The 461,373-nt window shown below is 38.9% G+C and carries 427 protein-coding genes, 10 tRNA genes, 3 rRNA genes, 7 pseudogenes and 2 riboswitches (2 of these 449 running past the window's edge); of the genes and pseudogenes, 276 read left to right on the forward strand and 171 right to left on the reverse strand.

Annotation, left to right across the window (positions count from 1 at the left end):
• A protein-coding gene (locus tag AC2G3J_RS00540) for a YgiQ family radical SAM protein (RefSeq protein WP_336953779.1) crosses the window boundary here: on the forward strand, positions 1-911 show its final stretch. It extends 1,495 nt beyond the left edge of the window; the window shows 911 of its 2,406 coding nt (coding positions 1,496-2,406); its start codon lies beyond the left edge, outside the window; it ends in the stop codon at positions 909-911.
• A 430-nt stretch (positions 912-1,341) separates the two neighbouring features.
• Positions 1,342-1,866, forward strand: a complete 525-nt coding sequence (locus AC2G3J_RS00545; protein WP_336953778.1) for a DUF2726 domain-containing protein — start codon at positions 1,342-1,344, stop codon at positions 1,864-1,866.
• 61 nt (positions 1,867-1,927) lie between these two features.
• On the opposite strand, the gene AC2G3J_RS00550 is transcribed toward AC2G3J_RS00545, so the two are convergent.
• The 7 genes from AC2G3J_RS00550 to argS form a co-directional block, all read right to left on the reverse strand.
• Positions 1,928-2,284: a RidA family protein gene (locus AC2G3J_RS00550; protein ID WP_336953777.1), complete on the reverse strand. Its 357-nt coding sequence runs from the start codon at positions 2,282-2,284 to the stop codon at positions 1,928-1,930.
• Between the two features lie 59 nt (positions 2,285-2,343).
• Positions 2,344-2,568, reverse strand: a complete 225-nt coding sequence (locus AC2G3J_RS00555; RefSeq protein ID WP_336953776.1) for a hypothetical protein — start codon at positions 2,566-2,568, stop codon at positions 2,344-2,346.
• 69 nt (positions 2,569-2,637) lie between these two features.
• Positions 2,638-4,050, reverse strand: coding sequence for a cell envelope integrity protein CreD (creD, locus tag AC2G3J_RS00560; RefSeq protein ID WP_483770527.1), 1,413 nt, complete (start codon positions 4,048-4,050; stop codon positions 2,638-2,640).
• Positions 4,051-4,162: 112 nt separating this feature from the next.
• Positions 4,163-5,626, reverse strand: a complete 1,464-nt coding sequence (creC, locus tag AC2G3J_RS00565; RefSeq protein ID WP_483770528.1) for a two-component system sensor histidine kinase CreC — start codon at positions 5,624-5,626, stop codon at positions 4,163-4,165.
• 3 nt (positions 5,627-5,629) lie between these two features.
• The gene (gene creB / locus AC2G3J_RS00570; RefSeq protein WP_419328320.1) at positions 5,630-6,349 is read right to left on the reverse strand and encodes a two-component system response regulator CreB; all 720 of its coding nucleotides are present in this window, start codon (positions 6,347-6,349) and stop codon (positions 5,630-5,632) included.
• Between the two features lie 445 nt (positions 6,350-6,794).
• Positions 6,795-7,388, reverse strand: a complete 594-nt coding sequence (locus AC2G3J_RS00575; protein ID WP_336953772.1) for an SPOR domain-containing protein — start codon at positions 7,386-7,388, stop codon at positions 6,795-6,797.
• A 145-nt stretch (positions 7,389-7,533) separates the two neighbouring features.
• The gene (gene argS / locus AC2G3J_RS00580) at positions 7,534-9,324 is read right to left on the reverse strand and encodes an arginine--tRNA ligase (protein ID WP_483770529.1); all 1,791 of its coding nucleotides are present in this window, start codon (positions 9,322-9,324) and stop codon (positions 7,534-7,536) included.
• Between the two features lie 195 nt (positions 9,325-9,519).
• Here argS and AC2G3J_RS00585 point away from each other — a divergent pair, with 195 nt between their 5' ends.
• Positions 9,520-9,939 carry a hypothetical protein gene (locus tag AC2G3J_RS00585; RefSeq protein ID WP_483770530.1) on the forward strand — a complete coding sequence of 140 codons (420 nt, stop codon included), beginning with the start codon at positions 9,520-9,522 and terminating at the stop codon, positions 9,937-9,939.
• 58 nt (positions 9,940-9,997) lie between these two features.
• Positions 9,998-10,267 (forward strand): DUF2798 domain-containing protein, encoded by a 270-nt coding sequence (locus AC2G3J_RS00590; RefSeq protein ID WP_483770531.1) that lies wholly within the window; start codon positions 9,998-10,000, stop codon positions 10,265-10,267.
• 5 nt (positions 10,268-10,272) lie between these two features.
• Here the strand turns inward: AC2G3J_RS00590 and AC2G3J_RS00595 are convergent, their stop codons facing one another.
• On the reverse strand, positions 10,273-10,869 hold the full coding sequence (locus AC2G3J_RS00595; RefSeq protein WP_483770532.1) for a YfjT/YkfB family phage-associated protein: 597 nt from the start codon (positions 10,867-10,869) through the stop codon (positions 10,273-10,275).
• A gap of 324 nt (positions 10,870-11,193) precedes the next feature.
• On the opposite strand from AC2G3J_RS00595, the gene AC2G3J_RS00600 reads away from it, so the two are divergent.
• The 11 genes and pseudogenes from AC2G3J_RS00600 to AC2G3J_RS00650 all read left to right on the forward strand — a co-directional run bounded on the left by AC2G3J_RS00600 (position 11,194) and on the right by AC2G3J_RS00650 (position 23,114).
• Positions 11,194-12,891 carry an NAD-dependent malic enzyme gene (locus tag AC2G3J_RS00600; protein ID WP_419328317.1) on the forward strand — a complete coding sequence of 566 codons (1,698 nt, stop codon included), beginning with the start codon at positions 11,194-11,196 and terminating at the stop codon, positions 12,889-12,891.
• A 173-nt stretch (positions 12,892-13,064) separates the two neighbouring features.
• On the forward strand, positions 13,065-16,391 hold the full coding sequence (locus AC2G3J_RS00605; protein WP_419328316.1) for a type VI secretion system Vgr family protein: 3,327 nt from the start codon (positions 13,065-13,067) through the stop codon (positions 16,389-16,391).
• A complete protein-coding gene (locus AC2G3J_RS00610; RefSeq protein ID WP_199959319.1) occupies positions 16,391-16,840 on the forward strand; it encodes a hypothetical protein in 450 nt (149 codons plus the stop codon). Before AC2G3J_RS00605 ends, AC2G3J_RS00610 begins: the two co-directional genes overlap by 1 nt.
• Entirely contained in the window at positions 16,841-18,982 is a 2,142-nt protein-coding gene (locus tag AC2G3J_RS00615; protein ID WP_483770533.1) for a glycoside hydrolase family 73 protein, read from the forward strand.
• A 9-nt stretch (positions 18,983-18,991) separates the two neighbouring features.
• Positions 18,992-19,516: a hypothetical protein gene (locus tag AC2G3J_RS00620; protein ID WP_199959315.1), complete on the forward strand. Its 525-nt coding sequence runs from the start codon at positions 18,992-18,994 to the stop codon at positions 19,514-19,516.
• Positions 19,517-19,783: 267 nt separating this feature from the next.
• Positions 19,784-20,584: a hypothetical protein gene (locus AC2G3J_RS00625; protein WP_483770534.1), complete on the forward strand. Its 801-nt coding sequence runs from the start codon at positions 19,784-19,786 to the stop codon at positions 20,582-20,584.
• A 225-nt stretch (positions 20,585-20,809) separates the two neighbouring features.
• Positions 20,810-21,184 carry a lysozyme inhibitor LprI family protein gene (locus tag AC2G3J_RS00630; RefSeq protein ID WP_336953765.1) on the forward strand — a complete coding sequence of 125 codons (375 nt, stop codon included), beginning with the start codon at positions 20,810-20,812 and terminating at the stop codon, positions 21,182-21,184.
• Between the two features lie 121 nt (positions 21,185-21,305).
• Positions 21,306-21,830 (forward strand): hypothetical protein, encoded by a 525-nt coding sequence (locus AC2G3J_RS00635; protein WP_336953764.1) that lies wholly within the window; start codon positions 21,306-21,308, stop codon positions 21,828-21,830.
• Between the two features lie 160 nt (positions 21,831-21,990).
• Positions 21,991-22,406 (forward strand): annotated as a pseudogene (locus AC2G3J_RS00640) (transposase family protein); the annotation flags it as partial.
• A 31-nt stretch (positions 22,407-22,437) separates the two neighbouring features.
• Positions 22,438-22,596 (forward strand): annotated as a pseudogene (locus tag AC2G3J_RS00645) (IS5/IS1182 family transposase); the annotation flags it as partial.
• Between the two features lie 56 nt (positions 22,597-22,652).
• The gene (locus tag AC2G3J_RS00650; RefSeq protein ID WP_483770535.1) at positions 22,653-23,114 is read left to right on the forward strand and encodes a hypothetical protein; all 462 of its coding nucleotides are present in this window, start codon (positions 22,653-22,655) and stop codon (positions 23,112-23,114) included.
• Positions 23,115-23,508: 394 nt separating this feature from the next.
• Here the strand turns inward: AC2G3J_RS00650 and AC2G3J_RS00655 are convergent, their stop codons facing one another.
• The gene (locus tag AC2G3J_RS00655; protein ID WP_483770536.1) at positions 23,509-24,429 is read right to left on the reverse strand and encodes a Dyp-type peroxidase; all 921 of its coding nucleotides are present in this window, start codon (positions 24,427-24,429) and stop codon (positions 23,509-23,511) included.
• A 162-nt stretch (positions 24,430-24,591) separates the two neighbouring features.
• On the opposite strand from AC2G3J_RS00655, the gene AC2G3J_RS00660 reads away from it, so the two are divergent.
• Both AC2G3J_RS00660 and AC2G3J_RS00665 read left to right on the forward strand, forming a co-directional pair.
• Entirely contained in the window at positions 24,592-25,212 is a 621-nt protein-coding gene (locus AC2G3J_RS00660) for a LysE family transporter (protein WP_004823696.1), read from the forward strand.
• A 72-nt stretch (positions 25,213-25,284) separates the two neighbouring features.
• Positions 25,285-25,905, forward strand: coding sequence for a LysE family translocator (locus tag AC2G3J_RS00665; protein ID WP_336953761.1), 621 nt, complete (start codon positions 25,285-25,287; stop codon positions 25,903-25,905).
• Between the two features lie 34 nt (positions 25,906-25,939).
• Here AC2G3J_RS00665 and znuB read toward each other — a convergent pair whose 3' ends face one another.
• Genes znuB through AC2G3J_RS00680 form a run of 3 tightly spaced genes read right to left on the reverse strand, consistent with a single transcriptional unit; the run spans position 25,940 to position 28,014 of the window.
• Positions 25,940-26,740 carry a zinc ABC transporter permease subunit ZnuB gene (gene znuB, locus AC2G3J_RS00670; RefSeq protein WP_419328311.1) on the reverse strand — a complete coding sequence of 267 codons (801 nt, stop codon included), beginning with the start codon at positions 26,738-26,740 and terminating at the stop codon, positions 25,940-25,942.
• Between the two features lie 3 nt (positions 26,741-26,743).
• Positions 26,744-27,544, reverse strand: a complete 801-nt coding sequence (znuC, locus tag AC2G3J_RS00675; RefSeq protein ID WP_419328310.1) for a zinc ABC transporter ATP-binding protein ZnuC — start codon at positions 27,542-27,544, stop codon at positions 26,744-26,746.
• Positions 27,517-28,014, reverse strand: coding sequence for a transcriptional repressor (locus AC2G3J_RS00680; RefSeq protein WP_483770537.1), 498 nt, complete (start codon positions 28,012-28,014; stop codon positions 27,517-27,519). Before AC2G3J_RS00680 ends, znuC begins: the two co-directional genes overlap by 28 nt.
• A 138-nt stretch (positions 28,015-28,152) precedes the next feature.
• On the opposite strand from AC2G3J_RS00680, the gene AC2G3J_RS00685 reads away from it, so the two are divergent.
• From AC2G3J_RS00685 to AC2G3J_RS00740, 12 genes and pseudogenes are all read left to right on the forward strand, one after another.
• Complete coding sequence (locus tag AC2G3J_RS00685; RefSeq protein WP_336953757.1) at positions 28,153-28,995, forward strand: metal ABC transporter solute-binding protein, Zn/Mn family; 843 nt, start codon at positions 28,153-28,155, stop codon at positions 28,993-28,995.
• Positions 28,996-29,166: 171 nt separating this feature from the next.
• On the forward strand, positions 29,167-29,565 hold the full coding sequence (locus AC2G3J_RS00690) for an ATP synthase subunit I (protein ID WP_004723429.1): 399 nt from the start codon (positions 29,167-29,169) through the stop codon (positions 29,563-29,565).
• A gap of 103 nt (positions 29,566-29,668) precedes the next feature.
• On the forward strand, positions 29,669-30,544 hold the full coding sequence (gene atpB, locus AC2G3J_RS00695; protein WP_336953756.1) for a F0F1 ATP synthase subunit A: 876 nt from the start codon (positions 29,669-29,671) through the stop codon (positions 30,542-30,544).
• A gap of 83 nt (positions 30,545-30,627) precedes the next feature.
• A complete protein-coding gene (gene atpE / locus AC2G3J_RS00700; RefSeq protein WP_000424060.1) occupies positions 30,628-30,873 on the forward strand; it encodes a F0F1 ATP synthase subunit C in 246 nt (81 codons plus the stop codon).
• A 39-nt stretch (positions 30,874-30,912) separates the two neighbouring features.
• A complete protein-coding gene (locus tag AC2G3J_RS00705; protein WP_004723424.1) occupies positions 30,913-31,383 on the forward strand; it encodes a F0F1 ATP synthase subunit B in 471 nt (156 codons plus the stop codon).
• Positions 31,384-31,394: 11 nt separating this feature from the next.
• Positions 31,395-31,931 (forward strand): F0F1 ATP synthase subunit delta, encoded by a 537-nt coding sequence (locus AC2G3J_RS00710; RefSeq protein WP_004823704.1) that lies wholly within the window; start codon positions 31,395-31,397, stop codon positions 31,929-31,931.
• A gap of 60 nt (positions 31,932-31,991) precedes the next feature.
• Positions 31,992-33,536 carry a F0F1 ATP synthase subunit alpha gene (atpA, locus tag AC2G3J_RS00715; RefSeq protein WP_004723422.1) on the forward strand — a complete coding sequence of 515 codons (1,545 nt, stop codon included), beginning with the start codon at positions 31,992-31,994 and terminating at the stop codon, positions 33,534-33,536.
• Between the two features lie 88 nt (positions 33,537-33,624).
• Positions 33,625-34,494, forward strand: coding sequence for a F0F1 ATP synthase subunit gamma (gene atpG, locus AC2G3J_RS00720; RefSeq protein WP_004723421.1), 870 nt, complete (start codon positions 33,625-33,627; stop codon positions 34,492-34,494).
• Between the two features lie 26 nt (positions 34,495-34,520).
• The gene (gene atpD, locus AC2G3J_RS00725) at positions 34,521-35,915 is read left to right on the forward strand and encodes a F0F1 ATP synthase subunit beta (protein ID WP_004723420.1); all 1,395 of its coding nucleotides are present in this window, start codon (positions 34,521-34,523) and stop codon (positions 35,913-35,915) included.
• A 27-nt stretch (positions 35,916-35,942) separates the two neighbouring features.
• On the forward strand, positions 35,943-36,362 hold the full coding sequence (locus AC2G3J_RS00730; protein ID WP_056518359.1) for a F0F1 ATP synthase subunit epsilon: 420 nt from the start codon (positions 35,943-35,945) through the stop codon (positions 36,360-36,362).
• A gap of 86 nt (positions 36,363-36,448) precedes the next feature.
• Positions 36,449-37,312, forward strand: a complete 864-nt coding sequence (locus tag AC2G3J_RS00735; protein WP_483770538.1) for a D-hexose-6-phosphate mutarotase — start codon at positions 36,449-36,451, stop codon at positions 37,310-37,312.
• Between the two features lie 60 nt (positions 37,313-37,372).
• Positions 37,373-38,015 (forward strand): annotated as a pseudogene (locus AC2G3J_RS00740) (IS1595 family transposase).
• Between the two features lie 363 nt (positions 38,016-38,378).
• On the opposite strand, the gene AC2G3J_RS00745 reads toward AC2G3J_RS00740, so the two are convergent.
• Positions 38,379-39,155 carry a tRNA(His) guanylyltransferase Thg1 family protein gene (locus AC2G3J_RS00745; protein WP_483770539.1) on the reverse strand — a complete coding sequence of 259 codons (777 nt, stop codon included), beginning with the start codon at positions 39,153-39,155 and terminating at the stop codon, positions 38,379-38,381.
• Positions 39,156-39,251: 96 nt separating this feature from the next.
• On the opposite strand from AC2G3J_RS00745, the gene AC2G3J_RS00750 reads away from it, so the two are divergent.
• The gene (locus AC2G3J_RS00750; protein ID WP_336953754.1) at positions 39,252-39,551 is read left to right on the forward strand and encodes a hypothetical protein; all 300 of its coding nucleotides are present in this window, start codon (positions 39,252-39,254) and stop codon (positions 39,549-39,551) included.
• 5 nt (positions 39,552-39,556) lie between these two features.
• Here the strand turns inward: AC2G3J_RS00750 and AC2G3J_RS00755 are convergent, their stop codons facing one another.
• Positions 39,557-40,000: an AAA family ATPase gene (locus tag AC2G3J_RS00755; RefSeq protein WP_336953753.1), complete on the reverse strand. Its 444-nt coding sequence runs from the start codon at positions 39,998-40,000 to the stop codon at positions 39,557-39,559.
• Between the two features lie 95 nt (positions 40,001-40,095).
• On the opposite strand from AC2G3J_RS00755, the gene AC2G3J_RS00760 reads away from it, so the two are divergent.
• Positions 40,096-40,560, forward strand: a complete 465-nt coding sequence (locus AC2G3J_RS00760) for a hypothetical protein (RefSeq protein ID WP_336953752.1) — start codon at positions 40,096-40,098, stop codon at positions 40,558-40,560.
• Between the two features lie 21 nt (positions 40,561-40,581).
• Here AC2G3J_RS00760 and AC2G3J_RS00765 read toward each other — a convergent pair whose 3' ends face one another.
• The 5 genes from AC2G3J_RS00765 to AC2G3J_RS00785 form a co-directional block, all read right to left on the reverse strand.
• Positions 40,582-41,196 carry a PM1805 family lipoprotein gene (locus tag AC2G3J_RS00765; RefSeq protein ID WP_483770540.1) on the reverse strand — a complete coding sequence of 205 codons (615 nt, stop codon included), beginning with the start codon at positions 41,194-41,196 and terminating at the stop codon, positions 40,582-40,584.
• A 282-nt stretch (positions 41,197-41,478) separates the two neighbouring features.
• Positions 41,479-42,024, reverse strand: a complete 546-nt coding sequence (locus AC2G3J_RS00770; protein WP_004723411.1) for a glutathione peroxidase — start codon at positions 42,022-42,024, stop codon at positions 41,479-41,481.
• A gap of 153 nt (positions 42,025-42,177) precedes the next feature.
• On the reverse strand, positions 42,178-42,702 hold the full coding sequence (locus tag AC2G3J_RS00775; RefSeq protein ID WP_004823717.1) for a PM1805 family lipoprotein: 525 nt from the start codon (positions 42,700-42,702) through the stop codon (positions 42,178-42,180).
• 188 nt (positions 42,703-42,890) lie between these two features.
• Positions 42,891-43,637: a helix-turn-helix domain-containing protein gene (locus AC2G3J_RS00780; protein ID WP_483770541.1), complete on the reverse strand. Its 747-nt coding sequence runs from the start codon at positions 43,635-43,637 to the stop codon at positions 42,891-42,893.
• Between the two features lie 12 nt (positions 43,638-43,649).
• The gene (locus AC2G3J_RS00785; RefSeq protein ID WP_483771054.1) at positions 43,650-44,888 is read right to left on the reverse strand and encodes an MFS transporter; all 1,239 of its coding nucleotides are present in this window, start codon (positions 44,886-44,888) and stop codon (positions 43,650-43,652) included.
• Positions 44,889-45,037: 149 nt separating this feature from the next.
• Between AC2G3J_RS00785 and AC2G3J_RS00790 the strand changes: the two genes are divergently transcribed.
• Together AC2G3J_RS00790 and AC2G3J_RS00795 are read left to right on the forward strand one after the other, a co-directional pair.
• Positions 45,038-45,682, forward strand: coding sequence for a TetR/AcrR family transcriptional regulator (locus tag AC2G3J_RS00790; protein WP_336953748.1), 645 nt, complete (start codon positions 45,038-45,040; stop codon positions 45,680-45,682).
• Between the two features lie 141 nt (positions 45,683-45,823).
• Positions 45,824-46,717, forward strand: a complete 894-nt coding sequence (locus AC2G3J_RS00795; RefSeq protein WP_336953857.1) for a DMT family transporter — start codon at positions 45,824-45,826, stop codon at positions 46,715-46,717.
• A gap of 423 nt (positions 46,718-47,140) precedes the next feature.
• Here the strand turns inward: AC2G3J_RS00795 and tsaC are convergent, their stop codons facing one another.
• Genes tsaC through AC2G3J_RS00810 form a run of 3 tightly spaced genes read right to left on the reverse strand, consistent with a single transcriptional unit; the run spans position 47,141 to position 50,059 of the window.
• Positions 47,141-47,710: an L-threonylcarbamoyladenylate synthase type 1 TsaC gene (tsaC, locus tag AC2G3J_RS00800; RefSeq protein ID WP_336953747.1), complete on the reverse strand. Its 570-nt coding sequence runs from the start codon at positions 47,708-47,710 to the stop codon at positions 47,141-47,143.
• A 46-nt stretch (positions 47,711-47,756) separates the two neighbouring features.
• Complete coding sequence (dprA, locus tag AC2G3J_RS00805; protein WP_336953746.1) at positions 47,757-48,884, reverse strand: DNA-processing protein DprA; 1,128 nt, start codon at positions 48,882-48,884, stop codon at positions 47,757-47,759.
• A 23-nt stretch (positions 48,885-48,907) separates the two neighbouring features.
• Complete coding sequence (locus AC2G3J_RS00810) at positions 48,908-50,059, reverse strand: LysM peptidoglycan-binding domain-containing protein (protein WP_419360044.1); 1,152 nt, start codon at positions 50,057-50,059, stop codon at positions 48,908-48,910.
• Between the two features lie 123 nt (positions 50,060-50,182).
• Here AC2G3J_RS00810 and def point away from each other — a divergent pair, with 123 nt between their 5' ends.
• The 4 genes from def to AC2G3J_RS00830 all read left to right on the forward strand — a co-directional run bounded on the left by def (position 50,183) and on the right by AC2G3J_RS00830 (position 53,717).
• Entirely contained in the window at positions 50,183-50,713 is a 531-nt protein-coding gene (gene def, locus AC2G3J_RS00815) for a peptide deformylase (protein WP_004723400.1), read from the forward strand.
• A 69-nt stretch (positions 50,714-50,782) separates the two neighbouring features.
• On the forward strand, positions 50,783-51,289 hold the full coding sequence (locus AC2G3J_RS00820; RefSeq protein ID WP_390883735.1) for a DUF2946 family protein: 507 nt from the start codon (positions 50,783-50,785) through the stop codon (positions 51,287-51,289).
• A gap of 70 nt (positions 51,290-51,359) precedes the next feature.
• Positions 51,360-53,432 carry a TonB-dependent copper receptor gene (locus tag AC2G3J_RS00825; RefSeq protein ID WP_483770542.1) on the forward strand — a complete coding sequence of 691 codons (2,073 nt, stop codon included), beginning with the start codon at positions 51,360-51,362 and terminating at the stop codon, positions 53,430-53,432.
• Positions 53,433-53,474: 42 nt separating this feature from the next.
• The gene (locus AC2G3J_RS00830) at positions 53,475-53,717 is read left to right on the forward strand and encodes a DUF4199 domain-containing protein (protein ID WP_483770543.1); all 243 of its coding nucleotides are present in this window, start codon (positions 53,475-53,477) and stop codon (positions 53,715-53,717) included.
• Between the two features lie 116 nt (positions 53,718-53,833).
• On the opposite strand, the gene AC2G3J_RS00835 is transcribed toward AC2G3J_RS00830, so the two are convergent.
• Complete coding sequence (locus tag AC2G3J_RS00835) at positions 53,834-55,042, reverse strand: oxygenase MpaB family protein (RefSeq protein ID WP_336953743.1); 1,209 nt, start codon at positions 55,040-55,042, stop codon at positions 53,834-53,836.
• An 86-nt stretch (positions 55,043-55,128) separates the two neighbouring features.
• On the opposite strand from AC2G3J_RS00835, the gene AC2G3J_RS00840 reads away from it, so the two are divergent.
• From AC2G3J_RS00840 to AC2G3J_RS00875, 8 genes are all read left to right on the forward strand, one after another.
• Positions 55,129-55,743, forward strand: coding sequence for a TetR/AcrR family transcriptional regulator (locus AC2G3J_RS00840; protein WP_336953742.1), 615 nt, complete (start codon positions 55,129-55,131; stop codon positions 55,741-55,743).
• 848 nt (positions 55,744-56,591) lie between these two features.
• A 16S ribosomal RNA gene (locus AC2G3J_RS00845) occupies positions 56,592-58,130 on the forward strand.
• Positions 58,131-58,189: 59 nt separating this feature from the next.
• Positions 58,190-58,266: transfer RNA gene (locus AC2G3J_RS00850), tRNA-Ile, on the forward strand.
• Positions 58,267-58,310: 44 nt separating this feature from the next.
• A tRNA-Ala gene (locus AC2G3J_RS00855) sits at positions 58,311-58,386 on the forward strand.
• A gap of 336 nt (positions 58,387-58,722) precedes the next feature.
• Positions 58,723-61,613, forward strand: a 23S ribosomal RNA gene (locus AC2G3J_RS00860).
• A gap of 182 nt (positions 61,614-61,795) precedes the next feature.
• A 5S ribosomal RNA gene (gene rrf / locus AC2G3J_RS00865) occupies positions 61,796-61,910 on the forward strand.
• The 16S, 23S and 5S rRNA genes sit together here with 2 tRNA genes alongside, the layout of an rRNA operon.
• A gap of 479 nt (positions 61,911-62,389) precedes the next feature.
• Positions 62,390-63,532, forward strand: a complete 1,143-nt coding sequence (locus AC2G3J_RS00870) for a PQQ-dependent sugar dehydrogenase (protein WP_483770544.1) — start codon at positions 62,390-62,392, stop codon at positions 63,530-63,532.
• Positions 63,533-63,698: 166 nt separating this feature from the next.
• Positions 63,699-64,943, forward strand: a complete 1,245-nt coding sequence (locus AC2G3J_RS00875; RefSeq protein ID WP_419819856.1) for an esterase-like activity of phytase family protein — start codon at positions 63,699-63,701, stop codon at positions 64,941-64,943.
• 85 nt (positions 64,944-65,028) lie between these two features.
• Here the strand turns inward: AC2G3J_RS00875 and AC2G3J_RS00880 are convergent, their stop codons facing one another.
• Together AC2G3J_RS00880 and AC2G3J_RS00885 are read right to left on the reverse strand one after the other, a co-directional pair.
• The gene (locus AC2G3J_RS00880; RefSeq protein WP_034612732.1) at positions 65,029-65,796 is read right to left on the reverse strand and encodes a hypothetical protein; all 768 of its coding nucleotides are present in this window, start codon (positions 65,794-65,796) and stop codon (positions 65,029-65,031) included.
• 441 nt (positions 65,797-66,237) lie between these two features.
• Positions 66,238-69,729, reverse strand: coding sequence for a PAS domain-containing hybrid sensor histidine kinase/response regulator (locus AC2G3J_RS00885; protein ID WP_336953608.1), 3,492 nt, complete (start codon positions 69,727-69,729; stop codon positions 66,238-66,240).
• Between the two features lie 185 nt (positions 69,730-69,914).
• Here AC2G3J_RS00885 and AC2G3J_RS00890 point away from each other — a divergent pair, with 185 nt between their 5' ends.
• The 4 genes from AC2G3J_RS00890 to AC2G3J_RS00905 all read left to right on the forward strand — a co-directional run bounded on the left by AC2G3J_RS00890 (position 69,915) and on the right by AC2G3J_RS00905 (position 74,999).
• Positions 69,915-70,247, forward strand: a complete 333-nt coding sequence (locus AC2G3J_RS00890) for a DUF485 domain-containing protein (RefSeq protein WP_336953609.1) — start codon at positions 69,915-69,917, stop codon at positions 70,245-70,247.
• Between the two features lies 1 nt (position 70,248).
• The gene (locus tag AC2G3J_RS00895) at positions 70,249-71,964 is read left to right on the forward strand and encodes a cation acetate symporter (RefSeq protein WP_336953610.1); all 1,716 of its coding nucleotides are present in this window, start codon (positions 70,249-70,251) and stop codon (positions 71,962-71,964) included.
• Between the two features lie 219 nt (positions 71,965-72,183).
• On the forward strand, positions 72,184-72,864 hold the full coding sequence (locus tag AC2G3J_RS00900; RefSeq protein ID WP_336953611.1) for an ion channel: 681 nt from the start codon (positions 72,184-72,186) through the stop codon (positions 72,862-72,864).
• A 167-nt stretch (positions 72,865-73,031) separates the two neighbouring features.
• Positions 73,032-74,999, forward strand: a complete 1,968-nt coding sequence (locus tag AC2G3J_RS00905; protein WP_336953612.1) for a glycine betaine transporter — start codon at positions 73,032-73,034, stop codon at positions 74,997-74,999.
• Between the two features lie 74 nt (positions 75,000-75,073).
• Here the strand turns inward: AC2G3J_RS00905 and omp33-36 are convergent, their stop codons facing one another.
• Positions 75,074-75,958 carry a porin Omp33-36 gene (gene omp33-36 / locus AC2G3J_RS00910; protein WP_336953613.1) on the reverse strand — a complete coding sequence of 295 codons (885 nt, stop codon included), beginning with the start codon at positions 75,956-75,958 and terminating at the stop codon, positions 75,074-75,076.
• Positions 75,959-76,834: 876 nt separating this feature from the next.
• Between omp33-36 and blaOXA the strand changes: the two genes are divergently transcribed.
• On the forward strand, positions 76,835-77,680 hold the full coding sequence (gene blaOXA / locus AC2G3J_RS00915) for a class D beta-lactamase (RefSeq protein ID WP_483770545.1): 846 nt from the start codon (positions 76,835-76,837) through the stop codon (positions 77,678-77,680).
• A gap of 286 nt (positions 77,681-77,966) precedes the next feature.
• The gene (locus AC2G3J_RS00920) at positions 77,967-79,679 is read left to right on the forward strand and encodes a GGDEF domain-containing protein (protein ID WP_483770546.1); all 1,713 of its coding nucleotides are present in this window, start codon (positions 77,967-77,969) and stop codon (positions 79,677-79,679) included.
• A 176-nt stretch (positions 79,680-79,855) separates the two neighbouring features.
• Here AC2G3J_RS00920 and AC2G3J_RS00925 read toward each other — a convergent pair whose 3' ends face one another.
• Both AC2G3J_RS00925 and uvrA read right to left on the reverse strand, forming a co-directional pair.
• The gene (locus AC2G3J_RS00925; RefSeq protein WP_483770547.1) at positions 79,856-80,425 is read right to left on the reverse strand and encodes a hypothetical protein; all 570 of its coding nucleotides are present in this window, start codon (positions 80,423-80,425) and stop codon (positions 79,856-79,858) included.
• A 253-nt stretch (positions 80,426-80,678) separates the two neighbouring features.
• Positions 80,679-83,510, reverse strand: a complete 2,832-nt coding sequence (uvrA, locus tag AC2G3J_RS00930; protein ID WP_336953617.1) for an excinuclease ABC subunit UvrA — start codon at positions 83,508-83,510, stop codon at positions 80,679-80,681.
• Positions 83,511-83,989: 479 nt separating this feature from the next.
• Here uvrA and AC2G3J_RS00935 point away from each other — a divergent pair, with 479 nt between their 5' ends.
• Together AC2G3J_RS00935 and AC2G3J_RS00940 are read left to right on the forward strand one after the other, a co-directional pair.
• On the forward strand, positions 83,990-84,754 hold the full coding sequence (locus tag AC2G3J_RS00935; RefSeq protein WP_483770548.1) for a hypothetical protein: 765 nt from the start codon (positions 83,990-83,992) through the stop codon (positions 84,752-84,754).
• A 101-nt stretch (positions 84,755-84,855) separates the two neighbouring features.
• On the forward strand, positions 84,856-85,209 hold the full coding sequence (locus AC2G3J_RS00940; RefSeq protein WP_151801796.1) for a GlpM family protein: 354 nt from the start codon (positions 84,856-84,858) through the stop codon (positions 85,207-85,209).
• A gap of 111 nt (positions 85,210-85,320) precedes the next feature.
• Here AC2G3J_RS00940 and AC2G3J_RS00945 read toward each other — a convergent pair whose 3' ends face one another.
• Positions 85,321-85,953 carry an LOG family protein gene (locus AC2G3J_RS00945; RefSeq protein ID WP_336953619.1) on the reverse strand — a complete coding sequence of 211 codons (633 nt, stop codon included), beginning with the start codon at positions 85,951-85,953 and terminating at the stop codon, positions 85,321-85,323.
• A 373-nt stretch (positions 85,954-86,326) separates the two neighbouring features.
• Here AC2G3J_RS00945 and AC2G3J_RS00950 point away from each other — a divergent pair, with 373 nt between their 5' ends.
• The 7 genes from AC2G3J_RS00950 (at position 86,327) to AC2G3J_RS00980 (ending at position 95,979) form a co-directional block, all read left to right on the forward strand.
• Positions 86,327-87,910 (forward strand): TerC family protein, encoded by a 1,584-nt coding sequence (locus AC2G3J_RS00950; protein ID WP_419328017.1) that lies wholly within the window; start codon positions 86,327-86,329, stop codon positions 87,908-87,910.
• Between the two features lie 182 nt (positions 87,911-88,092).
• Positions 88,093-88,560 carry a YchJ family protein gene (locus AC2G3J_RS00955; RefSeq protein WP_336953621.1) on the forward strand — a complete coding sequence of 156 codons (468 nt, stop codon included), beginning with the start codon at positions 88,093-88,095 and terminating at the stop codon, positions 88,558-88,560.
• Between the two features lie 61 nt (positions 88,561-88,621).
• Positions 88,622-89,266 carry a trimeric intracellular cation channel family protein gene (locus AC2G3J_RS00960; protein WP_004725253.1) on the forward strand — a complete coding sequence of 215 codons (645 nt, stop codon included), beginning with the start codon at positions 88,622-88,624 and terminating at the stop codon, positions 89,264-89,266.
• Positions 89,267-89,327: 61 nt separating this feature from the next.
• Complete coding sequence (locus tag AC2G3J_RS00965; protein ID WP_483770549.1) at positions 89,328-89,831, forward strand: GNAT family N-acetyltransferase; 504 nt, start codon at positions 89,328-89,330, stop codon at positions 89,829-89,831.
• A gap of 54 nt (positions 89,832-89,885) precedes the next feature.
• On the forward strand, positions 89,886-91,205 hold the full coding sequence (gene niaP / locus AC2G3J_RS00970; protein WP_483770550.1) for a niacin transporter NiaP: 1,320 nt from the start codon (positions 89,886-89,888) through the stop codon (positions 91,203-91,205).
• A gap of 731 nt (positions 91,206-91,936) precedes the next feature.
• A complete protein-coding gene (gene parC / locus AC2G3J_RS00975; protein ID WP_419328015.1) occupies positions 91,937-94,156 on the forward strand; it encodes a DNA topoisomerase IV subunit A in 2,220 nt (739 codons plus the stop codon).
• A gap of 149 nt (positions 94,157-94,305) precedes the next feature.
• Entirely contained in the window at positions 94,306-95,979 is a 1,674-nt protein-coding gene (locus AC2G3J_RS00980; RefSeq protein ID WP_336953625.1) for a long-chain-fatty-acid--CoA ligase, read from the forward strand.
• 91 nt (positions 95,980-96,070) lie between these two features.
• Here AC2G3J_RS00980 and AC2G3J_RS00985 read toward each other — a convergent pair whose 3' ends face one another.
• A complete protein-coding gene (locus tag AC2G3J_RS00985) occupies positions 96,071-96,496 on the reverse strand; it encodes a hypothetical protein (RefSeq protein ID WP_336953626.1) in 426 nt (141 codons plus the stop codon).
• A 67-nt stretch (positions 96,497-96,563) separates the two neighbouring features.
• Here AC2G3J_RS00985 and AC2G3J_RS00990 point away from each other — a divergent pair, with 67 nt between their 5' ends.
• Positions 96,564-96,962, forward strand: a complete 399-nt coding sequence (locus AC2G3J_RS00990) for an MAPEG family protein (RefSeq protein WP_336953627.1) — start codon at positions 96,564-96,566, stop codon at positions 96,960-96,962.
• 121 nt (positions 96,963-97,083) lie between these two features.
• Positions 97,084-97,608: an inorganic diphosphatase gene (gene ppa, locus AC2G3J_RS00995; protein WP_151801800.1), complete on the forward strand. Its 525-nt coding sequence runs from the start codon at positions 97,084-97,086 to the stop codon at positions 97,606-97,608.
• A 100-nt stretch (positions 97,609-97,708) separates the two neighbouring features.
• Here the strand turns inward: ppa and AC2G3J_RS01000 are convergent, their stop codons facing one another.
• Entirely contained in the window at positions 97,709-99,034 is a 1,326-nt protein-coding gene (locus tag AC2G3J_RS01000) for an OprD family outer membrane porin (protein ID WP_336953628.1), read from the reverse strand.
• Positions 99,035-99,345: 311 nt separating this feature from the next.
• Here AC2G3J_RS01000 and AC2G3J_RS01005 point away from each other — a divergent pair, with 311 nt between their 5' ends.
• The 3 genes from AC2G3J_RS01005 to AC2G3J_RS01015 all read left to right on the forward strand — a co-directional run bounded on the left by AC2G3J_RS01005 (position 99,346) and on the right by AC2G3J_RS01015 (position 101,409).
• The gene (locus tag AC2G3J_RS01005; RefSeq protein WP_419330331.1) at positions 99,346-100,116 is read left to right on the forward strand and encodes a TorF family putative porin; all 771 of its coding nucleotides are present in this window, start codon (positions 99,346-99,348) and stop codon (positions 100,114-100,116) included.
• A 286-nt stretch (positions 100,117-100,402) separates the two neighbouring features.
• On the forward strand, positions 100,403-100,642 hold the full coding sequence (locus tag AC2G3J_RS01010; RefSeq protein ID WP_336953630.1) for a hypothetical protein: 240 nt from the start codon (positions 100,403-100,405) through the stop codon (positions 100,640-100,642).
• Entirely contained in the window at positions 100,639-101,409 is a 771-nt protein-coding gene (locus tag AC2G3J_RS01015) for a TorF family putative porin (protein ID WP_419328011.1), read from the forward strand. Before AC2G3J_RS01010 ends, AC2G3J_RS01015 begins: the two co-directional genes overlap by 4 nt.
• Positions 101,410-101,473: 64 nt before the next feature.
• On the opposite strand, the gene AC2G3J_RS01020 is transcribed toward AC2G3J_RS01015, so the two are convergent.
• The 3 genes from AC2G3J_RS01020 to AC2G3J_RS01030 form a co-directional block, all read right to left on the reverse strand.
• A complete protein-coding gene (locus tag AC2G3J_RS01020) occupies positions 101,474-101,983 on the reverse strand; it encodes a GNAT family N-acetyltransferase (protein ID WP_483770551.1) in 510 nt (169 codons plus the stop codon).
• Positions 101,984-102,016: 33 nt separating this feature from the next.
• Positions 102,017-103,504 (reverse strand): YifB family Mg chelatase-like AAA ATPase, encoded by a 1,488-nt coding sequence (locus AC2G3J_RS01025; protein ID WP_483770552.1) that lies wholly within the window; start codon positions 103,502-103,504, stop codon positions 102,017-102,019.
• A gap of 71 nt (positions 103,505-103,575) precedes the next feature.
• Positions 103,576-103,803 carry an accessory factor UbiK family protein gene (locus AC2G3J_RS01030; RefSeq protein WP_004725282.1) on the reverse strand — a complete coding sequence of 76 codons (228 nt, stop codon included), beginning with the start codon at positions 103,801-103,803 and terminating at the stop codon, positions 103,576-103,578.
• Positions 103,804-104,094: 291 nt separating this feature from the next.
• Between AC2G3J_RS01030 and glnK the strand changes: the two genes are divergently transcribed.
• The 9 genes from glnK (at position 104,095) to ftsW (ending at position 113,196) form a co-directional block, all read left to right on the forward strand.
• Positions 104,095-104,433: a P-II family nitrogen regulator gene (gene glnK, locus AC2G3J_RS01035; RefSeq protein WP_004725283.1), complete on the forward strand. Its 339-nt coding sequence runs from the start codon at positions 104,095-104,097 to the stop codon at positions 104,431-104,433.
• 67 nt (positions 104,434-104,500) lie between these two features.
• Positions 104,501-105,907, forward strand: coding sequence for an ammonium transporter (locus tag AC2G3J_RS01040; RefSeq protein ID WP_419328007.1), 1,407 nt, complete (start codon positions 104,501-104,503; stop codon positions 105,905-105,907).
• Between the two features lie 144 nt (positions 105,908-106,051).
• Entirely contained in the window at positions 106,052-106,516 is a 465-nt protein-coding gene (nrdR, locus tag AC2G3J_RS01045; protein WP_004725286.1) for a transcriptional regulator NrdR, read from the forward strand.
• 34 nt (positions 106,517-106,550) lie between these two features.
• Positions 106,551-107,663: a bifunctional diaminohydroxyphosphoribosylaminopyrimidine deaminase/5-amino-6-(5-phosphoribosylamino)uracil reductase RibD gene (ribD, locus tag AC2G3J_RS01050; RefSeq protein ID WP_483770553.1), complete on the forward strand. Its 1,113-nt coding sequence runs from the start codon at positions 106,551-106,553 to the stop codon at positions 107,661-107,663.
• Positions 107,660-108,964: a DNA adenine methylase gene (locus AC2G3J_RS01055; protein WP_336953636.1), complete on the forward strand. Its 1,305-nt coding sequence runs from the start codon at positions 107,660-107,662 to the stop codon at positions 108,962-108,964. The genes ribD and AC2G3J_RS01055 overlap by 4 nt, the downstream gene beginning before the upstream one ends.
• Positions 108,965-109,056: 92 nt before the next feature.
• On the forward strand, positions 109,057-109,716 hold the full coding sequence (locus tag AC2G3J_RS01060; protein WP_336953637.1) for a riboflavin synthase: 660 nt from the start codon (positions 109,057-109,059) through the stop codon (positions 109,714-109,716).
• A gap of 108 nt (positions 109,717-109,824) precedes the next feature.
• Positions 109,825-110,370, forward strand: a complete 546-nt coding sequence (locus AC2G3J_RS01065) for a VTT domain-containing protein (protein ID WP_004725292.1) — start codon at positions 109,825-109,827, stop codon at positions 110,368-110,370.
• 259 nt (positions 110,371-110,629) lie between these two features.
• Positions 110,630-111,976 carry a UDP-N-acetylmuramoyl-L-alanine--D-glutamate ligase gene (gene murD, locus AC2G3J_RS01070; protein WP_483770554.1) on the forward strand — a complete coding sequence of 449 codons (1,347 nt, stop codon included), beginning with the start codon at positions 110,630-110,632 and terminating at the stop codon, positions 111,974-111,976.
• A gap of 23 nt (positions 111,977-111,999) precedes the next feature.
• The gene (gene ftsW, locus AC2G3J_RS01075; protein WP_419328005.1) at positions 112,000-113,196 is read left to right on the forward strand and encodes a putative lipid II flippase FtsW; all 1,197 of its coding nucleotides are present in this window, start codon (positions 112,000-112,002) and stop codon (positions 113,194-113,196) included.
• Between the two features lie 49 nt (positions 113,197-113,245).
• On the opposite strand, the gene gluQRS is transcribed toward ftsW, so the two are convergent.
• The 7 genes from gluQRS to AC2G3J_RS01110 form a co-directional block, all read right to left on the reverse strand.
• Positions 113,246-114,160, reverse strand: a complete 915-nt coding sequence (gluQRS, locus tag AC2G3J_RS01080; RefSeq protein WP_336953640.1) for a tRNA glutamyl-Q(34) synthetase GluQRS — start codon at positions 114,158-114,160, stop codon at positions 113,246-113,248.
• A gap of 4 nt (positions 114,161-114,164) precedes the next feature.
• Positions 114,165-114,689, reverse strand: coding sequence for an RNA polymerase-binding protein DksA (gene dksA / locus AC2G3J_RS01085; RefSeq protein WP_336953641.1), 525 nt, complete (start codon positions 114,687-114,689; stop codon positions 114,165-114,167).
• A gap of 209 nt (positions 114,690-114,898) precedes the next feature.
• Positions 114,899-115,708: a 3',5'-cyclic-AMP phosphodiesterase gene (gene cpdA / locus AC2G3J_RS01090; RefSeq protein ID WP_336953642.1), complete on the reverse strand. Its 810-nt coding sequence runs from the start codon at positions 115,706-115,708 to the stop codon at positions 114,899-114,901.
• Positions 115,709-115,717: 9 nt separating this feature from the next.
• Positions 115,718-116,338, reverse strand: a complete 621-nt coding sequence (locus tag AC2G3J_RS01095; RefSeq protein ID WP_336953643.1) for an NUDIX domain-containing protein — start codon at positions 116,336-116,338, stop codon at positions 115,718-115,720.
• A gap of 75 nt (positions 116,339-116,413) precedes the next feature.
• Positions 116,414-118,309, reverse strand: coding sequence for a phosphomethylpyrimidine synthase ThiC (gene thiC / locus AC2G3J_RS01100; protein ID WP_336953644.1), 1,896 nt, complete (start codon positions 118,307-118,309; stop codon positions 116,414-116,416).
• A 136-nt stretch (positions 118,310-118,445) separates the two neighbouring features.
• Positions 118,446-118,579, reverse strand: a riboswitch (TPP riboswitch).
• Between the two features lie 53 nt (positions 118,580-118,632).
• Entirely contained in the window at positions 118,633-119,688 is a 1,056-nt protein-coding gene (locus tag AC2G3J_RS01105; RefSeq protein ID WP_483770555.1) for a hypothetical protein, read from the reverse strand.
• Between the two features lie 65 nt (positions 119,689-119,753).
• Positions 119,754-120,770 (reverse strand): hypothetical protein, encoded by a 1,017-nt coding sequence (locus tag AC2G3J_RS01110; protein WP_336953646.1) that lies wholly within the window; start codon positions 120,768-120,770, stop codon positions 119,754-119,756.
• Positions 120,771-121,220: 450 nt separating this feature from the next.
• On the opposite strand from AC2G3J_RS01110, the gene phoU reads away from it, so the two are divergent.
• Positions 121,221-121,943: a phosphate signaling complex protein PhoU gene (phoU, locus tag AC2G3J_RS01115; protein ID WP_336953647.1), complete on the forward strand. Its 723-nt coding sequence runs from the start codon at positions 121,221-121,223 to the stop codon at positions 121,941-121,943.
• A 77-nt stretch (positions 121,944-122,020) separates the two neighbouring features.
• On the opposite strand, the gene AC2G3J_RS01120 is transcribed toward phoU, so the two are convergent.
• Both AC2G3J_RS01120 and AC2G3J_RS01125 read right to left on the reverse strand, forming a co-directional pair.
• The gene (locus tag AC2G3J_RS01120; protein ID WP_336953648.1) at positions 122,021-123,298 is read right to left on the reverse strand and encodes an O-acetylhomoserine aminocarboxypropyltransferase/cysteine synthase family protein; all 1,278 of its coding nucleotides are present in this window, start codon (positions 123,296-123,298) and stop codon (positions 122,021-122,023) included.
• A gap of 220 nt (positions 123,299-123,518) precedes the next feature.
• Positions 123,519-123,761 (reverse strand): hypothetical protein, encoded by a 243-nt coding sequence (locus AC2G3J_RS01125; RefSeq protein WP_483770556.1) that lies wholly within the window; start codon positions 123,759-123,761, stop codon positions 123,519-123,521.
• A 259-nt stretch (positions 123,762-124,020) separates the two neighbouring features.
• On the opposite strand from AC2G3J_RS01125, the gene ettA reads away from it, so the two are divergent.
• The gene (gene ettA / locus AC2G3J_RS01130) at positions 124,021-125,682 is read left to right on the forward strand and encodes an energy-dependent translational throttle protein EttA (protein ID WP_336953649.1); all 1,662 of its coding nucleotides are present in this window, start codon (positions 124,021-124,023) and stop codon (positions 125,680-125,682) included.
• A 43-nt stretch (positions 125,683-125,725) separates the two neighbouring features.
• On the opposite strand, the gene AC2G3J_RS01135 is transcribed toward ettA, so the two are convergent.
• Positions 125,726-126,028 carry an SEL1-like repeat protein gene (locus AC2G3J_RS01135; RefSeq protein ID WP_336953650.1) on the reverse strand — a complete coding sequence of 101 codons (303 nt, stop codon included), beginning with the start codon at positions 126,026-126,028 and terminating at the stop codon, positions 125,726-125,728.
• 425 nt (positions 126,029-126,453) lie between these two features.
• Complete coding sequence (hisF, locus tag AC2G3J_RS01140) at positions 126,454-127,212, reverse strand: imidazole glycerol phosphate synthase subunit HisF (protein WP_427927399.1); 759 nt, start codon at positions 127,210-127,212, stop codon at positions 126,454-126,456.
• A 113-nt stretch (positions 127,213-127,325) separates the two neighbouring features.
• On the opposite strand from hisF, the gene AC2G3J_RS01145 reads away from it, so the two are divergent.
• Genes AC2G3J_RS01145 through AC2G3J_RS01155 form a run of 3 tightly spaced genes read left to right on the forward strand, consistent with a single transcriptional unit; the run spans position 127,326 to position 129,358 of the window.
• Complete coding sequence (locus tag AC2G3J_RS01145) at positions 127,326-128,276, forward strand: homoserine kinase (protein ID WP_483770557.1); 951 nt, start codon at positions 127,326-127,328, stop codon at positions 128,274-128,276.
• A 19-nt stretch (positions 128,277-128,295) separates the two neighbouring features.
• The gene (locus tag AC2G3J_RS01150) at positions 128,296-128,934 is read left to right on the forward strand and encodes a DUF1294 domain-containing protein (RefSeq protein ID WP_336953652.1); all 639 of its coding nucleotides are present in this window, start codon (positions 128,296-128,298) and stop codon (positions 128,932-128,934) included.
• A gap of 31 nt (positions 128,935-128,965) precedes the next feature.
• Entirely contained in the window at positions 128,966-129,358 is a 393-nt protein-coding gene (locus tag AC2G3J_RS01155) for a DUF4870 family protein (RefSeq protein ID WP_004725331.1), read from the forward strand.
• 83 nt (positions 129,359-129,441) lie between these two features.
• Here AC2G3J_RS01155 and AC2G3J_RS01160 read toward each other — a convergent pair whose 3' ends face one another.
• Positions 129,442-130,377: a DMT family transporter gene (locus AC2G3J_RS01160; protein ID WP_336953653.1), complete on the reverse strand. Its 936-nt coding sequence runs from the start codon at positions 130,375-130,377 to the stop codon at positions 129,442-129,444.
• A gap of 152 nt (positions 130,378-130,529) precedes the next feature.
• On the opposite strand from AC2G3J_RS01160, the gene AC2G3J_RS01165 reads away from it, so the two are divergent.
• Positions 130,530-130,823: an antibiotic biosynthesis monooxygenase family protein gene (locus AC2G3J_RS01165; protein WP_336953654.1), complete on the forward strand. Its 294-nt coding sequence runs from the start codon at positions 130,530-130,532 to the stop codon at positions 130,821-130,823.
• 91 nt (positions 130,824-130,914) lie between these two features.
• Here the strand turns inward: AC2G3J_RS01165 and hisA are convergent, their stop codons facing one another.
• Positions 130,915-131,646: a 1-(5-phosphoribosyl)-5-[(5-phosphoribosylamino)methylideneamino]imidazole-4-carboxamide isomerase gene (gene hisA / locus AC2G3J_RS01170; RefSeq protein WP_336953655.1), complete on the reverse strand. Its 732-nt coding sequence runs from the start codon at positions 131,644-131,646 to the stop codon at positions 130,915-130,917.
• A 77-nt stretch (positions 131,647-131,723) separates the two neighbouring features.
• A complete protein-coding gene (locus AC2G3J_RS01175; RefSeq protein WP_336953656.1) occupies positions 131,724-132,386 on the reverse strand; it encodes a 3'-5' exonuclease in 663 nt (220 codons plus the stop codon).
• A 124-nt stretch (positions 132,387-132,510) separates the two neighbouring features.
• Between AC2G3J_RS01175 and AC2G3J_RS01180 the strand changes: the two genes are divergently transcribed.
• Positions 132,511-132,912 (forward strand): transcriptional regulator, encoded by a 402-nt coding sequence (locus AC2G3J_RS01180; protein WP_336953657.1) that lies wholly within the window; start codon positions 132,511-132,513, stop codon positions 132,910-132,912.
• 41 nt (positions 132,913-132,953) lie between these two features.
• Here the strand turns inward: AC2G3J_RS01180 and AC2G3J_RS01185 are convergent, their stop codons facing one another.
• The 3 genes from AC2G3J_RS01185 to hisB all read right to left on the reverse strand — a co-directional run bounded on the left by AC2G3J_RS01185 (position 132,954) and on the right by hisB (position 134,889).
• Complete coding sequence (locus AC2G3J_RS01185; RefSeq protein WP_483770558.1) at positions 132,954-133,490, reverse strand: DUF805 domain-containing protein; 537 nt, start codon at positions 133,488-133,490, stop codon at positions 132,954-132,956.
• Between the two features lie 188 nt (positions 133,491-133,678).
• Positions 133,679-134,296 (reverse strand): imidazole glycerol phosphate synthase subunit HisH, encoded by a 618-nt coding sequence (gene hisH, locus AC2G3J_RS01190; protein ID WP_336953659.1) that lies wholly within the window; start codon positions 134,294-134,296, stop codon positions 133,679-133,681.
• The gene (hisB, locus tag AC2G3J_RS01195) at positions 134,296-134,889 is read right to left on the reverse strand and encodes an imidazoleglycerol-phosphate dehydratase HisB (protein ID WP_004725347.1); all 594 of its coding nucleotides are present in this window, start codon (positions 134,887-134,889) and stop codon (positions 134,296-134,298) included. Before hisB ends, hisH begins: the two co-directional genes overlap by 1 nt.
• Positions 134,890-134,991: 102 nt before the next feature.
• Here hisB and AC2G3J_RS01200 point away from each other — a divergent pair, with 102 nt between their 5' ends.
• The 5 genes and pseudogenes from AC2G3J_RS01200 to AC2G3J_RS01220 all read left to right on the forward strand — a co-directional run bounded on the left by AC2G3J_RS01200 (position 134,992) and on the right by AC2G3J_RS01220 (position 138,300).
• Positions 134,992-135,369, forward strand: a complete 378-nt coding sequence (locus AC2G3J_RS01200) for a GNAT family N-acetyltransferase (RefSeq protein ID WP_005034402.1) — start codon at positions 134,992-134,994, stop codon at positions 135,367-135,369.
• 327 nt (positions 135,370-135,696) lie between these two features.
• A tRNA-Phe gene (locus AC2G3J_RS01205) sits at positions 135,697-135,772 on the forward strand.
• A 133-nt stretch (positions 135,773-135,905) separates the two neighbouring features.
• Positions 135,906-135,981: transfer RNA gene (locus tag AC2G3J_RS01210), tRNA-Phe, on the forward strand.
• A 199-nt stretch (positions 135,982-136,180) separates the two neighbouring features.
• Positions 136,181-136,942 (forward strand): class I SAM-dependent methyltransferase, encoded by a 762-nt coding sequence (locus tag AC2G3J_RS01215; protein WP_336953660.1) that lies wholly within the window; start codon positions 136,181-136,183, stop codon positions 136,940-136,942.
• A gap of 85 nt (positions 136,943-137,027) precedes the next feature.
• Positions 137,028-138,300: pseudogene (locus tag AC2G3J_RS01220) on the forward strand (OmpP1/FadL family transporter).
• Between the two features lie 44 nt (positions 138,301-138,344).
• Here AC2G3J_RS01220 and AC2G3J_RS01225 read toward each other — a convergent pair.
• On the reverse strand, positions 138,345-138,764 hold the full coding sequence (locus AC2G3J_RS01225) for a GNAT family acetyltransferase (RefSeq protein WP_336953662.1): 420 nt from the start codon (positions 138,762-138,764) through the stop codon (positions 138,345-138,347).
• A gap of 213 nt (positions 138,765-138,977) precedes the next feature.
• On the opposite strand from AC2G3J_RS01225, the gene AC2G3J_RS01230 reads away from it, so the two are divergent.
• Complete coding sequence (locus tag AC2G3J_RS01230) at positions 138,978-140,624, forward strand: GMC family oxidoreductase (protein ID WP_483770559.1); 1,647 nt, start codon at positions 138,978-138,980, stop codon at positions 140,622-140,624.
• A gap of 187 nt (positions 140,625-140,811) precedes the next feature.
• Here the strand turns inward: AC2G3J_RS01230 and scpC are convergent, their stop codons facing one another.
• The 3 genes from scpC to ompR form a co-directional block, all read right to left on the reverse strand.
• Positions 140,812-142,332: a succinyl-CoA:acetate CoA-transferase ScpC gene (gene scpC, locus AC2G3J_RS01235; protein ID WP_336953664.1), complete on the reverse strand. Its 1,521-nt coding sequence runs from the start codon at positions 142,330-142,332 to the stop codon at positions 140,812-140,814.
• A gap of 205 nt (positions 142,333-142,537) precedes the next feature.
• Positions 142,538-143,998, reverse strand: coding sequence for an ATP-binding protein (locus AC2G3J_RS01240; RefSeq protein ID WP_419327992.1), 1,461 nt, complete (start codon positions 143,996-143,998; stop codon positions 142,538-142,540).
• 358 nt (positions 143,999-144,356) lie between these two features.
• Entirely contained in the window at positions 144,357-145,121 is a 765-nt protein-coding gene (ompR, locus tag AC2G3J_RS01245; protein ID WP_004816610.1) for an osmolarity response regulator transcription factor OmpR, read from the reverse strand.
• 183 nt (positions 145,122-145,304) lie between these two features.
• Between ompR and AC2G3J_RS01250 the strand changes: the two genes are divergently transcribed.
• Positions 145,305-145,724, forward strand: a complete 420-nt coding sequence (locus AC2G3J_RS01250; protein ID WP_336953666.1) for a carboxypeptidase regulatory-like domain-containing protein — start codon at positions 145,305-145,307, stop codon at positions 145,722-145,724.
• A 108-nt stretch (positions 145,725-145,832) separates the two neighbouring features.
• Positions 145,833-148,205: a Tex family protein gene (locus AC2G3J_RS01255; RefSeq protein ID WP_483770560.1), complete on the forward strand. Its 2,373-nt coding sequence runs from the start codon at positions 145,833-145,835 to the stop codon at positions 148,203-148,205.
• A gap of 49 nt (positions 148,206-148,254) precedes the next feature.
• Here AC2G3J_RS01255 and AC2G3J_RS01260 read toward each other — a convergent pair whose 3' ends face one another.
• Complete coding sequence (locus tag AC2G3J_RS01260) at positions 148,255-148,632, reverse strand: MerR family transcriptional regulator (protein ID WP_419358704.1); 378 nt, start codon at positions 148,630-148,632, stop codon at positions 148,255-148,257.
• Positions 148,633-148,731: 99 nt separating this feature from the next.
• Between AC2G3J_RS01260 and AC2G3J_RS01265 the strand changes: the two genes are divergently transcribed.
• On the forward strand, positions 148,732-149,817 hold the full coding sequence (locus AC2G3J_RS01265) for an SDR family oxidoreductase (protein ID WP_419358705.1): 1,086 nt from the start codon (positions 148,732-148,734) through the stop codon (positions 149,815-149,817).
• A 44-nt stretch (positions 149,818-149,861) separates the two neighbouring features.
• Here the strand turns inward: AC2G3J_RS01265 and AC2G3J_RS01270 are convergent, their stop codons facing one another.
• The gene (locus AC2G3J_RS01270; protein ID WP_336953670.1) at positions 149,862-150,617 is read right to left on the reverse strand and encodes an SDR family oxidoreductase; all 756 of its coding nucleotides are present in this window, start codon (positions 150,615-150,617) and stop codon (positions 149,862-149,864) included.
• A 105-nt stretch (positions 150,618-150,722) separates the two neighbouring features.
• Here AC2G3J_RS01270 and AC2G3J_RS01275 point away from each other — a divergent pair, with 105 nt between their 5' ends.
• Entirely contained in the window at positions 150,723-151,619 is an 897-nt protein-coding gene (locus tag AC2G3J_RS01275; RefSeq protein WP_419358707.1) for a LysR family transcriptional regulator, read from the forward strand.
• Between the two features lie 2 nt (positions 151,620-151,621).
• Here the strand turns inward: AC2G3J_RS01275 and AC2G3J_RS01280 are convergent, their stop codons facing one another.
• Positions 151,622-152,509, reverse strand: a complete 888-nt coding sequence (locus AC2G3J_RS01280) for an SDR family NAD(P)-dependent oxidoreductase (protein ID WP_336953672.1) — start codon at positions 152,507-152,509, stop codon at positions 151,622-151,624.
• 359 nt (positions 152,510-152,868) lie between these two features.
• Positions 152,869-153,222: an SEL1-like repeat protein gene (locus AC2G3J_RS01285; RefSeq protein WP_336953673.1), complete on the reverse strand. Its 354-nt coding sequence runs from the start codon at positions 153,220-153,222 to the stop codon at positions 152,869-152,871.
• A gap of 265 nt (positions 153,223-153,487) precedes the next feature.
• On the opposite strand from AC2G3J_RS01285, the gene AC2G3J_RS01290 reads away from it, so the two are divergent.
• From AC2G3J_RS01290 to AC2G3J_RS01305, 4 genes are read left to right on the forward strand one after another with little or no spacing between them, the layout of a single operon-like run.
• Positions 153,488-153,961, forward strand: a complete 474-nt coding sequence (locus AC2G3J_RS01290) for a cation transporter (RefSeq protein ID WP_336953674.1) — start codon at positions 153,488-153,490, stop codon at positions 153,959-153,961.
• Between the two features lie 58 nt (positions 153,962-154,019).
• The gene (locus AC2G3J_RS01295; protein WP_336953675.1) at positions 154,020-155,384 is read left to right on the forward strand and encodes a TolC family protein; all 1,365 of its coding nucleotides are present in this window, start codon (positions 154,020-154,022) and stop codon (positions 155,382-155,384) included.
• A gap of 1 nt (position 155,385) precedes the next feature.
• A complete protein-coding gene (locus AC2G3J_RS01300; protein ID WP_419327984.1) occupies positions 155,386-156,690 on the forward strand; it encodes an efflux RND transporter periplasmic adaptor subunit in 1,305 nt (434 codons plus the stop codon).
• Entirely contained in the window at positions 156,680-159,871 is a 3,192-nt protein-coding gene (locus AC2G3J_RS01305) for an efflux RND transporter permease subunit (RefSeq protein WP_419358711.1), read from the forward strand. Before AC2G3J_RS01300 ends, AC2G3J_RS01305 begins: the two co-directional genes overlap by 11 nt.
• Positions 159,872-159,946: 75 nt before the next feature.
• Here the strand turns inward: AC2G3J_RS01305 and AC2G3J_RS01310 are convergent, their stop codons facing one another.
• The gene (locus AC2G3J_RS01310; RefSeq protein ID WP_336953678.1) at positions 159,947-160,744 is read right to left on the reverse strand and encodes a DUF4198 domain-containing protein; all 798 of its coding nucleotides are present in this window, start codon (positions 160,742-160,744) and stop codon (positions 159,947-159,949) included.
• A 151-nt stretch (positions 160,745-160,895) separates the two neighbouring features.
• Between AC2G3J_RS01310 and AC2G3J_RS01315 the strand changes: the two genes are divergently transcribed.
• Positions 160,896-161,864 (forward strand): cation diffusion facilitator family transporter, encoded by a 969-nt coding sequence (locus AC2G3J_RS01315; RefSeq protein ID WP_336953679.1) that lies wholly within the window; start codon positions 160,896-160,898, stop codon positions 161,862-161,864.
• A gap of 40 nt (positions 161,865-161,904) precedes the next feature.
• Here the strand turns inward: AC2G3J_RS01315 and AC2G3J_RS01320 are convergent, their stop codons facing one another.
• From AC2G3J_RS01320 to AC2G3J_RS01340, 5 genes are all read right to left on the reverse strand, one after another.
• Positions 161,905-162,246: a hypothetical protein gene (locus AC2G3J_RS01320; protein WP_419327981.1), complete on the reverse strand. Its 342-nt coding sequence runs from the start codon at positions 162,244-162,246 to the stop codon at positions 161,905-161,907.
• Positions 162,247-162,397: 151 nt separating this feature from the next.
• Positions 162,398-162,473, reverse strand: a tRNA-Glu gene (locus AC2G3J_RS01325).
• A gap of 26 nt (positions 162,474-162,499) precedes the next feature.
• A tRNA-Ala gene (locus tag AC2G3J_RS01330) sits at positions 162,500-162,575 on the reverse strand.
• A gap of 58 nt (positions 162,576-162,633) precedes the next feature.
• Complete coding sequence (gene gltX, locus AC2G3J_RS01335) at positions 162,634-164,142, reverse strand: glutamate--tRNA ligase (RefSeq protein ID WP_419327980.1); 1,509 nt, start codon at positions 164,140-164,142, stop codon at positions 162,634-162,636.
• A 138-nt stretch (positions 164,143-164,280) separates the two neighbouring features.
• Positions 164,281-164,592: a DUF4179 domain-containing protein gene (locus AC2G3J_RS01340; RefSeq protein ID WP_483770561.1), complete on the reverse strand. Its 312-nt coding sequence runs from the start codon at positions 164,590-164,592 to the stop codon at positions 164,281-164,283.
• 363 nt (positions 164,593-164,955) lie between these two features.
• On the opposite strand from AC2G3J_RS01340, the gene AC2G3J_RS01345 reads away from it, so the two are divergent.
• The 11 genes from AC2G3J_RS01345 (at position 164,956) to AC2G3J_RS01395 (ending at position 175,935) form a co-directional block, all read left to right on the forward strand.
• Complete coding sequence (locus tag AC2G3J_RS01345; protein ID WP_483770562.1) at positions 164,956-165,948, forward strand: sulfate ABC transporter substrate-binding protein; 993 nt, start codon at positions 164,956-164,958, stop codon at positions 165,946-165,948.
• 244 nt (positions 165,949-166,192) lie between these two features.
• Positions 166,193-167,209: a sulfate ABC transporter substrate-binding protein gene (locus AC2G3J_RS01350; RefSeq protein ID WP_483770563.1), complete on the forward strand. Its 1,017-nt coding sequence runs from the start codon at positions 166,193-166,195 to the stop codon at positions 167,207-167,209.
• A gap of 100 nt (positions 167,210-167,309) precedes the next feature.
• Positions 167,310-167,471, forward strand: a complete 162-nt coding sequence (locus AC2G3J_RS01355) for a hypothetical protein (protein ID WP_336953683.1) — start codon at positions 167,310-167,312, stop codon at positions 167,469-167,471.
• 69 nt (positions 167,472-167,540) lie between these two features.
• A complete protein-coding gene (locus AC2G3J_RS01360) occupies positions 167,541-167,744 on the forward strand; it encodes an N-acetyltransferase (RefSeq protein WP_336953684.1) in 204 nt (67 codons plus the stop codon).
• A 173-nt stretch (positions 167,745-167,917) separates the two neighbouring features.
• Complete coding sequence (gene rsmH / locus AC2G3J_RS01365) at positions 167,918-168,844, forward strand: 16S rRNA (cytosine(1402)-N(4))-methyltransferase RsmH (protein WP_336953685.1); 927 nt, start codon at positions 167,918-167,920, stop codon at positions 168,842-168,844.
• Positions 168,841-169,173, forward strand: coding sequence for a cell division protein FtsL (gene ftsL / locus AC2G3J_RS01370; RefSeq protein WP_336953686.1), 333 nt, complete (start codon positions 168,841-168,843; stop codon positions 169,171-169,173). Before rsmH ends, ftsL begins: the two co-directional genes overlap by 4 nt.
• A 9-nt stretch (positions 169,174-169,182) precedes the next feature.
• Positions 169,183-171,018 carry a penicillin-binding protein PBP3 gene (gene ftsI, locus AC2G3J_RS01375; protein WP_336953687.1) on the forward strand — a complete coding sequence of 612 codons (1,836 nt, stop codon included), beginning with the start codon at positions 169,183-169,185 and terminating at the stop codon, positions 171,016-171,018.
• A 7-nt stretch (positions 171,019-171,025) separates the two neighbouring features.
• Positions 171,026-172,522 (forward strand): UDP-N-acetylmuramoyl-L-alanyl-D-glutamate--2,6-diaminopimelate ligase, encoded by a 1,497-nt coding sequence (locus AC2G3J_RS01380; RefSeq protein ID WP_483771055.1) that lies wholly within the window; start codon positions 171,026-171,028, stop codon positions 172,520-172,522.
• A 9-nt stretch (positions 172,523-172,531) separates the two neighbouring features.
• Positions 172,532-173,941 (forward strand): UDP-N-acetylmuramoyl-tripeptide--D-alanyl-D-alanine ligase, encoded by a 1,410-nt coding sequence (locus AC2G3J_RS01385; protein ID WP_419327979.1) that lies wholly within the window; start codon positions 172,532-172,534, stop codon positions 173,939-173,941.
• A complete protein-coding gene (gene mraY / locus AC2G3J_RS01390; protein ID WP_004725416.1) occupies positions 173,941-175,059 on the forward strand; it encodes a phospho-N-acetylmuramoyl-pentapeptide-transferase in 1,119 nt (372 codons plus the stop codon). The genes AC2G3J_RS01385 and mraY overlap by 1 nt, the downstream gene beginning before the upstream one ends.
• 72 nt (positions 175,060-175,131) lie before the next feature.
• Complete coding sequence (locus AC2G3J_RS01395) at positions 175,132-175,935, forward strand: putative RNA methyltransferase (protein ID WP_336953689.1); 804 nt, start codon at positions 175,132-175,134, stop codon at positions 175,933-175,935.
• A 60-nt stretch (positions 175,936-175,995) separates the two neighbouring features.
• On the opposite strand, the gene ponA is transcribed toward AC2G3J_RS01395, so the two are convergent.
• Positions 175,996-178,539 carry a penicillin-binding protein PBP1a gene (ponA, locus tag AC2G3J_RS01400; protein ID WP_483770564.1) on the reverse strand — a complete coding sequence of 848 codons (2,544 nt, stop codon included), beginning with the start codon at positions 178,537-178,539 and terminating at the stop codon, positions 175,996-175,998.
• Between the two features lie 163 nt (positions 178,540-178,702).
• Between ponA and AC2G3J_RS01405 the strand changes: the two genes are divergently transcribed.
• The 10 genes from AC2G3J_RS01405 to AC2G3J_RS01450 all read left to right on the forward strand — a co-directional run bounded on the left by AC2G3J_RS01405 (position 178,703) and on the right by AC2G3J_RS01450 (position 192,886).
• Positions 178,703-179,761, forward strand: coding sequence for a pilus assembly protein PilM (locus AC2G3J_RS01405; RefSeq protein WP_336953691.1), 1,059 nt, complete (start codon positions 178,703-178,705; stop codon positions 179,759-179,761).
• On the forward strand, positions 179,761-180,402 hold the full coding sequence (locus AC2G3J_RS01410; protein ID WP_336953692.1) for a PilN domain-containing protein: 642 nt from the start codon (positions 179,761-179,763) through the stop codon (positions 180,400-180,402). Before AC2G3J_RS01405 ends, AC2G3J_RS01410 begins: the two co-directional genes overlap by 1 nt.
• The gene (locus AC2G3J_RS01415) at positions 180,399-181,148 is read left to right on the forward strand and encodes a type IV pilus inner membrane component PilO (RefSeq protein WP_336953693.1); all 750 of its coding nucleotides are present in this window, start codon (positions 180,399-180,401) and stop codon (positions 181,146-181,148) included. The genes AC2G3J_RS01410 and AC2G3J_RS01415 overlap by 4 nt, the downstream gene beginning before the upstream one ends.
• Positions 181,145-181,675, forward strand: coding sequence for a pilus assembly protein PilP (locus tag AC2G3J_RS01420; RefSeq protein WP_419327977.1), 531 nt, complete (start codon positions 181,145-181,147; stop codon positions 181,673-181,675). Before AC2G3J_RS01415 ends, AC2G3J_RS01420 begins: the two co-directional genes overlap by 4 nt.
• Before the next feature lie 21 nt (positions 181,676-181,696).
• Positions 181,697-183,895, forward strand: a complete 2,199-nt coding sequence (locus AC2G3J_RS01425; protein ID WP_483770565.1) for a type IV pilus secretin PilQ — start codon at positions 181,697-181,699, stop codon at positions 183,893-183,895.
• Between the two features lie 36 nt (positions 183,896-183,931).
• Positions 183,932-184,474: a shikimate kinase AroK gene (aroK, locus tag AC2G3J_RS01430; RefSeq protein WP_004725433.1), complete on the forward strand. Its 543-nt coding sequence runs from the start codon at positions 183,932-183,934 to the stop codon at positions 184,472-184,474.
• 36 nt (positions 184,475-184,510) lie between these two features.
• Positions 184,511-185,590 (forward strand): 3-dehydroquinate synthase, encoded by a 1,080-nt coding sequence (aroB, locus tag AC2G3J_RS01435; protein WP_336953696.1) that lies wholly within the window; start codon positions 184,511-184,513, stop codon positions 185,588-185,590.
• 16 nt (positions 185,591-185,606) lie between these two features.
• On the forward strand, positions 185,607-186,473 hold the full coding sequence (locus AC2G3J_RS01440) for a hypothetical protein (RefSeq protein WP_336953697.1): 867 nt from the start codon (positions 185,607-185,609) through the stop codon (positions 186,471-186,473).
• A gap of 425 nt (positions 186,474-186,898) precedes the next feature.
• On the forward strand, positions 186,899-191,374 hold the full coding sequence (gltB, locus tag AC2G3J_RS01445) for a glutamate synthase large subunit (protein WP_336953698.1): 4,476 nt from the start codon (positions 186,899-186,901) through the stop codon (positions 191,372-191,374).
• Positions 191,375-191,464: 90 nt separating this feature from the next.
• Entirely contained in the window at positions 191,465-192,886 is a 1,422-nt protein-coding gene (locus AC2G3J_RS01450) for a glutamate synthase small subunit GltD family protein (protein WP_004725441.1), read from the forward strand.
• A 74-nt stretch (positions 192,887-192,960) separates the two neighbouring features.
• On the opposite strand, the gene AC2G3J_RS01455 is transcribed toward AC2G3J_RS01450, so the two are convergent.
• A complete protein-coding gene (locus AC2G3J_RS01455) occupies positions 192,961-193,509 on the reverse strand; it encodes an NAD(P)H-dependent oxidoreductase (RefSeq protein WP_483770566.1) in 549 nt (182 codons plus the stop codon).
• A 91-nt stretch (positions 193,510-193,600) separates the two neighbouring features.
• Here AC2G3J_RS01455 and AC2G3J_RS01460 point away from each other — a divergent pair, with 91 nt between their 5' ends.
• A complete protein-coding gene (locus AC2G3J_RS01460) occupies positions 193,601-193,954 on the forward strand; it encodes a winged helix-turn-helix transcriptional regulator (RefSeq protein ID WP_483770567.1) in 354 nt (117 codons plus the stop codon).
• 572 nt (positions 193,955-194,526) lie between these two features.
• Positions 194,527-195,417, forward strand: a pseudogene (locus AC2G3J_RS01465) (metal-dependent hydrolase).
• 44 nt (positions 195,418-195,461) lie between these two features.
• Here the strand turns inward: AC2G3J_RS01465 and AC2G3J_RS01470 are convergent.
• From AC2G3J_RS01470 to AC2G3J_RS01510, 9 genes are all read right to left on the reverse strand, one after another.
• Positions 195,462-196,088, reverse strand: coding sequence for a riboflavin synthase subunit alpha (locus AC2G3J_RS01470; protein ID WP_483770568.1), 627 nt, complete (start codon positions 196,086-196,088; stop codon positions 195,462-195,464).
• A 311-nt stretch (positions 196,089-196,399) separates the two neighbouring features.
• Entirely contained in the window at positions 196,400-196,780 is a 381-nt protein-coding gene (locus tag AC2G3J_RS01475; RefSeq protein ID WP_419328028.1) for a Na+/H+ antiporter subunit G, read from the reverse strand.
• Between the two features lie 23 nt (positions 196,781-196,803).
• Complete coding sequence (locus AC2G3J_RS01480; RefSeq protein ID WP_483770569.1) at positions 196,804-197,079, reverse strand: monovalent cation/H+ antiporter subunit F; 276 nt, start codon at positions 197,077-197,079, stop codon at positions 196,804-196,806.
• On the reverse strand, positions 197,076-197,597 hold the full coding sequence (locus AC2G3J_RS01485; RefSeq protein WP_336953703.1) for a Na+/H+ antiporter subunit E: 522 nt from the start codon (positions 197,595-197,597) through the stop codon (positions 197,076-197,078). Before AC2G3J_RS01485 ends, AC2G3J_RS01480 begins: the two co-directional genes overlap by 4 nt.
• A complete protein-coding gene (locus AC2G3J_RS01490) occupies positions 197,598-199,400 on the reverse strand; it encodes a monovalent cation/H+ antiporter subunit D (protein WP_483770570.1) in 1,803 nt (600 codons plus the stop codon).
• A complete protein-coding gene (locus AC2G3J_RS01495) occupies positions 199,400-199,765 on the reverse strand; it encodes a Na+/H+ antiporter subunit C (RefSeq protein WP_336953705.1) in 366 nt (121 codons plus the stop codon). Before AC2G3J_RS01495 ends, AC2G3J_RS01490 begins: the two co-directional genes overlap by 1 nt.
• A gap of 3 nt (positions 199,766-199,768) precedes the next feature.
• Positions 199,769-202,606 (reverse strand): monovalent cation/H+ antiporter subunit A, encoded by a 2,838-nt coding sequence (locus AC2G3J_RS01500; protein WP_336953706.1) that lies wholly within the window; start codon positions 202,604-202,606, stop codon positions 199,769-199,771.
• Positions 202,607-203,057: 451 nt separating this feature from the next.
• The gene (locus tag AC2G3J_RS01505; RefSeq protein ID WP_483770571.1) at positions 203,058-204,431 is read right to left on the reverse strand and encodes an ATP-binding protein; all 1,374 of its coding nucleotides are present in this window, start codon (positions 204,429-204,431) and stop codon (positions 203,058-203,060) included.
• Between the two features lie 93 nt (positions 204,432-204,524).
• Positions 204,525-206,018 carry a UvrD-helicase domain-containing protein gene (locus tag AC2G3J_RS01510; protein ID WP_004725463.1) on the reverse strand — a complete coding sequence of 498 codons (1,494 nt, stop codon included), beginning with the start codon at positions 206,016-206,018 and terminating at the stop codon, positions 204,525-204,527.
• A 261-nt stretch (positions 206,019-206,279) separates the two neighbouring features.
• Between AC2G3J_RS01510 and AC2G3J_RS01515 the strand changes: the two genes are divergently transcribed.
• Positions 206,280-208,277: a PhoX family protein gene (locus AC2G3J_RS01515; protein WP_483770572.1), complete on the forward strand. Its 1,998-nt coding sequence runs from the start codon at positions 206,280-206,282 to the stop codon at positions 208,275-208,277.
• A 56-nt stretch (positions 208,278-208,333) separates the two neighbouring features.
• Here AC2G3J_RS01515 and hisIE read toward each other — a convergent pair whose 3' ends face one another.
• The 7 genes from hisIE to AC2G3J_RS01550 form a co-directional block, all read right to left on the reverse strand.
• Entirely contained in the window at positions 208,334-209,119 is a 786-nt protein-coding gene (gene hisIE / locus AC2G3J_RS01520) for a bifunctional phosphoribosyl-AMP cyclohydrolase/phosphoribosyl-ATP diphosphatase HisIE (protein WP_419358728.1), read from the reverse strand.
• 166 nt (positions 209,120-209,285) lie between these two features.
• The gene (locus AC2G3J_RS01525; RefSeq protein ID WP_419358730.1) at positions 209,286-210,575 is read right to left on the reverse strand and encodes an FAD-dependent oxidoreductase; all 1,290 of its coding nucleotides are present in this window, start codon (positions 210,573-210,575) and stop codon (positions 209,286-209,288) included.
• A 310-nt stretch (positions 210,576-210,885) separates the two neighbouring features.
• On the reverse strand, positions 210,886-211,968 hold the full coding sequence (locus tag AC2G3J_RS01530) for a patatin-like phospholipase domain-containing protein (protein WP_336953711.1): 1,083 nt from the start codon (positions 211,966-211,968) through the stop codon (positions 210,886-210,888).
• Positions 211,969-212,097: 129 nt separating this feature from the next.
• The gene (locus AC2G3J_RS01535) at positions 212,098-213,717 is read right to left on the reverse strand and encodes an ABC1 kinase family protein (protein ID WP_336953712.1); all 1,620 of its coding nucleotides are present in this window, start codon (positions 213,715-213,717) and stop codon (positions 212,098-212,100) included.
• A gap of 3 nt (positions 213,718-213,720) precedes the next feature.
• The gene (locus tag AC2G3J_RS01540) at positions 213,721-214,392 is read right to left on the reverse strand and encodes a ubiquinone biosynthesis accessory factor UbiJ (protein ID WP_419327969.1); all 672 of its coding nucleotides are present in this window, start codon (positions 214,390-214,392) and stop codon (positions 213,721-213,723) included.
• Between the two features lie 32 nt (positions 214,393-214,424).
• Positions 214,425-215,369, reverse strand: coding sequence for a bifunctional demethylmenaquinone methyltransferase/2-methoxy-6-polyprenyl-1,4-benzoquinol methylase UbiE (gene ubiE / locus AC2G3J_RS01545; protein ID WP_336953714.1), 945 nt, complete (start codon positions 215,367-215,369; stop codon positions 214,425-214,427).
• Between the two features lie 152 nt (positions 215,370-215,521).
• Positions 215,522-216,229, reverse strand: a complete 708-nt coding sequence (locus tag AC2G3J_RS01550) for a DUF8198 family protein (RefSeq protein ID WP_419358734.1) — start codon at positions 216,227-216,229, stop codon at positions 215,522-215,524.
• Between the two features lie 199 nt (positions 216,230-216,428).
• Between AC2G3J_RS01550 and pap the strand changes: the two genes are divergently transcribed.
• Both pap and AC2G3J_RS01560 read left to right on the forward strand, forming a co-directional pair.
• Positions 216,429-217,847, forward strand: a complete 1,419-nt coding sequence (gene pap, locus AC2G3J_RS01555; protein WP_336953716.1) for a polyphosphate:AMP phosphotransferase — start codon at positions 216,429-216,431, stop codon at positions 217,845-217,847.
• A gap of 21 nt (positions 217,848-217,868) precedes the next feature.
• Positions 217,869-218,747: a hypothetical protein gene (locus AC2G3J_RS01560; protein WP_483770573.1), complete on the forward strand. Its 879-nt coding sequence runs from the start codon at positions 217,869-217,871 to the stop codon at positions 218,745-218,747.
• A gap of 77 nt (positions 218,748-218,824) precedes the next feature.
• Here the strand turns inward: AC2G3J_RS01560 and AC2G3J_RS01565 are convergent, their stop codons facing one another.
• A complete protein-coding gene (locus AC2G3J_RS01565; protein ID WP_336953718.1) occupies positions 218,825-219,331 on the reverse strand; it encodes a hypothetical protein in 507 nt (168 codons plus the stop codon).
• A gap of 184 nt (positions 219,332-219,515) precedes the next feature.
• Between AC2G3J_RS01565 and AC2G3J_RS01570 the strand changes: the two genes are divergently transcribed.
• From AC2G3J_RS01570 to recD, 3 genes are all read left to right on the forward strand, one after another.
• Complete coding sequence (locus AC2G3J_RS01570) at positions 219,516-223,280, forward strand: exodeoxyribonuclease V subunit gamma (RefSeq protein ID WP_483770574.1); 3,765 nt, start codon at positions 219,516-219,518, stop codon at positions 223,278-223,280.
• 2 nt (positions 223,281-223,282) lie between these two features.
• Positions 223,283-227,071 (forward strand): UvrD-helicase domain-containing protein, encoded by a 3,789-nt coding sequence (locus tag AC2G3J_RS01575; RefSeq protein WP_483770575.1) that lies wholly within the window; start codon positions 223,283-223,285, stop codon positions 227,069-227,071.
• Positions 227,072-227,167: 96 nt separating this feature from the next.
• Positions 227,168-228,913: an exodeoxyribonuclease V subunit alpha gene (gene recD / locus AC2G3J_RS01580; RefSeq protein ID WP_483771056.1), complete on the forward strand. Its 1,746-nt coding sequence runs from the start codon at positions 227,168-227,170 to the stop codon at positions 228,911-228,913.
• A gap of 1,081 nt (positions 228,914-229,994) precedes the next feature.
• Here recD and AC2G3J_RS01585 read toward each other — a convergent pair.
• Positions 229,995-231,293 (reverse strand): serine hydrolase domain-containing protein, encoded by a 1,299-nt coding sequence (locus AC2G3J_RS01585; protein ID WP_336953721.1) that lies wholly within the window; start codon positions 231,291-231,293, stop codon positions 229,995-229,997.
• 269 nt (positions 231,294-231,562) lie between these two features.
• On the opposite strand from AC2G3J_RS01585, the gene rpsO reads away from it, so the two are divergent.
• From rpsO to AC2G3J_RS01600, 3 genes are all read left to right on the forward strand, one after another.
• Positions 231,563-231,832 carry a 30S ribosomal protein S15 gene (rpsO, locus tag AC2G3J_RS01590; protein WP_004725514.1) on the forward strand — a complete coding sequence of 90 codons (270 nt, stop codon included), beginning with the start codon at positions 231,563-231,565 and terminating at the stop codon, positions 231,830-231,832.
• 255 nt (positions 231,833-232,087) lie between these two features.
• Positions 232,088-234,175: a polyribonucleotide nucleotidyltransferase gene (pnp, locus tag AC2G3J_RS01595; protein ID WP_336953740.1), complete on the forward strand. Its 2,088-nt coding sequence runs from the start codon at positions 232,088-232,090 to the stop codon at positions 234,173-234,175.
• 148 nt (positions 234,176-234,323) lie between these two features.
• Positions 234,324-235,547, forward strand: coding sequence for a magnesium transporter CorA family protein (locus AC2G3J_RS01600; protein ID WP_336953741.1), 1,224 nt, complete (start codon positions 234,324-234,326; stop codon positions 235,545-235,547).
• A gap of 7 nt (positions 235,548-235,554) precedes the next feature.
• Here AC2G3J_RS01600 and AC2G3J_RS01605 read toward each other — a convergent pair whose 3' ends face one another.
• The 6 genes from AC2G3J_RS01605 to AC2G3J_RS01630 all read right to left on the reverse strand — a co-directional run bounded on the left by AC2G3J_RS01605 (position 235,555) and on the right by AC2G3J_RS01630 (position 243,000).
• The gene (locus AC2G3J_RS01605) at positions 235,555-235,824 is read right to left on the reverse strand and encodes an HP1242/YdcH family protein (RefSeq protein WP_336953722.1); all 270 of its coding nucleotides are present in this window, start codon (positions 235,822-235,824) and stop codon (positions 235,555-235,557) included.
• 122 nt (positions 235,825-235,946) lie between these two features.
• The gene (locus tag AC2G3J_RS01610) at positions 235,947-236,285 is read right to left on the reverse strand and encodes a chaperone modulator CbpM (RefSeq protein ID WP_004725521.1); all 339 of its coding nucleotides are present in this window, start codon (positions 236,283-236,285) and stop codon (positions 235,947-235,949) included.
• Between the two features lie 41 nt (positions 236,286-236,326).
• On the reverse strand, positions 236,327-237,295 hold the full coding sequence (locus tag AC2G3J_RS01615) for a DnaJ C-terminal domain-containing protein (RefSeq protein WP_419819886.1): 969 nt from the start codon (positions 237,293-237,295) through the stop codon (positions 236,327-236,329).
• 345 nt (positions 237,296-237,640) lie between these two features.
• The gene (hslO, locus tag AC2G3J_RS01620; protein WP_483770576.1) at positions 237,641-238,516 is read right to left on the reverse strand and encodes an Hsp33 family molecular chaperone HslO; all 876 of its coding nucleotides are present in this window, start codon (positions 238,514-238,516) and stop codon (positions 237,641-237,643) included.
• Positions 238,517-238,599: 83 nt separating this feature from the next.
• On the reverse strand, positions 238,600-240,495 hold the full coding sequence (locus AC2G3J_RS01625; RefSeq protein WP_419819888.1) for a monovalent cation:proton antiporter-2 (CPA2) family protein: 1,896 nt from the start codon (positions 240,493-240,495) through the stop codon (positions 238,600-238,602).
• Between the two features lie 279 nt (positions 240,496-240,774).
• Positions 240,775-243,000 (reverse strand): primosomal protein N', encoded by a 2,226-nt coding sequence (locus AC2G3J_RS01630; RefSeq protein WP_336953725.1) that lies wholly within the window; start codon positions 242,998-243,000, stop codon positions 240,775-240,777.
• A 168-nt stretch (positions 243,001-243,168) separates the two neighbouring features.
• Between AC2G3J_RS01630 and gspF the strand changes: the two genes are divergently transcribed.
• The 3 genes from gspF to AC2G3J_RS01645 all read left to right on the forward strand — a co-directional run bounded on the left by gspF (position 243,169) and on the right by AC2G3J_RS01645 (position 245,468).
• Positions 243,169-244,374 carry a type II secretion system inner membrane protein GspF gene (gene gspF / locus AC2G3J_RS01635; protein WP_336953726.1) on the forward strand — a complete coding sequence of 402 codons (1,206 nt, stop codon included), beginning with the start codon at positions 243,169-243,171 and terminating at the stop codon, positions 244,372-244,374.
• Positions 244,375-244,413: 39 nt separating this feature from the next.
• Positions 244,414-244,851, forward strand: a complete 438-nt coding sequence (gene gspG / locus AC2G3J_RS01640; RefSeq protein WP_004816754.1) for a type II secretion system major pseudopilin GspG — start codon at positions 244,414-244,416, stop codon at positions 244,849-244,851.
• A gap of 281 nt (positions 244,852-245,132) precedes the next feature.
• A complete protein-coding gene (locus tag AC2G3J_RS01645) occupies positions 245,133-245,468 on the forward strand; it encodes a hypothetical protein (protein ID WP_336953727.1) in 336 nt (111 codons plus the stop codon).
• Between the two features lie 74 nt (positions 245,469-245,542).
• On the opposite strand, the gene AC2G3J_RS01650 is transcribed toward AC2G3J_RS01645, so the two are convergent.
• Positions 245,543-245,806, reverse strand: coding sequence for a DUF2798 domain-containing protein (locus AC2G3J_RS01650; RefSeq protein WP_034617824.1), 264 nt, complete (start codon positions 245,804-245,806; stop codon positions 245,543-245,545).
• Between the two features lie 349 nt (positions 245,807-246,155).
• Here AC2G3J_RS01650 and AC2G3J_RS01655 point away from each other — a divergent pair, with 349 nt between their 5' ends.
• Positions 246,156-246,494, forward strand: coding sequence for a tRNA-binding protein (locus AC2G3J_RS01655; RefSeq protein ID WP_336953728.1), 339 nt, complete (start codon positions 246,156-246,158; stop codon positions 246,492-246,494).
• Positions 246,495-246,561: 67 nt separating this feature from the next.
• On the opposite strand, the gene lnt is transcribed toward AC2G3J_RS01655, so the two are convergent.
• Positions 246,562-248,121, reverse strand: coding sequence for an apolipoprotein N-acyltransferase (gene lnt / locus AC2G3J_RS01660; RefSeq protein ID WP_419327962.1), 1,560 nt, complete (start codon positions 248,119-248,121; stop codon positions 246,562-246,564).
• A complete protein-coding gene (locus tag AC2G3J_RS01665) occupies positions 248,118-248,957 on the reverse strand; it encodes a CorC family transporter (protein ID WP_004816763.1) in 840 nt (279 codons plus the stop codon). The genes lnt and AC2G3J_RS01665 overlap by 4 nt, the downstream gene beginning before the upstream one ends.
• A gap of 193 nt (positions 248,958-249,150) precedes the next feature.
• Here AC2G3J_RS01665 and tusA point away from each other — a divergent pair, with 193 nt between their 5' ends.
• The 6 genes from tusA to AC2G3J_RS01695 all read left to right on the forward strand — a co-directional run bounded on the left by tusA (position 249,151) and on the right by AC2G3J_RS01695 (position 255,195).
• Complete coding sequence (gene tusA / locus AC2G3J_RS01670) at positions 249,151-249,408, forward strand: sulfurtransferase TusA (RefSeq protein WP_336953730.1); 258 nt, start codon at positions 249,151-249,153, stop codon at positions 249,406-249,408.
• 24 nt (positions 249,409-249,432) lie between these two features.
• Positions 249,433-250,011, forward strand: coding sequence for a hypothetical protein (locus tag AC2G3J_RS01675; protein ID WP_336953731.1), 579 nt, complete (start codon positions 249,433-249,435; stop codon positions 250,009-250,011).
• A 26-nt stretch (positions 250,012-250,037) separates the two neighbouring features.
• The gene (locus AC2G3J_RS01680) at positions 250,038-250,874 is read left to right on the forward strand and encodes a nucleotidyl transferase AbiEii/AbiGii toxin family protein (RefSeq protein ID WP_336953732.1); all 837 of its coding nucleotides are present in this window, start codon (positions 250,038-250,040) and stop codon (positions 250,872-250,874) included.
• An 89-nt stretch (positions 250,875-250,963) separates the two neighbouring features.
• A complete protein-coding gene (locus AC2G3J_RS01685) occupies positions 250,964-253,732 on the forward strand; it encodes a type VI secretion system Vgr family protein (RefSeq protein WP_483770577.1) in 2,769 nt (922 codons plus the stop codon).
• Between the two features lie 2 nt (positions 253,733-253,734).
• The gene (locus AC2G3J_RS01690) at positions 253,735-254,610 is read left to right on the forward strand and encodes a hypothetical protein (RefSeq protein ID WP_483770578.1); all 876 of its coding nucleotides are present in this window, start codon (positions 253,735-253,737) and stop codon (positions 254,608-254,610) included.
• Positions 254,611-254,694: 84 nt separating this feature from the next.
• Complete coding sequence (locus tag AC2G3J_RS01695) at positions 254,695-255,195, forward strand: hypothetical protein (protein ID WP_483770579.1); 501 nt, start codon at positions 254,695-254,697, stop codon at positions 255,193-255,195.
• 67 nt (positions 255,196-255,262) lie between these two features.
• Here the strand turns inward: AC2G3J_RS01695 and AC2G3J_RS01700 are convergent, their stop codons facing one another.
• Positions 255,263-256,975, reverse strand: a complete 1,713-nt coding sequence (locus AC2G3J_RS01700) for an electron transfer flavoprotein-ubiquinone oxidoreductase (RefSeq protein ID WP_419358747.1) — start codon at positions 256,973-256,975, stop codon at positions 255,263-255,265.
• A 203-nt stretch (positions 256,976-257,178) separates the two neighbouring features.
• Here AC2G3J_RS01700 and AC2G3J_RS01705 point away from each other — a divergent pair, with 203 nt between their 5' ends.
• From AC2G3J_RS01705 to AC2G3J_RS01725, 5 genes are all read left to right on the forward strand, one after another.
• The gene (locus tag AC2G3J_RS01705; RefSeq protein WP_483770580.1) at positions 257,179-257,790 is read left to right on the forward strand and encodes a DUF1285 domain-containing protein; all 612 of its coding nucleotides are present in this window, start codon (positions 257,179-257,181) and stop codon (positions 257,788-257,790) included.
• A gap of 47 nt (positions 257,791-257,837) precedes the next feature.
• Complete coding sequence (murI, locus tag AC2G3J_RS01710) at positions 257,838-258,716, forward strand: glutamate racemase (protein WP_034616447.1); 879 nt, start codon at positions 257,838-257,840, stop codon at positions 258,714-258,716.
• Between the two features lie 107 nt (positions 258,717-258,823).
• On the forward strand, positions 258,824-259,840 hold the full coding sequence (locus AC2G3J_RS01715) for a DUF4062 domain-containing protein (protein ID WP_336953459.1): 1,017 nt from the start codon (positions 258,824-258,826) through the stop codon (positions 259,838-259,840).
• Between the two features lie 99 nt (positions 259,841-259,939).
• Complete coding sequence (gene hemH / locus AC2G3J_RS01720) at positions 259,940-260,950, forward strand: ferrochelatase (RefSeq protein ID WP_336953460.1); 1,011 nt, start codon at positions 259,940-259,942, stop codon at positions 260,948-260,950.
• A 20-nt stretch (positions 260,951-260,970) separates the two neighbouring features.
• Positions 260,971-261,615 carry an MBL fold metallo-hydrolase gene (locus tag AC2G3J_RS01725; RefSeq protein ID WP_483770581.1) on the forward strand — a complete coding sequence of 215 codons (645 nt, stop codon included), beginning with the start codon at positions 260,971-260,973 and terminating at the stop codon, positions 261,613-261,615.
• A gap of 660 nt (positions 261,616-262,275) precedes the next feature.
• On the opposite strand, the gene AC2G3J_RS01730 is transcribed toward AC2G3J_RS01725, so the two are convergent.
• The gene (locus AC2G3J_RS01730; protein WP_336953462.1) at positions 262,276-262,452 is read right to left on the reverse strand and encodes a DNA gyrase inhibitor YacG; all 177 of its coding nucleotides are present in this window, start codon (positions 262,450-262,452) and stop codon (positions 262,276-262,278) included.
• Between the two features lie 75 nt (positions 262,453-262,527).
• Here AC2G3J_RS01730 and AC2G3J_RS01735 point away from each other — a divergent pair, with 75 nt between their 5' ends.
• The 3 genes from AC2G3J_RS01735 to AC2G3J_RS01745 all read left to right on the forward strand — a co-directional run bounded on the left by AC2G3J_RS01735 (position 262,528) and on the right by AC2G3J_RS01745 (position 264,901).
• Positions 262,528-263,196, forward strand: coding sequence for a class I SAM-dependent methyltransferase (locus tag AC2G3J_RS01735; RefSeq protein ID WP_483771057.1), 669 nt, complete (start codon positions 262,528-262,530; stop codon positions 263,194-263,196).
• Positions 263,186-264,391 carry a TIGR03862 family flavoprotein gene (locus AC2G3J_RS01740; protein ID WP_483770582.1) on the forward strand — a complete coding sequence of 402 codons (1,206 nt, stop codon included), beginning with the start codon at positions 263,186-263,188 and terminating at the stop codon, positions 264,389-264,391. The genes AC2G3J_RS01735 and AC2G3J_RS01740 overlap by 11 nt, the downstream gene beginning before the upstream one ends.
• A gap of 99 nt (positions 264,392-264,490) precedes the next feature.
• Positions 264,491-264,901: a GFA family protein gene (locus AC2G3J_RS01745; protein WP_004816796.1), complete on the forward strand. Its 411-nt coding sequence runs from the start codon at positions 264,491-264,493 to the stop codon at positions 264,899-264,901.
• Between the two features lie 47 nt (positions 264,902-264,948).
• Here AC2G3J_RS01745 and AC2G3J_RS01750 read toward each other — a convergent pair whose 3' ends face one another.
• The gene (locus AC2G3J_RS01750) at positions 264,949-265,281 is read right to left on the reverse strand and encodes a HopJ type III effector protein (protein WP_336953464.1); all 333 of its coding nucleotides are present in this window, start codon (positions 265,279-265,281) and stop codon (positions 264,949-264,951) included.
• 145 nt (positions 265,282-265,426) lie between these two features.
• Between AC2G3J_RS01750 and AC2G3J_RS01755 the strand changes: the two genes are divergently transcribed.
• Entirely contained in the window at positions 265,427-266,275 is an 849-nt protein-coding gene (locus tag AC2G3J_RS01755) for a DUF2071 domain-containing protein (RefSeq protein ID WP_483770583.1), read from the forward strand.
• Between the two features lie 125 nt (positions 266,276-266,400).
• Positions 266,401-266,781 (forward strand): fluoride efflux transporter CrcB, encoded by a 381-nt coding sequence (gene crcB / locus AC2G3J_RS01760; RefSeq protein ID WP_034616430.1) that lies wholly within the window; start codon positions 266,401-266,403, stop codon positions 266,779-266,781.
• Positions 266,782-266,850: 69 nt separating this feature from the next.
• Here the strand turns inward: crcB and AC2G3J_RS01765 are convergent, their stop codons facing one another.
• A complete protein-coding gene (locus AC2G3J_RS01765; protein ID WP_004816804.1) occupies positions 266,851-267,099 on the reverse strand; it encodes a type B 50S ribosomal protein L31 in 249 nt (82 codons plus the stop codon).
• 283 nt (positions 267,100-267,382) lie between these two features.
• Positions 267,383-268,681: an ABC1 kinase family protein gene (locus AC2G3J_RS01770; RefSeq protein ID WP_336953466.1), complete on the reverse strand. Its 1,299-nt coding sequence runs from the start codon at positions 268,679-268,681 to the stop codon at positions 267,383-267,385.
• 199 nt (positions 268,682-268,880) lie between these two features.
• Here AC2G3J_RS01770 and AC2G3J_RS01775 point away from each other — a divergent pair, with 199 nt between their 5' ends.
• Positions 268,881-269,096, forward strand: coding sequence for a DUF1737 domain-containing protein (locus tag AC2G3J_RS01775; RefSeq protein WP_483770584.1), 216 nt, complete (start codon positions 268,881-268,883; stop codon positions 269,094-269,096).
• 83 nt (positions 269,097-269,179) lie between these two features.
• Here the strand turns inward: AC2G3J_RS01775 and AC2G3J_RS01780 are convergent, their stop codons facing one another.
• Positions 269,180-270,535: an MATE family efflux transporter gene (locus AC2G3J_RS01780; RefSeq protein ID WP_419327720.1), complete on the reverse strand. Its 1,356-nt coding sequence runs from the start codon at positions 270,533-270,535 to the stop codon at positions 269,180-269,182.
• 40 nt (positions 270,536-270,575) lie between these two features.
• A complete protein-coding gene (locus AC2G3J_RS01785) occupies positions 270,576-271,037 on the reverse strand; it encodes a DMT family transporter (protein WP_336953468.1) in 462 nt (153 codons plus the stop codon).
• A 166-nt stretch (positions 271,038-271,203) separates the two neighbouring features.
• On the opposite strand from AC2G3J_RS01785, the gene hemW reads away from it, so the two are divergent.
• The gene (gene hemW, locus AC2G3J_RS01790) at positions 271,204-272,310 is read left to right on the forward strand and encodes a radical SAM family heme chaperone HemW (protein WP_483771058.1); all 1,107 of its coding nucleotides are present in this window, start codon (positions 271,204-271,206) and stop codon (positions 272,308-272,310) included.
• Between the two features lie 76 nt (positions 272,311-272,386).
• On the forward strand, positions 272,387-272,872 hold the full coding sequence (locus AC2G3J_RS01795; RefSeq protein ID WP_419327718.1) for a hypothetical protein: 486 nt from the start codon (positions 272,387-272,389) through the stop codon (positions 272,870-272,872).
• 210 nt (positions 272,873-273,082) lie between these two features.
• Here AC2G3J_RS01795 and AC2G3J_RS01800 read toward each other — a convergent pair whose 3' ends face one another.
• Positions 273,083-274,906, reverse strand: a complete 1,824-nt coding sequence (locus AC2G3J_RS01800; RefSeq protein WP_483770585.1) for an acyl-CoA dehydrogenase C-terminal domain-containing protein — start codon at positions 274,904-274,906, stop codon at positions 273,083-273,085.
• A 233-nt stretch (positions 274,907-275,139) separates the two neighbouring features.
• Here AC2G3J_RS01800 and AC2G3J_RS01805 point away from each other — a divergent pair, with 233 nt between their 5' ends.
• Complete coding sequence (locus AC2G3J_RS01805) at positions 275,140-277,545, forward strand: hypothetical protein (RefSeq protein WP_483770586.1); 2,406 nt, start codon at positions 275,140-275,142, stop codon at positions 277,543-277,545.
• 78 nt (positions 277,546-277,623) lie between these two features.
• Here the strand turns inward: AC2G3J_RS01805 and aroE are convergent, their stop codons facing one another.
• Positions 277,624-278,412, reverse strand: coding sequence for a shikimate dehydrogenase (gene aroE, locus AC2G3J_RS01810; RefSeq protein WP_336953473.1), 789 nt, complete (start codon positions 278,410-278,412; stop codon positions 277,624-277,626).
• A 674-nt stretch (positions 278,413-279,086) separates the two neighbouring features.
• A complete protein-coding gene (hemF, locus tag AC2G3J_RS01815; protein WP_336953474.1) occupies positions 279,087-280,028 on the reverse strand; it encodes an oxygen-dependent coproporphyrinogen oxidase in 942 nt (313 codons plus the stop codon).
• Between the two features lie 273 nt (positions 280,029-280,301).
• Between hemF and hemN the strand changes: the two genes are divergently transcribed.
• Positions 280,302-281,666 (forward strand): oxygen-independent coproporphyrinogen III oxidase, encoded by a 1,365-nt coding sequence (gene hemN / locus AC2G3J_RS01820; RefSeq protein ID WP_419327716.1) that lies wholly within the window; start codon positions 280,302-280,304, stop codon positions 281,664-281,666.
• Between the two features lie 217 nt (positions 281,667-281,883).
• Here the strand turns inward: hemN and AC2G3J_RS01825 are convergent.
• A pseudogene (locus AC2G3J_RS01825) lies at positions 281,884-281,994 on the reverse strand (DUF4844 domain-containing protein); the annotation flags it as partial.
• Positions 281,995-282,206: 212 nt separating this feature from the next.
• Positions 282,207-282,809 (reverse strand): GTP cyclohydrolase II, encoded by a 603-nt coding sequence (gene ribA / locus AC2G3J_RS01830; protein ID WP_336953476.1) that lies wholly within the window; start codon positions 282,807-282,809, stop codon positions 282,207-282,209.
• 315 nt (positions 282,810-283,124) lie between these two features.
• Between ribA and dxs the strand changes: the two genes are divergently transcribed.
• The 10 genes from dxs (at position 283,125) to AC2G3J_RS01880 (ending at position 292,863) form a co-directional block, all read left to right on the forward strand.
• Positions 283,125-285,029 carry a 1-deoxy-D-xylulose-5-phosphate synthase gene (gene dxs, locus AC2G3J_RS01835; RefSeq protein ID WP_336953477.1) on the forward strand — a complete coding sequence of 635 codons (1,905 nt, stop codon included), beginning with the start codon at positions 283,125-283,127 and terminating at the stop codon, positions 285,027-285,029.
• 130 nt (positions 285,030-285,159) lie between these two features.
• The gene (locus AC2G3J_RS01840) at positions 285,160-285,990 is read left to right on the forward strand and encodes an inositol monophosphatase family protein (protein ID WP_004725624.1); all 831 of its coding nucleotides are present in this window, start codon (positions 285,160-285,162) and stop codon (positions 285,988-285,990) included.
• 354 nt (positions 285,991-286,344) lie between these two features.
• Positions 286,345-286,581 (forward strand): hypothetical protein, encoded by a 237-nt coding sequence (locus AC2G3J_RS01845; protein ID WP_483770587.1) that lies wholly within the window; start codon positions 286,345-286,347, stop codon positions 286,579-286,581.
• Between the two features lie 33 nt (positions 286,582-286,614).
• Positions 286,615-286,950, forward strand: a complete 336-nt coding sequence (locus AC2G3J_RS01850; protein ID WP_336953479.1) for a hypothetical protein — start codon at positions 286,615-286,617, stop codon at positions 286,948-286,950.
• A 336-nt stretch (positions 286,951-287,286) separates the two neighbouring features.
• Positions 287,287-289,224 (forward strand): DEAD/DEAH box helicase, encoded by a 1,938-nt coding sequence (locus AC2G3J_RS01855; RefSeq protein ID WP_016539375.1) that lies wholly within the window; start codon positions 287,287-287,289, stop codon positions 289,222-289,224.
• Positions 289,225-289,634: 410 nt separating this feature from the next.
• Complete coding sequence (locus AC2G3J_RS01860; RefSeq protein ID WP_004725631.1) at positions 289,635-290,453, forward strand: ABC transporter ATP-binding protein; 819 nt, start codon at positions 289,635-289,637, stop codon at positions 290,451-290,453.
• Complete coding sequence (mlaE, locus tag AC2G3J_RS01865) at positions 290,450-291,229, forward strand: lipid asymmetry maintenance ABC transporter permease subunit MlaE (protein WP_004725633.1); 780 nt, start codon at positions 290,450-290,452, stop codon at positions 291,227-291,229. Before AC2G3J_RS01860 ends, mlaE begins: the two co-directional genes overlap by 4 nt.
• Positions 291,229-291,906 carry an outer membrane lipid asymmetry maintenance protein MlaD gene (gene mlaD / locus AC2G3J_RS01870; RefSeq protein WP_244014196.1) on the forward strand — a complete coding sequence of 226 codons (678 nt, stop codon included), beginning with the start codon at positions 291,229-291,231 and terminating at the stop codon, positions 291,904-291,906. The genes mlaE and mlaD overlap by 1 nt, the downstream gene beginning before the upstream one ends.
• Positions 291,907-291,927: 21 nt before the next feature.
• A complete protein-coding gene (locus AC2G3J_RS01875) occupies positions 291,928-292,548 on the forward strand; it encodes an MlaC/ttg2D family ABC transporter substrate-binding protein (protein WP_004725637.1) in 621 nt (206 codons plus the stop codon).
• 27 nt (positions 292,549-292,575) lie between these two features.
• On the forward strand, positions 292,576-292,863 hold the full coding sequence (locus AC2G3J_RS01880; protein WP_336953480.1) for a toluene tolerance protein: 288 nt from the start codon (positions 292,576-292,578) through the stop codon (positions 292,861-292,863).
• A 107-nt stretch (positions 292,864-292,970) separates the two neighbouring features.
• Here the strand turns inward: AC2G3J_RS01880 and AC2G3J_RS01885 are convergent, their stop codons facing one another.
• Positions 292,971-293,984: a magnesium and cobalt transport protein CorA gene (locus AC2G3J_RS01885; protein ID WP_004725641.1), complete on the reverse strand. Its 1,014-nt coding sequence runs from the start codon at positions 293,982-293,984 to the stop codon at positions 292,971-292,973.
• A 158-nt stretch (positions 293,985-294,142) separates the two neighbouring features.
• Between AC2G3J_RS01885 and AC2G3J_RS01890 the strand changes: the two genes are divergently transcribed.
• Complete coding sequence (locus AC2G3J_RS01890) at positions 294,143-294,760, forward strand: LOG family protein (RefSeq protein ID WP_419327711.1); 618 nt, start codon at positions 294,143-294,145, stop codon at positions 294,758-294,760.
• A 75-nt stretch (positions 294,761-294,835) separates the two neighbouring features.
• On the forward strand, positions 294,836-295,234 hold the full coding sequence (locus tag AC2G3J_RS01895; protein ID WP_056512162.1) for an NUDIX hydrolase: 399 nt from the start codon (positions 294,836-294,838) through the stop codon (positions 295,232-295,234).
• A 52-nt stretch (positions 295,235-295,286) separates the two neighbouring features.
• On the opposite strand, the gene AC2G3J_RS01900 is transcribed toward AC2G3J_RS01895, so the two are convergent.
• Positions 295,287-295,916 carry a ComF family protein gene (locus tag AC2G3J_RS01900; protein WP_483770588.1) on the reverse strand — a complete coding sequence of 210 codons (630 nt, stop codon included), beginning with the start codon at positions 295,914-295,916 and terminating at the stop codon, positions 295,287-295,289.
• 184 nt (positions 295,917-296,100) lie between these two features.
• Positions 296,101-298,146 (reverse strand): ATP-dependent DNA helicase RecG, encoded by a 2,046-nt coding sequence (gene recG / locus AC2G3J_RS01905; RefSeq protein WP_336953484.1) that lies wholly within the window; start codon positions 298,144-298,146, stop codon positions 296,101-296,103.
• A 59-nt stretch (positions 298,147-298,205) separates the two neighbouring features.
• Here recG and AC2G3J_RS01910 point away from each other — a divergent pair, with 59 nt between their 5' ends.
• Entirely contained in the window at positions 298,206-299,027 is an 822-nt protein-coding gene (locus AC2G3J_RS01910; protein ID WP_483770589.1) for an NAD-dependent epimerase/dehydratase family protein, read from the forward strand.
• Between the two features lie 20 nt (positions 299,028-299,047).
• Positions 299,048-299,560, forward strand: a complete 513-nt coding sequence (locus AC2G3J_RS01915; protein ID WP_336953486.1) for an alpha-ketoglutarate-dependent dioxygenase AlkB — start codon at positions 299,048-299,050, stop codon at positions 299,558-299,560.
• A 252-nt stretch (positions 299,561-299,812) separates the two neighbouring features.
• On the opposite strand, the gene plsB is transcribed toward AC2G3J_RS01915, so the two are convergent.
• On the reverse strand, positions 299,813-302,398 hold the full coding sequence (gene plsB, locus AC2G3J_RS01920; protein ID WP_336953487.1) for a glycerol-3-phosphate 1-O-acyltransferase PlsB: 2,586 nt from the start codon (positions 302,396-302,398) through the stop codon (positions 299,813-299,815).
• Positions 302,399-302,686: 288 nt separating this feature from the next.
• On the opposite strand from plsB, the gene AC2G3J_RS01925 reads away from it, so the two are divergent.
• On the forward strand, positions 302,687-303,562 hold the full coding sequence (locus AC2G3J_RS01925) for an acyl-CoA thioesterase (RefSeq protein WP_336953488.1): 876 nt from the start codon (positions 302,687-302,689) through the stop codon (positions 303,560-303,562).
• 152 nt (positions 303,563-303,714) lie between these two features.
• Positions 303,715-304,953, forward strand: coding sequence for a dicarboxylate/amino acid:cation symporter (locus AC2G3J_RS01930; protein ID WP_336953489.1), 1,239 nt, complete (start codon positions 303,715-303,717; stop codon positions 304,951-304,953).
• Positions 304,954-305,050: 97 nt separating this feature from the next.
• Here AC2G3J_RS01930 and AC2G3J_RS01935 read toward each other — a convergent pair whose 3' ends face one another.
• The 6 genes from AC2G3J_RS01935 to AC2G3J_RS01960 all read right to left on the reverse strand — a co-directional run bounded on the left by AC2G3J_RS01935 (position 305,051) and on the right by AC2G3J_RS01960 (position 312,189).
• Positions 305,051-305,998, reverse strand: a complete 948-nt coding sequence (locus tag AC2G3J_RS01935; protein ID WP_056512178.1) for a metal-dependent hydrolase — start codon at positions 305,996-305,998, stop codon at positions 305,051-305,053.
• 136 nt (positions 305,999-306,134) lie between these two features.
• Positions 306,135-306,992 carry a ribosome biogenesis GTP-binding protein YihA/YsxC gene (gene yihA / locus AC2G3J_RS01940; RefSeq protein ID WP_004816856.1) on the reverse strand — a complete coding sequence of 286 codons (858 nt, stop codon included), beginning with the start codon at positions 306,990-306,992 and terminating at the stop codon, positions 306,135-306,137.
• 123 nt (positions 306,993-307,115) lie between these two features.
• Entirely contained in the window at positions 307,116-307,559 is a 444-nt protein-coding gene (locus AC2G3J_RS01945) for an RrF2 family transcriptional regulator (protein WP_419819903.1), read from the reverse strand.
• A 94-nt stretch (positions 307,560-307,653) separates the two neighbouring features.
• The gene (gene hmpA / locus AC2G3J_RS01950) at positions 307,654-308,862 is read right to left on the reverse strand and encodes an NO-inducible flavohemoprotein (protein WP_483770590.1); all 1,209 of its coding nucleotides are present in this window, start codon (positions 308,860-308,862) and stop codon (positions 307,654-307,656) included.
• A 295-nt stretch (positions 308,863-309,157) separates the two neighbouring features.
• Positions 309,158-310,717 carry a helicase HerA-like domain-containing protein gene (locus AC2G3J_RS01955; RefSeq protein ID WP_483770591.1) on the reverse strand — a complete coding sequence of 520 codons (1,560 nt, stop codon included), beginning with the start codon at positions 310,715-310,717 and terminating at the stop codon, positions 309,158-309,160.
• A 281-nt stretch (positions 310,718-310,998) separates the two neighbouring features.
• Positions 310,999-312,189, reverse strand: coding sequence for a PLP-dependent transferase (locus tag AC2G3J_RS01960; protein WP_483770592.1), 1,191 nt, complete (start codon positions 312,187-312,189; stop codon positions 310,999-311,001).
• Positions 312,190-312,369: 180 nt separating this feature from the next.
• On the opposite strand from AC2G3J_RS01960, the gene AC2G3J_RS01965 reads away from it, so the two are divergent.
• From AC2G3J_RS01965 to AC2G3J_RS02110, 30 genes and pseudogenes are all read left to right on the forward strand, one after another.
• A complete protein-coding gene (locus AC2G3J_RS01965) occupies positions 312,370-313,095 on the forward strand; it encodes a type 1 glutamine amidotransferase (RefSeq protein WP_419327703.1) in 726 nt (241 codons plus the stop codon).
• A 274-nt stretch (positions 313,096-313,369) separates the two neighbouring features.
• Complete coding sequence (gene rpsJ / locus AC2G3J_RS01970) at positions 313,370-313,681, forward strand: 30S ribosomal protein S10 (RefSeq protein ID WP_004725677.1); 312 nt, start codon at positions 313,370-313,372, stop codon at positions 313,679-313,681.
• Positions 313,682-313,742: 61 nt separating this feature from the next.
• Positions 313,743-314,381 (forward strand): 50S ribosomal protein L3, encoded by a 639-nt coding sequence (gene rplC / locus AC2G3J_RS01975; protein WP_004725679.1) that lies wholly within the window; start codon positions 313,743-313,745, stop codon positions 314,379-314,381.
• 11 nt (positions 314,382-314,392) lie between these two features.
• Positions 314,393-314,995, forward strand: coding sequence for a 50S ribosomal protein L4 (gene rplD, locus AC2G3J_RS01980; RefSeq protein WP_004725681.1), 603 nt, complete (start codon positions 314,393-314,395; stop codon positions 314,993-314,995).
• Positions 314,992-315,312 carry a 50S ribosomal protein L23 gene (gene rplW / locus AC2G3J_RS01985; RefSeq protein ID WP_004725684.1) on the forward strand — a complete coding sequence of 107 codons (321 nt, stop codon included), beginning with the start codon at positions 314,992-314,994 and terminating at the stop codon, positions 315,310-315,312. The genes rplD and rplW overlap by 4 nt, the downstream gene beginning before the upstream one ends.
• An 11-nt stretch (positions 315,313-315,323) precedes the next feature.
• On the forward strand, positions 315,324-316,148 hold the full coding sequence (gene rplB, locus AC2G3J_RS01990; protein WP_004725686.1) for a 50S ribosomal protein L2: 825 nt from the start codon (positions 315,324-315,326) through the stop codon (positions 316,146-316,148).
• 19 nt (positions 316,149-316,167) lie between these two features.
• A complete protein-coding gene (gene rpsS / locus AC2G3J_RS01995; protein ID WP_004281508.1) occupies positions 316,168-316,443 on the forward strand; it encodes a 30S ribosomal protein S19 in 276 nt (91 codons plus the stop codon).
• A gap of 9 nt (positions 316,444-316,452) precedes the next feature.
• Positions 316,453-316,782 carry a 50S ribosomal protein L22 gene (gene rplV / locus AC2G3J_RS02000; protein ID WP_004725688.1) on the forward strand — a complete coding sequence of 110 codons (330 nt, stop codon included), beginning with the start codon at positions 316,453-316,455 and terminating at the stop codon, positions 316,780-316,782.
• Between the two features lies 1 nt (position 316,783).
• Positions 316,784-317,600: pseudogene (gene rpsC, locus AC2G3J_RS02005) on the forward strand (30S ribosomal protein S3).
• On the forward strand, positions 317,540-317,953 hold the full coding sequence (rplP, locus tag AC2G3J_RS02010) for a 50S ribosomal protein L16 (RefSeq protein WP_004725694.1): 414 nt from the start codon (positions 317,540-317,542) through the stop codon (positions 317,951-317,953). The pseudogene rpsC and the gene rplP overlap by 61 nt, the downstream one beginning before the upstream one ends.
• Complete coding sequence (rpmC, locus tag AC2G3J_RS02015; RefSeq protein WP_004725696.1) at positions 317,953-318,150, forward strand: 50S ribosomal protein L29; 198 nt, start codon at positions 317,953-317,955, stop codon at positions 318,148-318,150. The genes rplP and rpmC overlap by 1 nt, the downstream gene beginning before the upstream one ends.
• Positions 318,147-318,404, forward strand: a complete 258-nt coding sequence (gene rpsQ, locus AC2G3J_RS02020; protein ID WP_004725698.1) for a 30S ribosomal protein S17 — start codon at positions 318,147-318,149, stop codon at positions 318,402-318,404. The genes rpmC and rpsQ overlap by 4 nt, the downstream gene beginning before the upstream one ends.
• A 92-nt stretch (positions 318,405-318,496) precedes the next feature.
• A complete protein-coding gene (gene rplN / locus AC2G3J_RS02025; protein WP_004725701.1) occupies positions 318,497-318,865 on the forward strand; it encodes a 50S ribosomal protein L14 in 369 nt (122 codons plus the stop codon).
• Between the two features lie 11 nt (positions 318,866-318,876).
• Positions 318,877-319,194 carry a 50S ribosomal protein L24 gene (gene rplX / locus AC2G3J_RS02030; protein WP_336953494.1) on the forward strand — a complete coding sequence of 106 codons (318 nt, stop codon included), beginning with the start codon at positions 318,877-318,879 and terminating at the stop codon, positions 319,192-319,194.
• A gap of 16 nt (positions 319,195-319,210) precedes the next feature.
• Entirely contained in the window at positions 319,211-319,747 is a 537-nt protein-coding gene (rplE, locus tag AC2G3J_RS02035; protein ID WP_336953495.1) for a 50S ribosomal protein L5, read from the forward strand.
• A gap of 9 nt (positions 319,748-319,756) precedes the next feature.
• On the forward strand, positions 319,757-320,062 hold the full coding sequence (rpsN, locus tag AC2G3J_RS02040; protein WP_004725707.1) for a 30S ribosomal protein S14: 306 nt from the start codon (positions 319,757-319,759) through the stop codon (positions 320,060-320,062).
• Positions 320,063-320,075: 13 nt separating this feature from the next.
• Positions 320,076-320,471: a 30S ribosomal protein S8 gene (gene rpsH, locus AC2G3J_RS02045; protein WP_004725709.1), complete on the forward strand. Its 396-nt coding sequence runs from the start codon at positions 320,076-320,078 to the stop codon at positions 320,469-320,471.
• Positions 320,472-320,484: 13 nt separating this feature from the next.
• Entirely contained in the window at positions 320,485-321,018 is a 534-nt protein-coding gene (gene rplF / locus AC2G3J_RS02050; protein WP_004725711.1) for a 50S ribosomal protein L6, read from the forward strand.
• A gap of 14 nt (positions 321,019-321,032) precedes the next feature.
• Positions 321,033-321,383 (forward strand): 50S ribosomal protein L18, encoded by a 351-nt coding sequence (gene rplR / locus AC2G3J_RS02055; RefSeq protein WP_004725713.1) that lies wholly within the window; start codon positions 321,033-321,035, stop codon positions 321,381-321,383.
• 2 nt (positions 321,384-321,385) lie between these two features.
• A complete protein-coding gene (gene rpsE, locus AC2G3J_RS02060; RefSeq protein WP_004725715.1) occupies positions 321,386-321,883 on the forward strand; it encodes a 30S ribosomal protein S5 in 498 nt (165 codons plus the stop codon).
• Positions 321,884-321,889: 6 nt separating this feature from the next.
• On the forward strand, positions 321,890-322,066 hold the full coding sequence (gene rpmD, locus AC2G3J_RS02065) for a 50S ribosomal protein L30 (protein WP_004725717.1): 177 nt from the start codon (positions 321,890-321,892) through the stop codon (positions 322,064-322,066).
• 3 nt (positions 322,067-322,069) lie between these two features.
• Positions 322,070-322,510 carry a 50S ribosomal protein L15 gene (gene rplO / locus AC2G3J_RS02070; protein ID WP_336953496.1) on the forward strand — a complete coding sequence of 147 codons (441 nt, stop codon included), beginning with the start codon at positions 322,070-322,072 and terminating at the stop codon, positions 322,508-322,510.
• 45 nt (positions 322,511-322,555) lie between these two features.
• Positions 322,556-323,875 (forward strand): preprotein translocase subunit SecY, encoded by a 1,320-nt coding sequence (secY, locus tag AC2G3J_RS02075; protein ID WP_171066869.1) that lies wholly within the window; start codon positions 322,556-322,558, stop codon positions 323,873-323,875.
• 21 nt (positions 323,876-323,896) lie between these two features.
• Positions 323,897-324,013: a 50S ribosomal protein L36 gene (gene rpmJ / locus AC2G3J_RS02080; protein ID WP_000867907.1), complete on the forward strand. Its 117-nt coding sequence runs from the start codon at positions 323,897-323,899 to the stop codon at positions 324,011-324,013.
• A gap of 107 nt (positions 324,014-324,120) precedes the next feature.
• Positions 324,121-324,477, forward strand: coding sequence for a 30S ribosomal protein S13 (gene rpsM, locus AC2G3J_RS02085; protein WP_336953497.1), 357 nt, complete (start codon positions 324,121-324,123; stop codon positions 324,475-324,477).
• Between the two features lie 19 nt (positions 324,478-324,496).
• On the forward strand, positions 324,497-324,883 hold the full coding sequence (rpsK, locus tag AC2G3J_RS02090; protein ID WP_004281491.1) for a 30S ribosomal protein S11: 387 nt from the start codon (positions 324,497-324,499) through the stop codon (positions 324,881-324,883).
• A 12-nt stretch (positions 324,884-324,895) separates the two neighbouring features.
• The gene (gene rpsD, locus AC2G3J_RS02095) at positions 324,896-325,519 is read left to right on the forward strand and encodes a 30S ribosomal protein S4 (RefSeq protein WP_004725725.1); all 624 of its coding nucleotides are present in this window, start codon (positions 324,896-324,898) and stop codon (positions 325,517-325,519) included.
• A 17-nt stretch (positions 325,520-325,536) separates the two neighbouring features.
• On the forward strand, positions 325,537-326,544 hold the full coding sequence (locus tag AC2G3J_RS02100; protein WP_336953498.1) for a DNA-directed RNA polymerase subunit alpha: 1,008 nt from the start codon (positions 325,537-325,539) through the stop codon (positions 326,542-326,544).
• A gap of 18 nt (positions 326,545-326,562) precedes the next feature.
• The gene (gene rplQ / locus AC2G3J_RS02105; RefSeq protein WP_004281488.1) at positions 326,563-326,928 is read left to right on the forward strand and encodes a 50S ribosomal protein L17; all 366 of its coding nucleotides are present in this window, start codon (positions 326,563-326,565) and stop codon (positions 326,926-326,928) included.
• Between the two features lie 199 nt (positions 326,929-327,127).
• Positions 327,128-328,618, forward strand: coding sequence for a flavin-containing monooxygenase (locus AC2G3J_RS02110; protein ID WP_336953499.1), 1,491 nt, complete (start codon positions 327,128-327,130; stop codon positions 328,616-328,618).
• Positions 328,619-328,780: 162 nt separating this feature from the next.
• Here AC2G3J_RS02110 and AC2G3J_RS02115 read toward each other — a convergent pair whose 3' ends face one another.
• Positions 328,781-329,953, reverse strand: a complete 1,173-nt coding sequence (locus tag AC2G3J_RS02115) for an acyl-CoA dehydrogenase family protein (protein WP_483770593.1) — start codon at positions 329,951-329,953, stop codon at positions 328,781-328,783.
• A gap of 180 nt (positions 329,954-330,133) precedes the next feature.
• On the opposite strand from AC2G3J_RS02115, the gene AC2G3J_RS02120 reads away from it, so the two are divergent.
• The 4 genes from AC2G3J_RS02120 to AC2G3J_RS02135 all read left to right on the forward strand — a co-directional run bounded on the left by AC2G3J_RS02120 (position 330,134) and on the right by AC2G3J_RS02135 (position 335,707).
• A complete protein-coding gene (locus tag AC2G3J_RS02120) occupies positions 330,134-330,391 on the forward strand; it encodes an FAD assembly factor SdhE (RefSeq protein WP_336953501.1) in 258 nt (85 codons plus the stop codon).
• 975 nt (positions 330,392-331,366) lie between these two features.
• On the forward strand, positions 331,367-332,455 hold the full coding sequence (locus AC2G3J_RS02125) for a hypothetical protein (protein ID WP_336953502.1): 1,089 nt from the start codon (positions 331,367-331,369) through the stop codon (positions 332,453-332,455).
• A gap of 66 nt (positions 332,456-332,521) precedes the next feature.
• A complete protein-coding gene (gene rrtA, locus AC2G3J_RS02130) occupies positions 332,522-333,094 on the forward strand; it encodes a rhombosortase (RefSeq protein ID WP_483770594.1) in 573 nt (190 codons plus the stop codon).
• 414 nt (positions 333,095-333,508) lie between these two features.
• Positions 333,509-335,707, forward strand: coding sequence for a TRAP transporter large permease subunit (locus AC2G3J_RS02135; RefSeq protein ID WP_151956994.1), 2,199 nt, complete (start codon positions 333,509-333,511; stop codon positions 335,705-335,707).
• A gap of 58 nt (positions 335,708-335,765) precedes the next feature.
• Here AC2G3J_RS02135 and AC2G3J_RS02140 read toward each other — a convergent pair whose 3' ends face one another.
• On the reverse strand, positions 335,766-336,545 hold the full coding sequence (locus tag AC2G3J_RS02140) for an AraC family transcriptional regulator (protein WP_483770595.1): 780 nt from the start codon (positions 336,543-336,545) through the stop codon (positions 335,766-335,768).
• Between the two features lie 163 nt (positions 336,546-336,708).
• Here AC2G3J_RS02140 and AC2G3J_RS02145 point away from each other — a divergent pair, with 163 nt between their 5' ends.
• The gene (locus AC2G3J_RS02145) at positions 336,709-337,629 is read left to right on the forward strand and encodes a DMT family transporter (protein WP_483770596.1); all 921 of its coding nucleotides are present in this window, start codon (positions 336,709-336,711) and stop codon (positions 337,627-337,629) included.
• Between the two features lie 101 nt (positions 337,630-337,730).
• Here the strand turns inward: AC2G3J_RS02145 and AC2G3J_RS02150 are convergent, their stop codons facing one another.
• The 4 genes from AC2G3J_RS02150 to AC2G3J_RS02165 all read right to left on the reverse strand — a co-directional run bounded on the left by AC2G3J_RS02150 (position 337,731) and on the right by AC2G3J_RS02165 (position 341,209).
• Positions 337,731-338,174, reverse strand: coding sequence for a hypothetical protein (locus AC2G3J_RS02150; protein ID WP_336953506.1), 444 nt, complete (start codon positions 338,172-338,174; stop codon positions 337,731-337,733).
• 15 nt (positions 338,175-338,189) lie between these two features.
• Positions 338,190-338,399: a YheV family putative zinc ribbon protein gene (locus tag AC2G3J_RS02155; RefSeq protein ID WP_483771059.1), complete on the reverse strand. Its 210-nt coding sequence runs from the start codon at positions 338,397-338,399 to the stop codon at positions 338,190-338,192.
• Between the two features lie 54 nt (positions 338,400-338,453).
• Positions 338,454-340,481 (reverse strand): M3 family metallopeptidase, encoded by a 2,028-nt coding sequence (locus tag AC2G3J_RS02160; RefSeq protein WP_336953507.1) that lies wholly within the window; start codon positions 340,479-340,481, stop codon positions 338,454-338,456.
• A 92-nt stretch (positions 340,482-340,573) separates the two neighbouring features.
• Entirely contained in the window at positions 340,574-341,209 is a 636-nt protein-coding gene (locus AC2G3J_RS02165; RefSeq protein WP_336953508.1) for a hypothetical protein, read from the reverse strand.
• Between the two features lie 60 nt (positions 341,210-341,269).
• Between AC2G3J_RS02165 and AC2G3J_RS02170 the strand changes: the two genes are divergently transcribed.
• Complete coding sequence (locus AC2G3J_RS02170; protein ID WP_419819908.1) at positions 341,270-342,076, forward strand: barstar family protein; 807 nt, start codon at positions 341,270-341,272, stop codon at positions 342,074-342,076.
• A 55-nt stretch (positions 342,077-342,131) separates the two neighbouring features.
• Here AC2G3J_RS02170 and rnr read toward each other — a convergent pair whose 3' ends face one another.
• Complete coding sequence (rnr, locus tag AC2G3J_RS02175) at positions 342,132-344,582, reverse strand: ribonuclease R (protein ID WP_483771060.1); 2,451 nt, start codon at positions 344,580-344,582, stop codon at positions 342,132-342,134.
• 264 nt (positions 344,583-344,846) lie between these two features.
• On the opposite strand from rnr, the gene AC2G3J_RS02180 reads away from it, so the two are divergent.
• The 3 genes from AC2G3J_RS02180 to AC2G3J_RS02190 all read left to right on the forward strand — a co-directional run bounded on the left by AC2G3J_RS02180 (position 344,847) and on the right by AC2G3J_RS02190 (position 345,152).
• Positions 344,847-344,936, forward strand: a tRNA-Ser gene (locus AC2G3J_RS02180).
• Between the two features lie 15 nt (positions 344,937-344,951).
• Positions 344,952-345,028, forward strand: a tRNA-Arg gene (locus AC2G3J_RS02185).
• A 47-nt stretch (positions 345,029-345,075) separates the two neighbouring features.
• Positions 345,076-345,152, forward strand: a tRNA-Arg gene (locus AC2G3J_RS02190).
• A 47-nt stretch (positions 345,153-345,199) separates the two neighbouring features.
• Here AC2G3J_RS02190 and AC2G3J_RS02195 read toward each other — a convergent pair.
• A complete protein-coding gene (locus AC2G3J_RS02195) occupies positions 345,200-346,150 on the reverse strand; it encodes a hypothetical protein (protein ID WP_483770597.1) in 951 nt (316 codons plus the stop codon).
• Positions 346,151-346,749: 599 nt separating this feature from the next.
• Between AC2G3J_RS02195 and AC2G3J_RS02200 the strand changes: the two genes are divergently transcribed.
• The 5 genes from AC2G3J_RS02200 (at position 346,750) to AC2G3J_RS02220 (ending at position 350,703) form a co-directional block, all read left to right on the forward strand.
• The gene (locus tag AC2G3J_RS02200) at positions 346,750-347,409 is read left to right on the forward strand and encodes an amino acid ABC transporter permease (protein WP_336953512.1); all 660 of its coding nucleotides are present in this window, start codon (positions 346,750-346,752) and stop codon (positions 347,407-347,409) included.
• On the forward strand, positions 347,399-348,064 hold the full coding sequence (locus AC2G3J_RS02205) for an amino acid ABC transporter permease (RefSeq protein WP_483770598.1): 666 nt from the start codon (positions 347,399-347,401) through the stop codon (positions 348,062-348,064). Before AC2G3J_RS02200 ends, AC2G3J_RS02205 begins: the two co-directional genes overlap by 11 nt.
• A 2-nt stretch (positions 348,065-348,066) precedes the next feature.
• Positions 348,067-348,798: an amino acid ABC transporter ATP-binding protein gene (locus tag AC2G3J_RS02210; RefSeq protein ID WP_004725765.1), complete on the forward strand. Its 732-nt coding sequence runs from the start codon at positions 348,067-348,069 to the stop codon at positions 348,796-348,798.
• Between the two features lie 146 nt (positions 348,799-348,944).
• Positions 348,945-349,766: a transporter substrate-binding domain-containing protein gene (locus tag AC2G3J_RS02215; RefSeq protein WP_419327728.1), complete on the forward strand. Its 822-nt coding sequence runs from the start codon at positions 348,945-348,947 to the stop codon at positions 349,764-349,766.
• A gap of 73 nt (positions 349,767-349,839) precedes the next feature.
• Complete coding sequence (locus AC2G3J_RS02220) at positions 349,840-350,703, forward strand: cysteine ABC transporter substrate-binding protein (RefSeq protein WP_336953516.1); 864 nt, start codon at positions 349,840-349,842, stop codon at positions 350,701-350,703.
• Positions 350,704-350,771: 68 nt separating this feature from the next.
• On the opposite strand, the gene AC2G3J_RS02225 is transcribed toward AC2G3J_RS02220, so the two are convergent.
• A complete protein-coding gene (locus AC2G3J_RS02225; RefSeq protein ID WP_483770599.1) occupies positions 350,772-351,209 on the reverse strand; it encodes a winged helix-turn-helix transcriptional regulator in 438 nt (145 codons plus the stop codon).
• 106 nt (positions 351,210-351,315) lie between these two features.
• On the opposite strand from AC2G3J_RS02225, the gene AC2G3J_RS02230 reads away from it, so the two are divergent.
• From AC2G3J_RS02230 to AC2G3J_RS02240, 3 genes are all read left to right on the forward strand, one after another.
• On the forward strand, positions 351,316-352,575 hold the full coding sequence (locus AC2G3J_RS02230) for an MFS transporter (protein WP_483770600.1): 1,260 nt from the start codon (positions 351,316-351,318) through the stop codon (positions 352,573-352,575).
• 129 nt (positions 352,576-352,704) lie between these two features.
• A tRNA-Arg gene (locus AC2G3J_RS02235) sits at positions 352,705-352,781 on the forward strand.
• A gap of 96 nt (positions 352,782-352,877) precedes the next feature.
• A complete protein-coding gene (locus tag AC2G3J_RS02240) occupies positions 352,878-353,663 on the forward strand; it encodes a YidX family protein (protein WP_483770601.1) in 786 nt (261 codons plus the stop codon).
• Positions 353,664-353,688: 25 nt separating this feature from the next.
• Here the strand turns inward: AC2G3J_RS02240 and AC2G3J_RS02245 are convergent, their stop codons facing one another.
• A complete protein-coding gene (locus AC2G3J_RS02245; protein ID WP_483770602.1) occupies positions 353,689-354,978 on the reverse strand; it encodes an SRPBCC family protein in 1,290 nt (429 codons plus the stop codon).
• A gap of 189 nt (positions 354,979-355,167) precedes the next feature.
• Between AC2G3J_RS02245 and AC2G3J_RS02250 the strand changes: the two genes are divergently transcribed.
• Together AC2G3J_RS02250 and AC2G3J_RS02255 are read left to right on the forward strand one after the other, a co-directional pair.
• Positions 355,168-355,668 (forward strand): YcxB family protein, encoded by a 501-nt coding sequence (locus AC2G3J_RS02250; RefSeq protein ID WP_483770603.1) that lies wholly within the window; start codon positions 355,168-355,170, stop codon positions 355,666-355,668.
• A gap of 47 nt (positions 355,669-355,715) precedes the next feature.
• Positions 355,716-356,354, forward strand: a complete 639-nt coding sequence (locus AC2G3J_RS02255) for a fumarylacetoacetate hydrolase family protein (RefSeq protein WP_004725784.1) — start codon at positions 355,716-355,718, stop codon at positions 356,352-356,354.
• Positions 356,355-356,710: 356 nt separating this feature from the next.
• Here AC2G3J_RS02255 and AC2G3J_RS02260 read toward each other — a convergent pair whose 3' ends face one another.
• The gene (locus tag AC2G3J_RS02260; protein ID WP_336953521.1) at positions 356,711-357,511 is read right to left on the reverse strand and encodes an AraC family transcriptional regulator; all 801 of its coding nucleotides are present in this window, start codon (positions 357,509-357,511) and stop codon (positions 356,711-356,713) included.
• A gap of 213 nt (positions 357,512-357,724) precedes the next feature.
• Entirely contained in the window at positions 357,725-358,969 is a 1,245-nt protein-coding gene (locus tag AC2G3J_RS02265) for a YihY family inner membrane protein (protein ID WP_336953522.1), read from the reverse strand.
• Positions 358,970-359,089: 120 nt separating this feature from the next.
• On the opposite strand from AC2G3J_RS02265, the gene wrbA reads away from it, so the two are divergent.
• On the forward strand, positions 359,090-359,683 hold the full coding sequence (gene wrbA / locus AC2G3J_RS02270; protein ID WP_336953523.1) for an NAD(P)H:quinone oxidoreductase: 594 nt from the start codon (positions 359,090-359,092) through the stop codon (positions 359,681-359,683).
• Between the two features lie 108 nt (positions 359,684-359,791).
• Here wrbA and AC2G3J_RS02275 read toward each other — a convergent pair whose 3' ends face one another.
• The 5 genes from AC2G3J_RS02275 to AC2G3J_RS02295 form a co-directional block, all read right to left on the reverse strand.
• A complete protein-coding gene (locus AC2G3J_RS02275) occupies positions 359,792-360,154 on the reverse strand; it encodes an FmdB family zinc ribbon protein (protein WP_209827964.1) in 363 nt (120 codons plus the stop codon).
• Between the two features lie 223 nt (positions 360,155-360,377).
• On the reverse strand, positions 360,378-361,238 hold the full coding sequence (locus AC2G3J_RS02280; RefSeq protein WP_483770604.1) for an acyl-CoA thioesterase: 861 nt from the start codon (positions 361,236-361,238) through the stop codon (positions 360,378-360,380).
• Positions 361,239-361,391: 153 nt separating this feature from the next.
• A complete protein-coding gene (locus AC2G3J_RS02285) occupies positions 361,392-361,967 on the reverse strand; it encodes a xanthine phosphoribosyltransferase (protein ID WP_336953525.1) in 576 nt (191 codons plus the stop codon).
• 103 nt (positions 361,968-362,070) lie between these two features.
• Positions 362,071-362,775 carry a DUF3108 domain-containing protein gene (locus AC2G3J_RS02290; protein WP_336953526.1) on the reverse strand — a complete coding sequence of 235 codons (705 nt, stop codon included), beginning with the start codon at positions 362,773-362,775 and terminating at the stop codon, positions 362,071-362,073.
• A 154-nt stretch (positions 362,776-362,929) separates the two neighbouring features.
• Positions 362,930-363,610 carry a hypothetical protein gene (locus AC2G3J_RS02295; protein WP_336953527.1) on the reverse strand — a complete coding sequence of 227 codons (681 nt, stop codon included), beginning with the start codon at positions 363,608-363,610 and terminating at the stop codon, positions 362,930-362,932.
• A gap of 232 nt (positions 363,611-363,842) precedes the next feature.
• On the opposite strand from AC2G3J_RS02295, the gene AC2G3J_RS02300 reads away from it, so the two are divergent.
• Positions 363,843-364,724, forward strand: a complete 882-nt coding sequence (locus AC2G3J_RS02300; RefSeq protein ID WP_419327688.1) for an energy transducer TonB — start codon at positions 363,843-363,845, stop codon at positions 364,722-364,724.
• Between the two features lie 84 nt (positions 364,725-364,808).
• Here the strand turns inward: AC2G3J_RS02300 and AC2G3J_RS02305 are convergent, their stop codons facing one another.
• The 4 genes from AC2G3J_RS02305 to radC are packed head-to-tail and all read right to left on the reverse strand — an operon-like array spanning position 364,809 to position 367,357.
• Positions 364,809-365,291: an ankyrin repeat domain-containing protein gene (locus tag AC2G3J_RS02305; protein WP_483770605.1), complete on the reverse strand. Its 483-nt coding sequence runs from the start codon at positions 365,289-365,291 to the stop codon at positions 364,809-364,811.
• 52 nt (positions 365,292-365,343) lie between these two features.
• The gene (locus AC2G3J_RS02310) at positions 365,344-365,628 is read right to left on the reverse strand and encodes an antibiotic biosynthesis monooxygenase family protein (RefSeq protein WP_336953530.1); all 285 of its coding nucleotides are present in this window, start codon (positions 365,626-365,628) and stop codon (positions 365,344-365,346) included.
• A gap of 56 nt (positions 365,629-365,684) precedes the next feature.
• Positions 365,685-366,596 carry a bestrophin family protein gene (locus tag AC2G3J_RS02315; RefSeq protein WP_004725806.1) on the reverse strand — a complete coding sequence of 304 codons (912 nt, stop codon included), beginning with the start codon at positions 366,594-366,596 and terminating at the stop codon, positions 365,685-365,687.
• A 38-nt stretch (positions 366,597-366,634) separates the two neighbouring features.
• Complete coding sequence (radC, locus tag AC2G3J_RS02320) at positions 366,635-367,357, reverse strand: RadC family protein (RefSeq protein ID WP_336953531.1); 723 nt, start codon at positions 367,355-367,357, stop codon at positions 366,635-366,637.
• A gap of 114 nt (positions 367,358-367,471) precedes the next feature.
• Between radC and coaBC the strand changes: the two genes are divergently transcribed.
• The 6 genes from coaBC to AC2G3J_RS02350 all read left to right on the forward strand — a co-directional run bounded on the left by coaBC (position 367,472) and on the right by AC2G3J_RS02350 (position 371,847).
• A complete protein-coding gene (gene coaBC / locus AC2G3J_RS02325; protein ID WP_483770606.1) occupies positions 367,472-368,737 on the forward strand; it encodes a bifunctional phosphopantothenoylcysteine decarboxylase/phosphopantothenate--cysteine ligase CoaBC in 1,266 nt (421 codons plus the stop codon).
• 162 nt (positions 368,738-368,899) lie between these two features.
• A complete protein-coding gene (locus tag AC2G3J_RS02330) occupies positions 368,900-369,274 on the forward strand; it encodes a cytochrome b562 (protein WP_004725812.1) in 375 nt (124 codons plus the stop codon).
• Positions 369,275-369,436: 162 nt separating this feature from the next.
• Complete coding sequence (locus tag AC2G3J_RS02335; protein WP_004816942.1) at positions 369,437-370,276, forward strand: bifunctional transcriptional activator/DNA repair enzyme AdaA; 840 nt, start codon at positions 369,437-369,439, stop codon at positions 370,274-370,276.
• Entirely contained in the window at positions 370,263-371,000 is a 738-nt protein-coding gene (locus tag AC2G3J_RS02340) for a 2OG-Fe(II) oxygenase (RefSeq protein WP_483770607.1), read from the forward strand. The genes AC2G3J_RS02335 and AC2G3J_RS02340 overlap by 14 nt, the downstream gene beginning before the upstream one ends.
• 3 nt (positions 371,001-371,003) lie before the next feature.
• Entirely contained in the window at positions 371,004-371,249 is a 246-nt protein-coding gene (locus AC2G3J_RS02345) for an Ada metal-binding domain-containing protein (RefSeq protein WP_419327727.1), read from the forward strand.
• Positions 371,236-371,847, forward strand: a complete 612-nt coding sequence (locus AC2G3J_RS02350; protein WP_483770608.1) for an alpha-ketoglutarate-dependent dioxygenase AlkB family protein — start codon at positions 371,236-371,238, stop codon at positions 371,845-371,847. Before AC2G3J_RS02345 ends, AC2G3J_RS02350 begins: the two co-directional genes overlap by 14 nt.
• On the opposite strand, the gene AC2G3J_RS02355 is transcribed toward AC2G3J_RS02350, so the two are convergent.
• From AC2G3J_RS02355 to rsgA, 5 genes are all read right to left on the reverse strand, one after another.
• Positions 371,842-372,321 (reverse strand): DUF4184 family protein, encoded by a 480-nt coding sequence (locus AC2G3J_RS02355; RefSeq protein ID WP_419358810.1) that lies wholly within the window; start codon positions 372,319-372,321, stop codon positions 371,842-371,844. The genes AC2G3J_RS02350 and AC2G3J_RS02355 overlap by 6 nt on opposite strands.
• A 138-nt stretch (positions 372,322-372,459) precedes the next feature.
• Positions 372,460-372,918, reverse strand: coding sequence for a protein-export chaperone SecB (gene secB, locus AC2G3J_RS02360; protein WP_004725824.1), 459 nt, complete (start codon positions 372,916-372,918; stop codon positions 372,460-372,462).
• Positions 372,919-372,966: 48 nt separating this feature from the next.
• On the reverse strand, positions 372,967-373,224 hold the full coding sequence (gene grxC, locus AC2G3J_RS02365) for a glutaredoxin 3 (RefSeq protein WP_004725827.1): 258 nt from the start codon (positions 373,222-373,224) through the stop codon (positions 372,967-372,969).
• Positions 373,225-373,240: 16 nt separating this feature from the next.
• Positions 373,241-373,651, reverse strand: coding sequence for a rhodanese-like domain-containing protein (locus tag AC2G3J_RS02370; RefSeq protein ID WP_004725828.1), 411 nt, complete (start codon positions 373,649-373,651; stop codon positions 373,241-373,243).
• 91 nt (positions 373,652-373,742) lie between these two features.
• The gene (rsgA, locus tag AC2G3J_RS02375) at positions 373,743-374,801 is read right to left on the reverse strand and encodes a small ribosomal subunit biogenesis GTPase RsgA (protein ID WP_004725830.1); all 1,059 of its coding nucleotides are present in this window, start codon (positions 374,799-374,801) and stop codon (positions 373,743-373,745) included.
• 122 nt (positions 374,802-374,923) lie between these two features.
• Between rsgA and orn the strand changes: the two genes are divergently transcribed.
• The 5 genes from orn to AC2G3J_RS02400 all read left to right on the forward strand — a co-directional run bounded on the left by orn (position 374,924) and on the right by AC2G3J_RS02400 (position 383,319).
• Positions 374,924-375,481 (forward strand): oligoribonuclease, encoded by a 558-nt coding sequence (gene orn / locus AC2G3J_RS02380; RefSeq protein WP_004725833.1) that lies wholly within the window; start codon positions 374,924-374,926, stop codon positions 375,479-375,481.
• A 211-nt stretch (positions 375,482-375,692) separates the two neighbouring features.
• A complete protein-coding gene (locus tag AC2G3J_RS02385; protein WP_004816949.1) occupies positions 375,693-376,427 on the forward strand; it encodes a Bax inhibitor-1/YccA family protein in 735 nt (244 codons plus the stop codon).
• 161 nt (positions 376,428-376,588) lie between these two features.
• Complete coding sequence (locus tag AC2G3J_RS02390; protein WP_004725837.1) at positions 376,589-377,392, forward strand: enoyl-ACP reductase FabI; 804 nt, start codon at positions 376,589-376,591, stop codon at positions 377,390-377,392.
• A gap of 173 nt (positions 377,393-377,565) precedes the next feature.
• Positions 377,566-380,349: a type VI secretion system Vgr family protein gene (locus tag AC2G3J_RS02395; protein WP_483770609.1), complete on the forward strand. Its 2,784-nt coding sequence runs from the start codon at positions 377,566-377,568 to the stop codon at positions 380,347-380,349.
• Positions 380,350-380,352: 3 nt separating this feature from the next.
• A complete protein-coding gene (locus tag AC2G3J_RS02400) occupies positions 380,353-383,319 on the forward strand; it encodes a hypothetical protein (RefSeq protein WP_483770610.1) in 2,967 nt (988 codons plus the stop codon).
• A 147-nt stretch (positions 383,320-383,466) separates the two neighbouring features.
• Here the strand turns inward: AC2G3J_RS02400 and AC2G3J_RS02405 are convergent, their stop codons facing one another.
• The 9 genes from AC2G3J_RS02405 to AC2G3J_RS02445 all read right to left on the reverse strand — a co-directional run bounded on the left by AC2G3J_RS02405 (position 383,467) and on the right by AC2G3J_RS02445 (position 395,438).
• Positions 383,467-384,429: a formylglycine-generating enzyme family protein gene (locus AC2G3J_RS02405; RefSeq protein ID WP_336953541.1), complete on the reverse strand. Its 963-nt coding sequence runs from the start codon at positions 384,427-384,429 to the stop codon at positions 383,467-383,469.
• A gap of 126 nt (positions 384,430-384,555) precedes the next feature.
• Positions 384,556-385,512 (reverse strand): formylglycine-generating enzyme family protein, encoded by a 957-nt coding sequence (locus tag AC2G3J_RS02410; RefSeq protein ID WP_483770611.1) that lies wholly within the window; start codon positions 385,510-385,512, stop codon positions 384,556-384,558.
• A gap of 138 nt (positions 385,513-385,650) precedes the next feature.
• On the reverse strand, positions 385,651-387,054 hold the full coding sequence (locus AC2G3J_RS02415; protein ID WP_419327673.1) for an efflux transporter outer membrane subunit: 1,404 nt from the start codon (positions 387,052-387,054) through the stop codon (positions 385,651-385,653).
• A gap of 22 nt (positions 387,055-387,076) precedes the next feature.
• Positions 387,077-389,068 carry a MacB family efflux pump subunit gene (locus tag AC2G3J_RS02420; protein ID WP_105714400.1) on the reverse strand — a complete coding sequence of 664 codons (1,992 nt, stop codon included), beginning with the start codon at positions 389,066-389,068 and terminating at the stop codon, positions 387,077-387,079.
• A gap of 2 nt (positions 389,069-389,070) precedes the next feature.
• A complete protein-coding gene (locus AC2G3J_RS02425; protein WP_483770612.1) occupies positions 389,071-390,435 on the reverse strand; it encodes a MacA family efflux pump subunit in 1,365 nt (454 codons plus the stop codon).
• Between the two features lie 112 nt (positions 390,436-390,547).
• On the reverse strand, positions 390,548-391,540 hold the full coding sequence (gene holA / locus AC2G3J_RS02430) for a DNA polymerase III subunit delta (RefSeq protein WP_336953545.1): 993 nt from the start codon (positions 391,538-391,540) through the stop codon (positions 390,548-390,550).
• A gap of 4 nt (positions 391,541-391,544) precedes the next feature.
• Complete coding sequence (locus AC2G3J_RS02435; RefSeq protein WP_336953546.1) at positions 391,545-392,078, reverse strand: LPS-assembly lipoprotein LptE; 534 nt, start codon at positions 392,076-392,078, stop codon at positions 391,545-391,547.
• A gap of 212 nt (positions 392,079-392,290) precedes the next feature.
• Complete coding sequence (gene leuS, locus AC2G3J_RS02440; protein ID WP_419327671.1) at positions 392,291-394,927, reverse strand: leucine--tRNA ligase; 2,637 nt, start codon at positions 394,925-394,927, stop codon at positions 392,291-392,293.
• Positions 394,928-395,042: 115 nt separating this feature from the next.
• Complete coding sequence (locus AC2G3J_RS02445; RefSeq protein ID WP_336953548.1) at positions 395,043-395,438, reverse strand: DUF4124 domain-containing protein; 396 nt, start codon at positions 395,436-395,438, stop codon at positions 395,043-395,045.
• Between the two features lie 575 nt (positions 395,439-396,013).
• On the opposite strand from AC2G3J_RS02445, the gene AC2G3J_RS02450 reads away from it, so the two are divergent.
• The 6 genes from AC2G3J_RS02450 (at position 396,014) to AC2G3J_RS02475 (ending at position 401,218) form a co-directional block, all read left to right on the forward strand.
• Positions 396,014-397,741: an acetolactate synthase 3 large subunit gene (locus AC2G3J_RS02450; protein ID WP_336953549.1), complete on the forward strand. Its 1,728-nt coding sequence runs from the start codon at positions 396,014-396,016 to the stop codon at positions 397,739-397,741.
• Positions 397,738-398,229, forward strand: a complete 492-nt coding sequence (gene ilvN, locus AC2G3J_RS02455; RefSeq protein ID WP_004725868.1) for an acetolactate synthase small subunit — start codon at positions 397,738-397,740, stop codon at positions 398,227-398,229. The genes AC2G3J_RS02450 and ilvN overlap by 4 nt, the downstream gene beginning before the upstream one ends.
• A 149-nt stretch (positions 398,230-398,378) precedes the next feature.
• Positions 398,379-399,395, forward strand: a complete 1,017-nt coding sequence (gene ilvC, locus AC2G3J_RS02460; RefSeq protein WP_004725869.1) for a ketol-acid reductoisomerase — start codon at positions 398,379-398,381, stop codon at positions 399,393-399,395.
• Positions 399,396-399,486: 91 nt separating this feature from the next.
• The gene (locus tag AC2G3J_RS02465; RefSeq protein ID WP_419327670.1) at positions 399,487-399,777 is read left to right on the forward strand and encodes a hypothetical protein; all 291 of its coding nucleotides are present in this window, start codon (positions 399,487-399,489) and stop codon (positions 399,775-399,777) included.
• Positions 399,778-399,901: 124 nt separating this feature from the next.
• Complete coding sequence (locus AC2G3J_RS02470; protein ID WP_483770613.1) at positions 399,902-400,180, forward strand: hypothetical protein; 279 nt, start codon at positions 399,902-399,904, stop codon at positions 400,178-400,180.
• 207 nt (positions 400,181-400,387) lie between these two features.
• The gene (locus tag AC2G3J_RS02475) at positions 400,388-401,218 is read left to right on the forward strand and encodes an XAC2610-related protein (protein ID WP_419327668.1); all 831 of its coding nucleotides are present in this window, start codon (positions 400,388-400,390) and stop codon (positions 401,216-401,218) included.
• A 109-nt stretch (positions 401,219-401,327) separates the two neighbouring features.
• Here the strand turns inward: AC2G3J_RS02475 and AC2G3J_RS02480 are convergent, their stop codons facing one another.
• The gene (locus AC2G3J_RS02480) at positions 401,328-401,858 is read right to left on the reverse strand and encodes an SEL1-like repeat protein (protein ID WP_336953552.1); all 531 of its coding nucleotides are present in this window, start codon (positions 401,856-401,858) and stop codon (positions 401,328-401,330) included.
• Between the two features lie 140 nt (positions 401,859-401,998).
• On the opposite strand from AC2G3J_RS02480, the gene AC2G3J_RS02485 reads away from it, so the two are divergent.
• The 14 genes from AC2G3J_RS02485 (at position 401,999) to AC2G3J_RS02550 (ending at position 416,175) form a co-directional block, all read left to right on the forward strand.
• Positions 401,999-403,285 (forward strand): glycosyltransferase family 4 protein, encoded by a 1,287-nt coding sequence (locus AC2G3J_RS02485; protein WP_483770614.1) that lies wholly within the window; start codon positions 401,999-402,001, stop codon positions 403,283-403,285.
• 31 nt (positions 403,286-403,316) lie between these two features.
• Entirely contained in the window at positions 403,317-403,868 is a 552-nt protein-coding gene (locus AC2G3J_RS02490; RefSeq protein ID WP_004725875.1) for a phosphatase PAP2 family protein, read from the forward strand.
• Positions 403,869-404,086: 218 nt separating this feature from the next.
• A complete protein-coding gene (iscX, locus tag AC2G3J_RS02495; protein WP_004725877.1) occupies positions 404,087-404,287 on the forward strand; it encodes a Fe-S cluster assembly protein IscX in 201 nt (66 codons plus the stop codon).
• A 143-nt stretch (positions 404,288-404,430) separates the two neighbouring features.
• Positions 404,431-404,862, forward strand: coding sequence for a nucleoside-diphosphate kinase (ndk, locus tag AC2G3J_RS02500; protein ID WP_004725878.1), 432 nt, complete (start codon positions 404,431-404,433; stop codon positions 404,860-404,862).
• Positions 404,863-405,040: 178 nt separating this feature from the next.
• Entirely contained in the window at positions 405,041-406,285 is a 1,245-nt protein-coding gene (gene rlmN, locus AC2G3J_RS02505; RefSeq protein ID WP_419327666.1) for a dual-specificity RNA methyltransferase RlmN, read from the forward strand.
• A 65-nt stretch (positions 406,286-406,350) separates the two neighbouring features.
• The gene (pilW, locus tag AC2G3J_RS02510) at positions 406,351-407,154 is read left to right on the forward strand and encodes a type IV pilus biogenesis/stability protein PilW (protein WP_336953555.1); all 804 of its coding nucleotides are present in this window, start codon (positions 406,351-406,353) and stop codon (positions 407,152-407,154) included.
• Positions 407,145-407,933 carry a helix-turn-helix domain-containing protein gene (locus AC2G3J_RS02515; protein ID WP_419358835.1) on the forward strand — a complete coding sequence of 263 codons (789 nt, stop codon included), beginning with the start codon at positions 407,145-407,147 and terminating at the stop codon, positions 407,931-407,933. The genes pilW and AC2G3J_RS02515 overlap by 10 nt, the downstream gene beginning before the upstream one ends.
• Positions 407,934-407,954: 21 nt before the next feature.
• A complete protein-coding gene (gene ispG, locus AC2G3J_RS02520; RefSeq protein ID WP_004725885.1) occupies positions 407,955-409,070 on the forward strand; it encodes a flavodoxin-dependent (E)-4-hydroxy-3-methylbut-2-enyl-diphosphate synthase in 1,116 nt (371 codons plus the stop codon).
• Positions 409,067-410,362, forward strand: coding sequence for a histidine--tRNA ligase (gene hisS, locus AC2G3J_RS02525; protein ID WP_483770615.1), 1,296 nt, complete (start codon positions 409,067-409,069; stop codon positions 410,360-410,362). Before ispG ends, hisS begins: the two co-directional genes overlap by 4 nt.
• A 30-nt stretch (positions 410,363-410,392) precedes the next feature.
• The gene (locus AC2G3J_RS02530) at positions 410,393-411,094 is read left to right on the forward strand and encodes a YfgM family protein (protein ID WP_336953558.1); all 702 of its coding nucleotides are present in this window, start codon (positions 410,393-410,395) and stop codon (positions 411,092-411,094) included.
• On the forward strand, positions 411,094-412,242 hold the full coding sequence (gene bamB / locus AC2G3J_RS02535) for an outer membrane protein assembly factor BamB (RefSeq protein WP_336953559.1): 1,149 nt from the start codon (positions 411,094-411,096) through the stop codon (positions 412,240-412,242). The genes AC2G3J_RS02530 and bamB overlap by 1 nt, the downstream gene beginning before the upstream one ends.
• Before the next feature lie 200 nt (positions 412,243-412,442).
• Complete coding sequence (der, locus tag AC2G3J_RS02540) at positions 412,443-413,852, forward strand: ribosome biogenesis GTPase Der (RefSeq protein ID WP_004725892.1); 1,410 nt, start codon at positions 412,443-412,445, stop codon at positions 413,850-413,852.
• Between the two features lie 59 nt (positions 413,853-413,911).
• Positions 413,912-414,583 (forward strand): 4'-phosphopantetheinyl transferase family protein, encoded by a 672-nt coding sequence (locus tag AC2G3J_RS02545; protein WP_483770616.1) that lies wholly within the window; start codon positions 413,912-413,914, stop codon positions 414,581-414,583.
• Between the two features lie 380 nt (positions 414,584-414,963).
• Positions 414,964-416,175: an ammonium transporter gene (locus AC2G3J_RS02550; protein WP_336953561.1), complete on the forward strand. Its 1,212-nt coding sequence runs from the start codon at positions 414,964-414,966 to the stop codon at positions 416,173-416,175.
• A gap of 94 nt (positions 416,176-416,269) precedes the next feature.
• Here the strand turns inward: AC2G3J_RS02550 and rsfS are convergent, their stop codons facing one another.
• The 5 genes from rsfS to AC2G3J_RS02575 form a co-directional block, all read right to left on the reverse strand.
• Complete coding sequence (gene rsfS / locus AC2G3J_RS02555) at positions 416,270-416,671, reverse strand: ribosome silencing factor (protein ID WP_336953562.1); 402 nt, start codon at positions 416,669-416,671, stop codon at positions 416,270-416,272.
• A 102-nt stretch (positions 416,672-416,773) separates the two neighbouring features.
• Entirely contained in the window at positions 416,774-417,568 is a 795-nt protein-coding gene (locus tag AC2G3J_RS02560) for a hydroxypyruvate isomerase family protein (protein ID WP_483770617.1), read from the reverse strand.
• A gap of 91 nt (positions 417,569-417,659) precedes the next feature.
• Positions 417,660-418,535 (reverse strand): NAD(P)-dependent oxidoreductase, encoded by an 876-nt coding sequence (locus tag AC2G3J_RS02565; RefSeq protein ID WP_419327661.1) that lies wholly within the window; start codon positions 418,533-418,535, stop codon positions 417,660-417,662.
• Positions 418,536-418,571: 36 nt separating this feature from the next.
• On the reverse strand, positions 418,572-419,360 hold the full coding sequence (locus AC2G3J_RS02570) for a crotonase/enoyl-CoA hydratase family protein (protein ID WP_483770618.1): 789 nt from the start codon (positions 419,358-419,360) through the stop codon (positions 418,572-418,574).
• 331 nt (positions 419,361-419,691) lie between these two features.
• Entirely contained in the window at positions 419,692-422,499 is a 2,808-nt protein-coding gene (locus tag AC2G3J_RS02575; protein WP_483770619.1) for a GacS-like sensor histidine kinase, read from the reverse strand.
• 314 nt (positions 422,500-422,813) lie between these two features.
• On the opposite strand from AC2G3J_RS02575, the gene cysM reads away from it, so the two are divergent.
• Genes cysM through AC2G3J_RS02595 form a run of 4 tightly spaced genes read left to right on the forward strand, consistent with a single transcriptional unit; the run spans position 422,814 to position 428,352 of the window.
• Positions 422,814-423,734: a cysteine synthase CysM gene (cysM, locus tag AC2G3J_RS02580; protein ID WP_336953566.1), complete on the forward strand. Its 921-nt coding sequence runs from the start codon at positions 422,814-422,816 to the stop codon at positions 423,732-423,734.
• 59 nt (positions 423,735-423,793) lie between these two features.
• Positions 423,794-424,615, forward strand: a complete 822-nt coding sequence (locus AC2G3J_RS02585; RefSeq protein WP_336953567.1) for a 3'-5' exonuclease — start codon at positions 423,794-423,796, stop codon at positions 424,613-424,615.
• Between the two features lie 8 nt (positions 424,616-424,623).
• Positions 424,624-426,018, forward strand: coding sequence for a 23S rRNA (uracil(1939)-C(5))-methyltransferase RlmD (gene rlmD, locus AC2G3J_RS02590; RefSeq protein WP_483770620.1), 1,395 nt, complete (start codon positions 424,624-424,626; stop codon positions 426,016-426,018).
• Positions 426,019-426,045: 27 nt separating this feature from the next.
• On the forward strand, positions 426,046-428,352 hold the full coding sequence (locus AC2G3J_RS02595; protein ID WP_336953569.1) for a RelA/SpoT family protein: 2,307 nt from the start codon (positions 426,046-426,048) through the stop codon (positions 428,350-428,352).
• 146 nt (positions 428,353-428,498) lie between these two features.
• Here AC2G3J_RS02595 and AC2G3J_RS02600 read toward each other — a convergent pair whose 3' ends face one another.
• The gene (locus tag AC2G3J_RS02600) at positions 428,499-429,281 is read right to left on the reverse strand and encodes an SDR family oxidoreductase (protein ID WP_336953570.1); all 783 of its coding nucleotides are present in this window, start codon (positions 429,279-429,281) and stop codon (positions 428,499-428,501) included.
• Between the two features lie 105 nt (positions 429,282-429,386).
• Here AC2G3J_RS02600 and mazG point away from each other — a divergent pair, with 105 nt between their 5' ends.
• The 9 genes from mazG (at position 429,387) to yjgA (ending at position 436,120) form a co-directional block, all read left to right on the forward strand.
• Complete coding sequence (gene mazG, locus AC2G3J_RS02605; RefSeq protein WP_336953571.1) at positions 429,387-430,151, forward strand: nucleoside triphosphate pyrophosphohydrolase; 765 nt, start codon at positions 429,387-429,389, stop codon at positions 430,149-430,151.
• A 7-nt stretch (positions 430,152-430,158) separates the two neighbouring features.
• Positions 430,159-430,623 (forward strand): ComEA family DNA-binding protein, encoded by a 465-nt coding sequence (locus AC2G3J_RS02610; protein ID WP_336953572.1) that lies wholly within the window; start codon positions 430,159-430,161, stop codon positions 430,621-430,623.
• Positions 430,624-430,770: 147 nt separating this feature from the next.
• Positions 430,771-432,252, forward strand: coding sequence for a polynucleotide adenylyltransferase PcnB (gene pcnB, locus AC2G3J_RS02615; protein ID WP_419327654.1), 1,482 nt, complete (start codon positions 430,771-430,773; stop codon positions 432,250-432,252).
• Complete coding sequence (gene folK, locus AC2G3J_RS02620) at positions 432,249-432,731, forward strand: 2-amino-4-hydroxy-6-hydroxymethyldihydropteridine diphosphokinase (RefSeq protein ID WP_419327653.1); 483 nt, start codon at positions 432,249-432,251, stop codon at positions 432,729-432,731. Before pcnB ends, folK begins: the two co-directional genes overlap by 4 nt.
• 46 nt (positions 432,732-432,777) lie before the next feature.
• The gene (gene panB, locus AC2G3J_RS02625) at positions 432,778-433,587 is read left to right on the forward strand and encodes a 3-methyl-2-oxobutanoate hydroxymethyltransferase (protein ID WP_336953575.1); all 810 of its coding nucleotides are present in this window, start codon (positions 432,778-432,780) and stop codon (positions 433,585-433,587) included.
• A 2-nt stretch (positions 433,588-433,589) separates the two neighbouring features.
• Positions 433,590-434,435: a pantoate--beta-alanine ligase gene (gene panC, locus AC2G3J_RS02630; protein WP_419819976.1), complete on the forward strand. Its 846-nt coding sequence runs from the start codon at positions 433,590-433,592 to the stop codon at positions 434,433-434,435.
• 25 nt (positions 434,436-434,460) lie between these two features.
• A complete protein-coding gene (rapZ, locus tag AC2G3J_RS02635) occupies positions 434,461-435,312 on the forward strand; it encodes an RNase adapter RapZ (protein ID WP_004725931.1) in 852 nt (283 codons plus the stop codon).
• Positions 435,309-435,578: an HPr family phosphocarrier protein gene (locus tag AC2G3J_RS02640; protein ID WP_004725933.1), complete on the forward strand. Its 270-nt coding sequence runs from the start codon at positions 435,309-435,311 to the stop codon at positions 435,576-435,578. Before rapZ ends, AC2G3J_RS02640 begins: the two co-directional genes overlap by 4 nt.
• A 2-nt stretch (positions 435,579-435,580) precedes the next feature.
• Entirely contained in the window at positions 435,581-436,120 is a 540-nt protein-coding gene (gene yjgA / locus AC2G3J_RS02645) for a ribosome biogenesis factor YjgA (RefSeq protein WP_004725935.1), read from the forward strand.
• A gap of 63 nt (positions 436,121-436,183) precedes the next feature.
• Here the strand turns inward: yjgA and AC2G3J_RS02650 are convergent, their stop codons facing one another.
• A complete protein-coding gene (locus AC2G3J_RS02650) occupies positions 436,184-436,795 on the reverse strand; it encodes a hypothetical protein (protein ID WP_336953577.1) in 612 nt (203 codons plus the stop codon).
• Positions 436,796-436,937: 142 nt separating this feature from the next.
• Between AC2G3J_RS02650 and baeS the strand changes: the two genes are divergently transcribed.
• Positions 436,938-438,674: a sensor histidine kinase efflux regulator BaeS gene (baeS, locus tag AC2G3J_RS02655; RefSeq protein ID WP_483770621.1), complete on the forward strand. Its 1,737-nt coding sequence runs from the start codon at positions 436,938-436,940 to the stop codon at positions 438,672-438,674.
• A gap of 15 nt (positions 438,675-438,689) precedes the next feature.
• The gene (locus AC2G3J_RS02660) at positions 438,690-439,376 is read left to right on the forward strand and encodes a response regulator (protein ID WP_004725942.1); all 687 of its coding nucleotides are present in this window, start codon (positions 438,690-438,692) and stop codon (positions 439,374-439,376) included.
• 221 nt (positions 439,377-439,597) lie between these two features.
• Here AC2G3J_RS02660 and AC2G3J_RS02665 read toward each other — a convergent pair whose 3' ends face one another.
• From AC2G3J_RS02665 to AC2G3J_RS02700, 8 genes are all read right to left on the reverse strand, one after another.
• Entirely contained in the window at positions 439,598-439,978 is a 381-nt protein-coding gene (locus AC2G3J_RS02665) for an MmcQ/YjbR family DNA-binding protein (protein WP_483770622.1), read from the reverse strand.
• Positions 439,979-440,002: 24 nt separating this feature from the next.
• A complete protein-coding gene (locus tag AC2G3J_RS02670) occupies positions 440,003-440,596 on the reverse strand; it encodes a L,D-transpeptidase family protein (protein WP_483770623.1) in 594 nt (197 codons plus the stop codon).
• Positions 440,597-440,775: 179 nt separating this feature from the next.
• Complete coding sequence (locus tag AC2G3J_RS02675) at positions 440,776-442,233, reverse strand: protein adenylyltransferase SelO (RefSeq protein ID WP_483770624.1); 1,458 nt, start codon at positions 442,231-442,233, stop codon at positions 440,776-440,778.
• A gap of 76 nt (positions 442,234-442,309) precedes the next feature.
• The gene (locus tag AC2G3J_RS02680) at positions 442,310-442,639 is read right to left on the reverse strand and encodes a DHCW motif cupin fold protein (RefSeq protein ID WP_419327647.1); all 330 of its coding nucleotides are present in this window, start codon (positions 442,637-442,639) and stop codon (positions 442,310-442,312) included.
• Between the two features lie 94 nt (positions 442,640-442,733).
• Positions 442,734-443,897, reverse strand: a complete 1,164-nt coding sequence (locus tag AC2G3J_RS02685) for an acyl-CoA desaturase (protein ID WP_419327646.1) — start codon at positions 443,895-443,897, stop codon at positions 442,734-442,736.
• A gap of 360 nt (positions 443,898-444,257) precedes the next feature.
• Positions 444,258-444,980 (reverse strand): glycerophosphodiester phosphodiesterase, encoded by a 723-nt coding sequence (locus AC2G3J_RS02690; protein ID WP_419358863.1) that lies wholly within the window; start codon positions 444,978-444,980, stop codon positions 444,258-444,260.
• Between the two features lie 113 nt (positions 444,981-445,093).
• Positions 445,094-445,672, reverse strand: a complete 579-nt coding sequence (locus tag AC2G3J_RS02695; protein ID WP_262087002.1) for a cob(I)yrinic acid a,c-diamide adenosyltransferase — start codon at positions 445,670-445,672, stop codon at positions 445,094-445,096.
• A 108-nt stretch (positions 445,673-445,780) separates the two neighbouring features.
• Complete coding sequence (locus AC2G3J_RS02700; RefSeq protein ID WP_483770625.1) at positions 445,781-447,640, reverse strand: TonB-dependent receptor plug domain-containing protein; 1,860 nt, start codon at positions 447,638-447,640, stop codon at positions 445,781-445,783.
• A gap of 36 nt (positions 447,641-447,676) precedes the next feature.
• A riboswitch (cobalamin riboswitch) is annotated at positions 447,677-447,883 on the reverse strand.
• A gap of 142 nt (positions 447,884-448,025) precedes the next feature.
• Here AC2G3J_RS02700 and AC2G3J_RS02705 point away from each other — a divergent pair.
• From AC2G3J_RS02705 to AC2G3J_RS02745, 9 genes are all read left to right on the forward strand, one after another.
• Positions 448,026-448,676, forward strand: a complete 651-nt coding sequence (locus AC2G3J_RS02705; RefSeq protein ID WP_336953587.1) for a phosphoribosylanthranilate isomerase — start codon at positions 448,026-448,028, stop codon at positions 448,674-448,676.
• The gene (trpB, locus tag AC2G3J_RS02710) at positions 448,660-449,901 is read left to right on the forward strand and encodes a tryptophan synthase subunit beta (protein ID WP_004725964.1); all 1,242 of its coding nucleotides are present in this window, start codon (positions 448,660-448,662) and stop codon (positions 449,899-449,901) included. The genes AC2G3J_RS02705 and trpB overlap by 17 nt, the downstream gene beginning before the upstream one ends.
• A 152-nt stretch (positions 449,902-450,053) precedes the next feature.
• The gene (locus AC2G3J_RS02715) at positions 450,054-450,773 is read left to right on the forward strand and encodes a CPBP family intramembrane glutamic endopeptidase (RefSeq protein ID WP_419358867.1); all 720 of its coding nucleotides are present in this window, start codon (positions 450,054-450,056) and stop codon (positions 450,771-450,773) included.
• 9 nt (positions 450,774-450,782) lie between these two features.
• Positions 450,783-451,316: a DUF1543 domain-containing protein gene (locus tag AC2G3J_RS02720; RefSeq protein ID WP_483770626.1), complete on the forward strand. Its 534-nt coding sequence runs from the start codon at positions 450,783-450,785 to the stop codon at positions 451,314-451,316.
• Positions 451,317-451,515: 199 nt separating this feature from the next.
• A complete protein-coding gene (locus tag AC2G3J_RS02725) occupies positions 451,516-451,704 on the forward strand; it encodes a hypothetical protein (protein WP_483770627.1) in 189 nt (62 codons plus the stop codon).
• A 341-nt stretch (positions 451,705-452,045) separates the two neighbouring features.
• Positions 452,046-453,689 (forward strand): nitrite/sulfite reductase, encoded by a 1,644-nt coding sequence (locus tag AC2G3J_RS02730; RefSeq protein WP_004725972.1) that lies wholly within the window; start codon positions 452,046-452,048, stop codon positions 453,687-453,689.
• Positions 453,682-454,167 carry a DUF934 domain-containing protein gene (locus AC2G3J_RS02735; protein WP_483770628.1) on the forward strand — a complete coding sequence of 162 codons (486 nt, stop codon included), beginning with the start codon at positions 453,682-453,684 and terminating at the stop codon, positions 454,165-454,167. Before AC2G3J_RS02730 ends, AC2G3J_RS02735 begins: the two co-directional genes overlap by 8 nt.
• Before the next feature lie 306 nt (positions 454,168-454,473).
• Positions 454,474-455,340, forward strand: a complete 867-nt coding sequence (gene ygiD, locus AC2G3J_RS02740) for a 4,5-DOPA-extradiol-dioxygenase (protein WP_483770629.1) — start codon at positions 454,474-454,476, stop codon at positions 455,338-455,340.
• 201 nt (positions 455,341-455,541) lie between these two features.
• Entirely contained in the window at positions 455,542-456,984 is a 1,443-nt protein-coding gene (locus tag AC2G3J_RS02745; protein ID WP_483770630.1) for a hypothetical protein, read from the forward strand.
• Here AC2G3J_RS02745 and AC2G3J_RS02750 read toward each other — a convergent pair.
• The 4 genes from AC2G3J_RS02750 to AC2G3J_RS02765 all read right to left on the reverse strand — a co-directional run bounded on the left by AC2G3J_RS02750 (position 456,976) and on the right by AC2G3J_RS02765 (position 460,035).
• Entirely contained in the window at positions 456,976-457,596 is a 621-nt protein-coding gene (locus tag AC2G3J_RS02750) for a rhomboid family intramembrane serine protease (protein ID WP_336953592.1), read from the reverse strand. The genes AC2G3J_RS02745 and AC2G3J_RS02750 overlap by 9 nt on opposite strands.
• A gap of 83 nt (positions 457,597-457,679) precedes the next feature.
• Positions 457,680-458,120, reverse strand: coding sequence for a VOC family protein (locus AC2G3J_RS02755; RefSeq protein ID WP_336953593.1), 441 nt, complete (start codon positions 458,118-458,120; stop codon positions 457,680-457,682).
• A gap of 143 nt (positions 458,121-458,263) precedes the next feature.
• Positions 458,264-459,199 (reverse strand): mechanosensitive ion channel family protein, encoded by a 936-nt coding sequence (locus AC2G3J_RS02760; RefSeq protein WP_336953594.1) that lies wholly within the window; start codon positions 459,197-459,199, stop codon positions 458,264-458,266.
• 14 nt (positions 459,200-459,213) lie between these two features.
• Positions 459,214-460,035 carry a DUF432 domain-containing protein gene (locus tag AC2G3J_RS02765; RefSeq protein ID WP_004725984.1) on the reverse strand — a complete coding sequence of 274 codons (822 nt, stop codon included), beginning with the start codon at positions 460,033-460,035 and terminating at the stop codon, positions 459,214-459,216.
• A gap of 111 nt (positions 460,036-460,146) precedes the next feature.
• Between AC2G3J_RS02765 and gspE the strand changes: the two genes are divergently transcribed.
• Positions 460,147-461,373, forward strand: partial view of a type II secretion system ATPase GspE gene (gene gspE, locus AC2G3J_RS02770; RefSeq protein WP_004725986.1) — the 5' portion only. The gene runs 261 nt beyond the window's last position; only the first 1,227 of its 1,488 coding nucleotides appear in the window; it begins with the start codon at positions 460,147-460,149; the stop codon falls past the right edge of the window.

The raw sequence follows: 461,373 nt of genomic DNA on the forward strand, positions 1-461,373 counted from the left end.
GTGTATGTCAAAATTTACATACTGACCATGCGCCACTTACTCAACTTTATCGCAAAGCACGTTCATTAAAAGGCATCAAAAAGATTTTGATTGGTTCAGGCTTACGTTATGACCTTGCGGTATTGAACCCTGAGTATGTCAAAGAACTGGTTCAACATCATGTTGGCGGTTATTTAAAAATTGCACCAGAACATACCGAGAAAGGTCCATTGTCGAAGATGATGAAACCAGGAATCGGGACCTATGATCGCTTTAAACAGATGTTTGATCGTTTTAGTAAGGAAGCGGGTAAAGAACAGTATTTAATCCCGTACTTTATCGCTGCGCATCCGGGAACAACGGATTATGACATGATGAATCTTGCGATTTGGCTTAAGAAAAATGGTTTCCGTGCCGATCAGGTGCAAACCTTTTATCCGTCACCAATGGCGACTGCGACCACGATGTATCACACCGGGAAAAATCCGTTGGCCAAAGTGGCTCGTTATACCGAAAGTGTGGATATTGTAAAAGGTGAAAAGCGTCGCCGTTTACACAAAGCCTTCTTACGTTACCATGATCCAAACAACTGGCCGTTACTACGTGATGCATTACGTGAAATGGGCCGGGTAGATTTGATTGGTAATTCTAAACATCATCTGATTCCAACTTATCAACCGCAAGGAACAGAAGGGCAATATCAATCTGCGCGTAAGAAAAACTCGACTGTTGATGGTGATTCGCAAAAGCGTACTGGGGATAGTCGTAATTCGCAGGCGAAAACGCAATCGCGTCCTTCCAATACCAAAAAGCGTCCTGAACGTGGTCAAATATTGACGCAACATACAGGTTTGCCGCCGCGTGAAACGGGTGATAAAAAACCATTTGGTGGAAATGGCAAAGCAAAGTCTACGTCAAAAAGTAGAGCTTAGGTGCTGTTTGAAATAGTAATAAGAGAGGATGCCTAAGCATCCTTTCTTAAATCAGCAATTGAATAATAAAAATACGCTACTGTGGATAACTCTCTGTAAACTGTTGAAAACTTTAGTGTACTAAAAACACACAATTTTCAAATGTGATTGTCCTACAATAGTATTCAAAGTTCATTAAATTCAGTTGTATTCGTAAAAAATACACGGTATAAATGTGGTTAAATCAATTCATTTGGTTGAAATACTCAATGAATAATACAAATAATAGTTCAAGAAATAAGTCAAAAATGTGATTTATTTGATTATTTTGAAAAAGTAAATATTTAAATCCGTCTTGTATATTACAAAATTGAACTGATTAAAAATAGTATCTTTGGTACACATGAACTGGTCTTAGACCAAATTATAATAAAGAATTAGGAAATGAAAAATGGATATGATAATCGTTGCGAGTTTGATATTACTTGCTGTCGTGATTGGTGCTAGTTATAAAGGATTGAAAAATAAGCAACAAGCAGATAGTGCTTTACGAAGAAGAGCAGTATTTAACTCACATGAACAAATTACGTTTACGCGGTTAAAAGAAATTTTACCTGAAGCCAATATCTTGGCTCATGTTTCTTTTGATGCCTTATTAACGACAAAATATTTACATACACGCCGTAAGTATCAGCAAATGTTTGCAAATTTTGTTGTGCTGGACAAAGATTATAAAGTTTTAGCGGTGATGGCTTTAGATGATATCAATGCGATTAAGCGCTCGAATCAAAATACTTATGAAGATGCTTTATTAAGATCCGCAGGTTATCGCGTGATTCGTTATATGGGAATTCCAGAGTACCAAGATTTGCGAGAAGATTTTTTAACAGAATTTTCTGAAATGAGCCATTCGCAAATGCTGGAAGAACATGTACTGGGGAAGTTTGATCTGTACTCAAATCGCGCATATAGCTAAGCAAAAAATGCATGTTTAAACATGCATTTTTTAGTTTATTCAAAAAATTTGAGTATTGAGCTTATTCTGGTTTTACCGCAACCACCGTCATTTCAACTAAAACATCAGGTCGATAAAGTTTTGCTTCAACACAGGTTCTCGGCAGAGCCTGCATATCTGAACACCATGCATCCCAGATTTCATTCATTCCTACATAATCATTTTCAATATCTTTTAAAAAAATCATCACAGACATAATGTGTTTTTTATCTGTGCCCGCATCTGCAAGAAAACGATCAATGATATCTAAGGTCTGTTGAGTTTGCCCTTTGATATCCAAACTTAAATCCGTAGCCAATTGACCTGCCAAGTGAACTAAATTTCCCGAAATTGCGATTTCAGAAAAGCGTTTTTCTACATGCAAACGTTGTACAGTCATGATCATTCTCAAAGTTTGTTTATGCTTTAAATTTTACGTCATGATTTGCAATCTGCAAATCAACTTTGTTGCTGGTTGGTGAATGTATCTATACGAATGAGAATTTTATACTTAAAAATAATCAAACAGTTATATTCTGGGCAAATAATGAGATTGCCTAAATTTAAAAATTGAATCTGCGCGCCACGTAACTGATTTAAACAAAACGCAATTGAACAGTGCAGAGGAAAAAGTTGTTGCAATCGCTTAAAGTGCTGTTGCTCCTGAAGGATGGAAATATTCATTGCAATACCTATTATTTAGAATATATTTTTAAGCCAGTGAATAGCTTTGAGCTATTCACTGTGTCGTTATCAATTTTGCGGAGGCGTATAGGATTTGAGTTTTTGCTCAGGTTTATTGCTGATTTGATACCAGTCGATATGCCGTGTAATAAACATCACTACAGCAAGTAAAACAAATGAAATGATAGAGCCGATCAGAAAGGTTTTGCCTGAAGATTGCAACAGCATGTACATCACGGCATAAAGTGAACTTAGGATGAGGCTGAATAGGCCAGCGGCTTTAAAACCTTTCATCACATAGTATAAGTACCAGCTCATGAGCCCGACACAGGCAATTCCAGCAACGCAATAAGCCCATGCAAAGGCATAGTATTCACTGATCGAAAGGAGTAGGACAAAGAACACCACTTGAGCCATCGCCACCAAAGAATATTGAATGGGGTGAATCCGTAAGCTTTTGAGTACTTCGAAGAGAAAGAAACAAGCAAAGGTGATGATAATAATCACAATACCGTATTTAATCGCACGATCCGTTTGTGTATATACATTGACTGACTCTAAGAATTCTGTTGATAAACCAATACTTTGACTAGGTTCACCCATATAACCTGGTTCTTGTGAAAAATAACCATTACTAAACTGGCGAATACAATCATTGTTGTCGCAATCAATCAATTTGCTGATGTTTTGATGACCTAGAGCAATATTTTTCCATTGTGCGGTGAATTGTTGTTGTGTGCTGGTTTTTGCAAAGGGTAAGTTTTGTCCTGAATATTTGGTATCAGCCCAATTGCCTTTGGCCTGATAAGTGACACTACGACTGGTTGGAATTAGCGTGAATTTCCCCAGACCAGTAATATTGGCTGTCAAATCAAAAGTAAAACCATTTTGTATGGCATTGATTAATTCAGGATATGTTTTTGCAGAAACATACATAAAGTCAAAACCAGAACTGTTGCTCCCTTGCGCACTCATTTCAAAGACATAGGTTTTATTGAGCATGTTTAAGCTCGGTTGTGTATCTAAGCCGCGAGGATCATGTACAGGGAAGATAATTTCAGCTCGTTCCCATTGGTAATCTTTCTTTTCAAGTGTTGGTTTTTGGAATACACCTTTGGCCATGAGATTGGCTGTGTAGCTAATTGCTCGATAGATGGTGCGTTTATAAGTGTTGTCAGAAACATTAAAGTTGGATGACCATTGCGTGCTGTCAGCACTGATATACATCCACTGTTCCTCAGTACACAAATAGGCCACTTTCTTTTCATCGAGGCAGTTTTTTTGCTCATTGTAGGGCACGCGGATATACGGTGAAATCACGGTTTGAGGACTAATATTATTTTGTGCAATTTCTTTCAGAAATGCCCGTTGGTAATCTTGTCGTTCTGAGACCAGACTGGTAATAAAGAGTAAGCCTATCCAAAATAAGGCAACTAAAATTGCGATTGCAATAATTTTGAATGTCAGAAAGTTAGAGCGCATCACTGTTTTCCTTCGCCGTTGTTTTTTGTCAGTGTTAGTGTGCGAAACAGCAATGTGCTTTGTTTGAGGCGTATAGGTTTTTTATATGAATTTTAAGTGAAGTTTGGCTGTGCTAAGGCAATTGAATTTTTACCAATACACCCTTTTGGTGGGGTTGTAAGATGGTGATTTCATTTCCTTGAATATTACCAATGTGAATCTGTCCATGGTGTTGTTCAATAACTTGTTTAACAATACTCAGTCCAATACCAGAACTGCGTTGCTGGCTAATCGGGCGAGGCAAGGAAAAATAAGTATCAAACACTTGCGTGAGTGCATAATCTGGAATCCATTCGCCCTCATTAAAAACCTGTAATTCTACCTGCTGGTGTGTTTGATGATGAAGCCGAATCAGGATTTTTGCTGAATCTGCGGAAAAATCTAGGGCATTATCTAAAATATTGGTAAGGGTTTGTTGAATCCAAAATCGATCTGCCCGAAGCATACAATTGGCTTCAATATCCAGTAAACACTGAATTTTTTTGGCCTGAATTTGACTGGCATGCTGGTCTAAAGTCTGTTGAATCAGTTCAGATAAATTGAAATCTTGCATTTCAATTTGATGTTTAGATTTTTCCAGACGGGTCAATAAGAGCATCCGGTCAATCAGGCTACGTAAGCGCTGGCTTTGTTCATGAATATGTGTGGCAAATTGTTGTTGATCATTTAGTGGTAAATCTTCTTGGAGTAGTTCTGCACTGGCTTGAATGGCGGTAAGCGGGCTTTTGAGTTCATGGGTCAGTGTATTGATATAGTGTTCTACATAAGCACGATCTTCAAGTTTTTCTCTCATATTTTCAACTGCTTGAGCAACTTGATTGAGTTCTTTTGCCGAACGAAAATAAGGGGTTTGATTGACAGGTGCAAGTGCTTGTGCGTATTTACGGACACGGTCAATACTGTGTTTTAGCCAATAGGCCACCAAACTGGCAAGAAACAGACTGAGTAATGTAATCCAAGCGGCTTGTTGGATCAGCTGATTTTCAGCACGCTGAATATAAGGTTGTACTGAAATATTGGGTTTTCCAATGCTGACAACGCCAATCAATTGCTGTTGTTGACCAACTTGATAATAGATTGGCGCTGCAATAAACATGGTGCTGCTATTGCTGTCCTTTTCATAACTGCGTGTAGAGCGAACGCCGTATTTTCCCTTTAAGGTCAGGTAAACATCATTCCATCGTGAGTAGTCTTGTCCTGTGGCGATACCTTGTGAGTCATAAATGACGATACCGTTGTTGTCAGTAATATAGATTTGCTGATTGATCTCATTTTTATTATGTTTCCAGATGGTGGCATTGAGTTTTCGATTCAGCGCATTTTGAATTTTTTCATCAAACTGAACAGTACTGACTTTATTTTCATAGACATCTTCAGCTACTAACATCGCGATAATATTGGCATTTTCCGCAAGGGTATCTTCTACGACCTGTCGAACATTGGGTTTTACTTGTTGATTGAAGGTATATGACATAAACCATAAACCCAGCAAGATGATCAATCCAAAGAAGAACCAAATACGAATAAAAATGGACATGGTTTATCCTTGCCTTTTTAAACTATAGCCAAAGCCTCGATGGGTTTCGATTGGATCTTGCTCGGGAGAGATCTGCTTGAGTTTATTGCGAATACTTTTGATATGTGTATCGACTGTTCTTTCTAAACTATGCTCAGGGTGTTCCCATACATGATCCATCAATTGTTGACGGCTAAACACCTGTTCAGGGCGTTGAATCAATAATTTAAGTAAGCGATATTCATAGCGGGTCAAGTGCAGTAGTGTGCCTAAATAATGGATTTGCAAAGCTTCATCATTACATTGCCAAACTTTAGACGGGGTTGTAGAAATGTGTGTGTTTGGCTGTGAGCTTTGCTGTAACTGATTTTGCATTTCCATTCTGCGCCAAATGGCTTTAATTCGAGACACAATTTCACGTGAACTAAATGGCTTGCTACAGTAATCATCTGCACCAATTTCTAAACCCACAATACGATCTATTTCGTCATCTCGTGCGGTTAAAAATAGTAGTGGTGTATGATTAAAGAGACGAATTTTTTTGCAGAGATCAAAACCATTTAAATCAGGTAATCCAACATCTAAAATAATAAAATCAAATGGTTTGTTTTTAATAAAATCAATAGCTTGCAGGCTTGAGTTGGCCCAAGTGACTTGCCAGTCTTCTCGTTCAAGTGCGTAACGTAACGGCATAAGAATAGCAGCATCATCTTCTACACATAAAATCTGTTTTTTATTATTCATTGCATTTAAAAGCTCATAATCTCAATAGGAGTGTACTCAAATTGAAATAATTAGGCGAATGAATTTTCAGTGAAGTTTAGATGAACTGTTTTATTGTTTGAAATTAGCTGAATGCCTATGGATGTGGGCTTTTTTACCCATGTGAATTTCTGAGCGCCCTGTAATCTTCGGATTTGATCGTCACGCCAATCACAGGACAGCAAATCAAAAGTATTGGTGACTTTTGATATCTCGGCAACAACATGGGTAATGTATTGCGGAAAATAGATTACTCTAATTTTGATCAATTTGGGTAAGTATTTCATCAAAACATGTTTCTTTTGGGTAAAAAACACTCAATTTATTCTGATATATAGGCAAGGTGAAAAAGACTTTGAAGAATAAAAAAGGATACCGAAGCATCCTTTTTTGTGATTTATAGATCAGGCAATGCCATAAAAAAGGATTAGCGTTTAACTACAATAGAGTCAATACCGCTATGTTGTAAGGTTTGTTGTGCAATCACTGCTGCATTTTGTGATTCATAAGGGCCTGAAATCACACGATACCAAGTTTTTCCACCTTCTGTACTTTGCATCACATCAGCAGATAAGCCATTTAAGATAATTTCAGCACGACGTGCATCAGCAGCATCAGGATCATCATAACTACGAACCTGTAGAATATATTCAGGTTGAACAGGCGTTGTGCTTTCAGCGTTTACCCCAACATTGACATTTTCAGACTGAGAAGGTGCTTCAACAATTACAGGTTGTTGTTGATTTCTGCTTTCAGGAACAGCTTGTTCAGGAATAGGGGTAACTTGTTGTTGTGGTAACAGATCATAAAAACGATAGTCTTTGTTGGTATCTTCTTGATAATGCTCAGACGTGATTTCATTTTTGGGTTGGACGGGCGCCCACGGTTTCCAGAGCATCAGTGCGACACCAAAACTTAACACGATTAAAATGACGACAAGCATCCCTAACCATTTAGGAATCAATGGTTGTTTAGGTTTGGTTGGCCTTTCTGAAACACCGCGTTGCGTTTTTCCAAACACGTGGAACCCTCTTATTATGTATTGCTTTGATCGTGTTCAAGCATAGTTTTGCATGAACACGATGTAAAGTAATGATTTATTACACACTTCAATGCTTACTTTGAGCCAGACCTGGGTCTTGGGAAAATGTAAAGCAACTCTTGACTTACATACTTTCAGGTGCAGATACACCCAATAATTCAAGACCATTATGTAAGACTTGTTTTATATTTGCTGAAAGCAATAAACGCGCTTGAGTTAATTCGGCATCATCACTTAATACTTTATTCTCGTTGTACCAACCATGGAATAAAGCAGCAAGTTCTTTCAAATAATTACCGACTTGATGAGGTTCATAATTATTTGCAGCGCGAATAAGGACTTCAGGATAAGCCGCGAGTTTCGCTAAAATTTCAGTTTCAGCATCAAGTTCTAATTTTGCAGCAAATTGACGTGCATTTTCAGTATCAAATTGAATATTTGTTGTTGCTGCTTTTTCTAACATACGGCAAATACGAGCATGCGCATATTGAATATAATACACGGCATTGTCTTTGCTTTGAGATACCGCTAAATCTAAATCGAAATCAATGTGCTGTTCAGATTTACGCATTACATAATAAAAACGTGCTGCATCATTGCCAACTTCTTTACGAAGGTCGCGTAATGTCACGAATTGACCTGAGCGAGATGACATTTGTACCATCTCACCACCACGCCATAAGCTGACGAACTGCACTAAAAGTACAGTCAATTTAGATGAGTCATAGCCCATCGCATCAATTGCAGCTTTAACACGTGCAATATAGCCATGATGGTCTGAACCCCAAATATCAACAAGGTCAGTAAAGCCACGTTGTAATTTATTTAAATGATAGGCAATGTCAGAGGCAAAGTACGTGGTTTGTCCATTACGACGTTTGACTACACGGTCTTTTTCATCGCCAAATTCAGTTGATTTAAACCAAATGTTGCCATCTTTTTCATAAAGAAAACCACGTTGATCTAAGGTTTGTAAGGCTTCATCAATTTTTTCAGCCAATGATGCTTCACTAAACCAGTGATTAAAGGTTACGCCAAACTCACCAAGGTCATCTTTAATATCATCTAAAATGGCATGTAATGCTGCTTGATGGAATACACGATAACCTTCACCCACTAAAGCTTGTGAGTTGTGAATTAAGCAGTCAATGTGTTTTTCTTTATCGCCTGAAATAACCACTTTATTGCCATCAGCATCAAGCTCTTCAGCATATTGCACATCTTCAGGAACATCTTTGTAAACATCAGCCACACTACGCACATAAGCATCAGCGTGTTTGTCGATGATACCTTGGGCGATTTCTTTAACGTAGTCGCCTTGATAAGCATTTTTAGGGAAAACTAAAGTTTGTCCTCTTAATTCTAAATAACGTAAATAAGTTGATGTAGCGAGGATGTCCATTTGACGGCCAGCATCATTGACATAATATTCACGTTCAACTTTGGCACCTGTTGCTTCAAGTAAGTTTGCAACAGTCATACCATATGCAGCACCACGACCATGACCTACATGCAGGCTAGAGGTTGGGTTTGCAGAAACGAATTCAACCTGAATTTTCTTGGCTGCATTTGCTTGGGTTTTACCAAATTGTTCCTTTTGTGCTTGGATCTGATCCAGCACGGTAAAGCGCTGATCGGCATTTAAAAAGAAGTTGATAAAACCCGGACCCGCAATTTCAGCTTTGGCAATATCGACCACTTCAGGTAAATTTGCCAAAATTTTCTCTGCAAGATCACGTGGTTTCATACCAGCAACTTTAGCGCCCATCATGGCAATGTTTGATGCGAAATCACCGTGGCTTCGGTCTTTAGTTCGCGTTAAAACACTCGTGTTTTTCCAGTCAGATGGAAGAGTCCCTTCAGCTTGTAGGGATTGCACTGCATGATCAAGAGCTGCTTGTATGGCCGTATTCATAATCTATAGAGAAATAAATGTCGCAGAAAAACGCTAAATATAGCAAATTTTGCGCCTTTTAGGTGAATGCATTTGTATAGAATAAAACTTATTCGATAAGAAAAATGGCAGTATGCTCGATTTCACTGTGTATTGGTGTTTAGATTTCAAATGGACTTGACGGATTACACTGCTTTAATCACCGGATAAAAAAATATGTTTGTGAATTTTTTAGATCAAATTGATCATGAGAATATAGAAAAAGACCAAGTTATACAGTTGTTTCTGGAGATTCAGGCCACAGACTTTGAATATTCAAATTCAGGTTATCTTATGCTAAATATGCCAAAACAAGGTCAGATCATTTTATTGTTTTGGTGGGTAGATACGACTCATTTGATTTTACGTTACGATAAGAATATCCCTACTGTCCAACAAGGTGAGTCGTGGTTGTCTTGCAATGAAGATCTGAACTTAGCATTATTTGATGTTGGTGATGAGACGTGGCTCCCTTTAAATTCAATTATTTCACTCAATGAAGCAATCAATGTCATATCTGAGCTCTATGATCAGCCTTTAAATTTGTCTAATCAAATTAAATGGCAAAATGTGGCCGATGTTATGTGGAGGGATTAATTGTTTCAGGCCCATTAAAAGAATAAAATGTGTCCTGTTGGTAAATTTAGAGCGATATATGTCAAATACTCCCCCCACAATTATTGGCAATATCCCAAAACTCCCTGCAAAATTTGCAGCATGGATTATGCCGTTGTTCTTATCTTGTTTAATGAGTGGCATGGTGTCATTGATTAATATGTTGATCAATGTGGGTTTGATTAACGGATTTTGGGCCAAATGGCTTGCTGTATGGCTGGTATCATGGGCTGTGGCATATCCTGTGGTTCTGATTGTTTTACCCTTAGTACGACGTTTAACCGCCGTATTTGTGGATATGCCTAAATAATGGATCTACTCTTTACATGTGACAGGTTTACTGAGTAATTCAGCATGGTCATTTGTAAAAGTGTAAAGTTTGGAATTGTTAAAGATTTTAATCACTTTGGCTTTGCTCAGTGCTGTTTTAAATGTTGGCATTTTTTTCGCATTGACTAAGTCAAATGGATTGCCATAGTTTTTATTGTCGATTAAGAATTGAACTTGACCCATTTGCGCATCATGTGCTTTGAGTAGCTCTTTGCCGTCTTTATCTTCAATTGTAAAACCAGACTTCTGCGAAGGAATCTTACAATTCAAACGCAAATATAGGACGTTTCCATCACTGGATTTGTTTTGTAAGGTGTAAATACCTTGAAGATCATTTTCAATATAGACCCATTGTCCAGTGGGCATATTGATTTTCATTTGTTCTAGTTTTTCGAGGGTGGCTTTACTGACATCAACCACACCTTGTTGATCAACTTCTGGAACTTTGGCTTCGCCTAAGCCCACCATACTTTTGACTTTTTCAGTGGTTTTAGAAACACCAGAAGATACTTTTTTTGCAGTTTGGCAGCCAGTACATGCAATGACTGTGCTAAGAAGGAGTAGAGAGATCTTTGTGTTCATTGTTATTGGTTTAGCTTCATCGTATTTTAAACAAAATAAATCTAAACAGAAAAAAAATCAATGATTGATCAAAATTGCGCACAAATATGCAGTTTTAATGGCGGGATCATGGCTTATTATTTTTGGGCAAAATATTAGATTGCATAAAAATGAGAATTTGATCCGTAAAACTGAGAATAATTTATCATTCTGTAAAATACTTTGAATATCATTATCACGTATCTAAATACCCATTTGGTCTAAAATAGGCTTAAGCTTGTATCAGACCAAAGTCGTAGCTTAGCAAAAGATAGAAGCAGGCAGTCTGCTTCAATGAGAATGGAAATGCCAACGGAAACCCTGAAAAAATATCCTCTATATATTCATTATGCAGGTAATGCCTTATTAGAGCTGCCTTTATTAAATAAAGGTTCAGCCTTCACAGAAGAAGAACGAACTCAATTTAACTTACACGGTTTAATTCCTCATGTGATCGAAAGTATCGAGGAACAAAGTCAACGTTCATACCAACAGTTCTGTTCTTTCAGTGAAGCGATCAATAAGCATATTTATTTACGAAATATTCAAGACACCAATGAAACGCTGTTTTACCACCTGATTGAAAACCACTTAAGTGAGATGATGCCAATTATCTATACACCGACAGTGGGTGAAGCATGTCAACGTTTCTCCGATATTTATCGCCGTCATCGTGGAGTATTTCTTTCCTATCCTGACCGTAAATACATTGATGAAATCATTCACAACGTAAACCGTAAAAATGTCAAAGTGATTGTGATCACAGATGGTGAGCGTATTCTTGGTTTAGGTGACCAAGGTATTGGTGGTATGGGCATTCCAATTGGAAAACTATCTCTTTACACCGCATGTGGTGGCATTAGTCCTGCTTACACATTGCCGATTACCATTGATGTGGGAACCAATAATCAACAGTTATTGAATGACCCGATTTATATGGGATGGTCGCAACCTCGTATCAGCGGGGATGAATACTATGAATTTGTCGATGAAGTGATTGCTGCGGTTAAACGTCGTTGGCCAAAAGCACTGATCCAATTCGAAGATTTTGCGCAAAAAAATGCCATGCCTTTACTTGAAAAATACCGTGATAAGATTTGTTGCTTTAATGACGATATTCAAGGAACAGCCGCAGTTTGCGTCGGCACTTTAATTGCAGCGAGTAGAGCCGCAGGTAAACAGCTCAAAGACCAGAAAATTACCTTCTTAGGGGCTGGTTCCGCAGGTTGTGGTATTGCAGAACAAATTATTGCACAGATGGTTGCTGAAGGGCTGACGGATGCTGAGGCACGTGCCAAAGTATTTATGGTGGATCGTTTTGGCTTAATCACTGAAAATCAGCCAAACTTATTAGATTTCCAACGTAAACTTGCGCAGAAACCTGAAGATGTTGCACATTGGGGCAATGCTGAGGAAATCATTTCACTGCTTGATGTTGTGAAAAATGCCAAACCAACCGTATTGATCGGGGTATCCGGTCAACCAGGTTTATTTACAGAAGAAATCATTAAAACGCTGGCTGAAAACTGTGAATATCCGATTGTATTGCCTTTATCCAACCCAACTTCACGAGTTGAAGCCGTACCGGCTGATATTATTCAATGGACAGATGGTAAAGCATTGATTGCGACAGGCAGCCCATTTACACCTGTAAATTATCATGGTGAAACCTACCAGATTTCGCAGTGCAATAACTCCTATATCTTCCCTGGCATTGGTTTGGGTGTGGTAGCAGTTCAAGCAACCCGTGTTACAGACAATATGTTAATGGCTTCAAGTTCAGCTTTGGCCGATTGTTCACCGAAGTTGCAAGATATCCACGCAGATTTGTTGCCTGATTTAAATGAATTGCAGCAAGTATCTAAAATTATCGCGTTTAAAGTTGCTAAAGCGGCTATTCAAGATGGTGTAGCACCGATGATCAGTGATGAGCAATTGCTAGAAAGTATTGAACAGAACTTCTGGAAACCAGAATATCGTGACTATAAACGCGTTCCGTTCTAGAGTTTTTTGGATGTTGTAAAGAAAGGGCTATACGCCCTTTTTTATTAATCTAATTTATTATGTTGTTTATTTGGTAATTTGTAATTTTTTTATAAAAAGTAATTTAGGTATATTTATATTTTTGAACATTAGTTATAATAGTATTATACAAAATTTAACATTTAAAAAATAAAATGCTTAGAAATATTAATGCCTTACTTGAAAGTTTTGGCCTGGGACTACAAACACGAGCGATCCACGTTCAATTCTCAAATCAAGCCTTAAACAGCAGTGTATTCTTGCAATGCATACAGGGGCAACAACAGATTAATCAAGGCTTAAAGGCAGAATTACTCTGCCTTTCAACCAATGCGCATATTGCTTTAAAACAATTTATCGGGTGTCAGGTTGCAGTTGATCAAGTCACCGATTTTGGTGAATTGTACCGAACCACTGGAATTGTGACAGGGGCAAGCCAAGGGCAGAGTGATGGGGCATTAAGCGTTTATAAATTAACGCTTGAAGATGCAACTAGTCTTTGGCATAAGCGTCGTAATAGCCGTGTTTTTATGAACAAAAGTGTTCTGGAAATATCGGAAATCTTATTTAAAGAGTGGCAAGCGAAAAGCGCCTTATTTTCTGCTAGTCTAAGTCTGGATAGTAGTGGTTTAAAAAAACAATACGATATCCGTCCTTTTGTAATGCAAGCCAATGAAACGGATTATGAGTTTTTAACTCGCTTGTGGCGCAGTGAAGGTATTAACTGGTTAGTTGATGAGTCTGTACGAATTGTGCCTATTTCGGCAACGCAGATTCAGGCACAGAAATTACGTCTGATTGATGACAATACCCAATATGAGGCAATGCCTAGACGAAGTATTCGTTTCCATCGCAGTCATGCAACAGAACGCTTTGACACGATCACCAGCCTCATTGCCCAGCGCTCAATTCAATCAACAGCAATACAAGTACAACGTTGGCAAGCGGATAGCCTTTTACAAGATCAGGGCGATAGCCAGTTAAGTAATCACCAACATAGTGATCAACAAGATAATGAAACTTTAAGTTTAGAGCAGGCTTGGACAATTAGCCCAGCGTGGACCAGTGATCTCAATGGTGAAGACCAAACCACAGTTTCAAGTTCAGCTCAAGTTGATAAATTAAATACCCAACTAACACAATACCAAGAATTACAGTCCAAATACTTTACCGCAACCAGTTCAGTGCGCGATGCGCAAGTTGGCTATTGGTTTGAATTAAGAGAACACCCTGAAATTGATCAACATGATGGTTCGGATCGTGAGTTCTTAATCTTAGGTAAGACTTTTTACAATCAAAATAACTTACCTAAAGAGTTACAAGATCAGTTATCCAAGCTGCTTAATTTAAATTATTGGAACCATTTAATTAAAGACCAGCGTCAAGCCAATGAGTTGTCCTTGGTACGCCGTAGAATTCCGATCGTTCCTGAGTATAACCCTTTAGCACATAGACCTTCTGCATTTCCACAACGTGCCAAAGTGGTTGGCCCGCAAGGCGAAACGATTTATGTCGATCAATGGGGGCGAATCAAAGTTCGTTTCCTCTTCACCCGTACCGATGACAATAGTCATGATGGTGGTGCAGGTTCCAATGACAATGATACCGACTCAGCATGGGTTGATGTATTGACCTCTTGGGCGGGAGAAGGTTATGGCACAAGATTCCACCCACGAATTGGTGAAATCGTAGTTATTGATTTCTTTGATGGCAATGTCGACCGTCCATTTGTGATGGGACGTTTACATGAAGCAGAACGTCATCAAACCATGTTTGATATCAAAGGCCAGTTGCCTGATACCAAAAAACTAAGCGGTATTCGTTCATCGGAAGTGGGTGGATCAGGTTTTAACCAACTCCGCTTTGATGATACAACAGGCCAAATCAGTACGCAGCTACAAAGTAGTCATGCAGCAACACAACTTAACCTTGGGAACTTAAGCCATCCGAAAGATAAGGAAACCAGCAATGGGCGTGGTGAAGGTTTTGAGTTAAGAACCGATGCTTATGGTGCGGTGCGTGCAGGAAAAGGCATGCTTATCACAACCTATGCCCAAGAAAATGCAATTGCAGATCATTTAGAAGCAGCCCAAGCACAGTCTTTGTTGAATCAAGGGGCTGAAAGTATGAAAGTGCTAAGTGAGATTGCTGTAAAGCAACAAACCGATGCATTGAATGTCATCAATCGTTTGCCTAAGTTCATTCAATCACTTGAGTTAAAAAGTGCAGGGCAGGCGCTCAACACAACTTTGAATCTATTTAAAGAAGGGGTGAGTAGTGATCCTTTGAATGCTTTAAAAGATTGTGGTGGATTTATTAAAGACATTGGTGCTTTAGGTGGCAATGCAAAAGGCATTGTAGATGAATTTAATGAATATTTTTCTGATGCAAAAGAAGCGGTTGAAAACTTAAAAGCGTTTATTGAAAATGTAGAAGAACACGGTACAGATATTATTAAAGGCAAGCTGGCAAGCTTAAAAGATAATATTAAATCTAATCCTTTTGAATCCATTAGTAATGTGGGTAAGGTTTTATCCAATGTCGAAATCAAAGATTTTGACATCATGAGTACTTGTGGAACATTCAATAAGGGGAACAAACTTGAAATTAAACCGTTGGAGGCTTTGAGTAGTTTGCAGGGCTTTATGGAGGGTTATACACAAGGTCTGGAAGATAGCAGCGACAACGCCAAACAAGAACAAGGTAAAATTTTCCGTCAAGCATTGATGCTATTGGCTTCGCCAAATGGGATTGCATTAACCACACCAGAAGATATTATTCTTCAAGCTTCCCAAGATATAGCTGAAAGTGCAAATGGTTCGATTAACATGAGCGCTCAAAAGAATATTGTGGGTCATGCGCAGGATAAAATTAGTTTGTTTGCAGCACAGAAAGGTTTAAGTGCTTTTGCTGCAAAAGGACCGATAAAAGTACAGGCTCAGGATGATTTGATTGAAATCATTGCGAAGAAAGTCATTAAGCTGATTGCAACTGAAGATAAGATTGAGCTCACCAGCTCTAAAGAGATTGATCTAAAAGCGGGTGGTACTCAGCTGGTGGTTAATGGTAGTGGTGTCTTTATTAAAACTGGTGGAAAGTTTGAGGTGAAATCTGGACAACAGTTGTTTACCAGTGGAGCAACGGTGAATGCGCAATTGCCGAAAATGCCTGAGAGTGGGATGTATAGTAAACGCATTGATTTAAAAAATCTTGTACCAGAAAATCTCTTGAATACAGAATTAAACTATAAAATTATTAATCAAACGAAAAAAGTAGAATATATTGGTGAATTAGATGAATTTAGGACAAATCGTTTATTTTCAGACACTTCCGATCATATAGAATTTAGATTTATTGATAGCGAAAATGGAGAAAATGGAACAATGTTTATAAGTTTATTAGATCCGGATGATGAGTTATTCAGTTGCCTAAATGAAGTTGGCAGTGAAGACGATATTGATGAAAATAATGGGGGTGAGTAATGAATAAGGTAGTATCGATTTTATTATTGTTTATAGCTAGTTCTGCTTTAGCAGCTGAAAAGTGTGATTATAAAGTTCAGTTTGATGATACGATTCCTGCAAATGTCTCCTTCATAAAATTAGGGAAAGCTAAAGGCTACACGAAATTTGAAGTTAAGCCTGATTATTTTGAAACTACTATACAGGATTGCGCTTTTAAAAATAATAAATATTATATTTTATCTAGTTCAATTACTCATCCTGCAAATACATTAGCTCAATCAATCTTGGTTGTAAGTATTTTTGATAAATTTGGAAGCTTAAATGAACATAAATTTATAAATAAAAAATGGACTTGTGAGATTGATGATGGTTTTTATAAAAAAAACAATAAATTAGAAGTCCTTTATAGTTGTGCAGATAAGTCAGAAAATTTGAAATATAATAAATATGCGACTGAGGTAAAATAAATGGCTTATACATACGAAGATAAACTAAACTTTATTTCCTCAATCTATTGTTCTGTGAGGAGGATAGCATTCAAAAAAAATGTGAGTTGGGAGACTATATTAGCTCAAGCAGCCCAAGAAACTGGATGGGGAGAAAATATATTAGTAGGTACTAATAATATATTTAATATAAAAGCAGATAGGAGTTGGAAGGGTCCTAAAAGTAAACATTTAGTCTGGGAAGATAAACCTAATGGAAAGCGTGTGCAGGAATACCATGATTTTAGAAATTATAAAGATTTTGATGAAGCAATTGAAGATAGAGTTAAATTTTTAGAAGAAAATCAAAGATATCATAAATTTTTCAGTAATGGTGTAAGAGGTATATTTGAAAGGGAAGCCCAAGCATTAGAAGATGCAGGATATGCTACACATAAAGAAAAAAATAAAGCTACGGGGAATTTTGAATTAGTATATGCAGATAAATTAATAGAAGTGTTTAGAGGACCTTCAATGAGAAGGGCGATAGCCAGAGGTGAATCTAACGGACAATGCACTATTGTGAATGCTGTATTCTTGGATGATGATAATAGCAAAGAAGCAAATAAAGAAGTTGAAATTGTTATAGATGGAAATATCAGGGTAACGAAAATCACGGATAGTAATGCGATTATTAAAGGTATAGTTGTAAAGCCAAATGGAACTATTAGCTTTAAGAAAGATAATATTATTGTTCCAGCTAAAATTCCTTCAGCTAAAGCTCCAATAAATATTAAAATTACCAAAGCATCAACTCCTATAGCTGATAAATTAGACCAACATAATGGTAGTCCTTCTAGGAGAGAAAATGCTGTAGAAACTTCAAGGCAAACGCAAACTTCTACACCAACATCAAGTGCTGATAAGGGACTGACTTCTTTTAAAATAAAATTTGTAGAAAATGATACTAATAAAAGTATTGAAAACTTTTCATATGGAATTTTTTACAAAAATAAAATGAAAGAACATGTTGCTGATAGTAACGGTGAAGAACAGATTCGTGCAGAATCTGGTGAAAAAATAGTGATTTACGTTAAAGATTCTTTTGGAAAATTAAATCAAAAAATTGAAGAATTTAATGTTCAAGAAAATGTATTAAAAGTCATTAAAATTCCTATTAGAGAAATAAAAGTATTGGTAATGGACCACTCTTCAACAAAGGCAATGGAAAATTATCATATTATTTCAGAATATAGAGGTTCAAAGAAAAATAAATACACAAGAAATGACGGTACAATCATTTTAAAAGGCTTAGCTGGATTTGGAGTGAAATTAACTATACCTTCAGGTCAGATTGTATTGCCAGAAACATATTTTGATAATAAAGTTTTATTTTATAAGCGAGCTTTGTTTGAAAAATATGAAAAACCTATTTTGACTAAACCAACAACAACTCCACCATTAAAAACAGATGGAGATATTGTTGTTTCAAAAAATAAAACTGCCCCAATATCACAAAATGATGTGCGTGGAAATAACGGACATCCTATTAAATTAGTCAGTAAAGAAGGTACATTTGAAGTTGAAACTTATTTAGACACTACAAAAGCGCTAGCATCTAATTTAAGTTATGAAATAGTTTATAAAGGGCAATCCCGTGTTCATATCAGTGGAAGTAATGGGCGTAAATTACATAAATGTGAGATAAATCAGGAAATAAGTATAAAGTATAAAAGTGGCAATAAAATATTAATTGAGAAGTATACTGTAATTGAAAATATGTCTCCTATTAAGATTTATATAACAAAATCTAAAGGTAAATTTAATAAAGCAATTTTTGCCCAAACTTTAAGAGCAAACTCTACAGCAAAAAGTCGTGGATTATGTGCAATGTATGTACGATTAGCTTTTGAAGCAGCTGGCGGAAAAGTTAATCCTAGACCTGGTTCTGCTTATCAATATGTAAGAGTTATGCAGGAAAATGAATTTAGAGAAGTAGATAAAGAAGGATATACACCACAAATAGGTGATATATATATTATTGATAGATTTGGATCACACGTGCATGGACATATTTCTGGTTATGATGGATCTCAATGGATATCGGACTTTAGACAAAATGGAATAAATATCTATAGAGGGCGACCTGCCATTAGCTACAGAGTTTTTCGGTATTATGATTAGAGGATAAATATGCTTACTGATTTTAAAAAACTGCTATATGTAATTTTTTTAACTTTTTTTTGTTTTGGTTGTGATTCAAAACATGCTGCACATGAGTCTAAAGAAAAATTGGATTCTATAAGTAAAGAAAGTATAAACCATAATGAAGTTGATATAGTATCTTTTATTTTAAACTTTTATAAAATATATTCTCCTTTTGATTTGGGTGGAAATAACGAAAATAAATTGAGTGATTTTATATCAAAGCATGGTGATGAATTTTTAACAAAAAAATTGAAATTATTGATTTTAGAGGATATTAAATGTACGCAAGAAGGTTATGTCTGTAACTTGGATATGGACCCATTTTATAATAGTCAAGATAAAATCGTATTGTCAAATGTCACAAAGCAAAATGATAAAACTGTAAATGTTTTATTTGATAATAAAAGTAAATTAATAATTTTATTAGATTGTGATGGGAAGTGTTTGATTTCAAATATTATTTATCCAGATGGATCTAACTTGGAAGAAAAATTGAAACAGAAGGATTGAGTCAAAGAGAGAATATGATTCTAGCATTAAAAAGAGTATTAAGAATACTCTTTTTTTTAATATTTTTATAAATTTTTTGTCATAATTTTCAATGGAAAATAATAAATTATTTTGATATTAATTTTTGTAAAAAATGAGATACTTAATAATATGGTTATTATGTTTCAGGTGATTTAAATTAGATTATGAGATTACTGCTAATCATGAAAATCCAGATTCTAGGAAAAATTTTATAAAAATTATCAATAGAAAAAAGTGAGATAGAAAATGGAAAAACAGTTTAGTGTATTAATATTTTTAAGTTTATTTGTTATTACAGGTTGTAGTGCAAAATCAGTTGAAAAGGATGCGGTATTAAAATTAAAAGTTGAACGTTGTGGTTTCGATTATGATATAGAGAATTACTATTGCAAAGCAGATAAATTAGACTTATATAAGAAGAGTGTTGGAAATAAAGTGGATTTTAATAAAAATTATACGATAATTAAAATAAATGATGGAAAATATTATCGACTAGTTGCACTTAATCAGAAGGATTTAAAGGTCTACCCTTTAAATTATCAAATAGGTTATAAGTCTAAATTTGATTATTCGGTGAATAATGATAGCTTGTGTGTTACAGGCGATTTTTATGCATATAGAGATGATTACAGTCATTCAAAGTTGTGTTTTAAGGTGATAAATGGAAGTTTTGTAAAAATAAATATTTCTGAAAATTTACCCAAAAGTACTAAAGAAAGCAATTTAAAAAAGATATTAATTCCTAATGCTTCAAATTACTTCTTGAAGTGTTTAAAAAGCAACTCTGAAAGTAAATGTGAGAAGCTAAGTGATTTGGAAAATCATGTATATAGTTTGAACGATGTGAAAAATATGTCGCCAGAAATTCATACGATCTTAAGCCAGAATAAAATTAATAATTTAAATTTAGATGGAGTTAAATTTATACCAGATATAGGAGATTCACAATTTGTGATTGGTGAAAAATATCATGACACAGATAATGGATCGACGACTTTATTCTATTTGATTAAAATAAAGCCAAAGATAGAAGTTTATAATCTTTAAGAAAGCTATGCTATTGATGGTAAATATAACTTAAGCTATAAAGATTCTGCGGGGAATAATAAAAATATAAAATTAAATTAATCTATAATATTTATAGTTAATTTCTGGATGAAAAGCAGCTTCATAAAGTTGCTTTTTCATTTAAAATATAGAGAAACTTTCGATTTCGATCATATAAAATTTAAACTGAAGGCTTTCTATCTTTAATTGCTATAATGGGTGTCTATGAAAAAATTAATCTTAATATCCTTGCTGTTATTCAGTATGGGTGGTCTTGCATTTGCTCAACCTAACACTTCCTGTAAAAATGATGATGAAAGCCTCATATGTATTAGAAGTAGTTCAAAGGCTGTCACTAATGAAATGAAAAAAGTGATCCTTAATATTGAGGAATCGACTGATAATCTGCAAAAATTTCAAATATCTCAATTGAAGTGGTTAGCTTATAAAAATGCATACTGTAAAGATTTTATGGGTGAAGAAGCAACCAATGCTCAAGGCGATGGTGCAACCATAATAATTGAATCATGTTTGCTCGATATTGATAAAGCAAGACTAGACGAACTTAAACGATTAAATAAAGTTTATTTAGCTCAATAAATGAATTTTATAAGACGTATAAACCAAAGAGGTTAGATGTCTTTTGCCTTTTTATTTATGACTGTTATATCTTTTTAAGGGTTTTGGTAACTGGACTTTAATATTAATTTTGGAGTATAAAATGAAAAAAATATTTATTATATTTCTTGTTGTTTTGAATTCGATTTATATGACTAATTCGCTAGCTAAGCCAAATGATAGTGAGGAATCATGTAATACAAATAACATAGTAGCAAATAATTTTAAAAAGACATTCCCTGTGATGTTGCCTATTTCATCAAAGAGTAAATTAAAAAGAGAAAATACAATTTCCTTCTCTCAATTTTCTAATAGTTTTTTACAAAAACTTTCAGAAAATCATGGTGATTTTGTGCCATTTGGAGGAGCGATAAGATTACCAGATATTTGTAATAAAACGGTTTTTATTGCTTATTTTACTGATGAAGGAGAGGTGGAAAATTATAGTCTTAATGTATTTAAAGATGGTAAGGGACATTCTGTGAATTTTGGAACGGGATCAGAATTCTGGATTGATAAAAAATATAATATTAAGGTTAAAAGCTATGATGGTAAGTTAGCTAAAATAAACTATTATAAAATTTCTGATGATGGCATTATTATGAAAAGTAAAAGTCCTTTCAATTAGTTGTCTAAAATACTAGATATTACTTTTTTTAAAATGAAATTTAATTAATAATTTCAATGAATAGCCATAAGGAAAAAGCATCATATGTTGATGCTTTTGCTATGAGTACAAAAATTATATTAGACTTCTTGCGAAAGTATAAATTGTTTATAATAGCTTTATGAGATATGAAAATTTAACAAAGTTCGATGATATTGAGTTCAAACGTTTAGTCGGAGTGACATGTCCTTTATTTTGTAAAATGGATCTCGTTTTACAAGAGGCTGAGCGTTTTAAGAAAAAAATTTGGCCGTCCTCACAACTTAGCAATTGAAGATCAATTGTTATTAACATTGAAGTACTTATGATCTTATAGTATTCAGCTTGAATTGTCTGCTGAGTTTGCAATAGCTGAAAGCAACGTTAATCGAACCATCCAAAAAATTGAGAACTGGCTTATACAGTCTAGAGTATTTTTATTACCTAAAAGAAATCAATACATTACAGATCATGACTTTGTTATTGTTGAGGTAACAGAATCTGAGATAGAACGTCCTAAACAAAAAAATTAAGTTGTATAATGGTAAAAAGAAAAAATCCAATAGCTAATCAAACAATGACCATATAGCATATAGATTGTTATTTATATAAAGTCAGGCATTTAGTAGAAAATATGTTTTGTAGATTAAAGTAGTTTTGAGAAATAGCCACTTGATATGACAAATTAAAACGGAACTATGAAATTTCTGTTGCATTAGCTTGCATATTTTTATGGCTCCACTTGTAGGTTAAATTATGAACCCTAAATGTCAACAGATCCTAAATATTTCGAAGGAATTCAACTTGTTTAAAAGTATTTACCAAAAGATATTTATTATTATTTTCTTAAGTTTTAGCACTTATGCTGGTGCGGATAATATTAAGCAAAAAGATAAAAATAGTGATGGTTTAGAGATAACGCATTTACCTTATAACTCTCAAGATCATTTGAAATGTTTGGAAAATAACTCTAAAGATAATTGCCAATCAGTAAATTTAATTTCTTCTAGTAAACTTACTCATGCTTATAATTTTATAAATTCTCAGTATGGGCGTGGGGTTGTTCTACCTGAAAGTAGTGATGGGAAGTTGATAGTTATTTCGCCTTTTTCAGATGAAAGCGAAACACTTTTAAATATAAATATTGTTGATAAATTTGGAGTTGTCACAGAAAAAAGTTTATCTGAAAAAACAAAGTTTATTATAGATAAAAACTATAATTTAATTTATATCAAAAATGGAAAAACGATAAAAGAAAAATTATAAAAGTTCTGGGCTTTAATGTAAATTAGGAGCCCAGTTATTCAATGCTATTTACATTTATAGGAAGCCTATATTAAAGATCTTTCATAAATAAAAAAAAGATCATGTGGAGTGAATTATATTGGTATTGAAAGTTCCTTCTCCCTATGGGAGAAGGTTACGATGAGGGTGCTTTTATGTTGATTTATGGTTTTAAAAAGCACTTATGAAAGAAGTCTATTGATGATATTTAGTTTAGGGAAAAACCTTTTTTCTTTATTTTATTTTTGATAGTCGGCTGTTCTTAATAGAAAATGAACACCTTGATTAATGAAAAATAATATAATTTTCAGAATGTTGAGATTATTTTTTAAATTAATAAGCAGCTTTATAAAGCTGCTTATTTAATGGATTTCTATCAATCTTCCAAAATCTCTTCCAACACTTCTTCATTCGGTGCAAAGAAATAAGCACCATCGATAGGTGTTACAAAGTGCAGCAAACGGTCATGAATCCCATCGCCTTGAGTACCAAACATATTGACTAACATACGATCAATACGGGTTAAGTCTTTGGTATAGGCAATAAAAAATAGACCTTGCTCACCTTGACCATCACCATAAGGAAGAGAGTGACGCAGAATTTCTAATTCTTCACCTTCATTATCTTCAATGACAACACGAGCAATATGGGCATTTTCAGGTTTGTGTTCATCGTCCATCTCTATACTTTCTAATTTAGAACGACCAATCACATTTTCCTGTGCATCAACTTTTAAACGTTTCCACTTTTCAAGTTCATGTACATAACGTTGTGCAAAAATAAAAGAACCATCTTCAAAAATACCTGAATCTTCACCTAATAACGCAGTCTCCGCACGATCATCAGGAAATTGAGGGTTTTCTGTACCATCAATAAAACCAGTCAGGTCACGACCATCGAGATAACGGAAACATACACGTTCGTCTAAAACCTCAACTTGATCTTGGATACCATCAAAAAAGGATTGGCTCAGTGCAAAACAAATGTCCGTGCGTGCAGAAGCAATATGAATCAGAACATCAGCAGGAACAACGGGCATTTGAAATGCACCTTGAATCGGTTCTAACTGTTTAAACCCTTCAGGAGTTGTGTGATAAAGTTTTGCCCAAAGTTCAGGACCAAAAGCGATTGAGGTTTTAATCTCAGCTTCGGGGTGTTGAGTGATCAAGCGATCACGTGTACTTAACAACGCATTGAGTTGTTCTTTTAAACCATCAATAGACAGATTTTTTAAATTTAAAACAATGAAACGAGCATGGTTAGAAGGTAAAGGTAGAATTACAGATTGGGCTGTCATATGGTGATGGCTCCTCAATTTTTATTTATCAATCCTCTTATTGTGCATGATCAAGTAACAGCTGAATAGTAAAGTCTTATACTTTTTACCAATTAAATTAATCGAAATGTATCGTTTTAAAACCGCTATAATAGCGTGTTCAAAGTTTTCTATTCTTTTGTTATGTCGTATCAAGTCTGGTTTGCCTATATGTTGGCGTGCTGGGTGATCAGTATTTCACCTGGTGCGGGTGCGATCGCGTCTATGTCGAGCGGTCTTAATTATGGTTTTCGCCGTGGTTATTGGAATGCAATCGGTTTACAACTGGCATTGTTGGTTCAAATTGCGATTGTCGCAGCAGGTGTTGGGGTATTATTTGCAACCACACCATTGGCATTTTTCGTGGTGAAATGGTTTGGGGTTTTATATTTATTGTATTTAGCTTACATACAATGGACAACGAAAACACAGTCGATAGATATCCCGACTGAGCAACCGACAAAATCTATTCCCAAGCTGATCTTATATGGCTTTATTGTCAATATCAGTAATCCAAAAGCCATCGTCTTTTTACTTGCTGTTTTGCCACAATTTCTAGACTTGTCTAAACCACAATGGATTCAATATGTGATTATGGCAGTGACCATGATCACGATTGATTTGATAGTCATGGCTGGTTATACGGGATTGGCAGCCAAAGTGTTAAGACTATTAAAATCACCCAAACAACAAAAATATATGAACCGTACTTTTGCCGTATTGTTTAGTTGTGCCGCTGGCTTATTGAGTTTGGTTCACCAATAAAAATATAGGCGATTAACTGCTTGATATGTTAGAGATTTGATCATATAAATAAGCCATTGTTTCGAGGATGCTTTGAATTATTTAGAATTTTATCTGTATGCCATTAGTGTGATTATCATGATTGCAACGCCTGGTCCAGTCATGATCTTGGTTGCAAGTGCAGGTTTAAAAGGTGGCTACCGACAGTCTTTACTGACCATTATTGGGACAAATTTGGCCTCTTTGGTATTGATCACAGCTTCTATTTTAATTTTAAAGGGCATGTTTAGTGTCAATGAAGCGCTTTTCTTGATCATTAAAGTTTTAGGATGTCTTTATATTGCCTATCTAGGTTATGGAATTCTAAAAGAGGTATTATCTCAGCAGGAGCATCAACTCAATACAATGTTGTCGCCTGTAGATGGTGGTCTTAGCAAAGGTTTTTTAGTGGGTATCTCAAATCCTAAAGATATCATTTTCTTTTCATCATTTTTTCCGCAGTTTATTCATATTCATGCTGATATAAATACCAGTCTGGTTATCTTAGTCGTGACATGGATTATTTTAGATTTTCTCACGTTATCTTTGGTCTATCTGTCGTTTAATAAACTTTCTAAAAGTCAAATTTATCCAAAAATATTAGGGCTTTGTGGATTAATTCTGATTGTCATTGCTGTATATGGGTTATATGTTTCGTTAAAAAGCATGGTTTAAATATTGATTGGGGCCTAAAGATGGAATTGATCCATCAAGGGATCTTTCTTACTTTCATTACACAGAAAATCACCGCAAATAGCAAAGACATGGTTAATACGATGCTTAGCCCTGTAGAGATGTTCAACGCAGCACTTGACCATAACCCCACAGTCACACCAATTTGAGCAATCACAAATGCCCCTATCACCATTTGTTTCGGTGAATGCGAAATAAGACGTGAAGCCAGTGCGGGGATGACCAATAACGCCCCCATCAATAATGAACCAACGGCACGTAAAGCGAGTACGGTGAATAAAGCCAATAACAACATAAAAATTAAGCGCTGCCATTTGGCGTTTACGCCTTCACTTACTGCAATATCAGGATCAATCGCAATTTGAATTTGTGCTTGCCAGTAACGGTAGAGGACAGCTAAAGCAACAATAATCACAGTTGCAAAAATGGGTAGATCTGACCACTCAATTGTTAACAAATCGCCAAATAAATAACTTAATAATTCAGGACGTAATGCGGGTAAATGTTGAATTAACAATAGACCTGAACAGAGTAAGGTCGCGGCACATAATGCAAGTAAGGCGTCATTGGGTAAACGAGGGTCATGTAAAACCCAAAGTACAGCCACCAAGAGAATTGCGGTAAAGCTAACACCGACCCAAAGAGGTAAACTCAAAACAGCAGCTAAAGCGACACCCAGCAGGGTACCATGTGCCATGGTGTCAGCAAAAAAAGACATTCTGCGCCATAGCATTAAACAACCTAGCGGAGCGGTTAGAAACACTAAAAGTGTTCCCATAATCCATGCAGGTAACAGTAATTCTAACCATTCCATCATGGTTTAAGCTTCCGGTTCTGGGTGAATGTGTGGATGTGGGCCATGTTCACAAGTTTTGGCCGAGTCACCATGCGCACAATGATCATGATGGTGTTGGTAAAAAGCATGGTATTTTCCAAAAGTATCGCCAAACAAAGCTTGATACTCTGGATGTTGTTGAATACTGTCAGGTAAACCACTACAGCAAATGTGTTTATTTAAACAGACAACTCGCTGAGTGCCTTGCATGACCCACTGTAAATCATGAGACACGATTAAAATGGCACAACCATAACGTTGTGGCAGGCTACGCACATATTCATACAGTTCAGCTTCAGACTGGATATCTAAACCTTGCATAGGTTCATCTAAAACCAAAATATCGGGTTGGCGTAATAAAGCACGGGCCAATAAAACCCGCTGACGTTCACCACCTGAAAGTTGTTGTACTTTGGCATACTCTAATTTGGCAATACCAGTATCTCGTATGATTTCAGCTTTAATGGCCTTATCACATTTCTCAAGATCAAGTAGATCTTTAACTCTTAAAGGTAAGCTATGAGAGGGATTAAATTTTTGTGGTACATACGCCAGTTTAATTTTTTTTTGGCTGATAATTTTGCCCGTATTGGGTTTTAAAATACCCAATAATACTTTGATCAGGGTTGATTTGCCTGCGCCATTGGGACCAATAAGCGTGACAATTTCTTTTTCTTGTAATGAAAAATCTATATTTTTTAGAATGTCACGATCATCAATTCGGACATTAATCTGTTGCAGTTGAACGAGAGGGGAGTTTAGGCTTTGTTCGAGCACTGCTGACATATTCCTGAAATCTCAATAATACTGTGATGTGCATTGAAGTGATCTGACTTTGCTAAATGATCTAATTCTTGAATCAAACCTTTTGCTGAAGCTTCTTTCACTGTATGACATTCAGTGCAAATTAAAAATGCGGCTTGATGTCCTTCACGTGGGTGACAACAAGGGATATAAGCATTAATAGAAGTTAAACGGTGAATAAAACCTTTTTCTAAAAGAAAATCTAAGGTTCTATACACAGTAGGTGGCGCAGCTGGACGTTCTGCAGCACCTTTCATCTTGGCTAGCAGATCATAAGCACCTACAGGACCTGAGGCATTCAAAATTAATTCAAGTACTTCTTTACGTAAGGGGGTAAGGCGGGCACCTGAGGTTGCACAAAGGTTTTCTGCTTCTGATAAACGAGCTTCTACATTGAGATGATCGTGTACACCATGCAAAGTATCATGCTGTTCGTGTGAACATACGCTCATATCAGACCTCAAAACTTGTTATTTGAATGGAAGAGAATCGCAAATATTAACATGAAGCTCTATCAACTTACGAATAGCGTAGGTATTTTTTAACTTCTGTTATACTATAACATAAATTTTTTTTGGTAATACACTCCCATGAATCGCATTATTGCCTTTTGCTTATGTGCATTATTAACTAGTGTTACTTGGGCTCAAGCGCCTTTAGTGGTATCAACTCACCCTATTTATTTGATTGCAAAAGAAATAACAGAAGGCGTGGAAGAGCCAGTTTTACTTTTGAGAAATCAAACAGGGCATGATGTGCAACTTACACCAGATAATCGTAAAACGATTATGGATGCTTCATTGGTGATTTGGCTGGGAAAAGAACATGAAGCGCCTTTGGAAAAGGTGTTGGGAGAAAATGCTAAGGCCATTTCAATACTCAATTCAGGCATTATCCAAGCGCTTCCATTAAGAAGTCCAAAAGGTATTGCACTTAAAGATACCATTGATACACATGTCTGGTTAGACCCTAACAATGCCGTACGTATTGGATTCTTTATTGCAGCCTTACGTTCACAACAACATCCTGAAAACAAAGTAGCATACTGGAATAACGCTAAGAAGTTTGCCAGTGAAATGCTGCGAGTCTCACAGAAAAGTATCAGTGCGGGTACAGCACGTCCATATTGGGCTTATCATGATGCTTACCAATATTTAGAGCGTTCATTAAACTTGAAATTTGCAGGGGCGATGACAGATGATCCACATGTTGCACCAACTGTAACCCAAATTAAGTTTTTAAATGACACGCGACCTTACAAAAAAATGTGTTTACTTGCAGAAGGCAGTGCAAGCCCGAGTCAGTACCGAAAATTGGGTGAAATTTCATTTCAAGCGGTAGACGAAACTTTGGCTAAACAACAAGATTTTGTGGTTGCATGGCAGACTTTGGCTCAACAAACACAAGCTTGCGTACTTAATGCACGGAAATGATGCAAAAAATAATCAACAATTGTTCATATGCAAAGCAACCTGTATATCGAAAAAAACACGACTAAGGTCGGGAAAAGATTGCATGTTCAGGGGTGTAACTCTATAATGCCTGCGATTAAAAACGATCATCAGCTAAACTTGTCAAGCATTTATGCTGTGAGTGGATAAAAAATGAGCCAAACTAGTCGCTTGATTGACCGACGATTAGCAAAAGCTTTGGTCTATTTGCAAGCGTTTATGATTCCTGTTTCAGCCTTGGTAGCGTGGGTCTTGAAAGACTCAACTGCGGCTCTGAGTGCAGCGTTAGGTGCACTGATATGTTGGCTTGCCAGTTGTTATTTTTCTTGGCAGTCGTTTCGAGCAGCAGGGGCACGTGCTTCAAAACAAGTTCTTTCGAACATGTATAGAGGCTTAATGGGCAAATTTGCAATTGTGATCGTTGGTTTCATTTTAATTTTATGCAATGTCAAACCGTTATCTCCGGTGGCATTGTTTTGTGGTTTTATTCTCGTTCAAGCGATGTCGTGGATTGCTCCTTTTTGGGTAGCACGACAACAAAAACGAGTATAAGCGCAGCAGAAATTGAAAATTTTTTTGGGGATTAACGAGATATCATGCAGCACGCGATATTCGTTAACTCTATTTATTATTTGACATTGACCAGGTGTGATTTATGGCTGCTGAAGAACATGCCCTGACTTCGACCGAGTATATCAAGCATCACTTGACCAATATGACCTATGGCAAAATGCCAGATGGTACTTGGAAATTGGCTGAAAGTGGTGCAGAAGCTCAACAGATGGGGTTCACTGCTATTCACTTGGATTCAATGGGTTGGTCAATTGGCCTTGGTGTGATTTTCTGTTTGATATTCTGGTGTGTAGCGAAAGCTGCAAACTCTGGTGTTCCTACCAAGTTCCAGTCTGCAATCGAAATGATTATCGAGTTTGTTGACTCAAGTGTTCGTGATACGTTTCATGGTAAATCACGTTTAATTGCACCTTTAGCCCTCACAATTTTTGTGTGGATTTTCTTGATGAATGCGATGGATTTACTTCCAGTAGATTTCATTCCGCATCTTGCAGGAATTATTGGTTCAAACGTATTTGGTATGGATCCTCACCACGTTTACTTTAAGATTGTTCCATCTACAGACCCTAACATTACCCTTGGTATGTCTTTGTCTGTATTTGCACTGATCTTGTTCTATAGTATTCGTGAAAAAGGCATCGGCGGTTTCGTTGGTGAATTGGCACTTAACCCATTTAATCCAAGTAACCCAGTTGCAAAAGCGTTATTGATTCCAGTGAACTTAATTCTAGAATTAGTAACATTCCTTGCACGTCCAATTTCATTGGCGCTCCGACTATTCGGTAACATGTATGCGGGTGAGTTAATCTTCATTCTTATCGCGTTGTTACCTTTCTGGATCCAGTGGGCGTTGTCTGTGCCTTGGGCTATCTTCCACATTCTTGTTATTACATTGCAAGCCTTCATTTTCATGATGCTAACAATCGTATACTTGAGCATGGCAAGCGAAAAACATTAATGGTATTGCCTAACTGTCATCCGGTGGTTAGGTATAATTTTTTTACTTTAATTTGGTATAAACCTAACCTCTGAGGAATTATCATGGAACTCACTTTAGGTCTAGTTGCAATTGCATCTGCTATCTTGATCGCTTTTGGTGCTTTAGGTACTGCGATTGGTTTTGGTCTTTTAGGCGGCCGTTTCCTTGAAGCTGTTGCTCGTCAACCAGAATTGGCTCCACAACTTCAAACTCGTATGTTCTTAATCGCAGGTCTTCTTGATGCTGTGCCTATGATCGGTGTTGGTATTGGCTTGTTCTTCATCTTCGCTAATCCATTTGTAGGTTAATCAGCTTAATTCCGAAATTCACTATTTGAGGAATTTGCAATGAATATCAACCTCACATTGTTTGGCCAAGCGATTGCATTTGCGATATTTGTCGCATTCTGCATGAAGTTTGTATGGCCACCACTAATCAATGCGATTAGTGAGCGTCAGCGTAAAATCGCTGATGGCTTAAATGCTGCAGAGAAAGCGAAAGCTGATCTTGCTGATGCACAAGCACAAGTTAAGCAAGAAATTGATGCGGCGAAAGCACAAGCGGCTCAATTGATCGAACAAGCGAACCGTCGTGCGGCACAATTGGTCGAAGAAGCGCGTACTCAAGCATCTGCTGAAGGTGAGCGTATTCGTCAACAAGCGAAAGATGCTGTTGACCAAGACATCAATTCTGCTCGTGAAGAATTACGTCAACAAGTTGCTGCTCTTGCAGTTGCTGGTGCAGAGAAAATTCTGAACCAACAAGTTGACGCAGAAGCTCATAATGCCATGCTGAATCAGCTGGCTGCTAAACTTTAAGAGAGGCGAATATGGCTGAATTCTTGACGTTGGCACGCCCATACGCTAAAGCAGCATTTGCTTATGCATCTGAGCAAAATGCAACTGACGCTTGGTCAAATGCATTACAACTGCTCAGTGCTGCGGTGCAAGATGAAGCATTCTCCGCTTATTTAAATCGCCCTGAGTTGACACCTGCTGAGCAGGTTGATCTTTTTGCGAAAGTTTTAGGTAATGAACAAACTGCGGCTGTGTCAAACTTTTTGACACTTCTTGCAGACAATGGCCGTTTGGCATTGTTACCTGAAATTGACACAGAATTTGAGCAACTCAAATCGCAAAATAACAACACTGTAGATGTTGTGATTGAATCCGCTTTTCCATTGGATTCAGTACAAGAACAGAAGTTGGCTCATGCGTTAGAAAAACGCTTGAACAGCGCTGTGAAAGTTACAGTTGAAGTAAATCCAGCATTGATTGCTGGTGTTGTTATTCGTGCAGGCGACCAAGTGATAGATGATTCTGCGCTTAGCAAGCTTGAAAAAATGCGGACTCGTCTTCTAGCGTAATTGTTAAAAATAACTACGTCTAAAGAAGACTGAACTTTAAAAAGATTGAGGTATAGCGCAATGCAACAACTGAATCCATCCGAGATCAGTGCGCTCATTAAACAGCGTATCGGCGATCTGGACACCAGCGCGACCGCTAAGAACGAAGGGACCATTGTTATGGTTTCCGACGGTATTGTGCGTATTCACGGCCTTGCTGATGCAATGTACGGTGAAATGATCGAATTCGACGGCGGCTTATTTGGTATGGCACTGAACCTAGAACAGGATTCAGTGGGTGCCGTTGTCTTAGGTAACTACTTAAGCCTTCAAGAAGGTCAAAAAGCTCGTTGCACAGGTCGTGTATTAGAAGTTCCGGTTGGTCCAGAACTTTTAGGCCGTGTAGTAGATGCTTTGGGTAACCCGATTGATGGTAAAGGCCCTATTGATGCAAAACTTACTGATGCTGTTGAAAAAGTAGCACCAGGTGTAATTTGGCGTCAATCAGTGGATCAACCTGTACAAACTGGTTATAAATCAGTAGATACAATGATCCCTGTTGGTCGTGGTCAGCGTGAGTTGATCATTGGTGACCGTCAAACTGGCAAAACAGCGATGGCGATCGATGCGATCATTGCTCAAAAACAATCAGGCATTAAGTGTGTATACGTTGCGATTGGTCAAAAACAATCAACAATTGCAAACGTAGTACGTAAGCTTGAAGAAACTGGCGCTATGGCGTACACAACTGTTGTAGCAGCTGCTGCAGCTGATCCTGCAGCAATGCAGTATCTTGCTCCATATGCTGGTTGTACAATGGGCGAGTACTTCCGTGACCGCGGTGAAGACGCACTTATCATTTATGATGACTTGTCTAAACAAGCTGTTGCTTACCGTCAAATTTCATTGCTTCTTCGTCGTCCACCAGGTCGTGAAGCTTATCCAGGTGATGTGTTCTATCTTCATTCACGTCTACTTGAACGTGCTTCTCGTGTATCTGCTGACTATGTTGAGAAATTCACTAATGGTGAAGTTAAAGGCCAAACTGGCTCATTAACTGCATTGCCAATTATTGAAACTCAAGCGGGTGACGTATCTGCATTCGTACCGACAAACGTAATTTCGATTACTGATGGTCAGATCTTCTTAGAAACATCATTATTCAACGCAGGTATTCGTCCTGCTGTGAACGCGGGTATCTCTGTATCGCGTGTTGGTGGTTCTGCTCAAACGAAGATCATCAAAAAATTGTCTGGTGGTATCCGTACTGCTTTGGCGCAATACCGTGAATTGGCAGCATTTGCTCAGTTCGCTTCTGACCTTGATGAAGCAACTCGTAAGCAACTTGAGCATGGTCAACGTGTAACTGAATTAATGAAGCAAAAACAATATGCTCCATATTCAATTGCTGACCAAGCTGTTTCAATTTATGCATCTAACGAAGGCTACATGGCTGACGTTGAAGTGAAGAAAATCGTAGACTTTGATACTGCGTTAATTTCTTACTTCCGTTCAGAACATGCTGCGTTAATGCAAAACATCGATGAAACTGGTAACTACGACAAAGACATCGAAGCTGCAATCAAAGCAGGTATTGAAAGCTTTAAAGCGACTCAAACTTACTAATTTCAATGTATGTTGTTGTTAGTTATGGTTTGGTTCACGGATCAACCTTCGGAAGCTCGAAAGGGCTTTCGAATACTAGGTTAAGCGTATGGCAAATTTAAAAGAAATTCGCGCCAAAGTAGCTAGTATCAAGAGCACGCAAAAGATTACTCGCGCGATGCAAATGGTAGCAGCTTCTAAGATGCGTCGTGCGCAAGAGCGCATGGCTCAGGGCCGTCCGTATGCCGAAAATATGCACCGTGTAATTGCTCATTTGGTCCAAGCGAATCCTGAATACAAACATCGCTATATGGTTGAACGCCCTGTAAAACGCGTTGGCTATATCATTGTTTCTTCAGATCGTGGTCTTGCTGGTGGTTTGAACATTAACTTGTTCAAAAAAGTGGTAAAACACGTACAACAGCAACAAGAGCAGTCAATTGAAGTTCAATTTGCTTTAATTGGTCAAAAAGCGGTTTCGTTTTTTAAAAACTACGGCGGTAAAGTACTTGGCGCAACTACGCAAGTAGGTGATGCTCCAAGTCTTGAACAGTTAACTGGTTCTGTACAGGTGATGTTAGATGCATTTGATAAAGGCGAGTTAGATCGTATTTATCTTGTGTCAAACGGCTTTGTCAATGCCATGACTCAAAACCAAAAAATCGAACAACTTGTTCCTTTAGCTGCGGCTGATACGGACGAGGATCTTAACCGCCAATATGGTTGGGATTATCTATATGAACCAGAAGCTGAAGAGCTTTTAAATGGTTTATTGGTTCGTTACATTGAGTCTATGGTTTATCAAGGTGTGATTGAAAACATCGCATGTGAGCAGTCTGCTCGTATGGTTGCAATGAAAGCTGCAACTGACAACGCAGGTGATCTTATCAAGAGCCTACAACTCATTTATAACAAGCTGCGTCAAGCCGCGATTACTCAGGAAATTTCTGAGATCGTTGGTGGTGCCGCTGCCGTTTAACATTATTTTGAATTGAGGAGACAGCAATGAGTAGCGGTCGTATCATTCAGATCATCGGCGCGGTTATCGACGTCGAGTTTGAACGCAATAGCGTTCCTAAGATCTATGACGCTCTCCAAGTTGACGGTACTGAAACTACTTTAGAAGTTCAGCAACAACTTGGTGATGGTGTAGTTCGTACCATCGCAATGGGATCTACAGAAGGTCTTAAACGTGGTCTAAACGTATCTAATACTGGTGCACCTATTTCTGTACCTGTAGGTACTGCATGTTTAGGTCGTATCATGGACGTTCTTGGTCGCCCAATCGACGAAGCTGGTCCAGTTGCGACTGAAGCGCGTTTGCCGATTCACCGTCAAGCACCTTCTTATGCTGAACAAGCTGCTTCTACTGACCTTTTAGAAACTGGTATTAAAGTCATTGACTTACTTTGCCCGTTTGCTAAAGGTGGTAAAGTTGGTTTATTCGGTGGTGCCGGTGTTGGTAAAACTGTAAACATGATGGAATTGATCAACAACATCGCGAAAGCTCACTCAGGTTTATCTGTGTTTGCTGGTGTTGGTGAGCGTACTCGTGAAGGTAATGACTTTTACCACGAGATGAAAGATTCTAACGTTCTTGACAAAGTAGCAATGGTCTACGGTCAGATGAATGAGCCACCAGGTAACCGTTTACGCGTAGCGTTAACTGGTTTGACCATGGCTGAATACTTCCGTGATGAGAAAGATGAAAACGGTAAAGGCCGTGACGTATTGTTGTTCGTTGACAACATTTACCGTTACACATTGGCTGGTACTGAAGTATCTGCTCTTTTAGGTCGTATGCCATCTGCAGTAGGTTACCAACCGACGCTTGCAGAAGAGATGGGTGTTCTTCAAGAACGTATTACATCGACTAAGTCTGGTTCGATTACATCTATCCAAGCGGTATATGTACCTGCCGATGACTTAACAGATCCATCGCCTGCAACTACATTTGCTCACTTAGATGCAACTGTAGTATTGAGCCGTGACATCGCATCTTCTGGTATTTACCCAGCGATCGATCCACTTGACTCTACTTCACGTCAGTTAGATCCACTTGTTGTTGGTGCTGAGCATTATGAAATTGCACGTTCTGTACAGAACGTATTGCAACGTTATAAAGAGCTTAAAGACATCATCGCAATCTTGGGTATGGACGAGTTAGCAGAAGAAGATAAGTTGATTGTTTACCGTGCGCGTAAAATCCAACGTTTCTTCTCTCAACCGTTCCACGTAGCTGAAGTGTTTACTGGTGCTCCTGGTAAACTTGTACCACTTAAAGAAACAATTCGTGGCTTTAAAGGTCTTCTAGCTGGTGAATACGATCACATCCCAGAACAAGCGTTCTATATGGTTGGTGGTATTGACGAAGTGATCGCTAAAGCCGAGAAGCTTTAATTAGCAACTCTAATTTAGGAGATTCACATGTCGACTATGCAATGTGATGTTGTAAGTGTTAATGAGTCCTTGTACTCAGGCACTGTGACAATGCTTATCGCAAAAGGTGCTGGCGGTGAATTGGGTATCATGCCTGGTCACGCTCCGTTAGTCACCTTACTCAAGCCGGGCGCAATTCGCGTTCTGCTTGAAAACGGTACAGAAGAGTTAATCTATGTATCTGGTGGTGTTCTAGAAGTTCAACCGCATGTTGTTACTGTGCTTGCAGATACTGCAGTTCGTGCTGACAACTTAGATGAAGCTGCAATTCTTGAAGCACGTAAAAATGCTGAACAATTGCTTGCAAATCAAAAAAGCGATTTGGACTCTGCTGCTGCTTTGGCTGCTCTTGCAGAAACTGCTGCTCAGTTGGAAACCATCCGCAAAATCAAAAACCGCGCGCTATAAGACGCAGTTTAAGATTGAAAAACCACCCGCGAGGGTGGTTTTTTTATGCTATAAATAAAGTAGTTTAGATTAGATTTAATTCAATAATGATGAATAATGTTTCAGGTGTGACTTTTTCAAAACTTCCAAAGAGTGAGTTGGATTGCCTCAAAATTTCTAATTCATTTTGTGACGCTATAATCAGTTTTCAAGGCGCACAAATTTTAGAGTTTTTCTCTAAAGTCAAGGGTAAACCATTATTATGGGTATCAGATTTAAATTTATATTCGAGTGGAAAAGCCATTCGTGGAGGGATACCAGTATGTTTTCCATGGTTTGGTGCCTCTACTGAGAATAAAGATTTTCCATCTCATGGGTTTGCCCGTAATTTAGTTTGGCGTTTGCTTGAAGTATCAGTCGATGAAAGAGGTCATCATGTTGTTTTCGAGCTCAATGATAATCATGATACCCGTAAATACTGGAATTTTGCTTTTAGTTTACAGATGACGATTCATTGCGGACAACAATTACAACTTGAATTGAAATTAGTCAATCGGGACAAGGTTGAGATCGAATGTGATTTTGTATGGCATAGTTATTTCTCTGCAAATACGAAAATTGCACAAGTTCAGGGTTTGGTAAAAATGGAATATATAGATCAATTGGATGGCAATAAACTTAAGATTCAGAAAAATCAAAAAATTGTATTTGCACAGGAAGAAGATAGAATCTATTCAAAAGGAGTAGGACAATTAGAATTATTACAAAATGGATTAGAATGTATCCGAATCAAAACAAATGCTATGAGTACTGTGATTTGGAATCCATGGGTAGATAAATCTATTCGTTTACATGATGTTCGAAACGATTCTTGGCAAAATTTTGTATGTATTGAATGTGGGCAAATAGGGACAGAAAAAATTAAGCTTAAAAGTACTGAATCAGCTTATTACTATTTATATATTACCTAGTATTTTACTTTTTATCGTAAGGAAATTTGGGGCTGTACTAGATTAGCAATGTGCTAATCTATGAAAATAAAGCTAACTAATTGTAAATTAAATAAGAAAACTCAATTAAAATTGTTAAAGTTTTTCGTGCTCGGTGTAACTGCAAGAGAAGCTGCTGATTTATTAGAAATTCATCATAATTCGGCTGCTCTTTTCGTACGAAAGTTCGTAAAATTATTGCTTGTTATTTAGAAATAGAAGCTCTCGGAGTATTTGATAGTGAGATTGAGTTAGATGAAAGCTATTTGGCAGAACTCGTAAATGTAAGCCTGGTCGTGTTGCTACAGATAAAATGATAGTTTCTAGATTATTAAAGCGTAATAGAAAGATCTAGACCGTTGTTGTTTCAGACACTAAATCCAGTATTTTAATGCCTGTAATTGCAAATAAAATAACACCTGATAGCATCGTCTATGCTGATCAATGGTGTAGTTACAATGCTCTAAATGTTACGGGTTCTGCTATCATAGAATTAATCATTCTACTCACTTTGAAAATGGGAAAATCATATTAATAGAATCGAAAATTTTTGGAATCAAGCGAAAATACAATGGTATTCCGAAGAAATAATTTCCCTCATTTTTTGAAAGAATGCGAGTTTAGATTTAACTATGAAAGCCCAAAACAACAATTGAAAATTTTGCGATTTTGGACTGGAATTTAAATATTATCTAGTACAGCCCCGGAAATTTTTTAATAGAAGCTTATCTTTAGGAAACTTTACAAAGAAAATTAATAATATTTTTACTAGTTTGTATAGGTAGTATTATCGCATTTTATATTTGTAGATAGTTGTTTTTTAAGATAAAGTATTATGATTAATAAGGGAGTAATTATGTACGTAGGATCCACGTAACAAATTTTAAAAGATAGCTTAGTTAGAATTATAAAAATTATACAGACTCAGAACACTAAAAAAGCAATGGAAATTAAGTAAGCAAGTTAAATTAAAGCTGAATAAGATATTCCTATCTAAATGATATATTATTTTACAGGAAATATAATACCTTGTCTTTTATATGTGATTTTAAAATGAATAGTTTTTTTCCAATAAAAATTGTGTTTGTATAAATTGACTATAATCTTCACCTAAAGTTAATTCATAGTTTTTAAAAATGTGTCGACGAGTTGATACTGTCGACTGTTTAGTTTTCGGATTAAAACCACTTTTTTCAATTTCTGTCCAATATAAACCTGTGCCACGCTTTTGCCATGATGGCAATTCATTGAAGTTAATGTCACGGCTAAAGAGTAAATCATGCTTCTCTTGGCGAGATAATCCTTTTACTTGGTCGGTTGCATTTTTTATATTTTCTCCTTCCTTGCGCAACATCCAATAGCAATGTGCATTGAGTGCGTTGCGATGAGCATCTTCATGACGCCAACGAAAATAATCTTCAACAGCTTTTGCATTGGGCAGTATACAAATTCGAGCATCAAAAGTTGCCATCTCATCATGTAACACACTGAACTTTGCACTGGCTTCTGCGGCTAAAATAGAAATGATTTTTCGTGTTTTACGATTAAAGCTATCATCTTTTAAATGAAACAGTAAGGAGATTTCATCGCTTTGTGTATAGCCATAAATAATATTAAAGCCACATTGCATTAAGTGAGCTGTTGTTTCGACCATCAAGTCCCTAAAACGGAGGTCAAAGGGCGCTTCAAATTTCCAAATATCTTTGGTGAGTTTGGTAAAGCCACGTCCATCCAAACGCACAACGATATATTGTTCTGGCGGTACACAGAAATCATAAGCTGTTTCATAAACACGTAATCGTGTATCTAGATCATCAAATCTCATGGTTAAACTTCTTCGTTATTCTCATGCTAAAGTTATATTTCATCACTGACTAGTTTTAGCATAATCTAAACAATAAAAAAGGAGATATAGAAGACAATGCACCTCATCGAACAACAAGCGCACTTTTGGGAACTTTATCAAACGCAAGATGACTACTATCTCAGTATTGCTGTAGATATGAGTTCTGTTGTTTCATGTTGGGATATTTATTTAATCGAAGTAGAAATTCTGGCGTATCACAACAAAGGTCGAATTGTGATCGAAGACTTGGCAAATTCAATTGTGGCTGAAACCTATCGTGGAGATTTTTCCAATTTAGCAGCTCGGAAAGTACCTAGAGAAATACAACAACAGATGCAAACCGCATTTAAGACATGGCGGTTGGCTCAAGATTAAATTTTTTATTCAGTTATGACAGTAATTGAAAAGCCATTATTTTCTATTATGTTTACTTTAAACAGCGCATCAAACCCTTCTGAACGATTCGGGACTTCTAATTTATAAAAGGTGGCTTTAACGCCTTTTTCAGCAATATTGGCTTTTCCCTCACGTTGTGCATTACGCTGTAAAGTACTGTCTAAATCCGTTTCAAAATAATATGAAATGACCTCGAAGCCAGCAGTTTTGGCAAGTTGAATATAACGGGCTCGATCGGCTTTGCTTATGTTAGTGTTATCTATCAAGATTTTGGTTTTAGAGGCTATAGCTGCTTCAAACAGTATCTTTTCGCGATGGCGTGTTTTTAGCATATCGAGATTGATACGTAGATGTGTATGGTAAAAATACTGTTGATAAAAAGTAGATTTACCCGAAGCTTGTACGCCTGTGAATAAAATCAGTTGCATGAAACACTACAAAAATACGGTTAATCGGCTATTAAATCATGTTCATGAACTTTGCTACAATCCATTCATTGTTGTAGAAAACCAATAAACTTAAAATGAAAAAATTAGTTCAATGTCAGTATTTATTTTCTGTACTTCTACTGAGTGCTGTTTCAGCATGTCAAAGTCAATTTGTCACTAAACCTAATGCACCCACTGAAGCAAGTTTGGTGGCAAATTCAGTGGGAAATGGTTTAGAAACCGAATTAGATATCGATTATGTTGTGGCATTTAAAAATTTGAAAATGGCCTATGGGCAATGTGTTGCGTTTACTGGCGAAAAAGATTTTGTATTTACGGATAATCGACTAGAAAGAGATTTAGAAATGGGAACCTTGTTTACCCGTACAGAGGGTGGGGCGTATTTATCAAAGACCTTGGTGGAATCGATTGGAAAGAATAAAACCCGTTTAACGCTATTTTTGCCCACAAGTTATAAGTCTGCTCAAGCTCGTTTTAAGTTAGATGCTAAACGCGCGCTAGGACTAGACCCATCATGTAATGTCGCAAAGCCAAGCTAAGACTAGTCTGTTCAAATCTAATTAGCTCTGCTCAGAGGCTTGTTCTGTATTTGATCTAGGGATTATCATACCTGCCAGTTTAAGCATATCTAATTGGATGGTATTCATTTGTTGTTCGATTTTCTTAAAATCAACTTTTGAAATGTCTAAATCACCGTTTAACAGTGCTGAGTTAAGCACTTGCTTATTGGCCTGTAGCACTTGTTGGCGGATACCATCAATCTCTTGGCTTTTTAAATCTAATGAAATCAATGCTGTGTTAAAGCCTTGTAGTTCACGAGTCAATGTTTTGACAGATTGTTGCAGCTCAGCTTGATTTTGCGATTGTATCGCTTGTTGTAAGTTAGCTTGGCTTTGCTGTAATTTTTCAACATAGTCACCAGTTTTCAGCTGTACGTTGGCAACATCACGTGCGATATAAAACATATTGCCTTGTTTTAAATCTTCAGTAGTTTTTGCTATTGATTGATTATTATTGTTTGAGTCGGATGTATTTTCACTTATTTGCGCAGATTCAATCGCTTGAGCGTCATCTTGTTGCCGTGATTGTTCAGCTGCTTGATTGCAGCCTAGCAGTAACATGCCTGAAATAAAAATAATAAAAGGCAAAGCCGCACCTTGTAAAAGCTTTTTCATCGTTGTCCAAAAGTAATTTAATCTGTTAAGAATTGACTATAATTTGCAAAAGTGTAGAGATTGAGGATTGTTGCAAAGGGCATACAGTCTGTAACTTTAGAGATTCATTTTTACTCAAACAAAAGCAAAAAAAGAGTGCATTTTTAGCACGCCATTGAAGGTTGTTGAAATTTAAAAATTGTGAATAAAGCTAGAGGCAGTTTTGATCGAAAATATAAAATTTTCGATCAAAACTGCAAAACATATAAATTTATTTAAAGCATAGTGCTTTTAATGCTCGATCTATTTTGCTAATTCAGCTTCAATCGCAGATGTAATTCGTGGATCATCAGCAGTGATATCTGGTGCAAAACGTGCCACGATTTCGCCATTTTTACCGATTAAGAATTTTTCAAAGTTCCAAAGGACTTCAGGTTTTGGGTTTGGTGTTAGGCCATAATCGACTAAGTCTTTCCACCAAGGGCCTTCACCAATACGCTCAGGGATTGCATGAATTAAGCTGTCATAAAGTGGATGCTTATCATCACCTGCAACTGAAATTTTAGCAAAAAGTGGGAAGTCGACATTGTACGTTAAAGAGCAAAATTGCTCGATTTCATCATTTGTTCCTGGCTCTTGTGCAAGAAAGTTATTTGCAGGAAAGCCGAGGATTTCTAAACCTTGATCTTTCTTTTCAGTATATAGTTTTTCTAAACCTTCATATTGTGGAGTAAGGCCACATTTAGATGCAACGTTAACGATTAAAAGAACTTTACCTTGATATTGATTCAAGGTCGTCGCTTCACCTTTGATGGTATTGACTGGGATGTCATAAACGGAATTGCTCATAGGGGTATCCTTAAAAATCAAAAGACAGTGATTAGAAATATGTCTAATGTTTTAGCGATATTCCAAGATTTCAGCAAGTTACATTTGTATATAAGTGTAATAAAAAAGCAGATCATACGATCTGCTTTTAAAAACTGTATCAAATTTAATCGATTATGGTGCAGCGTTTGCTTTGGCTTGAAGTGCTTGCATTTCAGTTAACAGGCTTTGTTGTAACTCAGTACCTTTCTTTTGTAGTTCCATGATTTTTTGTGGATCTGGTGAAGTCGCTAAACCAGCTTCAGACATTTCAACGCCTAGGTTATTTGACTCTTTCATTTTGTCACGTACAGATGCAACTTCAGTACTTTTTAGTGCTAAACCATCAAGATCTTTGTTGAAACCGTCCACATAAGTTTTCATTTTATCGACAACACCTTTCAGTGCATCTTTATCACCCTTTTGTGCAGCTTGCATCACTTCTGTTTGGAAGTTCAAAGCTTCTTTAGCTTTCGCTGTAGACATTGTTTGAAGTGCAGTTAAATCGCTTTTGATATCAGCAGTATTGTTGGTACTTAAGGAAACCGCAGCTGCAGCAGGTTTGCTCTCAGTTCCTGAAGCTGAATCAGCTGGTTTTTTATCACATGCAGTTAAAGCAAACGCTGAAGCACATAGTGTAGCTAGTAGTAATTTTTTCATTTATTCGAACCCTTCATTATTTAAAATTCTTATGAATTTGACGGTAATATATACAAATTCAAAAAGTTATATGCTTAATCTAGAGCATAAGATGCAAAATGCACAATTTTAAGGCAATTTTCCATAGTATTTTTGTATATAAACTTATCAATAAAGTGGAAATGGATTGTTTGAAAAATGTCCTAATCTTAAAGATTTCGCATTTGTGCTGGGGTTTGATGGGTATAACGTTTAAAAAACTCAATGAAGCTGGACGTGTGTTGATAGCCGAGATCTAAGCTAATTTTTTTAATTGAGATGCCTTGTTGGATCAATGAAATTGCATAAATAATCTTGGCGCGATTACGCCATTCAGACAGCGAAAGTTTAAGGTGCTCTTGGCTAAGTCTAAGAGCGTGCCGTTCAGTAATTTGGAAAGTATCGAGAATTTCCTGAAGGCTTTGGGGAAAGCGTGTTGTATCTGACAAATGCTCAAGAATGGGCTTGAGTGTTGGATGGTTGGTCTGCGGTAAATAATGCTCATAACACACACTATTTTGGATTTGATCCACCAACAGTTCTAATAAGTGTTGATAATAGGGAGAGGATGGAATCCCTTGTTTCTGCTGTTCTAAAACCTCTTCAATAGTATGGCGTAAAAAAGGGCGAATACTTAAAGTCTTCGTACTTTGGGACAAACTTTGACAAAGCCGGGGATGAATACGGATACAGATATAATGCGTCAGTTGATCATCCACAGCAGTACAACAATGTTCGGTTTGCGGTGGAATCCATAAACCATAACTTGGAGGAGATAGATAGGTTTGTTCTGCGACGTTGAGTTCTAGAGTCCCATTTAGACTCAAATTAAAATCACCCCACAAATTTGAATGGGGTGTAACCACATCATGCTTTTGGTAGAAAAATTCTTCTACAGAAATCAGCGCTGAATACATAGTTGAAAAGACTTAACTCTCACATTGGATGGCATTGTTTTCAGCTTTGGGATTATTTAATCCACGACTCAGCGTGAAGATTGAAATAAAGGCCAAAAGAATAAAACTCAATACACTATACAATAAAATGTTGGCATTAAAATGGTCAACAACATAGCCACCGATTAATGCACCTGTTGCAATCATGACTTGGAAGAAACCGACAAATAACGGCATGCCTTTTTCTACAGCTTGTGGGGCATGTAAAAACATCCAAATATTGGCAGTGGTTGGAAATGCGCCAAATGCAAAACCCCAAAGCGCTGTAAGAACAAATGCGCCTGATGTATGTATGGCAAATAAAGGAAAGCCAAAGAATACAACCGCAAAACAGATGGCAACGAATGCAAAGGTATAACGCACATTCAAATTACCGCTATAGCCAGCAAAAGCATTACCAAAGATACCTGCGATACCAAATAATAACAGTAGAGAACTGATGGTAGCGCTGTCAAAGCCTGCTGAATTTTTAAAGAATGGGGTTAGATAGCTATATGATGAAAAATGAGCTAAACCAATCAACAAAATAATAATCAAACCTTGTCTGGCTTTACTGATTCTTAGCAATGCGGGTAAGTCTTTAAAATGAATGGCGGATTCAGGTTTTAAGCTCGGGATAAATTTAATTCCCAACAGTAAAACAACGAAGCCGATGGCGGAGGTAATTCCAAATGATGTTCGCCAGCCATATGCGTCACTTAACCATGTCCCAATCGGTACACCAAGAACAGTAGCTAAAGTCACACCAGCCATGACTGTTGCTGTTGCTTTAGCAATAGGTAAATGGGTTGGTGCTAAACGACCACTTAAGGCAATTGCAGTCGCCCAGAATCCACCAATCGCAAATCCAAGAATAAAACGGCTCAGCAGTAAAATCTCAAAAGTTGATGCAATTGCAGTGATGGCATTGGCAAACACCATCGTTGCAGACAGTGCTAGAAGTAAGTAACGCCGATCTAAATTTTTGACTAGAACGGGAAGTAGTGGTGCTGCTACGGCGGCCATAATTCCTGGGAGGGTGATCATCAAACCTGCTGTACCAACAGATACTTGTAAATCACTGGAAATATTGTTGAGTACCCCAATCGGGAGAAACTCGCTGGTGACCAAAGCAAAAGCGGTAATTGCTACGGTTAATAGCGCCAACCAGCTCCCTTGGCTACTGGGGGGAATCTCAGACGACTGTGGTTCTGAAACTTCTGATTGCATCATATTCATGAAAATATATTCCTGCTGTAAAGCGAAAGTATATGGAGGTGTTTTTTAATTCATTAACGATCGTTATAAAAATAAAATATTTGATTAATTTTGTGTTGTCAATTAATTTAATAGTGTTCGTTATAAAAATATATGTGAAAGTTATGGCTGATTCTGAAAAACATGCTTTAGTCGCTGAAAAACAAGCACCTAAGCGTGGGCGTGGTCGTCCTAAATGTTTTGATGAACAACAAGCGCTACAAAAAGCTATGTTGTTGTTCTGGGAATATGGCTATGAATCCACATCGATGAGCGACTTAACCAAAGCCTTAAATCTTACTGCGCCCAGTATCTATAGTAGTTTTGGTGATAAATCACAGTTGTTTCATGCCTGTTTAGAATACTACTTAAAGCATGAGGCATGCCCTTTGGAGGTGATTTTTCAACAAGCCAAAACGGCAAAAATCGCCATTGAAATTTATTTGTATGAAAACCTTAAAAAACTGGTTCAACAGAATAAACCGACGGGTTGTATGTTGGTTACCGCAACCATGAATTGTTCACAAGAACATGCACCCATTCAGCATGATCTCTTGCTGAAAAGACAACAAGTCAAAGAAAATATTTATCAACGTTTGCAACAGGGTGTCAAAGAAGGTGATTTAAATCCCCACGCCAATATTCAGGCGATGACAGATTATTATTCAACGGTGATTCAAGGTTTAACCATGCAAGCCCGTGATGGGGTGAGTACTGAACAGTTACAAAGTGTAGTGATTTTGGCAATCAAAACTTGGGAATTATTCTAAGTTTAAAACGAATAAAATAGCATTTGTCTGAAAAGCCCTATAGATGTCTGAAATGCCATATTTAAATTTATTCCGACTTCATCGATAATTATTTCCAGATCCTATTCGATAGTCAAGATTATGTATAGCAATTCAAAACCCATGTGGTGGGCAATCAGTTTACCGATTATTGCAGTATTGATTTGGTCAATGAATATTGCAGTGACACGTTATGTTTCGGATTATATTTCGCCTGTCAGTATTAGCTTTTATCGCTGGTTAGTGGCATTTATTATTTTGACTCCATTTATGTTGCCCCAAGTGTGGAAGCAACGTCATTTGGTTAAACAACATTTTATGCAATTTGTGGTGCTGAGTGCTTTTGGTATGTTTTTGTATCAAGGTTTAGCATATAGTGCAGCGCATTACACCACAGCAACCAATATGGGCATTATCAACGCCTTTATTCCGGTATTTACCATTTTTGTTTCGATTCTTATTTTACGTGAAATTCCCAATCGCTTTGCTGTAGTCGGCAGTATCTTGTCCTTTCTCGGTTTGTTATATGTGATTGGCCGAGGGGATTTTAGCAACTTGACTCAATTGGCAGGGCACTCTGGTGATTTGATCATGGTCTTGGCCGTGTTCTTTTATGCTTTTTATGGAGTCTTTCTAAAAAAATGGCAATTGAAAGTCCCATTACTGCTGAGTCTCTATGTGCAAATTGCATTGACCTTAGTCTACCATTTACCGTTTGTAGTTTATTATGGGATTGATGCGATTAACCAAGGTAATGTTGCCAGCGTTTTATATGCAGGTATATTACCTTCTCTTGTTGCACCTTTATTGTGGATGATGGCTGTACAATATCTAGGTCCAAATCGAACCAGCATTTTTATGAATTTAATGCCAGTATTTACTGCAATCATTGCCTACTTTTGGTTGCATGAGGCTTGGACGATGTCGCATACGATTGGTGGTATTGTTATTTTAGTAGGAATAGCATTGGCACAAAAAAAGTCACTTAGTGTCAAAAAAAGTACATTATTGAGTTAAAATTCAAAGTATTTTGAGTGAAAAATGTTCATTTAAAAACTTATTTTTTACGCTTTTTAAGTATTAAATCTGAGCAAAATTTGTTTTTTAATTAGTGATTTATCTATTGAAAATGCAAATAATAAAACAAATTTAAACACTTAGTTTTATTATTGAAATTGACGTTATTTGCAATTCACTAAAATGAACAGATATTGCTCAGAAGAATATATTTGTATTCAAAAAAAAATTATAGGATAATATTTTCATCGTAGCGAATTAAGAATTTCTTAATTAAATTGTTCTACACTGAATTTTTCATACCCTCTGGATGTGTTTAACGCATCCTTTTTTATACTCAGCCAACCCTATATGTGGCTGAGTTTTTTTTTGCTTTTTTATTGGCAATATTTAAACTCATGTTGGAGTGATATTTTAAAGTGTTTAAGCGCGAATCACTTGTGCAGTGCATGCATCGATTATTTTACTTGGCTCGCCACTTAAACCAAGATCACCATTTAAATAATTCAATTCAGAACCAAAATATTGACTGGCTTGTTGTAAAGACCTTGCAGGTTCCAAACCTGCCGAATTTGCACTGGTCGACACAATAAAACCATTAAAGGCATTACATAAGGCAATACACAAAGGATGATTGGTTACACGAACTGCGACCTGAGCATGCTTGCCTTTAATCCATTGTGGAATTTTATCATCAGCTGGAAGTAGCCAAGTTGTTGCACGTTCTGCTCTAGAGCGTTGTGTCCATGATTGAATGATTTGTTCACGAATAATAGGGTCAATTTCTGTCAATAGATGCTCAACTTGTGAGAGTTGTCCTGCCAATAAAATGACACCTTTCTCTATAGGGCGTTGTTTAAGCCTTAAAATTTCTAAAAAAGCCTGTTCATTGAAAGGATCACAGCCTAACCCCCATACTGCCTCTGTTGGATAAGCCAAGACTTTACCTTGTTGAAGAATTTGTGCAGCTTCAGCAACTGAGGTTGTAATCATCTATGTTTACCTTGCCATTTCGTAGAATAAACTACTATTGTGAACCTTAATAACTGACTCGGCAACGTAAGTACAGCCCAGATTGTTGAATACAGTGACCCAGAAGTTCTAATTCCATGAGATCGCTTGTGAGTTGTGCTATTTTTAAATTTGAACTTTGAGCGAGGGTATCTAAATCTTGTCCAATCCAATCCAGCAACTGATATAGGTTAAATAAATGCTCAGGAATTTGTGGCATTGGGGATTGGGATTCAGGTTGTTGTGCGCAGTGCCATTGGGTTGGAAGTGCTAGATCTTCAACAATCTGTTCTGGATGGTCGACCAGAATAGCACCTTCACGAATGAGTTGATGACATCCTTGATGATGTTCTCCATAAATATGCCCAGGAATTGCAAAAATCACTTTGCCTTGTTCGGCGGCGGCTTGCGCCGTAATCAGTGAACCACTGCCGAGTTGGGCTTCTGCGACAACAACACCTAAGCTTAAACCACTCACGATTCGATTACGATAAGGAAAGTTTCGTTGAATAGGCTGAGTTTCTGGTAAGTATTCAGTTAGGATTGTTCCTGCATGTTGCAAAATTTGCTCTTGTAACTGTCTATTTTGGCTCGGATAAACCAGATCTAAGCCTGTACCGATCACAGCAATAGTTCGATGATGTTTTAGTCCACCCATGTGTGCAGCTTCATCTATTCCCAACGCTAAACCACTGGTAATAAAAAAGCCTTTTTCACTCAGATAGTAAGCAAAATCATAAGCCACTTGTTTTCCATGAGGACTGGCCTTTCGACTACCTACTATGGCGATTTGTGGTTGACTTAGATTTTGGAATGAACCTTTACCAAACAGAATAGGGGGATGATCATGATAAGGCAAAAGTTGTTGAGGGTAATGAGGATCAGTATCTAAAAGAATAAAATCAGTATGCTGTTGAATTTTATCGAAGCAAACTTGAAATTTGGATTGCCCAAGCGCAGTGAGAAATTCCTTGGCTCTTTCAAGATGGTTTTTATGAATTTTAGCTTCAGACCAGCGGTTTAAATTTTCAGGTTGCAGTGCTTTTACGATGGAACCAAAATGTGTTTCTAATTTACGAAAAGCGCTGAGCGAATGTTGAACCAAATACCAAAGTCTGATGGCATCATATTGGTCATTGGATATTTGCTTCAACATATTTAAATCACATCATGAAAAACTTAATTGTCTGCAATTGCAGGCGGTTTAATTTCAGCACCCATTTTAATAGGTAAATTACTTTCCAAAATATAGGCATAGCTGAGGTGATCAAAACTCTTAAAGATCATCAGTGTACCAATTTTTTGACTTGGTAGCTTCACCGACTCTTTGGTTTTTGGGTCACGGACTGTTTCACCTTGTTGGTAAATACTAAAGACCTGTCCAGGTTTAGCACCTTGTAAGCTCCCACGGTCAATGGTGACTACACTATATTGCGCTGCTGTACCAATTGAACCTTGTACACGAACCACTTTACCGCCACTGGTGACTTCATTGGTGGTGGTTGGATAGAACAAACTTGGTAATTCGGCATCATAGCTTGGCAGGACATAATCGCCCTTACGCACTTCAGCATTATAACTTTTGGTTAACTCAAGAGTGGTTACATCATTTTCACCAGCCGCCGCAGTTGCAGAAGCAACCTCAGTTAATTCCATGCCCGCATTAAACTTTTTGCCTTCAGCATTGAGGAAAGTATAAGGTTTGCCTTCACGATAGATCCCATAACGTTGACCCACGACTAAGCCATTTCCACGCGCATAAACGGTTTGTCCTGCACCCGTAATAACACGATTATCAGCAGCACCGATGGTATAAGGAATGTTCTGTAAAGATTCAGGATTGACTACAATACTGTGTTCTAACCACGGTTGAATATCTGATAATGGAATCACTGAAATCGCATTATTTAAGGATTCAACGCGTATTTGAGGGCGTAAAGATGTCCCACCTTGATGACGACGGATAATTCCATCACAACCATCACCTTCATCTACACCAATCAGTGGGCGACCATCTAGAGTACACAACAATAATTTATCGCCAGGATAAATCCAATGTGGATTTTTAACATGCTTATTGCTTGCCCAGATTTCAGGCCAGCGCCAAGGCTTGCTTAAAAATTTCCCCGCAATATCCCATAACGTATCACCACGTTTCACCACATAGACATTGGGTGCGCTGGATTTCAGTGCAGGTGGATTGGTGTTTGGACTTGCGTGTGTGATTTCCATGTAAGTGAATCCTGCACTTAAACATAGTGTCACAGCAAGTAATTGTTTCTTGAACCCCTTGGCATGAAAGTTCGTTATGCCAGTTAAAACCTTTTTCATTATCATAATTCCTAAAATTATGTCTCTATATGCGTTATAATACGCATATTACACACATTTTTTTAATGAAGCATATTCTTCATTTAGTTTTAAGATCAATGGCATAGCAACAGAGGGTACAGTATGGCCTTATTACCTATTTTAAGTTTTCCTGATCCCCGTTTACGCACCATTGCAAAACCTGTCGATGTGGTAACTGATGAAATTCGCCAGTTAGCAGCAGACATGTTTGAAACCATGTATGAAGCGCCAGGTATTGGTCTGGCTGCTACACAGGTCGATCAGCATATTCAGCTTATCGTAATGGATCTGTCTGAAGACAAAGACCAACCTATGGTGTTCATTAACCCCAAAATAACACCGCTTACAGAAGAAACCTTATCTTATGAGGAAGGCTGTCTTTCTGTTCCTCAAATATACGATAAAGTTGAGCGTCCGTCACGAGTTAAAATTGAAGCAATTAACCTTGAAGGTCAAGCTTTTGAAGTCGAAGCGGATGATCTATTGGCGGTATGTATTCAACATGAAATGGATCACTTAAACGGTAAATTATTTGTGGATTACTTATCCCCTTTAAAGCGTCAACGTGCGCGTGAAAAAGTGGAAAAAGTGGTTCGTCAGCGTGAAAAGCAAAAAGTTCCAGCAAAACGTTGATCTGAGTCAGTTGAATTTTAAAAACTTTTAAAATTTTCCTGCAATACAAAGCCCAATTTTGTTTGGGCTTTGTTATACTCTGGCTCGAAAAATGTTGAGACGAACGTTTTGTTGAGAATAGGTTTACTGCTCGGTTTTACCGCAGTTTTTTTACAGATTGCTGTATTTTTACAGCCTTTGCTACCGAAGCAATATCAAATTGCGCCGGTCTGTGAAACTATTACTCAAGCTTTAGTACAAAGTCATTTCTACGAAAAGCATCAACATAGCACTCATCATCAACATCAATCTGTATCTTCTGCACATGAAGCTGCCAGTCATGACCATCTGTTGGCCCATGCTGAGCATGCAGTGCCAGAGCAACCAAGTTCACATCACCATGATGCGGGTCACCAGTGCCAATACTGTACAGTCTATGGCAATCTGGTTTTACCTCCTGAACTTGAAGTCAAAGAAATATTAGATCGTATTCAAGTGCGACTGGTTGCATTTCAAAAAGCATTTCGACATGTCTATTTTGTATTGCAACGTTTATTTTTACTTCCTCAAGGGCGAGCCCCGCCACTTTTCGCATAAATCAAAAACTTAATTTTTAGGGTCTTCATTGACTCCAGCCTTGTTTAATTTATGATGTAAGAGAAAGAAAATGGCTCAACCTCAATTCTTTTTACAGCCTTTAGCGGCTGCGGTTTGTGTTGCTTGTTATTCTACAGCGACGTTTGCACACGATCAGGAACATGCAGCTCAACTTGCTCCAATCGTGGTTACAGCACAGTTAAATAATGATGCCAATGGTTTGATTATTCATGCTGATCCAAAACAGCCGATTCAACCTGTACCTGCCACAGATGGTGCTGATTATTTGCAAAGTATTGCAGGCTTTAATTCGATTAAAAGCGGTGGAACCAATGGAGATGTCACATTCCGCGGCATGTTTGGTTCACGGATTAAAATTTTAACAGATGGTACCGAAAATCTAGGCGCATGTCCTGCACGCATGGATGCACCTACATCGTATATTCAACCTGAAAGTTTTGACCGTATTTCGGTGGTAAAAGGGCCTCAGACAGTCCAATATGCCAATACAGGTTCAGCAGCCACGGTGATTTTTGAACGTCAAAAACCAACCTTAACAGATGATAAAAATTATCAAGGTCAAGCCAGTGTTTTAGCCGGTTCTTTTGGACGTTTGGATCACAATATTGAAGCTGTTGTAGGTGACAGTAAAAAGTATATGCGTATCAATGCCAATCGTTCTGAGTCAAACAGCTATGAGGATGGTGATGGCAACAAAGTACCTTCTTCTTGGGAACGCTGGAATACTGATTTAGCCTTAGGCTGGACACCCGATGAAGATACATGGGTTGAACTGACAGGTGGTAAAGCCGATGGTGAGGCTGAATACGCAGGCCGAACCATGGATGGTTCTCAATTTGCACGTGAAAGCTTAGGCTTACGTGTTGAAAAGAAGAATTTAAGCCCTGTGATTAAAAAACTCGAAGGGCAAGTGGACTATAGTTATAACGACCATATTATGGATAACTTTAGTTTACGTACTCCACCAATGATACATGATATGAATACACATCAAATGGTGTCGAATCCAATGGCAATGCAGGTGACACGCCGTACTTTAAATAGTCGTTTAGCCATGACCAGTGAATGGGATAAGCTCAGTTTAATTACTGGGGTGGATTCTCAGCTGAACAAACATGGTGGCAGTATGTCATCACCCACCATGCCATCCATGAATATTGCATTTAGAGAGGATATGCGCTTCCAATCTTATGGTGCTTTCGGAGAAATGACCTATCGATTCAATGATGCTTATAAATTGGTGACAGGTGCACGAATTGATCAAGTTAAAATTGATGCATTAAAACTGAATGATCAACGTAAAGAAACTTTGCCAAGTGCATTTATTCGTTTAGAAAATCAATATCCTGAACATAATGCCAAATCTTATATTGGTTTAGGTTATGTGGAACGGGTTCCAGATTATTGGGAGCTATTCAGTACTGCACATGGTAATACTGGTATGTCTAAACCGACGTTTAATGATCTAAATACTGAAAAAACTTTACAGTTGGATCTCGGTTATCAATACCAACATGATGCATTGAGTGTATGGACATCAGCATATGCAGGGCTGATTAATGACTTTATTTTATTGAGTTATCATAATCATCCAAAAGCTGGAATGGGTGGGCATGATCACGGTTCTTCATTCAGTGCTGGGGCAAAAAATGTCGATGCAACTATCGCGGGTGCTGAAGCGGGGATCGGTTATCAATTTACTGATGCGATTCAAGCGGATTTAAGTGCAATGTATGCATGGGGCGAAAATACTGATACACATAAACCATTGCCACAAATTGCGCCTTTAGAAGGTCGTTTGAATTTACGTTATGTTCAAGATAAATATTCTTTAGGTTTATTATGGCGTGCAGTGGCGAAACAAGATCGTATTAGCTTAAATCAAGGTAATATTGTCGGTTACGACACTGGTGAAAGTAAAAGCTTTACCACCTTGGCATTGAATGCGTCATATAACATTCAAAAAGATCTAAATCTTGCTGTTGGTGTCGACAATATCTTAGATAAAACCTATACCGAGCATTTAAACAAATTGGGTGTAGGTGCGGATGGTCAAGTCGGTACTCAACAATTTAATAATACAGGGCGTAATTATTGGGCTCGTATTAGCATGAAATTTTAATTGATTTAAAACTGAATTTTTACAGAAATATGAGGATGTTCTATGAGTAATGACAGTAATAAGTTGTCACCTGAAAAATCGTTTTGGGGATGGAAATTGCTGATAATCGCAATTATTTTAAGCTGTATTTTTATGGGAATCTTCTATTTGGCGATTACCAACGAGCCTGACTATATGCCAAGCCAAAAACAGAATGCAGCTCAGCAACATGATATGTCTAAGATGAGTCATGAAAGTATGCCAAACATGGAACATTCGGCTTCTGAAGCAACACATTCTCATTGATGAATGGGTAATGTGACGCGAAGTCATGTAATGTGAAACAAGGGGAGGCCAATTGGCTTCCCCTTGTTTTTTCGAGTGTTTCTATTTGATGATAAAGTGCGTTTGCTGGATAGATCTTACTGATGCATACTCGCTAACTGTTTCCCCGCATTTTGATAAAGTTTGAGTGCATATTCTTGTTCTGCACGACCATTCTGTTGCAAATATTGATCCAGTTTGTCGATATGTTTAGCACCACGGTAGAGCAGGGTGTTTTTTGCAATTAAATAAAGCGGATACCAAGCCAAAGTACGTGGCTTGAGTCCTAGGTTTTTCATTTTACGTTGCCCAATAAAAAACTGAGTAATATCCAAATGATTTTGATAGGCCTTTTTTTGCAAAAAGGAATTGAAGTGTTTGTAGTGTCGTTCAAAAGGCTCTTTGGATAAGCTGATGGCTAAAGCTTTGCTACTTTCATCGGCCTTGGGGTGGGCATAATTCATCCATTGCAGTAGTTTCCATGCGTCAGACTCTTTGCTGACTAGCCATTTTTCATCTACTCCCATTAACCAGCCTGTATATTTCCAAAAATGCATGATGGCTTCTGATTCGATTTTGCTTGGAAAAATACCAATGGCTCTGACACCGAGAAGTAACACCGCACTAAATGCGATATTGGTCATGGCTTGATCATATTGATTGATCGGCGCTCCCCAAATATCGTTATCCCAGTCTTTGGATTTATTGAGTTGATGCCGTACCAGCGAATGAATAAAACGCACATAAATGGTTGAAGTAAAACCATTATTAAAACGAGAGAAACTATCTTGTTGATTGACATCAAGCCACCATTTGTGGGTTTCAGCTAAGCGTTTCCCCGCATATTTATGTAAAGCACCCGTCATAATTAACGGTTGATTAAAACCTGGGTATTGATAACCCGTCATTAAAGCCACATCGCGTAAAATAAAAGTGCCATTTGTCCCTAAGCGATGAGTAAATTTGATTGCCGTTTCAATTTTAGCTGGATCAAGCCAAGTCGGCGCTTGTTCAACCATTTTAAAAAAATCAGTTAATTCAGGGATATCATTGGGAAGTTTATCCAAACCTTGATACAGGGCTGTTTCAAAAAGTTTTCTATTTTGTCTTGGATTAGTCATTACCCAATCCATAACTTTATCCATCGCGATATCACCAGTCTGTAAGGCACGATTGAGTGAAAGATATTCGTCATAACTGGGTTGTAGCTGCTGGTCTGTAAAATAATAAAAAAGCTTAGACTTCATATTTGTTTGTGCCATGGTCTCAAATGAGGCAAGGCGTTGTGGCTTAATTAATGTTTGCATTTTGAGCATGACCTGATTATTGTTTAGTCAAACTCTAATATGAATAATTATTCGCATTCAATTCGCATTTTGGAGTAAACCGCAAGATGAGAAAACAACCACAACAACAACGTGCTCGAAATGTCGTAGATAGTATCTTGGAAGCAACTCAATTATGTGTTGCTGAATATGGCTTAATCAATGTCACCACACCCAAAATTTCAGAAAAATCAGGTGTCAGTGTTGGTTCTATCTATCAGTATTTTGGCAACAAAGAAGAAATTATTCAGGAGCTTTTAAGTCGTAAAAGTGAGCAGTTGGGGCTTGCACTGAAACACATTGCGATTAGCCAAGAAGGATTGAGCTTAGAAGAAATTATTCCACTTAGTATTCAATTCGGTTTTGACATGATGAAAGCTGATGGTGGTTTTTTTATTGAAGTGTTGAAACATTGGCATGGTTATAACAATTCAGAAGCAGCAAAAGTGCTAGAAAAGCATTTCTATGAAGTGGGATTGTATGTATTTAGCCGTTTTTTTAATCATTGGAGTTTTGAAGTACTTAAAAATAAATCCTTTGTGATTATCAATAGTACGCTTTTTACAATGATGCGTTATGTCAGTCATAATAATTTTCTAATTTCAGAACAGCAGCTCAAAAAAGAATTAACTTTGATGATTCTGGCTTATTTAGAGCAAGGCGCCAGCCCTAATCCGCTTTAAGATAGTCTTTAATGGTGGTAAGGATCCATAGATTGTACTTGATCTATATAGACATACATCCAAATACAACTAAAGCTTGGTTTTATAGAACCCATTTTATAGAGTTGGTTTTATAGAGTGAGTTTTATAGTGTTGGTTTTAGCGAGTCTAATTGTTTGAGTTGGGGCAGAACATTGATCTATTTATCGGGAATTGTTGGATGCTTCTATTTAATAATAAAACTGATCTATCTCCTTATATAGATTTTAATCGCCGTATCTCTATTAAATTGTATTTATAACAATGCTAGGGGCATACAAGAGGCCGTTTTACTTGTTTTAGCGAATATATGATGGGGGTATTGGTTTTTTTATTGCTGTGTTTTTATGCAAAAAAGCAGATTTTTAAAGAAAAAGTGCTGTTTTAGAGGAATAAATAAGCAAGTGATAGAAAAAATGAAAAATAATTAAAAAAAGGGGTTGTGTTGGTTTGTTAATGCTGTAGAATGCACATCCATCGGCGGTGATGTTAAATAAAACTTCTGATAAATCAGGCACTTGATTAAGTTGTTAAGATTTCGAATTGAGATTTTAAGATGAGATTGGAGTTGGGTTTGTTGGAAAAAATAATTAACATTATAGATTGACTTTTTAGAGATAGAGAGTAGTATAGCCGACCTAGCTTGATGCTGACGAAGTATTGAGAAGATCATTAAGAGAATATGAAGAACAACTTGTGTGGATTTTTACTGATTGATTGATCGAAATATTATCATTGATTGATTGGTTTAAATTACTCGAAGTTTATTTGAGAGAATTTGTCAGTACATTGATGAGCCAGAATTGTGACCTTAAGTCACTAATGATTTTTAACTGAAGAGTTTGATCATGGCTCAGATTGAACGCTGGCGGCAGGCTTAACACATGCAAGTCGAGCGGGGGAGATTGCTTCGGTAATTGACCTAGCGGCGGACGGGTGAGTAATACTTAGGAATCTGCCTATTAATGGGGGACAACATCTCGAAAGGGATGCTAATACCGCATACGCCCTACGGGGGAAAGCAGGGGATCACTTGTGACCTTGCGTTAATAGATGAGCCTAAGTCGGATTAGCTAGTTGGTGGGGTAAAGGCCTACCAAGGCGACGATCTGTAGCGGGTCTGAGAGGATGATCCGCCACACTGGGACTGAGACACGGCCCAGACTCCTACGGGAGGCAGCAGTGGGGAATATTGGACAATGGGGGGAACCCTGATCCAGCCATGCCGCGTGTGTGAAGAAGGCCTTATGGTTGTAAAGCACTTTAAGCGAGGAGGAGGCTCTTCTAGTTAATACCTAGGATGAGTGGACGTTACTCGCAGAATAAGCACCGGCTAACTCTGTGCCAGCAGCCGCGGTAATACAGAGGGTGCGAGCGTTAATCGGATTTACTGGGCGTAAAGCGTGCGTAGGCGGCTTTTTAAGTCGGATGTGAAATCCCCGAGCTTAACTTGGGAATTGCATTCGATACTGGGAAGCTAGAGTATGGGAGAGGATGGTAGAATTCCAGGTGTAGCGGTGAAATGCGTAGAGATCTGGAGGAATACCGATGGCGAAGGCAGCCATCTGGCCTAATACTGACGCTGAGGTACGAAAGCATGGGGAGCAAACAGGATTAGATACCCTGGTAGTCCATGCCGTAAACGATGTCTACTAGCCGTTGGGGCCTTTGAGGCTTTAGTGGCGCAGCTAACGCGATAAGTAGACCGCCTGGGGAGTACGGTCGCAAGACTAAAACTCAAATGAATTGACGGGGGCCCGCACAAGCGGTGGAGCATGTGGTTTAATTCGATGCAACGCGAAGAACCTTACCTGGTCTTGACATAGTAAGAACTTTCCAGAGATGGATTGGTGCCTTCGGGAACTTACATACAGGTGCTGCATGGCTGTCGTCAGCTCGTGTCGTGAGATGTTGGGTTAAGTCCCGCAACGAGCGCAACCCTTTTCCTTATTTGCCAGCACTTCGGGTGGGAACTTTAAGGATACTGCCAGTGACAAACTGGAGGAAGGCGGGGACGACGTCAAGTCATCATGGCCCTTACGACCAGGGCTACACACGTGCTACAATGGTCGGTACAAAGGGTTGCTACCTAGCGATAGGATGCTAATCTCAAAAAGCCGATCGTAGTCCGGATTGGAGTCTGCAACTCGACTCCATGAAGTCGGAATCGCTAGTAATCGCGGATCAGAATGCCGCGGTGAATACGTTCCCGGGCCTTGTACACACCGCCCGTCACACCATGGGAGTTTGTTGCACCAGAAGTAGGTAGTCTAACCGTAAGGAGGACGCTTACCACGGTGTGGCCGATGACTGGGGTGAAGTCGTAACAAGGTAGCCGTAGGGGAACCTGCGGCTGGATCACCTCCTTAACGAAAGATTGACGATTGGTAAGAATCCACAACAAGTTGTTCTTCATTGATGTATCTGAGGGTCTGTAGCTCAGTTGGTTAGAGCACACGCTTGATAAGCGTGGGGTCACAAGTTCAAGTCTTGTCAGACCCACCAAGTCTACTGAACACAGAAGAGCAGATATATTAAGATCTTAAGCTGGGGACTTAGCTTAGTTGGTAGAGCGCCTGCTTTGCACGCAGGAGGTCAACGGTTCGACTCCGTTAGTCTCCACCACTAATTACAGACTAAGTGATTACAGAACTTAGTAAGCCGATAGCTTATTAAGTTCTGTGATTTATCACAGTTAACTACTCGCTGACGAGGCGGTAGTGAATCATTAACAGAATATATTTGAGTTGAAATAATTGTTTAACTCGTTTTAGTTGATGTTAGCAAGCAATTGTTAATATTGAATGAAATGAGAACTAGCGATAAAACTGAATCAAGCGTTTTGGTATATGAATTAAATTGAAGCTGTATAGTGATTAAATTCACAGGCAACAAATAGAAGTGGTTGAATCCATATTGTTGATCCTCCTTGTAGGGATTAGCGACTGTTTGGGGTTGTATAGTCAAGTAATTAAGTGCATGTGGTGGATGCCTTGGCAGTCAGAGGCGATGAAAGACGTAATAGCCTGCGATAAGCTTCGGGGAGGCGGCAAATATCCTGTGATCCGGAGATTTCTGAATGGGGAAACCCACTTACCATAAGGTAGGTATCGCATGATGAATACATAGTCATGCGAGGCGAACGAGGGGAAGTGAAACATCTCAGTACCCTTAGGAAAAGAAATCAATTGAGATTCCCTCAGTAGCGGCGAGCGAACGGGGATCAGCCCATTAAGTTATATGTGTTTTAGCGGAAAGCTCTGGGAAGTGCTACCGTAGAGGGTGATAGTCCCGTACACGAAAGGGCACATATAATGATGACGAGTAGGGCGAGGCACGTGAAACCTTGTCTGAATATGGGGGGACCATCCTCCAAGGCTAAATACTCCTGACTGACCGATAGTGAACCAGTACCGTGAGGGAAAGGCGAAAAGAACCCCTGTGAGGGGAGTGAAATAGATCCTGAAACCGCATGCATACAAGCAGTGGGAGCCGACTTGTTCGGTGACTGCGTACCTTTTGTATAATGGGTCAGCGACTTATATTCAGTAGCAAGGTTAACCGTATAGGGGAGCCGTAGAGAAATCGAGTCTTAATAGGGCGTTTAGTTGCTGGGTATAGACCCGAAACCGGGTGATCTATCCATGAGCAGGTTGAAGGTTGGGTAACACTAACTGGAGGACCGAACCCACTGTCGTTGAAAAGCCAGGGGATGACTTGTGGATAGGGGTGAAAGGCTAATCAAACTCGGTGATAGCTGGTTCTCCCCGAAAGCTATTTAGGTAGCGCCTCGGACGAATACCATAGGGGGTAGAGCACTGTTTCGGCTAGGGGGTCATCCCGACTTACCAAACCGATGCAAACTCCGAATACCTATGAGTACTATCCGGGAGACAGACTGCGGGTGCTAACGTCCGTAGTCAAGAGGAAAACAATCCAGACCGCCAGCTAAGGCCCCAAAATTATAGTTAAGTGGGAAACGATGTGGGAAGGCATAGACAGCTAGGAGGTTGGCTTAGAAGCAGCCACCCTTTAAAGAAAGCGTAATAGCTCACTAGTCGAGTCGGCCTGCGCGGAAGATGTAACGGGGCTAAAACTATATGCCGAAGCTGCGGATGTATACTTAGTATACGTGGTAGGGGAGCGTTCTGTAAGCCGATGAAGGTGTATTGAGAAGTATGCTGGAGGTATCAGAAGTGCGAATGCTGACGTGAGTAACGACAATGCGAGTGAAAAACTCGCACGCTGAAAGACCAAGGGTTCCAGTCCAACGTTAATCGGGGCTGGGTGAGTCGACCCCTAAGGCGAGGCCGAGAGGCGTAGTCGATGGGAAATTGGTTAATATTCCAATACTTCTGTGTAATGCGATGAGAGGACGGAGAAAGTTAAGTCAGCCTGGCGTTGGTTGTCCAGGTGAAAGGCAGTAGGCATGCATCTTAGGCAAATCCGGGGTGCTCTATGCTGAGAGCTGATAGCAAGCTAGTTTACTAGCGAAGTGGCTGATACTATGCTTCCAGGAAAAGTCTCTAAGCTTCAGTTACACAGGAATCGTACCCGAAACCGACACAGGTGGTCAGGTCGAGTAGACCAAAGCGCTTGAGAGAACTCTGCTGAAGGAACTAGGCAAAATGGTACCGTAACTTCGGGAGAAGGTACGCTGCTGACGGTGATAGGACTTGCTCCTTGAGCTATTGGCAGCCACAGAAACCAGGCCCCTGCAACTGTTTATTAAAAACATAGCACTCTGCAAACACGAAAGTGGACGTATAGGGTGTGATGCCTGCCCGGTGCTGGAAGGTTAATTGATGGGGTTAGCGTAAGCGAAGCTCTTGATCGAAGCCCCAGTAAACGGCGGCCGTAACTATAACGGTCCTAAGGTAGCGAAATTCCTTGTCGGGTAAGTTCCGACCTGCACGAATGGCATAATGATGGGGGCGCTGTCTCCAGCAGAGACTCAGTGAAATCGAATTCGCCGTGAAGATGCGGTGTACCCGCGGCTAGACGGAAAGACCCCGTGAACCTTTACTGCAGCTTGACATTGAACTTTGATCTTACTTGTGTAGGATAGGTGGGAGGCTTTGAAGTAGTGACGCCAGTTGCTATGGAGCCATCCTTGAAATACCACCCTGGTAATATTGAGGTTCTAACTCTGTCCCGTTATCCGGGACGAGGACCATGTCTGGTGGGTAGTTTGACTGGGGCGGTCTCCTCCTAAAGAGTAACGGAGGAGTACGAAGGTGCGCTCAGCGTGGTCGGAAATCACGCGTAGAGTATAAAGGCAAAAGCGCGCTTAACTGCGAGACCCACAAGTCGAGCAGGTACGAAAGTAGGTCTTAGTGATCCGGTGGTTCTGTATGGAAGGGCCATCGCTCAACGGATAAAAGGTACTCTGGGGATAACAGGCTGATACCGCCCAAGAGTTCATATCGACGGCGGTGTTTGGCACCTCGATGTCGGCTCATCTCATCCTGGGGCTGAAGCAGGTCCCAAGGGTATGGCTGTTCGCCATTTAAAGAGGTACGCGAGCTGGGTTTAGAACGTCGTGAGACAGTTCGGTCCCTATCTACCGTGGGCGTTGGAAATTTGAGAGGATCTGCTCCTAGTACGAGAGGACCAGAGTGGACGAACCTCTGGTGTACCGGTTGTGACGCCAGTCGCATCGCCGGGTAGCTATGTTCGGAAGGGATAACCGCTGAAAGCATCTAAGCGGGAAGCCTACCTCAAGATAAGATTTCCCTAGGACTTTATGTCCTCTAAAGAGCCGTTGAAGACTACGACGTTGATAGGTTGGATGTGGAAGTGCGGTGACGCATGAAGCTGACCAATACTAATTGCTCGTGAGGCTTGACTATACAACACCCAAGCAGTTGTATACGAACTTCGAAAGAAGTAAGCATCATTTGATTCATAAAAGATCAAACATACTTGATTTAGTTGTAAAGCTAGTTAAAATATTCAACTCAAATGTTCTGTTAAACTCATTTGGTACGAAGTAAGGCATTTAAATAAGACCCGAACAAGTCCATAACAGTTTGCTGGCGACAATAGCAAGAGTGAACCACCTGATCCCTTCCCGAACTCAGAAGTGAAACCTCTTAGCGCTGATGGTAGTGTGGGGTTACCCATGTGAGAGTAAGTCATCGCCAGCTTTTAAATCTAAAACACCCCGGTCTCTAGCGAGAACGGGGTGTTTTTTTATGCGCAGTGCTTATTATCGGTCGGAATGAAAGAGATCTAGTCATATTAAGTAAATAGAAATACGCACAAGAATTAAAGTGCATAAATAACTGAAAATTAATACATTTTTGTAAATGCAAAAAGAAAACCCCATCAGGATGATGGGGTTTTCTTCGTATTGGTGTGTTAGATTTGACTCCTGTCGAATCTCACGTCCTGTGTGTTTTCTTATTCTCAATGAGACTTCCTGTCTCTTTATGCTTTGTATGATAAGCGCAATGTCTAGGTCAGTATATTCGCTAATCACTGCGATTGTTGTAGGTTAAAGCTTACAAGATGATCCAATTAAAAATTAAGACCCAATTCGCTCAGTTACCAATATGAAATGGTGAGATGGATACTTTTGTTTAAAATAAATCGATAAGTCATAACAATATTGAGGGAATTTAAAATGAAGGCTTTTCGACAGTGCTTAATCTATTTGCCCCTATTGCTCAGCTGTAGCTTGTTGAGTGCATGTAATGCTCAAAATAATCAAACCACTAAGGATAACTCTTTAATTAACCAGAGCTATCAGATCAAAAGAGTCGCGACATTTGATGAACCTTGGGCAATGGCTGAGTTGGCTGATGGTCGTTTACTGATTACCGAAAGGAGAGGAAAGTTAAAACTGTTTGATCCTTCTACATTGAAAAGTATAGAAATTTTAGGGCTTCCCGAAGTGGCTTATGGTGGGCAAGGGGGCTTAGGCGATATTGTTCTACATCCTGATTTTGCAAACAATCATCAAATTTATTTAAGTTATGCCGAAACAGGAAAAGGGGGATATGGTGCGGTTGTGATTCGTGGTGAATTAAATCTTCAAGAGAAAAATCCCCGAATAATCAATATCAAAAAAATTTGGAAACAAGTTCCTAAAGTTTCAGGGCAAGGGCATTATGCACATCGAATGATTTTTGCAAAGGATGGCAAGCTCTGGATTAGTTCTGGTGAACGCCAGAAATTTGATCCTGCTCAAGATATGAATTCAAACTTAGGCAAAGTTTTAAGACTGAATGATGATGGTACTGTTGTTGCAGATCATCCATTTACTCAACAAGGTGAGATTGCAAAACAAGTATGGTCGTTGGGTCATCGTAATCCATTAGGTATGGCTTTTGATGCGAAGGATCAATTGTGGGTGGTTGAAATGGGGCCTAAAGGAGGAGATGAGTTAAATCTGATTAAGAAGGGCGAAAATTATGGTTATCCTATTGTTTCCAATGGTGATCATTATTCAGGAAAATCCATTCCCGATCATGCGACACGTCCTGAATTTAAAGCGCCAGAAATCAGTTGGACACCAGTGATATCACCCTCCAGTTTGGTCTTTTATCAAGAGGAATTATTTCCGAAATGGAATCATAAAGCCTTGATTGGTGGGTTATCTTCAGAGGCGATTATTGTGGTTGATACTGAATCAAAGCCTGTTCGTGAGGTACAGCGTTTGAACATGCAGCAACGCATTCGAGATATTCATCCCGCGCATAATGGTTCGATTTGGGTTTTGGAAGATGGGAAAAGTGCGGGGCTATTAAGATTGTTGCCTAAGTAAAAAATTAATTTAAATTAAGGAATTATTCAGCCTACTAATGCTTATATGATGAGTGAAGCATGTCTACGTATTATAAAACTGACGCAGTATTGTCATTGAAATGACCTCAAAATGTCATGCTATTGGTTTCTAATAAAGCTCATTTAAATCAATAAAAAAGACCTTTATGAAAAAAATTGCTTACTCTGTTTTAGCGTTAGGCATATTGGCTTTAACCGCATGTAATGATGATGACAAGGATTTCTCATTTGAATCATCTGTCTCCGTACCGACCTTGGTTTCATTTGCCAAACTTGATGTCGAAACTTATGCAGCTGGCCCAAACTCAGGTACCTTTGTAAAGGGCGCCAATGGCATATTCCCGCCTTTTAAAGGTCAGCCAGTTCAAGGTTTCTCGGGTGCTGTAAAGAACGGTGATGGCACTTATATGGTCATGGCAGATAATGGCTTTGGTACACAAGACAATTCATCTGACTTTCTACTACGTATTTATCAAGTAAAACCTGATTTTCGGACGAAATCGGCAGGATCAGCAAAAGTTCAAGTGATGAGCTTTGTTCAGCTTCGTGATCCCAATAAATTAATTCCATTTACAATCATTAATCAAAACAGCACTGATCGTTTGCTTACTGGGGCAGATTTTGATCCTGAATCGATTCAACGTACTGCGGACGGTACCTATTGGATTGGTGATGAATTTGGACCATATTTACTGCATTTTGATAAAGATGGAATACTGCTTGATGCACCGATAGCATTACCTCATCCATTGAAAGCTGGTGTGGAATTACGTTCTCCGCAAAATCAATTGAATAAAGCCAACCTAAACTATGTAGAGCCTTTGGTTCTGCAAAGTGGTGGCTTTGAAGGAATGGCATTGTCTAAGGATGGTCAATATTTATATCCTTTGTTAGAAAAACCGTTAAAAGGCGAGACAACACAACAGTTGCTTATCTCACAATTTGATGTGAAGAAGAAAGCGTATACTGGTCGATATTATTATTTTACCTTGAATGCCAAGGCGACCAATATTGGTGACTTCCAAATGTTTGATGATAAGTCTGGCATTATCATTGAGCGTGATGCGAGTCAAAACAAGTTAGATGGTTATAAGAAGCTGATTCAAATTGAATTAGGGGATTCTGGTAAAGCAGTAAAACGTTCTGACTTAGTTGATCTTATGAATATTGCCAACCCGAATAATTTATATGGTACAGCGCGAGATGGGGATATTGGTACAGCAACAACTTTTGCTTTTCCATTTGAAACCATTGAAGATGTGATTATTGAAAATAAAAACACTTTAACTGTTTTAAATGACAATAACTTCCCCGGTTCATCAGGACGAAATGCAAAGCGTGCGGATGATAATGAAATTATTCAGATTAAATTGCCTAAAGCGTTGTATTAATAAGCGATAAAATATATTGGTGCTTCACTCTAACAAAGCCAGTCAATTGACTGGCTTTCTTTCTACATCATTCAAGTATGAGGGATTAAGCTAAACAGTCTTGTTTCGAAACTTGATCAGGGCAACCCAATGGATTTAAAGCACATTTTAAATCTTCAATTTGTTCATGGGTGACATAGCCTTTAGATTTTAGGTAATCTGCAACTCGGTCATCACGTAGACTTAAGAATGCTGCATCATAAACACCTAAATCTACAAATAACGCAGCTGCTTCTAAGCTATTAAAACGGTCTAGAAACACATCATTGCCATACATCAGGAAAACATGGTCGTAATCTGCATGTGCATCGATTTTTAAACGAGCTGCTAATGTTGTTGGAGAGGTTTTGATAAAAAGCAAATCTGATAATTCATCAAATTGGGTCATATCTAAGATATTTTCCCCAGTTTTTACTTTACCTAACCATGCTTTAAAGACCAGTACCGCACCGCCACGCAGTAACATGCTCCACACTTGATGGCGAACTTCATCATTTAAGCATTCGCATTCATCTTCGAGACGTTGAACCAGCTTTTCTTCTTGTTGCGCTAATTTATCAAATAGACCTAAGCCTTGAGGATGGTAAGCAACAGGGGTAAACACATCAAATTTTAATTCCTCAAATACTTGAAGTGCTAAAGGCACAGCAGCTTGATAAATCGTGTTGAGTGCTTGGATTTGTGTGTCGTGGAGTTTGCTATGTTTAAAAAGATCTTGCCAGTCAATTTCAGGCAAGATTGCATTTGCACCATATTGACGATGAAATTGTTGAGCTTGGTGTAGCCCATGTGGAACAGTTTCTGAAATATTCATGGTTAAAAATCCTATTTAAAATTGAATTCAAGCGCTGTGTTTGTTTTCCTAAACATGAGCGTGATTTTGTCTTGAAGTAATTTTTGATTTATCTGAGATGCAATAGGAATACGACTAAAGTTGTAGATGAAGAGGAAAAGGTTTTTTTATTTTTTAAAATCATATAAATAAAAAATTGTAACTAACTATACAAGTGTATATTTACTATTTTGATGTTATTTGCCATAGAAAAGAAGGCTTTGAAGTTTTTAGTCAATAAATGGGTTCGAGTTTTGCTTTTTTTTGAATGCTTTTGCACAAAGCTTAAAAAAAATTGCTATTCCACTTAAAAAATTGCGTTACAAAACCTCTAGAATGTAACGATCAAGAGGTTGTAAATGTTTCAAAACATTAAAGAAGAACGTGATCAATAAATTGAAATAGGTTGAAAGTAGTGGAAGATTATTTAGAAATCTTCAAGCCAGATAACCATGCACGTAGAGAAGCAGGTTTCAATGGTTTCTTCAACAACACCACGTTGAGGTCTTTAACACGCTCAGGTAATTCAGGATCAGAATCTGCAGTAATCAGTGCTGACGGAACATTTTCCTGACGGTTTTCGACAATAAAATCTAAGCCAATTTTACCATGATTTAAATGCTGATCAACCAACCAGACTTGAATGTTTTCTTTTTGAATAATTTCCAAAGCTTGTTCAGGTTCAGTGGCTTTAAACACTTGATAACCCCATTTGGTCAGTAGCGTTGCCATACCTTCTAAGATTGTATCGTCATTGTCTAAACATAAGATTTTATAAGCTTTGGCTTTTAATGGTACCGCTTGTATAGGTGTTGAAACGACTTTAGGTGCTGCTACCATTGGCACATCAATCATAAAGCATGAGCCTTTGCCAAGCTCAGAGTAAACATGTACAGGATAATCAAGCAAACTGGTCATACGTTGCACGATTGCTAGCCCAAGTCCAAGCCCTTGTTCACCCCATGGCGAGGTATGTCCACAACGCTCAAATTCTTGAAACAACTTAATGCGTTGCTCTTCTGCAATCCCTGGACCTGTATCCCATACACCGATACGGATATGATTTGGACGATTAGACGCGCGCAATACACCAACAATCACACGTCCACGAGCAGTATAACGTAAGGCATTACTGACAAAATTTTGGATGATACGACGGATCCATTGTGGGTCGGTATCAATCCAGAATTGGGCATCATGGACATGCAATTGGATATTGCGTTGTGCGGCGATTGATTTAAATTGTAGTTCTAAATCACTCAATAAATCATGCAACGGATAAGCTTGGCGTTTCGGTTGGATTGAACCACCTTCCAATCGAGCAATATCCAAAAGGGCAGATAACATGCTCTCGGCACCATGTAAGGCACGATCAAGCTGCTGTAAGGTTTTACGGTCTTCATCTGATTGTACGCTTTGTTCTAAAGCAGTACTGAATAAGCGTGCTGCATGCATTGGTTGAAGCAAATCGTGACTAGCTGCTGCAATAAAGCGACTTTTTGACATATTAGCTTTGTCGGCTTGCTCACGTGCCAGTTGTTGTTCAGATAAGGCATTTGCAAGCTGTTGGGTACGATCAGACACGCGTGCTTCTAGTACCGCTTCATTTTCACGGAATGCGGTAATATCGGCAAAGGTTGTGACAAAACCACCCCCTTCAATGGGGTTACCACGCATTTGAATCACACGGCCATCTTTACGAATCCGTTCAAATTCATGAGCGCTACCGACTTTCATCCAATGTATTCGTTTACGTACATGCTCTTCTACCGAGCCTGGACCACATTCGCCACGTTCAGCGTTGTAACGAATCAAATCGGCAATGGGACAACCGACATAGACTAAATCTTTTGGATAATCAAACAGTTTTAAATATTGGTTGTTCCATGCGACCAAACACATGTTTTCATCAACCACACTCACCCCTTGGGTCATGTGGTCAATCATGGTCATGATGAGATTTTGGTTAAAACGTTGCCATTGTGAAGCTTGGTCGAGAATATTTGCCACTTGACCTAAAGCCAAGCCATTATTGACCATGGCTGTGGTGAGTAGTGTTCGTGCTGAGGCTGCACCGATTGTTCCTGCAAGGTATTGCTCAGTAAACCGCCACCACATCCCATTGGCACTACTATTCTCATTGAGCACCACATTATTCATAGTACAAAACTGTTGAAATGCGTGGGTTGCTGGGCCTTCGCCTGTAATACGCTTAGCAAGTGCAATCAGATCACCGACTTTAAGTTTAGCGACATCATGGTGTAAGTAATTAATATCAGTAGAGGTGTTTTGTGTAGGTAAGGGCTTAGTTTCATAGTAGAAAAAGCTCTCTGCCTGAATTTGTTCAGCAATACTTGGGCGATAAATACGAGAGACCCAAATATATAAGGTAATATTTAAGCCAAGTGCCCAGATGACACCATGTGTAAGCGGGGCAAAAGATTCAAAGCCAAATAAGGCTTCTGGTCTTAACCATTCAATATTTATAGGTCCAAACATCAAAAATTGATGTGCAAATTGGCTATATTCAACAGGTAGGCTACGTAAAATCGTGGGTAATAATAATGTATATGACCAAAGTATGAAGCCAACGACTAAACCTGCATAAACCCCTTGGCGACTTCCCCCACGCCAGTATAAACCGCCAATGAGCGCAGGCGAAAATTGAGCAACCGCACTAAATGCCAATAGCCCAAAGGTGGATAGTTGGTCAATATCATTAAAGAAGTGGAAGAATAAAAAACCGAGTAGCATCACCGCTAAAATACAAACACGACGAGTAAATTTAAGTACTTGTGGTAAGCGTTTGTCATGACGGGAAAGAATGCCAAACTTCCATAGAGAAGGCATAATCAAGTCATTACTGAGCATGATGGACAGTGCCACAGAGGATACTAAAAGCATACCAGTTGACGCTGAAAAGCCGCCTAAAAATGCCAGTAACGATAACCAGTCTTGATTATAACTAATCGGCAATGAGAGTACTGCAACATCAGGAATAGTTAGATATTTGGGTGCTGCATGAAGAGCCCAACTGGCGATTGGAATAATAGCAATAATGGTTAGAATCAAATAGGCAGCAAACCAACGTCTTGCACCACGAATATGTTTTTCATCGCGTAATTCAACCACTGCAACATGAAACTGACGGGGTAAACAGATAATTGCCAATGAAGCTAATAACGTTTGAACCCAGAAGGTGTCTGGCACACCAAACAGTTGTACTTCATGAAAAGTCTTTTGCACATCCTGTGAGATTTGTACAATATTTTGTGGATGATCAAAAATAAAGAAAAATGCCACACAAAGCAGGGCAAATAGTTTTACAAATGATTCAAAAGCGACAGCAAGCATTAAACCGCCATGTTGTTCCGTATTGGCGATTTGTCTTGTTCCAAACATCATCGCTAAAATCGCTAATACAGCAGTAAGACCAAGCACCCCATTGGTGGTGGTGGAAACTACTTGGGTATTGTGATCGAGCATGACGGAAGCGCTAAGCGCAATGGCGCGTAATTGCAGTGCTAAGTAAGGAATGATGGCGATTACAGCCAAGATTGTGACTAAGGATGCTAATGTTCCACTTTTACCATAACGTGCTGCCACAAAGTCGGCAATCGAAGAAATCGCATGATGTTGACGCACACGACCTAAGCGACGCCAGATGTCATAACCCAGCCAGACAAATAATAAAGGTCCTAAATAAATCGGCAGGAAAATAATCCCTTCACGTACTGCAGCACCTGTTGCCCCGTAAAACGTCCAAGATGAGCAATACACGCCCAATGTTAGACTAAAGAGAAGCATCCTGCCGCGCGTACTTAATCGACTCGCATGCCTCTCACCAAAGAAAGCACAAACGAATAGAATGAGGATGTAAAGGGCCAGAACCCCTATAATTAACCAACTGTTCATAAGGACTGCAGTATAAAAATCTGCGCCTATAATAACGCATCCATGAACTGTCTCGTTTATTTTGCTCAAAATTTAACGACCAAAGTCTAAGTTACGAGAACCCCACAATATTGTTAATTTTGACCATGTAAAAAAATATTAAAAAAAGCAACCAGTGTTCTGGTCGCTTATCAAGGAGCATGGTTATGGATGAGAGACAGGTAGAGGCGATTCTACAAAATCCAAAATTCAAGGAAATGGTTGCTAAAAAAAGTAAATTGAGCTGGACATTAACTGCAATTATGTTGTTCGTTTATGTTGGCTTTATGCTTTTAGTAGGCTATAACAAAGAATTTTTAATGAGTTCATTTAGTGGTGGTATAACTACTTGGGGGATTCCTTTAGGTCTGGGAATTATTGTTTTATCTTTCGTTTTGTGTGGTGTGTATTCATATATTGCCAACAATAAATTGGATCAACTGAATGCAGATGCAATGAAAGAAGTAGAAGCAATCACCCACGAAAAAGGACTGCACTAAGATGAAATGGAACTCTTTAAAGACTAAAGCAGCTCTTGCATCTACTGCACTGCTTTCTACTGTTGTACAAGCAGGCCCAGATTTAGGTGAAGCTCAACAGCAAGCAACCAACTGGCATGCAATCATTATGTTTGCAATTTTTGTTGGTTTAACTTTGTTCATTACCAAATGGGCTGCAAAACAAACCACAAATACCGCAGATTTCTATACCGCTGGTGGTGGTATCTCAGGTTTCCAAAATGGCTTAGCGATTGCAGGCGACTATATGTCTGCTGCATCGTTCTTAGGTATTTCTGCATTGGTGTTTAGCTCAGGCTTTGATGGCTTGCTTTATTCACTGGGTTTCATGGTTGGCTGGCCAATCGTATTGTTCTTGGTTGCTGAGCGCCTACGTAACTTAGGTAAATATAACCTGTCTGACGTGGTTTCTTTCCGTTTAGAAGAAAAACCAGTACGTACACTTGCAGCAATCAGTTCGCTTGTTGTTGTGGCTTTCTATTTGATTGCTCAAATGGTGGGTGCAGGGCAGCTGATCAAACTGTTATTTGGTTTGAACTATAACATCGCAGTTGTGATTGTTGGCCTTCTGATGATGGCTTATGTGATCTTCGGTGGCATGTTGGCAACAACTTGGGTACAGATCATTAAAGCAGTGATGTTACTTTCAGGTGCAACATTCATGGCGTTCATGGTGATGCATTCTGTCGGTTATAGCTTCTCTGAAATGTTCAGACAGTCTATTGATGTATTTGCAAAAGTACATGATGTCAGTCTTGATGATGCAACCAAAATTATGGGGCCAGGCAGTTTGGCGAAAAACCCACTCGATGCTTTGTCACTTGGTTTAGCACTCATGTTTGGTACAGCAGGTTTACCACACATTCTTATGCGTTTCTTTACAGTTAAAGATGCCAAAGAAGCGCGTAAATCTGTAGTTGTTGCAACAGGCTTCATTGGTTACTTCTACTTATTAACTTTCATTATCGGTTTCGGTGCGATCCTTTTCGTATCAAACAATCCACAATTTATTGATGTTGCAAAAATGGCTGTAACTGGCAAACTAGAATTAGTTGGCGGTAACAACATGGCAGCGGTACACCTTGCAGATGCAGTAGGTGGCGATCTGTTCATGGGCTTTATTTCAGCAGTTGCTTTCGCAACGATTCTTGCGGTAGTTGCAGGTTTGACACTGTCAGGTGCTTCAGCAATTTCACATGACTTATACGCAAACGTACTGAAAAAGGGTCAAACAACTCCTGAATCTGAATTACGTATGTCGAAGATTGCAACACTTGGTCTTGCGATCTTTGCGATGATTTTAGGTATTTTGTTCGAGAAACAAAACGTTGCCTTCATGGTAGGTTTAGCATTCTCTGTTGCGGCGTGTGCAAACTTCCCAGTATTGGTTCTTTCAATGTTCTGGAAAGGCTTGACTACACGTGGTGCTGTTGTTGGTGGTGTTGTCGGTCTAGTGACAGCGGTGACTTTAATTATCTTGTCTAAAGCAGTTTGGGTAGACACATTAAAAATCTCTGATACTCCGATCAACTCATTCAATGGTCCTGCAATCTTTGCAATGCCATTAGCATTCATCTGCTGTTGGTTGTTCTCTGTGACAGACAAATCTGCACGTGCAGAGGCAGAGCGCAAAGCATTTGATGCACAGTTTGTACGTTCACAAACAGGTATTGGTATCTCTGGTGCTTCAGATCACTAAGTGATTGGAGATCAGCCTAAAAAACACCTTCTCGAAGGTGTTTTTTTATGGAGGATGCAAAGCCAGAGTTCAATCATCCTAGGTTCAGCCTTTAAGCCATATTAAGCTTGGTTTTATGCTGATTGATCAGTTGAATGATCACGAAAAATTGAAAGGATTTAAGAAACCCAATGAATATGTTAATTTGAATGTTTAAAAGAACAATCAGAATCAGAAAATATGCGTTCAATGCTCGAATTTTGGAAAGGTTTTAAACAATTACCGTCAGCATGGTTATTGTTGGTCCAGCTGCTTATTTTAGTTTTATCTGTCTATACCAATGCCAGTAGAAGTTATCAAATTTTAACTTGGTTACTGGGTGTCTCTGCATTATTGATTATTGCCAAAGTGATTCGACAAACACCGACATTTACACTGTTGGGCTTAACCTTTGTCACAGGGGCATTTGTACTGTCCTTTCTGATGCTGATCGGTTTTCATTCTGTTACTTTGCAAATCTTTGCACATTCATTTGAAGCAGCCGCTTATTTTTGTGCAGCATATGGCCTAATCCGCTATATGTTTGCAGATCGTTATTTAACCAAAGATGAGTTGTTTGCTGCGGGTGCGGTATTTACCCTGATCGCATGGGGATTTGCCTTTTTATACAGTATCTGCCAATTGATGGTTCCACAGAGCTTTCAAAACCCAAATCATGTTGCAGACTACCAATCTTGGCTGGATTTACTATTCATTAGTTTTAGTCTGCAATCGGCCACAGGATTGTCTGATTTGATTCCTGTTGCACCTGCTGCGCGGGTGATTTCAATGTTGCAAATGTTCTGTGGCGTGATGTATTTTGCCCTGATCGTCTCACGGATGATTGCCCTGCAATATATTGAAAACAAACCAAAATCATGAGTTAATGATCTTGTTACATTTAGTAAATTGTTGAAAATGTTAATTTAAATTATAATGTGACCTGAATCCAATCGCTGTTCTACAGGATTCGTCTTTTTTCACACCTGTGAATGCCTTTTTTTGAATTTAAAAAGTCTGTCCATTGAGTATAAAAACCTGGGGGAAATATGCCTTCCAAAAAAATCACTTGGTTTGACAATGTCAATCCAAATGTTTTCTTGAGCACTGTTGGAATTATTGCGCTTTTTTTAGCCGTTGTTGTCTTTGCACCAAATGCCTTTGAGCTGATTACCCAAAGGATGAATGGATGGATTACTGATTCATTTAGTTGGTTCTATGTTTTATCTGTCGCAATATTTTTAATTGTACTGATTTTTATTGCCTTTTCTGACATGGGTAAAATCAAGCTTGGACCAGATCATAGCCAGCCTGAGTATAGTAATGGGTCATGGTTTGCCATGCTATTTACTGCGGGTATGGGCATCGGGTTGATGTTTTTTAGTGTTGCAGAGCCTGTCATGCATTATGTCAATCCACCTACAGGTGATCCACAAACTATTGAATCTGCCCAAGAAGCAATGAGAATTACCTTTTTTCATTGGGGCTTACATGCTTGGGCTATCTATGCGGTTGTGGGCTTAACGCTGGCTTATTTTGCTTTTCGCTATAACTTGCCACTCAAAGTTCGTTCGGGTTTATTTCCGATTATTGGTCAACGAATTCATGGTCCAATCGGAGATGCGGTAGATACTTTTGCCACCATTGGTACGGTATTTGGTGTGGCTACCACGTTAGGGTTTGGGGTAACACAAATTAACTCTGGCTTAAATTATTTATTTGGCTGGGAAAGTAATATTAGCACCCAAATCTTTTTGATTATTGTGGTGAGTACGCTGGCTTCATTGTCAGTTTTCTTAGGATTAGACAAAGGAATTAAACGTCTCTCTGAACTGAATCTGATTTTAGCCTTGGTATTGCTAGGTTTTGTATTCCTCGCCAGTTCCAGTATTTATATCCTACAAGCAACCATTCAAAACGCTGGACAGTATATTTCGAATTTGTTTAGCATGACCTTTAATTTATATGCTTATCAATCGAATGGCTGGATTGGTGGTTGGACCATCATGTATTGGGCATGGTGGATATCTTGGTCACCATTTGTTGGTATGTTTATTGCGCGTGTTTCAAAAGGTCGAACTATTCGAGAGTTTATTGTTGGTGTACTGCTTATTCCGACAGGCTTTACCTTGATCTGGATGGGTTTTATTGGCAATGCTGCCTTGTTCAGTATTATGGAACAAGGGCAGGTTGGGCTAATTTCTGCGGTACAAAAAGATTCATCAGTTGCATTGTTTGAATTTTTAACCCATTTGCCTTTTTCAGGTGTATTTAGTCTTATTGCGACACTGCTGGTGGTCTTGTTCTTTGTTACCTCTGCGGATTCTGGTGCATTGGTGACCGATTATCTCACTGCGAAAACAGAAAATTCGCCGATATGGCAACGCTTGTTCTGGACTGTTTTAATGGCGGTGTTGTCGATCATTTTATTAATGGTCGGTGGGTTAGGCGCATTACAATCGGCTACCATGATGAGTGCCTTACCGTTCACCTTTATCATGCTGCTGTTGTGTTGGGGCTTAGTCAAAGCATTACGCTTAGATGTCACCAAAATGCAGGCTTTACAAGTGGCAAGAATCACGCCAAGAGCTGTACAAAATCCACGTAGTTGGCAGCAACGTTTAGGCTTAATCATGCACTATCCGCATACGTTGGCCGAAGTACAACATTATATTCAGGTTGATGTGATTAAGGCTTTTGAAAGTATTCGTTTTGAGTTTAAACGCCGTGATTTAAATGTGGTGATTAAAGAAACTGAAGACGGTATTCAACTCAGTGTGGATCATCATGATGAGTTCAATTTTATCTATAAAGTGATTGCACGCAAAATGGTTGCGCCAAGCTTTATGATGAATGAAGAACATCAGGAAACAGATGATTTTTATCAAGCAGAAATATTTTTAAGAGAAGGTGGTCAAAATTATGATGTGATGGAGTGGACGCAAGAAGACTTGATTCAAGACATCATTGACCAATATGAACGTCATCTACATTTCTTAAATGTATTGAGAAACTAAGTTATTTATTTAAAAGCAAAGGCAATAAAAAAGGACTCGTATGAGTCCTTTTTTTGATTCAATTTCTAAGCAAATTAGAAACGGAATTTAGCGTTTAAGCCAACAGTTTGCGTATCACCAACATACGAAATTGCTTGACCTTTATTCGCTTCGTAGTTTGCATTTACGTAGCTAGCACCAACTGCAATAGCAGGAGTGATGAAGTAGTTTACGTTTGCACCCCAAGCTGAATCAGGCGTACCTTCGTAGCTAGACGCTGCGTAAGAAGCACCAACGCTTAATTGTGGGTTCAAATAGAAATCAGTTTTGAACTGGTATGCAGTTGCATCACCATAGATAATGCCTGATTCAAACGCTAAAGACATATTTGTACCGTCAATACCGCCAACGTATTTAGCACGTGCAGTAATTGCGTCTTGGTCTTCACCAATTGTTGCAGCTTCAGCAGTCGCTTTAGCAACGCCGTTACCCATAACATTGAATGCATCCAAAGCAACTTGGTCAGCAACGTTAGTATAACCAACAGCGACTAAGAAGTTTTGAGTAGGAAGAGCACCCACTTCTAATGCAAAACGATCGCCTTGATCGTTTGACAAGCCATTTTTACCGTCAAGGATTGTGTGGCTATAAGAAGCACTCGCGTATGCAGGTACATATGGAGTAGGAACATAAAGTTCAGCTTTAGCGCCGTAGTTATGTACAACTACATCAGCGTCTAATTCGCCATAGTTATATGCTAAAGAAACATTTGATGCTTGGTTTAAGAACGCCGCTTCAGCCAATGGACCTTTTGAAGAGTCAACATTTTTGAAGTAGTAAGTACCTTGCAAACCACCAGTGAAATCTTTGTCATTTTCAGTCGTATCGATATACTCTGATTGACCTTGAATTTCGAATTGGTATGCTTGAGCGCCGGTCATGGCTAATAATAAAGCAGTGGCTAAACCGAGTTTTTTCATAATCTTTTCCAATAGGAGAAATTGGTGAAACAGACGGCATTGTATTGTAACAAGATATTAAGTCAATGATGTTTAAGGCCAATGTTTACAAAGTAGATACATGAAATTTACATTGTTCAAAAAACGCACATCTGAGTGGCTTTGCGTCAACCTAGAAAAAAACTGAATCAGAACAACAAACTAAATTCAGACAAAAGTTTTATTTCATATAAAACTGAGATCAAATTGTTAAATTAATGCATTTGTTTTATTGTTTATTTTTATATTTTAATCGATATTACCGATGGTTGTTTTACGATCAATGTCAAGAAAATGTCATTAAATTCTGCTTATTTTTAGAATTAATTTGTGACTTTATAATCATTTTATATTTAAATTGTATTTTTATTCTCATTTATTTGTAAAAACGATAAATAATTTATATCCGATCAATTTAATTGGTTTTACAAAGTAAAAGATATTTTGGATAATGAGTCAATAAAGTTCATTTATTTAAATGAATTTTTTTGAAATTTTGAGTTTATATGCCCAGCTTTCCCCAAAGTTGGGCTTTTTTTTATTTTAGATTCAAAACAAAATGCATTAAACAGAGAATAAAATATTGCACCAATATAGAGCATAATTATGCAAAATATAAATTAGCTTGGCATGATTCTTGCCAAAAAAAATCCCAATTTTCAAAGAAAACTGGGATTTTTCGCCAAAATCTGGAGCAAATCAATAAATTCTGCTGAGGAATATTAATAAATTGCCCTAATGAGGTGCATTATGCACCAATACATTGCATCTGTAAATATTTTCTTACATTCAATTTAAAAAATAATTTATAGGCTCATCTACACTATTTCAGATGTAATCGATACCTAAGTAAATTTTATGAGTAATCACATATTTAAAGTCAAAACAAAAACCAGTCTATGGATTCTCCTGATTAGCGTGGCATTTTCAGGGTGTGCCTCCGATCTTAAATTGCGTGATTCAGTTTCATCACAAAGAAAAAATGAAATCCCTTTATTGTTTAATTATGCTCAAACTCAAGCTGTCTTTGTGACCTATGACGGAACTCACCTTAAACGCTATGGAAATGATTTAAATCGAGCTAAGACCTCGTATATCCCAGCTTCTACTTTTAAAATGTTGAATGCTTTGATTGGCTTGCAACATGGTAAAGCCACAAATACTGAAATATTTAAATGGAACGGGGAAAAAAGATCTTTTCCTACATGGGAAAAAGATATGACCTTGGCAGAAGCAATGCAGGTTTCAGCTGTACCTGTATATCAGGAGCTAGCGCGACGTATTGGTTTGGACTTGATGAGTCAAGAAGTCAAGCGTGTTGGTTTTGGCAATACACAAATTGGTCAACAGGTCGATAATTTCTGGTTGGTTGGACCATTGAAAATCACCCCAGAACAAGAAGCTAAATTTGCTTATCAATTGGCAAAGAAAACATTGCCTTTTGATGATGCTGTACAACAGCAAGTCAAAGATATGCTTTATGTCGAAAGACGTGGTGATTCCAAGCTTTATGCTAAAAGTGGTTGGGGAATGGATGTTGAGCCACAAGTAGGTTGGTACACAGGATGGGTGGAGCAGCCGAATGGTCAGATCACCGCTTTTGCTTTAAATATGCATATGCAGACAGGGGATGACCCTGCTGAACGCAAGCAAATGACATTAAGTATCTTGGATAAATTAGGTTTATTCTTTTATTTGAGATAACCGCAGTAGATAAAAAAATGCCCAGTTTATTGGGGGAAACTGGGCAATAAAAAAGATATATTTTCAAATCGTGAGAATTTCTATCTAAGTCTGATTTTATGCAAATTCTATTGATATGTAAAATGTGAATTTTGAATATTACTCATCTATTAAAACGATAATATAAAGGAGCTGAACGCTGTAGATTAAACTTGATTATGTGGAGTAGTTTATGTGTATATATTCTATAATATAAACAAAATTTCTTTAGCTTTATTACGATATAATTTCCCACAGGACCATGGTGATGGTGCATGAACTCAGATCAGAACAAATAAGCACCCGTTTGCTTATCCTCATGTCAGTCATCATTTTGTCTGTTTTATTAATTGCTGTTCCACAAATCATCAGTAATTATCGAGAGTATAGCCGAGCAAATCGAGCTTTAGTCAATATTCAAGCCTTGCAAGTTTTTGCTGAAACATCCAATAAAATTTCACGGGAAAGAGCGCCAACAAATAAAGCAATGTCGAGCTCGACAGCAAATTTTCCAGACAGAATAAAAGAATTGCAGGACTTTCGTAAGGATGTAGATCAGCAGATTAATTTAACCGTCGAGACCTTAAACAAAGCAGGGTTTACTAGTTTGGCGGATCAAGTTAATGTTCAGTTAAGATATGATTTGAACATCGCCCGTAAACAAGTTGATGCATATTTAGCCTTACCGTTAAAAGAACGTAATTCAGTGCAAATGGATCAAGTGATTCAGGGAATGTTTCGGGCGTGGGACAGTTGTAGAGTCATGTTGCAGCAATTAATCAATCATTCAAAAAAGAATAATAGCGATGTGACTGACTATGCTTCAATTGTGCTGATATTGGCTGATTTGCGTGATCAATCTGGACGGGTCGCGTCTAACATCATGGCACCCCTGAGCTTTTCCGAACCCCTACCTGAATATAACAAAGCACGCTCGTTACAAACGCAAGAACAGGTTAAATATTTATGGCGTTTGATGGATACCATGCAAATAGAGTCTTTAAAAACCCCTGAGTATCTTTATTTATATGGTCAGGTGAAAACTCAATTTATTGACCAAGGTTTACCCATCGTAAATCGTTTGGTGCAAGAGAGTAGAAATCAGCAGCCGTATTTTTTAACGGCAAACCAACTCACAGATGCAATCGTGGATAAGTTTACCACGGTGGTAAATTTACAAAAATATCTACTTGAAACGCATGCCTTAAGTGCGCGCCATCGAATGGAATCGGAGCAACGTCAATTTTTTATCACGCTATTTATTTCTCTTTTGTCATTGTCGGTAGCAGTTTTTACGATGTTATATACACGTAAAAAGTTATTTGAACCTTTGATATATGCAAGAAATATGATTTTGGAACTATCACAAGTTCAAGAACGTGATTATTTAGGGGATGCTTCGATACAAACCAAAGAGGTGCATACCTTAACCGATGCGCTTGATAAATTAAAAGAAATGCTCAAACAACGCGATGCTTTTGAATTTCAATTACAAAATAGTGCCAACACCGATAGCTTAACGGGTGTTTCAAATCGATTGGCTTTAGACGTTTATTTAAAAAATATTGCGACACAAACGGAGCGATTTCAAGAGTTGACCTTGATCATGGTGGATATTGATAATTTTAAATATGTGAATGATCGCTTTGGACATATTTTAGGTGATTCGGTTATTGTTGAGATTGCTCGGTGTTTAAAAGCAAATATTGCGCAATCTGATTTAATTGTACGTTTTGGTGGTGATGAGTTTTTAATTTTGATTGATCGCATCCAATGGGATTGGGCATTACAAATTTCTGAAAGTATTTTGGCTGATGTATCCAGGTTAAGTTTTAATAGTTCTATGTCTACAGAGCAGTTGAATGTTTCTGTCAGTATTGGCGTTGCGACAGGGGCTGAAAGTTGGGAAGCATTGTTTACACGAGCAGATGCATCATTATTTAAGGCCAAAGCACAAGGTCGAAACAAAGTTGTGGGCTGATTGGCTGATTTTACAGTCTATAGTGATATAAATATAAAATAAAAGCATCTAAGAAAGGCTTTGAAAATAAAGATTAAATGAAGTGGGTATTGAACAAGAGCATATGGCTCGTGATGACGATTAAGCAGTTTGGACGTATTGATTTAACATCATCATTCAATGGTGAAAACGCTAAATTATTTTGAACCGACTTTAAGCAACTCTGCATACAATTGATTTAAAAATTTTTGCTGTTCTGTATTCTCTTGAAAGTGACGTTGATACAGCACACTACAGCTTTCTACATCGACAATATTATTTAGATTAAATGACCAATCATTGGTATTTTTAATACTAATCCCCAGATTATCGCCACAGCGTTGCCATTGTTTGGAGAAGCCAGAGTTTTGATTGGGAGCAAGCTGCTTAAATTCTGCTTTAAGGCTAAAGCCGCGCATTTCTGAGTTGGTGAATTTGTTGATCGTACTGATGGGTACGCCGCCCCAAGTAATGGTTTGTCCACTCGGCATTGAGATGCCTTGTAGTTTACTTTCATTCATTAACTGACTTTGTCTGCCAGTTTTAAAGCCCTGTTTTTCGTAGGTTAAAGTAGAGCCCACAGGAAGCTGTATTTTTTTAATCAGTAAGGGCTGGGTAGTTATAAAATAAGGATTGTCGGGTCTGCCATTACCACCTGCAATGTTTATGCTACAACTGCTGAGCAAACAGATATTTGGGACTAAAAGGCATGAGTAAAGAAGCTTCATAAGGAAAATATCCTGTGCTATGCATTGATCTTGCCTTGTTTGAATGAGAAATGCAAAATTTGCTTTAGAAAATCCCCAAATTACGCAGATGATTATTGAAATATATGAAGAAAAAGGCTGAGAATCTGAGTTTTATAAAAATTATATGAGCTATTTAATTTGGAGCTCAGATGATTAATCTCTCCCTAAGTCCTGTGAGAGAAAGAGGGAAACACCCTCCTTATTTAAAGGAGGGTGTGGAAGATGTAGTGAATTACTTCAACAGCGGTTTTAAGAACTTCGCTGTATGTGAAACTTTAGATTTCACTACTTGTTCTGGGGTGCCTTCCGCAATAATCTGACCACCACCTGCGCCACCTTCAGGGCCTAAATCAATCACCCAGTCCGCCGTCTTAATCACATCGAGATTATGCTCAATCACCACAATGGTATTTCCTTTATTGCGTAGTTCATGAAGAATATCGAGCAGTTTGGCAATATCGTGGAAATGCAAACCAGTGGTTGGTTCATCCAGTACATACAAGGTTTTACCTGTATCACGTTTTGCCAGCTCACGTGCCAGTTTGACCCGTTGCGCTTCACCACCCGATAGCGTTGTTGCAGACTGACCTAAGCGGATATAACCTAGCCCGACTTGGTTTAATGTTTCCAAACGACGGTGAATCACTGGGATTGCATCAAAGAAATGCATCGCATCTTCGACTGTCATTTCCAATACGTCAGAAATATTCTTGCCTTTATAACCAACTTCCAAGGTTTCGCGGTTATAACGCTGACCATGACAGTTGTCACAAGGCACATACATATCGGGTAAGAAGTGCATGGCAACTTTGATCATACCATCCCCCTCACACACCTCACAGCGTCCACCTTTAACGTTAAACGAGAAACGACCTGCAGCATAACCACGGGCTTTGGCTTCAGGGGTTTGTGCAAACAATTCACGAATCGGGGTAAACAAACCGGTATACGTCGCTGGGTTGGAACGTGGAGTACGTCCAATCGGACTTTGGTCAATGTCTACCACTTTATCAAGGAACTGTAAGCCATCAATCGAATCAAACTTTTCAGCAGTTAAGGTGGTTGCACCATTTAATTGCGTCGCTGCAAGTGGTAATAGGGTACGGTTAATTAAGGTGGATTTACCTGAACCTGAAACACCAGTCACACAAGTCATCACACCTAAAGGAATCGTCAAATCAACATTTTGTAAGTTATGCCCAGATGCACCCATCAGTTTAATTTGTTCTTCAGGTTTCGGTGGTTTAACACGCTCTTTGGGTACAGCAATTTTTAACTTACCAGATAGGTATTTTCCTGTTAGTGAGTTCTCATTGGCTGCGAGTTCATCATAGGTGCCTTCGGCAATGATATGACCGCCATGTACACCAGCGCCTGGACCGATATCAATAATATGGTCAGCTGCACGGATTGCATCTTCATCATGTTCAACCACTAAAACCGTATTACCAAGATCACGCAAACGAACTAGTGTTTCCAATAAACGATCATTATCACGTTGATGTAAACCAATGGATGGCTCATCTAAAACGTACATTACCCCCATTAGACCAGCACCAATTTGTGAGGCTAGGCGGATACGTTGTGCTTCCCCACCTGAAAGTGTTTCAGCAGAGCGAGACAGACTTAAATAGTTCAAACCGACTGATACAAGGAAGTGCAAACGCTCGCGAATTTCTTTAAAAATTTTATCGGCAATTTCACCTTTGGCACCTTCAAGATTTAAATCTTGATAGTAGCTTTCAGCATCCCCAATCGACATTTTGGTAATTTGGGCAATGGTTTTATCTTTAACACGGACATGACGTGAAATTTCATTTAAACGTGAACCGCCACAAGCATCACAAGCGGCATTAGATAAATACTGCGCCAGATCATCACGGACATAATTAGATTCAGTTTCACGATAACGACGTTCTAAATGAGGCAAAATTCCTTCAAAAGGTTGTACCCGATTATGTTTACGACCACGCTCATCGATATAACTAAGATCAATTTTTTCTTTGCCTGTACCATAGAGAAATTTCTTTTTCGTATCAGCATCGAGTTCATTCCAAGGGGTGTCTAAAGAAAACCCAAAATGATCTGCAACTTTCTGAATCATGCTGTAATAGTATGGACGTTGTCTGTCCCAGCCACGGATTGCACCTTGGCTAATAGAAACATCTGGGCTTGGAATCAGTTTTTCAGCACTGAAATGACTACGGGTACCTAAACCGTCACAGACAGGGCATGCACCAAATGGGTTATTGAACGAGAACAGACGTGGCTCTAGTTCAGCAACAGCACGGTCGCATTCAGGGCAGGAATGTTTTGCTGAAAATACACGGTCAGGATGTTCACCACCCATCCACGATAAAATCGCCAGATCACTGCCTAAACGTAATGCTGTTTCAAAGCTTTCGGCAATTCGGTTACCTAAATCATCACGGACTTTAAAACGGTCAACCACAACTTCAATGGTGTGCTTTTTCTTTTTATCAAGTTCTGGTGGTGTATCGATATCAATCACTTCACCATCCACGCGCGCGCGGACAAAACCTTGGCTCTGTAATTGCTCAAACAGGTTGCTGTATTCACCTTTACGCTCACGAACAACTGGAGCAAGGAGCATCAATGCTGTGCCTTCCTCCAGTCCTTTCACGGCATCGACCATTTCAGAAACAGTCTGTGCAACCATCGGCAAGTCATGCTCTGGGCAGTAGGGTGTGCCAACACGCGCATACAGTAAACGTAAATAGTCGTAGATTTCAGTAATGGTTCCTACGGTTGAACGGGGGTTATGGCTGGTAGATTTCTGTTCAATCGCAATCGCAGGGCTTAAACCTTCAATTGAATCAACTTCAGGCTTTTCCATTTGTGAAAGAAACTGACGTGCATACGCAGATAAAGATTCGACATAACGGCGCTGACCCTCAGCATATAAGGTATCGAAAGCCAGAGATGATTTCCCTGAGCCTGAGAGTCCTGTGATGACCACAAACTTGTCACGTGGAATATCGAGTGACACATTTTTTAAATTATGGGTACGTGCGCCTCGAATACGGATATGACTTTGACTCATAAAAGCTTTCTCGAAATTATGCGAATTAAAGGGGTATATGATAGCGATTTAATTTTGTTCAAGCTGTAAAAAATAGTTTTTAAACGACAAATTGTGTCATGTAACTGACCATTTAAAACTGTGATGGAGTTTGAGTTTTTGAATAAAATAATAATATTCATATGTTTATGATAGTTTTCAATAATTTATAGGATCGCATTCAGCTAATTTAAAATCAAAGCTATAATTTATTTAAAATAAGTCATTGAAGAAAAATGAGATATGCAGTCAGTTTTTTGATGCTGTGCTGATTTCTGAATACTTATTTCGATATTGCATAAGTTAGAACGAATAAACCAGATCAGCTTTAAGATTGGTCATGTGATGTAATCAAGAACCACTTATCTAAAAAAGAGAATTGTTAGACAAACGTTCTGTGATTAACTATTGTTTTTATTGTAAAATGTGTGATAGATATCGCACTTGTGGAGGGCTTGAAAATGAATATACGAAAAATTATATCAGTTGTTTGTTTTGCATTTTCTTGCAATGTCTTGGCTGGCGAGACTTCACAAGTTTTATTTGATCAAGCGTTCAATTTAAAACCCAATCAATTGTACGAATTAGAATTAGAAGATGTACAAGCGGGGGATCAGATTTGGACAGCGGTTTATTTGGTTGGACGACAAAATTATCCAGGACTTACTGCAAAAGTTGAGTTTGTTATGGACAATCATGGCCTGTTAAATAAAGCCAATCCCAGTGAGCATGCTGTATATCAAACACTGATCGCAGAAAATTTGACGCAAACCAATCAATATTCACTCAAGCAATTCAAAGGCTTAAACACATTCATTGAAGATACTTCAGAACAGCTGATTACAGATCCGATATTGGAAAAAAATGATAGCATTCGTATTTATAGTCAAGTGAATGACTGGATCCCTGAATACAACACTTATGAACCCACCAAAGTGAAATTTGGCATTCAAAATCCTTTGGATTTTGATATTGTTGCGGCTTATGTTTTGGTGGGCAAAGGTGAAAAGCCTGCTGAACTCAGTGAATTAAATTTTAAAAATATTCAAGCTACTTATGCCTCACCTTTGCCTCCAGTACCAGCCGATTTTACTCAAGCTGAAGTGAATAAATCTGAGATGCACTTGAGTAGAAGTGAGCTAAAATTTATCTTTTTTATTGTGATGGCGATTGTCATGGGTTTGGTTGCGTTTATTAACCGAGGCAAATTAAAACGCGCTTTTTAAAGTTTTAACTTACTAGCGCATTAAATTTCTAATATTTTAGATTTCAAATTTACATGCTTGGCGTAAACTCTGGCACTGATCATGTGTTCGAGTAATTTTAGATGTTGTCTTTATTTTTGAAATGTATTCTGGGTGCAGCAGTGGTTTTGTTGATTTCAATTCTTTCAAAAAGTAAGGCATTTTATATTGCAGGTTTAGTTCCACTTTTTCCAACATTTGCATTGATCGCACATGTGATTGTGGCGCAGGAAAAAGGTGCTGAAGCCTTAAAGCAAACAGCCTTATTCGGACTGTGGTCGTTGATACCGTATTTCATTTATTTGTTCATGGTTTATTTACTGGCAACTAAGCTTTCGATGTGGTCTTGTTTAGGGATTGCAACGTTATGCTGGATTGTAGCTGCTGCTGTGTTGATTTATGCATGGCAATTATTTCAGAATGGATCGGTTTTATGATTTATTGAATCAATAAAAAGAGTTGCAATGAATACTTTTGAGTTGATTGTAAAGTTCATGAGCCTTTGATCAAGGCTCATTTTTTAGGGATGAATTTTAATAATGAGATATTTAAACAATAAACTGTTTTGGGCTTTCTAGGTTCTTAATGGCATTGTAAATTTCATCTGCATGATTACACACAATCAGTTTTGCCCGATGTTGAGGCGGTAAAAAGCCTTCAATAACAGCATGGTCTAATTGCGCAATCAAATGGTCATAGAAACCATTGACGTTATATAACATCATCGGTTTTTGATGTTGATTCAATTGTCCCCATGTCGCGACTTCTAGAATTTCTTCAAAGGTACCAAAGCCACCTGGTAGAGCGACAAAAGCACTCGCGCGTTCAGCCATCATAGCCTTACGTTCATGCATGTTTTGTACAATATGTAATTCTGTTAATTGGTTATGGGCAATTTCATAATCCAGCATAAATTCGGGAATAACGCCCACAACATCACCACCATGTTCCGTGACCGTATCTGCAACTTGGCCCATTAAGCCAATACTTGCACCGCCATAGACGATCCCAAAACCTTGTTCTGCGATACCTTGGGCAAGTTGGATGGCTTTTTCTCGATAGGTGGGGTTATTTCCGGGTCGGGAACCACAATAGAGTGCGATTAAACATTGTGTGGCTTTATGTTGTTGTTGATCTAATTCGAAAGGTTTATTCATCATTACAGGCAATACACTATTCATAATTTATTTTTTCACCTTAACTTATCATGTTCTTATACATTTCTACTACTTTAAGTAAGAAATGTGACAAAAACATGTTGTATTATCGGCGCTTTTGCAATGATTTGTATCACTTTGATTTTGTATTTAATTTTAGATAAATCAGTAAAAATCCTGATAAATGAGATGAAATTCCTATCTGGATTGCCTATAATTAACGCTTATTTATCAACAAATGAATCATCATGGGTAGTGGTTGTAGTCGCTCCGAAAATGCACAATCTTTAGACAAAATAATAGTTCAAAATACACTAAAGTTTTCTTATCAATTCCAAAATTTACAGTTCTCACATGCTGAAAATAGCTATTGCACATTTTCAATGGAGCAAGATCAATGATACTTGAGTGGATGTCTGATCCTTCTGCATGGATTGGTCTTGCAACTTTAGTTGTTTTAGAAATCGTTTTGGGTATTGATAACCTTGTGTTTATTGCAATTTTGGCAGAAAAACTTCCGCCTGAACAACGTGATAAAGCAAGGATTATTGGGCTTTTACTTGCCCTCTGTATGCGAATGGTGTTACTGGCATCCATTGCATGGGTGGTGACATTAACCGAACCATTATTCCATCTCTTTGAGCATGCTTTTTCTGGGCGTGATTTGATCTTGCTGTTTGGTGGTGTGTTCTTATTGTTCAAAGGCACAATGGAACTACATGAACGCCTTGAAGGTGGTCAGGATCTTAAAGAAGAAAATCCTGTTCATGCTGTATTTTGGATGGTCATTGTCCAAATTGTTGTTTTAGATGCAGTATTCTCCCTCGATAGTGTGATCACCGCTGTGGGAATGGTGAAAGAACTTTCAGTGATGATGATTGCTGTGGTGATTGCTGTAGCTATTATGCTGTGGGCATCAAAAGCCTTGATGGACTTTGTCAATAAGCACCCGACAGTAGTGATTCTATGTCTTGGCTTTTTGATGATGATTGGTTTCTCATTGATCGTTGAAGGTTTTGGTTATCACATTCCAAAAGGTTACTTATATGCAGCGATTGGTTTTTCTGTGCTGATCGAGTTTATGAACCAAACCATGCGTAAAAACCAAGAGAAAATGGTGACAACGACCGACTTGCGTTTCCGTACAGCTTCAGCAGTATTGAAAATGTTAGGCGGAAAAAGTGCCGATAGTCAAAATGGTAAAGCGGATGATGTGATCGCAACACAAGCATTGGCAGATGAAATTTTTGATGATGAAAATGGTGCTTACCATAGTGTTATGGTTCAAGGGGTCTTGGGACTATCAGAACGTCCAGTAAAATCGGTCATGACACCGCGCCCTGAATTAGAATGGTTAGATTTGGATGAAGACGAAGCCAGCATTAAAGAAAATTTGATGGCAATGTCACATTCTCGTTTAATTTTGGCCCATGGTGAATTGGATAATATTGCGGGTATTGTTTTAACCCATAAAGTTTTAAATGATTATATCGAAACGGGTGTTTTAAATTTTGAAAAACACTTACGCGAGCCTGTGATTGTGCATGAAAATGCGCAAGTGTTGATGGTGATGGAACAACTTCGTCAGGCACCTTTACAAATGGCGATTGTATTAAATGAATATGGGTCAATTGAAGGGATTGCAACACCGATTGATGTACTTGAAGCAATCGCTGGGGAGTTCCCCGATGAAGATGAACTAGAAGCTGCTGCGGAAAGTCTTGAAGACGGTTCGTTGATCCTTGAAGGTTCAACTGATATTCGTCATGTTTCTTTGCTGTTAGGTCGTGATTTAGTCGATGAGTCGGAACAATACTCAACCCTTTCTGGTTACATCTTGTTCCATCTCGGACGTTTGCCTGAAAATGGTCAGAAACTTCAAGTTGATGGTTATGAGTTTGAAGTGGTAACGATGGATGGGCATAAGATTGAGAAGGTGCATATTGTAGCATTAACCAAATCTAAAGATGCTGAACCCTAATGGATACCTTCTAAACAAGCCAGTCGAAAGACTGGCTTCTTGCTATTTTATCATTGCGAATAATGATTTAAAACATATCGTTAAAATGATGGCTGAATGGCATTATTCATATTGAAAGAATAGCTTTCGATTTCCAGCTGGGTTGGATTATCATTGAGCCTATTCAGATTTTGAGTATTTTCATGTCCAATCTATCCTGCCCATGTGGTTCAGCGCTTTATGCTGAATGTTGTCAGCCGCTACACTTGGGACAGAACAAAGCCAAGACAGCAGCACAATTGATGCGTTCGCGTTATAGCGCTTTTGCCAAACATGAGATTGATTATATTGTTCAGACCACTGCGCTTGGGCAGCAACAAGCTTTGGATGTTAAAGCGATTTCAGATTGGAGCAAAGCCAATCAATGGCTCAGTCTCGAAGTGGTACAAGCCCAAGAAAAGCTGGATAAAAATCATGCTCAAGTTGAATTTAAAGCACATTTTCATGATGGTCAGCAGGCTCAAATACACCATGAAGTTTCACACTTTGTCCAGCATGATGATGTATGGTATTTCTTAGATCCAACCACAGATCAGCCAATCACCATGAAACAGCCATGTATTTGTGGATCCGCCAAAAAATTTAAGCAATGTTGCGCACAATTTTTATAACTTTTAGTTCGTTTTTGACTTAAAATAGCGCGCATCTTTTCCCATCAGTGGATGAAGGGCAATGTTACTGACGATTATTTATATTATAGCCATTACAGCAGAAGCCATGACTGGAGCGTTGTCCGCAGGACGACGTAGTATGGACTGGTTTGGGGTGATACTGATTGCCTGTGTCACTGCACTCGGTGGCGGTTCTGTGCGAGATGTTTTACTCGGACATTATCCACTGACTTGGGTCAAACATCCTGAATATCTTGTCCTGACGTGCTGTGCTGCCTTTGTCACCATTATTATTGCCAAATGGATGAAGCACTTACATTCCATTTTCTTATTATTGGATGCTTTAGGCTTAATTGGTTTTACCATTATTGGCTGTCAAATTGCCTTGCAAATGGGCCATGGTTTTGTGGTTTCCGCCGTTGCTGGAGTATTAACAGGGGTATCTGGTGGTATTCTACGAGATATTCTGTGTAATGATGTTCCATTGGTATTCCGTCGTGAATTGTATGCGTCGATTTCCTTTGTTGCAGTGATTTTCTATTGGTTCTGTATTGATTTTGGTTTATCGCTTGAAATTACTGTGGTTTCTACTTTAGTTTTTGGTTTTGCATTACGTTGTGTGGCGATTTATTTTGGTTTGGAAATGCCGAAATTTATCTATAAAGATGATGATGAACAATCGGCATCTTCTAAAGATGAGTCCTAAGGATGAATGCTTGAAGAGCAACTATTGATTGTGAATTCCTGCATTTAACTTTGAGCTTGGTATGTCATATCGGATTCATCAAAATATTAAACTTGAAAAATTTACAGACATAGATTTTGCTGTGTATTTTGAATTGGTCAAAAATATTAAAGTCATGCAAATGATTACCGAAAGAGCATTAACGCTTGAGGAAGCACATTCAGAATTTAGTAAGATTTTATCTAAGAATGCCTATGATGTGGCATTGGGAAATTATAAAATTCTTGATGCTCAAACACATGAATTTATGGGTTTAGCCAAAATTGAATTGGATCAACCAATAGCACGAACAGCGGAATTGGGCTATATGCTTTTACCCGAATACTGGGGGAAAGGCATTGCCAGTCAGGTTGTAGCATTTTTAATTGACCATGCAAAAAAACAACCCCATTTAACACATCTCATGGCTATTATTGATCCTGAAAATATACCTTCAAGAAAAATATTGATAAATAATGGTTTCCATTCTAAAGAATTTAAAGATTTTGACGGACTAGCAGGAGAAATTCTCCTGTTCAGTCTTTAAAGTTAAACAGCGTGCCAAAGTTATTTCTGCTTTTACATATTTGTTGAGTGCATTATGGATTTAGTATCACGTGTACAACGCTTACCCATAGGGAAATTTCACTATACCTTACTCTGGGTAATTGGACTGGGCTGGATGTTTGATGCCATGGATACAGGACTGATCTCCTTTATTCTCACCAAAATGGCAGAAGAATGGCAAATGACACCTACTGAAAAAGGTTGGGTGGTCTCCATTGGCTTTGTGGGTATGGCAATTGGTGCTGTATTTTCAGGTGGGTTGGCCGATCGAATTGGTCGTAGAACAGTCTTTGCGATTACCTTAGTGACCTATAGCATTGCAACCGCATTATGTGCTTTTGCGCCGAATCTGACTTGGTTATTAGTATTCCGTTTTATTGTCGGATTAGGGCTGGGTGGCCAACTTCCTGTGGCTGTGACTTTGGTCAGTGAATATATCCCCGCTCAAGTACGTGGTCGATTTATTGTACTTTTAGAAAGTTTCTGGGGACTTGGCTGGCTTGTTGCTGCACTTATTTCTTATTTTGTGATTCCTGAGTATGGTTGGCATATTGCATTTTTGATTGGTGGTTTACCTGCCATTTATGTTTTCATGATTCTCAAAAAAGTGCCAGAGTCTGTTCCCTATCTGATTAATCGTGGACGAATTGAAGAAGCTCATGCATTGGTACAGAAACTGGAACGGCAATGTGGTGTGGAAGTGATTGAAACCATTGAAGTCAAATCTGTTTCAGCAAAACAAACAATTACATTTTCACAGCTTTGGTCAGGAGCGTTTGCCCGTCGTACTCTGATGCTGTGGTTGATTTGGTTTGGCATCGTCTATTCTTATTATGGCATTTTTACTTGGTTACCAAGTCTGCTGGTCAAGCAGGGTTATACCATTGTGCAGTCTTTTGAATATGTACTCGGGATGATTTTGGCGCAATTACCCGGTTATGTGGCTGCGGCTTGGTTGGTGGAAAAGCTTGGACGTAAAGCAACCCTCGCTGGTTTTATTGGTCTGTGTGCGCTTTCTGCTTACTTCTTTGGCCAAGCGACCTCAGTCAATATGATTATGTTGTGGGGATGCTTAATGTCGTTCTTTAATTTGGGTGCATGGGGGGTTTTATATACTTATACGCCTGAACAATATCCAACCAATATTCGTGCTTTTGGCTCAGGCTGGGCATCTGCAATCGGTCGTATGGGGGGGATTGTCGCACCGTTGGTGGTGACCCATATGATGGTGGCAAGTGATGGGTTTAGTTCAGTCTTTATGATGTTTACGATTGTACTTTTCGCTGTTGCCGCTGTGGTTTTGATCTTGGGTGAAGAAACCAAAGGTAAGACCTTAGAAGAGATTGGGTTATAGTTGTTTATTGAAATATATAAAAACATAGCGCTAAAAAAATGATAACAAAGAAAAAGTATACAATGGCTGATATAGGGTTAATCTTACCTCTCAGCCATTTTAATTTCTCTAACGTTAAAATTAAAAAAACCAATCATTTATAGAGATATTATCAAATAGATCAGACCAGTATTGAGGGCGGAATAATGAAAAGTAAAATAGGATTAAGCTTTTGTATTGTTTATCTTTTACTTACCGCATTTTGTCTTTATATCGCGTTAGATCCAATGACGGATAACAAAGGAAACTTTGTTTTCTTACAATTACCCATAGGTTTTCAAGTGTCAGCACTTAATGCAATTGGCTTAGGCCCTTTATTCGATCGGCTGTCTTGGACGCAAGCGTACAGTTTTGTAGTTCCTGTTACTTTGCTGCTTCTATATGGGATCGGGTGGTTGTTGAGTTCGAGCACCCATTCTATAAAAACGCGAAATGGGTCACTTCAATAAGTTTCAGCATTTATAAATTTCATTTGAAATAAAGCGCATACCCCAATTTAAAAATAGCAGTTTAAATAAAAGTTGCTCATTTCTTAAAAAATGGATAATTTTACCTCATTAGAAAGATCTTAAGACGCAATTTGTCGTTGTAGGGTACACTTGCACTTGTGTAGTCAGACCCTGCGACTTAGCATAAGAACGTAGATACAAAACATTTATTTAGAACGCACTTATTTAGGATAAAAGGTTGTTATGACAAGCCTTGCGCATCATGCGACAGAAAATCGTTCCGTAGCAGAATTTACTGAACAAGCTTACCTCAACTATGCCATGTACGTGATTATGGATCGTGCATTGCCACACATTAGTGATGGTTTAAAACCTGTACAACGCCGTATCGTTTATGCGATGAGCGAATTGGGATTAAAACCAAGCGGTAAGCCGAAAAAGTCTGCACGTACAGTCGGTGATGTATTGGGTAAATACCATCCGCATGGTGACTCAGCCTGTTATGAGGCCATGGTCTTGATGGCACAGCCATTTAGTTACCGTTACCCATTTATTGAAGGGCAAGGGAACTGGGGTTCGCCTGATGATCCTAAATCATTCGCAGCCATGCGTTATACCGAAGCTAAACTTTCTCCTTATAGTGATTTGTTACTTTCTGAATTAGGTCAAGGGACCTGTGATTGGCAAGATAACTTTGATGGTTCAATGAAAGAGCCAGTCAATTTACCAGCGCGTGTACCAAATATTTTACTCAATGGTACCACTGGTATTGCAGTGGGAATGGCAACGGATATTCCGCCACACAATTTACGTGAAGTGATTAAAGGTACGATTGCTTTAATCCGTAATCCAAACTTAACAGATGAAAAAATTGCAGAATATATTCCTGCACCTGACTTACCGACCAAAGCAGAAATTATTACACCACGTGATGAATTATTAAAAATTCAAATGACTGGACGCGGTAGTTATCGAACCCGTGCAGTATATACTATTGAAAAAAATGAAATTATTATCACTGAGCTACCATATCAAGTTTCTGGCTCGAAAGTCATCACCCAAATTGCTGATCAGATGCAAGCTAAAAAACTGCCATTGGTCAGTGATTTACGCGATGAGTCAGACCATAAAAATCCAACCCGTTTGGTAATTGTATTACGTTCAAACCGCATTGATGCCGATGCAGTAATGAGTCATTTGTTCGCGACAACCGATTTAGAATCGAGTTATCGTGTCAATATGAACATGATTGGTGCAGATGGTCGCCCACAAGTCAAATCAATTCGTAGAATTTTATTAGAATGGATTGAAATTCGTAAGAGTACTGTCACACGTCGTCTGCAATATCATTTGAATAAAATTGAAAAGCGGCTACATATTCTCGGTGGTTTGATCATTGCTTATTTGAACATTGATGAAGTGATCAAGATTATTCGTGAAGAAGATCAGCCTAAACCGGTGTTGATGCTGCGTTTTAATATTGATGAAGTTCAAGCAGAAGCAATTTTAGAGCTCAAGTTACGCCATTTGGCAAAACTTGAAGAAATGGAAATGCGCCGTGAACAAGAAGAACTTGAGGCGAGAGCAGCTGTGATTCGTGAACAACTTGCAAATCCTGAGTCATTAAAATCTTTGATTATCGAAGAGCTCAAAGATGATGCGAAAAAGTTTGGTGATGATCGCCGTTCACCAATTGTACAGCGTGAGGAATCACAAGCAATTAGTGAACAAGATTTAATGCCTGCTGAAGCGGTAACAGTGATCCTTTCTGAAGCGGGTTGGGTTCGTGCAGCAAAAGGTCATGATATTGATATTGAAAAATTAAGCTTCCGGGCTGGTGACCGGTACCTAAGTTCAGCACAAGGTAAGTCTAACCAGAAAGTATATATTTTAGATGAAAAAGGACGAAGTTACGCTTTGGCCATTAATAGTTTGCCATCGGCTCGTGGTTTAGGAGAACCGTTGAGTTCAAAACTTTCTCCTGCCAATGGTGTGGGCTTTATGCAAGTTCTCATTGAAAATGAAGAAAAGGAAATAGTTGCTGTAAGTTCAAAGGGTTATGGCTTTAAATCACACGCTAAACAATTGGATACAAACGCTAAAGCGGGTAAAACATTCCTGACCGTTGCTGAAAATGCGACAGTAATGCCAATCGAAGTCATTGAAAATCATACTCATTTGGCTATACTCAGTTCAGCAGGACGCCTACTTTTAATTGAGTTATCAGAGTTGCCAACGCTCAATAAAGGTAAAGGAAATAAGTTGATACAACTTGAAACCAAAGAGTCTATTCAGTTTATGTTAACTTTGAATTTAGATGAGGTAATACAAGTGCTTGCAGGGCAGCAACAATTAAAATTAAAAGGGGATGATTTGCAAAAATATATCGGTAAACGCGCCTCAAAAGGTCAATTGTTACCGCGTGGATATCAAAAAGCAAATAAACTGTTGATTCAAAGATAAAACTAGCATCCTGGGATTGAAATACGTTATATATGCAAAGTGTTCGTGAAAATGGATGCAATATTGAGCACAAAGAAGCCAAAAAATTATGTTCAATATTGAGAAAAACAGTTTAAAACTAAGGATTACTGATTGGAGATTATGGCATTATGGAAAAAATTTGGTTCACTGAATATCAAAAGACTGGAATTCCAGAAACAGTAGAATTGCCACAGGAAAATAGCTCTCTTATTGATATTTTTGAGCGTAATTTCCAAAAGTTTGGTTCACGTGATGCCTTTATCTTCATGGATAAAGTGATGTCATTCAGTGACCTTGAATTGGCAAGCCGTAAATTTGCAACGTATCTGCAAAGCTTAGGTTTGGCAAAAGGTTCACGTGTTGCTGTGATGATGCCTAACGTCCTTCAGTATCCAGTTGTCGCTTTAGGTGTATTCCGTGCAGGTTTGGTACTTGTGAATGTGAATCCACTTTATACAGCACGAGAATTAGAACACCAACTTAATGATTCAGGTGCTGAAGCATTGGTCATTGTTGAAAACTTTGCGACTGTTTATCAAGCGATTATTGGCAAAACACCTGTAAAACATGTTGTTGTTGCATCCGTTGGCGATATGTTGGGTACTTTAAAAGGTACTTTGGTGAATTTTGTTTTACGTAAAGTGCGTAAACAAATTCCAGACTGGAATATTCCAGGACATATTAAGTTTAATGCAGCATTGGCAAAAGTAAGCCCAAGCAATTATAAACGTCCAACCATGACCCTCAGTGATACTGCTGTACTTCAATACACAGGTGGTACTACGGGTGTTTCCAAAGGGGCGGAGCTGACGCACCGTAACTTAGTTGCAAACTTGTTGCAATGTGATGGTATTTTCCAAAGTAAATTTGGTCAAGGTGATGGTGCGAAAGACGATCGTATCTTCTGTGCTTTACCGCTTTATCACATCTTCGCATTCATGGTGTGTGCGATGTATGGTATGTATAAAGGTCAGGCAAATATTCTGATTCCAAATCCACGTGATTTACCAGCGGTGATTAAAGAATTACGTAAATACCAACCGGGTTTCTTCCCTGCGGTAAATACCTTGTTCAATGCACTGGTACATAATGAAGAATTTAGACAGCTTGACTTCAGTAAGTTAAAAATGGCGATGGGCGGCGGTATGGCCGTGTTACCGTCAACTGCTGAAGAATGGAAAAAAGTTACTGGAACCATCATTATTGAAGGTTATGGGTTATCTGAAACTTCTCCAGTCGCAACTGCCAACCCGCCTGCAACGACTGAGTTTAGTGGCACAATTGGTATTCCGTTACCATTGACTGATGTCGCAATTTTAGATGATGATGGCAATCATTTGTCACAAGGTGAGCAGGGTGAAATTTCGATTCGTGGTCCTCAAGTGATGAAAGGTTATTGGAATCGTCCAGATGAAACTGAAAAAGTTATGACAGCTGACGGTTATTTCCGTACAGGTGATATTGGTTTCATGGACACACGTGGTTATTTTAAAATTGTAGATCGTAAGAAAGATATGATTTTAGTATCTGGCTTTAACGTTTATCCTTCTGAAATTGAAGAAGTGATAGCTCAACATCCGAAAGTTCTTGAAGTGGCAGCAATTGGTGTACCTGATGAAAAATCTGGTGAAGTGCCAAAATTATTTGTGGTGAAAAAAGATCCATCTTTAACCACAGAAGAAGTGCTCGAATATGCAAAAGAAAACTTAACAGGGTATAAACGCCCGCGTTATGTTGAGTTTATGGATGATTTACCAAAATCTAATGTAGGTAAAATTCTCCGTAAAGATTTACGTAAGTAATTGAAAAATTAAACATAAAAAAGCGCCAATCGTGGTGCTTTTTTATGTTCTATCGAAAATAATAGCTAGGTATATTTGTTCAATTCAAAATCTAATTTTTATGAGAACGAATATACCAACCATCGATATAGGGGCGGCTTAAGCCAACAATCCCTGTAAATGTGAGCATGGTTCCCATTTGACGACCTAGTGCTGAGGGGTTAATACTGCCATAGCTAAAATAGATATCAATTAAACAGTACACGATAATAATGGCTAACCAAAAATATAGATTCATACGCTTTATGCCGACGGCAAAAAAGGCCGCCACCAGAACGACGAGCGTTCCCAAGGTAGATTGCCAATTATAATTTGCACAAATCACGCATAATAGAAAAGCCAAAATTGGCAATACAATTTTAAGAATACGATCAATCTCAGCTTGTTGATGGCGCTGCTTTTCTAAAACCTCAAACAATTCATTTTGATCTGGTTGCACGTTATTGTCCTCACTACACAATTTTGCAAAACTCTGCATTTAACAAAAAATATTCTGTTCATGCCATGCTATGATAACTCGCATTAACACTTCATGAGAAAAAATCATGTCTGGGATAGATGGCATCATATATTTAATTCTAATTGCCTGTTTACTTCCTTATGTTTTTACCATTATTGCGAAAGCATCTGGTGGCTTTAAAGCTGCTGATAATCAGAATCCGCGTGAATTTTTAGCAAAAACCACGGGTTTAGCTGCACGTGCCAATGCAGTACAGCAGAATAGTTTTGAGAGCCTACCTTTATTTATTGCTGCGATTCTGATGGCTGAATACATGGTGGTCTCACAACATTTGATTATGATGTTAGGGATCGCCTATATTGTTTTACGCATTATTTATGGGATTTGCTATCTTGCTAATATTTCAGCACTACGGACCATCATTTGGGCTTTGTCCGTAGCTTGCCCAATTATTTTATTGTTATTGGTTATTCGAATGGTCTAAGTAGTTTTCGATAAAATTCATTCATTTTGATGATGCAAAATGTATAATCCGCATCTGTTTGCGCAATTTAGCGTTATAATCGACAAGATTTTAAATAAGACCTCACTTGAAAGAGTATCCTATGAGCTATAGCAATATTCCTGCTGGTAAAGATGCACCAAATGACATCTATGTAATTATCGAAATCCCAGCAAATGCTGCACCGATTAAATATGAAGTAGATAAAGATTCAGACGCTTTATTTGTAGATCGTTTCATGGGTACAGCGATGTTCTACCCTGCGAACTATGGTTATGTACCAAATACTTTGTCTGAAGATGGTGACCCATTAGACGTATTGGTTGTAACTCCACACCCATTGGTACATGGTTCAGTGATTCGTTGTCGTCCTGTTGGTAAATTAAATATGGAAGATGATGGTGGTATTGATGCGAAGCTTATCGCAGTTCCACATGACAAATTGACTCCACTTTATAAAGATGTGAAAGAATATTCAGATCTTCCAGCTTTGTTAATTAACCAAATTGAGCATTTCTTTGCACATTATAAAGATTTAGAGCCTGGTAAATGGGTTAAATTGACAGGTTGGGAAGGTTCAGAAGTTGCAAAAGCTGAAGTATTGAAAGCAATTGAAGCTGCGAAATAATCCTGATTTAAGCGAAGTTTAAAGATAAAATAATCTTTAAACTCATAAAAAACCTGCATTATTAAATGCAGGTTTTTTGTTTCTTTGGATTTATTCTAAATTAGAAAAATTTCACAGGAATATCTAAGAAAATACGCCATTCATTGGTATCACCAATGTAGACAGGATTATACGCTTCACTTGCACGGTAGTAAGAGTGACGTAGACGTAAGCTCGCATCTTTTGCAAAACCACTTTGCATGGTGTATTTCACCTGATTAAAGAATTCACGTTCTTGTGCATCATCAGTGACATTGCGGACTTTAATATCCCAACCATACACAAATGCTGTGGTCCAATTTAAGCCAGGAACACCATAATTGCTAAAATCTAGGTTGTATTGAACTTGAGCTGATTTTTCATGATTACCAATAAAATCAGACATATAAGAGTTTGGTAGATAAATACTTTGGAAACCATCAGCATTTTGACCATAGTCATAACCGACATCACCTGTATTTTGTTGATAAGCCAACATAACAGTATGTGGACCTTGGTTATAAGTAGAAGACAATGCCCAAATATTATTGGTTTTTTCTACGCCTGCTTTACCTGTGCTTGAGTAATCAACATCGACAGGACCAGTTGCAGAATAGGTGTTGGCATTTTTATCAAACTTGGTGTGATAACCACTGAAATCAAAAGTTAAAGAACTTTGATTTGCTAATGGGTATTTATAATTGGCATTAATATAATGACGTTCTAAGGCATTTTTAGAGTCTAAACCATAATAAGATGCAGTAAGCTGGTCATCAAATTTGTATTTGGCACCCCAAACAATCGCATCATCCAATTTATTACCATCTGTTTTGATCTGATCAGACATTTGGTCTTTGGTGAATTTACCCGCAACTAGTTCTAAATTTTTAATTTCATGGCTGGTTAATAATGTCCCTGTGAAATATTCAGGGACAAGACGTGTTGTATTACTTGCAAGTACAGGGAGGTCTAAAACTTGAGTACCATAACGTACAGTCGTATTTGAGAAACGAGCTTTTACATTTGCTCCACCACGTGCCCAATGATCATATGGATCAACTCGTCCATTTGCATCTCTTGCACCATTATTTTTGAGTGCAATCATGTTATTGCCAGCATGGTTGTTCGGACCGATTTTAAAAGAACCATCGCCAACCACACCAACACCGAAACCGACGATACCTTGAGTGAAGCCTGAATCTAAGTCGACAATTGCAGTTTGTGCAAATGAGCTTTGATCGTCAATACCATGTTTTTTATCACGAAGGATATAGCCTGTACGAAACAATACAGAACCTTTGGCATCTTCAACGAACCCTTTTGCATCACTTTGTTCGCTAGCAAATGTAGGGGATATTAGAACCGCGTTAATTAATACAGCTAAAGTAAGTTTTGGAGCATTCAACATGAATTGCCTCGTGAACGAGAATAGATTGCACTGACTGATCGAATTCAGAACAGATTGTGGATGAATTGTATATTTAATCTATAAAAAGGGAATCTCTTTTGCTTAAAAATATTACATTTCTGTAATCTTTTACACAATATTAATTTCTTTTCTTATGAAAAAAATTTCTAAAGAGTTATTAAAATACTAATTTTGTGTGAAATATGAAATAAATTGGAAAATATGCTGAATTTATCTCCATGTTTTTTACCAAAAATTTAAAAACACAGTAAAATTCGCTTTTATTTTTATACTCCCACCCATTTGTTATCATGAATTCACTTATTTCTAAACTATTATGGGCAATCCCTATCTGTATAGCGTCGTGCCCAGCATTTGCTCAACAAGCAAATGTTTTGGTTAAAAATGGCATGATTTCTGGAAATGTGGGATTGGTATCTAAGTATATCTATCGAGGAGGAATTGAAAATGATGATGTCGCTGTTCAAGGTGGTTTAAGTTATGCACATAAAAGTGGCATCACGTTTGGCTATTGGGGTTCTACACTGAGCTATAATCCTACAGATGTTATGCAAGATCATGGTTTTGAAAATAATTTTTATTTGGCTTATGCTCAGGAAGTTGCGCAAAATTGGAGCTATAACTTAAGAACCACCGCATATGTTTATCATAAAGGCGGTACTATTTATGCAGATCAAGCAGATCATCGTAAAACTACATATACAGATCTATCTGCTGAACTGAGTTATAAAAATTTAACCGCAGGTGCTTCAGTGATGTTAGCTGATGCATCCTCTGCCAATGCTGGTGATATTTATCTAAGCATTGCGTATCGTCATGCTTTGGCTCAAGATTTTATTTTTAACACTTCTATTGGTGCATCTCTTTATAACAGTCATCGTGATGACAGTATTGTGCAGACAGAACAGGATTTCACATTGAGCGAAATGCGCTTGGGGCTTAGTAAAACCATTGCCAATACAGGTGTTACTGCTTCATTAGACTATGTGATCGGTGGTAAAGATCGTTTGGGTGAAGGTTATAAGGACAATATGTTATTTGGTTTGGCTTATAGTTTTTAAGATTAACTTATAGTTTTTAATAAGAAGAATATGCCTGAGAATTAGCCTTCCTTATTTTATCAAAGTGTATGACCGAAGATAAGGAATGCACTTTTTTTAGGCGTTTTTAAAACTGTGTGCTTTTTTTGAGCAAAAGAACAATATGCACCATTACAATAAACTGATATGAAAAGCATAAAGTAATATTTATACGTTTTTTATGACAACAATAAAGCACCTTATAGAAAATTTACGCTCAGATTTTTCATACTATTTTGCATTAAAACCATGCTTAAAGTAGGTCAATATGAATCAGCTCCATCAAGTGATGCTTGAAATAGCATATGTTCAACAGCTGAAGAATAAAAAAAATTATCCACAATATTTTAATTCTAAAACATTGATTATAAAAATATTAATATGTATTTCTGAATTTTATAAAAAGCTTGAGTTTCATTTTGGCATGGCAATTGCTAATTGCTTAGGGAGTTCATCAAATTTTAGCATAACAAATAAACATCGTATGATGGGGGAGCACTCAAGATGAAATTCTCAACTAAAGCACTAACATTGGCAGTTCTATCGTCTACAGCAACAATGGCAATGGCGGAAGACAACGCACTGTCAAAATTAGGTTTAAGCTTTGCAGGTAGTGCTGCCGTAACGAGTGACTATCGTTTCCGCGGTATGACTCAAACATTAAGCGACCCAGCAGTACAAGCGGGTTTTACCTTATCGCATAGTTCTGGTTTATATGCGGGTCTTTGGGGTTCAAATGTGAATTTTGGTTCATCTGATCCACATTTAGAATTAGATCCTTCTATTGGTTATACAACAGCCTTGGCGCTATCTCCAACCTTTAAACCAACTTTGGATGTTGGTGTTGTTGAATATAATTATCCAAGTGCAAGCAGTGATTTTAACTGGACTGAGTTTTATGCAAAATTAATATTTGCAGACGTCTTGATTAAAGGCAGTAGTCTATTGACCAATGTGAACTATACCAATGACTGGGCAGCAGTCGGTGGCAACAGTTGGAATTTTAACGTTGGCTATTCAGCTCCATTTGGTGATACTGGTTTCGGTGGGCTTGCTAATGTTGGCTATACTACAATGGATGAAAAAGCATTACCTGATGGTAAAGACAATTATGTCGACTGGAAAGTTGGGGTGAATTATGCGGTTAAATCTATTCCTGGGGTAACTGCGGAACTTGCTGCAGTCGGAACCAATATTGATACTGATGGATTCACTAATTCTGTGAAACGTGGTGTTGAAACAGGTGCCGTGTTTACTTTAACTAAAGCTTTCTAAGAGCAAATTAAAATAAATAAAGGTGACCATGAGTCACCTTTATTTTTTGCGATTTTGAAATCAGTTAGGCTTTCACTTCAAATGCTGGATGATATTTTACCGTTCCATGTGGAATGCTTTGGTTAAAAGCAAGGACTTGAAAATATTCAGCAGGCACATCGTCAAGAATCAAACTGGCGTGTGGCTGAAAGCCAAATTTGGAATAATAGGCAGGATCTCCAAGCACAACACATCCTGCTGCATTGAGTTGTTGTAACTGCTGTAATGCGTGTTGGATTAAAGCTTTACCAACACCTTGTTGTTGATATTCTGGTGCAACTGAAATTGGGCCTAAGCCATACCAATGTTGTGCGCCAGAAGAAATTTCAACAGGTGAAATCGCCACATGCCCAATAATCTGTCGATCCAATTCAGCAACAACTGAAATAGTTAATTGATTTGCATCCCTGAGTGCATTGACGATCAAGTGTTCAGTATGGTCGGTATGCGTTGCATTTAGAAAAGCCAGTTGAGTGAGATTAAAAATATTTTCAATGTCGTCTGCATGTTCGTTGCGTAGGCTTAAATTTAGCATGCTATGTATTTTCTATATGTCATAGGTTAGATTCTAAGATTGAGTTCCACGATATGACAAGGCTTCAGTTAAATGCGCACTTTGGATTTGCTCACTTTGAGACAAATCTGCAATAGTTCTTGAGACACGTAAAATACGATGATACGCCCGCGCAGATAAATTTAAACGTTGTTGTGCCATTTCGAGCATTTGCTTAGATGTTTCATCTAAAACCACATATTTTTCTAAGTCTTTTGGCGATAAGCTGTGATTTAAATGGCCTTGTCTTTTGATTTGGAAGTCAAAAGCATCAATCACCCGTTCCCGTACTGTTGCTGAATCTTCGACAGGTGTTTGATCCTGTAGCTCTTGTGCCTTTAATGGTGGCACATCGATATGTAAATCAATACGATCTAATAATGGACCTGAGATTCTATTTTGATAGCGTTTAATTGCTTCAGCAGAACACTGGCATCGACTGTCCTGATTAAAAGCATAACCACAAGGACAGGGATTCATTGCTGCAATCAATTGAAAGTTTGCAGGAAATGTAATTTGGCGTGATGCTCTAGAAATAACGATTTCTTTAGATTCAAGTGGTTGTCTTAAAACTTCGAGTACTTTTTTATCAAACTCAGGCAACTCATCTAAAAATAGCACACCTAAATGCGCCAGGGTAATCTCTCCTGGTTTTGGATTTGAACCACCACCGACGAGGGCGATCGCTGATGCAGTATGGTGAGGGGCGCGAAATGGACGTTGTCCAAAATGATGTTTTGCCTTTGCAATTGAATAAATACTGGCAACCTCAAGATTTTCTTGTGGATTTAAGGCTGGCAAAATACTCGGTAAGCGAGAAGCTAAAAGGGTTTTACCAGTACCTGGCGGGCCTTTAAATAAAATAGAATGTCCACCTGCGGCTGAGATTTCTAAAGCACGCCGTGGGCGTAATTGCCCTTTAACATCCGATAAATCAAATTTGTAGGCATTATTCTGCTGTATTTTTTGTGTAGCAGTGACCTCAATTTTGTGTAGATTTAAGAAATGCTCACATACCTGTTTTAAGTGCTGAGCAGCAAAAACTTGAAATTCAGGCAATTGCGCTGCTTCAGCGGCATTTTCCTGTGGCAGCATCAATTGATGTTTGGCCATCTGACATGCCATTGCAATGGTTAAGGTCCCTGTGATTGGTCTTAAGTGTCCATCTAGTGCTAATTCACCAATAAACTCAAAATTATCTGTGACATTTTCAGGAAGTTGTCCCGTGGCAATTAAGATACCAAGTGCAATGGGTAGATCTAGACGAGAGCCATCTTTGGGAAGATCCGCAGGTGCGAGATTGATGGTCAAGCGCTTGGTTGGGAATTGATAGCCACTGTTAATGATGGCTGATCGAACGCGATCCTTACTTTCACGAACTGCTGCTTCAGCTAAGCCAACAATTGTTAAAGAAGGAAGCCCTGCACTAACATGGACCTCAACTTCAATTAAAGGTGCATGCAGCCCGAGCAAGCCTCGGGTATAAATTTTGGCTAAAGACATTGTTGTTTTCCACTGGTGCTTTATTTTTAATCATTATTATATTTTTTGCACCAACAAAGTGCAAATTTAGTTTATTTTTTATCCTGGATCAGCACCTCAAGTGCTTTGACCTGTTCTTGTAAATCGGTCAATCGTAAATTGGCATTATTTAGTGCAGTCTTTTGGCGTTCAATTTCGTCTTTTGAAACGATATCCATTTTAGAAATGGCTTCGTTTAGCAAAGCGCGCAAATTATGTTCTATATCTTTTTTAGGCTGATCGACCTGTTCTAAAATTGCTTGTAATAATGTTTCAATCATGAGGAATCCAAATTAGTAATGCTCTTCGCCTAGTGTAACATCGCGTATTCATTTTATTTAAGTAATTTTTTATCCGCTGCTTAAAGCATAATGTCTCCTATAATTTAGCAATGAAATCTAAAAAAACACGCAATATTATGTGTTTTTTAAAGTTGCAACTTCACCTAAGTATATACAATAGGTTATAAAGGCAATGCATGTTGATTGAATTAATCACCCCAACCATTAATAAGATTGGCATGAAAATTGAACATAAAACCTTACTGGTGAAATAAGCCGAAGGAAAACAATATGAAGCTCGTAACTGCAATTGTAAAACCGTTTAAATTAGATGACGTGCGTGAAGCACTGTCTGATATAGGCGTTCAAGGGATTACCGTAACTGAAGTTAAAGGTTTTGGTCGTCAAAAGGGGCATACTGAACTTTATCGTGGCGCTGAGTATGTTGTTGATTTTCTGCCTAAAGTGAAAATCGAAATCGCAATCAGTGATGACATGGTAGATTCAGTGATTGAATCTATTACACGCGTTGCTAGCACTGGCAAAATTGGTGATGGAAAAATTTTCGTGACTAATTTAGAGCAAGTAATTCGTATTCGTACAGGTGAAACAGGTCCAGACGCTGTTTAATTTGGCACGAAGATTGCTGGTTATGTATATCAAGACATAACTCACAAAATTAGGTTGGGGGATACGAATGAAAAAAATGCTATTAGCGCTCAGCCTGTCTGGCGCACTTCTTGGCGGATCAGTTGCGTGGGCAGAAGAAAACGTAGCTGAGCCTGCATCTACAGCTGTTGCAACGGCAAGTGATGTGACTGCAACAGTCGCCGATACATCGGCAACCGTTGCGCCTGAAACGGTGACTGCCACAGCTGCGCCAGCAGCAGAAGTAGAAAAACCAACTTTAAATACAGGTGATACAGCGTGGATTCTTGTATCTACAGCACTTGTATTGCTGATGACAATTCCCGGTTTAGCATTATTCTACGGCGGTATGGTGCGTAAGAAAAATGTGCTTGCTACTATGGCGCAAAGCTTTACTGCTGCAGCAGTGGTCAGCATCGTATGGGTGGTCATTGGTTATTCACTTGCATTTGGTTCTGGTAATGCTTTTATTGGTGGTTTCGATAAAATCATGTTATCTGGGATTACAACAGATGCGCTGAGTGGCACAATTCCAGAAATTCTTTTCGTTATTTTCCAAATGACTTTTGCGATCATTACCGTTGCCATCATCAGTGGTTCTGTGGCTGATCGTATGAAATTTAGTGCTTGGATCACGTTCATTACAATTTGGGTCATTATTGTTTATGCACCAATTGCTCACTGGGTATGGGGCGGTGGCTGGTTAATGAATGATGGTGCGCTTGATTTCGCGGGTGGTACTGTTGTTCATATTAACTCTGGTGTTGCAGGTTTAGTTGCTGCGTATTTGCTGGGTAAACGTATGGGCTTGGGCAAAGAATCTATGGCGCCACACAACTTAACCTTAACTGTATTGGGTGCAAGCTTGGTATGGGTCGGTTGGTTTGGTTTCAATGGTGGTTCTGCTTTGGGTGCAAATGGTTCAGCAGCGTATGCTTTAGTAACGACTCAAATTGCAGCAGCAGCTGCAGCAATTGCTTGGTTAGTGGTTGAAAAAATTGTTCGTGGTAAAGGTTCAGTATTGGGTGCGGCATCGGGTGCAGTTGCTGGTCTGGTTGTGATTACGCCAGCGGCAGGTTTTGTGACTGTAAGTGGTGCGTTGATCATGGGCTTAATCGGTGGTGTAGTATGCTTCTGGGGGATCTCTGGTCTTAAACGTATCCTTAAAGCAGACGACTCATTGGATGCGTTTGGTTTACACGGTGTAGGCGGTATTGTTGGTGCGATTTTAACAGCTGTATTTGCAAGCTCATTCATTATGGGTGATAAAGCACCAACGGATGTAATGCATCAATTATGGGTGCAAGTTGAAGGTGTGTTAGCAACCATCGCATACTCAGCAATTGTGACTTTTATCTTGCTTAAAATCATCGATGTTGTGATTGGGATCCGTGTTGAATCTGATGATGAACGTATGGGGCTCGATTTAAGCCAACATGGCGAACGTATCGAATAATTAATAAGATCTGAATAATAACTATATATAGTATAAAACAGTCCGTAAGGGCTGTTTTTTTTCCATATCTTGCGAAAGGCTCAACAAAATCAGGTTTTTTTGCTACACTAGCTGAAATCATGAATTTTGTTCAATAAAACCACTATGCACTGTCCATTTTGCAATGCTGCAGATAGTAAAGTAATCGACTCTCGTTTGGCTGCTGAAGGTAGCCAGATTCGTCGACGTCGTGAATGTATCAGCTGTGGCGAACGTTTTACGACATTTGAGAGTTATGAGGTGGTGATGCCACGTGTGACCAAGTCAGATGGTAAAAATGAACCATTTGATGAAGCAAAATTACGACGTTCTTTAATGCACGCCTTACAAAAAAGACCTGTGACTCAAGAACAGATTGAAACCGTCATTAGTGATATTCAATTACAAATTCGCCGTTTGGGTGAACGTGATGTACGTTCACGCACCATTGGTGAAATCGTCATGAAATCTTTGTTTGCATTGGATCATGTGGCTTATGTGCGTTTTGCATCGGTGTATCAGGATTTCCAAGATATCGATGCTTTTCGTCATCAAATTGAACAAATGCAAGATCGTGGGCAAGACCACTAATTTTATTTTTTGAATGTTATTGATTAGGAATTTTATGTCTGAGTTTGATTCAAACTCTAAACCCGAAGATTGTTTAAACATAGATCAGGTTTGGATGCAGAAAGCAATTGAGCTTGCGAAGCTTGGACAATATTCCACACGACCAAACCCGAACGTCGGTTGTGTCATTGTAAAAGATGGACAATGGGTGGGAGAGGGTTTTCATCCTCGAGCTGGGCAACCACACGCAGAAGTTTTTGCAATGCGTCAAGCAGGCGAGTCTGCGAAAGGTGCAACTGCTTATGTTACATTGGAACCTTGTGCGCATTATGGCCGTACACCACCTTGTGCCAAAGGGCTGGTTGAAGCGGGTGTAAGTAAGGTTGTTGTTGCATGTGCTGATCCAAATCCTTTGGTGGCTGGTAAAGGTGTTGATATCTTACGTCAGGCAGGGATTAAGGTTGAAACAGGGATCTGTGAGCAACAAGCGGCACAACTCAATAAAGGCTTTTTAAAGGCAATGGCAACAGGGTTGCCTTATGTTCGTTTAAAAGTTGCTTCCAGTTTAGATGGTCGTACTGCAATGGCATCTGGTGAGTCTAAATGGATTACTGGGGCCGAATCACGTCAAGATGTTCAGCATTGGCGGGCCATTTCAGGTGCAGTGATTACTGGGATTGATACTATTTTGGCAGATGACCCACAATTAAATGTACGTTCATTGGGCGATATTGATATTGCAAAGATTGTACAGCCTAAGCGTGTGATTTTAGACCGACAAGGTCGCTTGCCACTCAATGCTCAAATTCTTAACACACCTGAAACAGTGGTGGTCATGGGGCCATTTCGTCAAGAACTTGCTAAGCTGGGCGTGGTACAATTAGAAGTTCAATCTTTAAAAGATTTGCTTGCTACTTTAAAAGATTTCCAAATTTACGATGTGTTGGTTGAAGCTGGTGCGACATTATCCACTGCATTTTTGCAGGGAAATCTGGTGGATGAATTAATCAGTTATGTTGCCCCGACCTTTTTAGGACAATCAGCACGTGCCATGTTCAATGCCGAATTTGAAACGATGGCACAACAATTACGTTTTAAGTTACAAGATGTTCATCAGTTTGGTGATGACATTCGCTTAAGACTTATCCCTTCACAAGAGTCAGTATGAATCCAGAGTCAACATCATCGGTTTACCATAAACGTCGTCATGCTGCGCGTACAACAGATGAATATCTTTTTCATCAGTTAGTTCCCTATTTAGGAAACAAACGCCGTTTGTTGCATCTGATTCTTGAAGCGCTTGAAATCACAGGAACTTTGAATCCTAAGGGTAAACGCGCCCCAATTTTTGCCGATTTTTTTGCTGGCAGTGGTGTGGTTTCGCGCTTAGCTCGTCAAAATGGCTATAGGGTGATTGCCAATGACTGGGAACCTTATAGTCATGCATTAAATCATGCCATTTTGGCATGCACAGATGCACCTGCATTTAAAGAATTGGGTGGGTATCAGAAAGCCATCGATTATTTAAACCGCTTGCCTGAAGTGAAAGGATGGGTTACCCATAACCTTTGTCCGCGCAATGATGAAATTTATGACCCTGCACGAGACCGTTTATTTTTTAAACGCCGCAATGGGATGCGCATAGATGCAATTCGCCAGCAAATTGCTACTTGGCAAGCACAGGGTGCAATTGACGATGTAGAAATGAGTGCGTTATTGGCACCTTTGCTCTATTCGGCAAGTTTTGTCAGCAATACCAGCGGTGTATTTAAAAGCTTCCATCATGGTTGGGGTGGAAAAACCCAAACTGCGTTAGAACGTATTGAATCTTTATTATGGCTTACACCCAGCCGCTTTAGTGAAGTAGGACATAATCAACAGAAAACCCCTATGGCAGAAGTGTGGTGTGTGGATGCACAGCATTTGGCGAATCAGATGAGTGGTTTTGAAGTTGATGTGGCTTATCTAGATCCACCTTATAACCAACATGCCTATAGTAGCAATTATCATGTGCTCAACTCGCTAACACTTTGGGATCAAACTGATTTACCTACACCGGATACAAAAGGTTTTAAAAGCGGGATTGACCGTGCATGGCGTAAAGAACGTCCAAGTCCTTATAATTCCTCTAAGTATGCACAAGAAGCCTATGAGAATTTACTGGAAACCATTAATGCGCGTTATATTCTCACCAGTTACTCCACTGATGGCAATATTGAAGCCAAAGACTTATTGGCAGCTAATCTGAAACGTGGCAAAGTCACCTTATTGACTCAGGATGTGCCTCGCTATCGTGTCAGTAAACAACGTCAGTCTGAGCGCGCACGTGTTCTTGAGTTTATTGTGATCACCGATACCCATGCCAAGTCCGGACCACCATTGCGTCAGCTGTTGGGTCAACTCTATCATTTTGCAGAATTGGGTGGTGTGGATACATCAGGTGTCAGTACGCAATTGGCCTTATGGTAACAACTCGCCTTTGCCTTTAAAATATGTAGCAAGTGCAAAATAAACAAGATTGAACTTCATCAGTTTCTCTCACTGCAGCAGTAGGTAGAATTATGTTCACAGGTATCATTGAAAGTTTGGGTAAAGTCGAAAGTTTACAAAATGTAGGTGGTGATGTGCGCTTACGTATTCAGACTGACTTGGATATGTCAGATGTGCATTTGGGCGACTCTATTGCGACCAATGGGATCTGCTTAACTGTGATCGACTGGGGTAACAACTGGTATGCTGCTGATGTATCCCGTGAAAGTTTAAATCGTTCGACTTTAGCAAGTTGGAAAGCGGGGCAGGCGGTCAATGTAGAAAAAGCAATGTTGCCAACAACACGCTTCGGTGGACATATCGTCAGTGGGCATGTCGATGCTGTGGGTGAAATCACCGTAGTACGTTCAGATGCTCGCTCACTGTATTTCGAAGTCACTGCACCTGTTGAAATTGCTAAATATTTGGCTGAAAAAGGTTCTGTGACTGTAGATGGAATTAGCCTTACTATCAACCATTTACGTGGAAATATATTAAGTTTAAATTTAATTCCACATACTGCTGAACGGACCAATATTGGAACGTGGAAAGTGGGTTCTCAAGTGAATTTAGAAGTGGATGTATTGGCACGTTATATAGAAAGATTGTTACTTGGTGATAAAGCTGCTGAGCCAAAAGCAGAGTCTAAACTCAGTATGGAATTTCTGGCAGCCAATGGTTTTTTAAAATAAATAAAAACAAAACCCGATTAAAAAAGCCTAATTTATTTAGGCCTTTTAATATATACATGATTAAATTAGGCTAATATATCGTGAATTCTTCTGTAAGAGAGTTGAGTATTGCTTGAATTTTTATTGCATTTAGAACAATTATTGCCCACTTTTTTAGAGAATTACGGGTTGTGGATTTATGCCATTTTGTTTCTAATCATTTTTGCAGAAACTGGCTCAGTCTTTATGTTTTTTCTCCCTGGCGATAGTTTATTGATTGCTGTCGGTGCTTTATGTTCTACCGCTGAATCTGTGCATTTGCACTATATGGGTGTGTTGCTGATTATTGCTTCAATTTTGGGTTATATGGTTAACTATTATACTGGGCGTGCGCTAGGTTTTAAGTTTTTCCATGCGCATTCACGTTGGTTTAAGCCTGAATATATTAAAAAGACCAATCATTATTTTGAAAAGCATGGCGGGAAAACCATTCTCGTTGCCCGTTTTGTGCCTTTTGTTCGTTCTTTTGCTCCTTTTGCAGCAGGTGCAGGGCATATGAAAATGCCTGTATTCATGTTGTATAACATTTTAGGCGGATGGATTTGGATTGCGCTATTGCTTGGTGCGGGTTATGGCGCGGGTAACTTATTATCTTTACTGCTCGATTCATTTTAATCAGATTTAGACAGCCGTAAACTGCCCCGATGAATAAGCCGAATATGGATCCTCAACATTCGGCTTATTCATGTTGAGAATAGAATAAAATCACGAGGGGTTTTATTTAAAAAATCAGATGTATTTATCAAAATAATTTGCTGCTATTTTTACGCACTGACACAAAAAAATATCTAGAAAGTGCAAACAGAAAAAGCTTTCAATTCGCCAAAGTGCTAACATTTTGCAAGTTTTAAAATCTTAATGCTGGTGAGCAAAAATGTTAATACAACGTGGTGGGTTAAAAGTTGTGGCTGGGCTTGGAATTTCAGGCGTTTCAGCAGTAAATTTTCTTCATGAAAATGGCTACCGTGTTGCAGTCACAGATTCTCGTGAAGTTCCACCAGGACATGAGCAAATTCCAGCAGCAGTTCAAACCAGCTTTGGTCAACTCGATCAAGATTTACTTTTGCAAGCTGAAGAAATTGTCATTAGTCCCGGGTTAGATCCTCAGTTACCAGCAATTCAAGCTGCGATTGCAAAAGGCATTCCAGTCATCAGTGAAATTCAAATTCTCCGCCGTGCTACAGATAAACCGATTGTGGCGATTACTGGCTCAAATGCAAAAAGTACCGTGACCACTTTGATTGGCCTAATGGCGCAAGAAGCAGGAGTAAAGGTTGCGGTAGGGGGGAACTTGGGTCGTCCTGCTTTAGATTTAACCCATGATGATCCAGATGTTTATATCCTTGAGCTTTCCAGCTTTCAACTTGAGACGACATCAAGTTTAAATGCTGAAGTGGCTGTGGTCTTGAACATGAGTGAAGATCACTTAGACCGTCATGGAGATATGGCGGGTTATCATGCGGCAAAACATCGGATTTTCCAAGGTGTAAAAAAAGTCGTATATAACCGCGATGACTCATTGACTCGTCCATTGGTGCCAGATGTCACGCCGATGCAAAGCTTTGGACTGAATGCGCCTGATTTAAAACAATACGGTATCCTGAGAGAAGATAATGGTACGATTTGGTTGGCGCGTGGTCGTGAACGTTTACTCAAAAGTTCAGACATGTATATCCAAGGGACACACAATGTTGCCAATGCTTTGGCATGTTTAGCTTTGGGTGAAGCGATTGGTTTGCCTATAGACAAAATGCTTGAAACCTTAAAAACATTTAAAGGTTTAGAGCATCGTTGCGAATTCGTTAAAGAAGTCGATGGTGTGCGTTATTATAATGATTCTAAAGGCACCAATATCGGTGCAACTTTGGCTGCATTGGATGGCTTAGGTGCTGCAATTGAAGCACAAGATGGTCAGGTTGCGATTATTCTGGGTGGTCAGGGCAAAGGACAGGATTTTACTGCACTACGTGAGTCTCTGCAAAAATATGCCAAAGTTGCAGTACTGATTGGTGAAGACAGCTCAATTATTGAAAACGCCATTACAGGGACAACAGAACTTCTACATGCAGCATCTTTGCAACAAGCTGTAGAACTTTGTCAACAACATACGCATGCGCAAGATGTAGTGCTATTATCACCTGCATGTGCAAGCTTTGATATGTTTACAGGCTATCCTGAGCGTGGTCATCGCTTTGTTGAATATGTAAATGCTCTAAACTAAAAAGAATCATAAGGAAATAAAGTATGGCTGGGTTAGCTCAGACGACTATAAGTAAGATTAACCAAGTGTATGATCGTTGGATGCCAAAATTGCCGGCAGAGATTACACCACGTAATGTACTGATATTTTGCGTCATATCATTGTTATGTATTGGAACGGTGATGGTGGCTTCGGCTTCAATGCCTTACGCAGAAAGAATGCATGAAAACGAATTTCACTATGTGATTCGCCATGCAATTTCGATTGTGGTGGCTTTTGTTGCGGCCGCAATTACCTATCGAGTTTCACTCAACCTTTGGTTTAAAAATACCTTTCCATTGTGGTTGATCACCATTGCTTTATTGCTCGCCGTTTTAGTTGTGGGTACTGAGGTTAATGGCTCAACACGATGGATTCGTGTTGGGGGATTTACCTTGCAGGCAACCGAAGTCGCCAAGGTGATGATGGCGATATTCACGGCGGACTATGTGGTCCGCCGTGCTGAAGAAGTCCGTAATAATATTAAGGGCTTGGTACGTCTTGGTGTGGTGATGTTGCTGACGGTCGGACTGATTATTGCAGAACCTGATTTAGGTGCAACTGTGGTTATTGCAGTTTCGATGCTGGGTGTATTCTTCTTGGCTGGTGCGCCTATGATCCAGTTTGGCTTTGCATTTGGTGCGATTCTGGTGGCATTTGTATCATTGATCGTGTTTGAACCTTATCGTTATGAGCGCTTAATGTCATTCTCAAACCCTTGGGCTGATCCTTTAGGCTCAGGTTATCAATTGTCGAATGCATTGATGGCGTTTGGTCGTGGTGAATGGTTTGGGGTAGGCTTAGGACATAGTATTCAAAAAATGTCTTATCTACCAGAAGCACATACCGACTTTATGTTGGCAATTTTAGGTGAAGAATTCGGTTTCTTTGGTATTTCGACTGTTTTGTTGCTCTCGTTTGTGATGTTGATTTGCTGTATTCGTATTGGTCAACGTGCGCTCAATCATCAATATTTGCGAGCAGGTTATTTGGCTTATGGGATTAGCATTATTTTCTTATTACAGATCTTAGTGAATGCAGGCATGAATATGGGAATGTTACCGACCAAGGGGCTGACGCTTCCATTTATTAGTTATGGTGGTTCATCTTTAATTATGTGTGCGGTGATGATCAGTTTAATTCTTAAAATTGATGCAACCACCAAAGATGCTAATCCAGCGCGAGAAGAGTCCAGTTTTTAGCAATTTATTTAATTTGAATAAAAAAGCCATTTGATCAAAAGTGGCTTTTTTATTGGTAAATGGCTTTTATCTCTGTTCCTTTGGGAATACTTGTAATATCCCACTGAGTGATGGCTTGAACCAACATTTTATCTGGCTGATCTAAGTCCACTGGCGCTTGTCCAAGCGCTATAATCGCCTCTAAAAGCAATTCAGACGCATGTTTGACATCAAGGGCTTGAGCATGGTTCTGTTTAGAGAGTTTTTGCCCTAGATGATTCATTGCAAGCGGCAAGTGCATATATTCAAGAGCGGGATAGCCTAAAAGCTGCCCTAGCCAAATTTGACGTTCAGTATTATCCAATAAATCCGCACCACGTACCACATGGCTGATCTCTTGTAAATAATCATCGACAACGACTGCCAATTGATAGTTGATAATGCCGTCACGACGTGTGAGAACAAAATCACCTAAATCGTGGTGTAAATTAGCGCAATGTTGCCCTTGTAATCGATCATTGAAACAAATATTTTGATCAGACACTTTTAAACGAATGGCTTGGTTTTCGAAGTCGAGCTGTTTGTCTCGGCAAGTTCCAGCGTAGATATGATTTGACCCTAATATTTTTCGGGTACATTCACAAGCATAAACTAAATTGTTTTGTTTGAGTTGTTCGATTACTGACTGGTAAATGTCTAAGCGATGTCTTTGATAAACGATTTCAACATCAGATTGGAAACCAAAAGCGTCTAGACACTTTAAAATGTGCTGTTCACTATCTGGATAAATACGTGGAATATCCGTATCTTCTATTCGGACGATCCATTGCCCATGATGAGCTTTAGCATCGCAATAACTCGCAACAGCAGTCACCAAGGAGCCAAAATGTAACGGCCCTGTGGGTGAAGGTGCAAACCGTCCTTTGTATACAGTATTCTTCCTCCCTCCCTTTGGAAAAGAGAGGGGTGGGGAGGAATTTGACACAGCGTTAACCGTTATTTTGCTTCTCTTTGATCTCAGCAAGGGTTTTGCAATCGATACATAAAGTTGCGGTTGGTCGTGCTTCTAAACGGCGTAAACCAATTTCGATACCACACGTTTCACAGAAACCATAGTCGTCATTTTTAATCGCTTCAATAGATTGCTCTATTTTGCGAATAAGTTTACGTTCACGGTCACGGGTACGTAACTCAATGGCAAACTCTTCTTCTTGCGTAGCACGGTCATTTACATCAGGTAAAGAAGAAGATTCATCTTGCATTGTATTTAGGGTGCGATCCACTTCCGACATCAATTCAGCTTTCCATGCCAGCAAAATTTTACGAAAATGTTCGAGCTGCCCCTCAGACATGTATTCTTCATTTTTCTTTGGCTGATAAGGCTCGATACCGAATAGACTTGCTGTAGTACCGTTTTCATTGGTCTTCGGCTTGGTTTTACGCACTCGCTTTACAGACTTATCATCTGCTGCTGTTTGTTCTTCCAAGACTTGATTTTGGTTGTCATTCGCCATAAAGGGCATTCCTCATCATATACGTATTATCTATACGCAAAAAATATGGTGATATGCAAGTATTTTTTATCACTACCAACAGAATGAATCTATCGGGGGCGTCATCATATAGATTTTTTTACCAAGATGAAAGTCACCTAACCCTGAATTAGACTTTCTGCATATCTCGTTGGACGAATAACTTAATAGAAAAAAACAAAAATGAAAAGCTAGTAACCTGAAATTTCTTCATTAATTGTAACTTTGAAGTGATCCAAGCGGTGTACAAAGGTCTCAAATTCACCATTGGCTTTTAAATGTAAGCAACGGTAACCAGGTGCAATTGGATCAAATGAAAACTCTTGGCTGAGTGGTTTAAATTGCACACAAGTCGCAGGCGTAGAAATAAAATGTATTCCATTCCATATATTATAGGACTCTTGATGAACATGACCATGTAAAACAGCTTTGATGTTATCAAATGGTTCAAGTACAGCTTTTAATTCATCTGCATTTTTTAACTTGTGCTGATCGAGCCATTTCGAATGCATATCAAAAGGATTATGATGACAAGCGATGAGTATGAATTTGTCGCTCATTTTTTCCAATAACAGTTTTAGATGTGCCAATTGTTCTGTTTGAATGTTTCCATCAGTACGCCCGCTCACAGCACTATTCAGCAAAATGATACGCCATTGATCTAACTCAATAACTGCGGGAATCGGTTCTGGCGCATGGAAGGGAAACAAGTTCAGATTGTCGTGATTTCCTGGAATTTGATAAAAATTGATACCAAAACGCTGCATATAATCTAAATAGCGCGCATAGGTTTCTGGAAACGCAGCTTGAGCCAAATCACCTGTATGTAAAATTAAATCGATATTTTTATAGCGTTGCTGAATATCATTCATAACGGCATGAAAGCTTTCTTCAGGATTAATCCCGACAAATTCAGCCTCAGGTCTATCCATCAGATGTGTATCTGTGATTTGGATAATTACTCTATCTTTATCAGTTTGCGGCAATATCTCTGATTGCATGCCTTTCCCCTAGACATTTTCAAATGTATGCAAGTGCTGTTGTAGCCATTGCAAAGCCATAATCACAGGCGCATTTTTTAAACGATTACTTTGTAATAAGATGCACAGATCTGAATAATCAATGATATGAAGTTTGATATTTTCACTTTCATCAGGCATACCAAACACCCCACCTTCAGCGGGTAACGCTGCTTGAGCAACATAGAGATGGAAGATTTCATCACATGCACCAGCAGATGGATAGAAGCTAAACAAGTGTCTGATTTGATTTAATTCACATCCAGATTCTTCAACGCTTTCTCGCCGAATGCAACTTTCTGGAGATTCATCTCCATCGAGTACACCTGCGATGATTTCAAGTTGCCAAGGTGAAACAACATCATCAATCGCCCCCACACGAAACTGTTCAATCAATGCAAATTTCTGTTGCTGATCATTATAAATCAGTACGCCAGCAGCCTCTTTACGGCGAATCAATTCACGTTGGATGGTTGTGGTATATTCAGTTTGATTAAATAATCGGTGTCGCAAGCTCACTTTTTCGACTTGAACAAAACCTTTAAAGGCATATTCACGAGATTGTATTTCTACATCATTATGTGTGTAGGTTGCTTGCTGAATGATGTTCATGTGCACAGTTAGGATGAAACATATTCATTTCATCCTAACTGAGAAATAGTGAAAGACAAAAGTTTTTTTTAAACTTTACACTTTATGGTACAACTTTTGCCCTTGTTCCTGATAAACGGATTTCATGGTTTTGAGACCATCTTCTATAACCGTTTTGTTATTTACAGAGTGTGCTGCATTTTGTTGATTTTGTGCATAATCTCGCACGTTTTGAGTGATTTTCATCGAGCAGAACTTAGGTCCGCACATTGAACAGAAGTGTGCGGACTTATGTGCCTCTTTAGGCATAGTCTCATCATGCATCGATCTTGCTGTATCTGGATCGAGGCTGAGATTGAACTGATCTTCCCAACGGAATTCAAAGCGTGCCTTAGATAAAGCATTGTCACGGACTTGTGCACCCGGATGTCCTTTAGCTAAATCAGCAGCATGTGCTGCGATTTTATAGGTGATAATCCCGTCTTTAACATCTTTCTTATTGGGCAGGCCCAAATGCTCTTTTGGGGTCACATAACACAGCATGGCCGTGCCATACCAACCAATCATTGCTGCGCCAATCGCAGAAGTAATGTGGTCATAGCCTGGAGCAATATCTGTGGTGAGTGGCCCAAGGGTATAGAACGGTGCTTCTTGACAGACTTCAAGTTGCAGGTCCATATTTTCTTTCACCATATGCATTGGAACATGGCCTGGCCCTTCGATCATGACTTGAACATCATGTTTCCATGCTCGATGGGTCAGTTCACCTAAAGTGCGTAATTCTGAAAATTGCGCTTCATCATTGGCATCTTGAATACAACCTGGGCGTAAACCATCACCTAAGCTGAAAGACACATCATAGGCTTTCATGATTTCGCAGATTTCATCAAAATGTGTATAGAGGAAATTTTCTTCATGATGTGCCAAACACCATTGCGCCATGATCGAACCGCCACGTGATACGATCCCAGTCAAACGATTGGCTGTCATTGGCACATATCGCAATAAGACCCCAGCATGAATGGTGAAATAATCGACACCTTGTTCAGCTTGTTCAATTAAAGTATCTTTAAAAATTTCCCATGTGAGGTTTTCTGCAACACCATCGACTTTTTCAAGTGCTTGATAAATAGGAACTGTACCAATTGGAACAGGCGAGTTACGGATAATCCATTCACGAGTTTCGTGGATATTTTTACCTGTCGATAAGTCCATGATGGTGTCTGCACCCCAACGGGTTGCCCATGTCATTTTCGACACTTCTTCATCTATTGATGAACCCAAAGCTGAGTTTCCGATATTGGCATTAATTTTCACCAAGAAATTACGTCCAATAATCATGGGTTCGCATTCAGGATGGTTAATATTGGCTGGAATGATGGCACGCCCTTCAGCGACTTCCTTACGCACAAATTCAGGGGTGATTTGCATAAGATTGTGGGCGCCAAAATTTTGTCCTGCATGTTGGCGCATATCTACACCCTCATGCTGGCGTTGATTTTCACGAATGGCAATGTATTCCATTTCAGGCGTAATAATACCTTGCTTGGCATAATGCATTTGAGTGACATTATTGCCTGTTTTTGCACGACGTGGTTTTTGAATATGGGCAAAACGTATTTCAGCAGTACGAATATCTTTCAGACGTTCTTGACCAAATTTAGAGGTTAAGCTGGCTAAATGCTCAGTATCCGCACGTTCTTCAATCCAAGATTCACGTACATTGGGTAAGCCTTTATTCAAATCAATGTGTACGTTGGGATCGGTATAAACACCTGAAGTGTCGTAGACCATAATTGGTGGATTTTTTTCACCACCAAGGCCTGTTGGGGTATCCGTGAGTTCAATTTCACGCATCGGTACTTGAATATCTGGGCGTGAACCTTGAATATAAACTTTTTTAGATGCGGGTAAAATTCGAGTCAGATCTTTGGCTTCTTGCTCGTGTTGAGCCAATTGATCAGCAGGGGATAGATTCGTTAATTGGTTCATTACAATGATCCTTATGAATGACATCAACGAATCAAGCACGACCAAAAACGGTGGCAAATCTAGTCTATTTTATCTGCTAAATTCATCATCAGAATAAAGCGCTATTGCGACAAAAATAGATAAACTATGGGCTGTCAGTTTTTAGATGCTTGATTCCTACGCAGGTCTTAACCTGATCAGGTTCAACGGTACTTTAGTTTAAGTTTTGGCAAGGAGATGCAAAACTGACTAAATCTCAGCGAGGTATTACTCGCGCTCCGTCAAGCGATGTTCAAATCTTAGCATGTTCTTATTGAAAATATGCTGGCATACAGATATCAATTTCAATTATTTTCTTGAGCCAGAATTACCTCGACAGATTTTCTAATTTTTTGTTCAAATGCTTCACGTTGTGCTCGGATGTCTTGCTGTTCAGCTGAATTATCTTCAGGATACTGGCTAGATGGTTTTGGCATTTGTTGCCAAAGCGTTTCACTTGCATTGATTAAATTCACAAATTTCTGTGCAGTTGGGCTACTTGCAGTTTTACTTCCTGCAATTTTTTCAATCGCTTTGATTGCTTGTTCATCTGCAATTTTATCGTCATCGAACCAGAGCGTGCGAGTGTTGTCCTCGCCTTGAAAAAGTGCACTACGGTATTGTTCAATGTTCTCTACGACTTGATGTTTAAAATGGTTGTTGGGGTAGTCTTTATTGAATTTTTCCCAATATAACAGTCGATTGGCCACTTCATCAAAACTAATTGCTAACCCTGCGTCCATAATATAGTTGGCACCTGTATACTCTTTACGGATCTGTTTAAAGTAGACCTGATCTGATTTTTCTAAATAGGGTGCAAAAGTATCCAGATCATATTGTGGATGCTGTACAAAGGTGTACTCACCTTCGCCGATATAAAATTTTGCTAAATATAAGTCTTTTGCGTGATCAACTAAATATTTTTCACGTGGTTTTAACTTTTTATACAATTCTTGTTTTTGTTGAGCTGTCATCGACTGACCGTCTGCAAGTGTGTCGGTCATATATTGAAATACTTCAGGCGAGGCATCTGCGATGAGTTTTTGATAAATGTTTTCAATTTTTGCTTGCCATTGATAGCGTGTTTTTAATGGAGTAGATGCGAGACATTTTTTAAATAATTGATTGAGGTCATTTAAATCTTCAACGATAACCTTTTTTTCTAATTTTTTGATGCTTGTATCTATCTCGTTACAGTCTTGTGGAACAGCTGGAATTTCAATTGTACGGGTCTGAGCCACTTCAGAAGCAGCTGCTTCGGTTGTTTCATTTTTTTGATTATTCTCATGTTTTTGGCAAGCGCTGAATAGGACACAAATGAAAAGTGTTGTGAGTGACAAATGTTGTTTTAAAACTTTCATAGAATGACTGTTGTTGTGAGTTATTGAATGCCACAAGAATAATAAAAATTGAACTGAAATAACATCTAACTGTCAGAACAAATCGCATCGCTAAAGCAATCTTTTTTAACACGCTTAAAGTCGATTGGGCTTAGATTTAGATATTGATTGAGTTGGGAAAGTGCCAATAATTGAGGAATATTTTCTAGTTTAGTGCGTTCTTTTTCACTAATTTGAATTTTTTGCTGTCTTTGCTCTTTGCTCATATTTAAAAAATGAACAAACTTTTTCGCCTGTGCTGAAAGCTCACCATCATTAGATTTTGCCAATCGTTCAATCACCAACCAACTTAAGGCATCTATATCGGTTTGATTTTCAAAACTTATCGAAATAGGCGCTTCTTCAGTACCTAAAAATAATAGACTGCTATATGCATTTTTTAGGAACTGCGCATCATTTAAAAAAGGGCTATTGGGGTAGGTTTGCAGGTAATCTTGCCAAAATTTAGCTCTTTTGGCAGTTTCTTCAGCATCAATATCGAGTTTATGATTTTTAAAAAGTGGGTGAGTATTTTGTTCTGCAAGATTTTCGATAAAAACTTGTTCAGGCGCAGTTAGATACGGCGCGAAAACTTTTGCTAGATATTGCGGGCTTCTACGATAGACAATTTTATCATCTGTTTGTTCGGTCAGCTCAATATAAGCTTGCCCTTTGTGACGTAATAAATATTGATCACGAAGATTAAGTTGTTCAAATTTACTTTGTTGAATGGTGGGGTATGCAGCTTGATCTAAAGCATAATTTTCAAATGCTTGCTGTTGTTCTGAAGTACGTTCGATCTGTAAAAATTGTTGATACATACGTTTTGACTGATGCATCAATACCATTTGTTCCGCAGGTTTCATCAATGGCAAACACATACGAATATCTTGATTGACTTGCTCTATTGCAAGTGTGGTTCTTTTTTCGTTGATTGCAAGCATTTCATTTTTGAGATTTTGACAAATTTGAGTTAAATCAGGTATTGGATTTTCTTTTGGTGGAGTCTCTTTAGACTCTTTAACAATGTCAGTCGTTGGTTTTTGGCATGCGATAACCATCATGCAACTCAATATAACGAGTATGCCTGAAATGAGAAAATGAAGGATATTGCGAGGAAATTTCATTCGACCAGCATTTAAAAGAAGCTCAATTTTGTTCGGTGCCATTGTCGCTGAATCGAGGCTAAATAAATGAAATATTTTGTAGTTTTGTGATAATAAAACGTTAATTTTTGCAAGAAACTGAGGCGTGTGTCTAACTTAAGGTTGGTAAAAATTAGCATTCGATAAATAATCAAGAATTGGGTTTATATGGATTTTCATAGCAAAGTTACATATTTAAATTCAGTAGATTGTAGTAGTATATTTACTCTAATCACTTTGATTGGAAGCAAAATGAGCTATATTGAGAAATTTATTTGAAAGAAAAATACTTGTCATAAAATATTCATGATGAATGTGCTTTAATATTAATCCATAAAAATAGTTTTGTTGCGTGTGGAGCATCTAACCTTGAGCCCAAGTAATCCTGTATTAAACCATCACATATCTTCTCAATTTAATGAGGACTTACAGGATGTGAATACCAAATTTATGACCATGGGTGGTTTGGTAGAACAACAAGTCGCAAATGCAGTGCACGCTTTATTGGATACCAATGCCAATATGGCGATTGATGTTCAATTTCAAGACAATACAGTCAATCGTTATGAACGAGAAATTGATGAAGCACTGACTTTGATTTTGGCGCGTCGTCATCCAGCTGCAATCGACTTACGCATGGTAATTGCCATGAGTAAAGCCAATACCGATTTAGAGCGTATTGGTGATGAAGCTGCAAAAATTGCCCGTATAGCACAGACTTTATGTGAAGAGGGTGAATCGCCGCGTGGTTATATGGAAACACGGCATATTGGTAATCAAGTGCGTGTAATGATTCATGATGCTTTAGATGCTTTTGCGCGTGTAGATGCAGAACAGGCTTTAAAAGTTTTGTTGGCAGATGCAGATATTGACCGTGAATACCAATCTGCGACGCGCACACTAATGACCTACATGATCGAAGATCCACGTCATATTAGCCGTGTAATCAATGTGATGTGGGTATTGCGTTCACTTGAGCGGATTGGTGATCATGCACGTAATATCTCAGAACAAGTCATTTATATTGCAAAAGGTTTTGATGTTCGTCATACCAGCGTTGAAGAAATTGAGCAAAAAGTACAAGGCAAGTAATTGAATTTATGATCAATAAAAAGACCTGAATCATTCAGGTCTTTTTATTTGCAATATTTAAGATTACAAAAATAAAATTACACCTGAGCTAGTGCTTGTTCTAAGTCCGCAATCAAATCCTCGATATGTTCAATACCCACAGATAAACGCACCATATCAATACTCACACCAGCTGCTTTTAGCTCTGTTTCATTGAGTTGACGATGAGTGGTGGTTGCTGGATGACAGGCTAAACTTTTTGCATCACCAATATTCACTAGGCGAGTAAACAGCTGTAGTGCGTCGATAAAACGGGTACCACCTTCACGTCCATCTTTTACCCCAAAAGACAGAATTGCAGAGGGTTTACCTTTAACATACTTTTGTGCCAAAGCATGCTGTGGATGATCTTTTAAACCTGCATAGTTAACCCATTGCACTTTTGGATGCGCCTGTAAATATTCAGCGACTTTTTGTGCATTTTCAGTATGGCGTTCCATACGCAAATTTAGTGTTTCTAAACCTTGTAAAATTAAGAATACGCTGAGTGGGCTAATCGCTGCGCCTGTATTTCTTAATGGGACAACACGTGCACGGGCAATATATGCTGCAGCACCCAAAGCTTCTACATAGTTCACCCCATGATAACTTGGATCGGGGGTATTTAAGACTTTGAAGCGCTCGGGATATTTGCCCCAAGGAAATTTACCACTATCGACAATCGCACCACCAATCGAGTTGCCATGACCTCCAATATATTTAGTCAATGAATGCACCACGATATCTGCACCATGTTCAAAAGGTTTCAGTAGGGCAGGTGTTGCAACAGTATTATCCACAATGACGGGTACACCATATTCATGTGCGATTTTAGCAATGGCATCTAGGTCAATAATATTACCCAACGGATTGCCAATCGACTCAACGAAAACCAATTTGGTTTTTTCATCAATCAAGCCGCGCAATGCTTCAGGATCTTGGTAATCAAAGAAACGTACTTCAATGCCTTGTTTAGGTAACGTATGGGCAAATAAATTATAGGTGCCGCCATACAGCGTTGAAACCGATGCAATATTGTCACCTGCTTCTGCAATAGTCTGGATTGAGTAAGTAATCGCAGACATACCAGAAGCCAATGCTAAAGCACCGATACCGCCCTCAAGTGCGCTCAGGCGTTGCTCAAGCACAGCTGTGGTTGGGTTCATGATACGTGTATAAATATTCCCTTGAACTTTAAGATCAAATAGATCTGCGCCGTGCTGCGTATTATCAAAGGCATAAGAGGTCGTTTGATAAATGGGAACGGCTACGGCTTTAGTCGTTGCTTCTGGTTCATAGCCTGCATGTATCGCAAGAGTTTCATCTTTATATGTCATGTTCTTCCGTCAACTTTTTATTAAATTTCAATAGAGTGTAACAAATAAATATATGAAGTAAACAAGGGTTTATATATTTTAAAATCATAAAAATAGATAAAGCCAACATTGTAGCCCGTGTTGAATTCAGTTTGAACGAGTAAATAGAGACCGAATATCGCTGAGTTTATTAAGCTGTCATTTGCTCAAACTAGCATAGACACTTCTATAAATTCTGTTATTAAAAAACACAATAAATAAGCAGTAATAAATAAACTAACTCGCCATAAAATAACTTAACTTTAACTTTAACTTTAACTTTAACTTTAACTTTAACTTTAACTTTAACTTTAACTTTAACTTTAGTACGCTGTAGTTTACTGGGTTTGACCGCATGTTCTGATGATGAACAAAATTCAACAACACAGATGACCTTAACCAAAAATATAACATTGGCGTTTGGTGCTGACGCTTGTGTAATCATTGTCAAACTACAATGCACCAAGTTCAACTCAGACCAAGACACAATTTGTATATCATTATCAGTCGAATTTTTGTTGGTGATAATGTTTGAGATTGCAATTTGATTGAGATTATTGGTGTTGAAAATGTTTTCTTGATGCTTTTAAAATATCTCAATCAATTGGACAAATCTGAACAAAAATAGATAAATTCAGCGTATAATTGACGGTATTTATTTATTCGCATTTTGCGAATTTCTATTCATTATAGAGGAGTCCTACGTGGCCCAATATATTTACACGATGAACCGTGTGTCGAAGATGGTTCCGCCTAAACGCGAAATCTTAAAAGACATCTCTTTATCATTTTTCCCAGGTGCAAAAATTGGTGTACTTGGTTTAAACGGTGCAGGTAAATCTACCCTACTCCGTATTATGGCTGGCGTAGATAAAGATTTCTCAGGTGAAGCTCGTGCGCAACCAGGTATTAAAATCGGTTATCTTGAGCAAGAACCACCATTAGATCCAAATAAAGATGTTCGTGGTAACGTTGAAGATGGTTTACGGGAACCATTGGATGCATTGGCACGTTTAGATGAAGTTTTTGCTGAATATGCAGCTGAAGATGCTGACTTTGATGCGCTTGCAAAAGAGCAAGAGAAATTAGAAGCAATTATCCATGCTTGGGATGCGCATAACCTAAGTAACCAAATGGATCAGGCTGCGGCAGCATTGAATCTCCCAGCATGGGATTCTGACGTAAGCTTACTTTCAGGTGGTGAACGTCGTCGTGTTGCATTATGTCGTTTGTTATTGTCTAAACCAGACATGCTACTGCTTGACGAACCGACGAACCATTTGGATGCAGAATCTGTATCTTGGTTAGAACGCTTCTTGAAAGACTTTGCCGGTACAATTGTTGCAATTACCCATGACCGTTATTTCTTGGATAACGTTGCGGAGTGGATTCTTGAGCTTGACCGTGGACATGGTATTCCTTATCAAGGTAACTATTCTTCTTGGTTGGAACAAAAGAATGCTCGTTTAGAGCAGGAAAATAAACAAGAAGAATCTTTTGCTAAAGCATTGAAAAAAGAATTGGAATGGGTTCGTTCAAATGCTAAAGGTCAGCAAAAGAAAAACAAAGCACGTATGGAGCGCTTTGAAGAGCTTAACTCACGTGAGTTCCAACAACGTAATGAAACGTCTGAAATCTATATTCCACCTGGTCCACGCCTAGGGAATAAGGTTGTAGAAGTTGAGGGCATCAGTAAATCGTTTGATGGTCGTCTACTTTATGAAAACCTATCTTTCACGGTGCCACCAACGGCAATTGTTGGTATTGTTGGTCCAAACGGTGCGGGTAAAACTACATTATTCCGTATGATGACAGGCGAACAGCAACCGGATACGGGTAGCGTTGTATTAGGTGAATCTGTAAAAGTTGCTTATGTTGGTCAGATTCGTGACACTTTAGATAACAATAAAACCGTTTGGGAAGAAGTTTCTGGCGGTTTAGATATCTTAAGAATTGGCGAATATGAGATCGCATCTCGTGCCTATATCGGTCGTTTTAACTTCAAAGGTCAAGATCAGCAAAAGCGTGTAGGTGAATTGTCTGGTGGTGAACGTAACCGTTTACAACTTGCAAAGATTCTTCAGATGGGCGCAAACGTGATTTTGCTCGATGAACCGTCGAATGATTTGGATATTGAAACATTACGTGCACTAGAGGATGCAATTCTTGTATTCCCTGGTACTGTTATGGTGGTATCGCATGACCGTTGGTTCCTCGACCGTATTGCGACACATATCTTGTCATTTGAAAATGAACAGCCTGAATTTTACGAAGGTAACTATGCTGAATATGAAGCATATCGCTTAGCTCGTTTGGGTGATGCTGCTGTGCAAAAACGGACCAAATACAAAAAAATTGGGGGTTAACTCCTCATTTTGTTGATAAAAAACCAGCTTTCGAGCTGGTTTTTTATTGCTGATAGAAATGACATAGTTGGTCTCGTGCTTCGAGATGACCCTGATTTGCAGCAAGTAATAACCATTTGTATGCATTGACTTTATCTGGAGATAATCCAAGTTGCCCCTGTAAGTAAATCATGCCTAATTTATATTGTGCTGAGCTATACCCTTTGAGTGCTGAATGTAAAAAATACCAAATCGCATTACGTTGATATTTATATATTTTTTCATTGTGATGGTAATCAATATCAAGTTTATACTGCTGATTCAGCGCTAAATGTTCATAACTGGTTGCGCGATGGTAAATGTGCATTGATTCAGAGATATTAAATGATTGATATGGGTTGGAATAATGGTATTTATAACTGAAGATTTCCTTTAATTTTCGTATTGTTTTTATTAAATCCATAATGACTCACGCTTATTTTTTATAAAGTTCCCATCATAAGATTAAAGGAAATAAATAGAATAAGAAATACCCAATGATCAGGATTTTTCCATATAAAAGTATTTAAAAAGTGATTCAAGATAAATAAATAATTTATTCAGTTTTAATTCTTATTCAGTTTGATATCAGTGATTTTAATAATTGATAATTTATATAAAATGAGTTGTTAGTCGTTATTTAAAATAATACCTATTATTTATGTATTCTATCTAGGTGTTTTAATAGGGCTTAATAAATAATATATAAAAGAATGCAAAATAACATTCTTCTATATATGTACTCATTATCAATTAAAGACGCATTTCAATTCCTTGCTCAGCAAGATATTTTTTCGCCTCAGGGATAGAGTATTGACCAAAATGGAATATAGAGGCTGCCAATACTGCATCGGCACCACCTTTTAAAATACCATCTGCTAAATGTTGTAAATTACCCACACCACCTGACGCAATGGTCGGAATGGTGACACGATCATTAATTTGACGCATTAAACCAATGTCATAACCCGCTTTAGTCCCATCTGCATCCATAGAGGTAACCAATAACTCACCTGCACCGAATTGTGCCATTTTCACAGCCCATTCAATCGCATCTATGCCTGTCGGTTTGCGGCCGCCATGGGTGAAAATTTCCCATTTATTTTCACCAGTTCTTTTTGCATCGATTGCTACAACAATACATTGTGCACCAAAGCGCTGAGAAGCTTCTTGAACGAATTCAGGATTAAATACTGCAGCAGAGTTGATGCTGACTTTATCTGCACCTGCATTTAATAACAAACGGATATCTTCAACTTTACGAACACCACCACCAACTGTAAGGGGGACAAACACACTTTCAGCCATACGTTCAACAGTACGATAAGTGGTATCACGGCCATTCGATGTTGCGGTAATGTCTAAAAAGGTGATTTCATCTGCACCTTGCTCATTATAACGACGGGCAACTTCTACAGGATCTCCTGCGTCACGGATATCTAAAAACTGGACACCTTTCACCACACGACCATTATCTACGTCCAGGCAAGGAATAATACGTTTAGCGAGCATAATTTTTTCCAAAAATAACAGGCGATTATGAAAGTTCGTGACTTAGGTGCTACACCTCGATAGTCGAAGCGGTTATTCTATCAAACTTATGTAAGTTTTTTCGCAGGTTTTCTATGTCGGTTTATACCACTTTGAGTTTAAAAGAAGTTCAACACTTTGCAGCACCTTATGGATTAGAGGTGGTTGAACTTAAACCAATTCAAGGCGGTGTGCAAAATACCAACTATTTTATCATTTGTGCTGATGGAACACAGTTCGTATTAACATTATTTGAAAATATGGATGCGCAAGCAGCAGGGGAATTAATTCCTGTTTTAGAACACTTGGGTCAACAAGCTTTGCCAGTTCCTGTTCCGTTAAAACATAGCGGTCAGTCGATTCATAGTTTAAAAGATAAACCTGCACAAATTGCGCCACGGATGTCAGGTAAACATCCGATGCCCTCTACAATCGCTCAAGTTGAGCAAATTGCTGTGGCACAGGCCAAAATGCATGTGGCGTTACAAGACTTCCCATTACAGCGTCAAGTGGTGCGTGATCATGCTTATTGGTACAACGTTGCTCAACAAATTAAACCGACTTTAGATGTAGCTGATAGTGCTTTGCTGAATAATCTTTTAGGTTTGTATGAAGCACTGACAATGATGTATCCAAATCGACCTAAAGGTTTTATTCATTCGGATTTGTTCTGTGACAATACTTTGTTTGAAGGCGATGAGTTAAAAGGCATTCTTGATTTTTATGAAATGAATCAAGATGAATTGCTTTTTGATATTGCGATTACGTTAAATGATTTTTGTACAGAATATCCGAGTGTTACTTTGAATGAAGCCAAAGCAATGGCTTTCTTAAATGCATATACCTCGATTCGTCCTTTGACTGAAGATGAAAGAGCTTGTTTAGAGTTATATTTGGCTATGGCCGCAGGTCGCTTTTGGATGATGCGTTTACAAATTGCTCAGATGAATGCTGCTGAAGCACGTACAAGTGATGATATTTTGCAGAAAAATCCGCAAGAAATGCGTAATATGTTGATCGAAAGATTAAAGTTTGTTACTGCTTAATAGTTTTTTAGGAAATAAAATGCGTGATCAAGGTCGTTTAGTTGAATGGTTTGATGATAAAGGCTATGGCTTTATTCAACCAAATGATGGTGTAAAAGATCGCGTATTTTTACACATCAAAGATTTTGCACAAAAAGGGCCACGCCCAATCGTTGGCTGTGCACTTGAATATGTGGTGCAATTAGATGGTCAAGGGCGTTATAAAGCAAAACAAGTCACGTATTTAAAAGCTACACAAATGGCGAAAGTGACAAGCCCGCAAGCGGCTAAAGCCAAACATTTACATGCAACAAAGCAGGCTAAATTACAGCCGATGCAAATTCTTTGCGCTGTTTATATTATTGTTTTGGCAATCTTGAGCATAAGTGGTTTGCTAAATGGCATGTTTATTCTTTTTGTCAGTATCATCAATGTGATGACCTATTGGTTTTATGCACAAGATAAAGAAGCTGCGCAGAGCAATCAGCGTCGTGTTCCTGAAAATACCCTGCATATTTTAGCTTTTTTAGGCGGTTGGCCCGCAGCTTGGCTAGCCCAGCAACGCTTACGACATAAAACACAAAAACAACCCTTTAAAAAGATTTATTTGTGTACCATATTCTTTAATATTTTATTGATTTTATGGTTAATTTCGCCTTTGAATATGTTTAAGATTTAAACGGGCGTTAGCAAATTTAAAAGGGCTTACAATGAATAATTATGTTGATCCAAATAATAGTAAATCTCTGACTTTAATTTTATATATCCTTTATATTGTTGCAATTTTTTCTGCGGGAATTCTTGCAATCATTGCATTGATTATCAATTATGTAAAATTGAATTCGGTCCGTGGTACGATTTTCGAAAGTCATTTTAGATGGCAAATCCGCACTTTTTGGTGGTATTTAGTCTGGACGGTAATTGCATTTATTCCGTTTATTTTTCTATTTTTTACCATGGATAATGTCAATGCCTTTGCTGGTGTTGCGGTGGGTGCTACGATCTTTTGTGCTGCCACTTTATTTATTTCTTGGATATGGATTGTCTATCGGGCCATTCGAGGCATTATTGCGCTGAATGATGATCAAGCCTTACCGATATAACTGAATGAACAATGTTTGGTAAGTCTTGTTCTTGAGCAATACAGCTTGATCAAACAGTAATTTTAGTAAAAACAGCGTTCTGATTAAGAACGCTGTTTTTCTATCTCAGCCGAATTTTCTTCAAGCTGTCGTTTGTATAAAAATTTGGGTTTCCATTCACTGATGATAACCCCCAATACTACAAGTAAACCGCCAAAAAGAGCCAGCAATGGTAAGCGCTCACCTGCAATTCTCCCAAATAAAGCTGCCCAAACTGGTTCGCCAGCATAAATCAAGGCAGCTTGAGAAGGATCGACAGAACGTTGTGCCCAATTCATTGTCAATTGTAATAGAGCACTGGTTAAGCCTAGCCCAACTGAAAGCATCACCAATTGCCACGAGAAGGGTGGAATATGCAACTCGTCCACAAAAGGCATACTGGCAAATGAAATCAATGAAGCAAAGGCAAGCTGAATCACCGTTACACGCTGAATATTGACGCTTCCAGCAAAGTACCCGATGAGAATGATCTCCATAGCAATTGCAAATGAGCCAACTAATGTGACGATTTGCCCTGTATTTAAATCAATTTGATCAAAACCATTTCCTGTCAGAAAAATTAAACCGATAAATGCTAAAAAAATACCAAGCCAGATCATGATATGTGGTCTTTTACGAAAAATCACCCAGATAAGAATCGGAACAAGTGGCACATATAAAGCAGTTAAAAATGCAGACTCACTGCTACTAATAGTTTGCATACCTACCGTTTGTGAGCCATAACCTGCAGCAATCATGCCACCAATGAGCGCACCTGCGATTAGCTCTTTTAGATTTATACCTTTTAGATATTTATAAGATAATAATCCAACAGCAATGGTGGCCGCAGCAAAACGACAACCGACAAAAAACATAGGGGAACTATAGTTTAGGGCACAATGTACAATGACAAATGTACCACCCCAAATCATGGTCATAAGTATCAACGCAATTTGAGGTGTTCTGGACTTTAAAAATAAAGCGAGGGGAGAGGAAGACATAAAATAGAGTAATGTGGAAGAGCAGGGCTATTTTACGTGAAAGCACAGGATTGTGCAGATGTTAAGCTGAGTAATCGGGTATTTAAATCATTCAATTGTCATGCAATAGTGATAGCCTATTGAATCAAAATTTTGATAAAGAGAAATAAATCATGGTGATCGAACAGGCTTTATTTCATATTGTTGATGGTCAACAAATGGCTTTTGAAAAGAAATTTTATGAACTATCGGATACCTTTAGAAGTGCTCAAGGTTGTGAAAAATTTAAATTGATCCGATGTATAGAAGACAATCAAAAATATATTCTACAAATTCATTGGATTGACCTTCAAACCCATACAGATATTTTTATGAAAACGGATGAATTCAAACAGTGGTTTATGTCAATGAAACCCTTTTTAGCCAGTAAAATTGAAATGCAACATTTTGAAAATACATTGGTTTAAATAAAAATATAGCAATTCAAACACTATTTTTCACATATAAAAAAAGAGAACCTCTTAGGTTCTCTTTTTTAATCAGATCTTGATTTGGACATTAAAACCCTTGTTCATCCAATAACAATTGAGCTTCACGTAGGTTGAGTGTGCCTTCGTAAATTGCACGACCTGTGATCGCACCTAAAATACCTGGTTTCCCTTTTAAATTACGTACATCGTCTAGATTGGTTACACCGCCTGACGCGATCACTGGAAGACCTGAGTATTGCGCAAGATTTACAGTCTGTTCAACATTTACGCCTTGCATCATACCATCACGCGCGATATCGGTATAAACAATGCTCGAAACCCCAGCATCTGCAAAACGTTTTGCAAGATCAGTGGCTTTTACATCTGTGACATTTGCCCAACCATCTGTTGCAACCATACCATTTATTGCATCAATACCAACGATTATGTGTCCTGCAAACTTATTGCATGCTTCTTCAACAAATTCAGGATTTTGAACTGCTTTAGTTCCAATGATTACAAAAGAAACACCTGCATCTAGGTAATGTTCAATTGTTTCCAAAGAGCGAATACCACCACCAATTTGAATAGGAAGTTCAGGTTGTGCTCTAGCAATTGCCTCAACTACTGGTTTATGAATTGGTGTTCCCGCAAAAGCCCCATTCAAATCAACCAAATGTAAACGACGAGCGCCTTCATTCACCCAATGCTGTGCTGTTGCGACAGGATCATCAGAAAATACGGTATCGTCTTCCATACGACCTTGTTTTAAACGAACACATTTACCATCTTTCAGATCAATTGCCGGGATGATCAGCATGCTTTCGCTCCTTGCTTAATCTCAATTAAGAATTTATTGATCTTCATATTAGCAAAAACTTGATCAATTTCTAAGTGTCAGTTTAGGCTTTTATTGGGCTGAATGCTCAATTTAAGCTGAGTATGCGCGATCGTGTCAGGTATTAAGCCTAAATCCAGTAAGGCTTTGAAAATTAATATAGCAGCATAAGCATCGGCTGCCGCATATTCAATTTGAGGTGTTGTGAGGATTTTACGTGACCAATTTGAAGTGCTAATTGATTTACTTTTAGGGAAGTTGACCTTGAATAACAATGCCATCGCATTTTTAATCCCCAAAGGATTGTTGAAACCAAAACTCGAAAAGCATTTTGAAAGTTCGATAACACTGTTGAGTTGTATGCCTTTTTTACGAAATAGATGTGCATCATTTTTTAAGCCAAAACCGACTTTAATTTGATCAGGATTTTCAAAAAAAGGGGTTAAAAAATGAAGAACATCAGGTGAAACTTGAAATAAATAGGCTTTTTCAAAAGTCGCGAGTTGAATAAGATGTGGACCTGTTTGTATTTCACCTTTATTAAATGTAGGTTTAGACTCGGTATCGAAACCAAAAAGGCGCGCCGTTTTTAATTCTTCTGCAATCGCGTGGCATTGTTGCAAGTCATTGATCACCATAATTTTATTCAAAAGTAAATTTTGAAAACGGGGAAAGCTCTGAATTTGCTCTTTACTTGGAAGTTGCTGAGTTTGAATATTCACAAATTTAAGCTCACAAATTTTAGTCGACCGGTTTAAGCATTAAAAATATTAATCATATTGTGTTATAACAAACTTTGAATAAAAGATGATAGTTTTATGGGTCGAAAACACAGGAATAAAGTGTATGGTTGAAAAAGATGATGATCTTTTTATCGAAGGTGCAAAGCGTTTAAAACAATTGATTCAGGATAAAAATATAAAAGCCAGTGATATTGTTAACGTACTCGAAACTTCTAAAGGGACCATGACCAAATGGTTGCAGAACTCCACACCCTCGAGTGCGCAAAGTCTAATTGAATTGGCCCGTTTAGTCGGAATGACTGAACGTTGGAATATGGAGTCTAAACACCAAGATAAAGCTGATCTTGTAACTAAAGCTTATGCTGAGTCTGAATTGGATTTAAGTCATGTCACAATGGAACAATTGATCAATGAAATTAAAGACCGGTACGCAGCTTTAAATTTAAAGGCGGATATTAAAATTAGTGTTGAACCGTTGGAAGGTGGTTTTGTCACCAAAGAGTAAAATAACCACCTTATAAACATAGGGTGGTTATTCCAGATGCTTTATTCAGATTGATTAATTTGCTGTTGATATTGTTGTAGTTGTTGTGCTTGCTCTATATAACTTTGATATGCTGGAATTGCTGTAATTGCAAGAATTAGAATACTGATTGGTAATATTACAATATAAATCCAGCCGAGTACTTTTTCCCAACCCTGAGTAATACGAGGTGCGCCATAGTTATTTGCCCCTGTATCTCCTTTTGCACAACTTAAATAAATAAAAAAGAATAAGTTAACCAAAGGTATAAACATGAGAAGAGATAGCCATCCACTTTGATTTTTGTCATGTAAGCGGCGGATTATAAAAATAAAACTGAAGTAAATCAGAGCAATGTAGATAATAATCGCAACTGCACCTAATATAAATAAGAGTGCCATAGAAGGTGAATTACTTAAAGCAGGGATGAATAATGCAGCGATAATACCCACTACGCACATAGATAGGCCCAATAGCATATTCCATCCTAAATAGGATAATCTGCCGAAACGGCCACCGGCGCTTAGAGCTGAATCATGGGTTTGAAAATTAGAGGGCATTTTTGTTTTCCTAGAATGAATTAAGGTTTAAATCAGTTTTTAAAATGAATTGTTGGATTTTTATTCAATTTGAATGAATCATAATAAACAGAGGATAAAAAATAAAGTCTTAATAGAATAAAAAATCAAGCCAACTGCAATTGGCTTGATTTTTAGAGATATAAATCAGGATGAAACTGACGAATGAATTAGATTTTCCATTCCACAAAGTTTTTCAGTAACTGCAAACCTGCTGTATGGCTCTTTTCTGGATGGAATTGTGTCGCAAACAAATTTTCTTTATGAATGGCTGTGCAGAACTGCAAACCATAATCACATGTTGCAGCAACAAGAGACTGCTCTTGTGGTTCGACATAATAGCTATGTACAAAGTAGAAACGGGTATCTTGATTAATATCTTTCCACATAGGATGATTCGGATCTATTTGATGAACTTGGTTCCATCCCATATGTGGGACTTTTAAGTCTTTCATATCTGGGAAATGTTTTACAACTCCATCAAAAATCCCCAGTGCTGGAGTACCTGCATTTTCCTCTGATGATTCAAGCAAAGCTTGCATACCGACACAAATCGCAAGTACAGGTTTATTAAACGCCGCATGGCGTACAACTTCATCAATACCAGCTTCATGCATACCCTGCATACAATCACGCATTGCACCTACACCAGGAAATACGATTTTATCTGCTTGAGCGATTAATTTTGGATCATTTGTGACATCTACAGTTGCGCCAACATGTTCGAGTGCTTTGGCTGCTGAATGAAGATTTCCCATGCCATAGTCAAGAAGGGCAATACGGGTCATTACAAGGTTCCTTTGGTCGATGCAACAGTATTTTCTGCACGAGGATCAACTTCACATGCCATACGAAGTGCACGTGCAAATGCTTTGAACACACTTTCAATTTGATGATGGCTATTTTTGCCTTTTAAATTGTCAATATGCAAAGTCATTAAAGCGTGATTTACAAAGCCCTGAAAAAACTCGGAAAATAAATCCACATCAAAGCTGCCGATACGAGCACGTGTAAAAGGGATATCCATCCATAAGCCCGGACGACCTGATAAATCCACTACGACACGGCTTAAAGCTTCATCAAGCGGCGCATAGAAGTGACCATAACGTTTTAAGCCTTTTTTATCACCTAGTGCTTGCGCAAATGCTTGGCCTAGTGTGATTCCACAGTCTTCTACAGTATGGTGATCATCGATTTCTAAGTCACCATCACAATGAATATCGATGTCAAATAAACCATGACGCTTGATTTGATCAACCATATGGTCTAAAAAGGGAACACCTGTATTGAGCGTGCCTTGACCAGTACCATCAAGATTCACACGAACTCGAATTTTAGTTTCGTTGGTGTTTCTTACCACTTCACTGATACGTTGCGCCATAGACACGTTCCTCAAAAAACGTCAAAAATTAAAAGTTTGATGTAAAGATATTTCGCTGTGACGAAAGTCACAGCATATTAGATTGCTCAGGAGGGTTAATCAATGCCTATTACCGTACATGCTAAAACTTCACTCGAAAATGAAGAAGTTCGCGATCAGCTTGAGCGATTATATGACACCAGTCCTGAATTTGGGGATGGTCATGATGCCATAGAACAACTTGAGCAAAACTTGGCTCATTATACCTTACTTTATGTCGCAGAATTTAATACAAAGATTATTGGTGCATTATGGTGTACAGGGCAAGGTGAAAGTCGGACTCTAGAAAATATTGTGGTGCATCCTGCTAACCGAGGACGAGGCGTTGCAGAACGTTTAGTCGAAGAAGTTTGTCGGATCGAGGAAGAAAAGGGCGTTAAAAATTTTGAACCGGGCTGTGGAGCAATCCACCGTTGTTTAGCTCACTTAGGCAAAATCTAAGATGATCAAGAGTCTTTAATCAATTGAAGCAACCTGATTAGGTTGCTTTTTTTATTTGGATATTTTAGGAAAAATAAGTTTGGGCTAATCTTGAAGCAGAATATTCTAGTTTTCAGAGAAACACTTTAGACAAATTAAATTTTGGATGAATACCTTGGTCTCTAAATAGAAAATGCAGAAATTGGCACCCCATCACTTAAAAGTGTATGGAAAACAACCTTATTCAGCGTGAATGAGTGGTTTTTGTTGTAAAAATAAACTATTGAATGATTTTTGTGATTTCAATGCTTGACGGCTAAACCATTAAATTGTTTAATACGCCCCATCGGCGTGATAGCTCAGTAGGTAGAGCAACGGATTGAAAATCCGTGTGTCCCCAGTTCGATCCTGGGTCTCGCCACCATATTTAAAAATCTTTGAGATTTCAATCCCTGATCCCATCAGGGATTTTTTTTGGATGAAAAATATTCGGTTGAATAAAAAAGTCATGATTTTTATTGACTATTGAACTGAGATACGGCTTAATACACCGCATCGGCGTGATAGCTCAGTAGGTAGAGCAACGGATTGAAAATCCGTGTGTCCCCAGTTCGATCCTGGGTCTCGCCACCATATTTGAAAAACCTCAAACCTTGTTTGAGGTTTTTTATTGTCTGTTTACTTTTTGGGAATTCAAAAATTGATTCTCATCATTAAAAAATGTCACTGAGAAGTTGTAAATTGAAGCCATTGTCTTACAAAATATCTTGTCATGACTTATAAATGTCGTAAGATAAATCTTAGGTAAGTGAAATAGATTGTTATAAGAACAATGAAAGATTTATTTTCATCAGGTAGCCAGCTTTATCAGCAAGCCCGACCGAGTTATCCTCCTGAAGTGGTTCAGGAAATTTTAAATCATGTTCCAGAACGTGGTTTTGCTTGGGATTGTGGTGCAGGTTCAGGCCAATTTACTCAACTGCTCAGCCCTTATTTCGATCATATTGTTGCAACAGATATGAGCGAAAAACAATTAAGTCTTGCACCTTATTTTGATAATGTGAGCTATCAAGTCCAATCTGCCGAAAAAACCTCATTTATAGCACAGAGTTTTGATTTGATTTCTGTTGCTCAGGCCATTCATTGGTTTGATTTTGTAGAATTTTATAAAGAAGTTGAACGCACACTAAAACCCCAAGGTATTCTTGCGGTGATCGGTTACGGCTTAATTCATGTCGAAAATTCAGCCATCAATACAATGATTCAAAACTTATATACTGAAAAACTAGAAGGCTATTGGGATACAGAGCGCCGTTATATCGATGAAGAATATAAAACCATTCCATTTCCTTTTGAAGAAATAAATGTTGCTGAGTTTAAGATGCAGTACCAGTGGTCGTCTGCGCAATTATTAAAGTACTTATCCACTTGGTCTGCAATTAAACACTATTGCGAAAGAAATCAGGATCATCCATTACTTGATTTAGCTGAAGCATTAACCAACGAGCTTGCAGATTTGACCATCACATTCCCGGTTTTTTTAAGAGTGGGCAAAATTAAAAAATCAAAGAAAAAATGCTTTATGCACAAATAAAATAAGGATCGCATTTTATCTTTGATTACAACAAATATTGCCAACAATATACTTACTTATATATTATTTAAAAGTAAGATAATTGATGAAAACTCCTGTTAAAATATTATCCCTTACTGTATGGGTATCGGTATTCAGCTCTACATCTTTTGCAACGACAGGTTATTTTATGCATGGCTATGGGGTAAAGGCCCAAGGCAATGCAGGAACTTCCATTGCTCAATTTCAAGATGCATTAACGATTGCTAATAACCCAGCAGGGTTAAGCTGGGTTGGTGATCGTATTGATGTTGGTGCAACTGTGTTTTCACCTGATCGTTCAGCTGAGTTTGTGGCTAATCAAATACCACAAGATTATCCTAATGCCAATGGTACATACGACGGCAATGGACGCAAATATTTTGTACTACCAGAGCTTGCCTTCAATCACCAAATTAGTCACCAAGTAGCTTTAGGTTTAGCAATATATGGGAATGGCGGAATGAATACGGGGGTATAAAAATAATCCATTTGCAGCATTTGGCAACACTGGAACAGCAGGAGTGGATTTAACACAGGTTTTCATTACTCCAGCAGTTGCTTGGAAATATTCAGAAAATCAATCTATTGGAATTGCAACCAATATTCTCTATCAACGTTTTGAAGCGCAGGGAATTGGTGGGTTTAGCGCATTTTCAGCCGATAGTTTAAATTTAAGCAATCGTGGTAAGGATTCTGCGACTGGCTTTGGTGCACGTATTGGTTGGGCTGGAAAATTCTTTGATCAACGCTTAACTTTTGGTGCAAATTATTCTTCAAAAATTAATGCAGATCGCTTTGATCGATATCGTGGGTTATTTGCTGAACGAGGTGACTTTGATGTTCCTGAAAGTTATGGTGTTGGTGTAGCTGTCAAAATCACACCTTTATTAACAGTAGCTGCGGATGTGCAACGGATTAACTATTCGGATGTGAAATCGGTAGGAAATCCTTTTGATCTTGCACAATTACAACAAGGTCATGCTTTTGGTACACTACAAGGGCCTGGATTTGGCTGGAACGATATCAATATCTATAAACTGGGTGTGTCTTATCAAGCACATCCAAAGCTCACACTAAGAGCCGGTTATAGTCATAATGATCAACCGATTCCAGACAGTGAAGTCTTTTTAAATATTCTTGCTCCAGGGGTGATTCAAGACCACCTCAGCGTAGGTGCAACTTGGAATTTCGATCAACATCAAGAAATCAATATTGCCTATACACGTGCTTTAGAAGATGAGGTAAAAGGAAAAATTTCCCCTGCGTTTGGTAGTGGTGAAGCGAAACTCAAAATGAGTCAGGATATTCTAGGTCTATCATATGGCTATAAATTCTAAAATTTTTTGTAAATAACTATGAGATTAATTCTATTGGGCTTATTTTAATCTGGGATAAGGCGTTTACCTAAACACACGACTTCAATTTCTTCATAGCCAAGTTGCTCATAAAAGCTTTGTACATCAATGTTATCTTTGCGGATCAGGAGTTGCAGTTTTGGGCAGCCTAATGCAACTAAGCGCTTTTCAAGTTGTTGTATCAGTGCGGTCGCAACACCATTACGTTGATCATGAGGGTGCACGGCAAGATAGTTGACCCAGCCCCGATGCCCATCATACCCCCCCATAACCGTAGCGATCAATTGTTCATCTTTGACCGCCAATAGAAACAATCCGTCTTTTTGTGCGACTTTACGGAAGATATCAATTTCTGGGTTGTTCCAAGGACGGGTTAAATCGCAGACTTCCCACAGTGCGATGACTTCGTCTAAATCGGTTTCCTGAAACTGTCTGATAATAAACATAGAATTTTTATCTCTTGTTTTTTAAAACAATCTTTACAGCAGATTAATATAAAAAACCGCAGTTGATAAGTTTATTTTTTAGACAATGCGTAAATACTTTTTGCTGAGTTTGTTAACTTATAAAAACGTTATAGGCTGAGAATAGTGATTTTTTATTGATTGAAAGTGTGCATAATAATGGAGGCATAATTTAAAACAAAAAAGGAACTTCACGTGAATAAACAGGAATTTGATTATATTATTATCGGTGGCGGAAGCTCGGGCTGTGTGTTGGCTGGGCGTTTATCAGAAAACCCGCAAGTTTCTGTTTGTCTACTTGAAGCAGGAGGGGCTGGAGAGGGCTGGAAAGTAGAAGTTCCTTGTGCAGCGGTGATTAGTATTCCAACCAAGATCAATAACTGGGCCTTTGAAACTGTACTGCAAAAGGGCTTAAATGGTCGTAAAGGCTACCAGCCTCGTGGAAAATGCTTGGGTGGCTCATCGGCAATTAATGCCATGGTGTATATCCGTGGACATCGACAAGATTATGACGATTGGGCAGCCTTAGGCAATACTGGTTGGTCATATGATGAGGTCTTGCCTTATTTTATTAAATCTGAAAATAACCAAAGAATTAAAAACAAATATCATGGTAATGCTGGCCCACTTTCAGTTATTGATTTACGCAGTGATAACCCATTACAGCAAAAATATATCGCAGCCGCTAAAGAACAAGGTTATCGAATTCTGGATGACTTCAATGGTGAAGAGCAGGAAGGTTTAGGGGTTTATCAAGTGACCCATATCAATGGGGAGCGGTGCAGCTCCGCGCGGGCTTATTTGTTTCCACATCGAGATCGTAAAAATTTAACGGTCGAAACCCATGCACAGACTCAGCGGATTTTGATTGAAAATGGGGTGGCTGTGGGGGTGGAATATAAGCAGAGTGGGCAGCTCAAACAAATTTTTGCACGTCGAGAAGTGTTATTGAGTGCGGGAGCGATGCAGTCGCCACAGATTCTGATGCTCTCAGGTATTGGTGACCAACAAGAACTTGCTGAACATGGAATTGCAGTGAAACAGCATTTACCTGGTGTGGGTAAAAATTTTCATGATCATCCCGATTTTATTTTTGGTTATAAAGTCAGTGAAATTCAAGGGACATTTGGATTATCCTTGCCAGGTTCGATTGATCTATTTAAACAAATTGGGCGTTACCGTAAAGAACGCCGTGGTTTGATGACTACGAATTTTGCTGAATGTGGCGGATTTATTAAAAGTTCAAACGAACAAAGCCTACCGAATTTACAGTTACATTTCGTCATTGCGCTCGTGGATAATCATGCACGAACAATGCATACAGGACATGGTATTTCCTGTCATGTCTGCCTGCTCAATCCAGTCAGTCGTGGTTCCATTAAGATGAGTGGACCAAGTATCGATGATCCTTTATTGATTGACCCTAATTTCTATGGGGAAGAGTCTGATTTAGAGGAAATGGTCAAAGGCTTTAAACTCACTCAGAAATTAATGCAATCTGATGCTTTTAAAAGCATGATTAAAGAAGATTTATTTACAGCCACTGTAAAAACAGATGAGGAGATTCGACAAGTTTTAAGAGATCGCTCAGATACCGTTTATCACCCTGTAGGAAGTTGTAAAATGGGAGTGGATGAGATGGCTGTGGTTGATCCACGTTTGCGAGTTTATGGTATTCAAAACTTGCGTGTGGTCGATGCGTCAATCATGCCAAAAGTGGTGAATGGCAATACCAATGCCCCTGCAATTATGATTGCAGAGAAAGCGGTTGAGATGATTAATCAGGATCAAGCCAGTGTGGCGTTTATTCAAAAGAAAGACAAAGTGCGTGTCGCAATTTAAGTCTTTAGATATTTAAAAATGAAGAGAACTCATTATTGAAATTTCAAATCAACTTAAAGATACTTTTTATAGAACAGTAGATATAGCGTGAATTTAAAAATGGGGAAATGAGCATTCAAGCAAAAATAGCTCAATAAAAAACGCCCCTCATTCAGGGCGTTTTTATTTTTACATCAGGTTTAAAATCTTATGCAGATTTTTTAGCTTGATCTACAGAAGCAAGCATATGGCCTGTTTCTTCAAAGTTATAGTGCCAAGAAAGTGCTTCACGAAGAATATGAGGTGTTTGACCACCCTTTTCACATGCACGATCAAAGTAATCATTCAATGCATCACGATACATTGGGTGAGCACAGTTGTTGATGACTGCACGAGCACGTTCACGGGGTGCTAATCCACGTAAGTCAGCAAGACCTTGCTCAGTCACAAGAATATCTACATCATGCTCAGCATGGTCGATATGTGAAGCAAATGGGACAACAGAAGAGATGTCGCCACCTTTTGCAATCGATTTGGTCACGAAGATTGCTAAATGTGCATTACGTGCGAAATCACCAGAACCCCCAATACCATTCATCATCTTGGTACCGCAAACATGTGTCGAATTTACGTTGCCATAAATATCGAACTCAAGCGCGGTATTGATACCAATGATGCCTAAGCGACGAACCAATTCAGGATGGTTTGAAATTTCTTGTGGACGGAGAACCAATTTGTCTTTGTACTGTTCAAGGTTGTTAAATACTTTTTCACCATATTTAGCAGAAAGAGTAATTGAAGAACCTGAAGCAAACTTCATTTTACCCGCATCAATCAACTCGAAAGTACAGTCTTGAAGTACTTCTGAATACATCACTAAATCTTCAAAGTTAGAATCTTTAAGACCTGTCAATACAGCATTGGCGATTGAACCGATGCCTGCTTGTAAAGGACCAAGATTCGAAGGTAAGCGGCCTTCTTCAACTTCTTTTTCGAAGAATGCGATTAAGTGGTTCGCAATACCCTGAGTTTCGTCATCTGGTAGTGTTACAGTTGATGGAGAGTCATGATATTCGCTATTAATCACGATACCCACGATTTTTGCAGGATCAATATTGATTGCAGGTGTACCAATACGTTGCTCAACATGCGTCAATGGAATAGCTTGACGTGTTGGGCGATAGGTTGGGATGTAAATATCATGTAAGCCTTCAAAAGCAGGGCTTAAGTTGGTGTTGATTTCAACAATCACTTTTTCAGCGAAAATTGCAAAGCTTGCAGAATTACCCACAGATGTTGTTGGAATGATGCCACCATCTTCAGTAATCGCAATCGCTTCAATCACCGCAACATCAGGTTTTTTCAACTGAAGGTTACGCATTTGCTCAACAGTTTCAGACAAATGTTGATCAATGAACATCACTTCACCATTATTGATGGCTTTACGTAAAGTGTTATCGACTTGGAATGGTAAACGACGCGCAAGGACACCAGCTTCAGTTAATTGTTTGTCTAGGTCATTACCTAAACTTGCACCTGTGATTAAAGTAATCTTCAACGGATTCACTTTGGCTTGTTTTACCAGCGCTAAAGGTACAGCTTTTGCTTCACCTGCACGAGTAAATCCACTCATCCCCACAGTCATCCCATCTTGGATAAAAGTTGCAGCTTGTTCTGCGCTCATGACTTTGTCATGGAGAGATGCTAAACGAATACGATCTAAAGACATGGTTTACGCTCAATTCTTGTTCAAAACTAGACGGATTGTACCGCCCTCAAACTGAATTGTGCATGCCTCTAATGCTAAGGTCTAATTTTTTCAATAAATGCAGGTATAAATTTTGGTGATGGTTTTTAAGTTATTATTTATTAATAAAATAATGATAGCTGTTTGTTAAATAAACAAAGTTAAGTGTTGGTTTATTGAGCAATCACTAAAAGTGATCACTCAAACTTTGTTTGATTTTTTGAATTGGATTTGTAGGTGTCGGTTCTTCCTCAACTTTTATTGACGTTGGTAGTGAAATGATGGCTTGTAGCCCGCCTTCAGGACGGTTGGAAATCAACAGTTCACCTTGATGAATATCGACAATTCGTTTGACAATGGCCAAACCTAAACCACTCCCTTGCACCGTACGTGCAGCATCACCACGCACAAAAGGTTGCATAAGCCCTTCAATTTGGTCTTCGGGAATTCCTTCCCCATTGTCTGCTACACAGATTTTAATATGCTCATCTTCTACAAAAGCACTGAGTTCAATTGGTTCTGCACCATAGCGTTTTGAATTGTTGATGAGATTACCAATCAAACGTTTTAACGACAGTGAGCGAGCAGTAATGACAGGTAGTTCTTGCGGCGTGAACTGAATATCTAAAGGTTTAAACTGAATGATCAGTTCTTGTAGCAAAGCATTGATATTGGTGTCTTGAAGCTCTTCATCTGAGCCATCACGCATATATGAAATAAACTGGCTTAAAATGGCATCCATATCATCGACATCATAAATCAAACCTTCTTTTAAAAAGTCATCATCAGACATCATTTCTGCGCTTAAACGGATCCGTGTCAGCGGTGTTCTTAAATCATGAGAGATACCTGCCAACATGATTTGACGATCACGTTCAGTTTGTTCCAGTGTATAGACCATATGGTTAAAGGCTTGGTTCACCTCACGAATTTCTTGAGGACCATGATTGGTTTCTAAATAAGGCGCTTTTCCTGTTTTACTGTAGTTATTTGCTGCATGTTGTAAACGACGCAATGGACGATTGAGCTGCCTTACCAATGTCAAGATGATCACTGCGGCAATCAGTGGAATACCGAGTAACCAACCTAAAATCAGTTCAGGGCTATAGTTGGCATAAGTATTCAGAGGTTCACGCACCCAATTGCCATTCATTTCAGGTGTTTGAACCCAAATACGTGGACTGGGTTTAAACTGGAAATAAACCGTCACGTCTTTGATTTTTAATTCTTCTGCAAGCTGGTTCTCAATACGATTGGTAAAAAAATCGGCAATAATTTTATCTTTTACATTTGGATATTCTTTGGGATCAGTAACATATTCTACACCTACCCGTTGCTTTAACCACTCGTCAATATCAAGTTGTATTTCGTCATGATAAATCTGTAAACGTGGATTGTTAACCATTTCAAGTTCAACTGCTAAAAAACGTGCATGTTGCTGAATTTCAGGTAAATAAAGCGTTTTCCAGAAAAACCATAATGACATAAACAGGCTAAAGAACACTACAAATACGACCAATACGGTGGTCCGCATGGCTGCCGAGCGAGGTTTGACTTTATCGAGGAAGCGTTCCCAATGTGTACGTTTCCGTTCTTTGTAGGTAACAAAGTCGGTAAATTCTTGTGGATCTATGGGTTCTAATTTCACAGGAGCATTCCAATCTGTGCGATATTCTTAATCTATTGATTTCAGTTTAAAGGATGGTAGATTTATAGCAATATTATAAGTGTTAGGCTGTCTTGGTTTAACTTGTTAGTCAATATAAATATTTGATATTTATACTTAATACGATAAGGATTATTACTATGTTGAGATCACATATCTTTTTGCAGGATATCCAAACAATAAAACAACAGTAGCCAAGTCATAAGTAAAGCTCAGGTCTATGGAAAAGCTATCACGGCTGTAATTCTATAAAAATGGATAAAAAAATACTGGCACATTTAAAACCGAGCATGTGACCAGTATTTTTCAAGCTAGATTCATTCTATCGAATCAAAATCTATTATTCTGCACCATCTGGAACGAACACATAACCTACGCCCCAAACTGTTTGAATATAACGTGCACGTGCAGGGTTTTCTTCAATCAAACGACGTAAGCGAGACACTTGAACATCGATTGAACGCTCCATAGCACCCCATTCACGACCTCGTGCTAGGTTCATTAACTTGTCACGTGTCAATGGTTCACGTGGATGCTGGACTAATGCTTTTAAGACTGCAAACTCACCTGTGGTTAATGTGACCACTTGCCCTTCACGTGTCAGGGTGCGTGTTGATAAATCTAGAGACCAAGGCCCGAAAGATACAACTTCTACATTTTGACTTGGCGCACCTGGCACTTCACGAACCTGACGACGCAGTACAGCACGAATACGTGCTAATAACTCATTTGGATTAAATGGTTTTGGCAAATAATCATCCGCACCAGCTTCTAAACCAGCAATACGGTCAGAGTCACTGCCTCGTGCAGTGAGCATGATGACAGGTGTATCTATATTTGATGAGCGTAAACGTCTACAAATACTTAAACCATCTTCTACAGGAAGCATAAAGTCTAAAACGATGAGTGAGAATAACTCACGTTGTAATAGGCGATCCATCTGCGTTGCGTCGTGGGCCGTTTTTACCACAAAGCCTTTATCTTCAAGGAAACGCTGTAAAAGGGTACGTAAACGCACATCATCATCGACCACTAAAATGCGTTCGACACGGTCAGTTTCGTTTTGTACGATATCTGTATTTTCAGCAGGTACAACCAAACTCATGATGTACTCCCTTAATGTTGTAAATTATAAATATTCGTCAATCTCAGTATACTGCCTAAGCTCTTGTTAAGACTATGTATCAAATTGCTCAAAAATACAATTTTCAGGCTGTTTTGAAACCAAAAAACAACATCTATAACGAATTGAGATGATTCTATGTTTATAAATAAAAAGATATACCATATGCAAATGAAAGTTTTATGTATTTTGGCAATATGTTTTATTTTAAGTGCATGTATTAGCCGACTTTCCAGACCTGAAATCTTAGGACAAGTGATTGACGAATTTGACCAACCAATTGCTCTAGTCCAGGTCGGTGAAGCCCAAACGGATATGCAAGGCAACTTTCGACTCAAAGAACGGCGCTATTCTGCATTTTTACTGAAAGAAATCATGTATATGGAAGCGCCACCGATATGGGTGCAAGAACGACTCAATAAACAGGGCTATCAGCAATGCTATTTAAAATATTTCAATTCACATGGCGGTGGGCAACGTAAAGGTGCGCAGTGGGACGTTGGAAAAATTATTTTACAAAGCAATTTAAATACAGCTAAGCAGGATGAAATACACGATTGCACTGTAAAAACTCAAGAAAAATGATCTTTTATCACTTTTTTCACTGCTAATTTGCAAAACAATTGTGGATTTTATGGTCTTGGTCTTTATAATCACTAACTTTTAGTCCTTATCCTTGTGGAATTAAACACGATGACTGACTTAGTTCAGCAGTTGGCAAGTGAACTTGCCGTACGTCCAAACCAAGTAGAAGCTGCCATTAAACTGATAGATGAAGGCTCTAGTGTTCCATTTATTGCACGTTACCGTAAAGAAGTAACGCAAGGCTTAGACGACATCCAATTACGCCAACTTGATACACGCCTTGTTTATCTACGTGATTTATTTGAACGCCGTGAAAAAGTAATCGAATCATTAAAAGAACAAAATAAGCTCTCTGATGACTTACTTGCTCGGGTAAATGCCGCTGAAACAAAAAATGCATTAGAAGAACTTTACGCACCGTATCGTCCAAAACGTACCAGTAAATCATTTAAAGCTAAAGAAGCGGGATTAGGGGAGTTTGCTGAGAAAATTATTGCAGAGCAAATTGATCCGACTGAAGCTTTGGCTGGTTTTAGCCATGAAGAATACCCAGATGTTGAAAGTCAATTAGACGCGATTCAACACATCATCATTGATGACTGGGCACAAAATATTTCATTAACCACAGAACTTAAATCAACATTTGCCAAAACAGCAGTGTTAAAAAGTTTGGTGGCATCTGATGAGAAAAAAGAAGTCGGTAAGAAATTCCGTGATTACTTTGATTTCTCTGAAAATTTAAATAAAGTTCCTTCACACCGTTTATTGGCAATGCTACGCGGCCGCCAAGAAAATGTATTGGGTCTTAAAGTTGATGGTGATGATCATGCACCACTTGCACGTATTGAAACTGAATACGCGCTTGAAAGTGTTCAACCACGAGCACGTCAAGATTTCTTAAAGCAAATCGCAAAACTGTTTTGGTTAGGTAAAATTCGCCCAACGATTGAACATTCTTTGTTGACTGAAAAACGCCTTGTAGCTGAATCAGAAGCAATGGACGTGTTTGCAGAAAACTTACGTCATTTATTGCTCTCTGCTCCTGCTGGTTCACGTACAACTTTAGGTGTTGACCCTGGTATTCGTACAGGGGTAAAACTGGCGGTTGTTTCTGATTCAGGTGATGTGCTTGCACATAGCACGATTTACCCATTTGCACCAAAAGAAGATAAAGCTGGCTCGATTGCTGAACTTGCACGTCTTTGTCGTGAATTTAATGTCGATTTAATTGCGATTGGCAATGGTACTGCGAGTCGTGAAACTGAAGCTGTTGTTGCAGAAATGATGGCTGCAAATGCGGATCTTACATTAACGCGTGTTTCAGTAAGTGAAGCGGGCGCATCTGTTTATTCAGCATCAGAATTGGCTTCTGCTGAACTGCCTGAGCTTGATGTTGCGATTCGTGGTGCTGTTTCAATTGCCCGCCGTTTACAAGATCCATTGGCTGAACTGGTTAAAATTGACCCTAAATCTATCGGTGTAGGTCAATATCAGCATGATGTGAATCAAACCAATTTGGCAAAAACACTGGATGCTGTTGTTGAAGATTGTGTGAATGCGGTAGGTGTAGATGTAAATACGGCCTCTCCAGCAATCTTGGGCTATATCGCAGGTTTAAATAAAGCCATTGCACAGCAAATTGTAGATTACCGGAAAGAAAATGGTCGTTTTGATAATCGTCAAGCATTGAAAAATGTACCACGTTTAGGTGAGCGCACGTTTGAGCAAGCTGCGGGTTTCTTACGTATTCAAGATGGCTCAGAACCTCTAGATGCTTCCTCTGTTCACCCTGAATCGTATGGTTTGGTCAACAAGATTGTTGAAGCAAAAGCGACTACAGTGAAAGATATCATTGGTAATACTGAAATTATTCGTCAAGTGAAAGCAGAAGATTTTGCCGACGACAAATTTGGTCTACCGACGATTCAAGATGTGTTAAGCGAGTTGGAAAAACCGGGTCGTGACCCTCGTCCAGAATTCCGTACAGCAAAATTCCGTGAAGATATCACTGAAGTCAGTCAATTGACTGAAGGGATGCAGCTTGAGGGCGTGATTACCAATGTGACTAACTTCGGTGCATTCGTCGATGTTGGTGTGCATCAAGATGGTCTAATACATATTTCAGAGCTTGCCAATGAATTTGTTTCTGACCCACATAAAGTTGTGAAACCAGGGCAAATCGTACAAGTACGTGTGTTGACTGTAGATGCTGAGCGAAATCGTGTGAATTTATCGATGCGCCCAGAAGGTTCAGAAGCACCAGCTAAAGCACCACGTCAAAAGCGTGAGTTCAATAACAATGACCAACGTGGTGAGCGTAAGCCTCAGGGTAAACGTCCACAGCAAGGTCGTCCAAACCATGATAATAAAGACAAAGCACCACGTCATGATAAGAAACCACAAGCAACTAAACCTCAAGAGAACAAAATTGGTGGTTTAGGTGCATTGTTATTACAAGCAGGGATTAAAGGGTCTAAATAAGCTATAATTTCTCAATAAAGAAACCGCCGTTAGGCGGTTTTTTTATGGATTAGACAATTGCGGAAAGATCACAATCTTTTTTAAATGGACATGCTTCCCCAACCACAAGATTTTCAAGTAGGTTCTGAATATTCTGTAATTGGATAATTTTTTCACGAATGACATTGAGTTTGTCTTTTAAAATCATATGAAATTGTTCTGCTGGAATTTCATTGACGTTGACCAAGTCTAAAATCTGTTTAATTTCAGCCAAAGTAAAGCCTAAATTTTTAGCGACCTGAATCAGTTGTAATTGCTGTAAGTCTTGTTTTGAATAATCCTTATAACCATTATTTCGTGTCAAGGGGCGGATAAGATCAAGCTTTTCATAAAAACGAATCGTATCCCGACTGAGATTTAATTGCTCTGATAATTCACCGATTAACATCACTTGCTCCAAATTTTATGTATTTGCAAGAAATACTTGACTGTGGAGTGTACTCCATCCTTTAGCTTAAGTGTGAACATATAAAGGGTGTATAAAGTGATGCAAAAGAATCAAAGCGTAGAAAAAATTGCCTTGGTGGTTGGTGCAACAGGGTTTATTGGTAAATTTCTTGTTGCACGATTACTTCAAAGCAATGATCAAGTTTTTGCCTTGTGTCGTAACCTTGATCAGCAAGAGTCAAATTTGAGAAATTGGCTAGAAAAACAAGAAATAAGTCATCAAAAATTATTCTGTATACAAGGTGATGTTACTTTACCTGCATTAGGTATTTCAGCTGAAGATTGGCAAGGGCTTGCTAAGGTGAATTATTTATTTAATACCAGTGCCTTATTTGCATGGAATCTTTCGACTCAACAGGCAAGAGAAGTCAATGTTAAGGGATTAATCAATTTGCTTGAATGCGTAAACGAACATTGCCAATTGAAACGTGCAATTCATCTTTCTGGCTATATGTTAACACTCACTCAGCACTTACAAGATGTTGGAGTCTGTTTGGAAAATATTGAGAAAACAAATTGGAAACGGGTGTACCAACAACTGGGTGCTTACGAGGCTTCTAAAATTGAAGCTCATTTTACTTGGGTGAAATATGCTCAACAGTTGAAAATTGACTGGACAGTGATCCACCCTGCAACAGTGTTAGGGGATGAAGACTCTGGTGAGATTGCTGAAAATCAACCGATTGCTCATCTGATTACCCAGCTTAAACAGGGGAAGTTGACCGCTATTCCTGCAACTCCTCAGCATTATTTACCTTTGGTTTCTGTGACAATGTTGGTCAATGCGATATGCAACGCATCACAGGATCAACTTACAATTTATCAAGATATATTGATTGCCAATCCTACTCAGATTTCTTTACAAACTCTTATTCACAATGCGGCTCACAGATTAAATCTAAAAGCACCGCAATACTTCGTCTCGCTGAACATTTTAAAATTGATTTTAAAATGGAAGTGGCTTGCTCAAAAGCTAGATCTATCTGCTGAGATGTTGGATTTCATCCGAACTGAGCAATTAAATATAGATCAGTTTTTAACATTAAATCAAAAATGGAAAATACCAGAAACCAATCTTAAGCAGACCATTGAGTTGACTGCTAAATGGGTGAGCCAGAATCATTAGATCTAGCGATAAAAATGCCCATTTCAATAAATGGGCATTCAATATTATCGTGTTGTATAACCGCCATTGGCAAAAATAGTCTGACCAGTAATCCACCAACCCTCTGTTACCAAAAAGCGCACTAAAGGCTCAATATCTTCAATCTTGGTTAAACCACCTAGTGCAGATGCAGATTTATGATAGGCCACTGCTTCAGGCGCTTCTTGACCATAAAAAAATGGCGTATCCATTGGACCCGGTGCAACAGCCGTGACGGAAATACCACGATCGCCATACTCTTTCGATGCTGCACGGGTATAGTGCTCAACAGGCGCTTTTAAGCCTTCATAGGTTGAATACAATCCTGTGTAGGCTGCTAAAAGACTGGTCACGATAGAACAAATTTTTCCACCATTATTAAGATGTTTACCCGCAGATTGGATGAAGAAATAGGCAATTTTATTGTTAATGTCATTCATTGAATCAAACTCTTGTTCAGTTGTTTCAATCAACGGTTTTTTAAGTACTCGCCCTACGGTATTAATCGCAATATCGACGCCACCGAAGATTTCTTTGGCTTTGATGAACAATGTTTCGATATTTTGAATATTGGAGAGGTCTGCTTGTATCAAAGTTGCATTAACACCTAATTGTTCAATGGCTTTGAGTGTTTCTTCTGCATCTTTTTGGGTTTCTAAGCTGTTATAGTGAATGACAAGATTTGCACCTTGTTCTGCAAACTTACGTGCGATCAGACCACCTAAATTTTTTGCTCCACCTGTAATAATGACGGTTTTATCTTTTAAACTATGCTGTTTCATTTTTATTTTCCCATCTTGATAAGTGATGATGGAATGTTAAATGCTATTTTTTATTCTAGATAGTGATTAGAATCGAATAGATTGTTTGAAAAAATTGAATAATAGATGGATAAAATTGAACGTCTCAAAATTTTTTGCTTAGTTGCGGAAAAGCATTCATTTGCTCAGGTTGCTAAAGCGCTGGATTTACCACGTTCAACAATTACCTATGCAATAAAAGGCTTAGAAACAGAATATCAAGTATTGTTATTTAATCGAACAACACGAAAGGTCAATTTAACCAATGAAGGGGCTCAATTTTTTCAAGAGGTTAAACAACTGATTCTTCAGGCTGAAGGGTTGGATAAATTCAAATTAAAAAACCGTGAGTATACGGGTCAAATCAAAATTGGATTACCGTTAAGAATAGCCACAGGATATCTGATCCCTTATTTGCATGAATTTTATGAGAAGTATCCAAATATTAAAATTTCAATTCATAGTCACGATCATTATTCAGATTTAATCGAACAGCGACTAGATTGTGTGGTTCGTGTTGGAAATGTGACGAATGAAAATTTAATTGTGAGACCAATTACAAAAGTTGATTTATATACACTTGCCTCTCCAGAATATTTGCGTAAATTGACTAGCAATTTAGAAATAGGGCATTCAAATCACCATATTATGATTGGTTATCAAATGAAAAATATGGATTCAGATTTTGCAAGTCTAGTATTTGAAGATACTCAGATAAAACTTCCTTACCAACTTTTAGTTGAGGATACAGAAAGTTATTTACATGCGGGGTTGCAAGGATTGGGGGTTATTCAGATTCCAGCATTTGATGCAATTCCTTTTATAGAAAGCAAAAGATTAACTAAAATATTTGAGCAAGAATCATGCTTAAAAATACCAATCAATTTTCTTTTTTTAGAAAGGAAATATCGACCAGTATATTTTCAATTCTTTATTGATTGGCTAGAAAGTCTACTCAAACGTAAACTTTCTATTAGCTCTTAAACTTACCAATGCTCACCTGGGAACAAACGAGCATATGCTCTTTGAACAAGGTTCAATTTTTGTTGCTCACCGACAGATGCAGTTGAGCTTGGGAACAGATTGAAGCCAATTGACATTAATTTGTTATTGATTCCAGGTGCAATTGAGTAAGTAATAGAGGCTAAACGACCTAAATTTGTAGCAACTTTCTTAGGACGTTTTACAATTGCATATGCAACTAAATCAGCGGCTTGTTCTGGCGAGAGTGTTGGTACATATTTATAGATCTTAGTTGGTGCAATCATCGGGGTGCGTACTAAAGGCATATAGACTGAAGTAATGGCAATTTTATGTGAATGTACTTCCGCTGATAAGCAGCGGCTAAATGCATCCAATGCGGCTTTTGATGCAACATAAGCGGAGAAGCGAGTTGCATTTGCCAATACACCAATTGAACTGATATTAATGATGTGGCCGTCTTTACGAACCATCATTTCTGGCAAAATATTCAATACTAAACGAACTGCACCAAAGTAATTGAGTTGCATAGTACGTTCAAAATCATGGAAACGATCAACAGACTCATGCACAGCGCGCCGAATCGAACGGCCAGCGTTATTAATCAAAATATCAATATGATCAACAGAAGCAACGATCTGTTTAGATACTTCATCAATTGCGTTCATGTCATTTAAATCACAAGGGAAAATATCAGCTCGACCACCTTCAGCTTGAATTTCAGCTTGAACCTCTTTCAGTGTTTCTTCAGTACGAGAGACTAAAAGTACATGCGCACCTGCTGCTGCAAGCTTTTTTGCAACTGTTAAACCAATGCCACTAGAGGCACCTGTGATGAGTGCAATTTTACCTTGAACCTTTTTTTGAAAAAGTTGCTCTAATTTTTGATTCATAGCTATTTTCCTGAGCCTACCGACATGAACAGATGCTGTATTTTTTTGTTTCGGGTGATTGGATCTTTGTTTAAAAGATGATCACTTTTGTTGGAAGGCAATAATATACAAAAAAAATAAAAATACTAGCATTAAGTGGCTGAATTTATAAAATATTTTTAGAGTAAATACTCTATTATATTTTTACTTATTTCGTGATTTTTACCATATATAACTGAGTTTTGAAAGCAAAAAAACAAATCTATTGCATAAAATATAATCAAGTGAATTTACTTGAAAATTAAATATATTTTTAAGTAAACAGAGCTGCTTTACAACTCTGTTTATAAGGAGGATATATACAATATATTTAACCTACTTTAAGAAAAAGCAAGTTCATCATATGCTTTTTTTAATTGTTCTTTGGCTGGGGTATGACCTTGGTGAGCAGCTTGTTCAAGCCATTTTTCTGCATGGCTATAACTTCGGTCTAAACCAAGTTGTCCATTCAAGTAGCTGAGACCCATTTTATACTGAGCTTCTTGATCTCCACGTAAAGCAGCCCTTAAATAGCACCACATTGCATTACGATTTGCGATTTCATCTAAGCTTAGATTTTTGTCTTCAAAATCATGTGCTTGAGCCTTTTCGAGAGCAGCTTCAGAAGCATTCTGTTCGAATGCCCGACGAGATGTTGAATCTCCTAAAAAACGGTTAAAAATATGTACCAACATATACAACCTCCTTGCTAATCCATTAACAAAGTAAAAGAGACTGCTAATCACAAAAAAATGATTAGATATAATTAATCTAGCTGATTTTTTAGAGTTTGCAAATAGTTAAATGTAATTTGTCAATTGCGATTTTTACATATTTGTTAAAAAACACATTATTTAACAAATTATCAATTCTATTTAAAGCATAAAATTACTCACTGTAATTTTATTACATGAAGAAAACTTGCTATATTTAGGTTGTTTTGGATTTCGGATAGAATCTGTGAAACGCTCAAGTGTTTTCATCACAGTCTTGCTTAGTTTGTTTATGTTCCAAAGTCTTTGGAATGTAGCGGCGGCTTTTTGTGATCATGAAAGCACTAAGCTTCCATCACAACGTATAATTAGTCAGCATTTTGGACACCATAATGCGCCTGATTGTACCCAGGATCAACAGCAACATCCGCAGCTGTTAGATATATATGGGATAGATAAACCGATTTCTGATCAGTCAGTATCAAAACAATTACCAGCACACCAAGATGTGCGTTCCAATGATTTCCTCAATCATATAAATGATGATCATCGTGATCATTTGCCTTCTTTTGCGCATTTCATTGTGGTTGATAATCAGCAACACACAGCACAGCCTAAATTTGTAGGCTATCCTGAATCTATCTTTATTGGCTGGAATAATTTGTATCAGTCCCCTGATCTATATTTGCCCAATCCTCCCCCTCTTTCATCCCCGCTATAAGGTGGGGTAGCCGAAAATCTTGCCCACCGCTAATGGTTTAATTTAGTGGGGCATTTTCATGTCAAAAGTAATACGTAATTTAGTACAAAAAACTGCATTCGGTTTTAGGCCGTCTTTGCTCGGTGCACTGATGTTCAGTGTGATGTCATCTGTTACTTGGGCAGACAACACATCTCAAGCATTAACGTTACAACAGGCAATTGCAAAAACTGAGCAATATCAGCAGACGCAGAAGGTCTGGCAAACGCAGCAGCAAATTGCAACAGCGAACATTAAACAAGCAAAACTGTGGACAAATCCAGAGTTATCCGTATCGCAAACGGGTTTTGGTTCCAATCAAGATCAAGAGCTTTCAATTGGTGTTTCTCAACGATTGGATATTTTTGGTGAACGTAAGTCAGCACAGAGGTTGGCACAACTTTCAAAAGATCAAAGTGACTTAAATCAGCGAATTTATCAGGCTCAACTTGAATTGGCTGTGAAATACCAATGGTCACAGCTGGCGATTTTTGAATTAGAACGCAACGTGGTCCAAGAGCAGCTCAACGTCAGTGAAGAAAATCTGAATGCGATTCAGAAGCGCTATCAAGCGGGGAGTGTCGCGCAGGTTGATGTAGATCGTGCCAGACTGAGTCATGCAGAAAATGCTCGCTTATATCGTCAAGCCGATTTGCAGGTGCAAGTTGCCAAGCAGCAATTGTCCAACCTTTGGGGCGATGCTGATAAATCGATTCGTATCGGTTTAAATCCTCAATCTTTATGGCCGTCTTCGACACACCAACAGGTACAAGAATATCTCGCGGACAATCTTTTTGAAAAATCACGTCAGTTACAGGTGTTGCAAGCAAAAGCGACAGTGGCGCAATTAAAAGCTTCGGCACGGCCTAATCCGACTGTGAATTTAGGCGTGAATCGTACTCGATCACCTGAAACCTCGACTGACAATGCTTTAGTTGTGGGGGTCTCTATCCCATTGAATATTTTCAACCGCCAGCAATACGGTGTGCAAATTGCGCAAGCAAAGCAGGATTTACTCAGTAGACAACAGGAGTTTTATCTCCGCCAAAATGCTTTGCAGGTGGGAACATTATTGACTGAATTGCAAGGACTGGAAGTACAGTTTAAAGCAGTCGATGAGTCTCAGATTCCGCTTGCAGCTCAGGTTCAACGTAAAACTTTGCAGGGGTTTACTGTCGGTAAATTTGCCGTTAACGATGTGCAACTCGCAACATTACAGTTGCAAGAAGTGCGTTTGAGAAAAGTGCAATTATTGAAAGATGGCTGGCAACGTGCCATTGAAGCGGAAAGTTTGAGCCTCGGTATTGAACCAAGTCAAATCATGGCAAAAGATGCTTTAGCGCAGATCAATCAGAGTTTATGGCAGGACACACAAGCTTTACCAATTGTGGGCGGGGGAAATTAATATGCTGAATCAATTTAAATCTTTTAAACTTCAGAAAGGCAAAATTTCTCAACGCCTACTGATCATCATTACGCTTGTAATGACTGCTCTTATTGCCATGGGATTGTTCTTTTCAACCAAAAAAGGCACGAGCAAAGAAGGTGGCGAGAAAGAAGCAGAGCATGCTGAAGAAGGACATTCACATGATGAAAATGCTAAGGGAACCACCAAAGATGGTTCCGAAGAAGCGAAGCACAGTGAAGAAGAGGGTGGCGAGAAAGAGAATGCTGAAGCCATTAGTTTGACTGCTCAGCAGATCACAGAACAAGGGATTAAACTAGCTAAAGTAGAGATGGGTACTGTTACCAAATCAGCTTCTTATCCTGCAAAAGTCACAGTCAATACAGATCGTCAAGCACATGTATCACCTGCATTTAGTGGGCAGGTAGTTGCCGTGAATGTTGAATTGGGACAGCGTGTGCAAAAAGGGCAAGCGCTGGCCACTATAGTAGTGCCTGATTTGGTCGATCAGCAGGCAAACTTACAGGTTGCACAGACAAGTCTAGAGCTGGCACGTCAGGACTATGAACGAGAGCGCCAGTTATGGTCACAAGGTATTTCTGCCAAGCAGGATTATCAACGGGCTTATAATGCCTACAAACAAGCACAGATTCAGGTGCAAGCCACCAGATCACGTTTATCTGCTTTTGGTGCCTCATCAAGCAGTAATGGTCGTTATGTTATCACAGCACCAATTGCAGGCATTATCAGTAAAAAAGACTTGGTTATGGGTGAAAATGTGCAGCTTGCTAGCCAGCTATTTATCATTGATCAACTGGATCAGCTATGGCTTGAATTTATTGTACCAAGTTCAGAGTTTTCAGCGATTGCTCCAAATCAACAGCTTGAATTTAAGTCACTGCAGACGGGGAATATGTTTAAAGCACAGATTCAAAGTTTAAACAGTGAAGCTGATGTGCAGACAGGACGTTTACAAGTCCGTGCCAAAGTGTTGTCGAATGCGGCTGAATTGCGTCCGAATTTGATGGTCAACGTTCAACTACAACAGCAAGGCACTTCTCAAGCATTGCGTGTACTCAAAAGTGCTATACAGAAAGTTGAAGGAAAAGACGTAGTGTTTATTTCCAGCGAACATGATAAGAAAATCGAGTTTACTGCGCAGCCTGTTGTGTTGGGTCAGGTGTCAGGAGATGGTCTGTGGGTTGAAGTGAAAACTGGTCTGACCCAAGGCCAGCAATATGCTGGTCAGGGTAGCTTCTTGCTGAAATCTGAATTGGAAAAAGGAGAGGCGAGCCATGGGCATTAATGATTCTTCTGATTCTAAGTTAGACAGAGATGCGGATTCAGCATTACCTCAACCTGAAGGGGTGTTTGATCGACTGATTCAATTTTCGATTAAAAATGCCATTTGGGTTATGCTGTTTATTGTGGCGTGGATTGGCGTGGGGATTTACGGCTATCAAAAATTACCAATTGATGCTGTACCCGATATCACCAATACCCAAGTACAAGTGAACACACAAGCTGCTGGTTTTACCGCATTAGAAGTTGAGCAAAGGATTACCTATCCTATTGAAACTGCGATGGCAGGTTTACCCAAGCTAGAGTTGACTCGTTCCATTTCCCGTTATGGTTTATCCCAAGTGACCATTATTTTTAAAGATGGGACGGATATTTATTGGGCACGACAACAGATTAATCAACGCTTACAAGAAGCCCAAACCGAACTGCCAGATGATATTGCACCGACAATGTCTCCTGTATCGACAGGATTGGGTGAGATTTATCAGTGGGTGATCAAGGCAGAGCCGAATGCAAAAAAACCTGATGGTACGCCCTATACCGCGATGGATTTACGTGAAATTCAGGACTGGATTGTACGACCGCAGTTACAACGTGTTCCTGGTGTTGCAGAGGTCAACTCGATTGGTGGCTTTAATAAAACTTATGTGGTCACGCCTGATTTAAATCGTTTGCAACAATTACAAATCCCTGTCAGTGACCTACAAAATGCTTTAACTGGAAACAATGAAAACCGTGGTGCTGGTTTTATTGAAACCAATGGGCAGCAATTGACAGTACGTGTTCCAGGAACTTTGAACAATATTGAAGATATTCAAAATGTAAGTATAGGCAATAAAAATGGTTTTCCGATCCGAGTTGCAGATGTAGCGACTGTATCGATTGGACATGATTTACGTACAGGTGGTGCAACTTACAATGGCGAGGAAACTGTACTTGGTATCGCCATGATGATGATGGGTGAAAATAGCCGTACTGTGGCGAAATCAGTGGATGCCAAAATCAAGGAAGTTCAGCAATCTTTACCGAAAGGTATTGTGATTCAAACCGTATATGACCGGACAGCTTTGGTTGAGCGTGCGATTAGTACAGTACAGAAGAACCTTGTAGAAGGGGCGATTCTGGTTATTGTTATTCTGTTCCTATTTCTTGGTAATTTCCGTGCAGCGTTGATTACTGCATGTGTGATTCCATTATCGATGCTATTTACTTTGGCGGGTATGGCTGAGCAGAAAATTAGTGCCAATCTAATGAGCTTAGGCGCACTGGATTTCGGGATCATTGTAGATGGTGCGGTCGTTATTGTTGAAAACTGTATTCGGCGACTGGCAGAGGCACAACATGCAAAAGGCAGATTACTTTCACGGGCAGAGCGTTTTAAAGAAGTTTTTCTTGCGGCTAAACAGGCACGTCGCCCTTTAATCTTTGGTCAATTAATTATTTTGGTGGTGTACTTACCTATTTTCGCCTTGTCTGGTGTTGAAGCAAAGCTTTTTCACCCGATGGCTATGACAGTGGTATTGGCACTGGTGGGTGCAATCATTCTTTCAGTTACTTTTGTTCCTGCTGCAGTGGCTTTATTTGTTAATGGTGAAGTTAAAGAAACAGAAAGTCGCTGGATGCTGTGGTTAAAGCAAAAATATGAAAAGCTACTCAATTTAGCCTATAACTTCCGAATGTTAGTCGTCACCCTTGCGGTGAGTATTCTGTTTTTAACGGGCGTGCTTGCCACACAAATTGGTAGTGAGTTTGCACCCACCTTGAGTGAGGGCGATTTTGCAGTGCAACAAATGCGTTCGCCAAGTACTGGCCTAGAGCAGTCTTTACGTATGCAGGAGAATACTGAAAAGTTATTGCTCAAAGCGTTTCCAGAAATCAAAGCTATATTTGCCCGTACAGGGACGGCAGAGGTGGCAACAGATGTCATGCCGCCTAATATTTCCGATGCTGTGGTGCTGTTAAAGCCACGTGATGAATGGAAGAATCCAAAGCAAACAATTGATGAGCTACGTCAACGTATGATTGTATTTCTTGGTACATTACCTGGAAATAATAGTGAATTTTCTCAACCGATTGAGCTTCGTTTCAACGAATTGATTTCTGGTGTACGAAGCGATGTGGGAATCAAGATTTTTGGCGATGATATGGAGGTGTTGAATCAACAAGCCACTAAAATTGCACAACAAATCAAAGGTATTATTGGCGCAACCGCCGTCAATGTGGAACAGACTTCAGGCCTACCGCTTTTAAATGTTGAAGTGAACAAAGCTGCGGCAGCGCAGTATGGTTTGTCAGTGAGGGCGATTCAAGACTTGGTGGCGACTAGCGTTGGTGGTCAGAATGTTGGGCAAATACTACAAGGTGACCGCCGTTTCGACTTTGTGATTCGTCTGGATGATGCTCAACGTACACCTGAGCATTTGGCCGTTTTACCTATTCAAACACCAAACGGTGGTCTAATCCAACTTCAGGATGTGGCTAAAGTTGAAAATATCTTGGGTATTAATCAGGTCAGTCGTGAAAATGGTAAACGTCGTGTAGTCGTGACAGCCAATGTTGAAGGGCGTGATTTGGGCTCATTTGTCACCGAATTACAATCGACTCTGGCAAAAGAGCAAATGCCAGCGGGTTATTGGTTGAGCTATGGTGGACAGTTTGAAAACCTAACCTCTGCGAAAGCCCGTATGCAACTGGTCGTTCCACTGGCACTGATGACTATTTTTGTGCTGTTAATGGCCGTTTTCCATAACTTTAAGGAAAGTTTGTTGGTGTTTACAGGTGTGCCATTTGCGTTGTGTGGTGGTTTGATTGCACTGTGGCTTCGGGGTATACCATTGTCGATGTCTGCAGGTGTTGGCTTTATCGCGCTCTCGGGTGTAGCGGTATTAAATGGTTTGGTGATGTTGACCTTTATCAAGGAATTACGTCAACAACTCGATATTTATCAGGCCACATGGCAAGGTGCAATTTTACGATTAAGACCTGTATTGATGACTGCTTGTGTAGCATCGTTAGGTTTTGTGCCGATGGCACTGGCTACGGGGACAGGCGCTGAAGTTCAGCGCCCACTGGCAACTGTCGTGATTGGCGGCATCATGTCATCCACCTTATTGACTTTGGTGATTTTACCGGTGATTTATCGCTGGATGAATGAACGTAAAGTTAAAGCACAAACTGATGCTTGATCGTTAATTTAAAAATAACCTCACCGTTCTTCGCTTAGAACGGTGAGGTATTGAAACTCTATTTGCAGTTTATTACTAACTGGTAGGCAATACACCTAGACTGATGATGGTGTAATTTTGATTCACAGGTTGAATGGTTTTGTTAAATGCTTCACTGACTTCAACCAGATATTGCCCTGAATAAGGAAAAGTGACTGTCGCTGAACCATCTTGAGCAACTGGAACTTTTTGTGCTTGTTTATCGGTTTGCCCTTGAGCCCGGATAAGTAGTTCAGCATTTTTGAGCGCTTGTCCTGATTTTTTAATCAAGATTTGCACAGGTTGCTGCGCAGTAATGCTGTTGGGATGCGTTTTAAATTCAACTTGTATTGCTGCATCAGTGTTGTTTTGGGCTGGTGAAGTTCTTTCTTTAGAAATATAGCTTTGGATTGACCATTCTCGGTTAATGGTGATCGGTACAGGCGGTTTCTTAAAGTCAGCAGGAATCACATATTCGCGTTCAGCGATCTTCCCTGCTTTTTCAGCAGGTACATCAAAAAGCATTTTCCATTCTTTATTATGTTGGACATATTTGAGTGGGAAAGACGCTTTACTGAAGATGAGATAGGTCCCAGCTTGTGGTAAGGCTAAGTCAAACACCGTCGCCGATTTTAATGTGCTTGCAGCTTCAACTTGTAACTTGCTCTGATCTGGTTGAATTACGTTGAGAGCGGTTTGTTTCATGGCATGTTCTGCATTCAGTGCTTCTTCAGCATAGGATGCAATCACTGGGATTTGTGTATTTGTGGTGTTATAGCCCAGAGGTGCAACATAGGGTTCATGCGCATAACTATAAGAGCAAAGAAGTACAGAAAGGTAGAGGTATTTTTTCATTGTCGATATTCCATTAACAGGGGTATTTTAACTGTGGAAAATAGAGTCGCCATTATATAGAAGAATTTTACTATTGATAATAATTATTATTATCAATAGTAAATAGAAAGAATATTCAATATTTTGATAAAACAAAATCAGAGGTATGAACATGAGTGAACAACAAGGGCATGATCATAGTCATGCTGTCGTCACAGAAGGAAATGTAAAAAAACTAACTTTTGCATTGGCATTAACCAGTACCTTTTTAATTGTTGAAGTGATTGCCGGTTTCATAACACAAAGCTTGGCTTTGTTGTCCGATGCAGCACATATGTTTACTGATGCAGCAGCATTGGCAATTGCATTGGTTGCCATCAAAATTGGTAAATTACCCGCAGATGATAAACGGACTTTTGGCTATCAGCGTTTTGAAATTTTAGCAGCACTGTTTAATGCCATGATGCTGTTTGTCGTTGCAATTTATATTCTCTACGAGGCGTATCGGCGCTTTAGCCAACCCCCTGAAATTCAGAGTGTCGGTATGATGATTGTGGCGGTTGTTGGGTTGGTGATTAACCTTATTTCAATGAAGATTTTATTCTCCAGTTCAAAGCAAAGCCTTAATATAAAAGGTGCTTATCTGGAAGTATTGAGTGATGCACTGGGTTCTGTGGGGGTGATCATCGGGGGCGCAATTATTTATTTCACTGGCTGGATGTGGGTGGATACGATTATTGCTGTACTCATCGGCTTTTGGGTCTTACCAAGAACATGGATTTTGCTAAAACAAAGTATCAATATTTTACTGGAAGGTGTGCCTGAGGAAATTGATATTGAAAAATTACGTAATGATCTTTTATCCGTTAAAGGTGTAGAAAGTATTCATCAACTTAAGGTTTGGGCCATTACATCTAAAAATGTGCATCTGACAGTACATTTATTTGCACCAGAAGCGGATCGAAATCAACTGTATCAACAGGTTATGGAAATGCTTAGCCATCAACATGGGATTACTGAGATGACGCTACAAATTGAAGATAATGAGTGTATGGTACACTCGCATGATGAATCAGATGGGAATGATTACAGTAACGCTGATGAAACACATACAGATGAAGCAAAAAACCATTCACATTAAGGTGAATGGTTTAATTTGAACATGAGGCAAAGCTGAAGGATTAGATTTGCCACTCATGATTGCAGTCACGGCACTTCCAGCTTTTATTGGCTTGCATAAATGATTGCATTGATATTTTAAAATCGGGCAGATCACGCCAAAACATTACCCCTGCAATCACAGCTGCAATGAAGATCACGACGGTTGCAATTTGCAATGTTTGACCTGCGCCGTTGCTGAAAATCCACATCACAATACTAATGACAACCAATAACAACAAAATAAAAAGTAACGGAATCAAAAATACCAAGCTTTTTGGAACAACAGGACGTACAGCAGGTGTATTCCCATGGGTAACAGGCAAGATTTTTCGACTTTGGCACTTTGGGCATTGGTATTGCATGGTGGCTCCACATTTATAATCTAAGCATATTCTAATCGTTCTATTTTAGAATGCAAAAAAGACTGAATTGCAGCTTAAATCAAAATTTAGACAATAAAAAACCCAAGTCACTATGCTTGGGTTTTTTACAAAGATGTCGCCATCTTGAATATGGCGTCCCTACGGGGATTCGAACCCCGGTTACCGCCGTGAAAGGGCGATGTCCTAGGCCTCTAGACGATAGGGACAAGTGAGGCAACACAGGTAAAACTTTTGGTGGAGTCAAGGAGGATCGAACTCCTGACCTCTACAATGCCATTGTAGCGCTCTACCAACTGAGCTATAACCCCCAGTCTGTGTGAGCGCAATATTAGGGATATTGCACTCACACGTCAACAGAAAATTTAATTAAGCTTCATCAACTGCATCATTTTTCGGCAATTTGATGCTTTCGTTCAGTTTTTCCCAAACTTTTGCTTCTTTTTTGCTCGGACCGCCCACGATTTCAAGTGCATGACGTAAACGGGCAAAGGTTAAATCAGGGCCAATGGTGACCATCGATTGCATCACAGGAGTAGATGATGTTGAACCTGCAATTGCGATAAAGAATGCTGGCATGAAATCACGGAGTTTGATTTCCATTTGATTCGCCAAATCCATCAAGGTTTGGCTCACAGTATCGTTGTTCCATGTAAATAAGCTTTCTAAACGCCAAATTGCAAATTGTAAGCTTTGACGAACTTGTTCTTCAGTCAGCTTTTTGCTGTCAAATTGTTCTTTGGTCAATGTTGGGAATTGGTTGAAGTAAAAACCAGCCCAATTTACCGCTTCAGACAGTAAGTTAATACGTGGCTGAATGGCAGCAGCAATATCTTCTAGCGTTTGGCGATCAGATTTCCAAGCCAGAAGTGTATTTAACAGTTCAGCAGGGCTGAGTGCCTTAATCCATTGTCCATTTAGCCAGTTTAATTTTTCAACATCAAAAATTGGACCACCCAAAGACACACGCTGGATATCAAAGTGTTCAATCATTTCAGCCAAAGAGAATTTCTCTCTTTCATCTGGCATTGACCAACCCATACGGCCTAAATAGTTCAGTAAGGCTTCAGGTAGCACACCGATGTCTTTGTAGTAGTTGATTGAGGTTGGATTTTTACGTTTAGACAATTTTGACTTGTCTGGGTTACGCAACAATGGCATATGGCACAATGTTGGCATGTCCCAACCAAAATATTGGTAGAGCAACTGGTGTTTTGGTGCAGATGGAATCCATTCTTCACCACGAATCACATGGGTGATTTCCATTAAATGGTCATCGACTACATTGGCTAAATGATAAGTTGGCAAACCATCTGTTTTGAGTAGAATTTGCATGTCGACTTGCGCCCAAGGAATCTCCACTTCACCACGAAGTAAGTCATTGAATTGGCAAACGCCTTCTTCAGGGACTTTCATACGGATCACATGGGCTTCACCCGCAGCCAAACGCTTTTGTACCTCTTCTGGAGAAAGCTTTAAGCCACGACCATCATAACCAGGGGTTTCACCACGGGCTTGTTGTTCAGCACGCATTTGATCAAGCTCTTCCGCTGTTGCGAAACAGTAAAAGGCATGCCCTTTTTCAACAAGTTCTAAAGCATATTGTTTATAGATTCCCATTCGCTCAGATTGGCGATAAGGAGCATGAGGTCCGCCGATATCAGGCCCTTCTGACCAGTTTAAACCTAACCAACGCAGTGAATCTAAAATCATTTTTTCAGATTCAGGTGTTGAACGGAGTTGGTCGGTATCTTCAATACGAAGAATAAATTCGCCACCATGTTGTTGTGCAAAACATAAGTTAAACAAGGCAATATAGGCAGTGCCCACATGTGGAAAACCAGTTGGAGAGGGTGCGATACGAGTACGGACTTTCATAACTAAATATTATTCAGAATGTAAATTGAAACTATTATAACGAAAAAGCCCAACTGCTTAAGGGTTAATTCACCAATAAACGATTGGGCTTCTAAATTCTTTTGAGGAGCGTAGAATTTATTTTTCTAAATCAAATTTTTACAAAGTATGTGGTTGGAATAAAGCTTGTACAAAACAGGAGAATTTCTGATGTTGTTCAGCTAAAAAGTTTTGTGAAGCTGTGGTTTTAATTGAGGTTAAAACTTTAAGCTGATCTTTATCTGAGATCAATTTATTCTCGCCACGCTTTTGCTGATTAAGCGCTTTTTCAATCGGTGATTGTTTGTCTATCACAACAATTAATGATTGTATTGGCTTGGTTGTATCTTTAATTGCAGCAGTATGGCCTGTCTGTGCCATCACTGCGAGTCCTAGACTTAAGCCCAAGATCTTTAAATAAGAATCATTCATTCCATCGGCTCCCCTTGATGGTCAAATTTTTGTTCTTGAACATGTTTATTGTAGCAAAACAACTTACAAAAAGCATAACTACGTCACATTTTTTAATAATACTACACAAAAAATGTTTAAAAAACAATCATTGAAACGAAATGTAATATTTTAATTGATAACATATAAATGTGGATGAATCGTGAAGAATTCAAGTTTAGGTTAATTTGTGTAAAAAACATACTAAATAATTTACATGAGTAATACACATTTTTAGATATATTAAATTATGAATAAGTTAGTTCAAATATTTATAAGTAATTGATTGTTAAATCAAAATAATAAAAATATAGTGCTTCTAAATCATTAGAAACTGAGAAAGAAATGAAAAAACTACTGCTTTTAAGTACGATCAGTTTAATCGTCACAGGGAATACTTATGCAGCGAAAGAATTTTTAAATGTATCCTACGATCCTACCCGAGAATTTTATCAAGAATATAACAAAAGTTTTGGTCAATTTTGGAAATCAAAAACAGGCCAAGATATTGAATTTAAACAGTCTCATGGTGGTTCTGGCAAGCAAGCACGTTCAGTAGTAGATGGTTTGCAAGCAGATGTGGTGACACTGGCTTTGGCTAATGATATTGATGAAATTGTCAATGCAGGTTTGATTGAAAAAGGCTGGCAAAAAGAATTTCCGAATAATTCTGCACCCTACACATCTACTGTTGTTTTTTTAGTGCGTAAGGGCAATCCGAAAGCAATAAAGGATTGGAATGATCTGGTAAAACCAGGAGTTGAAATTATTACACCAAACCCTAAAACAGGCGGTGCGCCACGCTGGATTTATTTATCAGCATGGGGTTACGCACTAAAACAACCGGGTGGTAATGATGCAAAAGCGCGTGAATTAGTCAAACAAATATATAAAAATGTCAAAGTGTTAGATTCAGGCGCTCGTGGCTCGCTCACAACATTTGCGGATCGTGGTATTGGCGATGTTTTGTTGTCTTGGGAAAATGAAGCAATTTTGGCGACGTCTGGTCCAGATAAAGATAAATATCAAATTATTTATCCATCGATTTCAATTCTAGCCGAGCCTTCAGTCGCAATCGTCGATAAAGTGGTTGATAAAGATGGCAATCGTAATTTAGCAAAAGGCTATTTAAATTATCTTTATTCACCAGTAGGGCAGGACTTGGCAGCAAAATATAATTTCCGTCCGCGTAATGCCAAAGCTGCGGGCAAATATTCGGCAAAATTTCCAAAAATTAAACTCTTTACCATAGATCAAGTTTTTGGCGGCTGGGCAAAAGCGCAAAAAAACCATTTTGCCAATGGGGGGATTTACGATCAATTTACGGCTGAAAAGTAATTTGAATCAAATACAAACAAGTCCTCTTTGATCAAAGGGGGGCTTTTTTAGCTTGAAATATTTGTGATAAAACAAATAAAACAGACAAAATATAAGCCACAGTGATGTTGAGCGCTTTCATCAATTAAAACCATAGATGGATTTTTAATCTGTTCTAAGTTTGCGGGTATTTCGCTTTTTGATTGAAGTTTATTCGCTTATTTCATATATTTAGAATAATTTTAGCGATGTTAGCACTCATAATATGAAAACTAATTTTAAAGCACTGATGAGTGCTGTGGTTATGGTGACGGGATTAACTGTTGCAACGACAGCAAGTTATGCTGCTGACCGTGAATTTTTAAATGTGTCTTATGATGCAACGCGTGAGTTTTATGATGAGTTTAATAAATCATTTGGTGCTTACTGGAAATCTCGTACAGGTAAGACTGTTGATTTTAAACAATCGCATGGTGGTTCGGGAAAACAAGCGCGTGCCGTGGTTGATGGCTTAAAAGGTGATGTGGTGACCTTAGCTTTGGCCAATGATATCAACGAAATTGTGAAATCAGGTCAAATTAACCCAGGATGGGAAAAAGAATTTCCAAATAACTCAGCACCGTATACGTCTACCGTTGTGTTTTTGGTACGCAAAGGTAATCCCAAAGGCATCAAGGATTGGACAGATTTGACCAGATCTGGGGTACAAATCATTACGCCTAACCCTAAAACAGGTGGTTTACCTCGCTGGATCTATCTCTCAGCTTGGGGCTATGCACTTAAACAACCAGGTGGTAATGATGCTAAAGCACGTGATTTTGTTTCTAAGATGTACCATAACGTAAAAGTTATGGATCCAGCTGCACGTGCATCGATGACCACATTTGCTGAACGTGGGATTGGTGATGTTTTACTGACGTGGGAAAATGAAGCCATGGTGAGTAAGAAAGCATCTGGCAATAAGTTTGATATTGTCTACCCCTCGATGTCAATTTTGACTGAACCATCAGTGGCAATTGTTGATAAAACAGTAGAGAAGAATGGCAATAAATGGTTAGCAACGGGTTATATTAACTATTTGTATTCTCCAATAGGTCAAGATATGGCAGCACGCCATTTCTATCGCCCGCGCAATGCAAAAATCTTAGCTAAATATTCCAATCAATTCCCTGAACTGAAAACTTTTACGATTGATGAAGTCTTTGGTGGTTGGGCAAAAGCGCAACAAACTCACTTTGCCAATGGCGGTGTTTTTGATCAGATTTATAATAGCAAGCGCTAAACATCAACTATTTTGATTGAATCAACCTCCTTTTTAGGAGGTTTTTTCATTCTGTTATGAATCATTTAGACTAATATTAAACTGAGTAATCAATTTAACTATGGATATTGTACTAAGGCTCGCAACTGAAGATGATATTGAGATTATTTTTGATATACGAACGTCAGTCAAAGACAACCATTTGTCAAAACAACAACTGACTGAACTTGGTATCACTGAGTTGGTAATATTAGATTTGATTCAAAATACTTCGACTGTCTAACTTACAGAGCTACAGCATCAAGCGTGTGGTTTTTCGATTGCAGATTTAACTGAGAGCAGTGTATTTGCCATGTTTGTCCAGCCCGATTTTGAAGCCAAAGGTGTCGAAACTGCGCTTTTGAAAAAATCAGAAGATTTATTATTTGAATCTTTTCACGAAATTTGCTTAGAAACTGATCAAAAAAGTCGTACTTTTGAATTTTATCTCCGACAGGATTGGCGTGTTTCAGAGTATTTTGACAAGGGTGATGTGAAAATGGTCAAGACACAATAACGCTTTGTAGCAGAATGAATGAGCCATTTTTTGTACTGAACTTTTATAAAATGCACTTTAAAACGGTTTTCTCTATAAAAAGTAATATTTCCCTACAAAAAGTCGTTTGGAGCTTTGGCAAAACAAGGTAATAATGTGCAGTTACTTTTTTTGCTTAAACTGAAACCATAATTATGTCTCATATTTCTGTATTACTACATGAAACTGTCGATGCTTTACTTGCAGATCGCAATACAGGAATTTACGTGGATGGGACATTTGGACGTGGTGGACACACGCGTTTATTGTTATCTAAATTAGATGAACATTCAAAAGTTTATGCTTTTGATAAAGATCCACAAGCGTTAGAAGTAGCATATCAGTTAGAAAAAGAAGATCCTCGTTTTAAAATTATTCATGCCAGTTTTGCAGATTTACAACAAGAATTAAATCAATTGGATATTTATCAAGTCGATGGGGTTATGGCAGATTTAGGGGTGTCATCACCACAGCTAGATCAAGCAGATCGTGGTTTTAGTTTTATGAAAGATGGACCACTTGATATGCGTATGGATAATTCTCAAGGACAAACAGCCGCAGATTGGCTACTGGATGTCGATGAAGAACATTTGGCCAATGTGATTTTTCAATATGGTGAGGAACGTTATAGTCGTCGTATTGCACGTGCGATTAAGCAAGCAGGTTATATCGAAACCACTGGAAAATTAGCGGAAATTGTTAAAGTTGCGCATCCAAAGTGGGAAAAGAATAAACATGCTGCGACACGGACGTTCCAAGCTATTCGTATTGAAATTAATAAAGAACTCGATGACGTACATACCTTTTTACCTCAAGCCGTAGATTTGTTAAAATCAAATGCACGTTTGGCTGTCATTAGTTTCCACTCACTTGAAGACCGGATTATTAAACAATTTATTCAAAAAGAATCAACGTTGCCAGAAGATAATGGTTGGGGATTACCTCAAAAAGTACAAGATACTCGTCGACTGAAAAAAGTAGACAGAATTCGTGCCAGCGAGGAAGAAGTCAAAGCCAATCCTCGTTCACGTAGTGCATGGCTTCGAGTTGCAGAACGCTTAGAACAAAAAGGCGCAGAATGAAACAAGAAATTATAGAAGAATCAAGTCATAAGCTGGCCATTAAAAAAACCATTGTTTATGGTGTATTGGTTGCTGCTGTGTTGATCAGTGCCTTTATGGTGGTGTTGCAAGTCTTTGCCTATCGTCATGATTTCCGTGATCTAAATAGCTACATGCGTGAACGTGAAGATATCAATGCAGAATGGGGACGTTTGCTCATTGAACAACAAACATTTGGTGCAACTGCACAAATTGGAACGCGTGCAGTGACACAATTGAGAATGTATTCACCGCCAGCTGCGCAAACAGTTGTCATTTCATTACCAACTGAATCAGAGCAGAAGAAGTAAGGCATCTGTATGGCAGATAAGCAAACTAAACCAACCCGGCAGCCGCGTAAAAAGCAGCCTTCAATTACCCAGAAAAGTACTGTATCGATAGATATGTGGCGTTTCTATTTAATGTGGGGCGTGGTTCTTTTATGTTTTGTGGGTTTGGTCGGTCGCGCATTTTATGTGCAAGTGATTAACAAAGACTTTTTACAAAATAAAGCCAATGCCAATATCCTACGTTCTGAAACATTAAAAGCCATGCGTGGTGTGATTAGTGATCGTCATGGCGTGCCTCTGGCAATCAGTTCCCCAATCATGAAAGTAGTGATTGATCCACGGGAGTATTTTGAGACTAAAAAACAGTTTGATACTATTACGGCTGAATTACAAAAAACACCCAATAGTCGCAAGCTTAAACGTCAACTGCCTGATGAAAATTTAAATCTAGATGAGTTAGCAGATGCAGTTGGTCTTGATCGCGCAGATTTAAAAAAGCGATTAAGTGAACGTCCTCGTTCTCGTTATTTGGTACTCAAAAAAGAAGTTCCACCACCTCAGGCTGATTTTATTACACAGCATAAATTTGCTGGTGTTTATGCAGAGAAAACCTACAAACGTTACTATCCTCAGCCACAACCCAATGCGCAAATTATTGGTCTCACCAATAGTGAAGGAACGGGGATTGAGGGTTTAGAGATGCAATTGAACACACGTCTGGCGGGTGAAGATGGTGAGCAAAAGATTTCTCGTGATAAACATGGTAACCGTATTACCACGCCTGAAGTGGTGAAAGAAGTTAAAGCAGGGGAGAACATCACCTTAAGTATCGATTCACGTTTGCAATATATTATGTATCGTGAGTTGACTGCGGTGGGTGTTGCCAATAATGCACGTTCCGCTTCTGCAATTGCTGTGGATGTAAAAACGGGCGAAATTCTGGCTATGGCGAGTTGGCCTTCTTATAATCCCAATGATAAAAATGGCTTAAGTAATAAAGATGCTATGCGGAACCGTGGTGCAATTGACATGTTTGAACCTGGTTCAACCATGAAACCTTTTACTATTGCCGCAGGCTTAGAAAGTGGCAAATATACGCCTAACTCTGTGGTTAGTACTAGTCCTGGTTCGATGCGTTTAGGCTCCCATACTATTCGTGATACGCATAATTATGGTTCGTTGACCGTCACTGGTGTGATTATCAAATCTTCGAACGTGGGATCGGCAAAGATTGCCTTGTCTTTACCAAAAGAAACTTTACCAAGTTTCTTTAGAAAAGTGGGTTTTGGTCAGCGTTCTGCAGTTAAATTCCCAGGTGAGAGTGGAGGTTTAGTACTTCCACCTGAAAAGTTAAATTCTTCACAAATTGGCACAATGGCCTATGGTTATGGTTTAAATGCTACTATTTTACAGTTGGCGCAAGGCTATGCAATGTTGGCCAATCATGGTGTGGAATATCCTTTAAGTCTCTATAAATTAAATGATCAGCCCAAAGGTAAACAGGTTTTAGCTCCTAAAATTGCTGATGAAGTTTTGTTGATGTTAGAGCAAGTCACGATGCCCGGTGGTACTGCAAAACAAGCCAATATTCCTGGTTATCGCGTCGGTGGTAAAACAGGTACAGCACATAAGTTGCGTCCTGACCACAGAGGCTATTCGAATACTGAATACCGTGCTTTATTTGCTGGTGTGGCACCGATTAGCGATCCTCGTTTAGCAGTTATTGTTGTAGTCGAAAATCCGCGGGGACAATATTATGGTGGTTTGGTTGCAGCCCCAGTATTTGCTCGAATTATGCAAGAATCTTTACGTTTAATGAATGTGCCTTTAGATAAACCTCTTGAAACGGCTAAGGCCAAGCCATAGGTAAACCATAATGATTAATTTTCAAGATATTTATAAAGTTGATAATACAAAGACGTGGATGTCTGAGTCATTTAATGGCTTTTCTCTAGATAGTCGTTATGTACAACAAGGACAAATTTTTATTGCTTTAACCAGTTATTCGGAACCAGAAAAAACAGCACAATTCGCTCAAATTGCTTTAGACAAAGGCGCATTGGCGATTATTAGTGAAACAGATTTAGGTTTTGAATCTGCATTGATCTGCCCAGATGTTCGTCAGTTAATGGGTCAATGGCAAAAACAATATTTACAAGCAACATCCCCTGTAAAAGCTGCGCGAATTCTTGCAGTCACAGGAACCAATGGTAAAACTACGATTTCACGCCTCGTTGCTGAATTACTGGCATTGCAAAATAAAAAATGTGCAGTAATGGGAACCACAGGTAATGGGATTTTGCCAAACCTAGAAGCGTCTTCACATACCACTTTAGATGCTTTACATTTACAAAGTCTTTTGCATGAATTTTCTATGCAAGGTGCTGAATTCGCTTCTATTGAGGCAAGTTCACATGGTTTGGCACAAGGTCGTTTAAATGGTTGTGATATTGAGATTGCTGCATATAGTAATCTGAGTCGAGATCACTTGGATTATCACGGGACGCTTGAAGCCTATGCTGAAGCAAAAGCGTTACTGTTTAAATTTGCTACGCTAAAAGTTGCGGTAATTAATATAGACGATGCGCATGCAGATCTAATGATGAATGCGGCAAGTAGCAATCTGTCACATCCAAAAGTATTGACCTATTCAACCTCTAAAGCGGCTGATTACCAAGTATTTGGGATTAAATATGGCCTAGATGGAGCAACATTCCATCTAAAAACAGCCAAAGCTGAATTTACTGTGAATAGCCCATTACTTGGGCATTTTAATATTGAAAATTTGGTGGCCAGTTTAATTGTTGCTGAGCAAGCAGGTTTTGATTTAAAGCAACTTATCGCAGTTGTACCTAACTTAAAAGGTGCACCTGGACGTATGCAAGTGATTCGTGATCAAGATCGTCTGTTTGTGGTGGATTATGCACATACACCAGACGCTTTAACTCAGGTTTTAAAAACCTTAAAACGTCATGTTGAAAATCAGCTTTGGGCTGTCTTTGGTTGTGGTGGCGATCGAGATCGCGGTAAACGCCCATTGATGACCAAAGCAGCTTTGGAACAAGCCAATCCTGTGATCATCACATCAGATAATCCGCGTACAGAAAATCCTGAGCAAATTTTTGCCGATATGAAGCATGAAATTGATTTTAGCCAGCATGAGGTTCACGAAATCCGTGATCGCCGTGAAGCAATCAAATATGCAGTAAAGCATGCACAATCAGGTGATATTGTTGTGATTGCCGGAAAAGGGCATGAAAATTATCAAGAAATTGATGGTGTCCGTCATTGGTTTGACGATATCGTTGAAGTGCAATCGGCAATAGATACACAACACAATAAACCCAATTCAGCTTATCCAGCTCATTAGGACTAAGAGATGCACACCTCTACCACCAGTACTGTGCCTTTGGAGCCATGGTCAGCAGCACAACTTGCTGAAGCAACTCAAGGTTATTGGTATTTAGATCAAGCACCACAAGGTGAAATTAAACGTATTTTGACTGATTCACGTCATGCTGAATTAGGTGATGCTTTTTTGGCGCTCAAAGGTGAGCGTTTTGATGCACATGATTTTGTTGCCCAAGTGGCTGCGAATGGCTGCCAAATTGCCATTGTTAGCCATCCAATTGAAGCAAATATCTGCCAACTTGTCGTGGCGGATACTCGTTTGGCATTGGGGCATTTAGGCGCGTATCGTCGGGCTCAACATCCACAATTAAAAGTGATTGCACTTACAGGTAGTAGTGGTAAGACCACCACCAAAGAGATGTTGGGGAGTATTCTTTCACGTTTAGCCCCGACCTTGATTACACGTGGCAATTTAAATAATGATCTTGGTGTGCCAATGATGTTATTGGAGCTACGTTCAGAGCATCAATATGCGGTGATGGAACTTGGTGCAAGCCATCAAGGTGAAATTGATTACACCTCAAATCTTGTACAGCCACATGTTGCTGGTATTCTAAATATTGGAACTGCACATTTAGGCGAATTTGGTGGACGTGATGGAATTTGCCGTGCTAAATCTGAAATTTACCGTCATATTGATCCAGCTGGAATAGCAATTGTTCCTGCTCAGGATGATTTTACGAATGCGATTCGCCAAGTGGTACATACTGAGCAAGTGTTAAGTTTTGGTCAGGGTGGCGAAGTCTTTGCGACGGATGTTCAGTTACACGCACAGTCTACAATCTTTACACTTAATACGCCTCAAGGTGTAAGAACGGTCAATCTGCCTTTTGCAGGCGAACATAATGTTCATAATGCAGAAGCAGCGACAGTATTTGCTTTGGCGATTGGTGTTGAGTTAGACGATATTGTGATTGGCTTGGAGTCGGCACAAGGTGCAAAAGGGCGTTTGAATTTTATTCATAAGCGCAAGCACTTATTTATTGATGATACCTATAATGCCAATCCGACTTCAATGCGTGCAGCAGCTGAAGTACTTGCGCAACAGCAAGGGATCAAAGTGATGGTGATTGGCGATATTGGCGAACTGGGCGATACTGCTGCTCAGCAACACTATATGTTGGGTCGTGATCTGGTTTCAGTGGATGGGATCGACTTTGTTGTCGCGGTAGGGGAGTTTGCGCCTGCCACACAAGAAGGTGCGCGAAGTACTCAATATGGTAAAAAATTACAAGCTTTTCTTAACCAAGAACAAGCTTTACCTTTATTGTTAAGTTTAATTGCAACACATCAACCACAGTCCATGAGTTTCTTGTTTAAAGGTTCTCGCTATACCCATATGGAAACGTTGATGGCTGATTTGATGGAGAAAGTTTAATGCTGTATTGGTTATTTCAACACTTGGCGGGTTATGAAAACGCGTTCCAAGTTGTTCGATACTTATCGTTACGAGCATTGCTCAGTGTACTCACTGCACTTGCGATTGGTTGGGCCTTGGGACCAGTAATGATCCGTAAATTACAAGCGCTCAAATATGGTCAGGCGGTTAGTTCATATGCACCTGAAAATCATGCCAAAAAAATGGGTACGCCCACTATGGGTGGGATCTTAATTCTGCTTTCAATTGGGATTAGTACTTTACTGTGGGCAGATTTATCCAATCCTTATGTATGGATTGTCTTGGCTGTTATGGTGATCTTTGGTGCTGTAGGATGGGCGGATGATTGGATTAAAGTACGCTATAAAGACAATGCGGGCTTACCTGCTAAGAAGAAGTTCTTTTGGACTTCAGTTGGTTCCTTAGGTGCGGGTATTGCTTTGTATATAATCGCCACTCAGCAAGACAGCCCTGTACATACTGCGAATATGTTGGATTTATTGATTCCATTTTTTAAAAATCTGAGCATTCCATTGTCGTCCATTCCGTTGGGTATTGGATTTATTATTTTTACCTATCTGGTGATTAATGGTGGATCAAATGCAGTAAATTTGACAGATGGCTTAGATGGCTTAGCGATTATGCCGATTGTCTTGGTTGCTGCAGGTTTAGGTGTTTTTGCATATTTGGCAGGTGATATCCGCTTTGCCAATTATTTACATATTCCTTATGTAAAATATACGTCTGAGCTGGTGATTATTTGTGCTGCAATGATTGGGGCTGGTTTAGCATTTCTTTGGTACAACGCGCATCCTGCCCAAGTCTTTATGGGGGATGTAGGGGCGTTATCATTGGGGGCAATGTTAGGTACAATCGCGGTAATGGTTCGTCAAGAAATCGTCTTTGCTATTATGGGTGGTGTATTTGTTGTAGAAGCAATCTCCGTATTCTTGCAAATCGGATCGTTGCGTATGCGGAATAAGCGTGTATTTCTTATGGCGCCGTTACATCATCATTATGAGAAAAAAGGTTGGCGTGAGACTCAAGTGGTGATTCGTTTTTGGATTATCACAATTATGCTGGTAGTTTTGGGTCTAATGACATTAAAATTACGTTAAGCCAGAGTGATTTGAAAAAGTCGGCATTTGCCGGCTTTTTTATGGCCAAAAAATATCTTTTTGGAGAATGCAATGAATTTGTTGATGTGCCCCGTATGTCGTGAGGTATTGAGCCTATCGGATCGGACTTGGCGCTGTGTAAACAATCATAGTTATGATGTAGCAAAACAAGGCTATGTAAATTTACATGTAGTACAACATAAGCATAGTAAAAATCCTGGAGATACGCCTGAATCTGTACAAGCACGACGTGGATTTTTAAGTGGTGGATTTTATGCACCTTTACAACAAGCCGTTGTTGAGAAAATTCGTGGGTTGCGTGTTGAAAACCTACTGGATATCGGTTGTGGTGAGGGCTACTATACCGATGCTATGCAGCAAGAAGTGATGCAATGTATTGGTGTTGATATTGCAAAAAATGCGGTTCAAGTTGCTGCAAAACTCAATAAAGACGTGACATGGATTGTGGGTACAGGTGCAACCTTACCTGTATTGGATCATTCTATTGATTTGTGTACCAGCTTATTTAGTCCGATCCCTGAAGAAGAAATACTCAGAGTTCTTAAGCCTAAGGCTTATTTGATGGTGGTGACACCTGCTCCTGAGCATTTATATGCAATGCGTGAGGGTTTGTTTGATGAAGTTAAAGCGCATGAACCACAAAAATTTGTAGAGCAATTACAATCCTCTTTTGAGTTAATTGAGCAGCCTATTGTTGAAACAACGTTTGAGTTGGATCAAGCACAATTAAAAAACTTGATTGCGATGACCCCCTATGCTTATAAAGCAAAACCTGAAAAGCGTTTGGCTTTAGAGGCACACATTAAAACCACATTAAAAGCTGCATTCCAAATTTATATTTTTCAAAAAAAATAACAGAAATCTTAGCCATAAAAAATGCCATCAATTGATGGCATTTTTTATTTGAAAAGCTAATTATTGAACTTCATTAATCAAGTTTTCAAGAGAATCGCTTTCTCGTTTCGCACTCCCTTGATTCATTGCAGGAGGGGCTACTTTGTTCGGTTTTAGCGGTTGATCTGAACCCTCATCAGGTAGGTCTTCAAAGTCATTTGATGAATTACGTGATGGTGTAACAGGTGCAGGTTTGAAGATTGGACGGGCTAAAGGTGGTGATGAACCATAGCCTTCGTTTTGAGTAGCGCCTTCAACTTGTGTTTGGTTGCGTTCTTCACGAGAAATTGGTGCTTTGGCATTTTTATCAAAATGTACCCAAGCAGATGGCGTGTCTTTTAAGGCTTTACCCATAAAGCCAGTCCAGACTGGAAGTGCTGCGATCCCACCGAACTCACGACGACCAAGTGTTGAAGGTTGGTCAAAACCGACCCAAGCAATCGCGACTAATTTGCCGTTGAAGCCAGCAAACCAAGCATCTTTAGCATCATTGGTTGTACCCGTTTTACCGCCAATGTCATCGCGACCAATTTTAAGCGCTGCACGACCTGTACCATGCACAATGACATCACGAAGAATATTTGCCATATCAAAAGCAGATTGTGATTTTAAAATCCGTTGCGCTTGGCGATATTTACTTTGCTCTTCCTTACTTAGTGGGGGTTGAGTCTCATCTACTGTAAGGTTTGCACCTTTAATAACTTCATCATCAGGAGTGATTGCTTCTGCATCTGCAACAGTTTCTTTTTGATTGATACATGGAATACACGCATATTCAGGCGCTGCTTCGTAAATGGTTTTTCCATAAGCATCTTCAATACGACTGATGAAATGTGGTTGAATCCGATATCCACCATTGGCAATTGCGGCATATCCTGTAGCCATTTGAACAGGAAGTACTTGCGGAGTACCAAGAGCGATGGTGAAGTTTCGTGGAATTTGATCTTCTTGTAGGCCAAAATCCATCAATAATTGACGAGCACGTTCTACACCGACGCTTTGTAATAAACGTACAGATACTGTATTACGAGATAAGTACAACGCACGTCGTAAAGGAATCATACCCAAATAACGACCATCTGAGTTTCTCGGTGACCAACGACCAATCGTAATTGGGCTATCGTTCACCATGGTATAAGGGGTCATCCCGCGTTCAAGTGCAAGGGCATATACGAATGGCTTAATGGTTGAACCAGGTTGACGCCAGCCTTGTATTGCGCGGTTAAATTTAGATTGGTAAAAGTTGTATCCACCCACCACAGCTTCAATTGAACCATCGTTCGGGTTGATAGCGATGAGTTGACCCTGTGCTTTCGGCGTTTGAACCAATGACCACGCTGTTTTATTATCATTGGGACGTAAACGAATAATATCTTTGACGTTTACAATCTGTGAAGCACGGCTTGGTGCTCCACCCACTGCATTGGCATTGATATATTTTCTTGCCCAAGACATACCAGACCAAGGTACTGTCACTGTTGAACCATCTTGCATTTTGGCATCAAAACTATTGCTGCCAACTTTGATGACTTCAGCAGGGTAGGTATTGGCATAAGGAATAAATTCTTTTAACGGTTTGTCATGAGCTTCAGCACCGCGCCATCCATGACGCCGATCATAATCTTCCAAGCCTTTTTGTACAGCATCTTCCGCATATTGTTGGCGTTGGCTGTTTACAGTTGTATAAACTTTATAACCTGAATCAATTGCTTGATCGCCAAATTTTTCTACCAGTTCTGACCGAACCATTTCTCCTACATAGGGAAATCGATTACTTAGGCCTCGATCAGGCATACTCAAATTAATTGGTTCAGCTACGGCTTTTTCATATTCTACTTGTTTGAGATAGCCGAGTTGTAACATACGACCTAGAATCCAGTTACGACGTTCTAATGCACGTTCAGGATTGACCACAGGATTATATTTTGACGGTGCTTTAGGTAGACCTGCAATCATGGCCATTTGAGCAACACTGAGTTGATCTAAACTTTTGTCATAGTAAATTTTTGCAGCAGCAGCAATACCATACGCATTTTTACCTAAAAAGATTTTATTGACATATAAAGACAAAATTTCTTCTTTCGATAGATTTTGTTCTATTTTACGTGCCAAAAATACTTCTGTAAGTTTGCGTTTTAGCGTCCGTTCAGGTGATAAATAATAATTTTTAGCAACCTGCATGGTAATTGTTGAGCCACCTGTTTGTACATTTGACCCAGTTACACTTTCACTCACTGCTCGACCTAAGCCTTTAAAGCTAATCCCGCTATGTTCGAAGAAAGAAGAGTCTTCGGCAGCAAGAAAGGCGTGAATAAAATGAGGAGGGATCTGATTGTACTCAACAGGGACCGAAAGCTTGCCACCATATTCAGCGATCAGCTGATTATCTGCTGAATAAACTTGCAAAGGTTTAAGCAATGGCGCCTTTTTTAAAGAGCTCATTTCTGGTAGTGATGGCGCGATATATAGATACATTCCATAAAAGCCCATCGGAATTGCGACTAAAATAATGATAATCAGCAAAAAAAAGGGATGAATATAACCTGAACAAGATAGCTTTTTCATAACAAGTAAGTTTTAATAATAGCTAATGGCAAACTAATTGCGTTCAGTATAGCTTCTCATGTGACGGATTGTTAGATGGGATATTGTATCTGTAAAAAATTAAGACCAAATGCAGTCAGTTTGTGTTATTTATTGGGGATAAAAAAATAATAGGAATTCAATCGTGCTTAGACTATATCGTAAGCCAAATAAGGGGTTAATAGGAGTAGATATTAGTTCTACTACTGTAAAGATTTTAGAGCTCTCTGTTAAGAACGGTCGTTACTGGGTTGAAAGTTATGGGTTAAGCCCTCTGCTGGATGGGAGTGTTGTTGAAAAAAACATTCTTAATCCTGAAGCAGTGGCTGATGCGTTGGAAAGGGCAGTCAATATTGCCAACCCTCAATCACAAAATGTCGCGGTTGCTGTACCTACTTCTATGGTGATTCACAAAATCATTGAAATGGATGCAGATATGTCGGATGAGGAGAGAGAAGTTCAGATCCGAATGGATGCTGAACAATATATTCCTTTTCCATTAGATGAAGTCAGTTTAGATTTTGAAGTTTTAAAAGATAAGCTAGCAAATCCAAATCGAGTCAATGTATTACTCGTTGCAACACGTGCAGAAAATATCGATTCTCGTGTTGAAGTTTTAGAAATCGCAGGCTTGTCACCCAAAATCGCCGATGTAGAAAGCTATGCAATTGAGCGTGCTTTTGATGTCTTTTCTGATACCTTGCCAATTGGTGTAAATCTTGTGGGTATTCTAGATATTGGTCATACCATGACGACTTTGTCTGTGATGCAAAATGGCAAGATCATTTATACCCGAGAACAAGTTTTTGGTGGCAAGCAGCTGACTCAAGATGTACAGAACCGTTATGGTTTGTCTTATGACGAAGCTGGTCGTGCCAAAAAAGATCGGACTTTACCTGATGATTTTGAAACAGAAGTTTTAATGCCGTTTTTAGAAGCAGTTGTACAACAAGCTGCTCGTTCATTACAGTTTTTCTTTTCATCTTCTCAGTTTAACGAGATTGATCATATTTTACTGGCTGGTGGGAATGCTAATATTCCTGGTTTGGCAAAATTATTACAACAAAAATTAGGCTATCGCGTCACGATTGCAAATCCTTTCTTGCAGATGGGATTTTCACCACAAATTGACTTAAGAAAAATAGAAAATGATGCACCTTCTCTAATGGTTGCCTGTGGTTTGGCGTTAAGGAGTTTTGATTAATGGCAAAGATTAACTTACTCCCTTGGCGTGATGAGCTAAGAGAACAGAAGAAAAAGCAATTTGTTGCGATATGTGTTGGGGTTGCACTGATTGGTTTAGTTTCCGTGTTATTGGCATGGTTCTATTTTGATCATAAGTTACAAGATCAAGAGCAGGCTAATCAATTGGTGACCAGTACCAATCAAAATTTAGATACGCAACTCAAAACTTTAGATGGTTTGCAAGAGCGCCGTAATGCAATTATTGAACGTATGAAACTTATTCAAGGCTTACAGGGTCAGCGTCCTGTGATTGTTCGCTTAGTTGATGAATTAGTCCGTATTGTTCCTGCACAAATGTACATCACAAAATTTAGTCGTGTAGGTGATAAGTTTACGATTGAAGGAAAAGCAGAGAGCCCAAACACAGTTGCTGAATTGCTACGTGGCTTAGAAGCTTCTGAATGGTATCGAAATGCGTTTATGAACTCTTTCTTAGCCGCAGATGAAAATAAAAATAAAGGGCAAACTTCGGTTATTCCTCGTGTGGAAGAATCATATGGAAGTTTTGTTGTGACTGTAGATATCGGTGAAATAGCTGCAACTACAGATGCAGATACAACTAAAGCTGAACAAGTTCCAGCTGCTGGGGGGGCAAAATGAGTCGAGAAGATTTTGAGCAATTAGATTCATCTGTAAATGATGCTCCAAAAAAGAACAAGATGACTTTTGAGAAATTTTTACAACAATTCAATACTTTGGATATGAATAACTATGGCACTTGGCCCTTATCCGTTAAAGTAACATGTTGGGTCTTCTTATTTTTCTTGGTTTGTGCAATTGGTTATTTTTTAGCAATTAGACCTAAATTAGAGGCAATTGACCAAGCACGTACAGTTGAACAAAACTTATTAAATGAGTTTAAAGAAAAAGATTCCAAATTACGAAATTTGCAGCAATATCAAGCGCAATTACAACAAATGGAAGCGAACTTCAATCAGCAATTAGAACAGCTTCCCAAAGAAACTGAAATTCCAAGTCTGGTTGAAGATATTAACGTGACAGGGGTGAGTTCTGGTTTGAAATTTAAAAATATCAAATTAGAACCAGAAGTGAAGCAGGAGTTCTTTATTGAGCAGCCGATTTCGATTGATGCAACAGGGGATTATCATTCATTTGGCAGTTTTGTAAGTAGTCTGGCGGCATTACCTCGTATTGTGACTTTGCATGATTTCACAATTACAGGAACACCAAGTCAAGATAATAAATCTGATGTGCCGGTGATTGACTATACCATTAAAGCAAAAACGTATCGTTATATTGGAGCCGATGAGCAGAAAACAAATAAATCTTCGAATGCTGTTGCACAGAAGACAACGACACCTCAGCAAGGAGGGAAGCCACAATGAAGCAGCTCATTAAAATAGTTTGTGGAATCTCATGTGCGGTGCTGTTGGTGGGGTGTGATTCTCGAATTGATGCCGTAAATCAAGAGATGGCAAATATTCGAAATCAGCAACCATTACCGATTGAGCCTGCGCCAGTATTTAATCCGGTACCAAGTTTTAATTATTCAGCTCAACAATTACGTAGCCCATTTTTACCGAACTCATTGGCAAATGAGTTGAAAGTTATGTCAGGTAAGCAAGTCTACCCTAATTTTTCAAGACAGCCACAACCACTTGAAAGTTATCCTTTAGAGTCATTAACACTAAAAGGAAGTATGAAAGGAACAGTTGGGCAGACAGTGGGTTTGATTAAAACACCTGATGGCGAGGTTGAGCGGGTACAACGTGGGAATTACATGGGGATGAATCAGGGGCGAATTATTGAAATTACGCCTACCCGTATTGATTTATTGGAAATTGTTCCAGATGGTCGAGACGGTTATATAGAAAGACCACGGAGTCTAGTTCTAATCGGTCCAATAGATTAAAAACGGAATAAAGGAATAAAAATGAAAAAGAGTTTGAAAAATATCTTTAACGGGGATGGTAAGTTTATGAATAGTCAACTTCGTCAATTTACTATGGCGGCAGTGTCAATTGCGATTATGCAGGTTGCAATAGCGCAAACAACTATGACCAATATTGTACCAATGAAAATACCAGGGCAAGGTACAGAAATTCGTGTCATGTTTAATGGCTTACCTCCACAGCCTCAAGCCTATCAATTGGACAATCCATCTCGACTGATTTTGGACTTTGATCAGGCGAAGCAAACGATCAATCAATCATCCATTGCTGTGGCAAGTGAAGAAGCGTCTACGGTGGATGTTGCGGCTGATGATCAACGTTCACGCTTAACCGTAAATTTAAAAAATAGTGGTTCTTTTACAACGCGTGTTGAAGGGAATACTTTTATTTTAAAGATTAATAATGCTAATCATGCGACTGCATTACCCACTTATGCTGCATCTTCGCTGAATAAGCAAAATCAAGGCATTGCAGATATCGGTTTTCAGCGTGGGGCTTCTGGAGAAGGACAGGTTATTGTGAATCTCTCAGGTGCAAATACGCCTGTAGATGTACAACAACAAGGCAGTAAAGTTGTTATTCGAACTTTGGGAAATAAAATCCCAGCGCATTTAATCCGTCGTTTAAATGTGAATGATTTTGCAACGCCAGTTTCTTCTGTAGATGCTTATAATGACGGTTCAAATGGCGTCATTACCATTCAATCAAGTGGTAGCTATGAATATATGGCTTTCCAAGCTGAAAACAAATTGACAGTGAGTTTAAAGCGTCCCGCAGAAAGCAAAACAAATCGTCCAAATTCAAGTCAGTCTTATACGGGTAAGAAAATCTCGCTTGATTTTCAAGATATAGAAGTACGACGTGTTCTACAGCTACTTGCTGATTTTACTAGTATCAATATGGTGGCAGCAGATTCAGTTCAAGGTAATATTACTTTGCGTCTAAAAGACGTACCTTGGGATCAGGCCTTAGATATCATTTTGAAAACAAAAAACTTGGATAAGCGTCGCAATGGCAGCGTAATTTGGATTGCACCTGTAACTGAGCTAATTAAGGCAGAAGAAGATGAAGCAAAGGCTTTAGCTCAAAGTGTTAAATTAGCACCAATCCAAACTGAATATATTCAGTTGAATTATGCTAAAGCTACGGATATCGAGAAATTAATCACAGAAGGTAAAAATTCTAAAAATACAAATAATTCAAATACAAATAGTTCTAATAGTTTGGATTTAAATAATTTAGATCCATATGGAAATAATGTAGGAAGTTTATTAAGTCCTCGAGGTACGGTTACTGTAGATGCTAGGACAAATACACTGATTATTACAGATACAGCCGTAAAAATTGACCAAATCCGTAAAATGGTTGATTTACTAGATATTTCCGTAAAACAAGTCATGGTTGAAGCGCGAATTGTTCGGGCAACAACAGATTTTACTAAAGAAATGGGGGTAAAGTGGGGGATTTTATCTCAAGGGGTTACCAAGAATAATGACTTACTTGTTGGGGGAAGTGATCAAACACTTTGGGATTTAAAAACCCCAGATAGTAATGGCAAATATACTATTACACGCCCTGATAATTTAAATGTAGATCTTGGCGTGACGACTCCCGGTGCAAGTAAAATTGCATTTGGTCTAATTAGTCTTTCTGATTTTATGTTGGATCTAGAGTTATCAGCATTACAGGCTGATGGTTATGGTGAAGTGATTTCAACGCCAAAAGTAATGACTGCGGATAAACAAAAGGCCAAAGTGGCATCTGGTCAACAAATTCCGTATCAATCAACTCAAACAGCAGGGGGGAGTGCAGTTGCAACGACTGAATTTAAAGATGCTTTGTTAAGTCTAGATGTGACACCGAGTATTACCCCGGATGGAAAAATCCAAATGCAGCTCAACGTCACAAGCGATTCAGCAGGTCAAGTAGTAAATGGAAATGTTGCAATTAATAAAAATGAAATTAATACCAATGTATTGGTTGATAATGGCGAAACAGTGGTGCTAGGGGGGATTTTTGAACAAGAAACTAAAAATAGCCAAACCAAAGTTCCATTTTTAGGAGATATTCCATATCTTGGTCGATTATTTAGAAAAGATGTTAAGTCTGATAATAAACGAGAATTACTAATCTTTGTGACACCAAGAATTGTTAATGACAGTCGTACGAGAAATCATTAATATACTTTCAATGAAAGCAATTCAATAGGTGACTCCTTGCCAAGCAAAGAGTTGGAAACCCTACCGAATATTTATTTGGTAGGGCCCATGGGAGCAGGAAAAACAACAGTTGGTCGGCATCTAGCGGAACTGTTAAGTCGTGAGTTTTTAGACAGCGATCATGAAATAGAAAGAAAAACAGGGGCATCTATTCCTTGGATTTTTGAAAAAGAAGGCGAACAAGGTTTCCGTACAAGAGAAACTATCGTGATTGATGAACTCACATCAAAAAAAAACTTAGTGGTTGCAACAGGTGGCGGTGCAGTGACTCAAGCCATGAATCGGGAATATCTCAAACATAGAGGTATTGTGATTTATTTATATACGCCTGTAGAAATCCAATTATTACGTACGCATCGAGATAAAAATCGCCCCTTATTACAAGTTGAGAATCCTGAGCAAAAGTTAAAGGATCTACTTAAAGCACGAGATCCACTGTATAGAGATGTCGCGCATTATATTATTGAAACGAATCAGGGAGCTGCGCGAGATTTAGCGCTGAGAATATTGCAGTTAATCGTTTCAAAAGAAATTATTTAGTCAGTAAATTATCATTCATTGTTATTTGGCAGAATCATGCAAACTTTACATGTTGAACTGGGTGAACGTCGTTATCCAATTTTTATTGGTAGTCATTTGAATCCGCAAGAATTGCTTGAACCTTATATTAAGGGACATCAAGTTATGATTGTTACAAATACCACAGTTCAGCCCTTATATTTATCGCACTATGTTGATGCAATTCAACAACTGGGTAAGCAGGTTACAACATGTGTTTTGCCTGATGGTGAAAAATATAAAGATATTCAGCACCTCAATTTGATTTTTGATGCTTTGCTTCAAGCTGGTTTTAATCGTGATTGTACGGTTTTAGCTCTAGGTGGTGGAGTGATTGGTGACATGGCAGGTTTTGCATCAGCTTGTTTCCAGCGAGGCGTATATTTTATTCAAGTTCCGACCACATTATTATCTCAAGTTGATTCGAGTGTTGGTGGAAAAACAGGAATTAATCACCCATTAGGTAAGAATATGATTGGTGCATTTCAGCAACCTCAAGTGGTTTTGGCTGATATGGCACAACTCAGAACACTGCCTGAACGTGAGCTTTCAGCTGGTTTGGCAGAGGTGATTAAATATGCGCTATTGGGTGATTTAGAATTTTTAACATGGTTAGAAGATCATATGGATGGGCTGATTGCCCAAGATCCAGAATTCTTGGCTGAAGCGGTTTATCGTTCTTGTGCACATAAAGCAAGAATTGTGGCTAATGATGAGAAAGAACAAGGCGAACGCGCTTTATTGAATTTAGGTCATACTTTTGGGCATGCTATTGAATCGTATCTAGGCTATGGAGTTTGGTTGCATGGAGAAGCGATTGCAACGGGTATGGTGATGGCTGCTGATTTATCTTATCGTATGGGGTGGATTTCACACGATGATCTGGAACGTACAAAAAAAATCATACAACGTGCCCAATTACCTGTAGCATGTCCTAAAATTCCGCTTGATGAATTTTTGGCATATATGTCACATGATAAAAAAGTATTAAATGGTCAACTTCGTTTAATATTGATAAAACAACTCGGACAAGCCATCATAACCAAAGATTTTGATGTCGAGTTGATGAAACAAGCGATTCTAGCGAATCAGATATAGAAAAGGTTAGTTCCAAATGGCAGCAATTCGTACAAATTGGCAAAATATTCGACAATATATTTGGTTGGTTGGTGGATTAATCTGTCTTTTGGTAGCACTGATTTTTTGGGTAGTGACTGACACGAAAGATCTAGTCACTGTCGTCAATCCTATCGAAGAGGCACAAGTTCAAATTCAGCCTGAAAAAGTTGCTGCGACATCGCACTTAGGTGCTTTGATGGATGAGGTGCGCCCACTTGAAATGACCACACGTATCGTGACTGCAGGTAACCATGATGTAGAGTTTCGTGGTACAAAATTTTTTCAAGAAAATAAGAAAGCTTGGATGATAGAACTATTTAAAACCTCAGATGAAGATGTCATTCTTGGGTTTTTACAAAAACAAGCGGATCGTAAAAATTTTATTTATTTTCGTTTAAGTGGTGAAGATCAAACAGAGCAATATGTTTTAGCCTATGGCGTATTTAAAAGTGATGAGCAGGCGAAAAATCAGTTACGACAGTTAAATTTAAAATTACCAGCATCAATACATCCGCAGGCCATTCAGTTTGAAAAATACATTCCTTTAGTCAATGATCTAGGCTCAGATGAAATGGCAGGTACAAATAAACTCTATCAAGTGAAGTTAAAGTCTGCACCTTTGCCTGTTGTTGATGAAACACTACTGGCGCAAGCAAAATCGGCATTGTCATCTTTAACAGGTTCAACTCCTACGAACCAGACCACCAAAACTACAATCACTCGTCGTGATGCATCTGGCAATGTAGTGGATGTACAAAAGTCGCAATCTCATGCACAGACTTCAGGCAATACAAAAGAGCCAGCAGGCAATTCTTCTGATAAAAAGCCAACTGAGCATGAGGTAAGTGACCCTTTTAATTAAAATAAGCTCTAAAATGAAGCGAAATTAATTATCTAATTTTATATTTGCACAAAAATGGTGCTATATATGCCTTTATAAGAAGCTTAGAATTTTAAAGAATATCTTTATTTCACTATCTTTTAGTGATTTGGTGAACAAAAATAAAATTTGGCATATTTTTTGCTTTATTGTTGCGCTAATTGAGTTGATTGTCCCTGTTTTGGAGCGAAATGATTCAGTTGGTGTGCGATTTAAGTCTGGTTGAGTGCTTTATTTCAGTGCGGAAGTTGTAAAACAATCTTGCAATTAAAGTAAAAACAGACTGGTATTCGATTCTGTCTAAGTGGTTTACTTGGGATAAGAAAATACTTAAAAATCGTAATTTAGTGTTCGAATGTTTTTCGCCCTCCCATGGGCCTATGTAGAAAGAAGGGTACGCTATGCACATGCCATCGCCTAACACTGTAGCTCCCGCTCAAGGTTTATACCAACCGGATGAGTTTAAAGATAACTGTGGTTTCGGCTTGATTGCCCATATGCAGGGTGATGCGAGTCATGACTTAGTCAAGACCGCAATTCATAGTCTAAGCTGTATGACGCACCGTGGTGGTATTGCCGCAGATGGTAAGACCGGTGATGGTTGTGGTTTGCTCTTGGCTATGCCTAAAGCATTTTTCCGTGAAGAAGCAAAAAAAATCAGTGACATTACACTGAGTGAAATTTTTGCAGTAGGGACTATATTTTTAAATTTAGATCCAGCACTTGCGGCCCATGCAAAGCAAATTCTAACCCATGAAATTGAAGAAGAAGGTTGTCGAGTCATTGGTTGGCGTGTAGTTCCTACCAATAATGATGCATTGGGTTCAATTGCAATGCAGTCTTTACCTGCATTTGAACAAATTTTTGTAAATTGCCCAATGGGTGTGACTGAGGTTGAATTTAACCGTAAGTTGCTTATGGCACGTCGTCGTGCAGAACAACAATTAACAACAGATCCATATTTTTATGTGACAACACTGTGCTCTACAGTGATTACATATAAAGGCTTAATGATGCCTGCATATATTGCAGAATTCTATACAGATCTTGCCGATGAACGTTTAGATTCACACATTGTGGTATTCCATCAGCGTTTCTCGACCAATACTTTACCACGTTGGCCATTGGCGCAGCCTTTCCGTTATTTGGCACATAATGGTGAAATTAATACCATTACTGCAAACCGTAACTGGGCAGTAGCACGTACACCAAAATTTGAAAACCCATTATTACCAGGCATTACTGAGTTGAATCCGATTGTAAATCGTACTGGTTCAGATTCATCAAGTATGGACAATATGCTTGAGCTACTTGTGGGTGGTGGCATGGATCTATTCCGTGCATTACGTATGCTTGTTCCACCAGCGTGGCAAAACGTTGAAACATTAGATGCGGATTTACGTGCATTTTATGAATTTAACTCTAAGCATATGGAAGCTTGGGATGGTCCAGCAGGTCTGGTGATCCAAGATGGTCGTCATGCAATTTGTATGCTAGACCGTAATGGCTTACGCCCTGCACGTTGGGTGATTACTAAAAATGGTTATATCACTTTGGCATCAGAAATTGGTGTGTGGGGTTATGAACCTGAAGATGTGATCTCTAAAGGCCGTGTAGGCCCTGGTCAAATTCTTGTAATTGATACGTTGACTGGAAAATTGCTGGATACCAAAGATGTGAGCAATCATCTGAAAAAAATGCGTCCTTACCGTGAATGGTTACGTGAAAACTCAGTTCGCTTGCAAGGTAGTCCAGAGCTTGAAGAATATTTATGTGATCAAGGCTTAAAAGGCGATGACCTAAAAGCAGCTCAAAAAATGTTCATGGTCACATTTGAAGAGCGTGATCAACTGCTTCGTCCAATCGCTGAAAGTGGACAGGAAGCGGTTGGTTCAATGGGTGATGATACACCAATGGCGGTATTGTCTCGTCAAGTACGTCATGTGACAGATTATTTCCGTCAGCAATTTGCGCAAGTGACTAATCCACCGATTGACCCATTACGTGAATCAATAGTCATGTCATTGGAAACATGTTTTGGGCGTGAGCAAAATGTATTTGAACAAGGCCCAGAGCACGCAGATCGTTTAATTGTATCGAGCCCAGTCCTTTCAAATTCTAAAATGCATCAGATTCGTACCCTTGGCCGTAAAGGTTACGAAATTGCAGATATCGATTTGAATTACCCTGTGGCTGAAGGTCTTGAAGCCGCAATCTCACGTATTTGTGAAGAAGCAGCACAGGCGATTCGCGATGGCAAAACCTTATTGGTCATTTCAGATCGTAAAATCCGTGAAGGCTTTTTACCCGCAAATGCTGCAATGGTGACTGGTGCAATTCATCACTTCTTGATTAATGCTGGTTTACGTACCGATGCAAACATCATTGTTGAAACAGCACTTGCCCGTGATGCGCATCAGTTTGCCGTAATCTTAGGTTTTGGTGCAACTGCGATTTATCCATATTTGGCTTACGATGTGATCAATGATTTGATTGCTAAAGGTGAATTATTAGGTGATCCAATTCATGCCCAAGCGAACTTCCGTAAAGGTATTGATAAAGGTTTACTTAAAGTCCTTTCAAAAATGGGGATTTCAACAGTCGCATCATATCGTGGTGGGCAGTTATTTGAAGCAGTAGGTTTATCTGAAGAAGTTGTTAGTAAGTGCTTTACAGGGGTGCCAAGCCGTATTAAAGGTGCAACATTTATTGACCTTGAAAATGACTTGAAAAAACTAGCAGACATTGCTTGGAAAGCACGTAAGCCAATTGAACAAGGTGGTTTGCTCAAGTTTGTGTTTGATAAGGAATACCATGCATTTAATCCTGATGTGATCAATGCGTTGCATAAATCTGTACGTTCAGGTAATTATGCTGACTTTAAAGAATACGCAGAATTGGTGAATACACGTCCAATTGCGACGATTCGTGACTTATTGAAACTAAAAACTGATCATTCTATTCCTTTAGAAGCAGTTGAATCAGTTGAAGAAATCCTGCCACGTTTTGACTCTGCTGGTATGTCTTTAGGTGCATTGTCACCAGAGGCACATGAAGCCATTGCGATCGCAATGAATACGATCGGTGGTCGTTCGAACTCAGGTGAGGGCGGTGAAGATCCTGCACGTTATGGTACCATCCGTAACTCTAAAATTAAGCAAATTGCTTCAGGTCGTTTTGGTGTAACACCAGCATATTTAACCTCTGCTGAAGTGTTACAGATCAAAGTAGCGCAAGGTGCAAAACCTGGTGAAGGCGGTCAGTTACCTGGCGGTAAAGTGAATGGATTAATTGCACGTTTACGCTACTCGGTTCCAGGGGTGACTTTGATTTCACCACCACCGCACCATGATATTTATTCTATTGAAGATTTATCGCAGCTGATCTTTGACTTAAAGCAAGTCAATCCACAAGCCATGGTATCTGTAAAACTAGTATCGGAGCCAGGAGTGGGGACAATTGCAGCAGGTGTTGCAAAAGCCTATGCAGACTTCATTACCATTTCTGGATATGACGGTGGTACAGCTGCTTCACCTTTATCGTCAATTCACCATGCTGGTTCACCATGGGAATTGGGTCTTTCAGAAGCGCATCAAGCACTTCGTGTCAATGACCTGCGCGGTAAAGTACGTGTACAAACGGATGGTGGCTTGAAAACCGGTTTAGATGTAGTAAAAGCTGCGATTCTGGGTGCGGAGAGCTTTGGTTTTGGTTCTACCCCAATGATCGCGCTTGGATGTAAATATCTGCGTATTTGTCACTTAAATAACTGTGCAACAGGTGTGGCAACTCAGCAAGATCATTTACGTCAAGAACATTATATTGGCGAGCCAGAAATGCTGATTAATTTCTTCCACTTTATTGCGGAAGAAACACGTGAATGGTTGGCGGCTTTAGGTGTTGCATCATTGAAAGATTTGATCGGTCGTACTGATCTACTTGAGATGTTGCCGGGTGAAACGGATAAACATGCGCATTTAGATTTAAGTGCATTGTTAGAATCACACCCATCTGCGGAAGGCAAAGCGCAATATTGCCAAGTACAAGGCAATGAACCATTTGATAAGGGTATTCTTGCCGAAAAAATGGTGGCAGAAATGCTACCAGCGATTGAAGCAAGTACTGGTGGTGAGTTCCATTTTACCGTGGGTAACTGTGACCGTTCAATTGGTGCGCGTCTCTCAGGTGAAATTGCCAAACGTTATGGCAACCTCAGTATGGAAGCACATCCTGTTAAAGTGAATTTAAAAGGAACTGCGGGTCAGTCATTGGGTGTATGGAATGCGGGTGGTTTGCATATCAGCCTTGAAGGTGATGCAAACGACTATGTGGGCAAAGGTATGGCAGGTGGTCGAGTATCGATCTTCCCACCAAAAGGTTCACCATTCCAAACTCAAGAAACGGCAATTATCGGCAATACCTGTTTGTATGGTGCAACAGGCGGTAAATTATTTGCTGCGGGTACAGCGGGCGAGCGTTTTGCTGTACGTAACTCTGGCGCGTTTGCGGTCATTGAAGGTGCAGGCGACCATTGCTGTGAATATATGACAGGCGGTATCGTGACTGTACTGGGTAAAGTTGGACACAATTTTGGTGCAGGTATGACCGGTGGTTTTGCTTATGTACTTGACTTGGATAACGACTTTGTTGATTACTACAACCACGAATTGATTGAATTAAACCGTATTTCTACAGAAGCGATGGAAGAACATCAAGAATTCTTACTTCGTATCTTAGATGAACACATTGCTGAAACAGGTAGTGCTTGGGCGTACAAGATTCGCAACGAGTTTGATTTCTATAGCCGTAAATTCTGGCTTGTGAAACCAAAAGCGGCTAATTTACAAACGCTTTTGAAAACAACTCAAGCAGATCCACAATAATTCCACTACTCAAATTTTAGGTAGGTGTGGATAACTTCGCAGATATACACAAGCGAATGAAGTTATCCACGCTCACCCACGGAGAGAGACATGGCTGAACGCCTGAATAATGACTTTCAATTTCTGGATGTAGCACGCCAAGATCCAGAGAAAAAAGATATTAATGTCCGCAAAGCAGAGTTTGTGGAAATTTATAAACCTTTTACAGCGGAAGTTGCAGCAAACCAGACCCACCGTTGTTTAGGCTGTGGTAACCCATATTGTGAATGGAAATGTCCTGTACATAATTATATTCCAAACTGGTTAAAACTGATTGCAGAAGGACGTATTTTCCAAGCAGCTGAGCTTTGCCATCAAACCAACACTTTGCCTGAAGTATGTGGTCGGGTATGTCCACAAGACCGTTTATGTGAGGGTGCTTGTACCCTGAATGATGGTTTTGGTGCTGTGACCATTGGTAATGCCGAAAAATATATTAACGATACCGCCTTTGCTTTGGGCTGGCGTCCAGATATGTCATCGGTAAAATGGACCAACAAAAAAGTTGCCATTATCGGTGCAGGTCCAGCAGGCTTAGGGTGTGCAGATATTTTAGTCCGTAATGGGGTAAAACCTGTTGTATTTGACAAGCGTCCTGAAATTGGTGGATTGCTTACTTTTGGTATTCCAGAATTTAAAATGGAAAAAGACGTGATGAAACGCCGCCGTGAAATTTTCACAGGTATGGGGGTTGAATTCCGCTTAAATACTGAAATTGGTACAGATATTACGATTGACCAACTGCTTGCAGACTATGATGCTGTATTCATGGGTATGGGAACTTATACCTATATGAAAGGGGGTTTTGCAGGTGAAGATTTTGATGGTGTTTATGATGCACTTGATTTCTTAATTGCAAATGTTAACCGCACACAAGGATGGGAAAAAGACCCGTCTGAATACATCAGTGTTCAGGGCAAAAAAGTCATCGTTCTAGGCGGTGGTGATACGGCAATGGACTGTAACCGTACTTCAATCCGTCAGGGCGCAGAATCAGTAACCTGTGCTTACCGTCGTGATGAAGAAAATATGCCAGGCTCACGTCGAGAAGTGAAGAATGCGCGTGAAGAAGGGGTGGACTTCCAGTTCAACCGCCAGCCGATCGAAATCGTCGGTGAAAACGGTAAAGTGACGGGTGTAAAAGTTGTGACTACCCAGCTGGGTGACCCAGATAGCCGTGGTCGTCGTAGCCCTGAACCGATTCCAGGCTCTGAAGAAGTTTTACCCGCAGATGCGGTATTGCTGGCTTTTGGTTTCCGTACCAGCCCAGCAGAATGGTTTGCAGGTGCAAATATTGGGTTAGATGGTTCTGGCCGAGTCATTGCAGCTGAAAAACAACAATTTAAATTCCAGACCTCTAACCCAAAAATCTTTGCGGGCGGAGATATGGTACGTGGTTCTGATTTGGTGGTGACTGCAATCTGGGAAGGTCGTGAAGCTGCTGAAGGAATTTTGGATTATCTTGATGTTTAATTTTTAGATACTAAATAACAGCTATTTAAGAGCCCGCAGTCATGCGGGCTTTTTAATGCAGCAAACTCAAAAAATTAATCTGAGTCAATCATTTGCAGATAATGATTTAACTTTAAGCTATGTTGTTTTGCTCGAGTTATGATTTCAGCATGTGTATGCCCTAAAACAGTTGAAATATCGTATAAGAAGACAGGTTCTAAATATTCCATTCCGGTATAAAGTGCTGATTTTTGAATTGGAGATAAAAAGTTCTCCAATAATGAATGCTGTTGTTCCGTACTAAAATTCTGCTCAGGTTGGCCAATGGTCATACTCAGCAAAAGCTTTTTATTTTTAAGCTTGTTTCCTTTGGAACCATAGGCGAATTGATAGGTAAATACCTGATCAAACCAAATTTTTAAAATGGCAGGTATACTGAACCAGTACATAGGACATTGTAAAATAATCAGCTCATGTCTTAAGAGTGCACTTTGTTCAGTAGCAATATCAATTTGATAATCTGGATATAAATCATGGATATGGCGAATTTCTAAATTAGTTTGAGTTCTTGATAATTCATCGACAATGGTTTTATTTGCGACAGATTCAGTAAAACTGGGATGTGCTAAAATCAGTAATGCCATCTTGGTTTTTCCAACTATAAAAATTATAGTGAATATAAATATTATAGTTTTTATGTACAATAACTATCCATTTTGATAGCTGGATGAAAAAATGAATACTGAGCAAAATACATGTGAAGTGACCTTTCACGATAAGACCTATCATTGCCCGATTAGTATGGTGATGGATTTAATCGGTGGGAAATGGAAAACCGTGATTCTTTATTACCTAAAGGAGGAGTCAAAACGCTTTAATCAACTTAAGCGTGATATGCCAGATATCACAGAAATGACCTTAAGTTTGCAACTCAAGCAATTGGAAAAGAATGGTTTTATTTCCAGAACCGTATTTGGTGACAAGCCTCCAGTCAAAGTGGTGTATGAATTAACTGCATTTGGTCAAACATTTATTCCTGTATTAGACGCTTTATCTGCTTGGGCACATGATTTTTCAGCGCAAATCTAATTCAAAGTGATGGCGTTGAAAGAAGCAGTTTTGAGGCTTAAATCGGCTATGGAAAAGCGACGAAAAGTGCAATTTAGCAATAAAATTTGCCAATCACACTAAAGCAATAGTTTCTCTTTTTAATACAAAAAAGTTCCTAGACGAATCCTGTTTGTTTGGGTTCTATAAAACACATGCTTTTTTGTTGAATGTTTATATGACGTTGCAAGCATAAATATTTATAAATTGAGTTCTAATTTTGAATGGATCCTATGTGATTGTTTTAAAAATTAAAACATAACTCAATCTGATTGAAAAATGTCATTTAAGTCAATAAAAGCATGCTTATAAATCTCGATTTTAGGCTTTGTGTAAACGATAAAGCACTTTTTGTGAAGATAATAAATATATTTATTTTTAATAAATATAATTTTATCAATATCTTATATTTTTAATTTTTTTGGATTTTTAATTGAGCCATGTGTTTTCTTGAAAATGATATTTTAGGACAACTGTGTGGATGATTCTGCAATATACAAATATAGAGATTGTGCCAATATAGCTTAAATTCAGACAAATGTAGGATTGTCCTTATGTCAACAGTTCAAGCGACGGCAGAAAAATCATATTTAAATCGTCCTAAAGCTATTGGTATCAAAGTCCGTAAACCAAGCTTTAACCCAAAAGCAATTCGCAGACATTTTTTTGCCAATTCTCCTGTGATGTCACATTTATTGACTGCGCTTTCTTCAACATTTCCGATTGGTGAGCAGTTCTTTGTACATAGTGTGCGTAATGTACGTGACAAAATCACGGATGAAAAATTGCAAGCGCAAATTGCAGCATTTATTGGTCAAGAGGCCATGCACTCCAAAGCCCATACGGAATTCAATGATGCATGGCGCCGTGATGATTATAACTTAGACAGTTTCCAAGCATGGTTGGCGCGTCGAGATACACTGATTAAAAGTGTACATCCGAAATTACAACTTGCTGTTACCGCAGCTTTTGAACATTTTACTGCATTATTGGGCGGCTATATTCTTCGTCACCCTGAAGTTTTAAGCACTCTAGATGATGATGCCGTTAAGCTTTAGGTATGGCATGCAATCGAAGAAATTGAGCATCGTGCAGTGGCATTTGATGTATATCAGGCGATTTATAAAGATGATCGTACTCGTCGTACAGTAATGCGTAATGTGACTACGGGTTTTGCAAGTTTAACGTTTTATTCGGCTACCCGTTTGTTTATGCAAGACTGGAGAAAAAGTCTACCAAAAGTGCCGCAAAATATCTTTGGAGTATATATGATTTCTAAAATGTTGATTTCATTGATTCCTGAATATTTATCTTATTACAAATCTGACTTTCATCCGGATGAAATTGATTATTCGAAGATTGTGGCGTATTGGAAAGAAAAGCTGGCAGATGATTATGGAATGGAAAGTTTCCAAGAAGAAGTGCACCTGCCGTTATATAGTTAAGACAATGCTTTAGATCAAAGGGCTAATTTATATGATTGGCTCTTTTAGTTTTCTTGCTGACGTTGATGGATACTTTCTAAAGTATCGACCATAGTGCGGGTCATTTGGTCAATTTCATAATTGAGTTTGCCACCAATTTGGACATGTTTAAATGTCGTCAAACGTAAGGTTTCTGGAATTAAATCCACTGAAATTTCATTGGTTTTCCGATCCACACGATTGACTGTTAAACTACAACCTTGCAGTCCAATAAAGCCTTTTTTAAAGAAGTATTTGATATTGTCATCTGGAATAACGATATCAATGTGTAGTGTTTCACCGGTATGAACCACATCTTTAATGGTTGCCATACCTTCGATATGCCCAAAAATATTGTGCCCACCGTTTTCCATGCCAGCTTTGATAGATCTTTCGATATTGAATTCATCACCAATTTTTAAAAATTGTAATGTGGTGAGAGACGTGGTCAATGCTGAAACATCGAATGAGGCTATATTTGCAACAGCATCAAAACTTGTTGCGGTTAGGCATGTACCATCGATTGCGACACTGGCGCCAATAAAAACATCATTTAAAAAGCCATTTTCATTGGAAATATAAAGGGTTGTAAAATTATCACCTTGTTGGATGTTTACAACTTTTTCTAAGCCTTGAACGATACCTGTATACATCGCTGATCTCTTTTATTTAGCTGATTTTTATTGTACAGATTTCATTGAAGAGGACTAGGGCTGAATTTTAGATTTATGTTGTATAGAAGAGCCTAACATCATACTTAGATGACTTTTTAAAAGAGAATGAATATAGCAGTAAGGATTGCAAAGACTTATTTTATAGTGAAAAGTTTATATAGTTTGATGATAATGTATTTCAGACGATCTAAGCTTGATTGTGGCTTAAATTGGACTAAGTCAGTATGTACCTAGACTCAGTCCAATTTAATTTAGCCAACCAACCAATCAACAATCAGTCAGAAAATGAATTAAATCTTATCTTTAAACTGTTTTATGATTTTTTGACGTTGCCATGGTAAAGGACGATTAATCGCTTCAGGTACATCACCAGAGGTTGAACGTAGACGTAAATGAATTGCCGCCTGCGCAATCAAATTTGCCGATACGGGAGCTGTAATAAAGGCAAGCAGTGTGATCAATAACTCTGCAAAACCTAAACGACTGTTAAATGCTGCGTAAATCATTCCCGCGATTAAAAAACTCCCTAAACCCAAGGTACTGGATTTGGTCGGTGCATGTAGACGCATAAATAAGTCTGGTAATTTGACCATACCTATGCCACCCACCAAAGTAAAAAACGCACCAACAATCAAGAACAATGAAACGATGATTTCCATGACAATTTGCATATTATTTTCCATGTACTTTCTCCTTAATCAACCACATGACCCGTTGTAAAATAACGAGCCAGTGCAGCAGTTGAAACAAAGCCCAGCATTGCAACCAATAATGCGCTTTCAAACATTGAGGTACTTGCCCAATAAATGCCAAGAATGACAACTAAGCAGGTTGCATTTAAAAACAATGTATCCAATGCCAGTAATCGATCTACGATAGAAGGGCCCATCACCAAACGAACCAAACATAACAACATGGAGATGGTCACTGCGAGCAGGCAAATACCAAGTGCATAAGGTAAAATACTCATGAACGTGCTCCTCGTTGCAGGTCAAAGATTTCGATTAAAGGAACTTCATAGCGGGCTTTAATCGCTTGAATTTCTGCGTCTACATCATCACAACTTAGTGCATGAACCAAAATATCACCACGTTCTTGATCAATCCCAGCACTGACTGTACCTGGGGTCGTGGTAATGATCATCGCCAATAAAGTATTGACATGTTCATGGTCGGTTTCCAAAGGAACTCGAAACCATTTCGGGGTGAGATTTTTGGTTGGACCTAAGACTTGTTTAGCAACTTTGATATTACTGATGACGATGTCCCATAGCACCACAAAAAATAATTGAATGGCGCTTTTCCAATGAATATTGGGCGTATGAATGATAAAAGGTTGAATCAGTTTAGGGATGAGTAATCCCAAGCTAATCGCTACAACAATATCAAAACTTTCAGCGCTATGATTCAACATGAGCCAACTCATTGCCACAATTACCGACACAAAAGGATGGGGCAAAATACGAGCGAATAATGATTTATTTTGCATTTATTGCTCCATTGGCTTAAGTTGAGTATTTTCAACATGTTGTTGCTGTTCTTGTCCCTGAATTTGACGTTGTTTAAATTCAGAAATATGTTCACCTTTTAAGGTTTCAGGGCTAATAATATACGGAATATAGTGTGCATTTTGATCAATCATTTCACCGTTGTATTTTGTTTCAGGGACATAGTTTGGATCGAAGGGCTGTACACTAATGGTTTCCCCATGCCCATCCATTTTTAAAATACTGTGTTGATAAATAGATGTATCAGAAATTTGCAACGCTGTTTTTTCAATATAATTTAAAATCGGAGCTGCACAAACCACATAGGCAATCAGTCCTGCCAGTAATAGGTAAACGCTTTTGTCGTTACGTACAGGGGCTTGCTCGGGTAAAGCTTGATAGGCTTTATAAGCATCTTCTTTCGGATTGTCTTCAGGTGTTGTTGCTCGCCAAAATAAGATAAATCCGACGCGCGTAAATGCAACAATACTTAAAAAACTCACAATCAAGATAATTGCAATAATCCAACCTTGCGCAGCCAAATTTGCAGTTGCCTGTAAGATTAATACTTTACCTAAAAAACCGCTAAATGGTGGTAAACCTGCCATTATCAAAGCGATGAGGAAGAACGTTATGGCAATGACTTTATCTTGCTTCATCTTCGGCGCCACTTTGAGATGATCTTTGAATGCGCCACGCTGTGAGGTAATCCAACCACAAAGCAAATAGAATGAGGCCGCAATGATGGTACTGTGAACGAGGTAATATAACCCAGCCGTCCATGCTTTTATGTTAAACATGGCAATGGCAACTAAAATCGTTCCGACTGAGGATAACACCATAAAGCCAACAAAGCGGCGTAAGCGTTCAGCTGCAAGCGCACCAATCACACCATATAATGAAGTTACTAAACCAATTGGTAATAAGTAATTGCTAAAGATCGTTTGACCAAGTTCATCATTAAAGACAGTGCCATTGACCCGTAAAATTGCATACACACCTACTTTGGTCATAATAGTGAAAATAGCAGCAACGGGTGTCGCGGCAACAGCATAGGTTTTTGGTAACCAGAAACCCACAGGTAACATCGCTGCTTTGATGCCAAATACAACAAATAGAAGCAAACCACCTGCTATAGCAAGACGATGTTGATCATGTTCCAAGGTTGGTAATAAACGGCCGACATCCGCCATATTCAAACTGCCCACACTGCCATAAATCATGCCTAAACTGATGAGGAATAGGGCAGAAGCCAGTAAGTTGATGGTGACGTAGTGAATACCTAATTGAAAACGGGCTTTACCTTGACCATGTAACAGTAAGACATAAGATGCCATTAGTAATATTTCAAAAAATACAAAGAGGTTAAATAAGTCACCTGTTAAGAATGCACCACTCAACCCCATTAACAGAAGATGAAACATGGCATGAAAATAACGACCACGTTCGTCCCATTCTTTGCTGGCAAACCATAATACAGGCGCTGCAAGAGTGTAGGTGAGCACCAACATTAACGCGGATAAGCGATCCAGTACCAAGACAATCCCAAAAGGTGCCGACCACTCAGCGAGTTGATAAACAAAGATTTTCCCTGTATTGGCTTGAATAAGATAAGCAATAGCAGTGGCAAGTCCAAGGATAACCGAAATTAAGCTAATGCCACGACGCCAAGGTTGGCGCCAATCATGTTTTAAAGCACCAGAACCAGGATTGCCTAATAAAATCAGCAAAAAGCCTGTAAATGCAGGAATCAAAATACTCAGGATTGGAGAGTGAGCATACCAAAAATCTAAAAAGCTGGTCATTATGGCTCATCCTCACGTGGGTCAAAATTACTCGGTTCCTCTTTGGTATCGACATGGTCTGTTCCTGACTCATAACGACTGCGTAATGCTAACTGAACAATAAAAGCAGTTGTCGCAAAGCCAATAACAATTGCAGTTAATACCAAGGCTTGGGGCAAAGGGTCAGTGACTTTGGTCGCTTGAGTTAAAATTGCAGGTGAACTGATTTGTATTCTTCCCATTGCAAACAGGAAAATATTGACTGCATAGCCAATCATTGCCAATCCAAGAACAACAGGAAAGGTACGGGCACGAAGAATGAGATAAATTCCTGAGGCAACCAATAATCCAATCGCAGATGCAATTAAAAATTCTAAACTGATCATGCATTACTCCTTGGGTACTGGACCAGACATACTTGAATGTCTGGAGTCGCCTAAAACAGAAATGAGAAGCATTGCTGCACCAACAACCGTGACGTATACGCCAAGATCAAAACCAGCAGCAGAGGCAAAATGGAATTTGCCAAACAGTCCTGATTCCACATAAACATGTGCACTGGTGAGAAATGGACGTGCCCAGAACCAAGATGCAAGGCCTGAAATTCCAGCAATGATCAGCCCTAAACCAATCCAGATTTCATATAAACGACCCGATTGAGCACGTAGCATTTTTTCAGCATGATCTTGTCCCATCGCAATATATTGAATGACCAATGCCATAGAGGTAATCAAGCCTGCAATGAAACCACCACCAGGATAATTATGTCCTCGTAGGAAGATATACAGACTTACCACAAGTGCAACCGGTAGTACCCATGAAGCCGTCATACGGAACATCAACGGAGATGGATTGAAGCGATAGCTCAGACCTTGAGTGATGGTGGTGCCATGTGCCCGCATTCCATCCATCATACATAGTGCACCAATGGCTGCGATGCCCAATACAGCAATTTCACCAAATGTATCAAAACCACGGAAATCAACCAAAATGACATTGACGATGTTTGAGCCGCCACCTAAAGGAATGGACTGCTGAACAAAGAACCATGAAATCGAATTATGATCACGTGTCATGATCAACCATGTAATCCAACCGATACCAATACCACCACCAATTGCAATGATTGCGTCACGCCAACGACGTGTTTGGCTGGACTCATAAGGGGTTAATTGAGGAAGTAGTGATAAACTCATCAATAGCAGAACTGTTGTGACAACATCCACGGTAATTTGTGTCAGTGCTAAGTCTGGCGCAGAGAGAGTGATGAAAATCATTGTCACGACCAAACCAATTGCACCACTAATCAGAACCGCTTTGATACGTTCATGGTGAAACCACAGCATCATCCAGCAGGCAGAGAACAATAACAACCACAGCACGATTGCAGTAAAGGGTGCATGTGTGAGTTCACGTGTTCCTGTCGTTAAATTTTGGTTGATCAATGGTGTGGCAACCACGGCAATACTTAAGGCCAAAATCCACAATAAATAGTTCTGTAATGAGCCAGTTTCAGTTTTTTTCTTAATTTTGCGTGAAATCAGCAGGAGATTTTTAAGGAAATCTTCAAATAATAATTTGCCTTGGAAACGACCTAAGCGTGGATCAAGATCAATTTCACGAATTCGCCCGCCTTTGGCCATGGCGAAATAGAAAATTACGCCACCAATTAAGGCAATTGCGCTCATCAGTAACGGTAAATTAAAGCCATGCCAGATGGCTAAATGAACCCCTTCAAAACTTGCAATTTGTGTTGATGCGCGTGTTCCGGCATTGACAATGTTTTCAACCAACAGCGCAGGAATGATCCCCACTAAAATACATAAAGTTGCCAATATGATTGCTGGAATTCGCATACCGATTGGCGGCTCATGGGCATTTTTATTGGGAACATCACGCCCCACATCACCATCAAAAAACACACCATGTACCAAACGAACTGAATAAGCAACCGCAAATAAACCTGCCAATGTAGCGATAATCGCTGCCAACACAACATAGCCACCAGATAAGTTTGCCAATAGCTCAGTAAAGAACATTTCTTTCGAGATAAAGCCATTGGTCAAAGGTACACCGGCCATACTTGCAGCGGTAATCATGGTTAATGTTGCTGTAAATGGAAGAAATTGCCATAGTCCACTTAACTTTCTTAAATCACGTGTACCAGACTCATGGTCAATGATCCCCGCCAGCATAAATAATGCCGCTTTAAAGGTTGCATGATTGATGATATGGAAAACTGCAGCAGCCACGGCTAAAGGTGAACCTATACCCAAAAGGCACATGATCAAGCCTAAATGACTGATGGTTGAATAAGCCAGTAAGCCTTTTAAATCTTCTTTAAAGATGGCAAAAAATGCCGCCATACATAAGGTCAGCAGACCAATTGTGGTGACAAGATTATGGAACAATGCCGAGCCAACAAAGATTGGCAATAAGCGTGCAACCAGAAAAATCCCTGCTTTTACCATAGTTGCTGAATGCAGATAGGCGGATACAGGGGTTGGTGCTGCCATGGCATTGGGGAGCCAGAAATGGAAGGGAAATTGCGCACTTTTAGTAAACGCACCCAATAAAATCAACAATAAAGCGGGAACAAATAAACCACTATTTTGAATTGTACTCGCCATCATGGTGAGTTGGTCAATTTGATAGGTTCCTGCGATTTGACCAATCAGAATAAATCCACCCAGCATGGCTAAGCCACCCATACCAGTGATGGTCAGCGCCATCCGTGCACCACGTTGCGCAGCGTCGTAGTTACTCCAATAGCCCACCAGCAAGAACGATGAAATACTGGTCAATTCCCAAAAAACCAATAAAATAATTAAATTATTCGACAAAGAAATGCCCAACATTGCGGCCATAAACAGCATCAACAATGCATAGAGCTTACTCAGAGAATTTTTCGGGTTTAGATAATAATAGGCATAGATATAAATCAGTGTACCGATCCCCGTGATCAGCAATGAAAAAATTAAACTTAAAGCATCTAATCGGAAACTAAAATCAATACCAATTTGAGGTAGCCATTGCCACTGTTCTAAAACGGCTTGTCCACTTAATACTGTTTTCGCTTGAGTCAGTAGCAGGATAAAACTGCTTAAACTGACCCCGATTGCCCCTAAAGCTGTTACCCCGCGAGAGAATTGCTTCAGCCACAGAACAACGATAGTGCCAAGTATTAATGGTAAAAGAATAATAATCGGAAGCACACGCGTATCCATTGTCGTGAATAGGTCGTGAAACCTATGTGAATCTTATCTTTCAAGGATTTGAGGAATGCAAGGAACAGTCCAATAACTTAAATCTTGAAAGCCGAATTAAATTAGTAATTAAAAAATGAGTTGTGTTGCGCAACTTGAGAAAGCGATTAGAAAATCAATTTGCATTGAAAAATCTAATTTAAATTGATTTTTTCATCTTATTACATGAGTAGAATAACATCAATTTATTTTGTCGTTTTTTACGCAAACATTTGTAATTATACGCTTCATATGACTTTTTGCTGCTTGAAAATCATGCTGTAACAATCAATCTATGTTGTATTGAATTTTATACAACAATGAATATGAACGTGAATATATTCATGATTTGAGAAAGGAGTATAAAAGACAGTGTCATGCGATTAATGATCATTCATTGTCTGATATTGACGTCTTTAGGCTGAGTTATTTCTTATGATAAGAACTTATGTGAAGCTTGGTCATCACCAGATTGGATTAAACGTTTTAATTCGGTTTTTTGTTCTTCAGTAAGGTGTTTAAACTGCTCAAAAAGTTGTTGAACATTGACTGGCAGATTGGGTTCGGGTTCAAGTAAATCTTGTTCAGAGGTTTCTGGGATTTCTTTGAGCAAGTTTTCATAAATATCTTGGTATTCTTGCCATACTTTATTGTTCTGAATTTCATAAAGCTCTTTATTATCCAATTTAAAACATTGATATTCGTCGGCTTGCTCGAGAAGCTCTTCATGACTGGCTGTGGCAATGATCTGTAAACGAGGAAAGGCCTGATTTAAACGATCGAGAATTAGCTGTAGGCCAAATTGGTCTAAATCAACATCAATTTGATCAATCAGTAAGATGCCTTCACCTTCTTCACAAGGATAAAGACTTAAAGGATTGAGTAAGCACATGCGACGCACTAAATCACCGACTAAGGCCAACCAATTTTTGACTGTGTTAGAAAGTTGTGAGTAAGTCAAAGTTTGATTTCTATAAGTGACCATCAACTGCAATTTAGGTTGATACTCTAAATAGAGATCTGTGACTTCAGGAAGGACGATACTCAAGCTTTGCTTTAAGGCTTTTAAGCTAGGGGCATGTAATTGAGAACGAGCTTGAAATAAAATACTTTGAAAATCCTCATCAACTTGATTTGATGATTCTTTTTGCGCCAAAACAATTTGAAAAAGTTGCGCGATTTGTGCATTTTCGATATCACTGATTTCGCGAAACCATTCGAAAAATCGTGCAAAGGTGGTATATGGAATCGGTACTAATTCATAGGCATAGTGCGCTTGTAAAATAATAGGATTATTTTTATTGAGAATATTCACTTCATTTACAAATCGTTCAGCAGGGTAGTAGGCAATTAAAGGTAAGCCTTGAACAGGATCTTTTTTGAGTACTAGATTATAACGTTCTACCAGCTGTTCGAGTTGTGCTAAGTCAACTTTACTCAGACCAACACCAGAACTATTTAAGGTTTTATATAGTTGCCAATGACAAGTTTGCGGATCTTGTTCTGCTGTTGCAGTGCTTTCTGCAAGTTGACCAAACTCTATTGGGAATTTGATTTTAACATCTATTTTGGATTGTACTCGATCTTGCATAATGTCTTGGTCGAGCATTACCACACCAGGGGTGCGCAAATCTTTTAGACGTGCAGGAAACCAAGTCAAAGCTTGGTAAATATTTTTAATAATTGCCGTTTTACCACTGGCTTGTTCGCCAACAATTAAACTGATTGGTTTGTTTTTATAATTAAAGTCTATTTTTAAATCAGCAAAATGGTATGTGTGGCGAAAATGAATTGCTGCTAGTTTCATAGGATACCTGAAAATTGACTGACAGCATAAAAAGCTGTTGATATTTTCACCTTGCGATTTTTTTCGCTGATACAGATGAGTGAGTCAAAAACCTTATGCTGTTGCTTTATTTTTAAATGGCGCTTTTACTTTCAATTGTTGCACGAGATCATAGATGTGATGAATATTTAAGCTGACCTTTGCCCGTGTACAGGCGACATATAACAGCCTTAATTCTTCATCGCTGATTTTATGTTCTAAACCGTTTATTTTAAATTGGTAATCATCTTCGATATGTACACGATTCCATTCTAGCCCTTTGGCCTTATGTGCAGTTGAAATCACATAATCAGCTTGCTCTATTGGGGTTATTTTAGCAAGTGCTTTTTTGAGCGGTTCCGTACCGTGATCGTCAACCAATTTGACTAAGGGTTTGATATCACTGCCATCGTTGGTTTCACAGTATTCATGTACATCATGCCAAGAGTTAAACCAAGCCAGTTCAGGCACATCAACAACACGTTTGCCTTGTTTAAGCAAACTTGCCGCATCAACAAAACGGTTGAGTTTTGCATGATCGGCTTGTAATCCAACCTTATCGCCTTGCACGAGACCAGAAAGTAGTAACTCCATTGCGCGTGCATTGGTACGACATAAAATCGCATCACGCATTTTGGTATGTGGTTTATTGACCACACTCGATTTCATTTCAGGGTTGCCCAATAAAGGCACAGTTTCATCCAATGCACCGAGCAAATGATTGGCCACATCTGCAATCGCATCACCAAAACGGAATGAAGTGGTTAAACGAGATTCAGGAAGTGGCATTTGTTGCATGGCATTGACCGCACCACGCCATGCGTAAATTTGTTGATGTGCATCACCCACATAAATCACTTGAGTATTACGCTGGCGCAATAAAATACCAAGCATTAATGGATCGGCATCTTGTGCTTCATCAAAGAGTACATAATCTGCTGGAATAAATGGGTCTGATAATGCCCAGAGTTTTAAATAAATATCATGACCTATGCCTGCTTGATGATTGGTATCAATCGACTCTAACCAACGTCTTTCTACAGCAGGGTAAAGGTGTTTTTGTAAAGACTCGATATCATCTGCATGCAGCCAACTTGGTGCTTGGATATGACGTGGTGCTGGATATTGTGAGCTGGTCGAGCAGAAATAACTTACAGCATTGGCCACTAAACTCGCTAAACGACTGGGCATTAGCACATATTTTTCATAACGCCCGCCCATTAAACGTCTAAGTGTGATGGGTTCGAGGCGATATTCTTTGGCAATAAAACTGGGACTTAAACGCGGCAGGCGTAATTTATCGGTGACTCCCCGCGATACACTACGAAACGCCAAAGAGTGGAAGGTTCGGCAATCTACATTTTGATGAAATTTATTCTGTGCTTCTGTGGCAATTGCCTTATTAAAGGCCAAATACATCCCACGGCGCTCCGTCATCGCATCACTGATTAACTGCAAAGTCGTGGTTTTACCTGTGCCAGCATAGGCAATCACTTTAAATGATTGTCCTTTTTTCGCTTCTGCGATTGCAAAGCTTTGCTCAGATGTGGGTGTAAAAGAATAAGGCACAGTATTTATAAAATCTTATTAGCTTGAAAATTCAATATGGGACAGAGTATAGCAAAAATTGCTCAGCACTAGGGTGAAATCTAACAAGATGTTATTTAAACGACTGCGCTAATAATCTGCGGAGCGTATCCTGATCATTTTTATCATAATATGAGGTATTGGGGCTTTTGTCTTTAAAATGACTTAAAAGTGAAACTAGATTGTCATAACTGCTTTCTAAACTGAGCAGGGGAAAATTCTAAAACATATTCGGATAAAGTTATGACAAATTCAGCCAGCCGACATACACGCCGTGAAGTGCTTACTTGGTTAGCCAGCATTCCATTTCTTCCACTTGGGGCAATGGCAACTTCAGCCACACTAGCAGGATGTAACGATGATGATAAAAATACTGCAGTTAAACCGCCGATCAATCCAGCTAAATTAAAATCTGCAACATTTACGCCGATGGATGCACCAACATTGGCAAATGCAGCAGCAATGGCAACAACAACAGTTGCTTCAGGCTTGGCTGTAACTTGGGATGACAATACCAAGACTGACTACAAACTTGCCTATAAAACCTTCTTCCAAACAGGCGATATGATCAATGATGGAAAAGGTGGGAAGATCTTGGCTGGTGGTTATTATGATATCAAAAACCAACCAATTATGGATAAATCTGTAGCAGGCAAAGAACGTCAATTCTTTTCAGATTGCCCAGATGGTACTTCATTATTGACAGTCAAAGATGCCAAGGTTGATGGTGTAAAAGGCAACCCTGTATTTGCGGTGGTGCAATTTGAATATACGACTCGTGATTTAGCTGGCAATGATATGTATGGTAAATTGCCATCACCGATTGGGGTAATTTCACTGGATCAAGATCCGAAAACAGGTCATTTAACTTTAGTTAAATATCATAATGTCGATATGTCTAAAGCACATGGTTTATGGATTACGTGTGGTGCGAGTTTATCACCTTGGGGAACACACCTTTCAAGTGAAGAATACGAGCCAGATGCATTTGGTCAGGGCTTAGGCACGGATATGGCAACAATGAAAGCCTATAGTAAAAACGTCTATGGTGATGAAACCTCTGCAAAACCTTATAACTATGGACATTTGCCTGAAATTACAGTGAACAAAGATGGTACAGGTACTGCAAAAAAACATTATTGTTTAGGTCGTATCTCACATGAACTAATCCAAGTTATGCCAGATAATCGTACTGCGTTAATGGGTGATGACTATACCAATGGTGGCTTGTTTATGTTTGTTGCAGATAAAGAAAAAGACTTATCTGCGGGAACATTGTATGTGGCGAAGTATTTGAATGAGTTAAATGAAACCTCAACAGCACAAATTCAATGGATTAAGTTGGGTCATGCAACTAGCCAAGAAATTGAAGATTTGGTGAATGTTAGAAATATTCAACCAACAGAGATCATGGAAAGCTTGGACAAAGATCCACAAGATGTAAGCTATACTAAAATTATTCTGCAAAAGAAAACCATTTGGGTGAAAGTTAAACCTGGAATGGAAAAAGCAGCAGCATTCTTAGAAACCCATCGTTACGCTGCTTTTATGGGCGGTAGTATGGCATTTACAAAAATGGAAGGCACAACAGTCAATGCCAAAGACAAAGTTGCTTATTCTGCTTTAGCCAATATTCAAGATTCAATGATCAAAGGCAATGCGGCTTGGGTCGATACGCATAACGTGTCATTCGCTAAGAAAATTTCAGCAGGTGGAATTGTTGCACATGATCTAGCAGGGTCTAAGAGTGATAAATCAGGTAGTCCAATCGTCAGTGAGTGGGTACCTTATCAATCGCATATGCTGTTAATCGGGAAGGATATTGATGCAGCTGCTGATCCACTAGGTATTGGTAACACTTCTGATCCAAACACGATTGCAAGTGCGGATAACTTAAAGTTCTCTGAAACATTCCGTACCTTATTCATTGGTGAAGACAGTGGTAACCATGTGAATAACTACTTATGGGCGTATAATGTAGATACCAAGAAATTAGATCGTATTCTTTCTTGCCCAGCAGGTGCTGAATCTACAGGTTTACATGCAGTCGATTCAATCAATGGTTGGACTTATATTATGAGTAACTTCCAGCATGCAGGGGATTGGGGTTCTTTACATAGTAAGGTTCAAGCAACTTTAGATCCTTTGATTCGAGCGAATTATAAAGATCGTTTTGCAGCAGCAGTGGGTTATTTAACAGCAGACCCAGTTGCACCTTCGGTTGAGAAAAAATCTTCTTAATTTTAGTTTTAAATAAAAAAGCAGCGATATTTCGCTGCTTTTTTATAAATACCCAATTAATGATCTCGATTGGCTTTTTCAACTAGCCCAGAAAGCCCTTGACGGCGTGCAAGTTCGTTGAGTACCAATTGCACATCCAACTCAAAATAACCAAGCATCACAATGGTATGGAACCATAGATCTGCAACTTCATAGATCAGATCATTTTTATGATCTTCACACGCTTCAGATTTAAAATCTTTTGCAGCAATGATGGTTTCGATACTTTCTTCACCAATTTTCTCTAAGATTTTATTTAAACCTTTGTGGTAAAGCTTTGCCACATAAGAAGAATCTGGATCAGCTGCTTTACGTTCAGCCATCATTTTGCCTAAATAACCCAAGACTTCTACCTGTTCAGCCTGCGCATTGGAGCTATTCATGGCAATGCTATGTGGATTTGATGAAAGTTTTTCACCGTATATTGCATTTGGATCTTTTAATTGTGCATCGACAGTTTCCCAACCAGTTGCAGTGAGCTTACGATAGAAGCAAGACTCTCGACCTGTATGGCAGGCGATTCCACCATGCTGTTCAATTTGTAAGACGATGACATCGGCATCACAGTCTAAACGGATTTCATAAACGGTTTGAAAATGGCCAGACTCTTCGCCTTTGAACCATAACTTATTTCGTGAACGAGAAAAATAAACGCCCTGCATTTTTTCAGCAGTCAGTTGTAATGCCTCACGGTTCATCCATGCCACCATCAAAATACGTCCAGTTTGATGATGTTGTGCAATAGCAGGAATAAGTCCTTGTTCGTTAAATTTTACTTCATCGAGCCATTGCAGATTGTTCATAGGATTTCACCAAGTTATAAAAAGAAAGAGTGCTACGTTGACATGCTAGCGGTTGTATAGTGTACGTTATTTCTAGCATTTTAGGAAAATATTGATTATGGATTGAGTCGAGATAAAAACGCTTGTTCACGCTTTAAAATTACAGAATTGGCAACTTGAGTGCACATTATTTTCCTCTTACCAAAGACGATCGAGCAATATCCTCATACTTCATTTGACTAAATATACCCGATTTTAATCCCGACACGGTGATTGCCATTTCTTTACGAAAATAAGGGATACGATACATCCACGAGAAGCTTAGATCTCGTAAACCACCTGCCCACCAAAGATCAGATTGATATAAAGGCGTCAGTAAACGGCTTAAAAATTGATAAAATGCGGATGAGCTTTTGCGATGTTGATGATAGTTTTGCCACAGCTTCGAATAATCGATCGTTTCATTGTTCCGTGCCACATGGACTGCTTGTCCTAAAGCCCATGCATCTAAAAGTGCCATATTTGCACCTTGCCCAAGCTGTGGGCTCATAGCATGTGCAGCATCTCCAATAATGCCTATACGTCTTTCACCAAACTTAGATAAAACCACATCACGATAATGGGCAGAAAACCATTGCTGTTTTTGTTCAGGATTGACAATGACTTGCTCTAACCATTCTGCAGCGGGCTTCCAGCGTTTAGATACTTCTTTTAACCATTCTAAGCGGGCGTGTTGATGAGGTAAAAAATTTCCAAGCTGATCTGTTGGAAGACTCCAGAAGATACTGGAAAGTCGTTGATCTGATTGGGATGGAATCGCACCTGTCGGTAATATTCCCATCATGATCTTGGAGCGGTCATAAAATTGATGCAGAATTTGAGTGTTGAGCTGTAAGCATTCGGGAACAATGGTCCATTTGGCGCCCCAAGGATAGGCTTGATCGACTTTAACCCATGCGTTTGGTCTCAGTTGGCTTCGCGCGCCGTTGGCAATAATAACGCTATCAAAGACCTCATCAAAAGACTCAGCATTGACCGTACCCAAAACTCTAATTTCATAAATAGATTCTTCAAGCTTTTGAATATCGGCATTCATTTGCCAAGTGATCAGATCAGGGTATTCATGACATTTCTTTGCCAAGACATGGCATAAGCTGGCTCGATGGATACCTAAACCATAAAAATCAGGATCGGCTTGAGCATAATGACTATCTACCAATTTAAAACCATTGGCGAGTTGTCCCTCTAAGCCTGTGACCATTGCACCGAGTTTAACCGCATCATCAAGCACATCTAAGTGCTCAAAAACTGCAAGTCCAGACGGTTGAAGTAATAAGCCCGCACCGACAGGTTTAAGCTCAGATACTTTCTCAAAAATGGTGACCTGAATATTTTGTTGTGCGAGTAAAATTGCTGCAGCAAGCCCTGCTGTTCCTGCACCGACGATGGCAAATTTTGGAATTTTAGTTTGATTCATTATTAGAGTAAGTGCTTTGAATAATTTAAATTTAACAAAAAGCAAGAAATTAACAAGGGATAATTTGAATCAAGCTCTTTATTCCTTGATTGGGCTTAGCCAAAAATCAACGCATATAGACGAGGCCAGACACTGATTAAATTCAGTGAAAAATACATGATGTAAAGCTTGAGCTATGACTGGCTCATGTCTCAGACTTATATCTCACGTCATTTATCCCAAATCATCAAGAATGCTGTTTTGGTAAATTTAAATTATTGAAAATCATATTAATTGAATGCTGGATGAGGTGACCAATGCAGTGTAATAATTATAAATCTAGCATCACTTCAGTAAAATTTTGTTTCTCCAGCATTTCTAAAAATTCATCACCCAGCCGCTGACTTTCTGCTACAGACTGCTTCCACAATTGTTTTCGCTTCTGATCATCCAGACCTTTCATCACAAAATCTTTACGATCTGGTAAACGTCCTAAAGGTAAAGATTTTAAATAGTCTTGAGAAGGCGAGATCAGTAAAGTCCGTGCTTGGTTTTCAGGATTGGCAGTGCGAGATTTAAACATTTTGTCAAACCAACCTGGAATGATGCTGTCGGAAAAATGTGGATATAAAACAATCCCTTTACTCTCAAAAGGCAAATCGATGTGATAGTCGATCAAACCACCATCTCGATACGCGCCTTGTGGCGCATCGGAAATATTTCTTACCGCAGGTGTAATTGCTGGAATCGAACCTGAGGCCATCAGCCAATCCGCAACATTGTGCTGATTAAAATTTAAATAATGGGTTTTAAAAGCGTCATCTTGAATTTTAAATTGAGGGAACTGGGCTGGCTGACAGATGACCCGTTGCATAAATTTATTCAGATGGTTTCTTGAAATTGCATTACTGCCGATAATGCCGAGTAAGGAGCTATACAGTGCAAGCTTTTGGTCACTTTGAAATAAATGTTCTGCTTTTGCAGCGATAATTGTGAGGTGATACTCGGGATGTTCGACCAGTTTTTGGCTGTGTTGGTCTAAAATGTTGGACAACATGTCGCGAGATATTTTCTCAATCTCTGCAATGTTCATCTTTTTATGAAAGGGTAAGTTAATATATAACTCTGCCAAACGCTCAGGACCGACTTGTTCACCTTGCGCTAAAATTCCAGCAAAGCGCCATGCACCGACGGATGAACCGATTAAAAAGCGTCTTTGTTTTGCCCGTTGGAGAAAATCCCCGAAAATTGCTTGATCTAGCCCCATTAAACCAATACCTTTGGGGCCGCCAGCTGCACCAGGAATCATATCTACTTGATGTGCAGATAATCCTTCTTGTTGTATGCGTTGTTTGGCAAGTGAGCCTGCACGTAAGACAATTCCTGCAGGGCGTTTTTGTAGAATTTGGGTCATGATTTCACTCACTCAAACGGATATTTTTATTGTAGAGTGAGTGATATATTGAACAATGGCGAGAGATGTCACTCAGTGACTTAGCAGTCATAGACAAAAAAGCCTATTCATTGAATAGGCTGAATTGCGTTATTTGGCAATCCGCCAAACTGCTAAAACAGTGGACAAGATAATCAAAACAATTGAAATATACCACGGTGCAATGATCGCAATAGAAAGTAAAATCGCCATGATACTTCCGAAAATCCAGCTACGTTTTTGTTGTTGTTCCACTTCCAAACGCATCATTTGCAATTCATGTAATTGTTTAGCATGCCATGCAGATTGATTTTTTAAACCATTTAAACTATCAACCATTAAAGTTGGAAAATCCTGTGCACCTAAAAGTAAATCAGGAATTTTTTGTCCTAACTCTTTTAAGTTTTTCTGAGGATTCATTTGCGCTTTTACCCATTCAGTGAGAATCGGTTTTGCCAGCTTCCAAATGTCAAGTTCAGGATATAAATCAGTACCTAAACCTTCCACATGTACCAACGTTTTGAGTAATAACATCAATTGTGGTGGAATTTCTAAATGGAAACGACGTGCAATGTCCATGACTTGAATCAAAATACCCGCAAAGTCCAATTCATGCATCGGTTTAGACACCATTGGTCCAACGGTACGGCGCATTTCACGGGATAACGCATCTTGATCGGTGCCCGGTGGAATCCAGCCTGCCTGATGCACAATTTGAATCAGTTGCAAGAAATCACTGTTCATGACCGCAAGCAACATACGTGCAACGGTCATCTGATCTTGTTTAGATAGCTCACCCATAATTGCACAGTCAAGGGCAATATAACGAGGGTGGCTTGGATTCAATGTTTCAACAAAAACGTTTCCAGGATGCATATCTGCATGGAAGAAATTGTCACGAAATACTTGGGTAAAGAAAATAGTCAAACCTTTTTCAGCAAGGTCTTTTCGATCCATACCAAGTTTTTCAAAGGTTTCAATATCCGAAATTGGAACCCCTGTGATCCGTTCAGCAACCATGACATCCTTACTATCCATATAGACTTCAGGCACATACATCATGCTTGAACCTGTGAAGTAATGGCGCATACGACGGGTATTGTCTGCTTCTAGCGTAAGATCCAGTTCATTTAAGATGACTTGACGATAATTCTGGATGATTTCAGACAAATGCACTGCACGAGCTGCTTCAAGCCGTTTTTCTAAACTTGATCCTAGCCACTGCAGAATTTCAAAATCCTGTAGAATCTGACTGCGAATATCTGGACGAGTGACTTTAACCACCACTTCACGACCATCATGTAGCGCAGCAGTATGGACTTGTGCAATAGATGCAGCAGCCAAAGGTTGTTCATCAAAACGAGCAAAAATTGTAGAAATTTTGGCTTTCAGAGATTGCTCAATACGCTCTTTTGCAATATTGACATCGAAGGGTTTAACCCGATCTTGTAATAAAACCAATTGCTGTAAAATTTCAGGTGGAATTAAGTCACGACGCGTGGAAAGTAATTGGCCCAGCTTAATTGCCAAAGGCCCCATTTCCTCTAAGGCTTCTTTAAGCTTGAGCGGGTTTTTACGTTCTTTACTTGACCATGCCGCAGGGTGTAGCCGAATTAAAGCTAAAGCATGCCGAGCTTTCTCAGGTAATTCTTCCGCAGGGACCAGTGTGTCGAGTCTATAGTGCGCGGCGATGCGCCAAAGTTCGAATAAACGGGCAATATGCGGAATCATATATTAAATTACCTGATTTTGATTTTGAGTAAAGTGAGATTGAAGTTGCTGAATTTTTGCTTCAAGTCGGTCAATATTTTGGTTAAGTTGACGGGTATCTTGTTGCAGGTCATCCATTTGCCAACGCGGAGCCAATACACCAGTATCTTCTTTTAAAAAGTCTTCTACAAAAAATAAATGACTTTGCAGTGAGCGTTTGAGATGCTTTGGCGCCAGTTGGATTTTGCCAATTTCATGTGCGAGTGCAGGACCAATCCACGGGCTAAGCTGGGCCGCCAAATCAGGCTCAAGCTGTTGGATAATATTTTGAATATCCTGTAACAGGTGATAATCACCTTGTAGGGGAATATTGCCAATATCATCCGCAACAAATAATTTAGCCAATTCAACAACATTCTTTACATGTAATGTTGCTGTCGCTTCTGCAATCGCAACATTTTTGTCAAAAGGACGTTGTTCAAAAATTGAAGGTGTTTTGCTTTTACCAGTCACAGTCGGTTCAAGACGGATTTTATTTTGATCAAAGTAAACATCGACAGAAAGCTGTGGCGTATCCATCACGACACGTAACAGTTTGCCTTGTAACTGATTAAATTGGATGCGGGTAATTGCATCCAAATTAATAAACTGATTGATTAATCGTTCAACTGCACCGAGTGCCAGAATTGACCACATAATTCAACCTTGCTTGTTATATCTTGGGGAAATTACAGTTTAAAGCCACGGTGTACCGCCACAATACCACCGGTTAAATTGTGGTAATCACAGTTTTGGAAACCGGCACTTTCCATCATACCTTTTAAGGTACGTTGGTCTGGATGCATACGAATAGATTCAGCCAAATACTTATAACTTTCCGCATCATTGGCAACAACTTTACCCATAAATGGTAAAGCCGTGAATGAATAGAAATCATAGAGCTTTGAAAATGGTTCAAATACTGGTTTTGAGAACTCAAGAATCAGTAAACGACCACCTGGCTTTAATACACGATACATCGCTTGGAGTGCAGCATCTTTATCAGTCACATTACGTAGACCAAAACTGATGGTGAGCAAGTCAAAACTATTGTCTGCAAATGGCTCTAAGGTTTCAGCATTGGCCAATACAAAATCAACATTGGTACAGCCAGCATCAATCAAACGATCACGACCAACATTCAACATGGACTCGTTAATATCGGATAAAACCACATGACCTGTTGGACCAACTTCACGGCTGAAAACTTTGGCTAAGTCACCTGTACCGCCTGCAATATCAAGCACGTGCTGACCACGACGTACACCTGACATATTGATCGCAAAGCGTTTCCAGAGGCGGTGAATACCGAATGACATTAAATCATTCATAATGTCGTATTTGCTTGCTACAGAATGGAAGACTTCAGCGACTTTTTGCGCTTTTTCTTCACTATTAACAGTTTTGTAGCCGAAATGCGTGGTTGCGCCGACATTACCTGTATTGGCACCACGTGGGAGGTTGTATTTTGGCACAGTCCCAGAAACTGGCGTATCAACCTGTTGTTGCTGTAAGGACTGTTGCTGACCTTGTGGAGTACCTTGTGGTAATGGTTCTGTTAGAAATGGACTCACTTTGTCTGTATTCGTTGCCGTTTCAGCAGGGGCTGTAGGCTTTTGGTTTTCATTCGACATTTGAGTCACTCCTGAACACAAAAATGGGAAATTTTATATTGCTCTGCATAATGACAGATTCTGCATAATTTTGCAGTCCTCATCATGAAATTGTTATGAATAATATACAAAAACCGATCTTAGAGATCGGTTTGATACAGCCAAAAATTAAATTAATCTTGAAATGGATTGGGATCTCCAGCATGCACTTTTTCGACAATATCACGTTCTTTTAGGGTAAATGCATGGATAAAATCAGCTGCAGATTTCATTGGCTTCATCGCAATAAAACCCTCTCCAATAAAGTCATACATCAATTCAAATTTATATTTTGTTGCAGTACCTTTACACATTTTAAATGCAGTATGCATAATGAATGAACGCATGTATTTGTCTAGTGCTCCACCCAAATCATCCAATAAAGCTAGCTGTTGTTGACGGGCTTCTGCTTGATCTAATTTTAGTAAGGTCAGTCGCATCATTTCATCATCAATCACTTGATCAACAGGGTAATCCTTAAGTAATTGTGCAGCGACTTGCTCATCAAGTTGCATGGCCAGTACCGCCAATCCAACGGATTTTAAGCCAGTCTTAATGGCATTTTCAGGAAGAATTTTTTCTGCTTTGTGCGCATATTTTAGCAAACGTTCAATCTGTATTGCCAAATCATCAAATTCAGGACCACCATATAAACGGTTGATGAAATATTTTGCCATCAATTGATTTTCTTTTTGATTGAATAGCGCATGATGGGTCTTTTCAATACGCATTTTTAACCAGTCCTGCGCTTCATGCAGGCGTTTTTCTAGAATTGGGTCACTGTGATAACTCAATTGTTGATATTGTTCTAAAAGCTGATCTAGTGCAGCAAGTTTTGACATACAGAAACTCTGGATTTCGTTTAGCAACAGCATAAAGGCAGTTGCTAGGTATCACTATGACAAAAGTAAAAAAACAATAGAGAAATATAGTCAGTGGATTTTTAAATAGACAATATCAAAGATTTTATACAGAAAATAATATAACTCTGTTTTTGGGAATAGGTATACTCAATTGAAGTTTCAGACCATAGAGAAGCAGATGATTGAAGAACAATTAGCGTTTGCGTTGCGTGATGAAGAAGAGTTATCCGTTGATCTGATTGAGGCACAATATGCCTTAAAGAATTCTAAAGATAAAAATAATGCCAAAAGCCTGGTCATTTTAGTCAGTGGTATCGAGCTTGCGGGGAAAGGGGAAGCGGTTAAACAATTACGAGAATGGGTTGATCCTCGTTATTTACGTGTTAAAGCAGACCCACCAAGTTTATTTAGCAATAAACAAAGTTTTTGGCAGCCTTATGCACGGCACATTCCATCAGAAGGGCAAATCCAGCTGTTCTTTGGTAATTGGTACAGTGATTTATTGTCAACAGCCATGCATGTTTCTAAACCATTAGATGAAACTTTGTTCGATACCTATATCGAAAATATGCGCGCTTATGAACAAGACCTAAAAAATAATCATGTCGATGTGATCAAAATTTGGTTTGATTTACCCTGGAAAAGCTTACAAAAGCGTTTAGATGCGATGGATGCATCAGAACAGCATTGGCATAAGCTAATGGGCTTGGATTGGCGGAATAAAAAACAATATGATATTGTGCAAAAATTACGTCAGCGTTTTACTGATGATTGGTATGTGATTGACTGTGAAGATTGTGTTGCCCGAGACCAACAATTTGCTCAGTATATTCTGCAAGCATTAAAGCAGTTGCCTCGACATAAAACAACGGTAAGAACCAAGTGGAAACAGGCAACTGTACCTGAGTGTTTATTGCAACCCGCCACAGAAGAACTGGATAAAGACCGATACAAAACTGAATTAAAGAAATTAACAAAAAAAGTATCGGAAGCGCTACGGAATGATTCACGCAATGTCATTATTACCTTTGAAGGCATGGATGCAGCTGGTAAAGGTGGGGCAATCAAGCGTATTGTGAAAAATCTTGATCCGCGTGAATACGAGATTTATACCATTGCTGCACCAGAACAGTATGAATTGCGTCGACCCTATTTATGGCGTTTTTGGACCAAGATTCAACCCGAGGAAAAAATCAGCATTTTTGATCGTACTTGGTATGGCCGAGTATTGGTTGAACGTATTGAAGGCTTTGCCAAGCCTGCGGAATGGCAACGTGCCTATGATGAAATTAATCGCTTTGAAAAAGATTTAACGGATAATCAAACGGTGTTGGTTAAATTCTGGTTGGCAATCAGCAAAGATGAACAAGAAGCACGTTTTAAAGCACGCGAACAAACACCGCATAAACGCTTTAAAATCACCCCTGATGACTGGCGAAATCGTGGACATTGGGATGATTATTTAAATGCTGCTGCGGATATGTTTGAGCGAACTGATACCGAGTCTGCGCCGTGGCATGTGGTTGCGACCAATGATAAGTACACGGCACGTATTCAAATCCTCAAAACGATTTTAAAGCAGTTAAAAGCGGATTAAATGTTTTAAGCGTTGGTTCCTATGAGATCATTACAAAAGATTTTGCTCGATCATAAACAGTACTTAACTCAGCCGAGTGAAAAGTTAGTTAATCAGTTGATTCGAAAACTAGACAATGATTCATATTTACCTGATCGTAAAAATGTTCATAAATTACATATGCTTTCTACCAGCGAAGTAGATAAGTTTTTGCTCAATTGTTTAGCTAAATATCAACTGAGAAATGAGCTTTATGATTTAAGCAATCATGATATAGGAAGTTTAAGAGCAGTCTGGTCTGTATTAAGTTTCTCTAAAAATCCTGAAGTTATTCAATATTTTGATGATTTTATTTTAGAAAATATTCGTCATCAGCCTGTGTATTTAGCAAATCTTTTTGAAGTTTTTAATTTCTTGGAAGAGTTACATCCTTCTGTTGAGCAGATTCAACAGTATTATGATCAACGCTTACCTGAGTTGCCTGCTTATCAATTATTGAAGCGATTAGATATTCATCCAGTTGATCCATTCAATTGGTCAATTTCATTTACTTTAACAACCGATGGTGAATGGTTGACTCCAAGAGAACTCACTGATGAAGAAAAGAACCGTCGTTATATACTAGAAATTAGATTAAATTCGCCTGAAGCATTGAATGATACATATTTAATCGATATTTATAACGATTCTTCATCAGAAAGAAAGCGGATAAAGATGAGGGAAAGCCATATATTCACTATCGATATTGAGCCGGATAAATTACCAGAAGTTGATTTATTATATTTAAACCTGTTTTTGACAAATATTGAGCAATTGCTCAATGTTCAATTTAATTTAGAGAAAATTGCGTATATAACTGTCACTAAGGGTATTAATCGTAAGAAAATAGAAACATGGATCAGAAATCGTTTTTTAATTTAATTGATTATTTTTTCTGTTACATATAAAAAATAAAGCGGATTAAGAATCCGCTTTATACATATTCAAATTAGGAATATTTAGCTCACTAACTTTTGAGTTTGTTTGTTTTGAATATCTTTCGCTAATTTATAGCATTCCTCTACATGTGCTTCCGCAACTTTCTTCATTACGATATAGCCTAGACTTGCAGCAATGATTGAACCACCTAGCGGAATAAACTTAGTCACCTGTTTAGTAATGATTTTAGCGGCCATATTATTCAATGATGCTTTTACTGCAGTACGTGCAACCACCAAACCTGAAAATTCAAAACCACGTTTGCGCAGTTCATTCCAATGAATTTTCTTGGTTGCAGGGTCATAAACACTGATTTGATCTGGCGCTAAACCAAAACGGGCATTGATTTCAGGGATGAGAAGAGACAGCATACCCACATCAATCACAACATCTAAAAACGGAACAGGAATCACGGCGACTCCAGCAGATACGTAAGAGCGCTTTTTAACTTGCTCCAAACATTCATCACGAATCTGTTCTAAATTTAAGCTTGGATCGATTGAGTCTGGAAGTTTATCAATTTTCATAAAACAATTACCTTTGTTTCAAGCTTTTTCTCATATTTTTGAAAACGCATGTTTAAGCTTGAAATTGTGAAGTTATTTCCAAATAATGTTTTAAAAATGCCATAGTATGATGGTGTTGTATAGTGGCGAATGTTTATGTTTTGTGCATAAACGTAGACAGTTAAATATTGACAGTTGAGGATATATGGCAATTCATGTGATTCAAAGCCAACGCATTGATGTCTTGGTGCAAGGACTTTTGCAAAATACCATTAAGCCATCCAAAAAACCTTTTGCTGTCTTGCAAACGCAACATTTTATTGTCCCAAGTCCTGCTGTACAGGAATGGTTGAGCCAACGTATTGCTGAACAACAAGGCATTAGTGCGAATAGCCAATTTCATCAGCGGATTCGTGGTTTTCAGTGGTTTGCTTATCAGCAAGTTTTAGATGACAAAGATAAAGTCCGAAAAGCCAATATTCCGCGTTTGATTATGAAGTGGCGAATTTATCAAACGTTGAAAAGTTTTATAGAGCAGGATGAAAATAGCTTAGCCCAAGATCATCCTTTGCATGGCATTATCCAACGTATTTATGATGCAGCCTCGCAACTAGAGCAAGGTTTAGAGAAGCAACTCAAAAAACAAAGTATGTTGTATTGGGTCTCTGAACAAGTGTCAAAATTGTTCAGTCATTACATGTTGTATCGTGGGGACTGTCAACGCGGTTGCCAACTGAACAATGGACAGTCATGTAGCTGCCCAAGCAATTGGTTAGGGCAGTGGGGACATGGTCAAGCACTTAACCTAGAACAGCAATTTTTTAAAACCAATCAACAAGTTTCAGCATTTACTTTAAATCAAGCACAAGAGTTGGAAACTTGGCAACGTTGGCTGTGGCAACATACATTTCATGATGATTTTATTGAAATGCAAAGTATTGATCATGATTTTTGGCAAATCATGGATGATGATCTTCAACGTCCTCAAGCTTTAAAGAAATTACCTAGCCAGCTGATTATATTTACTTTATTGGACTTGCCACCGAGTCAATTACAGTTTTTAAGACGATTGGGACAATATTTGGATGTGGTAATTTTACATTACAACCCATCACAAGAATATTGGGCCGACAGTGTCGATCCAAACTGGAAAAAACAATATGATTTGCGGGTAAAGGCGCGTTTTGTCAGCAAATATCCTAAAGCGACCGATGCAGATATTCAAAACTTTTTTGATGAATTTACTTTAAATTTTAATGCGGAAATTCGTGAATCACGGCATCCATTATTAACCCGTTTTGGTAAGCAAGCTCGTGACCATTTTTCGATCTTGTCCAATTTATCTTCAGGTGAAGAAGGACAATGGGTGGATGCGTTTGTGGATGAAGAACCGACTCATTTATTAAGCAAATTACAATCAGATATTCTGTATTTGGTTGAGCCTGAACCACATGCTTACCCAATTGCTAAAACGGATGACTCGATTCAAATCCATGTGTGTCATTCGTCTTTACGACAGCTTGAAGTGTTAAAAGACCAATTGATTGCTTGGTTGATGAAAAATACTGCTGAACGGCCACATCGACCAAGTGATGTTTTGGTTTTAGTACCAGATTTAAAACAAATTGAACCGCTTATTCGCAGTGTATTTCCGCATACACCAAACCAAGACAGTATTTATCTACCCGCGAAGATTGCTGGAGTAACGCAACTGGATGCCAATAATGCTTGGCGTGCTGTTTTAGGCCGTATTCAACTGGTGGAAGGTCGTTTTAGTGTTGAGAATTTTGCAGATTGGTTAAGTTTAAATGCTACGCAATTACGTTACGGTTTGGATATTTCAAATACAGAAAGAATGATTGAGTTATTGATCAATGCAGGGTTTAAACGTGGTCTAGATGCACAACATTTACGACGATCGTTAAGTCAGGATGATGAAGATTTCCGTTTTAGTTTTAAATTTGCCCTTGATCGTTTGGCTTTAGGTATTGCGATTCCAGAACATACGATTTTTGAAAATACCCTTAGTTATGCACAAATTTTGCAAAGTGATTTTGAGTTAGTGGCTAAACTGATTCAGATTTATCAAGATTTTGATGCTCGCCGTGACTGGATGATTGCGCATGAGTTGGGAAAAAATACTGCTTTAAAATGCAATGTTGAGGCATGGTTAAAACTACTGATGCAAGACATTGTTGAGTTTGAACAAGCCGGTGTTGAGTCGTTAAAAGTCGTACGTGAAATTGTCAAAAAACAAGAGCGGATGCTGACATTAGCCAGTTTTTATGATGAACACGCACAACCTATTCTTAAAAATATTTATTTACCTTTACCTTATCTATTGAATGAAATTCAAAATTTATTAGAAGGTCAAATTGATCAGGCTTTACCGACAGGTCAGATTACCTTTAGCCAAATTGGTCAGATTCGTCCTTTGCCTTATAAGTTGATCGTCCTGTTAAATTTGGATGGGGGTAAGTTTCCAGATCGAAATGTGCATTTACCCTTTGATTTAATGAAAATTCTCAAGCCACAATTGGGGGATCGTTCACGTCTTGATGATGATCAAGGGGCTTTCTTAGATGCTTTGTTATTGGCGCAGGAAAATCTATGGTTATTTTATAATGGCTTTGATGTGAGTGATGGTGAAGTTCGTGAGCCATCTAGCGTTTTACAGGAATTGGTCAATCATATTGCCCTGATTGCCCAATCTGAAACAGCATTATCTACGGACAATAAAGATATCAGTCCTGTTGATCATATGATTGAACTTAACGGGATTCAGGTCCCTGAACATTTGCAGTGTTTATTTCAAATTCACAGCTTACAGCCTTTTGATCCAACTGGTTTTGAATCAACAACACCGCTTCGTTTTCAAGACCAATGGTTCAATGTTGCACAACAAATCCGTCAAGCGGAAATGCTTGCTAAACGTGGGGCTTGGGCAAATACACAATACCCTGTTGTTCAAGAAGAGCTCACTGTTTTGGATGCGCGACAATGGATTCAAGATGTCACTTTCCCAGCACAATTATATTTAAAAACTTTAGGTGTAGAGAATCTACGCGCAGAAGATATCCCTGCAATGAATGAACCCTTAATTTTGGATGGTTTGGCACGTTATCAGATTCGAGATTTCTTACAGAAACAATCAGCTCATTCCGCTGAAGATTCTTGGTCTCAAGAGATTGGATTACTGCAAAATCAATTACCCATTGGCAAGGTTCAGCACAGCGCATGGCAAATCAGTTTGGCGGAACAAGACAGTTTAAAAGAGCGTTTACAGCGTTATGCTACTGATGTGACGTTGACAACGCAACGCCAATGGCGAATTGACGCTGGTTTGATTATGAATATTACAGTACCTCAGCAAGCAGGACAGCATTGGGTAAGTTTGGATGCGTCAAGTGGTCGTGCTAAACGTCGTGCCAAAGTTTGGTTAGAATATTTACTCTGGTTAAGCTATTTAAATGTAGATGCTGAAAAGTCCAAAACGCTACAACGTATTGCGGTATTTAGTGATGTCACGATCATCAGTACAGGTTTAAGTTCAGAACAGGCAAAAGTATATTTATTGCCGTGGTTTAAAGCATTTGCTTATGCCCAATCGGAACCTCTAGTTCTGCCTGCGGGTTTGTTATTAAAACCCGCTGAAAATAATAAGCAGTTGGAATGGTCACTCGGGACTGTTGAAGGTGGCTTAGCTGGACATGGTTTAAATGCGGATACACAACATCATGTGGAAAGCATGTTAATCAATAACTTTGCAGATCTTTTAACTGAATGGGATAAAAGTGATGCGTTTTTACCTTATGATTTGACTGAAATGGAATGGAGTAAAAAACATCGGGACTGGCAATTTATTTTGCAAGAACAAGATGCAACCGCATTGTTAAAACATGCCTGTGATCACTTCGCCTATGCGTTGTATCAGCCGATTTATCAGCATCAATTTGTTGCGGAGGAATAAACATGACTTCCGTAAATTCACAGTTGCCGACAGCACAAAATCACACAGCCAAAAGAGTTTCGATTCATCCGATTGAGGATATGCAATTTGCTGGATTGCACTGGATCGAAGCTTCAGCAGGCACAGGTAAAACCTATACGCTTTCAAGCTTGATGGTGCGAATATTTTTAGAAAAATACTTACCTAGTCAAGTCATTGCGACCACATTTACCCGTAAAGCTGCAGCGGAATTGAAAACACGTATTCGCTTACGATTACAAGAAACATACCGCTATTTTGACTCGTGTCGTGAATTAACCGAAGCGCAAGTCTTGACCAAAGCAATCCAAGAGTCAGATCCATTATTTTCTAAAGTATTAAAAATGTTTGCTTCACGGGTTGCTTATGCCTGTGAACGGTTGAAATTGGTGATTGATCAGCTGGATGAACTTTTTGTCGGGACTTTGGATAGTTTTAGTCAGAAATTACTGCGTGAGTTCGCTTTTGAAAGTGGCAAAATTGAGCGAGCTGAAATTACTGATGATGCGAAAAGTTATAGTCAGCAATTGATTCACGATGTACTTCGCGCATGGATTCAAAAACAACCCCAAGATATTGTGGACAGTTTGATGTTTGCTGGGGAGTTATATAGTGTAGATTATTATGTTGCAACAGTTGAACAAAGTTTAAATTTTGCCTCAGCAAATTTTATTGAACCCAAATTCTCCAATGCAGATGCTCTGGTATTCCAACAAGCCACTGAACAGCTTGCTCAGATTCAACTTGCTCAATTACAGACTTTGCAAAATTATTATTTATTGGATGGTGAGTTTTATAAATTTGTGAATGGGACAAAATTTAGAAATGATCGATTGAATCGTATTTTTGCCAAGAGCTTGCCACGAATTATTCAAACTCTACAACAGCATGACTATAAGCATTATTTAAGTTCAAAGCTGAGTGTTGAAAAGTCCGACTTTGCAACCTTGATTAAGGTGATTCGCGAGCAGCAAATTTTTAAAAAAGCTGCACCTGAAAACGTACAATCCGATTTTTATCATCATCCCCTTATTCAACAATTACTCACTATTTATGCGCAGATTGAAACATTTGAAAATCAATTGCTTGGTACGAATACATTCTTAAAATATTACTTAGCAAAAGAAGTTAAAACACGTTTGCCTCAAGTGTTGCAACAAAAAGGCGAAACCACCTTTGCACAACAAATTCGGACCCTTGCAGATGCTTTGCAAGGTGAACAAGGTCAGCGTTTTGCGACCTTTGTCCATGCTCGTTATCCCCTGATTTTGGTTGATGAATTTCAGGATACCAACCAAGATCAAGATGATATGTTGGCACAAATTTGGCGTCATCCAAGTCGTGTCAAACAGGGGTGTATGATTATGGTTGGTGACCGTAAGCAGGCAATTTATGGTTTTCGTGGCGGGGATATGTTGACCTTTTTAAAAGCACATCAGGACGTGTTTGGTAAAGAAGGGCATGAATATAATCTGATTTATAATCACCGTTCGGTAAAGCCTTTGGTTGAAGTTGTTGATGCTTTATTTCAACAGCAAATGGATTTTGGTGAACAGGTGATATATACACCAGTGCAAGCTGGTTCTCGTCCGCATCCAGATTTGATTGATCAAACCCATGTTAATCCACTGCCTTTAAGGTGGATAAAGCTCGAAGATAAAAACCAAGAAGCTGAACAAGTAGCATGGAAAATTCGTGAGCTACTGAATCAAGGGATTCAAGGCAGTTTATATTTTATTGAAAAATCAGTGCATCGTGCAGTAGATGAAAACGATATCGCCATCCTCTCGAAAAACCATGATGGCTTAGATAAAGCACAATCCACGTTGGAGTTTTTAGGGATTCGAACCAGTCGACCATCGAAAAAAAGTGTCTTTGAATGTCAGGTTGCACGAGATGTTGGGGCTGTGCTAGCTGCAATTTTGCATCCTTATCATGAAGCCAAAGTAAAACGCGCTTTGTTAAGTCGTTTGATCGGCTTTGATCTAAAAGCGTTGATTGCCTTGGAACAGCATGCCGATGGTCTGAGTGTCTATATTGAACTGTTCGATCAGATTCGTGAGATGTGGCTCAATCAAGGGTTTTTAACAGCTTGGCAATATCTGCTCAATCAATTTTCTGCCTGGACAAAATTGGTGGAAAAACACAGTCGTGACAATGAACGTGTGGTGGTGAATTTACGTCATTTAACTGAGTTATTGAGTCAGCACAGTGAAGATTATCAAGGTGCACAAAATCTTTATCATTGGTATTTAAAACAACTCACTTCGCCAATGGAACGAGAGTGGGAGATGGAAAGGAAACTGTCCAATGAGGCAGGGGTTCAGTTGATGACCATTCACCAATCCAAAGGGCTCGAATTTAAGTTTGTGTTTTTATTGGGAGCCGATAAAGAGTTTAAAGAGATCAATAAAACGCTGAATTTCTCGACCGTTGAACAACTGAATGTACGAACAGGACAGAATGAACAACAACGTGTAGTCGCTATCAATGATGCCAATCTTCTCGATAAAAAAGATATTGAGCAGCACAATGAGCGTGCATTAGCAGAGCATCACCGTTTGTGGTATGTGGCACTGACACGTGCCAGTTATCGCGTTTATGCGATGCTGAGTGATGTAAAGGAAAAATCAACAACTGGATTGGCATTTTGGCGAGGTCAGGGTACAAACACTTTTCAACATGCTGGAAGTGCTATGGAGGCGTTGTTGACTGAATGCCCATCGCATTTAGAAAAGGCCAAGAGCGACGTTCAATTGCCTTTACTTGCACAAGCCTTTCCTACTCAACGTTTTTATCCTCGTGGCAAAACCAGTTTTAGTGCTTTGGCCCAGCATTTAACTCGGCAACAAATTCAAGATGCGTTAGCGGTTTCTGAACAAAAGTTAGAACCAGCAGAAGATGAAATTCAACAGCCTATTGCTGAAACCACACCAGATGAAATTTCAACTCAGCCTATTGCTTGGATCAAAGCCAATTTTCCAATGGGGACGGTTGCAGGCAATTTTTTGCATGAAATTTTTGAACATATTGATTTCAAAGATACGCATTACTGGCGTTTGGAAATACGCCGTCGCTTTAAAAATGATTATTCAAGTTTATGGACGGAGTTACTGGAAAAATATCAGCAGGCTTTTCTCAACGACAATTTGAGTGAGGGCGTTTCTCAAACAGAACACGCTGTAGAAGAGAAGCTGATTGACTGGATGGCTGAGTGGTTACAGGATGTTTTATCGACTCCGATTCTCAGTCATTTTAAAATGGAGCAACTTGAACCACACGAACATTTAGCTGAGTTTCCATTTTATCTGGCCCTTTCAGATCGAGTTTTGGCAATTAAACGTATACATCAATTGTTTGATGAGCATGCCATTGCAATGCCTGAGTTTAAAGATGCCAATTCAGCACGTTATTTAAATGGGTCAATTGATTTGGTGTTTTTTGATGGTCAGCAATATCATATTGCCGATTATAAAAGTAATTTTTTGGGTGTAGATCAGCAAAGTTATTCATTTGAAGCTGTTCAGGACAGCATGTCGCATGCCAGTTATTGGCTACAGGCATCTTTGTATTTGGTGGCATTGCATCGTTATTTGAAAATCCAGCTCGAAGATTATCAAATTGATCGTGATCTGGGAGGCGCAACCTATTTGTATTTACGTGGTATGAATGGTCAAAGCGGACAAGGTTACTACTTCTGGCGACCCACTACGGAATTTATTTTAAGACTTGATGCCATATTGGGCTATTTTACTGAGGATAAATCCAGTTGAATCGTGTGAATAGTTGCTTGAACATCTTTGCAAACAATAAGTTATTCTGTGGATAACTCTGTTGAAAACCTTGTAGATAACTCTGAGGATAACCGTGTGGAAAATAAACAGGATTTAGAAAGCCAAGTCCCGCAATGGATTGAGGTATGGAGTAAATATGTTTTATCACAGTATTCCACAGCTTTAGAATTAGACGAATATGCAGTTGAATTAGTGCAAGAGATTTTGTTGGCAACGACTCAAGGGGATAGCTGCATCTCAGCAGAGGATCAAAATATAGTCCTATTAAAGCCAATAATTGTTGACCATGATGTGGCTGAAACAACGATTGCACCATTTGTTCAACAGCATGGGTTGATTTATCTGTACCGCTATTGGCAACTTGAGCGACGTTTATCTGTACAAGTCGAAAGGTTAAAACAGTCTGAAATTCAACAAATTGATATTGTAGGGTTTGATCATCTTCTTAATGATCCGCATCAAAGCGCTGCTTTGAAGATGGTGGCGGGTAACGCTTTCAATATCATTACAGGCGGGCCAGGAACGGGGAAAACTTATACTTTGGCAAGAATAATTGCAGTATTACAGCAAACCATTCCTGATATTCGTATTGCAATGGCTGCGCCCACAGGTAAAGCCGCACAAAGAATGGGCGAAGCACTACAAAAATCTTTAAGTGACCCAAAATTACAAAGCTTTGGATTGAATCAAAATCAATTCAACCCCATGACTTTACATCGGTTATTGGGTTTGGGAAATCAGCATATTCCACGTTTTAATCTGAGACAGCGATTACCTTATGATGTGGTCATAGTCGATGAAGCATCGATGTTGGATTTAAATTTAGCCACGATGTTGTTTGAGGCGATTCCTGAGCATTGCCGTTTAATTCTTTTGGGCGATGCCAATCAATTGGCTTCTGTGGATGTCGGTTCGGTATTGGCAGATTTACAGAATGTACAATCATTACAGTACAATCGGGTCAATCTACAGACCAGTCAACGCTTTAAAGAGGGTGCCTTAATTGGAAAAATGGCACAGTTTATTCAATCACAGAAAAATCAAAGTATAGCCCGTGCAGAATTATTGGCGAATTTTGAGCAAGAGATTGTTGCGGCTAGTGCGCTTAAACCAGTTGAACTCAAAGCAAATATGCAAGATGTGATTCAGCTTGAATATCTGCCTGAAAAGATTTTTCCAGCAGATCTAATGCAGTATTACCAAAAACTCAGTTTAGGTTTTCAAGCTTATTTTCAAAGTTTAAACAACTATCTGATCGCCGACGACTCTCATCATCAGATTGAAGCGGTGACACAAGCATTTGACCTATATCGTATTTTAACGGCTGTTCGGCACGGTGCATTGGGATTGAATAGCTTAAACCATGAAATGGAAAAAGCATTATTTGAATATCTTCCAACATTGGCTCGTTATGGTGACTGGTATGTTGGGCGTCCTGTGATGATGAGCTATAACGATTATCAACTTGGTCTTTCCAATGGAGATATCGGAATTTGTCTAAAACATCGCCAGCATGTTGATCAATTTGAAGTCTATTTCCCCAGTTTAGACAAATGGATTGCTGCAACACGTTTGCCTAAATCGATGCAAACCGCTTTTGTTTTAACCATTCATAAATCTCAGGGTTCAGAATTCACCCATACTGCAGTAGTTTTGGATGTTACAGCAACACGCTTATTGAGCCAAGAGTTGATTTATACTGCTATTACACGGGCTAAATCAGTGGTGAGTTTACTGGTTGATCAACAAGCATTTATCCACGCTTTAGACACCACCACAACTAGAATGAGTGGATTGGTTAGCATGATTAACACGGCATAGTTATTTTGTAGTTTTTGTTGATAATTTGCCTCTATGTACGAAATTGCTTACATGAATTCGAGAGATTTGCGCATAGAGCTTCTTGTTACTTTTTGAGATGATGAAGACATAAAGAACTCAGCAAGGATCGTTGAGTAAAATCGCAAAATAATAATAATTTAAAGTCGTGAGACTGCGAACTTACAGGAAAGTAAGTGATAAGAGGAAACTTACAGCCGCTAAGCCTTGTAGTTTTGGGAGAGACTACAGGGCTTTTTTATTAAAATTAAATGCTGAATTTTACCTCAAAGAGAATCAATCTATTTTTTAAATTAAGTTTTAAATTTGGGTCTAGTCAAACCACCTTATTAATCATACAAGTGGTTTCTATCAAATCATTAGTCAGAAATAAAACTTCTATTTTTGTATGAACTTTTAGAATCTGTTAGTTATCAATTCAATTTTTGTACTATTGAACCCTAGATGGTGATCCTATCGTGTGGCGACATGGATGTCTCCATGTTGGGTGGAGCTACAGGACACCCCCTCGCCCATGAGCAAAAAAAAGCAGTGCTTTGTTTGTAGCGCAAGGTTTGGCAACCCTTACGAAAAGTGGGGCATCGCTAACGCAAAGGTATTTAAACTTTGAATATAAGGTGTATTACTGCAAACTTTTTATAATTAAATAATTTACTTATTCCTGTATTTGATTTAATTGATGATAATTATATTCTTGAGTCTGAATTTTTTGACAGGTTACCTATAAATATAAAGTGATTTTGCAAATGGTTAAAATTTACAAGGTTTTTTTAAAAGGTTACAGCCATTGCCTCTATGTACGTTATTTCTCACATAATCTTGCGGTAAATGCGACTTCTGTTCAATGTCTGTCACAGGCATAATAAGTCACATAAGGACATAATTAGTCACATGGTTGTGAAATAAGTGTCATGTACAAAAACAAAAACTGCTTAGGGTACAAGCAAATACTATAAATAAGATAAGCACAATAACTAAACAAGAAACTACAGCGCAAAGGGAAAGCCCTAAGAGTGATCTTAGGGCTTTTTCATGTTTTATCTGTCGCGTTTAAAGCTGTTATTTAAACCAATTCGGTTTCTGTTCGATCTGTGCCAAATAATGCTCTACGTTGTGTTTTAGGAATTTTAGGACACTGGCTAGAAATTTGATAAAGCGTTTGTGCCAGAGCAGGAATATGTGTTCCAACCACAGCTTTTCCTGTATTTAAAATACTGACGCTAATATCACGTTCTGGATCGGCCCAGCAGAGAATGTTGGAAAAGCCTAAATGCCCAAAAGCTTGCCCCGTCATTGGTCCAAATATACCTACTGGGTTACTGCCGAGCATAGGCCCTAAAGCATAGCGCATCGGTGCAAGCAAGGTTCGGTCTATGTTGGTGGTTGAAGTGGGCAAAGTTGCACGAAATACAGTTTCAGGACTCATGATTTGCTTGCCGTTATATTGACCACCATTCAATAACATCTCAAAGAAGCGATTGGCTTGTTCAGCACTAGTGTAAATATTGCCAGCAGGGCATACCGTATCCATAAAACGTGGATCATTAGTCACATCGACAGCAAGCTGTAAGCCGCCACCGAGCACATGGTTTAAATATAAGTCTGTACCGAGTTTAGGGTGTACACCAGTCGGATAATTTAAAGCAACTTGATCTCTATATTCTGGTTCTAAGCCATAGTTAAAAAACTGCATATCCATCGGTTTTTCAATGTGCTCATGTAAAAACTGACGAATATCTTGTCCTGTTACCCTTTCAACCAATTCACCTAAGATATACCCCGCAGTAACAGCGTGATAAGCCAAATGCGTACCAGCTGGTGAAATGGGCTGCGCAGCGTAAAGGTGTTGCAAAATACGATCTTTATCAAAAAGCAGTTCAGGGGTGACTTCCATTTCTATCCGTGGAATTCCACCACGATGGGACAACAAATGGAAAATTGTTGCACGGCGCTTCCCATTTTGTGCATATTCAGGAATGTAATAACTGATCGGATCTAATAGATTGATTGCACCTGTTTCATCTAACATGTGAATCAGCATTGCTGTAATTATTTTTGATGCTGAAAATAGACAAATCGGGGTGTCTGGATTGGCAAGTACTGCATTTGAAGCGAGACCATCGGCAGAATTACCTGACGCATAACCCAGACTACGATTGAGAATAATCTTGCCTTTGCGTCTTAGGCACATGGTGATCAGGGGATGATTGCCTGTTTGATACAGATTTTCAATACTTTGCCAAATCTTTTCAACTTGTTGTTGGTTCATCCCTCCCAGTTCTGGAGACACTTCATTTTTGCGCTGAGTGATACTGCTTAAGTCCTTAGGTACATAGCAGGTATTGGTTGAAAACAATTTCACAATCTTTTTCCATGATTATTTTTATTCCACGGCAGTGTGAACTGAGTTGAGCATGATGTCAGTGTCCCAATTGCCATGCTATCTGTAAAAAAATTGCAATAGTCTTGTAGTTAAGCCTTATGGAATATGGTTGTACGATATTTTTGCAATCTCACCCCAGTTCCTTTAAAATAGGCGACTGCTGTAGTGATGCACGGCAGTTAAATTGATTTTGAAGAGTCAATTTGATTTGTATCAAATATTTAAATTAAGCATCTCGGAGAAATCGAATGGCTTTAACAAACGCAGATCGCGCAGAGATCGTTGCAAAATTCGCTCGTGCTGAAAATGACACTGGTTCACCTGAAGTACAAGTTGCTTTATTGACTGCTCAAATCAATGATTTGCAAGGTCACTTTAAAGAACACAAACACGATCATCATAGCCGTCGTGGTTTGATCCGTATGGTTAACCAACGTCGTAAGCTTCTTGACTATCTTAAAGGTAAAGATGCTACTCGTTACAGCGATTTGATTGCTGCTTTAGGTTTACGTCGTTAATTCGATTTAAACTTTTATTTTCGGATTATTGCATGCTGAATGCTGTACTGATGAAAACTAAAGTCTATCCAGTATTTACTGGATAAAAGGGAAGGGGCGAATATTCGCTCCTTCTTCGTGTTTAAAATTAGTCTAACTAAAGATTTATTGTCTAGTGAGGTCGGCTTCTAAGCTTTGTCATTTATGCGGTTGATGTGAATGCCAAACCTTAGGGGTCTCCACTAGAATAAAATTAGGAAACAAAAATACATGTCAATGTTTAATGTTATTCGTAAAGAATTTCAATATGGTCAACATCAAGTTGTGCTAGAAACAGGTCGTGTTGCTCGTCAAGCAAACACGGTTTTTATTACAATGGGCGGCGTAACAGTACTGGTTGCTGTTGTTGCACAACCTACTGCTAAAGCGGGTCAAGATTTCTTCCCACTTACAGTTAACTATCAAGAAAAACAATATGCTGCGGGTCGTATCCCAGGTGGTTATGGTAAGCGTGAAGGCCGTGCTTCAGAAGCAGAAACTTTAATTTCTCGTTTAATTGACCGTCCAATTCGTCCGTTGTTCCCAGAAGGTTATTTCAACGAGATCCAAGTTACTGCAACAGTTGTGTCTTCAGACAAAACCATGGATGCTGACATTGCTGCAATGTTAGGTACTTCTGCTGCACTTGCAATCGCTGGTACACCTTTCCGTGGTCCAATCGGTGGTGCGCGCGTTGGTTTGATCAATGGCGAATATGTCCTTAACCCAAATTTAGAACAACTTGCTCAATCTGACCTTGACCTTGTAGTTGCAGGTACAGAATCTGCTGTATTGATGGTTGAGTCTGAAGCAAAAGAACTTTCAGAAGACCAAATGTTAGGCGCTGTGCTTTTCGGTCATGACGAAATGCAAATTGCAATCCAAGCGATTAAAGAGTTTGCTGCTGCCGCTGGTGCAACAGAATCAACTTGGACTGCTCCAGTTAAAAACGAAGATCTTCGTGCAAAATTAAAAGACGCATTTGAAGCTAAAATCTCTGAAGCGTATACCATTGCTGTTAAGCATGACCGTTATGCTGCCTTAGATGCCCTTCAAGCTGAAGCAACTGCTCAATTCGTTCCTGAAAATGACGAATCTGGCATTGCAGATGACTTAAACGAATTATTCGAAGATCTTAAATACCGTACTGTACGTGACAACATCCTTTCAGGAAAACCACGTATCGATGGTCGTGATACTAAAACTGTTCGTGGATTAGATGTACAAGTGGGCGTGTTAGATCGTGCTCATGGTTCATCATTATTTACACGTGGTGAAACTCAGGCGTTGGTTACAACGACTTTGGGTAATACACGTGATGCGTTGATGGTGGATACCTTGTCTGGTACAAAAACTGACAACTTCATGTTGCATTACAACTTCCCTGCATATTCTGTAGGCGAAACAGGTCGTGAATCTGGTCCTAAGCGTCGTGAAATTGGTCATGGTCGTTTAGCACGTCGTGGTGTACAAGCTGTTCTTCCACCAGCTGATCGCTTCCCGTATGTGATTCGTATTGTATCTGACATTACTGAATCAAATGGTTCATCTTCAATGGCTTCTGTATGTGGTGCTTCATTATCACTTATGGATGCAGGTGTTCCTCTTAAAGCGCCAGTTGCGGGTATCGCAATGGGTCTAGTAAAAGAAGGCGAGCGTTTTGCTGTTCTTTCTGACATCTTAGGTGATGAAGATCACTTAGGTGATATGGACTTTAAAGTTGCAGGTTCTGCAAACGGTATTACTGCGCTTCAAATGGATATCAAAATCGAAGGTATCACAGAAGAAATTATGGAAGTTGCGTTGAATCAAGCCTATGCAGGTCGTATGCATATTCTTAATGCAATGAACCAAGTGATTTCACGTGCACGTCCTGAAATTTCTATGCATGCACCAACATTCCAAGTGATCAACATCAATCCAGATAAGATCCGTGATGTGATTGGTAAAGGTGGTGCGACAATCCGTCAAATCACAGAAGAAACAAAAGCAGCGATTGATATCGAAGATAACGGTACTGTACGTGTATTTGGTGAAACGAAAGCGGCTGCTCAAGCAGCGATTGCAAAAATCCAAGCGCTTACTGCTGAAGTTGAACCAGGTAAAATCTATGCAGGTCGCGTGATTCGTATCGTTGAATTTGGTGCGTTTGTAAATATCATGCCAGGTACAGATGGTTTACTTCACATCTCGCAAATTTCAAACGAACGCGTTGCAAACGTGACTGATATCTTGGCTGAAGGTCAAGACGTTAAAGTTCAAGTTGCTGACGTAGATAACCGTGGTCGTATTAAATTAACTATGAAAGATGTAGACCAAGCATAATATTTGCAAGGTTTAAATCTTTTACAGTTTGATTAAAATTTAATAAAGAAAAGACTGCCTTGTGCTTTGCCAAAGTTACAACTTTGGCTTGCTCAGGGCTTTTTTTATGGCATGATGCATAACAAGAAAGACTAAAAATATCGTGGATATGCAAAGCTTTTATTTTTTTCAACACACAGATGAACCTTATACTTGTATACAAAAAGAGCCTGTTTTTAATGCAGAGCAACAATTTGTTTGGGTGGACTGTACCCGTGAAGATGTGGTCAATCGTGCTGAGCTATGGCAAAAAGAAGTCTATAATGCGACCGAGATTCACCTCAATGAATATCATATTCGAGATATTTTAAATATCGAACATCCATGCGCATTTGATGCAATGGAAGATTATGATTTATTGATTTTTCGTAAATTAATAACCCCAGATGATCAGATCGATAGTGGTGAAGATGCACTTGAACAGCATGATCATGTTTTTGGCTTAGCGTCTTCGCCAGTCAGTTTTATTATTACTTCACAAGCTTTAATCACCATTCATGAAAAAGGCAACCATGCCTTTGAAAGTTATCTTGCACGTATTTTCAATATCATGAATAAGAGTTTAGAAGAACAGAATAAACCACGTAAATTACCCACTACGCCTTTAGATTTAGCACTGCGCTTGTTAAATAGTATGATTGATGGCTATTTGGATTTACGTAATCCTTTGTCTCGTCGCGTTGAATTTTGGCAACAAGAACTTTTGCAAGGTAATCGCCGCTTTACTAAGTGGCATCAACTGTTTCAGGAGAATCTGGTTTTTCAACAAATCGAAAATTTGTGCGAAGAACAAATAGATTCCTTACAAGAACTTCGAGATGAAATTGTTGAAAATTATGCCCATTTAAAAGGTAAAAAACGCACTGAGAAGCAGGACATTATGCTGGTTCGCGTGGATGATCTCGTTAGCCATGTTGAGCGTATTCAAAAATATACAGTACGCTTAAGTACGGCAATTCAAACTGCGATTGATTTACATTTTTCTGCAATCGCCAATCAAACCAATGAGAATATGCGAATTCTTGCGATTATTACTGCCGTGTTTGCGCCATTAACTCTATTAACAGGGGTATATGGAATGAATTTTGAATTCATTCCAGGTCTACGTAGTCCGATAGGTTTCTGGGTGATGTTGGGTGTGATGTTAGGTTGTACGATTGGGCTGTTAGTCTATTTTTACCGTCGTCATTTGGTAGGACGTGGTGAACGAAGTGTGATTGATATGTTGGCACAACAACATAAAAATCAGCACGTCAATTTACTCTGGTTTTTAGATTATGAACCGATCAAACAAACCATGAAAGAAGTCGAAAAAATCACAAAACTGAAATAATTAAGCATTATTCTGGTTGAGGATTTATTTGAGCTGTCTTTTGTAAAATTAAGTAGAGTTGATCTTTTAATCTTAATTTTTTCCGCTTGAGCTGCTCAATATTTTCATGAATATGATTGAGCGGATCAAGCTCAAGGTGACTGATTTCACGATCAAGTTCATCGTGGTCAATCAAAAGTTTAGCAAAATGCGGATCTTCTTGTTTTAAACTACACATGAGATCACGGTGTTCTGGGAACATGTGTTTCAACTTTTTATTCATTACTTTCGAATTCATCAGAGCTCATTAACCTCTTTGTCATAAAATTCTAAACGATAAAACAAAAATGGAGAGACAAGTTCTCCATCATGACAGGTTAAATATTAACCTGTCACTAGGCATTAACATTTTGAAATGAATTAATGAGTATGAAGGTGAAGATGTTTGACTTGTTTTCGTAATTGTTGAACTTCATCAAGTAAATCCATCATCATTGCAACGGCAGATAAACTGGCTTCAAAGTCGCGTTGTAAACGATAGGCGCGGCGTGCCCGTGAGATGTCTTCTCCAAAAAATTGATGAATACGATCCTCAGGACGTGCGGGTAAAATTTCATATTCAAGCAATTGCAAAATCCAATCCGGACTTTGACCGCATGCCTCAGCAAAATGCTTGAGATCTAGATTTAGGTTTTCATCCACGATTTCTGCATCATGGAAACCGTCATAGACAATTTCACGATATTGAATAGTTGTCATGATTGCTCTCCTTTAGCAAGGCTATGTTGGTATCTATAAAATTATGAACGGGGATTAAAGTCATTAAAAGCATCAGCAAATTGTTGATAGGCTTTTTGCTGTGTTTCGGTGGTTGCTTTGGGATAAACAATATTAATCACCAAATAAAGATGACCTGGGGTTTTATGCGGTATCCCTTTATCTTTTAAACGGAGTTGCTGATTGGGTTTGGCATTTTGTGGCACAGTAACTTTTACTTTACCTGCTGGGGTATCAATTTCAATACTTTGACCAAGTGCTGCTTCCCAAGGTGTAACATCAACTGTGTAATAGACATCAGTACCTTCAACACGAATACGGTCAGTGTCTTGGTATTGGATCTCAATATAAAGATCGCCATTTTCACCACCGTTAATTCCAGCTTGTCCTTGTTTTGCAAGGCGAATTTGCTGACCTTCTTTCATGCCTTTCGGAATTTTAACTTGGAGGGTTTTCCGTTGTACCTCGGGTTCACCATAGGCATTATAGGTGGGGATTTGTAAGGTGATACTCTGGGTTGCGCCTTCATAACCAATGCTTACAGGAATTTCAATACTGGCATGTTGATCTTCACCCTTATAGCTGCGCTGTTGCTGAGAGCCGCGTTGTCCAAAATCTTGTTGATGTCCGCCACCAAAACCGCCACCGAAACGTCCAAATAGATCTTCAAAACCACTAAAATCTTGTCCACCACTGCTACTGTATGAGCGACGGAATTGGCTACCGTCAAAACCACTTTGACCTGTAGATTGCCCTCCAAACCCACCTGTATTGGCATAGGGGTTGTCGAGTTCAAAATCGTATTGTTTTTTCTTTTCTTCATTACTTAAGGTGTCATATGCGACATTGATGGCTTGCATTTTTGCTTCAGCATCAGTTTCTTTACTCACGTCAGGATGATATTTACGTGCGAGTTTTCGATAAGCTTTTTTAATTTCGTCTGGTGTCGCATTTCTAGAAACACCCAAATCTTCATAATAATTTTTTGCCATACTTAAGGTCATTATTTTGTTTAACTTTATTCTAGTTTTATGCCTTTTTGGCTACAGATGGAAGAGCAACTTAGTGTGGTTATTGTTTCAAAACTTATCTAGAACAAAATCCCGCTTATTCCTGATAAAGGTGGTGTTTCATGTTCTATGGGCTTTGTGTGTTCGGGTTGGTGCTTTGGTTAAGTAAATGACGATTCCAAATAGCTATTTAACATTTTAACTTATAAAACTTGCTGATTATGCTTTGAATTTTAATTGAAAAAAAAGAGCAAACTGAATTTGCTCTTCTTAGTAAAAATCGATAGTTAAATTTTTGCAAATTTAAACCATTCAGATCTCAATAGATTAACTTAAATGCTCACCAAACAGATTCAAAGCTTCTTTTGCGGTGAACTGATATTTTTTATTGCAAAATTGACAATCCATTTCAATTGGATTTTGAATTTCTAGGGTTTCTTTGACCGCATCCAGACCAATTTGGATCAACGCATTTTTGCATTTATCGCGTGAACAGGTACAGTTGAATTGAAGTTGTTCAACGTCTGGCAGACGAACCTCTTCCTCGTTATATAAACGATAAAGAATTTCTTGTGCAGTTAAATCTGTCAACTCTTCAGGTTTTAACGTTTGAGTCAGCATAATCAAACGTGGCCATAAGTCTTCATCGACACGTTGTTGTTCTTCTTCATTATTACGTGGTAATAACTGAATTAGTAAACCGCCCGCATTGTGATGCGTGCTTGCCAAGACAATACGTGTTGGAATTTGTGCGGAAAGATCGTAATACTGCATTAAACAAGCGGCAAGAGTAGGTTGATCTAGTGGCACAATCCCTTGATAACGCTCACCAAACTCAGGTTCAATATTGATAAATAGAACAGGTTGTAGCAAGGTGCTAAGCACAGTACTACTGTCTTCACTCAACATAAAATGTGGGTCTTCTTCATAATCTGCAAGTGCGCGGACATCACCTAAATGGTTACATTCAGCCATTGCCCATTTGAATGTACCTTGTGCTTGAATTTGTAAGCTAATACGTCCTTTAATTTTTAATGTGCTGGCAAGTAATGCTGTTGCACTCAACATTTCACCCAATAAAATACGCACAGCGGGCGCATAATTACGCTGCGATAGAATTGTTTGTAGTGCTGTATCTAAATGTACAATTTCACCACGTACAGGGCTATCTTCAATATAAAAACGTTGACGTAAATCAGACATAAAATTCTCCAAATCCCTGTTTAGATGGTGGCGATATTATAAATCACAAGTTTATTTCACCTGAAAAACTGTGCATCTTAAAGTTAATTTTCGTCATCACGTATAATATTAATACGATCGTGTTTGGTATGTAGCATTTGAGCTTTTGTTGTGGGTCTTTCTAAACCGGATTCATCCAAATCTGGGACATCTTTATATTGATCAGGATTATGGTTTTCAACTTGCGCATCACTTTCAAACAGGTGCTCAAGCTCCGAAATAAAGTCCCGATAGCTTTCAAAAAGCTTTTGCTCATCGGTATAAATGCGTTGTTGACGCGTTAACAGTTCTTCATCGTAATTTCTAAATAGCTCAACACTATCATAAGCCTCTTGTTTACTCATTCCTAGTTCACACAATGCTCGATATCCCATACCCAATGAAGTCAAATAGGTTTCACGCCAAATATGTTTGACCCCGACATCACGTAGGAGGTGCATGTGATAGCGATCTCGTGCTCGAACTAATAAGGTAAGGTTTGGATAATTGAGTAAAATATGTCGAGCAACATTCATTGAGTCTTCAACATTATCAATTGCTAATACAAAAACTTTAGCCTGTTCAATTCCAGCCGCACGTAGTAAATCGGGTTGAGTCACATCGCCATAATACAAAGTACCACCATAGCGTCGAACAAAATCAATTTTTTGTAAATTATTATCAATGGCAGTAAAGGTAAAATGACGGATACGTGCTAAACGAGCAACAATTTGCCCTACACGACCAAAACCAGCAACAATAAGAGCTGGGTGTTCGTTGGGAATCTCATCGTATTTGGGTGCACTGTCTTTATTGATTAATGGCAATACTTGCGTGCTCACTAACCAAAAGAAGATCGGGGTGAGTACCATTGATAAGGTCACAATTAAGGTAATGGGTTCCATGATTGCTTCAGCTAGGACTTTCTCGCTTTTTGCCACGTTTAATACCACAAAGGCAAATTCACCCCCTTGGGCTAAACAGGTTGCGACCATTAAACTGTTGGTCCAACTCATTTTTTTATAACGTGCAATGGCTGCCATCACGATCATTTTGATCATAATTAAACTGACTGCGCCACCAATAATCAATGATGGCATATCTGCAATTAGCGAGATTTGTGTGGTCATTCCCACCGTCATAAAGAATAAACCGAGCAATAAACCTTTAAAGGGGGCAATACTGGCTTCAAGTTCATGACGGAATTCAGAGTCAGCTAGAAGCACACCCGTTAAAAAAGCGCCTAAGGTTGTGCTAATTCCGAGTGTATCCATCAATAACACCACACCCAGCACGATAAATAAGCCAACGGCTGTGATCAGTTCAGTTGCTCCACTTTTTGCCACAAAGCGAAAAAAAGGTCGCATCACATAACGGCTAAACAAAAATAAACCTGTAAACGTGGCAACAATCGCGGCAAAGTAAGCAATACCATGATGACTTGATTCGCTACCTGCTAAGAGGGGGATAATGGCGAGTAGGGGAATAGCAGCAATATCCTGAAAAAGTAAAATTGAAAAGGATTGCTGACCATGGGTAGTATTGAGTTGTTGTTTTTCTTCCAAAAGCTGTAAAACAAAGGCGGTTGAAGAAAGTGCTAAGGCAAAACCAATGACAAAACTTGCGGGGAGTGATTGTTGAAAGATTAAATAGATCGTTCCCATCAGAACCAATCCCGTAATCCCTACCTGTAAACTTCCCATCACAAAAATGGATTGGCGCATTTCCCATAAACGTTGTGGGCGAAGTTCTAAACCGATCAGGAACATCAGTAAAATCACCCCAAATTCTGCAAGGTGCATGATTTCCTCTGGATCGTTGGCGATGTTAAACGCGCTTGGACCCAGAAGTATTCCTGTAAATAAGTAACCTAGCACGGTAGCAATACCGAGTTTTTTCCCTAATGGAACAAGGATTAATGCCGCGCCAAGGAATATAGTGATTTGGAGTAACAGTGACATTCACTTGCCTTAAGTTTTTTCTTTATTTAGAAATTGTAGCGTGATTTTGTGATGGGCTTGGAGATTTTTATTCAGAAATTGTCTATTTACCTAATAAAAATTTAACAGTGATTAGCACTATGAGGGGGATAGCCTTTGTACCCTCACCTAAGGGTGGCAAGTCTATCGTCATATAAATAGATATATTGTGCGTATTTAAACAATACAAAATGCAGCAGTGGTTTAATTGAGACTCGGTTCATTACCTCAATTTGTATAGCAATAAACTAAATCAAAAATTTAACTCAATTCTTGCGGATCAACATCTATGGTTATTTTCATCGTAGAGGGTTTGCTATGTAACAGCTGTTGCCACCATTGACGAATATAAAAATGCATTTTTGCCCGATCTTGAGAAAGCAAAACCACATGAGCTTGGTAACGTCCTGCTTTACGCTCCATTGGCGCTGGAATCGGTCCCCAAATATCAATTAAATTATCTTCGGCAGTTTGTCTAAGGAGCTGCGTCATTTCAGTCAGAAACTTTAAATTTTCTTCCTGATGCTTTGAATCACAGCGAATCAAAGCTGTATAACGAAAGGGTGGAAGCTGTGCGGCTTGGCGATCTTTTAAAGTTTGTTTAGCAAAGGTCCGATAGTCATTATGAATCAAGGTGTTTAATAAAGGATGATCAGGTCTTAGGGTTTGTAAATAGACTTCACCCTTCATTTCACCACGACCCGCACGACCTGCAACTTGAATAATTAATTGCGCAGTACGTTCTGTAGCACGGAAATCTACACTCAACAAACCTGCATCGATATCCAAAATTGCCACTAAGGTGACATAAGGAAAGTGATGTCCTTTTGCCAGCATCTGCGTGCCAAGTAAAATAGTCGGTTCACTTTTTTGGATTTGATCATAAATCTTTTGCCAACTACCAACCCGACTAGTTGAGTCACGATCTACGCGCAAGACGGGGAAGTGAGGGAACAGCTCATTCAAGGTTTCTTCAACTTTGGCAGTTCCCATGCCAATTGGCTTTAATTGTTGTTGATTGCATTGAGGGCAAGCATCAGGCATACGATTAATCGTGCCACAATGGTGACAGTGCAAATGCTGATAAGGCTTTAAATGCAGGGTAAAGTGAGCATCGCAGTTGGGGCAATTGGCCTGCCAACCACAGCTTTCACAGATAAGCACAGGGGCATAACCGCGGCGATTTAAAAAAATCAGAACTTGTTCTTTTTTCTCTAAACGTTTTTTGATTTCAGCAATCAAAACATCACTTAAGCCATGCTGTTTTTTTGCCACTTTTAAATCAATCAAATGCATTTTCGGCATGATTGCGGCACCAGCACGTTGATTTAATTCAATCCGTGTCAGCTTTTCTTGGCGAGCAAGATAATAACTGTCAATACTAGGCGTGGCCGAACCTAAGATAATCGGGCAATTTTCTAAATGTGCACGATACATGGCCACATCGCGAGCATGATAGCGAAAGCCTTCTTGTTGTTTAAACGAAAGATCATGCTCTTCATCTAAAATAATCAAACCCAACTGTGGCAAAGGTGTATAAATTGCAGAACGTGTGCCTAAAATAATAGAGGCTTTGCCCGTTTGCGCATGCTGCCATGCTTGTAAACGTTTAGTGTCATTTAAGCCTGAGTGCAGTAAGGCAATATTGCAATGAAAACGTGATTGAAAACGGCTGATGGTTTGTGGGGTTAAGCCGATTTCAGGCACTAAAACCAAGACTTGTTTGCCTTGTTTAAGTACTTCATGCATCACTTGCAAATAAACTTCGGTTTTACCACTCCCAGTTAAACCATCCAGTAGAAACGCTTGATATTTTTTCTGCGCTTTTAAAATCGCTTGAATGGCTTTCTTCTGATCGTCATTTGGCGTGAGGGGCATCTGTGCCAATTGCACCGGTTCTGGCGTGACATTTTGTGGTTCTAAATCACAACGAACAATGTCTTTTTTCTCAAGGACTTTGAGTGTGGCTGTTTCAACACCACTTAGATTAAGAATATTTTCCTGTGTCCCTTTCGGGTGTAGCTTTAAAATTTTATAGGCTTCTTGTTGTTTTTCAGAACGCTTAACTTTGTCTTCGGCATGTAAGTCTAAAAGTTTCCAGATACGTGCCAATAAATTATAAGGTTTCCCTTGGCGTAATAAGGTAGGTAACGCCGTTTGAATCACTTCACCGATAGGAAATTGATAATATTGTGATGACCATGTCAATAAACTTAAAACTTTACTGTCTAGAATGGCCTGTTCATCTAACAGTTCAGTAATGGCTTTGAGTTTAAAATGGGAATCCACAGGTTCATCAATCGGTACTTTCTTGACAATAACACCAATCAGATTCTGTCTGCCAAAAGACACTGCAACACGCGCACCGACTTCAGCTTGCGCATATTGTTCAGCGGTGACTTGGTAATCAAAGCAGTCATTCAAATAGACTGGAACAGCAACTTGAATACGATAAATCGTCTGTGGCGTAGCAAGGGTATTCGACATTTTTAATTTAGTGACTCATTAATTTAGTGAGGCTGTGATGAAATTGTTTCATGTGCAGATTCGGCTTGTGTTAGAGTGTAACAGTCATCTATAAACATGAATATGAATGATTTATAGGGTATGACGCAACAGCGTAATCAAAAAATTTTGGAAAACTAGAGCATAATAATGCCAGCATATCAATTTACTGCAATTGATGCTTCAGGAAAGCAGCAAAAAGGCGTGTTAGAAGGAGATTCCGCACGCCAGATTCGACAACAACTACGGGACAAGGAATTGATTCCTGTCACGGTGGATGCTGTTGAACAAAAAGATAAAAATAAAAGTTCAGGATTTTTTCAACGTAAATTCTCGGCTTATGATCTGGCCTTAATGACACGTCAACTTTCTGTTTTGGTCGCTGCTGCGATTCCTTTAGAGGAAGCATTACGAGCAGTTGCCAAACAAAGTGAAAAAGTGCATGTACAAAATCTTTTACTTTCGGCACGTTCAAAAGTGCTTGAAGGGCACTCTTTGGCTCAAGCGATGCAACAAACAGGACGCTTTCCAGATTTGTATATTGCGACCGTTGCTGCGGGTGAACGTTCAGGGCATTTAGATTTAATTTTAGATCAATTATCTGATTACACCGAAAACCGCTTTGCCATGCAAAAGAAAATTCAAGGTGCGATGATCTATCCAATCATCTTGATGTTTATGTCTTTTGCGATTGTGATGGGGTTGATGACATATGTTGTTCCAGACATTGTTAAAACCTTTGACCAAAGTAAGCAAGCCTTACCATGGATCACTGTAGCACTGATGAAAGCCAGTGAGATTATTCGACAGGCATGGCCCTTTATGCTGGTTTTTAGTGTGGTTGGATTTTTCTTATTAATTCGTTTTTTGCGAACTTCTGCAGGGCACTATGCTTTTGATCGTTTAACACTCAGATTGCCATTATTTGGTAAATTATCTCGTGGTATAAATGCGGCACGTTTTGCCAGTACCTTATCTATTCTGACTCAATCAGGTGTACCGCTCGTAGATGCTTTGAAAATTGGGGCCGCTGTGAGTAGTAATTGGGTAATACGAGATGCTGTCAATATTGCAGCAGAGAAAGTCACTGAGGGTGGAAATCTTGCTACGCAATTGGAGCGTTGTGGTTATTTCCCACCGATGATGGTACAAATGATTAAAAGTGGTGAAGCTTCGGGAGAGTTAGACCGAATGTTGAGCCGTGCATCAGATATGCAGGATCGAGAAGTATCTTCATTTATTTCAACACTATTGGCTTTATTGGAGCCATTAATGTTGGTGTTTATGGCGGGTATTGTTTTGGTTATTGTGATTGCAGTTATGTTGCCAATCGTCAATATGAACAATATGATTTAAGCCAATTATTTTTATAAAGAATATATAGAGAGTAAGCAGATGCAACGAAAGATGAATAGGACTCGTCAGTCAGGTTTTACCTTAATTGAAGTGATGGTTGTGATTGTTATTTTAGGCGTACTTGCAGCATTGATCGTACCCAATGTGATGGGACGTGGTGAAAAAGCCAAAGTTGACACCACTAAAATTGCATTAAAAGGTGTAGCGGGTGCTTTAGATCAATATAAATTGGACAATGGGCGTTATCCGACAAGCCAAGATGGTGGTTTAGATGCGCTTGTCAATCAACCCGCAACGGCTAAAAACTGGTTACCTGGTGGTTATGTTAAAGGTGGTTATCCGAAAGACAGTTGGGAAAATGATATTCAATATGTGATCCCTGGTTCTGAAGGTCGTAAGTTTGATTTATATTCTTTTGGTGCCGATGGTAAACAAGGTGGTGAAGGAAATGATGCTGATATTTATTACCAACCTTAATTAAAGAATATTTAAGTTATAGTTTATTGAGTTAATCACTTCATTGAATCGAGTTAATAAATATTGAGTGAAGTGATAATCTTTCTTGTTTGCTAAAATGTACTTAATTTATTGAAATATAACAGCTATTTAAAATAACGATGTTTGAGAGTTATAATAAGAATTATTCCCATATTTAATAGTTACAAGAAAGTTAAATTGTGTATAAAAATAGACTTTTTATTTAATTAAAAGCTTGCATAATAGTTCTCAGGGCAATCTGAATTGCTGAGGAGGATGAGATGAAAGCATTATTATTACCAGATGAAATCAGCCAATTTCATTGGACTATGCTCAAATCTGTTCTTTTAATTTTGAGCCTATTACCGATTAGCCAGTTTTTTCTCAATATTTGGCAAGTTGCCGATGCCAATAGCCAGATCATGATTGGTTTTATGGCGATTAGCGTATTTAGTGCATTATCTATTATTAGTTTTTATAATGCCTTAAATTTGACAGTATTTCAGTTGAAAACTGAATTCTCATCATTATTAGAACAATATTTAGTACGTTCATATTGTTATGTGCCAATGTTATTTTTAGCTGCAATGATGTCTTATTTGGTGACTCAACTTTAGTTGAAATATCATGGAAAACCGAGGGTATAATCCTCGGTTTTTTTTGCACGATGATTTAGTAATTCAAGTTTCAACTAAGTCGGCTGAACAAGGCTCATGGTGATTTTGCGCACAATAGGTAAGATAAAAAGTAACACTGGAAAGGCAATCAGCCAAGAAATCCCCCAAGCTGAAAGCCATGTGTATAGCGAAAAATTCTCAAAACCCATGCTTCTGAATGTACTGATACATGAAACAATAAATGTCATGATAATAGATAGTAACAGAGGTAAAACAATCGCTGCATAGCGATGTGGAATCTTTTTAAAATTAAAATAAGACGATTTAGAATTTTGCATTTTTTACTCCGTAAACCAACAAACGCCAGTGCCGCACCAAAATATTAAAATTTTGATTAAAAATAGCCCCAAGCCTTGTTGGAGATATGTTGGCACGTTGATTGACGTAAACGTTTACGGCTTTATGATCAGCGAAAATAATTTAGCATAAACTTGAAAAAAATATAATAAAAATGCACCGAAAATATTTTCAATTTCGTTTTGATAAGACTTGGGTTGGGGCTAGGTTGAACATGATTGTCTTTTTAACAGGATCATTTGTCTGTTTTATATAAGGTTGATTGCTTTAAATTTATCTAAAATGATTTTATCTCTCGAGATGAACTGATAAAAATACGAGGACTCAGCAATGCAACAAATAGAATGGAATGACTTTCTTAAAGTAGAGTTAAGGGTCGGAAAAATTATTCAAGCCGAAGTATTTGAGAAAGCGCGTAAGCCTGCTTATATTTTGCATGTTGATTTTGGCGAAGCGCTTGGTGTAAAGAAATCGAGTGCGCAAATTACCAACCTATATCAACCTGAAGATTTAATTGGGAAGCTGGTGGTTGCTGTTGTGAATTTTCCCAAAAAACAAATTGGACCGATTCAATCAGAGTGTTTAGTGGCGGGTTTTCATAATCAAGATGGGCATGTGACGTTGTGTGTGCCTGATGCAAATGTACCATTGGGAACAAAGTTACTTTAACAATCGAATCAAGCTTTTTGTTGAAGTTTACCTCATCTCCTTAAACCAGAGATGAGGGATTCAAATATTAACGTCTAGATTTAAAGCTAATATCGACTGCTTTAGGGCGATAGATCCAGCCCAAAATTAATAATAATAGGGAGAGCAACAAAATAGGATAATCACTAAAGCGGGTGTACCAAGTTTCGCCTTGCATGGCAGGTAAGTCACCACGAAGCACAGCTTTTTGATCTACAGGGGCTTGTTTTACAATATGCCCATTGTGGTCAATAAATGCTGTTACGCCTGTATTGGTAGCACGAATAAACCAGCGTCCATTTTCTTTGGCACGCATTTGCACCATTTGAAGATGTTGTAATGGCCCTGCTGTACCCGTGAACCATGCATCATTAGAAACAGTCACTAAAAAGTCACTATTAATCGCATTACGTCGAGTGAGATTCGGATAGGCCACTTCATAACAAATGGCTGCAGCCAAATCATGTCCTTTAATATTAAAAGGCTTTTGATTGGATGCACCTTGGGAAAATCCACTCATGGATGGATCATTTTGTAGCGCAGGTAACACCCAAGCCAACAATCCTGAAAGTGGAATATATTCACCAAAAGGCACTAGACGTTGTTTTTTATATAAGCCTGAAGAATCTGCGCCAGAAGCCATCATACTGTTGTAGTACATCGGATAGCCATTTTTTTGTGATTCTTTTAAGTCCCAATAAGGAATACCCGTTACCCATGCTGTGCCTGAACTTTTGGCTTGTTGATCCATCATATCCAAGAATTGTTGAATATCTGTTTGGAACAGTGGAATCGATGATTCTGGCCAAACAATCAGATCACGCCCCCATTCAGTACGGCTTAAATTTACATAAATTTCTAAGGTTTTAACCTGATATTCAGTCAACCATTTTAAATCTTGCGGAATATTGCCTTGAATCAAAGAAACGGAGAGCGGCTTTTCTGCTTTCGGTTGTACGAAAGTGATAAATGATGCAGCCCATGCGCCAAGGATTAAAATGATTGCAGGAAAGATCCAAAAGACTTTTCTATTTAAAATTTCAACCAATGCACAGGCAAGGATAATCACAACAAAAGATACTGCAAACACACCAAAGAGTGGAGCATAGCCATCTAAGAGTCGTTCAGTAAATGCGTAACCTGCAAATAACCAAGGAAAACCTGTAAAGACCCAAGTCTTGGACCATTCAAAAATAACCCACAAAGGAGCGAAAGTTAATGGTGTTTCAGGGAAGAATCTACGATATACCCAAGTCTGAATTGCGGTAAAAAGCCCCATGACAATGGCCATGATGGCGATCATCAAGACACTCAATACAGCATTGGTATCCCCATACACATGAATCGAGGTATAGAGCCAGAATGCGCCAACAAACCATAGACCAAAGCCATAGCTTAAGCCAATCGCAAATGCTTGGCGTGGTGTACGGCCTTTTAAGCAAGCATATAGCAGGGCAGGCGATAAAATTGCCAACCACCACCAGTAATAAGGCGCCAGTGCTAAACTGAACACTGCGCCTGATATTAACGAAATCAATAATGGGAAAATGAAGGGCAGCTGTTTTTGTTGTTGGGATGAATTTAACAGCTTATCAAAGTATGCTCTCATTTATGTACAGCTCGAATCAGATGAATAGTGCGCGCATCTGCTTCAATAATTGTAAATTCCCAATCCTCAAGCTCAACCACTTGGCCTTGAAGATCACTCACTAGACCAATTTCTTGAAGCAGTAATCCGCCCATAGTCTCTACTTCATCGTCAGGAAATTCAGCATCTAAAACATTGTTAAAATGTTCTATTGGTGTAAGTGCCTGCACAATCCATGTATTGGCTGTGGTATGTGTTGTATCTGGAATGATAAATTGTGCTTCTTCGTCAACGTTATCATGCTCATCTTCAATTTCGCCGACAATCTCTTCTAGAATATCTTCTAAAGTGACCAGACCTGCTGTTGAACCATATTCATCAATTACAATGGCAATATGGGTTTGAGTGTTTTTTAACATCCTCAAAACTTGGTCGGAACGTGCACTTTCTGGGACAAATAATGGCTGACGCATTAACGCATGCACATCTACAACAGATGAACGATCAGTTAAAAAGGGTAAAAGATCTTTAGCAAGTAAAATACCCACCACGTTTTCAGGCTGATCAGAAGAAAAAACAGGGAAACGTGAATGTGCAGACTCAATAAGAATGTCTAAAATATCAAGAAGTTGATCATCTTCTTGTAAGCTGACCATCGCTGTGCGCGGAGTCATGACTTCACGGATTTTTGTTGCAGGAAGGTCTAATACGCCTTCTAACATTGCAACAGTATCGGGTTCTAAAAAACGACGTGAATCTTGTACTAATTTTAGCAGTTCATCTCGGGTTTCTGGCGCTGTTCCTAACCATTTGCGTAAGCCACGCATTCCCCACGATGGGCCTGATTCCTCGTGCATGATCTTTCCTAAAGACGTTTAATATCTAGTAAATGTTTTTTTATCATACCGAAGAAAACACAGATGTCTATCTATTAACTAAGGTAAATAGATGAATGTATGTGTCATATTATAGATATATTGCAAGCCTTATTCATTATTTGAGTTTGTGTTAAAATTATTGAGTGATTTCGCTTCTTTTTGAGAATAGATAATGTCTGAACCGATGCCTAAAGCAAGCATTCAATTAAACACGCGTGGACTACGTTGTCCTGAGCCTGTAATGATGTTGCATCAAGCAATTCGTAAATCTAAATCAGGTGATGTGGTTGAAGTATTTGCAACTGATAATTCAACCTCTTGGGACATTCCTAAATTTTGTATGCATCTCGGTCACGAGTTGATTTTACAAGAAGAAGTGCTAGATGATGCTGGAAATAAGGAATTTCACTATTTAGTGAAGAAAGGTTAAAAGAAAACGGGTAAGTAATTATAGATGCAAAAACAAGAATTTGAAGTGCATCTGACAGCGGATATTAAAAGTCCAGTGATGTACCATCAGTTTAAAACGATGTGTAAACAGTTAGATGCTAAGCCTCTTGAAATTATACTTGCCCGTGGTATGTATTCTAAACAGATTATGCTCTCTAAATGTGTTTACTCAGCGGATTTAAGTACTGTCCTTGAGGATATTGTGCCTTGGATCAAGGCGTTTGAACAACAGAATATTCAAATTATCCGAACCAAGATTGAACTTCCATTTCAAGATTCTCAAACAGATCAACAGTCTATTTATTATTATGAATGGCATGCTTTGATTGAATGTAGAGATGCTTTTGAACTTAAACAACTATGTGAGCATCATCAAGCACACTTGTCTCAAAATGCTTTAAAACGCCGTGAGAACTTTCGATTTTTAACATTACGCGAAATAGGAACAGCAGATTTTTTCTTGAAACGCTTAGAGTTGTTGCGCATAGCATTATTAAACCAACATAGAGTGATTGCTAAAGAAAGATTTGAGATTTGTATTTATGATACCAATATCATGTTAGATCATGGATGGTTATCTTAAATAGACATAGATAAAGAAGAATGTAAATGAATGAAATAAAGCAAAAGGCTTGTGAGGGCCTGATTCGACGTTTTGCAGAAAGCCACCAGTACTTTCCTTTTATGCTAAAAGGAAGTTTCTTAACTCGGCAATATTTTCCTGCGCATATTGAACGTAAACCACAAGATTTAGATTGGATTTGTTTAAAACCATTAATCGATCGACATTTTGTTCAGGATCATTTGAATGAATGGATGTGCTACTTAACAACTGTAGATTTTAATGATGGTATTCGTTATGAACCATTTTCGAAAGATAATTATTGGTGGGAGTTGGAGTATGTAATGGCAGAAGACTTTCCAACAGTCAGTACAAATATTATCGCATGGGTGAATGGGCAAAAAACTGAAATAGATATTGATGTTTCATTTAATCTTGAAATTCAAGATATTCACAACAGACTTATTTATCATCCTTTTGTTGGTAAGGACTTCCGATTGGCACAAACCCCATCTTTAGCTACGCAAATTGCATGGAAGTTACACCAATGTATTGTGAACCCACGCTATAAAGATATATTTGATTTGACCTATTTACTCAAGCATCCATCATTTTCGGATATTTTTGCAAAACTTTATGCCATAGAAATATTGAAAAGTGAATGTCAAAGAGATGGTTTGGTTTTGACTAAGTTTTTGTATTTGAATCAACCTATTTTGGCTGATGCTTGTATGAAGCTGGCACAAAATTGGCAGAATGAAAGATCTGAGATTCAGTTTGCAAATTTAGATGATATTCCCGAGAAATTTGAAGATTTTTGGAATATTTTTACTCAGTCATTGCTTGATGCGGAGTTATTAGAGTTAATTGATTCAACACCCTAATCAAAGAGTTTTACAAAATTAAAAATGACAGAATTTTGACTTATGATTATAATCTAAACATATTTTTTAATAATAATTAACTCATTCAAATGAACAGCTTACTAAATAGCATTTATAAAATATTGGATCAGCTTGGACTAAACGCACAAAAACGAGCTTTGCATATCCAATTTAGCAATCCTAATTTGACTGCTCAAGTCTTCTTACAACGCATCGATGGACAACATGGTCTGAACCAAGGCGTGTCTATTGAATTGATTTGCCTTGCCACTTCGGCTGTGATTCCGCTTAAACAATTCATTGGTAGCCAAGTGGCCATCGATCAAGTCACAGATCATGGACAACTGTTTCGTAGTACAGGGGTGATTACCGAAGCAGCACAAGGGCAGAGTGATGGTGCACTGACGCTATATAAACTCAAACTCGAAGATGCCACTTCACTGTGGCATAAACGCCGTAACAGCCGAGTGTTTATGAATAAGTCGGTTGTTCAAGTCATAGAAGCGCTGTTTAAAGAATGGCAAGACAAAAGCCCACTCTTTGCCTCCAGTCTAAGCCTCGATAAAAGTGGTCTTAAAAAAGACTACGATATCCGACCATTCATTATGCAGAGCAATGAAAGTGACTATGCATTTTTAACCCGCTTGATGCGCAGTGAGGGGATCAACTGGCTGATTGATGAAGCACAGTTGATTGTGCCTAGTTCTGCGACTCAAATTCAACCACAAAAACTGCGTTTGGTGGATGATAATAACGAATACAAAGCGCTAGAACGAAGAAAAATTCGTTTCCAACGTAGCAGTGCCACAGAACAACAAGACAGCATCACCAGCTTTATTGGACAACGCAGCTTACAACCCACTGCTGTCCATGTACAACGCTGGCAAGCAGATGTGTTAGAGCAAGAAGAGGGTGCAGGCAGTGTTCAAAGTAAACATCAACATAGCCAAAACCAAAACAATGCCAGTCTTGGTTTAGAACAAGCTTGGCATATCAGTCCAGCATGGATTCAAGACCTGAATGGTGAAGATCAAGCAACCGCTTCAAATAACAATCAGATTGAAAAGATTAACCAAAACCTCAGTCATTATTACGATGCTCAATCCAAACAATTTATAGCCAATTCCACTGTACGCGATGCACAAGTGGGGTATTGGTTTGAGTTGAACGAACACCCAGAAATAGACCAACACAGTGGCTCAGATAAAGAATTTCTGATCACGTCAAAGACATTCTATAACCAGAACAACTTACCCAAAGACCTGAGCGAACAAATCAATCGCTTGCTCCAACAAAGTGATTGGGTCAATTCAAATGTAGACTCAAACAACCCAGAACGCCAAGCCAATCAATTGGTACTACAACGCCGTAATATCACCACTGTTCCTGAATACCACCCACTACAACATCGTCCTAGTACCCATCCACAACGAGCCAAAGTGGTTGGGCCAAGTGGAGAAGAAATTCATGTCGATGAATGGGGGCGCATTAAAGTTCGCTTCCTATTTACCCGTAATGAAGATCATAGTCATGATGGTGGTGCAGGGAGCAATGACAACGATACTGATTCCGCTTGGGTGGATGTACTGACCCCGTGGGCAGGTGAAGGCTATGGTGCGCGGTTCTTACCGAGGATTGGTGAGATTGTCGTGATAGATTTCTTTGATGGCAATATTGACCGACCATTTGTGGTGGGGCGTATCCATGAAGCGCAACGAAGCCCAACGAAATTTGATGACAAAGGGCAATTGCCTGATACTAAAAAACTGGCAGGGATCAAAAGTCGAGAAGTTAAAGGCAGTGGCTATGGGCAACTTAGATTTGATGATACCACAGAGCAAATCAGCAGCCAGCTACAAAGCAGTCACGGTGCGAGTCAACTCAATCTCGGTAATCTGAGCCATCCTAAAGAAACTGATACCAGTGAAGGACGAGGCGAAGGCTTTGAACTAAGAACAGACCAATGGGGAGCGTTACGAGCTGGGCAAGGCCTACTACTGAGTACCTATGCTCAAGACTCAGCTTCAGGTAATCATCTTGATGCAACTGCGGCGAAAAGTCAGTTAGAAAGCAGCCTAAATAATTCTAAGGCCTTAAGTGAAGTTGCCAAGAATCAGCAAACTGATCCTTTAGAAAATTTAGATCATTTGAAATCTTTTATTTCATCTTTGGAAAAAGGTGAATCCCGTGAAGCAAAAAATCAAGCAGATATCTTTAAGCAAGCCCTGATGTTATTGGCTTCACCCAATTCGGTTGCGCTTGCTACTAATGAAGATCTACATCTTTCTGCCGATCGACAAATCTATGAAACTGCGGGTGATAGTATCAACCTAAGCACACAAAAGGCTTTGATTGGGCATGCCAGTGCTAAGATCAGTCTTTTTGCGGCACAAGAAGGGGCAAGATTATTTGCAGGGAAAGGTAAAGTTGAGATCCAAGCACAAGGCGATGGTGCGGATTTGATTGCACGTAAAGGTATTCAAATTATTTCGACCGAAGACAAGATCGAGATTAAAGCGGATAAGAAAATTATTTTGATTGCAGATGGTTCTCAAGTTGAAATTAGTAGTGCAGGTGTCTTACCGACCACTGCAGGTAAGTTTGAGAGTAAGGCGGGGCAGCATAAGTTTTTGGGTGGGGAAAGAGTTAACTTTGAAATTCCTTTTCTACCAAGTAAGAATATATACTCTCATCAGTTTATCTTAAAGAATAAGCAAGGTGAAATCATGCCGAATACTAGTTATGTTTTAAATGGAGCAAATGGGAAAAAATTTAAAGGTAAAACAGACAAAGAGGGTAAAACAAATAGGATTTATACAGCTGAGCAAGAAAAATTTAGCTTGGATGTGGAACTATAATAATGAATGAGAAAAAATATATTACTGAGATTAATCAGCCTATAACAGAAATTGAAGTTAATGAGTATTATTTAGTTATTGGTACAGAGGCTAATGCTTCATATGCATATCAAAATGCAAAGATAACATTCTCCTCGAAATCGGCTAAACATCAATATTTAACAGGCCCTAATTTAGACTGGGGACATGCTTTTTTTTATGTTGTAGAAAATGATGATGTTTTTAGTTTTTTTAGTTTTGGCCCTAGCGCTGGAAAGAAGCTTGGTGAAAATAAAGTAATTGGAAATGCTTCAACATGTCAATATCCGATTGGTGAGGTAGCTCAATTATATGTTCTAAATATTAGTGAAGATGACGCAAAAAAAATAAAAAATGAAGTAAGTAAAATGTATGAGAAATCAAATAATCATTTTTATAATCATGAAACAAATGAATGGGAGCAAAAGAAATCAAATGATAAAAAATATAGAGCAATTACCAATGAAACTTGTGCAAAAGAAGCTTATAGAATTCTTTCAGATATTTTAGATAAAAAAATTCCTAATGCCTATGGCTATGTAAAAATGTATGGGATATCGAAAAAGGCTATATGTCCATTTGCATGGAATGAACATTTATTTAATTCTAATTTAAAACATTATAGTTACCCAGAGTATCCAAATGTAGGAAAAGCAAAAGAGCTATTAGCTGCATTTAAATTTAAAATAAATAATGAGGAGGAAGATTTGAAATATACTTACTTTTTAAGAACAGATTCAGCTAATAATATGAATTATGGTGTTATGGTTCCTGAGTTTGATGATGAGAATACTACAGACTGGTTTTTAAGTGAGGGTGATGAAGATCCTCTCAAAATATACTCATATTTTAATGGTTAGATAATGTATTATTTTAAGTTGATAAGTTTATTATTGTTTTTAATATTTAATTCAACTGTAAATTCCAAAACAATGGATGACAAGATGATTGATAATACTATTATGTTGATAAATGAAATCACAAGAGTGGGTGAAACAGAAAAGTGGAATAGTAGTCTCTTCTTTGAGGGAGCTTTGAAAGTGCATGTGCTAAAAGATGGAACTTTAACTGATAGAGGCGTATACGTTTTATCTAAAAATAAATTTGGTTATCCAGCCACAATCAAAGTCTTAAACTTAAATGATAAAGAGAAAAAATATAAATTTGTTTTTTCCCCATCAAATCAACCTGTGTTTAAAAAACCGATAAAGGCTGTTGTAAAGTTGTTAAAAGAAAATAATATTTTCTTTAAATATTCGGAGCTGGTTGAAAAAGAATCAGCGATTTACTCTAGTCCGTACAGCCCAAATACATTATATAAACATATATTTGGTAATCAAAAAAATAATTCTATAATATATGAATTTTATTCATCAAAAAATGAAATTGAAAGTCAAATAAACTATGTTAGGCTGGTTGTTCTATTTGGTGGTGGAGATAAGTAGTATAAATTTTTCGTTAAAAACGAAATTTAATTAATGACAATAAACCCGCCGAAGCGGGTTTATTGATTTACATATTCGGGTAGTTTGGACCACCGCCACCTTCCGGTGTTACCCAAGTGATGTTTTGAGATGGATCTTTGATATCACAGGTCTTACAGTGAACACAGTTCGCAGCATTAATCTGGAAGCGCTTAGAACCGTCATCATTTTCCATAATTTCATAAACACCAGCAGGGCAGTAGCGTTGAGCTGGCTCATCCCATTTTGGTAAATTGACATTGACTGGAATAGAAGCATCCGTCAGCTTTAAGTGAGCTGGCTGATTCTCTTCATGGACAGTATTCGATACAAATACAGAAGATAAACGGTCAAAGGTTAATTTACCGTCTGGCTTTGGATAGGTCGGTTTAAATGTCGCAGCATCTACAGTTTTTAATGCACTAAAGTCAGGTGCAAGGTCATGTAAGGTAAATGGCACTTTAAAGATATTTTGATCGATAAAGTTAAATGCACCACCCATCCATAAACCGAATTTATGCATTGCTGGACCAAAGTTACGTGAACGATGTAACTCTTCTTTTAACCAACTGTTGTTGAATTTGTCCGTATATGCAGTTAACTCTTTGGCAAAGAAATCCTCGCCTTCAGTGACACGCGCAACCGCTAAATCGCCACCTTTCTCATGACCCGCTTGGATTGCTTCAAATACAGCTTCACCGCACAACATACCCGATTTCATCGCAGTATGAGAGCCTTTGATTTTAGCAAAGTTTAAGAAACCTGCATCATCACCAATTAAGCAACCGCCTGGGAAGGTTAGTTTAGGTAGAGAGTTTAGACCACCTTTAACAACTGCACGTGCGCCATAAGAAATACGTTTACCACCTTCAAGATATTGCTTGATCAGTGGATGTGTTTTCCAACGTTGCATTTCAGCAAAAGGATACATGTGTGGATTTTCATAAGATAAATCGACAATCATACCCAAGGTCACTTGGTTGTTTTCAGCGTGATATAACCACCAGCCGCCTGAAGAACCTGTTTCTGCCAAAGGCCAGCCTGAACCATGCATTACTAAACCAGGTTTATGTTTAGCAGGGTCGATTTCCCAAAGTTCTTTGATCCCGATACCGTAATGTTGCGGATCAGCATCTTGATCTAAGTTGTATTTTGCAATCAGACGTTTACCGAGGTGTCCACGACAACCTTCTGCAAAAATTGTGTATTTTGCATGAAGCTCGTAGCCAGGAGTAAAGTTGTGCGTCGGTTCACCATCTTTACCAATACCCATATCACCAGTTTGGATGCCTTTTACAGAACCATCTTCATGATAAAGGATGTCTGAAGCAGCAAAGCCCGGGAAGATAGAAACTTCTAACTCTTCCGCTTTTTGACCTAACCAACGCACTACATTACCCAATGAAATAACATAGTTACCATCATTGTGCATAGTTTTAGGAACCATCCAGTGTGGTGCTTCTTGTGACTTTTCGGCAGACATGAGGAAATAAGTTTTGTCCTCAGTCACAGGTACATTTAAAGGTGCACCTTGTTCTTTCCAGTCAGGGAAAAGTTCATTGATTGCACGAGGTTCAAGTACAGCACCAGAAAGGATATGCGCACCAACTTCAGAGCCTTTTTCAACCACACAGACGGAAAGGTCTGGAAGATTGTTTTCAAGAGCTAATTGACGAATTTTAATCGCAGCAGAAAGACCCGCAGGGCCTGCGCCTACGATCACTACGTCAAACTCCATCGATTCGCGTTCGATGTGTTCCATGTAGGACTCCTCATATTTCTAAGGGTGGCAACCGTGAGCATTTATTGGGAATTAATAAATCGGTGCTGCCATGAGTGTTCTAAAAATTCCGTGATACGAATTAACGCTCGTACCAATAATATATTTTGCGCTAGTATAGTTAGAAACCCTAATCTAGCCAATTGGCTGAGTCGTATTATTTTTAAGTCAGCAAGGCATAAACCATGGTAAATCAAAATAATTCAACATCAGCGGCTCAAAATCAGCCAGATTCTGATGATAAAAACTTAATGAGCATTGCACAATACTTAAAAGATGTACAGGCGGGTCACAAAAGGTCAATACCCCCTTTAGAGCAGTGGCAGCCAAAGCATTGTGGCAAAATGGATTTGATAGTAAAAGCCAATGGAGAATGGTGGCACGAAGGTCAATTGATCAAACGCCAAGCGCTTTTAGACCTGTTTACAAAAGTACTTTGGAAAGAAGATGGAAAGTTCTATTTAAAAACCCCAGTTGAACAGATTGAAATTCAAGTTGAGGATGAACCTTTATTGGTCAATCAAGTTGATCAGGTGAATCTCGATGGGCAGGTCTATCTACAAGTGACCACCACCAATCAAGACATTACACTGATTGATCCAGAACACCCTATATTTATGCGTGAATATCAAGGTGAGTTAAGACCTTATGTACATATTCGTTTCGGGATAAATGCCTTGATTCAACGTTCTGCTTTTTTTCATCTGATTGAATATGGGAAATTGCTTGAAAATGAACAAGGAGATACCATTTTATCTTTAGAAAGTGGTGATTTTCACTTGCAATTAGGGACTTGAGGTTTAATCTTGTTAATTATTTTTACCGTATGCCAATAGTGGATCAAATGAGCGCGATTCTTCCTCTCTCTCCTCTAGAAAATCCAATGCCAAAAGCCTTGGCAGATGCCCCGATTGGTATTTTTGATTCAGGTATCGGTGGGCTTTCTATTGCACAGGAAATTGCCAATTATTTGCCAAATGAACGTATTGTTTATTATGCCGATACTGCACATGTCCCTTATGGCCCACGGACGGATCAAAATATTCGTGAATTAACTGCGCAAGCAATCGAGTGGTTATATCGTCAAGGTTGTAAAATCGCAGTTGTGGCATGTAATACCGCTTCAGCATTTAGTCTGGATTATTTACGTGATCATTATGGTGAAAACTTTCCTATTGTTGGGCTGGTGCCTGCTTTAAAGCCAGCAGTGCTACAAACCCAGTCTAAAGTGGTTTCAGTTTTGGCTACACCTGCCACTTTTCGTGGAAAATTGATCAAAGATGTGATGCAGCGTTTTGCAGAACCTGCCAATGTTGAAGTACTGACGATTACCAATCTTGAACTGGTTCCCTTGATTGAATCTGGACGTTATAACAGTTTGGAATGCAAACATAGCCTGCAAAAGGTTTTAGATCCAGTCATTGCCAAAGGTTCAGATTATTTGGTGTTGGGTTGCACCCATTACCCTTACTTAAAACAAAGTATTCAAGAATTATACGGCCCTCAGCTTAACTTAATTGATTCTGGATTAGCGGTTGCACGACAAACGGCGCGTATATTGTTAAAAAATGAGTTAATATCAAGTAGCTTGCAAGAAAAAGGGGTGCGTTTACAATGTTTTGTGAGTGGGGAAAATGCAAAACAATTAGAAAATGTCATCAAACATCTCATACAACCAAAAATTACATGGTCTGTAGAAAATATTGTTGAAAAACTCGGCTAATTCTTTCAATATTGAACAGATTTAATATATTTTCATAAGTGTAGGGCATATCCAACTTAAAGCTCATGGATGGATTTAAGTAGGGTGTGACAAGAATGGGTTAACCTATGCTCGATAAACGGTATCAAGTTTTTATTACAACATCTGGCAAAGAAATGCAGCCAGAACGGATGGTCGTGTCACAAACCCTTATAGGGATGGGTTTTTTTTCTTGGGGATTAGAACAACGGACACCATTAAGTACCGCATTTGCACGTCGTCAGATAGATGACTGTGATTACGTTTTATTGTTGTTAGGGAGTCAGTACGGTGAACAATCTGTTTCAGGGGTGAGTTATTTACATCTTGAATATATTTATGCGGTGACCAAACAGAAACCAATTATTGTATTTATGCATGAGAGTCCTGAATTTCGCGAACCGCATTTAAAAGAAGAAAGTACGCTGCTAAAAGAAAAGTTTAATGAATTTAGACATCAACTACAAAAAGAAGTTGAGCAAGTCGTTACTTATCGAACTTTACGAGATTTAGAACTTGCGGTACGTTCATATATGCCACAAATGCTAGAGCGCTATCCTGTTGTAGGATGGGTAAGACCTCAGAATATTCAAGTCCTACAAGATGAGATTGATCGTTTAAAAGCGAAGTTGGCGCATATTTCCGTAGAGCAAGGGAAAAAAGAAGCAGATCCATTTTTAACTTTACCCAAAGTTTCATTACATGAAGTGTTTAATTTTGATTATCGAATGCATGCCTATCAAGATGGTAATTTTAAAGAGTTATCGCCAGCGCGTGAGATGACTTGGGCTGAGCTGTTAAAAATCTTATCAGTTGAATTTAGACAACCGACGTCTGAGGATTTTTTCTCTAAAGTCTTAAACGAATATTTGAATAATACGGGTTTAACCGACGCACAAGTGGTGATGCCACGTGCCCATGCTGTGTCTAGAGCGCAGATTAATGTGCGTTCATTGCATACGATTAAGCAGCAAGTCCGTCAAAATGAATGGATCATTCCTGTGGGGCGTGATGATCGTCAGCGTATGCTATGGCAGATGACAGATAAATGCGTAAAATTACTTGAAAATTCACAACGTATTAGCAGTCGCTCTTCAATTTTTTAAGTTAAATAAATTGAGTGAGTCAAGATAAAAAATTTTGTTTAGATAAAGACTCTGTTAAGCTGATCATACGAGATAAACTATTGTGTAAATCGGGTGAAAATGTCTTTATCTAAACCTAAAGTTCTGATTATTATTGCCAATTTAGGGACACCAGATGCGCCTACAGCTCCAGCTGTTCGGGCTTTTTTAAAGCAGTTTTTATCAGATCAGCGTGTCATCGAAATTCCCAAAATTTTATGGGCAATTATTTTAAATGCATTTGTTCTGCCTTTTCGACCAACGCGTGTTGCTGAAGCTTATGCACAAGTCTGGTCAAATGATTCACCTATGCGTGAAATTCTATTTGAACAAGTTGAATCGCTACAAAAAAAATTAATAAGTACCAATGCTGATTTAGATTTAGAGATTGTGCCAGCAATGACCTATGGGCGACCAGGTATTGATGCTGTATTGAATGATGCGAAAAACAAGCAGTATGACCATATTATTCTTTTTCCGTTATTTCCACAGTATTCGGCAACATCAACCGCCCCTTTATATGATGCCGTTGCACAATGGTTGTTAAAGCAACGCAATATCCCGGGTTTAAGTTTTATTCGAGATTATTATCAACACCCACTTTATATTCAGGCGCTAGCCAACAGTGTGCGTGATTATCAGCAGCAATATGGACCAGCCACTAAACTGTTGATGTCTTTTCACGGGATCCCACAGCCTTATGCAGATAAAGGTGATCCTTATGCAGAGCGTTGTCGTATCACTGCACTTAAGGTGGCACAGCTGTTGAATTTAAGAGACGACCAATGGGCGATCAGTTTCCAATCCCGTTTTGGCAAACAAGAATGGGTAAAACCTTATACCGACCAGCTCTTACAAGAGTGGGCAGTGCAAGGTGTTGAATCTGTTCAAGTGTTAAGCCCTGCATTTTCGGCAGATTGTTTAGAAACCTTGGAAGAGCTGGCGATTCAAAATGCTGAATTATTTTTAAAAGCAGGGGGCAAACACTATGCTTACATTCCTGCATTAAATAGCCGTGCGGATCATATTGACTTATTTGAGCAACTTTTACAGACTCAATTGAATACACTCAAGTTTCATTTACAGGTATAGGGTTTTTTAGGAAAATTATCATGTTACAAGTCAAGATTGTACCCGTTACTGCATTCGCCCAAAATTGTTCTATTGTTTGGGATTCGGAAACCAAAGAAGCGGTATTGATTGATGCTGGTGGTGAGCCTGAGAAATTAAAACAAGAAGTTGAAGCATTAGGACTGACAGTCAAAGCATTGTGGTTAACACATGGTCATTTGGATCATGCTGGTGCGGTAGGTGCATTGGTCAAAGAATGGAATGTGCCTGTGATTGGTCCGCATAAAGAAGACCTGTTTTGGTTAGAAATGATTCAAGAAGTATCTGCCCGTTATGGTTTTCCAGTGCCTGAGCCTGTTCATGTCAATCAATGGTTAGAGGGTGGTGAAAAGTTAATGCTAGGCGATGAAGAGTTTGAAGTGCGTTTTGCACCTGGACATACGCCTGGCCACGTCATTTTTTACAATGCCAAAAATGGCGTGCTTTGGACAGGAGATGTGCTGTTTAAAGGTTCAATAGGCCGTACTGACTTTCCAAGAGGTAACCATCAACAGCTCTTAGATTCGATCCAGCGTGAATGTTTTACCCTGCCAGATGAAACTCAATTTATTTCAGGGCATGGTCCGATGAGTACCATTGGTTTTGAAAAGCAGCATAACCCTTTTGTGGCAAGCAAAGCAGGTTAAGTATTCATTGTCTGACTTCATTATAAAAAATAATTAATAATAAAATTGTGAAGTCGTAGATGATTTATTCATCATTGTTTTTCTAATTCAATATTTTATATATGATTAAATGCACGATAAGCCACTTAAATAGTCATGTAAATTATGCTTAGATAAATCGATTAAAGAACAGTGTTTATATTTCTTATTTCACAATAAAGCTTTTAGACATTACTTAATCTATCATTGAAATAAGAGGGACTATTTGCATGATAATATTCAAGAATAGTTGTATTCATTGAAATTAAGTTACTTAATTATTTTAAATCATTTTTATTTTATCATTTCCAATTTGAGTAATAAGATTATAGTTGCAAATAAAATCCCGATTGCTAGAAGAGAAAAATCAAGAATATATACTCCAATAAAAGTAAAAAATACACATAAAATTGCTAAGAGAGCGACAAAAAATTTTAAGCCTATTGACACCTTGACTACTCCACCTTTCATGATGAGTTGAAACTGATTAGACTTTATACAAGTGTGAAAACAAGCTGTATGATATCGCGATATATTCAAAAATAAATGCTTATTGTAAAGTGTAATTGTAAGTTTTTTTAAAATTTTCTAAACAAGAATAAAGTATAGGTAATTAAAGTAAGTGTAGTTTGCTGAAGCTTTTCAGAAAGCTTCAGAATCCTCTGCTTGAGGTGCATCTTCTGTAGGTAATGTATAGTCTCCATTGGCCCAAGCACCTAAATCAATGAGTTTGCAACGTTCAGAGCAAAATGGACGAGATTCATTACCCGCCCAAGTAGACGGTTCGCCGCATCGAGGGCAAGGAAAAGTTTTAGACATATGGAAATCCTCATTTAAAAAAGCAAAAGTCGCAAAGAGTTGTTAAACTTGTGAACGATTTCTTGTTAGTTTGATCTGATTATGTCGATTCGTCAATTTCAAGCACAGCGTATGCATGCTCCTCGTGATTTTCAATGTATTGAAAATAACCCAATTTGTGTAGAAATTGGGGCAGGAAAGGGCAAACATGCTTTGCTCTTTTCTGAACAGCACCCTGAACTGAAATTGATTGCGATAGAAAGAACCCGTGAAAAATTTATTGCCATGCAAAAACAGCATCAGCTGGAAGGTCAAACAAATTTAACTCCTATTCATGCTGATGCATTACCGTGGGTGGTGCATGCACTTTATCCCTATCAGGTACAACAGTTTTTTATTCTCTATCCAAATCCAGAACCGCATAATCCTGCGCAACGCTGGTTAAATATGCCTTTTTTTGAATTTCTGATTTCCAGATTATCGGCAAATGGCAGCATCACTTTAGCTAGTAATATTCCTGAATATATTGCTGAAGCGGAACAGCAATTAAAAAATGTTTGGAAGCTACCTTATGAAAAGCAAGCGATTGCGTCAGATTCAGCACGTACGCATTTTGAAATTAAATATTTAGAACGAGGTGAATTGTGTCAGCAATTGATTATTGCTAAACCTGAGCATTATCAAACACGTTTCGATATTGTTCAGCCACGCCAAGGTAAAACTGTTGAAACCCTATCAGAATCAGAGCCATCTGATGCCAATTAAGAAAATAGCTATCATTGGGGCAGGCCCGGCAGGCTTGATGGCTGCAGATGTTCTTAGTCAATATACTGAGGATTATGAAGTTCATGTTTTTGAACAGAAACCTTCTGCTGCACGTAAATTTTTGATGGCTGGAAAGACGGGGCTGAATATTTCCCATGCAGAAGCATTTGAACAATTTATTCAACGTTATGATCATGGGGAATGGTTAAGACCTTGGGTTGAAAAGTGGGATGCAACTTGGATTCAAAATTGGATGCATCGCTTAGGAATTGAATCCTATGTGGGAAGTTCAGGACGAATTTTTCCTGTAGAAATGAAGGCCGCTCCTTTGTTACGTGCTTGGTTAAAGCAATTGGCAGTGCAGTACGTTCAATTTCATTATCGTCATCAAATAACCGATTTAAAGCAGCAACAACTCGAAATTCTTGATCTCAGGAACAATCAAGCACAGCAGTTAGATTTTGATGCGATTATTCTGGCGTGCGGTGCTGTGTCATGGTCACGTTTGGGCAGTGATGGCGCATGGCAAAAGTGGTTGCCTGCTTCTGAAATTGAAGCGTTTCAAGCGAGTAATGCCGGTGTGGTTCGGGCATGGTCAAACTATATGCAGCCTTTATTTGGTCAGCCTCTTAAACGCGTAGACGCTTGGGTAGATAATTCTGCAAAGACACAAGGTGATATTGTGATTACCCATTATGGACTAGAAAGTGGCTTAATCTATAAGCAGGGGCGATTATTACGTCAGTTGGTACAGCACAATCAACCCCTGTCGATTTATTTAGACTTGTTACCTGATCAAACTGTTCAACAACTTACTCAGAAATTGCAGCCGTCCAAAAAGCAATCCAGTACCAATATCTGGCGCAAAGCAGGTTTAGATACAGTTAAAGCGAATCTGATTCGTGAATTGGTGGATAAATCGGTTTGGAACAACCCAGAAAAATTAGCACAACAGATTAAGCATTTAAAAATTGAGTTAGAAGGATTTCGCCCCATTGAAGAAGCAATCAGTTGTGCAGGGGGTATAAAGCAAGCCGTATTAACTCAGCATTTACAACTTAAATCCAATCCCTCTGTATTTTGCTGTGGTGAAATGCTGGACTGGGATGCTCCGACAGGAGGATATTTGTTAACTGCGTGTTTTGCGACAGGGCGTGCTGCGGGTGAGGGTGTACATCAATATCTCAATACATGAGATTAGGCAAAAAAAATGATGGTGTTTTGATTAAAAATGCGACTTTTATGCTAGTTTGATGCTATTGCCAATAGCCTTTGAAATAGGGAGATTTTCTCAATGTCTGCTGAAAAAATATATACAGGAAGTTGTTTGTGTGACGGTATTCACTATGAGATTCATGGTGAAATTGGAGCGGTGATTGAGTGTCATTGCCAACGTTGTCGTAAAGCCAATGGTACAGCATTTGCGACCAATGCACCAATTCAAAAAGCAGATTTTAAGATTACCAAAGGTGAGGAATTATTGAAAAAATTTGCATCGACAGCAACAACAACACGTTGTTTCTGCCAAGAATGTGGCTCACCAATCATCAGTATTAAAGCAGAAACACCAGATACCTATCGTTTAAGAATTGGAACTTTAGATACAGCTTTAGAACAGAAGCCAACAATGCATATTTTTACTGCTTATAAAGCAGAGTGGGATACCATTTGCGACGGTTTACCTCAATATGATGAGCGTCCATAACCGTGTAGAAAGGGATCGAATAGATCCCTGACTTAATTGTATTGTTGTTATTTTGCAGTTAAAGCATTGCCTTCAAATTTGATGCCATTCCAGCCATTTTGCATAAATTGGCGAATGTTCTGATGGTCTGTTGCATCAGGCGTTGCTAAAACAGCAGCATAATGCTCTGCAAATAGATTCAGTGTTTGTTGTTGATCTAAATCATTTAATTGTGCAAAAGAAAAAACTTTAGCACTGCCTTGGTTCTCTGTGGCAGCATTATGCTGTTGACCATTTTGAAATGCAGTCGGTGTGTGGGTATAACGAGCTTCAATATGACTGATGACATCTGCAAATTTTGCATCGCCTGCTTGAAGTTGTTTCAATAATTCTTGAGCCATGATGTGAAAATTCCGTGTTAAATTGTGCCAATATCATAGCCTATGGTTAAATAATTCAGTAATGCTATTTAATATTTTGAGATGGGCCATTCTTTAACCATATTTGCTAAAATAACAGCATCGAAATCCATAAAAATAGGTCGGTATGAATCGTCATAATATTAAAAATAAAGATTCAAACTTTATTTTGAGCCTGATCGTTCTTTTTGCTGAACGCCCATTATTATTAAAACTACGCCGTATCTTGATGGGTTTTATTCCTTTTCTACAGCTACAAAGTCAGGTCAAGAATCTTGTGTATTTGTCGTGGTTGGTGGATATAGATCAAGTTCGTTCACGCTATCCACAGCCTATTCAGTTATGGGAAAAGCAAGGGAAAACGATTTTTACCATACTGATATATCAGCATGAACATTTTGGTTTTTCTTTTTTAGGTCCATTACGTAAATTGATGCCATCACCGAAACAAAGCAATTGGCGCTTTTATATTGCCCCTATACAACAGGATAAAACGGTGATTTTCGAGCAAGTTGTGATTGACCAGCAGCTTTATGTTTTGAGTGGGCGTTTGGCAAGTGATGCGATGCCAGCACAATATGCAAAGAAATTTGTTCACCAAGTCTCTGAACAGCTGATTCAAACAGAGCTTGAACTTGATCCAGTTTATCAATTATCCAGCACGGTTCAAATCAATACAGATCCGCGCTTACCTGAGGCGTGGCAAAATTTATTCTCTTCATGGGATGAGGCCATTCAATATCTGGCTGAACAAGACCATGCATGGGTAGAATGGGTCGATCAACCTGAAAAACTATCACAAGGGGATATTGAAATGCCTTTTGATTTTAGTCAGGTTCTGCCTGCGCAAGTGCTTAATATTGCTTGCCCCTTGCTACAACAATGGGGTGTTCGTGAACAAGATGTATTTGCCTTTGTTGTGCCAACTTTGGACTTTTATGTCAGAAATGAGTTGCCACTTAAATTAGATCGTTAAGCTTCTCCATGTTAATCTGTGGATAACTATCCGCTTATACACAAGCTGCTTATAAACAAGCTGAGCTGTAAAAAATCGGATGGTGGGTAAATGCGTTTTTTAAAAAGTTTTAAGGATATCTAAACATGAATTGGCTATTGGTCGCATGCGGTGGGGCAATTGGTGCAAGTTTACGTTATGGTGCAGGGTTTATTATTTCTAAACCACATAGCCTATTCCCTTGGACAACATGGTCGATCAATATCTTGGGCTGTTTCTTGGCTGGGATTTTTTTTGCTTTTACCCAACGCTATCCTATTTTACAGAATGAAACTCGATTATTTTTAATGGTTGGAATCCTCGGAGGTTTTACAACTTTTTCCAGTTTTGGTCTGGAAACATTCCAGCTGATTCGGCAGGGACAGTTTCCAATTGCTTTGGCTTATACTGTTTCTAGTGTGATTGTTGGTGTGATCTGTTTAGCGATAGGCTTTTATATTTTTCAAATGCTTTTATCCACAAAATAATGTGCAATATTCAAAATGAAAAAGCCTAAGCTGAGGGAAGCTTAGGCTTAGACACAACATACAGTTCAATTAACGTTTAAAACGGGCAAAGCGTTTATTGAAGTTGGCAATACGACCTTCATTGCTTGCCTGACGAATTTCACCTGTATAGAAAGGATGTGAAGCACTGGATATATCGAGTGTGACATAAGGATATTGTGTGCCTTCATATTCTTTGGTGTTTGTTGTCTTGATCGTACTACCAATAACAAAGTATGCATTGGCATTGGTGTCATGAAATAACACTTGACGATATTCTGGGTGGATACCTTGGCGCATGGTTTTAACCTCTAATTATTTAAATATAGTGCAATGTTATAATATTGCATTTGGTTTGTAAAGTACTTCATTTGATGGGTATTCGTGTTGTCTAGCGGATTTGAAAAAAGTGAGATAAAAAAAAGAAGCCTAAGCAGGAGGATCTGGCTTAGACTTCAAATATAAGTTTAATGTAAAGCTCTATTCTTAAAATTAGATGAAGCGCATAACGAAATTTTTAAAATAAATGTGTTGATCCTGTCACTTTTAAATAAATTGGATGCAGTCGATTTCAATAAAAAACTTAGTCTTGTAAAGGCACCAGCTCTTCAAAGAGGTCTTTTAAATTATCATTGACTTTAAGTTGAATCAGATTCCAGTATTGGCCTGAAATTGTCCGATTTACCATTAAAGTATCTGGTGATGGTTTGAATACATCCCAATATTTTAACGATTTTTTCACCAGTTTGATGCCATCATGATGTGCTGAATTTTCAGCAAAATCATAATGTGTGGTCAATGGTCGTAATAAAATTTCAAGCCATGCCTCATATAACTCTACTGGAAATTTACCTTTTTCAGCTAACGCATCTAAAACGGTTAAATGCTCTTCAATCGTCACAATATCTTGTTTTCGTGCAGCTCTGACCAAGGCTTTAAAATGAGTAATGATTTCATTGGATAAGGTTTTTACACCACCAAAATCGTAAATGATCACACTGCCGTCTTCACGGAAAGCAAAGTTGCCAGGATGAGGGTCGCAATGGAAACGTTTTAAGAAGAAAATCTGTTGACCCAATGCCAATATTAAGCGTCGACCAATTTCATTGCGCACAGATAAATCCCAAGTACTTGCAGTCTCAATACTTTCACCTTTTTCAAGGCTTAGGGTTAAGATGCGACGACTCGAATAGTCTGTAAACACTTTGGGAATAATAATTTTTGTGTCCAAAGCTTGATGGAATGTTCTAAAAACTTGTAAGTTTTGTGCCTCAATTTCGTAATTGAGTTCTTCATGTAAGCTGTCTTGAATTTCTTTAAATAAGCGATCTTGTAATTTTTTATCTACTTTTAAAACACCCATTAAGCGTAATGCCAAACGAACCTGTTTTAAGTCACTTTCACATGCTTCATCTACCCCAGGATATTGTACTTTGACCACAACTTCAGTGCCATTTTTTAACATGGCTTTATGAACTTGGCCAATAGACGCTGCTGCGAAGGGTTGTTCCTCAAAATGCAGAAATGTTTGATCAATCGGTTTGCCTAGCTCGCGTTCTACTTGTTGTTTAATTTCGGCATATGGCATTGCAGGCGCTTGACGTTGCAATTTAGCGATTGCTCGTGCGACTTCAGGTGGAAAGATATCTTTATATTGCGAGGCGATTTGACCAACTTTCATCACAGCACCTTTCATTTCTCCTAAGGTATCTGCAATTTGAACACCAATATCTTGGAACAGCTTACTGCGGGCTTCATTTTTTTGTTCTTCATCCGCATTAAAGTTACGAATTGAATTTGATACCGTTTTCGTCGCGATACTTGCAGTCATACTCGCAAGTTTCATAAAGCGGCGACCTGGGGTACTGGTACTTTTCGACATTCGTAACTATCCTTTAATTGGGATTAAACGTTTAATTCATTTTGATCATAGGCGACTATTGTTAAACTGCCTACTCTAATTTGTTAAGCGTTTGTTTCTACTTGGCTATTTTTAATCTTAAAATATCCAGCATGCTATCGGTCTCTTCTCAGTGGTTTTGGATTAAAATATTCTTCAATATTTTAATCGTTGTTGGATTATGAAAGTTTATCGTTATTTAACGGGTAAGGATGATGTGAATTTCTGTGCACGGGTCAGTAAAGCTTTAAATGGCGGCTATGAGTTATATGGTTCTCCAACGATGACGTTTAATGGAACTGATGTCATTGTCGGGCAAGCCATTGTAAAAGAGGTTGGCAATGAATCTGAGATGTCTGAAAAGTTTCAGCAAGCCTATCAGCTTCAATCTGAGTAAAATAAAGTACACTTATAAAAAATAATGCTGTATTTAAACAGCATTATTTTTTAGCTAAACGCTTTAAACCAAATAAATCTAAATTAAGCCTGACTTAACCTTTTATTATTGGTATATAAGCGTGTCAGTAATAAAACACAGGCAATCGTGAGTCCGATAATCAGTCCTGTCCAGACCCCAGCTGCACCCATATCGGTATAACGTGCCAAATAAATCCCAACAGGGAAAGCGATGACCCAGTAGGCCAGCATGGTGATCCACATTGGGCCTTTGGTATCCTGCATTCCACGTAAGCAACCTGCAGCACTGACTTGCCATGCATCCATAAGTTGGTAACCAATCGCAAATAAAATTAAATATATTGCTGCTTGGGAAACATCATAGTCACTGGTATAAACAGACACAATCTGTGGACGAAGAATCAACAGGAGTAGCATGGTAATACAGGCGAATAAGGTACTGGTCATTAATCCAACTTTCTGCACTTTACGCATCGCATACCAATTCTTTTCACCATAATAAGTGCCCGTACGAATGGTCAGGGCTAAAGCCAATGACATCGGAATCATAAACAATTGCGATGTGATGGATAAGGCAATTTGATGTGCTGCAACGGTAACTTCACCAAGCGGACTAAGTACAATTGCACCTGTACTGAAAATACTGACCTCAAAGAAAATCGCCAAACCAATCGGCAATCCCAGTTTGAGAATGCGTTTAATCAGTACGCGGTCTATTTTCTCAAACATATTTAAGGGTTGTGTAGCTTGATAGCGTTTGGCTTTTAAAATATAGATGCTAATCGTGATGAACATGATCCACTGCAACAGGGCTGTTGCAAAACCACAGCCCGCACTTCCCAAGTGTGGAATCGGACCAAGCCCATACATAAAAATAAAATTGAGCGGAATTTGTACCACAAGTGCTACAAGGCTAATCACTGTAACTGGACGAGGATAGCCTAAAGCTTCTGAATAGCCGCGCAATGTTGAATACATGGTAAAAGCAGGCATACCAAAAGCAATTGCATGTAAAAACAAACTGGCTTTAGGCAATAAAGATTCAGGCACACCAACCAAAGGTAACAATAAAGGAATAATCTGTAAAATGAGCATACCAATAATACCCAGCAATAAGGCAACCCATAAAGACTGACGAACAATCGAAGGGATGTTTTCTGGAGTGCGTGCGCCATTGGCTTCTGCTACTAAAGGCGTAGTTGCGATCATGATGCCACTAAACAGCAGCATGACAGGAATCCATAAACCTACACCAACAGCAATTGCAGCGAGATCTTCGGGAGACATATGCCCAGCCATAATGGTATCAATCAATCCAAAGCCTGCCGCAGCAAACTGAGTGATTAATATTGGGAGCATTAAGTTAAAAAGTTGCTTTAATTCAAAGCGGGTAGTTGTGGCTTTTATCGATGCAGACACAGTAAATACTCGTTTTAAATGTGCTTAGAAAATAGATTGGTTAGCGTTGTAGAGTGAGAAGCACACCTATAAAAATCACCACGCCACCTAAAAGACGTTGCCAGTTGACTGGCGTTTTATCTGTACCCAGTAGTCCAAATTGGTCAACGATCATCGACATTGCAATTTGTCCAAAAATAATTAAGCCTGACAGGGTTAAAAAACCCAATTTCGGTGCAGTATAAATGCTCATACTGATTGCATAAACACCTAAACAGCCACCCAGCCAAAGATACCAAGGTATCACCGCTAAACTGGAAAGGGTTGGTCTTTGTTCAGCTTGTACAATCACCAAAATAGCGAGCAATAGTGTACCAACTAAAAAGGATAAAAGGGCAGCTTGTAATGGGGAATGAAGATATTCACGTAGTTGAGTGTTAAGAGCTGTTTGAAAGGTCATGGCAATGCCAATACCCATGGTGAGTGGTAAAAGGAACAATAATTGACTCGATATTTTCAGCATTCTTCTTCATCTACTTTTATTGTTAATGTTTAGTCTAAAGCAAATTGATGACTTGTTCTAATCGGATGGTAGAAGTCATGTTAAAATAATTACTCTCTAAACTTGTTCTGAGCTTTCTTTGACTGATTTAACACCTCAAAATATACCTTTGTCGCTTTATATCCATATGCCGTGGTGTGTCCGTAAGTGTCCGTATTGTGACTTTAACTCACATGCTGTACCTGATGGGAAGCTGTCTTTAGATTTAGAGCAAGAATATTTGCTAGCATTGGTTGAAGACTTTAAAACCCAAGTGGATTTTGCTCAGGGACGTAAAATTCATAGTGTGTTTATTGGTGGTGGAACCCCGTCATTGATTTCTGCACAAGGTTATCAGTGGCTTTTTTCCCAGTTAAAAGCTTTAATACCGTTTGAGCAGGATTGTGAAATTACTTTGGAAGCCAATCCTGGGACAGTTGAACATGATCCTTTTGCAGACTATTTAGATGTTGGGATTAATCGTTTATCGCTTGGGGTGCAAAGTTTTAATCCTGATCATCTAACAAAGCTGGGGCGTATCCATTCCAATGATGATGCTGTTTCCGCCATTCAACATGCCAAACAAGCGGGTTTTCAACGCGTCAACGTAGATTTGATGCATGGTTTACCAGAACAGACTTTAGAACAAGCCTTGTATGACTTAAAACTTGCAGTCGAAAATGGGGCAACCCATATTTCATGGTATCAATTGACCATTGAACCGAATACCGTTTTTTTCCGCACTCAACCTATTTTGCCTGTAGATGATGTTCTGGAAACCATTCAAGAACAGGGAGAACAATATTTACAGGCCAATGGCTTTATCAATTATGAAGTGTCTGCATGGCGTAAAGAAAAACCGTCATCACATAATTTAAATTATTGGCAATTTGGCGATTATTTAGCGATTGGGGCAGGGGCACATGGCAAAATTACCCAAGCTGATGGTGTATACCGTTTTCAAAAAACCCGTTTGCCTAAAGACTACTTAGCCAAAGTGCCTGCTGAACATTTGCAATTTAAACGTATTGAAAAACAAGACATGCCTTTTGAATTTATGATGAATGCTTTACGTTTAAATGAGGGTGTTCATGCCCACATTTATCCTGAACGTACAGGGTTGAATTTGTCTGATTTAGATCGGGTAATTGGTTCATTAAAACAGCGTAAATTGATGTTGAATGATGACGCACAGTTGGCATGTACAGCGCAAGGTCATGTATTTTTAAATTCTGTGCTGGAAGAGTTTCTATAAATCTACAGCATAAAAATTTAGCTTTTGTTATGATCTGACTTAAAACAATAATCTATTAAAAGTTAAGGTCATCACAATGAATAAGTTCCTAATCAGCATGTTATTTGCTGTGGCAAGCCTATCACTGGCATATGCAAAAAACGATGTTCCTCAATTTAGCGACTATCCTGTGAAGGCTGTGTATACAGGCAAGACCGCGAAACTTGATCTTTCAGATCCAAGTGCCAATATGTTCCGCACTCGACTAAGAGAAGCATTAACACAAAAACCAGATTTTGCCGGTGAATATGTCACCACCATGTGGGGCTGTGGCGGGGGATGTAGAGTCTATTCTTTTGTCAATAAACGTACGGGTCAGCTTTTAGCGGATGGCTTTGGTGGGGAGGAACGGACTGAAGATGTGGTTGCAACACGTCCAAACAGCCGTCTCTTGGTCACACAAGAAGAGCATATGAATCAAAACTATGAAGTGGATCAAGTGACTACACGTTTTTATGTGCTCGAAAAAAATCGATTTAAGTTGATTAAAACCATTACTCAACCCGCTTCTAAAACTCAATAGTAGGGGATGACAGAATTATCTGTTGGCTTTTAAACAGGTCAATTTTTAAAAGCATTAAAGCAAGCGCTTAAGGGCATTTTTAAGTTCAGGCTTTCAAGGATGGGCTTCTGCTACAAGTAAATGAATATCACTGTAGTGCAGCTTGCACTGTTATATTTAAAAAAACAAAGAGCGCCGTAGCGCTCTTTGTTTTTTCAGAAATCTTAAATTTTAGTAATCAAAACTAAAATGTTCTGCATCAAGTGCCATCATGGTACGAGATGGATTTACCATAGACTCAGCATGACCTTGTGAACGTGGTAATAATTGTTCAAAGTAGAAATCTGCAAGTTTGATTTTTGCTTTATAGAACTCAGGAACTTCGGCACCATTACCAGACGCTAGTTTTTCAGAAGCGACTGCTGCTTGTTGAGCCCAGTAGTAAGCCATCATTGCATAACCAGAGAACATCAAGAAATCCACAGAAGCAGATGATACGATTTCGCGGTCTTTACGTGCTGCAAGCATAATACGTACAGTCAAAGCGTTCCATTGCGCACAGATCTTGGTTAAATCCCAAGCAAAACGACGCATATATTTGTTACGTGCATGTTGACCACAGAATTTCAAGATTTCAGCGGTATATTCACGAACCACTTTACCTTTAGATGAAAGCAGCACTTTACGACCAATTAAATCAAGTGCTTGGATACCTGTCGTACCTTCGTACAAAGTCGCGATACGTGCATCACGTGCAATTTGTTCCATGCCATGCTCTTTGATATAGCCATGACCACCAAACACTTGCATACCCAAATTCGCAGATTCAAGCCCCATTTCTGTTAAGAAACCTTTGAGAATTGGGGTATAGAAACCAAGCTTATCATCATATTCTTCAAATTTTGCTTGATCACCTTGTAACATTGCATCAGTCATTTTATCTGCAAGTTGAGCGGCATGATAAATCATTGCACGACCGCCTTCTGCAAATGCTTTTTGAGTCAAAAGCATACGACGTACATCTGCATGGTGAATGATTGCATCAGCCACTTTGTCTGGATCTTTTTTACCAGATAGAGCACGCATAGACATACGGTCTTTTGCGTATGGTAAAGCACCTTGGAATGATAATTCCGCGTGAGCAAGGCCTTGTACAGCAGTACCAATACGCGCCGTGTTCATGAAGGTGAACATTGCATGTAAGCCTTTATTCACTTCACCAATCAGATAGCCTGTTGCGCCATCAAAGTTTAATACTGCTGTAGCAGATGCACGAATTCCCATTTTGTGTTCAATAGAACCACAAGTCACAGGATTACGTTCACCCACTGTACCTTCAGCTGTAGGGATGAATTTAGGCACAATAAACAATGAAATACCTTTAGTCCCTGCTGGTGCATCTGGAAGACGCGCAAGAACGATATGGATAATATTTTCAGTTAAATCATGTTCACCCGCAGAGATGAAGATTTTTGTCCCTGTAATCGCGTAAGTACCATCAACATTAGGTTCAGCCTTAGTTTTTACTTGACCTAAGTCTGTACCACATTGTGGTTCAGTCAGACACATTGTTCCTGACCATGTACCCGCAGTCAGGTGTGGCATATAGGTATTTTTTTGTTCGTCTGTACCAAATTGCAGGATGGTATTCATACATCCCATGCTCAAACCTGGGTACATGGTGAATGACCAGTTTGCAGTCCCCATCATTTCAGATTTGATTAGGTTTAATGACATCGGTAAACCTTGGCCACCAAACTCTTCAGGATAAGACAGGCCTTGCCAGCCGCCTTGAATAAATTGGTTATAAGCTTCTTTAAAACCTTTTGGTGTCGTGACTTCACCATCTTTAAAATGACAACCTTCTTCGTCACCAGATTGATTCAGCGGAGAAAGTACATTTTCACAAAAATCTGCAGCACCTTCTAAAATCATATCGACAGTATCAGCATCGGCATTTTCGCCAATTGATAGTGTTTTATAATGTGCAGAATAGTCAAAAACTTCATTCATTAAAAAACGTATGTCACGGAGCGGCGCTTTATATGCTGGCATGTGTTTAATCCTAATTTAAAAATAGTTTTGGATTTTCAATCTATAGCTTCATTATTCATAATCATATGGGAATTACATTGATAAGACTCTCTAAAAAAATTGTCAGAAATGCGAATTTGGTAGAAAAAGCACATGTGAATTTGTTGATTTTTTGATAGTCTTGTACACTTTGTTTTTTATTGTTTCATTGTTATTTTTATTGTCATTATAATATTCAAGTGGGTAGATCTATCATGCATTTAAAAAAATTAACATTGTGTTTATTGGGTTTGAGTTTATCAGCATGTTCTACACATGTGATTAAAAGCAATGCTTTAAATGCAGATCAAGACGCTCCGCAACGTGCAATTCAAGGGTTTAATGCCTTATATGAATATCCAAATTTTGATTACAGTGGACAAGTTAAGGTTCGACTTGATAGCGTTCAGAAAGCCAACACAGCTGATACAAAACAATTAGATCCTACAATTGAAAAAAAGGTCAATCAATACCTGAAAGATCAAAAAATCAAGTTAACCGATGTGCAAAAAAAAGATCTTTATCAAGCAATTGCTAAACAGGACTCAAAGTATTTTAGTCGTTTTACTGGTATGGGCGCAGATGTTGTACAAAATATCGTGAATGATTTGCAGATTCGTTATGATGGAACGGTAAATTATCGTCAGAAAATGGCATCGTTTAACTTAGAGACCCTGTATAAAAAACCCAACCTCTCTGTGGAAATGCGTATTCCTACAGTTTTGGATTTAAATAATTATAAATTCTATACGCATATCTTTTCTTTGATGCCTTATTTGGCTAATTCACAAGATCAGAATAAATATGCCTATTATGATTTTTCTAAATATAAAGATGATATTGCCAAGGTAAATGGAAAAGCCTTGGTTGAGTTGCTTAAACAATCAGGCGCAACCTCTTATTTAATTGCTTCCCCGAATCAAATTGAAAATCTTGCGGTGAGTTCAGCTGAGAAGCAAACAGGTGTGGTTGAAAAAATCCGCTTGAATACCACTATTGAAGAAATGTTTTTGCAAGGTCAATTGTATTCTACAGTAAATCGTCAATATTTCATGAATTCAGTGCTTGGATTGAGCGCTACTAATATTGCAAAACTATTAGATACTACAGGAGAAAGCCAATCTAGCGATGATGCTAACGAAGCGGCACAAGCTGCAATGAAAGCAGTAGAAGAAGCCTCAGCGGGGATCAATACTGATGATGCGGGAGTGGCTGATGCCGCTAGCGCCATGTATCAACTTTATAGTGCAGTCAATCGTCAATCTCATGACGCGTCTGAAGAAGAGGTGGATGCAGTTTATGCAGATGCACAAGACGCGGCTAAAAAAGCAGTTGAAGATGACGAAGACTATGCCACTAGCCAAGCTTCTGATGCTGCTGAGCAGGAAGATGACAATGTTGAAGCTGAGTCTGAAGACGTATCAGCAGCGCGTCAGAAAATTTTAACTGAACAACAGTGTGAAGATTTAACAAAAGCAAAAGCTCATCCACGTTTTGGTGATGTGGAATATTGCCAGTATCATTATGAAATTGATGTTTTAAGTACTGAACAAAAGGATGATGCATCTTCAGCCAGCAAAACTTTACAGCAGCAAAGTAATGCAGCGCTTGTCAAAACCTTTACAGGCTATGCGAAAGACCAGTTGGTTGATGCTCAACAATTTAAACAATTGTGGAATCAACATCATACTGAAGTTGAAGCCAGTTTGCCGGCTAAAAACAAACGTAATCCTTTAATCGTTGATCTGTCTTTAGATAACAAAGGCCGGGCGGTAAAAGTAGATTATGATTTGGGTGTGGATTTTGATAAATTAAATCGTAAGCTGAATGTTAAGATGGATATGCAATTCCTTAATTATGGAAATGCCAGCAAGATCGACCAGAGTGTTTTACAGCAAGCCAAACCATTTAAAGACATCTTTAAAGGCAGCATTATGGAGCAAGCTGTAGGTGGTATTGCGGGTGTTTCAGGTGATACAGGCAGCCGTTCAGAACAAAAATACTTAACTTTAGATGAGCGTTTAGCACAGTTGGCTGAACAGGTGTTTGCACAAACGGGTTCCTATGAAAAAACCTATAAAGCGGTATTTATTGCCAAACTGACTGCAGAAAAACCTGAGCTAATCAAACAATACTCTGCTCAAGATTTACAGGAAATTGCGGCAGTCTACGCTTATTCTTATTCTGATGAAGGGATTTACAATCCAAAAGGCCAGACTTTAAAGCAGATCCAAGCTTTACAGAAAAAACATCATTTGGAAGATGACCACCAATATGATGATGGACTTGGAAATGCTGTTGATGAGATCGTGGCTAAAGTCTGGAAAGATAAGCAAAGTGTTTTAGAAATTCAGAATTTAGTTAAGAAATACAAAACCACTGAAGCTGTTTTTGTGCAATATTATATGCAGAAGTTTGAAGCAGAAAATGAGATTGAAAAAGGGCAACGTGCTGACTTTATCAAAACAGCGAAGATTTTAGCCAAGTCTTATACTGCATTTAAACGTAATAAATTTAACGATCAGGTAGTGGCTGGCTTGGATCAAGACGCGACTGAATTTATTGATTATGATTTATTTAAGCAAACCTATCAGATCTTGAGTGATGCCAAGTTAAAGTAATTGATCTTGGTTTGGTTAAAAAGAACCTCAATTGAGGTTCTTTTTTATTGATTTTTTAAAACAAAGATACATCCATGATTAAAGAAAATCTTTTAAATTTGGACGAACCCCATTCCAAATATAAAATGCTTCGATGGCTTGTCCAACCAACATACCGAAGCCTTCTGAGCTTGGAATCTGGCGCGCTTTGGCTTGATCGATAAAACTTGAAGGTTTGCCATATGCCATTTCATAAGCATGGTGAAAGGTTAAGGTTTCAGGAAGAATCAGTGCATCACCCGTTAAGCTTGCCGAAGTCGCATTGATAACAAGATCAAATTGCCCATCTAATTCATCTAGGCTACAAGCGGAAAGTTCTGCTTCAGGAACAGCGCTTTGTAAATCTGCCACCAATTGTTCCGCACGTGAACGGGTACGGTTGGCAATCACAATCATTTTAGCCCCCGCTTTTACCAAAGGGTAAACCACACCGCGAGTTGCACCGCCTGCACCAATAATCAAAATATCTGTGTTTTCTAAAGTCCAGTCCAATGCTTTAATCGCATCGACTAAACCTTGTCCATCTGTATTGTCACCATGCAAAATGCCGTTTTCCATCCAAAGCGTATTGACTGCCTTAGCGATTTTTGCACGTTCTGTCAGTTGTTGGCATAAGGCAAAAGCTTGTTCTTTAAATGGCACAGTAACATTCATACCTATGCCATTGTGTGCAAAAAATTCATTAACACTTGCAGTAAAGCCATCGAGTGGGGCAAGACGTTTTACATAGTTGAGATCAATACCAGTCTTTTCTGCAAAGGCATGGTGTAGTTCAGGTGAACGAGAGTGTTCAATCGGATTTCCAATGACTGCGAATAGTTTACTCATGCCAAATGTCCAAGTATTGATTGTATTGATTTTTAGAGAATCTCGACAATATACTTGAAAATGGATGATACAACCAAACTATATGCAGTTTAGCTTATGCTAAAATTTGAATAAATTGATGATTTAGAGCTCTTTTTTAATCGCGCTAAAGCTGGTTTTTAAGAGGAAGGTTTTTTGGGAAATGTTGTGCTTTAAAAAAGATGCTTATGGGTTGCAAACTGACTCTAAGAAGTCAAGAAAAATCATAGCAAAAACAACAAGAAATCCAGCAGATAATACAACACTAGAGGTAATCGAGATGCTGTCAGAGAGATGGTTGTTAGAGATAATAGTGGTTGAAATAGAGCATGCTAATAAAAATAAAATACTGAATGAAAGTGTAACCTTGTGATTTTCTAATAAATTCCTCATACCTACCTCTGGTTTCTACCGCTATAATAATCTTTAATGCTAAGACTTTTTTCAAAAAAATTAAGGAAATTTTAAGGTTGGTATCTTAGCCAAGTTCGAAGATATATTAAATTAAAAAAGTGTCCTAATCGTGAATTATTCTCATTTTAATTGTGAGTAAATCTTTCAAGACTTATTTTCTCAGAAGTATTCAACGGTTTAAGTTAAAAAGCTATCTTAAATGAAAGATAGCTTTTTAACGATGAAGCTTAAATTGCTGATGATTACTTTAATATGGACAACCAGTCTTTAGGCTTTAAATAATGATCAGTGAGGCGTTTTTCTGGGCTATTTTCATCCCATTCTGGGCGATAAGACCATGCAGCAAGTGGTGGCATGCTGACCAGAATAGATTCAATTCGCCCACCAGTTTGTAAGCCAAATAAAGTTCCACGATCATAAACCAAATTATATTCAACGTAGCGACCACGACGATACAGTTGGAAGTCTCGTTGGGCTTGTGTAAATGGTTTATCCTGATTTCTTTGGAAAATAGGCAAAATAGCATTTAAATAACCATGAGCGACCGCTTGTATATATTCAAAGCATTTTTCAAAATCCCATTGGTTTAAATCATCAAAAAACAATCCACCAATACCCCGTTGTTCATCACGATGTTTTAAATAGAAATAATCATCGCACCATTGCTTATGTTCCATATAAATTTCTTTACCAAACGGTGCACATAGATCAAATGCTGTTTGGTGCCAAGATAAAACATCTTCATCATTCGGGTAAAAAGGCGTGAGGTCAAAACCACCACCAAACCACCAAATTGGTGCCTGTCCTTCAGGTTCTGCAACAAATAGCCGTACATTGGCGTGAGATGTTGGAACATTGGGGTTTGTTGGATGAATGACCAAAGAAACACCCAAGGCTTGTGCTTTGGCTCCAGCAATTGCTGGATGGCGTTCTGTTGCTGAAGCTGGTAGTTTGGAAATGTTGATGTGAGAAAACATCACCCCGCCTTTTTCGATCACAGTACCATTTTGTAAAACACATGAACGGCCACCGCCCCCTTCAGGGCGTTGCCAGTCATCAATTTCAAATGTTGCAGTGCCATGGCCTAATTTTTCTTGTTGCTCTAGGGCAGAGCAGATTCGAGCTTGTAAATCTGTCAGGAAATCACGAACACGTTGAATATCTGCAGAAGTCGGGTTTTGCATGATCATCCTCAAAGGAGAATTGAAAAATTTTCTACATCAAAACATAAAAATTCAAAAAAAACAAAACGAAGTCATCATGAAGACATTTTTTGAACGTGCCGTGAATTAATTGAACGTGAGTGAAAATCTTTGGTTATCGTTGGCATAAGCTTCGCAATCCCGAGCAATTCGCTAGGTTGAAATCTATCCTTAAGCTCAGCACAATGTATTGAGGATAAATTCAATTTTGGGTTTATTTCATTTTGAATGTTAATTGCGTATCGAGCAGTGAATATGAGTTGTTCCTTGATTCAAAAATACAATGTTGCTGGACCCCGTTATACTAGTTATCCAACGGTTCCATATTGGGATGAGGCTTCATTTTCGCTGCAACAATGGAAACAAACGCTAAAGCGCTCTTTTGATGAGTCTAATCTCGCTGAAGGCATCAGTCTTTATATTCATTTACCGTTCTGTGAAAGTCTATGTACTTTTTGCGGATGCCATAAAAAAGTCACTAAACGGCATGATGTTGAACTACCCTATATTCAAGCAGTTTTAAAAGAATGGGATTTATATTGTCAGTTGCTAGAAGACAGACCCATCATTAAAGAAATCCATTTGGGGGGTGGGACACCAACATTTTTTTCAGTTGAGCATTTACAACAATTAATTCAGGGTATTTTAGCCAAAGCCAATATTGCGGATCGTTATGAATTTAGTTTTGAAGGGCATCCCAATAATACCACACGAGAACAGTTACAGGCCTTATATGAGCTTGGTTTTCGCCGTGTCAGCTATGGTGTGCAAGACTATAATGAGAATGTTCAGAAAGCCATTCATCGTGTCCAGCCCTTTGAAAATGTAGAAAGAGTCACGCAATGGGCACGTGACATTGGCTATACATCCATTTCACATGATCTGGTTTTTGGTTTGCCATTTCAAAAATTAGCAGATGTATTGCATACCATTGATTTGACTAATACTTTAATGCCAGATCGCTTGGCTTTTTATAGTTATGCCCATGTGCCTTGGATTAAGGGCAATGGACAGCGTGGGTTTAAAGATCATGATGTGCCCAAAGATGGAATGAAACGAACGCTATATGAAGAAGGGAAAAAGCAACTTTTAGCCCATGGTTATCATGAGATTGGGATGGATCATTTTGCTTTAGATCGGGATGAGATGTATCAAGCATTTCATGCAGGTACTTTGCATCGTAATTTTATGGGCTATACCTCATCAAAAACACAAGTCATGATCGGATTGGGTCTATCTTCAATTGGTGATAGTTGGTATAGCTTTGCACAGAATGAAAAAAATTTAGAAGCTTATTACAGTTGTCTTGAAAATGATGAAATTCCTGTGGTGAAAGGGCATGTGTTAAGTGTAGAAGATTTAAAGATTCGTCAACATATTTTGAATTTGATGTGTACCTTTCAAACCTCTTGGTCAGATCACATGATGGATTTTGCCGAACGTGGTGATGTGATTCAACAGCTTGTTGAAATGCAGCACGATGGTTTATTGAATATTGAAGTGGATCGGATTGTGATCACGGAGCAAGGGAAACCTTTTGTCCGTAATATCTGTATGGCGTTTGATTTGCATTTAAAACGTAGAAAACCTGAAACGCAAATTTTCTCGATGACGATATGATTCTATTTTACAAAATATTGTATTTAAACATTTAGATGAAGAAGTGTAGATGATTCCTTTCTTTTCAGGGATGAAAGAAACAAAAATCCTTAGTTGGGCAAAGGGGACTCCTGTCATCCTTGCCCAACGGTGACATCCCTGTCGCCATCCGAGAGAGCAAAATCTTTCTTGATGTTTTATTTATAAAAATTAGTGAATTATTAGAGATGTTATGGTTTTACTGATTCTTTTGTTCAATTAACTTATTAATGACTTCAACATATACCCAAGTATTTAAAATAATATCTGAGCTTTCTAGGCCAATAATATCTAAAAATTTTTCATAGCTAATCGAGTTTTTGCTTTAATTAAGGATTTTGTATCTCAGAATATAAAAAATGTCGGGCAAAAAGTGACCTTGTTGTTGGAGCTGTTTTAATTATTGAATGATTGCAGATTAGGCTTTTGAATCATATGCGTTGAATAAAAGGAGAATGATTGCAAATAAGATTGAGCTTAATTTCATTAGTTCAGTCTCCTATTATTTAACTTAGTGATTATTTAAAAATCATCTTTCTCATACATATGAGACATACGGTCATGTTTGGTTTTTAAATAATCTTCATTGAACTTATTTAAGCCCACTGTCAACGGTACACGATCTAATACATCAATACCTAAATCTGTTAAGGCTTTTAATTTTAATGGATTGTTGGTAATGAGTTTAACTTGTTTGACCTGTAAATGATCAAGCATGATGCTACACATATCATATTTACGTGCATCAGCAGGTAGGTTTAACAATAAATTTGCATCAACAGTATCGTGCCCTTGATCTTGCAGCGCATAAGCACGGATTTTATTGGTCAAACCAATACCACGACCTTCTTGGCGCAAATATAAAATCACACCCTGACCTGCTTCATTCATCATTTTCATGGTGTTGTGCAATTGAGGACCACAGTCACATTTTAATGAGCCAAAGGCATCGCCAGTTAAACATTCTGAATGAATACGAACTAAAACGGGGTTTGTAGGCGCGATTTCTAAACCCTTAGAAAGAGCAACATGCTCTTCACCTGTTTGTGGATCTTGAAATACAGAAATTTTAAAATCACCATAAGCAGTGGGTAATTTTGAAGTGGCAACAAACTCTATTGACACAGAATCTTCCATCTATTTGTTTAGAAATTGGCTAAAGTATAGCGTAATGCTTGGACATTGGTAGGTTTGTAAAGCATGTTTTTATAGATAACATTGCTATAAAAATTTCTTTTTTGTATAAAGCACACGATAATAGTTGATATATAGATAGATTATTCATGATAATTGACACCAATAGCACACTAGCTGACTTGGAAGTTCCAATGACGCATCATTATAAATGTGGCTGATCGAATGTGATATGATTTGTTCTCACAATCATGCTAACCCGTTTACCTAGCTAGATTTGCCAGGCTTTAGAAGGCTTTGCCACATATGTTGTATACCGAAATACCTAGTCATCGTCCTGTTACGCCTTTGTTGAATGAAATTAATCATCCTCAACAATTACGTCAGTTTGAGCAAAGCCAATTGCCGCAGGTCGCAGACGAATTGCGTCAATTTATTTTGTATGCTGCTGGACAAAGTGGCGGGCATTTTGGTGCAAACCTTGGCGTTATAGAGTTAACAGTCGCCTTACACTATTGTTTTGAAACCCCAAGAGATCGTTTAGTTTGGGATGTAGGCCATCAGGCGTATCCACATAAAGTTCTTACAGGACGCCGTGAGCAATTGATGACCATCCGTTCTAAAGATGGATTGGCAGCTTTTCCAGCACGTGATGAATCCGAATTCGATACTTTTGGTGTAGGACATTCATCGACTGCAATTTCTGCTGGCTTGGGCATGGCCTTGGCACGTCGTTATCAAAAAGATCCTTGTGAAGTTGTTGCCATCGTTGGTGATGGTGCGATGACTGCTGGAATGGCATTTGAAGCCATGAATGATGCAGTGGCACATAATGCTGATTTGTTGGTGGTACTCAACGACAATGATATGTCGATTTCATGTAGCACTGGTGGTTTTGCTAAGCATTTGGCTGCAATTTGGGAACAAGGGCAATTCATCAATATTGATGAAGAAGGGCAAGCTTTTGTACAGGATTGTCCTGAATGGAACTACAACTCTCGCTTACATCAATCTGCGACTGATGCCGCGGATAATCTATTTAAAGCGATTGGTTTTGATTATTTTGGCCCATTTGATGGCCATAATGTTGAGCAACTGGTCCAAGTCTTTAATGCGCTTAAAAAACGTAAAGGGCCACGCCTGATCCATGTCTATACTGTGAAAGGTAAGGGTTTTGCGCCTGCTGAAGCGGATCAAATTAAATATCATGCGATTGGCAAAATTAATGCTTCAGCTACTAAAAATTTAGCACCAAAATATTCAGATGTATTTGGGCAATGGCTTTGCGATGAAGCTGCACAAGATGACAAATTACTCGCGATTACCCCTGCTATGTGTGAAGGCTCAGGCATGGTACAGTTTGCTAAGCAATTTCCAGAGCGCTACTTCGATGTTGCTATTGCAGAACAGCATGCTGTGACATTAGCCGCCGGTATGGCTTGTGAAGGACTAAAGCCAGTTGTGGCGATTTATTCAACCTTCTTGCAACGCGGTTATGACCAGCTGATTCATGATGTTGCTTTACAAAATCTTGATGTGACCTTTGGTATTGATCGTGCAGGCTTAGTCGGTGAAGATGGTCCTACGCATGCTGGTGCTTATGACTATGCTTATATGCGTACTGTTCCCAATATGGTGATCATGGCGCCAAAAGACGAAAACGAATGTCGCCAAATGTTGCATACAGCATATCTATACAAAGGGCCAACTGCAGTACGTTATCCTCGCGGTAATGGTTTAGGTGTAGAAATTCAACAACAGTTGATTGAGCTGGAAATTGGTAAAGCTGAAATATTGTTAGAACTCAATACTGAACACGAAGACGGTATCACGATTTTGGCTTTTGGCAGTCGTGTTCAACCTGCGCTTGAATCAGCAAAACAACTCGCACCAACATTGGATATCGCAATTCGTGTGATCAATATGCGTTTTGTGAAACCACTGGATGAACAAATTATTCGTGATTTGGCAGATAAAACGCACTTATTTGTTACTGTTGAAGAACATGCGGTGATGGCAGGTGCGGGTAGTGCCGTAAATGAGTTCTTGGCACAGGCACAAATTCTGAAGCCAATTTTAAACTTAGGTTTACCTGATGAATTTCTTGCACAAGCAAGCCACTCTGAAATGCTTCAAGACTGTGGTTTAGATGAAAAAGGTATTCAAAACTCGATTGAACAGGCATGGTTAAAGCTAGTACAACACGTTTAAGCTTATGTAAAAATTGAAGTTGTAAAATTTTAGAAACAAAATTTCCCAAAAAGCGCCGATATTTGCTAAAATGTCGGCGCTTTTATGCATTATTCTTTATCAGTATCTTCAAATTTGTAGTGGGTGTTCAATGGAACCTATGGTGGTGATGGCTGCGCGTGCGGCTCAGTTAGTTGGTCAAGAGCTTTTAAAAGCGCATCAAAATCGTCATAAACTCGATCTACAAGTCGAAGAAAAAGGAATTGATGGTCCAGTGACTCGTGTAGATCGTTATATCGAGCAGTTGACTATTGATACGCTTCGTAAAAGTTATAAAAATCACAGCTTCCTTGGTGAAGAGTTTGGGCTACAAGAAGGTAAAGGTCATGATGCCGATTGGTGTTGGGTGATTGATCCTCTTGATGGTACTTTAAACTTTATCAATGCTTTCCCACATTTCTGTGTATCTATTGCAGTTCAACATAAAGGTGTAACTCAACACGGTGTTATTTATGACCCTGTGAAAGATGAGCTATTCTCTGCAAGCCGTGGTCGTGGCGCAATGTTGAATCAACGTCGTATTCGTGTGAATGTTAAAGACAGTCTTGAAAATACCTTTATGGGTGTAGGTCATGCTTACCGCGCTAAACGTAATGGTGAGATTGTTTCTTATGCGAAAAACCATTTTGAATCATTATTAAATGTAACTGAAGCTGGTGCACAATATCGTCGTGCAGGTTCTGCTGCATTAGACTTGGCTTATGTCGCAGCTGGTCGTTTAGATGGTTATTTTGAGCTCGGTTTAAAACCTTGGGATATCGCAGCAGGCGAGCTTATGGTGAAAGAAGCGGGTGGTACAGTCGTTGATGCTCGTGGTGGTTCAGATTCTATGGAAAATGGTCAAGTAATTGCGTGTTCTATGAAAATGTTGAAACCATTGATGCAAGCTGTTGTTCCTGCTTGGGGTGAAGCTGCGAAGTAATTTATACTTGTGTAGATTGAGTTTTAAAAAGCCTTCATTTTTATGAAGGCTTTTTTATGCGTTGCGATTTAATGCGATACTACCAATACTGAATGTCGTCGTTTAAACATTGGTGATTGCAAGATCTGGCGAATAGTACTTATATAAAAATAATACAACTTATTGGGGAGAGTTAAGGGGGAGGAATTTACTGGATAAAGTAAAAAAGTTATTTGGTTTTAAATCTATGAGCCAAAAAATGGAACTGGGAAATCCATATCTTAAAATAGATGAATCTAAAACAACTCAGAGTAATGCGAAAGATTATTGCTATTAGAGCATCTGGCTCATATAGAAATTATTTGCGATCTTCAAATGAGAAAAGATCCTTATGCTATTCCTTATATAAAGCGAGCAATTTTTTTAAAACCTCACTTGGCATATTTAGCTAGTGAAGAGGATTCTACCTATTTCAAAAGATGTCTTTGGTTATTACAAGAAATAGGTACAGTAGAAGCTATCAATTTAATAGAAGAATATACGCATTCAGATAAAGAAGAGCTTGCAGAACAGGCACGGTATAGAATTTATCGAATTAATGGTGGCACTTAGATGAAATCCAAAAACTAACTCGGAATACATCAATTGAAAACTATTTATCAAAATGAAAAATTTAGTCTAAAAACCCATCATACAATTCCTCATGAAGATGTTGCGCTGCAAAACATAGACTTTTGGGTCATTATAGATGGACAAACATTTTTGGGCAGTGCAAGCACAACTGAAAATATTCAATATTTAATGCAGAAAAATAAACAAACAGGAGAGTGCGCTTTAGGCACATATCATTGGCAATCCAATATGATTATTCTAAGTGAGTTTACCATTAAGTGTTTAGCGGTCGCTGTAGCAGATATTATTGAGGATGAGAGTCTAGTTGTAGATCAAGTTTTTTATTTAATTCCTGAATATTATGAATGATTTAATACAATACAGGAAAAAACAATAAAACTTCGTGACATTATTATAAATTCTGCTATACTCTGCGCACGCACTAAATTTCGTTCATTACCTGAACATTTCTCTTCTATATTGTGTATGCGCGTCCGGTCCAAAGAGAGGACAATATTTCGCGCCCCACCCAATCGCTTAAGCGATTCCTTCAGGTTGCGGCTGTTATCAAATGTGCGTTATACGCATCGTCGTTCTCGGATCGCCGCTGATTCTATATTTTCAGCGATTATTGCTGTGCCGCTTTTTGCCGATGTCCATCAGACCATATATTAATGGAGCACCCACATTAGGGTGAATATCTCTATGAGCAAAACTTTTGCTGAATTTTCATTAGACGAGTCGCTACAGAAAGCACTCGAGAGTCTTGGTTTTACTACGCCGACTCCTGTTCAAGAACTATCTATTCCAGCGGCTTTAGAGGGAAAAGACCTTCTAGTATCAAGCCAAACTGGTTCTGGTAAAACTGCTGCATTCTTACTCCCTACGTTAAACGCTTTAGCTGGTCAAGATACTTTTGTACCATTTAAAGATCGTATGAAAGCAGTAACTCAACCAAATATCTTGGTGATTTCACCTACTCGTGAACTTGCACAACAAGTATGTCAAGATGCGATTGCATTTGTACGTCATATGAAAGGTGTACGTGTTGCAGCAATTATGGGTGGTATGCCTTTTGGTAAGCAAATCCAACAATTAAAAGGTGCACAAGTTGTTGTTGCGACTCCAGGTCGTTTACTTGATCTTGTAAACCGTCGTCAAATTAAACTTGATTTAGTTGATGCTTTAATCGTCGATGAAGCTGACCGTATGCTTGACTTAGGTTTCTCTGAAGACCTCGAAGCAATCAGCGATTTAGCTTTAAATCGTAAACAAACATTAATGTTCTCTGCAACATTTGCACCACGTATCATTAATCTTGCTGAACGCATGATGAACGAACCTGAACGTATTGCAATTGAAACAGGTCATTCTACAAATACTGATATTACCCAAACTTTACATTGGACTGATGGCTTTGAGCATAAGAAAAAATTGCTTACGCATTGGTTAAATGAAGAAGACGTAGATCAAGCAGTAGTATTTGCTTCAACTCAAGAAGATACAGATATGCTTGCTGAAGAGCTTGCAGAAGCAGGTCTTTCAGTTGTTGCGCTTCATGGTGCTATGCCACAAACTGTACGTAACCGTCGTTTACGCAGTATCCGTGAAGGTCGTGCAAAAATTCTTGTTGCTACAGACGTAGCTGCTCGTGGTCTTGACGTACCAACAATCTCTCACGTAATTAACTTCGGTCTTCCAATGAAGAATGAAGATTATGTGCATCGTATTGGTCGTACAGGTCGTGCGGGTCGTACCGGTAAAGCAATCACTTTAGCAACTTACCGTGAACGCGGTAAAATCCGTGCTTTAGAAGATTATTTAGAAGCGCGTTTAAGTGTTTCTGAAATCGAAGGTTTAGAACCATCTCCACCTCCAGCTCGCGGTAGTCGTGATGGTGGCGGTCGTGGTCGTAGTAACGGTGGTGGCCGTCGTGAAGGCGGTCGTGGCGGTTTCGGCGGTGGTCGTCGTTTTGAAGGTGAATCAAACTTCAAACGTCGTGAAGGTGGTGATGATCGCCCACGCCGTAGCTTCGATGACAAACCACGTGGTGATCGTCCATCTTATGGTGATGACCGTCCTAAGCGTGATTTTGGTGATCGTCCACCACGCCGTGAAGGTGGTTTCGGTGATCGTCCACAACGTTCATTCGGTGGTGAAGATCGTCCTAAGCGTGATTTTGGTGATCGTCCACCACGTCGTGAAGGTGGTTTCGGTGACCGCCCACAACGTTCATTCGGTGGTGAAGATCGTCCTAAGCGTGATTTCAACTCTGATCGTCCACGTCGTGAAGGCGGTTTTAACGATAAACCTCGTTTTAACTCGAATGATGACAACCGTGGCAACAGCGTAGATTACAAACCACGTCGTGAAGGTAGTTTTGCTGATCGTCCTAAGCGTGATTTTGGTGATCGTCCACCACGCCGTGAAGGTGGTTTCGGTGACCGTCCACAACGTTCTTTCGGTGATGATCGTCCTAAGCGTACATTCGGTGGTGAAGATCGTCCGAAGCGTGAATTTAATTCAGATCGCCCTAAACGTGCGTTTGGCGGTGAAGATCGTCCTAAACGTGAATTTGGTGGTGAAGATCGTCCAAAGCGTGAATTCAATGCAGACCGTCCGCGTCGCAAATTCAACGATTAATTAGATATTTTTAATAAAAAACCAGCCTAAAGGCTGGTTTTTTATTGCAAGTTGAAAAGTATTTGGTAAAATAAAGTGTGACATAGTTCAATTTATTTAATAAAACAGTTAGACTTAACTTATGAAAAATTGAATCTAATAAAGTTGGTGATTTCTTTGAGGTAATTATGTTATACATGTTCTCACTTTTATTGATCTCAAATGTTGGGTACTTTTTTTATAGCCTGCTTTTTAGATAATCTATTTGCTCATTAAATAAAATTTAAAAGTAAAAAACTAAAAATAGACCAAGTAACCTTATTTATAAAGATGAATATTCTTTATGATTTTTTATTATCTTTTAATTACAAAACATATAGATATTTAAGAGTATAGTATGTGGGCTGATAAATGCAGGAAAAAGTTCAGCTATGAATAAACACAGTCATTCCGAAGCTGAAGCTTTAATTGAAGTCAAAAATTTAAGTTTTAACCGAGGTGAACGCGTTATCTACGATAATGTGAGTTTGCAGATTCGTCGTGGGCAAATTACCGCAATCATGGGACCATCTGGAACGGGTAAAACAACCCTGTTACGGCTCATTGGTGGTCAGCTTAGCCCAGATGCTGGTGAAGTACGACTTGATGGGAAAAACATTGCTTCGATGTCACGTAATGAGCTTTTTGCTGCACGTGCGCGTATGGGGATGTTATTTCAGAGTGGTGCGTTATTTACCGACATGACCGTCTATGAAAATGTTGCTTTTCCAATTCGCGCACATACAAAATTACCAGAAAATTTAATTGCTGAGTTGGTGGCACTAAAATTAGAGTCGGTTGGTTTGCGTGGTGCTGAAAAGTTAATGCCCGCAGAACTTTCTGGCGGGATGAATCGACGCGTGGCGCTTGCTCGTGCGATTGCGCTTGACCCAGACTTGATTATGTATGACGAACCCTTTGCTGGGCAAGATCCGATTGTGATGGGGGTTTTGACCCGATTAATTCGATCATTACGTGATGCTTTAGATCTAACAACAATTATTGTTTCACATGATGTTGATGAAACATTATCAATTGCTGACTATATTTATGTTGTGGCTGAAGGTAAGGTGCAAGGCGAGGGGACACCTGAGCAATTGCAACAACACGCTTCTCCATTTGTACAGCAATTTTTAACAGGTTCAGTTGAAGGTCCTGTTGATTATCAATTTAGTCATCAAGCCTATTTAAGTAATGAGGTTAGTTCATGAATGCTATTGCCTTATTGGGTAGACGCGTTCTAGAACGTGTTCAGGGCATTGGTGTTGCAATGCTCATGTTGTTGCGCATTTTATTCTCTTTGCCAACAATACTTGGTGTAAAACTTTTCATTTATCAGATGTATCGAGTAGGCGTACTGTCTTTATTGATCATTGCTGTATCTGGTCTGTTCATCGGTGCAGTACTCGGTTTGCAGATGTATAACATCTTGGTCACTTTTGGTAGTGAAGCAATGTTGGGTGCGGCTGTGGCTTTAACCTTGTTGCGTGAACTTGCGCCTGTTGTGGCTGCCTTACTTTTTGCTGGTCGTGCAGGTTCTGCTTTGACCGCAGAAATTGGCTTAATGAAGGCGACTGAACAATTATCCAGTATGGAAATGATCGGTGTTGATCCGTTAAAGCGCGTGATTTCTCCACGTTTATGGGCGGGTATTGTCAGTTTACCGATGCTATCTGTGATCTTTGCTGCGATTGGTATTATGGGCGGCAAAATGGTTGGAGTTGATTTTCTCGGCGCAGACGAAGGCTCGTACTGGAGTGGTATTCTGAGTAGTACTCAGTTTATGAAAGATGTGTTTAACGGGACCATCATAAAAAGTTTAGTATTCGCTTTAATTTGTACTTGGATTGCGGTGTATCAAGGTTATGCTTGTGAACCAACATCTGAAGGTATCGCAACATCTACGACACGTACTGTTGTGTATTCATCGTTATGTGTTTTAGGTTTTGATTTCGTGTTGACTGCGGTCATGTTCGGAGGTGTTTAATGAAATCACGTGCTAGTGAGCTGACCGTCGGTATTTTTGTCATCATTTTTGGTCTCGCTCTGTTCTTTTTAGCTATGAAAGTGAGTGGCTTGGTGGGTACAAACTTAAAAGATAGTTATGAAATGACTGCAACATTCGACAATGTGAATGGTTTAAAACCGCGTGCCAAAGTGACCATGAGTGGTGTTAAAATTGGACAAGTTGACGCAATTACACTTGATCCTGTGACACGTCATGCAACGGTTAAATTCGATTTAGATGGTTCATTGACAACATTCAATGCAGAACAGTTGAAAAAAGTAAAAGAAAATGCGCTAGGTGATTTACATTACAGTGCTGACTATCAGGCTGCGACACCTGAGAAACAAAAAGAAATGGAAACGCAACTGTTAGGTAACATGAAATCCATCACAAATATTGATGAAGATGCTTACATAATGGTCGCAACCAATGGTCTTTTAGGCGAAAAATATTTGAAAATCGTACCAGGTGGCGGCATTAACTACATTAAACGTGGTGAAAGCATTGAAAACACCCAAGGTACGATGGATCTAGAGGATTTGATTACTAAATTTATTACGGGTGGTGCAGGAAAATCATCAACTGGCGCATCGGAAGCTAAAGATGCATCTGCATCCACTGAAACAACTGATGCTCAAACTTCATTTGTTGAATAGGCATTAGAGGAGTTATTGAAAATGAACATGCTGTTAAAACAAACTTTTACTGCAACTATTTTAGCAACTATGGTGGCGACTGCCGCTCAAGCTGCTCCAGCAGAAGCACCACCAGCATTTGTTAAACGTGTTGCTGATGGCCTGATTTCACGCTTAAAAGCAGATCAAGGTAAATTGCAAAACCCTGCTACTGTTAAAGCGATTGTTCGCCAAAACCTTGATCCTTATGTCGATGGTCAAGCGTTTACACGTATTGTGATGGGAACTTATGCAAATAGCAGTACTCCTGCTCAACGTGCGCAATTTGAACAAAACTTCCGTAATACTTTGATTGAGAATTATGGTAGCGCATTTGCAAAGTATTCAAATCAATCGTATTCAATGCGTCCGTATAAGGCAACCAACAGCAAGTTTCCTGTCGTTACTTTAGACTTCAATAACAATGGCGAAAAGATCCCTGTATCTTTCCAATTGTCTGATGCAGGTAGCCAATGGAAAGTACGTAATTTGAATGTGTCTGGTATCGATCTAGGTTTGCAATTCCGTAACCAATTTGCTGCGAACGTGCAACGCAACGGTGGCAATATTGATAAAGCAATTGCAACATTCAAGCCTGATGCAGACGCTGCTGTTAAGAAGTAAGCTCATAACATAGATAGGTGCAAGCGAGTGATTGAATTTAAAAATCAGGAATTATATGTTAGCGGTAAAATTGCTTACGAGAATGCTGAAAGCTATTATTTAAATGGTTTGAGAGCGATTCAAAATGAGAAAAATTTTCCAATAACTGTGAATCTATCACAGCTTGAACATGGCAGTACCCTTGCTTTATCTGTGTTTGTGCAGTGGTTACGTCAAACATCAAATCTTCAGGGGCTGCAGTTTAAAGCAGTGCCTGAAAAGATGATGAAAATTATTCAAGCTTGCCATTTGCAAGATGACTTGAAATTAATTTAGCATATGCAAGATTGATGTAAAAAAGCACCTAAGGGTGCTTTTTTATTGACTAATGGATTTTGAACGATTGTAAATCTCAACACAATCCAACAGAAGGAGTGGCGTATTTAAATCCATTTCTTCCATCTAAAGTAAGCCAAAGGCCCTACAAAGAAAGCAATTAAGATGGTAATCACCACATAAAAGCTCCAGTGGCCATGGGCAAATGGCAGAATTTCAGTGTTCATCCCATAAATACTGGCAATCAACATCGGTGGCGCAAGCATACTGGGTAAGATGGAGAAGCGACGAATGGTATCGTTCTGTTCAGTGTTAATAAATCCAGAGGTGGTATCAAGCAAGAATCGTACTTTTTGGAACAAGAACGCATCATGTTCGACAAGTGAGCGGACATCCTCACTCAACTCTCGAATATCTGCATCATAGATATGACTCCCCAAGGCACGAGGACGGGACAGAAAGGTCAAGACACGACGTAAGTCAATCAGACAAAGTTGCGCTTTTCCAAGCATATCTTCCTTTTGTGCTAAGCGGGTAATCATGTCATCTAAGTCTAAAATCATTTCACGATGACGTACGTTGAGGACTTCTGTGGAATATAACTCTAAGTCTTTGTGGATATCTTCTAAGATATCCGCAAGCTCATCTAGCTTTGCTTCCAATAAGCCTAAAAGAATCCATGTCGGATCTTTGTATTCAATTTCATAGTCATTACGGCGTGCGCGTGCGCGAAAGGCACGAAAGGCAACCAACTTTTCACCACGTAAGGTAAATAAGCGGTCTTTATGCAAAATGAACGCAACCGTTTGCACATTGGCAAGCATGTTTGAAGTATCTTCGGGATCGCCTTCAACTTGGTAATTTTTATTTTTTGTTAAAAAATAAGTACTGATATGTAGAATCCCATCATCATCACGGTAGAATCGTGCAGAGGATGAAATGTCTTCTAAAGATTTAAGAGTTGGTAGATTTTGCTGGTAAGCATCTAAAACCCATTCTTGTTCTTCTTGTGAAGGTGCAATGAGGTCAACCCATACCAATTCAGGGTGTAGGTCGAATCCACCATTAATTGTTGCATCTTCTAAGCTACCGCGCTCAGTGGCGTAAAAGGCTTCAAGCATTATGTCTTTTCTCCCTTGCGCAGTGTGGTGTCAATTTGATGTGTGTATTTTAGACAAGGATTTTAGGAAAAACACTCATTACATTGCTGTTTTGTAAAAAAAATCTTGATTGGCCGTCTGCATTTTTAGCATGACAAAATTAAAGTTAGGTTAAATTTATGAATTCTATTGCTATTTTTTGTGGTTCATCATTAGGTACGGATCAAATTTTCGCTGATGTTGCGGAGCTGACTGGTGAAACAATCGCCAAGCAAGGGAAAACTTTGGTCTATGGTGGTGGCCGTTCAGGGTTAATGGGTATTGTTGCTGACAGCGCTTTGGCAGCAGGAGGCAAAGTGATTGGTGTGATCCCTCAGGGATTGGTGGATCGTGAATTGGCACATCCAGATTTGACCGAGCTGTATATTGTTAAAAATATGCATGAACGTAAAACAAAAATGTCTGAGCTTTCTGATGGCTTTATTGCATTGCCTGGTGGAGCAGGAACCATTGAGGAAATTTTTGAGCAATGGACGTGGGCGCAATTGGGAATTCATTTAAAACCTTGTGCATTTTTAAATGTTGAAGGTTTTTATGATGATTTATTGAAATTTATTCAACTTACGACAGACAAAGGCTTTTCTAAAGCACGTTTTACAGATCAGTTGATTGATTCTGCTTCGATCGAAGAAATTTTGACTCACTTTAATCACTATCAAGCGCCAGAACCAAAATGGGGTGTGAAAGAACGTGAAGAATTGGTGAAATTAGATCAAGCAGATCGTAGATTTGGTTAAAAACTAAAACACAATATATTGTTTTTAAATTTATTACTGTCACAATATATTGTGTTTTTTCTATTTTTAAAACTTATGAATGTAATTACTGTCGCGGCAGCTGTGATTTTGAATGATAAAAATCAATTGCTCTTGGTGAGAAAGCAAAATACACAATTTTTTATGCAGGTTGGTGGAAAGCTTGAGCCCAATGAACCACCTGAGCAGACCATGTTGCGTGAGATTTTAGAAGAAATTAGTGTTCAAGCAGAGATTACTCAGTTTATTGGGCGTTTTGAAACAAAAGCAGCCAATGAAGCAGACTTTCAATTAGTGAGTTATCTCTATCAAGTTGACGTAGAGCAAACACCAAAAATTAATGCAGAAATTGCTGAAATGAAATGGATTGATTTGGATGATGCGCAAACGCTTTTAGCGCCATTGACCAAAGAGATCGTGATCCCATGGTGTAAAGCAAATTTAATCCATTCATAATTTTTACGATGTTTGCTTCTCTATGTTTGTATCGCTAAGCGATAATGGAAATTTATAGAGCTGCAGCAATACAAGCAATATAAATTTTCTGGCATCCTAAGTTTTCTAAAGCATGGGTTAAAGCATGAATTGAACTACCTGTGGTCACGACATCATCAATAATCAGTATTTTTTTAAATTTTCGTTTTTCTGTTTTAATTATTTTAAATTGATATTCAATATTTTCTAAGCGCTCAATTCTGCTTAGCCCTTTTTGTGAATGTTGTGCTTCTCGAATTACAGGTTGCCATACGGGGATGTTTAATTGTCTTGCCATGATTTTAGCGATAATTAGCATTTGATTGTAGCCACGTTCTTTTAAGCGATCATTAGAAATGGGCATAGGAACAATGGCCTGAATTTTAGGTAAGCTTAAATTTAATAAACTTTGTGCTAATAGATTTTGATAATGCAGTTGTTGTTCATATTTATAGACTTGGATAATGCGATCTATTGGGAAGTCATAACGATGAGCACAAAGAATTTTTTGTTGATGCCGTTCAATATATTGCTTATACCACGGAAGCTGTGCCCAACAATCATTACAGAGAGAATGCTTTTTTTGTTGATCTATCCCGCAAAGTAAGCAAGGGGAAATGCTTTGAATGCTTTTATGGAGAAGTTGATTGATAAATTGGAGCATGGCCTGTTCTATTCTTATTTGTTATTAATTTCTCATAGTGAGCTAAATAGATCAACCCAAGATTTTTTAAGCTTGATAACACTTAAACTTGATATATTCATAGGATTGCAACCTTCATATCATTAGGCGGAATTAATCAAACATCCGAGCTAAGACACTTATGCATGGATGTTTATATAGATCTTTATACATAGGCATATCTTGGCGCTTCAGGTAACCACCGTTTTAATAAAGCTTCAGCATTTTCTGGAGCATCTTTCAGGACTTGGCTGGCAACATAATGCGCTTGATTAAGTAAATGATCATCTCGTTCTAACTTGGCAACACGGAAACCCAAATCTCCTGTTTGCTTGGTCCCCAGTAATTCACCCGGTCCTCGAATTTCCAAATCTTTTTCTGCAATGATAAAACCATCATTGGTTTCGCGCATGATACGTAAACGCTCTTGGCCATTTTGTGATAAGGGATGCTTATAGAGCAGGGCGCAAAAACTTGCGGTTGCACCACGACCGACACGGCCACGTAACTGGTGCAACTGAGAAAGCCCTAAGCGCTCAGCGTTTTCAATCACCATAATGGAAGCGTTTGGGACATCAACACCGACTTCAATGACTGTTGTTGCAATCAGCAGTTGTAATTCATTGTCTTTGAATTGTTGCATGACCAATTGCTTCTCATCGGCTTTCATTTTCCCATGAACTAAGCCGATATTAATATGCGGAAAGCGATCTTTAATCTCTTGATAGGTGGCTTCTGCGGCTTGAGCATCGAGAGTTTCTGATTGTTCGACCAGTGTACAGACCCAATATGCCTGTTTACCTTCAGCACAGTTCATGGTTATACGATTCAAGACTTCTTCACGTCTATCAAGAGGAATCGTGACTGTTTGAATGGGAGTACGTCCAGGAGGCAATTCATCAATCACTGAAGTATCTAGGTCGCCATAGGCAGACATTGCCAGTGTGCGAGGGATTGGTGTTGCTGTCATGACCAATTGGTGTGGTGTGGTGTTATCCACGCCTTTATTACGTAAAGCTAGACGTTGATCTACCCCGAAACGATGTTGTTCATCAATAATCACGAGACCAAGTTTGGAAAATGTAACATTGTCCTGAAATAGAGCATGGGTACCCACCACAATATTGGCAGTTCCATCCTTAATGGTTTGTTCAGCCGCAGCGCGTGCTTTGCCTTTTTGTTTGCCTGAAAGCCATGACACATTTAAACCGAGTGGCTCGAACCATTTCTTAAAATTGATATAGTGTTGTTCAGCTAAAATTTCAGTCGGTGCCATCAGTGCGACTTGCCAGCCTTCTTCCAAAATATGACAAGCCGCAACACCTGCAACCAATGTTTTACCTGCACCTACATCGCCCTGAACCAGTCGTAACATGGGTTTGTTTTGTTTTAAATCTTTGGCAATTTCATTTGATACACGTTTTTGTGCATTGGTCATTTCGAAAGGTAAGCTTGCCAATAAGGCTTTTGCAAATTTTTTACTGGTTGAAAATGCTGGCGCTGCAATTTTTTGAATATAAGCACGTCGGGTTAATAGGCTGATTTGATGTGCAACCAATTCTTCAAAAATTAAACGTTGTTGAGCAGGGTGAGAACCTTGTGAAAGTTGTAGCATATTGGCATTTACAGGAGGGTGATGAATATACTCCAGCGCCTGTTTAAGCGCATAACCATTGGTGAATTTTTCAGGTAATAACTCAGGTAAAGCATCAGCGTGTTGGTTTAAAGCTTGCTTAACGTATTCACGTAATTTGGGTTGAGTTAGGCCTTCGGTAGCAGGGTAAATTGCTGTCAGTTGGGTTTTAGGGAGTGCTGTATGTTCAGTAATTAACTGGATCTCAGGATGGTAAAGTTCAAGGCCACGAGCGCCAACACGGACTTCCCCAAAAATTCTTAAACGATTACCCGCTTTAGCACGATCTGTGAGTGCTTTATAGATATGATAGAAGCGTAAAGTAACCTTGCCAAAATCATCCTGCAATAAAATCGCCATCGATTTGCGTTTACCAGGTGGCATATCGATTGATCTGACCACGCCTTCCATGAGATAACTACGACCGACTTGTAATTGGTTCATCGGAATGATCGTGCTACGATCTTCATAATCACGTGGCAAATGAAACAGCAAATCATCAGTGGTGAAAATATTTAGTTTTTCAAGTAAAGCAGCGGCGGCATTGCCAACCCCTTGCAATTGATGGACGGCAGCCATGTCCCCTCAACTTAAGTTTGATTGATTTTGAAAATCGGTTTCGAAGAATAGGTCGTGTAATGCATATTCTATTTATTGGTTATGGTAAAACATCGCAACGTGTTGCCAAACAATTATTTCAGCAAGATCACCAAATTACCACAGTTAGCCGCAGTGCGAAAGATGATGATTTCGCACAACATTTGATTCAAGACATTCAACAACTCGATTTAGCGCAAATTCAGCCTCTCGATGTGATGTATGTATTGCTCGCACCAACTCGAAATTCTCCGCTAAGTGATATAGAAAATTATCAACAAACCTATGTAGATTCGGTGCAGCCAATTGTGAGGGCTTTAAAAGGCCATCCGCTCAAAAGAATTATTGTGGTTTCATCGACACGTGTTTATGGAGAAAACTGTGGTGAGCGTATTGATGATGAGTCAACGCCTATTCCAAGTGATCAACAGGGTCAATTGTTATTGGCAATGGAACAGCGATGGCAACAGGCTTATCCATCTAAATGTGTGATTGTGCGTCCAACTGGAATTTATGGCACATCCGTTGCTCGTATGGTTAAACTTGCAGAAACCACACGAAGTTATCCCAATATTCATTGGTCAAATCGAATCCATATAGATGACCTTGCACATTTCTTAGCGCATTTGCTTCACGTGGAACATCCAGAAAAATCATATATTTGTACAAATAATCAACCAAAACCTTTGCATGAGAAAATTTTAAATCTTCAGCGCGAGTTGAATTTGCCAGAGTTGGTTTTGGAAAGCGAAAAGGAAACAGGTAAAAAAATTTTTGCGGAGAGGATGGTTGCAACAGGATTTAAGTGGGTACATCAAAATTGTTATATTGATTATGAGCAAAAATTATTGTCAGAATACTAAATTAAATTAGCGAGACTTAAGTGGAAGATATTATTTATATTAAAGATTTTTTAAAAGATAACCATAAATTATTTGCTCTTTTAAATAGAAAAATAATATGGGATGAGCGTATGACAGCACGTAAAACTGCGAGTTTTGGTAAATCTTATAATTATTCTCAAATGTCATATCCTGAAGCTCCTTTTTTGGGTGAAATAAGACCGATTATTGATTTAATTAAAGAGACTTTGAGTTTTGAACCAAATAATTGTCTTGTTAATTATTATATGAATGGTCAAGCGCGTATGGGATGGCATTCGGATCAAACAGATGTCCTTGTTTCGGGAACTGGTGTTGTGATTATTTCTTTAGGTGGTGAGCGGATTTTAAAATTTAGAAAAATAAATGCTTATGAGGTAACTTCTGAGTATTTGTTGTCATCTGGCAGCTTAATTTATATGAGTCAGCAGATTCAGGAGGAATGGCAACATTGTATTCCAAAATCAAATATTGAACAGGCTAGAATGAGTCTGACGTTTCGGAAGCTACTGTAAAATTTAGTCAGCAGATAAGTTGTTGGTGAGGCTAGAGCCTAAAAATAGAAATAATAAATTTAATTGATGAAACAGTTATTTTTTCGTAGCTAGATATACCACACTAGAATCTGAAAATTATAAATTAGTTCGTAGAGTCTTAGGATTATTCAATCATTGAGGTCTTGAGAAGTTCCCTCTCCTTGCAGGAGAGGGTTAGGGAGAGGTAATCATCCCAACCTTCTCCCAAAGAAAAAAAGCACTTTAAAGCTTTTATTTTTTCTTCCGTTTTAAACGCTTCTTGGCTTGTTGAGCGGCTAAAGCATCTAAAGCTTCTTTTAACTCCTCATCTGTAAATGAGGTGATATGGTGGAGCATTTGCAAAGTTACATCATCAAGCACCAAATTGGCATATTGTGCAACATTTCTAAACTGCTCATCAAAAACAATGGCATGGTCTTCATTGGTTTTGATATAGCCTTGTTCAGTTAAGACTTTCATAAAACTTTGGAATAACGCTTTATCAAAGAACTCAGGTGAGTTGAACTCATACAATACAGATAAACGTTGTCCAACCAAGTGACTTAATTCTTCAACTTGGCGAATAGAGATATTCCCAGAGCCACGTTGAGTAATTAAAGCCAGCGTCATGTAATAACGTTCAAGACTTTGACGTACTGGAGCAGCCAAAACAGCCAATTGATTATGGTCTTCTGAGTTTGGCGCAGGGCTGAAAATAAAATCTTCATCATCGACAAAAATTAAATTCGCTTGAGCCAAAGCATCGACATATTCAGTCACTTGAGCCTTGATTTCACTATCTTTCCATTTTAAGAACAACTCTGCTTTTAAGAATGGATAAAGGGTGCGAATCACATTGAGTAAATCAGACTTACTGATCTTACCATTATGTTCCACCAATGCTGCGACCAACGACGGTAAAACAAAAGCGTGCAAAATGTTATTGCGGAAGTAAGTCAGTAAAATGGCTTGATTATCTTCAATGGCAATAATATCGCCAAGGACGTGCTGAACACGTTTAATCAATTTTAACTTCATACCATAGGCAATGATTTCTTTACCTGATAATGGCGTGACCTGAGTGCGGCTATCATAAGGATTTGCGGTTAATAACTTGCGATATGTATCAAGCTGTTTAATGCAGATTTCTTCATCAAGTGTGTGTTTTGGTGTTGCCAATAAAATCAGTGACAATAACGAAACAGGGTTGATCACCACAGCACGGTTGATATTTTCCAGAATAGCATTTGCCGAGCTGGTTACTGCATCTGAGACTTCTTGTGGGATTGGATCATCATTATGTTCAATGGTGATTTGATCAGCGCCATGTGCTTTGAGTAAGTCATCTAAGAAAACAGGCTCACCAAAATTGACATGCACTTTACCAAAAATACGCTCAATTTTTTTCAGGGTTTGCAAGATTCCCCAAATGGATTCAGCTTCTTTTGGCTTACCATTCATTTCGCCGACATAAGTTGCGCCTTCCATCAAGCGCTCATAACCGACATAGGTTGGGATAAAGACAATTGGTTTGGCACGGCCGCGCAAATGACCATGTACCGTCATTGCGAGCATGCCAGTTTTCGGGGGTAACAAACGTCCAGTTCGTGAACGACCACCTTCGATAAAGTATTCAAGAGGTGTGTTTCTAGATAGGATGCTAAATAAATATTCTTTAAATACCGATGTATAAAGTGCATTGCCACGGAATGAGCGACGGATAAAGAATGCACCGCCTCCACGCAGTAATTGACCGACAAATGGCATGTTAAGATTATCGCCAGCGGCAATATACGGCACCATCAAGCCACGTTTATAAATCACATAAGACAATAACAAGTAATCGATATGGCTACGGTGACAAGGTGTATAAATCACTTCATAGTCTTTGACTAACTCACGCACAGTATTGAAGTTATGTACTTCAACGCCGTCATAAAGTTGTGTCCACAGACGAGTCAAGGCCATATCTGCAAAGCGTACAGCAGATGCAGAATAGTCGGATGCAATTTCGTTTACAAAACCAATCGCTTTATGTTCAGCATCTATCATGCTGATTTTTGAGCGAATACTTTCTTTACGAATCGCATCTTGTACATCAGGGGCTTTAATCAGTGATTGCATGACATTACGGCGATCAGATAAATCTGGACCGAGAATGACCTCACGCTGACGATCTAAGTAGTCATTTAATTGATTGACAATATAAGTGGCTGGTGAAATATTGGGATGAGCAATTTTCGCATGATCCACTAAAGCTCTAAGTGATTGCGCTTCATGGAATTCAAGGAATGACTGTCGACCATGTAAACCAATGTTCATCAACTGTTTAACTTTACTTGGCGTTGCCCAAGTGTCGGTAAATAACAGTTTAAACCAAGAGTCTTCTTTATCTGGTGAACGTCCCCACAGTACTGTGACAGGGATTAATTCAATATCTAATTCAGCATTTTGATCAAGTGATTCAATCAGTCGAACTAAACGCGGCGGATAAGCATGCGTAGGCGGATTAAAATAATTGTTTTCATCTTGGTGTTGTAAAAATAAAATCGCTGCTTTTTCGCGACTATTGCCAATCATTAATGGGTCAAGTGCAGGAGGAAGCTGCAAACGACGTGTTTCACCATCAACAACTAAAGCGTTACTTCGTGAGTAATTCTGTAGAACATAGCAGACAACTTTTTGAGTTGTGGGCTGAATGAGCTCAGAATTTTCAGTTGAAGGGTCTAAAGGTTGAGCTTCTGTAGGAACCTCTCCAAGAACATGTGGTGTTACCACAAGGTCAAGTATTTTACTCGAAAGTCGACGATACATTTGACCAAAGCCACTCTTGGACATAAATACTCCTAGCCAATGGTGAATCACGCAATAAAGCGGATAAAAAATATTTTCTGTAATTAAAGCACAGAACAGTATGTCATTTTCTGACAAACTGCATGTAGCTTGTCAGATTTTATCTTTAAAAAACGTATTTTAAACAATCCATCAGCACAAGAGAAGTGACAATACGGTTTATGAAAATTTAATGTTTCACTCTGGATTTGTGGCAAAATAGAGTTAAATCTCTAAAATATGAATACTTTGTCCTAGCCGTTGGAATAAAGTCAGTATATAGAAAGGTCACTTATGAATGCTTTAACCCAAGAGCTTGTAGAGCTCTTAACCCTTGAAAAACTTGAAGAACATATTTTTCGTGGTCAAAGTCGAAATTTAGTTGGTAAGCGTGTTTTTGGTGGGCAAGTTTTAGGGCAAGCACTGCGAGCAGCATCATATACTGCTGATCGCCCGGTACATTCTTTACATGCATACTTTCTATATGGTGGGGATATCAATGCCCCAATCATTTATGAGGTGGATCGCTTACGTGATGGCAAAAGCTTCTTAAGCCGCCAAGTCCGTGCAATTCAGCATGGACGTACCATTTTTTCTGCAATGGTGTCATTTGCAACACCTGAAGAAGGCTTGAATTATCAAATTGCTGAGCCAGAATATCCAGCACCTGATGAATTAAAAGCTGAGCAAGAGCTTAAAGAAAATTTAATCAGTTTTATCCCAGAAAATATTCGCGCTGCGTTTATGCGTCCACGTCAGGTAGAAATTCGTCCGCTCAATGTGACCAACCCATTTCAACCACAACCTGAAGCGCCGTCTTATGCACATTACTTGCGTACGCACGAGCCATTAACTACAGAACAGGCGGATGATATCTCGTTAAATCAGGCAATTGTTGCGTTTTATTCGGACTATACCTTGATGATGACTGCTTTGCGCCCACATGGTCTCAATTACCTCTCGCCAAGTTTGCAATGTGCCAGTATTGATCATACGATCTATTTCCATAAACCAGTAAAAGCAGATGATTGGATGCTCTACGATATGGATGCAACCGTCAGTGCAAATTCACGCGGTCTGAATTTTGGTCGTATGTGGCAAAATGGCGAATTGGTTTGTAGTACGGTGCAAGAAGGTTTGATGCGAGTACGTGAAATCGAAAATCAATAATATAGTTTGTGCTGTGATTCTAATTCTAAATTAAGCCATCATCTGTGATGGCTTTTCTATTTTTTAGCAGAGCTTGTGACAAAAAAATGCTCGATTCTAAATAACTTCAATGGCATAGTTCAACGTGTAAATATTTATAATAGTCAGCGAAGATGAGTTTAAACACCCAAATTTTTATTGCAGCCATTCTTGGTGTGGCATTTGGATTTTTATTAAACCAATTCCCCAATACTCAATTTTTAGATGCCAGTATTTATGGTTTGAGCATCGCCAGTAGTATTTTTATTGGTTTATTGAAAATGCTTTTGGTTCCACTTATTTTTAGTTCAATCTTGGTGGGTGTTTCAAACTTAGAAGCGGGTAGTCAACTCAGTCGAGTTTGGAAAATAACCTTGGCTTGTTGTGTGACCACAACGACATTGGCACTTATTCTTGGTTTAGCGTCGACACATCTATTCAATGTTGGACAAGGTGTGGATATTGCAATGTTTCAAGATGCAATGAATCAACATAAAAGCCCAGATTCATTGACCCCCAGTTCGTTTTTAACCAATTTTATTCAAAATACCCTCATCAATCCATTTAAAGCATTTAGTGATGGTAATGTTTTGGCAGTCGTGCTGTTTGCTTTGTTATTGGGCTTGGCATTGGTACATGGCGGAGAGCGGTTTAATTCAATCAAACAACTGGCACGTCAGTTTTTTGACATTATGATGATGTTAGTTGGTTGGGTGATGAAAGTTGCGCCGATTGGTATTTTTGCTTTGATGGCAAAGCTGATTGCAACAGAAGACATCTCTATTTTAAGCCGTCTTGCTGAGTTTGCTATTGTTGTTACGGGAACCACTATATTTCATGGTGTCGTAGTTCTGCCATTGTTGTTATGGATCTTTGGAAAAATGGATCCGATTACCTTTTTTAAAGGAACGCGTGCAGCATTAATTACAGCATTTGCAACCAGTTCAAGTTCTGCAACCATGCCTTTGAGTTTAAAGTGTACTCAAGAAAATTTAGGCGTGCGCCCACAAATTGCAGGCTTTGTGATTCCTTTCGGTTCTCAGTTAAACATGGATGGAACAGCACTTTATGAAGCAGCAGCAGCGCTTTTTATTGCCAATTTAATGGGTTTAGAGTTATCAATTACCCAACAAGTGATTGTCTGTCTGACTGCGATGATTGCTTCATTGGGTGCGCCGGGTATTCCAAGTGCGGGCATGGTCACTATGATTATGGTGCTACAATCTGTGGGATTACCAGCGGAAGCAATTGCGATTCTTCTGCCAATTGACCGTATTCTCGATACTGTACGTACTGTAGTGAATGTACAAGGGGATATGATGATTAGTGTGGTTGTTGACCGAAATACCCAAGATATGGAAAGTCCAACCTAGTGTATGGTTAGGATCTTGTTCTAAAAGATTGACCCAAAAAAGCAGGATCTAAATCCTGCTTTTTTTATTTGATTTCAGTATCACTATTCAATAGTTATTATGCTGCAACTCTAGGCAATGCACGTTTTGCCGCAGGAGATTGATCCAAATAAGCAATCGCATCTTCTGTTTTAGCTTCATGTACGGGATCATACCAAGGCATTAAATAGCCCAATTGCTGTGAAACTAGCCATAATGGATGCGGCATTAAGCGATTATCTGATTGTGCGATACTCGCCCATTCACGCCAAATCCAAGGCTTATAGAATGCAGGCTTTTTATCTGCATAACGTGGGTCTTGCCCCATGATATGTGCAGCACCATCAACCCATAAGCCCAATACAGCGGCAATCACGATAACGCTTTGATAATAACGAGAAATATAACCACCACCTAAATGGCGATATAGATCAAAAGCCACTGTACGGTGTTCAATCTCTTCGGCACCATGCCATTTGACTAAATCAAGCATATTTGGATCTGCACCCAATTCCGCCCATTTTTTATTATAAAGTGCATATTTACCCAAGACACAAGTCATATGTTCAACAGTGGCGACGATACCTAAGCGGAACAAATCCCATTGATGATCGAGGACTTTGGGTACTTTAAAGCCGAGTGGTTGATCTGCAAGTAATTTGCCAAACAAGAAATCCATAATCTCAAGATTACGTTGAATATCAATATTACGCACAGTTAAGTATTCTTTATTTGCCGAAGCATGTGCTTGAGCATGCATGGCTTCTTGGCGGATAAAAGCACGAACATCTTCAGCTAATTTTTCATCTGTGATTTTGGGTAAAACACGATTGTATAAACGGCAGAACCAAAATTCACCTGCTGGGAGAATATTGTTAATTTCATTGATAAAGTAGCTGACAAATGGCTGATTTGGAATCCAATCGACAGGGGTATCTTGCCATTCAAATTTCACTTTACGTGGTTTGATGTGGTACTGAATAGATGATCCAATCCGACTGTTCTTTAATTTAGCGAGTAACTTCATCACAGTGTCCTAATTTTTCTTTGGTGATTTCACACTTTATTATTCAAGTATAAAAAAATGTCCTAAATAGTTATTAGCAATTTAGGACATTCCAGTATCAATATGTGATGAATTTTGTTAGACAAGACTTTTTTATTTATGCTTGTGGATTTTCATCTACATTTCCATCAATATTTTCACTATTGAATTCGGATTCTTGATCCTGATCAATGAACTCATCATCCAGATCATCTTCAGTGGCTTCAGGAATTGCATCAATATCAAAATCTAAAGTTTTGTCTAAGGTGTAATTTAAGCGACCCGCCATAATTGACGCAAGTTCTTCTAGACCTTGCTTATTGAGTGATGAAAACAGTTGTATAGAAAAATTCAACTTCATTTTCTTCAACTGTTGTTGTACATCTAACAACACTTTACTGGCAGGACCACGGTTGAGTTTGTCTGATTTAGTCAACAGTACATGTACAAACAAGTGACGTGAATATGCCCATTCCAACATCATCACATCGAAGTGTTGTAAAGGGTGGCGAATATCCATGAGTAGAACCAGACCTTGTAAACTTTTTCGATGAATCAAATAATTCTCAAGTTCTTTTTGCCAGACAATTTTCATTGCTTCAGGTACAGCTGCATAACCATAACCTGGTAAATCGACAAGGCGTTGATCTGGATTACCTAAGCTAAAAAAGTTAATCATTTGCGTACGGCCAGGTCTTTTCGACGCGCGTGCCAATTGCTTTTGATTGGTCAATGCATTGATAGCACTTGATTTTCCGGCATTTGAACGGCCTGCAAAGGCAACTTCATAACCAGTATCTTCTACACAAAGATTCAGTTTAGGCGCACTCATCAGAAATTCAGCTTTACGCAACCAATTCAAAGATGAAGTTGAGTATTCTGAAATCGCAGGATCAGCCTTTTTTTCATAACTGATTTTTTGTTTAGGGGCGCTTGAGGTCTTACTATTTTTAGACTTTCCACTGCTGCGATGCATATTTCAACTTCAATAAACGGATAAACAAAGTGCATTATAAAGGAAGTCGGAGATTCAAGCGAATTTTGATCGTGTTAACTGAAATATTGGCTATTGGGATGCTGGACGATGAGCCTTTGTGACTTAAACATTGAGATTGGGAATGGGTGAGTTTACGATCTTTGGATGTTGTGGTGGCGCATTGAGAACATCGGCAACAGTATAGTGATCTAGACTTTGATAAAACTGTTCAACGGCCTGATCTAAAATACCCTTTAAACCGCAACGTGGACGTAGCACACAAGGTGGCGTATTGCACTCTACAATTTGTGCATCACGTTGGAGAATTCGTACAATATGCCCTAAGCGAAATTCTAAGATATCTGGGTTTAAGCGCAAACCACCGCCTTTACCTCGTGTGGTAATTAACCAACCTTGTTTTCCCATAAAATGCACAATTTTGACCAAGTGATTTTCTGAAACATGCAAATCTTCTGCAATTTCAGCAATTGTATAAGGCATATCTTTTGGAGGCGCGATGTACATTAAGATGCGCAGGGCATAGTCGGTAAATTTATTTAGTTGCATGTAGGCTGCTCATCTATGGGTAAAGATGTATCTCATCCTGAAATAAATAAGGCCAGTCTATCATAGACCAGCCTTATAAAGAACGGATGGAGATTTAGATACCTGCACCACCCGTACCAAACGCTTCACTATGAATTTGTTCAGGTTTAATACCACGAGCCACCAATGCTTGGTGTTGTTGTTGCATAAATGGTATTGGGCCACAAAGATAATAATCAGCATGGGGTGGGAGTAATGCGGTATCAAGTGTTGCCAAGTCTAAACGACCAGCCACATCGTAATCTTCGCCAATAACATCACCGCTATGTGGGAACTCATAAGCTGTAAATGTACTGAGACGTGGGAATTTAGTTTTTTGCTCTTGGATATGTTGTTTCATTGCATGTACTTGGCTACTGCGACATGCATGGATAAAGCTAGCTGGTTGAGGCATGTCTAAAGTCACCAATTGATTAAGCATTGCAATCATTGGGGTTAAACCTACACCTGCACTAATGAAGACATTACGTTTGCTACTATCAATCAGGTAGAAGTTACCTGTTGGAGCAGACACTTCAATTTCTGAATCTTCAGCTAAGCCATGTAAAGTATTTGATACCCAACCACTTGCCAAATCACCTTTTTCATCTTCACGTTTAACTGAAATACGTAAATAGTCTATTTGTGGACTTGTTGATAGTGTGTATTGACGTGGTTGTTTTAAGCCTAACGCTTCAACAAATACTCGCACTGAAATATATTGACCTGCTTCATATTTAGGTAATGTGCCGCCATCGACTGGAGCAAGATAGAAAGAGGTAATTTCTTCGCTTTCATTCGCTTTTTTAACGATTTTAAATTTACGCCAACCTAACCAGCTACCTTGAGTTTGTTGGTGCTGCTCATAAATCGCTTTTTCAGTACTGATAAATAGATCGGCCAATTGTCCATAAGCTGCAGCCCATGCATCAATCAATGGATCTTCCATCGAAATACTTAATACTTCACTAATTGAATGTAATAGGTTTTCACCGACAATGTTGTAATCAGGTGCTTGAATATTCAGACTGACATGTTTGTGGGCAATCAGTTCAACCACAGGCAAAAGTACTGAAGGGTCTTCAATATTTTCAGCATATGCTAAAACAGCACCAGCCAAGGCTTGAGCCTGTGCACCACTACGTTGATGCCCCATGTTAAAGGTTTCTTTTAATTCAGGATTATTGCCGAGCATGCGGTTATAAAAATAACCAGTAAGTGCTACACCATTTTCGCGAAGAACAGGAACTGTTGCTTTTACAAGGTCAATTTGCTGCGGAGTCATTGTTGATCTCTCTTGGCTGTCATTTATAAGATGTATTTAAAATACATCTTATAAAGTGTATTTGCAATACACCTTTAATAAAAACACATAAAATAATTATGGTTTATTTTAAATTTAAGCCCTATTGATTGAAATCATTGGACTTATTTTTAAATTTTTTTAAATGATTTTTTAGATATGTTTAGATGGCTTGATTAAGCGAGATAAGCGAATGAAAAGATAAGCAAGAACATGCGCTATAAAATAGAGAATAAAAAAGGAGCGCTAACGCTCCTCACATTTGTGTTTAAGCGAATTAACGGCCACCAAATAATGAACCTAACAAACCGCGGACCAGTTTTTGTCCTGTAGGGCCGCCTAAAGTTCGTGCAGCACTTTTAGCAAAAGTTCCGATCACATCTTGAGTCAGTTTGGCACGCGCAGCTGCAGCTTTTGCTTCTTCTTTTTCTAAGCGTTCTTGCTCTTTGGCTTGTTGCTTATCGAGAGTCTGTTGTTGCTTTGTGAGCTCTTCTAATTGCTTGGCTTGTTGAGCTACAGCATCAAAAGCCACCTGCTGTTGTGAGCTATCAGAAACTTTACGTTGTAGCATTTCATAAGCGCTATCACGATCCACTTCATTGTCATAAACACCTGCGACAATACTTTGCGCCATCAATGCTTTTCGTTCATCTAAAGTAATTGGGCTAAATGATGAGTAGGGTGGCATCACCATCGCTCGTTCAACCACTTGAGGCGTACCTTGTTCATCTAGGCAACTAATAAGCGCTTCACCGACAGCTAGCTCTGTAATTGTTTGATCTACTTTAAACTCTGGATTGGCACGGAAGGTATCGGCAGCAGTTTTTACTGCTTTTTGATCTTTAGGGGTAAAGGCACGTAATGCATGTTGCACGCGGTTACCGAGCTGCCCTAAAACATTTTCTGGGATATCTAATGGACTTTGTGAGATAAAATAAATTCCGACACCTTTAGAGCGAATTAGACGGACCACTTGTTGAATTTTTTCTTGTAATGCTGGGCTGGCATTATCAAAGAGCAAATGCGCTTCATCAAAAAAGAACACCAATTTTGGCTTATCTAAGTCACCGACTTCAGGTAGCTTTTCAAATAACTCTGAAAGCATCCAAAGTAGAAAGGTTGCATAGAGCTTTGGTGTGTTCATCAGCTTATCCGCAGCCAATAGATTGATATAACCATGTCCATTGGCATCAGTTTGGATAAAATCCATAATATCAAGGCTTGGCTCACCAAAGAAACGTTGACCGCCCTGATCACCTAAGGCCAATAGATTACGTTGAATAGCACCTAAACTTGCTGGTGAGAGATTGCCGTATTCTGCTTTTAAAGCCGCAGCATTTTCACTGACATAGGTCAGCATGGTTTTTAAATCTTTAAAATCAATTAACAGTAAGCCTTGATCATCTGCAACACGGAACACCGCTGAAAGCACACCTTCTTGAGTGTCATTTAAATTCAGCATTTGCGAAAGTAACAGTGGGCCGATTTCAGAGATTGTGGTACGAATCGGATGTCCTTGCTCACCAAATAAATCCCAAAAAATAGTCGGTGATGCAGCAAAAGGGATACTGTCTATCCCTAAGCTTTTAATGCGTTCTTCAAATTTAGGATTGGTTGAACCTGCTTTGGCTATACTTGAAACGTCCCCTTTTGCATCAGCCAGAAATACGGGTACACCAATCCGTGAAAAACTTTCAGCAAGCACTTTAAGGGTAATGGTTTTGCCTGTCCCTGTGGCTCCTGCAATTAAGCCGTGACGGTTAGCAAATTGTGAATGTAATACAATATCTTGTGTTGTATCCGAAGTTTTTTTTGCGATGACGATTGGTGTACCCATTGTTATTCCTATAGCTTTAATTTGAGTTTGGATGTTTTTTATCTGACTCAATATTTATATCATTGTTGTTATACAAAATTGCATTAAATGATGATGTTGTAAATCTGTTTTTATTGTTGAATATGAATGTAGGGTGGTGCGAATTGTTTCCTGAAATGCAGAGGGAATAAGTAAAAACTAAATGTACTTTTTGCTGAATGAACTCTGCGCTTAATCGTGTTTAGAGGTGAGTATAGAGCCCTTGCCATCATTTGATATAGCAAAGACCCATATATTATGTATTAAGCCTGAATTGCTTGAAGCGCGTGTTGAATATCTTGGATTAAATCGTCTGGATGCTCTAAACCAATACAGAAACGAACCAATAGACCTTGCTCTAGATGTGCGCGTTCTAAATGACGCATGTCACTCAGATTATAAATCATGACTAAGCTGACAGGACCACCCCAACTAAAACCGAGTTTAAATAAAGATAAATGATCACAAAACTTTCGGATTTTGTTGATATCAAACTCAGGTTTAAAAATAACACTAACAAGACCAGCACTTTGTCCTGTTTGACAGGTCTGGTTCCAATAGGTGTGACTTATATTGTCAGAATCCGCAGGGTGTAAAATTTGAGCAAACGCATTTTGATTTTTTAGCCAATTTAAAATCTTTAAAGCACTTTGAGACTGATGCTCATAACGAATTTGCATTGAGGCCAAACTACGTTGCACTTGTGCGGCATCATCACCTGAAATCGCGATACCTTGAATGGCATGCATACGGAACAGCTTATGATGTAAAGCTTTATCTTGAGTGACCACAGATCCCATTAAAATATCACCTCCACCACTCGGGTATTTGGTCAAGGCATGTACACTGATATCTACGTTTAAATGTTCATGACTAAAATCAAAGGCATTAAAAGCTATACCAGCTCCCCAAGTATTGTCCAAGGCCGTCAGGATTTTCTTTGCTTTGGCTTTTTTGACTAAATTAACAAGATCCGGAAATTCAAGTGTGACTGAACCTGCGGCTTCTAACCAAATCAGTTTGGCATTTTCATTGGGTTGGAATGAGTCTGCATCAATAGGATTGTAAACTTGAACAATAATGCCATAACTTTTTTCAAGGTGACGTAGGTGTTCCATGTTGGGACCATAGATATTGTCTGCGACCCAAACTTCATCTCCATGACTTAAAAAACATGAATTGACTATGTTAATCGCAGATAAACCACTAGGTGCAAGTAAACAATATTCACCCCCTTCAATTTGAGCAATGTGATCGCCTAAGGTAAATGTTGTTGGTGTGCCATGTGTTCCATAACTATAATCGTAACGATCTGTCCAATGGCGATTAAATAGTGCATCGGTATTTTCAAATATAATTGTTGACGCACGAAATAGGGGAGGCTGTATTGTATTTATATATTGTGGTGCTTTACGAGAAGAATGAATTAAAGCAGTAACTGGTTCTTGTTTCACAGGAATACTCAATTTTTGTTAATAGCTGGACTAAAGTAAGCAAAACATAATCGCTCAGTGACGAAAAGCAATAAATTGTGAAAAATAATAAATAAAATTGATATTGGCTTCATTTTTGCATTTATCAGACTATGTTTTGTGATTTGTAGCGTAATTGATACAACAAGAATAGGTGATAACATGAAAAAACTTAAAGTGCATTATTTTCAGCATATTGCAGGTGAAGGCTTTGGAAGCTGTTATGAGTATTTGAAAGCAATGGGCGCAGAAATTACTGCAACAGAATTTTTTGCTTTACCTATAGATTCTCAGTTAGAAATAGAAGCTTTACCGCATGTCAATGATGTGGATTTACTCATCATTATGGGTGGGGAAATGAGTGTAAATGATGAAGCTAACTATCCTTGGTTAAAGGTTGAAAAACGATGGATTCGCCGCTATTTAGCATCGGAAAAGCCTGCAATCGGTTTGTGTTTGGGTGGGCAGCTGATAGCCAATGCTCTAGGTGCTAATGTTCGACGTAATACTGTACGGGAAATCGGTTGGACCTTGGTCAATAAAAGCAACCATGTGCCAGAAGATTATTTCCAATTGCCTGAGCGGGTCAATGTCATGCAATGGCATAGTGAGACCTTTGATATTCCTAAAGGTGCAATTCGTTTGGCGGAGAATCCAGCATGTCCCAACCAACTTTATCAAATAGGCAAGAATGTGTTGGGATTTCAGTTTCATCCAGAAATCACCCCGCATAGCTTAAAAATTTTCATTGAACATGAAGAAGAGGATATGGTGTTTAGTGGGCTACACAGTCAATCATTATTGGATTTAAAAAAATCACAACAAATGGACTATGTGATTGGTAATCAGTTACTCAATCATGCGATTGACTACGTTTTGAGGGTTTAAGTTGGTGTTTAAATAATAAGCGCTTTATTTATAATTAATTACTCAAAAAAAGGTAAAAATGTCCAAATAAGTTTGCTTAAGTGTTAAACAATCGTTATAATGAGCGACCCTCCAATATGGTGGGGTGAATGGCGAAGAAAGTCATTCAGATCGTTACAGTCGTGGCATCGATCACGACCTTAGTGATTTTCACTGCCTTTGACACTTGCCTACTTTAGTGGGGTGAGATGCGTCAAGGGTGATTCTTTATATATTTGGCTTGGAGTTAACTGGTATGTCTAACCAGAGAATTCGTATCCGTCTTAAGTCTTTTGATCATCGTTTAATTGATCAATCTTCTCAAGAGATCGTAGAAACAGCAAAACGTACTGGCGCACAAGTATGTGGTCCAATTCCGATGCCTACTCGCATCGAACGTTTTAACGTTTTAACGTCACCACACGTGAACAAAGATGCGCGTGACCAATATGAAATCCGCACATATAAACGTTTGATCGACATCGTTCAACCTACAGACAAAACTGTAGATGCGTTGATGAAGTTGGATCTTGCAGCTGGTGTTGATGTTCAGATCGCATTGGGTTAAGGCTTTCGGTTAATTAACGCTTTATAAGTTAATTAGGCCGCTTTTTTAGAGGTTTATGCACATGGCTATTGGTTTAGTCGGTCGCAAGTGCGGTATGACACGTATCTTTACAGATGCTGGTGTTTCTGTGCCTGTAACAGTGATTGAGGTTGATCCTAACCGTATCACTCAAATCAAAACGCTTGAAACTGATGGTTATCAAGCGATTCAAATCACTACTGGTGAACGTCGCGAATCTCGCGTAACAAATGCTCAGAAAGGTCACTTTGCGAAAGCTGGTGTGGCTGCTGGTCGTTTAGTTAGCGAATTCCGTGCTACAGAAGCTGATCTTGAAGGTCGTGAAGTTGGTGGAACTATCGGTGTTGATTTGTTCGCAGTAGGTCAAGTTGTTGACGTAACTGGTCAATCAAAAGGTAAAGGCTTCCAAGGTGGTGTTAAGCGTTGGAACTTCCGTACGCAAGATGCTACACATGGTAACTCTTTGTCGCATCGTGTTTTGGGTTCTACAGGTCAAAACCAGACCCCTGGTCGCGTATTTAAAGGCAAAAAAATGGCTGGCCATTTAGGTGCTGAACGCGTAACAGTTCAAGGTCTTGAAATTGTATCTATCGACGCAGAACGTTCAGTTCTTGTTGTTAAAGGTGCGATTCCTGGTGCTACTGGTGGCGACGTTATCGTTCGTCCTACGATCAAGGCCTGAGGGGAAATAACGTGAATTTAAAAACTGTTTCCGGCTCTGCTGTTGAATTATCAGAAGTAGCTTTCGGTCGTGATTTTAATGAAGCTCTTGTACACCAAGTTGTTACAGCTTATTTAGCTGGTGGTCGTCAAGGTTCTAAAGCTCAGAAATCACGTGCAGACGTTTCTGGCGGTGGTAAGAAACCATTCCGTCAAAAAGGTACTGGCCGAGCTCGTGCGGGTTCTATTCGTAGCCCAATCTGGGTTGGTGGTGGTAAAACTTTTGCTGCTCGTCCACAAGATTGGTCTCAAAAAGTTAACCGTAAAATGTACCGCGGTGCAATGCAATGTATCTTAGCTGAACTTGTTCGCCAAGATCGTCTTGTTCTAGTTGAAGAGTTTGCTGTTGAAGCACCTAAAACTAAAGAATTGCTTGCTAAACTTAACGGCTTGAACGCTACTCGCGCATTAATCGTTACTGAAGCTGTAGATGAAAATCTATATTTAGCTGCTCGTAACCTTCCACACGTTGATGTGGTTGATGCTGCTGGGATCGATCCTGTTGGCTTGATCGCGTTTGATAAAGTTGTTATGTCTGTTGCGGCTGCTAAGAAGATTGAGGTAGAACTCGGATGAACAACGAACGTATCTATCAAGTCCTAAAAGGGCCTGTTTTTTCAGAAAAAGCACAAGTTCTAGGCGAAACTGCTGGTGTTCAAGTTTTTAAGGTTGCTATTGATGCAAACAAACTTGAAATCAAAAAAGCAGTAGAGCAATTGTTTGGTGTAGAAGTTGTTAAAGTTAACACGACTATCACTAAAGGTAAGACTAAGCGCTTTGGTAAAACATTGGGACGTCGTTCTGATGTTAAAAAAGCATACGTCACCCTGAAAGCTGGCCAAGATGTTGAAATGGCTGACTTGGGCGATACCGCTGAAAGCACAGCGGAATAAGGACGAAAATTATGCCAATTCAAAAATGTAAGCCAACGTCTCCAGGACGTCGCTTTGTAGAGAAGGTGGTTCATAATCATCTTCACAAAGGCGCGCCTTATGCACCGTTGGTTGAAGCTAAGAAACGTACTGGTGGTCGTAATAATAATGGTCACATTACCACTCGTCATGTTGGTGGTGGTCATAAACAAAACTACCGTATTGTTGACTTCAAACGTAACAAAGACGGCATCCCAGCTGTAGTTGAGCGTATTGAATACGATCCTAACCGTACATCTCATATTGCTTTATTGAAATATGCTGACGGTGAACGTCGTTATATTATTGCCGCTAAAGGCTTACGTGCTGGTGATAAAGTACAATCTGGTAACGATGCTCCAATTCGTCCAGGTAACTGCTTGCCGCTTCGTAATATGCCTATCGGTTCTACATTACATAACATTGAGCTTAAAATCGGTAAAGGTGCACAGTTAGTGCGTTCTGCTGGTACTTCTGCTCAATTGTTGGGTCGTGACGGTTCTTACGCAATTATTCGTCTTCGTTCAGGCGAAATGCGTAAAGTACACGTTGAATGTCGCGCTGTGTTAGGTGAAGTATCTAACTCAGAAAGCAACCTTCGTTCACTTGGTAAAGCAGGTGCTGCACGCTGGCGTGGTGTTCGTCCTACCGTTCGTGGTATGGCGATGAACCCAGTTGACCATCCACATGGTGGTGGTGAAGGGCGTAACAAAGGTATTCAACCTGTAAGCCCATGGGGTCAAAAAGCTAAAGGGTACAAAACACGTACCAATAAGCGTACGACTAAGATGATCATTCGCGACCGTCGCGTTAAGTAACAAGTAAAGGAATCTGACAATGCCTCGTTCTCTGAAAAAAGGCCCATTCGTCGATGCGCACTTGTTCGCTAAGGTTGAAGCGGCTATCGCGGCTAATAACCGTAAGCCGATCAAAACTTGGTCGCGTCGTTCGATGATCCTCCCGGATTTTGTTGGTTTAACAATTTCTGTACATAATGGTCGTAACCATGTTCCAGTGATCGTATCTGAACATATGGTTGGTCACAAACTCGGTGAATTCGCGCCAACTCGTACCTATCGTGGTCACGGTGTTGACAAGAAGTCTAAACGTTAAGGTGCTATGATGGAAGTTACTGCTAAATTACGCGGTGCCGCTATCTCGGCACAAAAAACTCGTTTGGTTGCAGATCTAATCCGTGGCAAATCTATTGCTCACGCGCTTAATATCTTAAACTTCAGCAACAAGAAAGCTGCAGTTATAGTAAAAAAAGCATTGGAATCTGCAATTGCAAACGCTGAACATAATAACAGTTTAGATGTAGACGACCTTAAGGTTACTACGATTTACGTTGATGAAGGCACGAGCCTTAAACGTATTATGCCACGTGCTAAAGGCCGTGCAGATCGTATTACTAAGCGTACTTGTCACATTACCGTTAAGGTAGGGGTTTGATATGGGTCAGAAGGTTCATCCAATCGGTATCCGCCTTGGTGTTGTAAAACGTCATAACGCCAACTGGTATGCGAGTCCGAAACAATACGCTGAATATTTGCTTAAAGATCTTCAAGTTCGTGAGTTTTTAACTAAAAAACTTAAAAGCGCGATGATCAGCAAAATTCTTATCGAACGTCCTACAGGCGCTGCTAAAGTAACTATTAGCACTGCTCGTCCAGGTATCGTTATCGGTAAAAAAGGCGAAGACATTGAGAAATTACAGCGTGAACTCACCAAGATTATGGGTGTTCCAGCGCAAGTAAGCATCAACGAAATCGATCGCCCAGATTTAGACGCTCGTTTAGTTGCTGAAGCAATTGCTTCACAATTAGAGAAGCGTGTAATGTTCCGTCGTGCTATGAAGCGTGCGGTTCAAAACACTATGCGTGCTGGTGCTAAAGGTATCAAAGTTGAGGTTTCTGGTCGTTTAGGTGGTGCAGAAATTGCACGTACTGAATGGTATCGTGAAGGTCGTGTACCTTTACATACACTTCGTGCTGACATCGACTATGCAACTATGCGTGCTGAAACTACTTACGGTACGATTGGTGTTAAAGTTTGGATTTTCCGTGGTGAGATCTTAGGTGGCATGAAACAAGTCATGAACCCTGCTCCTGCTGAAGAACGTCCAGCTAAACGCGGTCGCGGTCGTGGTGAAGGTCAAGAGCGTCGTGGTCGTCGCAATGATCGTTCTGCTGAAAAAGGAGAATAATCCATGTTGCAACCTAAACGTACTAAATTCCGTAAGGTGCAAAAGGGCCGTAACACTGGTCTAGCGCATCGTGGTAGCACAGTATCTTTCGGTACAATCGCACTTAAATCTGTTGAGCGTGGTCAAATGACTGCTCGTCAAATCGAAGCTGCGCGTCGTACAATTAGCCGTCGTGTTAAACGTGGTGGTAAGATCTTTATCCGTGTTTTCCCAGACAAACCAATTACTGAAAAGCCATTAGAAGTTCGTATGGGTAAAGGTAAAGGTTCTGTGGAATACTGGGTTTGCCAAATCAAACCAGGTAAGATCTTGTACGAAATGGATGGTGTTAGTGAAGAATTGGCACGCGAAGCGTTTACGCTTGCAGCTGCTAAGCTTCCATTTAAAACCACTATCGTTACTAAGACGGTGATGTAATGAAAACTAAAGATCTACGTGAAAAATCGGTAGAAGAGTTGGCAGCTTTGCTAGATGAGCAACAGCTTAACCAATTCCGTCTTCGTATGGCGAAAGCAACTGGTCAATTGGGTAAGTCGCATGAAGTTGCGTTAACTCGTAAGACTATTGCTCGTATCAAGACCCTCCTTACCGAAAAACAGGGGAACGCACAATGAGTGAGCAAACAGTTCGCACGTTAACAGGCAAAGTAGTAAGTGACAAAATGGACAAGTCTATTGTTGTACTTATTGAACGCCGCGTTCAACACCCGTTGTATGGCAAATCAATCCGCCGTTCAACAAAATTACACGCTCATGATGAGAATAACACTGCTAAAACTGGCGATGTTGTAACCATTAAAGAAAGCCGCCCAATTTCAAAAACTAAAGCTTGGACTTTAGTGGAAGTTATTGAAGCAGCTGCTGAGTAATTAGACGTTCTTGTTGCATCATCGGTCAATTTCGAGTACTCTTTGAGCCTTTCGAAATTGCGACCGGTGATGCTCGGTTTTGGAGTAGGGCAATGATTCAGACCGAAAGTATGCTAGACGTAGCAGACAACAGTGGTGCTCGCCGCGTACAATGTATTAAAGTACTAGGTGGTTCACATCGTCGTTATGCTTCTGTTGGCGACATTATTAAAGTTACTGTAAAAGAAGCAATTCCACGTGGCCGTGTTAAAAAGGGTGACGTGATGAATGCAGTTGTAGTTCGTACTAAATTCGGTATTCGTCGTCCAGACGGTTCTGTGATCCGTTTTGATGATAATGCTGCAGTTATCTTGAACAACAACAAGGCTCCGATTGCCACTCGTATTTTCGGACCAGTGACTCGTGAACTTCGTACTGAACAGTTCATGAAAATCATTTCATTGGCTCCTGAAGTTCTATAATAGAGGCAATCATGGCTAAGATTAGAAAAGGCGATCAAGTAATTGTGATCGCAGGTAAAGAAAAAGGCAAACAGGGTACTGTTTTGTCTGTTTCAAATGACCAAGTTAAGGTTGAAGGCCTTAATTTAGTTAAGAAGCATCAAAAGCCGAACCGTGCAACAGGTGCTGAAGGCGCTATCGTTACACAAGAAGCTTCGCTTCATATTTCAAACGTGGCAGTTTTTAATGCTGCAACCCAAAAGGCTGACCGTGTTGGTTACCAAGTGATTGAAGGCACGAAAACTCGTGTTTATAAATCAAATGGTGAATCAGTGGCGGTAGCGAAGTAATAGGTTGAACTAGGCTATGGCCAGACTTAAAACACGTTATAACGACGAAATCCGAGCTAAGTTGAAAGAAGAACTTGGTTTGGGCAACGTGATGGAAATTCCTCGCGTTACTAAAATCACCATCAACATGGGTGTTGGTGCAGCTTCAGCTGACAAGAAATTGTTAGATGGCGCTTTGGCGGATATGCAAGCTATTGCTGGTCAAAAACCAGTTCTTACATTAGCGCGTAAATCAATCGCTGGTTTTAAAATCCGTGATGGTTGGCCGATTGGTTGTAAAGTAACTTTACGCGGCGAACAAATGTACGAATTCTTAGACCGTTTGATCTCTATTGCGATTCCTCGTATTCGTGACTTCCGCGGTTTTTCTGCGAAATCATTCGATGGTCGTGGTAATTATTCAATGGGTCTCAAGGAACAAATTATGTTCCCTGAAATCGATTTTGATAAGATCGATCGTATTCGTGGTATGGATATTACTATCACTACGACTGCTCGTACTGATGACGAAGGCCGTGCGCTAATCCGTGCATTCGGCTTCCCGTTCAAATAAGAGGTCGATATGGCTAAGAAAAGTATGATTAATCGCGAATTGAAACGCGAAACTACAGTTGCTAAATACGCTGCAAAACGTGCTGAATTAAAAGCTACGATTGCAAACGTAAATGCATCTGATGAAGAACGTTTCGAAGCGATGATGAAGTTACAAGCATTACCACGTAATGCGTCTCCAGTACGTCTTCGTAACCGTTGTGGTTTAACTGGTCGTCCTCATGGTTACTTCCGTAAGTTCGGCTTAAGCCGTAACAAATTACGTGACACAGTAATGCAGGGTGATGTACCGGGCGTTGTTAAGGCAAGCTGGTAAGGAGCGACTATAAATGAGTATGCAAGATACCGTTGCCGACATGCTAACACGTGTTCGTAACGCACAAATGGCAAAGAAACAAACTGTTTCTATGCCTAATTCTAAGTTGAAAGTTGCAATTGCAAACGTACTTCAACAAGAAGGTTACATTTCAAATGTAGAAGTTGCTGATCTTGAAGGCAAAGCTACTTTGACAATTACTTTAAAATATTTTGAAGGCAAACCAGTTATCGAAACTGTGAAACGCGTAAGCCGCCCAGGTCTACGTCAGTATCGCGGTAAAGATGCACTTCCAAGCGTTAAGCAAGGTTTAGGTATTGCAATTGTTTCTACAAGCAAAGGCATCATGACTGATCGCGCTGCACGTGCTGCAGGCGTTGGTGGTGAAGTTATTGCTTTTGTTTCTTAATAGGTGATTCCTCATGTCTCGTGTGGCTAAAGCCCCAGTAACTGTACCTAACGGTGTAGCAGTTACTCAGAACGGCCGGCAGGTCGAAGTGAAAGGCAGCAAAGGTACGTTGTCTTTCAACCTGCATGCGCTGGTCGAGCTTAAACAGGAAGAAGGTCAACTTCATATTGCTCCAGTTAAAGAATCTCGCGATTCTTGGATGCAAGCTGGTACTGCTCGCGCTGTTCTTAATAACCTTGTAAAAGGTGTTAATGAAGGCTTCGAACGTAAGTTACAACTTATCGGTGTTGGTTATAAAGCTGCGGTTAAAGGTACAGTTGTGAACCTTAACCTTGGTTATTCTCATCCGATTGATTACGCTCTTCCTGAAGGTGTAACTGCTGAAACTCCGACTGCTACTGAAATCATTTTGAAATCAGCTAACAAGCAATTGTTAGGTCAAGTTGCTGCAGAAATCCGTGGTTATCGTCCACCAGAGCCGTATAAAGGTAAAGGTGTTCGCTATTCTGACGAAGTTGTACTTCGTAAAGAAGCTAAGAAGAAATAAGGCGCGAGGTTCTTATGAACGAAAAGAAACAATCCCGTTTGCGTCGTGCGAAAAGCACACGCTTGCACATTCGTGCATTGGGTGCGACTCGCTTGTGTGTAAACCGCACGCCGCGTCACATCTATGCTCAAGTTATTTCTGCAGATGGTGGCAAAGTATTAGCGCAAGCTTCTACTTTGGATGCATCTTTACGTAGCGGAACTACAGGTAATGTAGATTCAGCAACTAAAGTAGGTGCTTTAATCGCAGAACGTGCAAAGGCTGCTGGTGTAACTAAAGTTGCATTTGACCGTTCTGGTTTTAAATATCATGGTCGTATCAAAGCCTTGGCTGATGCTGCTCGTGAAAACGGCTTGGAGTTCTAATCATGGCTAAAGTTGAACAAAACGAAGGTCTTGTTGAAAAGCTGGTTGCCGTTGATCGTGTAGCCAAAGTTGTTAAGGGTGGTCGTATCTTCTCTTTCACAGCATTGACTGTTGTGGGTGATGGTAATGGTCGTGTAGGTTTTGGTCGCGGTAAAGCGCGTGAAGTTCCAGCTGCTATTTCTAAAGCACTTGAAGCTGCACGCCGCAACATGATCACTGTTGATCTTGTTGATGGTACTGTACAACATCCTATTCATGCTCGTCATGGCGCTAGCCGTGTTTACATGCAACCTGCATCAGAAGGTACTGGCGTAATCGCTGGTGGTTCTATGCGCGCAGTTTTAGAAGCTGCGGGTGTACGTAACGTATTGACGAAATGTTATGGTTCTACTAACGCGGCTAACGTTGTAAATGCAACTTTTAACGGTTTACGTGATATGACGTCTCCTGAGAAAGTTGCTGCTAAACGTGGTCTTTCAGTAGAACAAATTTTAGGGTAATCAATCATGAAAACGATTAAAGTTACCCAGACTAAATCTTCTTCGCATCGTTTGAAAAATCACAAACTTTGCCTACAAGGTTTAGGTCTGCGTCGTATTGGTCATACAGTAGAAGTAATAGATACACCTTCTAACCGTGGTATGATCAACAAAGTCTACTATATGGTTAGTGTAGAGGAATAAGCCATGACTCTGCGTTTAAATGAGCTTGCACCTGCTGAAGGTGCAAAACGTGACAACCGTCGTTTAGGCCGTGGTATCGGTTCTGGCGTTGGTAAGACTGGTGGCCGTGGTGTCAAAGGTCAAAAATCACGTAAAAGTGGTGGCGTTCGTCCAGGCTTTGAAGGTGGTCAAACTGCGTTATATCGTCGTTTACCTAAATTCGGTTTCACAAGCCAATTGGCTTTGAAAACTGCTGAAGTACGTTTGTCTGAACTTGCTAAAGTTGAAGGTGATATTGTTTCACTTGAAACTTTGAAAGCTGCGAATGTTGTACGTAAAGATATGTTGCGTGCTCGTGTTGTTCTTTCTGGTGAAATCACTCGTGCATTCACTGTTCAAGGTGTTGCATTGACTAAAGGCGCTAAAGCTGCTCTTGAAGCTGCTGGCGGTAAAGTCGAGGAGTAATCGCGAGTGACTATGTCTCCTAGTTCTTCAGGTCATGTCAACATGATGAAAGGTCAACCATTTCACGTGAAATATCGTGAAATTATTCGCCGATTAATGTTCTTGATTGGTGCATTGGTAGTCTTTCGACTAGGAGCGCATATTCCGCTGCCGGGTATTGATAATGTTGCTCTAGAACGTTTTTTCAAAGCTAATGAAGGTACTTTTTTAGGTTTGTTTAATATGTTCTCGGGTGGAGCATTAGAACGAATGTCCATTCTTGCGTTAGGGATCATGCCGTATATTTCTGCATCAATTATTGTGCAGTTGATGTCGACAGTGGTTCCTTCGTTAGAAGCATTGAAGAAAGAAGGCGAGCAAGGTAAGCGTAAGATTAATCAATATACGCGTTATGGCACCCTATTACTTGCATTAGTCCAAGGTATTGGAATGTGTGCTGGTCTAATCAGTCAAGGTATTACTTTGACTTCAGGATTAGCTTTTTACATTCCTGCGCTAACATCGTTAGTTGCAGGTACCATGTTCTTAATGTGGTTAGGCGAGCAAATTACTGAACGTGGTGTTGGTAATGGTATCTCAATGATTATCTTTGCAGGTATTGTTGCTGGTTTACCAAATTTAGTGATTCAGGCATTTACTTCGGTAGATAATGGTCAATCAAGTTTAATTGGTTTGGCTATCTTTGGATTGCTATCAGTTGCTGTTTTAGCAGCAATTGTGTTTATTGAAAAAGCTCAACGTCGTATACCTGTGAACTATGCTCAAAAACAGCAAGGTCGTCGTGTATTCACTGCACAGCAAACGCATTTGCCATTGAAAATCAACATGGCAGGGGTTATTCCAGCAATTTTCGCTAGTTCGTTATTGTTGTTCCCTGCAAGTTTAGGTCAATGGTTAGGCAGTGCTGATCCAAATGCAGGAATTGTAAAACGTAGCCTACAAGATTTGGCATTGGTATTATCGCCTGGACAACCGTTATATTTAGTGCTCTTCGGTGCGTTAATTATCTTTTTCTGTTATTTCTATACGGCGCTAGTTTTTAGCCCGAAAGAAGTATCAGAGAACTTGAAACGCAGTGGAGCTTATGTACCTGGTATTCGCCCAGGTGAGCAAACTGCTCGTTACTTAGATCATATTCTTAATCGTTTGACGTTTATTGGTGCAATCTACATTACCGTCATCTGTTTAATGCCGATGATTTTACAGAGTTCTTTTGGTATTCCATTCCATTTGGGTGGTACATCATTACTCATCGTAGTTGTAGTTGTTATGGACTTTATGGCTCAGCTTCAAGCCCACTTAACATCACATCAATATGACGATCAATCGTTAATGAGAAAAACGACTGCTCATCCTAAGGGATAAGCGCACTTAGAAGGTTTCATCATGAAAGTACAAGCTTCTGTAAAGAAAATTTGTGGTAGCTGTAAAGTTATCCGTCGTAATGGGGTTATTCGCGTAATTTGCAGCGCAGAACCTCGTCATAAGCAGCGTCAAGGTTAATTTAATTAAGACCTGTTGATTTCAGTAGGCTAATTAGGTTATTATCCGCCCCTCAAGATTTTTGTGGGGCGGTTGATTATCTCTACTGCCTTTTTGGAGAAATTTGAATGGCTCGTATTGCCGGTGTAAACATTCCGGATAACAAGCATGCTGTTATCTCTCTTACGTATATTTTTGGTATTGGTCGCCACACAGCTAAGAACATTTTAGCTGCTGCAGGTATTACGACTACTACGAAAATTCGTGAATTAGATGATGCTCAGCTTGATGCGATTCGTGCAGAAATTGCTAAGGTTCCGACCGAAGGTGATTTACGTCGCGAAATTTCCATGAACATTAAACGTTTAATGGATTTAGGCTGCTACCGCGGTCTTCGTCATCGTCGCAGCTTGCCTGTTCGCGGACAACGCACCAAAACTAACGCACGTACCCGTAAAGGTCCGCGCAAACCTATTAAGAAATAAGATTTCTGGAAGCTAAAAGATGGCTAAAGATACTCGCGCACGCAAGAAGGTCACTCGTACCGTCTCTGAAGGTGTTGCACACATTCACGCTTCTTTTAATAACACCATTGTTACGATTACTGATCGTCAAGGTAATGCATTGGCTTGGGCTACTTCAGGTGGACAAGGCTTCCGTGGATCACGTAAATCAACTCCGTTTGCTGCTCAGGTAGCTGCTGAAGTTGCTGGTAAAGCTGCTTTAGATTACGGTTTGAAAAACTTGGACGTCCTTGTTAAAGGTCCTGGTCCAGGTCGTGAATCTGCGGTTCGTGCATTAGGTGCAGTGGGTTATAAAATTAACAGCATTACCGACGTGACACCGATCCCTCACAACGGTTGCCGTCCACCTAAAAAACGTCGCGTGTAAGGAGAAACATTCATGGCTCGTTATATTGGTCCAAAATGCAAACTCTCTCGCCGCGAAGGGACAGACCTGCAATTAAAATCTGGCGTTAAACCATTTGACGTCAAAACAAAAAAATCTGCTAAAGCTCCTGGTCAACATGGCCAAAGCCGTGCTAAACAATCAGAGTATTCACTACAATTACGTGAAAAACAAAAAGTACGTCGTATGTACGGTGTTTTAGAGCGTCAATTTAGTAATTACTACAAAGAAGCTGCTCGTGTTAAAGGCGCAACAGGTGAAAACTTGTTGAAATTGCTTGAAAGCCGCCTCGATAACGTTGTTTATCGCATGGGTTTTGGTTCTACACGTGCAGAAGCTCGTCAGCTAGTATCTCATCGTTCAATCACTTTAAATGGTCGTCGTGTTAACATCGCGTCTATCCAAGTTAAAGCGGGCGACGTGATTGCAGTTCACGAAAGCGCTAAACAACAATTACGTATCAAAAACGCGATTGAATTAGCTGCTCAACGTGGCACAGCTGCTTGGATTGAAGTAGATCATTCAAAACTTGAAGGTACATTTAAAGCTGCACCAGATCGTTCTGATTTACCTGCTGAAATCAACGAAAGCTTGATTGTAGAATTGTATTCTAAATAATCCTTGAGGTAGCAATAATGACGCGTACTGCAAACGAGTTTCTAACCCCGCAAGCGATCAAAGTCGAAGCGGCAAGCGGGACCTCGGCAAAAGTGATTCTTGAACCATTAGAGCGTGGCTTTGGTCATACTCTTGGTAATGCTTTACGTCGCATCCTATTATCTTCTTTGCCTGGCGCAGCCGTGGTTGAAGTAGAGATAGAGGGTGTCGAGCACGAGTACAGTACTTTAGAAGGCTTGCAGCAGGACATCGTCGAGCTCTTGCTGAACCTAAAAGGATTGTCTATTAAGCTGTTCGATCAAAACGAAGCATATTTGACATTGGAAAAACAAGGTCCTGGCGATATTACTGCTGCTGACCTTCGTTTACCACATAATGTTGAAGTGGTTAACCCTGAACATTTGATTGGTACTTTAAGTGCTTCAGGCTCATTAAAAATGCGCTTGAAAGTTTCTCAAGGTCGTGGTTATGAAACTTCTGACTCACGTTTCCCTGAAGGCGAAACGCGTCCTGTAGGTCGTCTACAGTTAGATGCTTCTTATAGCCCGATTAAACGTGTTTCTTACACAGTTGAAAATGCTCGTGTAGAACAACGTACTGACCTTGATAAGCTCGTCATTGATCTTGAAACGAATGGAACTGTAGATCCTGAAGAAGCTATCCGTAAAGCGGCAACAATCTTGCAACAACAAATTGCAATTTTTGTTGATCTTCAGAAAGATCAAGCTCCAGTTGCTCAAGAGCCACGTGAAGAAGTTGATCCAATCTTGCTTCGTCCAGTTGATGATCTAGAGCTTACTGTTCGTTCTGCTAACTGTTTGAAAGCAGAAAATATTTACTACATTGGTGATCTAGTACAGCGTACTGAGGTTGAGTTACTTAAAACTCCTAACCTTGGTAAAAAATCGCTTACTGAGATCAAAGATGTTCTGGCTTCTAAGGGCTTACAGCTCGGCATGCGTTTAGAGAACTGGCCACCAGCTAGTCTCCGTATGGACGATCGTTTCGCCTATCGTAGCCGTTAATTAAGTAGGACTATCACCATGCGTCATCGTAATAGTGGTGTGAAATTAGGCCGTACCAGCAGCCATCGTAAAGCGATGTTCCAAAACATGGCTAATTCTTTGTTTGAGCATGAGTTAATTAAAACAACTGTGCCTAAAGCAAAAGAGTTACGTCGTGTAGCTGAGCCTTTAATCACTTTAGCTAAAAACGATACTGTAGCAAACCGTCGTTTGGCGTTTGCTCGTACTCGTTCAGCAGCAACAGTTGGTAAATTATTTACCGTTCTTGGCCCTCGTTACAAAGAACGTAACGGCGGTTATCTACGTGTTCTTAAAGCTGGTTTCCGTGCAGGTGATGCTGCACCGATGGCTTATGTAGAACTTGTGGATCGTGAAGTAAACTAATTACTCACGTCACAGAACAATCGGTTGTTCGAAAAAGGTCGGTGTTTCACCGGCCTTTTTTTGTGCCTTTTTGTTGGACAATTTATGGTTTTGTCCCAAATTGACTTAAATTTCGTCAGAAAAATGCAAACTTGACATTGCGTATTGTCAGATTTGTGCTTTAATAAAAAAGTACTCTTAAAAAGGTTATAAAAACAACATGGAAAAGCAAGTTGATATTCTTATCGTTGGCGCAGGTATCTCTGGTATTGGTGTAGCTGCACATCTTTCAAAACACTCACCACAACGTTCATTTGAAATTATTGAGCGTCGCGAGAGCTTTGGTGGTACTTGGGATCTATTTAAATATCCGGGTATTCGTTCCGATTCAGATATGTCTACTTTTGGGTTTAATTTTAAACCATGGCAAAAAGCCAATGTATTAGCAGATGGTGCTTCAATCAAAGGCTACGTTGCTGAAGTTGTCGACGAATTTAAATTAAAAAATAAAATTCATTTTAATCAGCGTGTACGTACTGCAAATTATGATTCTTCAATTAAAAAATGGGTGGTACAAATTGAAGATGAAAATAAAAAACTCAATACGTGGGTTGCAAATTTTGTCATTGGATGTACTGGTTATTATAATTATGATCAAGGTTATCAGCCTGACTACCCTGGTAAAAATGATTTTAAAGGCGAATTTATTAATCCACAATTTTGGCCTGAAAACTTAGATTATTCGGGTAAAAAAGTGGTGATTATTGGTAGTGGTGCAACAGCTATTACCTTGGTTCCTGCTATGTCAAAAGGTGGGGCAGGGCATGTGACCATGTTGCAACGTTCACCAACATATATTGCTTCAATTCCATCTATTGATTTTGTTTATGACAAAATGCGTAAGGTTTTACCTGAAGATGTGGCATATAAGTTAACCCGCGCACGTAATATTGGCATGCAACGCGGGATTTATGCGCTTGCACAAAAACAACCGAAGTTACTACGTAAGTTCTTACTCAAATCGATTGAAATGCAATTAAAAGGTAAAGTGGATATGAAACACTTTACCCCAACATATAATCCGTGGGATCAGCGTTTATGTGTTGTGCCAGATGGTGACTTATTTAAAATTTTACGTTCTGGTAAAGCCAGTGTTGAAACAGATCAAATTGAGAAAATTACTGCCACGGGTATTCAATTAAAATCTGGTAAACATTTAGATGCGGATATCATCGTTTCAGCAACAGGGTTAGAAATCCAAATCTTGGGTGGTATCAAAGCTACAATTGATAATAAGCCAATGAATACTTCACAGCATATGTTGTATCAAGGTGTGATGGTTAGCGATGTGCCAAATATGGCAATGATCATTGGTTATATCAACGCATCATGGACATTAAAAGTTGATATCGCAGGTGAGTATATTTGCCGTCTTGTAAACTATATGGACAAGAAAGGCTATGATGAAGTTATTCCTCAAGGTGATGCAACTGAATTGATGGAAGATACGGTGATGGGCAGTTTAAGCTCAGGTTATATTGCCCGTGCGGCAGATGTGATGCCTAAACAAGGTAAGCATGCACCTTGGAAAGTGTCGAATAACTATTTAGCAGATCGCAAAGAACTCAAAAATGCTAAGTTTGAAGATGGAGTTTTAAAATTTCATAAGCGTGAAGCACAACTTGAAAAAAAGCCTAAACTGGTTTCTTAATCAAGCCTAGAAATCACTAAACTAAGCAATAGCAAAATAAAGAAACTATGAAATAAATAAGGAGCGAAAGCTCCTTATTTTATTGCGACATGGTAATTGATTTAAAAGAATGGTTAGTGATAGAAAAAGGAGCCAAAGCTCCTTTAACCGTGTTCAAATAAATTATAAAGAACGGGAAATCAGTTCTTTCATAATCTCGTTTGTACCTGCATAAATACGATTTGCCCGATTATCAATATAAGCGCGCGCAATTGGATATTCCAGCATATAACCATACCCGCCATGTAATTGGAGGCATTCATCAACGACATTGGAGAATACTTCTGAAATTTTGTATTTTGCGGCAGCTGCGGCATCAACACCTAAAGTGCCTTCAAGTTGTAATTCCATACAACGATCGAGATAAGCACGACAGAAATCAATTTCTGTGCGCATTTCAGCAAGCTTAAAGCGTGTATTTTGAAAAGCACTGATTGGTTTACCAAACGCTTTACGGTCTTTGGTATATTGAACCGTATGTGCTAGCGCTGCTTCTGCGCCTGCTTGGCAGATAATCGCAACCAGCATACGTTCCCACGCCAACTCTTTCATCAGCATGATAAACCCCATGCCTTCAATTCCTAATAAATTTTCTTTTGGTACACGAACATCTTCAAAGAACAATTCGCAAGTATCTTGTCCTTTCATACCAATTTTATTGAGTGGTTTTCCTTTGCTAAAGCCAGCACGGTCAGCTTCAACGATAATCAAAGATAGGTTGGCAGAACCTTTCTCTGAACTGCCTGTTTTACATACGACAATTGCCATATCGCACAGATAACCATTGGTAATAAAAATTTTAGAACCATTGATTACATATTCATCCCCGTCTAAAACAGCAGTAGTGCGAACGCCTTGTAGGTCTGAGCCTGTTCCTGGTTCTGTCATCGCGATGGCTGTGACTGTTTCTCCAGAAGCCATTTTAGGAATCCAATGTTTTTTCTGTTCTTCATTACCAAAGTTGTTGATGTAGTTGGCAACAATATCCGAGTGCAAAGAAAAACCTGTAGAAGAATCCATTGCATAAGCTTGCTCTTCAATCAGAATCATACTGTAGAGGCGATCTACCCCATAACCACCATATTCTTCAGGCATGGTTGCACAGAGCAGACCCATTTCACCTGCTTTGTTCCATAAATCTCGATCTACATGTTGTTGTTCTTCATATTTAGCAATATTTGGGACAACTTCTTTTTCATAAAATTTACGTACTGTTTCACGAAAAGCTTCGTGATCGGAATCAAACAATTTACGAGGCAACATATTGGTTAAAGGTCGGATAGCACCTGATTGCATTTTTATAATATCCATATGAGTTTTAGTGAGTTGAAATTATGTGAATTGCTTATTTGTCGCAATGAGATGAATGCTCAAAACTCACTTTTAAATGATGAATTTGGTCATTTAAAAGAATTTAGCGAGAAATTGATCGGGAATCAGGTAAACTAAGTCAGAATTAACCATTGGGGGAAAATGATGTCAGAAGAACTTACTTTAGAAGAACGTAAAGTGATTTATCGTGCTCGTCGCGGTTTAAAAGAAATTGATGTATATTTTGACCCATATGTAAAACAATATTACTTAGAAGCAAGTGCGCAAGAAAAAGCCTTGTTTAAAGAGTTAGTTGATCAGGAAGACCCAGATTTATTGGATTGGTTTATGGAAGTTTCAGAACCGCCTCGACCTGAACTTAGAGGTTTGATTAATAAACTTAAAGATTATGTCCACGGATGAGGTAAAAACTCACCAACGATATCAATTCAAACCCAGTCGTATTGCACTGGGTTTTCAGCTTTTGTGTTTAACAGTTATTTTTATTGTGCTGTGCTCCATTATAACTGTATGGACAAGTGTATTATTGCTGTTGCTGGCATGCTTTAGTCTAAAAATATTTAGAATGCGTCCAGAAGTCCGAAGTTTGGAACATTTTGATTTAGAGCATTGGAGCTTACAATATGAGGATTCCAATCAAATTCATCATATACAAATTCAGAAAATGATTGATCATCAATTTTATATTGCGGTGTATTTTTGTGAGGAAAGCAATAAAAGTCTAATTATTTGGCAAGATCAACTAAGCACAATACAGTGGAAATCTTTGAAATCTCGGGTCACGCTAAGTTAATTGTCTGACAAATATAAAAAATATAATTTTAATTTAATTTAAATAAAACAGTAGTTTATTTGTATTTTTTCTTATTGAATATTCATTGTTAGACCAAATATATAGAAAATAGCGCAATTATGAGATTGTCCGACAATTCTATCTGTGAAAATCTGATTTTGCATGTAAATTAAAATCACCAACAGCGAGGAGGAATTTCCAAATGGGTGAAATTCATACGTTTTGGTTCTTAGTGGTTGCAATTGTTTTTGCAATTATATTTGGAAGACTAGGAACTATGCTGAGGGAACAGATCGAGAAAGCTAACGCTAACAGTGTTAACGGTAGCAAATTTAAAAGACTTAAAACGAATAAACTCTCTTAAAGAGTTTACCTTTTAACAAGTAGCATGTGCTGAACCGTCGCAATGCTACTTTTTTTTGCTTAAAATTTGTATAAAAACCAGATCAGGTCAATTGAATACTTTCTATATTGTGGCAAATTCTTCAGATGAAATTAGAGCTATTACTCTGTTATTCAGAGATTGCATCTGATATTGTTATTTTAAAAGGGATATAAACACAATTATATAGAGGACAGGAAGTATGTCTAAGGTCCACAAGCTTGGTCAATTGATGCTGACCGCTGTCGTTGCCTCATCTGTGTTATCAGGTTGTTCATATGTTGTAAAATCAGGTGCCAATGTTGCGCTTGGATTTAGTGAGAAACATATCGTCCCACCCATTTTGGCAGGTAATGATACAGATATGGCGTGCAACTCAGGCAACGCCTTAACACCAGCAATTATGGCAACAAAAGATATGGGGGCTGACCCAACCCGTATGGCAGTATTATTATATTCAGCTGCGGGAATGTGTGCAGAAAATCGTGCTTTGGATGCAGAACTCAGATATTTACGGGCTTCAAAAGACGGTAAAGTGACTGAAGCTCAAGATGCTCGTATAGAACAAAAACGTTGGGCAGCTCTTGCCGCAGAACGTCAATACACGGGCTATCAACTATTTGCAGAACGTTGGCAGGCAAAATATAAATATACTTTAGGTGATTCTTGTCCAACCATGCGTAAGGACTTGGATCAAACCATCTATTTAATCGGTATGCTCAGTGGTTTGCAATCGATGACCAATGACATTAACTCTGGTGGTGCAGTCAATGTACCGAAAGATATTGCTGCGATTGTTGAACGTGGTATGACATGTTTAGACAATAACAAATTCTGGGGTGCCCCAATGGCGACCCGTGCAGTGATTTGGATATTGTTACCAGGTGCAGGAGATGGTAAGCCTGATCCAACACAGACCTTACAACAATCAATGCAAATCGCAGAACAGAAAGGTGTTCGTTTAGCATTTGCAATGAATGCTGTTGCAGCACAAGCTAGTGGTGATGATGCTAAATTAAGAGCGGCGTTAAAAGCTTATGCCGCATCGCGAGCAGATGATAAGCCAGTAAACCCTGAATTTAGATTGTTAGATGGTATGGCGGGTCAAATGGTTCAAGGCATTGCAGATCGTTATTGGACTGAACATACCGGTGTTCGTGCAGCAGATGATGGAATGACCACATTCTGGGATGAACAAGCATCTACGGGTGATGATGAATTATTTAATGATTTACCTGCACCGACTGAAGAGCCAAGTGCTTCAGCTGACGAACCTGCAGCAAATCCATAGTATTCAATTGCATGAATTGGTTAGAATTGAGGAAGAGCGACAGCTCTTCTTTTTTTATGGTGTAGCATGGAACAACACAAGTTAGATAAAAATATATTGTTTATTGCAACCAGTATCATTTTCTTTGCAATTCTTCAGCTTTTTCAAACTCATTTCATTTATCAGCACGATGTTTTTTTAAGCCAGCCTTGGCGCTGGTGGACAGGGCATTGGGTTCATGTGGGATGGATTCATTATGTTTTAAATGTTTTGGCTTTGGCTTGTTTACCCTTTTTATTTCCAAACATTAAAAAGAAAGTTTTTATTGCTTTATTGCTTATTTTACCGCCTTTACTCAGTCTCTGTTTTTATCTGATTTATCCTCATATTTTTGCTTATGCAGGTTTGTCTGGCATTCTTCATGGTCTGTTTGTATTTTGTGCAATCGTCAGTTTAAAAGAAAAGCCAGAACGAAATTTTGCCTTCATCGTATTGTTATGCATCTTAGGCAAAATCGCATGGGAACTTTTTTTTGGTGCACTACAAACTGAACAATTGATTGGTCATCCTGTTTTAATACAAGCGCATTTGCTTGGGGTGATTTTTGGAAGTATTTGTGCCATCTTGAGCTTAATTTTTCGACTTAATGTTATGAAATAGAAAATGAATCAAGAATATTATTTGCATGAAGTATTATTTTATAAAATTTTATTATTTTGATGAGGTTAAGCACATAGAAGCGTAAATATATTTAAAAAAAATTTGAATGAATGCTTTGTAATGAATGAATGCTGATTCTCATTTGTGGTTAATTATGTGAATGTTACATCAATTTTAGTTGTAAAAAATATAAGTGCTTAGTTGTTTTTTCACATTTAATGATAAGACTATAGATGAGTTGACAAAAAGCTCGCCAAAAAAATTAATCTTTGTCATGTTTTTCTTAGGAAAATTAGGGCAAATTTGAGTGGTGATGATAGGAATGGGTATTGGTAAAGGATTTTACCTCTCACCTAATAATAAAAGATAAGCTGTGCAAGCGATTGTACACTGGTTATAAAAACTGGAATAACAATGCAAGAACCTGTAAATAATAGATCGGGATTAGGTCTACTCAGTTATCTCTGGAATGAGTGGTTCTCAACCTTTTCCATCCTTATTCTGCTTCTCCTGACCTTGATCATTGGGACAGGGGATATGATTCATGGGCAAATGCTTCGTTTAGGTGAACGCCTATATGGAGACGAAAAAATAGGAATGCAATATTCCTTTTTACGTGCTGAGCCCAACAAACCTTCATGTGACCGCAATGTAGATATCGATAAGCTTGTCAAAGAAAAAATGCAACAGGAAGCCAGTGATCCTGATGCGGCATTTTTTGGTTTAACGCCAGAAGCAGATGTTCGCGCTTCATTCGTTTCAGCTCAAACGGATTGTGAACAGAAATATGCGTTCTATGATAAATCGATCAAACATATGGAAGATCATCCATCCCTTCGTTCATATCGTTCGATGGAAACGGGTTTCTTCTGGATATTAAAATGGGGCTCTGAACATCGTGTACTCATTCTGATTTTGATGGTGGTGATTGCTGCAATTACAGCATCATTGAAGATGCATCATATTGGGCTACGTCCAGCGCGTACTAAGCTTGATTTTAAAGTTTATAATATTGCGATGGTACTGGGGAATGCCTTACTGAGCTTCTCGGTCATTAGCCAATATCGTTCAGTACTCAATTCTGGTGTTGAATCTACCCTTGAAACGATAGGGGTCTATTGGTTATGGATGATCCTGTTCGTTGTCTTGACAGTCATCAGCCTGTTTAAATTATTCCGTACCCCAGAAAATGCTGAAGAAGGCGGTAAATTTGGCCTTGCGCTGCTGAGCATACCTTTATATGCCTTTATGGCAATTGTGACAGGTATTGCATTTACTTTCTTTATGGACTACCCAATGGGGCAAGGTATTTACCTTGGCTTGTTGACTGAATTTTCAAATATCTTCCTTAATTTAGCACTGTTTATTTGGGCGGGTATGTTATTGACCCAAACACGTGTGATGGATCTTTTCTTGGCGATTCTTCGTCCTTGGAACTTAGCGCCTGAAACATTGACGTGGATCATTTTGATCGGTGCTGCAATTCCAACAGCATATACAGGCGCTTCGGGAATCTTCGTTGTTGCTGCTGGTGCAATTATCTACAAAGAAGTGTGGAATTCAGGTGCTCGTCGTCAATATGCACTTGCTGTTTCGGCAATGTCAGGTTCACTGGGTGTTGTATTACGTCCGTGTCTATTGGTGATCTTAATTTCCATGTTGGATAGCCGTCATGTAACTTCAGATGAGCTATTTGATCATGGTATTTATGTATTCTGGTTAACCGCATTTATTTTCTTAGGGGTGTCGTTATTCCTTGCTGAGAATAAGTTCCGTATTAACTCACCGAAAACTGCTGTCCCTGGTATGTTGCGTGCTTTCGTTCCTGTGCTTCCATATATCTTGATTGTTGCTGTCGTAATTGGCTTCTATCAGTTTGGTCTGGACACGAAAATGGATGAATTTACCGCACCTGTAATTCTTCCAATCATGTTATTGGCATTTATTTTATTTGATAAGTTATTTGGTAATAAATTACCGATACCAGAAAACCCAAATAAAGCACTTGCTCTAGAGCATGAAAAAAATTCTGAATACTTACGTGAGCATGGTGATACCGCTGAAACGAAACGTGGCTTCCGTAGCGCAATTCGTTTTGCAACATCTGAAAGTGTTGGTCATATTGGTGCGTTAATTATTCTAATGGCATTGTCTGCAAGTGTTGGTGGTCTGATTGAACGCAGTGAGATCGTGACCATGGTGCCAACGCATTTGGGTAGTATCTTGGTGACACTTGGCTTTATGGCATTGTTACTTGCATTAATTGGTATGACAACAGATCCATTTGGTGCGGTGATTCTTGTTGCTGCGACGATTGCGCCAGTTGCATTTGAAAATGGTATCCATCCGATTCACTTCTGGATGATTGTACTGGTTGCATTTGAGTTTGGTTATGTTACGCCACCAGTTGCGCTCAACCATTTACTGACCAGGCTCTCGGTCGGTGATGCAGAAGTTGCCGCCGCCGATGCTGAGGCAAAAGCCAAATATACAAGCTTCTACTATCGTTATGAGCGTTGGATCTTGCCAATCGTGGTGCTGTTCTCCGCATTGGTGATTGTGACCTATGCGCCGTACATGTTTAACTTGTTTGACTGGTATGCCAGTAAATAATTGAATGTCTAAAAAGCGCCTTCGGGCGCTTTTTTTCTGTCTGTGGCTTTGAATAGATTTAGTGATCTTTAAATTGAAACTGCTGAATGTACTCACTCGGCGTTAAACTGGTTTCACGTTTAAACATGGCACTAAATGCACTGGCACTGTCATAGCCCAAATCAAGTGCAACATTGAAAATAGATTTATTCATTGCCAAATCAGTCATGGCCTGCATTAGCCTTGCCTGCCGTACCCAATGACTAAAATGCATATTGGTTTCTTTCTGAAAATGCCGACTGAGCGTTTTAGAGCTAACATGTAAAAATTGGGCGGCATGTTCGAGTGTCCATGTTTGACTGAGATCATATTTAATTTCAGCACAGAGCCTTTGCAATTTAATATTTTGTGGCTCAGGTAAGCTAAATGGTAGAACAGGAAGAAGTTCCATCTCATCTAAAATCAATTCAAGCAATCGTGCTTCACGGCTTTGTGGGTGAATCGTCGATTGTATCTGCATTGCTGAGCGGATAAGTTCTTTTAAAAGGGGAGAGATCGTGACGACACGGCACTCATTGACTAATTTTGAACGTGCGTCTGGCTGAATAAATACACCATAAGCTTGTACATCACCACTGATCAGAAGAGCATGGGCCTTATATGCTGGAATCCATACACCGCGTCCCGGTGGCGTGACCCATGTTCCTTCTGCCGTTTGAATACGGAGAACACCAGAAAGCGTATGAATCAGTTGGATACGTTCATGGCTATGCCAATCTTCGATATGTCCATGGGAATAATTTTCAGTAAAAGCATAAATTGGATAATCTAAAAATCCATGATCATAATTATTTCCCATGATTTAGTCCTCAATCAATATGGCACTGCCAATCACACCTTCGTGGAATTACTTAGTTCTCAATCATAATGTCCTTTATGCGATAGTTATTGTCATTTTATCGTACAAGTTCAAAATGATTATTTTTTAACATGGTTAAATCTTTCTGTATAGGCAGAGCAGCATGTTTCAAAAAGCTTATTTCTACCCATTGTTCGCCATTTTATTTTGGGCTGGAAATGTAATTGTATCTAAAATGGCAAGCCATGCAATTTCACCTATAGCGATTACATTTTATCGTTTGGTTTTTGCGCTTGCGGTGATGAGTACTTTTGTATTGATTCCCAGTTGGAAAAATCGCCATATTATTCGCCAGTATTGGAAACATTTGGCTTTAGGTGGATTTCTTTCTGTATCCTTATTCCAATTTTTGTCTTATCAAGCAGCGACAACCACGACAGCAACCAATATGGCGATTGTGACGGCATTGATTCCATTATTGACGATTATTTTAAGTACATGGATTTTAAAAGATCAGATTAGCTACGGCTTAGTAATCGGAGGCTTCTTATCATTCTATGGCATTTTGTATTTATTGAGTCATGGGCATATTGCCCAAGTTTTTAGCCAAGGTATGCATCTTGGAGATGGCTTGATGTTGCTTGCCGCAATCGGCTACGCTTTATATGGTGTGCTGTTAAAACGTTGGAAAATGCCGATCCCAGCATGGCAATCGAATTTTGTCATGTCGACCTTTGCCATCTTATATGTTTTGCCGTTTTTTATCTTTTTACCCGCATCACAAATGCAACTGAATCAACAGACCGTTCCTTTGATTTTGTATGCCAGTATTTTCTCATCGATTTTATTGTCTTATTTATGGATTGAAGGTGTAAGACATTTGGGACCCAATAAAAATAGTATTTTTATGAATTTATTGCCAGTGTTTACAGCTTTAATTGCCGTAGTGCTATTGGGTGAACATTTACAAGTTTTTCATTTGGTTGGTGGTGGTTTAACACTCTGTGGAATTTTATTGGCGCAAATTATCCAAAAGCCAATCCAATGGAAAAAATCAACACAGCAATCATTGGACTCACTTTAAAATATTGGAGGATCTATAGTTGAAATTGAAAAAAGCCTTAACTTATAAATAGGTTAAGGCTTTTCTGGTATCAGATCGTCATTTTTGCGTATGGGCGAAAATTATTGATTTTGTGCAGCTATTTGTTGTTGAAGTAGCTTGATTTGCTCTTCCTTAAGTTTAATCAATTGATCTGCATCGGCATGTTGAGACTTGAGGTTTTGTTGCTGATCATCGAGTTGTTTTTGGATATCTTCTAGTTTAGCCACTTCTTCTTTAGCTAAACTGGTATTTTCAGGGATTTTATCTTTTAAAATGGATTCTTTGACCAATTCTACATTGGCAGTCTCTGAAGCAGCACTTTGTTCAACAGGCGTTGCCACAGGCGGAGCCGTTGCTTCCACTTTCTTCGTAGTAGGTGTTGGTTGATTCAATTGCTCATTGATTTGGGTGCTTTCAGAGGTGTTATTTAACCAGAAAAAAATAGCAATTAAAACGATAACTGCCCCCAAACCACCAGCAATAATCCACATTAATTTTGAATTGTTTCTTTGTTCTATATGCATTTTATTCGTTCCGATCTATTTTGAAGAGCGAGGCTTGAATTGAATGACCCCAATTTCATCAGGTATAGCAGGTTCTTCAGGCGCATCTACATGAGTAGGGCGATTTTCAGAATATCCACACTCGATGCATTCAATCCATTCCGCATCGTCTTGGGTGAGCATAACAATACGATCTATCGCTTCACATTTTGGACATTTTGCACCAGCAATGAAACGACGTCTAATATTCATACACCCACCACACTTTAAACAATTTTGGCCGTTAGTTTAAGCGTTTTTTTAGCTATTCGTCCAACCTTGATGACGTAATAATGCATCTATTTTAGGTTCACGACCACGGAAATTGATAAATGCATCAAGTGCTGTATCTTTTCCGCCAACTGCAAGGATTGCCTTACGGAACTCTTGTCCAGTTTGGGTATTAAACACACCCTCATGTTCAAAGCGGTCAAAAGCATCGCTTGCTAAAACTTCTGCCCATTTATAAGAATAATAACCGGCAGCATAACCGCCCGCAAAAATATGGCTAAAGCCATTCTGGAAGCGGTTATAAGGTGCTGTTGCTAAAACCGCATACTTCTGGCGAATATCATCTAAAGTTGCTTGGATTTGTTCAGCATTTAGGGCAGGTGTAAGTTTATGAATGGTTAAATCGAACAGTGCAAATTCAATTTGTCGTAAAGTTTGCATACCTGACTGGAAGAAACGAGCATCGAGTAATGCTTTTAAAAGATGCTCAGGAAGTGTGTTTTTAGATTCAATATGTTCACTGATTAAAGCCAAGCTTTCAGTATCCCATGTCCAAAATTCCATAAACTGGCTAGGTAACTCTACTGCATCCCATGCAACACCATGTGTTCCAGCAACTGCAATATTGTCCACTTCTGTCAACATATGGTGTAAGCCATGACCAAACTCATGGAATAAGGTATTCACTTCATCATGCGTTAATAGGGCAGGCTGATCACCGACAGGTGGGGTAAAGTTCCCAACCATATAACAGATTGGTTTTTGTAACCCCGTTTCGGTTTGCATACGCGAGCGGAAACCACTCATCCATGCACCACCACGTTTACCGTTACGCGCATAGAGATCAAAGTAAAAGCCACCAATCACAGTACCTTGATCTTCTAGTTCATAATAATGGGCATCTGTATGCCAAAGTGGTGCTTGGCGTTCAATAACTTGAATTCCATATAAACGATTGACCACATTAAATAAGCCTTGAATCACTTTAGGCGCAGGGAAGTATGGTTTTAAATCTTCCTGAGAAAGGTTGAACTGTTGAACTTTTAGTTTTTCAGAATAATAACTGCTGTCCCAAGGTTTTAGCTCATCTATGCCATCTTGTTTGGCAATAGTTTTGAGTTCTTCGATTTCATTTAATGCAGGTGTACGTGCATGTTCTGCTAAATCAACCAGAAATTGATCAACAGTGGCCACATCGGGTGCCATTTTTGAAGCAAGCGAATATTCAGCAAAATTGTCAAAACCTAAAAGCTTGGCCATTTCCTGACGTAAGCTGAGGATTTCAACCATTACGGGTGCATTGTCAAATTGCGTATCGCTGGCTTGATCTGAGGCGCGTGTAACATAAGCGTGATAGATTTCTTCACGGAGCGCACGATCTTCTGCATAGGTCATGATGGCCAAATAAGATGGAATATCTAAGGTAGCAACTGGCTGATCTAGTTCGCGTTGTTGACCGTATTGTTTGAGTAATTCAATACTGCCTTGCGGTAGACCTTTAAGCTGATCCGTGGTTAAAGTTTTGCTATAGGCTTGGGTTGAATCCAAAACATGATTAGAAAAATCAGAAGACAGTTGTGATAATCGTGCTGAAATTTCTGCATAGCGTTTTTTAGCTTCACCTTCAAGGGCAACACCTGAAAGTTTAAAATCACGTAAAGCCAGTTTAATTGCACTTTGTTGCGCCGTTGGCAAGTCGCTAAAAATCGCATGATCATAAACATTTTGATAAGTTTGGAACAAAGCAACGTGTTGACCGATCTGAGTGTAGTATTCACTTAAACTTGGTAATAAGTCTTGATAGACTTCACGCGTTTCAGTGTTATTCATCACTGCGTTGAGGTGTGACAAAATTCCCCAAGATTCACTCATGTTATTTTCAAGTGAATCTACATTTTCGATCACTGCAAGTTGTTGTTGAATGCTTTCAGGGACTTGTACCAAGTCATTTAAAAAGTTTTGACCGTCTTGGATGGCTTTTTCAATATTTTGTTTGAGTTGATCTAAACTAATTTGATCAAATTGCGGTACTGGCAACGTTGCCTGTTCTAGTGTCATGAGCTTAATGCCAAATCATTTCTTAAGTTATAGATAGATGTAGGGCTTCTGGCAGGGGAAATCAAGGTGTGACAATAAAATTAACACAGATGTTAATGGACTTGTTTGGTTTTCAAATTGTATTCAAATGGGATAGAGTATGCGCCCGCATCAAAACTGATGCCTAAAATATCTTTTTTAAGATAAAAGCCATTTGCATTTTTTAGCGCAATAAAATTTCGATCTTCAGCATAGTATCGGTATAGGTATTGCAGATCTGCGCTATCGCAGTCATTAGCCGTTTTAGAAAGCGTTGCGGTTTTATTTTCAATACATGGGTCAAGTTGCTGAGCAATTTCATTTGAGATTTGCGCTGCGGACAATTGATATTTTTGCAGTATTTGTGGCAATGTTACGAACTGTCTATTCTCTAAATCGATCACATAATACTTTTCACGATAATAGCTTTGTCCGCCTTCAATTTCTAAATGGGTATAAACACTTAAATAGTTTTGATCCTGATAGATCTTTCCTGAACTAAAGTCGATACGTGTAGCATCATCTGCCAAAAGTTCGTGTGTGATTTGTTGGTTGATTTTTTCAAAACCTTTGCCTTGGATAAAGGGAATATTTCCTGAAAAGTTTGTGTATTTAGGGGGAATAGTTTGGGTTTTAAAAGTGATGGTTTCAGCAGAAGCTACACAGCTGAGTAACAGGATTAAGAGTGATGGTATATTTTTAATTTTCATGCTGTTATTTCTAGAGTTATTTGAGTCGCTATGCATGCATTATAAAACAAGGAAGACTCTATGAGGGTACAAGAAAAGTATTTATTAAAAGTAGTAAGTTTTGATCCTGAACAAGAACCAGAAGAGCAACATATTTATTTGATAGAGGTTTATGACTTTGAAGTAACGGCAAATCAAATTAATTTTAAAAATTGCATAAATTCTAAAATTTTAGATGAAATGGATAAGCTGCATTTACTGAAAAGACGTAGAAAAATAGACCATCTCTACTTTGTTTTGACGTATGAATTGAGGGTGGGGGACAAAGAATTTTCTAACGATTTAGATTTTTCTTATGAGTTTAATTATAAGAATGCTGATCTGATCGTTTATGACTTTACTTATGATGGAGATGAAGAATACCAGGAGCCATCATTAAGTGAAAAAACTACATTTTTCTTAAAACAAAATCAATTTTTAAAAAAATATTCTGAAAATAAAATTTCTCTAAAACAATGGTTTGAGTTAAATGAGTTTGAAAAGGAATGTTGGTTAAATGTTGCTTATAAGGTTAATTTCAATCAACACATAAATGAAAGTATCTCAAAAGTTAGCCATATTATTTTAGATGGAAACTACATACATTCGGAAAGTGATCTTTACTGTTATATTGGGGAACAAGTTTGTGGCATTTTGGGTTATATGGGATATAACACCTCAGCTTTAAGCAATTGTTTAACAGAAGAAAATTTAAGACCCATTTGTAGGCCATTAAATATTACTTGGAAGAATTTTAAAAGTTCCGAGCTGAATTTTAATTGCCTTGATGATTTAAATTATTTGGTTGAGCTACTCAAAGAGGATGCCATTTTAAATATTCAAATTTAAAATTTTAATGATAAAAAAGAGAGCCGAAACTCTCTGATTTTGCGGTAAGTCAAAATTACTCAGTCTTTGCTTTTGCGTTCGACTTCTTCTTTTTTGCTTTAGCCTTTTTCTTCACTTTATCTTTAGCCTTTGTTTCAGGCTGAGTTGCAGTACTTTTTCCAGGTTTTTTATTGTAAGAGCTGGGTTTTCCTTTGGGCTTTTTCTTTCGAATGGGACGTTCCCCATCTTCGCTGGCGTTCCCACTGTCAGATTCAGATTTAACTTTGACAGGACGTTCAGAAAAAACTTCTTCTTTGGCAACGGGTTTTGCAACACGTGGTGCACGACTACGGATTACACGGCCCGCATGCGACAGTTGTTGTAACAATTCAAAATCAATCTTACGTTCTTCTAGGTTAACCCCAGCAACTTTAATCTTGACTTCGTCACCCAAACCAAATGCTTGACCACGATTTTGACCGACTAAATTTTGACTAACTTGATCATAAACAAAGTAGTCATCGCCCAATTGACTCACGTGAATCATACCATCCACATATAAGTCTTTTAGGGTTACAAATAAACCAAATTCAGCGGTTGCACTGATCACACCAACAAATTCTTCGCCTAAATGCTGCTGCATATAGTGACATTTCAGCCATGAAGTAACCGAACGCGAGGCTTCATCTGCACGACGTTCAGTTGCAGAGAAATGTTCACCCGCATCTTCTAAAGCCGCACCTGAAAGAGGATACTTTTTGTTGGTTAAACTGGCTTTAATCGCACGATGTAATAGCAGGTCAGGGTAGCGACGAATTGGTGAAGTGAAATGGGTATATGCTTCATAAGCCAAGCCATAGTGCCCCACATTTTTTGGACCATAGTAGGCTTGCATCATTGAACGTAATAACACTGCATGAATACTTGGTGCATCAATACGATCTTTGGTTGCTTCAATCACCGTTTGATAATCGGCTTGTGTTGGTTGGTCAGGGAATTTAAAGCCCAATAATTTCACAAAGTCTTTTACTTTTTGAATGCGTGAAAACTCTGGTGCTTCATGCACACGGTACAACATTGGAACTTCATTTTTTAAGCAATATTCCGCTGCTGCAACGTTAGCAAGCAACATGCATTCTTCAATAAGCTTATGTGCAACATTACGTGAACGCGGTAAAATTTCTTTAATTCCACCCAATTCATCAAAAGTCATGTAGGTTTCAACGGTTTCAAATTCCATTGCATGACGTTGTGCACGTAAACCTTTTAAGGTTTCATACAATTGGTAGAGCGTATTAACTGACTTACGGACATCACGGTCTTCAGGAATCGCATTGCTGTCGCCATCTAAATATTGTGCAACTTGGGTATAGGTTAAACGTGCTTTTGAATGCATCACTGATGGATAAAATTCAAATTTAGTCACTTTACCGGCACGACTTAAATTTAAATCACACACCATACATAAACGGTCAACATGTGGATTTAAAGAACATAAGCCATTTGAAAGTGCTTCAGGCAACATTGGTAATACATAGTGTGGGAAATACACCGATGTACCACGTTCTTGCGCTTCATCATCTAAAGGTTTACCAACACGGACATAATGACTGACATCTGCAATCGCGACAACGACACGATAGCCACCACCAGGACGTTTTTCCGCATAGACTGCATCATCGAAGTCACGTGCGTCTTCACCATCAATGGTGACTAAAGGTAAAGCTCGTAAATCTATACGACCTTGACGATCTTTTGCAGAGGGTTCTTTAAACGCTTCGGCTTCTTTGATGACTTCTTCTGGGAATTCATAAGGTAAACCATATTCTAAAATGGTTTGCGGGATAATGATTTCAGTATCGGCTTTATCCGCCATTGATTGAATCACATGACCTGTCGCAAATTCATCTCGTGTTGGATAGTCATCAATTTCAACACGTAATGCATCGCCGACTTTGGCTTTGGCATGTTCAATCAGTTCTTTTTCTAAAGTTATGGGTTGATGTGCATTGGGAGGTGCGGGTTGAATAAAGTATTCACCTTCAAACTCTGCAACTTTCCCAATCAGTTGTTTAACTCGACGTTGAGTCACTTCAGTAATATAGCCCCAAGCTTTACCTTTACGGTCTACAGAAGTTTGTTGGACTTTAACGCGGTCACCATGGAAGACTTGACGTAATTCACGCTCAGGGAGAAGGAATTCATCTTTCTTACCATCTAAGCTTGCAACACCTAAACCTTTAGCGTTGACATAAACAGTAGCATCTAGGGTAGGTTGATCGGCCATCAGCTGATATTTAAAACCATCTTTCATCAACTGACCATCACGGACCATTGCACTTAAACGATGGCTGAGCGCATCTATACTTTTTTGATCGACAATTTCAAGCAGTTCAACAAGATCTGCATGTGACAATGCTTCTTGTTTTCGTTCAATGATTTCTAGGATAAGGGTACGACTTGGAATGGGATTGTCGTAACGCTCAGCTTCAGCTTTGGCTTCAGGATCGACCCAATTTTTCATGATGTATTTGGTTTCTAGTCAGAAGATAGGATTAGCATAAGACATACAGTGGAATACTGCACGTAATTGATTGCAATATTGTGTTTTTAATTTAATTTTTAGAGAAATTTTCTTTGTATTTGTAGATTGTGATTGTTTTGCAGCATAAAAAAACAACAAAATGATGAAAATCGCTTAAAAAGTATTTAATTGAGTAAATTTCTCTATTTTTTTTAATGTCATCACTTGCCGAATCGGGTTTTAGTTTGTATTATGGCGGCTCGTTACGGTGAGATGGGTGAGTGGCTGAAACCACATCCCTGCTAAGGATGCATACGGGTAACTGTATCGAGGGTTCGAATCCCTCTCTCACCGCCAACGATTACTTATGACGCGCTCATAGCTCAGCTGGATAGAGCACTTGGCTACGAACTAAGGGGTCGGGAGTTCGAATCTCTCTGAGCGCACCAATAAGTTAATCATGATGTAACGAATGCCTTTTGGCAACACAAGTATTGCGCTCATAGCTCAGCTGGATAGAGCACTTGGCTACGAACTAAGGGGTCGGGAGTTCGAATCTCTCTGAGCGCACCAACTTGAAGAATTAACCGCATACGTTGCGGTTTTTTTGTACCTGAAATTTAGATTGATGATTTTAGTTGGTTGAATATATTGATTCTCTTGGCTATTTTACGAAAAATAAAATAGCTAAATGTAATAAGCCCAATAATAATGCCAGTTATCTCTAAATAGGAAAAAGTGCTAATTTTAAAAAGAAAAAAGATGCTAATTAAACTTAGACTAAGCCATAATAAACAGAAAAATAGGATTTCATTAAAGAAAAATATTTGAAAGAGCCTTTTGCGTAATTCCTTATTTTTAATTCGCGTCAGAATTAAAAACCGATGTTTAAAACCGAATGAACTGTTTGGTGAGATTTCAGCTTTGGATAGCAGCATTCGATAAAAATGGACCTCATCAAAAGACGCATTGAGTTTGTTTTTAACAGGCTGTTGTGTCTTTTCATTGTTACTTAACCATTTATCGACCTCAAAACAGGGGAGTAAAGACTCTCCAAAACCATCGATATCTAAATATCGATTTTGGGGTGTATTAAGTTCGAAAGATTTTGGCAGCCAATATTTTGAAGGTGATGGACTTTTGGGATCTCGATGTTTTTGTTCGATGAAATGGATCATATCCACCATTTCATTTCTAGTTTCTATGCTAAATGGATCAATCATCATTCCCATAATATCAGTAATGTTTAACTCGACTGAAAATGTTGGAGTACGTTGTAAATATTGTAAAAATGATTGAGCTAAAATTGCTACTTTTTCATCATTATAGAGTGCTGACCATATGTTGAGTCTGGATTTAAACGTTTCACAGCTTTTTAAGATCGTTGCACGAAAGACGTAATAGGTTAAGTCATCTTCATCTTGAATAGCGGTAATGTCTTCAACTTTAAATAAGGCCAACCAAAATAACGGAATAGAGTATTTAACTTCTTGATAGGTTTCATTTTCATCCATTTGCCCAATAGTTCTATCGAGATCGGATGAAATCAAAAGTGTTGAGTAATGTCCCATTTTTTTCCTTTTATTATCTGAATTTTTATAGAAATATTGATGAAATAATAGTACACGATTGATTGAGTTGGAATTTAAATAAAATGAGTTTTATCCTTTTTTACACGTCTATTCTTGTCGCAGAGCAAGGATTAGAACATCTATTCTAGGGCTAAAAACATTAAAATAATTAAAATAACCGAAGCTTTAGAAAGAAGAACATGAAGAAATATACAGATGGATATTATATTTACCAGCATGTTGATTTTATTTGTCATTTCAACCTGCAACAGTGTGATGGCTGTAATCGCACGTTGACAGGGTTTGTTTATGAACTGCAAATCCAAAGTTTAGAGAATGAATCTGTCATATTCTGTGCTGAATGTATGGAATTGTTAGACGTAGTGAATGTCGAATAATTGCTTGGGGTTGATGAATATTCAATTTTAACTTCGCTGATTTTTTCTCACAAAAAAGTAAGTATTATCCAGCATTATTTTTATAGAAAAGCTTATCTGATAATCATATTTATTTAGAAAAAATTCTCACTGTAAGATGGTTCCAAATCATTTTTTCTGCTTTAGAGCGTAACAATAAAATAATTATTTTGGACGATTTCTTTGAATTGGCAATATATCTACAGTGTGATGCCACAGTTTGCTTCAGCAATGGTGACCACACTCCAAATCTCAATCATCAGTATTATTCTCGCAATATTGGTTGGTTTAATTTGCAGTATTCTCATTACCTATCGGGTACGGGTCTTTGACAAAATTGTCAAAATTTACATTGAATTATCACGCAATACGCCCTTATTGATTCAGTTATTTTTTCTCTATTACGGTTTACCAAAACTGGGGATTAAAATTGATGGATTTACCTGTGGGGTCATTGGTCTAACTTTTCTAGGTGGAAGCTATATGGCTGAAGCCTTTCGTGCAGGTCTACAAGCTGTGGCCAAAGGGCAAATTGATTCAGGTGAAAGTATAGGACTGAATCCACTGCAAGTTTTTCAATATGTGATCTTCCCTCAAGCTCTAGCAATTTCAATTCCTGCAATTGGTGCAAATTGTTTATTTCTGATTAAAGAAAGTTCTGTGGTGAGTGCCATTGCAGTGGTGGAACTATTGTTTGTCACCAAAGACTTAATTGGTATGGATTATAAAACCACAGAAGCATTATTTCTCTTGATCATGTCTTATCTGATTATTTTATTGCCTGTGTCTATTCTCACCAGTTATCTGGAATACCGCAGTCGGAAGGTGAGCCATGGAATTTGATTATCTGTTTCAACCCAGTCATCTTGCACGTTTACTGGAAGGGCTGTGGGTTACTGCAAAAATTGCCTTTATATCAGTATTTTTTTCAGCAATTTTTGGCACGATTTTCGGTGTCATTATGACGTCAAAAAATTTACTGATTAAAAGTTTGTGTCGATTGTATTTAGAAGCGATTCGGATTATTCCAATTCTGGTTTTATTGTTTGTTTTCTATTTTGGCTTTGCAACATGGTTTAACTGGCAGCTCTCAGCGGTACTGGTATGTATTGTGGTCTTTGTATTATGGGGCACAGCTGAAATGGGCGATCTAGTTCGTGCTGCCATCACATCGATAGATCAACATCAACACGATTCTGCACATGCACTTGGCCTGAGTCCTATGCAAACTTTGAGCTATGTGATTTTCCCACAGAGTTTAAAAAGAGTCACACCAGGCGCAATCAATTTATTCACGCGTATGATTAAAACCAGCTCTTTGGCAGTGCTGATTGGCGTGGTCGAAGTAATTAAAGTTGGACAGCAAATTATTGAAAATTCGCTGTTAATTGTTCCGAATGCATCTCTTTGGATTTATGGTTTGATCTTTATTTTATATTTTATCATTTGCTATCCCTTATCCCGTGTAGCGACGCATTTAGAAAAAGTTTGGGAGTAATCATGACTTTGTTATCTATACAACATTTACAGAAATCATTTGCAGAAAGTCATATTTTACAAGGCATAGATTTGGACGTAAAACAGGGTGAAGTCGTGGTGATCCTTGGTCCATCTGGGTGTGGAAAAAGCACATTGTTGCGTTGTATCAATGGCTTGGAAAAAATACAGGGGGGCACAATCAATTTAGCTGGCTCAGGTGTATTGGGCAAAGATTTAGCGTGGGTGGATGTACGTCAAAAAATTGGCATGGTGTTTCAAAACTATGAACTTTTTGGGCATATGAATGTGATTGATAACATTTTATTAGGCCCTTTAAAAGTTCAAAAACGAACAAGAGCTGAAGCTGAGAAAGTTGCAGACGAATTATTGAAACGTGTCGGTTTATACGATCGTAAGCGAGATTATCCGCGACAGTTATCGGGTGGGCAAAAGCAACGTATCGCAATTGTGCGTTCATTGGTGATGCAGCCTCAAGTGATTCTGCTAGATGAAATCACCGCTGCTTTAGACCCTGAAATGGTCCGTGAAGTATTAGATGTGGTTTTAAAACTTGCACATGAAGGAATGACCATGTTGATCGTGACTCATGAAATGTCTTTTGCCAGAAAAGTCGCCGACCGAATTATTTTTATGGATAAAGGCAAAATTATTGAGCAAGCCACACCTGAACAATTTTTTGAGCATCCACAGACTGAACGGGCAAAAGCCTTTTTAAATATGTTGAATTATTAACAGTAATTTAGACATCAATATTCACCCTAATAGCAACACATAATGATCTATAAAAATGAGGATGTATGGCTTTATCTTATTTAACTCAACCATCGAATTTTTTTAATATTTCCAACGTTGTTCGAACATTGAGTGTGGCCTTATGTATGGGAATGTTGAGCGCATGTAGTCAGCCAACTGAACCAATTGCATCAGCGGAGCAAAATACCCAGAATGATCAATCATTAGATCAGATTAAAAAGCAGGGCGTGTTTCGTGTGGCTGTTTTTGCAGATAATCCACCATTTGGTTATGTGGACAGTGCAGGTAAACCACAAGGTTTTGATATCGCTTTAGCAAAAAGAGTGACCAAAGATTTGCTTGGGGATGAAAATAAAGTTGAATTTGTGGTGACTGAGGCTGCTAACCGTGTGGAGTTTTTAAAATCGGGTAAAGCAGATGCGGTATTTGCCAGTTTTTCAGTCACTCCTGAACGTAAACAAGTGGTTGATTTTGCCCAACCGTATTTAAAGGCTGCTTTAGGCATTGTATCGCCTAAAGCCAAGACGATTACCAATATTCAGCAGCTCGAAGGCAAAACCTTGATCGTCAATAAAGGCTCGACATCAGATATTTATTTCACTAAGAATTACCCAAAAATTAATTTATTAAAGTTTGAACAAAATACTGATGCTTTTAATGCACTGAAAGATGGTCGTGGTGATGCAATTTCTCAAGACAGTACTTATGCCTTGGCATGGGCAGCTGAGAATCCAACATTTACGGCGGGAATTCAGCAAATTGGTAATCAAGACTTTATTGCACCTGCAGTGAAAAAGGGCAATACCCAACTTCTAAATTGGCTCAATACTGAAATTTCAAGCTTACAAAGAACAGGTGAAATTCAGAAGATTTATGATCAGACCTTAAAGCCAGTTTACGGTGGAACTGTGGACGCTCAAGTCTTTTTGGATGTGAAACCGAAATAAAAATTGCATCAAAGCGTTTAAATACGAAAAGAAATCATCGTTTAAGTATGAAAATAGATTAGAGGAAAATTAAATGAACATATCAATAAAACAGCTGACTCATCTACTTGCAGCCTCTGTGCTTAGCTTAGGGTTGGCGGCGTGTAATAAAAATGCTTCAACAACTGAAAAAACTGCTGAAACTGAAAAAACCAGCTCAAGTATTGAACAAATTAAGAAAAATGGTGTGGTTCGTATCGGGGTGTTTAGTGATAAGCCGCCTTTTGGTTACTTGGATTCACAAGGTAAAAACCAAGGATTTGATGTGGAAATTGCTAAGCATGTTGCCAAAGACCTATTAGGAGATGAAAACAAAGTTCAATTTGTTTTAACGGAGGCTGCCAATCGTGTGGAGTACCTTAAAGCCAATAAGGTCGATATTATTTTTGCTAATTTCACCGTGACACCTGAACGCAAGGAAGTTGTAGATTTTGCTCAGCCTTATTTAAAAGTTTCTTTGGGTGTTGTATCGCCTAAAGCCAAGCCAATTACAGATATTGCACAACTTAAAGACCAGACTTTATTGGTCAATAAAGGCACGACAGCAGACTCATTCTTTAGCAAATCACATCCTGAAATTAAATTACAAAAGTACGAGCAGAATACAGAGACCTTTGATGCTTTGAAAGATGGACGTGGTGTGGCTTTGGCACATGATAATTTATTGGTACTTGCTTGGGCAAAAGAGAACCCAAATTATACAGTGGGTATTACCAGCTTGGGTCAGCATGATTTGATTGCACCTGCAGTCAAAAAGGGTGATAAAGAATTATTGGATTGGTTGAATCAAGACTTAGAAAAATTATCTAAAGCAGGGGTTATCCAGCAAGCATATGAAAAGACGTTAAAACCTGTCTACGGTGATAGCATTAATCCAAAAGATTTATTGGTTGAGTAAAACCATTAAAACTTAAGTTTGCTCTTTAAAACGAGTATCCACTTTAACTGGGAAAACATGATTTGCATTTAATTGATCTTTTTCACAAAGGTCTCTTGTGCAAGTAGATGTTTTCCTTTTTTTGTCATTGGCTGCATAAGTGCCAATTCATCACCTGTATTTTTCTCAAGCAAAATAGAATGTGGTTGATCCTCAGCAAATAAAAATTGCTCACCCCATTGACGTAATGCCACGATGATTGGAAACAGTGCATAACCTTGTGCAGTGAGCACATATTCCAAATAGGCTGAACCATTAGATGCTGGTTGGTTCTTTAGAATTTGAGCATCAACAAGTTTAGCCAAACGATCAGATAAAATATTTTTGGCGACATTTAAATTTTTTTGAAAATCACTAAATCGTTTTACCCCATCAAAAGCTTCGCGAATGATCAATAAAGCCCAACGATCTCCAATCAATTGTACTGACCGCGCAACTGGGCAAGCTTCATATTTATCTTGATTCATCAGTTGTCCATATTTCATCTTAAAAATAGACTATAAATCTAGTTGCAATTTAAAACAAGATTGCGTAATTTAATCTGGTTGCAAATTAAAACTAGATTGGTGCAAAATGAACAAAACAGATCATCATCAGCGCAATAAAACAAGAGAGCAACAACAATCCCATCTTTCTCCAATCTTGGTCATGTTGTTGGCGTGTGCTGCTGGATTGAGTGTTGCAAATGTTTATTATGCACAGCCATTGCTGGATCTTATTGCTCAAGATTTTAAATTAGATTATTCGTGGGTGGGGTTAGTTGTTTCATTGACTCAAGTGGGATCAATCATTGCATTAATTTTTATTGTGCCTTTAGGCGATTTAATACCACGAAAATCTTTGATGTTGTTTCAGTCCATCATTTTATGCCTAGCTTTAATCTCGTTGGTTTTTTCAGATCATATTTTCACGTTGTTATTGAGTATGCTGATTGTGGGCATGTTGGGCACAGCGATGACCCAAGGCTTAATTGTTTATGCATCAGTTTTGGCGGCTGCTGATGAACGCGGCAAAATCGTGGGTACAGTCCAAGCAGGTGTGTTGATTGGTATACTTTTATCTCGGGTACTGTCTGGTAGTTTAGCCGATTGGTTTGGATGGCAAGGGGTATATATATTCTCAGTATTATGTATGAGTATGATCAGTGTGTTTTTATGGAAATACTTAGCTGTTATCCGCATCGAAAAAGATCCTACTCAGCAATTCACTTATTCCCAGATAATCTTTTCATTGTTTGAACAATTGTTTAAAAATAGAGTGTTACAGATTAGAGGTGTACTTGCTTTCATCATTTTCGTCAATTTAAATCTGTTTTGGAATGCACTGGTGTTTCCTTTATCTGTTCAGCCTTTTGAATATTCACATAGCTTGATTGGTTTTTTAGGCATCATTGGTGCCATCGGTGCAGTTATGGCAATCCGTGTTGGTGTGTTGGTTGATCGAGGCTATGCTCAGCGTGTTACACAATATGCGTTTCTACTACTGATCGGAGCTTGGGTCATTTTAAACTGCTTATATTTTTCAATTTGGATTTTTATTTTAGCGATTATTTTATTAGATGTAGCTATTCAATCAATCCATGTGATTAATCAAAGTCTGATCTTCCAAGCGGATATTCGACTACATGGGCGATTGGTGGGTGCTTATATGTTATTTTATGCATTGGGTAGTGCAGTGGGCTCATTACTGGCAACAACACTCTATGGTCATTGGGGATGGTATGCCGTGTGTGCTGCTGGAATCCTATTGAGTATAGTTGGCTATTTATTTTGGTTGTTTACTGAAAAATATTTAATTCAATTTCAAATGAAACAGCATGCAAGCAGTGTATAAATACGTAGATTCTAGGTTTTTGTCGATTTAAAGATAAATAGCCCAAATACTAAACACTTGGTGCTTAAGTATTGAAATAATCCTTAACAAAAAAATGAAAAGGCGTATAATGCGTCCCATCAAGACGTCGCGCTCATAGCTCAGCTGGATAGAGCACTTGGCTACGAACTAAGGGGTCGGGAGTTCGAATCTCTCTGAGCGCACCAACTTGATAAAATATTAAAAAAACCGCTTTATTGCGGTTTTTTTGTGCCTAAATGATGGCACAATGAGCAAGATAATAAAAATAAGGCCAATCATTCATGCATAAATATCTCTCATTCTTTATCGTGTTGGTCATCAGTCAAATGATTGGATGTACCGCCATTCTGTGGAATAACAGTGATTCTGGTAGGTTGGCGACGGGTAAAGTGGTTTCAACCCATGCAAATCGAGTAATTGTAGATCAGGATCAAATTGTCGGTTTTGCCTATTTAAAAGAAAATGCTTCCTCAAAAAATAGCCATGATATAAACAATGTAGATATCTCCTTAATCGTGGTTGGGCAAAAATATGCGTATATGATTGATATTGGAAATAAGGAAATTTTAGAAACCATTCGATCTGATTTAGACGCCAAGTATTGGCGAATCAAACCAGTCCGTCCGAGTGACAATTATTTTAGCTTGTCTTTAATGCCGGAAAGCGATGATCAAAAAAATCCACAAGCAGCTCAATTTAGCAGTGATATTGAACTGTATTATGCAAAAAAGAATTTAACTGGACAGGAAGAAAATAAGTTATCTCGACTTGGACTGAGTCAGTACGAGTATGGTCAGGAAAACTCTGAATTTTATCAAAGAAAAATTGGATTGGTTGGGCGTGTTGCGGGCTTAAACGCTGAAATTAAAAATATGAAATTTCAAAACTTTAGTCAAAATTATACGATTGAAATGTATACACAAGGAAAAACCAAATACTCACTACATTCTAAAACATTGTTGCAGAAAATCGCCTTAACCCCAGTCACTTTAGTCGGTGATCTGGTCGCAATCCCGTTATATTTCCTATTTAATATTGGTACAACAATTAAACATCTGGCTGATTAATTGAGTTTTAAAAGTTCAATCAGCACTACTTTACTTTTTGAGCAAAAATTGCATTTGCACCCAGTGCCGGTAACATTTCATGGTAGGGTAAACTGCGTGCTGCTTTGAGTAGGAATGGTGCTTTTTCATCAATTTTGATGGTGGTGGTCATTTTGAGTAAGGTGTTATTGCCTTGGGGTAAAAATTGAATTTGACCTTTGAGATAACGTAGATCACCGCCATTGGCATAGAAATTATTTTCGGTGGCTTTGGGATAGCTAAAATGCATTTTAAAATCAAAAGGAATACTAATAACCCCCAATCCGACACTGACTTTAAAGTCTGCATCTTGTCCTTGTGTGTTGATCGCTGTGGTTTTAATGCTTTTGATTTGTTTTGGAAAAATTTCTTTATAGGATAAGGGTTGTGTCCAACGTTGTAATTGTTGCGGGGTGGCATTTAAGTATTGATAGCTTGTGGTAAAGCGTAAAACCTCTCGACCATGGGTATAAGGTACAGTGACAGGATTAAGTACAATACTGACGGGCTGTTGCGCGTTGGCACTGACCTGTACAATTTTATTGATTTGAGCTGTATTTAATTGTGGGCTAGGCAGTTGCCCTTCAGTTAATCCAGTCACTTTTTTAGCCGTATATTTATTTTTGAGTGCTTCTAAAACAAAGGCACTCGAACCATTTGGAATTGCCAGTTTTACTTCAGGAAATGCATTTAAAATTTTCTTAAACAGGAAACCTTGCGGTTGGTTTAAATCGCCCCATTGTGTCAGGGTCACTAAAGTTTTGTTGTTAGTTAAATTGAACCATTCAAATTTCCCTAATGCATAAGGAATTGGACCATCAATCACCATGGTTGAAATACTATTTTGTCCAATTTGGTGTTGCATCACCACATCTTCATTAAAATTTAACACAGGTATCGGTGTCGGGATGGATATACGATATTTTAATTGACTGATCGCTCCTGCCGTTTCGATGACTTTTACTGATTTTAAAGTAAGGAATAACCCAACATATTGGGTGTAATGGCTTAAGGTTTTAGCCACTTCTTGGCTACTTACAGGCACAACAATGGCTGCTGTTGAAAATTTAGCGATAGATTGAGGCTGTTTGCTGAATGTCGGTAGCGACGTCTTGGTCGCTGGATGGGCATAAATTAAAATATTGTCTTGTGCAATTGCTGCGATTTGCTGAGCATTATTGTCAAATGGCTTTAACGCGCTGGGAATATTATCGGTCCAAGTGACCAATTTCGCGAAACTGATTTGACTGATACCGATTAAGAGCACGAGACCGATATTTAAATAAAAAGCTTTCATCTCAATTCCTTTTGTACCTTGATAAGCGGCAATCTTTTGTTTTTATAAAAACCATTTGTATGAAAGACCCTAAAAGGATTCACTTTTAAAAAATAGAGGTGTTCTGTAAAACAAGATGAAAATCCGCATCTCGCTGGAAAAATCTAGTGTAATATCTTGGTATCGTAAAACATTTGTATTGAAGCAACTATGTCAGACACCCAGCCTGCATTATCTGCACGTTATTATCTTAATTTAGAAGAATCTCAAGATGGTTTTAAACTGGCAACTTTTGGTAAAAAGCAAATTAGCCAATTTCTCACGCCTTTGGTCAGCATCGGAATCATGGTTTGGGGGATTTACCTCGGTTTAGAGGGTGTGGGTAAATATTATGTTTGCTTAGGTGCTTTTTTCTTAATTCTGCAAATGCTGATGCGGTATTGGTTTTTACCGATGATGTTTAAACGCCAATTCGTTAAATATCAATTTGGTAAAAGCGAACAAGGTATTGAATTATTTCAAGACTATATGGAATTATTCAGTAGTGGCCGTCCAAAACAAGTTCATCATTATTCAGATGTAGATAAATTTGCCGAAGGCAAGCTTACCTATATGATCGAATTAAAAAATCGTACTGTGGTGATTGTGCCTAAACGAGCATTTGCTACACTCGCAGATCAAACGATTTTTATCAATACTTTTAAAAAGTAATTTGGAATTATAAAGTTTTTAACGCTGAGCAATAAGAAGGGAACAATATGAGTACACGTCCATCTAAAATTGTATGTGTCGGTCGTAGTTATGCAGCGCATGCAGCAGAATTAGGTAACGCAATTCCAGATCGTCCAGTCTTATTTATCAAGCCGCCCAGTAGTTTGATTTCATTGCAAGACGGTATCTCTTGGAATGAGGCGTGGGGGAATTGCCACCATGAGTGTGAACTGACGTTACGTATCGATAAGCCACTTAAGGGTGAAACCAATTTAGATAAAGTATTGGATGCGATTGGTGCGGTGACTTTAGGCTTAGATTTAACTTTACGTGATCTCCAAGATGACTTAAAGGGCAAAGGCCAGCCTTGGGAGCGTTCAAAAGCTTTTGATGGCTCATGTGTACTGGCAGATTGGGTCAGTGTGGATGAAATTAAAGATTGGTCGGCTGTTACATTTGAATTTGCAGTCAATGATGAAGTTCGACAAAAAGGCGATACGGCTTTATTGATTTTTGATATTGCTTACTTACTCGCAGACATCTGCCAAGTATTCTCTTTAGAACCAGGGGATGTGGTGATGACAGGGACACCTGCAGGTGTTGCAGCATTGGCTTCTGGTGATCAGTTGAGTATGACTTTACATGGTCAAAGCCAAGATTTTGTTTGGAAAACTTTTGTAAAATAATCACTTAAAATTCAAGCAACCCAGTGTTTATTTATAATCAATACGCATTGGGTTTTTATTTTCTAGAGCTTATAAAACAACAATTCATCGCTAACTATTAGGATATATCTCGCTTTATTTATCAGTTGAAATTTATACCACTGCTATTTTTTAGCTGTTGTTTGAATAGTATTAAAATCGCCAATTGGCTCATCATAATAAAATTACCCATGGATGACTTTGGTAAATTACTACATAACCCAAAGTTAAAGGCAGCCCATGCATTTTTAGATCGGCGTATAGATTGGTCGGGAAGATTATTGATTATCTGTATTTAGATCACTCCACTTCATCTACTCAAAATTTAAAAAGTTGATTTAGCGATGTAATAATTTTCTAAACTGATCTGGGGTACGCATCATCCAACGTTTAAACATATTGATAAAAGCAGAAGCATTGGCATAACCTAAATCCAGTGCAATGCTTTCAACCGTTTTTCCCTCATTGAGCATAGACATCGCTTTCATGACTTTAAGGCGTTGTCGCCATTCATTGAGTGACATTGCCAACTCTTTTTGACTCAGTCTTGCCAAGGTACGTTCAGTCATATTAATCCGTTGGGCTAAAGCCTCTAGCGTACTGTGATCAGCAGGGTGGGCATGTAAAAAATCCAAAACTTGTTTTAAGGCAGCATGATTGGTATGGGGTAAATAACTACCGATTAACTCAGCATGTTGTAATTGATCAAGTAATACCTGTAATAGCCGCAAATATTCAGGCTCAGATGCTTGCATTGGGTGCTGTTTGATGTGCTGTAAAATTGCTGAAACCAAGGGTGAGGTTAAAAGAATTCCTGCTTGTTGGGGTAAGGCTCTACATAAGGACTGATGAACATACAAAGTTGCATGGGAAACAGGAGTCCGATTTAAACCACTGTGTTGCGTATTTGGTGGTAACCAAACTCCATATGGAGGGGGGGTAATATAATTAATTTGACCAATATTGACTTCCATTACCCCATTAAAGGCATAAATAAATTCGCCCCAAGCATGCCCATGTTTAGGATAAACAGACAGTGCGGGATCATGTCGAAAAATAAGCCATAATGGTGCAATAATCTCATCATTGGTACTGAGTTGAGTCAGTATATTTTTCTCGCTTGTTTTTGTTATTGTCATGCAAAGATTGCCTGAATAAAAAAGATCTGTTGTCCACTTTGAATTATATCCTATAAAAAAGACAGGTTCATACCATTGTGGTGTCTTTTATCCGCTTTATGCAGTGGATTTGGCTATTGCGAAATTATAATGATTCATCAAAAAGTTATATAACTTCCCATTTCCAATGGGCATTGCTTGGAAAGGGAAGTTGTTTATCTATCTTGATTAAAATTACTTATCATCCAAAATGGTTGAAAGCGGAATCGATAATTTGGCTGCCAAATATTCATCGGATTCGATTAAGGTTGGACCGATATGTTTCATCCAAACATCATCATCATGTACATGTTCAACATCATGACGACGAGGGAGGGTATAAGGTAATGATGTATAGAATGACCAGAAATCAATTTCATCTAAATTTCTGACCAGCACATATTCATTATTGTCAGTACATTTAACCAAATTCTGTTTTTCTAGAAGTTGGATATAAACTGGCCAGCGTCCAATTTCACCGCGACCTAAAATATTGAGTGCTTCTGCATCAGTTACCACTTCGCCCGTTTTTTGTTTTTTATAAAATAATTCTAGAATATCGAGCATCATCAACACAGGATGGCGGGTCTGGATTTTACCTGTATGAAATGCAGTAAGGGCATAGCTGATTTCCACACCCAATAAGACGATATTCCACGATAAAAAGATCCATAATAGGAAAATTGGTACAGCAGCAAAAGCACCATAGACAAGGGTATAGCTGGTGAAATTTGCCATAACAAAACCAAATAGGTTTTTAAGTAGCTCAAATGCAATCGCACCGAAAAGACCTGCAATCGCAGCCGCTCGAACAGGAATACTGCGATTTGGAATGGTCCAATATAGAATGAAAAAGCCTAAAGTAGTTAGTGCAAACGAAATGACCCCGAGTAACGCTGTACCATCAACTTCATAACCAGCAAAGTTATTACTTAAGACATTCATAGAGGCCAATGTTGATGAAATGACAAAGGCACTTCCCAATAAAATCGGACCTAAAGAAATAATGGTCCAATAACGCATAAAGCCAATGATGCCATTACGCGTTTCTTGAACACGCCAAATCCGATTAAAAACCGTTTCGATACTGGTAAGCATCAGTACTGTGGTAATGAATAAAAACAACACACCAATAACAGTTAAATTACTTGAATTCTCAGTAAAGACATTAAAAGCCTTATCGAAAGCAATGCTGGTTTTCGGTAAGAAATTACTGTAAATCATCTGCTGGAGTTGTTGTCTAGCAGGCTCTAAGGCTTTGATTGATGAGATAATAACCAAGAAAACAGTCAACATTGGAACAACAGCAAATAATGTCGTATAAGTGAGTGAACCCGCCTGTTCACGACAACGATCTGCTTCAAAACGACCAATTACAAAAAGAATGAATTGAAACCAAGTTTTTTCATAGAAGGGTAGTTTTTTAAGTAATTCAAGCATATATATCTTTGATCTCAATTATTTTTCGGTATGTCTTACATTTTCATTGTCTAGCTTACCCAAAAAAGCAGAAAAATACCGTATAGTTTTATTTTCTTATGTTGAAATCAAGAAATCTCTATGCAAGCTTATGTTCTCGTACTCTATTACAGTAAATATGGATCTACCAAAGAGATGGCACACTTGATTGCCAACGGTGTAGAAGCGGCGGGTGTGGCAGTAAAAATTCGGACGGTGCCTAACCTTTCCACTGTTGTAAAAGAAGCAGAAGCCAGCATTCCAGAACATGGCGATATTTATTGTACATTGGATGATTTACAAAATTGTTCAGGATTAGCTTTAGGTTCACCAACACGTTTTGGCAATATGGCATCTGAAATGAAATACTTTTGGGATCAAACCACAAGTCTTTGGTTAAATGGTGCATTACACGATAAACCCGCTTGTGTATTTACCGCGTCAGGTTCAATGCATGGTGGGCAGGAAAGTACCTTGTTAACGATGCTACCGCCATTGTTTCATCATGGCATGATGATCATGGGTTTGACCAATGCCAATCCAGCCTTATCCAATACCAAATCAGGCGGTACGCCGTATGGGGTCAGTCATGTCAGTGGACCACGTCATGACCAAAACTTAAGTTCCGATGAAAAAGCTTTATGTGCAGAACAGGGCAAACGTCTAGGTGAAACGGTTAAAAAGTTAAACCCATAATTTTTGATATTTTGTGGGTAGCTGCATAAAAATTGAAAGACTTCTCTTTTATCACGCTTTTAACGGATTAGAAGAGAAGTTCTTTGGCGAGTGATATTTTGAATTTTATTATTTTAAATTAAAGCGATGGTTACATTTTTTACATTGGTAATCAAAAAAGATATTTTGGTCAACAATCACACCTGCTCGTTTACCGAAGCGATTTCCTAGAAATCCACCAGTAATTCCAACACTGATTGCACCTACGAAGGTTCCTACAGTTCCACCGACAATAACACCTAATGGACCTGCAACAGTTCCAATAGCTGCACCAATTGACGCACCAGAGGCAGCGCCGCCTACAGTTCCTGCTGCTGCACCCGCAGAAGTCAATAATACACTGCCTGCTTTGCCTAAAAGTTGTTCATGGTCACGGCGTTCTAAGTCTGTAGAGCCACACTTTGGGCACTTTACTGTTTGTTCATCAGTCATTGATTTTTACTCACTCAACAAAGTCCATTTGTCTTCATTAAGTTATGGTTAAGCTTTATATTCACGTTCACTACTGGCATTTTTGTCATGCTTATCGCTATCGTTACAATCATGTCAGGGATATGACATGATTTTGATTGTAACTGAATACCGTGATCAGTCTTTATATTTTGTGTGAATGTAATAGGTAGAATGATTGATACAAGCTTATCAGAAAATCTTGTTATTGCTTCAGCCGCATTAAGCTTTCCTGATTAACGCTACACACCAATCTACCATCTTGCCACATCCGCCCGAAATTAAGCCCTCTAGCTTGGCTAGATAGTGTTGCATTCATATCATAAAGTAGCCACTCATCTACTCTAAAATCTGTATGAAAATAAATGCTATGGTCTAAACTTGCACTACGTACATTGCCGTTAGCATAACTGACACCATGTGGTCTAAGTGAAACCGTCAGCAGGTTATAGTCAGAATAATATGCAGCAATGGCTTGGTGCATCATGAGTGTATCTTGTTGAGTAGGAATAGTTTCAAAGGTTTGAAAATATTCAGCATAATTTGTGTCTAATTTTATCGGTTTAAATGGGTTGAATGGCTGCACTGGATGGATATTGATAAAAAATTGACGCATAAATATTGCGCGTGCAGGTTCAGGAACATCCTCATAAATCATTTGTTTCAGTTGTTGTTCTGGGATCAGTTCATCTGGCGAAGGGTAGTGAGGCGGTTCAATCTGATTTTCTAAACCTGCTTCAATATTGGCAAATGAAACCATGGCTGAAAATATAATATGGCCATTTTGCCAAGCATAGACTTGGCGAGTGGCAAAACTTTTGCCATCCCTTAAATTTTCAACTTTAAACAAAATTGGAATATCTGTGCGACCACTGCGAATAAAATAAGCATGTAATGAATGTGCAGGGCGATTGGTGGTTTTTGATGCGGCAATTAATGCTTGTGCCACCAATTGCCCACCCACAAGGTGTGATCCAAATAATCGTGTGTTTTGCCCTTGAAATAGACCATCATCCAATTGTTGTACGTCGAGTAGATCAACTAATTTTTGAGTGATTGATCTCATTTATTATTTACCTGAGTGATATCTTTATTTGCACAATATAGCTGAGGGTTTGATCAAAATAAAAGGCAAAACAAAGACGCTACTGATCAAAAAGCATAAAAAAGAGCGCTTAAAGCACTCTTTTTTAATGAAAAATTTTGAAGTAAGACCAGCTTATTCTTCTACAAAGCTTACCGTACCGTTTGCCAAAGATTCAACACGTGCCAAAGATTCAACACGGTAGCCTTTATCTAATAACAATTGACGGCCTGGTTGGAAAGATTTTTCAATCACAATCCCAATACCCACAACTTCTGCGTCTGCTTGATGAATCAAGTCAGCAAGACCTAAAGCGGCTTGACCATTCGCTAAGAAATCATCAATAACCAAAGCTTTATCGTCTTTGCTAATATGTTTCTTAGAAATCGCAATGGTGCTTTCAATTTGCTTGGTAAAAGAGAATACTTTTGAACGATATAAATCATCTTTAAGGGTTAAAGACTGATATTTACGTGCAAAAATAACGGGTACACCAAGTTCCAAACCAGCCATCACAGCAGGCGCAATGCCTGATGCTTCAATTGTGATGATTTTGGTAATGCCTGCATCTTTAAAAAGACGAGCAAACTCTTGACCGATGAGCTGCATCATCACAGGGTCAATTTGGTGATTTAAGAAAGAATCGACTTTCAGAACTTGATCAGATAGAACGATACCTTCAGCTAAGATTTTCTGTTCTAGTGCGTGCACAGGGAGAATCCTCTAGAGGCAAGGTGCTTTTTAAAGCAAAGGCGTATTTTAAAAAGCACTAAAAAAAATGCAAGCTGAAATTGATCAAAAGGTGAAAAATGTCTTACTTTTTGTAACTGGTCAAGGTTAGGTTATAAGACGTTTTACCATCAACATGTGACATTTTCACGGGTAAATAGTCTAATTGAGGTGCTAACCAGAAAATTGAACTTTTTTCACCATTGTCATGGGTGAGTACAACTTTGACCGTGTTATAGGTCCCCGCAGGAGTTTTAATTGACTCAGTCCCTTGTTTAACAAAGCGACGCGCATCTAAACCTTTTGCATCTGCAATCAAATAACTTGATTTTAGACCAGCACCTTTTAAATCTTCACGTACTTGTAACTCAGCATTTAATTCATCTAAAGCACCTGCTTTCCATGGGAAAGAACGTGCCTGATCTTTTTTCTTGGTATTAATGGTTTTGTTGTTTGGATTAAAGTTAATGGTCATGGTGTCATTATGTACCAACACTTTACTGGTGCGACTAAAACTACTTGAATTAATTTGACCATTACTAAAGGTAAAACGGCTTGTTTCGCTTGCAGATGCAATTGCCGCTGCTTTTGCAGCAAATACATAAGTCCAGTTATTGCCATTTTGACTCAGTGTACGAGTCGCAGTACCTAAGTTTTTACCATTATAGGCAAACTGGTAACTTGCTTGGAACGGACTCATGGCAAGCGCATTGCTAGAAAATCCAACCAATAACACTGCAGTTGAAATACCAGTTGCTATACTTAATGTTTTAAATAACGTTTTTGCCATCATTAAATGTCCTATACATTTAAAAGTATTTTTGGATATGACACCTATTATGCGGTGTAATTAAAGATAAAATATTCACTTTATTTCTAATCCTGTGAATTTATGTATACATTTTGATTGCTGTGACTTGAAATCTATCTTACCAATTAGAGATTTAATTCTTTTGCTCAATCGGGGTTACTTCTGTTTCTAGATCATCATCTTCGTCCCAGTCTGGGTCTTTATCTTCTCTAAATTTACTAAATAAAGCTGTTAGATTCACATTGCCAATTACAACCAACTCGGTCTCACGTAGTTCAGCATGATTCACATGGACTTTATTTAGTGTATCCATAATCGAACGATTTTTCCCTAACCAGCGATTGAGATCTAAGTGAAGTAATTCATCTTTTACTGTAATGACTTCAAATTTTTCTAAGATCATGCCTAAAGGATCTTTTTTCAATACTTTTTGGTAAAAGAATAAAGCAGCGTTTACGCCCATTTTGTACCAAACATTGGGATAACTGGCTTCGATCACTTGTGTGTTACTGATTTGTTCAAAAACAATCAACTGCATATCTTTGTTGAGTTCCATTTGAACTAATTTAAGATCCACTGAAAGAACCAAATGCATACCATTAACATTGAGTGTGGCATAAAGCTTTAGCCAGTCATCATGCAGGTCAGCATGTAAATCTTCTAAAATTTTGACATTGTCTGTGACAAAACGTTTAAACGTTGCATTTAAAAATACTTGTGATACCGGAAACTCGCGTTCTTCTTCTATAAAACCTTCTGCTTTTTGGTATACTTGTCGAATACGTTTAACAATGTTAGAAAGTAGCGTCGGCATAAGTATTGTCCCAAATCTTCATCATTTTTTAAGGCGATAAACTTGTCGATTATTAAAAAAATACAAGTCTAACGATTGCAGTTTAACAAAAAACATTGCACCATTTTGAGTGTTTTAAAATTACGTTTTTACTTTTACTAAATAAGTCACAAAGTTTGTGAATAATGTAAAGTCAAACTTATTTTAATAAATTTTAAATTTGGCGATTGGGGAATTTTGTCGGATTAATGTCATGATAAAAAAATTATTTGCCAATACAGAGCATTCTGAGTATTGGTGGCAAGACTCATTATTTGTTGGAGCTGTTTCTGCAGCTGTCATTGCACATGTACTTTTTTTATCTGTTCAATTTGGAATGCCCCAAGAAAATAATACCAGCACAAAAGAAATCGCAATCAGTATTCGTCCAAGTGAAGACGAAGTTAAAGATGCAGACTTTTTAGCGCAATCAAATCAGCAGGGTTCAGGAACATTCCGTAAAGAGCATCGTATTTCAAGTGATATGCCAGCGCAAGCAGAAGATAAGAGTTCGGGTGATCAGCAACTCGAAGCTTTAGAACAAATTCAGCAAAAAAGAGAATTGAAATTCGAAGAAAAAGTATTAATGACGGTTCTTAGCTGGCAAAAGCAAGCGGAACAGAATGATCGCAAAAAGGCCATGGAAGAGTTGCAGAGCCAGATGCAAGCTAAAACGGCAATGGTGGCGAGTCTAGAAGCTCAATATTTACAGAAACAACAAAATTTTAGTAAACAACAAAAAATTAAAACCTTAGATGGTATTCAAGCCAAGCAAGATGCATCTGCTGGATATTTAGATAAATTTCGTGAAAAAGTTGAAATGTATGGAAACCGATATTACCCAGATCTTGCCAAACAGCAGCGTCTTTCGGGGGAAGTCCGTTTAATGGTCATTCTCAATAATGAAGGTGGGATTCGTGCTATACGATTGATTGAAAGCTCAGGTCATTCAATCCTCGATGAAGCGGCCAAAAACTCAGTGCGTAAAGGTGCGCCTTTTGGACGTTTTGACTCAAAAATGAAAGATATCTCTGAACTGAGGATTGTGCGTACTTGGCGTTTTGACCCAGCTGAATCTGAATTTGAAGTCCACTGATTGAATGGTGTAGAAATGAATGGTTGTGCTTATTTTTTTAGAAAGACTCATTTTAAAAACAATAAAAACTGATCTTTATATTGGTTAGTGATGATGGGTTTGATATTGCTCAACCAAAGCAATGCCTTCAGGAAACTTCATTAACAATGCTAAATCATAAGGACTTTTTGCTGTCCGATTTTTACTGTTTAAATTTGCACCATGTTCAAGTAATAATTTAACCAATTCATAATGATGTTGTGCGTTATAAATCGCAGTCCACAGTGAAATATTTCCTGAACTGTCTTGCAATGCTAAATCTGCACCGTGGTCAATGATTGCTTGGGCGATATGAATATTATTTTTATAGACAGCGATGAAGTGTAGAGCTGTCTGTCCTTTGCTATTTTGTAAGTTGACATCAATTCCAAGTTCAATCAGTTTGAGTGCGATATCATCTTGTTGGTGTTGCAAGGCGTACATCAGTAAAGATGAGCCATTAAGCTGTTGATTGATGTTATCAGGGGTGATTTTTTCTAGTAACGCCTTACATTCACCATGCAAAATAAGTTGGAATAATTCTGACATACCAAAATCCCTTTTATAATTATATTTGGCGGATTAATTTTAGTCGTTTTCTTTAATATGATCTTGTGATTTCACAAATTTCAACACTAAATTTTTTATACCATTGTTGTTTGCCAATTCGTTGGGCAGCTTGATGTTCTGCATCTTTATGCCAAGCATGGATATCTTCAAGAGTATTCCAATAAGAAAGCGCAACTTCAAAGTCATTTTCACAAAGAGACTCAAATTTTTGACAGTTAAACTGGCTTAATGCTTTCTCTCGTAAAAGTTGTGCAGTTTGAAAATACCGTTGATCAAGCGTATTGATCTGTGCCTTAAAGATAACCACGTATTTCATTTTCAGTGTTCGGCCGTTAATGTCTCTATAAAAAATAAAAATCAGAAACTGATGCGTTAAAGCAAATTGTGATCATGGGCTTGAATTGGTGGGGGAGTTGGTTTTCCTAGAGTTCCCAATAATTCAATTTCAATCATTCGCACCATCGAATCTAAAGGTAAATCATTACTTTGCGTACCAAAGGGTTCTTCTATCTCGGTACTTAAAGCATCTAGCCCTAGAAAAGTATAAGCTAAAATACCCACCAACAAAGGTGTTGCTAAGCCCAGTAATGATCCTAAGCTAAAGGGCAACATAAAGCAGAAAAAATAGACCGTACGATTCAATAAAACTGAATAAGCAAAAGGTAAAGGTGTGGTTGCAATACGGTCACAACCGGTTTGTACCAAACTTAACTCATTCACATGTTCATTTAATTGGGTATAGATAATGTCAGAAATTTCGCCTTCTTTGAGCGCTTGCATCAATTCCCATTGGATCAAACTCAGCGTGTATTGAGGCGCATTTGTTTGTTGATACAATTGTGTCAGTGCCTGTTGACTCATACCACTGGTTTCTACCAACGCATCTGGATTTGCAGTTTGATGTCTTAGGCGATCTCTTAATAAGTTTGCAAATACAATTACATGTTGGATGATCCGTTCACGGCGCCCTTGAGGAAAAATACGGCAATCACGGTCAAAGTGTCGTGCGTTGGCGATCAGCATCCCCCAAAGTTTACGGGCTTCCCACCAACGGTCATAACAGGCAGTATTTTTAAAGCCGAGAAAAATAGAGAGCACCACACCAATCAGGGTAAAGCCAACCAAGGGTAATTCTGGAAAACGATATAAATTGGTATACTCAATGCCACCGACAATTGCAGAAATGAGCATCACAAAACCAAGCGGTGGTAGCACTTTAGGTAAAATCGTACCACGCCAAGAGAGTAATATTTTAAGGGTATCGTTTTGATCGCGGACAATCATACTTTTTAAATCTATATTTTTTAGTGATCTTCACCGCTTCAAAGGTGCTTGTCAATCACATTTGTAGGGAAAGTTTGGGATTTGATGAGTCCGTGTTCAGCAAAGGAGTAGCTTTGCTCAGCAGCAATGATCATATGATCCAATAATTCTATTTCAAGTAGTTGACAGGCTTTTAATATTTCTTGAGTTAAATCGTAATCTTCGCGTGAAGGCTTGGCAAAACCTTTAGGGTGATTATGGGCAACAACGATAAAAGTCGCATGTTTTTGTATGACATATCGTAATAATTGATTGATGGAAATATTGCAGTAATTGACTGATCCATAAAATAGTTTTTTAAAACTCAATTTACGTAACTGGCTATCTAAGCAGAGTACAGCAAAGACTTCTTGAAATTCTCCAATCAATTCATAACGTAAATAATCTCGGATTAAATCAGAACGACTCAAGTCTAAACCTTGGTTCAGTTGATGTTTCAAGTAACGCCGTCCCAGTTCTTTCACTGCCATCAGTTGTGAATACTTGCTTTCGCCAATGCCATGAAATTGTTTTAAATCATCTAAAGACGAATCAAATACAGCATTTAAATGACCAAAATGTTGAATGAGCAAGCGTGCTAATTCAACAGCAGAGTGTTGTTTTGAGCCTGAGCGGAGAAAGATTGCGAGTAGTTCTGCATCAGATAAACTGTGCGCCCCTTGTAAGAGTAATCTTTCACGTGGACGTTCTTGTTTAGGCCATTGTTTGATTGACTGATTCATTATTTTTCACATTTTAAACTTATTTTAGTTCTGGTTTTTCTCCCTTGAATAACTTGGGAGATAGACTATTTAATGATATTGTGAGCGCCACTGCAACTGAAAGGTAGCTTGATAGTGAGTTTTGATCTCAGCGTATTTTCTAATAAAAATATTATCCTCGCTGTAACAGGTGGTATAGCCGCCTATAAAAGTGCAATCCTGGTACGTCGTTTAAAGGATTATGGCTTTAATGTACGCGTGGTAATGACTAAAGGTGCACAGGCATTTATTGCCCCTTTAACTTTTCAGGCGCTATCGGGAAATCCAGTTCATACTGAATTATTAGATCCTGAAGCAGAAGCGGGAATGGGGCATATTGAATTGGCACGTTGGGCTGATTTAATTTTAGTTGCACCTGCAAGTTGCGACAGCATTGCGAAATTTGCTGCAGGTTTAGCTGATGATTTACTGAGTACCTTGTATTTGGCAACCAAAGCACCAGTTTGGGTTGCACCTGCAATGAATCAACAAATGTGGGCAGCTAAGCCGACACAACGGAATCTGAATACTTTAGTTGAAGATGGCGTACATGTGATTATGCCTGAAGCGGGTTCGCAAGCGTGTGGGGATGTCGGTTTAGGGCGTATGCCTGAACCTGAAGATTTAGCAGAACAAGTTAAAAATTACTTCCATCAAGCACAACGTGCGATTGCTGAAAAGTTTGGCTTGCTTGCTGGAAAGCGTGTGGTGATTACTGCAGGGCCAACACGTGAAGCGATTGATCCTGTACGTTATATTTCCAATCACAGTACAGGGAAAATGGGCTTTGCTATTGCAGCAGCCTGTTACTCAGCAGGGGCAAAAGTGACGTTGCTGGCGGGTCCAGTCAGTTTGGATACCCCGAATGGTGTGCGTCGTATCAATGTTTCTTCTGCGATACAAATGCTTGATGAAAGCATGCAACAGCTTGAGGATGGTTGTGACGTGTTTATTGCAACCGCGGCTGTCGCTGACTATCGTGTGGCAGAAGTTTCGGAACATAAGATCAAGAAAGCTGGTGATGAGCTGAATGTTTCGTTGGTGAAAAACCCTGATATTGTGGCGACCATTGCGCAACAGTCAAAGCGCCCATTTATGGTGGGTTTTGCGGCTGAAACTCGTAATGTAGAGGAATATGCAGCAGGAAAACTCGTTGCAAAAAAACTCGATATGATTGCCTGCAATGATGTCTCGCGGGCTGATATTGGTTTTGCTTCTGATCAAAATGCGATGACCGTGTTTTTTGCAGAACAGTACCAGATGGAAAAGCGTGATTTAGAGAAAGCTTCGAAACAAGAAATTGCACAACAGTTGGTTGAAGCGATCCACGATGCTTTACACCATGAGATTGAACCAATTTAAGAGTTTTTCAGGTTATGTTTGAATATAAAAATGCAACGAATTCGTTGCATTTTTATTTGCTATTTTTTGTGCTTTTAAACTATGTTTAATCTTGGAAATGGACAATAGCCACAATGGGCTTTTTTACCCCCAACAATAGCCACAGTTTTAAGGAAGATCATAATGATCAAAAAAACTTTAGCCACCGTCATGATGATTTCTGCTTTAGGTTTCAGCTCAATGACTTTTGCTGCAACGCTACAACAAAATATGCAGGCATTAGGTAAAAACTATAAAGCATTTAATCAAACCAATAATGCCGCTGAAGCAAATAAAGCTTTAGATAATATGCGTGCTGCTGCAACGGACGCTAAAAAAGTCAAACTTAAAGGTCGTGGTGATGCTAGTGCACCAACTTCGACTCAGTTATATGATCAATTGATTGCGCAAATTGATAAGACTCAAGCGCTAGTCAAAGGTGGTCATTTAGATCATGCAAAAATGGAAGGCAAGAAAATTGCTGAAATACGTGATCAAGGGCATAAGATCTATCAGTAATCGATTCATTTGAAAGCACAAAACCGTTAGTTTTAATGACTAACGGTTTTTTATTGTGAGGAGATTTTTAAAAGATATTGAATCAAAAAACTCAGCATGATTCGGATTTGCTCATCGCATAACACCTGTTAAGTTAGATGTAGAAAAGTGAGGAGAAATGTGATGCAACAGCACAATCAGTTTGAACGTATTGCAAAAGCCATTGAATACATTAAACACAATTTTAAAGCACAACCGAATTTAGATGAGGTGGCTGCGCATATTCATTTAAGCCCTGCACATTTTCAACGTTTATTTACAGAATGGGCTGGAACCAGTCCGAAGAAGTTCTTGCAATATATCAGCATAGAACATGCAAAAAACTTGTTAAAACAAGAGCATTCGGTATTTGATGCAACGTATGACACAGGACTATCGAGCACCAGTCGTTTGCATGATCTATTTATACAAATTGAAGGGATGACACCTGCTGAATACAAAAGTGGTGGGGAAAACTTAACCATCCACTACCAGTATGCTGAAACACGCTTTGGAATGGTTTTAGTGGCTTCAACAGCCAAAGGGATTTGCTTTATGTCTTTTGTGGAGCATGCGCAAGATGCCTATAGCGCACTCGTTGAAAAATTTCCTAAAGCAAGATTTTATCAGCAAGCAGATGCCTTGCATGAACATGCTTTGGCCATTTTCTCATCTGAACAAAAACCATGGAGCCAAATTAAGCTGCATCTAAAAGGTACTGATTTTCAGCTTAAAGTTTGGGAAAGTTTGCTTAAAATCCCGATGGGACAATTGGCGACCTATGCAGACCTTGCAGAACAGATTGGAAATCCAAAAGCTTCCCGTGCAGTCGGTACTGCGATTGGCAATAATCCAGTGGCTTTTTTAATTCCATGTCATCGTGTGATTCAAGCAACAGGTGTTTTAGGTGAATATCATTGGGGTAAAACACGTAAAGCCGCTATGATTGGCTGGGAAGGTGTGCAAGTACATGCCAGCGTTTAATCCACAACAAGCAACAGCGTTGCTCAATAAAATTGAGGGTTTAGATTGGGAGACAATCCGTGCTCAGATGCATACGCAAGGCTACTCAATCCTTAAAGACTTTTTATCTGATGAATTGTGTGAGTTGATTAAAAGTCATTACAACCATCAACAACTGTATCGAAAAACCGTCAATATGCAGCAACATCGTTTTGGATATGGCGAGTATAAATATTTTAATTATCCATTACCAAACTTGCTTCAACAGCTTCGAACTCAGTTTTATCCCTATCTAGTTCCTATCGCCAATGCTTGGTCTGATGCTTTAAAGTTGGAGCGACACTATCCAGATTCATATCTTGAATTTTTACAACAATGCCAACAAGCGGGTCAAAATAAAGCCACTGTTTTGATTTTGCACTATCAGCAAGATGGTTTTAATACCTTACATCAAGATCTATATGGCGAGGTCTATTTTCCGATCCAAATGGTATTTGTACTGAGTCAAGTCAATACCGATTTTACCGGTGGTGAGTTGGTGTTGACTGAGCAAGTACCACGAGCACAGTCGAAAGCCATTGTTTTACAACCTGATCAAGGGGATGTGTTAATTTTTACCACACAGTTTAGACCCAAGAAAAGCACTTATGGTTATTATCGAGTTAATATGAAGCATGCTGTCAGTCAGGTGCATACAGGGGAGCGTTATACATTGGGGATTATTTTTCATGATGCTGTGAGTTAAATGATGATTAAGCATGATGATATTGAGCGCTTGGCGTTATATCGAAAAATCAGGAATGCTGAAATTTTATTTGCAGGCAATCAAAAGCTAAAAATTTATGGACGTTTAAACTGTGGTTCGGGCAAGCGGATGTTAAAAACCAATCGGGTATTCTTTAGTAGTGAAGCTGAAGCCTTGGCATTGCAATATCGCCCGTGTGGACACTGTATGAAATCAGCCTATGTGAAATGGAAAAATGCAACAACTTGAGTTTCTAACCGATCCCCATGAGAATTTGCTTACACAAGATGGAATAGTGAATTATTTCGGAAAAATTATGGATGAAGCCATCGCCAATGATTATTTTGAGAAATTGCTCGCACATATTGAATGGCAAAATGACCAAGCGATTATTTTTGGCAAAAAGATCATCACCAAACGGAAAGTGGCTTGGTATGGAGATCGCGCTTTTGAATACACGTATTCAAATAGTTCCAAATATGCCTTGCCATGGACTGAAGAATTACTCGAACTGAAAAAACAGATTGAATTAATTACGGGTGAAACATTTAATTCTTGTTTACTGAATCTTTACCATACGGGTGAAGAGGGTATGGCATGGCACAGTGATGGTGAAACAGATCTAAAAAAGAATGGCGCAATTGCATCTTTAAGCCTAGGTGCGGTTCGAAAATTTGCCTTTAAACATAAAAATAGCCAAGAAAAGATTGAGATTTTTCTCGAAAATGGCAGTTTGCTGGTCATGAAAGACACCACTCAAACATATTGGTTACACCGCTTAGCCCCAACAAAGAAAGTGCATACGGCTCGGATTAATCTAACCTTTAGAACAATCGATGAATCATGATTTTTCCTCACGGATAAGCCAAACAATTGTGGCAAAAATAAAATTGATTAAACTCCCATAAAAAATAAAATTGTAGGGAATCATGTTGAGTAAAACTTGAGAATAACTCAGCGGATAAAAGGGATACATATCTGCATGCATCAAAGCATCTAAAAAAACATGGCTAAAACTACCGACCAAGGCACTGACTGTCGCCACTTGCCATGTGATCTGCCAGTTTGCTTGTTTAAATAAGTTGCGTAAGCAAAACTCACTCATCACTTTACCTATGGGGACTGCAAGCAAAGCAATCAACAAAGCACCAAGTAAATTATGAGTATATAAATGGAGTGTGGTCCAGCCTTGAATAATACCAACTAGAGGTTCGATATCCATCAAAACCTGGACACCGAAGAAGATTAACAAGCTAAATTTTTTATTTGCAATGGCTTTACAACTTGCGCCTAAGCCCAAATGTAAGGGGGTAAATGGCATTGTTATTTTTCATGCTTATTGTGATGTTTAAATTATAAAAAATTGCATCACCCACGTTTGTGAAGTTTGAGTGATTTTATCTGATCAAACATAAAAAAGACCGCATAGCGCGGTCTTTTAAACTTAATTACTGAGAAATTAAGCTTGGCCTTCAGCAGCAGCGCCTTGGGCACGTTCCATATTTGCTTCAAACTCTGCATCAAAATTGATTGGCGTAAGAAGTAATTGAGGGAAGCTACCTTTCGTTACAAGATCATTAACTGCTTCACGCAAGAATGGGAACAAAATGTTCGGGCAGTAAGCGCCTAAGATGTATGGAAGGCGGTCTTCTTCAATACCATCAATCAAGAAAATACCTGATTGCGTTACATCGACGATAAATGCTGTATCGCCAGCATTGTTCGCTTGAACAACAACTTTTAAAGACACTTCAAAGTGGGTTGCATCCACTTTTTCAGCAGCAGAAGACAAGTTGATGTTTAATTCAGGTTGCCATTCTTTGGTAAAAACTTGAGCCCCAGGTACTTCAAAAGAAATGTCTTTTGTATAAATACGTTCTAAAGCAAGTTGTGGTTGAGCTTGTTGTTCTTCACTCATTCTTTATTCCTTAAATTTTAAGAAGTGATTCATTAATTAAGTTGTGGATTAACCAAGTAACTCATCGAGTTTGCCGGCTTTTTCTAAAGCATAAAGCTGGTCAAAACCACCGATAAATTCATTATTAATAAAAATTTGTGGCACTGTACGGTGTCGAGTTTTCTGGATCAGCTCAGTCTTAACTTCAGGTGCTTCTTCATCGAGATTGATTTCGGTAAAAGCAACACCTTTACGCTCAAGTAGAGATTTCGCACGTACACAGTATGGGCAAAAAGTTGTTGAATATACTTTTACTTCAGCAGTCATGTTGAGCTCCTTAAGCTTATTTTTTAGCTTTAACTAATGGCAAGCCTTGGGCTTTCCAGTTACTGATACCACCATCAAGACGATAGCTGTCTGCATGGCCGACTTGTTGCAAAGCACTTCCTGCAACTTGACCTAAGTTACAGATAAATACTAAAGGACGGTCAGCAGTTTTTAACTCTTCAATGTGACTGGCAATTTGACTGTATGGAATGTTGCGGCTGCCACTCACATGACCTTCACGGAAATCTTTAGCATCGCGTAAATCAATCAACATCGCATTTTTAGCTTTTACTAAAATACCAAGTGATTGTGGTGAAATCTTACGACCACTGCGTTGTCCTTCAAAAATAAAGAACAAGATCGCCAGTACCCCTAAAATACCAAATAAGAAGGGGTGATTCCCCATAAACTCAAACCAACGTTCCACAAGTCACCTAATTACAATCAAAAATTGCGTCGAGTATAGCGTATATATATGGTGATCAAAATCACCGCTTCAAGGTTCTCAAAGAAGAAATTTAATTTTTTTGTTGCGCATCAGTGATTTCTTCAATTAAGCGTAAATAACTTTCATGTCGTCTGGCTAGAATTTCACCATTTTCTACCGCTTTTTTAATGGCGCACTGTTTCTCATGCGTGTGCGTGCAATTACGATATTGGCAATGCCCAATCAAGTTCGAAATTTCAGGAAAGCCTGCATCAATCTTTTCTAGGCTCAAATGCCAAAGCCCAAATTCACGGATGCCGGGCGAGTCGATCAAGGCGCCATTTTCACCAAAACGAATCAAACGGGTAGAGGTCGTTGTATGTTGTCCGAGCGCCGAGTTTTCAGAAATAATATTGGTCTTCTGCTCTGCATCAGGAACGATGACATTAATCAAGGTACTTTTGCCGACACCTGATTGCCCAACGAAAGCAACAGTTTCGTTGTCGAGTCGTTGCTTTAATTCGCTAATATCACCTTCAGACTGAGTAATCAGTACTTCATAGCCTAAGTCTTGATATTCTTTAATCAGATCTAAAATAGGGTCATTTTCTTTGAGTAAATCTGATTTGTTTAATACCAAAAGGACTGGAATATCAGCATCCGCACATGCCACTAAATAGCGATCAATCAGCGTGGGTGCTGGCTCAGGCAGAGTTGCAAAGACGATGACAATTAAACTGATATTGGCTGCGACAGGTTTAACTTTATGATAACGATCGGGACGTGTTAACAATGAAGTCCTTGGATGAATGGCGGTGATGATGCCTAAACCTGTATTGGGATCTGCTTGCCATTGAACTTTGTCGCCCGTCACTAACAGCTCTAAATTGGTTCGTGTATGACAGCGCCAAACACTGCCTAATTCAATCGGTTTCCAAAAGGGCTCTGGATCACCTTCATTGACGATCGGTTTTTGCGGATGTTGAGTAGGAACAGAAAGGGCTTGTACTTCGAGTTGTCGTCCATAATGCTGAACAACAAGACCTTCAAGGTCATTGGAAGTGTCGATTTCTTCTTGACGTGTTTTATGTTGTTTCTGAATGCGGCGTTGCTGCTGTTCAGTTAAACGACGTTTACGAATTAAAGCCATTCATATCCTAAAAACCTTAAAAATGAGAAGGCAAAAATACCATGACAGGCGAATGAATTACAGCGAAGATGTAAGAAATTTGCTACTATTCATTTTTTATTGGCCTAATAAGATTGCACTATATGAGCAGCACTCCGGATACCCGCTTAATTTGGATCGACCTAGAGATGACAGGTTTAGATACAGATAATGACAAGATCATTGAAATTGCGACAATTGTAACAGATGATCATTTGAACATTTTGGCGGAAGGGCCTGTACTCGCAGTGCATCAATCAGATGTTATCCTCAATGCAATGGATGAGTGGAACACCAAACAACATGGTCAGTCAGGGCTGATTGAACGAGTACGTCGTAGTAAACTCACAGCGCAAGATGCAGAGCAGCAAACCTTAGAATTTTTGAAGAAATGGATTAATCCTAAAACTTCGCCAATGTGTGGTAATTCAATTTGCCAAGATCGCCGTTTTATGCACCGTTTAATGCCTGAGCTTGAACAATTCTTCCATTATCGTAATTTGGACGTGTCTTCAGTGAAAGAGTTAGCAAAACGCTGGAGACCTGAAATTATGAGCGGTTTAAAGAAAAATGCTTCACATTTGGCAATGGATGATATCCGCGATTCGATTGCTGAACTTAAATATTATCGTCAGTATTTCTTTATCGCCAATCAAGATTAATCATCTGAGTGGTTAAATCTCATTACATATCAGATTGAAACAAGAGGCTTTTTAGCCTCTTTTTTTGCTATGCATTTTGGTTTTTTAAGCTATACTAAAGCTGATGTCCTCTGACAACTCGTTACAAAAAATAGCAAGCAGTTCAAATTGTTTGCATAAAAAACGTTTTAATATCCTTATATATATTTGAATTATTACAAAGAGATTGACTATGCAAAGTAATAACCCAATTTTAACGCGTGCGGAAACGTATGCAGATTATGAACAGCCAATGACTGTACAAGGCGCAATTCAAAAATCAGTTTTATTGACTGTTATTGCGGCCATACTCGGTGTTGGAATTTTTTTCTATAGCTTTACCACAATGAATGTTGGAATTGCCTATGCTGCCGCAATGGTCGGTGCAATTGGTGGTTTGATTCTTGGATTGGTTGCTACATTTAAACCGAATACCGCACGTGTTTTAGCTATTCCTTATGCATTCTTTGAAGGTGCATTTTTGGGTGGTGTTTCAGTGATCTTCCAACTGAAGTTTCCGGGCGTACCATTACAAGCACTTTTAGCTACATTTATCACAACTTTAGTGATGTTTGGTTTATATAAATTCCAAATTATTCGTGCGACTGAAAAATTCAAATCTATTGTAATTTCAGCATCTATCGCAATTGCATTGGTTTTTGTGGTGCAGTTCATTATGCGTTTGGCTTTTGGTTCAAGCATTCCATTCTTATTTGAAAGTAGCATTTTAGGTATTGGTTTTGCTGCATTTGTTGCGGTGATCGCATCATTGAACTTGATTCTTGATTTTGATTTGATTGAATCTGCTGCTGCACAACGTGCACCGAAAGCCTATGAATGGTTATGTGGTATCGCTTTATTGGCAACATTGGTATGGATGTACTATTCATTCTTACGTTTATTGAGCTTGTTGCAAGGTGATGATTAATTATTCCCTTTATATAGATTGATAGATTTAAAAAGGCGCACTCGATTCAGTGCGCCTTTTTTTATGTTTTTAGTAAACTTTAAAAAAAAGATGCATTATGCAATTTAGTTATGGGTCAAGACTTGGCATTATGCTTACAAAATTGATCAGGTGAGAATTTCATGGCACAAGGACTATTGGCAGGTAAACGCTTTTTAATCGCGGGTATTGCAAGTAAATTATCCATTGCATTTGGTATTGCTCAGGCATTACATCGTGAAGGTGCAGAACTCGCATTTACTTATCCAAACGATAAACTAAAAAAACGTGTAGATGATTTTGCAGAACAATTCGGTTCTACTTTAGTTTTTCCTTGTGATGTTGCTGTGGATGCTGAGATTGACCATGCATTTGCTGAATTAGCAAAGCATTGGGATGGTTTGGATGGTGTTGTACATTCAATCGGCTTTGCACCTGCGCATACACTTGATGGTGATTTCACGGACGTCACAGATCGTGAAGGTTTTAAAATTGCTCATGACATCAGTGCTTATAGTTTTGTTGCTATGGCACGTGCAGCAAAACCTTTATTGTTGGCTCGCCAAGGCTGTTTATTGACTTTAACTTACCAAGGTTCAGAGTCTGTTATGCCAAACTATAATGTTATGGGTATGGCGAAAGCATCTTTGGAAGCAGGGGTACGTTATTTAGCATCAAGCTTAGGTGCTGAGGGTATCCGTGTAAATGCAATTTCAGCAGGTCCAATCCGTACTTTAGCGGCATCTGGGATTAAATCTTTCCGTAAAATGTTAGATGCTAATGAAAAAATTGCACCGTTAAAACGTAATGTGACGATTGAAGACGTTGGTAATGCAGCCTTATTCCTATGCTCACCTTGGGCAAATGGGATCACTGGTGAAATTCTGTATGTCGATGCTGGTTTTAATACGGTCGGTATGAGCCAGTCGATGATGGATAGCGAATAAAGTTAAGTTTATTTAACTGATTGAATTAAAGACATAAACCTCAATATTAAAACGTGAATATTGAGGTTTTTTTACAAATTTTAAAAAATTAACCGATCAATAAACTAGGATTCAATCGTTTTTTTTGATTAAATGTTCATAAATATTAATATTATTTTAAGTTTGATAAGAAAATGAATTTTGCCAATATATTTTCGGCTCTGCAACACCTTGGATTGACTGCGCAAAAACGAGCCTTGCATATCCAATTTAGCAATCCTGATTTGACTGCTCAAGTCTTCTTACAACGCATCGATGGGCAACATGGTCTAAACCAAGGTGTGTCTATTGAACTGATTTGCCTTGCCACTTCGGCTGTGATTCCACTTAAACAATTTATCGGTAGCCAAGTGGCCATTGATCAAGTCACAGATCATGGACAACTATTTCGTAGCACAGGGGTGATTACTGAGGCCGCACAAGGGCAGAGTGATGGCGCACTGACACTATATAAACTCAAACTCGAAGATGCCACTTCACTGTGGCATAAACGCCGTAATAGCCGAGTGTTTATGAATAAGTCGGTTGTGCAAGTCATAGAAACGCTGTTTAAAGAATGGCAAGACAAAAGCCCACTCTTTGCCTCCAGTCTAAGCCTCGATAAAAGTGGTCTTAAAAAAGATTACGATATTCGACCATTCATCATGCAGAGTAACGAAAGCGATTATGCATTTTTAACCCGCCTGATGCGCAGTGAAGGGATCAACTGGCTGATTGATGAAGCGCAATTGATTGTAGCAAGCGCTGCGACCCAAATTCAGCCACAAAAACTGCGTTTAGTGGATGACAACAGCGAATACAAAGTGCTAGAACGAAGAAAAATTCGTTTCCATCGTAGCAGTGCCACAGAACAACAAGACAGCATCACCAGCTTTATCGGGCAACGTAGCTTACAACCCACCGCTGTTCACGTACAACGCTGGCAAGCAGATGTGTTAGAACAAGAAGAGGGCGCAGGTAGTGTCCAAAGCAAACACCAACATAGTCAAAATCAAAACAATGCCAGTCTTGGTTTAGAACAGGCTTGGCATATTAGCCCAGCATGGATTCAAGACCTGAACGGTGAAGATCAAGCAACTGCCTCAAATAACAATCAGATTGAAAAGATTAACCAAAACCTAAGCAATTACTATGATTCACAAGCCAAACAATTTACCGCAATATCTACAGTACGTGATGCACAAGTGGGGTATTGGTTTGAGTTAAACGAACACCCAGAAATAGACCAACACATTGGCTCAGACAAAGAGTTTCTGATCACGTCAAAGACATTCTATAACCAGAACAACTTACCCAAAGACCTGAGCGAGCAAATCAATCGCTTGCTCAAACAAAGTAATTGGGTCAATTCAAATGTAGACTCAAATAACCCAGAGCGCCAAGCCAATCAATTGGTACTACAACGCCGTAATATCACCACTGTTCCTGAATACCACCCACTACAACACTGTCCAAGTACTCATCCACAACGTGCCAAAGTGGTAGGGCCAAGTGGAGAAGAAATTCATGTCGATGAATGGGGGCGTATTAAAGTTCGCTTCCTATTTACCCGCAATGAAGATCACAGTCATGATGGTGGTGCAGGGAGCAATGACAACGACACCGATTCCGCTTGGGTGGATGTACTGACCCCGTGGGCAGGTGAAGGCTATGGTGCACGGTTCTTACCGAGGATTGGTGAGATTGTTGTGATAGATTTCTTTGATGGCAATATTGACCGACCATTTGTGGTGGGGCGTATTCATGAAGCGCAACGAAGCCCAACGAAATTTGATGACAAAGGGCAATTGCCTGATACTAAAAAACTGGCAGGGATCAAAAGTCGAGAAGTTAAAGGCAGTGGCTATGGCCAGCTTAGATTTGATGATACCACAGACCAAATCAGCAGTCAGCTACAAAGTAGTCACGGTGCGAGTCAACTTAACCTCGGTAATCTGAGTCATCCTAAAGAAACTGATACCAGTGAAGGACGAGGTGAAGGCTTTGAACTGAGAACAGACCAATGGGGTGCAGTACGTGCAGGGCAAGGCCTACTACTCAGTACCTATGCTCAAGATTCAGCTTCAGGCAATCACCTTGATGCAACAGCCGCGAAAAGTCAGTTAGAAAGCAGCCTAAATAATTCTAAGGCCTTAAGTGAAGTTGCCAAGAATCAGCAAACTGATCCTTTGGAAGTGTTGGAAAGAATAAAAGGATTTATCAATACACTAGACCAACAAGATCCGGAAAAAGCAAATGCATTTAAGTCTGCGGTGATGATGTTGGCTTCACCTAATTCGATTGCGCTTGCCAGTAACGAAGATATTCATCTTTCAGCAGATGGGCAAATCAGTCATACCGCAGGCGACAGTATCAACCTAAGCACACAAAAGGCTTTGATTGGGCATGCCAGTGCTAAGATCAGTCTTTTTGCGGCACAGGAAGGGGCAAGGTTATTTGCTGGAAAAGGTAAAGTTGAAATCCAAGCACAAGGCGATGGTGCGGATTTGATTGCACGTAAAGGTATTCAAATTATCTCTACTGAAGAAGCAGTTTATATTACCAGCCCGAAAGAGATCAGACTGATAGGGGATGGTTCTGAGTTAAAGATCAATGGTTCAGGGGTATTTTCAACTACAGGTGGTTTGTTTGAGGTGAAGTCGGGACAACAGAAATTTACCAGTGGTGCGAAGGTTGAGATGAAATCTCATGAATTCAAAGAAACACCTTGTTATTTAACTTATGAAGCAAAAGATTTATTTGGAAATCCATTAGCGAACAAAAAGTACTTAATGATTTTACAAAATGGTGAGGTTATACAGGGTATTACAGATAGCCAAGGAAAAACTAAAAAAGTAACAACAGGGTCACCAGAAAATATTTCTATTTATATAGAAGATGAAAATATTAATAGCTACAATTTGAAAGTAGAGGAATAAATTATGGGAGGCTTTCCATTAAAAAATAATCAAAATAAAGACATTTTTAAAGCTAATCTACAACCAAAAAATAATAAACTTATTTTGGTTGTTAAAGATAATGTGGGAAACTCACTTGCAGGAGTAAATTATAAGCTCATCGTAAAAGATTTAAGCTCACTAGGTGGAGGTACATTAGCTCAAGACTCTTTTTCAACGAATAGTAAAGGAGAGACAAGAGCAATATATTTTGATGCTTATTTAAATGCAGAAGTGACTATTTGGGTTAATGGTAAGAAGCCTGAGACAAGAGACGGGAAAAATGGAATTTATAGAATAAATGCTGAAAGTTATAGCTATATTGATACGAGGTCAGTATTTAATCAAAAGCTAGATTTAAAGCCTATAAAAAAAGAAACAGTTACTGTAGAGAAAAAAATTGAGGTATTGCAAAAGGCTTTTGTTTTATATCAGGTTTTTATGAGGTTGGGTGGAAAGATAAAGTATTTCCCCAAAGGCGGTTATAGAATATTTAATGAAAAGAATGAAAGGTTGGATGCTTCATCAAAACAAATTAAACCAAGTGTATTGAATGAAAAATCGATATCCAATCTTTTGTATACTGATAATAAAACCTATATCGAATTTGATCTGAATGGACATAAATTTAAATCCCAATTAATGGCACCTTTGGTTGCTTCAACCAAAGGGAATTTTCATGCTTTTGAAATTAAATTGAGTAGTACCACTACAAATCCTAAAGAAACTTATACAGCGAGCTTAGGCGCTAAAACAACGTTACCAATAATCATTGTTCCAGAATCTAATGAAATTTATATTTTACCGATGGATGTTTTTAAGCCATTTGATAAATTGACTAAAGATTTTGAGAAATCTATATCTTCAATCTATAAGAATAAAAAGGATTTAGAATTACAGCTTGAGTCTAGAAGCCCATCTGACATTAAGAAAATAGAAGAAAGACTGGGTATTGCGAAAAAAGAAGCACTAGATAAAATTAATGGAGAATTTAAAAATAGTGCAGAAATTCAAGAGGTTCTTGTAATAGAGGCAAGTGGAAATTCAAATGGGAATCCGAATATCTTAAGAAGATATGCCAACAGGCGTAGAATTGAAGAGTTAAGAACTCAAAGGATAAATAAAAGCACAACTAAAATAAAAATTACCAGTGATACAGGGGCAAATTCCAGAGAAGGAACAGATGAGATAAGCACATCTAATCCCCAAGAGTTTAGTAATAGCTTAAAAAAGTTTATCAATGGTGTTGGCATTGAATTAGCAAATTACAAATCAAAGTCAGCAGATGAAAAAAGTATCCGAGACTTGTATTTACCTGTGTTGGGACGTGTTGGTGGAGAGTACTCTAATCAATATAATATGATGAGTGAAAATGATGAACTCACTGTTGATGCTCAGTGGATGAGGTTCGTCGGTACAAATGGCACAGAAGCTACTCTTAATCTGTCTAAAGAGCATTTACATGGTAAGGCTGAGGCGAAGGCGGCTGCAAAATTTGTATTATTTGAGGGACGAGCAAATTGGGACTTTTTTTGGCCATCTAAATACGGTTGGAGTATTGTTTTTGATGATGGAGATCCCATTGCGACAATTAGAGTTGTTGCAGGTGCAGCATTACAAGGATTTGCAGGTGCAAATCTAGCAATTGCAGGTCAAATGAGTGTCGCGATTGGTAACGTTGCAGGCTATCAAAAACTACAAGCAATTTCACATGATCCTAAAAAATCGATGAAAGATGCAGTAGATGCAGTAAAAGGCTTAAAAGTAGAAGTTAAAAGCAATGAAGATATACCTCCTGATGTGCTAAATAAAGCTCAAGTGGAAGTCAAGGCTTTTGCTGGCGCTCAGTTAGCACTCACTCCAAAAGTTGAATTGCAGTGGTTTAATGCAAATGGCAATCCTCGTGAATCAAGTGGAGACCCTAAGTTTGAAACATTAGCAAAAGCAGCATTTACCGCTGGAGTCAGTGGGGGTGCAGGAGCAGAATTTAATTTTTATATGTATATTCACACAAATGGTTCGATAAGAATTAAATTGGCTGCTCATTTATGTTATGGGGTTGGGGCAAAAGGTGCGGTTGATTTAGAAGTTAATCCTAAAGATTTAGTATCTTTAATGCTGTTTATCAAAAAGAATTTACTGAAAATGGGTTTTATGCATTTGGCCTATATTGCTACTGACTTATTTGAACAATTGTCACAACTTTTTGCGATGCTTGCAGCAAATAATGATTATACAATTTTAAAAAAATATTCAATCCAGCTAAAAAATACATCTCGCTTTTTTGAAGCTGTATCTAGTGATTTTAGGAAATGGACAGCTACAATTAAATCTGAAGAGGCAAAATTGGCCTGTGCTCAAAATATTAATAATAATTTACAGTCATTGATTGGTTTAACACCCAATTCCAAAGGGATTTTGATATATTCACTATGCCATTGGAATACTCGTTGGGCGCATTATGATGATTTTCCAGCTGTAGATTGGGACGGTATTCATTATTTGGATCAAAGAAAAACAGCAATTGTTAATATTTTTAAATCAACATTGCATGTAAATGAATGGAAAAATATTATAGAACGAATAAATGCAGAGGGTGAAAAAATAACTGGTGGTCAGAAAAATTTAGAAAGACATATTATCAATTTTTTAGCCAGCGGTTTAAACTTGGTGCGGTTTCAAATAGATAATATTGTTTTGGCTTTAAATAGCAATACAAAATATACCGGACCTACCAATAAATGGGTTAAAGACTTTATAGAAGCAAGAACGAGTTTGGAAGGTATTAAAACGTGGCCTTTACCACAAATTGCTTATAATCAGGATGATAGTATTTTTAAACAAGTCAAAATTATGCAAGGATATGAAGAAAATAATGAAATTTTATATTTAGCGAGTGTCAATGATAGACCATTATTTTCGGAACCCGATAATGACACATATTTAACTTAGGCAAATAAAGGTGCTTAATGAATAACAAGTAATTTATACATTTTATTTACTAAGCGCCTTTTTTAATTATTTAAAAATTAAATTTAGCATTTTCTCTAGGTAAGAAAGATATGCTAAAGGCTTAGATCAATGGACCTAGATTTAATCTTATTTTTGTATTGGGCTGAGACTATTTGCTGCACATCTCACTGAAGTTCTATAGTAATCTTCAAAGTCATGACCTTGCAAATTAGGTTCTTTAAACGTTCTTGAAAATGTAAAGCCAAAAGCAGTTCGAATCATATATTCATCTCTGGTATTGGTGCTTCTTAGTACTTTTGCTGTACCTGTTTCAGGTCCTTTGGGGTTTTTTTCAGGTGATTTAGAATAATAATCGGGCGCATACCAGTCAGCGACCCATTCTAAATTTTCATTGATTAAATCATAAAAACCTAATGGAGTGGGTTGGTATGCACCTAATTGAGAAACTAAAATGATGGCATCCCCTGAAACTTTACGAGAGAAATCTTTTTGTTGTTGATAACTATTAAAGTTTTTACCATATTCTACTTTACCATTATCGGTGGGGTAGACCACTTGTTGACCGCGGTTACGAGCAGCATATTCCCACTGCGCTTCGGTTGGTAAGTCCATAGGTACATTTAATTGTTGACCTAACCATTGGCAATAATCACGTGCTTGTTGCCAATTGAGTCCAGCTGCAGCATCTTTATATCTCTTGTCAATGATATCAGGATCGTTCATAACTTTGGGTTGTCCTGTTGCTGAACTATAGATGTCTAGGTCTTCATAACTGGACTTATATGCATTTAGGCTATAACTATCTAAAGTGACCTTGTGTAAAGGTTTACTATGTCCATCGCCATCAAAGGGTAATTTCCCTTTATTCACGAGTTCACCAAAGTCACCCATCATAAACGTTCCACCCTGTACAAAAATCATGTTCTTTTTGGTTTTGTCTACCAGTGTTTTAATTCTTTGTTGTAACTCAAGATCATTTTTTTCATTGGACTTTTGAGCTGTTGAATTGGTATGTGTCTCGTTGGTTGTTTTTGCACAAGCAGATAAGGCTAAGCTCGAGAGTAAAATAGCGATTATATTGTGTTTCATCATTTTTTAAATAAGACTATCAGTATTTTAGTTTTTATCTTAACTGCTAATTTGCACGATATAAAGGTTGATTCTGTTAAAAAATATAAAGGTCAAACGAGCTTTGAGTTTTATAACAAAGACAATTTAGGATAAAGGTTTAGGGCTATTGGCCGCACATCTAACAGAGGTAGTATAGTAGGATAATTCATCATTTGGCTTTTTAGGTTCCATGAACATTCTTGAAAAAGTAAAGCCAAAAGAAGTCCGAATCATATATTCATCATTAATATTGGTACTTCTAAGTACTTTTGCAGTACCTGTCTCAGGCCCTTTGGGGTTTTTTTCAGGCGATTTTGAATAATAGTCAGGTGCATACCAGTCAGCGACCCATTCTAAGTTTTCATTGATTAAATCGTAAAAACCTAATGGAGTAGGCTGATGGGCACCGAGTTGAGTGATGAGTATTATCGAATTCTCTGCAACAGTTTCTGTGAATGCTTGTTGTTGTTCATAACTATTAAAGTTTTTACCATATTCTACTTTACCATTATCGGTGGGATAGACCACTTGTTGTCCACGGTTACGAGCAGCATATTCCCATTGTGCTTCAGTTGGTAAGTCCATTGGCACATTTAATTGTTGACCTAACCATTGACAATAGTCGCGTGCTTGATACCAATTAAGCCCTGCAGCTGCATCTTTATATCTTTTACCTTGTAAATCAGGATCATTCATAACTTTGGGTTGCCCTGTTGCTGCACTATAAGTGTCTAAGTCTTCATAACTGGACTTATAAGCATTTAGGCTATAACTATCTAAAGTGACTTTGTGTAAAGGTTTACTATGTCCATCGCCATCAAAGGGTAATTTTCCTTTATTGACGAGTTCACCGAAGTCCCCCATCATAAACGTTCCACCTTGTACAAAAATCATATTCTTTTTGGTTTTGTCTACCAGTGTTTTAATTCTTTGTTGTAACTCGACATCATTTTTTTCATTGGACTTTTGAGCTGTTGAATTGGTATGTGTCTCATTGGTTGTTTTTGCACAAGCAGATAAGGCTAAGCTCGAGAGTAAAATAGCGATTATATTATGTTTCATTATATTGTTTTAAATTATGGAGTTGACTAAATATAAATCAATCATAAGGTAAATTGAATCTTTCGGAAAGAGCGTTTGTGTTATTCAAATGGTAATTTTAAAAAAAGCCCCTCAGGGCTTTCTTATCTCAACACATTCTTAAGGTAATTGCTTAATCGGACTACCACCCAAAGCTTGCATCAAAGTGACATAAGCATTGTATTGGCTTTGCTTGGCTTGGACTAAAGACAAACGAGCACTACGCGTGGTTTCTTGGGCATCCAAAACATTTTTTAAAGCAATTGCACCATTACGATAGCGTACATTGGTCAAACGTTCTGTTTTTTCCGCAAGTTCCAAGTTCTTTTGTTGAAAGGCGACTTGTTTATCTAGCTCAGTACGATTCGACAATGCATTTTCAGTATCTGCAAAAGCTTGGTACAAGGTATTGCGATATTGAACAATGGCTTTTTCATAGTCCAGTTCACTGATTTTTAAATTCTTTTGCATATCATTATATTGCAAAAACGGCAGGCTTAAGCTTGCGCCTAAAGTCAGTGCAGGATTTTTCAATAAATTTGTCAATGATGTGCTGGTTGAACCTAAACTCCCCGTCAAACTGATTGAAGGATAATAGCTGGCTTTGGTGGCATCTTTGGTCGCCAAAGATTCACGTAAACGCAATTCGGCTGCTTTTAAATCAGGACGGCGCGATAAAATATCTGCCGGTAAACCCGCTGAGATATTGGGTAGACTGATCTGCGGTAATTGCTGTGGTTCTTGAATATTTAACTGTTGCACAGGTATTTGTAATAACACTGCCAAAGCGGTACGAGTTTCAACACGTTGCTGTTCAATTTGACTTAAACTGGCTTTTTGGCTTTGCACCGATTGCTCAGCTTGGGTCAAATCTAGTCCTGAAACTGCGCCAGCGCGATATTGAGTACGCACCAATTCAAAGGTTTTTTGAGTAGCAGCTAGGCTTTGTTGGGCAGAGCTATAGCGTTCATTTAAATAACCCAATTGCCAATATAAATTTGCGGTTGTGGCAATTAAGGTCTGCCCAGTCGCTTGTAAGTCTTGTTCAGTGGCTAAAGATTCCCACTTCGATGCTTCAGTTTGACGTGCTAATTTTCCAAACAGATCCACTTCATAACTGACACCCGCACTGAGAGATAGACCTTTGGCAGCATCATCACCTGAATGAAGGTCAAAGCTATGGCCTGTAGATACTCCAGAATTAACACGAGGACCTTGTTGGTCACGCGCTAAGCCAGCTCTTAAACGGGCTGTTTGTAGGTTAATCCCTGCGACAGCCAAATCAGCATTACGTTGAATCACTTGATTGACCAGTTGATTTAACTGAGCATCACCAAATAAGGTCCACCACTGATCTGCATATAAATCTGCCTGAACGTGTTTAGATTTTGCATTGTCATAAACAAAACCATTTGGAATTTGCACAGCAGGGGCCTCGTATGGGGTTTTAACCACAGCCGCACAACCGACCAATGAACTCCCAAGAATCAAGGCGCTTGCAAGTTTGCTTAAATTCATTTGCATTAATAATTTCCTTATTCTTCGGTTATTCACGCGAAAGTGCATCAACAGGATTGAGCTGTGCTGCATTGCGAGCTGGGATAAATCCAAATACCACACCAATCAAGGTTGAACATACAAATGCCGCAATGATAGAGGTGCTTGAATACGCCATTTGAAAACTGCCTTTGGCAATATGTCCAATTAACTGTCCAATGCCTAAAGAGAGCAGAACCCCTAAGATACCGCCCAAAATACACACCAAAACAGCTTCGATCAGGAACTGTTGCAGAATGTCACTTTGCCGAGCACCTACAGCCATACGCACACCGATTTCTTGGGTACGCTCGGTCACCGACACCAACATGATGTTCATTACCCCAATACCACCGACAACCAAGGAAATCACCGCAATGGCTGAAACCAGTAAAGTCATGGTTTGAGTGGTCTGTTCAATGGTTTGACGAATACTGTCAGAGTTTTGAGTAAAGACATCCTGTGCGCCATGGCGTTGTTCCAACAAGCTTAAAATGGCATTTTCAGCAACTGCAGTTGGATATTCATCTTTAATACGCACGATGATGCTACGGACATTGGATTGGCCTAACATTCGGCTCATGACGGTTGAATAAGGCAGATAAACATTGAGACTGTCTGAGTTGCCCATAAAACCTTGCTGTGCATCAATCACACCAATGATTCGGCTTGGAACACTACCCAATAACAGCACTTGCCCTACAGGGTTAGTGCCATCTGCAAAGAAAGTCTTTTCAGTATTGGCATCAATCACCACATCCTGCGCTCGCCCAGTGATACTGTTTTTATCAAAAGCTTGCCCAGATTTAAAGGTCATACCACGTACATAGAAGAAATCAGCACTGACACCATTGACGGTTGCAGAAGCTTCGGTGTCTTTAAAACGCGCTGTTACGCTACTATTGACTGTTGGACTGACTGCTTCGACATAAGGTTGCTCTGAGAGTGCTTCAGCATCTGCTGGAACCAAGGTTTTAAACTGTGCTGTTTTCGAGTTATCACCAAAGCCACGTCCCTGAAAGACGGTAATGGTATTGGTGCCTAAACTGCTGATGTTATCAAGAATCTGCTTTTGTGAGCCATTGCCCAAAGCCACCACCGAGACCACAGATGCAATCCCGATAATAATACCCAGCATGGTTAAAAAGGTACGCATACGGTGGGCATTCATTGCCAGCAATGCCATACGAAAGGCTTCTGCAAAACGATCTAATGCAGAGCGCCATTTGGATGATTTTTTACGATTTGACTTAGGTTCTTGGTCGACAACAACATCAATCTCATCATCATGTTCGGGAACATTTGGCTTATCCGCGATGATGTTACCATCACTGATTTCAATGATACGTGTCGCATTTTTTGCCACATTCATATCATGGGTAACCAGAATAATGGTATGACCTTTGGCATTGAGCTCACGCAAAATACGCATAACCTCAACACCACTGTGCTTATCTAGTGCACCAGTTGGTTCATCCGCAAGGATGACATCACCACCATTCATCAAAGCACGTGCAATTGAAACACGCTGTTGTTGTCCACCCGAAAGCTGATTTGGACGGTTTTCAGTTTTTTCACCGAGTCCTAAGTCAGTCAAGATTTCATGTGAACGCTTTTGACGCACACTCGGGTCCATACCAGCATAAATCGCTGGAACTTCAACGTTTCCTGCGGCATTTAAATCACCCAATAAGTGATAGCGCTGGAAAATAAAGCCAAAATATTCACGGCGTAATTGCGCGAGTTCGTCAGGTTCAAGTTGACCTGTTTCACGACCATTGACTTGATAACTACCTGATGTGGGTTGATCCAGACAGCCCAAGATATTCATCAATGTCGATTTACCCGAACCAGATTGCCCAACAATAGCAACCAGTTCACCAGGGTAAATTTTAAGGTTAATACTCTTTAAAATCTGAATAGTGGATTCACCCGCAGGGAACTCACGAATCAGATTACTGACCTCAAGTAGAGGTTTGATCTGATGATTGTTCTGATCCATGCTTAGAGTCTCATTGGGCCACTGTTTTTATTGCTTCGTTTTGCAGAGTCATTAGATGTATCTGAACCATCTGCTAGTACAACTTGATCACCTTCATTGAGGCCACGTAGTACTTGGGCGGTTACACGGTTATTTAAACCAATTAAAACTTGTTTACGTTGAGCACTACCATCCGCCTGTAAAACGCGAACAATCGAAACCGAAGCTTTACCTTCTTTAATCAAAGTCTTTTCATCTGCTGTGAGTTCAAGGCGTTCTGGGCGATCAGCAGCATTTTGTCCATTTTTATTTGCTTGACCTTGAGGCGCAGATGCTGAACGAGTTGAATTTGCACCAGATGCACCTTTTGCGGATTTATTGGCACGTTGTGGACGGTTTGAAGACTGTAATGCCGCAGCAGGAACAGTCAGTGCATTTTTGGCTTCAGCAAGAATGATATACACCTGTGCGGTCATATCAATTCGGAGTTTACCGTCATCGTTTGGCACATCGAATAGGGCATTATAATAAATTGCTGTACTTGTTGATGATGAAGATGAATTGCTTGATGTTTCAGTGTTAATTGATTCTGGTGCTGGCTCTACTTGACGCAGTGTTGCATAGCGTTTTTTCTCACTATCCCCCAGTGTGGTGAAATAAACTTTTTGACCTTCTTGAACTTTCATGACATCTGCTTCAGACACTTGTGCTTTGATGGTCATGGTGTCCAATTTTGCAAGTTTCACAATCGTCGGTGCACTTTGGTTGGCGTTTACCGTTTGACCTTCCTCGGTCACAATGGCTACCACTGTGCCATCCATAGGTGCAACAATACGGGTATAACCTAAGTTTTCTTGTGATGTTGCAAGTGTAAGTTTGGATTGTTCAATTTGTGCATCCATCGAAGCAATATCAGCTTGTGCTGTTTTAAATGCCGCTAAGGCACTGTCATAATCTGCTTTAGACGTTGCATCTTGTGCATACATATTTTTTTGGCGGTTATATTCTGCCTCAGCTTTGGCTAAAGTCGCTTGTTTGGTTGTCAGTTGGGCCTGTTGATTTTTAATATTTGCTTCAGCCGTTTTTAAGTCATTGCTTTGACGCACTGAATCAATTTGTGCAATTAATTGACCTTGTTTAACTTGATCACCCAGCTTGACGTACATTTTTTTGACTTGACCTGAAACCTGGGCACCAACGCTCACCATCTTGGTTGCTTCTAAATCACCTGTTGCAAGAACCGCATCTTCAATATCACCACGTGTAACTTCTGAGGTTATATACTGAGGTTGTGTATTTTTAGGCTTTAACACGTACCATGCGATCGCTGCAATGATGGCAAGACAGACCGCTATAAGAATGGCTTTGGCTGGTTTTATTTTTGGCATAGCGATAATTTGGGCTGAGAGAAAAATTGATCAAATTATAATGAGGAAATAAGGATAAAGCGTGAATTTTTTAAAATAAATCGAAATGAGAATTATTCTGTATAATATTTGCCTAAGCATTGATAAATAAAGTTTTTCCACATAGTTCAGCAATACATTGTTGAATGATATGTTCTGGACTTTCTTTGCTGAGTCCTTTGATTGCAGCATCTACACGCAATAACAGTTGTGGCCAAGTTAAAAATGAATGTGGATTTAAGCGTCTAAGTGCTTGTTGATACAAAGAAATCTTGGTTTTCCAAATACCGAGCTGTAAGGCATTTTGTGGTTGTTCATACAACTGCATCAAAAGACGCATTTCTTTACTAATTGTCCATAAAATTAAACTGTTGGGTTCGCCTGACTCCACAAGATATTGGAAAATTTTAATTGACAGCGCCAAGTTTCCAGCAATCAACGCATCACTTAAATCAAATGTACTATAGCGTGATTGATCCTGTAGACATTCTTGTAAATGTTCAATTTCAATCTGCTTTTGATCAGGGAAGGTATCTGCAACACGCATCAGACTATTTTTTGCAGCCAATAGATTGTGTTCATGGTGCTGTTCAAGCCAAATCCAGGCATCTTGATTTAACTGGACACCAAGTTGATCTGCTTCGATTGACAATATTCGTTGGCGGTCTTGTGGGTAATTAGCGGTTAAAGCAACCACAACACCATTGGCCTCAACTGTTTGAAAGAAGCTTGACTTTAGGTTGCTCGAGTCTTGTTTAGGCATAATGATCACAAGTAGGTTGTGTTCATTATGCTGAATATAGTGTTTAAGTTGTTTGAGTCCATTGGCATCAGGTTTGATATTGCCATGGACTTCAAGTGCAAGATTTTGAGAAAATAAAGATAAGCTATTCAAAGCATTAAAGACATTTTTCCAGTCGGAAACGCTATTGAGATCATAGCGTTGTCTTTCTACTTCATGTTTTGCCCAGCTTTTTCTTAAAGCATCCAGTAGGTTTTGTTCTAAAAGTGGTTCTTGACCATGTAAAACCCAGACACCTCGCGCTTCATCAACACGTTTAAGGGCTTGTAAATAGTCAAGTTTCATAGAGTTATTGCGCTACAGGTTGGGTCGAAAGAGTACGTGCTTTAGGTAAGCGATTGGCTGCAATTTGACGCGACATTTGTTGTGCAATGTCATCAATCAAAATTTGGCTGAGATATTTATATTGTTGATCATCTGTGTTGACCGTTGCAACATCATATTGATAACTACGAGATGCATTTAAGGTCCGAGGTTCAGTAATCGGATTCCCTTGTTTATCTTCAATCTGGAAAGTAACACTTAGACGGAGTAGTGTTTCCACCAATTTACCATTTAACTCATGACGAACAGGCTTGTAGTCTAATACTCGTAATATATAAGCGTCACTTGAATTACTCAGTTGGACACCTGTTGCAGTTAAATAAACACTGAGTTTCTTCTCAAGATCTTCAGTATTTGCAGGCAATACTAGTTGTAATTTGGTGTAAACCAAAGGTGTTGCTTGGGCATTGGTGCCCTTTAAATGAAAGCCACAACCTACTAAGCCCGCACTTAGACCCAAAGTTAATACAACTGCAGCAACACGTTGAACTAAATGCATGCTTTGTCCTCATGAAATTCCATTGGATATGGAATATTTAATCTTTATAAATTCACGCCATTTTAGAATCAAAGCCCGTTGAATGACAACGGGCTTTGTTTGGGTTTTGTTTATTCTACTAAAGTCCCTTCTCCCTTAGGGAGAAGGTTAGGATGAGGGGAATGACCTCTCCCTAACCCACTCCTAGAAGGAGAGGGGATTTAAGCAGGAAATTAAACCACCAAATTCACAAGTTTATTTGGAACCACAATTTCTTTCTTGGTTGGACCCGTTAAGAATTGTTGAACCTCAGGTAATGCTTTAGCCAATGCCAATAATTCATCTTTCGATGCATCGACAGAGACTTCTAACTTGCCACGAAGCTTACCATTGACTTGAACTACGATCGTTTGTGTATTACGTGTTAATGCAGACTCATCAACCGTAGGGAACAGTACCGAAGTTAAATCGATATCGAACTCAGTCAATAAGGTCTGACTTAAGTGTGGTGCAAATGGTGCAAGTAAAGTTAATAAAGTGGTAATCGCTTCACGTGCTACAGCAACATCGTTGTCATCTTTTGCTTCAAACTTATTGCTGGCATTGAGTAGTTCCATCAAAGCTGCAATCGCAGTATTGAACGCATGACGACGTTCGATGTCATCACCCACTTTTTGAATCGTTTCATGAGTTTTACGACGTAGGTCTTGTGCTTCAGTGGAAAGTGTCGAAGCATCAATTGCTGTTGCATGGTTGCCTTTTTCAAGGAAGCCTGCAACTAAACGCCATACACGTTTTAAGAAACGGTTTGCACCTTCGACACCCGCATCAGACCATTCTAAAGATTGATCTGGTGGTGCAGCAAACATCATAAATACACGTGCAGTATCTGCGCCGTATTGGTCAATAATCGCTTGTGGGTCGATACCGTTATTTTTCGATTTCGACATTTTCTCTTGGCCACCAACCACAACGTCTTGACCATCACCTGAATATTTAGCAGAAAGTACACGACCTTTCTCGTCTTTTTCTAACTCAATATCCGCAGGATTAAACCAAGTTTTTTTGCCACTTTCCGCTTCACGATAGAAGGTATCCGCTAAAACCATACCTTGAGTCAGTAAGTTGGTAAATGGTTCATTGCCTTGTACCACACCCTCATCACGCATAAGTTTATGGAAGAAACGAGCATAAAGTAAATGTAAGATGGCATGCTCTACACCACCAATATATTGGTTTACAGGCAACCAAGATTTTGCAGCTTCAGGTTTAACTAAACCACCTGTGAAATCAGGAGAAGCATAACGCGCATAATACCAAGATGATTCTACAAAGGTATCCAAAGTATCGGTTTCACGACGTGCATCACCACCACAGCTTGGGCATTTTGTTTGATAGAATTCAGGCATTTTATTTAAAGGGTTGCCTGAACCATCTGGAACCACATCTGTTGGAAGAACAACAGGCAGTTGATCTTCTGGAACAGTGACTTGACCACACTTGTCACAGTTGATCATCGGAATTGGACAACCCCAGTAACGTTGACGAGAAACACCCCAGTCACGTAAACGGAATTGAACTTTAGCGCTGGCAAGACCTTGTGGTTCTAATTTGCTCAAAAATGCATCAAAAGCAGCTTGGAAGTCTAAGCCGTCAAATTCAGCTGAATTGACCAATTTACCTTCTTTAGAACCGTACCATTCTTGCCATTCAGAGGCAGAATATTCGGCATCATCTGAGCCTTTAGCATCAATGACTTGTTTGATTGGTAAGTTGAATTTATTGGCAAACTCAAAATCACGTTCATCATGTGCAGGAACAGCCATTACCGCGCCTGAACCATATGACATCAATACATAGTTTGCGATCCAAACAGGGATATCTTGACCTGTAACAGGGTGTTTAACTGATAAACCTGTTGCCATGCCTTTTTTCTCAGCAGTCGCAAGATCCGCTTCTGCAACAGAACCCATACGGCATTCTTCAATAAAGGCAGCAAGTTCTGGCTTGCCTGCCTCAGATTGAATCGCAGCAGCTTTGAGCGCTAGAGGATGTTCAGCTGCAACCGCAACATATGTTACCCCCATCAAGGTATCGGCACGTGTGGTATAAACCGTTAAACCATCTGCATAAACTTCAGGATTTGCCGACGGGAAGGTTATGTCCATACCCGTTGAACGACCAATCCAATTGCGTTGCATGGTTAAAACTTGTTGTGGCCAACCGTCTTTTAATGTATCTAAATCGTCTAATAATTCTTGTGCATAATCGGTAATACGGAAGTAATACATTGGAATATCACGTTTTTCTACCAATGCACCTGAACGCCAACCACGTCCATTTTCAACTTGTTCATTTGCAAGAACAGTTTGGTCTACAGGATCCCAGTTTACTGTAGACAGCTTTCGATAAATCAAGCCTTTTTTATAGAGCTGTACAAATAACCATTGTTCCCAGTGGTAATACTCTGGTGTACAGGTGGCAAATTCGCGATCCCAGTCGACAGATAGACCAAGTTTCTTCAATTGATCGCGCATATATGCAATGTTTTCAAAGGTCCACTTTGCTGGCGCAACTTGATGGGCAATCGCTGCATTTTCAGCAGGTAAGCCGAAAGCATCCCAACCCATCGGTTGTAGCACAGTTTCACCTTTGAGACGGTGAAAACGGCTGATCACATCACCAATAGTATAATTACGCACATGACCCATATGCAGTTTGCCGCTTGGGTAAGGGAACATCGAGAGGATATAACGACGTGGACCTTCTACAGTGTCGGCAACTTTAAACGATTTGCGATCTTCCCAGTCTTTTTGGACTTGAGGCTCAATCGCATTTGCTTGATATTCAGGGTCAATATGAGTAGTCATAAATGTATTTGAGAATAATGGTTAAAAAACTGTGCACACAGCATAGCGCAAAATCCATCAAAAAGTGAATTTTGCGCGCTTTTAAATCTGAAAAACTTGTGATTTTACTTTTAATTTAATTATTGACTGGGGCAACACTAATAGGTGTATTTTGCCCATTTTGTGGTGCGACATTGGGCTGTTGTATATTCGGTGGGTTAACCACTGGTGCAGGAGTTACAGGTTGTGTACCTTGTGGTTGCCCATTTTGTGGCTGATTTTGGGGTGTATGCGGCTGAGTTGTTGGCGTTGGGTTGGTGGGTGTCGAATCTCCGTGATAGCCATAAGTATTCACCTTGCTTTGACTACGCGCATTCTTCGGCGGCGGTGTGGTGGTGTAATGGGTAGAGCCTTTGCTGTCTACCCATTTATAATACTGTTTTGCATGACTGGCGCTGACCCCAATCACAGAGAATAAGACAAAAATTGTCGATACAAAAGCTGTGTGTGCAAAGCGTTGACGTTGTTTCATTTTATAAAACCTTTGAGTCATTTTTTATTCAGATAAAAACGAAAAATCATTCTGCTATCTAATATACATCGGATTGTTTTCGCTTGATCTGGGTATTTTAGAAATCGTATTTATTTTATACAGAAAAATAAAATTTTAAATAATTCTTTTGCAATTTTATTGGTTTATAAGTCTTTGAAAATTTTATTTATAAGACAACCAAAAAAAAGGAATAGTTTTAAAAATAAACGCTTGGTAAATAAACAATAAAAAGCCTGATAGAAACCTTGACTTTGTTCGCTAAAACTACAAAAATGCTTGCTTTAGTTTCAGATGTTTTTTTCGATCACCCTTCGAGTAAAAATATCAAAGCAAGCAATAACATTTTCTCTAAGCCGAGAAAATGACTCTACCGAAGCATGTTTATCCCAACATATTTCAGTGATTCATACAGCTCAAACAGCTGCGTGACGATTTATTTTTTTATTGCTGCAAAAACTAGTAAATATGTGTGCTATAACAGAGCGCACAATCAATGAATGAAACACAGTCTGTGTCTCCCATAGCGCTGTGGAATAAAGATTAGGGTGAATACGTTGGAACTTTTATCTGGTGGTGAAATGCTCGTTCGTGCATTGGCGGACGAAGGCGTTGAACATGTTTTTGGATATCCAGGCGGCGCAGTATTACATATTTATGATGCGCTATTTAAACAAGATAAAATCAATCATTACCTCGTACGTCATGAGCAAGCTGCTGGTCATATGGCAGATGCTTACTCACGTGTGACTGGTAAAACAGGTGTAGTACTGGTCACTTCTGGACCTGGCGCAACCAACACTGTAACACCAATCGCTACAGCTTATATGGACTCAATCCCAATGGTGATTTTGTCTGGACAGGTTGCCAGCCATCTTATTGGTGAAGATGCATTCCAAGAAACAGATATGGTCGGTATTTCTCGTCCGATTGTAAAACATAGTTTCCAAGTGCGTCATGCAAGTGAAATTCCTGCCGTTATTAAAAAAGCATTTTATATTGCTGCTTCAGGTCGTCCGGGTCCTGTTGTGGTTGATATTCCGAAGGATGTTACTAATCCTGTCGACAAATTTGCTTATGAATATCCTGAAAAAGTGAAGATGCGCTCTTATCAGCCACCTCACCGAGGTCATTCTGGTCAAATTCGTAAAGCTATTGATGAGCTTATTAATGCCAAACGCCCTGTGATTTATACGGGTGGTGGTGTTGTTCAGGGCAATGCTTCTGCATTACTGACTGAATTGGCGCATTTGTTGAATTACCCAGTGACCAATACGCTGATGGGTTTGGGTGCATTCCCTGGCGATGATGAGCAATTCTTGGGTATGTTGGGTATGCATGGTACATATGAAGCTAATATGAGTATGCATAATGCTGATGTTATCTTGGCGATCGGTGCACGTTTTGATGACCGTGTAACCAATAATCCAGCGAAGTTTTGTACCAACGCAAAAGTGATTCATATTGATATCGACCCAGCGACGATTTCAAAAACCATTATGGCGCATATCCCAATCGTGGGTGCGGTAGAGCCAGTACTTCAAGAGATGTTGGTTCAATTGAAACAAATGAATGTTTCTAAACCAAACCCTGAAGAAATCTCGGCATGGTGGTCACAAATCAATGAATGGCGCAAAGTACATGGTTTGCGTTATGCGCCAGGTGAAAATGGCGTGATGAAACCACAACAAGTGGTTGAAGTATTAGACAAAGTAACCAATGGTGAAGCGATCATTACTTCTGATGTTGGTCAGCATCAAATGTTTGGTGCGATGTATTACAAATACAAACGTCCACGTCAATGGATCAACTCAGGTGGTCTAGGCACAATGGGTGTGGGTTTACCTTATGCCATGGCTGCGAAACTTGCATTTCCAGATCAACAAGTGGTGTGTATCACTGGTGAAGCATCGATTCAGATGTGTATCCAAGAACTTTCTACATGTAAGCAATATGGCTTAAATGTGAAAATTCTCTGCTTGAATAACCGTGCTTTGGGTATGGTGAAACAATGGCAAGATATGAACTATGAAGGACGTCATTCAAGTTCTTATGTTGAGTCATTACCAGATTTTCCAAAATTGATGGAAGCCTACGGTCATGTAGGTATCCAGATTGACCATGCGGATGAGCTTGAATCTAAGCTTAGAGAAGCAATGGCGATTAACGATAAATGTGTATTCATTAACGTGATGGTTGATCGTACCGAGCATGTATATCCAATGCTTATCGCAGGTCAATCTATGCAAGATATGTGGTTGTCTAAAGGGGAGCGTACTGAATGAGACATATTATTTCTGTACTCGTTGAAAACGAAGCTGGTGCGCTTTCTCGTTTAGTGGGGTTGTTCTCTCAACGTGGTTATAACATTGAAACTTTAAATGTCGCACCAACTGAAGATCCAACCATGTCACGTTTGACATTAACCACTTATGGTGATGACCATAAAATTGAGCAAATCACCAAACAGCTGAATAAATTGGTTGAAGTGGTTAAAGTAGTTGATTTATCAGAAGGCGCGCACATTGAGCGTGAGCTGATGCTAATTAAAGTCAAAGCCTTGGGTTCTGCACGTGCTGAAATTAAACGCACAGCGGATATCTTTCGTGCTCAAGTGGTTGATGTTACACCAACGACTTATACCATTCAGATTGCGGGTACAACTGAAAAAATTGATGGCTTTATTGATGCACTTGCAGAAAACACAATTTTAGAAGTTGTTCGTTCTGGTGTATCAGGTATTGCTCGTGGTGAAAAAGTTCTTTCACTTTAGTTGCACCCCAACCAGTAATTAATTATTTGATTTTTTATTCCCTCATGTATAACCTCTCCTCGCAATAGGAGAGGGACTTAGACTAGAAGATTCAAAACAATAATCTTCAGGATAGGAAGAGGAAACACAGCATTTTAGCGGAGACAGCAATGCAAATTTTTTATGATAAAGACTGCGACTTATCTATCATCCAAGGTAAAAAAGTAGCGATCATTGGTTATGGTTCACAAGGTCATGCTCACGCGCAAAACCTTCAAGACTCAGGTGTAGACGTTACTGTTGGTTTACGTGCTGGTTCTACTTCTTGGAAAAAAGCTGAAAATGCAGGCCTTAAAGTTGCTGAAGTTCCAGCTGCTGTTGCTCAAGCTGATTTAGTGATGATCTTGACACCAGATGAGTTTCAATCACAGCTTTATCGTGATGTGATCGAACCAAACATCAAAGAAGGTGCGACTTTAGCATTTGCACATGGTTTCGCTGTACTTTATAACCAAGTTGTTCCACGTAAAGATTTAGACGTGATCATGGTTGCACCAAAAGCACCAGGTCATACTGTACGTTCAGAATTCCAACGTGGTTCAGGTGTACCTGATCTTATCGCGATTCATCAAGATGCTTCTGGTAATGCACGTAACGTTGCACTTTCTTACGCTTCAGGTGTAGGTGGTGGTCGTACAGGTATCATCGAAACTTCATTCCGTGAAGAAACTGAAACTGACTTATTTGGTGAGCAAGCAGTACTTTGTGGTGGTGCTGTTGAATTGGTTAAAATGGGTTATGAAACGCTTGTTGAAGCGGGTTATGCACCTGAAATGGCTTATTTCGAGTGCTTGCACGAACTTAAATTAATCGTTGATTTAATGTTTGAAGGCGGTATTGCAGACATGAACTATTCAGTATCTAACAATGCTGAATATGGTGAATATGTGACTGGCGTTGAAGTTATCAACGAGCAATCACGTGAAGCGATGCGTAATGCACTTAAACGTATCCAATCAGGTGAATATGCGAAGATGTTCATCCAAGAAGGTGCATTGAACTATCCATCTATGACAGCTCGTCGCCGTCAAAACGCAGCTCACGGTATTGAAGTGACTGGCGGTAAATTACGCGCGATGATGCCTTGGATTCAAGCCAACAAAATCGTAGACAAAGAAAAGAACTAATTTTTAGTTTTTATCGAAGCCCACTCTTTTGAGTGGGTTTTTTTTATGTTTTACTTTAGCTAAAATTAATAATAAAAAAAGAAAATAAAACATGACATTAAATATGTATTTAGTCAGCATCAGTATGCTTGGCTGTTGTGCTATATATCCAGTATATGCACAGAACGTGAGTGTTGATGATTCTATGCAAAAGCCTAGGCAGAATCATAATCAGCTTCAAAATACACAAAATAAATTACTCGATGAAAAGATTGCGCACAATACTTTAGAAAAAGCCAAACAGTCTTTAAATGCGGCTCATCCACAACAGGTCATCGCAGCATTACAGACTGCAATTCAGTATTTTGAAAAATACCAAAACAGTAGCCAAGACACTCTCTAGGCTGCCAATGGAACAGCTGAAACCTTGCAATACCTAACATTTGATATGGGAAAGCAAAAAATATTCGAGTTTTTCAGCTTGTTGGGCTGATTTATATTTTCAAGTCGCTTATGCGTTTATTGAAATGAATGATCTAAAAAATGCTCAAGTTAAGTTAAAACGTGCTTTAACGCTATCACCTTTCAATAGGGAGTATTTAAAAGAGGCAGGCTTTATTCAGCAAGCACAAAAGCTGTGGCAAGCGTCATTGGAAAGTTTTAAAGTTGCTGAACAGCATCTGTATTTGCTTGAGCCTGAAGAAAAAAGATTGGCGATTCAACAGAGGGTAAGATGCAGTTTAGGGTTGAGTTTGATTGAATTAAATCAACAGGATGAAGCTACTCAATATTTTATAAAGTCTTAAAGCTTGATCCCTCGAACGCAAAAGCATGTAATGAATTAAAGTACACTGAGGAGTTAAATAAAAAAGGTCATGTTGCCAAGCAGCCAATTGGTCGCGTCTAAATCGCGCTTTTTAAAGTCATCTTTAGAGTAGCAATTTTTAACTAACAAAAATTTATTTTGTGATAAATTACACATTATTGATTATGGTTAAACGTGGTATTCAAGCATGAAATCTAAACTTCTCATCGCAATGACGACTTTGTCTATTTCATGCTTTAGTTTTGCTGAAACGCAGTCCACTTCGACCAACACTGCGCTAAAACCGTTGAGTGGCGTACGCGTATCGATGCAACGTATGCTCAAGTCGAGTGAAGGTCGATACTTTATGAACCTTTATGCGGGGGTTGCTCATCCGCATGGTGTGTTGACCGATTTAATGGATGGTACAACAACAGATTTTAAAGGGACACAAAAAGCTGATCAGTTGGATTTAAAGTCGATCACTGCTGATTCAGATTCTTCTGCAAATGGTAGTGATCAATTAACTGGTTTATTGAATGCAAATACAGGCGTGTTTAAAGCAGCATTGTTAAAGAAACCAAATACTGCTTGGCAGTCGATACAGTTTGAGCCTGCTTTTAAAGTCAGCAATAAACCTGTTTTTATCTTTAAATTTTATGGTCAGGATGATGCTAATAGTCCTTATGGAAAAACCTTAAAACGTGTTGATGTATTAAATAAAACCAACAATACAGTGGTACAGAGCTTGTCAGGTTTTAGCGGTTATCCAAACAGTATTGGCTATATGGATATTAATTTTGATGGTTATTATGATGTCATTGTGTCGGACTTGTCACAAGGTCGCACAGTTGATGATAAACGCTATATTTACTGGATGTACAATCCGAAAACACAGCAATTTCAACGTTCTCCGCAACTGGAAAAAATTGTTGGTTTCCCAAGTTTACATGGTGAAAAACAACAAATTGATTTTGGTAATGGACAGCTTTATCAAGTTCAGAATGGTTTGTTAAATCGTATTGCTATACAAAACTGATTTTGTTGTTACAAGCACAATGATGGATTTTACAAGGCTAAGTTTTAAAGCGAGGCTTAGTGAAATCCATATTTGTTATTGGATTTGAATAAATATTTGAACTAAGTTTTTAATTCAATTTTGTCGCGTTGTTGAGTTGTTGGATATATTTCACAATCATTTGTTTTTCTGATTCTCCTCCTTTTTTAGTTGCATAGTGCTTTAAGGCCTGTGGGCAATATTGTTGCGCTTTTTGATAATTATAAACTCGATCTTCTGGTTCAGCGTAGGCATGGCATAGATGGAAAGTAGATTCAGTTTGTCCTAAGTCCGATGCTGTATGCCAAAGTGTTAGTGCTCTTTGACGATTTTGGGTTACACCAAATCCATAAAATAATAAAAAGCCTAGATTATTCATGCTGTCAATTTGGAGCTGATTAAATTTTGCATTTACGGGTCTAATTTGAATTGTTTTCGCCCATTGGGTGGCGGCTAAGGAAAATTCTTGATTTCTATAATGGCACGTCCCTGTAAAGAAGTGTTGTGTTATGGAAGACTCTTGCTTAAGTTGTAAAGTGCTGATCGAACAGTCTTCTTTTGCAAAGCAATTTGTAGTCAATAAAATGCTGGAAAGCATTGCTGTATATACATAAATTTTCATGAGTTTTACTTTTTAAGTGTGTAATATTCTAAGGAGTAAGCTGAGTACATGTCATATTGTAAAAGAAACGTCACGAAATAATCATTAAAATGTCAAAAACTTAGCCTAATCTATTCAAAAATGAAGAGATTAGGTATCGTATGAATAAACCGTACGCGAACACCTTGCAATTTAAACAACAAGATTTTCCCGATAACTTTAAATTTTATTTTAATCCAAACAAGAAAAAAATCGATACGAATAAAGACCAGCTTATTCGTGACTTATCCCGACCTCGACTAAAAATTGCAATCGTGACTGAAACATGGCCACCAGAAATCAATGGTGTTGCTTTGTCTTTAATGCAACTGTGTAAAGGCTTACAAAACCAAGGCCATAAAATATTACTAATTCGCCCTGCACAAAAGACCCAATGTCAAGACTTTAGCCCAAATAAAGAGTGTTTGGTGACTGGGCAATCAATTCCGAAATATCCAGACATGAAGTTTGGCTGGCCCCAATTTCTAAAAGTCTCTCAAGCGATTTCAGCATTTTCACCTGATGTGGTGCATATCGTGACTGAAGGGCCTTTAGGCTTTACTGCGCTGCATGCGGCAAAGACACGACGAATTCCGGTATCAAGTGGTTTTCATTCACAATTCCAAGAATTTAGCCGTTTCTTTGATTTAGCATTCTTGGTCAAACCAATTCAAAGTTATTTGAGGTGGTTCCATAACGCAACGCAACTGACCTGTGTGCCAAGCCGTGATACAGAACAAGCATTACGTGAGTTTGGTGTGACCTGTCCATTGGTTGTGGTCGGGCGAGGAATTGATACTGAACGGTTTTCATCACAACGCTACTCCGAACAGTTGAGACAACAGTGGGGTGCAGATGAAGACACCACAGTCTTGATCTATATTGGGCGTTTGTCTTCTGAAAAAGAAGTCAATGTGGTGATTGATGCCTATTCTGAACTGCGACAACAAGCACAACGAAAAGTAAAGTTGGTGCTGGTAGGGCATGGTCCAGATCGTGGTCGTTTAGAAAAAATGCCCGGTGCTGAACATGTGATTTTTATGGGCAGTCTAACTGGCACACAACTTGCTGAAGCCTATGCGAGTGCAAATGTTTTTGTTTTTGCAAGTCAAGTAGAAACCTTTGGGAATGTCGTTATCGAAGCGATGGCGAGTGGTTTACCGATTATTGCTTATGACTATGCCTGTGCTCAACTTCATGGCAGACATGCACAGAATGGCTGGTTATGTCCAATTGGAGACATCAAGCAATTCACTCAACATGTATTAGATATTCCAGATAACAGCACACTCAAACGTTTCGGGCAACAAGCGATGCATGATGTGCAAAGCATCGGATGGCAACATCCCGTACAACAATTCGAAGAAGCACTATACCAGGTAACGCAGTATGCAAAACGACTGACCTAGTTCATCTCAAATAATGAGAGGAGAGTGGAAAATGAATTTTAAAAATACCAAAATAAAAATGCTCGATCTCGACCTTAGAGGTTGTTTATATCTCAATAATTTATCGCATACCCAAAGTATTGCGACGTTCTTTAAAACTGTGAGCCGTTTGGGAGATGGTCCTTTCTGGTGCGCAATGTTGGTTCTGATTTGGCTACAAAAAAGCTGGATCTATGGTCTGCAACTTCTTTATGTCGTTGTTATGGGACTTTTAGGAACAGGAATTTATAAGTTCTTAAAGCATAAAACAGTGCGACCACGACCTTATCAAGTTCATCAAGTCATTATTCTGGGTGAACGACCATTGGATCATTTTAGCTTTCCGTCAGGTCATACGTTACATGCGGTCATGGTCACAATTGTGTTTGGTTATATTCAGCCAGTGATGTTGTTTATTATGATGCCTTTTACCATTCTTGTGGCGTTATCGCGGATGGTTTTAGGTCTGCATTATCCAAGCGATGTCATTGTTGGCGCACTGATTGGTGCAAGTGTCGCGAGTTTGATTGTGTTAAGCGCACCATATTTAGGAGTGATGTTATGATGGTTTACTTACTGCTGGTCTGTAATTTTATTTTTAAAGAATCTGATGATTTTGATCATCAAGGTTTTAACTTTGAATAACTGACTCAATTCAATCCGTCTTGTAAATTAAACGCTTGAATCCGTGGTGAATCTTGTAAATGTCTAGAATGATTTATTTCTGAATGAATTGAGATTTGATACAGTAGCAGAATTAAATTGAGCAAAGGAAGACCTGATATGGGCTTACGTTGGACAGATACAATTGATATCGCAATTGAACTCAGTGAAGCGCATCCAGATGTGGATCCACAATGGGTGCGTTTTACCGATATGCATGCATGGATTTGTGCATTGCCAGAATTTAGTGATGATCCAACCAAATCGACTGAAGGTCTGCTAGAAGCCATTCAAATGGCATGGATTGATGAAGCGAATTAATGGCTTGAGATGTTGCTGAATGATGCTAAACGTCACAGCGCATCGAAAAATCCAAATTTTTTACAGATTAAAAGCAGAAAATTGTTCATTATTCGGTATAATGCGCCCAAATTTTCGTGTCAATTTGACTAAAGGAGCCACTCATGGCTATTGAACGTACTTTATCTATCGTAAAACCAGATGCAGTTGCTAAAAACCACATTGGTGACATCTTTGCTCGTTTCGAAAAAGCTGGTCTTAAAATCGTTGCGACTAAAATGAAACACCTTTCTAAAGCAGAAGCTGAAGGTTTCTATGCTGAGCATAAAGAACGTGGTTTCTTTGGTGACCTTGTTGCATTCATGACTTCTGGTCCTGTTGTAGTATCTGTTCTTGAAGGTGAAAACGCAGTTCTTGCTCATCGTGAAATTCTTGGTGCTACAAACCCTAAAGAAGCTGCTCCTGGTACAATCCGTGCAGATTTCGCTGTAAGCATCGATGAAAATGCTGCGCATGGTTCTGACTCAGTTGCATCTGCTGACCGTGAAGTAAATTACTTCTTCGCTCAAACTGAAGTTTGCCCACGTACTCGTTAATTCGACGTATCTAGGGTCTTTTTTTCTACACGAATAAATCTCCGATTTATGAATTGATAACAGACCCGAAACCAGATAGGTGATATACTACTTGTCTGGTTTTTTTATTTTTGTTGCTTTATTTGGCTAAATATTGGTCAATATGTTTTATTACTACGGCATGATTTAGGTAATCCCCATGAATTCTGAAGTTGTCGCTTCATCGTTAAATCTAGATGAACAGCAGCCTGCATCATCAAAATCTGCACAGGCTGATCGTATTCAGACTGCAAATGTGCAGAAAGTGAATTTACTTGGCATGTCACGTCCGCAATTGGAAAAATTCTTCGAAGAAATCGGCGAGAAAAAATTCCGTGCTGGGCAGGTAATGAAATGGATGCATCAATTTTTTATCACTGATTTTGCTGAAATGACCAATATTTCAGGAAAGTTGCGTGAAAAACTAGAAAGAATTTGTGAAATCAAAGCGCCGGAAGTAGTGCATCGTAACTATTCGAAAGATGGAACCCGTAAGTGGGTATTCCGTGTTGGTGATGGTGCGGGCTCTTTGGTTGAAACGGTATTGATTCCGGCAGAAGATAAAACAGGTTTACGTAAAACACTGTGTATTTCATCACAAGTGGGCTGTGCTTTAGATTGCTCATTTTGTTCAACTGGAAAACAAGGTTTTCAGCGTGATTTAACCCCTGACGAGATCATTGGACAGTTATGGGTGGCCAACTATTCTTATATGGAAGAAGTACCTGTTGCTGAACGTGAGCGCTCGGTAACCAATGTGGTGATGATGGGAATGGGTGAGCCATTACTCAATTATGACGCTGTATTGAGCTCAATGAATATCATGTTAGATGATTTCGCTTACGGAATGTCTAAACGTCGAGTTACATTATCAACCTCAGGTGTTGTACCCAAAATTGACCAATTGGCACAAGATATAGATGTGGCTCTGGCGATTTCTTTACATGCGCCAAATGATGAATTACGTAATGAATTGGTGCCGATTAATAAAAAATATCCATTAGCACAATTAATTGCTGCATGTCAGCGCTATATTGCCAAAGATGGTAATGAAAGTTCTCGTAAACATGTCACCATTGAATATGTAATGTTGGAGGGTGTGAATGATCATCCTGAACATGCACAACAAATGATTAAGTTACTGAAAAACTTACCAAGTAAAATTAATTTAATTCCATTCAATCCGTTTCCGCATGCGCCATATGGCCGTTCAAGTCGAAATCGTATTATTTCTTTCCAAAAAACTTTGTCTGATGCAGGTTTTGTGTGTACGATTCGTCAGACACGTGGTGATGATATTGATGCGGCGTGTGGGCAGTTGGTCGGGCAAGTGGCAGATCGTACCCGTCGTGCAGAGCAGTGGAAAAAGAAAGTTGCTGAACGTGGTGAGATTATCCGTTCATAAGCTTAAAGATTTGTAGGCATACATTTATATCAACAAATAAGCAGGGGCTGACTTTGAGAAAATCGATGTATCAAAAAGCAGTTGTAATATTGGCAATTGGTTTATCTGCATTGGTCGTACAGGGTTGTCAAACGACAAATTCAGACACAATAATAAAAAAAGATCCTGAAAAAGCCGTTAAAGTACGTACTCAGCTTGCTGCTGAATATATCCGTACAGGTGATTTAGATGCTGCAAAACGTGCATTAGATCAAGCTTTAGAAACTGATTCACGTGATTCAGCGGCAAATATGATGATGGGTGTCTTACTGCAACAAGAAGGAAGTAAGATTAGTCTGGAAAAAGCGGATGGCTATTTTAAGCGTGCGATTTCCAGTGACTCAAAAAATGCACAAGCTCGTAATAATTATGGAACATATTTATTTGTTACTGAGCGCTATAATGATGCGATAGAACAGTTGAGTATAGCTGGTACTACGCTTGGTTATGACCAACGTTACAAGGCTTTAGAAAATCTAGGTCGAGTTTATTTAAAAGTAGGTGATGTGGCAAATGCTGAAAAAGCATTCAAACAAGCTTTACAAGTCAATCGCGATTCGATTATTTCTCTGGTAGAGTTATCAGAGATTTTCTATTTGCAACAAAAAAGTGTACAAGCAAGTCAACTCTATGAGCAATATGTTCGTTTAGTAGGTCAGGACAAACAAGGTGCTAGAGCACTTTGGATTGGTTTACGTATTGCACGTGCCAATAATGATCAGATGGGAATGCAAGTGTTGGTGAACCAACTACGTGCATTATTCCCGGACAGTAAAGAATATCAACGTTATCTGCAATTACAGTACAGTACTGAGGCCGTATGGAAGTAAATCCTAATTCACAGCAACCTACAGGTTCAAACGTAGCATCTAATGGCTTAGGAAATGTTCAACGTCCAGGTGAGTACTTGCGTCAAATTCGAGTCTCCAAGAACCTAGACATTAAAGATGTTGCAAACGAACTAAAAATGCCTGTAAAAACCTTACAAGCATTGGAACAAGATGAGTATAAGTCTTTGCCAGAAGCAACCTTTATTAAAGGTTATTATCGTTCATATGCCAAGTTTTTAGGTGTTGATGCAACAGTAGTCATTCAGCGTTTTGATGAAATTTATCAAAATGATACAGGGCTTTTACCAAATCATGCATTGAACAATTCCCCAATCAAAATTATGGGGAAACTGCCTGGCTCAAACAGTGATCGTAATAAAAAGTGGCTAAAGCGAATTTTAATTGCCATTGTTGCGATTGCTGTGATTTGGGCTGTGATTGCTGGAATTCAAAAAATAACATCGGGTAAAAGTACTGATGTAGATAGCAAACCACAAGAATCAGAAGTAGAAGTGTTGAATTTAAACAATGCTACAGCAACTTCAGGTGATCAAATGGTGTTGAATTTCAGTCATCCTACTTCTGTACATATCGTAGATAGTACAGGAAAAGTTTTGGCGACTGGTCGTCAGTCGGCTGCTTTAACTGTCAATGGCCAATCACCATTCCAAATTCGCCTTGATGATGCAACTGCTGTGTCATTAAGCCTTAATAATGAACAGATTTCATTGTCTCCATATACAGTGAACGGAAAAGCAGAATTCCGTTTGTCACGTTAATGGGCAAGAGTAGATAAGATCATGATTGAGAATCCAATCAAGCGCCGTCCCACTCGTAAAATACGTGTAGGTTCGGTGTATGTCGGTGGTGATGCACCTATCAGTATTCAAAGTATGACCAATACTGAAACGTGTGATGTAGATGCAACAGTTGCACAGATTCAACGCTGTGCGGATGTGGGTGCGGACATCATGCGTGTTTCTGTACCGACTATGGAGGCTGCTGAAGCTTTTGGTGAAATTCGTAAACGTGTCACTGTACCATTGGTTGCAGATATTCATTTCGATTATAAGATCGCTTTGAAAGTTGCCGATATGGGTGCGGATTGTTTACGAATCAATCCGGGTAATATTGGTTCTGAAGCTAAGATTCGTGAAGTTGTTGCAGCTGCACGTCATCATGATATTTCCATGCGTATTGGTGTCAATGCAGGGTCTTTAGAAAAAGATATCCAAAAGAAATATGGTGAACCAACAGGTCAGGCTTTACTTGAATCTGCAATGCGTCATATCGATATATTGGATCGTTTAAATTTCCATGAGTTTAAAATTTCAGTAAAAGCATCAAATGTATTTTTAACAATGGATGCTTATCGCTTATTATCTGCTCAAATTGATAATCCATTACATTTAGGTGTAACTGAAGCTGGGATTTATCGTACCGGTTCAGTGAAATCTGCGATTGCTTTAGGTGGTTTGCTGTTGGATGGCATTGGTGACACCATGCGTATATCATTGGCAGCTGAGCCTGAAGAAGAAGTAAAAATTGGTTTTGATATTTTAAAATCTCTGAGCCTTCGGTCAAATGGGATTAACTTTATTGCTTGTCCAAGCTGTTCACGTCAAGAGTTTAACGTGATTAAAGTGATGCAGGCTTTAGAGGAACGGTTAGAAGATATTCGTACCCCAATGGATGTGTCTGTCATTGGTTGTAAAGTCAACGGTCCGGGTGAAGCAAAAGAAGCTGATATTGGTATAGTCGGTGCAAGCCCGCGCTCACTCGTGTATCGTAATGGCGAAAAGAGTCACTTAATAGATACAAATCAGTTGGTTGATGAAATCGAAAGCATGGTTCGTCAACGTGTTCAAGAGCTTGAAAAAGCTAAAGCTAAAGAGATTATTCGTAGTTCATCATGAGTTCAATTGTCGCAATTAAAGGTTTTAATGACTTTCTTCCATCGCAAACACCTGCGTGGAGACGTCTTGAGCAGCACTTAGCATCGCTTATGGATGCATACGGTTATCAGCAAATCCGTTTGCCAGTGGTTGAATATACCAACTTATTTAAGCGTTCAATTGGTGATGCCACTGATATCGTTGAGAAAGAAATGTACACTTTCTTCGATAAGGGTAATCCACCTGAATCTTTAACTTTGCGTCCAGAAGGCACAGCGGGTTGTGTACGTGCGATGTTGGAACATAACTTACTCCGTGGTGCAAATCCGCGTGTGTGGTATGTTGGACCGATGTTCCGTTATGAAAAACCGCAAAAAGGTCGTTATCGTCAGTTTCACCAATTTGGTGTGGAAACTTTTGGTGTGGCGACACCTGATCAAGATGCTGAACTGATTCTTATGACTGCGCGTTTATGGAAACGCATGGGTGTTGCGGATAAAGTTCAACTTGAATTGAATACGTTGGGGGAGTCGGATGAACGTGCAGAGTATCGTGCGGCGTTGGTTGAGTTCCTTACAGCACATCACGCTGATTTGGATGAAGATTCACAACGTCGTTTAACCACCAATCCATTACGAATTTTAGATTCAAAAGATATTCGAACTCAGCAAATTCTTGAAAATGCACCAAAATTGCATGATTTCTTAAAAGAAGAAAGTTTGAATCATTTTGCTCAATTGCAACAGTATTTAACTAATGCGGGTATTGAGTTTGTCATCAATCAAAAATTAGTGCGCGGTTTAGACTATTACAACAAAACTGTTTTTGAATGGACAACCACACATTTAGGTTCTCAAGGAACAGTATGTGCGGGAGGTCGTTATGATGGTTTGGTTGGACAGCTTAAAGGTAAGCCGGATCAATCTGTGCCCGCAGTTGGTTTTGCCATGGGTATGGAGCGTTTATTATTGCTTCTTGAACAAGTTGAAGATAATACGCCAGTGCGTGAATGCGAGTTATTCTTGGTATCAGATCCAGCAACACAAGGTCAGGCTTTGGTATTGGCTGAAAAAATTCGTGATCAACTTGAAGCTCTAAATAGTACAATTCGTTTGAAAACAGGTTCACAGGGTTCAATGAAGAGTCAAATGAAGAAAGCAGACCAATCTGGTGCTATCTATGCTTTGATCTTTGGAGAGCGTGAGGCTGAAGCACTACAAGTTTTAGTCAAAGAACTTGCGACAGCAGAACAATATGAAATTAAGGTCACTGAAATTGTGCCTTTCTTCATAGAAAAATTTTCGTCAAAATAAGCCGATAATCATAAGGAAAAGGGGAGTCAAATGAGTGCAATGACTGATGATGAGCAACTGGATAGTGTGAAGTCATTTTTTAAGAAATATGGCTCAGCTATGGTGACAGGTGTCCTCATTGCATTGATTGCCTTTTTCGGTTGGGAATATTGGCAAAAGAAAACTCTGGCTGAAAATCAAAATGAGACAGCCAAAGTTCAGCAATTGATGGATGAGGCGAGAGCAGCTAATGGGGATGCTAAAGTTACTGCAGCTTTAGTCGCATCAGCAGATAAAATTGTGAAAGATAATCCTGATTCAGTTCAAGCGATCCAAGCACAAATTGTCATGGCAAAAGTTGCTTACGATAAAAATGATTATGCATTGGCTGAGCGTGAACTCAAAAAAGTTGAAAATTCTAAAATTAAAGATGCTGGTTTGTTACAAGTTGTAAAAATAAAACTTGCCGATGCACAATTGGCGCAAAAGAAGTTTGATGAAGCTTTGAAAACCTTGTCAGCTGTGAATGATCCTGCTTTTCAGGCCAGTGCTGACGAGTTGAAAGGTGATATTTATGTGGCAAAAAATGACACCGAAAATGCAAAAAAATCGTATCAAGCAGCATGGAATGCGGTCGTTGAACGTAAACAAGAACGTCAAATTTTACAAATTAAACTCGAAAGTGTTGGCGTATTAGTAGAAGATCCTGATCTTGAACGCCCAATTTTAGCAACACAAGTGGATGAGTCTTAATGGATAGAAATTTTAAAATACCTTTTGCTTTAGCAATCTTATCAATCGCTTTAATCGGCTGTTCAAGTAATAAGACGAAAGAAGTGAAGATTAAGCCTAATCCACTGCCTAAAGTTGCACAAGCCTCGAGCTTGGTTCAAGTATTTTCGACCAGTGTATCTTCGACCAGCAGTGAAGATGCATTACGTCTACGTTTAGATACAGACAATGGTGTTGTGTTTGCTTTAGATCCAAAAGGCGAAGTGGCTGCCTATAAAGGTAAACAGCGTCTATGGAATGCTAAAGTGACCAAAGACGGCTTAAGTTCTGGTGTTGAAGCGGCAGATGGCGTGGTTATTGTGGGTAACCAAAAAGGGCATGTTTTTGCATTAGATCAAGCGACAGGTGGGACCAAATGGTCTGCGCAATTGTCGGGAGCAATTATCAGTTCTGCTTTGATTCAATCTGGTCGTGTGATTGTGGTTGCAAATGATGGTACAGTTTATGCCTTAGATGTTGCGACAGGTCAGCAAGCGTGGACTTATAAATTACCAAGCGCTTCATTTAGCTTAAGAGGCCAAGCCACTCCAGTTAGTCTAGATCCACGTACAGTGCTTATCGGTACCTCTACTGGCTATATTTTTGCAATAGATAGCCTTGCGGGTGTACCGCGTTTACAACGTCGTGTTGCGGTATCTGAAGGGCGTTCTGATATTCAGCGTTTGATTGATGTGGACAGTGAGCCTGTTGTTTCAGGACAGTATGTGGTTACGACAAGTTTCCAAGGTCAAGTCACTGTTCTAGATTTGGCTTCACAACGCGTTTTGTGGAGTGAAAACTCAAGCAGTATCAACCGTCCAGAAGTGACTGATGGTAAAGTCATCGTATCGCAAACTGATGGTCAGATTATTGCTTATGACTTGATTACAGGTCAGCAACTTTGGAAAAATGAGCAACTGCTCAATCGTAACTTAAGCAACCCTGTATTGCTCGGTTCAAATCTTGTTGTGGGTGATTTAGATGGTTATTTACATCAAATTGATCCAAATACTGGAACAACTTTAGGGCGTGCTAAAACCAGTGGTGAAGTCCGTACTTTGAGAGTGATTGACAATCAGGTTTATGTTTCGACACGCAAAGGTGCTATGAGTATCTGGCAAAGTCGTTAACAGTTAATCAACAGACACGATTAGGATTCTCTATTTTTTTAGTCTTGTGTTAAAATAGAGCAATCCGTATGAATTCCATACACGGGGTGATTGAAAATCAATACCCCGTGTTTTTATTTTAGGTTTTTCCTATTCTTCTTCCTATACATTTCTGATGTTCAGACCAGTCATACTGGCTGATCTTGAATAAAGGTTATTTTATGAAACCCGTAATTGCGCTCATTGGTCGTCCAAACGTCGGCAAATCAACGTTATTCAACCAGATTACCAAGAGCCGTGATGCACTCGTTGCTGATTTTGCTGGTCTTACCCGAGATCGTAAATATGGTGATGCAACTTATGAAAATAAATCTTTCATTGTCGTTGATACTGGGGGTATCGGTGAAAATGAAGGTGGTATCGACTCATATATGGCAGAGCAGTCCAAAACTGCGATTAATGAAGCTGATATTATTGTTTTTGTTGTCGATGCACGGGCTGGGCTACTGGCTTCTGATGAGCAGATTGCCCGTGAATTGCGTACACTTGGTAAAAAGGTTTACTTGGTTGCCAACAAAGTCGATGGTGTGCACGCTGAAGCTGCATTAGTTGAATTTTATAAACTTGGTATGGGTGAACCCTTACAAGTTGCGGCAAGTCATGGCCGTGGTGTTCAACAAATGCTTGAGGATATCTTGGTGGATGTCCCTGAAGATGAAAACCCAGAAGAACACGATAAGGCAACAGGTCTACGTTTAGCAATTATTGGTCGCCCAAATGTCGGAAAATCTACTTTGGTTAACCGTTTGTTAGGTGAAGATCGTGTTGTCGCTTTTGACCAACCAGGCACAACTCGTGACTCGATTTATATTCCGTTTGAGCGTGATGGTCGTCAATATACCTTGATCGACACTGCTGGTGTACGTCGTAAAGGTAAAGTTGATGAGATGATTGAGAAATTCTCAATCGTAAAAACTCTACAAGCGATTAAAGATGCGCATGTCATTGTAGTGGTTTTAGATGCACGTGAAGGTGTGGTTGAACAAGATCTACATTTGATCGGTTATGCACTCGAAGCTGGTCGTGCCATGGTGATCGCCATTAACAAATGGGACAACATGACAGAGTATGATCGCAAACAATGTAAATTAGATGTTGATCGTCGTTTTGACTTTATTCCTTGGGCAAAAGTGCATTTGATTTCTGCTTTACATGGAACAGGTGTGGGGGAGATGTATCCAACTATTCACCGTGCTTATGATTCATCCCACTTAAAAGTTTCACCTGCAAAATTAACCCAGATTTTGAATGATGCAACTGAAGCACATCAACCGCCAATGATCAGTGGTAAACGTATTAAAATGCGTTATGCCCACATGGGTGGACAAAATCCACCAACGATTGTGATTCATGGTAATAAGGTTGATAAGACCCCTGCGGATTATCGTCGTTATTTAGAAAATGTCTTCCGTAAAGTGTATAACCTTGAAGGTACACCGGTTCGCGTTGACTTTAAAACAGCTGAAAATCCATTTGAAGGCCGTAAATCTCAAATTGATGAGCGTGTTGCAGCACGTCGTCGTCGTTATGTACAGAAATTTAAAAAGGCTGAAAAGAAATTTAGAAGCTAAATTTAGCGTTGAACACATTAAAACCCAAAGTGATCTTTGGGTTTTTTTGATTTAAGATAATGAAAAATGTTTGGGAATGGATTGTGAATCGTATTATTCAATTGGATGTTAATTCTATTCAAAATATTCTTCCGACTTACCATTCGATCGATCGAAAGGGGCAGATCCAAGAACTGAAACAGGCGATCTATCAATATAGAAACCAATTATTGTCCGATATTTTTTCAGTTGAAATCAGTAACCACTCTTTTGAAAAAACAGATTTTGGTAAACCCTATTTAATTGATTATCCAAAGTTTCACGTGAATCATTCACATAGCCAGCACCATTATGCTTTGGCGAGTAGCCAGCAGATCCAAGATTTGGGTGTAGATGTTGAGGACTTAGATCGAAAGGTGCGCTTTGAGGCTTTAGCTAAACATGCTTTTCATCCCCAAGAATATCAGGCTTGGCAAGCGTTAGACTTTGATCCTACTTTTTGGTTTAAGGTGTGGACCACAAAAGAGGCGATTTTAAAAGCATCGGGCCTAGGGATTCGTTTGAGTCTAAATGAGCTAAATACTGGAGTGCATGTGATGAATGATGGTGGGATCTCTACGCATCCGTTATTGGGCAGCTTTGCCTATCAAAATCTCCAGCTGAGCCGAGTCATGCTTACGGTGGCATGGCGTTCTGAATTATCCTGTAAGGGTTTTGCATTTCCACAGATTCAAGTCATTCAACATGGCTAATTAAAGACCGTATAGACGTTTTCATTCTGCATAACATATAAATTGCAACAACGTTATTCCATATTGGAGTGTGGCATCTATACGTCTAAGTGTTGAAATTTTCAACCTTAAGCCACCTGTATTGCAAATCGGCATTATTTAATGAATCCAGTTAAATGTAAGCTGCTTATCTTTAAATAAAAATAAATAGCACTCGATCACGAACAAACAATCTTGCTAGTCGTGTGTACTTTGTAAGCTATATTTTTTACATAAAAATTAGTTTATTTCTCCATGAAATTCTCTATACTTGATAAATTAAATGATAATTAAGTAGCGAAAATACTAATTATTGTGAATTTAAAGCGATGAAAAAGCGATAGGTTAGGATTAATTATATAGTGCGATTTAAATACTTCATCAGCTTAATTTGCATCATATTTTTTTATCCAAATTTTAGTTTTGCTTCAAGCTTAGAAAGTGATCTTGCTGCTTTTAATCTCATTACCAACTACGAGCTTTTATTCTTTGGTGGAATATTTGTCATTCTGATGCAAGCTGGTTTTGCTGTAGTTGAAGGCGGATATGAAAATACCTATAAGTCAATTTCCGCATTATTGGTTAATTATATTTCAGCAATTTTAGGAACGCTTATTTTTGGTTTCTTCTGCGCAAAAATTCTCCTTGCAGGTGATGCCTACTCCGAAAAATATATGAATGGCATGCTACATGGCTGGCATTGGAATTTATTGTTTTTTTATACTTTGATGGCCACGACAATAACCACTGTAGTTGGACGAGTGATTCCGAGTAAAGTTCCTTTATTTGTAAACTGGATAACCGGTTTAATGATCGCAGGTGTGATCTTTCCGTTCTTTAGTAGCTGGACCTGGGGCAATATCTTATTTGGCAAGGGCTGGTTAAAAGAATTAGGCTTTATTGATTTTGCAGGATCAACTGTGGTGCATTCCACTGCGGCTTGGATCGTTTTGGCGGGATATTTAACCTTAAAACCTCACGACCGACAAGAAATCTTAAAAAAAGATTTAATCTTTGAGGATTATAAGATTTTATCTTTGGCATTGGCTGGTTTTATTCTTTGGCTGGCGTGGTCAGGTTTAAATGTGGTTTATATCTCGGCATTTTATGCGGATATTGGGTTAATTGTTGTCAATGCTTTTGCTGCACTCTTTGGGGCAATGGTTGCATCCTTAGTTTTTTCTTTGGTATTGAATAATAAAATTATTTCATGGGTTGAAATGATTAAAGGTGCTTTAGGTGGTTTAGTTGCGATAACGGCAAGCTGTGGCTTGGTGAATTTATCTTCAGCATTGATTATTGGCTTAGTCTCAGGCTTATTGACCATATATTTACCTCGTTTTTTGGCTTATTGGATTGATTCTAAACATATTCGTGAAGTTGTTGTGGTACATGGTGTTTGTGGAGCATGGGGGACACTGGCTGTTTCTTTGACAGATAACCCCGTGATTAATTTAGCCAACAAGGCCAGTGTTATCGATCAAAGTATTGGGATTGTGGTAAATTTTGTGTGGAGTTTTGGCGTTGCATTCTTATTATTTAAACTGATTTGTAAATTGCGTAATACATACTAAATTAAGGATTCAAAAATAAAGCTTTGAAAAAAGCCAAGCACTAAAAAAAGCGACATAAAGTCGCTTTTTTTATATTTAAGTTCTGTATTAAAAGTTAGGCAACACTTTCAGGTGTCGCACGCCATAAACTTTCCAGATCATAAAATTTACGTGCTGTTGGTAGCATCACATGTACGACTACAAATCCTAAATCGATAAGGATCCATTCAGCGTCTCGTTCACCTTCAACACCAATTGGGCGAAAGCCTGCTTTACGTGCTTCTTCAGCAACATTGTCAGCAAGTGCTTTAACATGGCGTGTTGATGTCCCGCTCGCGATGACAATTGCATCTGAAACGTTGCTAATAGCGCTGACATCAAGTTGAATAATATCTTTGGCTTTTACATCAAGTAGAGCTTCTTGTACGACTTTTAAACAAGTCTGTACATCTTCATTTTGAGTGTTCATTGCAAGTTCGTGAGAATTAGAAGCGCTGGGCGATGGTTCTAAATTCATATAAGGTATATTTTCCAGAAAATATCTCACCTTCTAATATAGCGCTTTTGTCTAAAAAATACAAATTATACAATGCAATCGTTTGCCTAAGTACACACTGATTTAATAGCTATGGTTGTTTGAAAAATATTTTTCTTTCCATGCAAGTGACTGATTTGAATGAGATTGTGGTTTGTATTCTGCTGCAATAAAGCCTGTGTAGGCGCTTTGTTTTAACCATGAAAAAATTGCAGAATAATCAATTTGTGCAGTATCTGGTTCGTGACGACCAGGGCAGTCAGCAAATTGGATGTGCCCAATCCAATCAATATTTTCTTGTAAGGCTGCCAGTACATCTTCGCCCATCATCGCCATGTGATAACAGTCAAATTGCATTTTTAATGCAGGATGCTGTACTGCTTCTAACATTTCTTGACCTTGTGCAATATTTTGAACTAAGAACCGTGGCATGTCTGTACCATTAATCATTTCAAATACAGGCTGAATATCACGATTAGAGAGCAGATGACAAGCCAGTTTTAAATTGTTTGCCAATGTATTTAAACAGGGGAGTAAGTCGGCATCTTGTGGTTGTTTACCTGCTAAAATATTGACGTTTGGAACATTGAGCGCTTCTGCATATTCAATTGCAAGTTCTAAGGCTTGATGAAATGCTAGTTCTCGACCAGGCACACCAGCAAGACCGTTTCCACCTTGCATCAAGTCACCGGTGGGAACGTTGATCAGGCAAAGGCTGAGGTCATATTGTTCAAGCTGTGCTTGAATCTCTTCAATGCTTAATTCATACGGAAATTGAATTTCGACATTGTGGAAGCCATGAAGATGTGCCAAAGCAAAGCGTTCAATGAGCGGCACTTCAGTAAAAATCAAGGATAGGTTTACTGCGAGTTTAGTCATAAGAACGCTCCTTGCTATATTTGGACTCTCATCTTCAATGTAGTAGGCAATAGATTATTTTTCAACTTATTTATGTGTAGTTCCGTGTATTTTAACCCGATTTATTTTCCACTTGATGAATGACTGTGGCTAAATCAGACTCAGCAAATCCGTTGTTTTGATGGCTTTGTAATTGTCCCAGTGCACGTTGAGCCACAGGGATTTCTAAATCAAATTTTTGTGCAAGTTGAATGGCATTATTTAAGTCTTTAGAAAGCGTTTGTACTTTCCATTGTACGGGCTCAAAAGTATGTGTCGCCATGCGTGGGGCTAAAATTTGGAAAGGTTTTGAGTCAGCAAAACCACCAGCCAAAGCCGGCGCCAATAGGGTTGTATCTACACCTGCTTTACTGGCAAGCGCAACAGCTTCCGCGATCAAGGTGCTATTGGCAGCAACGATCAGTTGGTTGCAGATTTTAGTGGCTTGTCCAGTACCTGTTTCACCCATACGGGTGACACGCTGTGACAGGATATTGTAAATGAGGCTCAATGCTTGGATCACCTCAGCATTTCCCCCAGCGAAAATGACCAGCGTGCCATTTTCAGCACCTGCGGTTCCACCTGAAACAGGTGAGTCAATCCAAATCACCTGTTTTGTTGTTGCGCTTTCCGCCAGTTGCTTGGTTTTATCTACAGATAAACTGGAGAAATCCACAATCACTTGCTTGGCTTGTAAATAGGGCTCAATGTGCTCATAGACCAACTGTACAGCTTTATCATCGGCAAGGCAGCTGAGAATAATCGGATATTCTGCAATATTCTCAAGTTGTAATGGGTGAGCACCTAGATCAATAAGGGCGTCACAAGCAGATGCTGTTCTGTTCCAGACAGCGACATGCAAGCCTGCTTGGATTAATCGGGTTGCCATACGGCTACCCATTAATCCCATCCCTAAAAATGCAATTTTACTGTTACGATCAAAATTCATTTTATAACTCAAAAAGCTTTCAATAATAATTTTGGATTATTTGTATTGGCGCGGTAAAAATTTTAATTCAGGATTTTTATCCTTTTTACGTGCAATTTGACTGTTTTTACCCAAGAGTAATTTTAACTGCCAAATCTTCTCTAAACGTAAAGATTTCTGAGGTTGATGTTCCATAGCATCTAAAACACGTTTAGCAGCCATCAGCGCATCTGGCGAGCGTTGCAGCATCTCTTCTGCAATGGCTTGAGCTTTTGCCAACGGTGAGTCGTCTACATGCGTCACCAAACCAATGTCTTTGGCATAATTGCCATCAAAAATACGTGCAGTGAGAGTAAGCTCTTTGGCTAAATCAATACCAATCACGCCCTTGATTGAGCGGGTTAAGCCCATGTCAGGCACAAGCCCCCAACGGCTTTCCATGATTGACATTTTAGTCTCTGGGTGTGCAATACGAATATCTGCAGCCAATGCAAGTTGCATCCCTGCGCCAAAGCAGAAACCTTCAATTGCTGCAATGACAGGGACAGGCAGTTCTTGCCAGATCAAAAATGCTTTTTGGAATAGACTTTGACCGGGCTTAATCAGTTCCCATGCAGCAAAGGCTGTATTTTTTGGACTATTTAAGTCAGCAAGGTCAATACCTGCACTAAATACATTGGCTTCACCCCTCAGAATCACCACACGAATACTGCGGTCTTTTTTAATCTGTTGTGCGACGCTTACCAGTTCTCGGAGTAAAGCAAAACTCATGGCGTTGCGTTTATCTGGACGATTTAATGAAACTGTTGCGATACCATTGTTTTTTTCTATGTGTAGTAGTGCCATGATCTTGACTCATTTTTTCCTTGGTCATCAGCATAGCATGTGAATTGAATAGTTACATGACAGTAGAGTCACCGAAACTGTGTTGGTGTGCCAATTGGATGGTAAAGCCAAAACAGGGTTGAAACAGCGGCTTGTATAATTTTATTGGATTTCTAAAAAGATGATTGCAATGAAAAGATCATTCTAATTCATGGTGATTTAAAGAAACAATAAAACCGTATGTAAGATAAAACCCACAGTAAACTTGGGTTTTATACAGACGATTTAAAACAGCTCAAAACGCCTTAAGAAAAGCATTTATAGAGCTGAATCGGATAGAACAGCGCTGTATTTATGAAATGGGTAAAATCTGCTGTGCAGCTGTTTCAACTTCATGAATCGCCAATTGAAGTTCATCAAAGCGTTTCATCACATCTTGGATAAAGGCTTCATCTGCTTTACGACGTTCTTTGCGTAGCATCGAAATAAATTGTTCGAAATCGCCTGTAATGCGTTGCAATTTTGGTGTGCCGACATAACGGGTTGCACCATATAAGCGATGTAAGACATGCTCTAATTGAGGGAAGTCTTCCAGCTCAATGAGTTGCTCAATTTCAGCTAGCTCTGTTGGGAAGCTGTCGACTAACATTTTTAACAAATCTTGTGCGAGATCTTCTTTATTGGCTGCTAAAGCAAGACTTTGTTTCCAATCTAGAATATAAGCATCCAGCGCTTCGATATATACTGTATTTTCGATAGGTTGCTGATGTTGAATAAATTTATCGCTTGTCCAATTGGTGAGGATTTGAATGATTTGTTCAATTTGGATCGGCTTGGTTACATAATCATCCATACCGACCTTGAGTAATTTTTGTTTTTCATCGGCCAATGCGTGTGCTGTTAACGCAATAATCGGCATACGCATACCATCTAAGGTTGATTCCAAAGAGCGGATCGCCCGCGTGGTATCAATCCCTGACATGACTGGCATTTGAATATCCATAAAGATGAGATCAAAAGGCTTCGCACCTTGTTCAACCCCTTGCTGAATAATGGTTAAAGCTTCTTGACCACTGAGTGCCTTAGTGGTTTTTACATTCAATTCGCCTAACAATGCTTCAAGCACGATCAAATTCGGTAAATGATCATCTACAGCTAAAACATGTAAATCTTGCCCTTTAAAGTCTTTGTGATGCTCTTGTTCAAAGACAGGTTGATTGCTGAGCAGTTGAATCACTGAACTACGGCTCAGTGGTTGATATAAAGGACGCGCTTTATATTCAGTCAACATATTTGGATCAAGTGACATTTGATAACCATATACCGCTAAATGACCTTGATAACGACCACGAATTTCTTTCAGTAAGGCTTCAGTATCTCCACTATGATCAACGATCAACCATGTATTTTCAGTATTTTTTTCTAGGCTGTTTAGTCTGCTAAACAGATCTAAAATCGATTGTGCTTCGGCATGTCTAACTTGATAGTCTTCTAAATAATGACGTAATACATTGGCTGTTGCAGGATGGGCCAAGAAAGACACCACATTTAAGTTTTTAAATGATGGGTGAACAATTTCTTCATCTTCATTCACCGTTAACAGGGCAGTAAACCAAAAGGTTGAACCTTTTTCAGTAGGTGCACGTTCTTGGTTATCTTCAAAGCCAATTTGACCATGCATCAAATGTACTAGTTGCTTAGAAATGGCCAAACCGAGTCCTGTACCACCAAATTGGCGAGTGACAGAAGCATCACCTTGAGAGAATGATTCAAATAGTCGTTTACGATCTGTACCACTTAAACCTATTCCACTGTCTTGCACACTAAAATGCAGTAAACATTGCCCAATATCATCATGTTCCATACGCGCACGAACAATAATTTCACCATCGGGTGTGAATTTAATCGCATTGGAAATTAGATTGGTCAGTACTTGTTTAAAGCGTAAGGCATCACCAATGACATGTTTAGGCACATTGTCTGCAAAATAGAATGCCATCTCGATATGTTTTTGCGCTGCCAATGGCGAGAGCATATCCATGACATCGAAAATTGCTTCTTCTAGATCAAAGGGCGCCGTCTCAAGTTCTAATTTACCAGCATCAATTTTTGAGAAATCGAGTACATCGTTAATCAGGGCTAATAAATGTGCAGAAGACTTGCGAATGGTCTGTAAATATAAACTTTGATCATTGCTTAAATTGTCTTGGCGCAACATCAAATGGATAAAGCCATCAATACTGTTTAACGGGGTCCGCAATTCATGACTGATATTGGCAAGGAATACTGACTTTGCCTGATTGGATGAAATCGCCTGATCACGGGCTTGTTTATAGGTAATGTTTTGAACTTCTAAGGTGTCTAATGTACGACGTAAATCATCTTCTGTTTGTTCAGTATGTTCTTTTAGTTCAAGGAAGCTGAAATGTAGCCGTTTCACCACATTGGCAATATCACGCTGTAATAAGCGTAGTTCACCGGTACTGTTGATCACCATATGTTGATCAAGCGTATCTGCATTTAAACGTTGCAGTTGCATCCGAATTTCGTACATCGGTGCAATCCACCGTCTTGAATAGAAGTTTAGACACAATAAAAGTAGCAAAAGGGTTAGCAAAGCAGTCGTAATCAAAACGATCATGACACGATAATGTGCAATTTCTAAAGGTTGATTATCAAGTTCAATCACCAACCACATATTTTGATCAGAGTTGATGGGGTTAAGTTTAATCCCATAAATATTATTGTACTTATTTTGAACAGGCCCAAAGAATGTGCCTGATTTTGGAATTTTTGGCCAAGCACGCTGATTTTGGTAGCCAACGCTTAAATGATTGACATTATTTTCATCTATGATTGCTGCACTCAATAAATGCTTTTCGTTAAACATTTTTTGTAAAATGCTTTCAGCTTTTGCGTGTTGTGTTGGATTTTGTTCCATTACTGCGGTGAGTTGCTCAGCAGTATATTGGTAACGACTCAATATCGCGATGGCTTGGAAACGCTGTTTAGACTTGGCAGCAGCTGACGTTTCAGAAAGAACAAGTGCTGTTCCAACACCTGCCAAAATCATAATTGGCACGAAAATTAACGCAATAAGTTGACCATAAGCGTGATTGAGTTTTAAGCGTTTAAAGAGTTTTTTATTGAAATTCGACATTGTTCCAGCAACTCATTGCCCATGGCAAAGATATTAACATGCTTTAATCATCCTGCATGACAATATGACTAAAAATCTTGAGAATTGGAAATAAGTTATGCTGTTTTATAGATAACTTTATCATTTCTAATTCTAAGTAAAGTTTATTTTTTTATATGTATTTAATTTTATTCAATAAACAAAATCATGATCCCACTTAGGCTTGTTGATATATATGAATTTAGTTTGATCATTCCAAGTAAAATAAAGCGGAAAGATGTGCAGTATGTTTCTTTTTTTCATACAATATGCCCACCTCGATATAGGTGCAACAGATGAGTCACACACAACCTGATTTCTTAGCCAACGAATTTTTGTTAGATCACTATGTAGGAAAAACTCCTTTAGTGCGTTTACAACGGTTGGCAAGTCATACTCAAGCAACAGTATTGGCAAAGCTGGAAGGGAATAATCCCGCTGGTTCTGTAAAAGATCGTCCTGCATATAATATGATCATGAAAGCTGAACAGCGTGGTCAAATTAAGCCAGGTGATACGTTGATTGAGGCGACGAGTGGAAATACGGGAATTGCGTTGGCGATGGTCGCCGCAATGCGTGGTTATAAAATGAAATTAATCATGCCAGGTAACTCAAGCCAAGAGCGTAAAGATGCGATGCGTGCCTATGGTGCTGAATTGATCGAAGCAACCAATATGGAAGTTGCGCGTGATATGGCTTTGCAAATGCAAAGTGAAGGCCAAGGTCTGGTGTTGAATCAGTTTGGGAATCCAGACAATGTGGAAGCACACTACCTGACCACAGGCCCTGAAATTTGGCAACAGACAGCGGGGAAAATTACTCATTTCGTCAGCTCTATGGGCACAACTGGCACGATCATGGGAATTTCTAAATATTTAAAAGAACAAAATCCAGATATTCAAATTATAGGATTACAGCCTTCAGAAGGTTCAAATATAGCGGGTATACGCCGTTGGCCACAAGAATACTTGCCGACAATTTTTGATCCAAAGCGTGTCGACCAGATCATGGATATTCCGCAAATTGAAGCTGAAAAAACGGCACGCAGTTTAGCGCGTCAAGAAGGCATTAGTGCAGGAACCTCCTCAGGAGGGGCTGTATGGGCATCTGTTAAAATTGCTGAAGAAAACCCAGATGCAGTGATTGTGTGCATTGTATGCGACCGAGGTGATCGTTATCTTTCTACAGGTTTGTTCTCTGTTGAGGATGAAGAATAGTTGCTTCAAGGTCATAAATTGCCTCATGATGGTAAAGTTGATTATTGAGTAAAGTTTTTATGCGCCTTCCAGTTTTAGTTTTTGATATCGAAACCCTGACAGATCTTAAATCTGGAGCGCATTTATATGGTTTGGATTTACCACAGGACGATTTAGAACAGGCGTTGGCAAAATTACGTCGTCAAGAATCAGGGATGGATTTTCAGCGATTATCTTTACATGAAATTGTCTGTATTTCGGGTTTGTGGATTGATGAAAATGGTGTGATGAAACTATTTTCATTTAGTCGTGAGCACTATACTGAAACTGAAATTTTACAAAAATTTTTATCTATCTTTGATAAAAGACACCCAACCCTCGTGAGTTGGAATGGTTCACAGTTTGATTTACCAGTGATTTTGTTCCGTGCAATGTATCACGGACTATCTGCGCCAAGTTTGTTTGATCAAGGTGAGATTGACACACAAAAAAGGTATAATAACTATCAGAACAGATATCACAACCGTCATGTCGACTTAATGGATGTTATGGCGATGTTTAACGGGCGTCATTTTCAGAAATTGGATGATGTTGCTCATTTATTGGGTTATCCCGGTAAACGTGGTATTTCAGGTTATTTTGTTCCCGAATATGTGAATACAAAGCAATGGCTGAAATTAACCAGCTATTGCGAAGGTGATGTTTTAAATACGTGGTTAATCTTCTTAAGATGGGCTTTGTTAAAAGGTCAAATTTCTTTGCAAGATCACCAGTTATGGATTCAAGCCTCTATTCATTATTTGCAAGGACAACCTCAACAACATGAGTTTTTAAATGTTTGGCGTGAAACGTCACAACGAACTGAATTTACTCAAGCAGATTTTTCCTCCACACCCGATTAGGTATCCCTTTGAAACATAGAGCAAAACCTCGACCATCTCAGCTTCCACAATATATTTTTAAAGTTGAAAGATTGTCACATGAAGGGCGAGGGATTGCGCATTATGGAACAGAGCTCAATCATCCAAATGAAAAGCAGGGTAAAAAAGTTTTTATTCGTTATGCACTACCTGGTGAAATTGTAAAAGCTCAAGTGACTCGTCAGGTATCTAAACTTGAAGAAGCGGACAGTATTGAATTACTCAGTGAGGCCAATCCACATCGTATTCAGCCGATCTGTCCACATTTTGGCATTTGTGGTGGATGTAGTATGCAACATATCCATCCAGATGAACAAATTCGTTTAAAACAAGATGTTTTAAAATCGCATCTCAGTCACTTTGCGGGATTAGCGCCTGAACAATGGTTAGACCCATTGCGTTCAACTCGTTCCGATTATCGACATAAAGCCAGAATAGGTGTGCGTCATTTGCCCAAACAAAATAAATTGCTTATGGGGTTTCGTGAAGCACAGAGTAACCATTTAACTGAAATCCAAACCTGTAAAATTTTAGATATTGAATTGGATCAGGCCTTACCTGAAATAAAGGCATTACTCGAAAGTCTAAAAGGCAAAAGTAGCATTGGTCATATAGAATTAGCCAAAGGCGATAGCGAAATTTCATTATTGGTTCGCCATACTGAAAAATTAAAAGCCCATGATGTCAACCTATTGCAACAATATGCGTTACAGAAACAGTGGCAGTTGTATTTGCAACCTGCGGGTGTGGAAAGTGTACATCGAGTAGATCATGCTCAAGCAGACATGCATTTGCATTACCGTTTAAAAGATTTTGATATTGAGTTTGCATTTAATCCAACAGATTTTACCCAAGTGAATCCTACTGTAAATCCGCAGATGGTTAATCTGGCATGTGATTTGCTTGAGTTGAAAGCAGGTGAGACTGTTTTAGATTTATTTTGTGGATTGGGAAATTTTTCACTCCCGCTTGCTAAACGTGTGGGTGCTACAGGAAAAGTCATTGCTGTAGAAGGTAGTGAAGCAATGGTGAAGCGTGGTACAGAAAATGCACTGAACAATCACCTCAGCAATGTTAAATTCTATTCACAAGATTTAACAAAAGACTTTTCGCATTATTCTTGGGCAAATCAAGGATTTGATGCATTATTGATTGACCCTCCTCGTGCGGGAGCAGAACAAGTTATGCATTATTTGCCCAAATTTGGTGCGCAAAGAATCGTTTATGTGTCGTGTAATCCTGCAACTTTGGCTAGGGATGCTGGGATTTTGGTACAACACGGTTATCAGCTCACTAAAGCAGGTGTAATGGACATGTTTACTCACACTGGGCATGTTGAATCTATTGCTTTGTTTGAAAAGAAATTAGAGATAAACGATTTATAATGAAATATAGAGTTAGAGGAGTAGGGTATGGTCACAGTACGTGAGCAACTTCCTGATGAGCTCAATGAGCTATCAGAGGAAGCGACTGTAGAGCATGCCGATGAAGCGCAACACGCTCTAGCAACTTGGCTAGATCGAGTGCGTGGAATTTTAGACGGTGCTGAACTTAAGCAGTTAGAAGAAGTCGCGCAATTAGTATTACAAAAAGAATTGGCGACCACAGTAAATTCCAGAACCAATACCTTTGCAACAGGTATTGGAATGGCTGACATCCTCGCGCATTTACATGTCGATGAAGATACACTAGCAGCAGCTGTACTTTATCGTAGCGTGCGTGAGGATCTCACCACCTTAGAGGAGATACAGCAGCAATGCGGTGAGCAAGTTTATAACCTTGTCAAAGGCACTTTGGCTATGGGTAAACTTTCTGAACTGATTGAAAAGAATAAACGGTTAGAAGATCACTTTAACAATAATCAGCGCGAACACCTGACAGGCATCTATAAGATGTTGATTTCTGTGACAGAAGATGTTCGTGTGGTATTGATCAAATTGGCTGAACGGACATTTGCTTTACGTGAATTGGCACACTCTTCAAAAGAGCGTCAAGAGCGTGTTGCACGAGAAATCTTGACCATCTATTCTCCTTTGGCGCATCGTTTAGGGATAGCTCAATTAAAATGGGAGCTCGAAGATCTTGCTTTCCGTTATTTGGCTCCTGAACGCTATAAAGAGATTGCTTCATTACTCAATGAAAAGCGGCTGGAACGTGAGCAATATATTCAGTTTGTGGTTGATAAACTGAAAGGTGAGCTTGGTGAGCATGATATTGAGGCAGAGATTTCAGGTCGAGTAAAACATATTTATTCGATCTACCGTAAAATGAAGAGTAAAAATCTGAGTTTTGATCAGCTATATGATATTCGTGCGTTAAGAGTTTTGGTTAAATCTGTAGCAGAGTGTTATCACGCTTTGGGCATTGTGCATCAAATTTGGCGCCATATTCCTCATCAGTTTGATGATTATATTACCAATCCAAAAGCCAATGGTTATCGCTCTTTACATACTGCGGTGATTGCAGAAAATAAATCTTTGGAAATCCAAATCCGTACCAAAGAAATGCATGAAGAAGCAGAGTTGGGTGTATGTTCGCATTTCAACTATAAAGAAGGCTCGAAAACCACTGATTATTCATTTAATCATCGTTTGCATTCATTACGTGCAGTCCTTGAACATTATCAAGAACGTACTGAAACCAGTGCACATCCCAATGAAGATGAAACAGAAGATTTTGAACAAATTCAAGATTTTGAAGGGTTCGAAAAAATCTATGTTTTTAGTCGTGATGGGGATATTAAAGAATTACCACGTGGATCGACGGTGCTTGATTTTGCTTATCATGTGCATACCGAGGTCGGGAATAAGTGCTATGCATCAAGGGTTAATCAACGCTATGTGCCATTAACCTATACTCTGAAAACAGGGGAACAGGTTGAGATTTTAACCAAGAAAGATCGTGAACCCAATCGTGATTGGTTAGTTAACTCATTGGGTTATATCAAAACTGCACGTGCCCGTGACAAGTTGCGCCACTGGTTTAGACAACAAGATCGCAGTAAAAATCTGGAAGTTGGGCGTGAACTACTCAATAAAGAGCTTTCACGTCTAGCGATTCATCCAAAAAGTATTGATTTAAGTGATTATTGTAATCATTTCAATGTAAAAACTGGTGATGACATCCTTGTTTCATTGGTAAGTGGGGAAATTAGCCTGCATGCCTTGATTAATCAAGTTAATCGCCACATGCACTTAGATCAAGATGAACCAGAACTTGTTCTAAAACCGACGTTAAATCCACGTGCAAGTCATACCTTATCTGCACATGGAATTTTAATTGATGGTTTGGATAATGTTGAATTACACATTGCACAATGTTGTCAGCCTGTTCATGGTGAATCGATTGCTGGATATATCACCTTGAATCGTGGTGTGAGTATTCATAAGGTTGCGTGTCCCGATTACATGCGCATGATCAAGTTAGAACCTGATCGTGCTGTTGAAGCCGATTGGGAAATGCAACCGACACGTGGGCAAAGTGTGCAAATTGTGGTGGAAGCTTATGATCGTCGTGGTTTGTTAAAAGATTTGACCCAAGTGATTTTTTCAGATCAGATCAATATTCGTCAGGTAAATACGATTTCTGAAGCAGATGGTATTGCCAATATGAAATTGTTGATTGAAGTGAAAGGTTTGGCGCAATTGTCTCGCCTTTTAGCAAGATTGGAACAACAGCCTGGCATTATCAGTGCTCGACGTTTGGTTCAAGGTAATTAAGCTATATTGCCTTGATCAGATTTTATGATTTGAACAATAACAAAACTCGCGAAATGCGAGTTTTTTATTATTCAGTATAATAAATTAAACTATGAATTTGATTTATAAAAAGAAAGCTGATATCTGTTGAATGAGTTTTTATAATATTAATGCTTAGATTTTCTCGTCAGTATTAAATTACTCAAGCGATTGATAAATTGAGGGCTAATGGTAGAAAGTGTAAACATTACTTTAGTTTTTAAACCAACTGGACGATGTGTAGCAGTGAAAAGTGAGTCTTTGGCTTTAACTTGTGCAAGCACTTGCTCAGCAACATCTTGGGGTGTGAGGCTAACACCGATATTTTGAATCGCGCCTGCATCCATGTTTGTTACCATAGTCGTTTGGACAAACAGCGGCATAACATCCAGTACACGAATGCCATATTTTTGCCATTCGATATCTAATCCTTCGGTAATACCGCGTACCGCAAATTTACTGGCAGAATATGAGACTAAATCTGCTTGTCCATAAATGGCTGATGCTGAAGAAATATTGATAATACGCGCAAATTTTGCTTCTTTTAGATAGGGAAGTGCGGCGTGACAGCCATTTAAAACACCATTTACATTGATATTGATTGTTCGGTGGTGTGCACTAATTTCAGTTTTCTCAAAATCTCCAGAATAAAGGATGCCAGCATTATTCACTAAAATGTTAAGACCATTTGCCCATTGAGAAAACTCTTTAAGCGCTATTTGCCATTGTGCATAATCGCTCACATCTAATTTGCCAGCTTTGGCATTGTGACCTAATTGATCTGCTAAAATTTGAGCCTGAGCTTCATTGATATCATAAATACCAACTTGATAACCTTGTTGGTAGAATAGACGTGCGATCGCTGCCCCAATGCCTTGTGCAGCACCGCTTATGAATATGCTCTGACGCATTGCAGTATCCTTTTTAGTTTATTTTGATTGCAGTGAGTTGAACATAAAATATGCATAACAACAAGTGTTGTGCAGTCATTTCTTATTGATCTTAAAGGACATTAAATGCAACAGTTATTCGCCATTATGAAACAATTACGTGCAGAGTGCCCTTGGGATCGTGAACAGACCCCTGAAAGTTTAACGCGCTATGCGATCGAAGAGGCGTACGAGGTGGAAGAAGCTGTACGCTCTGGCGATGTTGATGAAATTAAAAATGAATTAGGGGATTTATTGTTACAAGTGGTTTTTCAATCACAGATGTACAGTGAGCAGGGTGCTTTTGATTTTAATGATGTTGTAGAAGCTATTTGTCAAAAATTGATACGTCGTCATCCGCATGTTTTCCAAAAAGAGCAGTTTGAGAATTTAACTCCTGAACAAGTGTCACTTTTGTGGCAGGAGATTAAACAACAAGAAAAACAGGGCAAACCTCAATTTCGGTTAGATGAGTTAAAGCATGGTCCTGCTTTGTCTCAGGCGGAAAACCTGCAAAAAAATGTTGCAAAAGTAGGATTTGATTTTACTGATGTGGCGCAGGCCTACGATAAAGTCAAAGAGGAACTGGCCGAGTTTGAAGAAGCCATGCAATCGGAAAAACCTGATGAAATTATGGATGAATTTGGTGATTGTTTATTTTCTTTAATTAATGTTGGGCGTAAACTAGGCATTTCAAGTGAGATGGCTCTTTTAGGAACCATTTATAAATTTAAATCTCGCTTTGCTTATATTGAAAATCAAATCAATTTTAAAAATAAAAGATTAGAAGATATATCTTTAGAAGAAATGGATCTTCTTTGGGATCAGGCAAAGCAACAATTAAAACCATAGGTTATCCATGAGTAATCATAATTTTTATTGTAATCGTGTAGTAAAGCTAATTAAATTGTCTTTTTTATTGGTGCTTTTAAGCTGCTCTTTCAGCTTATATGCGCAACAATTTGATCAAGCTTATTTAAAATGGAAAGCAGAACAACAAGCACATGATGAAAAAATAAACAAGATTGATGGTCACTATTATCTTTCGACACCGAATAACCAGACATCACAACCTAAGAATAGTGGTAACAATAACACATTGTCACGTGTTCAAAATTCAAATAGCTCAGGTATGAGAATTAGTTTAAATTCTGCAAATATTGAACAATTACAACAGTTAAAAGGTGTCGGAACAAAGAAAGCACAGGCGATTATTGATTATCGCAATCAGAACGGGAAGTTTAAAAGTATTGATGATTTAAAAAAGGTAAAGGGGATTGGGGCGAAATTTTTCGAGCAGAATCAAGCAAGACTTAGTTTGTGACGTGTTTAATGCTGTATGGATCGATGAATTATCAACATATATTAAATTCAAGTGAAGTTTGCGAGATTCAAATTGCCCTTTAGCTGTGTAAGCGATATCATTAGCACAATTATGATTTTTACGTCCTGACGTAGGAGACAGTGTCTTTTGCAAACTTTGCGTGCGTCAAAGTGTGGGTTATCCACCGCTCAATTACCTTCCTCCATTTTAGATGTTATTGATTCTTTAACTAAAGCTGGCTATGAAGCTTATATAGTCGGTGGTGGTGTACGTGATTTAATGCTTGGCTTAAATCCGAAAGACTATGATGCAGTGACCAATGCAACGCCTTCTCAGGTGAAAGAGGTATTTGGTCGTCGTTGCCGAATTATTGGGCGACGTTTTGAATTGGCACATGTGTATTCAGGTCGTGAATTGATTGAGGTGGCGACATTCCGTGCCCCACCGAAAAAAGCAATTACCTCTGCACAAGGAATGATTTTACGTGACAACAATTGGGGAACTATAGAGCAAGATTTTGCTCGACGTGATTTTTCCATCAATGCCATGTACTACCAACCAAGAAAAGGGGAAGTGCTCGATTTTTGTAATGCTATTGATGATATAAAAACCAAAACTTTAAGGTTATTGGGTGATCCAGGACTTCGTTTTGAAGAAGATCCCGTACGAATGTTGCGTACTTTACGTTTTGCTGCGAAGTTAAATTTTAGTATTGATCCTAAAATTTTAGACGTTTTTACCCAAGAGATGACACAGCTGCTGCGTGATGTTTCTCCGCACCGTTTATATGATGAGTCGCAAAAATTATTCACGATGGGACATTTACATCGTGTTATGCCTATGTTGATTGAATTTGGTATTTGGAAGCAATTATTTGCTGATATTAGTCCTGAAATTACTCAGTTTATTGAACGTGCTGCGAAAAATACCGATCAACGGATTCAAATGGGTAAAACCATTAATCCTGCTTTTTTCTATGCGGTATTGCTATGGAATAATTTCTTAGCGCGTTGTGATTTTTACCATGCTAAAGGGGTTGTTGCTGCAGAAGCACGAGCTCAAGCAGGTTTGGATGTGTTGAAACGTCAAGCGACTCGAACCATTATTCCCCGTTTTGCGGAAACCTTTATTCGTGAAGTTTGGGAAATGCAAAGCCGTTTGTTAAATCCAAAACCTCAACAGATTGAAGCACTTTCTGGTCATGCACGTTTCCGTGCAGGATTCGATTTCCTGTTGTTGAGAGAGAAGTCTGGTGATACTTCTACCAACGGTATGGGAGCATGGTGGGAAGCTTACCAAGATATGTCGACTGACGAGAAAGAGCGTGCAATTGGTAGCTATAATCGACAGCGTGCTAAGAGCCGTAAAAAAATTGCTGAAGTCGCACCAATTGAAGATGCAAAAGCTGCAGTTTCAACGCAAATTGAGCCATTGGTCAAAGAACAAGAATCTCGTAGTCGTCGTTCACGGAATAAGCCAAATTCAACATCATCTCATGATTTTAGAACACGAAATGATGCTCGAACAGCTGTAAACAAAGGTGAAATCACTGCTGATCATCCAATTACCAAGCGTAGACGAGTACAACGTGATTTGAACAGTGTGATTTTTGGACCCACCCAGCCATGATTAAAACCTACATTGGTTTAGGAAGTAATCTAGGAGATTCTGAGCAAATTCTACGAGCAGCTGTAGAAAAGCTTAGAAAATTTGGTGGTGTTACGGTTTCAAAGTTGTACCAAAGTCCCCCAATGGGGCCTCAAGATCAACCAAATTATCATAATGCGGTTGTAGAATTGCACACAGATTTAGCGCCATTGGCCTTGCTGGATGAGTTGCAACGCATTGAAAATGAATCAGGTCGAGTACGTTCACGTCATTGGGGTGAGCGTACTTTAGATCTAGATCTTTTGCTTTATGCTGAAAAAAACATTATAAATGAGCGGCTCACAGTACCGCATATTGGTATTTTAGAGCGTGATTTTGTAGTGATTCCATTGTTGGATCTCGATCCTGAGCTTCAAGTCAATGGACAATCATTGCAAAAGTTAGATTTCGTGCAACATTCAACCCTTAGCGTTTTAGCAGATCAGTCATGGGCTGATTAAAGGATTGAATGGGCAGAGGAACTCTCATTGATAGAGGAATATCGTCATGATTAGCCTAAGTGATTTAAGACAATTCAAAACTCAGGGACGTAAATTTTCATGCTTAACTTGCTATGATGCGAGTATGGCAAAAGGTATGGAAGTTGCTGAGATTGACACCATTTTAATTGGTGACTCTTTAGGGATGACAATCCAAGGGCATGATTCTACATTGCCTGTTACTGTTGCAGATATGGCGTATCATACTGCAGCTGTACGTCGTGCGAATCAACACGCATTTATCATGTGTGATTTACCTTTTCTGAGTTACGCAACGCTTAATGATGCGTTGCTTAATTCAAAAACCGTGATACAAGCGGGTGCTCAGATGGTGAAAATTGAGGGTGGTGAATGGCTGGCTGAAACTATACGAGTTTTGACACGAAATGGTGTACCTGTTTGTGTACATTTGGGCTTAACACCACAGTCGGTACATGTCTTTGGTGGCTATAAATTACAAGCGAAAACGCGTGAAGCGGCAGATCAATTAATTGCTGACTGTAAAGCTGTGGTAGACGCTGGTGCAGCTGTGTTATTGCTCGAATGTGTTCCTGCTCAAATGGGTAAAGAAATTACTGAATTATTCCCACACGTTCCTGTGATCGGTATTGGAGCTGGGGCAGATACTGATGGTCAAGTTCTTGTTGTGCAAGATATGCTTGGTTTGACTTTTGGTAAAGTGGCTCGCTTTGTACGCAATTTTATGAAAGAACAAGCAGGTGAATCTGCAATTGTAGATGCATTCAAGGCATATCATGTTGCTGTGCAAGAGAAATCGTTTCCTGCAAAAGAACATACTTTTCAAGTAGAGCTGTAGACATGAAAACAGAAACGACCATTCAAGGACTAACAGCATCACTTAATCCTGCTCGATCGGCACGTAAAATCATCGGTTTTGTACCAACGATGGGAAATCTACATCAGGGCCATTTAAACCTTGTTCGTGAAGCGCGTAAATTATGTGATGTGGTGGTGGTTAGTATTTTCGTGAATCCAATTCAGTTTGGACCCAATGAAGATTTTGATAACTATCCACGTACACTTGAGCAAGACAGTAATTTACTTGCTGAAGTGGGGTGTGACATTGTTTTTGCACCGTCTGTTGAGCAAATGTATGGTAAATTCCCACGTTTAACAAATATTACTGTGGGTGAAATTACCAATGATTTGTGTGGCTTACAACGTCCAGGTCACTTTGATGGTGTTGCTGTTGTTGTCACCAAATTGTTTAATATTGTACAGCCGAACTTTGCATTTTTTGGACAGAAAGATTATCAACAATTGGCTGTGATTAAGCAGGTTGTTCGTGATTTGAATATGCCAATTGAAGTGATTGGTGTACCAATTGCACGTGCTGAAGATGGTTTGGCCTTAAGTTCGCGTAATGGTTACTTATCTGAACAAGAGCGTCAAACAGCTCCTGTTATTTTTAAGACCTTAACGACTGCTGAACAAGATTTACATGCAGGCAAAACACTTGCAGATGTCTTGGCTCAAATTCGTGAAAGTTTAAATGATGCAGGGTTAATTGTGGATTATGTCGAAGCACGTAGTCTAGCGTTGCAAAAAGTTGAACAATTCGACCAAGATGTTGTATTGTTTGTTGCAGCGAAATTAGGCAAGACTCGTCTGATTGACAATTTACAAGTAAAACATTTTACATAAACTTTGCTTTTAGGATCGCGATGCCATGAAGCGCATACTTATCGTAACAGGACAGTCTGGTTCAGGTAAATCATCTGCTTTGCAGGTGCTTGAAGATTTGGGTTATTACTGTATCGATAATTTGCCTTTGGCATTGCTTCCTGAAATCGTTGAAAAGCTGGATAGAGAAAACAATTTAGAATTATTGGCACTGGGTGTCGATGTTCGAAGCGCCAAAGAAGATTTACAAGGTTTTGATCAGGTTTTTCAACAGTTACAGAAACATGGCAGCGTAGACGTTATTTATTTAACGACGCGTGATCAGGAGTTGATTTCACGTTTTAGCGCATCGCGACGTCCACATCCTTTGTCAAACCGCTTCCAAAGTTTGAATGAATGTATTCAAGAAGAAAAAAATTTATTGCTCCCAATTCAACTGCGAGCAACAGTACATATCGATACAACGGATAAAAGTGTACACGATTTAAAAGATACCTTATTGTCCAAACTTGGACAGTCCGATAAACTCATTTTAATTTTGCAATCTTTTGGTTATAAACATGGTATTCCATTAGATGCAGATTTTGTTTTTGATGTCAGGCATTTGCCAAATCCACATTGGGATTTAGAGTTACGTAAATATTCGGGTTTAGATGAACCAGTACGTAAATTTTTAGAAGCCAGTGAGCAAGCAAATGAGATGTATCAAGACATCTATCAGTTTTTAAATAAGTGGTTGCCTGCTTTTTCGGAAGGTCATCGTCACTATATTACAGTGTCAATTGGCTGTACGGGGGGACAACATCGTTCAGTTTATATTGTGGATAGGTTGAAAAAGGCTCTTGAGTCAAAATGGACTATTCAAGTATTACATAGAGAAATGAAGCACTGGTCATGATTGACACAACTGTTGACGTAATTAATAAATTAGGATTACATGCGCGTGCATCTGGAAAACTAATCGAAGTCACGACTAAATTTAAATGCTCTATTCAAATTGGTAAGGGTGACAAGTTAGTCGATGCCAAGAATATCCTTTCTTTACTTATGCTCGGAGCTGGTAAAGGAACCACCTTGCGTCTAGTGATTGATGGTGCAGATGAAGAAAAAGCTTTGTCTGAAGTTCAAGCACTGTTCGCAGATAAATTTTACGAGGCAGAATAATCGTGGCACGTCGTCCGCAACGTTTTACTGAAGATGATTTTGAATCTTTAGAAGGGCGTGCAAGTAAAACCGAACAGAAAAAAGCTGTACAACGTATGGCTGCTTTAGGTGAACAACTCGCAGAGTTGTCGAAGAAACAAATTGAATCTTTACCTGTTGAAGATCGGTTGATAGAGGCTTTGCTTGATGTGCAATTGATCACATCTTTTGAAGCACGTCGCCGTCAATTTCAACGGATTGGTAAGCTTTTGCGTAATGAAGATGAAGCCATCATTTTGTCTTATTTAACCCCTAAGCAAGGGATTAAAAAGTTGGCGCAATTGGATCGTTGGGTGGATCGAATGATTGAGCAGCGTGACCCTGCAATTAAAGAATTCTGTAAATCTTATAATGCTGCTGAAAGTCATTCTTTACGTCAGCATGTATTGCGTATTCATCGGGATATCACCCGTCAAGCCACCGCTGAAGAATTAGCGGCTTCTAAACTTAAGTTATTAAATTATGCCCAACAAGTGGCTTTGATTTCGGATAATTCCAAGTAAATTATTGTGACAAATAAAAAACGACCCAACAGGGTCGTTTTTTATATTTAGCCAAGATATGAATTAAACTTTTGATGGTATCATGGGAATGTTATCGCCTGATTTAAACTCTGGCTGGAATTTAACAACACATTTACCATCGATGATTTTATCATCCAGTTTTACTTGGATTGCCTTACCATCAGTCTGGCCTGCACATGATTTTTGAATCGCATCCCACTTCGCTTTACGTTCTGCACGTTTTTGGGCAAATTCTTGCTTAATTTGAGCACGTTGTTCTTCGGTCATGTCTTTCATACGGGGTCCGTCATGACGCATCATATGACCACGTTGTTCTCCATCACGACGGAAATCCTGATTCATCTCTTTCATCGCCTTGTGATCAGGCTTGAATACGATATTACATGTACCATTAATATTTTGCTGACCTGCTGTCACCTGAACCGTTTGACCAATTGCTTTGCCATCACAGGCTTTTTGCATTTGTTGGCGTAACGCTTTATGTTGAGCACGTTTCTGTTTCATTTCTTCACGTTGTTCAGGTGACATTTTATGATGCCCACCATGCATCATCGGGTGGCCCTCTTTTGGACCTGGATTAGATTGACAGGCAGTCAAAGCCCCTACAGTTAAAATACTTGCCGATACCAGTGCGATTTTTGTCATAGCTTTCATTGTTACTACTCCAATGAATATTTTGTGTTGTGTTCTGTTGATACCGTAAAGATTAAATAATAATGATGTAGAAACAATGGAGAGAATTTTGAACAACTGTTGGGTACAATGTTGAAATGAGAAGAAAAACGTGAGATCAGTTTTGAAAATACGTCGAGTCCCCATTGCACTGCGCTTATTTCTCACCGTTTTATTGACGACATTAGTCATTACAACGGTGAGCTTAAGTGTTTTGCACTGGACCATGCAAAAGAATTTTGCCAAATATGTCGCAGATGTCGAAATGCAAAAACTTGATCATCTGATAGAAAATTTGGCAGATGTATATGGGGTCTATCAAGACTGGGGTAATGCGGTTCAAGCACAGATTTTACAAATTGAAGGCGATGCTGCTCCTGATGATTATGATAAGTTGTCACGCTGGTGGCTACGTCGTCAATATGATATTGCTTTACAACAGCGCTATTTTAAAGAACATACGATAGTAGCGACTTTGGGACAAACAGATGGTGCAGTTCATAAGTCTCAGCTGGATCAAGAAGAACTAAAAATTCTTGAAGAGAATTTACCCTCAGCTTATCAGCCATTTGAAGGTTTGAAGTTTCCACTGAGCTCAAATCAAAATTTATTTAGACCCTCTGATCGTAAAGGAAAAAAATCATCTATAGACAAAGGACATCTTTCAGCGGGTCGTGAAGAAGCAGCTTCAGCACCTAAAGAAACGTTAACGAGAGATTCAATGCGGACTGTAAATCCACAGAATGGCAAAAAGATATTTGTATCATTGCCTGACCGCTTAGGACTCAGTTCACGCCTTTCATTATATGATGCAAAACAACAGTTTATTTTGGGTGAACCTTCTGATGATCAGGTTTCTTATCGTCCGATTTTGGTCAATGATCAGGTGGTAGGGTATCTAGGTTTAAAACCAGTTTTAGATCAGGATGATGCATTGAGTATTAACTTTTTTAGTAATCAAAAACGTTATTTAGTACTGATCTATATCTTCACATTCTTATCAAGCTTGGTTGCAGCCTTGTTATTGGCGACTTATTTTAAAACACCGATTCAACGTTTATTGAACGCAACTCGTGAATTAACCAAAGGTAACTACCAGCATCAAGTGGTGATTAACCGCAATGATGAATTAGGAGACTTGTCTACTGAGTTAAATCAGTTGGCTGTCATTCTCGACCAGCATGAAACATCACGCCGTCAATGGGTTGCAGATACTTCACATGAGTTAAAAACACCATTGGCAGTATTGCAGGCACAAATTGAAGCCATGCAAGATGGGATTCGAAAGCCCACACCAGAACATTTTGAAGCGATGTTACGTCAAGTCACAAGCTTGAAAAAATTGACACAGGATCTAGCGGATTTAGCCCAAGCTGAAGCACAACAATTGAAATGCTACTTTGCAGAAGTTGATCCTTGGTCCGTCATTTTACAGGAAATAGAGAATTTTAAACCTAAATTTGAACAGGCTGATTTAACAATTTCAGCCAGAGGTGAGGGGGCAAAATTACAATTAGATATAGATCGTTTTAAGCAAATTATGGTCAACTTACTTGGAAATAGTATTCGTTATACTGAAGCAGGCGGTGAAGTTCAAGTCCATACAGAGCAAGATGCAGATTCATGGAGTGTGATCGTAGATGATAGCCCATTGGGTCTGAGTGATGAACAGATTGCACGCTTGGGAGAACGCTTCTATCGTGTGGATAATTCACGTACACGTAGTACAGGTGGTACAGGATTGGGCTTGGCTTTATCAGGTAAAATTGCACAAACACTCGGTGGTCAGCTTACTTTTGATCATTCGCCATTAGGCGGTTTGCGTTGCAAACTGACATTTTCAAAACATACTAAATTTTAAAAGGAATAGTACAACATGAAGCATATCATGCTGGTAGAGGATGAAGTTGAACTTGCGCAATTGGTGCGGGATTATCTAGAAGCAGCGGGCTTTGAAGTCAGTATGTTTCATGATGGTCAAGAAGCTTATGACAGCTTCCTGCAACGTAAGCCGAGTTTAATGGTATTGGATTTGATGGTCCCGCGTATGGATGGTTTGACCATTTGCCGTAAAGTGCGTGAGCAAACCGACTTACCGATTATCATGGTGACTGCACGAACAGAAGAAATCGATCGTGTCTTGGGTTTAAATATGGGAGCAGATGACTATGTCTGTAAACCTTTTAGCCCAAAAGAGTTGGTGGCACGTGTACAAGCGGTATTACGCCGTTTAGAACGTAAAGCTGAACCTGAAGCCAATGACTTATTTCGTATTGATAAAGCACAACAACGTATCTGGTATCAACAAAAATCGTTGAATTTAACGCCAACTGAATTCCGCCTTTTAGAGCTTTTCCTCGAACATTTGGGACAAGTCTATTCTAGAGCGCAACTTTTAGACCATATCAACCCAGATAGTTTTGATGTTGCTGACCGTGTTATTGATAGTCATATCAAGAACTTACGTCGTAAAATATCTGAAGCTGCTGAAACTGGAAATCGTCATGAATGGGTACAAGCTGTTTATGGCGTAGGCTACCGTTTTGAATATCCAGAAGATTAAGTTTTCAACATTTTAAGTTCACCATTGTGGATAAACACAGGTTTATCCACAGATATTGTGGGTAAATGTTTATAAATGTAAAAATTTATGTTTGAAAAATAAGCATATAACTTATGGTTATCGATAGATGCTGACTTGACTGAATCAGGTATAGACAGGTCTGTTGATCTAAACCTGTAATTCAAAGCTACTATCAAATGCAGTTATCAAAAGACCGCTAATTATTTAATCTGTTGATAAACCGCCAATATCTGCTTTTGAGCTTTGGTTAGACTCTTGGCCACTAGCTCATAAGAGCCTTCAACTAAGTCTTGAATCAAATCAGCACTGATCTGTTCACCTTCATAGACTGAAATCCAATGACGTTTATTCATATGATAGCCCATCTGAATCGAGGGGTAGAGATCTTTTAACATTTCGCCATGATCAGGTTCAACTTTTAAATTAATTAGTTTTTTGCCATGCAGTTCAGAGCCTAACATAAACATTTTTCCCACCACCTTAAAAACAGGAACATCCTCACCAAAAGGGTAGCTAAGTTCGGCTTTAGGCAAATCTGATGCAATCTTAAATGCTAAAGTTCGGATTTCTTCACCTGTCATCACTGTCTCTTTTTAAAATATTCTTTATGAATAAATGCTAATCACTGTTCCATCATCGACCAGCTTCCAAATTTCATCCATATCTATATTTCTAACGGCAATACACCCCCATGTCCAGTCATTTCTAGGTAAGTACGTCATTAAACTAGGGAGTTTTTCCATTTGTGAGCGTGTTGCTGAACCATGAATCATAATGTCGCCACCAGGAGAAACGCCGAGTTGGTTGGCTTTAGATTTATCCTGTTGGTTTGGATAGGACACATGCAGCGATTTATAAAATGCACTATTAGAATTACGCCAATCTAAAATATAACGACCTTCAGGGGTTTTTCCATCACCTTCTTTAACCTTATGTCCAATAGGATCAAAACCTAAGCGCATTGGATATGTTCGTATGTCTTGATCATGATGCATGAGTTTAACAATACGATCTGATTTATAAACTTTAACTTCGGTGATTGGCGTGTCTTGACGGAGACGTTGAATGTCTTGCTCAGATAAATTCTGCACGTGTATGGCAGCATTTGCCGTTGGAATAAATTGATTATATTTTTGATAAGTCCAGACACTAGCTATAGCCAAAAGAATCAAGCATGGAATGAGGTATTTTTTATTCATTTTAGAATACTAATGTTGTAAAACCCTGTATTGCCTAAATTTTATTCACTCTAAAGACAAAAGCTGTAGTTAATTTGTGATTGTGGATTTATCCTGTGGATAAACACAAGTTTATCCACAGAAATTGTGGGTAACTATGATGAGTCAGATCAAAGAAAGCGATTCGGCAATTTATTTGATCAAGACGAACAACTCACCATTACTTCAGGAACATCACTTGGTAAAGGTGCTAAGTCTTTGGCTGTTTCTAAATCCTTTTGTTTGGTAAAGGGCTGACCAAGCAATTTAAATAGGCGATCAACCTCAGAAAAATCATCACGTTCAGCCTGTTCAATGGCTGTTTGTAGCATATGATTTCTTAAAATATAGACTGGATTAGCCTTTTTCATTTCCGCATCAAGTACATCAATATCTTGCTGCTCACGAATACTGTGATATTGCGTCAAGAAGCTTTCAAATTGAAAGCGATCTAGGCAATCATCTTTAATAGCTTCATATTCTTTATTCTGTAAGCGAAGAAAACTGTTGGTATAGTCGAGTTGCTCACTTTGTAGAATTCTTAAAAATGCCATACCGCAATCAAAACTATCTTTATGGAAGGCAGGTAGTCCAAGTTTTTGGCATAGCCCATGGGTATAATGTTCTAGAAAGGTCGGTTCAAAATGCTCTAAACATTTGACGAGGTCTTGCTTAAATTGTTCTTTATTTTCTGCTTGTGCTAGTGGAATTAAATTGTTTAACCAATTCCATAAATTCCAATGTGCAATACTCGGTTGGTTTTGGTAGGTATAACGGCCATTGTAATCACTATGATTGTTGATCCAATTGGGACGGAAACGCTCCATAAAACCATAAGGGCCAAAATCAAGGGTAGAACCTGTAATATTGAGATTATCCGTATTCATAACACCATGAGCAAAACCCACCAATTGCCATTTGGCGATCATGATCGCAGTGTTTTGAATCACTTGCGTTGCAAATGCTAAAACAGTGTCTTCAAACTTTTGTTGTTCAGTACTCAAACATTGTGGATAGTGCCATTCAATACATTTTTGGGTAAATTCAGTGAGTAACTCAGGCTGATATTGATTGATCCATTCAAAATGCCCTAAACGGATGTGGCAATCCGAAGTGCGTAACATCATTGCACCAAGTTCAAGTTTTTCTCGTTGTACGCCTTGGGTTGAGGAGGTAAAGCCTACGGAATTGCTTGAAGGAACCCCCAGTGCATTGAGTGCATGACCTGCTAGATATTCACGAATCACAGAACGTAATACAGCACGTCCGTCTCCCATACGAGAGTAGGGAGTTGAGCCTGCGCCTTTTAAATGGAGGTCAATGGTTTGACCTTGTTGATTTAAAATTTGCGCTATCAATAGGCCACGCCCATCCCCCAATTGACCTGCCCATTGTCCAAATTGATGCCCTGCATAAACCATGGCAAGGGGATGAAATTCAGGAAAGGTTTTTTGCCCGCTACAAATCTTGACCCATTGGGTCTTTTCATCTTCAGACCATTGTAATTCATCCGCAAGTGCAGCATTAAAATGCCCAGCCTTTGCACCTTTCAGTGGGCTAGGCATTTGCTCATGATAGAGCTTTGAATCGAGAAATGGGTAACGTGGGGCAAATTGCATAGCGATCGGTCACAATGGTTTCACTTGTCCTCTCAATATAGCAAAGTTTTAAGCTGTTGAGATAATGTCGACTGTTTTAGTCGACAATAAATAGCTTTGCACCAAATGTGGTGGAAGAACGATGCGCTTCAGCTTGGTCTGCAACTTGATAACTCATCCCTGCTTTTAAGGTAAAGGTACGTCCATCATCAAGTTCAGTGTCCAATTCACCTTCTAAGCAAAACAGGATATGACCTTTAAGACACCAGTGGTCAGCCAAATAATCTACAGAATATTCGACCATTCGCACTCGAATATTATCAAATTGTTGTGTGCGCCAAAGCGCAAAACCTTGCTCACCCTCATGACGCGTTGTTGGAACTTCTGACCAGTTGGTAATGCCAAAGGGGATGTTATTAATTTGCATATTATTTTCTCTCAATATTATCAGTAGGAATGTCTGTAAAACTGGATAAAAGAAAAGCCCCTTTCGGAGCTTTGCTTTTGATGTGTATTGAGAGTTAAGAAACAACGTTCTTTTTGATTCCACGCATCAATGTTTCTAAACGTTCACGATGGAAAGCAAGTTTCTGTTCGACCAATTGGAAATCAACTTTGAGTTTGACATCCATTTGGTGAATTTTCTCAGCAACAGATGCTTTTTTCGCTTGTAGCTCTTGTTCTTTTAACGCAGCCCAATCATTTAATGTATTGGTGAATGCTTCATATTCTTGCGATACTTTTTGTTTCATCGCGATAATATCTGCATTGACGTTATGACCATAAATCGCTAAATCCTGTTCAGCATATTTAAATCTCATCGCCAATTCCGCTTTTTTGATATTAAAGCTTGGGATACGACGTAGGTTCTTGGCTAAACCGATTTTAGAGCAGGACCAAATCAACCATTTTGTTGGATCATATTGCCACCATTTCACACCATTACGATAATCGTATTGGAAAATATGGTGATAGTTATGATAACCCTCGCCCCATGTTGCAATGGCAAGAACAAAGTTATCTCGTGCAGTATTTTCGTCAGTATAAGGACGTTTGCCCCACATATGACAGAGTGAGTTGATAAAGAATGTTACATGGTGGCTAATAATTAAGCGGAGTAAACCACCTAAGAGTAGTACACCCCACATGTCACCTACAGCCCACCCCAGAGGAACTAAAATCGCAGCATGTACGGCAATAACAAGTGGGACATAATACTTGTCTTGGAACATAACCACTTTGTCATTCAACAAATCAGGTGCATTTTTATAATTTGATTCAGAAGCGGGATAGTTACGTAACATCCAGCCAATATGAGCGTACCAAAAACCATTGTTAATCGAATACGGATCTTGATCTACATCATCCACATGGCGGTGATGTGTACGGTGACCAGAAGCCCAGAACAAAATACTGTTTTGAACAGCAAAAGTTCCCATGATCATCAAAATGATTTTAAGTGGTAAAGTCGCTTCGTATGCACGATGTGCCCACAAGCGATGATAACCTGCAGTAATACCTAAACTACTGAGACCGAGTAAAACGAATAAACTAATCCAAGCTGCCGCACTAAAATCATGGTGGTAGGCATATAAAGGGATCGCAATTACTGCCACAAGGGGTAAAAACACCAAGGCAAAAACACCGATCCAATTTATTGGGGCTTTGGGTAGGGGAGCATTCATCTCCAACAGCACTCCTAAGAACCTTAATCAGGTAAAGTTAAACGCATAGCTTCAGCATTTTTCTAGGCTATACTTTCACAGATATTATCATGGGCGAACATGTGTTCACTAGTATTAGTGTACATCTGTATTGTATAAAACAGTAACAGAATAAAACATGAATTCTAGCGGTTTGATCGAAAAAAATGAATGGTTAAAACGTCGTATTTAAATGTCAAAATAGTGTAAGAATTTTTCTGTCTTATCCAATTTGATTTTTAAGGGTTTAGACGCTTGATTCTCAAGTTAAATTTTAATTTTTGAAACCCTCTAAAGTTCAAAATAAAATTCTACTTTATTGTGTTATTAAATGGATTTGAGTTATTGAATTTGTGCTAAGGCAAGCTGCATCATTTTGGGGAAATCTGTAATTAATCCATTGATCCCCAAATCTCTTAAATGCTTAGCGCGCTCAATATCATTGACGGTCCAAACACTGATGTCCAAACCTGCACGCTGGGTTGCTTGAATGAGCTCATCTGTTGCCAATTGATTCATCCATCCAATCTGGCAGCATCCCAGTTGTAATGCTTGTTCGATTGCACGTTGTTGGATGTCATCTTCAATCAGTAGACCACGTTTAAAACTTGAGTTTTGCTGTTGTAAGGCTTGATGTATTTTTAAATCAAAACTGGTAATCGCCGCAACATTTTCAAAACCTTGCAGTTGTTTTTGTAATTCGATGATGAGTTTTTCAGCGTGTTGCAATGTTTCTACAGCTTTCACTTCAACTTCAATATGCTCAAAGTCCTGCATAATCTTTAGGCTTTGGCTTAAGGTTGGGGTAATTTGTTTTTCCCAATCCATCCAGATATTGGCTTGGTTATAGGCCGCTAATTCAGCGCTGTTTAAATCATACAGTGCTTGATCTATTCCAGTTGTTCTTAAAAAATTATCATCATGCATGATAATGAGTTCATCATCTTTTAATTGTCGAACATCGAATTCAACTGCACGGATACCTAAATCGTGAATATATTGAAATCCAGCTAGGGTATTTTCAGGTGCTTCACCACGCGCGCCACGATGTCCGATAATTCTCATAATGAACTCACATACTCATTTTCATCTGTCTGGTAATCGTTTAAGTCTTACTTTTAGCAATAACTTGACTTTATCATACTGTTAAAAATTTACTTTTAGACAGTGATTTATCGTTAAATCGTGTCATTGATGTTCTTTTGCCAAAGCACTTCACTACCGCCTTCTGCGCGTTGTAAGGTGCGTGAAGCTACAAAAAACCAGTCGGATAATCTGTTAATTAATTGTAGAGCAGTTGCTTGAATATTTTGATCACGACTGTGTACAGTCATTAAGCTGCGTTCTGCTCGACGACATACAGCACGTGCTTGATGTGCATAACTACATGCTAAAGTTCCAGAGGGTAGAATAAAGTCTTTGAGCATTGGTAAGTCTTCATTCATTTTGTCGATTTCCTTTTCAAGGAATTCAACACAAACAGGTTGGAGTAAGTTGTAGTTGGGAATACAGACTTCACCACCCAAATCAAATAGCCAGTGTTGAATCAAGCTCAGTGATTTATCCCAATGGGCTTTATCAACGATGTTACTCATTGAAATTTGTGAACGTAATACACCAACAATAGAATTTAGTTCATCTACATCACCGAGAGCGGTAATACGTAAGTCATCTTTCGCTACGCGAGAACCGTCTCCTAATCCTGTGGTGCCTGAATCGCCTGTACGGGTATAAATTTTACTTAAACGATGTCCCATAATTTTGTCCTAGATAAAAATGAAAAGATAAACAATAAAAAAGGATAATGTCGGTCAAAACATTATCCATAAACTGCGCTGTTTTAGATATTTTTTTGGGTGTAGCTTTTAGTAGCGGAAAGTTACCCCAGCAGATGCAAGTCGACCACCGTTGATATAGTAAACACCACTACCGTTATATGCTGTCTTATAATTAACATCACCAATGTTTTCAATATTGGTAAAGAGTTTAATCATTGGAGTCGCTTGCCAGTAAGCATTGACATTAGTACTAACATAACCAGGCGTTGTGGTTGGTGTGGTCGATGGGTAATCTGCAAAATCTTTTGAATTAGATTTTGCGACGACAGATGCAGAAATACCATATACGCCATCATCCCAACCTGTAGTTAGAGTTAAACTTTGGCGTGGTCGGCGAGTCAAATCTTTTTTAGTTTCATCATCTTTTGCTTGAACATAAGCATAAGTTGTAGTTAAAAAGAGTTTATCTTGTTGCCATTTAAATGAAGCTTCACCACCAGTAAAGTTTGCTTTATTTACGTTAACTAATTTACCCGCCTGATAACTAATCAGGTTGTCTACTTTATTGCGATAGATAGATAAACCTAAATCAATATTATGATTGAGTTTTTGATCGACACCGATTTCATAAGAAAAGCTTTCTTCTGGTTTTAAATCAGGATTTGCTCCCCAAGAAATTGCATATAAATCATTGGTTGTTGGTGCACGAAAAGCTGATCCCACATTTGCATAGATGCTTGTAAGTGGTAAAACTTGATAACGGACAGCACCTTGACCCACTGTGTGTGTACCAAACTTATCGTTGTCTTCTACACGAATACCGACTTGAGTTTCTAGACCATTGTGTTGATATTGATGCTGTGCAAAATAGCCAATAGTATCTACAGATTCTTTGTATTTAACATCTTGTCCGCCAAACAGATTTTTCGAATAAACATCACCTTTAATATCTTTAAAGGTTGAGCCGAATAAAATGTTTTGAGCAGGTGTCATTTGCCATTTTGTATAGAGCTCAGCTTCTTTGGTTGTACTATGTACATAATCTGGAGAACTATTTTGCTCAATATTGTCTTTAAATTGCGAAAGTCGGGCATGAAGTGCGACATTATCTAAAATATCGACTCGACCTTTTACATTAATGATTTCGTTTTTAAAATCTTGAGAAACAAGATTACCGTAATTGTCATAATCGCTATAGCCTTGATTTTCACTATAATCGACTGAGGCTGCATAGCGCTCTTTTTCAACACCTATTTTGGCACTATAACCCTTTTGATCAAAACTTGCTTTCTTGTTGTTTTTTGCATCTGTTACAGGAGTACCATCAGTTTCTAGGCGTTGTCCGCGAACTTGGGCATAGAAACCATCTTGAGCAAGATCAGCCCCAATCACTGCCTTATAGGTGTTATTTTCACCCATTTCACCAGTAACAAAAGCGCCTGTTTTTTCAGGTGTTTTGGAAATCAGCTGAACTACACCACCAATCGCATCGGCACCATATAAAACTGAAGCAGGTCCTTTTAATACTTCAATTTGTTTAATATCTGTCGTATCAATAAAAGGTAAAGATGCTGCACCAGCAGTATTTGAGTTTAAGCGAACGCCATCTCTTAAAAGTAAAGTATGGTTAGAGTTTGTACCACGTAAGAAAATAGCAGCTGTTTGTCCATAGCCACCGCTTTGTACCATATTGATAGAAGCATCGTTCTGTAACAGTTGCGGTAAAGATGCTATTGGTGATTGTTCAAGAATCTTCGGCTCAATAATATTGATTCGAGCAGGAACTTCACTGATTTTTTGCTCAGTACGAGATGCTGTGACAACGATTGTATCGAGTTTCGAATTTGCTTCTGAATTTGAAGAAGTATCTGCAAAAGCAGTAGAAGATAACCCCATCGCAATAGCGACAGCACCTACAAGTGCAGTAGGTTTAAAAATAACAGACATGATATGCTCCATACATTCACTCCCCGTGAATGATTGAGTTTAAGGGCACAACAAGTTGGTATCCGGACTTAAATATAGAACCTAACGTGATTCAGATTATTCCACCTTCCCACAAAACATTGCAGTGGTGTAAGCCTTTTGACTTATAAAGAATAATATTTTCATTTTACCGTTGCGGGGGCAGTGTTGGATTTTCACCAACTTCCCAAAGCCTTAAGCTAGACTTGTTGCATTTGTGTGCAGTATAAAGTTTGTTTAGTGTATAAACAATGTAAAACAGATAATCCTATTGAACTTTAACGCAAGTGAATAAATTTGCTTTACAATGATTTGCTTAAAATACTGAAAAAATCAGTTTGATCTGAACAAATTCGAGTTCAAAGCTATGCGTACCCGTGCCAAAATTTGTGGGATTACACGACCCCAAGATATCCAAGCTGCTGTACAAGCAGGTGTAGATGCGATTGGTTTTGTGTTTTATGAACCTAGTCCACGTTATGTCACGATTGAATTGGCTCAGCAATTGGCACAACTGATCCCACCGTATATCAACATTGTTGGATTATTTGTCAATGCCAGTGCACAAAACATTGCACAAGTATTAGAGCAGGTGCCTTTGGATATCATTCAGTTTCATGGTGATGAAACCGCACAACAATGTCAGCAGATCGCACAGTATAATAAGCGTCGTTGGTATAAAGCGATTCAGATTAAACCCGATGCAAAAAATTCAGATATTATTACGACAATTCAGCAATACCAACAGGCTGGCGCAAGTGCTATGCTTTTAGATGCATGGCATCCTGAACTGAAAGGAGGGACTGGACACAGTTTTGACTGGTCTCAATTCCCTAAACTCGATATTGCTTTAATTTTGGCAGGTGGTTTAAAACCTGAAAATATTGAAGACGCTATACAAACGACTCAAGCGTATGCAGTCGATGTCAGCGGAGGCGTAGAATCCGCAAAAGGTATCAAAGACCAACAACTCGTAGAACGATTTATGCAAGGAGTCCAACGTGGATCAGCAAAGTAATCAACAAAATAGTGTGATTGACTATACCCAATTCCCAGATCAAAACGGGCATTTCGGTATCCATGGCGGACGTTTTGTGTCAGAAACTTTAATGGCAGCTTTAGAGGATTTAGAGAAACTCTATTTCCGTATGAAAGATGATGCGCAGTTTCTGGCAGAATTCGACCGTGATCTCGCTTATTATGTCGGACGTCCTAGTCCGCTTTACTATGCTGAGCGATGGTCGAAAGAGTTGGGTGGTGCGCAAATTTATCTTAAACGTGAAGACTTAAATCATACAGGCTCACATAAGGTCAATAACACCATTGGTCAGGCGCTACTTGCGAAGCTTTCTGGCAAAAAACGTATTATTGCGGAAACGGGTGCAGGTCAACATGGTGTGGCGACTGCAACAATTGCCGCGCGTTTAGGTCTTGAGTGTGTGGTATTCATGGGGGCTGAAGACGTAAAACGTCAGGCCATGAATGTCTACCGTATGCGTTTACTTGGTGCAACAGTTGTACCTGTAGAAAGTGGTTCTAAAACATTAAAAGATGCCATGAACGAAGCAATGCGTGATTGGGTAACCAATGTAGATTCGACTTACTATGTGATTGGTACGGTTGCAGGTCCACATCCATATCCGCAATTGGTACGTGATTTCCAATCGATCATTGGTCGTGAAGCACGTAAACAAATTCAAGAGCAAGCAGGTCGTTTACCAGATGCTTTGGTTGCATGTGTCGGCGGTGGTTCAAATGCAATGGGCTTGTTCTATCCATTCTTAAATGATCAAGACGTCAAAATGTACGGTGTTGAAGCCGCAGGTTTAGGCATTGAAACAGGTAAACATTCAGCACCATTAAATGCAGGCCATGTTGGTGTTTTACATGGCAACCGTACTTATTTAATGTCAGATGAGCAAGGTCAGATTATTGAAACACATTCAATCTCAGCAGGCTTGGATTATCCTGGTGTGGGTCCTGAACATAGTTTCTTAAAAGACATGCATCGTGTGAATTATGTGCCAATTAATGATACAGAGGCTCTTCAAGGCTTCCGTGATTTGACTCATATTGAAGGGATTATTCCTGCATTGGAAAGTTCACATGCAATGGCTTATGTGACTAAACTCGCGCCAACAATGTCGAAGGATCAAATTATTATTGCGACGGTATCGGGTCGTGGTGACAAAGACTTAATGACTGTTGCACGTATTGATGGTGTTGAAATGGTCGAGATGTAATTCATCTTACTCGATCAATTTAAAAGCCTCTTTTATAGAGGCTTTTTTATTTCTGGACTAGACAGGATCATGGGGAAACTCTACAAAAAGCACATGGAAATCATGAGCTAAATTACCCAAAATTTAATGAAAATAATCGGTTAATTTTTTATATGCGTTTTTTACAACGGGTTCGAGCTGAACCTTTTCCTGAAAAAATTGTCTGGGGATGGAAAGACACATTTGCGATTTGTATCATCCCTTTAATTATTTTAAATGGCTTTATTTTAGAAAAAATCTTTGGAATCTCGATAGCTGTTAGTCTGGGTGATACCATTTTAAGAGGCGTGCTATTTATTTTAGTGTGCTACTTATATAAGGATATGTTGCTTACACATTGGCAAAAGTATAAACAGGCCTTTTGGCGCTCAAGTGTCTTGGTGGTGGTTGGTGCAATCGTGTTACAAGTAGTAATCACATTGACACGTCAGCTTTTACCCCTTGGGTCGAGTACACAAGAAAAAGACCTGATTGACCCTGAATATATTCCTTTTCTCAGTCTGTTGATCATTAGCTTGGGTCCACTATTTACTGCGCTTTTAGAAGATATTGTGTTTCGCTATACTTTATTGCAAAAGTTATTTATCCAAGCGTGGTTATGGCGCATTGTACTGATTATATTGAACTCTATATTATTTGGTCTGATCCATTATTATAATTTTGATGGAAATTTAATCTCGACAATCAGCTTTATGAGTGCAGGTTTATTTTTAAATCTGATCTATTTGTGGACACGCAATATTTGGCATGTATTACTCATTCATTTTTTGAATAATGCCATATTATCTGTGGGTGGGATTTTATTATTAAAACTTGTTCAAACATTAACTTAGTGACTGAATATGTCTAGTTTATTTATCGTTATGTTGGGTGGCCGTCATGCACGTGCCAATGTTGAAGTTCATGATGTGGTTCTTGCCGTAGGCGATTCGCTTGAAGAGGTTTATCCTCAATTAAAAAATGCGTGGTTTGGTGAGCAACAGGGTTTACACATCGACGCATGGCAAAAATTACAGGCTTTAGTGTTTGAAAATAAAAAATATCAAATACATTTTACTGATGCGCAACCGAATGTATCAGATCAGAAGCTTTGGCTGATTAATTTAGGCGGCTATGATGCAAATGAGTTTGGTGAGTTACACCGCTATATCCTGATTGTTGCTCAAGATGCGATTGAAGCGAAAGCCAAGGGTAAACAGTATTTTGCAGGGCATTGGCAAAAGCCACATACCGATCGAGTTTTAGAGATAGATGATTGTCTGGCGATAGATCAGGTATATGGCCGTTATGTGCAATTGGTTGAAGTAGATTTGAATGCTGATTTTCATGCAGAGCTTGACCAAAGTGTTTGGGAGAATACCTATTTGACCATCTGAATTGTCATCGTTTGATCTGCTTAAAAGGGCGTTGTATTGCAGCCTTAAAAGATTAAGCGGATCTTAATTTTAAAAAATTGACATCAATCATTGCATTGCTCTCTCATAATCTAGTCAGTGTAACAACAGAATCTTCGCAATGTTTTCAGCAAGTATGCATAGACTTGAAACTCAAACAAAACACTGCGGAGTATGATCAATGAGTGGTTTATTAGATGAGTTAGGTAAAATTGCAGGTGCAGTGATTGCTGAGCAAAGTGTCGATAAGTTAGATCCTGATGCTGGCTTGCTAGAAAAAGCAGCTGGCGCATTTGCAGGTTATGAAGTCGCAAAAATTGCCGAAGATAAATTAGAAAATAGTGATGAGCAGCAGAAACCAGAGGATTAATTCAAAATCGCTAAACTCAGCTTTGGGCATTGATCTTAATCAATCCTGTATAAGATCAATAAACTACAGGGTTGAACAAGTTCAGTATTGGGATGACAGCTGTGATTAAAGAGAGGGCATATTCGATATGCTCTTTTTATTATCTGAAATAAAGATAAGCAATGAAGAAAAACATCCATAACGTAATAAAAATATGCTTTGCCCGTAAAGCATTGCCAATTCGATCTTTGCACAATGCTTATCAATAAAATCGCTATAAAATATGGAAAAAAAGCATTTCTTTGATAGATCAATACTCGTTATATTGTGCATCGTTATAATGAAACTACTAGCTGTACGCCATGTATTTATATACTGATTTCGATCAGCAACTGATCAATGAACGTGTTGCACAATTCCGTGATCAAACGGAACGTTATTTAGCTGGAAAACTCACTGAAGATGAGTATCGTCCATTACGATTACAAAATGGTTTATACGTACAGCGTTATGCGCCAATGCTACGTATTGCTGTACCTTACGGTTTAATGAACTCTAAACAATTACGTAAAGTTTCAGAGCTTGCCAAAGAATATGACCGTGGTTATGCACACGTTTCGACACGTCAGAACATTCAGTTTAACTGGCCTGCGCTAGAAAATGTGCCTGATATGCTTGAAGGTTTAGCTTCTGTTCAGATGCATGCGATTCAAACTTCAGGAAACTGTATCCGTAATACCACAACTGACCAATATGCTGGTGTTGTTGCTGGGGAAATTGCAGATCCACGTCCGACGTGTGAATTGATTCGTCAGTGGTCTACATTCCATCCTGAGTTTGCATTTTTACCGCGTAAGTTCAAAATTGCAGTTTCTGCACTTGAAGAAATTGATCGTGCAGCAACTTCATTCCATGACATTGGGGTGTATTTAACTCGTAATGAAGCGGGTGAGTTGGGTTATAAAATCAAAGTAGGTGGTGGTCTAGGTCGTACACCTATCATAGGTTCTATGATTCGTGAGTGGTTGCCACGTGAAGATTTAATTGCTTATTTAGAAGCAGTTCTTCGTGTTTATAACTTGCATGGTCGCCGTGACAATAAATATAAAGCCCGTATTAAAATTTTGGTTAAAGCACTAACACCACAAGTTTTTGCTGAAAAAGTTGAAGCTGAATTTGCTGAAACAATTAAAACCTTGAAAGTTCAACCTGAAATTTTGCAAAAATTAGACGAAGAGTTTATGCCGTTTGATTATCAAAATTATGCAGATGAAGATTTCAGTGGCTTATTTGCTGAATATCCAAAGTTTAAACAGTGGTTCAATATCAATACTAATGCACACAAAGTTGCAGGCTATCGTATTGTCACTATTTCACTGAAACGTGCAGGTATTGCACCAGGTGATATGACTGTTGAAGAAATGAATTTGATTGCAGATCTTGCAGACAAATATACATTTGGTGAATTACGGACCACACACGAACAAAATATTTCCTTGGTCGATGTACCTCAGAAAGATTTATTTGAATTGTGGCAAACGCTTGAAAAGAATAATCTTGCTCGTGCACATATTGGTTTTATTACCGATATCATTTGTTGCCCAGGCGGTGACTTCTGTTCATTGGCAAATGCGAAATCTATTCCAATTTCTGAAGCCATTACACGTCGTTTTGATGACTTAGATACAGTCTATAACTTAGGTCATATCGACTTAAACATTTCAGGTTGTATGAATGCTTGTGGTCATCACCATGTCGGCAATATTGGGATTTTGGGTGTGGATAAAAAAGGCGCTGAATTCTATCAAATTACCTTGGGTGGAAATGCAGACCATGATGCTTCAATTGGTGATATTTTAGGACCATCATTTGCAGCAGAATCTGTACCTGACATTATTGATGAAATTTTAAATACTTATCTTGATCTTCGTAACGAAGGTGAAGAGTTTATTGAAACTTATCGTCGAGTGGGTATTCAACCTTTTAAGGAGCGCGCATATGCTTAATACCGCACTTCAAGTCCTCTCTAAAGATGGCACTGTTGCAGACAATACCTATCAAATCATTGCTGAAGATGGAGTATTGCCACAAGGTGATGTGTTGTTGACCGTTGAGCAGCTGGATCAGCTTGCGAATGTGACGGGGAAAAAAGCACTATTTCTTACCGTAGATGCTTCACCTGAAACCAATACGTTTCCATTAGATCAGTTAGATGCGATCTTTATTGATTTCGCCGGTTTTAATGATGGTCGTGGTTATTCATTTGCTGCGTTGTTACGTCGCCAAGGCTATACAGGCGATCTTCGTGCAACAGGCGATGTGTTTAAAGATGTTTTGAACTATATGAAGCGTTCTGGTTTCGATACTTTTGTTGTGAAAGAAGGTAAAGATATCCATGAGGCAGCAGCAGGTTTAGGTGATTTTACTCAACCTTACCAAGCATCTACAGCTGTACCAAAAGCGCATTATCAAACAGGTGCTTGATTGTATTAAGTACTGATTTTGAAATGAAAGCCGAACGAAAGTTCGGCTTTTTATTGTTCTCAAGTTAAAGCTGGTGTAGCCATTGCTTATTATGAATATGATATGAACGATATAAATTGGTATTCGGCTTTATCTGTATCGTACCCAAATCAATATTGATTCAACATAAGATCATCTGTTAGTAAAACCTTTCTCTGATTAAAACTATTGATAAAAATTTCATCGTTGCATTTTTGCAATGTTGTAGGCTGGAAAAGTCTATATATCTACAACAATGAACAGCAGATAATTAAACAAAGATGATTCATGGTGGATGAAATGTTAAATCAAACAATGGGTGACTTATCGCTACTCAAAGGCTGGAACGCAACTTTACCCAATACTGAAGTCATGCCTGTACTATTTTTGGGACATGGTTCACCCATGAATGCGATTCAAACCAATGATTTTACCCGTACTTGGAACAGCATTGGTGCAGAAATGGACGTACAGCCCACAGCAATTTTATGTATTTCTGCACATTGGCTTACCCAAGGTGGTACAGCCGTCACTGCAATGCAACAACCGAAAACCATTCATGATTTTGGTCGTTTTCCTCAAGCTTTGTTTGATGTGCAATATCCTGCAACTGGAAATAAAGCTTTGGTTGAGACAACAACTGAAGCAATTCACAGTATAGAAGTTCATCATGATCATAGTTGGGGATTAGATCACGGAACATGGGGGGTGTTATGTCATGTATTTCCACAAGCCAATATTCCTGTTGTTCAATTGAGTGTCGACTATAGTCAAGGTGCCCAATATCATTATGACTTGGCTAAACAATTAGCGCAGTTACGTCGTAAAGGGGTATTGATTGTTGCCAGTGGTAATCTCGTACATAACCTAAGCAAAATTGCCTTTGATAAATTTGATGATCATTATGGTTATGATTGGGCTTTAGAAGCTGATGCAAAGATGAAAAATTTCTTAGCCACGCATAACCATCAAGCTTTAATTGACTGGCAAAAGCAAGGTGCTGAGTTTTTATTGTCGATCCCCACACCTGATCACTATTATCCGATGTTATATGCCTTAGGCTTACAGGAAGAGAAAGATGAGTTACATATTTTTAATGATCAAGCCGTCGCTGGTTCATTAACCATGACCTCATTTCGACTTGATCAACATTAATTTCAAATGTTAAGAATATAAAAGTTGGGTCTAAGGATTCAGCTTTTATAGTATTGGTGAAATTGAGTTAGTCATATTTATTCTCTCAAGATAGAATTCTTTTAAGATGACTACTTAATTTTTGAATATTAAAGCGTTATGTGGAATTTGTACTTAAATCTGTGTTATTACTAACTTAAATTATTATTTAATACATTATTTATGTGGCAATTTTTCAAAAATTTTTTTAAACAGTCTCAATCTTTGCCTCCTGTAAAAATTGAAGAAAATCAGCAGAAAGTTATTGTAAATACGATAACTCAGTCTGTTGTTCAAAATACTCAAAGCAGTCCAGATATAGATGATTATACATATAGGTTTAATGGAAAAGAGCTTACAGACTTTGAAAATTCATTATTAAAACTAAAAAGTTATGATGGTTACACAAGACAGAAAATGTTGAAAAAGCTTCAACAATGTTTTGAACCAGAGCTTTTTCCACATTTATTGTATCGCCTTAGTGATTATGTTGAAGTAAATCGTCATTTGGCTGCAGAACATATTGTGCGTTGGAGTCAACGACCTGAATTTTCTCAGCTTTGTAGTGATTATTTTTTTGAAATTTCAATGTTGCAAAATCGAGATCGAACAGATAGTGATTCGTTAAAGTTATTGCTATCGGAAGTAGCGAGCAATAGAGTTTACCTCTCAGAAACTTTAATAAATAAACAAGGTAAACTTCCTCGTATTTTATTAAAATTTATTCTTCAATATCAATGGATAGAAGAATACGAGTTACTTCAATTCTGTGGATTAGCCAAAGATCAACATATCCGAGCTTTTTGGTTCAAGCAGTTGATTCAACACAAAACTGATGAAGAAGTTCTGTATCAATTGAAGCAGAGTTCCAATAGAGATGTGCAATATCGTTTATTTGATTTTTTATACCAGAAAGATGTACTCACTACAGATGATTTAATCTTATTTTGGCATAGTAAATTTCTTACGATTATGGATTATGCCTATTTTGCTTTAAGATCAAAAAACTTTAATTTTGAAATGTATTTTAAGGCACACCCAGTTGAGCAGTTATCTACATTTGAGGTAAGGATTCGTGCACATCAATGGATGTTATTAAAAGGTGATCTAACTGAATTTTATACGATTATTGAGCAAGTCAATCAACCCTTAATTGTAGATTCAATCTTATCTTTAGCATTAAAACAAAAGTATATTGAAATAGATCAATATTTTAGTTTTTGTCGAAAAATGGGGCGGAAATTACATTTCTATCACTTGTCAAAAGCAAAAAAATACTTGAGTGAAAAACCTAGTCTAGATGAGCTTATTCACTATTCGTCATTCATCGATGATGGAATCAGTTTCCATCAACGGCTGGAATTGGTTAACGGCAGTAATTTTGCGGATCAACTATATTGGTATGTTAAACAACATGACTATATTGAAACAATCGAAGACCAACAGCTGTTAGGTTCTTATGTTCGCCAAAATTTACAAAATTTGAAATATGCAATATATGGCGTACAGTGGACAGAATCACAAAAAATTGAAATGCGTAGTCGATTACCTGATTTTACACAGTTATATCCAGATATCTTTGACGATCAAAACATTATAGTTCTATTAAGACCTTATCTAGAATAATGGTGAATTAATAAATTTATAGAAAAATGCTGTAGCTAATGATGGCTCTAATAGTAAAGGAAATAAGAAACCATAGATTGCACCGGTAATATGCGCGCGGTGATCGATTAATGGCGAATGTCCTGAACGGATTGCATACAGGCTATAGCATAAATAAATCGTCCCAAAAATAATCGCGGGCACAGGTAAAATATAGATATAAAGCATGCCCCAAGGGTTAAACAGAATCGCACTAAATAATACTGCATTAACGGCACCCGAAGCCCCTAAACTTCGGTAGGAATTTAGGGTTCGATTATGTAAATAGCTGGGAATCGCAGCAATGATGATGGCGCTGCAATAAAATAAGACAAAGCCCATACCACTTAAGTAATCACGGAAAAACCATTCAACATTTCGTCCAAAGAAGTACAAGGTAAACATATTGAAAAATAAATGCATACCATCTTTATGGATAAAACCATGGGTTAAAAAGCGATCATATTGACCATGCTTAATCGCTGAAACATTGAAAATCAAACGATTCATTACATTGCGTTGTTGCCAAGCAATAAAAGAAATCGCAAGTGTGATTAAAATAATCAGAAGGGTATGGGTAAGACCAGTGATCATATTGTTATAAATGACGTTGTTATCGTAACAGCAATATAACCTATATCATTGTCAATCAATAGGCTATCGCAATATTCAGTTCATTATCCTTCACTCAGTTGACAGTTTACCATCCAGCGAATACCAAACTGATCGGTGAAAGCACCATATAAAGCACCCCAAAATGTAGGTTCTAGTGCCATTTCAATATGCCCATTGGCAGAGAGTGCTGTAAATAATCGCTGTGCTTCATCCGCTTCATGAGCTTCTAAGTTGATCGAAATATAATGGTTGGTGCCTTTGCTGAAAGCCGCAGTATTAGGCGCGCAAAACTGTTTGCTGGTGTCTGAACCCATCAACACGGTAAACTCATTAATCGGTAAAGAAACATGTAAAATATAGTTTTTTTCTTGGTCTGGCACTTGGACATCGGGTAGTTCGGAATAACGTTTTAAAAATGAAAATTCACCACCAAAAACAGATTTATAAAAATTAAAAGCGGCTTCAGTCTGGCCTTCAAAGTTTAAATAGTGATTGAGTTGCATTGTGATTGTCCATTTTGTTGTTTTGAAGTGATTAATTTATCAGCTCATGGTTTAAAACTTGATGAATATTTTGTAATTGAAAATAAGAATCCCTCAATCATAAATGAGGGACTCTTATTTTCTAGATTATCGCTTTTGTCTGCTTAAAGTTGTTTATCTTGTTGTTGCTCTAATTTTAATTCCTGTTTATTGGCATAACCGTCAATATCTTCATTTTGAAGAACTTCATTTGGATTTGGACGATCTACAAAGCCAATTTTTGGTACAGGGATTTCAATCTGATTTTCCACAAAACGATTACGGATTAACTCATGAATTTCATCTTTGACTTGTAGATAGTTTGCTTGCATACACCACAGTGCAAATAAAATTTCAATGGAGGATTCTCCAAAGGCAGAAACAGTCACACGTGGTTTTGGATCTGCTAAAACCAACGGGTAATCGTTGGCAACATCAATTAAAACTTCACGAACTTTATTGATGTTCTCATTAAAGTTAATTGCAACCGTAATCGACAATCGCCGTATCGGGAATTTTGATAGATTATGTACAGGGGCGCGAATCAATTGCTCATTGGGGAGGCGCACATAGACATTATCCATGGTCAAAAGCTTCACGGAAAGTAAGTCAATGGAAATCACTTCACCTTCAATGGTATGTCCACGAATCAGGGTGATTTGAATTGTATCGCCAACTTCAAATGAACCTTCGCCAATTAAAAATAAACCACTGATTAAATTCGATGCTGAAGTTTGTGAGGCAAAACCCAATGCAACAGTTAAAATCCCTGCTGCGCCTAAAAATACGCTGAGTTTAAAGCCCGCTTCTTTTAAGCTGGCGATCACAAACAGTAAGAAAATAAAATAAAAAATACCTCTACGCCAAACCAAACGTTGATGTGCATTAAAGCGTGCACCTATGGTGCGGATAAAGGTATTGGAAATAACACGTGCCAGTACAAAACCAACAAAGCAGAGGATCAGAGCAACAGCAATTTCACTTAAGCGGTCGACATTTACATTGGTAAAGATGCCTTTTAGGCTATTGGCAATGTCTTTGGGAATATTGGATTCAGCCATTTTTACCTCATCCCTTAGAAAAATGAATCAAACATATTGAACAAAGCGCCACCTGGTGAGCGTGGCGGATGTACATAAATCACTTCGCCGGCCAAAGGTGGTGTACGATTTTCAATTCTTACACGGGCAGGGCGGTCATTGCCTTCATACACGACCTTGATTTGTGATGTCCATAAACGTCCTGTGCTTTCACTATAAAATAAAGGTAGCGCAGGAACAGGCACATTCATACGGTCAAATCGAAGCTGATGACTACTGACATTGTGGAAATCAATCGGTGTCACTGCACGAAAGGCACGTGGACGTAATAAATTTAATTCGGTACGACCATCGACTGAGGTGGCATAACACATTTCACCTGTGCGGTGATCAGGGCCAAACCATGTATCCTTAGGTAAAATTACAGGAATATCAAATAAGGGTTCTTTTTGAGCTTGTACAAAACCTGAAATCCACAGGGGTGTACTGATGTAGAGTGTACCGCGTTGGCCTGCTGGAATATAAATTGGATCGACAGGACGAATCACTACAGAGCGATCAGCTAAACGGGGCATGAGTTGAAACGCTTTATGGGTCTCGCGAAACATATAGCGTTCAACATGTACAGGTTCAGGAAAACCAAAATTTACATCATGGATTTTATGCCATTGCTGTTCATAGTCATATTGGAATTTTGGACGATAATATTCCAAGCGCCATTCTTGCAGACCACGAGTAATGCGCATCATCATAGAACCAAATTGCCATGCTTTGGATTGGTTCAATTCAAACAGTTGTTCTCCCCACCACTTTAAATCAGGGAGTTCTGGTTCCAGATGTTCTTTCTTCTTAGACAAAAGTGTTTATCCCATTCATAAAATCATCATCAAATCTTTAACAAACAGACTTCACGCTGTCATGAGCATAGAGTACACTCAAAGCAATTTAAATCATTAATATAAGTTGTAATGCAAGTTCTCAAACAATTACAAATACCATATAGTTTTGCAAAACGGCATGGAGTGCTGTTGCGTTATGAAGGTGATCAAGTTTTTATTGTTCGCCGTCAGGATACCGCACAAATTGCGATTCAGGAAGCCCGCCGCTATCTCGGTCGTACAGCACAACATCAATTATGTAATGAAACTGAGTTTAATCACATGCTCAGTTCAAGCTATGCAGGTGAAACGGGCGAATCACAACAGGTTGCCGCTGGTCTTGAAGATCACCCTGATCTATTGAGTCTGGCCGATCAGATTCCTGAAACTGAAGATTTGATGGATCAGGAAGATGATGCACCAATTGTGCGACTCATTAATGCTTTATTGTCTGAAGCGATTCGAGTCGGGGCTTCAGATATTCATATTGAAGCCTTTGAAAAGAAATTATCTGTTCGCTTAAGGGTAGATGGGCAATTGCGTGAAATCGTACAGCCTCGTCGTGAACTTGCGCCATTGTTGGTATCGCGTATTAAAGTTATGGCAAAACTCGATATTGCAGAAAAACGTATTCCACAAGATGGTCGTATTTCTTTACGCCTTGCAGGACGTGAGGTGGATGTCCGTGTTTCGACCTTGCCATCGTCGCATGGTGAACGTGTCGTTATGCGTTTGTTGGATAAACAAGCGGGTCGACTCAACATGACCCATTTGGGTTTAATGAAGCCTGACTATGAGCGTTTAACCCAATTGGTTCATCGTCCACATGGCATTATTCTAGTCACTGGCCCTACAGGGTCGGGTAAAACGACGACTTTGTATGCCGCGCTTTCTGATTTGAATGATGGTTCTAAAAATATCCTCACTGCTGAAGATCCGATTGAGTATCAACTTGAAGGGATTGGGCAGACTCAAGTGAATACCAAAGTGGATATGACCTTTGCCCGTGCGTTAAAAGCCATGCTTCGTCAAGATCCAGATGTGGTGATGGTGGGGGAGATCCGTGATTTGGAAACGGCTGAAATCGCAGTTCAAGCCTCTTTAACAGGTCACTTAGTTTTGTCTACGCTACATACCAATACTGCAATTGGTGCTGTGACCCGTTTAAAAGATATGGGCATTGAACCCTTCTTATTATCCAGTTCATTGATTGGGGTGATTGCCCAGCGTTTAGTTCGGACATTGTGTTCTCATTGTCATACATGGCGTGAAGCAGATGACTTTGAAAAAGATGTGTTTAAACCTGTGAGTTTAGAA

It is taken from the genome of Acinetobacter legionensis, from assembly GCF_057165765.1.

Bases quoted from the DNA above. Each gene is read 5' to 3' on its own strand.
- AC2G3J_RS02585 (WP_336953567.1), top strand. From the start codon at position 423,794: ATGCGCCTTCCAGTTTTAGTTTTTGATATCGAAACCCTGACAGATCTT.
- znuC (WP_419328310.1), bottom strand. From the start codon at position 27,544: ATGTCAGCAGTGCTCGAACAAAGCCTAAACTCCCCTCTCGTTCAACTG.
- lnt (WP_419327962.1), bottom strand. From the start codon at position 248,121: ATGAGAGCATACTTTGATAAGCTGTTAAATTCATCCCAACAACAAAAA.
- AC2G3J_RS01885 (WP_004725641.1), bottom strand. From the start codon at position 293,984: ATGCTTGAAGCCTTTTACGCCACTGAGCGCGGTAGCTTAGAAGATGCA.
- AC2G3J_RS00955 (WP_336953621.1), top strand. From the start codon at position 88,093: ATGTCCAATCTATCCTGCCCATGTGGTTCAGCGCTTTATGCTGAATGT.
- AC2G3J_RS02165 (WP_336953508.1), bottom strand. From the start codon at position 341,209: ATGAAAATTAAAAATATACCATCACTCTTAATCCTGTTACTCAGCTGT.
- rapZ (WP_004725931.1), top strand. From the start codon at position 434,461: ATGAAGCGCATACTTATCGTAACAGGACAGTCTGGTTCAGGTAAATCA.
- AC2G3J_RS02420 (WP_105714400.1), bottom strand. From the start codon at position 389,068: ATGGATCAGAACAATCATCAGATCAAACCTCTACTTGAGGTCAGTAAT.
- parC (WP_419328015.1), top strand. From the start codon at position 91,937: ATGACAAGCCTTGCGCATCATGCGACAGAAAATCGTTCCGTAGCAGAA.
- rpsK (WP_004281491.1), top strand. From the start codon at position 324,497: ATGGCTAAAGATACTCGCGCACGCAAGAAGGTCACTCGTACCGTCTCT.
- rplX (WP_336953494.1), top strand. From the start codon at position 318,877: ATGGCTAAGATTAGAAAAGGCGATCAAGTAATTGTGATCGCAGGTAAA.
- AC2G3J_RS02100 (WP_336953498.1), top strand. From the start codon at position 325,537: ATGACGCGTACTGCAAACGAGTTTCTAACCCCGCAAGCGATCAAAGTC.
- AC2G3J_RS01675 (WP_336953731.1), top strand. From the start codon at position 249,433: ATGCAAAAACAAGAATTTGAAGTGCATCTGACAGCGGATATTAAAAGT.
- AC2G3J_RS00870 (WP_483770544.1), top strand. From the start codon at position 62,390: ATGAAGGCTTTTCGACAGTGCTTAATCTATTTGCCCCTATTGCTCAGC.
- gspG (WP_004816754.1), top strand. From the start codon at position 244,414: ATGCAACGAAAGATGAATAGGACTCGTCAGTCAGGTTTTACCTTAATT.
- AC2G3J_RS01385 (WP_419327979.1), top strand. From the start codon at position 172,532: ATGCACACCTCTACCACCAGTACTGTGCCTTTGGAGCCATGGTCAGCA.
- AC2G3J_RS02390 (WP_004725837.1), top strand. From the start codon at position 376,589: ATGGCACAAGGACTATTGGCAGGTAAACGCTTTTTAATCGCGGGTATT.
- AC2G3J_RS00750 (WP_336953754.1), top strand. From the start codon at position 39,252: ATGCACCTCATCGAACAACAAGCGCACTTTTGGGAACTTTATCAAACG.
- AC2G3J_RS01705 (WP_483770580.1), top strand. From the start codon at position 257,179: ATGGTAAATCAAAATAATTCAACATCAGCGGCTCAAAATCAGCCAGAT.
- secY (WP_171066869.1), top strand. From the start codon at position 322,556: ATGAAAGGTCAACCATTTCACGTGAAATATCGTGAAATTATTCGCCGA.
- AC2G3J_RS02675 (WP_483770624.1), bottom strand. From the start codon at position 442,233: ATGCAATTTGCCCCACGTTACCCATTTCTCGATTCAAAGCTCTATCAT.
- AC2G3J_RS02400 (WP_483770610.1), top strand. From the start codon at position 380,353: ATGGGAGGCTTTCCATTAAAAAATAATCAAAATAAAGACATTTTTAAA.
- atpB (WP_336953756.1), top strand. From the start codon at position 29,669: ATGGCTGCTGAAGAACATGCCCTGACTTCGACCGAGTATATCAAGCAT.
- AC2G3J_RS01540 (WP_419327969.1), bottom strand. From the start codon at position 214,392: ATGTGGTCAATTCTGGCACTCGGTGCAGTTGAACGATTAATCAATCAG.
- AC2G3J_RS02295 (WP_336953527.1), bottom strand. From the start codon at position 363,610: ATGCCGACGCTACTTTCTAACATTGTTAAACGTATTCGACAAGTATAC.
- AC2G3J_RS02545 (WP_483770616.1), top strand. From the start codon at position 413,912: ATGAAAAATGTTTGGGAATGGATTGTGAATCGTATTATTCAATTGGAT.
- AC2G3J_RS01610 (WP_004725521.1), bottom strand. From the start codon at position 236,285: ATGACAACTATTCAATATCGTGAAATTGTCTATGACGGTTTCCATGAT.
- AC2G3J_RS01755 (WP_483770583.1), top strand. From the start codon at position 265,427: ATGAATCGTCATAATATTAAAAATAAAGATTCAAACTTTATTTTGAGC.
- mraY (WP_004725416.1), top strand. From the start codon at position 173,941: ATGCTGTATTGGTTATTTCAACACTTGGCGGGTTATGAAAACGCGTTC.
- dxs (WP_336953477.1), top strand. From the start codon at position 283,125: ATGTTGTATACCGAAATACCTAGTCATCGTCCTGTTACGCCTTTGTTG.
- AC2G3J_RS02355 (WP_419358810.1), bottom strand. From the start codon at position 372,321: ATGCCATTTACCCCCTTACATTTGGGCTTAGGCGCAAGTTGTAAAGCC.
- AC2G3J_RS01200 (WP_005034402.1), top strand. From the start codon at position 134,992: ATGCCTATTACCGTACATGCTAAAACTTCACTCGAAAATGAAGAAGTT.
- aroB (WP_336953696.1), top strand. From the start codon at position 184,511: ATGCAAACTTTACATGTTGAACTGGGTGAACGTCGTTATCCAATTTTT.
- def (WP_004723400.1), top strand. From the start codon at position 50,183: ATGGCCTTATTACCTATTTTAAGTTTTCCTGATCCCCGTTTACGCACC.
- AC2G3J_RS00960 (WP_004725253.1), top strand. From the start codon at position 88,622: ATGTTACTGACGATTATTTATATTATAGCCATTACAGCAGAAGCCATG.
- AC2G3J_RS00610 (WP_199959319.1), top strand. From the start codon at position 16,391: ATGAATAAGGTAGTATCGATTTTATTATTGTTTATAGCTAGTTCTGCT.
- AC2G3J_RS02755 (WP_336953593.1), bottom strand. From the start codon at position 458,120: ATGCAACTCAATCACTATTTAAACTTTGAAGGCCAGACTGAAGCCGCT.
- AC2G3J_RS02290 (WP_336953526.1), bottom strand. From the start codon at position 362,775: ATGGCAAAAACGTTATTTAAAACATTAAGTATAGCAACTGGTATTTCA.
- AC2G3J_RS00625 (WP_483770534.1), top strand. From the start codon at position 19,784: ATGGAAAAACAGTTTAGTGTATTAATATTTTTAAGTTTATTTGTTATT.
- AC2G3J_RS01605 (WP_336953722.1), bottom strand. From the start codon at position 235,824: ATGAATTCGAAAGTAATGAATAAAAAGTTGAAACACATGTTCCCAGAA.
- AC2G3J_RS00885 (WP_336953608.1), bottom strand. From the start codon at position 69,729: ATGAACAGTTGGTTAATTATAGGGGTTCTGGCCCTTTACATCCTCATT.
- AC2G3J_RS00630 (WP_336953765.1), top strand. From the start codon at position 20,810: ATGAAAAAATTAATCTTAATATCCTTGCTGTTATTCAGTATGGGTGGT.
- AC2G3J_RS02220 (WP_336953516.1), top strand. From the start codon at position 349,840: ATGAACATATCAATAAAACAGCTGACTCATCTACTTGCAGCCTCTGTG.
- AC2G3J_RS01260 (WP_419358704.1), bottom strand. From the start codon at position 148,632: ATGTTAATCGGTGAATTATCAGAGCAATTAAATCTCAGTCGGGATACG.
- AC2G3J_RS01000 (WP_336953628.1), bottom strand. From the start codon at position 99,034: ATGTTGAATGCTCCAAAACTTACTTTAGCTGTATTAATTAACGCGGTT.
- AC2G3J_RS01730 (WP_336953462.1), bottom strand. From the start codon at position 262,452: ATGTCTAAAACTTTTCCTTGCCCTCGATGCGGCGAACCGTCTACTTGG.
- pap (WP_336953716.1), top strand. From the start codon at position 216,429: ATGATTGAAGAACAATTAGCGTTTGCGTTGCGTGATGAAGAAGAGTTA.
- hisH (WP_336953659.1), bottom strand. From the start codon at position 134,296: ATGACCCGTATTGCCCTTCTTGACTATGGCATGGGAAATCTTCATTCA.
- AC2G3J_RS02690 (WP_419358863.1), bottom strand. From the start codon at position 444,980: ATGAGAATTATCGGACATCGTGGCGCGCGTGGTGAAGCACCTGAAAAT.
- AC2G3J_RS01040 (WP_419328007.1), top strand. From the start codon at position 104,501: ATGAAAAAAATGCTATTAGCGCTCAGCCTGTCTGGCGCACTTCTTGGC.
- AC2G3J_RS01300 (WP_419327984.1), top strand. From the start codon at position 155,386: ATGCTGAATCAATTTAAATCTTTTAAACTTCAGAAAGGCAAAATTTCT.
- AC2G3J_RS01680 (WP_336953732.1), top strand. From the start codon at position 250,038: ATGAATGAAATAAAGCAAAAGGCTTGTGAGGGCCTGATTCGACGTTTT.
- AC2G3J_RS02435 (WP_336953546.1), bottom strand. From the start codon at position 392,078: ATGCATTTAGTTCAACGTGTTGCTGCAGTTGTATTAACTTTGGGTCTA.
- rpsM (WP_336953497.1), top strand. From the start codon at position 324,121: ATGGCTCGTATTGCCGGTGTAAACATTCCGGATAACAAGCATGCTGTT.
- ribD (WP_483770553.1), top strand. From the start codon at position 106,551: ATGTCTGAGTTTGATTCAAACTCTAAACCCGAAGATTGTTTAAACATA.
- AC2G3J_RS01005 (WP_419330331.1), top strand. From the start codon at position 99,346: ATGAATTCACTTATTTCTAAACTATTATGGGCAATCCCTATCTGTATA.
- holA (WP_336953545.1), bottom strand. From the start codon at position 391,540: ATGAAACTTGACTATTTACAAGCCCTTAAACGTGTTGATGAAGCGCGA.
- AC2G3J_RS01845 (WP_483770587.1), top strand. From the start codon at position 286,345: ATGAGAAAAGATCCTTATGCTATTCCTTATATAAAGCGAGCAATTTTT.
- rplF (WP_004725711.1), top strand. From the start codon at position 320,485: ATGTCTCGTGTGGCTAAAGCCCCAGTAACTGTACCTAACGGTGTAGCA.
- AC2G3J_RS02245 (WP_483770602.1), bottom strand. From the start codon at position 354,978: ATGAAAGCTTTTTATTTAAATATCGGTCTCGTGCTCTTAATCGGTATC.
- AC2G3J_RS00600 (WP_419328317.1), top strand. From the start codon at position 11,194: ATGCCAACGGAAACCCTGAAAAAATATCCTCTATATATTCATTATGCA.
- ilvN (WP_004725868.1), top strand. From the start codon at position 397,738: ATGAGACATATTATTTCTGTACTCGTTGAAAACGAAGCTGGTGCGCTT.
- AC2G3J_RS01955 (WP_483770591.1), bottom strand. From the start codon at position 310,717: ATGGGTACACCAATCGTCATCGCAAAAAAAACTTCGGATACAACACAA.
- ftsW (WP_419328005.1), top strand. From the start codon at position 112,000: ATGGCTGGGTTAGCTCAGACGACTATAAGTAAGATTAACCAAGTGTAT.
- ompR (WP_004816610.1), bottom strand. From the start codon at position 145,121: ATGAGTTTGGTTGTACCTGCTGAAAATACAGATATCGTACAAAACGAA.
- AC2G3J_RS01180 (WP_336953657.1), top strand. From the start codon at position 132,511: ATGGTTGAAAAAGATGATGATCTTTTTATCGAAGGTGCAAAGCGTTTA.
- AC2G3J_RS00900 (WP_336953611.1), top strand. From the start codon at position 72,184: ATGCGTTCAATGCTCGAATTTTGGAAAGGTTTTAAACAATTACCGTCA.
- hemW (WP_483771058.1), top strand. From the start codon at position 271,204: ATGCCGTGGTGTGTCCGTAAGTGTCCGTATTGTGACTTTAACTCACAT.
- blaOXA (WP_483770545.1), top strand. From the start codon at position 76,835: ATGAGTAATCACATATTTAAAGTCAAAACAAAAACCAGTCTATGGATT.
- AC2G3J_RS02665 (WP_483770622.1), bottom strand. From the start codon at position 439,978: ATGACAGGTGAAGAAATCCGAACTTTAGCATTTAAGATTGCATCAGAT.
- AC2G3J_RS02660 (WP_004725942.1), top strand. From the start codon at position 438,690: ATGAAGCATATCATGCTGGTAGAGGATGAAGTTGAACTTGCGCAATTG.
- AC2G3J_RS02340 (WP_483770607.1), top strand. From the start codon at position 370,263: ATGCCAGCGTTTAATCCACAACAAGCAACAGCGTTGCTCAATAAAATT.
- plsB (WP_336953487.1), bottom strand. From the start codon at position 302,398: ATGTCCAAGAGTGGCTTTGGTCAAATGTATCGTCGACTTTCGAGTAAA.
- AC2G3J_RS02560 (WP_483770617.1), bottom strand. From the start codon at position 417,568: ATGACTAAACTCGCAGTAAACCTATCCTTGATTTTTACTGAAGTGCCG.
- mlaD (WP_244014196.1), top strand. From the start codon at position 291,229: ATGAAATCACGTGCTAGTGAGCTGACCGTCGGTATTTTTGTCATCATT.
- mazG (WP_336953571.1), top strand. From the start codon at position 429,387: ATGCAACAGTTATTCGCCATTATGAAACAATTACGTGCAGAGTGCCCT.
- AC2G3J_RS01530 (WP_336953711.1), bottom strand. From the start codon at position 211,968: ATGACCCAAATTCTACAAAAACGCCCTGCAGGAATTGTCTTACGTGCA.
- hisF (WP_427927399.1), bottom strand. From the start codon at position 127,212: ATGCTCGCTAAACGTATTATTCCTTGCCTGGACGTAGATAATGGTCGT.
- AC2G3J_RS01025 (WP_483770552.1), bottom strand. From the start codon at position 103,504: ATGTCTTTAGCCAAAATTTATACCCGAGGCTTGCTCGGGCTGCATGCA.
- creC (WP_483770528.1), bottom strand. From the start codon at position 5,626: ATGTCCATTTTTATTCGTATTTGGTTCTTCTTTGGATTGATCATCTTG.
- AC2G3J_RS02350 (WP_483770608.1), top strand. From the start codon at position 371,236: ATGCAACAACTTGAGTTTCTAACCGATCCCCATGAGAATTTGCTTACA.
- AC2G3J_RS01890 (WP_419327711.1), top strand. From the start codon at position 294,143: ATGAATTCTATTGCTATTTTTTGTGGTTCATCATTAGGTACGGATCAA.
- AC2G3J_RS00825 (WP_483770542.1), top strand. From the start codon at position 51,360: ATGGCTCAACCTCAATTCTTTTTACAGCCTTTAGCGGCTGCGGTTTGT.
- AC2G3J_RS01455 (WP_483770566.1), bottom strand. From the start codon at position 193,509: ATGGCATTACTGATTTTAGCACATCCCAGTTTTACTGAATCTGTCGCA.
- AC2G3J_RS01930 (WP_336953489.1), top strand. From the start codon at position 303,715: ATGAGTTTAAACACCCAAATTTTTATTGCAGCCATTCTTGGTGTGGCA.
- AC2G3J_RS00775 (WP_004823717.1), bottom strand. From the start codon at position 42,702: ATGAAAAAATTACTACTAGCTACACTATGTGCTTCAGCGTTTGCTTTA.
- thiC (WP_336953644.1), bottom strand. From the start codon at position 118,309: ATGAACCAATTAACGAATCTATCCCCTGCTGATCAATTGGCTCAACAC.
- AC2G3J_RS02250 (WP_483770603.1), top strand. From the start codon at position 355,168: ATGTCAGACACCCAGCCTGCATTATCTGCACGTTATTATCTTAATTTA.
- AC2G3J_RS00550 (WP_336953777.1), bottom strand. From the start codon at position 2,284: ATGACTGTACAACGTTTGCATGTAGAAAAACGCTTTTCTGAAATCGCA.
- rpsD (WP_004725725.1), top strand. From the start codon at position 324,896: ATGGCTCGTTATATTGGTCCAAAATGCAAACTCTCTCGCCGCGAAGGG.
- creB (WP_419328320.1), bottom strand. From the start codon at position 6,349: ATGAATAATAAAAAACAGATTTTATGTGTAGAAGATGATGCTGCTATT.
- AC2G3J_RS02300 (WP_419327688.1), top strand. From the start codon at position 363,843: ATGATAAAAAAATTATTTGCCAATACAGAGCATTCTGAGTATTGGTGG.
- AC2G3J_RS01355 (WP_336953683.1), top strand. From the start codon at position 167,310: ATGGATATTGTACTAAGGCTCGCAACTGAAGATGATATTGAGATTATT.
- AC2G3J_RS01775 (WP_483770584.1), top strand. From the start codon at position 268,881: ATGAAAGTTTATCGTTATTTAACGGGTAAGGATGATGTGAATTTCTGT.
- AC2G3J_RS01030 (WP_004725282.1), bottom strand. From the start codon at position 103,803: ATGATTGAAACATTATTACAAGCAATTTTAGAACAGGTCGATCAGCCT.
- AC2G3J_RS00945 (WP_336953619.1), bottom strand. From the start codon at position 85,953: ATGAATAGTGTATTGCCTGTAATGATGAATAAACCTTTCGAATTAGAT.
- AC2G3J_RS02395 (WP_483770609.1), top strand. From the start codon at position 377,566: ATGAATTTTGCCAATATATTTTCGGCTCTGCAACACCTTGGATTGACT.
- AC2G3J_RS01925 (WP_336953488.1), top strand. From the start codon at position 302,687: ATGAATGCTTTAACCCAAGAGCTTGTAGAGCTCTTAACCCTTGAAAAA.
- AC2G3J_RS01800 (WP_483770585.1), bottom strand. From the start codon at position 274,906: ATGCCAGCATATAAAGCGCCGCTCCGTGACATACGTTTTTTAATGAAT.
- AC2G3J_RS01295 (WP_336953675.1), top strand. From the start codon at position 154,020: ATGTCAAAAGTAATACGTAATTTAGTACAAAAAACTGCATTCGGTTTT.
- AC2G3J_RS01795 (WP_419327718.1), top strand. From the start codon at position 272,387: ATGAATAAGTTCCTAATCAGCATGTTATTTGCTGTGGCAAGCCTATCA.
- AC2G3J_RS02115 (WP_483770593.1), bottom strand. From the start codon at position 329,953: ATGCAATCAGGTGCTATCCGACCTTTAACCAATATGTTGCCTCGTAAA.
- AC2G3J_RS00935 (WP_483770548.1), top strand. From the start codon at position 83,990: ATGAATATACGAAAAATTATATCAGTTGTTTGTTTTGCATTTTCTTGC.
- atpG (WP_004723421.1), top strand. From the start codon at position 33,625: ATGGCAAATTTAAAAGAAATTCGCGCCAAAGTAGCTAGTATCAAGAGC.
- rplQ (WP_004281488.1), top strand. From the start codon at position 326,563: ATGCGTCATCGTAATAGTGGTGTGAAATTAGGCCGTACCAGCAGCCAT.
- AC2G3J_RS02170 (WP_419819908.1), top strand. From the start codon at position 341,270: ATGAGGGTACAAGAAAAGTATTTATTAAAAGTAGTAAGTTTTGATCCT.
- AC2G3J_RS00985 (WP_336953626.1), bottom strand. From the start codon at position 96,496: ATGCAGAGTTTTGCAAAATTGTGTAGTGAGGACAATAACGTGCAACCA.
- AC2G3J_RS01020 (WP_483770551.1), bottom strand. From the start codon at position 101,983: ATGCTAAATTTAAGCCTACGCAACGAACATGCAGACGACATTGAAAAT.
- AC2G3J_RS01345 (WP_483770562.1), top strand. From the start codon at position 164,956: ATGAAAAAACTACTGCTTTTAAGTACGATCAGTTTAATCGTCACAGGG.
- AC2G3J_RS02610 (WP_336953572.1), top strand. From the start codon at position 430,159: ATGAGTAATCATAATTTTTATTGTAATCGTGTAGTAAAGCTAATTAAA.
- glnK (WP_004725283.1), top strand. From the start codon at position 104,095: ATGAAGCTCGTAACTGCAATTGTAAAACCGTTTAAATTAGATGACGTG.
- AC2G3J_RS00590 (WP_483770531.1), top strand. From the start codon at position 9,998: ATGTCAAATACTCCCCCCACAATTATTGGCAATATCCCAAAACTCCCT.
- scpC (WP_336953664.1), bottom strand. From the start codon at position 142,332: ATGTCTTTAGATCGTATTCGTTTAGCATCTCTCCATGACAAAGTCATG.
- AC2G3J_RS01315 (WP_336953679.1), top strand. From the start codon at position 160,896: ATGAGTGAACAACAAGGGCATGATCATAGTCATGCTGTCGTCACAGAA.
- AC2G3J_RS01350 (WP_483770563.1), top strand. From the start codon at position 166,193: ATGAAAACTAATTTTAAAGCACTGATGAGTGCTGTGGTTATGGTGACG.
- AC2G3J_RS00765 (WP_483770540.1), bottom strand. From the start codon at position 41,196: ATGAAAAAGCTTTTACAAGGTGCGGCTTTGCCTTTTATTATTTTTATT.
- AC2G3J_RS01285 (WP_336953673.1), bottom strand. From the start codon at position 153,222: ATGTTGGTACATATTTTTAACCGTTTTTTAGGAGATTCAACATCTCGT.
- AC2G3J_RS00990 (WP_336953627.1), top strand. From the start codon at position 96,564: ATGTCTGGGATAGATGGCATCATATATTTAATTCTAATTGCCTGTTTA.
- AC2G3J_RS00655 (WP_483770536.1), bottom strand. From the start codon at position 24,429: ATGACAGCCCAATCTGTAATTCTACCTTTACCTTCTAACCATGCTCGT.
- AC2G3J_RS01900 (WP_483770588.1), bottom strand. From the start codon at position 295,916: ATGCTCCAATTTATCAATCAACTTCTCCATAAAAGCATTCAAAGCATT.
- AC2G3J_RS01010 (WP_336953630.1), top strand. From the start codon at position 100,403: ATGAATCAGCTCCATCAAGTGATGCTTGAAATAGCATATGTTCAACAG.
- mlaE (WP_004725633.1), top strand. From the start codon at position 290,450: ATGAATGCTATTGCCTTATTGGGTAGACGCGTTCTAGAACGTGTTCAG.
- AC2G3J_RS01565 (WP_336953718.1), bottom strand. From the start codon at position 219,331: ATGAAAATTGATAAACTTCCAGACTCAATCGATCCAAGCTTAAATTTA.
- rsgA (WP_004725830.1), bottom strand. From the start codon at position 374,801: ATGGCTTTAATTCGTAAACGTCGTTTAACTGAACAGCAGCAACGCCGC.
- tusA (WP_336953730.1), top strand. From the start codon at position 249,151: ATGTCTGAACCGATGCCTAAAGCAAGCATTCAATTAAACACGCGTGGA.
- AC2G3J_RS02410 (WP_483770611.1), bottom strand. From the start codon at position 385,512: ATGAAACATAATATAATCGCTATTTTACTCTCGAGCTTAGCCTTATCT.
- AC2G3J_RS01360 (WP_336953684.1), top strand. From the start codon at position 167,541: ATGTTTGTCCAGCCCGATTTTGAAGCCAAAGGTGTCGAAACTGCGCTT.
- AC2G3J_RS01965 (WP_419327703.1), top strand. From the start codon at position 312,370: ATGAAAAAACTTAAAGTGCATTATTTTCAGCATATTGCAGGTGAAGGC.
- atpE (WP_000424060.1), top strand. From the start codon at position 30,628: ATGGAACTCACTTTAGGTCTAGTTGCAATTGCATCTGCTATCTTGATC.
- AC2G3J_RS01275 (WP_419358707.1), top strand. From the start codon at position 150,723: ATGGATAAAATTGAACGTCTCAAAATTTTTTGCTTAGTTGCGGAAAAG.
- atpD (WP_004723420.1), top strand. From the start codon at position 34,521: ATGAGTAGCGGTCGTATCATTCAGATCATCGGCGCGGTTATCGACGTC.
- AC2G3J_RS02310 (WP_336953530.1), bottom strand. From the start codon at position 365,628: ATGAAATACGTGGTTATCTTTAAGGCACAGATCAATACGCTTGATCAA.
- AC2G3J_RS01415 (WP_336953693.1), top strand. From the start codon at position 180,399: ATGAGTCGAGAAGATTTTGAGCAATTAGATTCATCTGTAAATGATGCT.
- AC2G3J_RS02530 (WP_336953558.1), top strand. From the start codon at position 410,393: ATGAGTGCAATGACTGATGATGAGCAACTGGATAGTGTGAAGTCATTT.
- AC2G3J_RS01215 (WP_336953660.1), top strand. From the start codon at position 136,181: ATGAAAGATTTATTTTCATCAGGTAGCCAGCTTTATCAGCAAGCCCGA.
- AC2G3J_RS01250 (WP_336953666.1), top strand. From the start codon at position 145,305: ATGCAAATGAAAGTTTTATGTATTTTGGCAATATGTTTTATTTTAAGT.
- AC2G3J_RS00615 (WP_483770533.1), top strand. From the start codon at position 16,841: ATGGCTTATACATACGAAGATAAACTAAACTTTATTTCCTCAATCTAT.
- AC2G3J_RS02135 (WP_151956994.1), top strand. From the start codon at position 333,509: ATGCAAGAACCTGTAAATAATAGATCGGGATTAGGTCTACTCAGTTAT.
- AC2G3J_RS00890 (WP_336953609.1), top strand. From the start codon at position 69,915: ATGGATGAGAGACAGGTAGAGGCGATTCTACAAAATCCAAAATTCAAG.
- AC2G3J_RS02745 (WP_483770630.1), top strand. From the start codon at position 455,542: ATGTGGCAATTTTTCAAAAATTTTTTTAAACAGTCTCAATCTTTGCCT.
- rpsJ (WP_004725677.1), top strand. From the start codon at position 313,370: ATGTCTAACCAGAGAATTCGTATCCGTCTTAAGTCTTTTGATCATCGT.
- AC2G3J_RS02515 (WP_419358835.1), top strand. From the start codon at position 407,145: ATGGAAGTAAATCCTAATTCACAGCAACCTACAGGTTCAAACGTAGCA.
- AC2G3J_RS01015 (WP_419328011.1), top strand. From the start codon at position 100,639: ATGAAATTCTCAACTAAAGCACTAACATTGGCAGTTCTATCGTCTACA.
- AC2G3J_RS01630 (WP_336953725.1), bottom strand. From the start codon at position 243,000: ATGTCGAATACCCTTGCTACGCCACAGACGATTTATCGTATTCAAGTT.
- rpsE (WP_004725715.1), top strand. From the start codon at position 321,386: ATGGCTAAAGTTGAACAAAACGAAGGTCTTGTTGAAAAGCTGGTTGCC.
- AC2G3J_RS00555 (WP_336953776.1), bottom strand. From the start codon at position 2,568: ATGAATATTTCCATCCTTCAGGAGCAACAGCACTTTAAGCGATTGCAA.
- rrtA (WP_483770594.1), top strand. From the start codon at position 332,522: ATGGAACAACACAAGTTAGATAAAAATATATTGTTTATTGCAACCAGT.
- AC2G3J_RS01470 (WP_483770568.1), bottom strand. From the start codon at position 196,088: ATGTATACAGGTATCGTTCAAGGCTTAGAAAAAGTTGTAAACATCCAA.
- rplE (WP_336953495.1), top strand. From the start codon at position 319,211: ATGGCCAGACTTAAAACACGTTATAACGACGAAATCCGAGCTAAGTTG.
- AC2G3J_RS01060 (WP_336953637.1), top strand. From the start codon at position 109,057: ATGTTCACAGGTATCATTGAAAGTTTGGGTAAAGTCGAAAGTTTACAA.
- grxC (WP_004725827.1), bottom strand. From the start codon at position 373,224: ATGACTGCTGAAGTAAAAGTATATTCAACAACTTTTTGCCCATACTGT.
- rplC (WP_004725679.1), top strand. From the start codon at position 313,743: ATGGCTATTGGTTTAGTCGGTCGCAAGTGCGGTATGACACGTATCTTT.
- rplP (WP_004725694.1), top strand. From the start codon at position 317,540: ATGTTGCAACCTAAACGTACTAAATTCCGTAAGGTGCAAAAGGGCCGT.
- AC2G3J_RS01560 (WP_483770573.1), top strand. From the start codon at position 217,869: ATGAGATCATTACAAAAGATTTTGCTCGATCATAAACAGTACTTAACT.
- hemN (WP_419327716.1), top strand. From the start codon at position 280,302: ATGAGTTGTTCCTTGATTCAAAAATACAATGTTGCTGGACCCCGTTAT.
- AC2G3J_RS01685 (WP_483770577.1), top strand. From the start codon at position 250,964: ATGAACAGCTTACTAAATAGCATTTATAAAATATTGGATCAGCTTGGA.
- AC2G3J_RS02685 (WP_419327646.1), bottom strand. From the start codon at position 443,897: ATGAATGCTCCCCTACCCAAAGCCCCAATAAATTGGATCGGTGTTTTT.
- hemF (WP_336953474.1), bottom strand. From the start codon at position 280,028: ATGCAAAACCCGACTTCTGCAGATATTCAACGTGTTCGTGATTTCCTG.
- AC2G3J_RS00875 (WP_419819856.1), top strand. From the start codon at position 63,699: ATGAAAAAAATTGCTTACTCTGTTTTAGCGTTAGGCATATTGGCTTTA.
- AC2G3J_RS00620 (WP_199959315.1), top strand. From the start codon at position 18,992: ATGCTTACTGATTTTAAAAAACTGCTATATGTAATTTTTTTAACTTTT.
- AC2G3J_RS01160 (WP_336953653.1), bottom strand. From the start codon at position 130,377: ATGTCTTCCTCTCCCCTCGCTTTATTTTTAAAGTCCAGAACACCTCAA.
- AC2G3J_RS02715 (WP_419358867.1), top strand. From the start codon at position 450,054: ATGCGTTTTTTACAACGGGTTCGAGCTGAACCTTTTCCTGAAAAAATT.
- AC2G3J_RS02330 (WP_004725812.1), top strand. From the start codon at position 368,900: ATGATCAAAAAAACTTTAGCCACCGTCATGATGATTTCTGCTTTAGGT.
- AC2G3J_RS00795 (WP_336953857.1), top strand. From the start codon at position 45,824: ATGTGGTGGGCAATCAGTTTACCGATTATTGCAGTATTGATTTGGTCA.
- AC2G3J_RS02470 (WP_483770613.1), top strand. From the start codon at position 399,902: ATGAATGATCTAAAAAATGCTCAAGTTAAGTTAAAACGTGCTTTAACG.
- AC2G3J_RS01055 (WP_336953636.1), top strand. From the start codon at position 107,660: ATGAATCCAGAGTCAACATCATCGGTTTACCATAAACGTCGTCATGCT.
- AC2G3J_RS01725 (WP_483770581.1), top strand. From the start codon at position 260,971: ATGTTACAAGTCAAGATTGTACCCGTTACTGCATTCGCCCAAAATTGT.
- AC2G3J_RS02195 (WP_483770597.1), bottom strand. From the start codon at position 346,150: ATGGGACATTACTCAACACTTTTGATTTCATCCGATCTCGATAGAACT.
- AC2G3J_RS01105 (WP_483770555.1), bottom strand. From the start codon at position 119,688: ATGAAAGTTTTAAAACAACATTTGTCACTCACAACACTTTTCATTTGT.
- AC2G3J_RS02210 (WP_004725765.1), top strand. From the start codon at position 348,067: ATGACTTTGTTATCTATACAACATTTACAGAAATCATTTGCAGAAAGT.
- AC2G3J_RS00735 (WP_483770538.1), top strand. From the start codon at position 36,449: ATGATGAATAATGTTTCAGGTGTGACTTTTTCAAAACTTCCAAAGAGT.
- AC2G3J_RS02720 (WP_483770626.1), top strand. From the start codon at position 450,783: ATGTCTAGTTTATTTATCGTTATGTTGGGTGGCCGTCATGCACGTGCC.
- AC2G3J_RS01410 (WP_336953692.1), top strand. From the start codon at position 179,761: ATGGCAAAGATTAACTTACTCCCTTGGCGTGATGAGCTAAGAGAACAG.
- AC2G3J_RS01485 (WP_336953703.1), bottom strand. From the start codon at position 197,597: ATGCAAAATAAATCATTATTCGCTCGTATTTTGCCCCATCCTTTTGTG.
- AC2G3J_RS01840 (WP_004725624.1), top strand. From the start codon at position 285,160: ATGGAACCTATGGTGGTGATGGCTGCGCGTGCGGCTCAGTTAGTTGGT.
- AC2G3J_RS01785 (WP_336953468.1), bottom strand. From the start codon at position 271,037: ATGCTGAAAATATCGAGTCAATTATTGTTCCTTTTACCACTCACCATG.
- AC2G3J_RS01475 (WP_419328028.1), bottom strand. From the start codon at position 196,780: ATGCAAATTGTCATGGAAATCATCGTTTCATTGTTCTTGATTGTTGGT.
- hslO (WP_483770576.1), bottom strand. From the start codon at position 238,516: ATGTCTGATTTACGTCAACGTTTTTATATTGAAGATAGCCCTGTACGT.
- AC2G3J_RS02415 (WP_419327673.1), bottom strand. From the start codon at position 387,054: ATGCAAATGAATTTAAGCAAACTTGCAAGCGCCTTGATTCTTGGGAGT.
- AC2G3J_RS00635 (WP_336953764.1), top strand. From the start codon at position 21,306: ATGAAAAAAATATTTATTATATTTCTTGTTGTTTTGAATTCGATTTAT.
- AC2G3J_RS01425 (WP_483770565.1), top strand. From the start codon at position 181,697: ATGAAAAAGAGTTTGAAAAATATCTTTAACGGGGATGGTAAGTTTATG.
- AC2G3J_RS02575 (WP_483770619.1), bottom strand. From the start codon at position 422,499: ATGTCGAATTTCAATAAAAAACTCTTTAAACGCTTAAAACTCAATCAC.
- AC2G3J_RS01650 (WP_034617824.1), bottom strand. From the start codon at position 245,806: ATGCAAAATTCTAAATCGTCTTATTTTAATTTTAAAAAGATTCCACAT.
- AC2G3J_RS02125 (WP_336953502.1), top strand. From the start codon at position 331,367: ATGTCTAAGGTCCACAAGCTTGGTCAATTGATGCTGACCGCTGTCGTT.
- AC2G3J_RS01310 (WP_336953678.1), bottom strand. From the start codon at position 160,744: ATGAAAAAATACCTCTACCTTTCTGTACTTCTTTGCTCTTATAGTTAT.
- AC2G3J_RS00920 (WP_483770546.1), top strand. From the start codon at position 77,967: ATGGTGCATGAACTCAGATCAGAACAAATAAGCACCCGTTTGCTTATC.
- AC2G3J_RS02700 (WP_483770625.1), bottom strand. From the start codon at position 447,640: ATGTCTGTTATTTTTAAACCTACTGCACTTGTAGGTGCTGTCGCTATT.
- ilvC (WP_004725869.1), top strand. From the start codon at position 398,379: ATGCAAATTTTTTATGATAAAGACTGCGACTTATCTATCATCCAAGGT.
- AC2G3J_RS00835 (WP_336953743.1), bottom strand. From the start codon at position 55,042: ATGCAAACATTAATTAAGCCACAACGCCTTGCCTCATTTGAGACCATG.
- rpmD (WP_004725717.1), top strand. From the start codon at position 321,890: ATGAAAACGATTAAAGTTACCCAGACTAAATCTTCTTCGCATCGTTTG.
- ftsL (WP_336953686.1), top strand. From the start codon at position 168,841: ATGAAACAAGAAATTATAGAAGAATCAAGTCATAAGCTGGCCATTAAA.
- AC2G3J_RS00705 (WP_004723424.1), top strand. From the start codon at position 30,913: ATGAATATCAACCTCACATTGTTTGGCCAAGCGATTGCATTTGCGATA.
- AC2G3J_RS01280 (WP_336953672.1), bottom strand. From the start codon at position 152,509: ATGAATCAAAAATTAGAGCAACTTTTTCAAAAAAAGGTTCAAGGTAAA.
- AC2G3J_RS00810 (WP_419360044.1), bottom strand. From the start codon at position 50,059: ATGAAAAAGGTTTTAACTGGCATAACGAACTTTCATGCCAAGGGGTTC.
- AC2G3J_RS00755 (WP_336953753.1), bottom strand. From the start codon at position 40,000: ATGCAACTGATTTTATTCACAGGCGTACAAGCTTCGGGTAAATCTACT.
- AC2G3J_RS02405 (WP_336953541.1), bottom strand. From the start codon at position 384,429: ATGAAACACAATATAATCGCTATTTTACTCTCGAGCTTAGCCTTATCT.
- AC2G3J_RS00605 (WP_419328316.1), top strand. From the start codon at position 13,065: ATGCTTAGAAATATTAATGCCTTACTTGAAAGTTTTGGCCTGGGACTA.
- pnp (WP_336953740.1), top strand. From the start codon at position 232,088: ATGTTTAATGTTATTCGTAAAGAATTTCAATATGGTCAACATCAAGTT.
- AC2G3J_RS01855 (WP_016539375.1), top strand. From the start codon at position 287,287: ATGAGCAAAACTTTTGCTGAATTTTCATTAGACGAGTCGCTACAGAAA.
- AC2G3J_RS01095 (WP_336953643.1), bottom strand. From the start codon at position 116,338: ATGAACATCATTCAGCAAGCAACCTACACACATAATGATGTAGAAATA.
- AC2G3J_RS02315 (WP_004725806.1), bottom strand. From the start codon at position 366,596: ATGATTGTCCGCGATCAAAACGATACCCTTAAAATATTACTCTCTTGG.
- AC2G3J_RS00685 (WP_336953757.1), top strand. From the start codon at position 28,153: ATGAATCGCATTATTGCCTTTTGCTTATGTGCATTATTAACTAGTGTT.
- AC2G3J_RS02750 (WP_336953592.1), bottom strand. From the start codon at position 457,596: ATGATCACTGGTCTTACCCATACCCTTCTGATTATTTTAATCACACTT.
- AC2G3J_RS01875 (WP_004725637.1), top strand. From the start codon at position 291,928: ATGAACATGCTGTTAAAACAAACTTTTACTGCAACTATTTTAGCAACT.
- AC2G3J_RS01155 (WP_004725331.1), top strand. From the start codon at position 128,966: ATGAATAATTATGTTGATCCAAATAATAGTAAATCTCTGACTTTAATT.
- AC2G3J_RS01135 (WP_336953650.1), bottom strand. From the start codon at position 126,028: ATGCACATTTACCATCGCGCAACCAGTTATGAACATTTAGCGCTGAAT.
- AC2G3J_RS01505 (WP_483770571.1), bottom strand. From the start codon at position 204,431: ATGAAACTAGCAGCAATTCATTTTCGCCACACATACCATTTTGCTGAT.
- rpsS (WP_004281508.1), top strand. From the start codon at position 316,168: ATGCCTCGTTCTCTGAAAAAAGGCCCATTCGTCGATGCGCACTTGTTC.
- AC2G3J_RS01945 (WP_419819903.1), bottom strand. From the start codon at position 307,559: ATGCAACTAAATAAATTTACCGACTATGCCCTGCGCATCTTAATGTAC.
- AC2G3J_RS02640 (WP_004725933.1), top strand. From the start codon at position 435,309: ATGATTGACACAACTGTTGACGTAATTAATAAATTAGGATTACATGCG.
- rplB (WP_004725686.1), top strand. From the start codon at position 315,324: ATGCCAATTCAAAAATGTAAGCCAACGTCTCCAGGACGTCGCTTTGTA.
- AC2G3J_RS02215 (WP_419327728.1), top strand. From the start codon at position 348,945: ATGGGAATGTTGAGCGCATGTAGTCAGCCAACTGAACCAATTGCATCA.
- AC2G3J_RS00595 (WP_483770532.1), bottom strand. From the start codon at position 10,869: ATGAACACAAAGATCTCTCTACTCCTTCTTAGCACAGTCATTGCATGT.
- AC2G3J_RS00780 (WP_483770541.1), bottom strand. From the start codon at position 43,637: ATGTATTCAGCGCTGATTTCTGTAGAAGAATTTTTCTACCAAAAGCAT.
- AC2G3J_RS02385 (WP_004816949.1), top strand. From the start codon at position 375,693: ATGCAAAGTAATAACCCAATTTTAACGCGTGCGGAAACGTATGCAGAT.
- rpsO (WP_004725514.1), top strand. From the start codon at position 231,563: ATGGCTTTAACAAACGCAGATCGCGCAGAGATCGTTGCAAAATTCGCT.
- AC2G3J_RS01305 (WP_419358711.1), top strand. From the start codon at position 156,680: ATGGGCATTAATGATTCTTCTGATTCTAAGTTAGACAGAGATGCGGAT.
- AC2G3J_RS02205 (WP_483770598.1), top strand. From the start codon at position 347,399: ATGGAATTTGATTATCTGTTTCAACCCAGTCATCTTGCACGTTTACTG.
- AC2G3J_RS01225 (WP_336953662.1), bottom strand. From the start codon at position 138,764: ATGTTTATTATCAGACAGTTTCAGGAAACCGATTTAGACGAAGTCATC.
- AC2G3J_RS01665 (WP_004816763.1), bottom strand. From the start codon at position 248,957: ATGCACGAGGAATCAGGCCCATCGTGGGGAATGCGTGGCTTACGCAAA.
- argS (WP_483770529.1), bottom strand. From the start codon at position 9,324: ATGAATACGGCCATACAAGCAGCTCTTGATCATGCAGTGCAATCCCTA.
- AC2G3J_RS02345 (WP_419327727.1), top strand. From the start codon at position 371,004: ATGATTAAGCATGATGATATTGAGCGCTTGGCGTTATATCGAAAAATC.
- AC2G3J_RS00770 (WP_004723411.1), bottom strand. From the start codon at position 42,024: ATGAGCAATTCCGTTTATGACATCCCAGTCAATACCATCAAAGGTGAA.
- AC2G3J_RS01145 (WP_483770557.1), top strand. From the start codon at position 127,326: ATGTCGGTTTATACCACTTTGAGTTTAAAAGAAGTTCAACACTTTGCA.
- AC2G3J_RS01765 (WP_004816804.1), bottom strand. From the start codon at position 267,099: ATGCGCCAAGGTATCCACCCAGAATATCGTCAAGTGTTATTTCATGAC.
- panB (WP_336953575.1), top strand. From the start codon at position 432,778: ATGATTAGCCTAAGTGATTTAAGACAATTCAAAACTCAGGGACGTAAA.
- AC2G3J_RS01440 (WP_336953697.1), top strand. From the start codon at position 185,607: ATGGCAGCAATTCGTACAAATTGGCAAAATATTCGACAATATATTTGG.
- pilW (WP_336953555.1), top strand. From the start codon at position 406,351: ATGTATCAAAAAGCAGTTGTAATATTGGCAATTGGTTTATCTGCATTG.
- AC2G3J_RS00730 (WP_056518359.1), top strand. From the start codon at position 35,943: ATGTCGACTATGCAATGTGATGTTGTAAGTGTTAATGAGTCCTTGTAC.
- AC2G3J_RS02760 (WP_336953594.1), bottom strand. From the start codon at position 459,199: ATGGCTGAATCCAATATTCCCAAAGACATTGCCAATAGCCTAAAAGGC.
- AC2G3J_RS01450 (WP_004725441.1), top strand. From the start codon at position 191,465: ATGGCTGAACGCCTGAATAATGACTTTCAATTTCTGGATGTAGCACGC.
- nrdR (WP_004725286.1), top strand. From the start codon at position 106,052: ATGCACTGTCCATTTTGCAATGCTGCAGATAGTAAAGTAATCGACTCT.
- AC2G3J_RS01645 (WP_336953727.1), top strand. From the start codon at position 245,133: ATGAAAGCATTATTATTACCAGATGAAATCAGCCAATTTCATTGGACT.
- AC2G3J_RS00925 (WP_483770547.1), bottom strand. From the start codon at position 80,425: ATGAAGCTTCTTTACTCATGCCTTTTAGTCCCAAATATCTGTTTGCTC.
- AC2G3J_RS01480 (WP_483770569.1), bottom strand. From the start codon at position 197,079: ATGAGTATTTTACCTTATGCACTTGGTATTTGCCTGCTCGCAGTGACC.
- AC2G3J_RS02160 (WP_336953507.1), bottom strand. From the start codon at position 340,481: ATGACACTAGAACAGGCAACGTTGCCAGTACCGCAATTTGATCAAATT.
- AC2G3J_RS01860 (WP_004725631.1), top strand. From the start codon at position 289,635: ATGAATAAACACAGTCATTCCGAAGCTGAAGCTTTAATTGAAGTCAAA.
- AC2G3J_RS00585 (WP_483770530.1), top strand. From the start codon at position 9,520: ATGTTTGTGAATTTTTTAGATCAAATTGATCATGAGAATATAGAAAAA.
- AC2G3J_RS02140 (WP_483770595.1), bottom strand. From the start codon at position 336,545: ATGGGAAATAATTATGATCATGGATTTTTAGATTATCCAATTTATGCT.
- rpsQ (WP_004725698.1), top strand. From the start codon at position 318,147: ATGAGTGAGCAAACAGTTCGCACGTTAACAGGCAAAGTAGTAAGTGAC.
- ponA (WP_483770564.1), bottom strand. From the start codon at position 178,539: ATGAAAAAGCTATCTTGTTCAGGTTATATTCATCCCTTTTTTTTGCTG.
- AC2G3J_RS01500 (WP_336953706.1), bottom strand. From the start codon at position 202,606: ATGGATACGCGTGTGCTTCCGATTATTATTCTTTTACCATTAATACTT.
- AC2G3J_RS02255 (WP_004725784.1), top strand. From the start codon at position 355,716: ATGAGTACACGTCCATCTAAAATTGTATGTGTCGGTCGTAGTTATGCA.
- yihA (WP_004816856.1), bottom strand. From the start codon at position 306,992: ATGCATCGCAGCAGTGGAAAGTCTAAAAATAGTAAGACCTCAAGCGCC.
- AC2G3J_RS02480 (WP_336953552.1), bottom strand. From the start codon at position 401,858: ATGAAAATTTATGTATATACAGCAATGCTTTCCAGCATTTTATTGACT.
- hisB (WP_004725347.1), bottom strand. From the start codon at position 134,889: ATGGCGCAACGTATCAGTGAAGTGGTAAGAAACACCAACGAAACTAAA.
- AC2G3J_RS00760 (WP_336953752.1), top strand. From the start codon at position 40,096: ATGAAAAAATTAGTTCAATGTCAGTATTTATTTTCTGTACTTCTACTG.
- dksA (WP_336953641.1), bottom strand. From the start codon at position 114,689: ATGGCGAATGACAACCAAAATCAAGTCTTGGAAGAACAAACAGCAGCA.
- murD (WP_483770554.1), top strand. From the start codon at position 110,630: ATGTTAATACAACGTGGTGGGTTAAAAGTTGTGGCTGGGCTTGGAATT.
- AC2G3J_RS01895 (WP_056512162.1), top strand. From the start codon at position 294,836: ATGAATGTAATTACTGTCGCGGCAGCTGTGATTTTGAATGATAAAAAT.
- rplV (WP_004725688.1), top strand. From the start codon at position 316,453: ATGGAAGTTACTGCTAAATTACGCGGTGCCGCTATCTCGGCACAAAAA.
- hisS (WP_483770615.1), top strand. From the start codon at position 409,067: ATGAGTTCAATTGTCGCAATTAAAGGTTTTAATGACTTTCTTCCATCG.
- AC2G3J_RS00895 (WP_336953610.1), top strand. From the start codon at position 70,249: ATGAAATGGAACTCTTTAAAGACTAAAGCAGCTCTTGCATCTACTGCA.
- rpmJ (WP_000867907.1), top strand. From the start codon at position 323,897: ATGAAAGTACAAGCTTCTGTAAAGAAAATTTGTGGTAGCTGTAAAGTT.
- bamB (WP_336953559.1), top strand. From the start codon at position 411,094: ATGGATAGAAATTTTAAAATACCTTTTGCTTTAGCAATCTTATCAATC.
- AC2G3J_RS02425 (WP_483770612.1), bottom strand. From the start codon at position 390,435: ATGCCAAAAATAAAACCAGCCAAAGCCATTCTTATAGCGGTCTGTCTT.
- AC2G3J_RS01340 (WP_483770561.1), bottom strand. From the start codon at position 164,592: ATGAATGATTCTTATTTAAAGATCTTGGGCTTAAGTCTAGGACTCGCA.
- leuS (WP_419327671.1), bottom strand. From the start codon at position 394,927: ATGACTACTCATATTGACCCTGAATATCAAGCAAATGCGATTGAGCCT.
- creD (WP_483770527.1), bottom strand. From the start codon at position 4,050: ATGCGCTCTAACTTTCTGACATTCAAAATTATTGCAATCGCAATTTTA.
- AC2G3J_RS01125 (WP_483770556.1), bottom strand. From the start codon at position 123,761: ATGATTACACAAGCGTCAGCACCAAACGCCAATGTTATATTTTTGGTT.
- AC2G3J_RS01535 (WP_336953712.1), bottom strand. From the start codon at position 213,717: ATGATTCCGCATATTGCCCGTTTATTCGAACTTTGGCGCATCGCCGCG.
- AC2G3J_RS02680 (WP_419327647.1), bottom strand. From the start codon at position 442,639: ATGCAAATTAATAACATCCCCTTTGGCATTACCAACTGGTCAGAAGTT.
- hisA (WP_336953655.1), bottom strand. From the start codon at position 131,646: ATGCTGATCATCCCGGCAATTGATCTGAAAGATGGTAAATGTGTTCGT.
- ispG (WP_004725885.1), top strand. From the start codon at position 407,955: ATGATTGAGAATCCAATCAAGCGCCGTCCCACTCGTAAAATACGTGTA.
- AC2G3J_RS00965 (WP_483770549.1), top strand. From the start codon at position 89,328: ATGTCATATCGGATTCATCAAAATATTAAACTTGAAAAATTTACAGAC.
- AC2G3J_RS01910 (WP_483770589.1), top strand. From the start codon at position 298,206: ATGCATATTCTATTTATTGGTTATGGTAAAACATCGCAACGTGTTGCC.
- rpsH (WP_004725709.1), top strand. From the start codon at position 320,076: ATGAGTATGCAAGATACCGTTGCCGACATGCTAACACGTGTTCGTAAC.
- AC2G3J_RS02335 (WP_004816942.1), top strand. From the start codon at position 369,437: ATGCAACAGCACAATCAGTTTGAACGTATTGCAAAAGCCATTGAATAC.
- niaP (WP_483770550.1), top strand. From the start codon at position 89,886: ATGGATTTAGTATCACGTGTACAACGCTTACCCATAGGGAAATTTCAC.
- rplN (WP_004725701.1), top strand. From the start codon at position 318,497: ATGATTCAGACCGAAAGTATGCTAGACGTAGCAGACAACAGTGGTGCT.
- ubiE (WP_336953714.1), bottom strand. From the start codon at position 215,369: ATGTCGAATGAAAACCAAAAGCCTACAGCCCCTGCTGAAACGGCAACG.
- AC2G3J_RS00940 (WP_151801796.1), top strand. From the start codon at position 84,856: ATGTTGTCTTTATTTTTGAAATGTATTCTGGGTGCAGCAGTGGTTTTG.
- orn (WP_004725833.1), top strand. From the start codon at position 374,924: ATGAGCAGCACTCCGGATACCCGCTTAATTTGGATCGACCTAGAGATG.
- AC2G3J_RS02650 (WP_336953577.1), bottom strand. From the start codon at position 436,795: ATGAAAGCTATGACAAAAATCGCACTGGTATCGGCAAGTATTTTAACT.
- rplW (WP_004725684.1), top strand. From the start codon at position 314,992: ATGAACAACGAACGTATCTATCAAGTCCTAAAAGGGCCTGTTTTTTCA.
- AC2G3J_RS02275 (WP_209827964.1), bottom strand. From the start codon at position 360,154: ATGACTGATGAACAAACAGTAAAGTGCCCAAAGTGTGGCTCTACAGAC.
- AC2G3J_RS00660 (WP_004823696.1), top strand. From the start codon at position 24,592: ATGTCGTATCAAGTCTGGTTTGCCTATATGTTGGCGTGCTGGGTGATC.
- AC2G3J_RS02225 (WP_483770599.1), bottom strand. From the start codon at position 351,209: ATGAATCAAGATAAATATGAAGCTTGCCCAGTTGCGCGGTCAGTACAA.
- AC2G3J_RS02595 (WP_336953569.1), top strand. From the start codon at position 426,046: ATGGTCACAGTACGTGAGCAACTTCCTGATGAGCTCAATGAGCTATCA.
- AC2G3J_RS00840 (WP_336953742.1), top strand. From the start codon at position 55,129: ATGAGAAAACAACCACAACAACAACGTGCTCGAAATGTCGTAGATAGT.
- iscX (WP_004725877.1), top strand. From the start codon at position 404,087: ATGGGCTTACGTTGGACAGATACAATTGATATCGCAATTGAACTCAGT.
- rpmC (WP_004725696.1), top strand. From the start codon at position 317,953: ATGAAAACTAAAGATCTACGTGAAAAATCGGTAGAAGAGTTGGCAGCT.
- AC2G3J_RS02445 (WP_336953548.1), bottom strand. From the start codon at position 395,438: ATGAAACAACGTCAACGCTTTGCACACACAGCTTTTGTATCGACAATT.
- gspF (WP_336953726.1), top strand. From the start codon at position 243,169: ATGCCAGCATATCAATTTACTGCAATTGATGCTTCAGGAAAGCAGCAA.
- AC2G3J_RS02705 (WP_336953587.1), top strand. From the start codon at position 448,026: ATGCGTACCCGTGCCAAAATTTGTGGGATTACACGACCCCAAGATATC.
- AC2G3J_RS02475 (WP_419327668.1), top strand. From the start codon at position 400,388: ATGAAATCTAAACTTCTCATCGCAATGACGACTTTGTCTATTTCATGC.
- rplO (WP_336953496.1), top strand. From the start codon at position 322,070: ATGACTCTGCGTTTAAATGAGCTTGCACCTGCTGAAGGTGCAAAACGT.
- AC2G3J_RS01255 (WP_483770560.1), top strand. From the start codon at position 145,833: ATGACTGACTTAGTTCAGCAGTTGGCAAGTGAACTTGCCGTACGTCCA.
- AC2G3J_RS02490 (WP_004725875.1), top strand. From the start codon at position 403,317: ATGAATTTTAAAAATACCAAAATAAAAATGCTCGATCTCGACCTTAGA.
- ndk (WP_004725878.1), top strand. From the start codon at position 404,431: ATGGCTATTGAACGTACTTTATCTATCGTAAAACCAGATGCAGTTGCT.
- uvrA (WP_336953617.1), bottom strand. From the start codon at position 83,510: ATGAGTCAAAGTCATATCCGTATTCGAGGCGCACGTACCCATAATTTA.
- AC2G3J_RS01935 (WP_056512178.1), bottom strand. From the start codon at position 305,998: ATGAAGTTACTCGCTAAATTAAAGAACAGTCGGATTGGATCATCTATT.
- AC2G3J_RS01600 (WP_336953741.1), top strand. From the start codon at position 234,324: ATGCAAAGCTTTTATTTTTTTCAACACACAGATGAACCTTATACTTGT.
- ftsI (WP_336953687.1), top strand. From the start codon at position 169,183: ATGGCAGATAAGCAAACTAAACCAACCCGGCAGCCGCGTAAAAAGCAG.
- crcB (WP_034616430.1), top strand. From the start codon at position 266,401: ATGAATTGGCTATTGGTCGCATGCGGTGGGGCAATTGGTGCAAGTTTA.
- ppa (WP_151801800.1), top strand. From the start codon at position 97,084: ATGAGCTATAGCAATATTCCTGCTGGTAAAGATGCACCAAATGACATC.
- znuB (WP_419328311.1), bottom strand. From the start codon at position 26,740: ATGATGGAATGGTTAGAATTACTGTTACCTGCATGGATTATGGGAACA.
- AC2G3J_RS02570 (WP_483770618.1), bottom strand. From the start codon at position 419,360: ATGGCACTACTACACATAGAAAAAAACAATGGTATCGCAACAGTTTCA.
- AC2G3J_RS01625 (WP_419819888.1), bottom strand. From the start codon at position 240,495: ATGTCACTGTTACTCCAAATCACTATATTCCTTGGCGCGGCATTAATC.
- AC2G3J_RS00745 (WP_483770539.1), bottom strand. From the start codon at position 39,155: ATGAGATTTGATGATCTAGATACACGATTACGTGTTTATGAAACAGCT.
- omp33-36 (WP_336953613.1), bottom strand. From the start codon at position 75,958: ATGAAAAAACTCGGTTTAGCCACTGCTTTATTATTAGCCATGACCGGC.
- AC2G3J_RS01460 (WP_483770567.1), top strand. From the start codon at position 193,601: ATGAATACTGAGCAAAATACATGTGAAGTGACCTTTCACGATAAGACC.
- cysM (WP_336953566.1), top strand. From the start codon at position 422,814: ATGAGTCACACACAACCTGATTTCTTAGCCAACGAATTTTTGTTAGAT.
- AC2G3J_RS01570 (WP_483770574.1), top strand. From the start codon at position 219,516: ATGGCAATTCATGTGATTCAAAGCCAACGCATTGATGTCTTGGTGCAA.
- AC2G3J_RS01270 (WP_336953670.1), bottom strand. From the start codon at position 150,617: ATGAAACAGCATAGTTTAAAAGATAAAACCGTCATTATTACAGGTGGA.
- AC2G3J_RS00980 (WP_336953625.1), top strand. From the start codon at position 94,306: ATGGAAAAAATTTGGTTCACTGAATATCAAAAGACTGGAATTCCAGAA.
- rlmN (WP_419327666.1), top strand. From the start codon at position 405,041: ATGAATTCTGAAGTTGTCGCTTCATCGTTAAATCTAGATGAACAGCAG.
- AC2G3J_RS01420 (WP_419327977.1), top strand. From the start codon at position 181,145: ATGAAGCAGCTCATTAAAATAGTTTGTGGAATCTCATGTGCGGTGCTG.
- AC2G3J_RS00710 (WP_004823704.1), top strand. From the start codon at position 31,395: ATGGCTGAATTCTTGACGTTGGCACGCCCATACGCTAAAGCAGCATTT.
- AC2G3J_RS01715 (WP_336953459.1), top strand. From the start codon at position 258,824: ATGCTCGATAAACGGTATCAAGTTTTTATTACAACATCTGGCAAAGAA.
- atpA (WP_004723422.1), top strand. From the start codon at position 31,992: ATGCAACAACTGAATCCATCCGAGATCAGTGCGCTCATTAAACAGCGT.
- dprA (WP_336953746.1), bottom strand. From the start codon at position 48,884: ATGTTGAAGCAAATATCCAATGACCAATATGATGCCATCAGACTTTGG.
- AC2G3J_RS00905 (WP_336953612.1), top strand. From the start codon at position 73,032: ATGCCTTCCAAAAAAATCACTTGGTTTGACAATGTCAATCCAAATGTT.
- AC2G3J_RS01490 (WP_483770570.1), bottom strand. From the start codon at position 199,400: ATGACCAGCTTTTTAGATTTTTGGTATGCTCACTCTCCAATCCTGAGT.
- rsfS (WP_336953562.1), bottom strand. From the start codon at position 416,671: ATGAATTTAGAACCATCGCCCAGCGCTTCTAATTCTCACGAACTTGCA.
- radC (WP_336953531.1), bottom strand. From the start codon at position 367,357: ATGAATCAGTCAATCAAACAATGGCCTAAACAAGAACGTCCACGTGAA.
- AC2G3J_RS01695 (WP_483770579.1), top strand. From the start codon at position 254,695: ATGATTGATAATACTATTATGTTGATAAATGAAATCACAAGAGTGGGT.
- cpdA (WP_336953642.1), bottom strand. From the start codon at position 115,708: ATGCAATCAGAGATATTGCCGCAAACTGATAAAGATAGAGTAATTATC.
- AC2G3J_RS01740 (WP_483770582.1), top strand. From the start codon at position 263,186: ATGCCAATTAAGAAAATAGCTATCATTGGGGCAGGCCCGGCAGGCTTG.
- folK (WP_419327653.1), top strand. From the start codon at position 432,249: ATGATTAAAACCTACATTGGTTTAGGAAGTAATCTAGGAGATTCTGAG.
- gltB (WP_336953698.1), top strand. From the start codon at position 186,899: ATGCCATCGCCTAACACTGTAGCTCCCGCTCAAGGTTTATACCAACCG.
- recG (WP_336953484.1), bottom strand. From the start codon at position 298,146: ATGGCTGCCGTCCATCAATTGCAAGGGGTTGGCAATGCCGCCGCTGCT.
- AC2G3J_RS01655 (WP_336953728.1), top strand. From the start codon at position 246,156: ATGCAACAAATAGAATGGAATGACTTTCTTAAAGTAGAGTTAAGGGTC.
- AC2G3J_RS01185 (WP_483770558.1), bottom strand. From the start codon at position 133,490: ATGCCCTCTAATTTTCAAACCCATGATTCAGCTCTAAGCGCCGGTGGC.
- AC2G3J_RS02110 (WP_336953499.1), top strand. From the start codon at position 327,128: ATGGAAAAGCAAGTTGATATTCTTATCGTTGGCGCAGGTATCTCTGGT.
- wrbA (WP_336953523.1), top strand. From the start codon at position 359,090: ATGCAAGCTTATGTTCTCGTACTCTATTACAGTAAATATGGATCTACC.
- AC2G3J_RS02240 (WP_483770601.1), top strand. From the start codon at position 352,878: ATGCATAAATATCTCTCATTCTTTATCGTGTTGGTCATCAGTCAAATG.
- AC2G3J_RS00785 (WP_483771054.1), bottom strand. From the start codon at position 44,888: ATGATGCAATCAGAAGTTTCAGAACCACAGTCGTCTGAGATTCCCCCC.
- AC2G3J_RS02280 (WP_483770604.1), bottom strand. From the start codon at position 361,238: ATGAGATCAATCACTCAAAAATTAGTTGATCTACTCGACGTACAACAA.
- panC (WP_419819976.1), top strand. From the start codon at position 433,590: ATGAAAACAGAAACGACCATTCAAGGACTAACAGCATCACTTAATCCT.
- AC2G3J_RS01615 (WP_419819886.1), bottom strand. From the start codon at position 237,295: ATGGCAAAAAATTATTATGAAGATTTGGGTGTTTCTAGAAATGCGACA.
- AC2G3J_RS02565 (WP_419327661.1), bottom strand. From the start codon at position 418,535: ATGAATTTTGATCGTAACAGTAAAATTGCATTTTTAGGGATGGGATTA.
- AC2G3J_RS00680 (WP_483770537.1), bottom strand. From the start codon at position 28,014: ATGAGCGTATGTTCACACGAACAGCATGATACTTTGCATGGTGTACAC.
- AC2G3J_RS01120 (WP_336953648.1), bottom strand. From the start codon at position 123,298: ATGACATATAAAGATGAAACTCTTGCGATACATGCAGGCTATGAACCA.
- tsaC (WP_336953747.1), bottom strand. From the start codon at position 47,710: ATGATTACAACCTCAGTTGCTGAAGCTGCACAAATTCTTCAACAAGGT.
- rpsN (WP_004725707.1), top strand. From the start codon at position 319,757: ATGGCTAAGAAAAGTATGATTAATCGCGAATTGAAACGCGAAACTACA.
- AC2G3J_RS02305 (WP_483770605.1), bottom strand. From the start codon at position 365,291: ATGTCAGAATTATTCCAACTTATTTTGCATGGTGAATGTAAGGCGTTA.
- AC2G3J_RS00545 (WP_336953778.1), top strand. From the start codon at position 1,342: ATGGATATGATAATCGTTGCGAGTTTGATATTACTTGCTGTCGTGATT.
- AC2G3J_RS01515 (WP_483770572.1), top strand. From the start codon at position 206,280: ATGACAAATTCAGCCAGCCGACATACACGCCGTGAAGTGCTTACTTGG.
- ygiD (WP_483770629.1), top strand. From the start codon at position 454,474: ATGGTGGATGAAATGTTAAATCAAACAATGGGTGACTTATCGCTACTC.
- der (WP_004725892.1), top strand. From the start codon at position 412,443: ATGAAACCCGTAATTGCGCTCATTGGTCGTCCAAACGTCGGCAAATCA.
- AC2G3J_RS01700 (WP_419358747.1), bottom strand. From the start codon at position 256,975: ATGGAACACATCGAACGCGAATCGATGGAGTTTGACGTAGTGATCGTA.
- AC2G3J_RS01110 (WP_336953646.1), bottom strand. From the start codon at position 120,770: ATGATGGTTATCGCATGCCAAAAACCAACGACTGACATTGTTAAAGAG.
- hmpA (WP_483770590.1), bottom strand. From the start codon at position 308,862: ATGACTCCGCAGCAAATTGACCTTGTAAAAGCAACAGTTCCTGTTCTT.
- AC2G3J_RS01690 (WP_483770578.1), top strand. From the start codon at position 253,735: ATGAATGAGAAAAAATATATTACTGAGATTAATCAGCCTATAACAGAA.
- AC2G3J_RS00950 (WP_419328017.1), top strand. From the start codon at position 86,327: ATGATACTTGAGTGGATGTCTGATCCTTCTGCATGGATTGGTCTTGCA.
- AC2G3J_RS02145 (WP_483770596.1), top strand. From the start codon at position 336,709: ATGTTTCAAAAAGCTTATTTCTACCCATTGTTCGCCATTTTATTTTGG.
- AC2G3J_RS02120 (WP_336953501.1), top strand. From the start codon at position 330,134: ATGTCAGAAGAACTTACTTTAGAAGAACGTAAAGTGATTTATCGTGCT.
- AC2G3J_RS02725 (WP_483770627.1), top strand. From the start codon at position 451,516: ATGAGTGGTTTATTAGATGAGTTAGGTAAAATTGCAGGTGCAGTGATT.
- AC2G3J_RS01395 (WP_336953689.1), top strand. From the start codon at position 175,132: ATGAATTTGTTGATGTGCCCCGTATGTCGTGAGGTATTGAGCCTATCG.
- AC2G3J_RS00880 (WP_034612732.1), bottom strand. From the start codon at position 65,796: ATGAATATTTCAGAAACTGTTCCACATGGGCTACACCAAGCTCAACAA.
- AC2G3J_RS01265 (WP_419358705.1), top strand. From the start codon at position 148,732: ATGCAAAAGAATCAAAGCGTAGAAAAAATTGCCTTGGTGGTTGGTGCA.
- hisIE (WP_419358728.1), bottom strand. From the start codon at position 209,119: ATGAACAATCTGCAATGGCTCGATGAAGTAAAATTTAACGAACAAGGA.
- AC2G3J_RS00790 (WP_336953748.1), top strand. From the start codon at position 45,038: ATGGCTGATTCTGAAAAACATGCTTTAGTCGCTGAAAAACAAGCACCT.
- AC2G3J_RS02600 (WP_336953570.1), bottom strand. From the start codon at position 429,281: ATGCGTCAGAGCATATTCATAAGCGGTGCTGCACAAGGCATTGGGGCA.
- gltX (WP_419327980.1), bottom strand. From the start codon at position 164,142: ATGAAAGTCCGTACTCGTATCGCACCCTCTCCAACTGGTTTTCCACAT.
- hemH (WP_336953460.1), top strand. From the start codon at position 259,940: ATGTCTTTATCTAAACCTAAAGTTCTGATTATTATTGCCAATTTAGGG.
- AC2G3J_RS02230 (WP_483770600.1), top strand. From the start codon at position 351,316: ATGAACAAAACAGATCATCATCAGCGCAATAAAACAAGAGAGCAACAA.
- AC2G3J_RS01495 (WP_336953705.1), bottom strand. From the start codon at position 199,765: ATGATCAGTTTAGAATTTTTAATTGCATCTGCGATTGGATTATTGGTT.
- AC2G3J_RS02260 (WP_336953521.1), bottom strand. From the start codon at position 357,511: ATGACAATAACAAAAACAAGCGAGAAAAATATACTGACTCAACTCAGT.
- rplR (WP_004725713.1), top strand. From the start codon at position 321,033: ATGAACGAAAAGAAACAATCCCGTTTGCGTCGTGCGAAAAGCACACGC.
- AC2G3J_RS02485 (WP_483770614.1), top strand. From the start codon at position 401,999: ATGAATAAACCGTACGCGAACACCTTGCAATTTAAACAACAAGATTTT.
- AC2G3J_RS02265 (WP_336953522.1), bottom strand. From the start codon at position 358,969: ATGCTTGAATTACTTAAAAAACTACCCTTCTATGAAAAAACTTGGTTT.
- AC2G3J_RS00830 (WP_483770543.1), top strand. From the start codon at position 53,475: ATGAGTAATGACAGTAATAAGTTGTCACCTGAAAAATCGTTTTGGGGA.
- AC2G3J_RS01750 (WP_336953464.1), bottom strand. From the start codon at position 265,281: ATGGCTCAAGAATTATTGAAACAACTTCAAGCAGGCGATGCAAAATTT.
- AC2G3J_RS02465 (WP_419327670.1), top strand. From the start codon at position 399,487: ATGACATTAAATATGTATTTAGTCAGCATCAGTATGCTTGGCTGTTGT.
- aroE (WP_336953473.1), bottom strand. From the start codon at position 278,412: ATGAGTAAACTATTCGCAGTCATTGGAAATCCGATTGAACACTCTCGT.
- AC2G3J_RS02670 (WP_483770623.1), bottom strand. From the start codon at position 440,596: ATGAATAAAAAATACCTCATTCCATGCTTGATTCTTTTGGCTATAGCT.
- AC2G3J_RS02735 (WP_483770628.1), top strand. From the start codon at position 453,682: ATGCTTAATACCGCACTTCAAGTCCTCTCTAAAGATGGCACTGTTGCA.
- AC2G3J_RS01165 (WP_336953654.1), top strand. From the start codon at position 130,530: ATGGTGATCGAACAGGCTTTATTTCATATTGTTGATGGTCAACAAATG.
- rsmH (WP_336953685.1), top strand. From the start codon at position 167,918: ATGTCTCATATTTCTGTATTACTACATGAAACTGTCGATGCTTTACTT.
- AC2G3J_RS02695 (WP_262087002.1), bottom strand. From the start codon at position 445,672: ATGGGACATCGTTTAAGTAAAATTTATACCCGTACAGGCGATTCAGGC.
- AC2G3J_RS01745 (WP_004816796.1), top strand. From the start codon at position 264,491: ATGTCTGCTGAAAAAATATATACAGGAAGTTGTTTGTGTGACGGTATT.
- AC2G3J_RS02730 (WP_004725972.1), top strand. From the start codon at position 452,046: ATGTATTTATATACTGATTTCGATCAGCAACTGATCAATGAACGTGTT.
- AC2G3J_RS01550 (WP_419358734.1), bottom strand. From the start codon at position 216,229: ATGTCAAAACTTGCTGCACTAGATCAGCTTTTAGAACAATATCAACAA.
- AC2G3J_RS01770 (WP_336953466.1), bottom strand. From the start codon at position 268,681: ATGTCGAAAAGTACCAGTACCCCAGGTCGCCGCTTTATGAAACTTGCG.
- AC2G3J_RS01320 (WP_419327981.1), bottom strand. From the start codon at position 162,246: ATGCAATACCAATGCCCAAAGTGCCAAAGTCGAAAAATCTTGCCTGTT.
- AC2G3J_RS01525 (WP_419358730.1), bottom strand. From the start codon at position 210,575: ATGAATCAAACTAAAATTCCAAAATTTGCCATCGTCGGTGCAGGAACA.
- AC2G3J_RS01575 (WP_483770575.1), top strand. From the start codon at position 223,283: ATGACTTCCGTAAATTCACAGTTGCCGACAGCACAAAATCACACAGCC.
- AC2G3J_RS01150 (WP_336953652.1), top strand. From the start codon at position 128,296: ATGCGTGATCAAGGTCGTTTAGTTGAATGGTTTGATGATAAAGGCTAT.
- secB (WP_004725824.1), bottom strand. From the start codon at position 372,918: ATGAGTGAAGAACAACAAGCTCAACCACAACTTGCTTTAGAACGTATT.
- AC2G3J_RS01805 (WP_483770586.1), top strand. From the start codon at position 275,140: ATGCATTTAAAAAAATTAACATTGTGTTTATTGGGTTTGAGTTTATCA.
- AC2G3J_RS02150 (WP_336953506.1), bottom strand. From the start codon at position 338,174: ATGCATATAGAACAAAGAAACAATTCAAAATTAATGTGGATTATTGCT.
- murI (WP_034616447.1), top strand. From the start codon at position 257,838: ATGAGCGCGATTCTTCCTCTCTCTCCTCTAGAAAATCCAATGCCAAAA.
- AC2G3J_RS00690 (WP_004723429.1), top strand. From the start codon at position 29,167: ATGAGCCAAACTAGTCGCTTGATTGACCGACGATTAGCAAAAGCTTTG.